This is a genomic window from Bradyrhizobium sp. ARR65 (assembly GCF_000472385.1).
Taxonomy (GTDB): Bacteria; Pseudomonadota; Alphaproteobacteria; order Rhizobiales; family Xanthobacteraceae; genus Bradyrhizobium.
The window spans coordinates 57672-401450 of sequence record NZ_AWZU01000002.1 but is presented as its reverse complement, the minus strand read 5'-3'; the positions used below and the strand labels follow the sequence as shown (position 1 = coordinate 401450).

Annotated in this window: 311 protein-coding genes, 1 other RNA gene and 3 pseudogenes (1 of these 315 cut by a window edge); 129 read left to right on the top strand and 186 right to left on the bottom strand. The window is 62.5% G+C overall.

Features of this window, described 5'->3' with window-relative positions:
* Positions 1 to 367: 367 nt before the first annotated feature.
* From F758_RS0104555 to F758_RS0104535, 5 genes are all read right to left on the bottom strand, one after another.
* Positions 368 to 964, bottom strand: a complete 597-nt coding sequence (locus F758_RS0104555; RefSeq protein ID WP_024506746.1) for an HdeD family acid-resistance protein — start codon at positions 962 to 964, stop codon at positions 368 to 370.
* A 203-nt stretch (positions 965 to 1167) separates the two neighbouring features.
* Entirely contained in the window at positions 1168 to 2766 is a 1599-nt protein-coding gene (locus F758_RS46315) for a serine hydrolase (protein ID WP_198026408.1), read from the bottom strand.
* A gap of 306 nt (positions 2767 to 3072) precedes the next feature.
* The gene (locus F758_RS0104545) at positions 3073 to 4146 is read right to left on the bottom strand and encodes a class I SAM-dependent methyltransferase (RefSeq protein WP_035720839.1); all 1074 of its coding nucleotides are present in this window, start codon (positions 4144 to 4146) and stop codon (positions 3073 to 3075) included.
* Positions 4147 to 4543: 397 nt separating this feature from the next.
* Entirely contained in the window at positions 4544 to 4933 is a 390-nt protein-coding gene (locus F758_RS43285; protein WP_035720660.1) for a DUF930 domain-containing protein, read from the bottom strand.
* A 270-nt stretch (positions 4934 to 5203) separates the two neighbouring features.
* Entirely contained in the window at positions 5204 to 5761 is a 558-nt protein-coding gene (locus F758_RS0104535; protein WP_035720659.1) for a CAP domain-containing protein, read from the bottom strand.
* 426 nt (positions 5762 to 6187) lie between these two features.
* Between F758_RS0104535 and F758_RS0104530 the strand changes: the two genes are divergently transcribed.
* Positions 6188 to 7450, top strand: coding sequence for a multidrug effflux MFS transporter (locus tag F758_RS0104530; protein WP_024506741.1), 1263 nt, complete (start codon positions 6188 to 6190; stop codon positions 7448 to 7450).
* A gap of 102 nt (positions 7451 to 7552) precedes the next feature.
* On the opposite strand, the gene F758_RS0104525 is transcribed toward F758_RS0104530, so the two are convergent.
* From F758_RS0104525 to F758_RS0104500, 6 genes are all read right to left on the bottom strand, one after another.
* On the bottom strand, positions 7553 to 8494 hold the full coding sequence (locus F758_RS0104525; protein WP_024506740.1) for a polyphosphate kinase 2 family protein: 942 nt from the start codon (positions 8492 to 8494) through the stop codon (positions 7553 to 7555).
* Positions 8495 to 8631: 137 nt separating this feature from the next.
* Positions 8632 to 9330: an NUDIX hydrolase gene (locus F758_RS0104520; RefSeq protein WP_024506739.1), complete on the bottom strand. Its 699-nt coding sequence runs from the start codon at positions 9328 to 9330 to the stop codon at positions 8632 to 8634.
* A gap of 4 nt (positions 9331 to 9334) precedes the next feature.
* Positions 9335 to 10363: an ABC transporter substrate-binding protein gene (locus F758_RS0104515; RefSeq protein WP_024506738.1), complete on the bottom strand. Its 1029-nt coding sequence runs from the start codon at positions 10361 to 10363 to the stop codon at positions 9335 to 9337.
* 194 nt (positions 10364 to 10557) lie between these two features.
* Positions 10558 to 11346: an ABC transporter permease gene (locus tag F758_RS0104510; RefSeq protein ID WP_024506737.1), complete on the bottom strand. Its 789-nt coding sequence runs from the start codon at positions 11344 to 11346 to the stop codon at positions 10558 to 10560.
* 32 nt (positions 11347 to 11378) lie between these two features.
* Complete coding sequence (locus F758_RS0104505; RefSeq protein WP_024506736.1) at positions 11379 to 11945, bottom strand: YbhB/YbcL family Raf kinase inhibitor-like protein; 567 nt, start codon at positions 11943 to 11945, stop codon at positions 11379 to 11381.
* Between the two features lie 60 nt (positions 11946 to 12005).
* Positions 12006 to 12806 (bottom strand): ABC transporter ATP-binding protein, encoded by an 801-nt coding sequence (locus F758_RS0104500; protein WP_035720836.1) that lies wholly within the window; start codon positions 12804 to 12806, stop codon positions 12006 to 12008.
* 151 nt (positions 12807 to 12957) lie between these two features.
* Here F758_RS0104500 and F758_RS0104495 point away from each other — a divergent pair, with 151 nt between their 5' ends.
* Both F758_RS0104495 and F758_RS0104490 read left to right on the top strand, forming a co-directional pair.
* Positions 12958 to 13755, top strand: a complete 798-nt coding sequence (locus F758_RS0104495; RefSeq protein WP_024506734.1) for an ATP-binding cassette domain-containing protein — start codon at positions 12958 to 12960, stop codon at positions 13753 to 13755.
* Positions 13752 to 15311, top strand: a complete 1560-nt coding sequence (locus F758_RS0104490) for an ABC transporter permease/substrate-binding protein (protein ID WP_024506733.1) — start codon at positions 13752 to 13754, stop codon at positions 15309 to 15311. Before F758_RS0104495 ends, F758_RS0104490 begins: the two co-directional genes overlap by 4 nt.
* A 236-nt stretch (positions 15312 to 15547) precedes the next feature.
* On the opposite strand, the pseudogene F758_RS52970 reads toward F758_RS0104490, so the two are convergent.
* From F758_RS52970 to F758_RS0104470, 4 genes and pseudogenes are all read right to left on the bottom strand, one after another.
* Positions 15548 to 15661 (bottom strand): annotated as a pseudogene (locus F758_RS52970) (TetR/AcrR family transcriptional regulator); the annotation flags it as partial.
* Between the two features lie 243 nt (positions 15662 to 15904).
* Positions 15905 to 16867 (bottom strand): ABC transporter permease, encoded by a 963-nt coding sequence (locus F758_RS0104480; protein ID WP_024506731.1) that lies wholly within the window; start codon positions 16865 to 16867, stop codon positions 15905 to 15907.
* Positions 16857 to 17837 carry an ABC transporter ATP-binding protein gene (locus F758_RS0104475; RefSeq protein WP_024506730.1) on the bottom strand — a complete coding sequence of 327 codons (981 nt, stop codon included), beginning with the start codon at positions 17835 to 17837 and terminating at the stop codon, positions 16857 to 16859. The genes F758_RS0104480 and F758_RS0104475 overlap by 11 nt, the downstream gene beginning before the upstream one ends.
* Entirely contained in the window at positions 17834 to 19003 is a 1170-nt protein-coding gene (locus F758_RS0104470; protein WP_024506729.1) for a COG1470 family protein, read from the bottom strand. The genes F758_RS0104475 and F758_RS0104470 overlap by 4 nt, the downstream gene beginning before the upstream one ends.
* Before the next feature lie 285 nt (positions 19004 to 19288).
* On the opposite strand from F758_RS0104470, the gene F758_RS0104465 reads away from it, so the two are divergent.
* Positions 19289 to 19564: a hypothetical protein gene (locus F758_RS0104465; RefSeq protein ID WP_157449857.1), complete on the top strand. Its 276-nt coding sequence runs from the start codon at positions 19289 to 19291 to the stop codon at positions 19562 to 19564.
* A gap of 144 nt (positions 19565 to 19708) precedes the next feature.
* On the opposite strand, the gene F758_RS51560 is transcribed toward F758_RS0104465, so the two are convergent.
* A complete protein-coding gene (locus F758_RS51560; protein WP_084305098.1) occupies positions 19709 to 19921 on the bottom strand; it encodes a GDCCVxC domain-containing (seleno)protein in 213 nt (70 codons plus the stop codon).
* Positions 19922 to 20237: 316 nt separating this feature from the next.
* Here F758_RS51560 and F758_RS0104460 point away from each other — a divergent pair, with 316 nt between their 5' ends.
* Positions 20238 to 21875 carry an acetolactate synthase large subunit gene (locus F758_RS0104460; protein WP_024506727.1) on the top strand — a complete coding sequence of 546 codons (1638 nt, stop codon included), beginning with the start codon at positions 20238 to 20240 and terminating at the stop codon, positions 21873 to 21875.
* Here F758_RS0104460 and F758_RS47060 read toward each other — a convergent pair.
* Positions 21872 to 22486 (bottom strand): phasin family protein, encoded by a 615-nt coding sequence (locus F758_RS47060; RefSeq protein ID WP_024506726.1) that lies wholly within the window; start codon positions 22484 to 22486, stop codon positions 21872 to 21874. The two genes, F758_RS0104460 and F758_RS47060, sit on opposite strands and share 4 nt — an antisense overlap.
* A gap of 779 nt (positions 22487 to 23265) precedes the next feature.
* On the opposite strand from F758_RS47060, the gene F758_RS0104445 reads away from it, so the two are divergent.
* Positions 23266 to 25185, top strand: coding sequence for a PBP1A family penicillin-binding protein (locus F758_RS0104445; RefSeq protein WP_024506725.1), 1920 nt, complete (start codon positions 23266 to 23268; stop codon positions 25183 to 25185).
* Positions 25186 to 25212: 27 nt separating this feature from the next.
* On the opposite strand, the gene F758_RS0104440 is transcribed toward F758_RS0104445, so the two are convergent.
* The 9 genes from F758_RS0104440 to miaA all read right to left on the bottom strand — a co-directional run bounded on the left by F758_RS0104440 (position 25213) and on the right by miaA (position 34849).
* Entirely contained in the window at positions 25213 to 25596 is a 384-nt protein-coding gene (locus tag F758_RS0104440; RefSeq protein ID WP_024506724.1) for a rhodanese-like domain-containing protein, read from the bottom strand.
* Between the two features lie 813 nt (positions 25597 to 26409).
* Complete coding sequence (gene ilvC, locus F758_RS0104430; RefSeq protein ID WP_024506723.1) at positions 26410 to 27429, bottom strand: ketol-acid reductoisomerase; 1020 nt, start codon at positions 27427 to 27429, stop codon at positions 26410 to 26412.
* Positions 27430 to 27566: 137 nt separating this feature from the next.
* Entirely contained in the window at positions 27567 to 28169 is a 603-nt protein-coding gene (locus F758_RS0104425; RefSeq protein WP_024506722.1) for a LysE family translocator, read from the bottom strand.
* A 3-nt stretch (positions 28170 to 28172) separates the two neighbouring features.
* A complete protein-coding gene (locus tag F758_RS0104420; protein ID WP_024506721.1) occupies positions 28173 to 29051 on the bottom strand; it encodes an EamA family transporter in 879 nt (292 codons plus the stop codon).
* Positions 29052 to 29066: 15 nt separating this feature from the next.
* Complete coding sequence (locus F758_RS0104415) at positions 29067 to 29762, bottom strand: class I SAM-dependent methyltransferase (protein WP_024506720.1); 696 nt, start codon at positions 29760 to 29762, stop codon at positions 29067 to 29069.
* Positions 29763 to 29767: 5 nt separating this feature from the next.
* A complete protein-coding gene (gene ilvN, locus F758_RS0104410) occupies positions 29768 to 30310 on the bottom strand; it encodes an acetolactate synthase small subunit (protein ID WP_024506719.1) in 543 nt (180 codons plus the stop codon).
* Between the two features lie 202 nt (positions 30311 to 30512).
* A complete protein-coding gene (locus tag F758_RS0104405) occupies positions 30513 to 31496 on the bottom strand; it encodes a threonine dehydratase (RefSeq protein WP_024506718.1) in 984 nt (327 codons plus the stop codon).
* A gap of 203 nt (positions 31497 to 31699) precedes the next feature.
* Positions 31700 to 33475: an acetolactate synthase 3 large subunit gene (locus F758_RS0104400; RefSeq protein ID WP_024506717.1), complete on the bottom strand. Its 1776-nt coding sequence runs from the start codon at positions 33473 to 33475 to the stop codon at positions 31700 to 31702.
* Positions 33476 to 33928: 453 nt separating this feature from the next.
* Positions 33929 to 34849 (bottom strand): tRNA (adenosine(37)-N6)-dimethylallyltransferase MiaA, encoded by a 921-nt coding sequence (gene miaA, locus F758_RS0104390; protein ID WP_024506716.1) that lies wholly within the window; start codon positions 34847 to 34849, stop codon positions 33929 to 33931.
* A 3-nt stretch (positions 34850 to 34852) separates the two neighbouring features.
* Here miaA and serB point away from each other — a divergent pair, with 3 nt between their 5' ends.
* Complete coding sequence (serB, locus tag F758_RS0104385; RefSeq protein ID WP_024506715.1) at positions 34853 to 35743, top strand: phosphoserine phosphatase SerB; 891 nt, start codon at positions 34853 to 34855, stop codon at positions 35741 to 35743.
* Positions 35744 to 35911: 168 nt separating this feature from the next.
* Here the strand turns inward: serB and F758_RS0104380 are convergent, their stop codons facing one another.
* The 11 genes from F758_RS0104380 to F758_RS0104330 form a co-directional block, all read right to left on the bottom strand.
* Positions 35912 to 37399 carry a Do family serine endopeptidase gene (locus F758_RS0104380; RefSeq protein ID WP_024506714.1) on the bottom strand — a complete coding sequence of 496 codons (1488 nt, stop codon included), beginning with the start codon at positions 37397 to 37399 and terminating at the stop codon, positions 35912 to 35914.
* A gap of 247 nt (positions 37400 to 37646) precedes the next feature.
* Positions 37647 to 37853 (bottom strand): DUF2065 domain-containing protein, encoded by a 207-nt coding sequence (locus F758_RS0104375; protein ID WP_024506713.1) that lies wholly within the window; start codon positions 37851 to 37853, stop codon positions 37647 to 37649.
* 104 nt (positions 37854 to 37957) lie between these two features.
* Positions 37958 to 38917 (bottom strand): protease modulator HflC, encoded by a 960-nt coding sequence (gene hflC / locus F758_RS0104370; protein ID WP_024506712.1) that lies wholly within the window; start codon positions 38915 to 38917, stop codon positions 37958 to 37960.
* Entirely contained in the window at positions 38914 to 40059 is a 1146-nt protein-coding gene (gene hflK, locus F758_RS0104365; RefSeq protein ID WP_024506711.1) for an FtsH protease activity modulator HflK, read from the bottom strand. Before hflK ends, hflC begins: the two co-directional genes overlap by 4 nt.
* 204 nt (positions 40060 to 40263) lie before the next feature.
* The gene (locus tag F758_RS0104360) at positions 40264 to 40776 is read right to left on the bottom strand and encodes a dihydrofolate reductase (RefSeq protein ID WP_024506710.1); all 513 of its coding nucleotides are present in this window, start codon (positions 40774 to 40776) and stop codon (positions 40264 to 40266) included.
* Between the two features lie 5 nt (positions 40777 to 40781).
* Positions 40782 to 41264: a GNAT family N-acetyltransferase gene (locus F758_RS0104355; RefSeq protein WP_024506709.1), complete on the bottom strand. Its 483-nt coding sequence runs from the start codon at positions 41262 to 41264 to the stop codon at positions 40782 to 40784.
* Between the two features lie 8 nt (positions 41265 to 41272).
* On the bottom strand, positions 41273 to 42067 hold the full coding sequence (locus F758_RS0104350; RefSeq protein ID WP_024506708.1) for a thymidylate synthase: 795 nt from the start codon (positions 42065 to 42067) through the stop codon (positions 41273 to 41275).
* Positions 42068 to 42276: 209 nt separating this feature from the next.
* Positions 42277 to 43788, bottom strand: a complete 1512-nt coding sequence (locus F758_RS0104345; RefSeq protein ID WP_024506707.1) for a tripartite tricarboxylate transporter permease — start codon at positions 43786 to 43788, stop codon at positions 42277 to 42279.
* A gap of 7 nt (positions 43789 to 43795) precedes the next feature.
* Complete coding sequence (locus tag F758_RS0104340; RefSeq protein ID WP_024506706.1) at positions 43796 to 44296, bottom strand: tripartite tricarboxylate transporter TctB family protein; 501 nt, start codon at positions 44294 to 44296, stop codon at positions 43796 to 43798.
* A gap of 97 nt (positions 44297 to 44393) precedes the next feature.
* Entirely contained in the window at positions 44394 to 44927 is a 534-nt protein-coding gene (locus F758_RS0104335) for a chromate transporter (protein WP_024506705.1), read from the bottom strand.
* Positions 44924 to 45535: a chromate transporter gene (locus F758_RS0104330; RefSeq protein WP_024506704.1), complete on the bottom strand. Its 612-nt coding sequence runs from the start codon at positions 45533 to 45535 to the stop codon at positions 44924 to 44926. The genes F758_RS0104335 and F758_RS0104330 overlap by 4 nt, the downstream gene beginning before the upstream one ends.
* Before the next feature lie 71 nt (positions 45536 to 45606).
* Between F758_RS0104330 and ssrA the strand changes: the two genes are divergently transcribed.
* The 7 genes from ssrA (at position 45607) to feoB (ending at position 51419) form a co-directional block, all read left to right on the top strand.
* Positions 45607 to 45965, top strand: a transfer-messenger RNA (tmRNA) gene (gene ssrA / locus F758_RS47055).
* 176 nt (positions 45966 to 46141) lie between these two features.
* Entirely contained in the window at positions 46142 to 46657 is a 516-nt protein-coding gene (locus F758_RS0104325; protein ID WP_024506703.1) for an SspB family protein, read from the top strand.
* A gap of 77 nt (positions 46658 to 46734) precedes the next feature.
* Positions 46735 to 48153 (top strand): class II fumarate hydratase, encoded by a 1419-nt coding sequence (gene fumC / locus F758_RS0104320; protein WP_024506702.1) that lies wholly within the window; start codon positions 46735 to 46737, stop codon positions 48151 to 48153.
* 330 nt (positions 48154 to 48483) lie between these two features.
* Entirely contained in the window at positions 48484 to 48672 is a 189-nt protein-coding gene (locus F758_RS47350) for a DUF4169 family protein (RefSeq protein WP_084305090.1), read from the top strand.
* On the top strand, positions 48669 to 48959 hold the full coding sequence (locus F758_RS0104310) for a ribbon-helix-helix domain-containing protein (protein ID WP_024506700.1): 291 nt from the start codon (positions 48669 to 48671) through the stop codon (positions 48957 to 48959). Before F758_RS47350 ends, F758_RS0104310 begins: the two co-directional genes overlap by 4 nt.
* Before the next feature lie 292 nt (positions 48960 to 49251).
* A complete protein-coding gene (locus F758_RS0104305; RefSeq protein ID WP_024506699.1) occupies positions 49252 to 49527 on the top strand; it encodes a FeoA family protein in 276 nt (91 codons plus the stop codon).
* A gap of 20 nt (positions 49528 to 49547) precedes the next feature.
* Positions 49548 to 51419: a ferrous iron transporter B gene (feoB, locus tag F758_RS0104300; protein WP_024506698.1), complete on the top strand. Its 1872-nt coding sequence runs from the start codon at positions 49548 to 49550 to the stop codon at positions 51417 to 51419.
* Here the strand turns inward: feoB and F758_RS0104295 are convergent, their stop codons facing one another.
* The 3 genes from F758_RS0104295 to F758_RS0104285 form a co-directional block, all read right to left on the bottom strand.
* Entirely contained in the window at positions 51420 to 51641 is a 222-nt protein-coding gene (locus F758_RS0104295; protein ID WP_502689120.1) for a hypothetical protein, read from the bottom strand.
* 34 nt (positions 51642 to 51675) lie between these two features.
* Entirely contained in the window at positions 51676 to 52767 is a 1092-nt protein-coding gene (locus tag F758_RS0104290; RefSeq protein ID WP_024506696.1) for a DUF2336 domain-containing protein, read from the bottom strand.
* 137 nt (positions 52768 to 52904) lie between these two features.
* Positions 52905 to 53816, bottom strand: a complete 912-nt coding sequence (locus tag F758_RS0104285; RefSeq protein WP_035720652.1) for a LysR substrate-binding domain-containing protein — start codon at positions 53814 to 53816, stop codon at positions 52905 to 52907.
* A gap of 96 nt (positions 53817 to 53912) precedes the next feature.
* Between F758_RS0104285 and F758_RS0104280 the strand changes: the two genes are divergently transcribed.
* On the top strand, positions 53913 to 54431 hold the full coding sequence (locus F758_RS0104280) for a DinB family protein (RefSeq protein ID WP_024506694.1): 519 nt from the start codon (positions 53913 to 53915) through the stop codon (positions 54429 to 54431).
* Positions 54432 to 54488: 57 nt separating this feature from the next.
* Here F758_RS0104280 and F758_RS0104275 read toward each other — a convergent pair whose 3' ends face one another.
* Both F758_RS0104275 and F758_RS0104270 read right to left on the bottom strand, forming a co-directional pair.
* Complete coding sequence (locus F758_RS0104275; protein ID WP_024506693.1) at positions 54489 to 58175, bottom strand: AsmA family protein; 3687 nt, start codon at positions 58173 to 58175, stop codon at positions 54489 to 54491.
* A 259-nt stretch (positions 58176 to 58434) separates the two neighbouring features.
* A complete protein-coding gene (locus F758_RS0104270; RefSeq protein WP_024506692.1) occupies positions 58435 to 59667 on the bottom strand; it encodes a cytochrome P450 in 1233 nt (410 codons plus the stop codon).
* 146 nt (positions 59668 to 59813) lie between these two features.
* On the opposite strand from F758_RS0104270, the gene F758_RS0104265 reads away from it, so the two are divergent.
* Positions 59814 to 60422: a TetR/AcrR family transcriptional regulator gene (locus F758_RS0104265; protein ID WP_024506691.1), complete on the top strand. Its 609-nt coding sequence runs from the start codon at positions 59814 to 59816 to the stop codon at positions 60420 to 60422.
* 227 nt (positions 60423 to 60649) lie between these two features.
* Here the strand turns inward: F758_RS0104265 and F758_RS0104260 are convergent, their stop codons facing one another.
* Positions 60650 to 61726, bottom strand: coding sequence for a hypothetical protein (locus F758_RS0104260; protein ID WP_024506690.1), 1077 nt, complete (start codon positions 61724 to 61726; stop codon positions 60650 to 60652).
* Between the two features lie 171 nt (positions 61727 to 61897).
* Between F758_RS0104260 and F758_RS0104255 the strand changes: the two genes are divergently transcribed.
* Positions 61898 to 62653, top strand: coding sequence for a class I SAM-dependent methyltransferase (locus tag F758_RS0104255; RefSeq protein ID WP_024506689.1), 756 nt, complete (start codon positions 61898 to 61900; stop codon positions 62651 to 62653).
* A 446-nt stretch (positions 62654 to 63099) separates the two neighbouring features.
* Here the strand turns inward: F758_RS0104255 and F758_RS0104245 are convergent, their stop codons facing one another.
* On the bottom strand, positions 63100 to 63357 hold the full coding sequence (locus F758_RS0104245; protein ID WP_024506688.1) for a hypothetical protein: 258 nt from the start codon (positions 63355 to 63357) through the stop codon (positions 63100 to 63102).
* Between the two features lie 28 nt (positions 63358 to 63385).
* Entirely contained in the window at positions 63386 to 63787 is a 402-nt protein-coding gene (locus F758_RS0104240; RefSeq protein WP_024506687.1) for a four-helix bundle copper-binding protein, read from the bottom strand.
* 214 nt (positions 63788 to 64001) lie between these two features.
* Here F758_RS0104240 and F758_RS0104235 point away from each other — a divergent pair, with 214 nt between their 5' ends.
* Positions 64002 to 65177, top strand: coding sequence for a zinc-dependent alcohol dehydrogenase (locus F758_RS0104235; RefSeq protein WP_024506686.1), 1176 nt, complete (start codon positions 64002 to 64004; stop codon positions 65175 to 65177).
* A gap of 26 nt (positions 65178 to 65203) precedes the next feature.
* A complete protein-coding gene (locus F758_RS0104230; RefSeq protein ID WP_024506685.1) occupies positions 65204 to 65746 on the top strand; it encodes a hypothetical protein in 543 nt (180 codons plus the stop codon).
* Positions 65747 to 65817: 71 nt separating this feature from the next.
* Here the strand turns inward: F758_RS0104230 and F758_RS43275 are convergent, their stop codons facing one another.
* Positions 65818 to 66081, bottom strand: coding sequence for a hypothetical protein (locus tag F758_RS43275; protein WP_035720649.1), 264 nt, complete (start codon positions 66079 to 66081; stop codon positions 65818 to 65820).
* Between the two features lie 114 nt (positions 66082 to 66195).
* Here F758_RS43275 and F758_RS0104220 point away from each other — a divergent pair, with 114 nt between their 5' ends.
* Positions 66196 to 67341, top strand: a complete 1146-nt coding sequence (locus F758_RS0104220) for an FUSC family protein (RefSeq protein WP_024506683.1) — start codon at positions 66196 to 66198, stop codon at positions 67339 to 67341.
* Between the two features lie 141 nt (positions 67342 to 67482).
* A complete protein-coding gene (locus tag F758_RS0104215; RefSeq protein ID WP_024506682.1) occupies positions 67483 to 68337 on the top strand; it encodes a M90 metallopeptidase family protein in 855 nt (284 codons plus the stop codon).
* A gap of 12 nt (positions 68338 to 68349) precedes the next feature.
* Here the strand turns inward: F758_RS0104215 and F758_RS49275 are convergent, their stop codons facing one another.
* Together F758_RS49275 and F758_RS0104200 are read right to left on the bottom strand one after the other, a co-directional pair.
* A complete protein-coding gene (locus F758_RS49275; protein ID WP_157449856.1) occupies positions 68350 to 68895 on the bottom strand; it encodes a hypothetical protein in 546 nt (181 codons plus the stop codon).
* Positions 68896 to 69047: 152 nt separating this feature from the next.
* On the bottom strand, positions 69048 to 69476 hold the full coding sequence (locus F758_RS0104200; RefSeq protein WP_024506680.1) for a hypothetical protein: 429 nt from the start codon (positions 69474 to 69476) through the stop codon (positions 69048 to 69050).
* Positions 69477 to 69790: 314 nt separating this feature from the next.
* Between F758_RS0104200 and F758_RS0104195 the strand changes: the two genes are divergently transcribed.
* The 3 genes from F758_RS0104195 to F758_RS0104185 all read left to right on the top strand — a co-directional run bounded on the left by F758_RS0104195 (position 69791) and on the right by F758_RS0104185 (position 73522).
* On the top strand, positions 69791 to 71128 hold the full coding sequence (locus F758_RS0104195) for a lytic murein transglycosylase (protein WP_084305086.1): 1338 nt from the start codon (positions 69791 to 69793) through the stop codon (positions 71126 to 71128).
* A gap of 342 nt (positions 71129 to 71470) precedes the next feature.
* Positions 71471 to 72571 carry an alkene reductase gene (locus tag F758_RS0104190; protein ID WP_024506678.1) on the top strand — a complete coding sequence of 367 codons (1101 nt, stop codon included), beginning with the start codon at positions 71471 to 71473 and terminating at the stop codon, positions 72569 to 72571.
* A gap of 132 nt (positions 72572 to 72703) precedes the next feature.
* Positions 72704 to 73522 carry a tetratricopeptide repeat protein gene (locus tag F758_RS0104185; protein WP_024506677.1) on the top strand — a complete coding sequence of 273 codons (819 nt, stop codon included), beginning with the start codon at positions 72704 to 72706 and terminating at the stop codon, positions 73520 to 73522.
* 113 nt (positions 73523 to 73635) lie between these two features.
* Here the strand turns inward: F758_RS0104185 and F758_RS0104180 are convergent, their stop codons facing one another.
* The 8 genes from F758_RS0104180 to glpD all read right to left on the bottom strand — a co-directional run bounded on the left by F758_RS0104180 (position 73636) and on the right by glpD (position 82353).
* On the bottom strand, positions 73636 to 74349 hold the full coding sequence (locus F758_RS0104180) for a hypothetical protein (protein WP_024506676.1): 714 nt from the start codon (positions 74347 to 74349) through the stop codon (positions 73636 to 73638).
* A 367-nt stretch (positions 74350 to 74716) separates the two neighbouring features.
* Entirely contained in the window at positions 74717 to 76513 is a 1797-nt protein-coding gene (locus F758_RS0104175; protein WP_035720646.1) for an ABC transporter substrate-binding protein, read from the bottom strand.
* A 75-nt stretch (positions 76514 to 76588) separates the two neighbouring features.
* A complete protein-coding gene (locus F758_RS0104170) occupies positions 76589 to 76918 on the bottom strand; it encodes a DUF2160 domain-containing protein (RefSeq protein ID WP_024506674.1) in 330 nt (109 codons plus the stop codon).
* A gap of 9 nt (positions 76919 to 76927) precedes the next feature.
* Entirely contained in the window at positions 76928 to 77734 is an 807-nt protein-coding gene (locus tag F758_RS0104165; RefSeq protein ID WP_024506673.1) for a carbohydrate ABC transporter permease, read from the bottom strand.
* Positions 77734 to 78636, bottom strand: coding sequence for a carbohydrate ABC transporter permease (locus F758_RS0104160; protein ID WP_024506672.1), 903 nt, complete (start codon positions 78634 to 78636; stop codon positions 77734 to 77736). The genes F758_RS0104165 and F758_RS0104160 overlap by 1 nt, the downstream gene beginning before the upstream one ends.
* Positions 78636 to 79721 (bottom strand): ABC transporter ATP-binding protein, encoded by a 1086-nt coding sequence (locus F758_RS0104155; protein ID WP_024506671.1) that lies wholly within the window; start codon positions 79719 to 79721, stop codon positions 78636 to 78638. The genes F758_RS0104160 and F758_RS0104155 overlap by 1 nt, the downstream gene beginning before the upstream one ends.
* A complete protein-coding gene (locus F758_RS0104150) occupies positions 79721 to 80812 on the bottom strand; it encodes an ABC transporter ATP-binding protein (RefSeq protein ID WP_024506670.1) in 1092 nt (363 codons plus the stop codon). The genes F758_RS0104155 and F758_RS0104150 overlap by 1 nt, the downstream gene beginning before the upstream one ends.
* Positions 80809 to 82353 carry a glycerol-3-phosphate dehydrogenase gene (glpD, locus tag F758_RS0104145; protein ID WP_024506669.1) on the bottom strand — a complete coding sequence of 515 codons (1545 nt, stop codon included), beginning with the start codon at positions 82351 to 82353 and terminating at the stop codon, positions 80809 to 80811. The genes F758_RS0104150 and glpD overlap by 4 nt, the downstream gene beginning before the upstream one ends.
* Positions 82354 to 82653: 300 nt before the next feature.
* On the opposite strand from glpD, the gene F758_RS0104140 reads away from it, so the two are divergent.
* Positions 82654 to 83145 carry a GlcG/HbpS family heme-binding protein gene (locus F758_RS0104140; protein ID WP_084305082.1) on the top strand — a complete coding sequence of 164 codons (492 nt, stop codon included), beginning with the start codon at positions 82654 to 82656 and terminating at the stop codon, positions 83143 to 83145.
* A 133-nt stretch (positions 83146 to 83278) separates the two neighbouring features.
* Here F758_RS0104140 and F758_RS0104135 read toward each other — a convergent pair whose 3' ends face one another.
* From F758_RS0104135 to F758_RS0104070, 14 genes are all read right to left on the bottom strand, one after another.
* A complete protein-coding gene (locus tag F758_RS0104135; RefSeq protein WP_024506667.1) occupies positions 83279 to 84130 on the bottom strand; it encodes a DeoR/GlpR family DNA-binding transcription regulator in 852 nt (283 codons plus the stop codon).
* 221 nt (positions 84131 to 84351) lie between these two features.
* Positions 84352 to 84528: a hypothetical protein gene (locus F758_RS50695; RefSeq protein WP_198026407.1), complete on the bottom strand. Its 177-nt coding sequence runs from the start codon at positions 84526 to 84528 to the stop codon at positions 84352 to 84354.
* A 138-nt stretch (positions 84529 to 84666) separates the two neighbouring features.
* Entirely contained in the window at positions 84667 to 85095 is a 429-nt protein-coding gene (locus tag F758_RS0104125; protein WP_024506666.1) for an acyl-CoA thioesterase, read from the bottom strand.
* On the bottom strand, positions 85092 to 87185 hold the full coding sequence (locus F758_RS0104120) for a 3-hydroxyacyl-CoA dehydrogenase NAD-binding domain-containing protein (RefSeq protein ID WP_024506665.1): 2094 nt from the start codon (positions 87183 to 87185) through the stop codon (positions 85092 to 85094). Before F758_RS0104120 ends, F758_RS0104125 begins: the two co-directional genes overlap by 4 nt.
* A 2-nt stretch (positions 87186 to 87187) precedes the next feature.
* A complete protein-coding gene (locus F758_RS0104115) occupies positions 87188 to 88471 on the bottom strand; it encodes an acetyl-CoA C-acetyltransferase (RefSeq protein ID WP_024506664.1) in 1284 nt (427 codons plus the stop codon).
* Positions 88471 to 90768, bottom strand: coding sequence for an acyl-CoA dehydrogenase (locus F758_RS0104110; protein ID WP_283805839.1), 2298 nt, complete (start codon positions 90766 to 90768; stop codon positions 88471 to 88473). The genes F758_RS0104115 and F758_RS0104110 overlap by 1 nt, the downstream gene beginning before the upstream one ends.
* Positions 90769 to 91067: 299 nt before the next feature.
* Positions 91068 to 91691, bottom strand: a complete 624-nt coding sequence (locus F758_RS0104105; RefSeq protein ID WP_024506662.1) for a flavin reductase family protein — start codon at positions 91689 to 91691, stop codon at positions 91068 to 91070.
* A 182-nt stretch (positions 91692 to 91873) separates the two neighbouring features.
* Positions 91874 to 92482 carry a TetR/AcrR family transcriptional regulator gene (locus tag F758_RS0104100; protein WP_024506661.1) on the bottom strand — a complete coding sequence of 203 codons (609 nt, stop codon included), beginning with the start codon at positions 92480 to 92482 and terminating at the stop codon, positions 91874 to 91876.
* Positions 92483 to 92500: 18 nt separating this feature from the next.
* Positions 92501 to 95626: an efflux RND transporter permease subunit gene (locus tag F758_RS0104095; protein ID WP_024506660.1), complete on the bottom strand. Its 3126-nt coding sequence runs from the start codon at positions 95624 to 95626 to the stop codon at positions 92501 to 92503.
* 259 nt (positions 95627 to 95885) lie between these two features.
* On the bottom strand, positions 95886 to 96992 hold the full coding sequence (locus tag F758_RS0104090) for an efflux RND transporter periplasmic adaptor subunit (protein ID WP_024506659.1): 1107 nt from the start codon (positions 96990 to 96992) through the stop codon (positions 95886 to 95888).
* Between the two features lie 388 nt (positions 96993 to 97380).
* A complete protein-coding gene (locus tag F758_RS0104085) occupies positions 97381 to 98718 on the bottom strand; it encodes an MFS transporter (RefSeq protein ID WP_024506658.1) in 1338 nt (445 codons plus the stop codon).
* 217 nt (positions 98719 to 98935) lie between these two features.
* Positions 98936 to 100099 carry a winged helix-turn-helix domain-containing protein gene (locus F758_RS0104080; protein ID WP_024506657.1) on the bottom strand — a complete coding sequence of 388 codons (1164 nt, stop codon included), beginning with the start codon at positions 100097 to 100099 and terminating at the stop codon, positions 98936 to 98938.
* Positions 100100 to 100207: 108 nt separating this feature from the next.
* Complete coding sequence (locus F758_RS0104075) at positions 100208 to 100441, bottom strand: hypothetical protein (RefSeq protein ID WP_024506656.1); 234 nt, start codon at positions 100439 to 100441, stop codon at positions 100208 to 100210.
* Positions 100442 to 100574: 133 nt separating this feature from the next.
* A complete protein-coding gene (locus tag F758_RS0104070; RefSeq protein ID WP_024506655.1) occupies positions 100575 to 101552 on the bottom strand; it encodes a zinc-binding dehydrogenase in 978 nt (325 codons plus the stop codon).
* A gap of 96 nt (positions 101553 to 101648) precedes the next feature.
* On the opposite strand from F758_RS0104070, the gene F758_RS0104065 reads away from it, so the two are divergent.
* The gene (locus tag F758_RS0104065) at positions 101649 to 102560 is read left to right on the top strand and encodes a LysR family transcriptional regulator (RefSeq protein WP_024506654.1); all 912 of its coding nucleotides are present in this window, start codon (positions 101649 to 101651) and stop codon (positions 102558 to 102560) included.
* Between the two features lie 23 nt (positions 102561 to 102583).
* On the opposite strand, the gene F758_RS0104060 is transcribed toward F758_RS0104065, so the two are convergent.
* Both F758_RS0104060 and F758_RS0104055 read right to left on the bottom strand, forming a co-directional pair.
* A complete protein-coding gene (locus tag F758_RS0104060; protein ID WP_024506653.1) occupies positions 102584 to 102814 on the bottom strand; it encodes a hypothetical protein in 231 nt (76 codons plus the stop codon).
* A gap of 230 nt (positions 102815 to 103044) precedes the next feature.
* The gene (locus tag F758_RS0104055; RefSeq protein WP_024506652.1) at positions 103045 to 104346 is read right to left on the bottom strand and encodes a phospholipid carrier-dependent glycosyltransferase; all 1302 of its coding nucleotides are present in this window, start codon (positions 104344 to 104346) and stop codon (positions 103045 to 103047) included.
* Positions 104347 to 104648: 302 nt separating this feature from the next.
* On the opposite strand from F758_RS0104055, the gene F758_RS0104050 reads away from it, so the two are divergent.
* On the top strand, positions 104649 to 106127 hold the full coding sequence (locus F758_RS0104050) for an MATE family efflux transporter (RefSeq protein ID WP_024506651.1): 1479 nt from the start codon (positions 104649 to 104651) through the stop codon (positions 106125 to 106127).
* A gap of 141 nt (positions 106128 to 106268) precedes the next feature.
* On the opposite strand, the gene F758_RS0104045 is transcribed toward F758_RS0104050, so the two are convergent.
* Positions 106269 to 106700, bottom strand: coding sequence for a VOC family protein (locus F758_RS0104045; RefSeq protein ID WP_024506650.1), 432 nt, complete (start codon positions 106698 to 106700; stop codon positions 106269 to 106271).
* Between the two features lie 252 nt (positions 106701 to 106952).
* On the bottom strand, positions 106953 to 107978 hold the full coding sequence (locus F758_RS0104040) for an alpha/beta hydrolase (protein ID WP_024506649.1): 1026 nt from the start codon (positions 107976 to 107978) through the stop codon (positions 106953 to 106955).
* A 247-nt stretch (positions 107979 to 108225) separates the two neighbouring features.
* Here F758_RS0104040 and F758_RS0104035 point away from each other — a divergent pair, with 247 nt between their 5' ends.
* Positions 108226 to 109752: an amidohydrolase family protein gene (locus F758_RS0104035; protein WP_024506648.1), complete on the top strand. Its 1527-nt coding sequence runs from the start codon at positions 108226 to 108228 to the stop codon at positions 109750 to 109752.
* A gap of 115 nt (positions 109753 to 109867) precedes the next feature.
* Here the strand turns inward: F758_RS0104035 and F758_RS0104030 are convergent, their stop codons facing one another.
* The gene (locus F758_RS0104030) at positions 109868 to 110380 is read right to left on the bottom strand and encodes a cupin domain-containing protein (protein ID WP_024506647.1); all 513 of its coding nucleotides are present in this window, start codon (positions 110378 to 110380) and stop codon (positions 109868 to 109870) included.
* Positions 110381 to 110521: 141 nt separating this feature from the next.
* Between F758_RS0104030 and F758_RS0104020 the strand changes: the two genes are divergently transcribed.
* Complete coding sequence (locus F758_RS0104020) at positions 110522 to 110740, top strand: CsbD family protein (RefSeq protein ID WP_024506646.1); 219 nt, start codon at positions 110522 to 110524, stop codon at positions 110738 to 110740.
* A gap of 155 nt (positions 110741 to 110895) precedes the next feature.
* Here F758_RS0104020 and F758_RS0104015 read toward each other — a convergent pair whose 3' ends face one another.
* The 5 genes from F758_RS0104015 to ggt form a co-directional block, all read right to left on the bottom strand.
* The gene (locus F758_RS0104015; protein ID WP_502689123.1) at positions 110896 to 111306 is read right to left on the bottom strand and encodes an FKBP-type peptidyl-prolyl cis-trans isomerase; all 411 of its coding nucleotides are present in this window, start codon (positions 111304 to 111306) and stop codon (positions 110896 to 110898) included.
* 113 nt (positions 111307 to 111419) lie between these two features.
* Positions 111420 to 113711, bottom strand: coding sequence for a xanthine dehydrogenase family protein molybdopterin-binding subunit (locus tag F758_RS0104010; RefSeq protein ID WP_024506644.1), 2292 nt, complete (start codon positions 113709 to 113711; stop codon positions 111420 to 111422).
* 2 nt (positions 113712 to 113713) lie between these two features.
* Positions 113714 to 114724: an FAD binding domain-containing protein gene (locus F758_RS0104005; RefSeq protein ID WP_024506643.1), complete on the bottom strand. Its 1011-nt coding sequence runs from the start codon at positions 114722 to 114724 to the stop codon at positions 113714 to 113716.
* Between the two features lie 4 nt (positions 114725 to 114728).
* Entirely contained in the window at positions 114729 to 115349 is a 621-nt protein-coding gene (locus F758_RS0104000) for a (2Fe-2S)-binding protein (protein WP_024506642.1), read from the bottom strand.
* 372 nt (positions 115350 to 115721) lie between these two features.
* The gene (ggt, locus tag F758_RS0103995) at positions 115722 to 117308 is read right to left on the bottom strand and encodes a gamma-glutamyltransferase (protein ID WP_024506641.1); all 1587 of its coding nucleotides are present in this window, start codon (positions 117306 to 117308) and stop codon (positions 115722 to 115724) included.
* A 203-nt stretch (positions 117309 to 117511) separates the two neighbouring features.
* Here ggt and trhO point away from each other — a divergent pair, with 203 nt between their 5' ends.
* A complete protein-coding gene (gene trhO / locus F758_RS0103990; protein WP_024506640.1) occupies positions 117512 to 118264 on the top strand; it encodes an oxygen-dependent tRNA uridine(34) hydroxylase TrhO in 753 nt (250 codons plus the stop codon).
* Positions 118257 to 118469, top strand: coding sequence for a SlyX family protein (locus F758_RS0103985; RefSeq protein WP_198026406.1), 213 nt, complete (start codon positions 118257 to 118259; stop codon positions 118467 to 118469). Before trhO ends, F758_RS0103985 begins: the two co-directional genes overlap by 8 nt.
* 34 nt (positions 118470 to 118503) lie before the next feature.
* Here the strand turns inward: F758_RS0103985 and F758_RS0103980 are convergent, their stop codons facing one another.
* A complete protein-coding gene (locus F758_RS0103980) occupies positions 118504 to 118710 on the bottom strand; it encodes a hypothetical protein (RefSeq protein ID WP_024506638.1) in 207 nt (68 codons plus the stop codon).
* Between the two features lie 186 nt (positions 118711 to 118896).
* Here F758_RS0103980 and hemE point away from each other — a divergent pair, with 186 nt between their 5' ends.
* Positions 118897 to 119934, top strand: coding sequence for a uroporphyrinogen decarboxylase (gene hemE / locus F758_RS0103975; protein ID WP_035720645.1), 1038 nt, complete (start codon positions 118897 to 118899; stop codon positions 119932 to 119934).
* A gap of 145 nt (positions 119935 to 120079) precedes the next feature.
* Here the strand turns inward: hemE and hemC are convergent, their stop codons facing one another.
* Positions 120080 to 121087, bottom strand: coding sequence for a hydroxymethylbilane synthase (gene hemC / locus F758_RS0103970; RefSeq protein ID WP_051386653.1), 1008 nt, complete (start codon positions 121085 to 121087; stop codon positions 120080 to 120082).
* On the bottom strand, positions 121077 to 122708 hold the full coding sequence (locus F758_RS0103965) for a GMC family oxidoreductase (protein ID WP_024506635.1): 1632 nt from the start codon (positions 122706 to 122708) through the stop codon (positions 121077 to 121079). Before F758_RS0103965 ends, hemC begins: the two co-directional genes overlap by 11 nt.
* 155 nt (positions 122709 to 122863) lie before the next feature.
* Here F758_RS0103965 and F758_RS0103960 point away from each other — a divergent pair, with 155 nt between their 5' ends.
* Genes F758_RS0103960 through F758_RS0103925 form a run of 8 tightly spaced genes read left to right on the top strand, consistent with a single transcriptional unit; the run spans position 122864 to position 129614 of the window.
* Entirely contained in the window at positions 122864 to 123592 is a 729-nt protein-coding gene (locus F758_RS0103960; protein ID WP_024506634.1) for a GntR family transcriptional regulator, read from the top strand.
* 59 nt (positions 123593 to 123651) lie between these two features.
* Positions 123652 to 124632, top strand: a complete 981-nt coding sequence (locus F758_RS0103955; protein WP_024506633.1) for an ABC transporter substrate-binding protein — start codon at positions 123652 to 123654, stop codon at positions 124630 to 124632.
* Positions 124633 to 124654: 22 nt separating this feature from the next.
* A complete protein-coding gene (locus F758_RS0103950; protein WP_245286415.1) occupies positions 124655 to 125398 on the top strand; it encodes an ABC transporter permease in 744 nt (247 codons plus the stop codon).
* Entirely contained in the window at positions 125377 to 126183 is an 807-nt protein-coding gene (locus F758_RS0103945; protein ID WP_051386651.1) for an ABC transporter ATP-binding protein, read from the top strand. Before F758_RS0103950 ends, F758_RS0103945 begins: the two co-directional genes overlap by 22 nt.
* A gap of 7 nt (positions 126184 to 126190) precedes the next feature.
* Positions 126191 to 126991 carry an ABC transporter permease gene (locus F758_RS0103940; RefSeq protein WP_024506630.1) on the top strand — a complete coding sequence of 267 codons (801 nt, stop codon included), beginning with the start codon at positions 126191 to 126193 and terminating at the stop codon, positions 126989 to 126991.
* Positions 126992 to 127004: 13 nt separating this feature from the next.
* On the top strand, positions 127005 to 127667 hold the full coding sequence (locus F758_RS0103935; RefSeq protein ID WP_024506629.1) for a polysaccharide deacetylase family protein: 663 nt from the start codon (positions 127005 to 127007) through the stop codon (positions 127665 to 127667).
* Positions 127667 to 128536: a fumarylacetoacetate hydrolase family protein gene (locus tag F758_RS0103930; RefSeq protein ID WP_024506628.1), complete on the top strand. Its 870-nt coding sequence runs from the start codon at positions 127667 to 127669 to the stop codon at positions 128534 to 128536. Before F758_RS0103935 ends, F758_RS0103930 begins: the two co-directional genes overlap by 1 nt.
* 37 nt (positions 128537 to 128573) lie before the next feature.
* Positions 128574 to 129614, top strand: a complete 1041-nt coding sequence (locus F758_RS0103925) for a uroporphyrinogen decarboxylase family protein (protein WP_198026405.1) — start codon at positions 128574 to 128576, stop codon at positions 129612 to 129614.
* Between the two features lie 64 nt (positions 129615 to 129678).
* On the opposite strand, the gene F758_RS0103920 is transcribed toward F758_RS0103925, so the two are convergent.
* Both F758_RS0103920 and F758_RS0103915 read right to left on the bottom strand, forming a co-directional pair.
* Positions 129679 to 130248 (bottom strand): DUF4865 family protein, encoded by a 570-nt coding sequence (locus tag F758_RS0103920; protein WP_024506626.1) that lies wholly within the window; start codon positions 130246 to 130248, stop codon positions 129679 to 129681.
* A 34-nt stretch (positions 130249 to 130282) separates the two neighbouring features.
* Positions 130283 to 130672 carry a tautomerase family protein gene (locus F758_RS0103915; RefSeq protein ID WP_024506625.1) on the bottom strand — a complete coding sequence of 130 codons (390 nt, stop codon included), beginning with the start codon at positions 130670 to 130672 and terminating at the stop codon, positions 130283 to 130285.
* A gap of 110 nt (positions 130673 to 130782) precedes the next feature.
* On the opposite strand from F758_RS0103915, the gene F758_RS0103910 reads away from it, so the two are divergent.
* On the top strand, positions 130783 to 131637 hold the full coding sequence (locus tag F758_RS0103910; protein WP_024506624.1) for a LysR family transcriptional regulator: 855 nt from the start codon (positions 130783 to 130785) through the stop codon (positions 131635 to 131637).
* Here the strand turns inward: F758_RS0103910 and F758_RS0103905 are convergent.
* Complete coding sequence (locus tag F758_RS0103905; protein WP_024506623.1) at positions 131634 to 132059, bottom strand: DOPA 4,5-dioxygenase family protein; 426 nt, start codon at positions 132057 to 132059, stop codon at positions 131634 to 131636. The genes F758_RS0103910 and F758_RS0103905 overlap by 4 nt on opposite strands.
* A gap of 122 nt (positions 132060 to 132181) precedes the next feature.
* Between F758_RS0103905 and upp the strand changes: the two genes are divergently transcribed.
* Complete coding sequence (upp, locus tag F758_RS0103900) at positions 132182 to 132814, top strand: uracil phosphoribosyltransferase (protein ID WP_024506622.1); 633 nt, start codon at positions 132182 to 132184, stop codon at positions 132812 to 132814.
* 82 nt (positions 132815 to 132896) lie between these two features.
* On the opposite strand, the gene F758_RS46310 is transcribed toward upp, so the two are convergent.
* The 4 genes from F758_RS46310 to aptA form a co-directional block, all read right to left on the bottom strand.
* Complete coding sequence (locus F758_RS46310) at positions 132897 to 134828, bottom strand: GYF domain-containing protein (protein WP_024506621.1); 1932 nt, start codon at positions 134826 to 134828, stop codon at positions 132897 to 132899.
* Positions 134825 to 135634, bottom strand: a complete 810-nt coding sequence (locus F758_RS46305) for an RDD family protein (RefSeq protein WP_084305078.1) — start codon at positions 135632 to 135634, stop codon at positions 134825 to 134827. Before F758_RS46305 ends, F758_RS46310 begins: the two co-directional genes overlap by 4 nt.
* A 763-nt stretch (positions 135635 to 136397) precedes the next feature.
* Positions 136398 to 137663, bottom strand: coding sequence for a D-amino acid dehydrogenase (locus F758_RS0103885; protein ID WP_024506619.1), 1266 nt, complete (start codon positions 137661 to 137663; stop codon positions 136398 to 136400).
* 66 nt (positions 137664 to 137729) lie between these two features.
* Positions 137730 to 139058: an omega-aminotransferase AptA gene (aptA, locus tag F758_RS0103880; RefSeq protein WP_024506618.1), complete on the bottom strand. Its 1329-nt coding sequence runs from the start codon at positions 139056 to 139058 to the stop codon at positions 137730 to 137732.
* Between the two features lie 153 nt (positions 139059 to 139211).
* On the opposite strand from aptA, the gene F758_RS0103875 reads away from it, so the two are divergent.
* Positions 139212 to 139760, top strand: a complete 549-nt coding sequence (locus F758_RS0103875; RefSeq protein ID WP_024506617.1) for a cupin domain-containing protein — start codon at positions 139212 to 139214, stop codon at positions 139758 to 139760.
* 26 nt (positions 139761 to 139786) lie between these two features.
* Here the strand turns inward: F758_RS0103875 and F758_RS0103870 are convergent, their stop codons facing one another.
* The 7 genes from F758_RS0103870 to F758_RS0103840 form a co-directional block, all read right to left on the bottom strand.
* Positions 139787 to 141316: an FAD-dependent oxidoreductase gene (locus tag F758_RS0103870; RefSeq protein WP_024506616.1), complete on the bottom strand. Its 1530-nt coding sequence runs from the start codon at positions 141314 to 141316 to the stop codon at positions 139787 to 139789.
* A gap of 168 nt (positions 141317 to 141484) precedes the next feature.
* Positions 141485 to 142279 (bottom strand): fumarylacetoacetate hydrolase family protein, encoded by a 795-nt coding sequence (locus F758_RS0103865; protein ID WP_024506615.1) that lies wholly within the window; start codon positions 142277 to 142279, stop codon positions 141485 to 141487.
* A 55-nt stretch (positions 142280 to 142334) separates the two neighbouring features.
* Complete coding sequence (locus tag F758_RS0103860; protein ID WP_024506614.1) at positions 142335 to 144497, bottom strand: hypothetical protein; 2163 nt, start codon at positions 144495 to 144497, stop codon at positions 142335 to 142337.
* A 168-nt stretch (positions 144498 to 144665) separates the two neighbouring features.
* Positions 144666 to 146117 (bottom strand): MmgE/PrpD family protein, encoded by a 1452-nt coding sequence (locus F758_RS0103855; RefSeq protein WP_024506613.1) that lies wholly within the window; start codon positions 146115 to 146117, stop codon positions 144666 to 144668.
* Between the two features lie 13 nt (positions 146118 to 146130).
* Positions 146131 to 147603: an MmgE/PrpD family protein gene (locus F758_RS0103850; protein WP_024506612.1), complete on the bottom strand. Its 1473-nt coding sequence runs from the start codon at positions 147601 to 147603 to the stop codon at positions 146131 to 146133.
* Complete coding sequence (locus tag F758_RS0103845; RefSeq protein WP_024506611.1) at positions 147590 to 148633, bottom strand: PdxA family dehydrogenase; 1044 nt, start codon at positions 148631 to 148633, stop codon at positions 147590 to 147592. The genes F758_RS0103850 and F758_RS0103845 overlap by 14 nt, the downstream gene beginning before the upstream one ends.
* Before the next feature lie 6 nt (positions 148634 to 148639).
* A complete protein-coding gene (locus F758_RS0103840) occupies positions 148640 to 149953 on the bottom strand; it encodes a cation:dicarboxylate symporter family transporter (protein WP_024506610.1) in 1314 nt (437 codons plus the stop codon).
* A 134-nt stretch (positions 149954 to 150087) separates the two neighbouring features.
* Here F758_RS0103840 and F758_RS0103835 point away from each other — a divergent pair, with 134 nt between their 5' ends.
* From F758_RS0103835 to F758_RS0103770, 14 genes are all read left to right on the top strand, one after another.
* Positions 150088 to 151056 (top strand): LysR family transcriptional regulator, encoded by a 969-nt coding sequence (locus F758_RS0103835; protein ID WP_024506609.1) that lies wholly within the window; start codon positions 150088 to 150090, stop codon positions 151054 to 151056.
* Between the two features lie 210 nt (positions 151057 to 151266).
* Positions 151267 to 152559 (top strand): MdtA/MuxA family multidrug efflux RND transporter periplasmic adaptor subunit, encoded by a 1293-nt coding sequence (locus F758_RS0103830; RefSeq protein WP_024506608.1) that lies wholly within the window; start codon positions 151267 to 151269, stop codon positions 152557 to 152559.
* The gene (locus F758_RS0103825; RefSeq protein ID WP_024506607.1) at positions 152556 to 155663 is read left to right on the top strand and encodes an MdtB/MuxB family multidrug efflux RND transporter permease subunit; all 3108 of its coding nucleotides are present in this window, start codon (positions 152556 to 152558) and stop codon (positions 155661 to 155663) included. The genes F758_RS0103830 and F758_RS0103825 overlap by 4 nt, the downstream gene beginning before the upstream one ends.
* Positions 155664 to 155666: 3 nt before the next feature.
* Positions 155667 to 158954 carry an efflux RND transporter permease subunit gene (locus F758_RS0103820; protein ID WP_024506606.1) on the top strand — a complete coding sequence of 1096 codons (3288 nt, stop codon included), beginning with the start codon at positions 155667 to 155669 and terminating at the stop codon, positions 158952 to 158954.
* Positions 158955 to 160490, top strand: a complete 1536-nt coding sequence (locus F758_RS0103815) for an efflux transporter outer membrane subunit (RefSeq protein ID WP_024506605.1) — start codon at positions 158955 to 158957, stop codon at positions 160488 to 160490.
* A gap of 3 nt (positions 160491 to 160493) precedes the next feature.
* Entirely contained in the window at positions 160494 to 160805 is a 312-nt protein-coding gene (locus tag F758_RS0103810; RefSeq protein ID WP_024506604.1) for a hypothetical protein, read from the top strand.
* Entirely contained in the window at positions 160802 to 161209 is a 408-nt protein-coding gene (locus tag F758_RS43260; protein WP_051386650.1) for a BA14K family protein, read from the top strand. The genes F758_RS0103810 and F758_RS43260 overlap by 4 nt, the downstream gene beginning before the upstream one ends.
* A 154-nt stretch (positions 161210 to 161363) precedes the next feature.
* Positions 161364 to 162704 carry an MFS transporter gene (locus tag F758_RS0103800; RefSeq protein WP_024506602.1) on the top strand — a complete coding sequence of 447 codons (1341 nt, stop codon included), beginning with the start codon at positions 161364 to 161366 and terminating at the stop codon, positions 162702 to 162704.
* A gap of 122 nt (positions 162705 to 162826) precedes the next feature.
* Positions 162827 to 163732: a LysR family transcriptional regulator gene (locus F758_RS0103795; protein WP_024506601.1), complete on the top strand. Its 906-nt coding sequence runs from the start codon at positions 162827 to 162829 to the stop codon at positions 163730 to 163732.
* 133 nt (positions 163733 to 163865) lie between these two features.
* Positions 163866 to 164810 (top strand): 5-dehydro-4-deoxyglucarate dehydratase, encoded by a 945-nt coding sequence (kdgD, locus tag F758_RS0103790; RefSeq protein WP_024506600.1) that lies wholly within the window; start codon positions 163866 to 163868, stop codon positions 164808 to 164810.
* Between the two features lie 33 nt (positions 164811 to 164843).
* Positions 164844 to 166199, top strand: coding sequence for a glucarate dehydratase (gudD, locus tag F758_RS0103785; RefSeq protein WP_024506599.1), 1356 nt, complete (start codon positions 164844 to 164846; stop codon positions 166197 to 166199).
* 22 nt (positions 166200 to 166221) lie between these two features.
* Positions 166222 to 167670, top strand: a complete 1449-nt coding sequence (locus F758_RS0103780; protein ID WP_024506598.1) for an aldehyde dehydrogenase family protein — start codon at positions 166222 to 166224, stop codon at positions 167668 to 167670.
* A 27-nt stretch (positions 167671 to 167697) separates the two neighbouring features.
* Positions 167698 to 169239 (top strand): galactarate dehydratase, encoded by a 1542-nt coding sequence (garD, locus tag F758_RS0103775; protein ID WP_024506597.1) that lies wholly within the window; start codon positions 167698 to 167700, stop codon positions 169237 to 169239.
* Positions 169240 to 169873: 634 nt separating this feature from the next.
* The gene (locus tag F758_RS0103770; protein ID WP_024506596.1) at positions 169874 to 171265 is read left to right on the top strand and encodes a tyrosine-type recombinase/integrase; all 1392 of its coding nucleotides are present in this window, start codon (positions 169874 to 169876) and stop codon (positions 171263 to 171265) included.
* A 200-nt stretch (positions 171266 to 171465) separates the two neighbouring features.
* On the opposite strand, the gene F758_RS0103765 is transcribed toward F758_RS0103770, so the two are convergent.
* Entirely contained in the window at positions 171466 to 172329 is an 864-nt protein-coding gene (locus F758_RS0103765) for a hypothetical protein (RefSeq protein WP_024506595.1), read from the bottom strand.
* A gap of 163 nt (positions 172330 to 172492) precedes the next feature.
* On the opposite strand from F758_RS0103765, the gene F758_RS0103760 reads away from it, so the two are divergent.
* Positions 172493 to 173632, top strand: coding sequence for a hypothetical protein (locus tag F758_RS0103760; RefSeq protein ID WP_024506594.1), 1140 nt, complete (start codon positions 172493 to 172495; stop codon positions 173630 to 173632).
* A 57-nt stretch (positions 173633 to 173689) separates the two neighbouring features.
* On the opposite strand, the gene F758_RS0103755 is transcribed toward F758_RS0103760, so the two are convergent.
* Both F758_RS0103755 and F758_RS53165 read right to left on the bottom strand, forming a co-directional pair.
* On the bottom strand, positions 173690 to 174232 hold the full coding sequence (locus F758_RS0103755; RefSeq protein ID WP_024506593.1) for a hypothetical protein: 543 nt from the start codon (positions 174230 to 174232) through the stop codon (positions 173690 to 173692).
* Entirely contained in the window at positions 174229 to 174456 is a 228-nt protein-coding gene (locus tag F758_RS53165; RefSeq protein ID WP_024506747.1) for a hypothetical protein, read from the bottom strand. The genes F758_RS0103755 and F758_RS53165 overlap by 4 nt, the downstream gene beginning before the upstream one ends.
* A 652-nt stretch (positions 174457 to 175108) precedes the next feature.
* Here F758_RS53165 and F758_RS51555 point away from each other — a divergent pair.
* Positions 175109 to 175286: pseudogene (locus tag F758_RS51555) on the top strand (SOS response-associated peptidase); the annotation flags it as partial.
* A 70-nt stretch (positions 175287 to 175356) separates the two neighbouring features.
* Here F758_RS51555 and F758_RS0103735 read toward each other — a convergent pair.
* On the bottom strand, positions 175357 to 176424 hold the full coding sequence (locus F758_RS0103735) for a restriction endonuclease (protein WP_210200095.1): 1068 nt from the start codon (positions 176422 to 176424) through the stop codon (positions 175357 to 175359).
* 74 nt (positions 176425 to 176498) lie between these two features.
* Positions 176499 to 178376, bottom strand: a complete 1878-nt coding sequence (locus tag F758_RS0103730) for an ATP-binding protein (protein ID WP_024506591.1) — start codon at positions 178374 to 178376, stop codon at positions 176499 to 176501.
* Positions 178377 to 178596: 220 nt separating this feature from the next.
* Here F758_RS0103730 and F758_RS50690 point away from each other — a divergent pair, with 220 nt between their 5' ends.
* Positions 178597 to 178779, top strand: coding sequence for a hypothetical protein (locus tag F758_RS50690; RefSeq protein WP_024506590.1), 183 nt, complete (start codon positions 178597 to 178599; stop codon positions 178777 to 178779).
* 416 nt (positions 178780 to 179195) lie between these two features.
* Positions 179196 to 179399 carry a hypothetical protein gene (locus F758_RS0103720; protein WP_024506589.1) on the top strand — a complete coding sequence of 68 codons (204 nt, stop codon included), beginning with the start codon at positions 179196 to 179198 and terminating at the stop codon, positions 179397 to 179399.
* Between the two features lie 192 nt (positions 179400 to 179591).
* On the opposite strand, the gene F758_RS49270 is transcribed toward F758_RS0103720, so the two are convergent.
* The 4 genes from F758_RS49270 to F758_RS0103695 all read right to left on the bottom strand — a co-directional run bounded on the left by F758_RS49270 (position 179592) and on the right by F758_RS0103695 (position 182222).
* Entirely contained in the window at positions 179592 to 179930 is a 339-nt protein-coding gene (locus F758_RS49270; RefSeq protein WP_157449851.1) for a hypothetical protein, read from the bottom strand.
* Positions 179931 to 180169: 239 nt separating this feature from the next.
* Complete coding sequence (locus F758_RS0103710) at positions 180170 to 180409, bottom strand: hypothetical protein (protein ID WP_024506587.1); 240 nt, start codon at positions 180407 to 180409, stop codon at positions 180170 to 180172.
* A 25-nt stretch (positions 180410 to 180434) separates the two neighbouring features.
* Positions 180435 to 181088 carry a hypothetical protein gene (locus F758_RS0103705; protein ID WP_024506586.1) on the bottom strand — a complete coding sequence of 218 codons (654 nt, stop codon included), beginning with the start codon at positions 181086 to 181088 and terminating at the stop codon, positions 180435 to 180437.
* Between the two features lie 195 nt (positions 181089 to 181283).
* Positions 181284 to 182222 carry a hypothetical protein gene (locus F758_RS0103695; protein WP_024506584.1) on the bottom strand — a complete coding sequence of 313 codons (939 nt, stop codon included), beginning with the start codon at positions 182220 to 182222 and terminating at the stop codon, positions 181284 to 181286.
* Positions 182223 to 182630: 408 nt separating this feature from the next.
* On the opposite strand from F758_RS0103695, the gene F758_RS49265 reads away from it, so the two are divergent.
* Complete coding sequence (locus F758_RS49265) at positions 182631 to 183209, top strand: hypothetical protein (protein WP_157449850.1); 579 nt, start codon at positions 182631 to 182633, stop codon at positions 183207 to 183209.
* Between the two features lie 264 nt (positions 183210 to 183473).
* Here F758_RS49265 and F758_RS0103685 read toward each other — a convergent pair whose 3' ends face one another.
* From F758_RS0103685 to F758_RS0103665, 6 genes and pseudogenes are all read right to left on the bottom strand, one after another.
* Positions 183474 to 183896: a helix-turn-helix domain-containing protein gene (locus F758_RS0103685; protein WP_024506582.1), complete on the bottom strand. Its 423-nt coding sequence runs from the start codon at positions 183894 to 183896 to the stop codon at positions 183474 to 183476.
* Positions 183896 to 184420, bottom strand: coding sequence for a hypothetical protein (locus F758_RS0103680; RefSeq protein ID WP_024506581.1), 525 nt, complete (start codon positions 184418 to 184420; stop codon positions 183896 to 183898). The genes F758_RS0103685 and F758_RS0103680 overlap by 1 nt, the downstream gene beginning before the upstream one ends.
* Before the next feature lie 65 nt (positions 184421 to 184485).
* Complete coding sequence (locus F758_RS0103675; protein ID WP_024506580.1) at positions 184486 to 184908, bottom strand: hypothetical protein; 423 nt, start codon at positions 184906 to 184908, stop codon at positions 184486 to 184488.
* Positions 184909 to 185284: 376 nt separating this feature from the next.
* The gene (locus tag F758_RS46295) at positions 185285 to 187072 is read right to left on the bottom strand and encodes a hypothetical protein (protein WP_245286414.1); all 1788 of its coding nucleotides are present in this window, start codon (positions 187070 to 187072) and stop codon (positions 185285 to 185287) included.
* A gap of 216 nt (positions 187073 to 187288) precedes the next feature.
* Positions 187289 to 187681: pseudogene (locus F758_RS53160) on the bottom strand (bifunctional DNA primase/polymerase); the annotation flags it as partial.
* 357 nt (positions 187682 to 188038) lie between these two features.
* Positions 188039 to 188707, bottom strand: a complete 669-nt coding sequence (locus tag F758_RS0103665) for a hypothetical protein (RefSeq protein ID WP_157449849.1) — start codon at positions 188705 to 188707, stop codon at positions 188039 to 188041.
* 139 nt (positions 188708 to 188846) lie between these two features.
* On the opposite strand from F758_RS0103665, the gene F758_RS0103660 reads away from it, so the two are divergent.
* Positions 188847 to 189140, top strand: a complete 294-nt coding sequence (locus tag F758_RS0103660; RefSeq protein ID WP_024506577.1) for a helix-turn-helix transcriptional regulator — start codon at positions 188847 to 188849, stop codon at positions 189138 to 189140.
* Between the two features lie 192 nt (positions 189141 to 189332).
* Positions 189333 to 189596 carry a hypothetical protein gene (locus tag F758_RS49260; RefSeq protein WP_157449848.1) on the top strand — a complete coding sequence of 88 codons (264 nt, stop codon included), beginning with the start codon at positions 189333 to 189335 and terminating at the stop codon, positions 189594 to 189596.
* Between the two features lie 651 nt (positions 189597 to 190247).
* Here the strand turns inward: F758_RS49260 and F758_RS0103650 are convergent.
* Positions 190248 to 190454: a TOBE domain-containing protein gene (locus F758_RS0103650; protein ID WP_024506575.1), complete on the bottom strand. Its 207-nt coding sequence runs from the start codon at positions 190452 to 190454 to the stop codon at positions 190248 to 190250.
* Positions 190455 to 190738: 284 nt separating this feature from the next.
* Here F758_RS0103650 and F758_RS0103640 point away from each other — a divergent pair, with 284 nt between their 5' ends.
* The 4 genes from F758_RS0103640 (at position 190739) to F758_RS0103620 (ending at position 193569) form a co-directional block, all read left to right on the top strand.
* Positions 190739 to 191293 (top strand): peroxiredoxin, encoded by a 555-nt coding sequence (locus F758_RS0103640; protein ID WP_024506574.1) that lies wholly within the window; start codon positions 190739 to 190741, stop codon positions 191291 to 191293.
* 6 nt (positions 191294 to 191299) lie between these two features.
* Positions 191300 to 191845 carry an alkylhydroperoxidase, AhpD family gene (gene ahpD, locus F758_RS0103635; RefSeq protein WP_024506573.1) on the top strand — a complete coding sequence of 182 codons (546 nt, stop codon included), beginning with the start codon at positions 191300 to 191302 and terminating at the stop codon, positions 191843 to 191845.
* 252 nt (positions 191846 to 192097) lie between these two features.
* Positions 192098 to 192772, top strand: a complete 675-nt coding sequence (locus tag F758_RS0103630; RefSeq protein ID WP_024506572.1) for an HAD family hydrolase — start codon at positions 192098 to 192100, stop codon at positions 192770 to 192772.
* A 221-nt stretch (positions 192773 to 192993) separates the two neighbouring features.
* Positions 192994 to 193569, top strand: a complete 576-nt coding sequence (locus F758_RS0103620; RefSeq protein WP_024506571.1) for an LOG family protein — start codon at positions 192994 to 192996, stop codon at positions 193567 to 193569.
* Positions 193570 to 193593: 24 nt separating this feature from the next.
* Here F758_RS0103620 and F758_RS0103615 read toward each other — a convergent pair whose 3' ends face one another.
* The 12 genes from F758_RS0103615 to F758_RS49255 form a co-directional block, all read right to left on the bottom strand.
* Complete coding sequence (locus F758_RS0103615) at positions 193594 to 194502, bottom strand: flagellin (protein WP_024506570.1); 909 nt, start codon at positions 194500 to 194502, stop codon at positions 193594 to 193596.
* Positions 194503 to 194605: 103 nt separating this feature from the next.
* On the bottom strand, positions 194606 to 196390 hold the full coding sequence (gene flgK / locus F758_RS0103610) for a flagellar hook-associated protein FlgK (RefSeq protein WP_024506569.1): 1785 nt from the start codon (positions 196388 to 196390) through the stop codon (positions 194606 to 194608).
* 27 nt (positions 196391 to 196417) lie between these two features.
* Positions 196418 to 196876: a flagellar basal-body protein FlbY gene (locus F758_RS0103605; RefSeq protein WP_024506568.1), complete on the bottom strand. Its 459-nt coding sequence runs from the start codon at positions 196874 to 196876 to the stop codon at positions 196418 to 196420.
* Between the two features lie 18 nt (positions 196877 to 196894).
* A complete protein-coding gene (locus F758_RS0103600) occupies positions 196895 to 197170 on the bottom strand; it encodes a hypothetical protein (protein WP_024506567.1) in 276 nt (91 codons plus the stop codon).
* A gap of 2 nt (positions 197171 to 197172) precedes the next feature.
* On the bottom strand, positions 197173 to 198450 hold the full coding sequence (flgE, locus tag F758_RS0103595) for a flagellar hook protein FlgE (RefSeq protein WP_024506566.1): 1278 nt from the start codon (positions 198448 to 198450) through the stop codon (positions 197173 to 197175).
* 22 nt (positions 198451 to 198472) lie between these two features.
* A complete protein-coding gene (locus tag F758_RS0103590) occupies positions 198473 to 199141 on the bottom strand; it encodes a flagellar hook assembly protein FlgD (RefSeq protein WP_024506565.1) in 669 nt (222 codons plus the stop codon).
* Between the two features lie 299 nt (positions 199142 to 199440).
* A complete protein-coding gene (locus F758_RS53155; protein ID WP_024506564.1) occupies positions 199441 to 199821 on the bottom strand; it encodes a hypothetical protein in 381 nt (126 codons plus the stop codon).
* Between the two features lie 188 nt (positions 199822 to 200009).
* The gene (locus F758_RS0103580; protein WP_024506563.1) at positions 200010 to 200420 is read right to left on the bottom strand and encodes a flagellar export chaperone FliS; all 411 of its coding nucleotides are present in this window, start codon (positions 200418 to 200420) and stop codon (positions 200010 to 200012) included.
* A complete protein-coding gene (gene fliD / locus F758_RS0103575) occupies positions 200420 to 202057 on the bottom strand; it encodes a flagellar filament capping protein FliD (RefSeq protein ID WP_245286412.1) in 1638 nt (545 codons plus the stop codon). Before fliD ends, F758_RS0103580 begins: the two co-directional genes overlap by 1 nt.
* Positions 202058 to 202198: 141 nt before the next feature.
* Positions 202199 to 203023 (bottom strand): flagellin, encoded by an 825-nt coding sequence (locus F758_RS0103570; RefSeq protein WP_024506561.1) that lies wholly within the window; start codon positions 203021 to 203023, stop codon positions 202199 to 202201.
* A 140-nt stretch (positions 203024 to 203163) separates the two neighbouring features.
* Complete coding sequence (locus F758_RS0103565) at positions 203164 to 203865, bottom strand: RNA polymerase sigma factor (protein WP_024506560.1); 702 nt, start codon at positions 203863 to 203865, stop codon at positions 203164 to 203166.
* Entirely contained in the window at positions 203849 to 204313 is a 465-nt protein-coding gene (locus F758_RS49255) for a hypothetical protein (protein ID WP_157449847.1), read from the bottom strand. Before F758_RS49255 ends, F758_RS0103565 begins: the two co-directional genes overlap by 17 nt.
* Before the next feature lie 300 nt (positions 204314 to 204613).
* On the opposite strand from F758_RS49255, the gene F758_RS0103550 reads away from it, so the two are divergent.
* The 3 genes from F758_RS0103550 to F758_RS0103540 all read left to right on the top strand — a co-directional run bounded on the left by F758_RS0103550 (position 204614) and on the right by F758_RS0103540 (position 209357).
* Positions 204614 to 206815, top strand: coding sequence for an HAD family hydrolase (locus F758_RS0103550; protein ID WP_349542193.1), 2202 nt, complete (start codon positions 204614 to 204616; stop codon positions 206813 to 206815).
* A 171-nt stretch (positions 206816 to 206986) separates the two neighbouring features.
* A complete protein-coding gene (locus F758_RS0103545; RefSeq protein ID WP_024506557.1) occupies positions 206987 to 207724 on the top strand; it encodes a formyltransferase family protein in 738 nt (245 codons plus the stop codon).
* A gap of 193 nt (positions 207725 to 207917) precedes the next feature.
* Positions 207918 to 209357 carry a hypothetical protein gene (locus F758_RS0103540; RefSeq protein ID WP_024506556.1) on the top strand — a complete coding sequence of 480 codons (1440 nt, stop codon included), beginning with the start codon at positions 207918 to 207920 and terminating at the stop codon, positions 209355 to 209357.
* A 219-nt stretch (positions 209358 to 209576) separates the two neighbouring features.
* Here the strand turns inward: F758_RS0103540 and F758_RS0103535 are convergent, their stop codons facing one another.
* The 6 genes from F758_RS0103535 to F758_RS0103510 form a co-directional block, all read right to left on the bottom strand.
* Complete coding sequence (locus F758_RS0103535) at positions 209577 to 210359, bottom strand: SDR family NAD(P)-dependent oxidoreductase (RefSeq protein WP_024506555.1); 783 nt, start codon at positions 210357 to 210359, stop codon at positions 209577 to 209579.
* A gap of 137 nt (positions 210360 to 210496) precedes the next feature.
* On the bottom strand, positions 210497 to 211534 hold the full coding sequence (locus F758_RS0103530) for an NAD-dependent epimerase (RefSeq protein ID WP_024506554.1): 1038 nt from the start codon (positions 211532 to 211534) through the stop codon (positions 210497 to 210499).
* Positions 211535 to 211546: 12 nt separating this feature from the next.
* On the bottom strand, positions 211547 to 212872 hold the full coding sequence (locus F758_RS0103525; protein ID WP_024506553.1) for a UDP-glucose dehydrogenase family protein: 1326 nt from the start codon (positions 212870 to 212872) through the stop codon (positions 211547 to 211549).
* 178 nt (positions 212873 to 213050) lie between these two features.
* Positions 213051 to 213842 (bottom strand): FkbM family methyltransferase, encoded by a 792-nt coding sequence (locus F758_RS0103520; protein WP_024506552.1) that lies wholly within the window; start codon positions 213840 to 213842, stop codon positions 213051 to 213053.
* Between the two features lie 36 nt (positions 213843 to 213878).
* The gene (locus tag F758_RS0103515; RefSeq protein WP_024506551.1) at positions 213879 to 215294 is read right to left on the bottom strand and encodes a mannose-1-phosphate guanylyltransferase/mannose-6-phosphate isomerase; all 1416 of its coding nucleotides are present in this window, start codon (positions 215292 to 215294) and stop codon (positions 213879 to 213881) included.
* Positions 215295 to 215329: 35 nt separating this feature from the next.
* A complete protein-coding gene (locus F758_RS0103510; protein ID WP_024506550.1) occupies positions 215330 to 216100 on the bottom strand; it encodes an exopolysaccharide biosynthesis polyprenyl glycosylphosphotransferase in 771 nt (256 codons plus the stop codon).
* A gap of 594 nt (positions 216101 to 216694) precedes the next feature.
* Here F758_RS0103510 and F758_RS49250 point away from each other — a divergent pair.
* From F758_RS49250 to F758_RS43230, 18 genes are all read left to right on the top strand, one after another.
* Positions 216695 to 216844 carry a hypothetical protein gene (locus F758_RS49250; RefSeq protein WP_157449846.1) on the top strand — a complete coding sequence of 50 codons (150 nt, stop codon included), beginning with the start codon at positions 216695 to 216697 and terminating at the stop codon, positions 216842 to 216844.
* A 72-nt stretch (positions 216845 to 216916) separates the two neighbouring features.
* On the top strand, positions 216917 to 217654 hold the full coding sequence (locus tag F758_RS0103500) for a metallophosphoesterase family protein (RefSeq protein ID WP_024506549.1): 738 nt from the start codon (positions 216917 to 216919) through the stop codon (positions 217652 to 217654).
* A gap of 105 nt (positions 217655 to 217759) precedes the next feature.
* Positions 217760 to 218347: a polysaccharide biosynthesis/export family protein gene (locus tag F758_RS0103495; protein WP_024506548.1), complete on the top strand. Its 588-nt coding sequence runs from the start codon at positions 217760 to 217762 to the stop codon at positions 218345 to 218347.
* A gap of 114 nt (positions 218348 to 218461) precedes the next feature.
* Positions 218462 to 219631, top strand: a complete 1170-nt coding sequence (locus tag F758_RS0103490; RefSeq protein WP_084305074.1) for an acyltransferase family protein — start codon at positions 218462 to 218464, stop codon at positions 219629 to 219631.
* 376 nt (positions 219632 to 220007) lie between these two features.
* Complete coding sequence (locus tag F758_RS0103485) at positions 220008 to 221468, top strand: outer membrane beta-barrel protein (protein WP_245286411.1); 1461 nt, start codon at positions 220008 to 220010, stop codon at positions 221466 to 221468.
* A complete protein-coding gene (locus F758_RS0103480) occupies positions 221449 to 223767 on the top strand; it encodes a polysaccharide biosynthesis tyrosine autokinase (protein ID WP_024506545.1) in 2319 nt (772 codons plus the stop codon). The genes F758_RS0103485 and F758_RS0103480 overlap by 20 nt, the downstream gene beginning before the upstream one ends.
* Positions 223768 to 223886: 119 nt before the next feature.
* Positions 223887 to 225170: a VpsF family polysaccharide biosynthesis protein gene (locus tag F758_RS0103475; RefSeq protein WP_024506544.1), complete on the top strand. Its 1284-nt coding sequence runs from the start codon at positions 223887 to 223889 to the stop codon at positions 225168 to 225170.
* 9 nt (positions 225171 to 225179) lie between these two features.
* Entirely contained in the window at positions 225180 to 226259 is a 1080-nt protein-coding gene (locus F758_RS0103470) for a glycosyltransferase (protein WP_024506543.1), read from the top strand.
* Positions 226260 to 226281: 22 nt separating this feature from the next.
* Positions 226282 to 227334, top strand: a complete 1053-nt coding sequence (locus F758_RS0103465; protein WP_035720732.1) for an acyltransferase family protein — start codon at positions 226282 to 226284, stop codon at positions 227332 to 227334.
* Between the two features lie 3 nt (positions 227335 to 227337).
* Entirely contained in the window at positions 227338 to 228777 is a 1440-nt protein-coding gene (locus tag F758_RS0103460; RefSeq protein WP_024506541.1) for a lipopolysaccharide biosynthesis protein, read from the top strand.
* A 269-nt stretch (positions 228778 to 229046) separates the two neighbouring features.
* Positions 229047 to 229841 (top strand): WecB/TagA/CpsF family glycosyltransferase, encoded by a 795-nt coding sequence (locus F758_RS0103455; protein ID WP_024506540.1) that lies wholly within the window; start codon positions 229047 to 229049, stop codon positions 229839 to 229841.
* Positions 229838 to 231115, top strand: a complete 1278-nt coding sequence (locus F758_RS0103450; protein ID WP_024506539.1) for a glycosyltransferase family 4 protein — start codon at positions 229838 to 229840, stop codon at positions 231113 to 231115. The genes F758_RS0103455 and F758_RS0103450 overlap by 4 nt, the downstream gene beginning before the upstream one ends.
* Positions 231116 to 231124: 9 nt before the next feature.
* On the top strand, positions 231125 to 232351 hold the full coding sequence (locus F758_RS0103445) for a glycosyltransferase family 4 protein (protein WP_024506538.1): 1227 nt from the start codon (positions 231125 to 231127) through the stop codon (positions 232349 to 232351).
* 7 nt (positions 232352 to 232358) lie between these two features.
* The gene (locus F758_RS43235) at positions 232359 to 232769 is read left to right on the top strand and encodes a hypothetical protein (RefSeq protein ID WP_024506537.1); all 411 of its coding nucleotides are present in this window, start codon (positions 232359 to 232361) and stop codon (positions 232767 to 232769) included.
* A gap of 29 nt (positions 232770 to 232798) precedes the next feature.
* Positions 232799 to 233887, top strand: a complete 1089-nt coding sequence (locus F758_RS0103435) for an endo-1,4-beta-xylanase (RefSeq protein ID WP_245286409.1) — start codon at positions 232799 to 232801, stop codon at positions 233885 to 233887.
* A gap of 25 nt (positions 233888 to 233912) precedes the next feature.
* Positions 233913 to 234653, top strand: coding sequence for a hypothetical protein (locus F758_RS0103430; RefSeq protein ID WP_024506535.1), 741 nt, complete (start codon positions 233913 to 233915; stop codon positions 234651 to 234653).
* A gap of 9 nt (positions 234654 to 234662) precedes the next feature.
* Positions 234663 to 234959, top strand: coding sequence for a hypothetical protein (locus F758_RS0103425; RefSeq protein WP_024506534.1), 297 nt, complete (start codon positions 234663 to 234665; stop codon positions 234957 to 234959).
* Between the two features lie 218 nt (positions 234960 to 235177).
* Entirely contained in the window at positions 235178 to 235879 is a 702-nt protein-coding gene (locus F758_RS43230) for a phosphatase PAP2 family protein (RefSeq protein ID WP_024506533.1), read from the top strand.
* Positions 235880 to 236186: 307 nt separating this feature from the next.
* On the opposite strand, the gene F758_RS0103410 is transcribed toward F758_RS43230, so the two are convergent.
* Together F758_RS0103410 and F758_RS0103405 are read right to left on the bottom strand one after the other, a co-directional pair.
* Positions 236187 to 236942 (bottom strand): SDR family NAD(P)-dependent oxidoreductase, encoded by a 756-nt coding sequence (locus F758_RS0103410; protein ID WP_024506532.1) that lies wholly within the window; start codon positions 236940 to 236942, stop codon positions 236187 to 236189.
* A 57-nt stretch (positions 236943 to 236999) separates the two neighbouring features.
* Entirely contained in the window at positions 237000 to 238514 is a 1515-nt protein-coding gene (locus tag F758_RS0103405; protein ID WP_024506531.1) for an amidase, read from the bottom strand.
* A gap of 217 nt (positions 238515 to 238731) precedes the next feature.
* Between F758_RS0103405 and F758_RS49245 the strand changes: the two genes are divergently transcribed.
* The 4 genes from F758_RS49245 (at position 238732) to F758_RS0103385 (ending at position 242050) form a co-directional block, all read left to right on the top strand.
* Positions 238732 to 239124, top strand: coding sequence for a hypothetical protein (locus F758_RS49245; RefSeq protein WP_157449845.1), 393 nt, complete (start codon positions 238732 to 238734; stop codon positions 239122 to 239124).
* A 102-nt stretch (positions 239125 to 239226) separates the two neighbouring features.
* Positions 239227 to 240054: an SIR2 family NAD-dependent protein deacylase gene (locus F758_RS0103395; RefSeq protein ID WP_024506530.1), complete on the top strand. Its 828-nt coding sequence runs from the start codon at positions 239227 to 239229 to the stop codon at positions 240052 to 240054.
* A 229-nt stretch (positions 240055 to 240283) separates the two neighbouring features.
* Positions 240284 to 241552 (top strand): flavin monoamine oxidase family protein, encoded by a 1269-nt coding sequence (locus tag F758_RS0103390; RefSeq protein ID WP_024506529.1) that lies wholly within the window; start codon positions 240284 to 240286, stop codon positions 241550 to 241552.
* A gap of 150 nt (positions 241553 to 241702) precedes the next feature.
* Entirely contained in the window at positions 241703 to 242050 is a 348-nt protein-coding gene (locus tag F758_RS0103385) for a hypothetical protein (RefSeq protein ID WP_035720635.1), read from the top strand.
* A gap of 40 nt (positions 242051 to 242090) precedes the next feature.
* On the opposite strand, the gene F758_RS46290 is transcribed toward F758_RS0103385, so the two are convergent.
* Positions 242091 to 242990 (bottom strand): helix-turn-helix domain-containing protein, encoded by a 900-nt coding sequence (locus F758_RS46290; protein ID WP_024506527.1) that lies wholly within the window; start codon positions 242988 to 242990, stop codon positions 242091 to 242093.
* 587 nt (positions 242991 to 243577) lie between these two features.
* On the opposite strand from F758_RS46290, the gene F758_RS0103370 reads away from it, so the two are divergent.
* Genes F758_RS0103370 through F758_RS49240 form a run of 3 tightly spaced genes read left to right on the top strand, consistent with a single transcriptional unit; the run spans position 243578 to position 248015 of the window.
* On the top strand, positions 243578 to 244753 hold the full coding sequence (locus F758_RS0103370) for an efflux RND transporter periplasmic adaptor subunit (RefSeq protein ID WP_024506526.1): 1176 nt from the start codon (positions 243578 to 243580) through the stop codon (positions 244751 to 244753).
* Complete coding sequence (locus F758_RS0103365) at positions 244750 to 247863, top strand: efflux RND transporter permease subunit (RefSeq protein WP_024506525.1); 3114 nt, start codon at positions 244750 to 244752, stop codon at positions 247861 to 247863. Before F758_RS0103370 ends, F758_RS0103365 begins: the two co-directional genes overlap by 4 nt.
* Before the next feature lie 8 nt (positions 247864 to 247871).
* Positions 247872 to 248015: a thioesterase, FlK family gene (locus tag F758_RS49240; RefSeq protein ID WP_157449844.1), complete on the top strand. Its 144-nt coding sequence runs from the start codon at positions 247872 to 247874 to the stop codon at positions 248013 to 248015.
* Between the two features lie 33 nt (positions 248016 to 248048).
* On the opposite strand, the gene F758_RS0103355 is transcribed toward F758_RS49240, so the two are convergent.
* On the bottom strand, positions 248049 to 250343 hold the full coding sequence (locus F758_RS0103355) for an FdhF/YdeP family oxidoreductase (RefSeq protein WP_024506524.1): 2295 nt from the start codon (positions 250341 to 250343) through the stop codon (positions 248049 to 248051).
* A gap of 279 nt (positions 250344 to 250622) precedes the next feature.
* Here F758_RS0103355 and F758_RS0103350 point away from each other — a divergent pair, with 279 nt between their 5' ends.
* Positions 250623 to 251870, top strand: coding sequence for an oxalate decarboxylase family bicupin (locus tag F758_RS0103350; RefSeq protein ID WP_024506523.1), 1248 nt, complete (start codon positions 250623 to 250625; stop codon positions 251868 to 251870).
* 90 nt (positions 251871 to 251960) lie between these two features.
* On the opposite strand, the gene F758_RS43220 is transcribed toward F758_RS0103350, so the two are convergent.
* The 19 genes from F758_RS43220 to F758_RS0103255 all read right to left on the bottom strand — a co-directional run bounded on the left by F758_RS43220 (position 251961) and on the right by F758_RS0103255 (position 271776).
* Entirely contained in the window at positions 251961 to 253841 is a 1881-nt protein-coding gene (locus F758_RS43220; protein WP_198026404.1) for an ATP-binding protein, read from the bottom strand.
* Positions 253842 to 254062: 221 nt separating this feature from the next.
* A complete protein-coding gene (locus tag F758_RS0103340; RefSeq protein WP_024506521.1) occupies positions 254063 to 254440 on the bottom strand; it encodes a response regulator transcription factor in 378 nt (125 codons plus the stop codon).
* A gap of 99 nt (positions 254441 to 254539) precedes the next feature.
* Positions 254540 to 255208 carry a response regulator transcription factor gene (locus F758_RS0103335; protein WP_024506520.1) on the bottom strand — a complete coding sequence of 223 codons (669 nt, stop codon included), beginning with the start codon at positions 255206 to 255208 and terminating at the stop codon, positions 254540 to 254542.
* 542 nt (positions 255209 to 255750) lie between these two features.
* The gene (gene cydB, locus F758_RS0103330; RefSeq protein ID WP_024506519.1) at positions 255751 to 256737 is read right to left on the bottom strand and encodes a cytochrome d ubiquinol oxidase subunit II; all 987 of its coding nucleotides are present in this window, start codon (positions 256735 to 256737) and stop codon (positions 255751 to 255753) included.
* Between the two features lie 2 nt (positions 256738 to 256739).
* Positions 256740 to 258152, bottom strand: a complete 1413-nt coding sequence (locus F758_RS0103325; protein ID WP_024506518.1) for a cytochrome ubiquinol oxidase subunit I — start codon at positions 258150 to 258152, stop codon at positions 256740 to 256742.
* A gap of 58 nt (positions 258153 to 258210) precedes the next feature.
* Positions 258211 to 259740 carry a malate dehydrogenase (quinone) gene (mqo, locus tag F758_RS0103320; RefSeq protein ID WP_024506517.1) on the bottom strand — a complete coding sequence of 510 codons (1530 nt, stop codon included), beginning with the start codon at positions 259738 to 259740 and terminating at the stop codon, positions 258211 to 258213.
* 44 nt (positions 259741 to 259784) lie between these two features.
* Positions 259785 to 260186, bottom strand: a complete 402-nt coding sequence (locus F758_RS0103315) for a cupin domain-containing protein (protein WP_024506516.1) — start codon at positions 260184 to 260186, stop codon at positions 259785 to 259787.
* Positions 260187 to 260205: 19 nt separating this feature from the next.
* Entirely contained in the window at positions 260206 to 261633 is a 1428-nt protein-coding gene (fumC, locus tag F758_RS0103310) for a class II fumarate hydratase (RefSeq protein ID WP_024506515.1), read from the bottom strand.
* 117 nt (positions 261634 to 261750) lie between these two features.
* On the bottom strand, positions 261751 to 262605 hold the full coding sequence (fdhD, locus tag F758_RS0103305) for a formate dehydrogenase accessory sulfurtransferase FdhD (RefSeq protein WP_024506514.1): 855 nt from the start codon (positions 262603 to 262605) through the stop codon (positions 261751 to 261753).
* Positions 262606 to 262670: 65 nt separating this feature from the next.
* Positions 262671 to 263270, bottom strand: coding sequence for an HdeD family acid-resistance protein (locus F758_RS0103300; RefSeq protein WP_024506513.1), 600 nt, complete (start codon positions 263268 to 263270; stop codon positions 262671 to 262673).
* Between the two features lie 155 nt (positions 263271 to 263425).
* Positions 263426 to 263683, bottom strand: coding sequence for an ATP-binding protein (locus tag F758_RS53150; RefSeq protein ID WP_157449843.1), 258 nt, complete (start codon positions 263681 to 263683; stop codon positions 263426 to 263428).
* Positions 263616 to 264044 (bottom strand): histidine kinase dimerization/phosphoacceptor domain -containing protein, encoded by a 429-nt coding sequence (locus tag F758_RS0103290; protein WP_024506512.1) that lies wholly within the window; start codon positions 264042 to 264044, stop codon positions 263616 to 263618. The genes F758_RS53150 and F758_RS0103290 overlap by 68 nt, the downstream gene beginning before the upstream one ends.
* Positions 264045 to 264368: 324 nt before the next feature.
* The gene (locus F758_RS0103285) at positions 264369 to 264884 is read right to left on the bottom strand and encodes a Dps family protein (protein ID WP_024506511.1); all 516 of its coding nucleotides are present in this window, start codon (positions 264882 to 264884) and stop codon (positions 264369 to 264371) included.
* A gap of 284 nt (positions 264885 to 265168) precedes the next feature.
* Complete coding sequence (locus F758_RS0103280) at positions 265169 to 265747, bottom strand: cytochrome b (RefSeq protein WP_024506510.1); 579 nt, start codon at positions 265745 to 265747, stop codon at positions 265169 to 265171.
* Entirely contained in the window at positions 265744 to 266799 is a 1056-nt protein-coding gene (locus F758_RS0103275; protein ID WP_024506509.1) for a catalase family peroxidase, read from the bottom strand. The genes F758_RS0103280 and F758_RS0103275 overlap by 4 nt, the downstream gene beginning before the upstream one ends.
* A gap of 253 nt (positions 266800 to 267052) precedes the next feature.
* Positions 267053 to 268138, bottom strand: a complete 1086-nt coding sequence (locus tag F758_RS0103270) for a BMP family ABC transporter substrate-binding protein (protein ID WP_502689122.1) — start codon at positions 268136 to 268138, stop codon at positions 267053 to 267055.
* 53 nt (positions 268139 to 268191) lie between these two features.
* A complete protein-coding gene (locus F758_RS0103265) occupies positions 268192 to 269112 on the bottom strand; it encodes an ABC transporter permease (protein ID WP_024506507.1) in 921 nt (306 codons plus the stop codon).
* Entirely contained in the window at positions 269109 to 270206 is a 1098-nt protein-coding gene (locus tag F758_RS0103260) for an ABC transporter permease (RefSeq protein WP_024506506.1), read from the bottom strand. The genes F758_RS0103265 and F758_RS0103260 overlap by 4 nt, the downstream gene beginning before the upstream one ends.
* Positions 270199 to 271776 (bottom strand): ABC transporter ATP-binding protein, encoded by a 1578-nt coding sequence (locus F758_RS0103255; protein WP_024506505.1) that lies wholly within the window; start codon positions 271774 to 271776, stop codon positions 270199 to 270201. The genes F758_RS0103260 and F758_RS0103255 overlap by 8 nt, the downstream gene beginning before the upstream one ends.
* 401 nt (positions 271777 to 272177) lie before the next feature.
* Here F758_RS0103255 and F758_RS0103250 point away from each other — a divergent pair, with 401 nt between their 5' ends.
* The 10 genes from F758_RS0103250 (at position 272178) to F758_RS0103205 (ending at position 284120) form a co-directional block, all read left to right on the top strand.
* Positions 272178 to 273035 carry an alpha/beta fold hydrolase gene (locus tag F758_RS0103250; protein WP_024506504.1) on the top strand — a complete coding sequence of 286 codons (858 nt, stop codon included), beginning with the start codon at positions 272178 to 272180 and terminating at the stop codon, positions 273033 to 273035.
* A gap of 14 nt (positions 273036 to 273049) precedes the next feature.
* Positions 273050 to 274390 carry an 8-oxoguanine deaminase gene (locus tag F758_RS0103245; RefSeq protein ID WP_024506503.1) on the top strand — a complete coding sequence of 447 codons (1341 nt, stop codon included), beginning with the start codon at positions 273050 to 273052 and terminating at the stop codon, positions 274388 to 274390.
* Positions 274391 to 274621: 231 nt separating this feature from the next.
* Complete coding sequence (locus F758_RS0103240) at positions 274622 to 276106, top strand: 4-hydroxyphenylacetate 3-hydroxylase family protein (RefSeq protein WP_024506502.1); 1485 nt, start codon at positions 274622 to 274624, stop codon at positions 276104 to 276106.
* Positions 276107 to 276113: 7 nt separating this feature from the next.
* On the top strand, positions 276114 to 277307 hold the full coding sequence (locus F758_RS0103235) for an amidase (protein WP_024506501.1): 1194 nt from the start codon (positions 276114 to 276116) through the stop codon (positions 277305 to 277307).
* The gene (locus F758_RS0103230; RefSeq protein WP_024506500.1) at positions 277304 to 278221 is read left to right on the top strand and encodes a polysaccharide deacetylase family protein; all 918 of its coding nucleotides are present in this window, start codon (positions 277304 to 277306) and stop codon (positions 278219 to 278221) included. The genes F758_RS0103235 and F758_RS0103230 overlap by 4 nt, the downstream gene beginning before the upstream one ends.
* Positions 278218 to 279723 (top strand): amidohydrolase family protein, encoded by a 1506-nt coding sequence (locus F758_RS0103225; protein WP_024506499.1) that lies wholly within the window; start codon positions 278218 to 278220, stop codon positions 279721 to 279723. Before F758_RS0103230 ends, F758_RS0103225 begins: the two co-directional genes overlap by 4 nt.
* Positions 279724 to 279728: 5 nt before the next feature.
* Complete coding sequence (locus F758_RS0103220) at positions 279729 to 281180, top strand: SidA/IucD/PvdA family monooxygenase (RefSeq protein WP_035720630.1); 1452 nt, start codon at positions 279729 to 279731, stop codon at positions 281178 to 281180.
* A 155-nt stretch (positions 281181 to 281335) separates the two neighbouring features.
* Positions 281336 to 282298 (top strand): hypothetical protein, encoded by a 963-nt coding sequence (locus F758_RS0103215; protein ID WP_157449842.1) that lies wholly within the window; start codon positions 281336 to 281338, stop codon positions 282296 to 282298.
* The gene (locus F758_RS0103210) at positions 282267 to 283244 is read left to right on the top strand and encodes a substrate-binding domain-containing protein (RefSeq protein ID WP_024506496.1); all 978 of its coding nucleotides are present in this window, start codon (positions 282267 to 282269) and stop codon (positions 283242 to 283244) included. Before F758_RS0103215 ends, F758_RS0103210 begins: the two co-directional genes overlap by 32 nt.
* A gap of 21 nt (positions 283245 to 283265) precedes the next feature.
* A complete protein-coding gene (locus F758_RS0103205; RefSeq protein WP_502689119.1) occupies positions 283266 to 284120 on the top strand; it encodes an alpha/beta hydrolase in 855 nt (284 codons plus the stop codon).
* Positions 284121 to 284125: 5 nt separating this feature from the next.
* Here F758_RS0103205 and F758_RS43215 read toward each other — a convergent pair whose 3' ends face one another.
* From F758_RS43215 to F758_RS0103155, 10 genes are all read right to left on the bottom strand, one after another.
* Complete coding sequence (locus F758_RS43215; RefSeq protein ID WP_024506494.1) at positions 284126 to 284509, bottom strand: Rieske (2Fe-2S) protein; 384 nt, start codon at positions 284507 to 284509, stop codon at positions 284126 to 284128.
* Positions 284481 to 285185 (bottom strand): ABC transporter ATP-binding protein, encoded by a 705-nt coding sequence (locus F758_RS0103195; protein ID WP_024506493.1) that lies wholly within the window; start codon positions 285183 to 285185, stop codon positions 284481 to 284483. Before F758_RS0103195 ends, F758_RS43215 begins: the two co-directional genes overlap by 29 nt.
* A complete protein-coding gene (locus tag F758_RS0103190; protein WP_035720628.1) occupies positions 285178 to 285960 on the bottom strand; it encodes an ABC transporter ATP-binding protein in 783 nt (260 codons plus the stop codon). The genes F758_RS0103195 and F758_RS0103190 overlap by 8 nt, the downstream gene beginning before the upstream one ends.
* Positions 285960 to 287006, bottom strand: a complete 1047-nt coding sequence (locus F758_RS0103185; RefSeq protein WP_024506491.1) for a branched-chain amino acid ABC transporter permease — start codon at positions 287004 to 287006, stop codon at positions 285960 to 285962. The genes F758_RS0103190 and F758_RS0103185 overlap by 1 nt, the downstream gene beginning before the upstream one ends.
* A complete protein-coding gene (locus tag F758_RS0103180; protein WP_024506490.1) occupies positions 287003 to 287875 on the bottom strand; it encodes a branched-chain amino acid ABC transporter permease in 873 nt (290 codons plus the stop codon). Before F758_RS0103180 ends, F758_RS0103185 begins: the two co-directional genes overlap by 4 nt.
* 75 nt (positions 287876 to 287950) lie before the next feature.
* On the bottom strand, positions 287951 to 289093 hold the full coding sequence (locus tag F758_RS0103175) for an ABC transporter substrate-binding protein (protein WP_024506489.1): 1143 nt from the start codon (positions 289091 to 289093) through the stop codon (positions 287951 to 287953).
* Positions 289094 to 289166: 73 nt separating this feature from the next.
* A complete protein-coding gene (locus tag F758_RS0103170; protein ID WP_024506488.1) occupies positions 289167 to 290381 on the bottom strand; it encodes a xanthine dehydrogenase family Fe-S subunit in 1215 nt (404 codons plus the stop codon).
* Positions 290378 to 291214 carry an FAD binding domain-containing protein gene (locus F758_RS0103165; RefSeq protein ID WP_024506487.1) on the bottom strand — a complete coding sequence of 279 codons (837 nt, stop codon included), beginning with the start codon at positions 291212 to 291214 and terminating at the stop codon, positions 290378 to 290380. The genes F758_RS0103170 and F758_RS0103165 overlap by 4 nt, the downstream gene beginning before the upstream one ends.
* The gene (locus F758_RS0103160; RefSeq protein WP_198026410.1) at positions 291211 to 293502 is read right to left on the bottom strand and encodes a xanthine dehydrogenase family protein molybdopterin-binding subunit; all 2292 of its coding nucleotides are present in this window, start codon (positions 293500 to 293502) and stop codon (positions 291211 to 291213) included. Before F758_RS0103160 ends, F758_RS0103165 begins: the two co-directional genes overlap by 4 nt.
* Positions 293503 to 293630: 128 nt before the next feature.
* Positions 293631 to 294908 carry an amidohydrolase/deacetylase family metallohydrolase gene (locus tag F758_RS0103155; protein WP_024506485.1) on the bottom strand — a complete coding sequence of 426 codons (1278 nt, stop codon included), beginning with the start codon at positions 294906 to 294908 and terminating at the stop codon, positions 293631 to 293633.
* Positions 294909 to 295124: 216 nt separating this feature from the next.
* Here F758_RS0103155 and F758_RS0103150 point away from each other — a divergent pair, with 216 nt between their 5' ends.
* Both F758_RS0103150 and F758_RS0103145 read left to right on the top strand, forming a co-directional pair.
* Positions 295125 to 295568 (top strand): MarR family winged helix-turn-helix transcriptional regulator, encoded by a 444-nt coding sequence (locus tag F758_RS0103150; RefSeq protein ID WP_024506484.1) that lies wholly within the window; start codon positions 295125 to 295127, stop codon positions 295566 to 295568.
* 291 nt (positions 295569 to 295859) lie between these two features.
* Positions 295860 to 297278 carry a cytosine permease gene (locus F758_RS0103145; protein ID WP_024506483.1) on the top strand — a complete coding sequence of 473 codons (1419 nt, stop codon included), beginning with the start codon at positions 295860 to 295862 and terminating at the stop codon, positions 297276 to 297278.
* Here the strand turns inward: F758_RS0103145 and F758_RS0103140 are convergent.
* The 3 genes from F758_RS0103140 to F758_RS0103130 all read right to left on the bottom strand — a co-directional run bounded on the left by F758_RS0103140 (position 297212) and on the right by F758_RS0103130 (position 299773).
* Positions 297212 to 298576, bottom strand: coding sequence for an MFS transporter (locus F758_RS0103140; RefSeq protein WP_024506482.1), 1365 nt, complete (start codon positions 298574 to 298576; stop codon positions 297212 to 297214). The genes F758_RS0103145 and F758_RS0103140 overlap by 67 nt on opposite strands.
* Positions 298577 to 298667: 91 nt before the next feature.
* Positions 298668 to 298877: a hypothetical protein gene (locus F758_RS0103135; RefSeq protein ID WP_157449840.1), complete on the bottom strand. Its 210-nt coding sequence runs from the start codon at positions 298875 to 298877 to the stop codon at positions 298668 to 298670.
* Positions 298874 to 299773: an IclR family transcriptional regulator gene (locus F758_RS0103130; RefSeq protein ID WP_024506480.1), complete on the bottom strand. Its 900-nt coding sequence runs from the start codon at positions 299771 to 299773 to the stop codon at positions 298874 to 298876. The genes F758_RS0103135 and F758_RS0103130 overlap by 4 nt, the downstream gene beginning before the upstream one ends.
* A 231-nt stretch (positions 299774 to 300004) precedes the next feature.
* On the opposite strand from F758_RS0103130, the gene F758_RS0103125 reads away from it, so the two are divergent.
* Positions 300005 to 300514, top strand: a complete 510-nt coding sequence (locus F758_RS0103125) for an Lrp/AsnC family transcriptional regulator (protein WP_024506479.1) — start codon at positions 300005 to 300007, stop codon at positions 300512 to 300514.
* 303 nt (positions 300515 to 300817) lie between these two features.
* Here F758_RS0103125 and F758_RS0103120 read toward each other — a convergent pair whose 3' ends face one another.
* Positions 300818 to 301474 carry an O-methyltransferase gene (locus tag F758_RS0103120; RefSeq protein ID WP_024506478.1) on the bottom strand — a complete coding sequence of 219 codons (657 nt, stop codon included), beginning with the start codon at positions 301472 to 301474 and terminating at the stop codon, positions 300818 to 300820.
* A gap of 195 nt (positions 301475 to 301669) precedes the next feature.
* On the opposite strand from F758_RS0103120, the gene F758_RS0103115 reads away from it, so the two are divergent.
* Positions 301670 to 303274: a gamma-glutamyltransferase gene (locus F758_RS0103115; protein WP_024506477.1), complete on the top strand. Its 1605-nt coding sequence runs from the start codon at positions 301670 to 301672 to the stop codon at positions 303272 to 303274.
* Positions 303275 to 303983: 709 nt separating this feature from the next.
* Here the strand turns inward: F758_RS0103115 and F758_RS0103110 are convergent.
* Genes F758_RS0103110 through F758_RS0103100 form a run of 3 tightly spaced genes read right to left on the bottom strand, consistent with a single transcriptional unit; the run spans position 303984 to position 307790 of the window.
* Positions 303984 to 306248 (bottom strand): xanthine dehydrogenase family protein molybdopterin-binding subunit, encoded by a 2265-nt coding sequence (locus tag F758_RS0103110; RefSeq protein ID WP_024506476.1) that lies wholly within the window; start codon positions 306246 to 306248, stop codon positions 303984 to 303986.
* On the bottom strand, positions 306238 to 307296 hold the full coding sequence (locus F758_RS0103105; protein ID WP_024506475.1) for an FAD binding domain-containing protein: 1059 nt from the start codon (positions 307294 to 307296) through the stop codon (positions 306238 to 306240). The genes F758_RS0103110 and F758_RS0103105 overlap by 11 nt, the downstream gene beginning before the upstream one ends.
* Positions 307293 to 307790, bottom strand: a complete 498-nt coding sequence (locus F758_RS0103100) for a (2Fe-2S)-binding protein (protein ID WP_024506474.1) — start codon at positions 307788 to 307790, stop codon at positions 307293 to 307295. The genes F758_RS0103105 and F758_RS0103100 overlap by 4 nt, the downstream gene beginning before the upstream one ends.
* Positions 307791 to 308036: 246 nt before the next feature.
* Between F758_RS0103100 and F758_RS0103090 the strand changes: the two genes are divergently transcribed.
* Positions 308037 to 308690 carry a TetR/AcrR family transcriptional regulator gene (locus F758_RS0103090; protein WP_035720623.1) on the top strand — a complete coding sequence of 218 codons (654 nt, stop codon included), beginning with the start codon at positions 308037 to 308039 and terminating at the stop codon, positions 308688 to 308690.
* Between the two features lie 38 nt (positions 308691 to 308728).
* Here F758_RS0103090 and F758_RS0103085 read toward each other — a convergent pair whose 3' ends face one another.
* The 6 genes from F758_RS0103085 to pcaB form a co-directional block, all read right to left on the bottom strand.
* Complete coding sequence (locus tag F758_RS0103085; RefSeq protein ID WP_024506472.1) at positions 308729 to 309745, bottom strand: zinc-dependent alcohol dehydrogenase family protein; 1017 nt, start codon at positions 309743 to 309745, stop codon at positions 308729 to 308731.
* 358 nt (positions 309746 to 310103) lie between these two features.
* Positions 310104 to 310979: an alpha/beta fold hydrolase gene (locus F758_RS0103080; protein WP_051386665.1), complete on the bottom strand. Its 876-nt coding sequence runs from the start codon at positions 310977 to 310979 to the stop codon at positions 310104 to 310106.
* Positions 310980 to 311302: 323 nt separating this feature from the next.
* Positions 311303 to 311980 (bottom strand): HAD-IA family hydrolase, encoded by a 678-nt coding sequence (locus F758_RS0103075; RefSeq protein WP_084305062.1) that lies wholly within the window; start codon positions 311978 to 311980, stop codon positions 311303 to 311305.
* Positions 311981 to 312138: 158 nt separating this feature from the next.
* Positions 312139 to 313533 (bottom strand): class II fumarate hydratase, encoded by a 1395-nt coding sequence (locus F758_RS0103070; RefSeq protein ID WP_024506469.1) that lies wholly within the window; start codon positions 313531 to 313533, stop codon positions 312139 to 312141.
* Complete coding sequence (locus F758_RS0103065; protein WP_157449838.1) at positions 313530 to 314867, bottom strand: cation:dicarboxylate symporter family transporter; 1338 nt, start codon at positions 314865 to 314867, stop codon at positions 313530 to 313532. The genes F758_RS0103070 and F758_RS0103065 overlap by 4 nt, the downstream gene beginning before the upstream one ends.
* An 83-nt stretch (positions 314868 to 314950) precedes the next feature.
* The gene (gene pcaB, locus F758_RS0103060; protein ID WP_502689118.1) at positions 314951 to 316351 is read right to left on the bottom strand and encodes a 3-carboxy-cis,cis-muconate cycloisomerase; all 1401 of its coding nucleotides are present in this window, start codon (positions 316349 to 316351) and stop codon (positions 314951 to 314953) included.
* 99 nt (positions 316352 to 316450) lie between these two features.
* Here pcaB and F758_RS0103055 point away from each other — a divergent pair, with 99 nt between their 5' ends.
* Both F758_RS0103055 and F758_RS43210 read left to right on the top strand, forming a co-directional pair.
* Positions 316451 to 317245, top strand: a complete 795-nt coding sequence (locus tag F758_RS0103055) for a GntR family transcriptional regulator (RefSeq protein ID WP_024506466.1) — start codon at positions 316451 to 316453, stop codon at positions 317243 to 317245.
* Positions 317246 to 317909: 664 nt separating this feature from the next.
* Positions 317910 to 318182, top strand: a complete 273-nt coding sequence (locus tag F758_RS43210) for a hypothetical protein (RefSeq protein ID WP_035720622.1) — start codon at positions 317910 to 317912, stop codon at positions 318180 to 318182.
* A 42-nt stretch (positions 318183 to 318224) separates the two neighbouring features.
* Here the strand turns inward: F758_RS43210 and F758_RS0103040 are convergent, their stop codons facing one another.
* On the bottom strand, positions 318225 to 319394 hold the full coding sequence (locus tag F758_RS0103040) for an MFS transporter (RefSeq protein WP_502689121.1): 1170 nt from the start codon (positions 319392 to 319394) through the stop codon (positions 318225 to 318227).
* A 238-nt stretch (positions 319395 to 319632) separates the two neighbouring features.
* Here F758_RS0103040 and F758_RS0103035 point away from each other — a divergent pair, with 238 nt between their 5' ends.
* From F758_RS0103035 to F758_RS0103010, 6 genes are all read left to right on the top strand, one after another.
* Complete coding sequence (locus F758_RS0103035; RefSeq protein WP_024506462.1) at positions 319633 to 320034, top strand: hypothetical protein; 402 nt, start codon at positions 319633 to 319635, stop codon at positions 320032 to 320034.
* 111 nt (positions 320035 to 320145) lie between these two features.
* Positions 320146 to 320538 carry a FixH family protein gene (locus F758_RS0103030; RefSeq protein WP_024506461.1) on the top strand — a complete coding sequence of 131 codons (393 nt, stop codon included), beginning with the start codon at positions 320146 to 320148 and terminating at the stop codon, positions 320536 to 320538.
* A gap of 74 nt (positions 320539 to 320612) precedes the next feature.
* A complete protein-coding gene (locus F758_RS0103025) occupies positions 320613 to 322040 on the top strand; it encodes an efflux RND transporter periplasmic adaptor subunit (protein ID WP_024506460.1) in 1428 nt (475 codons plus the stop codon).
* Positions 322037 to 325228 (top strand): efflux RND transporter permease subunit, encoded by a 3192-nt coding sequence (locus tag F758_RS0103020; protein ID WP_024506459.1) that lies wholly within the window; start codon positions 322037 to 322039, stop codon positions 325226 to 325228. The genes F758_RS0103025 and F758_RS0103020 overlap by 4 nt, the downstream gene beginning before the upstream one ends.
* 348 nt (positions 325229 to 325576) lie before the next feature.
* The gene (flhA, locus tag F758_RS0103015) at positions 325577 to 327709 is read left to right on the top strand and encodes a flagellar biosynthesis protein FlhA (RefSeq protein ID WP_024506458.1); all 2133 of its coding nucleotides are present in this window, start codon (positions 325577 to 325579) and stop codon (positions 327707 to 327709) included.
* A 295-nt stretch (positions 327710 to 328004) separates the two neighbouring features.
* On the top strand, positions 328005 to 328208 hold the full coding sequence (locus tag F758_RS0103010; RefSeq protein WP_024506457.1) for a hypothetical protein: 204 nt from the start codon (positions 328005 to 328007) through the stop codon (positions 328206 to 328208).
* A gap of 173 nt (positions 328209 to 328381) precedes the next feature.
* On the opposite strand, the gene F758_RS0103005 is transcribed toward F758_RS0103010, so the two are convergent.
* From F758_RS0103005 to F758_RS0102965, 8 genes are all read right to left on the bottom strand, one after another.
* Positions 328382 to 329443 carry a hypothetical protein gene (locus F758_RS0103005; RefSeq protein WP_024506456.1) on the bottom strand — a complete coding sequence of 354 codons (1062 nt, stop codon included), beginning with the start codon at positions 329441 to 329443 and terminating at the stop codon, positions 328382 to 328384.
* 474 nt (positions 329444 to 329917) lie between these two features.
* Positions 329918 to 331087, bottom strand: coding sequence for a mandelate racemase/muconate lactonizing enzyme family protein (locus F758_RS0103000; protein WP_024506455.1), 1170 nt, complete (start codon positions 331085 to 331087; stop codon positions 329918 to 329920).
* Positions 331088 to 331268: 181 nt separating this feature from the next.
* Positions 331269 to 331544, bottom strand: coding sequence for a DUF3297 family protein (locus F758_RS0102990; RefSeq protein ID WP_024506454.1), 276 nt, complete (start codon positions 331542 to 331544; stop codon positions 331269 to 331271).
* Entirely contained in the window at positions 331541 to 332017 is a 477-nt protein-coding gene (locus tag F758_RS0102985; RefSeq protein ID WP_024506453.1) for a glutathione peroxidase, read from the bottom strand. Before F758_RS0102985 ends, F758_RS0102990 begins: the two co-directional genes overlap by 4 nt.
* A gap of 13 nt (positions 332018 to 332030) precedes the next feature.
* Positions 332031 to 333431 (bottom strand): amidase family protein, encoded by a 1401-nt coding sequence (locus tag F758_RS0102980; RefSeq protein WP_024506452.1) that lies wholly within the window; start codon positions 333429 to 333431, stop codon positions 332031 to 332033.
* A gap of 169 nt (positions 333432 to 333600) precedes the next feature.
* Positions 333601 to 334167, bottom strand: a complete 567-nt coding sequence (locus F758_RS0102975; RefSeq protein WP_024506451.1) for a c-type cytochrome — start codon at positions 334165 to 334167, stop codon at positions 333601 to 333603.
* Between the two features lie 232 nt (positions 334168 to 334399).
* On the bottom strand, positions 334400 to 335668 hold the full coding sequence (locus F758_RS0102970) for a PQQ-dependent sugar dehydrogenase (protein ID WP_024506450.1): 1269 nt from the start codon (positions 335666 to 335668) through the stop codon (positions 334400 to 334402).
* Between the two features lie 135 nt (positions 335669 to 335803).
* Positions 335804 to 336061, bottom strand: coding sequence for a DUF6894 family protein (locus F758_RS0102965; RefSeq protein WP_024506449.1), 258 nt, complete (start codon positions 336059 to 336061; stop codon positions 335804 to 335806).
* Between the two features lie 288 nt (positions 336062 to 336349).
* On the opposite strand from F758_RS0102965, the gene pqqA reads away from it, so the two are divergent.
* From pqqA to F758_RS0102920, 9 genes are all read left to right on the top strand, one after another.
* Positions 336350 to 336430, top strand: a complete 81-nt coding sequence (pqqA, locus tag F758_RS43205; RefSeq protein WP_012029362.1) for a pyrroloquinoline quinone precursor peptide PqqA — start codon at positions 336350 to 336352, stop codon at positions 336428 to 336430.
* A 163-nt stretch (positions 336431 to 336593) separates the two neighbouring features.
* Positions 336594 to 337526: a pyrroloquinoline quinone biosynthesis protein PqqB gene (pqqB, locus tag F758_RS0102955; protein ID WP_024506448.1), complete on the top strand. Its 933-nt coding sequence runs from the start codon at positions 336594 to 336596 to the stop codon at positions 337524 to 337526.
* A 20-nt stretch (positions 337527 to 337546) separates the two neighbouring features.
* Positions 337547 to 338302: a pyrroloquinoline-quinone synthase PqqC gene (gene pqqC / locus F758_RS0102950; protein ID WP_035720620.1), complete on the top strand. Its 756-nt coding sequence runs from the start codon at positions 337547 to 337549 to the stop codon at positions 338300 to 338302.
* A 12-nt stretch (positions 338303 to 338314) separates the two neighbouring features.
* Positions 338315 to 338626, top strand: coding sequence for a pyrroloquinoline quinone biosynthesis peptide chaperone PqqD (gene pqqD, locus F758_RS0102945; RefSeq protein ID WP_024506446.1), 312 nt, complete (start codon positions 338315 to 338317; stop codon positions 338624 to 338626).
* Positions 338623 to 339828 carry a pyrroloquinoline quinone biosynthesis protein PqqE gene (gene pqqE / locus F758_RS0102940; RefSeq protein ID WP_024506445.1) on the top strand — a complete coding sequence of 402 codons (1206 nt, stop codon included), beginning with the start codon at positions 338623 to 338625 and terminating at the stop codon, positions 339826 to 339828. The genes pqqD and pqqE overlap by 4 nt, the downstream gene beginning before the upstream one ends.
* Positions 339818 to 340816, top strand: a complete 999-nt coding sequence (pip, locus tag F758_RS0102935; RefSeq protein ID WP_024506444.1) for a prolyl aminopeptidase — start codon at positions 339818 to 339820, stop codon at positions 340814 to 340816. Before pqqE ends, pip begins: the two co-directional genes overlap by 11 nt.
* 184 nt (positions 340817 to 341000) lie before the next feature.
* Positions 341001 to 341672: a DUF4286 family protein gene (locus F758_RS0102930; protein WP_024506443.1), complete on the top strand. Its 672-nt coding sequence runs from the start codon at positions 341001 to 341003 to the stop codon at positions 341670 to 341672.
* A gap of 240 nt (positions 341673 to 341912) precedes the next feature.
* Positions 341913 to 343712, top strand: a complete 1800-nt coding sequence (locus tag F758_RS0102925) for an FAD-dependent oxidoreductase (RefSeq protein ID WP_024506442.1) — start codon at positions 341913 to 341915, stop codon at positions 343710 to 343712.
* Positions 343682 to 343779: the beginning of a 2-oxoacid:acceptor oxidoreductase subunit alpha gene (locus tag F758_RS0102920; protein WP_024506441.1), read on the top strand. The gene runs 1750 nt beyond the window's last position; only the first 98 of its 1848 coding nucleotides appear in the window; the start codon lies at positions 343682 to 343684; the stop codon falls past the right edge of the window. The genes F758_RS0102925 and F758_RS0102920 overlap by 31 nt, the downstream gene beginning before the upstream one ends.

Here is a 343779-nt window from a genome sequence, read left to right as displayed (position 1 = left end):
CTCTCCTCGGTGAGCCAGACTTTGTTGTCACCGTCATCAGCGCGATGCGAGACGCATCGTCGCCAACTTAGCGCCAGCCTTGGGGCGCCAGGACCACACGNCTTCGCCGTCCGCAAAGAGCGCCGCTCGTCTGTCGGCCCCTTCGCGTCCACCGCATTCCGCTCCACGTTCGTGACGACGCGTACGCCCCTCTTGCCGGTGCGGAACGCGCGAAGGGTGGGACTGATTCGCCCGACGCGGCAAGCCGACGGGATGCGGCACATTAACGCGACGGGCGAATCAAATCGCGGCCCCGAAAGCCGGGGGACTCATAACCAGGCGGTGGCTCTCTCTGCACCGCGTCCGCCGGATACCCCGCGGCCGCGCCTCACGTTGCAGGTCGCATTTGCGAGGGAGCGTGGCTGCGCAGGCCGAAGCCGAGCCCGATCCAGCTTATGCCCGCCACGATCAGATCGATGCCGAGGAACAGGCCCAGGATGTAGACGCTGTTGACGGGCCAGCGGGCGAGGATCAACAGTCCGAGCAGCAGGGTGATGACGCCGGAGAGCGCCACCAGGACCCACGGGGCCTCCCGCTTCATGTTGAACGCGAGATAAAGCCGCACAACGCCGGAGGCGACCAGCGAGGCCCCGAGCAGCAGCGTCAGCACCACCGCGGCGAAGATCGGATTTTCGAAGGCGATGAAGCCGGCAATGATGTAGAGCACGCCTAGCAGCGCCCACAGCAGGAACTTGCCCCAGGTCTTGATCTGGAAGGCGTTGAAGACTTCGGCAATGCCAGCGATGATCATCATCACGCCGACGACGAACACGCTCGCCACCGTCGCCAGCATCATGCTGCCGAGCGCAAAGAACCCGGCAACGACGTAAACGATGCCCAGCGCAATGATCCAACGCGACCCCGCGCGCAGCGGCGTCGTATCCGAACCTTGAGCATTTTGCAAAGTGTCTGAAGCATTGGCCACGACGGTCCTCCCTAAGAAAAACCTATCCGACACCAGCCCCGAGACACGCTAAGATAGCGAAGCAGTGATACTGCCGACAATAGCGATTCCGCTGTCACGCTATTTTTTTGAACCCTTCCGCGAGGCTCTTCGCGGAGAGAACGACTGGAGTTTTTGGCAAAACTGAACCAGCTCCGGTGACCGTTTCCCGGTGCATGTTCGTGTCACTGCGCCATCCTGCGGGGCGCCTTCATATCGCGGCCGTCTTGGTGCAGGAGCACCGCGGCAACCACGTTGTTTGCGTCGCGCTCGAAATGCAATTGCGCGTCGACGACCTTGTAGAAGAACTCGTCTGCAGCGCGCGCGAAGATCTGAAACGCCGGCTGTCCGCTGAGCTGCGCTTCGAGATGATCATCCTTGAGCACGACGTCGAGCACGGCCCCGAAGTCGAATTGATACTTGCCGACGTAATCACGGAGCGTAGCGGCAGGCAGCGAGATCTCCTTGGGCTCCGCCGCAACCTCGGACGCGCTCAACTTCGGAGCCGCGTGATCGCCGTTCTGGTGCAGCACGAGGCCGGCCACCGCGCCCGAGGCATCGCGCGTAAACGTCATGCTGATCCCAGCTACCTTGGCGAAAAATTCGTCAGGTGACGCCGGGAAAATCGGGATCGCAGCCTGTCCCGTCGCCCGCGCGTAAAGCCCATCATTCATGCGAAAGACCTTCAGCAGAAATTTGTCGGCGAGCTTGTACGTTCCCACATATTGCTCGAGCGATGTGGCCGGCAACGCTGTCGCCTTCCATGTCGGCAGCAGCCGAGCTTCATCGTCTAGCGCGGCGAAGCCCAGATCGTCCTGGTCAACCGCCGTATTGGAAAGCACGATGACACCGCGGCGCCTATCGGCGGTGAACCCGAGGAAGCTGCGATAGCCGAACGTGCCACCATTGTGCCAGACGACTCCCTTGTCGGTCGTCATCCAGGCGAGCCCGATGCGCATCTTCGCCGCCATGCCACTGCGCGGTTGCTGCGCGAACCTCATCGCAGCGGTGAGCGAGGAATCGCCGATGCCCATGTTTGCCTTAAGATAGCGGAGCATATCGTTGGCCGTGGCGTAGATCGCCCCCGCCCCTGCCAGCGCATCGAAATCCCAGTTCTTCGCCGGGACGCCGGCATCGTCATGTCCGGAAGCGAGACGAGAGCGCATCTCAGCCGTCAACGCCGTGCCGCTCATGGTCATGCCGAGCGGCTTGAATATCTCTCTATCGACCATAGCGGCGAACGTGGTGTGCTCCGACTGCGCTAGCGCATAGCCCAGAAGTCCAAAGCCGAGATTGGAATATTCATAAGCCGTACCGGGATCGCGTGGCAGCTCGTAGCCCGCGAGAAAAGTCTTCAGCTTCGCCGCGTCGTAATCGGCATAAGGGTTGGCCGGATCCGCCGGTGCCAGATTGGCCGGCAGCCGCGGCAAACCGGAATGCTGGGTGGCGAGTTCGCCGAGCGTGATCTGCTTGCCTTCGCGCGAGGGAATTTCGAAGTCGGGCAGAAGCTGTCCGACCGGCGTATCGAGCGTCACGCGCCCAGAGAGCACGGACTGCGCAAGAAGCGTCGCAGTGAAGGTCTTTGTAACCGAACCGATTTCATAGACCGTATCGGCGTCTGGCGCCCTGTCGTGATCGAGCTTGCCGAACGCCACAACCTCGCTCTTGTCGCCATCGACCATCCCAAAGACCAGGGTCTGACAAGCACCTGACGCGATGCGCTCCCGCGCTGCTTGCTCCACGCGCGCCGGCAACAGCCCAGAGTCAGCGGAAACGCTCGTCATAAGAACACCTGCGAACGAGCAGATGACAATGCCGCGTCTCAGCAACGAAAGCACCATCCACTGCCATCCTTCTATGACGAAGATGTTTCCTAAGAAGATGCTTTTCCTAAGAAGATGTTTCCTAAATTGCGTATAGAAAGCTTCGTTATCTAGCAATCATAGACGAGTTTTTCGCATCGCTACACGCGGTCACGCCCGCCGCTGACCGAGCGGCTCGGCTTTCCGCCGCTATTCCGGGACGCCGGCGTCCGAGAATGGCGGCGGATCGCGAAGTCTGCTGGGCTGTCTGCGAGCTCCGCGAATGCTTCAAAGCCGCGCTTCGAGCACCATGTTGAACGGCGTCTCCGCGGCGCGGTGGACGCGCGTAAAGCCGCCTTCCGTGATGACCTTGTTCAGGCGTGCCTCGCCGGCCTGTGCGCCGAGCGCAAGGCCGACTTCCTGGGCAAGGGAAGCCGGGGTGCAGACCACGGTCGATGCCGCATAGAAGACAGCGCCGACAGGATTGAAGTTCTCTTCAAGCTTGTCGTGCGCGAACGGTTCAACGACCATCCACGTTCCATCGGGCTTCAGAGTCTCGCTGACGTGGCGCGCCGCGCCGACCGGGTCACCCATGTCGTGCAGGCAATCGAAGAAACAAACGAGATCGAACTCTTTGGCCGGGTATGTCTTGGCGGTGCCGACCTCGAAACTGATGCGGTCTGCTACGCCTTCCTTCGTCGCCGCTTGCCGCGCCGCCTCGATCGAGGCCGGGTGATAGTCGTAGCCAAAGAACCTTGCATTTGGAAACGCCTTCGCCATCAGAATGGTCGAGGCGCCGTGCCCGCAACCGACATCCGCGACGCGGGCACCGCGCTCAAGCTTGGCAACGACGCCGTCCAGCGCGGGCAGCCACTCGTTGATCAAATGATGATTATAGGCGGGCCGGAACACGCGCTGAGTCCCGCAGAACAGGCAGCCATTGTGCTCATGCCAGGCCAGCTTGCCGTCGGCCCGGAAGGCGTTGACGATTTTCGGCGTATCGTCGAACAGGCCGCGCGCGACATCAAAGAAGCCGGCGAGAAACACCGGGCTGTCTTCGTCGGCGAAGACCATCGCCTGTTCGGGCGACAGTGAGAATGCGCCGCTCTCCTTGTCATAGCTGACATAGCCCTGGGCCGACTGCGCGGACAGCCATTCGCGGACCAGCCGCTCGGAGGTGCCGGTCTGCTTCGCGAGCGCGGCCGACGTGACCGGTCCTGACGTTGCGAGTTTCTTGTACAAGCCGAGATGATCCCCGACGTGGACCAGGACGGAGTTGGTCAGCGCCGCCAGGTCGCCGAGCATCCGGCCGACAAAGGCATTGAGCTTTTCCGGATCGACGGTTTGGGCAATCTCGGGCATGGTTTCCTCCTGATGCATATGGATGCGAGCGGTGCTTCGTTGTGGACACGTAGTTGGTGCGGCACGGACGATCATTGACGCCGGCAGGTGCGCCGGATGGCGCGAGGGCGCGCTACCGCATTGTTTCGCCCGTTTGGCAGAACAGTTTCGATGTCACGAACGACCCTGCACAGGATAAAGACAGCCACGGTGGGCAATCTCACACACCGCGTCCTCCACGTGTCGATGGGCGCAGCCGTTTTTTCGGTCTTTGGCTTGAATTGCCATTCGCCGGCAGGGCTCTACCGACACTGCCGGCATTGCCGCCTACCAATGTGTCTGGCCGCGTCAGGCGCGGTTCATGTGATCACGACAAAATGCCGCAGCGTGACGGCCGGCCTATTCCGCCGACACGCGCTCAAGGAACCAGATAGTGCTTGTCCCACTCCTGCCGCGGCACAAGGGTGCCGAGCGTGTACTCGAATGTCTTGATCTTCAATCCATCGTCGCTGGTTTCGCAGCGATAGGCAAAGTGATACCAGGCGCCGCGGCTGCGCACCGCCGCACCCGCGGCAGCGATGCTGTGGCCGTGGATGACCGGATCCGCGAAGGCGTAGGCGACCAACTCATCGGGTTTGAAATTCGGGTGCTCGCGGCCAAGCGCCCCCATCGCGCGCGCATTGCAACGCTGCTCTACCCGGGTCTCGGGCGACAATGAGAGCATTTGTTCGTCGTTCGATTTTGCGGCGTGCACCAGCGAGGGCAGAGCGAGCGCCGTCAGTCCGATCACCTTGTAGGAAAGCTTCACCGTTCGATCCGAAAATTTGGATGATACCTGCCGCGTGCGGTCTTGGCGACTGCGCAACCTGGCATCGTCGCGCGCTTCACGACGCGCGAGCGACCGCCATCTTTTGGCTGTCGTGTCACCGCCTGACAATTACTTTCTTTCGATTGGACCGTTCTATCCCTTGGACGTCCGGCGGCGAGGAGGCGTTGAGCTTGGGCGTGCAGGCTCGCGCAACAGGTTTTTACGACCCTTTTGCCGGTCCGGATGGCGCTCCCGCAAAAGTTGGATCTGTCAGATGCACAGACCCAGCAGCTTGACGTGGCACTCGGCGGCCGGCGCCGTGGCGTGCGCCACGACAGGCCTTTCCTTCTTGATCTTGCCCTTGGGCAGCTTGGGTTGCTTCGGCTCGTAGTCGCCGGCGATCTCCATTGCCCAATAGATGCGCTTGCCGCTGGCATCCTTGGCGCTGGCGATCCCGACGCGGGAGGCGTTGTGCAGCAGAAGGTTCTTGCGATGCTCGCTGGAGTTGATCCACTGCTCCAGCGTTTTGTCGAACGTCGGATAGCCATAGGCGATGTTCTCGGCGGCGCGTCCCGCACGCGATGGCGCGATGCGCGAGGAGAACGAGCCGAGTACCTCGTGACTGAGCTGGTCCTTGGCCGCCATCGCTTTCGCCTGCTCGAGCGCGATGCGGTTGAGGGTGGCATCCGTGGTGACGCTCACCTCGCCATGCTTGAGGCGAAAGTTCGAGATCTGCTCAGCGGGTGACGGCTCGGCGGCCGAAGTCGAATGCGCCGATAAGGTCAACACTGACGCTGCGATCAGCGCTCGCGCAAATTGCGCTGCCATTGATACCCCCATCCCCATCTTTTCAACCAGCTAGCGCTGACGCGTGCTCGTCGAACCGAACTCGGCACCGGTGTCGAACCGTCATCCTGTAGGAGGGCCGCAATGCGGCCGGCTCGAAGGATGAACGGCCCCGCTGCCGAGAGCCGGGCCGTCGCCCTTCGAGGCTTGCGGAGCCTGTCATCGGGCCGCGCTTTGCGCGGACCCGGTGGCGAGCACCTCAGGGGCGACGGGTGGCTGATCGCCCGTTCGATCAGACCGACGTTCTTTGCTCTTGGCCATGTTCGGGGCGAAACGAAGGCGCCGCGGTCAAAACGAGGGCACCCGGGACCGGGGCTGCCGATCTGCCATCCCGAAACGAGGGTTGTGCACTGCAGCACGGACGGTAAGAATGTTTCAAACGTAACACTGGAATACGGAACTTGCCGCGTGGCCGACGTCGACGCTGACGCCCAAATTCAGATTTCTTCTGAGGTATCAAAGCACCACCCGATGGCTTTCACCGAGTTCGTCGTCGTGATCGCTGCGATCATGGCACTGAACCCGCTGGCCATGGACATGATGTTGCCGGCCCTGCCGAACATCGCCTCGACCTTCGATATCGCGGTTGCGAATCGCCTGCAGATGGTGCTGTCGGCTTTTTTGATCGGCTTTGGGCTCGGCCAATTCATCATCGGCCCCCTCTCCGACAGTTTTGGCCGCCGGCCGGTGCTGCTGGGCGGCATGGTCGTCTACGCCATCGCCAGCGTGCTGGCGGTCGCGGCGCCTTCGTTCGAGACGTTGCTGCTGGCGCGGGCGCTGGAGGGGCTCGGCACATCGGCAACCCGCGTGATCGCCACGTCCGTCGTCCGCGACTGCTATGCCGGCCGCCGCATGGCGAGCGTGGTGTCGCTGGCGATGATGGTGTTCATCGCCGTGCCCGTGATTGCGCCCTCCTTCGGGCAGGCGGTGATGCTGATGACGCATTGGCGCGGCATCTTCGTGGTGCTGATGGCCTACGGCCTGGTGGCGCTGTGCTGGAGCTGGCTCCGATTGCCCGAGACGCTGCCGGTCCCGGAGCGCAAGGCATTTTCGATCTCCGAGGTGGTCGATGCCTACCGGCAGACCGTGACCAACCGGCAGACGCTGGGCTATGCGCTGGCGGCCGGCGGTATCCAGGGCGCGTTGTTCGCCTACGTTTTCTCCGCGCAGCAGGTGTTCACCGGCGTCTACAAGCTCGGCCACTATTTTCCGCTCGCCTTTGCCGCCGCGGCAAGCGGCGTGGCCGTCGCCGGCTTTCTCAATGCGCGCCTGGTAGGGCGGATCGGCATGCGCGTGATGTCACACAGCGCGCTGATCGGCTTTCTCTCCGTCGCGGCGATCATGTTCGTGACGGCGAAGCTCGGCGCCCTGCCCCTGCCGCTATTCATGATCCTGTCGGCGCTCTTGATGTTCGCGTTCGGGCTGATGATCGCGAATTTCACCGCGCTGGCGATGGAGCCGCAGGGCCATATCGCCGGCACGGCCTCCTCGCTCTACGGAACGATAACCACCTTGCTGGGCATCAGCATTGGCGTCGTGATCGGCCAGGACTATGACGGCACCTTGCTGCCGTTTGCCACCGGCTTTTTGCTCTGCACGCTGGCGACGCTTGCGGTCGTCGCCATTACGGAAAAGGGCAGGCTCTTCAAGCCGCATCATCAGGCCGTGTAGGGTAGGCGCTGCCAGAGCTTCCTCCGTCATTCCGGGGTGCCTCGAAGAGCCGAATCCGGAATCTTGCCCTCGGCTTTCGCGGAGTATGACGCGGAATCGGTTCTACGTCCGTGCCTTCTTCACCACCCGCTTCAGCCCGCGCGCGCTCTCGTTCTCCAGCGCCTTGCGCACGCGCTTGAACTCCTCCATCGAGGCCTTGTCGGCGCGCGGGAATTTCAGGTCGAGCCCCTCGAGCGCCCTGATGATCACGGAGCCGATCACGACGCGCGCGAACCATTTGTGGTCGGACGGCACAACATACCATGGGGCCAGCGGCGTCGAGGTATGGCGGACGATGTCCTGGTAAACGGCCTGATACCTGTTCCACCAGCCGCGCTCGGTGACATCGCTCATGGAGAATTTCCACGTCTTTGCCGGCTGCTCCAGCCGATCGAGAAAGCGCTGACGCTGCTCCTGCCTTGAAATGTTGAGAAAGAACTTCAGGATCAGCGTGCCGTTGCGCGCCAGATAACGCTCGAAGCAAACAATATCCTCGAAGCGCTCGCGCCAGATTTTCTTGGTGATCAGCTTCGGCGGCAGCTTCTCCTGGTGCAGCAGTTCGGGATGCACGCGCGTCACCAGGCACTCTTCGTAGTAGGAACGATTGAAGATGCCGATGTTGCCGCGCTTGGGCAGCGCGACCACGCTGCGCCACAGAAAATCGTGCTCGAGTTCGAGCGTCGTCGGCTGCTTGAAAGCGGTCACTTCGCAGCCCTGCGGATTGACGCCTTCGAAAATGTGCTTGATGGTCGAATCCTTGCCGGCCGCATCCATGCCCTGCAGGATGATCAGGACCGACCAGCGGTCCTGCGCATAAAGCTTCTCCTGCAGACCGATCAGGCGCTGCCGGTTGGCTTCAAGAATGTTCTCCGCCTCGTCCTTGTCGAGCCCGCCCCTCTCATTGGTCTTGAGCGACCTGAGATGAAACCGCCCCGAGCCGTCGGCGCGGAATGGCGTGATGAAGCGGTCGAGCTCTGTGAGGGATCGCGAGGGCTTTTTGTTCATTGAATGGAGTCCGCTAATTTCCGCATGTCATTCCGGGGCGCCTCGGAGAGGCGAACCCGGAATCTCGAGGTTCGCAGGTGCGCGATTGCGCACCATGGTTCGATGCTTCGCATCGCCCCGGAATGATGTCGCCAAGGCTAACCAAACTGCCGTTCGAGAAACGCGGTGACGAACCGCGGCATGTTGCCGTTGAGATCGCTCCGGCTGCGCACCAGGTGCACGGCGGTGAGCTCGGGGTGCGTTTGCCGCGCCAGGTTGGCCTCGATCCGCGCGCGGACCGCCTCGCCCGGCACATCGAGCTGCAACGTCCTCATCATGGCGATGGTAGCGCCGATCACCACGCAGTCCCAATGCGGCGCGGCGCGATAGTCGGATGGGCGAAGGCCGGTCTCCTCCTCGATCTCGCGCGCCACATTGCCGGCGAGATCAAGCGTATCGCCCTTGACGTCGTCGAGGTCGGGGGTGCCTGCAGGAAAATAGATGCGGCCGGCATTCGCCGTATGCGCGCCCATCTCGCCGAGTACGAAGGCGCCGTCCGAACAGCGCAGCGCGCCCATGCCGAAGCCGTTGAAGGCCTCGCGGTCCGGAAAGCCCCAATCCCGCCAGGCGAGCAGGCTCGCGAAATCGATCTCGAAATAATTCGCCGAAAACCGCCCGCCATCGAAAGCGGGCTGGCGTCCGAGCAGCACCCGGCCATTCCAGAGCCTTGGCTTGTCGCGCTTGTTTGCGGCGAAGTGCGCATCGATCTCGCCACGGCGCGCCACCGAAAACGGCCATGTCCAGGGCCCGACCTTGAGGTCGACCGCCGTGACGCGATGGATCAGCGGAACCGTCATGCCGCTATTTCGCGCCCATCCCGGTCGTCTTCCTGGCTTGATCGACGAACCTGTTGGTGAAGGTCTTGGCGACGTCGACATGGGCGCTCGCCACTTCCGGCGAACCTTCGCTGAACACCGCGAGCACCGCATCGGCGCCCTTGGGATCCATCCTGCCCGTCTCCGAATACATCGGGATCGTGTTCTTCAGCGCCGCGAGATAGAGCGCCTTGTCCTTGCCGACCATCTCCTCCGGCAGCTTGGCCATGATGTCTTCCGCGGAATGGGAATGAATCCAGGCGAGTGTGGAGACGATCGCATTGGTGAGCGCCTGCGCCTCCTTGTCATGCGAGGCGACCCACGCCGCGGTCGAATAGAGCGCGCCTCCCGGATATTCGCCGCCGAACATGGCGAGCGTATCCTTCTGCGTGCGGGTGTCGGCAAGAATCTTGAGATCCGCATGCGCGCCCTGCAGCACGGTGACCGAGGGATCCAGCATCACGGCGGCGTCGATCTGCCCTTGCTCCATCGCGGCCACGGCGGTTGCACCCAAGCCCACCCCGATCACGGCGGCACTGGTGGGATCGAGGCCATTCTTTTTCAGGACATATTTGAGGAAGAAATCGGTCGAGGACCCTGGCGCTGATACGCCGACCTTCTTGCCGGCAAGATCCTTGATCGAATTGATCTCCTTGGTGTGCGCGGGCGAGACCACCAGCACGAGGCCGGGATAGCGATCATAGACGACGAAGGCCTGCAGCTCCTGTCTCCTGGCGGCGAGATTGACGCAATGGTCGAAATAGCCCGACACCACGTCGGCGCTGCCGCCGAGCACGGCTTTCAATGCGTCCGAGCCGCCCTTGAGATCGACAAGATCGACGTTGACGCCGGCCTTGTCGAATTCGCCGAGCTGTTTCGCCAGCACCGTCGGCAGATAGCACAGGCAGGCCCCGCCGCCGACCGCGATGGTGATCTTGCTCTCCGCGGCTGCGAGCGGCGAGGCGAGAGCGAGCGCGAACAACATCGCTGCAAACTGGCAAAATAAGCTTCTCATTGTTTCCTCCATTCGGCTGGCGGCAAGATAGAGCAGCGGGAAGGGCCTGCAAAGGCCGGCTTCCATTTCTTGCTCGTCATTCCGGGGCGTCTCGAAGAGGCGAACCCGGAGTCTCGAGATTCTCAGGTGCGCAATTGCGCTCCATAGTTCGATGCTTCGCATCGTCCCGAACGGCGGATGATATACGACGAACCCTATCCCCTTCCATCCGCCGGCGCCGGCCGCCACACCAACAGCCTGCGCTCGACCAGCGTCACGCCCATATCGATCAGGACGACAAACACCGACAGCACGAACATGCCCGCGAACACGCCGGCGACATCAAACACGCCCTCGGCCTGCTGGATCAGATAGCCGAGCCCTGCGGCGGAGCCCAGATATTCGCCGACCACTGCCCCCACCACGGCAAAGCCGACCGAGGTGTGCAGCGAAGAAAACATCCAGGACAAGGCCGAGGGCCAATAGACGTGACGCATCAATTGCTGCTCGCTCATGCCGAGCATGCGGCCGTTGGCGAGCACAGTGTGGCTGACCTCCTTCACACCCTGATAAACGTTGAAGAAGACGATGAAGAACACCAGCGTTACCCCGAGCGCGACCTTCGACCAGATGCCGAGGCCAAGCCAGAGCGTGAAGATCGGCGCCAGAACCACGCGCGGCAGCGCGTTGACCATCTTCACGTAAGGGTCGAACACCGCGGCGATCAGCGGCTGCCGAGCTAACCAGAAGCCGACCATCGCGCCGGCCGCAGATCCGATCACGAAGGCCAGGATCGATTCCCACAGCGTGATGGCCAGGTGCTTCCAGATCACGCCCGAGGCAAACCATTTGACGATTTGGGCGAACACATCGACCGGATTGGAAAAGAAGAACGGCGGCAGCCAGATCCGTCCGAACACCGGCACGGTGGCAAAGAGCTGCCACAGCACGACCACGACGACGGCGACCAGAAGCTGCAACGCGAGCAATGTAATCCTGGACATGACTGCCCGTTCCTCCTTGCGATCGAAGCCTCTTAAGGGTGAGAAAACTTACCCACCATGCCGGTGGCAAGCTTGGCGTGGCCCTCGAGCGCCTCGATCACTTCTTCGCGGGTCAGCCCCGCCTTGAGCGCGGCGGGCTCGAGATCGGTTGCGATCAGCGTGAAGATGTAGTGATGGGGGGCACCGGGCGGGGTGCAGGGCCCGAAATAGTTCGACAGCTTCATCGTGCTCTGACCGCCGACATATTTGTCGCTCGGCTTTGACAGTTCACCCTCGCCGAAGCCGGAGACGGAGGCGGGAATGCCATAAGCCACGAAATGGCTGACGCCATTCGGCGGCCGCCCCTCGGGATCGAACATCAGAAGCACAAAGCTCTTGGTGCCTTCGGGCGGATTGCTCCACGAAAATGCCGGCGAAACGTTCTCGCCGACGCAATTGGGATTGGACTTGTTGTTGCCGGCGTTTTTCGTCGCCAGCCGCTCGCCGTCCTGGAAGCTCGGCGAGGACAGCGTGAAGGCGCTCTGCGCGCGAACCTCGTGGCCGCCGAACAGCGCAGAAAAGACGATCGCAGTCGCTACAATCGATACGCGGTTGACCATGTGACCTCCCTATCCTTGTATGAACCCCCAACCATAACTGCCGCACAAACCGGGCGACCTTCAGGCATCGGCGGATTGCGCATAACCCTTCATCACCTCGCCCTTGAGCACGCTCCAGATCTCCCGATGCAGCGCATGAAAATCCTTGTTCAGCCGGGTCTCGAAAATGTCGCGCGGGCGCGGCAGCGTCACCTGCCAGTCGCCAATGATCCGCGCGCCGGGGCCAGCGGACATGATCACGACGCGATCGGCAAGCGCGATAGCCTCTTCCAGATCATGGGTGACGAACAGCACCGCCTTGCGATCTCTGTTCCAGAGATCGAGCAGGAGATTGCCCATGACCTGTCGCGTCTGCGCATCGAGCGGGCCGAAAGGCTCGTCCATCAGGAGGATTTTGGGATTGCGGATCAGCACCTGCGCCAAGCCGACGCGCTTGTGTTGCCCGCCGGAAAGCATGTGCGGATAGCGACTGCCGAAATGCGCCAGCCCGACCGACGCCAGCCAGTCGTTGGCGCGCGCAAGCGCCTCGCTACGCGGGATGCCTGCGATCTCAAGGCCGATGGCGACATTGTCGAGCGCGGTCTTCCAGGGAAACAGGGCATCGGTCTGGAAGAGATATCCGGCCTCGCGGTTCAGCCCAAGAAGCGGCCGGTCGAAAATCCGCACACTGCCCGCAGCCGGCTTCAACAGGCCGGCGGCGACGTTGAGCAGCGTCGACTTTCCGCATCCCGTCGGCCCAACAATCGCCACGAACTCGCCCGCGCCGACCGCAAGGTTGGCCTTTTCGACCGCCGTGTAGACACGCGCCTCGCCAAGGCGAAAAGCCACCGTCGCGTCCTCGAGCGCGACCGCCGTCGGCATCTTCTCGTTCACCACGCTTCCTCCCGGATCCGAAAGATGCCTTAACGTCTTGCGCCGGCAAGTTCAATGAAGGGGCGCAACGTGCTACCAAGCATTCAGCCGCCCCTCCGGAGAGGTTGAAAGCTGCGATGGACCTTGGGCTCCGATGACGATGCCGACCGCACCGCCGATCTCTTTCGCCCATGTCGGCAAGAGCTTTGCCAATGGCGCGGCTGCGCGCGTCGTGGCGGTTGACGACGTCTCGCTCGATATTGCCGCGCGCGAGTTTCTGGCTATCGTCGGCGGCTCGGGCTCGGGCAAGACGACGCTGCTGCGGCTCGCCAACCGCCTGACCGATGCTGACAGCGGCACTGTCACGGTCGAGGGCGAGGACGTTCGCAATGCCGATCCAGTGCAACTGCGCCGGCGCATCGGCTATGTGTTTCAGAGCGGCGGCCTGTTTCCGCATATGAGCGTTGCCGAAAATATCGGGATTACCCCAAGGCTGCTCGGCTGGCCCGCGGACCAGATCGCCGCGCGCGTCGCTGAGCTGCTCGCGCTGGTGCAGTTGGACGGAGACGGCCATGGCGCCCGGATGCCGCACGAGCTCTCCGGCGGTCAGCGCCAGCGCGTGGGCGTCGCACGCGCACTGGCCGCGCGGCCGCGCATCGTGCTGATGGACGAGCCGTTCGGCGCCCTCGATCCGCTCACCCGCGACGCGCTCGGCGAGGATTATCGCGCCCTGCATCGCCAGCTTGGGCTGACCACAGTGATGATCACCCACGACATGACGGAGGCGCTCTTGCTCGCCGATCGCATCGCGGTGATGCGCAGCGGCAGGCTGCTGGCGCTGGGCACGCCTGCCGAGCTCTCCGAAAGCCGCGATGCCTATGTCCTTCAGCTCCTGCGTACGCCGCGGCGGCAGGCCGAGCGCATCAACACGCTGCTGCCCGGGGCGGGCGCCGCATGACGTTTTTTTCCGATCCGCGTTTGAGCGAAGCCGCGGGCCATTTGCCTGACTATCTCGGCAGCCATTTGCGCGTCAGCATCGCCGCGCTCGCGCTCGGGCTCGTGGTCAGCCTGCCGCTGGCGATCCTTGCGCGTCACCGCCCCGTGCTGCGAGGGCTGATGCTGGCGGTCGCGAGCATCGTGCAGACGGTGCCGGGGCTAGCGCTGCTCGCGCTATTCTATCCGCTGCTGCTTGCGCTGGCGTCCTTGACCTTTGCCTGGTTCGGCTTCGACTTCTCGGCATTCGGCTTCCTGCCCGCGATGCTGGCGCTCGCGCTCTATTCGATGCTGCCGGTGCTGCGCAACACCATCACCGGGTTGAACGGACTGGACCCTGCTCTGCTTGAAGCCGCGCAGGGCGTCGGCATGACGCCGGGGCAATCGCTGTTCATGGTCGAGCTGCCGCTTGCGCTGCCCGTGATCATGGCGGGCATCCGCACCTCCGCGGTGTGGGTGATCGGGACCGCGACGCTGTCGACGCCGATCGGGCAGACCTCGCTCGGCAATTACATCTTTGCCGGCCTGCAGACCCAGAACTGGGTGTTCGTCCTATTCGGCTGCGTTGCCTCCGCCGTGCTGGCGCTCGCCGTCGACCAATTGCTGGCATTGATCGAGAACGGTTTTGCGTCCCGCAAGTGGCTGCGCAGCGTGCTCGGCGGCGCGGGCATCGCCGCCCTGGTCGCCCTCACGCTGACGCCGATGCTGGCGCGATCGACGTCGAGCTACATCGTAGGCGCCAAGACCTTCGCCGAGCAATATGTGCTGTCCCAGCTCATTGCACAGCGGCTGCGGGGCGCCGGATTGACGGCGAGCACGCGGGAGGGGCTCGGCTCGAGCGTGATCTTCGCGGCGCTGGCCGCGGACGATATCGACGTCTATGTCGATTATTCCGGCACGTTGTGGGCCAACCAGTTTCACGGTACGCAGATCCTGCCGCGCGAACAGTTGCTTTCCGAATTGAGCGCGCTGCTGGCGAAACGCAACATCACGCTGTTCGGCACGCTGGGCTTTGAAAATGCCTATGCGCTGGTAATGCCGAGAAAGCGTGCCGAAGCGCTTGGCATTCATTCGATCGCCGATCTCGCGGCGCACGCAGGCAGTTTTTCAATCGCGGGCGATTACGAGTTCTTCTCGCGCCCGGAATGGGCGAGCTTGCGCGAGGCCTATGGCCTCGATTTCCGCTCGCAGCGGCAGATGCAGCCGAACTTCATGTATGCGGCGGTCGCGAGCGGCGATGTCGATGTGATCGCGGGCTACACCAGCGATGGACTGATCGCAAAATATGATCTCGTCGTGCTGGACGATCCCAAACACGCGATCCCGCCCTATGATGCGATCCTGCTGCTCGCACCAAGCCGCGCGCATGACACGGCGCTGCAGACGGCCTTGCGGCCGCTGCTCGGCAAGATCGACATCGACACGATGCGTGAAGCGAATCTGCGCGCCAGCGGCAACGACGCGGACTCATCGCCCGCATCCGTTGCGCGCTGGCTGTCGCAGCGGATCGGAACGGATTAGGGTCTGTACTCATTTGACGTGACGGAGCGGCTGTGATTCAAGCTGTCGAGGAGCTTGGGTCAGGGCCGACCTGTTCTGGCTAGCAATGCGCGGCGATCGCGCTCAGATCGACGAGCCGCGCTCGCTGATCCGCGAGCTCCGCGCGATCGGCAACAACATCAACCAGATTGCGCCGATGCAGCGAGCACTGCGGAGGCCAGGCGCAAGCGACGGCCGGCGCGCTTCTCGTCTAAGGTTTAGGGTGACTTTCCGGAAAGTGTGGAACTACCGGTAGGCCACGTGGAAAGCGCTTGCTCAGCAACAGCCTCTAGCATGTCGCGGCTAAAGCCGGCTTTGGCCTGCACAGCCATACAGTCTGGATTGCTTCCGCCTACGCGCAAAGGCGCTTCGGCGGGACTTCACGCCTCGCCATAGTTCGCGCAGCGAGCGACGGCGGGTCGTCGCTTTCGCTGCTCGCAATGACGGGCCTGGTTGAAGGCACTCGTCCGGCTCTGGAACTTGATCGGCGGATGCGCTAAGCGAGGCGAGCCCACCATGCTTTGGCGATGGGTGCGGTGGGCACGGCGCGAGTGCGCCTTTGCCCACCTACATCGTCAAGCCCTCACCTCCTGCCGCTGGAACAGGATATAGCCCACGACGAACAGCACGATCGTCGCCGCGATAAGGCCAACGGTTTGCGGCCAGGCGATCATGATGCTTTCGGAGAGCGGCAACGGCGCGCCCATCACCGCGCCCCGGAGCTGGTCCAGGAACACCGCGCCCAGCGTGCGCGTGGTCGGCGAGAGAATCGCCAGCATCGCCTCGCCGAACAGGTCATTCGGCGACACCCGCAGCAGGAACTGCGACCACAGGCCCGTTTCCGGTGTCTCCAGCCCGAGCGCGGCATAGCGCGGATCGGGCGGCGCAATCACTTGCGCAAAGGCCGGCGCCAGCATTGGCCACAGCACCGTCAGGAACAGCCAGATGCCGAGCGCGACCAGCGCGGCCGTTGCCGGCGAGCGAAACACGATCGACAACAGCATGGCGAGCGCGAGCCACACGCCGGCATAGAAGATCGCGATGACCAGGAACACCAGCGAGCGGCCGATCTCCTCGGTGCCGGGCGGCACGCCGAGGAAGAGCAGGCCGAGCCCGATCACCATCAGCCACAACGCGGTCAGGCTGACCGCGAGCGTGGCAAGGCCGGCCAGGAATTTCCCCATCAACAGCGCGTCGCGGTAGATCGGCTGCGCCAAGATCCGCGACAACGTGCGCCGGTTGAACTCGCTGTTGACGGAATCGAAGCCGAGCCCGATCGCCATCAGCGGAATCAAAAATCCCAGGATGGCGACGAAGGACGGCAGCGGCGAGCTCGACAGCGTGAACAGCCTGAGCAGGAGAAACGGATCCTCCGCCGTGTTGGTGCGCAGATTGTCGATCGCGCCATAGAGCGCGGCCAGCGCCGTGAGCACGATCAAGAGTTCCAGCACCAGCATGCGCACGCTGGAGATGTTGTCGGTGAGCTCCTTGGCGAACACGGTACCAAGGCCCTGGAAGGGTGAACCTTCACGCCGCATGACGCATGTCTCCCGATTGCTTGCTCTGGAAGTAGCGGGCGTAGATCGCTTCCAGGCTGGGCTCGTCGACCGACAGCCGCTTGAGCGCTCCGTCGACCGCGACCACCGCACGCGCCGCATCGGCGCGGACGTCGCGTTCGGCTGTCATGCGGAAGCGGTCCTCCGCCAGAGTCTCGACATTGGACACGCCCGGGATGGTCGCAAGCCGCCTGGCGATACCGGTGCCCTCGGCCTCGACCTCGACCACGAAGCCCGCGCCAAGCACCTGCACCGACAGTTCGGCCACCGAGCCCATCAGCACGATATGGCCGGACTGGAACAGCGCGACGCGGTCGCAGATGCGCTGCACCTGGTCGAGCAGATGCGACGACAGGAGCACCGTGGTGCCCTCGGCCTTGAGCTGGCGGATCAGGTCCAGAAACTCCAACGTCGCCTGCGGATCGAGACCGGAGGTCGGCTCGTCCAGAATGGCGATCTCGGCTCTCTTGACGATGATCTCGGCGAGGCCAAGCCGCTGGCGCATGCCGCGCGAGAAGGTCGAGACCCGCTTGTGCGCGACGTGGTCAAGCCGCACGCGCTTGAGCGCGTCGGCAATGCGCTCCGTCCGCTCCTTCAAGGACAGTCCCATCAGCTTGGCGGTGTAGGCGAGATTTTCCATCGCCGTGAGATGATCGTAGAAGCCGACGGAATCAGGCAGATAGCCGACGCGCCGCTTCACCTGCAGGGGCTGCCGCGCCGGGTCGTAACCCAGCACGCTGATCTTGCCGCCGGAGATTTCCGTCAGGCCAAGCATCATGAGAATGGTCGTGGTCTTGCCAGCGCCGTTGGGGCCAAGCAGCCCGAACACCTCGCCCTTTTTGATGTTGAAGCTGATCTGATCGACCGCGCTGGCTTGGCCGTAGCGCTTGGTCAGGCCATCCGCGACGATGACAGTATCGGGCGGAGGCGCTTCGTTCTGAAGATCGCTCATCGCCGTCCGAACCTCGCAACGGCACCCAGCATCAGAAGCAGCGCGACGCCGATCACGCCCGCGCCGACCATGCCCCACACCGTCGAGGTGCTGACCGTGATGCGGAACTGGCTGGAGGCGCTTTCACCGCGCGAGTTGGCGTTCACGCTGACCATGTAGTCGCCGGCGAGCGACTTGTCGCTCGGCGTCACCAGCGCCTGCACTTCGGCATCCTTGCCCGGCACCAGGCGATCGATCGTCTCGGGATTGAAGGTGACCTTCCAGCCGGAGGGCGAGCTCGCAGACAGCTTGACGTTCTCCGCCGGTGCGCTGCCGCTGTTGGTCAGCACGATGGGAATCGAGGTCTGCTGCGCGGCCACGGCGCGCGCGCTCAACAAGCCTTCGCGTCCCGCCACCTGGAGCCGCGGCTCGCCGACGACGTCGAGCGCGAGATCGACCTTGGCGGAGGCGTCCTCCGCCTTCACGGTCACGGCGACCGGAAAGTGACCGGCATCGATCGTGCTCGGCGGTCGCACTTTCAGCTTGATGTCCTTGGACTGTCCGGCGTCGATCGGAATTGAGGACAGCTCCTGCGTGCCGTAGGCTTCGGTGAAAGAGGTATCGAAATTCTCAGGCGCCTGCGCGGCGAAGCTGACGTTGAGGTTACGGCCGGAATCGTTCTTGATCGTCAGCGTGTATTCGAAATTCGACTTGGGGCTGCCGCGCAGCGACGGCAGTTGCGCCTTCACGGTCAGCTTGGCCGGCAATTCCTTGGCGAGCGCGACCTGGATCGGCAGGCTTGCCTGATTGCCCTGCCCTTCCGCCTTGACCGTCAACGTCTGCTCATCGAGCTTGGCGTTCGCGGGCACGTCGAGCCGCAACTGCAGCGGCACGTCCTTGTCGGGCGCCGGCATCGCGGCGGCAACCGGCTGGCCGCCGCCGAGGATGGTCGCAGTCCAGCCGCTCGGCACGCCTGCGACCGAAAGCTGATAACGCTCAGGGCTGAGGCCGTAGTTCTGCAGCCGCAGCGGGATGTTGGACGTCGTGCCCGGCCTGACCGTGACCGCGGGATAATCGGTCATCAGGTAAAGGCCTTTGATATTCGCATCATGGGAGTCGGCGGCCTGGGCAGCCGGCGCGATCAGCGAGATGGCGAGGGCAATGGGGGCGAGAGCGAACGCTCGCATGACAACACTCCTGGAAAGTGAACCGATCAGGCATGTGTGGCGCGCCGCCGTCACGGACCGCGGCGCGCGGGGGCCGCACAATCTTGCCAAAATTTTGAAAAATTTTGGCGCGCCAATTACAAGTCAGTAATGTCAGGCCTTTTCGGATCAGACTTTAGTTTTTAGACTTTAGTTTCCGTTTTTGCGCATCGTGCAAAACGCAGCACCACCTGCGTTTTGCGCGAGCGAAGACGCAAAGGACCATCCGGCGAACGCTTGCTGATTCAATTCCTTCTGGAGGGCGACATGAGAGGACGAACCATCGTTGCGGCTTCAATTGCGGCGCTGACCATAGGCGTGCTCGGCATGCCCGGTTCGGTGAAAGCTCAAGGCTACGGAAACTGGTGCAGCGACGGCTACACCGCATATTTCGACCCGACCGGCAGAAGCGTGCAATCGCCGCGGACCTGCATCTTCCCGGCTGCGAACTGGTCGTATTTTTTTCATCGGGTTCGCCACTACGGCCCAGTGCTACGGACGCGTGAACCGGATTACCGATGGCGGTGGTGGATGCTGTACTAGATTGCCGGGCTTTGACGCTGGGCCGCAGAGGCAAAGTCGGCCTCTCAGCCCAGCGCGGGGCACAGCTACGAACCGCCGGCAAACTGTTTGAGGTGTTTGCGAGCCAGTCACGACAGGGTTCGACTGCGGCGCGAACAATGCAGCTCACCTCGTGCAGCAACTGCCGGCGCGCTCGGCTTGCTTCGGCGGACAGGGCATAGATCCGTAGGAGCAGAACACGCAGCAATCGCCGTTCCTGGGCCGCAGCCTGGTGCCACAGCCAGTACATTCGTAGAAATATTGGCAGGCGTCGGTCGGCATCGTTTCCATCTTTGCCGTGCCGCATCTGGGACAGGTAATGACCGATTGAAGCATCATGACCGTTTGGCTCCTTGCCGCGGACGGATAGTCTGGGCCGGTGATACTTTCAACGCCGGCCTTGGCGTCGTCGCAGGTGACGGCCGCTGTTCGTGGTGGCTCTTCGAGCTTGATTGCCATCGTCACGAGGATGCATCCTGTAGCGACTACAGGAGCAAGGGTTCAGTCGATGCGAGCGATCACAGCTTCGCGAGCCGAGACATTTCTCGTTGGCGCAGTTTCACGACGCAGTGGCGTTAACATTGAAATGATCCGCTACTGAAAGCGGATCGGATAGGTCCAGTTTCAGCAAGAGCCTCGAACAAGGAACACGTCCATGAACGGCGCCGAACTGCTTGTAGCTGCATTGGAAAACGAAGGCGTGCAGCGGATCTTCGGCGTGCCGGGCGAGGAAAACCTCGCCTTCGTCGAGGCGCTGCGGCGATCTTCGATCGAGCTGGTGCTGACGCGGCACGAACAGGCGGCCGCGTTCATGGCGGCGACGCATGGACGGCTGACCGGCAAGCCGGGCGTCTGCCTGTCGACGCTCGGGCCCGGTGCGCTGAATCTGACGACCGGCGCCGCCTATGCGCTGCTCGGCGCGATGCCGATGGTCATGATCACCGGCCAGAAGGGAATCCTGAGCCGCAAGCAGGCGGGCTTTCAGGTCGTGGACATGGTCGCGACCATGACGCCGCTCACCAAGATGGCGCACCAGATCGTCAGCGCCCGGACCATCCCGACGCTCGTGCGGGACGCCTTCCGCGTTGCGCAGCAGGAGCGGCCCGGCCCGGTCCATCTCGAGCTTCCCGAAGACATCGCGGCCGACACCGTCCCCGACATCGCATTGGTGCCGCCGCACCCGGTCGATCCGCCGATTGCCCCGAAAGAAGCGCTGGACCGGGCCGGTGCGTTGATCCGCCGCGCCGAACGGCCCCTGGTGATGTTGGGAGCCGCAGCGAGCCGTCCGCGGCTTGCGGACGCGCTCTCCGCTTTCGTGAGGCGGCTGCAGATTCCCTTCTTCAACACACAGATGGGCAAGGGCGCGGTCTCGGGCGGGTCCGGACTGTACATGGGCACGGCCGCCTTGACCGAGCGCGATTATGTGCACCGGGCGATCGACCGCGCGGACCTCATCATTTCGATCGGCCACGATACGGTGGAGAAGCCGCCGTTCCTGATGGGGTCGAATGGCCCGACCGTCCTGCATGTCGGCTACCTGCCGGCGGTGGTCGAGGAAGTGTTCTGGCCCCAAGCCGAACTGGTCGGCGATGTCGGTCCAAGCCTCGGACTGCTGGCCGACCGCCTCGAGGGCCAGCTACCAAATGCCGGCGCGCTTCTGGAGCTGCGGCAGGAGATCCTTGGGCACATCGCCGAGAGGGCTGAGGAAAGCCGCTATCCATTGACCCCGCAGCGGCTCGTTCATGACGTGCGCCAGGTCATGCCCGAGGACGGCATCGTGTGCCTGGACAACGGCATGTTCAAAATCTGGTTTGCGCGAAATTATCGGACCCGAGTCGCGAACACGCTGTTGCTGGACAATGCGCTCGCCACGATGGGCGCAGGCCTGCCATCGGCGATCATGGCGGCGACGCTCTACCCGGAGCGTCGCGTGCTCGCGGTCTGCGGCGACGGCGGTTTCATGATGAACTCGCAGGAGCTGGAGACGGCCGTTCGCCTCAAGCTCAATCTCGTCGTGCTGATCCTGCAGGATAATGCCTATGGCATGATCCGCTGGAAGCAGGCCGTCGACGGCTATGCCGATTTCGGCATGAGCTTCGGCAACCCGGACTTCGTCGCCTATGCGACGGCCTATGGCATCAAGGGCAGCCGCGTGGCCGGCCCGGACGACCTGGCACCGACTCTCGAAGCCGCCTTCAGGCAAGGAGGCGTTCATCTCGTGACGACGCCGGTCGACTATTCCGAGAACATGCGCGTTCTCGTCACCGAGTTGCGCGAGAACGCGCCCGGTTAAGAACTCGCGATCCCGCCGCTCGTCCCCGACTGCAGGCCGAACGGGGTTTGGGTCATCCTGGCCACGAAGCCCTCGAATCCCGCCAATCTTTGCCGAGCCAATTCCCGATGCAGCTCGCGAATCTTCTGGGAGTCGGCAACGTAGGTTTCATATGCCTGCTTGACGAATGCCGTCTGCAGCTCGAAGGCCTTGTCGAGCGAGCGCACTTCCGCAAGCCTTTCAAAGAAGGACCTGGTTTGCTCGAGCGACTTCTTCGTGTAGTCGCCGTAGGCATTCGCGATCGTCTGGATGTTGACCGGAACAGCTTCTGCCGGTGGGTTCAAGACGACGGGCGGGATGTCGGTGTGGACGGCAGTGCTCTGCTCGCTTTCAGTCTGCTCGCTGCCGGTCACCGCCGGTTCGCGCGCCGCGCTTTCAGCGGGCGTGGTTTCAGTCGCCGCGATTGGCTCGCTCACCTGCGCATGAGCAGCCTCTTGCGCTTCATCGGGCTTGGCATCCCGCACTTGATCGGATTTGCGGTTCCGACCTCGGACCTTGCCGCCCTGCTCCGCCGATTTCCGGTTCCGTTGGCCGGATTTCGCAACCGGCTTGTTCTCGTCCGCGTTCAACATTGCCCCTGACTCCGTCGCTTAAAATATCGAATCAAGCTGTAAGCTTTGTCCATCTTTACGCTGAAATCGCGGTTTCCAATTGTCCCCCGCGCGGCGGTCATGTGTCCGTATTTGGAGAACTGCGCTTGAACGCCAATGTCTACTTATCGCAGTGACCTCTCGCGGTATCACAATAATCTCCAGCGTGGCAAAAACGGTAACGGCCGGAGGCGCCCGCGTGGCATTCGCAGGTCCTCTTCGCAACAAGCCCCTCAGGACAATGGGGGAAGCGCTTGAATTTGATCGCGGAAAATGCGGGCCCAGCCAACAGGCACGACATCAAGGCGCAGGCGAAGAGCGTCGACACCTTTCTCATCATCTATCTCCTGATCTATGTCCTGGCTTGAGTTCCGCCTGGAAAATTACCGGCCTCACGAGGTGTAGCGAAAGCCGAGATCTCCCCTGACACCCGTCGCGCCCGCCGCCCTCGGTGCCATCCGCCGCGAACAGATAGCCGCTTGAGCGTAGAAGCTGAAATTACCGTTGATCGGGGCGGTTGTTCCTGCGCTCAGATCCAGCCGCGTGGGCGATCTCGCGTTGGGAACTGCAGTGCATGAACCGGCGTTTCTCGCCAGGTTTCCGCACCGCGCCGAGGCGTACCAGCCGGTCACGCAACGCGGCTGCCGTTACGAGGCATGGGTTCCGTGATCGGGCATCCTCCTGGCGCTCCGGATGATGGCTCCACTTCGCAATCGTCCCGGGGATCGTCGCTCTTTTACGCGGCTGCGGGTGCGGTCAGCATGATCTTTGTCGTGGCGATGCTGGCGGGCGCGCTGCTGTGGACGTTGCGCGACGTGCATTTTCCTTCTGCCGCGGAAGTGACCGGGCGGCGCGTGATCGCGCTGACCTCCGCGGACGGGCACGATCTGCCACGAAAGGGGCAGCTACAATTGCCGCCGGTCGATGCCAAGGACATGCCCGCGAACCTCATCAACGCCGTCCTCAGCATCGAGGACCGGCATTTTTACGAGCATGGCGCGATCGATTGGCCGTCGGTGTTACGGGCCATGAAGGACAATCTGGCGGCCGGCAAGACGGTTGCCGGCGGCAGCACCATCACCCAGCAGCTCGTAAAAAATCTCTTCCTCAGCCCCGAGCGCACCTACAGGCGCAAGATCCAGGAGGCGGCGATCTCGATCTGGATCGAGCATCATCTGAGCAAGGACGCCATTCTCACGAGCTATCTCAACAACGTCTATCTGGGCGCCGGCGCGACCGGCTTTCCTGCGGCGGCGAAGCTCTATTTCGGCAAGGGCGTCGGCGATCTCACGCTGCCTGAAGCCGCCATGCTTGCCGGCATGATCAACGCTCCCTCGCAAGACGACCCCTTCCGCGATCCGGACGCGGCGCGCAAGCGCGCGGCAACGGTGCTCGATGCGATGGTCGATAACCGCAAGTTGAGCCAGGCCGATGCATTGGCGGCCAAGCTTAGTCCGGCGAGACCCAGTCCGGCGGACCTCGCGCCGGCCTCCAGCGACTGGTTCGCCGACTGGGTGTACAAGAAGGCGGCGGCGGTGACGCCGGCCTTCGGCGGCACCGTTCGTATCAGGACCACGCTCGACCTGCGCCTGCAGCAGCTTGCCACGGACGCGATCAGGTCGACACTCGCCAGGTACGGAGCCGAGAAACATGCAACGCAGGCGGCGCTGGTCGCCATGCGGCCCGATGGCGCGGTGGTGGCGATGGTCGGCGGACGCAGCTATGCCGACAGCCAATACAATCGCGCGGTCCAGGCCCAGCGACAGCCGGGCTCGGCATTCAAGCTGTTCGACTATTATGCGGCGTTGCGCCAGGGCTTCACGCCGGATGACGAAATCCTCGACGCCCCCATCGACATTCGGGGCTGGGAACCGGAGAACTACGGGCGCCATCACCATGGCAAGGTCACGCTCGCAGACGCGTTCGCCAATTCGCTCAATGATGCCACCGTTCGTCTCTCACAACAGGTCGGCATCGCCCAGGTGATTGCCGCGGCGCGCGACCTCGGCCTGCATGCCCCACTGCAGAACAATCCCAGTCTCGCGCTCGGAACGTCCGAGGTGACGCTGCTCGATCTCACCTCGGCCTACGCGGCCGTGCGCGCCGGCAAGGCTCCCGTCAATGCCCATGGCATTGCCGCCATCAAGACCGCGAGCGACAAGGATTACGTACAGATCAACGGACCCGAGCAAGGCCAGCACGGCCTTGGCCAATATCAGGGCGAACTGATCGATCTCTTGCGCGGCGTCGTCGAGCGCGGCACCGGTCGCGCCGCGCAGCTCGAGGAGTTTGCCGCCGGCAAGACCGGCACGAGCCAGGATTATCGCGATGCCTGGTTCATCGGCTTCAACAACTTTCTCGTGGCCGGCGTTTGGGTCGGCAATGACGATCACAGTCCGATGAAAGGCGTTGCCGGCGGCTCACTCCCGGCCAGGATCTGGAAAGACTTCATGCAGGAAGCCGGCGCACCAACGCTCGCCCAAACCGCGCCGGCCGAGCCGACCACGGTCGGACAGTCCAAGGCCGGTTCGGGATCTTCGGATCAGGGCGACACCGCGCCAACGCCCCAGCAGGGCCCGCGATGCAATGTCGAAGCCTGCGAACGCTATTATCATTCGTTCCGGGCTTCGGATTGCACCTACAAGCCCTATTCGGGGCCGCGGCAGCTATGCGAGCGCTGATCCGCCAAGGCCCAGTCTGCCGCAGCCTCACACGCCCGGTTCAACCGCGCCGCCGCTATCGGCCCAATCCTTGAAGCCGCCGATATTGTAGACATGGTCGTAACCCATGTCCTTGAGCAGCTTGCCCGCGAGCGCGGCGCGTCCGCCGGATGCGCAATAGAGGATGACGTTCTTGTCCTTGACAAAGTTCTTGTCGTGATAGGGCGACTCCGGATCGGCGCGAAACTCCAGCATACCCCGCGAGACATGCACGGCGCCCTTGGCCTTGCCGCTCTTCTCGACCTCCGGCGCGTCGCGCACGTCGACCACGAGCGTGTTGCCCTTCGCGATCAGATCCTGCGCCTCTTGCGGCGAGATCTTCGGCACGGCGGCATTCGCCGCCTCCAACATCTGCTTGACGGTGAGAGCCATCCGAACCTCCTTGAGAGTTGTAGGGTGGGCAAAGCAACGCGTGCCCACCGCCTTGAACCTGAAGTAGTGGGCGCGGCGCGTGCGCGCCTTTGCCCACCTACAATGCCGCAACCGATTCCATGTTCTCAAGCAAAAGCGGTCGCCTGCAACGCGGCAAGATGCCACCGATCAGCAAGAATATGCATGAGCTCTCAATGCTTGCAGCGCGGGCGCTTTGCTCAGCCAAGAGGCGAGCACAACCCGCGATGAGAGAGGAGATGAAATCTTGAGTCTTCGCCTTTGAAGCGAAAGGGTTTTTGGACCGCAAGAGTCCGCCCAATAAGCACACAGATCAAGAATGTGATTTAACTCTCACTTCTTGATCGCCGTTGCCGCGCTTGAAGAAGCCGGAGTGGTTTGACAAGAGCCGGAGCGGATGGATGAAGTCCACGAACTCGGCTGCAGGGCGGCAAGATCGCTGCCCGGATCACGCCGGCACCATGCCGGGCAAGCCTTAAAATTTCGTTTGCGGTAATTCGAAACCGTGCACGACGTCATCAGCCTCGAAAGCAAGCGCTGTCGGTTGAGCGACTTATGCGCGGAGACAATCCCTCGTCGCGATCACCGGGAGAAGTCGGCTGCGTATCGGAGGACTCTCCACGAGTTCAGTCCGCGGAGAGTCCCCCCTCACCCTAACCCTTTCCCCGCACGCGGGGAGAGGGAAAACCTGGCTCTCCGCCAGGAGCTTTAGTTCTTCTCGTCGACGAGCGCGCCCTTCTTGATCATCGAGATCGCGCCTTGCGCGATCTCGATGACGAGAGCGTGGATCAAAGGCTAGTTCTTGGTCTTATCGACCAACGCGCCCTTCTTGATCCACGGCATCATGTCGCGCAGCTTGGCACCGACTTCCTCGATCGGATGCGTGGCGAGCTTGGCGCGGGTCGCCTTGAACGAGGTCTGGTTGACCTTGTTCTCCAGCATCCAGTCGCGCGCAAAGCGACCAGACTGGATGTCGGCCAGCACCCGCCTCATCTCCTTCTTGGTCTCATCGGTGATGATGCGCGGACCGGTGACGTATTCGCCGTATTCGGCGGTGTTGGAGATCGAGTAGTTCATGTTGGCGATGCCGCCTTCATAGATCAGGTCGACGATCAGCTTCACCTCGTGCAGACACTCGAAATAGGCCATCTCCGGCGCATAGCCGGCTTCGACCAGCGTCTCGTAGCCGCCCTTGATCAGCTCGACCAGGCCGCCGCACAGCACCACCTGCTCGCCGAACAGGTCGGTCTCGCACTCTTCCTTGAAGGTGGTTTCGATGATGCCGGCCCGGCCGCCGCCGATGGCGGAGGCGTAGCTGAGGCCGAGATCATGGGCGTTGCCCGAGACGTCGCGGGCGATCGCGATCAGGCAGGGCACGCCGCCGCCGCGCTGATATTCCGAGCGCACGGTGTGGCCGGGGCCTTTCGGCGCGATCATCAGCACGTCGAGATCGGCGCGCGGCTCGAGCAGGTTGAAGTGGACGTTGAGGCCGTGCGCGAACACCAACGCCGCGCCCTTCTTCATGTTGTCGTGCAGATGCTCGCGGTAGATGTCGCCCTGCAGTTCGTCGGGGGTGAGCATCATGACGAGGTCGGCCCATTTGGCCGCCTCAGAGACATCGAGCACCTTGAAGCCGGCGGCTTCCGCCTTCTTCACGGAAGCAGAGCTCTTGCGCAGCGCAATCGCCACCTCCTTGACGCCGGAATCCTTCAGGTTCAGCGCATGGGCGTGGCCCTGGCTGCCATAGCCGACGATGGCGACCTTCTTGCCCTTGATCAGGTTCAGGTCAGCATCGCGATCGTAATAAACACGCATCAGTGGTTTCCTCTTCGAGTGGCCGCCATCGGCCGGGTCAGATCAGGATTTGTCGGGTGAATTTTTGAGATTTCGCGCGTTGTCTAGAGCATTTTATCGTCCATTGGAAACTCGATTCTGCATGGCGGGTCGCGGCCTTATGCGTCCATGAAGACCGGATACAGCGACGCCAGCAGCAGCAGCGCCATCGCCACGTTGAAGGCCCGTACCGCCCGTTCCGACTTGAGCACCGGCCGCAGGGCGCTGCCGAACAGCGTCCAGGTCATGGTGGAGAGCACGCCCAAGAACAGGCAAAGCAGGGTCTGGATCGCGATGTTGAGAGGAAAACGCGCGATCGCGGCATAGGCCGTGATCGTGCCGATCACCATCACCCAGCCCTTGACATTGATCCATTGAAATACGGCGGCGCCCCAGAACGTCATGGGGCCGCGGTTGTCGTCCTCGCCAGGCGTCGGCGGACCGGACATCGCGATCACGACGGCGAGATAGATCAGATACGCCGCGCCGGCATATTTCAAGATCGTCTGCAGCACCGGATAGGCGATGAAGATGGTGCCGAAGCCGAGGCCGACGGCACCGACCATGAAGGCAAAGCCGATGGTGATGCCGGCGATATGCGGCAGCGTGCGGCGAAAGCCGTAAGTTAGCCCCGAGGACAGGACCATGATGTTGTTCGGTCCGGGCGTGAAGAACATCACGATGGCGAACAGGATGAAGGCGAAGAGCAGCGATTGCGACATGGCTCACTCCACGATCACAGGCACCGTCCGCGGCCGCTTCGACAGCAGCATCACGGCGATGCCGCCGACCACGGTGACCATGCCCGCCAGCCGTAATGGCCCGAATTTCTCGGAGAAGACGACGCTGGAGGCCGCCGCCCCCACGAACGGAACCAGAAGCGCAAACGGCACAACTTGGGCTGCCGGATAGTCGCGCAGCAGCCGCCCCCACAGCCAATAGGCGATGGAGGTGGAGATGGCGCCCAGCGCCAGCATGCAGGCGAGGCCCGTGAGCGACATATGGGTCAGCGCGTGCCAGGTCGGCGCCGGCCCGTCGGAGGCCAAGGCCAACGCGAAAAGCGGGACCGCCGCGGTCAGGCACAGCCAGGCGAACAGATCGAACATCGGCACGCCTTGCGCGCGACGCAGCAACAGATTGCCAATGGCAAAGCTGATCGGTGAAACCATCAGCACGGCGAAGGCGCCAACGCTGAAGTCATAGCCGACGGTGGCGCAGATCATCAGCAGGCCAATCGCGGCAATGGTGACGCCAACCATCTGCATCGGCGTCGGCCATTCGCGAAAGGCGACCACGGCAAAAGCGATGGTGAACAGCGCCTGGCTCTGCACGATCACGCTGGTCAAGCCCACCGGCACGCCATGGGCGATGCCATAGGCCTGCGCCAGGAACTGACCAAGAAACAGCGTGAAGCTGATCGCGACCAGCAGCGACCATGAGACTTTCGGCTTGGCCACGACCAGGCACGGGGCAGCCGCAATGCCGAAGCGCAGCGCCGTCATCAGGGCCGGCGATAATTCATCAAGCGCGATGCGGCTTGCGACAAAGGCAAGCCCCCAGATGACCGCCACCAGGACGGCGATAAAGACGTCGGCCGGTTTCATTGTTCCTGGCTCTTGTTAGCCTTGGTCGCCTGGCTTTGGTTTCCTCAGGAGATAGGTGCCGTGCAGTGGGGCATGATAATCGGCGGAAATGAGCGTGAAGCCAACCTCTATCAGCATGCGCTCCATCACCCAGCCGAAGGTGGAATATTCGTCGCGCATATGCGTCACAACGCTGTTGCGCTCGAAATCGTGATTTTTGATATTGAAATCGGCCCATTCTCCGACGCTGCGCTCGCCGCCGTCAGGCATGCTGACGAAGACGATATCGCGCAGGTAGAAATTTGCGCCCGGCTTTAACGCGGCGAAGATGCGCGCGGCCGCCACCGCTTTCCAGAAGTCCGGAAGATGGTGCAGCGTGAACTCGCTGACGATCAGGTCATACGAGTTTGGCTCATAGGCGAAGCTGAGCAGCCCGGCCGACCGGGTGCGGATGCGGGCCCTGCGATCGCTTGCGTAGACTTCGGCGAGCGCCAGCATCGCCGGCGAAATATCGATCGCGTCGACCTCGGCGCCCATCAGCGCTGCTTCGGTCGCGAGTACGCCGTTGCCGCATCCGATATCGGCAACGCGCCAGCCCGGCTCGACGCCGAGCATGCTCAGCGCCGCGCGGGCGCGCAGGTCGGCATCGTCGTCTTGACCGTAGATCGAGGCCACCGCGGTATCGAGCCCGATCCGCCGTCTCTGATTGTAGAACCAGTCGCGCGCCAGCATGGTTCTTACATCCCTTCAGGCCCGCGGCCGATAGCGGCAACGCCGGTGCGCGACACCTCGACCAGGCCGAGCGGACGCATCAGGTCGATGAACTGGTTGATCTTGGCGGTGTTGCCCGTAATCTCGAACACAAAGCTCTCGGTGGTGGCATCGATGACGCGGGCACGGAAGGCGTCCGCGAGCCTGAGCGCCTCGACCCGATGCTCGCCCACTCCGCGCACCTTCACCATGGCAAGCTCGCGCTCGATGGCGCGGCCCGTCTGCGTCATGTCGACCACCCGATAGACTGGGACCATGCGGTCGAGCTGGTGCTTGATCTGCTCGATCACCATCGGCGTGCCCGTGGTCACGATGGTGATGCGCGAGAGATGTTTCTGGTTCTCGGTCTCGGAGACGGTGAGGCTTTCGATGTTGTAGCCGCGCCCCGAGAACAGGCCGATGACGCGCGCGAGCACGCCGGGCTCGTTCTGCACCAGCACCGCGAGCGTATGGGTCTCGCTGGGATCGTGGCGGTCTTCCATGAAATAGGCCGATGCGGGCTGGCTCATGCTTGTTGTCCCCTGCTCATCTCTCCGGCGTCATGTCGAGCACACTCTCTCTGCTCCGTCATTCCGGGGCAGTTCAAAGGACCGAACCCGGAATCTCGAGATTCCGGGTTTGATGCTTCGCATCGCCCCGGAATGACGAACGCAACATCGAGGTCGGGCAAGCCCGGGCATGACGACTGCATTTGCGGCGCGATCACCCTCATCACACCGGTATCCTCTCGGCAACGGCGTTCTCCGCCATCACCCATTTGCGAAACAGATCGAAATCGATATTGCCGCCGCTCAGGATCAGCCCGACGCGCTTACCCGCAATCTTGCGCTTTTCCTGCAGCGCGGCTGCGAGCGCGGCGGCACCGGCGCCTTCCGCGAGGTTGTGCGTATCGGTCCAATAGGCGCGGATCGCGGCGGCGATCTCGTCGTCAGTGACCTGCACGATTCGGGAGGCGCCTTTGCGGATGATCGCCAGCGCATCGGTATCCGGAATGCGCGTCGCCATGCCGTCGGCGAGCGTGTTGGAGCTCTCGGTGGTGACGACCGTGCCGGCCGCGAAAGAGAGCGCGTAGGACGGCGCCAGCGACGATTGCACGCCGACGATCTCGGTCTTCAGGCCAAGCAGGTCGCGCACCAGGATGCAGCCGCAAATGCCGGAGCCTTGCCCGATCGGCACATAGAGCACGTCGATATCGGGCGCGGTGCGTAACAATTCCAGCGCGTAAGTGGCAACGCCGAGCATAAGGTTGGGATGAAAGGCGGGCACGATGTGCAGGCCTTCGCGCTCGGCCTGGCGATAGGCCTCTTCTCGCGCGGCCTGAAAATCCTCGCCATGTTCGACGAGCCTCGCGCCGAATGCGGCCATCGCCCGGTTCTTCTCGACCGAATTGCCGCGCGGCACGTAGATCGTCACCGGCAGGCCATGACGCCGGCCGGCAAGAGCAAGGCTCTGCCCGTGATTGCCGCGCGTGGCCGAGATCAGGCCGCGCGTCTCGGGCTTTTCGCGCTTCAGGCGCTCGACGTAAGTCAGCCCGCCGCGCACCTTGAAAGCGCCGGTCGGCGTGTGGTTCTCGTGCTTGACCATGACCTCCGTGCCGAGCCGCTCTGCAAGCAAGGGCCAAGCGTAGGCCGGCGTCGGCGGCACCGCTTGGCGGACCACCTCATGCGCACGCTCGAGCTCGGCGAGGTCAAACATGTCTCAGACTCGCGTTTGAGCACACGGCTGCCCCGAACGCGCTCCTCTTCACCTCGCCCCGCTTGGGGATGCGATGCGGGTGAGGGGAATTCTCCAAGAGCTCGGCGCGTGGAGAGAGCCCCTCACCCCAAGCCTCTCCCCGCGAAGAGCGGGGAGAGGGAGTAGAAGCGCATGCGGCTGCTCGGTTCATGTCCACATCGGCCTCACACCAGCGCCTTGCCGCCGGCAAATGCAGCGGCGGTGGCCTCGTCTTCGGCCTCCGCCGGCAGCAGCATCTCATTATGCGCCTTGCCGGAGGGGATCATCGGGAAGCAATTTTCCAGCGCGGCGACGCGGCAGTCGAACAGCACCGGGCGCTTGACCGAAATCATCTCCTTGATCGCACCGTCGAGGTCTCCCGGCTTGATGGCCCGGATGCCGACGCAGCCATAGGCTTCCGCCAGCTTGACGAAATCCGGCATCGCCTCGGTGTAGGAATGCGACAGGCGGTTGCCGTGCAGCAGCTGCTGCCACTGCCGCACCATGCCCATATACTGGTTGTTGAGAATGAAGATCTTGATCGGCAGTTCGTGCTGCACAGCGGTCGACATTTCCTGGATCGTCATCTGCACCGACGCGTCGCCGCCGACATCAATGACGAGGCTGTCGCGGTGGGCGACCTGCACGCCGATCGCCGCCGGCAGGCCATAGCCCATGGTGCCGAGCCCGCCCGAGGTCATCCAGCGGTGCGGCTCCTCGAAGCCGAAGAACTGCGCCGCCCACATCTGGTGCTGGCCGACTTCGGTGGTGATGTAGACGTCCTTGCCGCGCGTCGCCTCGAACAGCCGCTGGATCGCATATTGCGGCATGATGATGTCGTTGCTCTTCTTGTAATGCAGCGAATTGCGCGCGCGCCACGTCGCGATCTGCTGCCACCAGGCCTTGATGTCCGGCTTCTTGGCTTCCGCCTTGAACACCTGCAACAGGTCGCCAAGCACGTTGCCGGCATCGCCGATGATCGGCACGTCGACGCGGATGTTCTTGTTGATCGAGGAGGGATCGATATCGATGTGGATCTTCTTCGAGCCCGGCGAGAACGCATCCGTCCGCCCCGTGATGCGGTCGTCGAAGCGCGCGCCGACGCACAGCATGACGTCGCAATCATGCATGGTCATGTTGGCCTCGAAAGTGCCGTGCATGCCGAGCATGCCGAGCCAGTTCTTCCCCGATGCGGGATAGGCACCGAGCCCCATCAGAGTCGAAGTGATGGGAAAGCCGGTGACATCGACCAGCTCACGCAGCAGCTTTGCTGCGTCAGGGCCGGAATTGATGACGCCGCCGCCGGAATAGATCACGGGGCGCTTGGCCGAGGCGAGCAGCGCCACCGCTTTACGGATCTGCGTCGCATCGCCCTTCACCCGCGGCGCGTAGGAGATGTGCACGTCGGATTTGCGCGGCGGATGATAGGTGCCGACGGCGAACTGCACGTCCTTCGGCACGTCGACCACGACCGGTCCCGGCCGGCCCGAGGTTGCGACATAAAAGGCCTCATGCAGCACCTTGGCGAGATCGTTGACGTCGCGCACCAGCCAGTTGTGCTTGGTGCAGGGACGCGTGATGCCGACGGTGTCGCATTCCTGGAAGGCGTCGTTGCCGATCAGGTGCGTCGGCACCTGGCCGGTGATGCAGACCAACGGAATTGAGTCCATCAGCGCGTCGGTCAGCGGCGTCACCATGTTGGTGGCGCCGGGGCCGGAGGTCACCAGCACGACACCAGGCTTGCCGGTCGAACGCGCATAGCCCTCCGCGGCGTGGCCGGCGCCCTGCTCGTGCCGCACCAGGATATGCTCGATCGCGTCTTGCTGAAAAATCTCGTCATAGATCGGGAGCACCGCGCCACCGGGATAGCCGAAGAGGTGCTGCACACCATGATCGATCAGCGCCCGCACGATCATGGCGGCTCCCGTCATCTGGCTGGGATTATGGCTCGTCTCGCTCATGGTTGGCTCCGGATCTGCCGCTCTCGCGCGGTCTCGTCGTTGCTTTGAGGAAATAAAAAAGGGCCCAAGAGGCCCCATGCACACCGCCTGGATTTGGATGGACGTCAGCCATCCCCGGCGGTGCGCCTGGGTACGACCACGATAATAAGGAGCTTGGAAATAATGTTACGCATGGCTCGGGTCGGACTTCCCAAAGGTTGCGCGCAACATAACGGCCGATGGCCCAAAGTCAAGGCATCCCAGCCGATTTGGCACGCTTTGACAGTGTAACCGCGTTCCAAGATTTCCGCGAGAGCGAATTTTGCGACGACAGCACCGAAGGCCGGTCATGGCAGGCGCCGTCATTCCGGGGCGGTGCGACAGCACCGAACTATGGTGCGCAATTGCGCACCTGAGAATCTCGAGATTCCGGGTTCGGTCTGCGACGCGCGCTGGAATGACGGAGGCGAATAATTACAGCTCCTGCTTGAGCCATGCCCTCGCCTCCTCCGGCTTCATCCAGGCAAACTCCGGTAGCTGGTGCCGGAACCAGGTGAACTGCCGCTTGGCATAGTGCCGCGTATCGGCGCGGCCAATCTCGGAAGCCTGCTCCAGCGTGATCTCGCCCTTGAAATACCGAAGCAGCGGCGGCACGCCATGGGCCTTCATCGCCGGCAACAGCGGATCGAGCTGTCGCGCCGCCAGCCGCTCGACCTCGTCCAAGGCGCCGGCCTTCAGCATGGCCTCGAACCGGGCGTCGATCCGGGCGTAGAGCGCGCCGCGTTCGGGCGCGAGAAACAAGGCGGAAAATTGCCCCGGCGGCAGCACCGGCGGCAGGCCGTCGCGGTGCCAATCGAGCAGCGAGCGTCCGGTCGCCTCGACGACTTCCAGCGCCCGCGCAATGCGGGTGCGATCGCGCGGTTTCAAGCGCTCGGCGGCGGCCGGATCGCGGCGCACGAGTTCCGCATGCAGCGCTTCCACGCCGTCGCACTCGAGCCGCGCGCGCACGGCCTCTCGCACCTCGGCAGGCACCGGCGGCACGGCGGAGAGCCCGCGCGTCAGCGCCTTGAAATAGAGCCCGGTGCCGCCGACAAAGATCGGCATGCGATTTTGGGCACGCGCACCAGTGAGCGCCGAAGCCGTGTCAGCGACCCACGCGCCGACGGAGAAGTTGATCGCCGCATCGACATAGCCGTAAAGCCGGTGGGCGACGGCGGCCTCTTCCTCGGGCGAAGGACGCGCGGTCAGCACACGCAGGTCCCGATAGACCTGCATGGAATCGGCGTTGATGATGATTCCGCCGGTTTTTTCCGCAAGATCCAGTGCGAGCGCCGACTTGCCGCTGGCGGTCGGCCCTGCGATAAGCACCGCCTTGTTCTTCCGAAGCGAAATCACCCGATGTCTCTCGTCGCGACCCTGATCTGCAATCCCGCCAATCCCGCACTCGATTCCACGATCGTGGACGGCGCGCTCGCCGTGCTGCCCTCGCCCGGACACGTGCAATGGCTGTTCGACGAAGTCGCGGTCGACATCCCCTTCCAGAGCGAGGAGGAGGTCCACGCGATCGAGGGCCGGTTGCGCGAGGCGCGCGGCGACCTGCCGATCGATATTGTGGTGCAGCCTATCGCGACCCGGCGCAAGAAGCTTTTTCTGGCGGACATGGATTCCACCATGATCGGCCAGGAATGCATCGATGAGCTCGCCGACTTCGCCGGGCTCAAAGAGCATGTCGCCAAGATCACCGAGCGCGCCATGCGCGGCGAAATCGCCTTTGAGCCGGCCCTGCGCGAGCGCGTCAGCCTCTTGAAGGACCTGCCGGTCAGCGTGGTCGACGAGGTGCTGACAAAACGCATCACGCTCACCCCGGGCGGCCGCGAGCTGGTGATGACCATGCGCGCCCAGGGTGCCTATACCTGCCTGATCTCGGGCGGCTTCACGCTGTTCACGAATGCGATCGCGGCTAAAATCGGCTTTCAGGAAAACCGCGCCAACGAGCTCGTCGTACGCGACGGCAAGTTCACCGGCGAAGTGCGCGAGCCGATCCTGGGCCGCGCCACCAAGCTCGCGACGCTGATCGAGCTCACCGAGTCCTTCGACCTCGACGAGATCGATACGCTCGTGGTCGGCGACGGCGCCAACGATCTCGGAATGATCCAGAAGGCCGGGCTGGGCGTCGCCTATCACGCCAAACCCGCGGTCGCGATCGCGGCCGCCGCGCGGATCGATCACGGCGACCTCAGCGCGCTGCTCTACGCGCAGGGGTATCGGCGGGAGGAGTTTGTGCCCTAACCGACTGCCAAATGTGCGGACCGTTATTCCGGGGCAGTCCGCAGGACCAGACCCGGAATCTCGAGATTCCGGGTCTGGTCCTGCGGACCATCCCGGAATGACGGTGCCTAAAACGCAAATGACCGGGACGAGCCCGGCCATTGCGCACCTGATTTGCAACCAGTTCTATTACTGCACGCTCAGTGCCACGAACCGCAGTTCGCCGTCCGCATTGGACACCAGCAGCAGAACCGACTTTTTGCCGTCCTTCTTCAACTGGTCGACGCGCTTCTTGATGTCGGCGGCGCTCGATACCGCCTCCTGCGCAACTTCAACGATGACGTCGCCCGCCGACAGCCGCTTGTCGGCGGCATCCGAGGCGCCATCGACGCCGGTGATCAGCACGCCCTTGACGGTGTCCTTGATCTTGAACTTGCTGCGCAGGTCCTTGCTCAGCGTCGCAAGGTCAAGGCCGAGCGCCTTTTGCGTCACAGGCTTATCGGCAGGCTCTTCCTTGGGCTTAAGCGCGGCCTGCACCTTGTCAGTGTCTTCCAGCTTGCCCAAGGTGACGTGATGGGTCTCCTCCTGGCCCTTGCGGATGATGACGACATCGACCTCCTTGCCGACCGCGGTGTCGGCCACCACGCGGGAGAGATCCTTCGGCTCCTTGATGTCCTTGCCGTCGAACTTGATGACGACGTCGCCGGGCTCGATGCCGGCCGGCTTCGCCGGGCCCTTGTCGTCGATGCCCGCGACCAGCGCACCGCGTGCCGGATGGATGTTCAGGCTGTCGGCGATCTCGTCGGTCACCGACTGGATGCGCACGCCGAGCCAGCCGCGGCGCAGCTCGCCATATTGGCGGAGCTGATCGACGACGGCGGCGACCGTCTTCGACGGCACAGCAAAACCGATGCCGATCGAGCCGCCGGAGGGCGAGATGATCAGGGTGTTGACGCCGATGACCTCGCCATCGAGGTTGAACAGCGGACCGCCGGAATTGCCGCGATTGATGGCCGCGTCCGTCTGGATGTAGCTATCATACGGCCCCGAGGAGATGTCGCGGTTTTTCGCCGAGACGATGCCTGCGGTCACCGTGCCGCCCAGGCTGAAGGGGTTGCCGATCGCGATCACCCAATCGCCGAGCCGCAGCTTGTCGGAATCGCCGAACTTCACCGCGGTCAGCGGATGCGGCGGCTTGAACTTCAGGACGGCAAGGTCGGTCTTCTTGTCGATGCCGACGATCTCCGCCTTGATCTTGGTGCCGTCGTTCAGAATCACGTTGATCTCGTCGGCGTCCGCGATGACGTGATTGTTGGTGACGACAACGCCGGCGGGATCGACGATAAAGCCGGAGCCGAGCGAATTCGTCTTGTGCGGCATCAGGTCGCCGCCGCCCTTGCCGCCCCTGCGGTTCTTGAAGAAGTCGTCGAAGAATTCCTCGAATGGCGAGCCCGGCGGAAGTTGCGGCATCGCGCCGTGACCATCGTTCTTGACCTCGACGGTCTGCGAAGTCGAGATGTTGACAACGGCGTCGATCACTTTTTCGGCGACGTCGGCGATGCCCTCGGGTCCTCGCGCGAAGGCGGGTTTTGAGATCAGCACCGCCGCCGCGCCCAGGCAGACTGCAGCCAGAAGCGGGCGCAGGCGATGGCTCAAGGCGGATGTGGCAGCGAACATATAAATTCTCTCCAGAGATCGGAATTGGGATTTACGTCCACACTGCGCCCGAACGGGGGTACGGCGCAAGCACTCAGATTGTTGCGGATTCCGCCGCCATAAGGGGTAGCTAATACGGCAAAAAGCCGACACCAGCCCTCACGATCGCGTTCTTTTTGCCGAACGTCATTCCGGCATGGCGCGTCAGCACCAGACCCGGAATCTCGAGATTTTCACTTCGTGCCGGCGCGCCCCGAAGCGACGGAAACTAGATCGGACGCCGCACCGCCCAGATCACGATCAGGCCGATCACCGCCGAACCGATACCGACCGCACGCAGGACATTGTCCGGAGTCGCTAGCGCGCTTTTCATCGCCTTGCGCATCCAGGTCGGACTTGCCGCGAACAGCAGGCCTTCGATCACGAACAGGACGCCCAGACCGATGAGGAAGTCGGCGATCGCTAGGGATCTCATCGGAATGGAACCTCCCGCTTCATGTGTTTTCCTTGTTGCTCTTGGGCGGGCGCGAACGAAAAGGTTCGCGCCGCCGCTGTCAACTGTCGATCAACTGGGGCCGTTCAGGGCTTCGGCGAGGGGCTGGTCGCCGGTGCGCCAGGCGCTGCGGCGGCCCCGCTGGTAGCAGGTGCTGCCGACCCTTCCGCCGTCATCTTACCCGAGGGGTTGTTGAAGTAGCGGAAAAAGTCGGAGTCCGGCCGCAGCAGGAAGCGGGTGTCGCTGCTCTTTAGCCCGGCCTCGTAAGCCCCCATCGAGCGATAGAAGGCGAAGAAATCGGGATCCTTGCTGTAGGCCTCGGCAAACAGCCGGTTGCGCTCGGCATCGCCCTCGCCGCGGGTGCGCTCGGCCTGGGATCTCGCCTCCGCCTCGATGATGGTTGCCTCGCGGTCGGCATTGGCGCGGATTTCCTGGGCCTTCTGGCCGCCCTGGGCGCGGAACTCGGCCGCTTCGCGCTGACGCTCCGTCTGCATCCGCTGATAGACCGCTTGGCTGTTCTGCTCGGGCAGATCAGCGCGGCGGATGCGGACGTCGACCACTTGTATGCCGTAACCGTCGGCCTCGTGATCGAGCTGGTTGCGGATGCGCTGCATCAGGGCTTCGCGCTCGTCGCGCACCACCTCGATGAAGGTGACCTCGCCGAGCACGCGCCGCAGCGCGGCGTTGAGCAGCGTGGTCAATTGCAGGTTCGCCGCCTGCACCGTGCCGACGCTCTGATAGAACCGCAGCGCATTCTTGATGCGGTAACGGGCGAAGGCGTCGACAACGAGCCGCTTCTGGTCGGAGGCGATCACTTCCTGCGAGGGGTTCTCGAGATCAAGGATGCGCCGATCGACCGGGATCACGGTATCGATGAACGGCGCCTTGAAATGCAGGCCGGGGTCGGTAACGCTGGCGACCGGCCGGCCGAACCGCACCACCAGCGCCTGTTCCGTCTGCTGCACGGCAAAGACCGAGCTATAGGCGACGATGGCGACGAGCAGCAGCAACACCAGCGCAATGATGCCTGTAACAGGAGACTTCATTTCGTAACTCCACTGGACTGCTGCGCCGAGCCGGTGGTCGCCGGAGGCTGACGCCGCGGCGTCAGCTCGTTCAAAGGCAGATAGGGAACGATGCCGTGGCCGGCCGCACCGTCGAAAACCAGCTTCTCGGAGCCGCCGAGGATGCGTTCCATGGTCTCGAGATAGATGCGCTCCCGCGTCACGTCCTTCGCCTTGGCATACTCTTCATAGACCTTCAGGAAGCGCGCGCTCTGGCCTTTGGCTTCGGCGATCGCCTGCTGCTTGTAGCCCTCGGCGTCCTGGAGGATCTTCGCGGCGCGGCCCCTGGCATCGGGCACGACGCGATTGGCATAGGTCTGCGCCTCGTTCTGCAGCCGTTCGAGGTCGGCGCGCGCGGCCTGCACGTCGCGGAAGGAATCGATGACCTGTGCCGGCGGGTCGACCTTCTGCATCTGCACCTGGGTGATCTGGATTCCCGAGCCGTAGCTGTCGAGCGTCCGCTGCATCAGCTGCTGGACGGCCTGCTCGGTGGTGGTGCGGGCGCCGGTCAGGATCGGCTGGATGTTGGAGCGCCCGATCACCTCGCGCATCGCGCTTTCCGCGACCGCCTTCACCGTGCCTTCGGGATTCTGGATGTTGAAGAGAAAGTCGGCGGCACCATTCGGCTTGATCCGCCACAGCACCGTGAAGTCGACGTCGACGATGTTCTCGTCGCCCGTCAGCATCAGGCTCTCCTCGGGCACGTCGCGGATCGAGCGGCCACGCCGGGCCGGATCATCGATCAGCGTCATGCCGATGGAGATGGTGTTGACGCGCAGCGCCTTCGGCAGGAGCACGGTCTCGATCGGATAGGGCAGATGGTAATTCAATCCCGGCTGCGCATCGCGGACATATTTGCCGAAGCGAAGCACGATGCCGAGCTCTTCGGACTGCACGCGGAAAATACCGGAGAACAGCCAGATCGCGACGATGATGAGCGCGATCAGCGCGATACCGACGCCGCTGAAATAGCCGCCCGGCAATAGCTGCTGCAGACGATCCTGGCCGCGGCGCAGAAGCTCTTCCAGATCGGGCGGCCGCGGCCCGACCGGTTGCGGGCCCGAGCCCCATGGTCCCTTGGGACCCGAGCCCCAGGGGCCTCCGCTCTGATTCTTCCACGGCATTCGATACTCTCCTCCGCGGGAGCCACGGCTTGATCGCTCGGTCCCGCAATACCGTCAGGCCTTATAAGGGACGCCCCCCTCCCTTACAACGCAAGCTTCGCAATGCCCCCTCTACGGCCTTTAGCGCAAGCAGCTATGCTTGGGGCGATATTTGTCAAATTAAACATTACCGAACGCAGTTAACCCTTGTAACCCTTGGCCCTGCTAACCCTTGGCCCTGCGCCGATAGGTCACATAGGAGAATGCCGCGCTGTCCTCCGGCCCGGGGGGATGGCGCGTGCGGGCCACCTCTTCCCACAAGGCCGCATCGATCACCGGAAAGGTGGTATCGCCTTCGGGATGGAGATGCACTTCGGTGATTTCGAGGCGATCGGCGTCCTGCATCCACTGCGCGTAGATATCCGCGCCGCCAATCACCGCGATCTCGCCGACCGAACGCCGCAGCGCATCGCCGCGCGCCACCGCTTTCGCGTCCTCCAGCGACATCGTCACGACGGCACCATTTGCGCGAAAGCCGGCATCACGGGTGACGACGATGTTGGTGCGTCCCGGCAGCGGCCGCTTCAGCGAGAGGAAAGTCTTGCGGCCCATGATCACGGGCCGGCCGATCGTCATCGCCTTGAAGCGTTGCAGATCGCTTTTCAGCCGCCAGGGAATCGCGTTGTTTGCGCCGATCACCCCGTTCTCGGCGACCGCGGCGATGAGGACGATTTCCATCGCTTTCAAGCCTTCGCCGCGAGCGCTTGCAACGCGGGCCCGGTGACGCGACACAGCGTCCACTCATCCATCAGGCCGGCGCCGAGCGACTTGTAGAACTCGATCGAAGGTGCGTTCCAGTCAAGCACCGCCCATTGCAGGCGCGACCAGCCGTTCTCGACGCACGTCTTCGCAAGATGGGCGAGCAGCGCCTTGCCGATGCCGTTGCGGCGATACGGCGGCCGGACGAACAGATCTTCGAGATAGATGCCGAAGCGCCCCGCAAAGGTGGAGTAGTTGAGAAACCACACGGCAAAACCGGCCGGCTCGCCGTTCCAGCGCGCGATCTCGCAGAACAATCGCGGCGCGTCCGCAAACAGCGCCGCCTCGATCAGCACCTCGGTCGCTTCGACTTCGTGCGAGAGCTTTTCATACTCGGCGAGTTCGCGCACCAACGTCAGCACGAGCGGCACGTCGTCGGGGCGGGCGCGAGAGATGGTCAGAGACATTCAATCGCTCACACCGCGACTTCGGCCTTGATATGCGGGTGCGGGTCGTAGCCCTCGAGCTTAAAATGCTCGTAGCGGAAGCCGAAAATGTCTTTCACCTCGGGATTGATCTTCATGGTCGGCAAGGGGCGCGTCGGCCGGGTGAGCTGCAGTCGGGCCTGATCGAGATGGTTGGAATAGAGATGCGCGTCCCCCAGTGAATGAACGAAATCGCCGGGTTTGAGCTCCGTGACCTGCGCGACCATCATCGTCAGCAGTGCATAGGAGGCGATATTGAAGGGCACGCCCAGGAACACGTCCGCGGAGCGCTGATAGAGCTGGCAGGAAAGCCTGCCGCTTGCGACATAGAACTGGAACAGGCAGTGACACGGCGGCAGCGCCATCTTGTCGACCTCGGCCGGATTCCAGGCAGTGACGATCAGCCGCCGCGAGTCCGGATTTTTCTTGATCATCTCGACAACGTTGCTGATCTGGTCGATCTGGCGTCCATCCGGCGCCGGCCACGAGCGCCATTGCGATCCGTAGACCGGGCCGAGATCGCCATTGGCATCGGCCCATTCGTCCCAAATGGTGACGCCATGCTCGTGCAGATATTTGATGTTGGTGTCGCCCTTGAGGAACCACAGCAGCTCATGCACGATCGCCTTCAGTGGCAGGCGCTTTGTCGTCAGCATCGGGAAGCCGGCCTGCAGGTTGAAGCGCATCTGGTGACCAAAAATCGACAGCGTGCCGGTGCCGGTGCGGTCATGCTTCTCCACACCGTCAGACAGGATGCGCTCGAGCAGGTCGTGGTACTGGTTCATGGGTCGCGTTGCCTGGGAAAGAGGGCGAACTTACCGGCCGGACGCCGTCTTGGCACCGCGACTCGGCCCACCCGAGGCAATTATACCCGAAAAAATGAGCATCCGGCCGGAAACGGCAAGGGCGGAACTCGCGTTCTCCTCTCCGCCTGCGGGGGCGTGGCGGGCAAAGCTCACGCCGCGAAGGTCGGGATGAGCTGGAGGGTGCGGCGCTATCCCTCCACGAACACCTCGTCGCGCTTGCGGCGCAGGGTCGGCAATACCGCCAGCACCAGCAGCCCGGCGGCCGCGGCAATCAGCACGGCCGACAGGGGGCGGGTGATGAACACGCTCCAGTCGCCGCGCGAGATCAGAAGGGCGCGGCGCAGATTTTCTTCCATCAGCGGCCCCAGCACCATGCCGAGCAGGAGCGGGGCCGGCTCGAAGTCGTGCTTGATCAGCCAATAGCCGACGAGACCGAAGGCGCCGGCGAGGATGACATCGACCGGCGCATTGTTTACCGAATAGATGCCGATGGCGCAGAACACGACGATCGACGGGAACATCAACCGGTAGGGTACGCGCAGGAGCCGCACCCAGATGCCGACCAGCGGCAGGTTGATGATGATCAGCATCAGGTTGCCGATCCACATCGAGGCAATCATGCCCCAGACGAGATCCGGCTGCTTCTGCATCACCTGCGGTCCCGGCACGATGCCGTGGATGGTCATGGCGCCGACCATCAGCGCCATCACCGCATTGGGCGGAATGCCCAGCGTGAGCAACGGAATGAACGAGGTTTGCGCCGCCGCGTTGTTGGCGCTTTCCGGCGCCGCCACGCCCGAGATCGCACCGCGGCCGAATTTTTGCGGCTCGCGCGAAATCTTCTTCTCGAACGTATAGGCCGCAAAGGACGCGATCACGGCGCCGCCGCCGGGCAGGATGCCGAGGATCGAGCCCAGCACCGTGCCGCGGAAGATCGCGGGCAGCGACTCCATCATGTCCTTCTTGGTCGGCATCAGGCCGGTGATCTTCTGCTGCACCAGCTCTCGGTCCATCTCCGCACCGGTGTCGAGATTGCGGATGATCTCAGCAAAGCCGAACACGCCCATTGCGACGGTGGCGAAGCCGAGCCCGTCGGCGAGCTCGGGAATGTTGAAGGCCATGCGCGAGGCGCCGGTTTCGATGTCGGAGCCGACCATCGAAAGCAGCAAGCCGAACACGATCATCGCGATCGCTTTCAACACGCTGCCCTTGGCGAGCACCACCGCGAAGATCAGGCCGAGCACCATCAGGGAAAAATACTCGGCCGGACCAAAGGCGAGTGCGAATTTCGTGAGCGGCGCGCCGAGCAGCGCGATCAGCACAGTCGCCGCGCAGCCCGCGATGAACGAGCCGATCGCGGCAATCGCAAGCGCCGGACCCGCCCGGCCCTGCTTCGCCATTTGAAAGCCGTCCAGCGTAGTGACCACCGAGGTCGCCTCGCCTGGGATGTTGACCAGGATCGAGGTGGTCGAACCGCCATATTGGGCGCCGTAATAGATGCCGGCCAGCATGATCAGCGCGCCGACCGGCGGCAGGCCGAAGGTGATCGGCAGCAACATGGCGACGGTTGCGATGGTGCCGATGCCGGGCAACACGCCGACCAGCGTGCCAACCAGCGCGCCGATCAGGCAGAGCATCAGATTCACCGGGCTGACGGCGACGCCAAAGCCGAGGATGAGGTTGTGAAAAAGATCGGCCATTGCGCCCTCACCGCACCAGGAATTGCGGGAACAACGGCATCGGCAGTCCCAGCACGTAAGGAAAGAGCAGCGCGCAGCCGACCGTGAGGCAAATGCCGACGATAATGGTCTCGACCCAGCGGGTCTCGGGCGTGCCGAGCGCCGAGATCAGGAAGGCCGCGAAGCCCGACACCACGAGCCCGAGCGGCCGGATCGCCACGGCAAAGAAGATGATGGCGAGCGAAACGAACAGCGGGCCGCGCCAGGAATAATGGGCGAGCTTCGGCCCCTCGCTGACAAGGCCGGTGATCATCACCGCAGCGCCCAGCCCAAGCAGCAGGACGGCGAACATGCGCGGCGCGGTCCCGGGCCCGAAAGTGAAGCCATGCATGCCCTGCAGATCGCTGGAAGCCCAGAGCGCGAACAGCGCAACGCCCATCAAGACGATGCCGCCGACGAAATCCTGCGGGCCCCGAACCCATTTCGGTGCGACGGATTGGCGCGGCGGCCCGCCCGGCGTGTCACTCATCGATATCTCCCCCCGAATTCGGGCTTGGCGCCCAGTTTATTTCGGATTTGTTCGGACCTTGCGTCACCGCTCGGTCCCTCCTGCCTAGCGGCTTTCGCTAGACGATGCCAGCAAAACCCAAAACGCCGCCGGCGAGCAAGATCCAGAGCGGGTTCAGCCGGGTTGCAAAGGCAAGCACGGCGGCGGCGAGGGTAAGCAGGACCGCAGGCCAGGTTCGATCGGAGGCCTGCGCCACGACCAGCGCGCTCGCGCCCATCAAGCCGATCGACAGCGGCACCAATGAGGCCTGGATAAGCGCGGGCCAGCGCGCACCCTTCGAACCGCGCAGCACGCGGCTCACGACATAGGCAAGCAGCGCGGTGGGCAGGCACATCGCAACCGTCGCCGCAAATGCACCGTTGAAGCCGGCGACCTCATAGCCGATCAGGGTCACGATCAGCACGTTCGGCCCCGGCGAGAGCTGCGAGATCGCAAACACGTCGGCGAATTGCTTGTCGGTCAGCCAATGCATGACATCGACGGCGATGCGGTGCATTTCCGGAATGGCGGCATTGGCGCCGCCGACCGCAAACAGCGACATCAGGCCGAAGGTCCAAACCAGCGCCCAAATCGGATTCGTCTCGGAGGTCACGTCACGGCCCGTCGTCGCATGTAAAGGGTGATGGCGAGACTGATTGGCACGGCGACCAGGAGCACGAGCTGGAGCGGCAGCCGTCCCAGCCCGATCGCGACAAAGACCGCGACCATGAGCAGGACCGCCGCGACATCACGCCTCTTGATCAGCGGCATCAGCATGCGAAACACGGTCGCCACCAAAAGCCCGATCGCCGCGCCGGAGATACCCGCCAGAACCCGGCGCAGCGCCGGGATATCGCCGTAATGGGCGTAAAGCGCTGCAAGCGCCATGACCAAGACCATCGGCGGCGCGACCAGCCCGGCAAAGGCCGCAACCCCACCGACGAAGCCCCGGAAGCGCGAACCGAACACGAACGACAGGTTCACGATGTTCGGACCGGGCAGAAAATGGCAGAGCGCGAACGTCTCGTTGAACTCGTCCGCCGTCATCCAGCGGTGTTCTTCAACAATGGCGCGGCGGGCGAACGGCAAGACCCCGCCGAATCCGGCCAGCGACATCTTGGCGAACGCGAAAGACAGCGCAACAAGGCCGGGCGGAGCTTGGGCGGTACTTAAGGGAAGATCCGGCCGAGAGGCAGCGGCCGGCGGCGAATCCAACGACATTCCGGCAGGGTAGACGGCAGTCGCGCCGACGCCAAGCCAATTTGGCGTGTTCCCGGCGAGCGTGGCATTACGGCACTGTTTTTCTTGAAGTTTGCGCTTATATTGGGGCTGCCGGTTCGCCGGCTATGGAAATAAACGGCCGTCGCAATAAACCTATCGGACCCGGGGGCAGTACCCGGCGCCTCCACCCAAGCCCACCCCCTGAAAGGTGGGTTTCGGCGGGGGCGAAACAGGATCGACGAGGGCGTAAAGGGCGAGCTTTTTCCCGGTATTGTTCCGCCGTTATCGGGCTACTGCAATAGTTGCCAACGACAACTATGCTCCGGTTGCTCAGGCTGCGTAACGCAGTTTGAAAGACCACTTTAAAGCCCTAGCGGGTTAAGCTCCGCTAGGCGGGGTTCGGAGGCACCTGGCAACAGAAGCCTCCACTTCACCTGCTTATCCCCCGGGCTGAACCTGCCGCAATTTCTGTCCGCGGCGGCTGCTGACCTTCCAATACCGCCGGAGTAGCATAAGCAGTGAGAAGGGCGAGTCGGATGACCGGAGTTGGGAATGACCGGTCTACCGGTTTTGCCGGCGTAAGACGAACCTGACAGGGACCCGACCATGGCGACCGACCATATCAGATACGATGTGCTGGCGCGGGACGCGCTGCGCGGGGTGTTGCGCAAGGTTTTGAGCGATGCCGCCGCGCACGGATTGCCCGGCGAACATCATTTTTTCATCACTTTCATCTCCGGCGCGGAGGGCGTGAAGCTCTCGCCGCGGCTGCTCGCGCAATATCCTGACGAGATGACCATCATCCTGCAACACCAGTTCTGGGACCTGGTGGTGTATGAGGACCGCTTCGAGGTCGGCCTGTCGTTTGGCGGAATCCCGGAACGGCTTGCGGTTCCCTTCAGCGCCATCACGAGCTTCTTCGATCCTTCCGTGCAGTTCGGCCTGAAATTCGAGCAGTCGGAGACCGCGCCCGAACCTGCGGCCCAAAACCTTCCCGCAGCGCCTGCGGGCCCGGCTTCTCCCCTCGCCGCTCCGGCGGCTCCGGCGGAACCTGCGGAAGAGCCGGCAAAGCCGAGCGAGGGCGCCGAGGTGGTGCGGCTGGATCGCTTCCGCAAGAAATAACCCACGCGCGATGTTCGAGAGACCGTAGGCTTGCGCGCAACCTTCGGCGCGTTCGACGAGAGTAACGGGCCAGTTCGATGGACCAATCGACGAGATCATCGCGAAGCGGCGCAACGCGCATCGAAACCGACAGTTTCGGTCCCATCGAGGTGCCCGCCGATCGCTATTGGGGTGCGCAGACCGAGCGTTCCAGGCAGAATTTCCGCATCGGCAAGGACCGAATGCCGATCGAGATCGTGCACGCCCTCGGCATCGTCAAGCTTGCGGCGGCCGAAACTAACCGCGCGCTTGGTCTGCTCGATCAGCGCCGCGCCCGCGCGATCGCCCGCGCCGCGCGCGAGGTGATCGACGGCAAGCTGGACGATCATTTTCCGCTGGTGGTCTGGCAGACCGGGTCTGGCACGCAAAGCAACATGAACCTCAATGAGGTGATCGCCAACCGCGCCAACGAGCTGCTCGGCGGAGAACTCGGCGCGAAAAAGCCGGTGCATCCCAACGATCACGTCAACATGAGCCAGTCGTCCAACGACTCCTTCCCGACCGCGATGCACATCGCGGCGGCGACCGCCATTGCCGGCAATCTGATCCCCGCCTTAGGCGAACTGCTCGCCGCGCTGCGGGCGAAGGAAAAGGCCTTTGCCAAGATCGTCAAGATCGGCCGCACCCACACCCAGGACGCAACGCCGCTGACGCTGGGACAGGAATTTTCCGGCTATGCCGCGCAGGTCGAGAGCGGCATCGCGCGGCTGCGCCTCGCCTTGAAAGAACTCTATCCGCTGGCGCAAGGTGGCACCGCGGTCGGCACGGGCCTTAACTCCAAGCCGCGCTTCGCCAAGCTGTTCGCGCAAGACGTCGCGAAGATCACCAAGCTGCCCTTCGTCAGCGCCCCCAACAAATTCGAGGCGCTGGCCGCCAACGACGCCTATGTCTTTGCGCATGGCGCTATCAATTCGGCCGCCACCGGACTGTTCAAGATCGCGAACGACATCCGCCTGCTCGGGTCGGGCCCGCGCTCGGGCCTGGGCGAATTGATCCTGCCGGAAAACGAGCCCGGCTCCTCGATCATGCCCGGCAAAGTCAATCCGACCCAGTGCGAGGCCATGACCATGGTCTGCTGCCAGGTGTTCGGAAACCACACGGCCATCACCGTGGCCGGCAGCCAGGGCCATTTTGAATTGAATGTCTACAAGCCCGTGCTCGCTTATTGTATGATGCAGTCGACGCAATTGCTGGCCGACGCCGCGCGTTCATTCACCGAGCACTGCGTCGTCGGAATCCGCGCCGATGAGAAGCGCATCCAGGAATTGATGGAGCGTTCGCTGATGCTGGTGACTGCGCTTGCTCCCAAGATCGGCTACGACAATGCCGCCAAGGTGGCCAAATCCGCGCATGCGCGGGGCACCACGCTCAAGGAGGAGGCGTTGCGTCTCGGCTTTGTCTCCGAAAGCGAATTCGATCACTTGGTGCAGCCGGACAAGATGACACGTCCAGGCTGACGATTAAGGGGCAACACGAAAGCGCGTCCTCCGGAAAACTACGGAGTGTGATACGATTTACCGTTGGACGATATAATTATAAACCATAATGGGCAGCGATGAAGCTGAGGGGGCTTTATCGTTGGCAGGCCGCGGGAGAGGCAAAGCCTTTTCGCAGTGCGGCACGTATTTTTTGATTGTGTTAGGCAGCGATTAGCAGGGATTGTTTCCATGACCGAGTTAGCCCTCGCCTTTCCGGCGCATACGGATACTGGTTTTGATTTTACGCATCGCGCGCGTCTTCCCGATATCCTCGCCCTTTCCCGATTTCATGAATAGCGGGAGGTGCGCATGGGGGATATTGTCAATCTGAAGCGTTTCAAGAAGCGCATCGAGCGCGAGCAGGCGGCCAAAGAGGCCGAAGCGAATCGCGCGCGATTCGGCCGCAGCAAATCCGAACGGACGGCCGAGCAAAAGCGCAAGCAGCGCGCCAGCGAGTTGTTGGACCAGCATCAGCTCGGGGGCGAGAACGCGTCATGAAGTCACCCGTCGTCAAGCGTTCGATCGTGGTCGCCGGTCACAAGACCAGCGTCAGCCTCGAAGAGGCGTTCTGGAACGGCATGAAGGAGATCTCCGGAGAGCGCAACATGACCCTCTCGGAGCTGGTCGGCGAAATCGACAGCAAACGCCAGCAGGGCAATCTGTCCTCGGCGATCCGCCTGTTCGTGCTCGACTACTTCAAGAGCCGTGCAGCGGCGGGCTCCGGCGCGGTGACAGGCGATCCCAAAGGCCATCCGCACGCTTCCTCGCCGGCATCGGGTTCGTAGAGATCGGTGCGGGCGCGCCTCGGTTGCGCCCGCCGCCAAGCGGCTTTTGGGAGCCGATCAGATGGAGGCCGGCACACTTCGGTCCTGCGGCTGGGCGCCGGCCGGGCGCGCTATTCCCGAAGCGCGGATCACGAAGCCTCGATCACGCGCAAAGACATTTTTCGGCCGAATCGCCGCGCGCGGAAGCCGACTTTGACCCCGCGCAAAGTTAGCCTCTTTAAAATCGCTCTAAGATGCGAGGCATTCGCAAGCTTGCGCTTGACCTCGCCCGCGCCGATTGAAAATACAGCTCATGACCGACCTCCCGGACCTCAGGCAGCAATTGCCGCTGGGCCTTGCGCCCCGCGGCTATAGCGGCACGATCCATCGGCTGGCCGCCGGCCAAGCCCAATCCACGCTGCCAAGCGACGAGCTCGAAAGCCGGCTGATCGAGCTCGGCTTTGTCGAGGGCGCGAGAGTGGAGATCCTGCACGAGGGCATCGTGGCACGCGACCCGATCGCCGTGCGCGTGGACAATGTGACCGTCGCAATCCGGCGGCGCGAAGCGATGGCGATCATCGTCGCCTGACGCGACCGGACCTCAAAACGATGGAAGCTCCCCTGATGCATCTGGCCCTGGTGGGCACGCCGAACAGCGGCAAGACCTCGCTGTTCAATGCGCTCACCGGCAGCCGGCAGAAGGTCGCGAACTATCCGGGCGTCACGGTCGAGCGCAAGGAAGGCTTCTTCGTCACGCCCGCCGGCCGCCAGGTCTCGCTGGTCGACCTGCCCGGCACCTATTCGCTGCGCGGCCGCAGCCCGGACGAGGAGATCACACGCGACTTCGTGCTGGGCAAAGCCAAGGGCGAGATCCTCCCCGATCTGGTGCTGTGCGTCGCCGATTCCACCAATCTGCGGCTGACGATCCGGCTCCTGCTCGAGCTCAAGGCAACCGGCCGGCCGCTGGCGCTGGTGTTGAACATGTTCGATATCGCCAAGCGGCGCGGGGTCACCGTGGACGTGCCGAAGCTGTCGGCCGCGCTCGGCGTGCCCGTGGTCACTTCCATCGCGGTGCGCAAGGGCGGCACCGCCGAACTGCTCTCCCTCACCGACGAGATCGCGGCGCAGGTGCAAGCCGCGCCTGGACAAAACCTCTGGCGGCCGCTTTCGGCATCGGAGCTTCGCGCCACCCAGCGCGAAGCCGATCGCATCATCGCATCGAGCGTCAGCCTGCCCAAACGCCCCGACACCTGGACCGCGCGGATCGACTCGCTCGTGCTGCACCCGGTGGCCGGACTTGTGATCCTGCTCGCGATCCTGTTCGTGATGTTCCAGGCGGTGTTCGCCTGGGCGCAGCCCTTGATGGAGTTGCTGTCATCGGGCTTCGACACGGCAGGCCAGTTCGTTCATGACACGCTGCCTTCCGGCCTGTTGCAGAGCTTCTTGCAGAACGGCGTGATCTCCGGCGTCGGCAGCGTCATCGTGTTCCTGCCGCAGATCATCATCATCTTCCTGTTCATCCTGCTGCTCGAAGATTTCGGCTACATGGCACGCGCGGCTTTCCTGATGGACCGGATCATGGGCGGCGCCGGGCTGCACGGTCGCGCCTTCATTCCACTGCTCTCGAGCTTTGCTTGCGCCATCCCCGGCATCATGGCGACGCGCGTGATCGACAACCGGCGCGACCGCCTCACCACCATCCTGATCGCGCCGCTGATGACCTGCTCGGCGCGTATCCCGGTTTACACGCTGATCATCTCGGCCTTTATTCCGCCCAGGGACATCTGGGGCTGGGTCAACCTGCAGGGGCTCGTGATGTTCGGCCTCTATGCGACGGGCATCACCAGCGCGCTTGGCATGTCCTTCCTGGTGAAATTCCTCATGTGGCGCGACTACCAACCCGCGCCCTTCATGCTGGAATTGCCCGATTACAAGATGCCGCGCCTGCGCAGCATCGCTATCGGCATCTACACCCGCGCGAAAATGTTCCTGCAGCGGGCCGGCACCACGATCTTTGCGATGATGGTGCTGATCTGGTTTCTGGCCTCATTCCCGCAGCCGCCGGCAGGCGCCGAGGAGCCGGCAATCAACTACAGCCTCGCCGCAGTCATTGGGAAAGCGATCGCGCCTCTGCTGGCGCCGGTCGGCTTCAACTGGCAGATCGCGGTCGCGCTCATCCCGGGCATGGCTGCGCGGGAAGTCGCGGTGGCGGCACTCGGAACGGTCTATGCGATCGAGGGCGGCAAGGAAGCCGCCGAACAGATCGGACAGGTGCTCACCACCAAATGGAGCCTTGCGACCGCGCTGTCGCTCCTGGTCTGGTACATCTTCGCGCCGCAATGCGCATCCACGCTCGCCGTGATCCGCCGTGAGACCGGCAGTTGGAAATGGATGGCGCTCACCTTCGCCTACATGCTCGCGCTTGCCTATGCCGCGAGCTTTGCGACCTACAACATCGCACTCGCGCTCGGCGCAGGCTGATTATCTGAAATAGTCCTGCACAAGCTGCAGATCGCACGACGCGGCCGGCCTGCCGGTAAGGCCGGCGTCGATGACGCGGCGGCACGCCGCCACCGCGACCTCGTCCCCGAGATCGCTGGCCGCATCGACAACGAGCCAGGCCGCGTCGGCCGCAGAGCCATCGCCCTTAGGTCCATTGCGGTCTGCGAGACGGCTGTGCAGATCGCTCACATCGATGCTCAAGGTTGGTTCCTGATGGATTTCAAAACGCGGACACTCAGGCCGGGATCGGCACTCCCGAGATGCGGGATTCATAGAACTTCAGAATGCTGCGCGAGGACTCGACGTTCAGGCCGCGATACTCGTCCTTGAAGTCGCTCAAGTCCTTCGCCGAGATGCGGTGATCCTTGGCGCCCAGGAACAGAAGCGACATCGTGGTCTCCCACGAGAAGTCGAGGGCTTTGGCGAGCACCAGCAGCATTTCCCGGTTGCGGTCCATCAGCACGCGTTCGATCACGTCGCCGGGTACGCCGCTCAGCAAGGACAGCCCGATCGTCACTTCGTCGAAGCGATGCGAGCAGGCGTAGCCTGCGATGCTTGCCTCGTTCAAATTGCCGAGGCGGTGCTGTGTCGCGACCACGCGCTTGGCGACGAAATGGCTGCGCGAGGAAGGACCGAGCTTGGATTGCAGCGTGCCGGCCAGCTCGCTGACCGAGCTCTGAATCTGCGCGACCATCTCGGGACGTTCGCGCGCCAGGCGCTTCTTCACGTCCTCCGACGCCTTGGCGATGAGCTGCTGAAACAAGTGCCGCGGGATATCGGTGCGCAACCCAAGCTGTTCGGCCAGGATGGAATCGCCCTCGGCGCGCTTGATCATGTGCAGGAAGCCGAAGCCGGAAAAGCGCGCCCCCTGGTTGCTCGCCACCGAAGTGACGACGTCGCGATCGCCTCGCGTCACCAGGACGTCGGTGACCACCGCATCGAGCGATTTGCGCTTGGAGATCGCGAGCAGATGCGGCTGGCCCTTGGTCTCGGCATTGGCGACCAGGATGTCGCTGTCGAGCCGTTCCGAATTGGTCAGCACGGGTCCGGCAACCTCGATCGCATCGTCAAAGGCGAGCTTGTGGATGACGTTGGTCGGCGCCTTGTCGAAAGAGGCGAGTCGCTCGGCAAGCTGCGCGCGCGCCGCGACCTCGATCTCCTCGGCGAGCCGCCCGATCACTTCGCCGAAGGTCCGGATCTCGTCTTCGCTGTAGCCGCCCGTGATCAACAGGTTGGTCGCATACCACAAGGCGCGCTCGCGGCTTTCAGCCGTTCCTCGCGAGATCGCGTGATCAAGATCGCGCAGAAACGATTTCGCCTCACTCATTGTCAGAAAACCTCAACTCGCAACAGAGGCCGCATGGATTCAGATGGTCTTGAACTTAGGCGGGAAACGCAATTATTCCGTAAAATCGGCAACTAAGGATTGCCGCTCAAAATTCGCTTAATTTCGCGCAAATGGGTTTACGACTTCGTAACGGCTGCGGCCGCGCGGAACGGTCCGGCCGCCTCGACGACGAAATCGCGAAAATCGGTCAGAAGTCGCAGGTTCCGTACCCCCGGCCGATAAACGAAATAGTAACCAGTCGGAAGCCGCAACGGATGATCGGCCAGCATCATCAGCCTGCCTGACGCCACGGGCGGTCCGATATAGGCCATGTCCATCAGCGCGATCCCCGCGCCCGCAATCGCCGCATCGAGCGCCTGAGCGCGCGTTTCCACCGTAAGCCATTTGGGCGAGCCGTTGGCGGACAAGGGAGCCGCCTTCTGCCAGCGCGTCCAGTCCATGAAGCGCGAGCGTGCCCGGATCAGTGGAATGCCGCGCCAGCCCCGGCCCGTGTTCGCGCGCGCGCGGCCGGCCACCACGGGCGCCGCGACCGGCATCAGCGTCTCCGCAAACAGCAAGATCGAGATAACGTCCTTCCATTCGCCCCGGCCGTGCCGGATCGCGCAATCAACGTCCTCGCTGGACAGATCGACCGCCCGCGTGGTGGTCGAGATCGCGACTTCAACACCGGGCCTGCGCGCCTGAAAATCGGGAAGGCGCGGGATCAGCCAGAGCGAGGCGAAGGTCGAAACCGTCGATAGCCGGATCTGGCCGCGATGGCGCCTCAACGGTTCGACGGCCGCCTCGATCCGCTCCAGCGCATCGCCCATGCTGGCAAGCAGCCTTTCCCCGTCCTCGGTCAGAACGAGCTTGCGCCCCGCCTTGCGCGTGAGCGCGATCCCCAAGCTCTTTTCGAGTTCGGCAATCCGATGCGACAGCGCCGAGCGCGTCACGCCGAGCCGCTCGGCAGCCCCGGTGAGGCTGCCCAGGCTGTGGAGTTGCGACAGCGCCAACAATGCACGTGCCGAGGGCGGGGCCGGCCTTGGCAAGGGCGGGTCTCCGGTGACGATTGGTGAGATAATCTCACCAATGTTGCGGCTCCAGCAAGATAGGATCGGCGCGCTTCGCTTGTATCGAGGACGACGATGAGCATGGAGAATTTCAGACAGCTTGCCGATTACAACCACTGGGCCAATTGCCGCCTCTACGAGGTCGCGCTAGCAATGAGCGAGGAGCAGTACCGCCGGCCCACCGGCGTGTTCTTCGGCAGCCTGCACGGCACGCTGAACCATTTACTGCTTACCGATCGCGTCTGGCTGAAGCGCCTGACCGGGGAAGGCGAGCACCCCAGCCGGCTCGATGCGATCCTGTTCGAGGACCGGTGCGAGCTTGCGCGAGCCCGCATGGCGGAAGATGCGCGGCTCAAGCGCGTGATCGCCGGCTACGGCGCGGACGATCTCGGCAAGGCGGTGTCGTACCAGACGATGGCGGGCAAGCCGCAGCAACAGCCGCTGCAGGACATCCTGTTGCACCTGTTCAATCACCAGACCCATCACCGCGGCCAGGCGCACGCCTGCTGCTCGATCGTCACCGGGAGCGAGCCACCCTCGCTTGATCTGATCCTGTTTCATCGCGGCGTGCCGGCACCCACGCTCGCAATCTAAGTTTTATTTGAGCATGATCTGTCCGGAAAACCGCTGCACACTTTTCCGGATCATGCTTTAGGGATTGGTTATCGCCGGCGGGGTCAGCACCAGCGGTGGCCGCGGTTTGGGCTTGGCCGGAGCCGGCGGTGGCCCGGGTGGCGGCCTGACATCGATCGGCGGTGGCAGGGGCGCGACCTGCTGGCTGACGGCCGGCGGAGGCGTTGGGGCCGCCGGGATTGCCGGCGAGCTGGGCGGGCGGGGCGGACCCGCCTTCGGCACTCCCGGCACGCGGCGCGGCGGCTCATGGCCGGACAGCGGTGCATCCGACAATGATTGGTGAGACGGCATGGGCTCCGGCCGCCCCGGCAGCGGCAACGCGGCTGTCGACGGCGGAAGGGTCGCAGGCTCCTGCGGTTGCGGCTCGCCACGCTCGATCGAATCCAGCCGGCGCGTCTCGCGATCGATTGCGCGCACGGCCAGCCAGGACGACAGGCTCGTCACATCGACGCTGCGGGTCAGCGCGCCCGGCGGGCCGGCCATGAACAACTGGATCTCCGGATGGCTGCTGCCCGAACCGATCGCAGTGGACGCGAGCGTGGCCCTTATATCGGCCTGGTCGGCCGGGATGTCGTAACCGCCGGAGATGATGGCACGGACGCCGTCGCCTTCCAGTGCGGTCGCGCCAACGCGCAGCCGTCCGTCCCGGACGGTGAACGGGATTTGTGCGGAAGCCACCAGGAGCGCCCCCGACGCCAACGCCGGCTCGACAATCTGGCGCAGTTTTGCATCATCGATCGACAGGCCGCTGTCGCCGGCGCGGATGGCGAGTTCGAAGGCGCGCGGATCGAGGCCCATGATGCTGGCGCCCTGCAGCGTCACCGTGCCGTTGCCTGATAGCGCGCCGGTCAGGGCGGAGACGCTCCGCCCCTGGCTCGTCAACGCCATCTGCAGGGAGGTGCGGCTAGCGGGCATTTTCAGGTTGCGATAATGCAGCGCCGCGCCGTCAACATTCCTGAGTTCGACGCTGGCGTTGAGCACGAGCCCGTTCGCGCCGTCCCTTGCATCGATCGTGGCGCTGGCCTCGCCGCCGCCGATCGCTCCTTTCAGCCCATCAAACGTGATCGACTGACCATCGCTCCTGATGACGCCGCTCACCGGGCGCAGTTCGATGCCATCCGGCAGCTCGCCGCGCAACGCCTGAAAGGTGATGCGGCCGCGCCAGCCTTTGGAGAGACCCGCAACCAGCGGCGCGGCCGGATCATGACCGGCAGCCCCAATCGCAACAGCAAAGGCCGGCGCAAGCTGAAGTGCATCCAGCCCCACCTCACCTTGCACCTCCTTCTGCTCGCCAAGGCTCACGGCCAAATGCCCGCGGAGCCTGGCCGTCGCACTTGTGCCGTCGAGATCGTCCAAGGTCAGCTTGTTGCCCTCAAGCGAGACGTGCGAGGACAGGCTGATATTTTGTGCGGACGCATCCGACGGCTTGAGGCCGAACAGCGGCGCAAGGTTCGCCTTGCGCACCCGCAAATTCACGTCGGCCTTGGCATCCTGTGCCAACGGCTCGGCGCTGCCTTGCGCGTCCGCATCAATCGCCGTCCCCGTCAGCTTCGTCGACACGTGCAGCGGCGTGCGCCATTTGCCGCTCACGGAGCCTTCGAACTGGGCCGGCCCCTCGCCTGGCGCGATCACATGGTCGATGCCAAGCAGCGCCAGCAGCGCATCGCTCCGCTGCGCCGACAGCTTGGTCGCGATATTGACATCGCTGCGGCTCAGCGCGTCGAAGTCAATGTTGCGGAGCGCCTGAGCAGGCAGGCTCGCGGTCGCCGTGGCGTCGCCCTTGATGAGCTGCGGTGCTTCGATATTGAGCTGAGCCAGCGCGGAGATCTCGGCCGGCGCGGCCTTGCTTCGGGACAGATTGAGCGTCAGCTTCGATCGCACCGGACCCGCGCCGGTTCCCGTCGCATTGAGCCGCGCGGCGATTGACGGCGCGAACGGGGCAAGTATCCCAGCGATTTGGCCCATCGACGCGGCGGTCGACTCGACTGTCAGGTTTCCGAACAGGCCGTCGCGATCGAAACGGCCGCCGCCGTCCAGCATGACGCCACCTGGCTGGCCGATCTTCAACCGATCGAGCACGATGCTCTTCGGCGTATAAGTCAAGCTCGCGAGAAGCGGACGAAACTCCTGACCGGCCGAACTGGCGCGGCCGACATCAAGTGAAAGCCTCGCCTCGTCCGGCCATTGTCCCTGTGGCCCCGCCAACGAACGCACCAACGCCGCCGCTGCATCGAGATCGAGCTGATCCGCCCGCAACGCCGCATCCAGCCGCGAGCCGCCATTGGCAGCCGCAGGCGAAAACGCAACCCGCCCCTCGACGGCCCCGCTGTCGGTCTCCGCCTTCAATCCGTCGAGGACGACCCCGTCCGGATTGACGGCAACGTTGCCGCGCAGGCGCAACGATTTCTGGCTGCGGCTGGAAACATCGCTACGTCCCTGCAGCCAAGCCATCAGCACATCCGGATCGGCAGAATCGATATCGAGCGCGCCGGCAAGAGTGCGGGAAGAAGGCAGGCCGTTGAAGCCGACTTGGGTGTTGCCCGGTGCGCGGAGGTCGAGCCGGTCGATCGCCCACGACGTCGCATCGCCATGCAGTTCGATCGACGGATTCTGCAGTGGCCGGCTTCCCAGCATGACCTGCTCGCCGCTGGCTTCGATGCGGACCGGCAGCGGCGGATGCGGCACGTCCGCTGTCAGGGCGCGCAAGGCCGGCCATATCAGCACCGGCTGGACGCCGCTGTCGGCCGCATTGTCCGTTGCGAGCAAGCGGTCGATATCGAGCTGGCGCGCGGACAGTGTCATATGCAGAAGCGGCGAGGCGCCGAACCGCATGTCGCCCGCGCCGGAAAACTTCAGCGCGCGTTCCTCGCTGCCGTAGCTCGCCTCGATCTGCTCGAGTTGTGCCGCGTTATGATCGGCCTTGAGCTTAGTGGTCACCTTCCAGGGCGTGCGGGCCTCATTCGGCTTGGCCTTCGGCACGGGCGGAACGGCCAGCGTGAGCGCGCCTTCGAAACGCGGCGCTCGTGTCTCAAAATTCAGCACACCATCGAGCTCGGCAGAAACGGGCCGCTCGCCCGGATCGATGTTGAGGTGAAGACGGGTGCCGTTGCCGTCACTGGTCTGCCCGGAGGAGACGCGAAACGGATAGCGCGTCCCCGCCACCGTGACCTTGCCGTCGCCGCGGATTGCGCCGGAGAGCGAGCGGACATCGCCGGAAAAGCCGATATCGGCGAGCTCCAGCGTGGACCGGCTTACTGCATCATGCAGCGCCGCGCGGCCGGTCACGTTCAAACGATCGATCGAGAGCGAGGCCCAATTGAACCTGCCGTTCGAGGCCGGCCAGTCGATCCGGCCGTCGCGGTCGAGCCCGAGATCGAGCGACATGCCGCCGATGCTGAGCTCATTGGCCCGCCATTGCCCGCGCATGAGGTCACCGAGGCTGAACTCGACCTCGAGCCTGTCGGCGCGAACCTTGCCGAGATCGTTGGGGCCACCCACCGTAACGGAGCCCAGCCGCAAGGTCGGCGTCGGCAACAGCCGCGCCTGCAACTCGCCCGAAACCTTGACCGGCGCGCCAATGATCTGCGTCGCCTCGGCCTCGAATTGCGGCCGGAACTGGTTCCAGTTGATAAAGTACGGCCCGATCAATGCGGCGATCAGCGCCAGGATCAAGGCGATCGCCAAGCCGAGCAGCGTGGTCTGCACGGGGTCTCCTTTTTGGCAAGCACCGGCGACAATCCCCCCGGGCGGCCCTCGGGGACCGCTCAGCGCCGAAGCGATACCTTATATAGAGAGAACTGTGGCGATGTCACAGTCATCCACACCATCTGTCGCCGTCCGCGAAGCGGATGATCCAGTATTGCAGAGACTTTAGTCGTTGGACGGAGACGCCGCAGTGTACTGGGTACCCGCCTGCGCGGGGTCCGACCAGCTCCGTTGTGGCACGCCTCCCAGCCGGAAAACCCTACCAACTCGCCGGCAGCCGCTTCAGGCCGCGCAGCACGAATGTCGGCCGCCACTCCGGATGCTCTGCGTCATCCAGCCGCAGCTCTGGGATGCGGCGGAGCAGGGTCGCGATCGCAAGCTCCGCCTCGATCCGCGCCAATTGCGCACCCAGGCAATGGTGGATGCCGCCGCCGAAGGACAGCGGCCGCACGTTGGGCCGCCTGATATCGAGCCGGTCGGGGTTATCAGGATAGGCCGCCGGATCACGGTTGGCTGAACCCAGGAGGCACAGCACGCTTTCGCCCTTCGGGATCCTCCTGCCGCCGAGATCCTCGATGTCTTCCAGCGCTACCCGCCCGGTCATCTGAACCGAGGAATCGTAGCGCAAGAACTCCTCGATCGCGCCAGCGATGAGCGACGGATCGGCCTTCAACTGCGCAAGCTGATCCGGGTTCCGGTGCAGCGCCAGGAGCCCGTTGCCGATCAGATTGACTGTCGTCTCATGGCCCGCACCGAACAACAGAATGATGTTGGCGGTCAGTTCCTCATTGGTCAGCTTGTGCCCATCCTCTTCCGCCTGCACCAGTTGCGTGGTCAGATCGTCGCCGGGGCTCTTCCGCCGCAGCTCGAACAGTTGCTCGAAATACATCCTGGCCATCGCATTGGCAGCGTTGGCTTGCGCGATCTCTTCCGCCGTCAGCGGCACGGGCTCGAGAATGCGACCGCCGTCGCGCGAGCTCTTGTAAAACACCTCGCGATGCTCCTCGGGGATGCCGAGCATGTCGCAGATGATGGTTACCGGCAGGCGGAAGGCAAAATCCTCGATCAGGTCCATCCGCCCGCGCTCGATGACGGCGTCGATGGTCTGATCGACCACCTGCTGGATGCGCGGCCGCATGTCCTCGACGCGACGCGCGGTGAACGCTTTCACCACAAGGCCGCGCAGCCGCGTATGATCGGGCGGATCCTGCTGCAGCATCCAGTGGCTCATGGCGCGAAAGATCGGCTCTTGCATGATGTCAGGGCCGTAGCGACGCTTGCTGCGCTCGACGAAATCCTTGCCGAAGCGCTTGTCGCGCAGGACCTGGCTCACCTCGGCGTGACGGCTCGCGAGGAACGCGCCATGCACGGTGAGATGCATCGGAGCGGTGGTGCGCAGCCGTTCATAGGAGGGATAAGGATCCCTGATGAAATCCGGCGACAGCGGATTGAACAGCGGGTCGGGTGCCGTGGTCTGCACATGTTCATTCATGGTGACCTCGTTCTGTTTTGCCGCGCCGAATGTGCGCTCGCGCATTCGGTTCGCTTGGGCGTTCCTCTGATACGTCCGGCTTGCGCGAGCCGGATGCAACTCGATACAATATTGTATTGAGTTGCATTGTCGCCTAAATTGGACCGATGTCAAGGCTTCGCACCAGACCGACACGCGACGACACCTGTGAAAAGCTGTTCGAGGCGGCGGCGCGGGTCTTCGAGGAACAGGGCATAGGCTCGGCCAGCATCGAGACGATCGCCGCGGCGGCCGGCTTCACGCGCGGCGCCTTCTATTCCAACTTCAGAAGCAAGGACGAGCTCATCATCGCCATGCTCGAGGAGCACGTGGCGCAATCCATTCGGCGCAATCTCGATCTGCTCGACAAGCACAAGGACCCGGCTGATTTCATCGAAGCACTGAGGAGCATGGACCGCAGCCAGCAGGACCCGCTCGGCCGCTCGCCCCTTCTGCACATGGAGATGATCCTCTACGTCGCGCGGGCCGAGAAGCGACGGCCGGAGCTCGCCAAAAGGCTGCGCGCGCGGCGCAAGCTGGTCGCCGAGATCGTGGAGACAACGATGAAGAACAGTGGACGGCCCCCGCGCAACCCGGCCTGGGCCGCCGCGATCCTGCTCGCGCTGGAAGACGGTTTTCGGCTGCATCGCCTGATCGATCCCGAAACCACGCCGGCCGACAGCTTTCTGCGCGCCATCGGTGACCTGCAGCGCGCAATCGGTGTCGTCTCCAGCTAAGAGCATCCAGCTATCCTGGCACACGCGGCATCTGTTTTTAGGCACGAATGGCGGACGACCATCACAACGCCAGCGCCTGTGGTTATGGGTCCTGGCTTTCGCCAGCACGACGTCGTTGAAATGGTCAGCTTCGATTTCGACGATCAAAGACACGCGCTCTCCCCTTCGGCGCGCCCCGGAATGACGGCGGAGATTGTTCGACCCGCCGAGCGCTTCCTTAAAACTCATCAAACTTCGAGCGCGCCAGCGGCCTCGCGCGCCCCGGCCGACGGCTCGGGAAGTCTTAGTTCTCTGAACATCTCTTCCGAGCGCCTGAAGGCTCGGTCGTAGACCTCGTCGCGTTCGACGAAATAGTGGAAATAGCCGGCCGGCGTTTCCGGCTCGATTTCGATCAGCTCGACCTTCCTGAACTTGGGGTCGCTGATGGTGCCGGCCTCGATGAGATCGTTAATGCGTTTCAGCGCATCGACCTCGGCCTTGTAGCCGACCGAGAACCACATCTCATAAATCCAGTCCTGCACGTCGAACCAGTTGGATGGCTCCTTGCCAAACCAGCCGTTGGCGAGAGGGCGGGCGACGAAGATGCGGTCGAAGATGTGGAGCTCGGAGAGGATGCAGGAGCGGTGATAGGCGCCATCCATCCTGCCGCCGGGAATGTTGTGAAATCCGTAGAGCGAGAGCCAAAGCGCGGATTTGATCGCCTCCGCCGTGATCGGCAGAATGGCGCGCTCCGCGGTCGCGTCGGTGACGTAGCGCAGGTCGCGCCTGGGGTTTGCGATCGCCGGGCGCGCTTTCGGGATGGCTTTTTTAGACGGCATCAATTCCGCAGCGATTTTGTTGCCATAGAGAAGGCCCATTCCCGTCGTCGGTTCGTAGCTGTTGAAGAGAATGCCGACCGGGCTCGCGTTCAAGATGTCTGCGACATTCTGAAAATAGGTCTCCGGCCGGTCGGGCACGTATTCCTGCGCCGGCAACAAACGGTCGGCGACCGATTTCAGCACGCCTTCCCTGGCACTCGGCCAGGAGATCAGACGCGCCAGCGCTTCCGGATAGGCCGGCCTGAACACGCCCGGATAGCCGAAAAAGGCGGTCTGTAGCTGCGCCAGGGGATTGCTTTCGCGTTCGCGCATGATCAGGCTCGCCCGCAGATTCTTCGCGCTCAGCCAGTCCGCAAGCACGAGAATTTGCCCGCTGGTCGCGGTCACCAGCTCCGGCTTGATGCCCCACTTCGTGGCCGCGGCAAGGAATCCCGCACCATGGGCATTGAACCCGCCGAGGCCTGCCAAGGCGAAAGCAACGCGCATCGATCGATCCTCCGTCGAGAGCGAGCGCTGATGTCGCGACTCTATGTTGTCTTGTTCCCGCAAATCAAGTGAATGGGCTGAGCAACGCGCACCATGGCGTGATCGGGCCGAACGGAAAATTGATCCGCGGTAACTGGCCACGGCCTGCAGGAAGGCGATACTCAGCGCATCATGAGCCGTTTCGCCACCACCGTTCCGCTTTACGCGCAATTCCGCCCGCCCTACCCGCCGGCATTTTTCCGCACCGTGGCGGAAAGGCTTGGCTTCTCCAAGCAGCACGCGCTGATCGATCTCGGTACCGGTCCGGGCCTGCTCGCACTCGGCTTCGCCGCTTACGTCGGCCGCATCGTCGGCGTCGATCCGGAACCTGCGATGATCGCAGCAGCCAGAGAAGCGGCGGTACGCACCGGACAAGCGTTCGCGTTGATCGAAGGCAGGGCTGAGCAGCTGCCGCACGATGTCGGCACATTCGAGGTCGTCACGATCGGCCGCGCCCTGCACTGGATGGATCGCGCCGCCATTGCCGCGCTGTTTGAGCGCTTAGTGGCGCCCAATGGCGTGATCGTCGTGTGCTCGGCGCGGTCCGCGGCCGATGGCCGCAACCCATGGCTGGACGAGTACAACGCGGCACGCCAGTTCTGGTCGGGCACGGACGGCAGCGCGCATCACCGTCAGGATCTTGCGGCCCTTCTCGGCGGTACAAGGTTTCGTCTCGCCGAGACCATCGAGGTCGAGAGCAACCATGAAATCACCCCGCGCGATCTGGCGCAGCGCGTGCTCACCTTCTCGACCTCTTCGCCCGCAGTGCTCGGCGATAAGGCGGGCGCGATGCTGGCCGATGTCGAGCGGCGCATGCAGCGGTTCAGCCGCGAGGGCGTGATCACCGAGATCGTGGTGTCGAAGGCGGAGATTGCACGCGAAACCTGACGCGCGCCTCGACGTTAGAGAGCGGAGGCCGATCCATTACGGCTCGGCTCGTTCTGGAACCAACGTTGAACTCAGAGAGTCCATGGCACGCGGTCCAATCGCAAACCCCAAAATAAAGAAGATGCATCCCGCAGCGCGGCGCACCCCGAAAAGCATCAAGACGCTTGCAGGGCGGGATCCGGCGAGGCAGCGCCGCGAGAAAACGCGGCAGAAGGCGCGCCGGTCCCGGCTCGCGCGCAATCACCCGGAAAAGCTGAGAGCGGCTTAGCAGCCGGCTGGTCGTACCAAGTCACAAGTAGCTCTATCCCCTGATCCTGAGGGGCTTGCGCGAGCCAAGCGTCTCGAAGGATGAGGCCGGCATCGGGACCCCATTGTTCTCGCGGCGATGCGCAGCATCGTCCGGAGGCGGCGCCTCCTCACCAGGAGGGTCTACCGACGCAGTAGGGCTAGTCCAGGCTGCTGTCCGAGGATGCGAGCAGTCCTTCGTCCATCAGAAGTTCGCGCAGCGCGCCGATCGCCTCGATCGCGTCTTCTTCGGAGTTTGCCTCCGTAAGACGCCGGTGGATGTCGCGCCAGGGCGGGCTGCGCCCAAGCGCGAGGGCATCCTTGGCGAACTGCCGCGCCTCCTGCAGCGTCCCCAGCCGGCGCGGCTTCGGGCTGTCTTTGACGAGGATCGGCGGGGCGATCGGAAAATCGAAGCTCATCGGCTCGTATCCATTGATCCCTTGCCCGTCAATGAACGCTGCGAATGGCGCTGACGCAAGCCTCCTCGCAGCGCCGGCATTCCTCGGCGCAGAGCTTGCAATGCTCATGGTGCTGCGCGTGCCTTGCGCATTCCTCCGCGCAAAGCCGGCAAGCCAGCGCGCACAGTTCGATCGCGCTGCGCAGCACCTCCTGGTCCGATCCGGCCCGGCGCGAGGCCAGCGCCTCGGTCATGGCGCAGACGTCGGCGCAATCCAGATTGAGACGAATACATTGCTTGAGATTCGCGACGCTTGCCTCGGCGATGCAGGCATCGGCGCATGACGTGCAGGTCACCGCGCAGGCGCCGCACGCCTCGATACAGCCGATCAGCGGCTCGCTGAAGTTGCCTTTGACATCCGGGTGCGCCGAGATCATCTCGCGAATATGCATGGCCTTTCTCCTCGCTTGGCGTGGGACAGGCTAACGCCCGATGCTTGCGGCTAGTTTCCGGGCGGGCTCGGCTCGGTGCCGTACTTTGTGCCTCGCTTTGCGCCTTGCCCGCGTCACCGTACAGCTGCCCCGATCAACGAAAAATCGCGCAGCGCGCTAGCAACCTTCCACAACTCTCGGACTTTCCTGCAAGAAGGTTGCGCGGGAGGTTAGCATGAGAGCGCTGGTGTGGCACGGGAAGGAGGATATCCGCTGCGATACTGTCACCGATCCCGAGATCGAGCATGAGCGGGATGCCATCGTCCGGGTGAAGGGATGCGCCATCTGCGGCTCGGACCTGCACCTGTTCCACAACTACATCCCGGCCATGATGCCCGGCGACATCATGGGCCATGAGATGATGGGCGAGGTCGTCGAGATCGGTTCCGGCGTCAACGGCAAGCTGAAGAAGGGCGACCGCGTCGTAGTCCCCTTCACCATCATTTGCGGCGAATGCGAGCAGTGCAAGCGCGGGAACTACTCGGTCTGCGAGACCACCAACCGCAACAAGCAGATCGCCAACAAAATCTTCGGCCATACCACCGCCGGCCTGTTTGGTTACACCCATATCACGGGCGGTTATCCTGGTGGACAGGCGGAGTATCTGCGCGTGCCGTTTGCAGACACCACCAACATCAAGATTCCGGACAGCATCTCCGATGAACAGGCGGTGATGCTCGGCGACATCTTCCCGACCGGCTGGCAGGCTGCGGTGCATTGCGATATCGAGCCCACCGATACGGTCGCGGTATGGGGCTGTGGGCCGGTCGGCCAGATGACGATCCGCAGCGCGCTTCTGCTCGGCGCCAAGCAGGTGGTCGCGATCGACTGCATCCCGGAGCGGCTGACGATGGCGGAAGCCGCCGGCGCCATCACGATCAATTTCGAGGAAGAGAGCGTGGTGGAGCGGCTCAACGAGCTCACCGACGACAAGGGCCCCGAGAAATGCATCGACGCGACAGGCATGGAGGCGCATATCAATGTCGGCCAGCCGGATACGCTGCTCGACCGTGCCAAGCAGATGCTGATGCTGGAGAGCGACCGGCCGCATGTGCTGCGCGAGATCATCTATGTCTGCCGGCCCGGCGGCATCATCTCGGTCCCCGGCGTCTACAGCGGCTTTTCCGATCATGTCCCGATGGGCGCCTTCATGAACAAGGGTCTGACCATGCGCACCGGACAGACCCACGTCCATCGTTGGGCGGACGAGCTGGTGCGGCGCATCGAGGAGGGCCAGATCGATCCCTCCTTCGTGATCACGCACACCGTGCCGCTGGAGCAAGGCCCCGAGATGTACCGGGTGTTCCGCGACAAGCAGGACAGTTGCATCAAAGTGATGCTCAGGCCGTAACGCGAGAAGACAGGATGGGTACCGCAATGTACGCGCTTTCCAATTTCGTCAGGCCGAAAGGCGACCCAACGATCATTCGCTCGGGCCCGGGCTCGCTCACCTCGACCGACCGGCTCGCGCGAGCGCTCGGCTGGTTCAGCATTGGTGTTGGCGCGATCGAACTGCTCGCTCCGCATCGCGTCACCCGCGCGCTCGGCATGCGCGGCAGGGAGGGCCTGGTGCGCGTGTACGGCCTGCGCGAGATTTCGAGCGGCGTCATGTCGCTCTCGGTCGATAAAAAGGCAGGGCTGTGGAGCCGCGTCGCCGGCGATGGGATGGACATCGCGACGCTGCTCCCGGAACTGCGGATCAGCAACCCGCGCAAGGGCAATGTCGCACTGGCGCTGTTGATGGTCGGTGGCATCATGGTGCTCGACTATATCGGCGCGCAGGATGCCGCCGCGCAGCAGAGACGAGGCCGCGGCAACCTGCGCCTCTACAACAATCGCAGCGGCTTCCCGAAAGGGCTGGAGGCCTCGAAAGGCCTCGCGCGCCAGCTCCCGCAAGGAGCGGCGATGGGCGCATCGTGAACTGATCTATCGTGAACTCATTTGAAAACGCGTGAAACCCCTCGTCGGCTTTTCGCAGGAACGGCGGCGAGCTAATCCGCGAGCGCGAAGGCCTTGCACCAGCCGTCCTTGCTGATCTCGCCTTCGACCACCTTACAGGCCGAGGGCGGCTCGAACAGCGAGCACATCGCGCAACTATAGAGGCCGTTCGGCGTGTCGCGATATTCGGCCTGTGCTTGGGTCATCTTTTCCGCCGCCAGCGCCTGCCGCATCCGCAGGCAAACTCCAGTCGCCAGACCCGCCACGGCGCCTCGCATGAGGTGGCGTCGCGTGCCGATTGATGTTGCTTCGGTCATGCGTTTTCCCTGAAGGAGCTGCCCTGCCCCGACCGTGCATCATTCTAGTCGTCCAAATTGTCTTTTCGGAAGGGGCGGGTTAAACCGACCTTGTTCAGCCAAAGACGCCGATTGATGCCGCTCGACGCAAAGCGCATTGCAAAAATTTTACGACACGGCCGCGCGCTGGCCCATCGCTACCGCCTGCAACTGATCCTGGCGTTACGCGTGGCGCTGGGCGCGCTGGTGGCGTTTGCACTGGCACAGGCGCTGCACTTGCGGCTGCCGCTCTGGGCCGTGCTGACATCCTTGATCGTCACGCAGATGAGCCTCGGTCGCTCGCTGAAGGCCGCCACCGACTATCTGCTGGGAACTTTCATCGGGGTTGCCTGGGGTGGCGCGCTCGCGATCCTGATTCCGCACGAAAACGAGTGGGCCCTGCTCGGCGTGCTCGCGCTTGCGGTAGCGCCGCTCGCTCTGATCGCCTCGTTCAGGGCCAATTTCAATGTCCTGCCGGTCACGGCGGTGATCGTGTTGCTCGTGCCGACCATGCAGCATGTCAGTCCGGAGGTGTCCGCGCTCGATCGCGTGCTTGAGGTTGTGGTCGGCGGCGCCGTCGGCTTCCTGGTCTCGGTCCTGGTCTGGCCGTCCCGAGGCCATCAGCTCACGACCGACGCCGCGGCCACCATGCTCCGTCTGATCGCGGACGCGCTGGCGGAATTGCTCAAGGGGATGGAACGCCTGCCCGATGACCGGCGTCTGCGCCGCATCCAGGACGGGATCGGAGCGGCGCTGACGCGGCTCAACGCCATCGGCGCCGAGGCCGAGCATGAGCGCATGGCACGCCTGACCTCCGCGCCCGATACGGGGCCGCTGCTGCGGACGCTGTTACGGCTGCGCCATGACGTCGTGATGCTCGGACGGGCCGTGGGCTGCGAGCTGCCCGCGGAGGTGGTGCAGCGGCTCACGCCATCGATGCACGCAATTGCGCTGGCAGCGACCAACTTCCTGCGCAGCAGCGGCACGGCGCTGCGTGAGCTCGAGCCGCCGCCGCCGATCGATGCTGTTGACACCGCCTTCAAGGCCTATGCGGATGCCTTCGGCGCGGTACGGCGCGAGGGGCTGACGCGCAACATGGCAAGCGACACCGTCGAGCGCTTCTTCGCGCTCGGCTTCGCGCTCGACCAGCTCCGCGAGCATCTTTCCGACCTGCATCGCGTGGTCGACGAATGGTCCCATGCCTATTCGGGCGCAGCCACCGCGCGTCGCTTGGTTAATTGAGACATAACGGCGCAAAAAGGCTTGGCAGGCGCCGATTAACGGGGCCGCAATGTCGATCGCGTAACCTCGTCTCCGCTCAATCTCCAATTGATCCGCGCCTCAACTTGAGCGGCCGACGCGTTCGACAGCAGGGGGAAAATCATGCGCGCTGCACTGGCCTTTCCAGTCATCTTCTTCGTGCTCGGCGCAACAGCGGCCGTTGCCGACCCGCACGTGCTCCACGTCGACGCCGGCGACAACGCTGCGGCATCATCAGCGCCGCCGCAGAAGTTCGAGACCTATCGCGGCTACTCGTTCGACCTGTCGCAGGATGCGGAGCGCAAGGATAGCGCGGCAATCCTCGACAATCTGAAGCGGCAGCTCGACATGGTCGAGAACGCCGGCCTCAGCCCCAGGGTCCTGAAATTCTTCCATTCCATTCCGATCGTGGCGAGCGAGACCGATTGTCTCGGACTGGGTGCCGCCTGGGCCTGCTATGGTCTGGCCGTGCCGGACCGGGAACGCCACGGCACTTTCAACGTCACGGTCTGGGATTCCCAGAAGCGGCAGTGGAGCAACCCGGACCCGGTCGAACTCGCGGCCGACTCCGGGATAGGCGTGATCATGGTGCGCCCCTACATGATGACCTACGCGCAAGATCCGGTGTTGCTGCACGAGTTCCTGCACGCCTACCATGCGCGGCTCTTGCCGATGGGCTTCGACAATATCGGCATCAAGGGATTCTACGCACACGCCAAAGCGAAGAACCTGCTGCCGAAGAAGGCTTATGCGCTGTTCAATCACAAGGAATTTTTTGCGGTCACCGCGAGCATTTTCCTGGCCGGCAAGGACGCGGCGCACGAGCCCTTCACGCGCGCGGCGCTGAAGGAGAAGCTGCCGGACTATTACAAATATCTGGTCGGAATGTTCGGGTTTGATCCCGAAAACCCGAACGGCACGCCGGTGGCGCTCTCGGAAGCTGACATGCCGTCAGCGGACGGCGCGTCCGCGCCGTAAATCATTCTTACTTCAGCATCCGCCTACAAGTAGCTCACCCGGACTGGAGACGCCGCCGCTTGAGCCGATCATCGGCGCGCAGAGCGTTGTCGACGAGATGCCGCCTGCGGCCGATGCACCGCCGCCGTTAGAACCGGCCGTGCTGCGCGGTGATTGCGTGGCGCTGTTGGGCGCTTCGCCCGGCAGTTGCAGCGCTGCTTGCGGATTGGTGCCTGCGGGCGCGCTGATCGATCCCGATGCGCCCACCTGGCCGGTCGAGCCCGTTGTCGCGCTCGTTGCTGATCCTGTCGTGGTTCCGACGCCGAATGTTGCTCCCGGCTGAGGCAGCCCGGAAGTGGTCGGTGCGCTGGTCGGGCTGCCCGCGCAGCCGGTCGCGGTCGTGGACGCACCGATTGAGGCGCTTGACTGGGCGGCCCCGCTCGACAAGCCCGAGGTCGTACACGGCGAGGTGATCCCGCTGGTTTCCGGCGCGTTGATAGCGGGGTTGGTTTGTACGGTGGTCTGGGCGTGAGCGGCCGCTACGCCGAGAAGCATGATCGCAAGAAGGATGCGTTCCATCGCGCTCTCCTGCCTTGATCAAAGATAGAGGGTCGTGCGCAGGCGCCGATCTGCGACCCCAACACCCAACCGAGGATCAGGTTCCTGACTTCCCCCGGAGTTGTACGATGCCGCCGCCGTGCGTCGCGCTGCCGTGGCGGAAATGGGGCCGATCAGCGTTCCGAAACGAATGGGTGCCGGGCGCGATAGCGTGCCCCGATCTTCTTCGGCAATTTCGCCACCTTGGCTGAGATTGGGCGCTTGACCTGCGGCTCCTGCGGCTCCTGGTTCAGGAACAGCGTGGCCTCAAAATGCACGCCCGGCGCCTGTTCGGAGATGCCGGAGCAGCACGCGATGGTGCCATTGACGGTGCCGGTCAGCTTCACCTCGACCTCGTCGACACCGAACAGCGTCGTCGGGCCATCGGCATAGCGGCGGGTCTTCAAGGTGGCGGTGAAGCGATCGTCCTCGATTTCGTAGGAACCGCTATAGTTGAAAAAGCTGTCGCGGCCCGAAATCCTGCCGTCCGCAAGATGCACGATCCCCGTGCCTTCGCCGCGCGAAGTCCGGAACCATGCCGCGTATTCACCGTTTCTCAACATGTTAAAAACATTGCCCTAAAGAGAGCTAATGTTTCATTCCACTAGAGGGCGAAACTGTGGACCGCTACGCGGCGATTGCACAGTGGTTAATGACTGGACAAGAACGAATGCAAATTTGCCGCTACAGTCACGCAGCCTGGAGAGATTGAGCGCGTTTGCGGCTGGGATAAATGCGCCGCGTCGCTGATCGCGGACGGCCGCCTGGTCTCGCTGTAGTGCACATCCGTTCTCGCGCGTAAGCCCGGAGAGATTTCCTTTTTCCCCACGTTCGGGTATTCCGGAAGGATCCTGGTTTGCGCGAGGCCGTCCGATCGATGCCGATCCCTTTGCCTGGAATCCGAACTGCGATTGCGATCATTGCAACTTTGTTGGCGCTATCGCCGCCGGCATCGGCGCAGCAATCGTTTCTCGCACCGATAAGACCCGCGGCGGTGCCAGCGAGACCCGCCGGTGCGCCCTCACTGCGGGCCGCGTCCTGCCATAATGGCGCAAGCTTCGAAAAATTCCTGAGCGAGTTGAAGCAGCGGGCGGTCGCGGAAGGCGTGTCACAACAGGCGATTGCCGAGGCCTCGCCTTACCTCACCTACAACCAGGGTATCGTCAACCGCGACCGCGGCCAGCGCGTATTCGGCCAGCTCTTCACCGAGTTCGCCGGGCGCATGGCCGCGAACTACCGGATGCAGAACGGCCAGGCACACATCCGAACCTACGCGGCAGCCTTTGCGCGCGCGGAGAAGGAATATGGGGTGCCGCCCGCGGTGATCGCCGCATTCTGGGGATTGGAAAGCGATTTCGGCGCCAACATGGGCAATCTGCAGGTGCTGCCTTCGCTGGTGTCGCTCGCTTACGACTGCCGCCGCTCCGAGCGCTTCCAGAACGAAACCATCGCGGCGCTGAAGGTCATCGATCGCGGCGATCTCTCGCCTTCCGAGATGATCGGCTCCTGGGCCGGCGAGTTGGGCCAGACGCAATTTCTGCCGACGCATTATTTCACCTATGCCGTCGACTATGACGGCGACGGCCGGCGCAACCTGCTGCGCAGTGGACCGGACGTGATCGGCTCGACTGCGAACTATATTGCCAATGGCCTGAAGTGGCGGCGCGGCGAGCCGTGGCTCGAGGAGATCCGCCTGCCGCAGGATTTCCCTTACGAGCAGGCCGACCTCACCATCCAGTTGCCGCGCTCCAAGTGGATAACGCTGGGCGTGACCTATCCGGACGGACGCGCGCTGCCGAGCGACAATCTGCCGGCATCAGTGCTGTTGCCGATGGGGCGGATGGGTCCCGCATTTCTCGCCTATCCGAATTTCGCGGCTTACACGGAATGGAATAATTCGCTGATCTATTCCACCACAGCCGCCTATCTCGCCACGCGCATCGCCGGCGCACCGCCGATGCGCAGGCCGGCGGGACACGTGGCGCAGCTCCCTTTCAACGAGATCAAAGAATTGCAGCAACTCCTGGTGCGCGCAGGGTTCGACGTCGGCAAAGTCGATGGCGTGCTCCGGCAGCAGAGCCGCAGCGCCGTTAAAGCGATGCAGATCAAGTATGGCCTGCCGGCGGACTCCTGGCCGACGGCGGAATTACTGGCGCGGATGCGCGGCACCCCACGCCCTCAGCCCGCCGCAGCCGCGCTGCCGCCAATGCAGTAGTCCCGTCGTCATTCCGAGGCGCGCGAGAGCGAGCTCGGAATCCACAGGTTGTAGCGCGAGATTCCTGCCCCCGTTATTCCGGGGCGGCTCGATAGAGCCGAAGCCGGAATCTCGTCATTCCGGATTCGATGCTATCGCGCCGCCCCGGAATGACGAGAAGAAACACATCAAACCAAAGGCAGCTCTTAGCGCCTTCCTTTCGTGCCGATTTGAAATCCGAATGAATTTTTTCAAACAGCGCCTCGCGCGGCTCGTCTGCGTGGGAGGAATGACTTGCAGCATTGCACAGATTGCCGCAATGCCCACTTGTTGCTGACCTGAAACTTTCACTCGGACATCCTTATGAGCACGCCGACCAAGTTGTTTGAGCCGTTCAAGCTCGGCCCGATCACGCTGCCCAACCGCCTGGTGATGGCGCCTTTGACCCGCAACCGCGCGGTGCCGCCCGGCATGGTCCCGGGCCCGCTTGCGGCCGAATATTATGGCCAGCGTGCCTCCGCCGGACTTTTGATCACCGAAGCGAGCCAGGTCTCACAGCAGGGTCAGGGTTATCAGGACACCCCCGGCATCTATTCAAAGGAGCAGGTCGCGGGCTGGCGCAAGATCACCGAGCGCGTGCATGAGCTTGGCGGGCGAATCTTCATCCAGCTCTGGCATGTCGGACGCATCTCTCACACCTCGCTACAGCCGAGCGGCGGCAAGCCGGTTGCGCCGTCCGCGATCCGCGCCAATACCAAGACCTTCGTGGGCGGCAGTTTCGCCGACGTCTCCGAGCCGCGCGCGCTTGAGCTTTCCGAAATCCCCGGCATCATCGACGATTTCAAGCGTGCCGCGGCCAATGCCCGGGAAGCGGGCTTTGACGGTGTCGAAATTCATGGCGCCAACGGCTATCTGCTCGACCAGTTCGCGAAGGACGGCGCCAACAAACGCACGGATGCGTACGGCGGATCGATCGAAAGCCGCGCGCGGCTGATGCTGGAGGTCTCCAAGGTCGTCAGCGCCGAGATCGGCGCCGAGCGCACCGGCATCCGCATCTCGCCGGTGACACCGGCCAATGACATCTCCGATTCCAACCCGCAACCCTTGTTCGACTACATCGTGGATCAGCTCAATGCGCTGAAGCTGGTCTACATTCACGTGATCGAGGGCGCGACCGGCGGGCCGCGCGACATCGCGCCGTTCGACTATGCGAGCTTGCGCAAGCGTTTTAGCGGCGCCTATGTCGCCAACAACGCCTACGACTTCGAGCTTGCGACCAAGGTGCTGGCGGAAGGCGCGGCCGACCTGATCGCATTCGGTAAGCCGTTCATCTCCAACCCCGACCTGGTGGAACGCTTGAAGCGCGGCGCTCCGCTCAACGATTGGGACAAGGCGACGTTCTATGGCGGCGGCGCCAAAGGGTACACGGATTATCCGGTGCTGGAGACGGAAGCGGCGGAGTAGCGAAGATCTGCCCCACACTGTCATTCCGGGCTGGTGCGCAAGCACCAGACCCGGAATCTCGAGATTCCGGGTTCGATGCTTGGCATCGCCCCGGAATGACAGCCCATAACTTTCTGCTCTATTCTTCCCGGCATGAAAAGTACCGCCGAGGACATCGTCCGCCGTGCCACCGCCGCGTTCAACGCGGGCCGCGCCGAGGAAGCTCGCAAGCTTTGCGAAGAAGGCCTCTCTCGTCACCCCGGCGAGCCCATGCTCAGTCATTTGCTGGCTGCGGTGCTGTTCGCGCAGAACGACGCTACCGCGGCGCGCCGGCACATCGAGGCGAGCCTTGCCAAGCGACCCGATAGTGCCGCGGCGCGGCTGCTTGCCGGCCGCATCGCACGCAGTGCGGGCGATTTCGCAAGTGCGCTGGCGCATCTCGATCGCGCGATCGCGCTTCAGCCGCAGCGCGAGATGTTCGTGGAGAAAGCGCGCACGCTCGACCAGGCCGGCTTCCGGACGCAGGCGCGCGAGGCGTGGAGCGCGATCCTGAAGGTCATTCCGCAGCACCAGGAGGCCGCGGCGCGGCTCGGGCGGTTCGCCTTCGAGGATGGCGATCTCGCGGTGGCCGCATCCTATCTCGAGCGCGCGGCGACAGACGAGGCGCCGGCTTCGGTGTGGTTCGATCTCGGCCTCGTCCGCCAGGACCGGCGCGAGTACTACGCGGCGGAAGGCGCCTACCGCAAGGCGCTCGCCGTCAAGCCCGATCACGCGGAAGCGGCGCTCAATCTCGGCATCGTGCTGCAGGAGTCCGGTGATCCCGATGGCGCGATGACCGCCTATGCGCAAGCCTATCGCCTGCGTCCGGAGATGTTCGGCGCGATCGCGATGGCGCTGACCTCGGCCTCGCACGGCCGGCTGTGGCTGGATGAATCCGATCTGCGGCGGACACTAGAGCAGTCGCCGAGCTGAGCGAGTCGAGCCCGACCTCCGGCGTCATTGCGAGCGCAAGCGAAGCTTTCGCTCCTCGCAATGACGGGCCTGATTGAAAGCGCTCGTTCGGCTCTGCACCTGATCGGCGGACACTAAATGGTTAGCCGGCCACGCCGGGCGCGAAAGCGCTTGCGATAGACGCCGGGTTTGGCAAGCACCTCGGCTACCGTCTGCGCATAAGCCTTCTGGTGCGCCTCATCAAAGCTCTCGAACACGAGTTGAGGATTGTCGCGCCGCACCGCAAAGCATTGCGCGACCGGTGTGCCCTTCGGCAGCACGCCGCAAAAATCGGATCTGGTCCACACGGCCGGGAAATTGATGCCGCCATCGTGAAATCGATCGGCGTCCACCAGGCCCGACACCAGGCGGAACGGCAGATCGTCGCGATTGACCGGATGGGTCGCGAACAGCGACCAGCCTTCCTCCAGCTCGATTGTCCAGAAACTATTGAATTTCAGCGCCGCCTGTCGGCTTTTGGCGAACGGCGCGCCGGCAAATTGCGCCGCGACATGAAAACTCAGCGGCGCGCGCGGATGCCCCTCGGTCGCTGGCTCCGGAATATCCCAGTCCCATGAAAACGCGCCGCGCTCGACCGTGATGTCGCAAGGCAGAAGGATCATCACGCCGTAGGCCATAGCGTCGACAAAGGGCGGGCATTGCTTGAGCGTGCGAATATCACGCCCGTGGAGCTCGGAGGGGGCATTGGCCGGCATCTCGCGCAGCCAGTCGGGCAACGCGCTGCGCGCCGGCACCGGCCGCGGCAGATGATCCGCAAGCTTCGGATCGCAACGGAAGATGATGCGCATTAGGAACTCCCTCTGCCCGCCTTGCGCGTTAGCTCCTCATGGTGAGGAGGCGCGTATGCGCCGTCTCCGGACGATGCTGCGCATCGCCGGGAGAACCATGAGCCCCGCTCGCAGCTTCTCGGCCTCATCCTTCGAGACGCTTGCTTCGGCAAGCTCCTCACGATGAGGAGATAGAGTAACATCTCTTATAGACCAATGAAGTGAAGCCGAGGCGAGATGGTCGCAATGGAATACGCAGGCAAAAGGCCGGGATTGCTCCCGGCCCTGGTTTTCTCCACTCGTCACACCCCGCCACCGGGTCTCGGCTTCGGCGAGCCCGGTGACTGGATCGTCCGCTTTCGCGGACGATGACAGCGGAGCGAGTGCCTCAGTTGGCCGAAGCGCGCTTCGGGGGAGAGGCCGGCCACGACTTGATCAAGGTGTCGTAGTCGATGGTTTCGCCCTTCGGCTTCTCGTTGGCGAGCTTGCGCTGCGGCGCGATGTTGCCGTCCTTGGCCGACTTGTTGAACCAATACTCAGCCGTCTCCTTCTTGTTGAGCTTCGGTCCGCAGGCGCCCTGCACGCCCGACTTCTCCAGACGCTCGAGCACCGAGTCCTGCGCGGCCGCAAGCGAATCCATCGCCTGTTGCGGCGTCTTCGCACCGGACGCGGCATCGCCGATGTTCTGCCACCACAACTGCGCGAGCTTCGGATAGTCGGGGACGTTGTTCCCGGTCGGGGTCCACTGTACGCGCGCAGGCGAGCGATAGAACTCGATCAGGCCGCCGAGCTTCGGCGCACGTTCCGTAAAGGACTTATCCCAGATGTCGGATTCACGGATGAAGGTGAGACCGACATGGCTCTTCTTCAGAGACACAGTCTTGGAGACGATGAACTGCAGGTAGAGCCAGGCCGCCTTGCGGCGGTCAGCCGGCGTGGACTTGAGCAGCGTCGCCGAGCCCACGTCCTGGTAGCCGAGCTTCATGCCCTCTTTCCAGTACGCGCCGTGCGGCGAGGGGGCCATGCGCCACTTCGGCGTACCGTCGGCGTTCATGACCGACAGGCCGGGCTTCACCATGTCCGCGGTGAAAGCCGTGTACCAGAAGATCTGCTGGGCGATGTTGCCCTGCGCCGGCACCGGGCCCGCTTCGGAGAACGTCATGCCTTGCGCCTGCGGCGGGGCATACTTCTTCAGCCAGTCGAGATATTTGACGATCGAGTAGACCGCCGCGGGGCCGTTGACGTCGCCGCCGCGCTCGACCGAGGAGCCGACTGGACGGCAACCTTCCATGCGGATGCCCCATTCGTCGACCGGCAAGCCGTTCGGCAGACCCTTGTCGCCGTTGCCGGCCATCGACAGCCAGGCGTCGGTGAAGCGCCAGCCGAGCGATGGGTCCTTCTTGCCGTAGTCCATGTGGCCATAGACCTTGACGCCGTTGATTTCCTTGATGTCGTTGGTGAAGAAATCAGCGATGTCCTCATAGGCCGACCAGTTCACGGGCACGCCGAGGTCATAGCCGTACTTGGCCTTGAACTTGGCCTTGTACTCAGGGTTGGTGAACCAGTCGTAGCGGAACCAATAGAGGTTCGCGAATTGCTGGTCGGGGAGCTGATAGAGATGGCCGTTCGGCGCCGTGGTGAACGACTTGCCGATGAAGTCATCGACGTCAAGCATCGGATCGGTGACGTCCTTGCCATCGCCCTTCATCCAGTCGGTGAGGTCGACAGCCTGGCCGTAGCGGAAATGGGTACCAATGAAATCGGAGTCGTTGATCCAGCCGTCATAGACGTTCTTGCCGGACTGCATCTGGGTCTGGATCTTCTCGACGACGTCACCTTCCTGGATGATGTCGTGCTTGACCTTGATGCCGGTGATTTCCTCGAACGCTTTCGCCAGCGTGCGCGATTCATATTCGTGCACCGTCAGCGTTTCGGAGACGACATTGATCTCCATCCCCTTGAAGGGTGCAGCGGCCTTGATGAACCACTCCATCTCCTTCATCTGGTCGTCCTTCGACAGCGTCGAAGGCTGGAATTCGCTGTCGATCCACTTCTTGGCCGCAGCTTCGTCGGCGTAAGCGGGGGCGGTGACCGCGGCCGAGACCGCCATCAGCGCGAACGCGCTCGTCATCATCAACATCCGGGACCTCGACAAAGGCCCCTTGCTTCGTTCTAGGTGTCGCATGTTGTTCCTCCGTTGCAGCGACAGACTTAAATCAGGCCCGAGTTGATCCCCGGATCTGCTCTTATCTCGAAAGGCTCAGGCCGTGCGGAAAATGACCACGGCCAAACCCAACGAAATCACGGGCGCGAGCCACAGGCTCGAGATTTCAATTCCTTCTTCACCGATCGGCAGCGTCGCGATGGTGTCGGTGCCGATGAGGCCGATCCACAGCAGATGCACGACCGCGGTGACAATCAATGAAACAAACAGACGGTCGCCGCGCGTGGTCGGAATGCGCAGCACTCCGACGCGCTCGACTTCCGGATAGGCGATGGCGAGCCAAGTCATGATCGCGAGCATCAGCGCGATCATCGTGAAGAAGATCGCAGTCGGCAGCGTCCAGGCCATCCATGCGATGCTGTCCATGATGCCTCCTTAGACGCGCCCGAGCGCGAAGCCGCGCGCGATGTAGTTGCGGACGAACCAGATCACCAGCGCGCCGGGGATGATGGTCAGAACGCCCGCCGCCGAGAGCAGGCCCCAATCCATGCCGGCGGCGGAGACAGTGCGTGTCATCACCGCCGAGATCGGTTTTGCATTCACCGACGTCAGCGTGCGCGCGAGCAAGAGTTCGACCCAGGAGAACATGAAGCAGAAGAAGGCGGCCACCCCGATGCCGCTGGCGATCAGGGGCATCAGGATCTTCACGAAGAAGCGCGGGAACGAATAACCGTCGAGGAACGCGGTCTCGTCGATCTCGCGCGGCACGCCGGACACGAAACCTTCGAGAATCCACACCGCGAGCGGCACATTGAAAATGCAGTGCGCCAGCGCCACCGCCCAGGGCGTATCGAACAGGCCGATCGCCGAATAGAGATTGAAGAACGGCAATGCATAGACCGCGGCCGGCGCCATGCGGTTCGAGAGCAGCCAGAAGAACAGGTGCTTGTCGCCGAGAAAGCGGTAGCGCGAGAAGGCATAGGCCGCCGGCAGCGCGACCGAGATCGAGATGATGGTGTTGATGATGACGTATTTCAGCGAGTTGATGTAGCCGGAGTACCAGCTTTCGTCGCTGAAAATGCGCACGTAATGCTGGATCGTCGGATGCTGCGGCCACAGCGTCATGGTCGAGACGATCTCGTTGTTGGTCTTGAAGCTCATGTTGACGAGCCAGTAGATCGGCAACAGCAGGAAGACCAGGAACACCGAGATGATGATGCGGCGGCCGGGAATCGAATGCATCACTTCGCTCCCTCCTTGACGCGGCGCCCGGCGCCGGCGTTGGTCATGACGGTATAGAATACCCAGCAGACGATCAGGATAATCAGGTTGTAGACCAGCGACATCGCCGCCGCCTTGCCGAGATCGAACTGGCCGAGTGCGATCTTCACGAGCTCGATGGAGATGAAGGTCGTCGAGTTGCCGGGGCCGCCGCCGGTCACTACGAACGGCTCGGTGTAGATCATGAAGCTGTCCATGAAGCGCAGCAGCACCGCGATCAGGAGCACGCGATTCATCTTCGGCAACTGGATCGCAGTGAATACCGCCCAGCGCGAGGCGCCGTCGATCTGGGCGGCCTGGTAGTAGGCGTCAGGGATGGACTTCAGCCCGGCATAGCAGAGTAGCGCGACCAGGCTCGTCCAGTGCCAGACGTCCATGACGATGACGGTGACCCAGGCGTCGAACTCGTTGGAGACGTAATTGTAGTTGATGCCGATGCTGTTGAGCGCATAGCCGAGCAGGCCGATGTCGGGCCGTCCAAAGATCTGCCAGATGGTGCCGACCACGTTCCAGGGGATCAGGAGTGGCAGCGCCAGGATTACCAGGCACGCCGCGACCTGCCAGCCCTGGCGCGGCATCGACAGCGCAATGACGATGCCGAGCGGCACCTCGATCGCCAGGATCACGAAAGAGAAAAACAGGTTGCGCCAAAGCGAGGCGAAGAAACGGCCGCCGAGATCGGTCGAGGGATCGAGCAACTCCTTGAACCAGCCGACGCCGTTCCAGAAGAACTGGTTGTTGCCGAAGGTGTCCTGCAGCGAATAGTTCACCACCGTCATCAGCGGAATGATCGCGGAGAACGCCACGACCAGAAACACCGGCAGCACCAGGAACCAGGCCTTTTGGTTGACGGTCTTCTCCATTACGGCGCTCCCTCGACCAGCCGGCTGTCGGCATAGACATGCACATGCGCGGCATCGAAGATCAGGCCGCACCGGCCGTCGAGGCTAGAAAAGCTTTCGCGCACGCGCGCAGCGAATTTCACGTCGCCGACCCGCACGCGGGCGAAGCGCATGCGGCCGAGGTCGTCGATACGTTCGATCTGGGCCGAGAGCAGGCCGGGCGACGGTGGCGCGATGTCGACGAATTCCGGACGCACGCCGATTTCGATCTTCGCTCCTGTCGGCAGCCCGTCGTAGTTGCGCTTGAGGGAAATCACGTGCCCGTCGATCCGCGCCTCGCGTCCCCTCACCTCGGCCGACATGATGTTCATGCCGGGCGAACCGATGAAATAGCCGACGAACGTGTGCGCCGGCTTTTCGAACAATTCCGCCGGCGAGCCGCTCTGCACCACCCGTCCGTCATGCATCACCACGACGGTGTCGGCGAAGGTCAACGCCTCGGTCTGGTCGTGGGTGACATAGATCATGGTGAGATCGAGCTCGCGGTGGAGCTTTTTCAGCTTGGAGCGGAGCTGCCATTTCAGCTCGGGATCGATCACCGTCAGCGGCTCGTCAAACAGCACCGCGGCAACGTCGGAGCGCACCAGGCCGCGGCCGAGCGAGATCTTCTGTTTGGCGTCCGGAGTCAGCCGCGTCGCCTTGCGATGCAGGTCGGGCGTGAGATCGAGCAGATGCGCAATCTCGGAGACCCGCGCGTCGATCTCGCGCCTTTGCACGCCGCGATTTTTCAGCGGAAAGGCCAGGTTCTGCCCGACCGTCATGGTGTCGTAGATGACCGGAAACTGGAACACCTGCGCGATGTTGCGCTTCTGCGTCGAGAGCAGCGTCACATCCTTGCCGTCGAACAGGATTTTTCCACGCGAGGGCGTGATGATGCCGGAGATCAGGTTGAGCAGCGTGGTCTTGCCGCAGCCGGACGGGCCGAGCAGCGCATAGGCGCCGCCCTGCCGCCAGGTCATCGAGATCGGCTTCAGCGCGTAACTTTCGGTGTCCGTGCTGTTGCCGTGATAGGAATGCGCGAGATCGACGAGGTCGATGCGGGCCATCAGGCATCTCCCCATCTGGAGGCGGGAGATGCGACCAGGCGATCGGCCCCGTCGAAGACGAAGATGTTGTCGGGATCGAGCACCGCATCGAGCGTTTGCCCAGGCTCGAACTTGTGCACACCGTGCAGCACCGCGACCCAGTTCACGGAATCGCGGGTCAGGTGCACAAAGCTCTCTGAACCGGTGATTTCCGTCACCGAGACGGTCGCCGGAAAAGCGTGACGCCCTGGAATGCCCTTGCCGATCTCCAATTGATGGGCACGAAAACCGACGCGGTAAGTGCCGTCGGAAAGCCTCGCATAAAGCCCGGAGGCCGGCGCCTCGACCCCACCGGCATAGCGCACCGAGCCGTTCCTCTTTTCGATGCCGACCACGTTGAGCGGCGGATCGGAGAACACCTGCGCAACGCGCAACGTTTCGGGATGGCGGTATACTTTCGGCGTCTCGCCGATCTGCAGCGCCTTGCCCTCCCACATGCACACCGTGCGTCCGCCGAGCAGCAGCGCTTCCGAGGGCTCCGTGGTCGCATAGACGAAGATCGCGCCCGATGCCTCGAAGATGCGCGGCAGTTCCGCCCGCAGCTCTTCGCGCAGCTTGTAGTCGAGATTGGCGAGCGGCTCGTCAAGCAGCACGAGATCGGCGCCCTTCACCAAAGCGCGCGCAATCGCGGTGCGCTGCTGCTGGCCGCCCGAGAGCTGCAGCGGCGTGCGGTTAAGGAAAGGCTCGAGCCGCAGCAGCCTTGCGGCCTCGCGCACGCGTTTTTCGATTTCCTCGCGCGGCTTGCCCTGCACGCGCAGCGGCGAGGCGATGTTTTCATAGACGGTCAGCGAGGGATAATTGATGAACTGCTGATAGACCATGGCGACCGAGCGCCTGCGCACATCGATGCCGGTGACGTCCTTGCCATGGACCAGCACGCGGCCGGTGGTCGGCTTGTCCAGCCCTGCCAGCAGCCGCATGATCGAGGTCTTGCCCGACAGCGTCGGGCCGAGCAGGACGGCGAGCGTCCCTTTCTCCAACGTCAGCGAGACATCGCGAATGGTCGGCAGCCCATCGACGGTGCGCGTCACATGGTCGAGCGTGACGCTCATGACCGCCCTCCCGCTTCGAGCAGGGGCGTTGCCTCACGCGCGCTGTTGGCGGCGATCCAGTCGTCAAGCGCAGCGATTTCTTCGGCGGACATCCGCAGGCCCAGCTTGGACCTCCGCCAGACGATGTCCTCGGCGGTCATCGCCCATTCGGCGGCCATCAGATATCGGACCTCGCTTTCGGTCAGCGTGGCGCCGAAGGACACGCCGAGATCATCGGCCGATTTGGCATTGTCTAGCAAGCGCGCTGCGCGCGTGCCATAGGCGTGAGCGAGCCGGCTCGCGTGGTCGCGCGTGAGGAATGGATAGTTGCGCATGAGCTCCGCGGTCAGCGCCGGCACCGCGGAGACATCCATGTCGCCGCCGGGCAGCGGCGATTTGGCGGTCCAGCCTTCGCGCGCCTTGGCGCTGCGCAGGTAAGGATCGAGCCGCTCCAGCGCCTCCTCGGCAAGCCGCCGATAGGTCGTGATCTTGCCGCCGTAGATGGAGAGCAGCGGCGCACCGCCCGGCGTGTCGAGCTCGAACACATAGTCGCGGGTCGCGGCCTTGGCTTCGCTCGCGCCGTCGTCATAGAGCGGACGCACGCCAGCATAACTCCAGACGACGTCCGCCGGCGTGACCGGCTTCGCTAGATATTCGCTGACGGCGTCGCAAAGATATTTGATCTCCTCGGCAGTCGCCTTCACCTTGGCAGGATCGCCGTCATAGTCGCGATCGGTGGTGCCGATCAAGGTGAAATCGTCCTGATAGGGAATAGTGAAGACGATGCGGCCGTCGGCGTTCTGGAAGATATAGGCGCGGTCGTGCTCGTAGAGCTTCTTGATCACGATATGCGAGCCCTGCACCAGCCGCACCTTGGCGCGTGCATTGACACCGGCCCCTCGCGCCAGCACCTCCTCCACCCACGGACCTCCGGCATTGACCAGCGTGCGGGCACGAATGGTCGACCGTGCGCCGTCGCGCGTGCTTTCGACCATGACCTGCCAGATGCCGTCCTGCTGACGGATGTCGGTCGCACGCGTCCGCGTGCGGATCTCGGCACCGCGATCGGCGGCATCGCGCGCCGAGAGCACCACCAGCCGCGCGTCGTCGACAAAGCAGTCGGAATATTCGAAGCCGCGGCTATAGCGGCCGGGAACCAGGGGGCGGCCGACCGCATCCTTGGTGAGATCGACCGAGCGCGTCGGCGGCAGCAGCACGCGCCCGCCGATATGATCGTAAAGGAAGAGGCCGAGCCGGAGCAGCCAGGCCGGACGCAGGCCGGCCTGGTGCGGCAGCACGAATCGCAACGGGCGGATGATGTGCGGGGCGATCTGCCAGAGGATTTCGCGCTCGATCAGCGCCTCGCGGACCAGGCGAAACTCATAATATTCGAGATAGCGCAGGCCACCATGCACGAGCTTGGTCGACCAGGACGACGTCCCACTCGCCAGATCATTCATTTCGCAGAGGAAGACAGTATTTCCGCGGCCCGCCGCGTCGCGCGCGATGCCGCAGCCGTTGATCCCGCCGCCAATGATTGCGAGGTCAAAAATTCGATCCAAAAGACGCTTCCCCCGGCGCTCGCCGTTCGATTTGGCGATTTCACTTTCGCTTTTCGGTAAATCACAAACAAAACGAAAGCAAGCGAAAACGAAATGCTGCATTTGCGAAGGGTGCGTGGGTTAAGACGAAAGTAGGAGCCGGAGAGAACGGGGCCAGGAAAGGCGGGAAACGGCCGCACACTCAAGCGTGATGAGCGCCCTGCTCGTTTGCTTGTTACCTGCTGCAGTGCAGCGCGAAGCTGCGTGCCAGCGGCAGCAACGCCCTCCCGCCGAACTCCAACTCTCGAAGATCAGATCGCCATGACGAAACTTGCCACCAGCGTCGGACTATTGGCCGCCATTCTTGCCGTCTCGGCGGCTGCACGGACCATCCAGGTCAGGACCCTCGACCAGGCCGGCGCCGAAAAGGTGCTACAGGCAGCCAAGGCGCTTGCCGAGCAGCGCAAGGCGCCTTCGGCCGTCGCTGTCGTCGACCCCGCCGGCGACTTGCTGGCGTTTACGCGCATGGACGGCGTTCGCCCGGCCAGCGCGGAGCTTGCGATCGAGAAGGCGCGCACCGCGGCGCGGCTGCAACGGCCGACGGCGGAGATTGAGGACAACATCAACCAGGGCCGGACGGCCTTCGTCACCGCCGGCATCATGTCGTTGCGTGGCGGCATGCCGGTGCGCGTCAATGGCGAGGTCGTCGGCGCTGTCGGCATCGCGGGCATGAGCAAGGAAACCGACACCGAGATCGCGAAAGATGCCGCCGCTGCCGTCGGGACCGCGGCGAAGACGCCGGATCATAGTTGACCGGGTCCCCCCATTTGCCGCCGCGGCGCGCTCACCCCGTCATCCCCGCGCAAACGGCTTCGCCGTTTGTCGCTGGTCAGGGCGACGGACCAGCCTGAGCGTTCGCGATCGACCTAGGCAGTCTACTTTGCGACTATCGCAACCGCACCACTGGCGACGGCTCGGCGCCTTCTCCTGCCTCGCTCGTTTCGGCCGCCTCCTCGACATCCGCCGCGCGTTTTGGCATCGCTTCAATCACCTGGATACCGCGGGAATGGCAGATATTGGCCAGCCCCGCTGGCAACGGCTGGTCCGTGACGAAGGTCTGGATCTGGCTGATATGGGCGATGCGCACCGGCGCGCTGCGGGTGAACTTGGTGGAGTCGGCGACCAGGATGACGCTGCGCGCATTGGCGATGATGGCTTGCGCCACCTGCACTTCGCGATAGTCGAAGTCGAGCAGAGCCCCCTCCTCGTCGATGGCCGATGCGCCGATGATGGCATAGTCGACCTTGAACTGGCCGATCAGTTGCGTTGCGGTCGAGCCGACGACGGCGCCGTCGGCGCGACGCACCGCACCGCCCGCCACGATCACCTCGATGCGCGGATGGCGGTAGAGCAGCATCGCGACGTTGAGGTTGTTGGTGATCACGAGCAGGCCCTCATGCGAGGTGAGCGCGCTTGCGACTTCTTCCGTAGTGGTGCCGATATTGATGAAGAGCGAGCAGCCGTTCGGGATCAGCGCCGCGGCCGCCGCCCCGATCGCCTTCTTCTCCTCGGCCGCGACAAAGCGGCGCGCCTCGTAAGCGAGGTTTTCCACGCCGGACGCGATGATGGCGCCGCCGTGAATGCGCGTCAGCGAACGCTGTTCGCAGAGATCGTTGAGGTCCTTGCGAATGGTCTGCGCCGAGACCTCGAAGCGGCGCGCGAGCTCCTCCACCATCACCCGGCCCGAGGCACGCGCGAGGTTGAGGATTTCCGATTGGCGGTGGGTCAGGCCGGTCACGGCGTTACCTTGTCGCGGTTGTGCGGCTTAAGGTAGCGGCGGTTTAAGAGCCGGGTCAATCCTCGCTCCGTCGTCAATTCATGCGCCGTCATTTCGGGGCGATGCGAAGCATCGAACCCGGAATCTCGAGATTCCGGGTTCGCCTTCGGCGCCCCGGAATGACAGTGCCTTAAGGATGGAAGTCGCGCTGCAGCAGTCCGGCTATGCAGCCGCAGCCGCGCCTACGCCGCCTCGAGCAGGCGCGCGGCGGCGCGCTCGGCATCGCGTGGGGTACGGAAGATTCGACCTTCGAGTTGTTGGAAGCGCGGCGATGCCGCAAAGAAACGATAACCGTCCGGACCGCGCACGACGATTCCCGCCTGCTGCGATCCAACCTCTATAATGTAGCGATCGGACATTGCCCGCTCTCAGATCCCCTGTGAGGGCTTATAACAGATTCGGGGCGGTTTCGTTCCCGTAGAACAACCGCCAGCTACAGTAACCTGCGCACGTTGGAATTTCTCAAAAGAGTCGTCCGGCTGCCATCACACCGACACTTATGTCGCGATCGTCTGATCGCGCTGCACCGGTTGCGGGCGGCCATGGTCGTCGATCGCGACATAGGTGAAATTACCGTCGGTAACGAGAATAGAGCGCGACTCCTCGCGCCTGAGCACCCAGGCTTCGAGATGCACCGTGATCGAGGTGCGCCCCGTGCGCACAAGTGTCGCATGCACCGAGACGAGATCGCCGACATAGACCGGCTTGCGAAAGTTCATCGCCTCGATCGCGACCGTCACCGTGCGCGATTTCGCGACCTTGGATGCAAACACGCCGCCGCCGACATCCATCTGGCTGAGGAGCCAACCGCCGAAAATATCGCCATTGGCGTTGGTGTCCGCGGGCATCGCCAGCGTGCGGATGCAGAGATCACCACCCGGCTCGGCAGCGGCATTCAGCGGGTCCCGCACTTGCGTATCCGTCATTTAAAGGTCTCCCAGCCCGCGTCGGGCAAGAACCGACCGCCGAACTTTTGCGACAGCGCGCGAAGTGTGGCGATCACATTCTCGACGCCGCGCGTGCGCGCATAGTTCAACGGTCCGCCGCGAAACGGGGCATAGCCCGTGCCAAAAATCATGGCCCCATCGACCGCATCGGCATTGTCCACGATACCTTCGTGCAAGCAGGCGACGCAGACATTCGACATCGGCAGGATCAGGCGGTCGATCATCTCGCCCGTCGGCTGCGGCCCGTTCGGCCCAGCTTGCGACTTGTCGGCCTTGCCTTCCTTCCAGAAATAGAAGCCCTTGCCGCTCTTGCGCCCCAACTCACCCCTGATGACCTTTTCGCGCAGCCAGGCGGGCGCATCCGGCAGCAGGTCCCCGAATTTCGAACGCAGCATGTCGCCAACATCGAGGCAGATATCGAGTCCGACCCGGTCGGCGAGTTCGATCGGTCCCATCGGCATGCCGAATTTTTCCGCGGCCGCATCGATGGCGCCCTTGTCGACGCCTTCATCCAGCATCAGCATCGCTTCCAGCATGTAGGGCGTCAACGCGCGGTTGACGAGAAAGCCGGGTGAGCTCTTCACCGGTAGCGGGAGGCGATCGATGGCGCCGACAAAGACAAGCGCTTGTTTCAACAGCTCGCTGTCGGTGCCGTCATGGCTCACCACTTCGACTAATTGCAGCCTCGAGACGGGATTGAAGAAATGCAGGCCGAGCAAGCGCTCCGGCCTTTGCAGACTCGTGCGCAGATCCTGCAGCGGAATGCTGGAGGTGTTGGTGGCGAGGATCGCGCTTGGCTTCATCCGCGGCTCCAGCGCGGCGTAGACCTTCTGTTTCAGCTCCAGCTTTTCCGGGACCGCCTCGATGATGAGGTCCGCGTTGCGCACGCCCTCGCCGTCCAGATCCGGAACCAGCCGGTCCAAGGCATCGCGGACCTCAATCGGCTTACGGGTAATCTTTGTAAAGAGATCGCTCGCGCGTTTGATCGCGGAAGCGATCGGCTCCGGCTTCATGTCGGCCAGCGAGACGCGCAGGCCTTGATGCGCGCACCAGGCCGCGATATCGCCGCCCATGGCGCCGGCACCGATGACGTGGACATGGCGGATTTTGTTGCCAGTGCCGGCGAGCTTCTTCATCTGCTCGCGCAGAAAGAAGACACGGATCAGATTTTGCGCTGACGGCGTCACCATCAAACGCGCGAACGAGCTCTTCTCGGCCTGAAGCATCGCGGCCTTGTCGCCGCCGTGTTTCTCCCAGAGATCGATCAAGCCGTAAGGCGCCGGGTAATGCTCCGGCGAGGCTGCCTTGGCCGCCTCCTTGCGCATGCGCGAGGCGAGAAGGCCCCGCGCAGGCGCGGAGTTGAGAAGCGTGTTCAAGACGCCCGGCCGCGCGCGTTTCAAGCGGCCGAAGACGGCATCCCTCGCCGCGGCAGCGACGTGCCGTTCCTGTGTCACTGCATCGACGAGCCCGAGCGCCTTCGCGCGCCGCGCGTCGATGGTCCGGCCCGTCAGCATCAAGGTCATCGCCTGCATCGGATTGACGAGGCGCGTGAAGCGCACGGTGCCGCCCAGGCCTGGATGCAAGCCGAGCATTACCTCGGGAAAGCCGAAACGCGCATTGTCGATCGCAATCCGGGACTCACAGGCGAGCGCGACCTCGAGGCCGCCGCCGAGGCAGAAGCCGTGAATCACGGCAACGCTCGGCACGCGCAGCGCTTCCAGGCGATCAATCACCGCATGAGCCCGCATGATCGCCGCTTCAACCGGACCGGCATCGCTCGCGCCGCGGAATTCGTTGACATCCGCACCCGCAATGAAGCCGGACTTTTTCGCCGAGCGAATGACGAGCCCCGCCGGGCGTTCGCTCTCCAAAGCGGTGAGCACCTGTTCGAACTCCCCCATCACCTCGGCGGAAAGCGTGTTGGCGCTGGCGCCCTCGCGGTCGAACAACAGCCAGGCGATACCGTCGCCATCGCGCGTCAGCTTGAAATGGCGGTAGGGGCCGGGTGCAGGCGCTGGGCCCAGCGCGAGCATGCGGTCGGCGAGAACGTCCATTACCCTCGAGTCCATGATCACACCGTCTCGATCAGCATCGCGCCGCCCAGCCCGCCGCCGATGCATTCGGTGGCGATGCCGCGCCGTGTGCCCAGCCGCTTCATCGCATTGACGAGGTGCAGCACGATGCGATTGCCCGAGGTGCCCACGGGATGCCCAAGGCTGATGGCCCCGCCGTCGACATTCAGCCTGGCGCGGTCGATCTGGCCGGCCGCGCTATCGAGGCCCAGTACCTCGCGACAGAATTTGTCGTCGTTCCAGGCGGCAAGACAGCCGAGCACCTGCGCGGCAAAGGCCTCGTTCAACTCCCAGGTTTCGATATCCTGCAGCGTCAACTCGTTGCGCTTGAGCAGTTCGGCGGACGACAATACCGGGCCCAAACCCATGATCGACGGATCGAGCGCCGACCACTGGCTGTCGAGGATTACGGCCTTCGGCGTCAGCCCATATTTTGCAACAGCATCCTCGGAAGCGAGGATCACCCACGAAGCGCCGTCGGTGATCTGAGATGAATTACCGGGGGTGACCTGGCCCCAGGGTCGCTCGAACACCGGCCGCAGTTTCGAAAGCGTCTCCGCCGTCGAGTCAGGCCGCACGCCGTCATCACGGTCGTAGAACTTGCCGTCGCGTGCGAAGGCGGTCTCGACCTCGCCTTTCAAGAAACCTTCCGCTTGCGCCCTGGCAAGGCGCTGATGACTCTCGGCGGCGTAGCTATCCGCTTGCGCACGCGTGACGCCGAAAAGATGGCCGACGACTTCCGCCGTCTGCCCCATGTTGAGTTCGGTGATCGGATCGGTAAGGCCGCGCTCCAGCCCGATGATCGGCTTGAAATAGTTCGGCCGCAGCTTGAGCGCGGCCGCGATCTTGGCACCCAGGCTCTTCGCGGTCGCGAAGCCTGCGAACCAGCGCACCCCCTGTTGCGACCAGACCAGTGGTGCATAGCTCAGCGCTTCCGTACCGCCAGCCAGGATCAGATTGGCGTTGCCTTCGCGAATATAGCGATAGCCGGTGTCGATCGACTGCATGCCCGAGCCGCAATTGATCTGCAGCGTGAAGGCGACCATGGCCTCGCCCATGCCGAGCCGCAGCGCTGCGACACGGGCCGGATTCATTTCGTCCGCAATGACGTTGACGCAGCCGAGAATGACCTGATCGAAAGCGGATGGTGCAAAGGGTTGGCGTGCCAGCAGCGGCCGCCCCGCTTGCACGGCAAGATCGACCGGCGTGAACGGCCCCGGCCCCGAACGCGCTTTCAGAAACGGCGTCCGGCTGCCGTCGATGATAAAGACTGGCCGCGCCATCAGCTCGCCGCCCTTTGCTCACCCAGCTCCTGGAAGAACTGATGCACGTCGGCGCTCTTCTTGTAAATCGGCGACAACGCCTCGGGCGCGAAATCGTCGACCTCGATGACCTTCGCCACCGCGTCATGCGCAGCGGCGAGCTTGTCGGCCTCTAGCTGGGTGATGACACCGCGCTTCAGCGCTTCGTGCCGGTCATGCAGCCGCGCGGCGCGCATCTTCCTGGACGCATCCTCGGCGGCGACAACCAGCGATAACGCCTTTTCCAGCCGCGCCCGCCCGCCGTCATCCTCGACATACGAGAGATCAGGCGTGAGCCGGTCGCGCGCGGCCGACGGCGTCAGGATGATCTGCGCGCATTGATGGATGATGCGGTCGGAGGGGCCAAGCACGCGCGCGCCGAACGGCTGGATCAGGAATTTCAACATAGCGCCCACTAACCGGTTGGGCAGGTTGGCGAGAATCTCCGCAAAGCGGTTCTCGATGGTCTTGAAACCGGTCGCCATGCACCATTGCAGCAGCGGGAAATCCTCTTGCTGCCGGCCCTCGTCGTGCCAGCGCTTCAACGCGGCGGAGAGCAGGTAAAGCTCAGAGAGAATGTCACCAAAACGCGCCGACAGCATTTCCTTGCGTTTCAAGGCGCCGCCGAGCGTGAGCAGCGCCACGTCGGCGCAGAGCGCGAACGCCGATGCATAACGCGAGAGCTGGCGATAGAAGCCGGTCGCGGCGCCGGCATCCGGGGCGGGCGCAAACAAGCCGAACGTCCAGCTCCGGCCCCAGGCGCGGAGCAGCGTCATGAAGCTGTGGCCCACATGCTTCCAGAGCACGTAATCGAACGCATCGAGCCCGCGATCCCGATCCTCCTCACCCAACGCATTCATCTCCTCCAGGAGATAGGGATGCGCGCGGATCGCGCCCTGCCCGAACACGATCAGGTTGCGTGTCAGGATATTGGCGCCTTCCACTGTGATGCCGACCGGCACCGACCGATAGAGATTGCCGAGATAGTTCTGCGGGCCATCGATGATGGCCTTGCCGCCATGGATGTCCATAGCGTCGTCGATCACGATCCGCATCCGGTCAGTCGCCTGCAGCTTCATGATGCCGGAGATGACCGCGGGATGATGTCCCTCGTTAAGGGCGGCGCAGGTGAGCCGCCGCGCGGCATCGAGCAGGTAAGCCGTGCCGGCGATGCGGGCGAGCGGCTCCTCGATGCCTTCGAACTTGCCGATGGCGATCCCGAACTGCTCGCGGATGCGGGCGTAAGCGCCAGTGGTACGCGCGGCGTAGGCGGCGCCGGCGGCTGAGAGCGAGGGCAGCGAGATGCCGCGGCCGGCGGCGAGCGCCGTCATCAGCATCTTCCAGCCCTGGCCCAATCGGTCCTTGCCGCCGATGACGTAGTCGAGCGGAATGAACACATCGCGGCCCCGGTTCGGGCCGTTCTGAAAGACCTGCATCGCCGGAAGATGGCGGCGGCCGATCTCGACGCCGGGAAGATGCGTCGGGATCAGCGCGACGGTAATTCCGAGCTCTTCCTTCGCACCTAGGAGATGATCGGGATCGCAGGCCTTGAAGGCGAGGCCCAGAAGCGTCGCCACGGGCCCCAGCGTGATGTAGCGTTTGTGCCAATTGAGCCTTATGCCAAGCACCTCGCGGCCTTCAAAATCACCCTTGCAGATGATGCCGGTGTCGACCATCGCAGCGGCGTCGGAGCCAGCCTCAGGGCTGGTCAGGCCGAAGCAGGGAATGTCGCGGCCGTCAGCCAGCCGCGGCAACCATTTTTCCCGCTGCTCTTTGGTGCCGAAGCGCAGCAAGAGTTCGCCGGGGCCGAGCGAATTGGGCACCATCACCGTGACAGCGGCAGTCAGCGAGCGTGAGGAGAGCTTGCGCACCACTTCCGAATGCGCATAGGGCGAAAAGCCGAGCCCGCCATACTCCTTCGGAATGATCATGCCGAAGAATTTCTTCTCCTTGATGAAGTCCCAGGCCTCCTTCGGCAGGTCGCGCCATTCCCAGTTGATCTTCCACTCGTCGAGCATGGCGCAGAGCTCGTCGACCGGGCCGTTGAGGAAAGCTTTCTCTTCGTCCGCGAGCGTGGCCTGGGGATAGTTCAACAGCTTCTGCCAGTCCGGCTCGCCGGTGAAGAGCTCGGCGTCCCACCAGACGTCGCCCGCCTCCAGTGCTTCGCGCTCGGTGTCGGACATCGACGGCAGCGCCTTGCGCGCCAGGGAAAAGATCGGCTTGGTCATGAAGTCGCGGCGAAAGGAGCTCATGGCGATGTCCCTAACGGTTGCGAGCAACGGCGCGATGTCAGTCGATGTTCGGCAGAACCTTCTGTAACGAAAAGGCCAAAAAATCAGGCGGCCGTTCGCACTGAAAATAAACTGAAATTGATCGAGCAATAACGAGGCATTTTGCCCCGAGTTCCGGATTCCCTTTACCTCGCCCCGCCCGTGGGGAGAGGTCGGATCGCATCGTTAGATGCGATCCGGGTGAGGGGCTTTCTCCTCCAATTGTGCTCGTGGAGAGAGCCTCTCACCCCGCCCCTGTTCCCATGAAGAACGGGGAGAGCGAGAGGAGTGAGCACCGGCTCAGACCATCAATCGGGACGCGGCATTTCGAACATGGCCTCGGGGCGGATCTCGAAATAGTCGCCGCGTCGGCCGGCGCGGACGATGGGGCGTGCCAGCGCGGTCTGGTAGACGCCGTCCTTGATGAAGGCCTTATCGATATGGACGGCGACGACTTCGCCGAGCGTCAGCCAAGCCTCGGCCTTGCTGCCGTCGGCGCCCTGGAGCTGAATGATCTGTGACAGCTTGCACTCGAAGGCGACTGGGCTCTCGGCGACGCGCGGCACGTTGACGAGTTTGCAGGGTACCGGCGTCAGCCCGGCGATGCCGAATTCGTCGACATCACGGGCGACGTGGGCCGCCGTCGCGTTCATCTGCCTGGCGAGGTCCATGGTCGCGAGATTCCAGACGAACTCTTTGGTCTCCTGGATATTGGCGACGCTGTCCTTCCAGGACGTGGACGAAAAACCGACGATCGGCGGCTTGTAACAGAAGGCATTGAAGAAGCTGTAAGGCGCGAGATTGACGTTGCCCTTGGCGTCGCGCGAGGAAATCCAGCCGATCGGCCGCGGCGCGACAATGGCATTGAAGGGATCGTGCTTCAGCCCATGGCCGTTGGCCGGTTCGTAATAGTGCAATTCCTTCTCTGCCACACCTGCTTCCTTGTTGTTGGAGCGTCACTGCGAGGAGCGAAAGCGACGAAGCAATCCAGAGTGTCGCCGCGGAGCAAGCCTGGATTGCTTCGCTGCGCTCGCAATGACGGAATAACCCAATTATCGCCGTGTTCGCCCGCGCGTATTGCGCGTGCGCCCCGGAATGACGGATGGAGGGGAACTTAGCCTGCAGCTTTGCCCGAACCAAGCCCGGCGAGGACAAAATCGATCATTTGATCGATGCTGGGGCCGGGTTTGTCGGCGGCCTGCGCGATCATCTGCGGATGGAAGAATTTCACCATCGCGGTACAGGCGCACATCGCCGCCAGCGGTACATCGGCGACGCGGAATTCGCCCGACGCCGCGCCCTGCCCGATCACCTCGCCGATGATGCGGGTGATGAGCTCCATGTGCGCCACGCAGACGTCCCAGCTCTCCTCCATGGCGATCTCGACCATCTCGTGCATCTTGGAGTCGCCGACATAGCGCTCGGTGTTCATGCGGTTGATGGTCTTTATGAGTTCGCGCAGACGGGGCGTAGCCGGCCCCGGAGCATCCGCGATCCGCTTGGCTTCGGTCTCGACCTCGCCCATCAGCGTGCGCGCCACGCCTTCGTGGATCGCCTTCTTCGACTCGAAGAAGCGATACACGTTGGCCGGGCTCATACGCAGCTCTTTGGCGATATCCGCGACCGTGGTCTTCTGGTAGCCGAGCTGCCGGAACAGCCGCTCCGCCACCACGAGGATCCGCTCGCGGGTGTCAGGCTCGACATGTTCGGAAATCAGCGTCATGACGATCTCAATGTTCAACTATTCCGCGGCCTCAGCAAGCGGAAAAGCGGGCTGCCGTTGCTGCGACGCAAGATCGGCGTTTGCGCCGCTTTCTTCAAGGCTCTTGCGGAACCAGAGGGCGTAGAGACCCGGCAGGTACAGCAAGGTCAGGAAGGTTGCAACAAACAAACCGCCCATGATGGTGATCGCCATCGGCCCCCAAAACGCCGAGCGCGACAGCGGGATCATGGCGAGGATAGCGGCAAGCGCGGTGAGCACCACCGGTCGGGCCCGGCGCACCGTCGCCTCCACGATCGCCTCCTTGCGCGTGAGCCCATGGGTGACGTCGGTCTCGATCTGGTCGACCAGGATCACGGTGTTGCGCATGATCATGCCGGCGAGCGCGATCAGGCCGAGCAGCGCGACGAAGCCGAACGGGGCGTTGGCGACGTTCAACCCCAACGAGGCGCCGATGATGCCAAGGGGCGCGGTGAGGAAGACCAGGAAGAGGCGCGAGAAGTTCTGGAGCTGAATCATCAGGAGCGTCAGCATCACGATCGCCATCATCGGGAAGAGGACGAAGATCGAGGCATTGCCCTTGGCGGATTCCTCGAACGCGCCGCCCGCCTCGATCCGGTAGGCCGGCTCGAGATGATCGCGAATCTCCTGCAATTTCGGCCAGATCTGGTTGGTGACATCGGGCGCCTGCACGCCGTCGTTGACGTCGGAGCGCACCGTTATCGCCATGTCGCGATTGCGCCGCCACAGGATCGGCTCCTCGTGTGAATATTCGATCTTCGCGATCTGCTGCAGCGGCACGGCGATGCCGTTCTTGGAAGTAATGGTGAGGTCGCCGACATGGGCGAGATCGAGCCGCTCGGAGGGAACGGCGCGGGCGACCACGCTGACCTTCTCGATGCCGTCGCGCACGGTGGTGACCTGGAGGCCCGAGATCAGCATGGCGAGCGACTGCGAGACGTCCTGCGGGGTCAGGCCCAGCGCACGGGCACGATCCTGGTCGACAACAAGTTTCAGGTAAGGTGATTGCTCGTTCCAGTCGAGTTGCACGTCTTTGACGTTCGGGTTTTGCTTCATGACATCGCGGACCTGATAGGCGATCTCGCGCACTTTGTTGGTGTCAGGCCCGATCACGCGGAATTGCACGGGGAAACCGACCGGCGGACCGAAATTGAAGCGGTCGACACGCACGCGCGCCTCGCTGAGCGCACCGTCAGCCACCGCGTTCTCGATTTTGGCCTTGATGCGCTCGCGCGCTTCGACGTCCTTCGCCACGATCACGATTTCGGCAAAGGCCTCGTTCGGAAGCTGGGGATTAAGGCCCAGCCAGAAGCGCGGCGAGCCCTGCCCGACATAGGCGGTGTAGGTCGAAATATCCTTGTCACCCCTAAGCAGCGTCTCCGCCTTCTCCACCGACTTTTCCGTGACATTGAAGGCGGTGCCCTCCGGTAGGCGTAGCTGCAGGAACAGTTCGGGCCGCTCCGACAGCGGGAAAAACTGCTGCTGCACATGGCCGAAGGCCACGATTGAGGCGGCGAAGATGCCCACAGTCGCCGCGACCGTGGTGATGCGATGATCGACGCACCATTGGATGACGGCGCGTAAGCCGCGATAGAGCCGCGTCTCATAGATCGCGTGCGGGTCGTGACTGTGGTGGACCTTCATGTCCGGCAACAGCTTGACGCCGATATAGGGCGTGAAGATCACGGCCACGAACCAGGAGGCGATCAGCGAGATCGCCACGATCCAGAAAATGCCCCCGGCATATTCGCCGACCGCCGAATTGGCAAAGCCGATGGGTAGAAAACCGGCCGCGGTGACCAGCGTGCCCGTGAGCATCGGAAACGCCGTCGACTCCCACGCAAAGGACGCGGCGCGGATGCGGTCCCAGCCCTGCTCCATCTTCACCACCATCATCTCCACCGCGATGATCGCGTCATCGACGAGCAGGCCGAGCGCGATGATCAAGGCACCGAGCGTAATGCGGTGCAGATCGAGCGACATCGCGTTCATCACGATGAAGACGATTCCGAGCACCAAGGGGACGGACAGGGCCACGACGATGCCGGTGCGCCAGCCGAGCGCGAGGAAGGAGACGAACAGCACGATCGCGAGCGCCTCGACGAAAGAGTGCACGAACTCGCCGACCGCGTGCTCGACGACCTTGGGCTGATCGGCGATCTGATCGATATTGATGCCTTGCGGCACCGCCTTCATGAAGTCGGCGGTGGCGGCATTCACGTCCTTGCCGAGTTCGAGAATATTGGCGCCCTTGGCAGTGACGACGCCGATGCCGATCGCGGGCTTGCCTTCCTGGCGCACGATGAAGCTCGGCGGGTCGACGAAGCCGTGGGTGACGGTTGCGATATCGCCCAGCCGGAAGACGCGCCCATTGCTCTCGACGGGCGTTTCCGCCACCGCTTTGGCGCCATCGAGCGCGCCGGTGACGCGCAGCGGCACGCGCTGCGACGAGGTTTCCACCGTGCCCGCCGGCACGACGTTGTTCTGCTTTGCGAGCGAGTCGAACAGTGCCTGCGGCGTGATGCCGAGCGTGGCGAGCTTGGCGTGAGAGAACTCGACAAAGACGCGCTCGTCCTGGTTGCCATACATGTCGACCTTGGTGACGCCGTTCACCTTGAGCAGGCGCTGGCGGAAAGCCTCTGCAACCGTCTTGAGCTGCTTGTAGTCGGCACCATCGCCGGTCAGCATGAAGAGGATGGAATCGACGTCGGAGAATTCGTCGTTGACGACGGGGCCGAGAATGCCGCTCGGCAATTCGCCCTGCACGTCGACCAGCTTCTTGCGCAGGAGATAAAACAGATAGGGCACGTCCTTCGGCGGCGTGGAATCGCGGAAGGTCACCTGCATCGCGGAGAAGCCGGGCTTCGAATAGGTCTGCACCTTCTCGAAATAGGGCAGCTCCTGCAGCTTCTTCTCAATGGGATCGGCGACCTGGGTCTGCATCTCCTTGGCGGTCGCGCCCGGCCACATCACGGAGACGTTGACGACCTTGACCGTGAAATACGGGTCCTCCGCTCGCCCGAGCCGCTGATACGAGAACAGGCCGGCGATGCCCAGCGCCACCATCAGGAACAGCACGAGCGCCGGATGGCTGACCGCCCAGGCGGAAAGATTGAAGCGCTTCATGTCGATCTCCAGTTTTCTCGCGACCTGCTTCAATTTCGTCGTTCCGGGGCGCACGCAAAGCGAACCCCGGAACCTCGAGATTCCGGGTTCGGTGCTTTCGCACCACCCCGGAATGGCGGAGCGCAACTGCGCGACGAGATCAGATCGAATCGTCGCGCTCAGGGACCGTCATTGCGGGGGGAAGCGAAGCGATCCAGGGGGCTGGGCTTGGATACTGGACCACTTCCTCGCTTCGCACCCCGCAATGACGGAAGGGAATTCAGAACGACAGCGACGAGACCACCCGTACCTTCTGACTCGGATCAATCTTTTGTACGCCGAGCGCGACCACCTTGGCGCCCTCCTCCACGCCGCCCGAGATGACGAGGTCGTTGCTCTCATAGGCCTTCACCTTCACCGGCTTCAGCGTCACCTCGCCCTTGTCGTCGACGACATAGAGCGAGGGATCGCCGCCCTGGCGAAACAGCGCCGACAGCGGCAGCCGCGCGACCCGTTCGGTCGCGGGATCGGCCAGAGTCAGCGTTGCGGTCATGCCGAGCTCGACATTGTCGCCGGCCTCGGGCAGCGAGAATTTGGCGAGATAGGTGCGCGTGACCGGATCGGCGCTCGGCGAAATCTCGCGCAGGCGCGCGGCGTATTTCCGGTTCGGATCGGACCACAGCGTCACGGTCGCCATGCCTTTCTTGGCACGCTCGACCAGCGTTTCGGGGATCGCGACCACCGCCTCTTTTTCCGCCAGCCGCGCGACGCGAATGGCGGTCTGGCCGGCGGCCACGACCTGGCCGGGCTCGACCAGCGTCGCGGTAACGACGCCGCGGGCGTCCGCCTCCAGCGTCGCGTAGGAGAGCGAGTTCTTGGTGAGCTCGACCGAGCGCTCGGCGCGGTTAAGCCGCGCGCGAGCCTCGTCGGCCGAGGCCTTGGCGGAATCGAGCTGGGCGTCGGTGGTCCAACCATTGACGCGCAGGTTCTTGGCGCGCTGCTCGGCGGCGGCGGCCTGTGCCAGCACGCCGGTCGCGGCCCTGAGCTCAGCCTCCGCCTGCTCGGCTTGCAGCTTCAGGTCGACCTCGTCCAGCGTCGCGAGCGGGGTGCCGACATCGACGCGTTGGCCGACCTCGACCAGGCGCTTGGAAACCTTGCCGGCGACGCGAAAGCCGAGGTCGCTCTCGATACGTGGCCGGATGGTCCCGACAAAGCTGCGCTCAGGGGTTTCGGCCTCGTAATGGGCGGTCGCGACCAGCACGGGGCGGGTCGGCTCGGCCTTCTCGGCGACGCTGTCGTTGCAGCCTGCCAGCGCTACCGCCATGCCGGCCAGCGTCACGCCAGCTAACAACCTGGAGTAATTCAACAAAATCAACCGGGCCAGCATCGGACACTCCCTGGACTCGACCTATCCTGGAATGTCAAATGTTTGCTGACGAAAGTCAATAATCGTCAATAATCATGATTTCGTGAACGTTAATTAATATTGCTCGGCCGCCCCGGCAAACGCCGAGTCCACAACAGGTGTTTGCGAAAACCTCAGGGTCGGTTGAGCAAATGCGAAACCCACCACCTTCCACTGGCGTCAATGGTAGGTTTCGCCCTGCTCAACCCACCGACGCATGACTGCACCGGCCCCAAGCACGTCATTCCGGACGACGCGCACGGCGCGTCTATCCGGAATCTCGAGCTCGTTTGGCGACGTTTCTTGACCAGAGAGATTCCAGGTTCGCTCGCTCTCGCGAGCGCCCCGAATGACAAAGCTAAAACGCCCGTCACTTCCCCCGTTCGGTGCCGGCGAACTCCACCTTGCTCTCGTGGCCGCCCAGGAAAACGAGCAGGCCGCCGATCAGTGGCAAGACCGCAAGAAACAGCAGGCCGGTCGAGGTGCTGCCCGTCGCTTCCTTGGCCCAGCCGATCAGATACGGCCCGCCGAAGCCGGCAAGATTGCCGATCGAGTTGATCAGCGCGATCGCGCCGGCCGCCGCAGTGCCGGAGAGCCAGGCCGTCGGCAACGTCCAGAACACGCCGAAGATGCAAAAGATGCCGATGGCGGCAAGGGTCAGCACCACCATGGTCATGGTCGGGTCGGTGATGTTGCTGGAGACCCCGAGCGCGAGCGCTGTGACGAAGAACGGCGCGCCGACATGGAAGACGCGCTCGCGCGTCGCATCCGAGCGCCTTGCCCACAGGATCATGGCAGCGGTACCGAACAGATACGGGATCGCGGTGACGAAACCGGTCTGCGCATTGGTGAGGCCGAAGGCCTTGACGATCTGCGGCAGCCAGAACTGCATGCCGTAGAGCGCCGCGACGAAGCAGAAGTAGATCAGGCTGAGCATGATCACCTTGGGCGAAGACAGCGCTTCACCCAACGTCATGGACTTCGCCGCCTGCTTGGCGGCAAATTCGGCATTGAGCCGCGTCGACAGCCAGGCCTTCTGCTCGGCCGTGAGCCAGTTGGCATGTTCGGGCTTGTCGGTCAGATAGAACCAGGTGACCAACCCGAGCATCATCGAGGGGATGCCCTCGATGATGAACAGCCATTGCCAGCCTCTCAGGCCCCAGACGCCGTCGAGGCCAAGCAACAGGCCCGAAATCGGCGCGCCGATCACGGTGGAGACGGGCACAGCGATAGCGAATGCCGCGAGAAAACGCGCACGATATTCGGCCGGGTACCAATACGTCAGATAGAGGATGATGCCGGGGAAGAAGCCGGCCTCGGCCACGCCGAGCAGGAAGCGCAGCAGGTAAAAACTCCACTCGCTGTTGACGGTTGCCATCAGCGCCGAGATCACCCCCCAGGTCACCATGATACGTGCGATCCAGCGGCTGGCGCCGAACTTCTCCAGTGCGAGATTGCTCGGTACCTCGAAGATGAAATAGCCGATGAAGAAAATGCCGGCGCCCCAGGCGTAGATCAGGGGCGTGAATTTCAATTCCGCGTTCATGCCGAGCGCAGCGAAGCTGAGGTTGACGCGATCGAGATAGGAGAAGAAGTAAGCCAGCACCAGAAAGGGGATGAGCCGCCAGGAGATGGCGCGGATGGTCGAGGCTTCGATGTCGCCCCGAACGCCGACGCTCGACGCAGCAAGACTCGCGGATTGGCTCATGTTTGCTCCCCTGGGTCGTTCTTTTTGATGTTCTGACAAAGGTTTTTAGCATTGCACCGGTGGTGTCAATCGGATTCATCCGGGATGCACATTCGCTGGGGCGGGAGGAGGCATGCGTCGGCCCTATCTTGCTGCGTCATTCCGGGGCACGCGAAGCGTGAACCCGGAATCTCGAGATTCCGGGTTCGATGCTGCGCATCGCCCCGGAATGACGGCATCAGTTGTCGAGCTGGAATCTCTCGAACCGGTCGAGCTCTTCCTCGATCCGCACCTTCAATGTATTGCGCGCGCCGCGCTTGGCCCCAACGCCCACCCAGCTCCATTGCTGCAGCAACAGCTTGCGGTTCTGCCGGTCGGTCTTGACGTCGATGGCGGCGACGATGTCATCGTCCACCAGCACCGGCAGCGCGAAATAGCCGAACTGGCGCTTGTGTTTCGGCACATAGGCCTCAAAACGGTGCTCGTAGCCGAAGAACAGACCCGTGCGCTTGCGCTGGATGATCAGCGGATCGAAGGGCGAGAGGATGTGCACCAGCTCAGGCGCGCCCTCACCTTTCTCCTCCAGAAACTCCGGGCGTGCCCAGTGCTCCTGCTTGCCGGCACCTTCCAGCATGACCGGGACCAGTTCGCCCCGCCGAACGCATGCCTCGATTATACGGCGGACTCCCGGCTTGCTCGGCGCGTCGAGATGGCAGATCGAATCGAGCGAGACGAGGCCCTGCGAGCGCAGGGCTCGATCGAGCAGATAGGCGGCGACCTCGGTCGCGGACGCGGCCTTCGGCGGCTTGTCCCAGCCGAAATGCCGACCGATCAGCTCATAGGTCTTCAGCATGCCATTGCGCTCGCTGATGGCGAGCGCGCCGGTATAGAAGGCAAATTGCAGCGCCCGCTTCGAGGGCTTGCGGCTGGCCCAGAGATGCTCCTTCTCGACCAGCACGTCGTCGTCGATGTCGCGAATGGTCAGCGGTCCCTGCCGGATCAGGCGCATCACCTTGCGCAGGTCCTGCGGCGTAACCTGCTCGAACCAGCGTTCCCGCTCGCGCTTGTGCAGCCGCATCAGCGGAATGAAAAACCGCAGGTCGCGGCTCGGAACGTAGGACAGCGCGTGGGTCCAGTATTCGAACACGCTCTTGTCGACGCTCTGGGCCTGGTGCAGATCGACGCGCCTGTATTCGGGAATGCGGGTCCAGAGGATGTGGTGATGGCAGCGCTCGATGACGTTGATGGTATCGATCTGCACATAGCCGAGATGAGCGACCGCATCCGCCACGGCCTGCGCGCCGGCGCCGAACGGCGCGGCCGTATCGAGCCGCTGCGCGCGCAACCAGATGCGCCTCGCCTCACGCTGGCTTAAGGGATGGAGTTTCTTGCCGCCGGACACAACGAGCTAATTTAGCCGGATTCGGCCGGGGCGCGCGAGAGGGAAGAAAGGCCGCGCGGCCTTAATCGGCTGCGCGGCAAGTCCCAAATGAAAAATTCTTTGCCGGCCTTACTTCGCCATGCTCAACTTCTGCGCATTCATATAGTGCATGCAGGCGTTCTTCATCTTGCCATTGCCCATCTCGGTGTTGGCCGCGGCCAATTCCTTGTTGGCCGGGGTCGGCTCGGGTCCCATCGCCGCGACGGCCTTGGCCATGTTGTCGGCGGTGCAGGCCATCATTTTGGCGGAAGCCGGCGAAAGAGCCAGCGCCGATAAGATCGCAGCAGCAATCAAAATCCTCATCTTGCCCTCACTGAAAGAAAGCCGGCGACATGCCGGCTCACGCGCTGCATATTTTCCACGGGAAGATTTCGGGAAAAAGACACTTTCCATGCTGCAGGGCAATGCCGGCCCCCATCGCCCTGGTCTCCCGACGTCAGAGCCGGACGACGACTTTGCCGCCCGCCGTGTTTTCCTCCAGGACGCGGTGGGCGGCTGAGATGTTCTCGAACCTGAACACCTGCGCGGGCTTGGCCCGATAGATGCCGGAGGCGACGCGATCCACGATGGCCTGGAATGGAATTTCCGAGAGCGGAAATTCGCCGGATCCGGTCACCAACGCGCTGGCAAAAATGCTGAGCCGCACCCCACTCGGAATTTGAAAGACCGGCTCGACCGTCAGCGGCCCGCCTCCACCGAGAAAGCCGACCAGGCATACCTCGCCGCCCCGCCGCACCATCCGAAGCGAATCGAGGACCGTGCTATTGCCGATGATATCAAGCACCGCCTCGATTCCCCGACTGTGCAATTGGCGCAAATGCTGCGACAGCCCGCTGTGCTCCGGCAGGACTGCGTCGGCCCCCAGAGACTCAAGCAATGCGGTGCGCGCTGCGTTGCGCGTGGTGGCGATCACCCGCACACCGGCATGCGCCGCGATATTGATGGCTGCCTGCCCCAGCGCCGAGGTGGCGCCGCGAATGAGCACCGTCTGGCCGGGCTTGATCGCGAGGATCCCGCATAGCGCGGTCCATGCGGTGGCATAGGATTCCGGGATGGCGGCGAGATCTTCCCAGGCGAGATCCGTCTCGATTGCCGTGACATTGGCGCTTGGTGCGTTGACGAGCTCGGCATAGCTGCCGCTAGTGCCGCGACCCATGCCACCGACGATGGCGAGCACCTTCTGCCCCGGCTTGAAGTGTCCGTCGGGATCGGCCCTCACCACGCCGACGCATTCGATGCCGCTGATCTCGGCGACTTCGCCCCACGCGCCTGAGCGGAAGTACAGCTCCGCGCGGTTGACGCCGAAGGCCTTCACCTCGATCAGGACGTGGCCGAGCTTCGGCTCGGGATCTGGACGCCGTTCGATCGCGAGCACGTCCGGCCCGCCGTATTCCTTGATGACGATCGCGCGCATGAGGATTTCCCTGTGTTGTGACGCGCGCGAGCTTTGCGAATTGTGCCATCAGAAAAAAGAATATAATTTCGATATTCTTCATAGGATAACTGAATAATGCTCGATGGCGTAACGCTGCATCAATTGCAATGTTTCGAGGCGGTGGTCAGCACCGGCAGCTTCCAGGCCGCGGCCGAGAAGCTCAGGCGCTCGCAGCCGAGCGTCTCGGCATCGGTGAAGAACCTGGAAGCGCAGCTCAAGCTCAGCCTGCTCGACCGCGGCGGCTACCGGGTGAAGCTGACCGAAGCGGGGCGCTCGTTCTACGAGCGCACCCGGTTGTTCCTGAAAGATGCGGAACGATTAGCCAGCCATGCCGCCCAGCTTGCGATGGGCGAAGAGAGCGAGTTGCGCGTGGTGATCGGGGACGTCAGCCCCCTTCCGGAGACGCTGGCACTGTTGCGCAGCTTTTTCGACCGTTGTCCTTCGACCAGGCTCAATCTCTATTTCGAATCGATCTCGGGCCCGGTCGAGCGCCTGCTCGATGGCGAGGCCGATCTCATCCTGCATCACGTCGACAAGGCCGACCCGCGGCTTGAATTCGTCGACCTCTTCACGGTGAAGATCGTGCCGGTGGTCGCGCCGAATTTCCTACGCTTTCCAATCGGGAAATCGATCACGCCGGAGCAAATGCGCGACTACGTGCAATGCGTGATCCGCGACAGCGCCCGCCATTCACCGCCGCGCGACTATTTTCTGGTCGAAGGCGCGCGAAGCTGCACCGTCAGCGACCAGTTGATGAAACGCGAGCTCATTTTGCAGGGCATGGGCTGGGGTCACCTGCCGCATTACCTGGTCGCGCGCGACCTGCGGGAGAAGCGACTGCTGCCGATCACCGGAACCCATTTCCGTGGGGGCGAGGCCGAGCTTGTCGCGGCGCGGTTGCGTCATGCGCCCCACGGCCCCGTCGCTACCCGGCTCTGGCGATTCATTGCCGAACAGGCGGCTCGGATCGTACCGTCGAAGAGATGAACGGCCGATGCTGCGGGCGCGCCTTATGGCTTCGGCTTGATGCCGATGCTCCCCGCTGCGACGTCCGGCTCGCAGGACGCCCTGCCGCGCCCCTGCGCCTCGCATTTGTAGATCTTGCCGGTGAGACGGTCGACCAGCCAGGCGCTGTCTTCGGTCGGACCTTCGATTCCGACATAACGAGCGCCCACGGCGGTGATCAGGGTGGACAGCAGGATCGCCACCGCGATCATGGCGGCGCCGATCAGGACCGACATTGAGGTGATGGATCCCGCCCGCTCGGTGGTGCCGGCGCGATAACCTTGATAGTCACTCGGTCGCTTGGGAGAAAACACGGCTTGCGTCAGTTCTTATTGGTCTTAGGACCGCCGCTGTTAGGGGCGCATCTGGGTGATTTGTTGTCGCAAGACGGCCGCTTTTAAGACCGCGGCTCGAAAGATGCCGCTGCGCTCCCTCTCCCCGCTCTTCGTGGCGAAACGCGAACATCCTAAATCCAGCTCTGGAACAGCATCAGCCGGTTGAAGGTCGCCATCGACGTGCCGACGAACGCCGCCGAAATCGGCAGCATCGCCGCAAAGCCCGCACCTGCCATTACCACGTAGGCCCATAGCGCCCAGCGCGGCATTCCCTGCCGCGTCAGTGCGTAGACCAGCGCAAGCGAGGCCGTTGTCGCCGACGGCAGATAATAATAAAGAAAGCCGAGCGTGCGCGGCAGGAGGGCCCAGGCCAGATACGGCCCGAAATAGAACGCGAGGATCAGGAACGCGTCTGCCCGGCGCGTCGCGATCCAGTCACGCAGGCAAACGAGCAGCGCAAGCAGCGCCGGCCATAGCACCACGGGATTGCCGAGCAGCACGATCGCCGCGGCCGTGTCGTCCTCGACCTTATCGAACAGGTACCAGACCGGACGGATCAGAAACGGCCAGGACGGCCACGAACTCATATAGGTGTGGCCAGCGATCGCACTGGTGGTGTTGTCGGCAAAGATGCGCTGCTGGGCTTCGAGAATGTCGGATGGGGACGGACCATAAAGCACGACGAAGCTCAAGAGATAAGCGAGCGCGGGAAGACAAACGAAGCATGCGGCGAAATGAAAAGCCCTGAAGTCCGGCCAGAGGTCCGGCCGATACCAGTCGCCGGAATTTCCGTCCGCAAACGCGGTACGCCAGCCCTGCATCAGCCTGATGATCGCGATGATGACGATAGCGGTCGCAAGGGGGAACAATCCGCTCCATTTGCAGGCAGCCGCGAATCCGAAGGCGAGGCCCGAGGCTGCGAAATAGATGTGAGGGCGGACCTTGCGGTAACCATGCATGAAAGCCGCTATGCCGCATAGCGAAAAGCCGAGCGCAAAGATGTCGAGCATCGCGATGCGCGATTGCACGAACAGCATCTGGTTGAAGAGAGCGATCAGGCTTGCGGCAATCGCCGGCGCCTGCCCGGAAAATAGTGCGAGCGCGCCGAGATAGATCGCGACCAGGCAGAGCGCGCCGAACAGGGCAGCCGGATAGCGCCAGGCGAACGCATTATCGCCGAAGATACGGATCGACGACGCGATGATTTGCTTACCGAGCGGCGGATGCATTGGATTGAGCATCGGCTCGCGGATGACCGGCTCAAGCATCTGCCGCGCCGCCGGCACGTAATGCGCTTCGTCGAACACGAATTTTTCCGGCGTGCTCAGTCCTACAATAAACGCGGCATGCGCGATCAGGAAAATGAAGACCGAGACGACGCCGCATGCCACGACGGAGAGGTTCGAAGCAGGGGACTCGCGCGCACTGTTCACGGGACTGATCACACAGCCGACGGTATCGCAATGGCATCGAGTGTGGACGAGCGGGATTTATCTGTCGATTGCGTTGAACCGGTTTTGCGCTTGCCGCCGGTGAGGGATCGGCGCACGAGTTGCGCCTGTGACAAAATTACAACATCAGAGCGATAGACCCTGCTCCCTTGCGGAAGGAAGCAGGCGGCGCCCCCAGCCCTACGCGATCGTGAGCGATCGTATATTGCATTATGGTCATCATAATGCATTGTGACCATCATATAAAGATCGAGCCTGACCGACTTGAACGAAGCTGAACCGAAATGACCGATGCGACTGAAGCGCTGCCACGCGTGATCGAGCGGGATGCGGCGCGCGACGAGGGAACCGACTCGAACTCCAGCTCCCCTGCCCCCAAATCGCCCTCTCCCCCATCGCTCCTGCACGCCCGCAACGAGGCGCGGCGCGCGGCGCTGCTGACCGGCCCGGTGCTGCCGACGCTCTTGAAACTGGCGTTGCCCACGGTTGTGGTGCTGGTGGCGCAGACCGCGGTCAATATCGCCGAGGCCTATTATGTCGGCTTTCTCGGCACCGATGCGCTCGCAGGCGTGGCGCTGGTGTTTCCCGTATTCATGCTGATGACCATGATGTCGAACGGCGGGCTCGGCAGCGGCGTGTCCTCGGCAGTGGCGCGCGCCGTCGGCGCGGGCCGAAAGGAGGACGCCGATGCACTGCTCTTCCACGCTATTGTTCTTGCAATCGTGGTCGGCGCGCTGTTCTCGCTTGCGACGATCTGGGGTGGCCCGCATCTCTACCGGGCTCTCGGCGGTCGCGGCGAGGCGCTGCAAGCCGCCCTGAGATATTCCAACTATCTATTTGCCGGGGCGATCCCGGTGTGGATCGTGAATTTTCAGGCCGGCGCGCTGCGCGGGTCCGGCAATGTACGGGTTCCCGCCACGGTCACACTGGTCGGCGCCTTGGTCCTGATTCCGCTGTCGCCCATCCTGATCTTTGGACTTGGCGGACTGCCGCGCCTCGGCATTGCGGGCGCGGGCATTGCCTTCGCCGTTTACTATTGCGGGGCGATGCTGTTCTTGCTGCGCTATATGGCAAGCGGCCGCGCGGGCCTGAGGCTCGGGATCGTTCCGCTGCAGCGCCGCCTATTCGCCGACATTCTGCACGTCGGCGTGCCGACCGCCGTCAATTCCGTGCTCACCAATCTCACCGTCATTCTGGTCACCGGCGCGGTCGGACTGTTCGGCACCACCGCGCTCGCGGCCTATGGCATCGCCTCGCGGCTGGATTACATCCTGATCCCGATCCTGTTCGGGTTGTGCACGGCGACGCTGACCATGGTCGGCATCGCCGTCGGCGCCGGTGACATCGCGCGCGCCAGGCGGATCGCCTGGATCGCGAGCGCGGCGGGTGTGACGCTGACGGGCACCATCGGTCTCATCGTCGCCGCCTATCCGCCACTCTGGCTCACGCTGTTCAGTCATGACGTCGAGGTGCTGCACATCGGCACCACCTATCTGCGCATCGTCGCTCCCACCTACGCGGCGCTCGGTTTCGGCTTCGTGCTCGGCTTTGCCGCGCAAGGCGCCGGGCACGTGCTCTGGCCGTTTGTCGCCTCCAGCCTGCGCATCCTGATCGCGGCGGGCTGCGGCTGGTTCGTGGTGACGTCCCTCGGGGCCGGCATGACGGGCTTGGCGGGCATGGTCGCGGCATCGCTGATTGCCTATGCCGCGATCTGCTCCCTGATCATGCTCTCGCGCGCGGTGTGGCTGCCGGCGCGGGGTTAACGCGCACCAGGCGCTGTACGATGGGCTGCGCGGAAGCGAAACCCATCGAACCGCCCGTGAGCATGATGCGTTTCGCTTTGCTCGACCGATCCCACGTCGGACGAAATCTTCATTGGAAATCTTCTTGCGGCCGTGAACAGGTCAGGCGGTCGCCTGGCTCGCCTGAGCCTTCCGCGCGGCCTCGACATCCATCCACATCACTTCCCAGATATGGCCATCGGGATCCTCCAGGCTCCGGCCGTACATGAGGCCGAAATCCTGCTTCGGCGAAGGGTCGGCGGTGCCGCCCGCGCGCTGCCCCTTACTGATGATGTCGTCGACCGCCTCGCGGCTGTCGGCGGAGAGGCAAATCAGGACCTCACTCGAAGCCTTGGCGTCGGCGATCTGCTTCGGCGTGAATTGCCGGAATTTGTCGTGGGTCAGCAGCATCGCATGGATCGTGTCGGAAAACACCATGCAGGCCGCGGTGTCATCGCTGAACTGCGGATTCTTGGTCGCACCGATCGCCTGATAAAAGACGGTGGCGCGGGCAAGATCGCTCACCGGCAGATTAACGAAAATCAGCTTGGTCATCATGGTCTCCGTGGGGTTGCGCACGGCCTAAGGACGGACGGCCAGCTCAGGTCCCGACAGGGGATCTGAAATTTTTCCGGGCGCCATTGCTCGGTGGGGGTATCGGTGCGAACCGGCTCCGCCCCTCAGCCGTCATCGTCCACGAAAACGGATGATGACGTATTCAGAAGTAGTCTTGATAGAGGCGAACCGCCTCGGCGTACCGGATACCCCCGCATGCGCGGGGTATGACGATCGTGTCGCGCGACGATGCTAGGTCGCAATCGGCGTCGGCATGGTCAGAAATGCCCGCGTCGCGTGCCAGAACAATTGGCGGTTGATGGCGAGCACGACCGAATGAGCCGTGCCCGGCAGGATCACGAATTGGCGGTCGCCATTCGGCAGCTTGTTGAAAAACTCTTCGAGATCAGGGACGGCTGCGATCCCATCATATTCGCCGCGCAGCAACAGCACCGGCGCCAGCACTTTCTCCGGCAGCACCACGGGCAGGTTCGCGGTCATATCGAGATAGGTGCCGGTCGGGATCTGATCGCCGAACTGCAATTCCACATCGGCAAGCGCCTCGATCACGGCGGGATCGCTGGTGCCCGGCCTGTCGCGGGTAGCGATCGAGCGGATCATGTCGCGGTCGCGCTTGCGCATGTTGTGCGAGCGATAGTAGTCCGATTGCTCGGCGCGCTTCTTCAGCGTCGGCGAACCTTCACCCTTGTAGGTGAACGCGGCGAACACCAGGCGATCGATGCGGTCGGGCGCGGCCATGGCATAAGCGCCGGCGCGCAACGCGCCGGAGGACTCCCCGACAAAGTGGAATTTCTTCTGTCCGGTCTCACGGGTGACGACCTCGGCGGCGGCTTTGAGATCCTCGACGCCACTTGCAACATCTGAATTGCCCGAGGTGCGCCCCGACTTGCCGTAATTCTCGTGATCCATGGTCCAGCAGTCGAAGCCATAGCGGGCGAACTCGTTCATGACCGAATATTCGCCCTTGCCGGGCACCGAAAGATCGAACACCCGCGAGGTGACGGAGGAGCCGTGAACAAAGAACACGACCGGCCGCGCCGGGTCGCCGGCTTTGGGCGCCCCTATCCGCTTGCGGAACATCCATAAGGGCACCTCGCCCTTTTTGGCCCAATATTCGCTGCTCCAGATCTCGCCGCCGTCCGCTGCGTCCGGCTCCGCGGCATCCGCCGGCGTCGCGCCCATTGCACTTGCCGCCATACCCGCCCCGATGCTCTTGATGACGGCACGGCGCGCCAGGGTGGGTTCAGACTGCGTCATCCCTGTTCTCCCAGTGGGTTCGGTTTCTTCGTCCGATCCTCTTGCGACGATAACACAGGCGTTAATAGCTGCGAAAGCCGCCGGGCATTGCGTGGTTGCCAAAAGAGCGATTCACAATCCGCTGTGGCGGCACACGCGCTTGTGACATCGACGGCCAAACACAGCGCGGACGGAACGCGCGACCTCAGCTTAGTCTCGCACGCGACGCCCGACCGGAAAAATCCGGCGGATGCAAGGGAGTGAAGCCATGAGCAGCCAATTGACCGAAGAAGAACTTGCGGCGCTGATGCCATCGGAATTCTGCCAGCACCGGACGCCGATTCCGACCCAGATCGTGTCCAGCGACGAATTCTATCCCGATCCTCAGAACGAGCGGCAGCGCGAGGTCGAGGCACGGCTGCTCGCCATGGCCGACGAGCTCGGCGGCGAGCACGGCCTCAGCCGCCGCCGCTTCTTCCAGACGGCGGCCGGCATGGCCGCCTCTTTCCTCGCGATGAATGAGGTCTATGGCCCATTGTTCGACGTGACACGCGCCGAAGCCGCAACGCCCGCGATGGCCGATGAGCGGGCGAACGCCTTGAAAGACCAGTTCATCATGGACATGCACACGCATTTCCTGCGCGACGACACCCGCATCACCACTTTTCTGGAGATGCGCAAAGCGGTCGGCAAGGCCGGCTGGAACAAGGAACTCGCCGAGCACGAGCAGACCGTCGATGATCTGAAATTCAACAACTACAAGAAGGAGATCTTCCTGGATTCCGACACCAAGATCGCGCTGATCTCCTCTGCCCCGTCCGATATCGAGCGCGACTGGTTCTTGACCAACGAGCAGATGGCGGACGCCCGCAAGAAGATCAACGAGGAGGCCGGCTCGCGGCGCCTGTTCTGCCACGCCATCTTCACGCCGGGGCAGCCGGGGTGGCTCGACAAGCTCGATGCGGCGCTCGCGCTCAAGCCGGAGTCCTGCAAGGGCTACACCATCGGCGACAACACGCACAAGGACATCAGCCGCTATCCCTGGCGCATGGATGACGAAAAGGTCGCCTACAAGGGCTATGAAAAAATGGTGCAAGCAGGCATCAAGAACGTCTGCGTGCACAAGGGGCTGTTCCCGCCGGGCGTCGAAAAGCAGTTTCCGAACTTGCGCGGCTTTGCCGACGTCGCCGATGTCGGGCAGGCGGCCAAGGACTGGCCGCAGCTCAACTTCATCATCTATCACTCCGCCTATCGGCATGTCGGCGGCGATCCGAAGGTAGCACTCGCCGAATTCGAGCGCACCGGGCGCATCGCCTGGACCAGCGATCTCGCCGAGATTCCGGAGCAATATGGCGTCAGCAACGTCTATGGCGATGTCGGTCAGTTGTTCGCGACGACGCTCGTTGCGGAGCCGAATGTCTGCGCGGCGCTGATGGGCATTCTCATCAAGGGACTCGGTGTCGATCACGTCTGCTGGGGCACGGACGCGCTGTGGACCGGCGCGCCGCAATGGCAGATCGAGGGATTACGGCGGCTGGAAATTCCGGAAGTGATGCAGAAGCAGTTCGGGTTTGCCCCGCTCGGCCCCGCCGACGGGCCTGTGAAGAGCGCGATCTTCGGCGACAACAATGCGAGGCTCTACAACATCCAGCCCAAGCACACGATGAACGAAATAAAGGACGACCGTTTCGCGCTGATGAAGGCGGAGTATGAGAAGCTCGGCCCCGAACCGTCCAACACGCGCTATGGTTATGTGGTGCCGAACGGCCCGATCGATCATAGCGTGTTTGCGTAGCCTTGCATCGTCGTTCCGGGACATGCGCTTCGCGCGTGGACCCGGGATCTGGAGGTTGCGGCGCGAGATTCCGGGTTCGCTGCTAACGCGTCGCCCCGGAATGGCGGTCAGCGCGTCACTTCTTCTCCGCGGGATCGCGGTGCACGGGGTCGACCCACAAGACCGTCTCCGGCTTCTCGACCGGCTCGATGTCGAGATTGATCGCGACCGCCTCGCCGTCGCTGCGCACCAGCACGCATTCCAGCACCTCGTCACGGCTGGCATTGATCTCCTGATGCGGCACGTAAGGCGGCACGAAGATGAAGTCGCCGGGGCCGGCTTCCGCGGTGAACTGCAGCGTCTCGCCCCAGCGCATCCGCGCCTTGCCCTTCACCACATAGATGATGCTCTCGAGATGACCATGATGATGCGCGCCGGTTTTGGCATCCGGCTTGATGCTGACCGTGCCCGCCCACAATTTCTGGGCGCCGACGCGGGCGAAATTGATCGCCGCCTTGCGGTCCATGCCTGGCGTCGAGGGCACGTTGGGATCGAGCTGGTTGCCGGGGATGACGCGGACGCCGTCATGCTTCCAGCGTTCCATGTCGTGGTCGTGCGAATGCGGGTGGTCGTGATGATCAGAAGTCATTGCGCTGCTTTCGATGGGCGCTGCTGTCGATGGAGTTCCGCCAGCACCGTACAGAAATCCAACGTTTCAAGCCAGCGGATGGGAAGAACTTTTTTGCAGGCAAAACGTTGATTTTTCGGACCAATCAGGAGGAGAATTTTTATGGGAAGCACCGCTGACAAGGTGAAAGGCACTGCCAACGAAGCAATGGGCAAGGCGAAGCAGGGCGTCGGCGAAGCCACCGATTCGGACAAGCTCAAGGGCGAAGGCGCGATGCAGGAAGTGAAGGGCAAAGGCCAGAAGACCGTGGGCGAGGCCAAGGAAGCCACCAAGGAGACGATCGATCGCGCGGCAGCGGCCGCAAAGCGCGGCGCGGACTAGCGTGATAAGTTGGTTTATCTGAACGAGACCGGCCGAAAGGCCGGTTTCTTTTTTGACCTCGTCCCGGCCGATTACGTCTCGCGCGCACCCGCTTTTGCTAAAGTTTCGGCAGACAAGAGCCGGGTGACACAGCGCCGCGGAGTCCGCAATTCCGGCTACTTCACCGCCAGCAGTTCGACGTCGAACATCAACGTCGCGTTCGGCGGGATGACGCCGCCAGCGCCGCGCGCGCCGTAGCCAAGCGACGGCGGAATGACCAGGGTGCGCTTGCCGCCGACCTTCATGGTAGCGACGCCTTCGTCCCAACCCGCGATCACCTTGTGCTGCCCGATCGGAAACTCGAACGGCTCGTTACGGTCAACGGAGGAATCGAACTTCTTGCCCTTCTGCCCATTCTCGTAGAGCCAGCCGGTGTAATGCATCACGCAAATCTGGCCGGGCTTGGGCGAGGCTCCGGTGCCGACCTTGGTGTCGATGATCTGCAGGCCCGATGGTGTGGTCACGGCTTTTCCTGTGTTCTGGGCGGAAGCGAGGGTCGGCACAAACAGCATCGCGACGAAGACCATCACTGATGCGACCAGAATTCTTGCACGCGACATCGCTCACCACCTTCCTTGTTCGAAAACGCGGCAGGTGTTTAGCGCAACAAAGCCAGCGTGACCACCTTCTGGAGTGATATCTACACCTCGATCTTCTCCAGCCGCACTGGCAGCTTGCGGATGCGCTGGCCGGTGGCGTTGTAGATCGCGTTGCAAACGGCGGCTGCGGTGCCGACATTGCCGAGTTCGCCAAGTCCCTTCACGCCCGCGGGATCGATATGTTCGTCGGTCTCGGAGAGCAGGATCACGTCGACGCTCGGCGTGTCCGCATTCACCGGGACGAGGTAATCGGCAAGATTGTCATTCACATAGCGCGCATAGCGCTCGTCGAGCTCGGTCGCCTCGAACAGCGCTGACGACATGCCCCAGATCAACCCGCCCATGAGCTGGCTGCGCGCCGTGCGCGGATTCATGATGCGGCCCGCCGCAAAGGCACCGACAAGGCGCGGTACGCGAATTTCGTGGGTGAACCTGTTCACCCTCAACTCGACGAATTCCGCGCCGAAGGCATAAGCGATCTTGCCGCCCAGATCAGGGCCGCCGACCATGCGCACGAGGCCACTGTGCAGCGCTTGCAATGAGTCCTTCGGCGCGCCTTCCGGCTTCCATTCGCCATATTCCTCGATCGCGCTGACGCCGAGCGCATCGAACGCTTTCTCTCGGTCGAGCGGCTGACCGCTCTGCTCCGCCTTGCTTGCCGGCGTCTGACCAACGCCCACCGTCTCCTTGGCCTTGTCCGCCAGCGTCTCGTTCGGCATCAGCGCCTGGAACAGGCGATGCCGGATCTGGTCGCACACCGTGATCACGGCCGAGCAGGTGCTCGCGGTCGAGTTCGAGCCGCCCGCAACGGGCGCCGGCGGCAGGCGCGTGTCGCCAAGCGAGACCGACACCTTCTCATAAGGAATCCCCAGCCGTTCCGCGGCGGCCTGCGCGATCACGGTGTACGCCCCGGTGCCGAGGTCGTGGCCGGCGATCTCGACCCGTGCGCGACCGTCGCGCTGCAGCCGCACCCGCGCCGCCGCCGCACCCATTTGCGTCGGGTAGCAGGCGGTCGCGCAGCCATAGCCGATCAGCCAATCGCCGTCGGCAAGCGATTTCGGCGTCGCCGCGCGCTTGTCCCAGCCGAAGGTCTTGGCGCCCTCGTCGAAACAGGCCATCAGCGAACGCGAGGTATAGGGCTTGCCGGAAATCGGCTCCTTGGTGGTATCGTTGACGCGGCGCAGCTCGATGGGGTCCATCTTCAGCTCCACCGCAAGCTCGTCCATCGCGCTTTCCAGCGCGAACACATAGGGCACTTCGGGCGGCGAGCGCATGAAACCCGGTGTGTTGCGGTCGGCGCGCACGATGGACACCAGGCTGTCGACATTCGGACAAGCATAGAGGCGCGTCGTGGTCTTGGTGCCGCCGACGCAATAGGCGTCGGCGCGCGAGGAAATCTCCTCGCCTTCATGGCGCAGCGCGACCAGTCTGCCGTCCCGACTTGCGCCGATCTGGATGTCATGGCGCGTCTCGGCACGATAGGTCGCAATGGTAAACCCCTGATCGCGGCTTGCGACCAGCTTCACCGGCCGGTTCAGCCGCCGGGCGAGGGAGGCGATGATCGCGGTGCGCGGCGTGGTCGAGCCCTTGGACCCGAAGGCGCCACCGACATAGGCATTGATCACCCGCACCTTGTCGGCATCGATGCCGAGCTGCTGGGCGACGCCGTTCTTCAGCCCGTAGACGAACTGGCTCGGTTCGTAGATCGTGAGCTGATCACCGTTCCACACGCAGCTGGTGGCAAACAGCTCCATGGGATTGTGGTGCTGCGTCGGCGTCTCGTAAGTCGCGGTGAACTTTACCTCGGCCTGATCGAAGGCGTTGGCGAAGTCGCCGACCTTCGGATCCTCCTTGAACATCGCGTTCTGACCCTTGGCGCGCGCCGACGTGGTGCCGGGCGAATCGAACGTCGTGGTCGGCGTCTCCGCCGTGTATTTCACCTTGACGCGATGCGCTGCATCGCGCGCCGCCTCAAAGGTCTCGGCGACAACCACGGCCACGATCTCGCCTTCATGCGCAATCTCGGGCGAATTGAGCGGAACGATCGTGGTGGACGCATAGCCGCCATTGCTGAAGAATTTTATCTCCTTCAGTTTCTCTGCATTCTCATGCGTGAAGATATCGATCACCCCGCGCATGGTCTTGGCCTCGGTAAGATCAAAACCGTCAATGCGGCCCTTGGCGATGCTGCTGGTGACGAGATAGGCGTAAGCCGGATTGGCGAGCGGGACGTCCGCGGCATATTGCGCGTGTCCGGTCACTTTGGCGACGCCGTCATAGCGCGGCACCGGCTGGCCCATATTGGCTTTTGGCGCGGGAGCGGCGGTCGACATGGTCACACCTCCATCGTTGCGGCCTGGTACAGCGCCCGCGCCACCACGCGCTTGCCGAGCGCGATCTTGAAGGCGTTGTGATGGCGCGGCGTCGCGCCAGCAAAGGCGGCATCCGCGACGCGCTCGGCCAGCGCGTCGTCGAATTTCTGCTCCTTCAGCAGCCCTTCCGCCTCACGCGCCCGCCATGGCACGGTCGCGACGCCGCCGAGCGCCAGGCGCGCGTCGCGCACGACGCCGTTTTGCATGTCGAGCGCGACCGCTGCCGAGGCCAATGCGAACTCATAGGACTGCCGGTCGCGCGCTTTGAGATATACTGAGCGGGGCCAACGGCCGGGAATCATGAAGCCCGAGATCAGCTCGCCCGGCGCAAGCGTCGTCTCGATCTGCGGTGAGTTACCCGGCTGCCTGTGCAGTTGCGCGAACGCAATGCTGCGCGTGCCCGATTTGCCGATGATCTCCACGGTGCCGTCCAGCGCAATCAGGCTCTGCGCGAAATCGCCCGCATACGTCGCGATGCATTGGTCTGATGTACCGAGCACCGCATGCATGCGGTTGACGCCCTCCATCGCTGCGCAGCCCGAGCCGGGATTGCGCTTGTTGCAATTGCCATAGCTGATGTCGCGGAAATAGGTGCAGCGCGTGCGCTGCAGAACATTGCCCCCGAGCGTCGCCATGTTGCGCAATTGCGCGCTCGCGGCGAGTTTGAGCGAGTCCGCGACAACGGGATAAGCCTTCTGGATTTCCGGATGAGCGGCAACATCCGCCATCCGGGCCATCGCACCCAAGCGCAAATTCTCGCCCTCGAGATTGATCTGCGACCACGCACCCGACAGCGGATTGATGTCGATCACGGTGCTTGGCCGCATGACATCGAGCTTCATCAGATCGATCAGCGTGGTGCCGCCCGCGAGCGCCTGCACCGGCGCTTCCGTAACATTGTTCCCGCCGCTCGCGGCTAAGGCCTGCATGGCGGCTGAGGGATCATTGGCACTTTGAAAGACGAACGGTTGCATCGGGCTAGCCTTTCAGGATTTCGGGCGCGGCCTGTTTGATGGCCGCAACGATGTTCGGATAGGCGGCGCAGCGGCAGATGTTTCCGCTCATATACTCGCGGATGTCGTCGTCGCTATTGGCGTGTCCCTCTTTCACGCAAGCGACCGCCGACACGATCTGTCCCGGCGTGCAATAGCCGCACTGGAAAGCGTCCTGATCGATGAAGGCTTGCTGCATCGGATGCAGCTTGTCGCCATCGGCGAGACCTTCGATGGTCGTGATCTCGTGACCTTGCGCGACAAGCGCGAGCGTGAGGCACGACAGCACCCGACGGCCGTCGATCAACACCGTACAGGCGCCGCACTGGCCGTGGTCGCAGCCCTTCTTGCTGCCGGTGAATCCGAGCCGCTCGCGCAGCGCATCCAGCACCGTGGTGCGCGCGTCGAGATTAAGTTGCCTGTTCTGGCCGTTGACCCTCAGCGTGAGGTCGACGGGAAGTTGCGGATCTTGCGCCGCGCTTGGCGTTGCCGCCGGTCCCGCGGCACGCGCGGTGAGAGGCGCCGCCACGGCCGTTCCCGCGGCTGCGGCCATGAAGGCGCGGCGATTGAAACCCGATGCGTTGGAGGAAGAGGATTTGTCGGACATGGACGGCCTCCGCCGCTGAAAATAGAAGCGGCGCGCACGCCTGCGCGCCTGCCCGTCCTAACTAGGGATAACCGGCCCCGTTCCGCGGACGCGCCTGCGCCGCGACGAATTAAGCGACTGAGCTTTTCAACTTTCGCTGATGGAACGAAGGTTCCGGCGTGCACGGCACGTGCCCTACAATCGCGAGGGCGCGGTCCCCCATGGTGCTGAGATTCATGCAAGCCGCTGGAGCAATCTCGTTCACCTCTCCCGATGGGAGAGGTCGGACCGCATCGAATGATGCGATCCGGGTGAGGGGTTACGGTCCCTCGAGAGAGCAGCGGCCTCGCCGGCGGCTGCTCTCCCGCTTTGACAACAATAATCCAGCGCGCCTCAATAACCCAGCGCGCAGCCGTCTTTGCGGGGATCGGAACCGCCGGTGAGCGTGCCCTTCTCCCAGTCGATCCAGATCGCCTGTCCGCCGCCGAGCGGCGAGACGACGCTGGTGGTCTTGTGCCCGAGCTTCTTGAGGCCTTCGACGACCTCAGCCGGCACGCCATCCTCGAGCTGGTAGACGCCTTCGTAATGCAGGCCGCGCGGCATATCGATCGCCTCCTGCACGTCGCAGCCATAGTCGAGCATGTTGGTCAACACATGAACCTGACCGACCGGCTGGTACTGCCCGCCCATCACGCCGAACGGCATCAGGGCACGGCCATTCTTCGTCACGAGGCTCGGAATGATCGTGTGCAGCGGCCGCTTGCCGCCGGCGATGCAGTTGGGATGGCCGGGCTGGATGCGGAAACCGCCGGCACGGTTCTGCAGCAGCACGCCGGTCTTGTTGGAGACGATGGCGGAGCCGAAGGCATGCGCGATGGAATTGATGAAGGAGCAGGCGTTGCGATCCTTATCCACCACTGTGACGTAAATGGTCGACGGGTTCATTGGCGGCGCCACATTGGGCAGCTCGAGCACGCCATCCATGCGGATGCGGCTGATGTATTCTTCGGCGAATTCTTTCGCCAGAATCTTTGCCACATCCACCTTCATATGGGCGGGATCCGCGACGTTTTCCTCGCGGATCATGTAAGCGATGCGCGCGGCTTCCGCCTCGAGATGGAAGCGCCCGACGCTAACAGGCGCAAATTTCCTAAGATCGAAGCGCGAGAGGATGTTGAGCATCACCAGCATGGTGATACCGGGCCCATTGGGCGGGCACTGCCAGACGTCGAGGCCCTTATAGAGGGTGCCGATCGGCGAGGTCACTTCGGTGGTGTGGGCCGCGAAGTCCTCCAGTGTGTGCAGGCCGCCGATGCCGCGCAGCGTCTCCACCATGTCTTCGGCGATCTCGCCGGTGTAGAAGGCGTCGCGGCCCCTGGCGGCAATCGCGCGCAGGGTCTTGCCGAGCTCGGGCTGGCGGATCACGTCGCCGGCGACGGCGGGCTTGCCTTGCGGCAGGAGATAGCGCTCGGCGTTGGTACCCTTTTTCAGTTTCTCGAATTGGTTCTTCCAGTCGAAGGCGACGCGCGGCGCGACGACGTAGCCCTCCTCCGCTGCCTTGATCGCCGGCTGCAGCAGGCGGTCGAGGCCGAACTTGCCGTAATCGCGCAAAATGGTTTCCCAGGCATCGATCGCGCCGGGGACGCTCACCGCATGCGCCGAAGTCAGTGGCACCGCGCGGATGCCGCGCTCCAGGTACCAATCGGCGTTCGCCGCCTTTGGCGCGCGGCCCGAGCCGTTATAGGCCGTGATCTTGCCCTCGCCGCGAGGCTGGATCAGCGCAAAGCAATCGCCGCCGATGCCGGTCGATTGCGGCTCGATCACGCCTAGGAGCGCGCAGGCCGCAACCGCAGCGTCCGCCGCGGTGCCGCCCGCTTTGAGCACCTCGATCGCCGCCAGCGCTGCTTGCGGATGCGACGTCGCCACCATCGCGTTTTGGGCATGGACCGTGGAGCGGCCGGCGAGTTGGAAATTCCTCATAAACAGGCTCACTTTAGCGTTGTTTTCCGGCGACTTGGCGGCGGAACCGCGCTTTCATGACACATTCATATAGTCTTCTGCAATGGCTGGTATGCCAGCGAATGGATGCCATGTCGGTCGCGGAGCCGGGTTCATTGAGCGGGCCTTTGACCCCTGCTAAACCGCGCTCATCTCTGCTCCATATCTGCCCCCGTGCTCACGAGATGTCCTACAAGGTCGCTGCGTTCTATCAGTTCACGTCGTTGCCCGATTTTCGCGCGTTGCGCGAACCGCTGCGCATGATCTGCGCAGGACTTGCACTGAAAGGCAGCATGCTGCTGGCGGAAGAAGGCATCAACGGCACGCTCGCGGGTCCGGACCATGGTATTGACGCACTCGTGACTGAACTACGAGGCGGTGCGCTGTTCGGCGGCCGCCTCGATCGCCTCGAGCTGAAATTCTCCAGGGCACGAGCGATGCCGTTCGGACGCCTCAAGATCCGGCTGAAGAAGGAGATCGTTACGCTCGGCGATGCGGCGGCCGATCCGAACCGCCAGGTCGGGATCTATGTCGACCCGTCCGAATGGAATGCGCTGATCGCAAGCGAAGACACGCTCGTGATCGACACGCGCAACGCGTTCGAGGTCGCAATGGGCACCTTCGAAGGTGCGGTCGATCCCCAAATCGCGAGCTTCGGAGAATTCAAGGAATTTGTCGCCCAAAAGCTCGATCCCGAAAAGCATCGCAAGATCGCGATGTTCTGCACCGGCGGCATCCGCTGCGAAAAGGCGAGCAGCCATCTCTTGGCGCGCGGCTTTCGCGAGGTCTATCATCTCAAGGGCGGCATCCTCAAATATCTGGAGGACGTGAGTGAGGCCGAAAGCCGCTGGCGTGGCGAGTGTTTTGTGTTCGACGAGCGCGTCGCACTCGGCCATGGCCTCAAGGAACGTTCACGCGAACGAGGTGTCAATGAGTGACCTCTCATTGGAAAACCGCATCGATGCGCTCGAGGCGCGCCTGATGTTCCAGGACGCCACGATCGAGACACTGAACGAAACGGTCACCACCCAGTGGCGGGAAATCGACGCGCTCAAGCGCAAGATCGCGCATTTGAACGAGCGTTTGCTGGAGGCGGAGGCCGGCCTGCCACGACCAACCAACGAGCCGCCGCCGCATTACTGATTGCCTGCCGCCCTCAAGGGCTAACGGTTAAGGGCTAACGGTCGTTGTTGTCGTGTTTCCGCTTGGGATGGCGGTCGTGCCTGGTCGGTGCCGGCTGCGCAGCGCTCACCGGGTCCGACGCCGGAAAGGTGTCGACCAGGCCGGTTTCGAGTTTCGCATGGAGTTCTTGGTCCAGCTGCTGGGCCTCCCGCGGATCAGCAGCGAGCTTGTCGCGTGGCGCAGGATTGAACTTGTCGGCCATGATGAGCCTCCGGAGCTCCTCAACCCAATGCCTAACCAACGCGCGCGCTGGAGGCGCGTTCCGGGCAAAATCGGATGAGGTCGGTTCCCATGCGACCGCGGCGATAGGCCCGGGTTGGCCAAGCCGGCATCGGCGGTGTATCAGGGAACAACGATCCCTCGCCCGCGGAGCCTGCGCTTGAATTCCATGTCGTCACCCAAGCCCTTTCTCGATGTGCTCGCGGGGCGCAGGCAGAACGTGCCGCCGCTCTGGATGATGCGGCAGGCCGGTCGTTATTTGCCGGAATATCGCGAGGTGCGCGCCAAGGCCGGCGGCTTCCTCGATCTCTGCTTCACGCCCGAACTCGCAGCCGAGGTCACGCTGCAGCCGATCCGCCGGTTCAATTTCGATGCGGCGATCATCTTCTCCGACATCCTGGTCATTCCCTACGCGCTCGGCCGTAACGTCGTCTTCGAAGCCGGCGAGGGGCCGCGGCTCGGTCCGCTGGATACGCCCGACAAGATCGGCCAGCTCGCGCGCGAGGCCGATTTCAAGAAGCTCGAACCGGTTTTCGAGGCGCTGCGACGGGTGCGCGGCGCACTCGCCTCCGACGTTGCGCTGATCGGCTTCTGCGGCGCGCCGTGGACGGTCGCGACCTACATGGTCGCGGGCCACGGCACGCCGGACCAGGCGCCGGCGCGGCTCCTCGCCTATCGCCATCCCGACGCGTTTTCCAAGATCATCGACGCGCTGGTCGAGAACTCGGTACACTATCTGCTCGGCCAGCTCGAGGCCGGCGCCGACGCCTTGCAGATTTTCGACACTTGGGCCGGCGTATTGCCGGTGCGCGAATTCGAACGCTGGGCGATCGAGCCGACCCGGCGCATTGTCGAAGGCGTGCGCAAACAAAGACCCGACGCGAAGATCATCGGCTTTCCCCGCGGTGCCGGCGCGCTGCTGCCGGCCTATGTCGCGGCGACCGGCGTCGATGCCGTGAGTATCGACTGGGCGGCGGAGCCCGCCATGATCCGCGCGCAGGTACAGAGCAAGCTTGCCGTGCAAGGCAATCTCGATCCGCTGGCGCTGATCGCGGGCGGCACCGCGCTCGATGCCGCGGTCGACGATGTGCTGGAAAATTATGCGGCCGGCCGGCTGATCTTCAATCTCGGCCACGGCATCCTGCCGGAGACCCCGATCGCGCATGTCGAGCAAATGGTGGGGCGGGTGCGAAGGTATAAGGGATGAGCAGCCGTAGGCATCATGCCCCGCGCAGACGGGAAACCCAGTAACCACCGACGTCAATAGTAAAAGCGAAAGGCCGCAGCGTACTGGATCATCCGCTTTTGCGGATGATGACGGTGGAGTTTGTCCAACCGATCGACCCTAAGCCTTACCTTGGCCTGCTGCGCTCGATGATCTCGGCAGCACCTTTCGCCAGGAGATCGAACGCCACCGCGCGACCTAATTCGCGCGGGCGGCTGGCGAGACCGGTGCGCGATGCTTCAATAATGACACCGCCGCCCAAATCCAGCACCGACGCGCGCAGCAACATCTCCGCAGCCTTGATCTCTGCAAATCCCGCGATCGGCGAATTGCAGTGACCGTTGAGCACCCACAGCACCTCGCGTTCGGCGTCGGCGCAGGCGCGCGCGTCGGCGTCGTCGATGCTGGAGAGCAGTTCGCGCGTCCGCCAGTCCGCGGCCGCGCACTCCACGGCAACGATCCCTTGCCCAACCGCGGGCAGCATCTCGGCGGCGGCAAATTCGTATGCGATGCGATGGGCGAGACCGACGCGCTCCAGCCCGGAGCGCGCCATGATCAGGGCATCCGCAGGCCCCACCGCGCCGCCATCGGGCAGACGCTGCCTCTCGCCCTGATCCAGCTTGCGTATGCGGGTATCGGCCGCGCCGCGAAAATGGATCACCTCGACATCCGGAAATAGCCGCCGCGCGTAGGCCGCGCGCCGCACCGCGTTGGTACCGAGTTTAAGGCCTTTGCCGCGCGAGCGCTGCAGCTTCTCGACCGACAGGCCAGGACGCAGCACCAGCACGTCCCCCGGCGGATCGCGCGACAGGGTCGCGCCAATCACCAGCCCCGGCGTGTCCTCATTGCCCGGCATGTCCTTGAGCGAGTGCATCGCCGCCTGCAGTTCGCCCTTCAGCACGGCGGCGCGAATCTGCGCCACGAAGGCACCACCCTTGCCGCCATGCGGCAACAGCTTGCTGGTCTGGTCGATGTCGCCGGTGGTGTCGAACTTGACCACTTCGACCTCAAGGCCGGGCATGGATGCGGTCAGCCGGCGCGCGATCTCCTCCGTCTGGGCCAGCGCCATTGCGCTCTTTCGCGTCCCGATCCGCAAACGACCATCCACTACAAGCGCTCCCGCGTCATCGCCCATCTTGCAAGATCATATCGGAGGCCTTCTCCGCAATCATGATCACCGGCGCATTGGTATTGCCGGACACAAGGTCCGGCATGATCGAGGCATCGACCACCCGCAAGCCCTCGATGCCGCGCAGGCGCAGGCGCTGGTCGACCACCGCGAGCGGATCATTGCCCATCCGGCAGGTCGAGGTCGGATGATAGACCGTCGAGCCCGTCTGCCGGCAAAACTCCAGCAGATCATCGTCGCTCGTAACATTCGGTCCCGGATACACTTCACCCGCGCAGTACGACTTTAGCGCGGGCGCCGCCAGGATTTTTCGCAAAATCCTGATGCCGTCGATGAACGCGCGGCGATCGGTCTCGGTTGCCAGGTAATTGATGCGGATTTCCGGCGGCGCGGTCGGGTCGGCGCTCTTGATGCGAAGCGAGCCGCGGCTCTCGGGGCGCAACTGGCACACCGAGGCGGTGAAGCCGGAGAAGGAATGCAGCTTCTCGCCCATCTTGTCGGTCGAGAATGGGATGAAGTGGATCTGAATATCCGGCGTCGCCAGGCGCGGACTGGTCTTGAAGAACGCACCGGAAGTGCCCGCGGCAATCGTCAGCGCGCCCTTGCGCAAGAGCCCATAATGCACGCCGGCCCAGATACGGCGCAGCGGATGATTGACGATGTCGTTGAGCGTGATTCGCTGTGCGCAGCGCGTCACCAGCCGTACCTGCAGATGGTCCTGCAGATCGTTGCCGACCCCGGGCGCATCGAGTACGACGTCGATGCCGTGCCGCTTCAGCAATTGCGCAGGTCCGACGCCCGAGAGCTGCAGGAGCTGCGGCGAATTATAGGCGCCTCCGGAGAGCACGACCTCCTTGCGCGCCCGTGCCGTGCGCACGATACCCTCTTGCCGGTATTCCACGCCGACCGCGCGGCGGCCATCAAACAGCACGCGCTGGCCCAGCGCCGAGGTCTCGACGCGCAGATTGCCTCGGTGCAGCGCGGGGCGTAGGTACGCAACCGCCGTGCTGGCGCGCCGGCCCTTCCGTGTGGTGGTCTGAAAAAATCCCGCGCCTTCCTGGGTCGCGCCGTTGAAATCGGGATTATAGGGAATACCGGCTTCGACAGCGGCTTTGACAAAGGCCTCCGAGAGCGGATCGGCGTGGCGCCAATCCGAGACCGGCAGCGGCCCGGCCGCGCCGTGATACTGATCGGCGCCGCGGCACTGGTTCTCGGCCTTTTTGAAATAGGGCAGCAGGTCGTCGAAGCCCCAGCCGGTGTTGCCAAGCTGGCGCCAGCGATCGTAATCCTCGTGCTGGCCGCGCACATAAAGCAGGCCGTTGATCGAGCTCGATCCGCCCAGCACCTTGCCGCGCGGCTGGAACACCTGCCGGCCGCCGAGCCCCGGCTCGGGCTCGGTCTGGTACATCCAGTTGACGGTCCTTTCCTTGAACAGCTTGCCGTAACCGAGCGGCACGTGGATCCAGATGTTCTTGTCTTTCGGCCCGGCCTCCAGCAGGAGCACCGAGTGCTTGCCGTCGGCCGAGAGCCGGTTGGCGAGCACGCAACCGGCTGAGCCCGCGCCAACGATGATGTAGTCGAATTCAGAGGTGGCTTCGCTCCCGCGGGATCGTGCTTCACTATTCATGTTTCTCATCAACCCGGCTTGATGGCGCGCACCCTCGCGCGCTGTCAGCGGTTTAGCCCAAGCCCAGAGACATTTGGTAGCTGCAAACGGGCGCCGCTGCTGAAAAAAATCGATTTTCGATTGACGATCGCTTGTCGTGTTGTCATTCTGGCGGGATGGAGAGCGTCGGACTGAGTTTTGGAGGGGGCGGCACCGAAGAACGCCCGCGCAGCCTGACCTCGGCCGTTCAGGAACGGCTGCGGGCGGACATTCTCGCCACGCGGCTGCTGCCGGGCCAAAAGCTGCATATCGCGGGCCTTGCCAAGCAATTCTCCGTCAGCCTCGCCGCCGTGCGCGAGGCACTGTCGCGGCTGGTGGCGGATGGGCTGGTGCAGGCCTCGGACCAGCGCGGCTTTCGCGTGAGCCCGGTGTCGCTGGCCGACCTCGCCGACGTCACGCAGACCCGGATCGACATCGAAGGCCTCGCCTTGCGCCGCTCGATCGAGCGCGGCGATGCGTGCTGGCTCAACGCGGTGGAAGCCGCCTGGGAAGCCCTGAAGGCCGTGCCCTATCGCTATCCTGATGACCCCGGCGTTCACTACGAAGAATGGGTCGTCCGCCACCGCGTCTTTCATCGCGCGCTGGTCAACGCCTGTGGCTCGCAGTGGCTGCTCGGTTTTCGCGACGTGCTGCACGAGCAGAGCGAACGCTATCGCCGCCTGGCGCTGCGCCGTCAGGCCGACAAGCCACGTGACGTCGAAGCCGAGCATGCCGCAATCGTGGATGCCGTGCGCAAGCGCGATGTGGATGCCGCGGTCGCCGCGCTCGCACGGCACTTTTCCGTCACCATGGAATTCGTCGAACTCGGCGCGCCGCGCATCGCGGAGGTGAGCGGCAAGACCTGACGCGCCGCGCACGATTCCAGCACCAGAACAACAAAACCAGTCATCGGGAGGAACATCGAATGCACATCAGCCGCCGTCACGGCCTCGCCTCTGTTGTCAACTCTGTTTTCGCCTTGGTCCTGCTCGCGCTTCCGGCTGCCGCCTCTTCCGAGACCATCCGGGTCGGCCTGCCGACCAAGACCTATTGGCCGACGACGATCGCGGAAACGGCGGTGCGGCAAAAACTGTTCGAAAAGGAAGGCATCGGCGCGGAACTCACGATCTATCGCGGCGGGGCCGAGACATTCGAGGCGATGGCAGCGGGCGCAGCCGACATCATCCTCGATCCGCCCTCACTGGTCTCGGCCGGGCGCAAGAAAGGCGTGATGTCGAAGATCGTGGCCAACGCCGCAATGGGCAATTTCGGCTGGCAATTGATGGTACCGGCTAAATCGACATTGGGCGTGAAGGATCTGAACGGCAGGAAGGTCGGGATCACCTCAGCCGGATCGGGCTCCGACCTGCTCGCGCTCTGGACCATCCAGGACAAGAAGATCGACTTCACCCGCGTGCCGGTCGGCGGCGGGGGATTGGTGCCGAACCTGATGGCGGGCAATGTCGATGCGGCGGTGGTCTATTCCCCGCTCAGCTTCCAGGTTCTGAAATCGGGCGATGCCAAGACCATTCTCGACTATGCCAAGGAGGTGCCGCCGAACCTCACCGCGGGCTGGATCGTGCTCGACAAATACGCGCAAGCAAAGCCCGAGGTGGTGCAGAAGGCGCTGAATGCGCTTTACGGCGCGGTCGCGTTCATGCGCAACAACCGCGAGGTCACGGTCAAGCTGATTGCGGAGCTCTACGAAATGCCAGCCGAGATCGCCGCGATGGAATACGACAACACCATCATGAACCTGGAGACCGACGGCAACATGGCGGCGCCCAACGTGGTCGAGGCGGTGCAGCTTTCGCTCGATCTCGCGAAGTTCGGCGGGCTGAAGGACATCGTGCCGACGGAGGAGGTCATCTCCACGCAGTTCAAGCCGGTCCCGACCAAACCGTGAGACGATGCACGCGATGGAGCGCATGACCAACACCCTGGCGCGGATCGCAATCGTCCTTGCGCTGTTTGCACTGTGGGAAGTGCTGTCGCGGATGGGCATCGTCAATCCGCGGCTCTTACCCTCTGCGTCCGACACGCTGGCGACGCTCTGCGATCTCTTGCGGCGCGCCAGCGTCCGCAACGATCTCCTGGTCACCGCAACCGAGGTGCTGGCCGCATTCGCGCTCGCGGTGCCCGTGGGCGCCCTGATCGGCTTTCTGGTCGCGGAAAACCGCTATTTCGCGGATGTGACCAAGCCGCTTTTGTTCTTCGCCTTCTCGATTCCAAAATCGATATTCCTGCCGATGTTTATCCTGGTGTTCGGCGTCGGCTTTTCGCAGAAGGTCGGCTTCGGCTTTTTCTCCACCATTTTCATCGTCATCATGTCGACAACGACGGCGGTGGAGTCGATCAAGGTCGAATATCTTACCGTCGCCCGCTCCTACGGCGCGACAGCGATACAGACCGCCTGGCGCGTCTATCTGCCGAGCATGCTGCCGGTGCTGCTCGAGGCGCTGCGCATCTCAATGATCTTCAATCTCACCGGTGTCATCCTGGCGGAGATGTACGCCTCACGCGACGGCATCGGGCACCAGATCGCCACCTGGGGCGAAAATTTCCAGATGAAGCAGCTCCTGGCGGGCGTGGTGATGATCGCCGTCATCGCTATTGCCTTCAACGAAATGATCAGATGGGTGGAAACGCGATGCAGCCATTGGCGAACGTAACGCCGCTGAGATCTCCGCCACGCGCCGGCGCGATCCAGATCAACGACGTCGGTCAGGTCTACAAGGCGCGTGGCCAGGACGTACTCGCACTGTCGCAGGTTTCGCTCGACATCAAGCCGGGGCGCTTTGTCGTGCTGGTCGGGCCGAGCGGCTGCGGCAAGTCGACGCTGTTGATGATGCTCGCCGGCCTGCGGCAGCCGACCTCCGGCACCATTCTGATCAACGGCACCCCGATCACCCAACCCGACCCCGACCGCGTCGGCGTGGTGTTCCAGGAAGCGAGCCTGTTCCCCTGGCTCACGGCCGAGGACAATGTCGAGTTCCCGCTGGCGCTGCGGGGCGTGTCCAAGGCCGAGCGGCGCGCCAGGGCGGAGGAAGCGCTCAAGCTGGTCGGCCTTGAGGGCTTCGGCAAGCGTCATCCTCAAGAACTGTCGGGCGGCATGAAGCAGCGCGTCTCGATCGCGCGCGGCCTGGTGCAGGATCCCCCTGTGCTGTTGATGGACGAGCCGTTCGCGGCGCTCGACGAGCAGACCCGGATGACCATGGGCGACGAGCTTCTGCGGATCTGGGCCGCCACCGGCAAGACCGTCGTGTTCGTCACCCACAGCCTCACCGAAGCCGTTTACCTCGCCGACGAGGTGGTGGTGATGTCGGCGCGCCCGGGACGCATCGTCGATCAGTTGCAGATCCCGCTGCCGCGGCCGCGCACCTATGAAATGCTGAGCGGAGACGCCTTCAGCAGCTTACGCGACCGCATCTGGCGGCACATCCGGAAATCGGCGTGAGGCGCGCATGAAGCCAAGCACGTTGCGCCGGCTGATCGTCATCGCCCTGATTGCGCTCTGGGAAATCCTGCCGCGCACCGGCCTCGTGCCGGAACTGTTCCTGCCCTCGTTATCATCGACACTGAAGGCGGGCTTCACGGAAGCCGGCGAATATGGCCAGGCGCTGCTGGTGACGCTGTACGAGGTCGGCGTGTCCATGGCGTTCGCCTGCGGCGGCGGCATCCTGCTCGGCGCCCTGGTCGGCAGCCTGCCGCGCCCGCGCGTGCTGATCATGCCGATGGTGTCGAGCCTCTACGCCGTACCGTTGGTCATCCTCTATCCCGTCTTCACGGTGTGGCTCGGCATCGGCTCGGAATCCAAGATCGCGTTCGCCTCCATATACGGCTTTCTGCCGACCATGCTCGCGACCGCCGCGGGCATCCAGACTATCGATCCGCAGCTCCTGCTCGCTGCCCGCAGCATGGGTGCGACGCTCACCCAGCGGCTTGTCCGCGTTGTGCTGCCGGCGGCGATCCCGACCGTGCTGTCAGGCTTGCGCATCGGTGGCGCGCTGGTCATCGTCGGCGTGGTCGTCTCGGAAATGCTGATCTCGTCCGCCGGGATCGGCTACTTGATCTCGCGCTACCGCACTATCCTCGACAGCCCGCATGTCTTTGCCGGCGTGCTCCTGGTGCTCGCCATGGCGGTTGCGTTCAATGCCGCCATCAAATGGATCGAGCGCAAATGCGCGATCTGGCAGACCGGCACGCGCGGCGCGCAAGCCACCGACGACGACGTCGCAACCGGCGCGATGCAGCCGGCGACGTGACGGAGTGCAGGACGTGTTCGATCTCACCCTCACTTTCGACAATGGCCCGGAACCGGACGTCACCCCGCGCGTGCTCGATATCTTGCGCGAGCGCGGCATCAAGACGACCTTCTTCGTGATCGGACGGAAGCTGGACGACCCCGCGCGCCGGCGGCTCGCCTCGCGCGCTCGTGACGAAGGCCACTGGATCGGCAATCACACCTACACCCATTCGCTGCCGCTTGGGCAGCAGCACGATCCCGCGTGCGCCGAGCACGAGATCGGCCGGACGCAGGCCCTGATCGGTGACCTCGCGCATAAAAAGCGCTGGTTTCGCCCATTTGGCGGCGGCGGCAATCTCGATGACCGGCTGCTGAAGCCTTCCATCGTCAGCTATCTCGCGCGCGATCAATATTCCTGCGTGCTCTGGAACGCTATCCCGCGCGACTGGGACGATCCGCATGGCTGGGTCAACCGTGCGCTGGATCAATGTCGCGCGCAAGAGTGGACATTGATGGTGCTGCACGACCTGCCGACCGGCGCGATGGACCGTCTCGAGGAGTTTCTCGACGCCGCCGATAAGGCTGGCGCCCGCTTCCGCCAGGATTTTCCGCCGGCTTGCGTGCCGATCAGTGCAGGCACAATCGTGCGGCCCATCGACGCCTATGTTTCAACCATCGAGGAAAGTATCCGATAATGAAGATTGCAAGTTTCAGGAAAGGCGCAGCCGCAAGCTACGGCATCATCACCGACGCGGGCATCATCGACGCCGGCAAGCGCTTTGGGGCCTATCCCACGCTCAAGACGCTGCTGAGCAAGGGATCGCTCGACGAGCTTGCCGCGCTCAGGAGCGAGCGTCCCGATTGCGCGCTGTCCGAGATCGAACTGCTGCCGACCGTTCCCGATCCCGACAAGATCTTCTGCATCGGCGTGAACTACGCCACGCACCTTGCCGAAAGCGGCCATCCCAAGCCGGTCCATCCGATGATCTTCACGCGCTTCGCCAACAGCCAGGTGGGCGGCGGCCAGCCGATGATCCGGCCGCTGGAATCGGAGCGCTTCGACTATGAGGGCGAGCTCGCGGTCGTGATCGGCAAAGGCGGCCGCCGCATTCCTCGCGAAAGCGCACTGCGCCATATCGCGGGCTATGCCTGCTACAATGACGGCAGCATCCGCGACTGGCAGCGGCACACCTCGCAATTCGCGCCGGGCAAGAATTTTGTCGGCACCGGCGCCTTCGGCCCGTGGATGGTAACGACCGACGAAATTCCCGACGTCAGCAAGCTCAATATCGCGACCCGACTGAATGGCGTCGAGGTGCAGGCCGCGCCGATCTCGGACCTGGTGTTCGATGTACCGGCGTTGATCGCCTATTGCTCGACATTCACCGAGCTCGTGCCCGGCGACGTCATCGTCACCGGGACGACCGGCGGCGTCGGCGCCTACCGTACGCCGCCGCTCTGGATGAAGGACGGCGACGTGGTCGAGGTCGAGATTTCCGGCATCGGCATCTTGCGCAACCCTGTCAAGGACGAAGTCGCGGCGACGGCAACGCGTGCAGCCTGAAGCCGCGCCGCAAGCAACAAGAAGCAAGGAGACCGGGATGAACCTGCCGAAGCATCTGTTGCCGACCACCGTGGTCGGCAGCTACCCGCAGCCGGATTGGCTGGTCGATCGCGCGATGCTGTCCAAATCCGTGCCGCGCACACGCATGCGCGACATGTGGCGGCTACCGGAAGAGCACCTAGAGGAAGCCCAGGATGATGCGACCATCGTCGCGATCCGCGACATGGAGCGCGCCGGCATCGACATCGTCACCGACGGCGAAATCCGCCGTGAGAGCTATTCCAATCGCTTTGCCACCGCGCTCGAAGGCGTCGACGCGGAGAACCCGGCAATGATCATCTCGCGCTCCGGCCACGAGACGCCAGTGCCGCGGGTGGTCGGCAAAGTGCGGCGCACGCGCGCGGTGGAGGTGCGCGACATGGAGTTCCTTCGCCGCAACACCGATCGCTCAGCCAAGATCACCCTGCCCGGCCCATTCACCATGAGCCAGCAGGCCAAGAACGAATTTTACAAGGACGACGAAGAACTCGCGCTCGCCTTTGCCGAAGCCGTCAATGCGGAGGCGCGGGATCTGGAAAAAGCCGGCGCCGACATCATCCAGCTCGATGAGCCCTGGGTGCGCAACAATCCCGACCTTGCCCGCCGCTATGCGGTCAAGGCCATCAACCGCGCGCTGGAAGGCATCAAGGTGCCGACTGTCGTGCATCTCTGCTTCGGCTATGCCGCTGTCGTGCCGGGCTCGACCAAGCCGGCCGGCTATTCCTTCCTCTCCGAGCTCGCCGACACCACCGCCGAGCAGATTTCGATCGAGGCGGCGCAGCCCAGGCTCGATCTCGGGGTGCTCAAGGATCTCTCAGCCAAGAAGATCATGCTGGGCGTGCTCGACCTCGGCGATCCCGAAATTGAAACGGTTGACGTAATCGCCGATCGCATCCGCAACGGCCTGAAATATGTGGCGGCTGATCGCCTCGTCGTCGCGCCCGATTGCGGTATGAAATACATGCCGCGCGCCAGGGCACTCGGCAAGCTGAAGGCGATGGCGGATGCAGCGGCGCTGGTGCGGCGGGAGATCGGTTAGAAAGCGTCTCAAGTCAAACGGGCGTCGAACTATCCCCCTCCCCCCTGAACCCACCTACGAAACCTTACCTTGATAGCGTCTCGAGCAGTGGCTTTGCGAGATAGAGCACCTGATATGCAACGCCGCCCTTGTCACCATTTGGCGCGTGCTCCGACAACAGCACGCGCGTGAACTTCCAGTTCTGCACGTCGACGCCGACGGCGGCGGCAACCGTGCCCGGCTCCTGCGCGACGGCATGGTTGCGCTCGATCTCGGCGGCGAAGGCGGAGGTCAGATCGGCATCGAGCGGAATGTCCTGCTCCTGCTTATAAAGGAAACGCGCGGCGCGGCCGCTTCCCTTACGCGCATCCAATGCCACCCTGGTTTCGATCGCAGCGCGGCCAAAACTGTCGGTCACCGACTTGTAACGACCCTCGACCAGGAAATTGCGGAAGCCTTGGCCCTGGCGCCAGAGATAGAGCGAGGAATATTCGCTCGCGATCGCGCCGAACTGGCCGCGCTCGCGCAATAAAAAAGCCTTGAAGTGCAGCTCCGGGACGGCGTCGAAGAGGTGCCCGCGTTCGGCTGCACGCTTGCGAATGAGCGCAATATCGTAATTGGCCGGCAGCCTGTGGCCGTAATGGACGATGATCATGGTAGGATACCTTTCTCTTGAGCGGTGATGGCCGTCAGCCCTGCTCGGCGTATTGCGCGATGCCGTGGCCGAACGACCAGTTCGCTGGCAACACCTCGACCAGGTTGATGAAGATGTCCTCGGGCCGGAGCCCGGGATCTTTCGTGAGCTCGGCCGCGATCTCGCGATAGAGCGCCTTCTTCTTCTCCAGGGGGCGCGTGTTGCTCACGGTGATCTGGATCAGAACCAGGTCGTCACTGCGCTTGATGCCGAGATAATCGGCGCCAAAACTGAAATCCGCCTCGTCGTATTCGCTGAGCACCATGAAGCGGTCGTTCTCGGGGACGTCGAACACCGCGCGTTGCGCGCGATAGATGCCTTCGAGAAGCGCCTTGCGATGGGCGACGGATTTGCCGCGCCGGAGCGAAACGTGGGTGAGCGGCATGGACTCCTCCTTCAGTCAAACCGGATATGACCCAGACATAGCGCCGAGACGGTCATTGCAAAATAACATCAATTTCTATATCAATGATTTCGATTTTAAATGGTTGGACCATGAAGGCCCTCGATATCGAAGCTGTGCAGGCCTTTGTCCTGACCGCGGATTTGAAAAGCTTCACCCGCGCCGCCGAAGCGCTGGACACCACGCAGTCGGCCGTGAGTTTGAAGATCAAGCGGCTCGAAGACGGCCTCGGCCGCAGGCTGCTGGAACGAACGCCGCGGGTGGTGCGGCTGTCGGCGGATGGCAACACCTTCCTGCAAGCAGCGCGAAACCTGGTCGCCGCGCATCACGGCGCGGTGTCAGCCTTCGGTGTCAAACGGCGTCGGCTGGTGGTGGGCATCAGCCATCACATCGTCGGCGCCGAACTGCCGCTGCTGCTCAAGCGCATGAGCGGTGCCGAGCCTGGCCTCGTGCTGGAGATGCGGGTGTCGACCTCACGCGAGGTGCTTGCGGATTTCGAGCAGGGGGCCATTGATGCCGCCATCGTGCTGCGTCATGACAACCGCAGGCGGGACGGCGAGACCATCTTGGAGGAAGCCTTCGCCTGGATGGCCGCGCCGGATTTTGAACATCATCCGGGTGAGCCCTTGCGGCTCGCAACCCAAGCCGAGCCCTGCAGCGTTCGTAGCATGGCGATCGCCGCGCTGAAGGCGGCCGGCATAGCCTGGACCGAAGTCTTTGTCGGAGGCGGCGTCACTACGATCGGAGCGGCCATCTCCGCCGGCCTGGCGGTTGCGGCGCTCGGTCGACGCGTGGCGCCGCCCGGCACGATCGATATCGGGCCGCGGCTGGGCTTGCCGACGCTGCCGTCGCGCGATGTGGTGCTGCATTCCAATCTCAGCGACCGCCAGAGCAGGTCCTCGCTCAAAGCCCTCGCCGCGACCATTCGCGCCACCGCGAGCGCTTAAGGCCGTAGCGTCGGCTCCGTGTTCGGCGCGGGTGCAGGTTGCGCCTCGCCCTGCCCCGGCAGCTTGTCCCCATGCAAGGCAAGTAGCGGTCCGATCCACAACGCATCGGCCAGATGATCCCGGCGCGGGTCGGTCGTGTTCGGATGCACCAGGATGCTCAGGGAGCCATGATTGAGCATCAGCCATGGCACCAGCTCGGCGAAAAGCTCCGAAGCAAAGGCCACCTGAAACATCGCCTGGTCATGCGGGCCGACCTTCTCATCATGCCAGCGGCCGAGCGTGACCGCAAAGCGCTCGCCGATCCAGTCCCGCAACCGCTCGGCCTGTGCCCGGCTTGTCGCAGGATCGTAATAGACGTGGGCGTGGAAGCTTGCGATTTCCTGGATCGACCGGACTGTCGCACCTTGTTGCGAACCGCTCATGCTGGCCTCCCTTTTGCCCGGATGTTAGTTGAGCTGGCCGGCGCCTGAAACTCTGGTCTGTGCCGGGAAAACCATTAGTTTCCGTCTGGCGAAGGCCGCCTTGAGCATGTACATCTCGTGACATGGCAGCCAGCGTCAACGTCGTCGCCCACCCTCTGGTTCAGCACAAGCTCTCGCTGATGCGCGAGCGCGACCGCTCGATCAAAGGTTTTCGGGAGCTCCTGAACGAGATCGGCATGCTGCTCTGCTACGAGGTCACGCGCGACCTGCCGCTGGAGCTGGTCGAAATCGAGACCCCGCTCGCGCCGATGAAGGCACCGATGATCGCCGGCAAGAAGCTCACTCTGGCACCGATCCTGCGCGCCGGCGTCGGCTTTCTCGACGGCATGCTGGCACTGATCCCCTCGGCACGGGTGGCGCATATCGGGCTTTATCGCGATCCCGAAACGCTACAGGCGGTGGAATATTTCTTCAAAGCGCCCAACGATCTGTCGGACCGCCTGGTGGTGCTGATGGATCCGATGCTGGCGACCGGCAATTCCGCTTGCGCCGGCGCCGAACTGCTCAAGGCACGCGGCGCCCGCGACATCCGCTTCGTCTGCCTGCTCGCAGCCCCCGAAGGCATCGCGCAATTCCAGAAAGAACACCCTGATATCCCGATCTGGACCGCCGCCATCGACGAGCGGCTTAACGACCACGGCTACATCCTGCCGGGCTTAGGCGATGCCGGCGACCGGATGTTCGGGACGAAGTAGACGCGCATCGCCTTCCAGCCAAGACGACGACCGTCGCGGACGCGAATCCGGCCGAACGGCCATCGCGCCGCTGGACGCAATTTCACTGGAACAGGGTTCGCAGGACGCCAGCTCGGGTAGCCAAGGGAAGTCGCAAGATCTCTTCGTAGAATGCCGCCATCATGTTGCAGTATGAAAAATACTCACTTCGGCTCAACTGTTGCTTTGAGATCAAACTCACATCCTTGCCGAAGCGCCTCTCAATGGATTTGAAGGTCTCCGCAACTATTCGATCTACCGTAGCCCTATCCAATTCCGCCGTACTTTCACGCTGCTCAGAATCAAATACCTTGGTCCTCATTCGGTTTTGATCCTCGACGAGGCCGGGATATTTCGATCCGAAGCTAGCCAACAGGTTGTTGGAATCCTTTTGCGGGTTCATATAGGCATAGCATAACGCCGGGTCCTCTCCGTTGAGGAGCCTGATATGGTTCACCGTCATTTCAGTGTACTCGGTGAGCAGTGCCGGTGCCGCGTGCGGTAGAGTCCGCTCGAACAACTCTTCCACCACCGGATCGACCTGGACCATCATCTCTCCGCTCGATTTCCCTAGCCGCAATCCATCCAGGATCTGACGGGAGATTTCTCGATATGCCGCCGCATCGATGCGCGCTATTGCGGCATACAACGGGATATCGCGCAGGAGAGCATCCGTCCCCTCGGGTGAAATTTCCGCCAGATCAATTCCGGATAACGCGAAAGTTGAGGAATCCACGATTTTTGTAGCGACCCGCTCGTCAATCAATTGCTGAGGAGTTGGAGTCCACATTTCATTTGGCGGCGCCTTGGTGGCTTGCTTCGCAAATTCTGCGCTTAGACCGAAGCGCTGCAATCGAAGTTCTTCCTTTCTTGCCAGCCGCATTCGATCGTCATCGGTGAGGCCCGCAAAATCGGGTTGATGAAAACCAATTTTGGCGTTGCGCGTGATATACCTGTTCCGACCGCTCAGAAAGATGATCGTGCACGCCGAAAGGCACGAGTTCACGACATAAGTGTCCAGGTTTCGCTTCTTGAGCATATCGCCGATGCGCTGCGCCTCTTCGATTCGCCCGCCGGGCGAATTGAGATGAACAATCTTCAATGCGCCCATGGCCTCGACGAAGCGCGCAAACTCGTTCGAAGCACCAAAACTGATAGCTCCCGAGAATTCCAGTTCCGCGCCGTCGCGCAGCACTCTGAACGAATATTTTCCGATCCTTTCGTCACCCGAGTAGATTGCGTACACCTCTCGAATCCCGGGCAGCCCACGTTGTCCGAACTGGATCAGGGTGCAAATCGCAGCGATGCACAACGACAGTTTCGCAGCAACCGCCCAAAGGATTTTACCTTTCTTCGAATATTCCGTGGCCGATCGCCACGCCCCCACCACCAGCCAGCACAGCACGACCAGAGTGATCGTCCATGTTCCGACTATCGAAAATAGCGAGAGCACAGGAGAGTAATCGGTCCTCAGTGCACGACTCGCGCCAACCAGTGCCACAGCGAGCGTCGACGCCAGATATCCAAGAAATCCGTTGAACCAATATGATGTCGGCAACGAGAGTTGCCCACGCCAATGCCGCATGAGGTAGCTGCCATCTTTGGTTCGTTCAGCCCTGGAACGGAGCTGCTGACCATTATGATCGAACGCACCGGCAGAAAGCTCGAATTGATCCGTTGGCCCGGTGTTATCTGCGGCCTCATTGCTTGTCGCAAATCGCGGAGGAAGGGGCGGCGGTGTTTGACGCTGCACAGGCGGTGAGGATACGACCGAGCCGTTCGGCAAAGGCGGTGGCTTCAGCCTGCTTGCGTTCGCTTCGGCGAATTCAGGCACATCCTCGGCGAGCACCCAGGTGGAGAAACCACGCCGCCAGACTAAATCCTTTGACCGTACCGTTCCCTGCGCAATGAGCTGGCGAAACGCCACTTCGGGGATCGGGCCGATTGGCTGGTCATTCTGGACCATATACCAGCTTTGCTCGAAAGCAGCGCTCATGGCTTCGTGTCCGCCAGAGCGGCCAAAAGCATATACACAACTGCAACCAGCACCCACACGAACAGGATCAGAATCCAGCGCCGCGGCGATAATTTTTGATGCATGACCATGCACTGGAAATCGCGATCCCAAGAGGTCAGCTTCTCTCTCATCAAAGTCCGATATGCGGTAATCAGAGTGAACAGGGTTACGATGGGAATTCCGAGTCCTAGCCCTCGCACCCACACCGCGAACGATCGCTGGAATGAAACCGATAACGGAAGACCATCGCCACTCGAACGGACGACCGCAATCCCGTACAGGCGTTTTCCGATAGTCGAGCCAAATACGTTCATGCAAAAGCCTTCGAAGACGGCATATGCGGCCGATCCGAAGATCCCGTAGAGCGCATCCAGCCCTCTGTCGGAGGTTGCGAACAATTTTGGAAACGCGAGTCCCAGGAACATGAAAAAGACAAGGCAGAACAGATAAAGGTCGAACATTCGCGCAAAATATCGTCGCCAGGGGTGCAGGCTCGAACCATCCTGGTTCAGCCGAATGGATTGAGGCGCTTCATCGACCGCCGATTGATGGGCGCTTGAAGCCGACAGCGGCGGCGTGTCTGGATGTGCCGGAATCGGCGGCGGCCGCAAATAGCGTCTCAGCGCAATTTGGTCACCAGCTCTTCCCCAATCGACCATGCCCGGGCACCAAACCAAGAAGTCGATGGCATTGGCGTTGGCGCTGAGAACGCGACCGAGTTCTTCGATCGTCATAGGACCGTAGGATCGGTCACTTGCTTCTGCATAATACCAATGGTCATCCATGACAGTAGGTCTCTTCGGACAAATTCCAGCGTTCGGGATCGCTGATGTGGAGGGCGGTTTAACAAAGGCCTGGCGCGGATCAGCCTCTCTCGCGTGATCGCCCGTCAGCCTCGAGACGTTCGAGGAGCGTTTGACTATGCCGTGTTTCAGCTACGGCCTCTGCTTTCAGGCGGCACGCGATCACAGTCGCGGCCGATGATCGTCCAAGTGCGGCCTCATAACGCCGTCCCGGAGATCGCGCCGACGGAAGCTCACGCTGCGTTTGAGCCCTCGCTAGAATGTCTTCCGAATTGACGATGAATTCCAACTCACTGCCCCGGTCTTCGCATCGGGAGTAACGATGGCCGATCATGTTCGGCCTTGCTCGCCCCCAGAGCGAATTGTTTTACACTGCATGCTAGGTGGTGTGTCTGAGGTTTGTGCGAAGAGTTGCTCGGCAAGTTTGCCTGTTGACATACACCCAACCACAGGTTTATGTTCTTGTTTTGTTTCTTTTGGGCGATATGGTCCGTATTCGCCCGTCCCGGTGTCCTAATTTGGCAGGGAGTGATTGGCTGTTTGGAATCGAATTGGGAAACATGCCAGGTCGTCCGGGACGAGCGGGCGACAGCGAGCGCAGACCTGGACAGGACTTGATTTTGCGAAAGACGCCTACCAACCCCAACCGGGTCTCATCGGGAGACTACGTTGGCCCTCGCCTTCGCCAGGCGACGAACAGCGCGATCAGAGCTGCTGCAGCCTCTGCTTCACTCGCGATGTCCCCTCACCCAAACCGGCGTTCGTACCTGTTCATCGCAAGCTCGCCGATATCGACCTCCGGCTTGCGGCCGCTCAGGACATCGGCGAGCACGCGGCCCGAGCCGCAGGCCATGGTCCAGCCAAGCGTTCCGTGGCCGGTGTTGAGATGCAGGTTGGCGTAAGGCGTCGGCCCGATCAGTGGTGGGCCGTCGGGCGTCATCGGGCGCAGGCCGCACCAGAATTTCACGTCGCTGAGATCGCCGCCCTGCGGAAACAGATCGGTCAAGGAATGATCGAGCGTCGCGCGGCGCGCCGGATGCAAGACATTGGAATAGCCTGAGATTTCCGCGGTGCCGCCGACGCGGATGCGAGAGCCCAGTCGCGTGATCGCCACCTTGTAGCTCTCGTCCATGACGGTCGAAACAGGTGCGCCCGCGGGGTCCTTCACCGGCACGGTGATCGAATAGCCCTTCACCGGATAGACGGGTAGCGAGATGCCGAGCGGCCCGAGCAGGCGCGGCGACCAGCTCCCGAGCGCGACGACATAAGCGTCGGCCTGCATGAGGCCGGCGGAAGTCGCGACGCCGGCAACGCGCCGACCATCCACGACAATCCGCTCGATGGAGGTCCCGAAGGAAAACTGCACACCGAGCTCTGCCGCCTTCGCGGCGAGCGTCTGCGTGAACATGTGGCAGTCGCCGGTCTCGTCGTGCGGCAGACGCAGGCCGCCGACGAATTTGTCCTTCACGGCAGCGAGCGCGGGCTCGGCTGCAATACAGCCGGTGCGATCGAGCACCTCGTAGGGCACGCCATATTGTTTGAGCACGGCGATGTCCTCGCCGGTGCCGTCGAGCTGCGCCTGCTTGCGGAACAGTTGCAAGGTGCCGCGGCTCTCTTCGTCGTAGTGAATGCCGATATCGGTGCGCAGGACGCGCAGACAGTCGCGGCTATATTCGGCGATCGGGATCATCCGGCTCTTGTTGACGGCGTAGCGCACACTGGTGCAGTTGCGCAGCATCTTCGCCATGAACACCCACATCGCGAGGTCCGGCTTCGGACGAATCACCAGCGGGCCGTGCTTCATCAAGAGCCACTTGATGGCTTTGACCGGAACGCCGGGCCCCGCCCAGGGCGAGGCATAGCCCGGCGAAACCTCGCCGGCATTGGCAAAGCTGGTTTCCAGCGCCGCACCCGCCTGGCGGTCAACGACCGTGACCGAGTGGCCGGCTTTCGCAAGATAATAGGCCGAGGTTACGCCAATGACGCCGGCGCCGAGGATTAGCACTTTCACCGATCAAGACTCCTGCGCGATCGCCGCGCCATTAGAGATGTCAACTGCGACCGCGAAGAGCAAGGATCAGGCCACGCGTTTAATGGCGACAGCCAGGATCGCCGCCATCTCGTCGATCTGCTCTTGCTTGACGATCAGCGGCGGCGACAGCGCGACCGTGTCGCCGGTGACGCGAAGCATCAGTCCGTTGTTGAAGCAGTCCACCATCACTTCATAGGCGCGCGCGCCGATGGCACCCGATCGCGGCGACAATTCGATGCCGGCGACGAGACCGATGGTGCGGATGTCGATCACATTGGGCAGGTCGCGCAAGCCATGCATCGTCTCCTGCCAGTGCAGTGCTAGTGTCGCACCGCGCGTCAACAGGCCTTCGCTTCGGTAAATCTCGAGCGTCGCCAGGCCCGCGGCACAGGCCACCGGATGAGCGGAATAGGTGTAGCCGTGGAACAGCTCGATCTGGGCCTCCGGCCCGGTCATCAGCGCGTCATGCACCTTGCGGCTGGTGAACACCGCACCCATGGGGATGACGCCGTTGGTGATGCCCTTGGCGGTAGTCATGATATCGGGGGTGACGCCGAAATAATTGGCTGCGAATGGCGTGCCGAGCCGGCCGAAACCCGTGATGACCTCGTCGAAGATCAGCAGGATGCCATGCTTGTCACAGATCTCCCGCAGCCGCTTCAGATAGCCCTGCGGCGGCACCAGCACGCCGGTCGAGCCCGCGACGGGTTCGACGATGACGGCTGCGATGGTCTCGGCGCCATGCAAGGCGACCAGGCGCTCGAGATCATCGGCGAATTCAGCGCCATATGCCGGCTGCTCCCTGGAAAAGGCGTTACGCGCGAGATCGTGGGTGTGGCGGATGTGATCGACGCCGGGCAGATGGGTGGCGAAGGCGCGCCGGTTGTTCACGATGCCGCCCACCGACATGCCGCCGAAGCCGACGCCATGATAGCCGCGCTCGCGACCGATCAGGCGCGTCCGCGTCGGCTGCCCCGCAGCGCGCTGATAGGCCAGCGCGATCTTCAGCGCGGTGTCGACCGATTCCGAACCCGAATTGGTGAAGAAGATGCGATCGAGTCCATCAGGCGCAATCGCGGCGAGCTTCTCCGCGAAATCGAAAGCGATCGGATGGCCCATCTGGAATGACGGCGCATAGTCCAGCGTCATCAGTTGTCGCTCGACCGCGGCTGCGATCTGCGGCCGGGCGTGGCCGGCGTTCACGCACCACAGCCCCGCCGAACCGTCGATCACCTTGCGGCCATCGACGGTCGTGTAATGCATCCCTTCCGCGGAAGCGACGAGGCGCGGCGCGGCTTTGAACTGTCGGTTGGCCGTGAACGGCATCCAGAAGGAATCGAGCTGCAAGGTGTTCGGAATCTGGTGGACGGTCACGGCGGCGCTCCTTTGCGTGGCTGTTCAAACAAGCCTGACCATGCTCGGGAATGGGCAACAAGTCCTTTTCTGATTGCAGGCAACCTCTTGATTTTGTTAGATCGCTAAAGGCATATTTGTGCGATCCGCAACAGCTCAAACACGGGATTTCCGATGAGCGTCGATATCGGCGGGCGACTCCGCTTCGTTCGCCAGCATCACAAGTTATCCCAGCGGGAGCTGGCAAAGCGATCCGGCGTCACCAACTCGACCATTTCCCTGATCGAGTCCAATCAGATGAATCCGTCCGTCGGCGCGCTCAAGCGCATCCTCGACGGAATTCCGATGGGGCTGGCCGAGTTCTTCGCGATCGAGCCGGAACGCCCGCGCAAGGCCTTTTACCGCGCCGACGAATTGACCGAGATCGGCAAGAAGCCGATCTCCTACCGGCAGGTCGGCGACAATCTGTTCGGCCGCGCGCTGCAAATATTAAGAGAGCATTACGGTCCGGGCGGCGACACCGGGCGCGTGCCGCTGGTGCACGACGGCGAGGAAGGCGGCATCGTGATCAGCGGCCGCCTGGAGGTGACGGTCGACGGCGAGCGGCGCATCCTGGGACCGGGCGATGCCTATTACTTCGAGAGCCGCCGCCCGCACCGCTTCCGCTGCGTCGGCAACAAACCCTGCGAGGTGATCAGCGCCTGCACGCCGCCGACGTTTTGATGCGGCCGGAGCATCTTCGTTCCGCGTCAGCTCCCGCGCTCCATCGCGAGCTCGGCCTCAAGATTGGCGAGGTCGCGATAGATCGAAGCCACCGCGAGCACGCGACCTTGCTGCTTGTACCGAACGAGACAATCCTTGCCGGCGATGCTGCCGTCGACCTTGATCTCGTCCCAGCTTTCCGCGTGACCGACATAGTTGATCGGCACGTCGTAATGCTGGCTCCAGAAGAACGGCACGGCATCGTAGCGCTCGCGTTGACCCAGCATGTTGCGCGCGGCGGTCTGGCCCTGCCGCTCGGCGACGACCCAATGCTCGACCCTGATATTGGCCTTTGAATGCGTATCCGGCCAGCGTGCGATATCGCCGGCAGCGAAGATGCCGGGGACGCTGGTTTCGAGATAGGCGTCGACGGTGACGCCGCGGTCGGTCGCAAGTCCCGCCTGTTCGGCAAGCGCGACGCGCGGGCGGACGCCTATTCCGACCACGACCAGATCGGCTTCGATCGCGGCACCGCTCTTCAGCGTGGCGCGTTTGCCATCGAGCCGTGTCACCGTGTCCTGCAGGTGGAAAATGACGCCGTGCTCTTCGTGCAGGGAGCGCACGAAATCGCCCATCTCGGCGCCAAGAATGCGCTCCATCGGCCGCTGCTCCGGCGCCACGACGTGCACCTCGAGATTGCGGGCGCGCAGCGATGCCGCGACCTCCAGCCCGATAAAGCTCGCGCCGATCACCAGCGCGCGCTTTGCGCCGGCCGCGCCGGCGATGATCGCGCGGCTGTCGGCGAGCGTGCGGAGCATATGGACGTGGGGCTGATCGGCGCCCGGGATCTGGAGGCGCACCGGCTCCGCTCCCGTTGCAAGCAGCAGGCGATCGAACGGCACCAACCCGCCATTGGCGAGAACGACCTTGCGTTCCTTCAGATCGATCGACGCGGCTGATGTGTTGAGCCTGAGTTCGATACCAACGTCGGCGTAAAAATCGTCCGGGCGGAGCGGCACCCAGTCTTCCGGCGCCTGACCCGCCAGATAGTCCTTGGACAAATTGGGCCGATCAACCGGCGGCGCGCCATCATCGCTGATCATGGTGATCAAACTGGCAAAGCCCTCGCGCCGCAGCATCTCGGCTGCAGCAAAGCCGGCGGCCCCACCGCCGACGACGACGATTCGGTCTGGCAAACCGCCCGCCCGGCGCGATGTAGCCGGCGGCGCTTCCTTGGGCTCCTCGCGCTTGCGGTAGACAAAAATCCTGTCGCTTTCGCGTTCGACCTGCCAGATGGCGAGCGCGTTCAGCGCCGGCGGACGCACCGCTTCGCCGCTGCGCAAGGCGAAGCAGGCGTGGTGCCAGGGGCAGCGAATCGTGTCGCCGACAACCAGCCCTTCCGCGAGCGGGCCGTGATAATGGCTGCAAAAAGCGTCTATCGCGAGAATCTCGGAGCCGAGCTGGATGAGCAGCACCTGCTCCTCGCCAACATGGCCGAGCAGCTTACCATCGGCGAAATCGGCAGGCGATACACCTTGCGTGAGATCCGGTCCGCTCGGCTTGTTGTCCTCGCTCATGTGATCTCTCCCCTTGCCACCGCCGCTTGTACAACCGGCGGCAGGACGCTGGAGCAGGTCCTGCGCGCCGATCCGTAAGCATTAGACGGTTCCGAGCCCAAAAAGTTCCTGGGACAAGGGCGGAGAGGCGCCCGTCGCGCGATGACCACCACGCGACCGGCGGAAGCGCTAGACGATCTTGATCGACATGTCCGGCAGGCCCTCGAGCCTGCACAGCAGCACGTCGCCCTTCACCACCGGCCCGACATTTTCCGGCGTGCCCGAGTAGATGATGTCACCGGCCTTCAGCTCGAATGCCTCTGAAAGTTTTGCGATCTGCTCCGCAACGCTCCAGATCATCTTGTCAAGGTCGGAGCTTTGCCGCACCACGCCGTTGACCGCGAGCGAGATCGCGCCCTTGGTGAGATGGCCGACCTTGGAGACCGGGTGGATCGGTCCAAGCACCGCGGCGTGATCGAAGCTCTTGCCGATCTCCCAGGGCTTCTTTTCCGCGGCCATGCCGTTCTGCAGGTCGCGCCGGGTCATGTCGAGGCCGAGCGCGTAGCCATAGACATGATCGAGCGCCTTGTCGGGCGAAATGTTGGTGCCGCCGGATTTGAGCGCCGCGACCAGCTCGACCTCGTGGTGATAATTCTTGGTCAGCGAGGGATAGGGGTGGTCGGCGACGACGCCGACCGGCACGTTCTGGATGGCGTCCGTCGGCTTCTGGAAGAAGAACGGCGGCTCGCGGTTCGGATCCGAGCCGCGCTCGATCGCGTGGGCGGCATAGTTGCGGCCGATGCAGTAGATGCGGCGGACCTGAAACACGCCGTTCTCTCCGACGATCGGAATGGTCGTGATCGGCACCTCGAAGATCGGCTTCGGACCGGCTTGCGCCGCGGCCGGAGCCGCGTCGGAGATGGCGGCGGCCGCTACAGCCCCCGTTGCCACCATCAGCAGATCGCGTCGAGAAGTTCTTTGCATGTGATGCTCCGTTGGAGCCGGCCCCGCAACGCGCGGAACCGGCGAGTTGAACAAATCAGTGCGCCAGCGGATTGGGCCGCATCTGCACCTTGAAGACTTTGGGATAGGCATCCTTGCCGCCCTCGCCATGGAAATTCGTGCGTGTGCCCGAGGTGGTCCAGATGCCGCGTCCCTTCCAGCCGGCAGACGCATCATCGATACGTCCATCGACGTTCTTGGTGAAGAAGCCGAGCGGATAAGGCACCCGCAGCGTGACGAACTCGCCATTCACCAGAGCAAGGAGCGATTCGCCACCATTGGCCGACGCGATCGGCACATTGGCGCCGAGGCCGAGGATATTATAGCGGTCGACCCAGAGATAATACGCGTGGTTGGCGCTGCCCTTCGGGTCCAGCCCCCTGAACTGCGGGCCGGGCATCCGGTAGACCTTCCAGCCTTCGGGACATTGCTTGCCTTCGGCCGTGCTCGGGCCGTTGAGCGGCCCCTTGCACAGCCTGCGGTCGAAGCTCGCGAGATGGCCGCTCGACAGGGCTGTCCAGACCACGCCATCGAGTCCGATATCGATGCCGCGCGGACCGAACGTGCCCTCCGGCGGCTGATAGATTTCCGCAAGCGCCGTGTTGGCGGGGTCGGGCCCCGGCACCACGCGGATGATGTAGCCGGGTTGATCGATCCGCGAGAAGCCGCGGTCCATCGACTGGCCCCAGATGGAATCGTCGACCGGGCTCGGCATCACGCCGTAGAAGGAGGCCATGACGCGCTTGTCCTTGGCCGGATCGAGCGGGTCCTTCGGGCCCACATAGGCATCACGCTTGCCGTTCCCGTTGGTGTCGATCACGAGCGGCGTCCAACCTTGCGCGGTCACGCCATCATGCGTCTCGCGGAATTGCTTGACATTCAGCCAGCCAACGATGCCGCCGCCGAGAGTCGGGCCGCCCGCGCTCATCCACAGCGGGTCGTTGGCATCATGCCCGAAATAGAGGTGATGCGTGGAAAAGCAAGTGTTGATCATGTCCCATTTGCCGGTGACAGGATCGAACCGTGAGAGTTGGCGCACCGAGGTGGCCTGCGGATCAACCTTCGCGGATGGATGGCTGGAGCCCTGCTTGCAGTAATCCGGATTTTCCGGCGGCCGCAGACGCGCGGTGAACCAGACCTTGCCCTGCTCGTCCATGATGACGTTATGGATGCTGGTGTGACCGTCCCAGATCGCCTCGTCGCCCCAATAGGCCGACGTCCCGCGCGGCGCGTCCGCCGACGATGGCGTGTTCGGATCGAGGTAAGGCTCCTTGATCGTCGCGGCGACGTTCTTGACGGGATCGAGCGTCGGAATGAGGTCCGTGCTTTCCTCCGGAGATCCGTAGATCAAGCCATTGGCATTCACCGTCGGGTTGCGCTTGTCGGTCGAGATCGCATCGTGCTGGTAGTGCGTGGGTGAGGCCCAATCCCACTCGGTGTAGACGACATTGCGTTCGATTCCCTTCGGTCGCTCCGGCTTGTCGAAGGGCAATTCGCCCTCCGCGATGCGGTCGGTCCATTTCGCGAATAGCGAATAGGCCTTTTCGGGTCCCATGCTGCCCAGCACCACCGCCATATATTCCATGGCCTGGCCCGCCTGCGTGCGCATCGCCCACGCCTCCTGCGAATCGTGACCCTCGCTGAACATCTTGGGCACCTCGCGGATACCGCGAGAGCCGAGCGCATGGCAGGACTGGCAGCCATTCTTGACCGTATCCACCCACTGCGCCTGGCTTTTCATGGTGTCCGGCATCTTGTTGCCCTTGTCGCCGGTGCCGGGGAATTCGTTCGGCGCCGGAATGTCGAGCATCGAATACCAGTACATGCCGGGATAGAGCTGCGCCGCAGCGCCGGCCGAGGCGGCAGGCTTCACGTTGAAGTCGACAACCTTGCCCGGACGCGCATCGACCTGTGCGCTATCGGTCAAGCCGTAGCCCCGAACCCAGACCTTGTAGCTGGCGTCGGGCAAATCGGGAATGACATAGCGGCCCTGATCATCGGTGACGACGATCTTGGCATATTTGGTGGGAAGGTCCTTGGTCTCGGCGATCACCCAGACGCCCGCCTCGGGGCCCTTCTCGCCGCTCACCTGACCACCGATGTCATGCGCGGAAATATCGACATTCGCCGCGATGACGGCGCTTGCCTGTAACAGCGCGGCCGCGCCGGCACAGCCGGCGATCCATTGCTTCAGATTCATGTTTCTCCCCTTACTGTGCCTGTGTCCTGCACCGATGTTTTTTTACCGCCGCACTTGTCTTCGTGCGTTTCACAACCGCCTTGGATAATGGCCTTAGATTCTGCCCAACAGGCCTCCTTGTCGAGTGCTTTGGCGAATAGCTGCCCTACATCGGCCGCGCCCCGCCTCTCAGGTGGTGAAAAGCGGACGCAGTGCCCGCACATCCTCCACGTGTTCCAGCGCATTGATTTGCGCGATCAGCTTTTCGGTCTTTTCCGCCCCTAGCACGGGCGCCATCAGATCGCGCGCCTTGGCGCTCACGGCCTCGGTGCTGAGCGGATTTTCCTTGGTGCCGGGCGGAAATTTGGTGAAGTGGTCGAGCTTGCGCCCGTCGACCAGCGTCACCTCGACGATGGCGCCGCGCGGCGCAGCCGGGTCCATCAGCGCGTTATCACCCGCCAAAGTGATCTTGGCGCGCTGCTCGAGGATCTTTGGATCGTGCATCAGCGCGGTGTCGTGGCTGTCGGCGAACGAAACGGCCCCCTTCACCAGCGCAAGCGCCACTAGATGCTGGCAATTGACGTCGGGCATGGCACTTTCGCCGACAATGCCCATCGCGTCGGTCGGAAGTTTCACCAGAATGCTTCGGACGTTCTCGGGGGTGAGATCATGTTGTTTGCGCAGGCTCAAGAGCGCATCCAGCGGCGACTGGATCGGATAGCCGACGGAGTAGGTCTTGATCGCCGTCTCCGTGACGTAGAAGCGGTGGCCGAGCCCATCCAGCATCTGCTCCGGCTTCGGCTCGGTCGACAGCGCGATGAAGAGGTTGTGCGTGCCGTCCAGCACATCATCCACGCCGGTGAGGCCTGCCTGGACCATGGTGACTGCCATCACGCCATTGCGCGCGCCCATGCCGGCGAAATCGAAGGCCTTTTCGATATGGTCCTTGTCCTTGACCCAGCTCCACAGGCCCGAGACCTGCTGCGCGGAATACGAAATCGCAAAACGCATGCCCTGTTCGTCGAGTTGGGCGAGCGAGGCGGCCGCGCCCAATGCGCCGAAGGTCGAGGCCGTCCCCTCCGCGCTGCGATGCGTGCCGCGCACGAGGTCGGGTCCCAGTGCCATCAACAGCCGACAGGCGAGATCGTAGCCAAGCGTAACCGCGCGAATGAACTCCGCGCCGCTGCGGCCCTCCTTTTCCGACATCGCCAATGCGGCCGGAATCACCGAACTGCCGGGGTGCGCCTTGGTGACGGGCTCGAAATCGTCGGTCTCGTTGGAATGGGCGCACATGGCGTTTGCCAGCGCGGCATTGATGGCGGTGGTATGGAAGTCCGAACCTACCACCGAGGCCTGCGGCTCGCCGCCGAGCGTGCGCACATATTTCGTCGCCATCATGCCCGGCTTCATCCGCGAACCCGAGACCATCGCGCCAACGGTGTCGAGAATGCGATGCTTGCACGCCAGTATCACCGCATCCGGCAATTCCTGGCGACGTGCCGCAGCCATGTAGCGGGCAAGGCGCGCCGTGACGCCGGCAGCCCCGTCCGCGGCCAGCGCGCATCTGAACGGCGATGCCGCCAGCGTTGCGAACGCACCAGCGGACAGCAGCAGGCGGCGACGCGATAGTGCTTGGTGCATGTAACCCCTCACCTTACGCCGAGGCCGACATCTTGGCGATTTCAGCAGCATTCGGCAGGCTTTCGACGTTCCAGCAGGCGTCCATCACCCGGCGGATCGTCGGCGGAGCAATGATGCCGTCGGCGAGATCGGTAAACTTCGCCTCGAGCTGCTGGTTTGTCATCGGCACCTCCACGCTGCCGACCGCATGTTCTATGTAGCGGTGCAATTGTCGCCCATCCTTCAGCACGACGGTCATGTCGACCTGCTCGGGCTTGATGCCCGGCGTGACCACCGGATTGACCTTGCCACGTAGCGCGACGATGGTCGGATCGTTCACCGCGCGGTCGCTGAACTGCTTTTCGCCCCCGGCACCCTCGACCAGCGCGACGGCAACCGCATGATAGATGCTGAACTTACCTTCCAGCCCCTCATGCGGGGTCTTCTTGCCGGTGAGCTCGAGCACCAGCGGATGCACCTTGAGATCGACGTGATCGATCTGATCCGCGGTCAATCTGTTCTCATTGCGCAACTGGATCGCCGCGTCGATCGCCGGATGCATCACGATGCCGCAGGCGAACGGCTTATAGGTGTTCAGCGCCGCCTCGTAGCGCTTGCCGAGATCGCCGAGGATCTCGTTGTAGTCCTGCTTGGTGCTGATCGTATTGGCCCAGCCGCGCTTGGCCTCTATCATCTCGTCGGAGGAAGTAAAATTCTTCGAGGCCAGCATCGCCGCGAAGATGCCGTTGGAGGCGGCGCGACCGGGATTGAAGCTCTTGTTCATCGAGCCGAAGGATTCGCGCAAGCCGACCGGCTGCGAGGCGGCAAGCCCAAGCGCCCACACCATCTGCTGCTCGTTGAGCTTGAGCAATTTGCCAACAGCCGCCGCAGATCCGAACACGCCGGCGGTGCCCGTGATGTGCCAGCCGACATCGTAGTGATTCGGATAGACGGAGTTGCCGATCCGGCACTCGGTCTCGACGCCGAGCACGAGCGCGTTGAGGAAATCCTTGCCGGAGACCGGCTGCATCTCCGAGAGCGCAAGGATCGCCGACGCCACGGGACCCGCCGGATGAATGATGGTCTTCAGGTGCGTGTCGTCATAATCGAAGATGTGGCTCGACACGCCATTAATGAAGGCCGCGTTCATGATGTCGAACCGCTCGCGCCGCCCGAACAGCGAGGCCTGCTGCGGGCCCGAGAACGGCGTCAGCGCGGCAACTGCGATATCCACGGTCTGGTGGCGCGAGCCGCCGATCGCAACGCCCACCCAATTCAGCAGCGTCCGCACGCCCTCCTTGCGCACATTGGCTGGAAGATCATCGTAAGTGGCGCCGACGAGATAATGCGCAAGCGCCCGCGTCACGCCGTTGGCTGGTGCGGATTTTGCGGGCGCGGCAGGCGCGGCGGCGGAAGCATCCGCGAAAGCCATGCCGGTTGCACCGGCAGTGGCGAGCGGAAGCGCGACAGCCGTCTGCAGCAGGGTTCGGCGATCAGTGATGGGCATGGGTAATCTCCCGGGTTCTTGTTTTTACATTGGCAAGCTGGGCGGCAAGTCGGACCGCGCTTTCGAGCGCGCCGGTCTTGGCCATGCCCTTGCCGACGATATCGAAGGCGGTGCCGTGCGAAGGCGTCGTGAAGACGGTGTCGAGCCCTGCCGTCACCGTGACGCCCCGATTGAAGCCGCGCAGCTTGGTCGCGATCTGGCCCTGGTCGTGATACATCGCCACTACACTGTCGAACTCGCCGGCAAAGGCGCGGATGTAGACGGTGTCGGCCGGATAAGGCCCACTGCAGGCGATGCCGCGCTTGGCCGCGGCTTCGACGGTGGGACGGATCATCTCGATCTCGTCGCGGCCGAACAGGCCGCCCTCGCCCGCGTGGGGATTGAGCGCCGCTACCGCGATGCGGGGTCTTTCGATGCCCGACTTGCGCATCATGCGGTCGGCAAGCTCGATCGCATCGGTGATACTCTCCGGAGTGATGCAGTCCAAAGCCTCGCGCAGCGATTGATGGCCGGTGACCCGCGACATCCATTGCCCATCGAGCACGTTCATCTCGGAGAAATAGCCCTGATGGCCGAGCAGGCTCGCGAACATCTTGTGCTCGTCGGGGAACTTCCAGCCGCCGTCGAACATCGCGCGCTTGTTCAGCGGCGCAAAGGTGATGGCGTCAACCTCGCCGGCTTTGGCGAAGTCGATCGCGCGCGACAGCGTCTCGCCGGTGAGCCGGCCGGAATCGGCATTGGACTTGCCGAGCGGAAACAGCGACGGATCGGCATTGCCGAGATCGACCAGCGGCACCACGCCGTGATGCCAGAAAGCTTTTGCCGGCGAAGTGACGTGCTCGACCTTCAGCTTCACGGCGGCGTGCGCCATGCCCATCTCCAGCACGCGGGCGTCGCCGACCACGACGAGGCGAGCGACATTGGCGAGATTGCCGTCGGCCAGGATGCGCGCAGTTTGCTCAGGCCCGATGCCGGTGCAATCGCCAGGTACCAGCGCGACGATCGGGAGAGCGTCTTGACTTGTGTCCATTGAACTTCACTTTGCGGTCAGGGTTTGGGTGATGGATGGGGTCCAGGCGCGCGAATCGAACTCGCCGTCCCATTTAGCGACGACGATCGCGGCCACGGCGTTACCGATCGTGTTCGTGATGGCCCGCGCCAACGACATGAAGCGGTCGATACCGAGCAGCAGCGCCAGCCCCTCCGCCGGAAGGCCGGCGGCAATCACGGTCGCGGCGAGCGCGGCGAATGCGCCGCCGGTCACCCCGGCCGCGCCCTTGCTGGTGAAGAGCATCACGACGAACAGGCTGAGCTGCTGTGCCGTGGTCATCTCGATGCCGTAGACCTGCGCAACGAAGATAGTGCTGAGCGGCAGTGTCAGCGCCACGCCATCAAGGTTGAAGGAATAACCGGAGGGAATAACCAGACCTGCGACGGCCCGGCCGACCCCCGCGGCCGGCAGTTTCTCCATCATGCCGGGAATGGCGGTCTCCGACGAGGACGTACCCAGCACAACCAGGAGCTCGGTGCGCAGCATGCGAAGCAGATCCATCAGGCGAATGCCGACAAACCGGCAGATCGCGCCGAGCACGACAAAGATGAAGAACGCCATCATCGCCCAGGCGGTGCCGACCAGGAGCGCCAGCGCATAGAGCGTGGCGACGCCGAATTTCGCCACCGTAAAGGCCATGGCGCCGAAAGCGCCGATCGGCGCCAGCGCGACGACGACATGCACCACGCTGAACACGAGCTCGGTGACCCGCTCCATGGCGCCGCGCAACGCCGTGCCGCGTTCGCCGAGCAGCAGCAGTCCGATTCCGCACAATAGCGCCAGCACCAGAACCTGCAGCACGTCGCCATTGGCGAAAGCGCCGACAAAGCTGTCCGGTACCATGTGCTGGAGATAAGCCGACACTGACCCGACATGCGCCTGCGCATAACGCGACACCGTCTCCGCTTGTTGGGCGCTCGCCGGCGCGACGCCCGCACCGGGCCGCACCCAGTGCACGACCAGGAGGCTGAATAGCAGGCACAGCGTGGTGACGGCTTCGAAATAGACGAAGGCCTTGAGCCCGATGCGCCCCACCGCGCGCATGTCGCCGACCTGCGCTATGCCCGTGACCACCACCAGGAAGATCAGCGGCGCGATGGTCATCTTGATCAGTGAAATGAAGGTGTCACCGAGCGGCTTGAAATCAACCGCGATCGAGGGAAACAGCGCGCCCGCGAGCGCACCAAGCGCGGCGCCCGCCGCGACAAGGACGTATTGCTCACGCCAGAACGGCCTGCGGCGCCGCGCTGTGGCCGCAGTGGCAACGGATGGAGAGAGCGAAGTCGCGGCAATCTGCAATGGATATCCTCCCGGAGCGACGCGCCCGAGCGGGGCATCTGTTGTTCTTTTGGCTTTTCGGCGGATTTACATTGAACCAGCAAGGCGGCGGGCGCTAATGCCGTATCGGCATGAATTAAGGACAAAAAATCATCATGGACCTGGTCTGGCTGGAGGATTTCCTGGCGATCGCTGAGGATGGCGGGTTCTCCCGCGCCGCCGAGCGCCGCCATGTCACCCAGCCAGCGCTGAGTCGCCGCATCCGGGCACTGGAAGATTGGCTGGGAGCGCCGCTGTTCGAGCGAAGCTCGCATACGCTCACGCTCACGCCGGCGGGCAAGACCTTCCGCTCAGTGGCAGAGGACGTGTTGCGCCGTGTCGTGGCCGGCCGCGAAGAAGCGCTGGAGGTTGCCCGCCTCAAGGCCGAAACCATTCATTTCGCGGCAACCCACGCGCTGTCGCAGACTTTCTTTCCCGACTGGATTCGCCGGGCTGACAGCGCAAGGGCCGGCGCGGGCGTACAGTTGGTGGCGGCCAATTTCGCCGCTTGCGAGAAGCTGCTGCTGGATGCGCGGGTGCATTTCCTGCTTTCCCATCACCATCCGGCGCTGGCGAGCCGGCTCGACACCGATCGTTTTCAGCGCCTCGAATTGGGCAGCGACCTGCTTGTGCCTGTCACTGCGCCCGCGGCAGTCTCGGCGCTGCGCGGCACACGCCGGAGAAAAGCAGCGCCGCGCCATGCGCTGCCCGGCACGCAAGCCGCGCCGCTGCCCTATCTTGCCTACCATCCTGGCTCGGGCATCGGCCGTATCGTCAGCGCGGTGCTCGCCGGCAGGGAGCCAGCCGCTTGGCTGGTGCCGAGCTTTGCCGCGCCTGTCATGCTGCTGATCGACATGGCGCGCGAAGGAAGAGGCGTCACGTGGGCACCGCGCAGCTTGGTCGAGAACGATCTTGCCGAAGGACGGCTCCTGCGTGCGGGGACGGAAGATTGGGATATCGCGATCAGCATCTGCCTGTTCCGCGCGCGGGCTCGCATGACGAATGCCGCAGAGACTTTTTGGAACGCGATGCGCAAGGCGAAATTGGGGAAGAAGGCGCACGCCCCCTTGTCACGCCCGCGCTGATGGCGCGCCGCGCCTCTCGGCCTAAAGTCGTGGCGGATTTGCCGCAATCGCGCAGATTCCGTGACAAAAGCCCAATTCTTTCAGAAAGTTAATGGGACAATTCGGAACGGAACCGTTCAAAATATGGTGGTTCGGAATGTCCCAGCGGTAGCGGAACGGATAAGCTATAGGGACGCCACCCGATCCCTTAGCCCCGTGTGACGCAGGTTCATGGACAAGCCGCTCAAGCCGCCGATCAAAGCCCCTCCGACCGAAGCGTCGCCTCCGAAGCCGCGATCTCGCTGGAGGTTCAGCCTCACGGTGATCATCGTGTTGCTGGTCGTCGCCGGCATCGTCTGGTGGACCAGGCACGGAACGGCGCCCGAGCCGCAAGGCCGAGCCGGTTTCGGCCGGAATGCGCCACCAATGTCCGTCGCCGACGAGGTCATCGGTAAGGGCGACATCAAACTTACCCTCAACGCGCTGGGCACGGTCACCTCGCTCGCCACCGTCACCATCAGGAGCCAGATCAGCGGCTATCTGATGAAAATCGATTTCAAGGAAGGCGACGAGGTCAAGAAAGGCGACCTCCTCGCGGAAATCGATTCGCGCCCCTACGAGGCGGCGCTTGCGCAAGCCAAGGGCCAGCTTGCGCGCGATGAAGCGCTGTTGAAGGGAGCGCAGGTCGATTTGCAACGCTACCAGGGGCTCGCCGCGCAGAACGCGGTGCCGCATCAGACGCTGGACACGCAAATCGCCTTGGTGGCCCAGGACCAGGGCACGGTCGAAGCCGATCGCGCGGCGGTGAAATCGGCGGAAGTCAATCTGAACTACACCAGGATCGTGTCCCCGGTCGACGGCCGCGTCGGCTTGCGTCAGGTGGATCAGGGCAACTACGTGACCCCAGGGGATACCAACGGCATCGTCGTGGTGACGCAACTTGCGCCGATCAGCGTGCTGTTCACCGTGCCCGAGGACAATTTGCAGGCGATTGCAAAACGCCTGCAAAGCGGCGCGGTTCTGCCGGTATCCGCACTCGACCGCGGCGGCGCCAACAAGCTAGCGGACGGCACGCTGCAGACCTTCGACAGCCAGATCGATCAAACCACCGGCACGATCAAGCTGCGCGCACAGTTTCCTAACGATCAGCGCACGCTTTATCCCAACCAGTTTGTCAATGTCCGCCTGCTGCTGGACACGCATAAGGACGTGACCACCATGTCCACCGCGGGCATCCAGCGCGGCGTGCCCGGCACATTCGTCTATCTGATCAACCCCGACAGCACCGTCTCGGTGCGTCAGGTGCAACTCGGCGTCACCGATGGCGACCGCGTGGAAGTGCTCTCGGGCCTCAATCCAGGCGATCGCGTCGTGATCGACGGGGCCGACAAGCTGCGCGATGGCGCCAAAATCGTCTTGCGCCAGTCCTTCGAGACCAACAATCCACCGGGCGCCGCAGCGCCCAGCCAGAACAGCCCCAATCCTGCGAAGAAACGGCGTTCGGAGGGTGCACCGAAGCAATGAACCCGTCGCAGCCATTTATCTTACGGCCGGTAGCGACGACGCTGCTGATGATCGCCATCATGCTATCGGGCATGCTGGCGTTCAAATTTCTTCCTGTGGCTGCGCTGCCCGAAGTGGATTACCCGACAATCCAGGTGCAGACCTTTTATCCGGGCGCCAGCCCCGATGTGATGACCTCCTCCATCACAGCACCGCTGGAAGTGCAATTCGGGCAGATGCCGAATCTCAACCAGATGAGTTCGGTCAGTTCCGCCGGCGCGTCGGTCATTACACTGCAATTTGGCTTGAGCATTTCGCTCGATATCGCCGAACAGGAGGTGCAGGCCGCGATCAATGCCGCAGGCAATCTGCTCCCCTCCGACCTGCCCGCACCGCCGATCTACGCCAAGGTGAACCCCGCTGACGCGCCGATCCTGACGCTCGGGTTGACGTCGAAGACGATGCCGCTGACGCAGGTCGAGGACTTCGCCGATACGCGCCTTGCGCAAAAAATCTCCCAGCTTCCCGGCGTCGGTCTCGTCAGCATCAGTGGCGGCCAGCGCCCAGCGGTGCGGATTCGTGCCGACATCCGCAAGCTCGCGGCCTACGGCCTCAACATCGACGATCTGCGCACCACCCTCGGCAACGCCAATGTCAATACACCCAAAGGCAATTTCGACGGCTCGATGCGGGCCTATACGATCAACGCCAACGACCAGATCCGCAACGCCGCCGACTACAAATCCCTGATCGTTGCCTACAAGAACGGCTCGCCGGTTCGCCTAAGCGATGTGGGCGACGTCATCGACGCCGCGCAGAACGACAAGCTCGGGGCCTGGATGAACGAAACGCCGGCCGTCATCCTGAACATCCAGCGCCAGCCGGGCGCCAACGTGATTTCGGTCGTCGACGGCATCAAGGCGCTGTTGCCGCAGCTCCAGGCGACGCTTCCCGCCGCCATAGACCTCAATGTCCTGACCGACCGCACAATCACCATTCGCGCTTCCGTCAAGGACGTCGAATACGAGCTCTCGCTCGCCGTGATCCTGGTCGTGCTGGTGATCTTCGTGTTCCTGCGCTCAACGCGCGCAACCCTGATCCCGAGCCTGTCGGTGCCGCTGTCCCTCGTCGGCACACTGGGCGTCATGTACCTTTGCGGCTTCAGCCTCAATAACCTCTCGCTGATGGCGCTGACCATCGCGACCGGTTTCGTGGTCGACGACGCGATCGTGGTGATCGAAAACATCTCCCGCTACATCGAAGAGGGCGATTCGCCATTGCAGGCGGCGCTGCGCGGCTCCGAGCAGATCGGCTTCACGATCATCTCGCTGACGGTGTCGCTGATCGCCGTGCTGATTCCGCTCCTGTTCATGGGCGACGTGGTCGGCCGGCTGTTCCGCGAATTTGCCATCACGCTCTCGGTGACCATCCTCATCTCAGCGATTGTCTCGCTGACGCTGGTGCCGATGGCCTGCGCCAAGCTGTTGAAGCCGGAAAGCGAGACTCGCGAGAACGCTTTCCAGCGCTTCAACCGCGAGGCGTTCGACCGCGTCATTGCGCTTTACGGGCATATGCTGAACTGGGTGCTCGACCGCCAGACCTTTGTGCTGTTGATCGCACTGGCGACTTTCGCTCTCACCGCCTTCCTCTACATCGTCATCCCCAAGGGCTTCTTTCCGCTGCAGGACTCCGGCGTCATCCAGGCGATTTCGGAAGCACCACAGTCGGTGTCTTACGCCGCGATGGCGGAGCGGCAGCAGCAGCTCGCCAGCATCATCCTGAAAGACCCGGAGGTCGACAGCCTGTCCTCGTTCATCGGCGTCGATGGCACCAACACCACGCTCAATAGCGGCCGCATCCTGATCAATCTGAAGCCGCACGATCAGCGCAAGTCCGATATTGCCACGATCATGCAGCGTATCAAGGATGCGACGTCGCACCTGACCGGCATCACGCTTTATATGCAGCCGGTGCAGGACCTGACCATCGAGGGCACCGTCAGTCGCACGCAATACCAGTTCATCCTGCAGGACGCCGATCCCGCGGAGCTTGCCGAATGGACGCCGAAGCTCGTCGATAAGCTCCGAACCTTACCGCAATTCGCCGAGGTCACGACCGACAGCGCCCAGCAAGGACTTGCGGTCTATGTCGATATCGATCGCGACCAGGCAGCGCGCTTTGGCATCACGCCTGCGACCATCGATAACGCGCTCTATGATTCCTATGGCCAGCGTATCGTCTCGACCATCTTCACCAACTCGAACCAGTATCGCGTGATCCTCGAAGCGGACCCGAGCCTGCAGAACTCGCTGCGATCGCTGGGCGACATCTACCTGCCATCTTCCGTGAGCAGCACGCCGGTTCCCCTGATGGCGATGGCCAAGATCCGCGAGACGACCGCGCCGCTGCAGATTTCCCATCTTGGTCAGTTTCCATCCGCCGCGGTGTCATTCAACCTGTCGCCGGGCGCTTCGCTGGGCGAAGCGGTAACAGCCATCAAGCAGGCGCAACTCGACATTGGCCAGCCGCTGGGCGTGATCACGAGCTTCCAAGGCGCGGCTCTGGCCTTCCAAGCTTCGCTCTCCAATCAGCTATTCCTGATCCTGGCGGCGATCGTCACCGTCTATATCGTGTTGGGCGTGCTCTATGAGAGCTTCATCCACCCGATCACCATTCTCTCCACACTGCCCTCGGCCGGTATCGGCGCGCTCTTGGCGCTGATGCTGGGCGGCCACGATCTGACCATCGTCGCCATCATCGGCATCATTCTCTTGATCGGCATCGTCAAGAAGAACGCGATCATGATGATCGACTTCGCGCTCGACGCCGAGCGTAATGAGGGGCTGTCACCGCGTGACGCCATCTACCAGGCCTGCTTGTTGCGGTTCAGGCCGATCCTGATGACCACGATGGCGGCGGTGCTGGGCGCACTGCCACTGATGCTCGGCACCGGCGCGGGCTCGGAACTGCGACATCCGCTCGGCATTTCGATTGTCGGCGGCCTGCTGCTGAGTCAGCTTCTGACCCTCTTCACCACGCCCGTTATTTATCTCTGGTTCGATCGGCTGGCGCTGCGGTTCACCGGGCGTCCGCACAGCCTCGGCCAGGTCGGAGGGACGCGCTGAGCCATGGGTCCGTCCACACCCTTTATTCGCCGACCGGTCGCAACGACCTTGCTGACCTTCGGACTGGCCGCAGCGGGCGCGATCGCCTTCTTCAAGCTGCCGGTCTCGCCGCTGCCGCAGGTGGATTTTCCAACCATCCTGGTGCAGGCGACGCTGCCGGGCGCAAGCCCGCAGGACGTCGCGACCACAGTGGCTAGCCCGCTCGAGCGCCATCTCGGACAGATCGCCGACGTCACCGAGATGACGTCGCAGAGCTCGGTCGGCACCACGCGCATCGTGCTGCAGTTCGGGCTTAACCGCGACATCAACGGCGCCGCCCGCGACGTGCAGGCCGCGATCAACGCGGCCCGCGCGGACCTGCCGACCAGCCTGCGGACCAATCCGACCTACCGCAAGGTCAATCCCGCCGACGCACCGATCCTGGTCATGACGCTGACCTCGGATACCCTGACCCGCGGCGAGATCTACGACGCCGCCTCCACGGTGCTGGCGCAAAAGCTGTCGCAGGTCGAAGGCATCGGCGAGGTGGTGGTCGGCGGCGGCTCGCTGCCGGCAGTCAGGGTCGATCTGATCCCGCAGGCCCTCTATAAATATGGGATCGGGCTTGAGGATGTCCGTGCGGCGCTCGGCAGCGCCAACGCGCACAGCCCCAAGGGCGGCATCGATGTCGGCGATCAACGCTATCAGATCTACGCCAACGACCAGGCCAACAAGGCCAAGGACTACCAGTCGCTGATCGTCGCCTACCGCAACGGCGCGCCGGTGCATCTGTCCGATGTCGGCGAGGTCACAGATGGCGTGGAAAACATCCGCAATGCCGGCCTCGCAAACGGCAAGCCGGCGGTACTGATTATCCTATATCGGCAGCCAGGCGCCAACATCATTTCCACCGTCGACGCGGTGAAGGCGCTGATGCCGACGCTGCGCGCCTCGGTTTCACCCGCGATCGACATGTCGCTGGGGGTCGACCGCTCGACCACGATCCGGACCTCGCTGCATGATGTGGAGCGGACGCTGATCCTTGCCGTCATGCTGGTGATCATCGTGGTGTTCGCGTTCCTGCGCAACATGCGTGCCACCTTCATTCCCGTGGTCGCCGTGTCGGTGTCGCTGGTCGCCACCTTCGCGGTCATGTACCTGATGGGCTACAGCCTGGACAATCTGTCGCTGATGGCGCTGACGGTTGCGACCGGATTTGTCGTCGACGATGCCATCGTCGTGCTCGAAAACGTCACCCGCTACATCGAGGACGGATTGTCGCCGCTGGAGGCCGCGCTGAAGGGCGCCAACGAGGTCGGCTTCACCGTGCTCTCGATGAGCATTTCGCTGATTGCCGTGTTCATCCCGATCCTGTTGATGGGAGGCATCGTCGGCCGCCTGTTCCGCGAATTCGCGATGGTCATTTCGATCTCGATCCTGATTTCGCTGGCGATCTCGCTGTCGACCACGCCGATGATGTGTTCGGTGCTGCTTCGACCGCTTTCAGCCGAACGACGCGGCTGGTTCTACCGCACGAGCGAGCGCTTCTTCGAGGCGATGCTCGGCTTTTATCGGCGCACGCTGACCTCCGCGCTGGAGCATCCGCGTTCGATGATTCTGATCCTGCTCGCGGTGTTCGGACTGAACTTCTATCTCTACGGCGTCATTCCGAAAGGCTTCTTCCCGCAGCAGGACACCGGACGAATCGTCGGCTTCATCCAGGCCGATCAGAGCATTTCATTTCAGCTCATGCAGCAGAAGCTGACGCAATTCGTCGACATCATCAAGAAGGATCCGGCGGTCGAAACCGCCGTCGGTTTCACCGGCGGCGGGTCGACCAATTCCGGCTTCATGTTCGTCTCGCTCTATCCGAGCGATCAACGCAAGATTTCCGCCGACGGGGTGATCGCGCGCCTGCGGCATCAGCTCGCTGCAGTACCGGGCGCAACGCTGTTCCTGCAATCGGTGCAGGACATTCGCGTCGGCGGCCGGGCCAGCAATGCGCAATTCCAATACACGCTGCAGAGCCCCACACTGGAAGAGCTGAACGAGTGGACACCGAAGATCGTGGCCGCGCTACAGCATGAGCCCAATCTCGCCGACGTCAACAGCGATCAGCAGAACAAGGGTCTCGAATCGGACGTGGTGATTGATCGCGACGCCGCGGCGCGGCTCGGGATTACCGTGAGCCAGATCGACAACACGCTCTACGACGCCTTCGGCCAGCGTCAGGTCTCCACCATCTATGTCGCGCGCAACCAGTACCACGTCATCATGGAGGTCGCGCCGCGTTATTGGCAAAATCCGGAGACGCTGAAGGACGTCTATATCAGCACGTCCGGTGGCTCGGTCGGCGGTTCGCAGGCAACCAATGCCGTCGCCGGGACCGTTGTCTCCGGAGGCAAGACCTTTTCCGCAAACTCCGCCAACGCTCAGGCCGCGCGCAATCAGGCAACCAACTCGATCGGCGCGACCGGCAAGGGCGTCGCCTCCACGGGCTCCGCCGTAAGCACCAGCCAGGAGACCATGATCCCCCTCTCTGCCGTCGCGCATTTCGCGAATGGCGCAACGCCACTCTCCGTCAACCATCAGGGGCTTCTTGTCGCCAACACCATTTCGTTCAATCTGCCGGCGAACGTCTCGCTGAGCACGGCGATCGCGACGATCGAAGCCACCATGAACCGGATCGGCGTACCCGCCACAGTCCACGGCACGTTCCAGGGCACCGCCAAGGCCTTCCAGGATTCGATCAGCAATCAACCCTACCTGATCCTCGCGGCGCTGGTGACGATCTACATCGTGCTCGGCGTCCTCTACGAGAGCTACGTGCATCCGCTGACCATCCTCTCGACCCTGCCCTCTGCCGGCGTCGGCGCGCTCCTGGCACTGATGGCCTTCAAGACCGAGTTCAGCATCATGGCGCTGATCGGCGTCATCCTGCTGATCGGGATCGTCAAGAAGAACGCGATCATGATGATCGACTTTGCGCTGGACGCCGAACGCAGACGCGGGCTTGCGCCGATCGAGGCGATTCGCGAGGCCTGCCTCCTTCGCTTCCGCCCGATCATGATGACGACCATGGCCGCCATGCTCGGCGCGGTGCCGCTGGCGCTCGGCGTCGGCGACGGCGGCGAGCTGCGCCAGCCGCTGGGCATCTCCATCGTCGGCGGTCTCGCCCTGAGCCAGATACTCACACTTTATTCCACGCCTGTGATCTATTTGTATCTGGACAGGTTCCGCCTCTGGAGCCAACGTCGCCGGGGCGACGCGGCGCCCTACACGCCCGGGCCTTCACTGCAGCCAGGCGAGTAAATGCCAAGACCCGTGCCAATTCGAGCCGTTCACCGCACCAGCAAGCTTATCCGGCGTACGCCTGCGGACGGCGGCCGCAAGCTGCGCGCGGTGTCTGCGCTCTTTGCGCTGGTGATCAGCCCGGGATTGTCGGGCTGCATTCTTGGCCTCGAGCGACCCGAGCTCAATCTCGAAGTCCCCGCGAACTATCGCGCGGCGCCCAAGGCCAATGCCGATGCTTCGGTGCCGGCGCTCGACTGGTGGCGCGGATTTCGCTCAGCCGAGCTGACCTCGTTGATGGATGATGCGCAGATCCACAATCTCGACATCGCGGTCGCGATCGCGCAGATCGTTCAGGCCGACGCCCAGGTCGGCGTTTCCGGCGCGGCGCTTCTGCCGACCGTGAGCGGCAGCGCAAGTGCCGAGCGCCAGCATTTCGGTTCGACCAGCCGCTCCGCTTCCAGCTTGAGCGGCAGCACATTCAGCGGCAGCGGCTCCTCGACATTCTCCACGTTCTCGACCAGCCTGACGGCGAGCTACATTCTCGACTTCTGGGGCAAGAACCGCGCGACACTCGCCGCGTCCGAGGAAAGCGCGACCGCGTCGCGCTACAACCGCGAAGTCGTCACGCTCACCACCATGGCGAGCGTCGCCAACACCTATTTCACAGTTCTCGCCGCGCAGGACCAATTGCGCGTCACCCGACAGAATTTGGCTGCGGCCGAGCGGATTCTGAACCTCGTCAAGACCCAGTTTGCCGGCGGCACGGCCTCGCAGCTCGACGTCTCGCAACAGGAAGCACTCGTCGCGACCGAGCGCGCGGCCATCCCGCCGCTCGAAGTCACGCGCGACCAGAACATCGCCGCGCTTGCGCTCCTGGTCGGCCGCGCGCCTGCGAACTTCACGGTACGCGGCGGCACCACCAGCCGGATCGCGGTGCCGCGGGTCACGCCCGGACTGCCGTCGGAACTGTTGTATCAGCGGCCGGATATCCGTCAGGCCGAGGCGACGCTTGCCGCCTCCAATTTCAGTGTCGAAGCCGCGCGCGCCGCGTTCTTTCCGCAGATCCAGTTGACCGGCACGACCGGGTTGCAGAGCACCGCGCTCGCCTCGCTGTTCACGCCGGGCGCGTGGTTCTACACGATGACCGCGAGCCTGACGCAGCCGCTCTTCGACGGCTTCCTGCTGGAGAGCCAGTTGAAGCAGGCGAAGGGCGTGCAGCTTCAGGACCTGCAGACCTATCGCAAAACCGTGCTTTCGGCCTTCTCCGACGTCGAGAAGGCGCTGATCGGATTGCAGAAGTTCACGCTGCAGGAGCGCCTGCAGAACGACGTGGTGGCGGCTTCGCAGAAGGCCTTTGAGGTCGCGGAAACCCAGTTGCGCGGAGGCACCATCAACCTCATCACCGTGTTGCAGGCCGAACAGACGCTGTTCACCGCGCAAAACAACCTGATCCAAATCCGCCTGAACAAGCTCCTGGCGGCAAGCAGTCTGTTCCAGGCGCTCGGCGGTGGATGGACGCCGCAAGGCACGCTGGCCTCGGCCGCGGTGGAGTAAGCGATGCGCGCACGCTCTTCTTTCTCGATCCTGCTTGCGCTGGGCCTCGGCCTCGCGCCCGCCTTTGGCCAGACCACCTTCGTTGTGCCGGCGAATGGAGTGCCGCTCCACTTCGGCATGACGGCAGAGGAGGTATCGCAAGCGCTGGGCGTGCCGCTGAATTACGTTCGCGGCCGCCCGGGCGACGAGCTGTTGCTCGCGATCCCCAACGTCAAAGGCAGCGCATTGTCCATCCGCAGCGACGGGCTTTACCTGCAGTTTCGCAAGTGGCGGCTCACGGGATGGAAAGGCGATTGGGGGACGATCCGGCCATGAAGCAGAAGCGCGCGGCGACGATGACTGGCTTGAGGAGGGCGGCACTTCTACTGCTCGCGAGTTTCGTCTTTGCCACGCCGGCTCTTGCCGGCGACTATTACGGCCCTCGCCCGCTCCGCTACGGTGTGACAAGCCCGTGGTGGACGTTTGACGCCCGCAATGACAACCGCGACTTTCCGACCAACGGCGGCTTCCCCGGCAATTTTGCCGCCAATCCGCCGCTCGCCTCGATCGGCGCCGCCGGCTTTCTGGAGAGCAATCCTTACCGCTCTCCCCGACCCTATCCGTCGCAGGTCTATTTCGGCCCCCCGACCGACCACACTTATTGCGCCCGACACTACCGCTCCTACGATCCCGTCTCCGGCACCTATCTCGGCAAGGACGGCATGCGGCATCGCTGCTGATAGCCGCAGCCGCGGTTTCGCGGCGACAGCCCACGCGCGCGCATCGACCCACGATCAATCCAAAAACGGTATCGATCAATACCCGCTTCGGCTTGGACCCTCCTTACGCATCTCTCTAGGAAACATCCGGAGGAAAGTTTTCGAGGAGGTGCGCATGAGCGCAATCGTGTCCGCCGTGACAGAGGCCAGGCGGTCTCGCGTCAGGCTGTTTATCGTGACCATGTTGTTCCTGGTCACCACAGTCAATTATGCCGATCGCGCGACGCTGTCGATCGCAGGACCGGCGCTTTCCAAGGAACTTCATCTCGATCCGGTCGCCATGGGTTACGTGTTCTCGGCGTTCGGCTGGTCCTATGTGATTGCGCAGGTGCCGGGCGGCTGGCTGCTCGACCGCTTCGGCTCCCGCTGGGTTTATGCGATCAGCATCATTGCCTGGTCGCTGGTGACGATGCTGCAGGGCTGGGTTGGCTTTCTGAGCGCGGGGCCCGCGATCGCTGCACTGTTTGCCTTGCGCTTCCTGGTGGGCTTCGCCGAAGCGCCGTCTTTCCCCGCCAATGCGCGCATCGTCGCGGCGTGGTTTCCCGGCAATGAGCGCGGCACGGCGTCCGCCTTCTTCAACTCCGGGCAGTATTTCGCGACCGTTCTGTTCGCGCCGCTGATGGGCTGGATCGCGCATGAGTTCGGCTGGCGCTACGTGTTCGATGTCATGGGCGCGCTCGGTCTCCTCATGGGCCTCATCTGGATCAAGACGATGTACGGCCCGAAAGACCACCCGGCGATCAACGAGGCCGAATTCGACTACATCAAGGAGGGTGGCGCCCTCGTTGATCTGGACGGCCCGAATGATGCGCGCGCAGCGGAGAGCGGGCCGAAATGGGATCATTTGCGGCAGTTGCTCTCCAACCGCATGCTGCTCGGCGTCTATATCGGCCAGTACTGCATCACCACGCTGACCTATTTCTTCCTGACCTGGTTTCCGGTTTATCTCGTCAAGGAGCGCGGGCTCTCGATCCTGCAGGCGGGCTTTGTCGCCACGCTGCCGGCGCTGAGCGGCTTCATCGGCGGCGTGCTGGGCGGGATCATCTCCGACGCGCTGCTGCGCAAGACACAGTCCCTGACGCTGGCGCGCAAGATCCCGATCGTCGGCGGAATGCTGCTGTCGATGTCGATCATCGCCTGCAACTACGTCGACGGTCAGGCCCTGGTGGTCGGCCTGATGGCGCTCGCCTTCTTCGGCAAGGGCATCGGCGCGCTCGGCTGGGCGGTGGTTTCCGACACCTCGCCCAAGGAAGCCGGCGGCTTGTCGGGCGGGCTCTTCAATACCTTCGGCAACATGGCCGGCATCACTACGCCGATCGTGATCGGCTACATCGTGGCGGGGACCGGCTCCTTCAACGGCGCGCTCGTCTTCGTCGGGTTGAATGCGCTCGTTGCGGCGGCGGCGTACCTCTTCATCGTCGGCAAGATCGAACGGGTGCATTTGCGGCGGTCCTGAGGGCGTGGCCTCCTTCCCGTGCAAGAATGGGCGGCGGCGGCTTCGGCCGCCGTCTTTGTTTTGGGCGGACATCGATGCTAGAAGTGGCATTTCAACGCCCCGTCTATTCCGGACGCGCATCGATGTTCGACCTCAACCAGCTCCGTTGCTTTGTCACGGTGGCGGAAGAACTGCATTTCGGCAGGGCGGCGGCGCGGCTCAACATGACCCAGCCGCCGCTCAGCCGGCAGATCCAGGTGCTCGAACACATCATCGACGCGCCGCTGCTCGAGCGCACCAGCCGCTCGGTGCGGCTGACGCCTGCCGGGCGCAGCTTCCTGCCCGAGGCGCGGCGGATATTGAAGCTTGCCGAGAGCGCATCCCAGGTCGCCCATCGCATCGCCATGGGCAAGACCGGCTCGCTCAAGATCGGCTTTACCGCCGCCGCGGCTTATGGCTTTCTGCCTGAATTGATTGCCGCGTGCCGGGCAAAACTGCCGGAGATCGACTTCTCGCTGAAGGAAATGGTTTCCGGCGATCAGCTCGAGGCGCTCGCCTCCGGGCAGATCGATGCCGGGCTGTTGCGGCCGCCGATCGCGCGTCCCGACCTCGCAAGCCGCCGCGTGCTGGCCGAGCCGCTGCTCGCAGCGATCCCGAAAAAGCATCCCCTGGCAACCGCCGAGGCGCTCTCGATCAAGGATTTCGACAGCCAGCCCTTCATCATGTACTCGCCCTACGAGGCGCGCTACTTCCACGATCTCCTGGTGTCGCAGTTTTCGCGCGCGGAGATCCTGCCGCGTTACGTCCAGCATCTCAGCCAAATCCATTCCATTCTCGCCATGGTGCGCGCAGGCCTTGGCGTTACCATCGTTCCGGCCGCCGCGGCGAGCCTGAAGATCGCTGACGTCAAGCTGCGCCCGCTCAAGCTGCGCACGCAGAATCCGGTCGAACTGTTCCTGGTCTGGCCGCGCGAGCACGAAAATCCGCTGCTGCCCGCGCTGGTCGACATCGCAAGCGGCATCGCGGCCTCGGGCACGCCGAAGGACTGACGATCGATGCTGATCACGCATCGTTCGATACCGTCATTGGCTTGGACGCGCATTGAATCGTTCCTTTAGAAAACCGGTGGGACGCGAGGCCGTCAGCACCGCCCGCGTCGTTCCCCGAACCAGGAGTGGCGCGATGAGCAAGATGACCCCGCAGGAGATGGCCGCGAGAATCGGCGGCGGCCTCCTGTCCTTCCCCGTGACCCCGTTCAAGGCGGATTTTTCCTTTGACGAAGCGACCTATCGCGCGAACATGGACTGGCTCTGCGGCTACGATGTCGCCGGCCTGTTCGCGGCCGGCGGCACGGGAGAGTTCTTTTCGCTCACCCCGGCCGAAGTGCCGCAGGTGGTCGCGGTCGCCGTCGACGAGACCAAGGGCCGCGTGCCCGTGCTTGCAGGCGCGGGTTACGGTACCGCGACCGCGCGCGAGATCGCCGTCAGTGTGGAAAAGGCCGGCGCGGACGGCCTGTTGCTGCTGCCGCCCTATCTCACCCATTCCGAGCAGGAGGGCCTCGCCGCCCATGTCGAGGCGGTCTGCGCCGCGACAAAACTCGGCGTCATCGTCTATAACCGCGACAATGCCATCCTGCAGCCCGACACGCTGGCGCGGCTGTGCGAGCGATGCCCCAACCTCGTCGGCTACAAGGATGGTATCGGCGACATCGAATTGATGACGCGGGTCTACACCAAGCTCGGCGACCGCCTTACCTATATCGGTGGCTTGCCGACCGCCGAGACCTTTGCCCTGCCCTATCTCGACATGGGCGTCACCACCTACTCCTCGGCCGTCTTCAACTTCGTGCCGGAATTCGCCACAAATTTCTACGCCGCCGTGCGGCGGCGCGACCATCGGACCATCCATGCAGGATTGAAGGATTTCATTCTGCCGCTGGTCGCGATACGTAACCGCAAGAAGGGCTACGCCGTCTCGATCATCAAGGCCGGAATGAAGGTGATCGGCCGCTATTCCGGACCTGTCCGCCCGCCGCTGACGGATCTGACGGAGCAGGAACTGGCCGAACTGGCCGCGCTGGTGGAGAGGCTGCCCGCGACCAAATCGGCGATGCAGGCTGCAGAATAAATCGCCGCGAGCTGCGGCCAACGGGAGGAGCAGATGGTGGCGCAAGCGATCAGCGCCGGGCTTTCGGGCGCACCGGTCGTCACGGAGATGCAGGTGATCCCGGTCGCGGGACGCGACAGCATGCTCCTCAATTTGAGCGGCGCGCATGCGCCGTTCTTCACCCGCAACATCGTCATACTTACTGACAATGCCGGCCATACTGGTGTTGGCGAGGTGCCGGGCGGCGAGAAGATCCGGCAGACGCTGGAGGATGCCCGCGATCTCGTCGTGGGCGAGACGATCGGCGCCTGCAACAACATCCTCGCTGCGATCCGCACCAAGTTCGCCGATCGCGATGCGGGCGGCCGCGGCAAGCAGACCTTCGATTTGCGCGTCACGATCCATGCGGTGACGGCGGTAGAATCCGCGCTGCTCGATCTGCTCGGCCAGCATCTTGGGCTTCCCGTCGCAGCCCTGCTCGGCGAAGGCCAGCAGCGCGCAAGCGTCGAGACGCTGGGCTACCCCTTCTTTGTCGGTGATCGCCGCAAGACCAATCTTCCCTATGTCGCGGGCGAAGACGAGAGGATCGATTGGTTCCGGCTGCGCCATCAGGAGGCGATGACGCCGGGGGCTATCGTCCGGCTCGCCGAGGCGACGCATGATCATTACGGTTTTGCGGATTTCAAACTGAAGGGCGGCGTGCTGCGCGGCGAACAGGAGATCGAGGCTGTCACTGCGATCGCCAAGCGGTTTCCGACCGCGCGCGTGACGCTCGATCCGAACGGCGCCTGGCCTCTCGATGAAGCGATCCGGCTGTGCAAGGACATGCACGGCATCCTCGCTTACGCGGAAGACCCCTGCGGCGCCGAGGCCGGCTTTTCGGGCCGCGAGATCATGGCGGAGTTCCGCCGCGCCACCGGCCTGCCGACGGCGACCAACATGATTGCCACCGACTGGCGCCAGTTGTCGCATGCCTTGCGGCTTGGCGCCGTGGACATCCCGCTGGCCGATCCCCATTTCTGGACCATGCAGGGTTCGGTGCGCGTGGCGCAGACCTGCCGCGACAACGGCCTGACCTGGGGCTCGCATTCGAACAATCACTTCGATATTTCGTTGGCGATGTTCACCCATGTCGGCGCGGCGGCACCGGGCAAGGTGACGGCGATCGATACGCATTGGATCTGGCAGGACGGCCAGGCGCTCACCAAGGAGCCGCTCAAGATCAAGGGCGGCAAGATTGCCGTTCCCGACCGGCCCGGTCTCGGCATCGAGATCGACCATAGCGCGATCGAAGCCGCCAATGCGCTGTATAAGAAGCATGGGCTTGGCGGGCGCGACGATGCGATCGCCATGCAATTCCTCATCCCCGGCTGGACCTTTGACGACAAGCGTCCTTGCCTCGTACGATGAGAAACAGACTCCGGAGGAACACATGTCAGCAGTCCTGAAGAATTTTGTCGGTGGTGAATGGGTGGATGGCACCGCCATCACCAAGAACATCAATCCCTCGAACACCAACGATCTCGTCGGCGAATATGCCCGCGCCGACCGGGCGCAGACCGAAAAGGCGATCGCCGCGGCGAAGGCCGCCTTCCCCGCCTGGTCGCGCTCGACGCCGCAGGAGCGCTATGACGCGCTGAACAAGATTTCGACCGAAATCCTCGCCCGCAAGGAAGAGCTCGGCCGCCTGCTCTCGCGCGAAGAAGGCAAGACGCTGCCTGAAGGCATCGGCGAGGCCGCACGTGCCGGGCAAATCTTCGCGTTCTTTGCCGGCGAAGCGCTGCGGCTGTTCGGAGAGAAAGGCCCCTCCGTCCGTCCCAATCTCGAGGTCGAGATGACGCGCGAGCCGCTCGGCGTGGTCGGCCTGATCACGCCCTGGAATTTCCCGATCGCGATCCCTGCCTGGAAGATCGCGCCCGCGCTGTGCTACGGCAACACCGTCGTGTTCAAGCCGGCCGAGCTGGTCCCGGGCTCGGCGCACGCGCTCTCCGAGATCATCGCGCGCTCGGGCCTGCCGGCCGGCGTGTTCAACCTCGTGGTCGGCTCCGGCTCGGTCGTCGGCCAGACGATGCTGGAACATCCCGATGTCGCGGCGATCTCGTTCACCGGCTCCGTCGCGACGGGCCGCAACATCGCGAAGGCCTGCGTCGCTTCCTCCAACATGAAGAAATTCCAGCTCGAGATGGGCGGCAAAAATCCGCTGGTCGTGCTCGACGACGCCGACCTGAAGGTCGCCGTCGAAGCCGCCACCAACGGCGCCTATTTCTCCACCGGCCAGCGCTGCACCGCGTCCTCGCGGCTGATCGTGACCGAAGGCATTCACGACCGCTTTGTCGAGGCGATGACCGAGCGCTTGAAGGGCCTGCAGGTGGACGATGCGCTGAAGCCCGGCGTGCATGTCGGCCCGGTGGTCGATCAGAACCAGCTCGACCAGGACCTGCGTTATCTCAAGATCGGCAAGGACGAAGGCGCCAAGCTTTATTGGGGCGGCGAGCTGCTGAACCGCGAGACACCCGGCTTCTATCTGCAGCCGGCGCTGTTCACCGAAGTCAAGAACTCCATGCGCATCGCGCGCGAGGAGATTTTTGGCCCCGTCGCTGCCGTCATTCGCGCCAAGAATTATGACGAGGCGCTTGCGATCGCCAACGATACCGATTTCGGGCTTGCGTCGGGCATCTGCACCAGCAGCCTGAAATACGCCTCCCACTTCAAGCGCAACAGCGAGGCCGGCATGGTGATGGTCAACCTGCCGACCGCCGGGGTCGATTATCACGTGCCCTTCGGCGGCCGCAAAGGCTCGAGCTATGGCGCGCGCGAACAGGGCGCCTATGCCAAGGAGTTCTATACCACGGTCAAGACCGCCTACACCTATCCGGTCTGAACGGGCGTCCTTCGAAAGGGAGCGCGCATGAAACATTCGCCCATCGCGGCCGAACAGCCCCGCTACATCAAGCTCAACGCGCGCGACAATGTCGCGATCGTTGTCAACGATTTCGGCCTGCCCGCGGGATCGCGCTTCCCTTGCGGGCTCACGCTGAAGAGCTTCGTGCCGCAGGGCCACAAGACCGCGCTGGTCGATATCGCGCAAGATGCGCCCATCCTGCGCTATGGCGAGATCATCGGCTATGCCGCCTCGACGATCAGCGCCGGCGAATGGGTCGATGAGGCGCGTATCCGCATGCCGGAAGCGCCCTCGCTCGACAATCTCGAGATCGCGACCGCCGTGCCGGAGCCACTGCCGCCGCTCGAAGGCTATACCTTCGAAGGCTATCGCAATCCGGACGGCTCGGTCGGCACCAAAAACATCCTCGGCATCTCGACGTCGGTGCAATGCGTGGCCGGCACGCTGGGATATGCGGTCAAGCGCATCCGCGCCGAGCTCCTGCCCAAATATTCCAATGTCGACGACGTGGTCGCGCTGACGCATGCTTACGGGTGCGGCGTCGCCATCACCGCGCCAGACGCCGTCGTGCCGATCCGCACGCTGCAAAACCTCGCGCTCAACCCGAACTTCGGCGGGGAGGTGATGGTGGTCGGACTCGGTTGCGAAAAACTCGCGCCCGAACGCCTGCTGCCCGAGGGCGTCGACAACTCCATCGTCCGCATGCAGGACGAAGCCTTCGAGGGCTTCGGCGCCATCGTCGATGGCATCATGAAAATGGCGGATGCACGGCTTGCGGTACTCAACCAGCGCCGACGCGAGACCTGCCCGGCCTCCGATCTCGTGATCGGCCTGCAATGCGGCGGCAGTGATGCCTTCTCGGGCGTGACCGCCAATCCCGCCGTCGGCTTCGCGGCCGATCTCCTGGTGCGTGCCGGCGCCACAGTGATGTTCTCCGAGGTCACGGAAGTGCGCGATGCCATCCAGCTTCTGACGCGCCGCGCCGCCAACGAGGAGGTCGGCCGCGCGCTGGTGCGCGAGATGGCGTGGTACGATGCCTATCTCGCCCGCGGCGGCAGCGACCGCAGCGCCAACACGACGCCCGGCAACAAGAAGGGCGGGCTCGCCAACATCGTCGAGAAATCGCTCGGCTCGATCATCAAGTCGGGTTCGAGCCCGATCGCCGGCGTACTGGCGCCCGGCGAGAAGGCGCGGCAGAAGGGCATGCTGTTTGCGGCCACGCCCGCTTCGGACTTCATCTGCGGCACGCTGCAACTTGCCTCCGGCATGACGCTGCAGGTGTTCACGACCGGCCGCGGGACGCCTTACGGATTGCAGGCGGCGCCTGTCATCAAGGTGGCCACTCGCAGCGAATTGGCGCGGCGCTGGAAGGACCTGATCGATTTCGACGCGGGGCGGATCGCGACGGGCGAAATGACCATCGAGGACGCGGGCTGGGAATTGTTCCGCCTGATCCTCGACGTCGCCAGCGGACGGACCGAGGTCTGGTCGGATCGCTGGGGCATTCACAACGACCTCACGCTGTTCAATCCCGCGCCGGTGACGTGATCGGCCCTCTCCCCGCCCCGCTTGCATGCAATCCAATATTCCAAAGACGTCGGCGCTTGGTTGAGGAGCCGCCGCGTACCGGATGCCTCGCAGACGCGGGGCATGATGACGGAGAGGCATGACATCGCATTCTCGCGGCGCCTTTCGCCCGAGTTCTGTCATCGAGTCACCCTCTTCAGAGAACAGAGGGCGCAGGGAAGGCCGGGTGCCCGCCGCACCCGCGGCCCCGTGTGCAAAAAATTGCGCAAAAGCGCACACGGGTGATAACCACAGGTACAGCCGGGATCACGCCGGCCTTCCCTGCGCAGTGGTTTTACGGCTTACTTCGCGCTCTCCCCGGTGAGCCGGACTTTGTTGTCACCGTCGTCAGCGAAATGCGCAAAGCGCATCGTCGCCAACTTAGCGCCAGCCTTGGGGCGCCAGGACCACACGACTATATTTTGGTCTTCGGTGAAACACGCCGAAACTAAAGAAATCCTTATAAAACAAGCACTTTTTGACTACGCTGATGCAGCCTGTTTCTGCGGGTTTCGCCAAATCTAGGGCCCGGCCCTAAGCCTTTCAGTCCCCTCCAAGACACTGAAAGCCCCAAAGCCGAGCCCCTTTGGTCTCAACCCTTAGTAGCCGAAACCGAATGAATACTAGCATCACCAACGAACCCGCTGGCAAGCGCATGCGCCGTGGCAGCGTGATCCTGACCGACCGCCTTTGCGAAAAGCGGGTCGCCAAGCGGGTCAAGTTCTACGACCGCAAATGCCCTGGCCTCTACGTCAGCATCACCACGGCGGGCGTGGCGACCTTTTCGTTCAAGTTCACCGACCCTGAGACCGGCAAACAGCGCACTGGCTGGCTCGGCGTCCATAACCCGGAAACCTTCACGGTCGAGGATGCCCGCAGCAAGGTCTATGGCCTGAGGGGCACAGGTGCTTCGGCAATCGCCGAGACGTTCCGCGACCGGAAAGTGCGGCAGGCGAAGCGGGGCAAGACCGTCGATGAGATCATCGAGGAGCGGATCGCGTGGATGAACACGCCGGTCCGGAAGCCGGACGGCGAAATGCGGCCCCGGATCGAGACGTGGGAGAACGTCGCCAGCCACTTGCGGCGCTTTATCAGCCCACGGCTCGGCAAGAAGATCGCCAGCGAAGTCACCAAGCACGATATTGCCACGCTGTCGAACGACATCGTTGCAGGGAAGCTCGGCGTTCCTTCGGTCGCCAATGCCCGCCACATGCGGCGCGCCGCCTCGGGCCTGTTCAACTGGGCGGCGGAGGCGGGCCGCGACTATGTAACCGCCAGCCCGTGCGTCAACCTGCCGAAGCTCGACCCGGAGCATCCGCGCACGCGCGTCCTGACTGAGGATGAGATCAGGACCTTCTGGCACGGTCTCGACCGTGACGACCTGCCGTGGGATCGCAGGACCCGCCTCGCGCTCAAGTTCGAGTTGGTCACGATGCTGCGCTCCAACGAACTGCTTAGCGCACACCGGGAGGAACTGTTCGACCTCGACGGCGAGCACCCGCGATTTGATGTCCCGCTCAAGCGCGTCAAGAAACGGCGCGTGATCCAGCAGCCGCTGTCCGATCTGGCGGTGGAGATCATCCGGGAAGCCCTGACCAGCGACGAGCAGCAGTACGTCTTTGCCAGCCCGCTCGGTGATCAGCCCATGAACCGCAAGGTCATGGCGACCGCGCTGCGCGGCACCAAGCGCAAGAACGGCAAGGTGAAGACCCCCGGCATCTGCGAGCTGCTTGGTCTCAAGCCGTTCACACCGCACGACCTGCGCCGGACGGCGGCGACCTTGGCGGGCGACCTCGGCTTCGATGATGCGTGGATCGCCAAATGCCTCGATCACGCCGCGAGCAAGAAGTCGGAGCAGATCGTGCCGACTGTCACCGGCAAGGTCTACAATCACTCGAAGCGAATGAAGGAAAAGCGCGCGGTGTTGGACGGCGTCGCGGCGGAGCTTCGGCGGATTATCGGCCAGCCCATGGCGCAGGCCGAAACCGGATTGCGTCTGGTCGCCTGACCAACAGCCCGACCCCCATCTCTTGTGGGTCGGGCTATTCGGTGCTGTCCGGCTGTGGCGCAACCATCTTTGTATAAAGGTCAACTCTAGCAATCACCGTGGGGGTCTCATCGTTGCAGCCTTTCGCGACCGGATTTCAGCTTAAGTAGTACTAGGATGATCTTGTGAAGTACTTTGCCGCGAACCGGCTCACTCTTGGTCTACTGCTTCGCCATATCGGCCAGCACTCTCCCATACACCTCTCTGGCTTTACGCTGATAGCCGTCCAAATCACCTTTGCCGTAGTCGTCGAGGTAAATGGCGGCTTCAGTACTGTAGCCGCCCTTCGCGACACACCCGGCATATAACCCCAGAATTTCTTGAGCGAACCTACGCGTAATCTCTAACTCGCGTTCATCGAGCCACTCGCCTTCCCTCGGCGTTTCCCTCTCCAACTCAGATTTCAGATCGTAGGTATTGAGCCTCTCGAACGGGTTCTGCCCTGCCTCGCGTTGGTGCCACTTTGCATATCCTGCGGAATGGCTCTCTCTCGCTTGAACGTACTCCGGCTTTTCGGATCTAGCCCGTTCGACGAGCGCGGAATACCGGAGCGCCGAATAGGCCTGAAGCGTGCGGGAGAACACCTGGTAAAGATCAAATCCAATGATCCGCACCACCGGCCTTACGATGTCTTCCCTCTCTTCTGGCGTCAGGTTCAAATCCGCGAGCTGCTTGTCGATCTCCTCCAACTGCGCTTGCTTATCCCGTCCGGAGGGAGAGGCCATTCGATTGCCCCACGCAGCCTGATGGTAGGCTGACTTGGCGCTGTTAATCGAAATTCTTCTAAGCTGTCTGATAACCGCCTGCGCTTGATCTAACTGCTCCCGAAGTTCGACTTGCACTTCCCAGACCTTGAACGTCTTTACCTGCGACAGGAACAGGAAGACCCCGCAGATAATGAACGTCACGCCCAAAGCAGTCGCCGACCCGACTTTCCCGCTCCAGCCCTGGAATACGCAAAGGAGGAGCGCCACCACACCCAGCGCGAAGCAGACAAAGACGAATATCTCCCGAAGCTTTTCCATGTCCCCGTCAATCACCTTAAGGCCTCGCCTATAAAAAAGCCGAGACCCAGTCCCGGCTATCAACAAGTAACATCTCAATTCTCGGTTTGGAAGACACCATCACTCCGCTACAACGGGAGCGCGAAAGCTGATATTGGCAAGGTTTTCAACTTACGGGCTTCCGATGCACAAGTGGTCACCGCTGTTCTTTCTGCCAAATATGTGCATCAAAGAGCCATTTGATAGCGAGTATTTGGCAATCGTCTCTCCTAACGATGTCAGGTGCATCGAGATTAATTCTCGACACCCGACTTTCTTGCCATTTTTAAACCGCTTCACCGATACGTTTGGACGCAAGATCGTCCCCAGCGTGCTGATCATGCGCGACGACGCTCCGGCGTGGGTAAAAAATATGGAGGCAGTCGGCGGCTTCCGAGACATTCTCTCCATTTGCGCCGTCGTCTACAATCGCACCGCAGTCCTCATCCATCACCTGCCCAGGAATTACCAGTACTCGACTTCATTCGATTTCTATGCCTATACGCTCACCACGGACTACCAGAGGCTAGTCACCAGCAATCCCGCCTTGTCGGGCATGGACCTCATCGAAGAGTTTCACGGCCAAACCACTCCAGGGCTTCCAGTCTCAAATTGGGATCGGCTCGACTATGACGAGATGCTTCTGAAAGCTTTACTCGCAGAATGGGAACGCCGATTTTCTAGTCCAAAACCATCTTGGCGAAGTCTCGCCCTCTTCCGCTCGCTGAATATGGCTCACGCCGCCGCACAAATTCCCGGTGTCGTTGGTGTCACAAATTATTCTTTAGGGCGAAGCATCAGCCTATGTGTGAGCGCCTTTGAAATCCTTGTTCACCCAGAAAAAGACGAGAGTGGCGTTAAACGGGTCTACGATCTCCTCAATCAGGTCGATTGGCGTACCCAGGCTTGTAAGGAAAACACCTATTACTGCTACGAGGGGCGCGGGAAAAAAACAAAAGGCCCACCGCGAAACCTTGCTTGTTGGATTTATGGTGAGATTAATCACGCGCGAATTGACTACCTCCATGGCAATCCGCTCAACCAAGATAGGCTAGTCGTTCAGGCAAGCGGCAAGCACCTCTTCAATTACAATCCCTCCCTCTACGGGCTTCTCCTTACCGGATTTTTGGGCCTCAACTATTACGGACCCTTTAAGCCTCGCGAGCCCGGCGCCTCTCCCTACGACGCGGTGCGAATGCTTAAGTACCGCTTCTATAGCAAACAAGGCGACTACGAGAACGCCCTCGCCCACATCCGGAAACCGAAAAACCCCAAAGAGTTGTAATGGCGAACTTCGAACCAACGCGCCCGAAAGTTGCCCGAGCACACACCTACCGCATTCCTATTTAGCGGTCTTCCAATCGCCGCAAGTTAACTGCTTCCGACCGACTTCATGTGGCCGGTTCAACATCTGAATTAGCATCGACATCGCGGACACCATGAATTTGGCACGCGGCTTTGCATCCTTGTCGCGGTCAGGAACCGAGAGATTGTTGCAGAGAGCTTTTACCCTGCCGTTGTCGAACGTCACCTCAACTTCATGGGCGAACTCGTTACGCACCTTGCGCAAAATCGTGCTTTGGTCCGCTTCATGGTCGCTAATAAGGCCTAACGCGTGACAAGCTGCGATCCTGGCACTGAAGGAGCCCAAGGGTGCATTGAAACCGGAAAGCAACACTTCAGCGCTCGCGTTCTTGATCAAGAATGACGCAAGAGTGTCCCTCATCAGCTTATCGAGAAATGACGTGGCCACCAGCGCCACGCCGCGATCCGTCTCCGCATTCAGCTCTTCGAGTGCGGCGAGGAATGCCCTGTAATGAGGGTCTTTCTTCCAGACTTCATCTCGAAAGTCCGCGTAGCGCTCGACGAAGCTCTTTTCTGTCACGGCACGTCCCCCTTCCGGCTTCCGCCGATGCTGTACGGCTTATTTAGGAAATACTCGCGATTTCCAGTCGCGGCTTCGGCGTACTGATCGATCGCCACGATGATGGCCTGGACATGTGGGTAACACCGACCTTCGCGCGTGGCCAAGTGCCGAACCTCGGCAAGTGCCTTGATCCATGGTGGATGCTCAGCACTGTCGTCGTACCACCTGACAGGGTCGCGCATCACCAGCTCCGACCGCCCAGAACCTTGCCCTTGGCGGGCCGGGGAAAGGCGTCCTTTTAGCTTGTCGCGCTCGGCGCAGAGGGTATCAACCTTTGCAAGCATGCGTTGGAGTAGCAACTCGGCCGAGGCTGTAGCGATGCCGACCCGCTGGAGTTGCCTGATCTCGCTCCGCTGCCTTTGGACCTGCGTGCGCATGCGCTGTATCTCGCCCCGAATGAACTCGATGTCCGACATGGCTCAGCCCTCCCTCACGGGGGCTCGCATATAGAACAAAATAAGAACAACATGCAAGCCGCTAAGTCTAGCGGGCACGGGTCTCCCCAGCCCCGCATAGCGGGATGGGGCTCCCTGGGTTGTCAAAGGCATAGAGAACAGGAAAGCTAACTTGTCACACTCAAACGTCTCAATTCGTATCACTGCCCATCATACGCCACATCACGCTGATCCACATGACGCGCGCAGCTTCTATGCTGCGCTCGGAACGGCGAGCCGAATATGATCGATGTGGACGATAGCCCTGATTACCACGAGACAATCCGCAGAGCTTTGTTAAGGTTGGTCAATAGTATTGCCCGATCATCCAGCCACAGCTCCGCAACTTTGCGACTGTTGTGCCACTAGTTCATGTCCCGCTACCGGCCAACAGCTTCACCGCGGCACGAAGTCCAAGCCGATCCCGGGGCCACATCAGGTCTACGGCTTCCTGACCATCGACACGAATGCGGTCGTGAAGCCGATCCGCGATGCCGGTGATCTTGACCACGGACGAGGAGCGCGATGCTTGGATGCGGGCGCCGTGGGATGAGGCGAAGGCGCTGCAACGACCATAGCCCGATGATGCGCTCACGATGCGTGGGGGCGTAAAAAAGAGGATCGGGGGCGGCGTAGGTTAGACCCTCGTCAACGGGGCATGCGGCTCAGGAAATCGTAAATCTTTTGATCCAACACGACGGTGGGATCATTCTGCAGATAGTCCCGATTATTGGTCGGCAACCGGAGTTGCACGTCTCTGATCCTCAGCATTTCGTAGATATCCTCGTCGTCAAGGAACACGAAGAGCTTTCCGCCTTCTCGCATGGCCCCAAATGCCGCTAGTTCAGTGTGTTCGTGAGGCTTTACCCTCGTCATTAAGAAACACACCGGGCGCAACGCGCTCGCACTCATATAGCGCTCAGTTGTATGAAGCTGGTTCGGCTTTATGGGGAGGCTATAGTTTTTGCACTCGAAGACAATCACTCTAGCTCGAAAGTCTCGGGTAAACGTTTCCCAGAACGGATGGCCTTGGCCCACTCGATAGACCACGTCTAAGACGCTCAGCTTGTCTTCAAGTCTGGCCTGGATTCTCGGATCGAGCAAATAATCACCGAAAAGATATTCCAAGATGTCTAATATTAATGCCTCATAGAGTTTGGCGCCTCTCTTACCGCGTGGCGTATCGGCCAGACGTTGAGATAGCTCCACACCTCTTGGATCGGGTAGGAGTTGCATAGTCTCTTCGTCGTGTACAATCCCATCTGTGACGATCGGATCAGACAATGATCTACGTGCAGCACCAGCGGCGGCGTCATCCTGTTCTTTGAAAAAAGTAGCAAACCGGTTTTGCAGCTGACGAGATTTCTCTGCGTGTCCGAGAATGTCCTCTCGATCCCAAATCTCCAGCTTAAACTCTTTAAACAGCCAAGCCTTATGCTCAGCTGCAACTACACAGCTCAAGATGAGAAGCTGATCAAACGGCGATGCCCCAAAATATGATTTCACCCTCGAAACCACATTCCTCAGGGTTGCTAATGTCCCAGGGTTCTCCCTGATAAATTTGACTTCCACGACCCTTTCGACCGCGCAGTTCTTTGTGATGACGAAATCAAACCTACGCTGAGAAGACAAAGCGACTTGGCGATCGGCGGTATAGCCCATGCTCTGCAGTAGTTCAGCGCAGAGTTCTTCAAATTGCATTGCTTGATTATTCAACTCTGCACCCAAATGTTCTCTCGAACCTTAGCAATTCGCTGGGCTGTCCTCACTGAAGGCCGGAACGCCTTCACTCATTGCACCTGCTCCACTAGCACGCCAACTTTTCTGAGCCAGCCGATTACCTCGTCTGCCGGATCACATTGAGCGAGACGAGCGCGAGACATTCTGGCGACCGCGGCTGTATTCAACAGCCTCTTCGCTGCGGCTACTTTTTTTGCGCACTTCCGGGCGTCGTGAACCGGCCAAGGTCCATCTGCAGCAGCAGTTTGGACGGCTTGTGCAACGAGTGTGGGCACGTCATCAAAGTCTGCGAACGGCGCTCTGAAGCTCAGGACGATGTTTTGGTCTTGGTACGCTTCCTGGATCGCCTCCTGATGGAGATAGTTCTCCATTTCACGCTTACTGGTCGTGAGAGCTACGCAGCCGGCCCGCGCGTTTACCTGAGCGGCAAACTCGTCGTACTTCCCCGCAGCCGGAGGCGGGACGTCGCGGTCATAGATGTGCAGCTCGGGCCTATTCAAGGCTTGAAGCCGTGTCGTCCAATATGCGAGGTTACACCCCCCGAATGGTACGAAGATAAGCTCACCAGCTATCTCAAGCGCATCAAGATCGGGCACATTCGCTCCGTCGGCTCTCAGGACTTTGCTCATGCCCTTGAGGAAGGAGATGTGGTGTTTGCCCTCGACACCCACGAACAACTTTACTGAATGGTCCGGGAGAACGCCAAGAGACTGTGCGATGCGGGTATTTGTGTCCGGCCCGCCAATCGAAACGGTTCGCGAGCCGTTCGGATGTACCTCAACAAAACGAAGAGAGGCATCAGGCAGCGCTCGTGCAAGCATGGGAGTGTGTGTGGTCACAACCACTTGTCGTCCAGCCGTCGCGGACAGATCAGAGAGTGCAGACATCAACATTCGTTGGTTTCGTGGGTGCTGGCTCGTCTCGGGCTCTTCGATCGCATAGATGACGGAGCCCGCTTGCCTCTCTAGTGCGGCCTTCTCGGCCTTCGCCCGGAAAAAATTCAGGAGCACTAGGCGCTTTACTCCACTCCCTCTCTTGTTGAGCGGAATACCATCTTCTCCGGTGATGCTGGTTTGGAAAAGGCTGTCCCACTTTTTGGTCGTTACAACGGGGCTAAGAGCTTCTGCGAGGGATGCGTCCATCTCCTTGATTTTCAGGACGGTCGCCTCCGCGATCCTTCGGACCTCCGCTTCGACGTGAGCTTGCACCTTAACTAAATCCTGCTCGACAGCTTTTAACGCGTCGCGAATAGCTGCCTTTAGAGGGTCCTGCGCCTCAGCGTCTTGATCTGTACTCGCTCTATCGGATTTGAACAAAGCGAAGGATGGGAGATACGGCGCGAGGGCGGACCAAATCTGCTTTCCGCCTTCCTTCTCCAAGGAAACGGGCACCACGTCTAGCCCGAGCGCATTGGTATTTGCCCAAATCGCAGCTCGGATCGGCGCGTTGGCCTGCTTGTTCACAGTCGAGAGATCGACACCGAGTTCGCCGGCGCGTGCAAGAAGGTCTGCTTTTTTTAGCTGTAGTAGGTCGTTCACTCCATTTCCAGTGGGATGAACAGCGATCGCTTCTACAGAGATAAGTCTAGGGTTAGTGAGTGAGCCGTCATACGTTTTACGGATTTCGAGACGGCGTTCCGTGTTAACAAGAAACTCAGCATCCAAATTGGTTTCGTAATCGGCATCTAAGATGATCGTCTCGGGCAGATCGTCAAACTCGCAGGTTATCCGCACCGCCTTGCGATCTCCCGAGATGCAGGCGTCGTCTTTGTCAGGCTTTGCCTCATCGAAGAAGATCGCGAGACCGTCCATAATGGTGGACTTGCCGACATCATTCCGGCCGACAATCGCTGTGATGTCATCGAACTCAAGACAGACTTGGTCTTTGAAACAACGAAAGTTCTCTAGTTTCAAACTGGTCAGTTTCATGACACCCCCGGCACAACTACCGGGAGCAGGTAATACATGACCGCCGGCCTCGCAGCATCCGTAAAATTACGGGAAGACATGCCGATCCACTGAAATGGTGGGACTATCGCTAGGAAGGGCTCTCCGTTTTTCCGCTCTCCGCGCCAATGCAACGCCATGCACTCCCGCAAGTACGGTCACGAGGTCCAGTTCTGCGCGTTCGACATCTTAGTCGAGGGCGATGACGGCCTGCGCAAGCTGCCGCTGCACCTGCAAGACCAGCCTTGATGGCCTGCTCGCGCGCCGGCCTGAGGGCATCTTCGTCAACGCTACCAGGGGCGGCAGGTCGAGGCATTGGGTCAAGGTGAAGAACCGGACGCATCCCGCGATGGGCCGGGTGATGGATCTTGAAGCCGCGCAATGAGCGGCGCGCCCTTTTGCCTTACCGCAGGAAACCCACGCTGGTCGCCTTCAATCATAAACTTTAGTAGCGCTTCACCCCAAAGTAGGCACGCTGCAAAAGTTTTCCCCGGCTGAGCTTAAAGGAAAAGGCGGGGGCATGGCACCTTTACGTTTTTCGCGGGCGCACAACCGTGCTCTTTGTTTCGCTACTCACAAACATCGCGGCCACTCATGCGCCGTCCGTCCGGCTCACGTTCCGGCTTCCACTTCAGAAGCTGGCTGCGCACCCTGCAACCTCCGCTTCGGCTTCGATAACGGCGAGAGTATCTCTGCTAGCTCACAGCTGGCGACGATCGGAGCATCAGTCATCCTCGGCGAACGCGTCCGGCACAGGCTGACGCAAATCAACGAACCCTAGTATCGAAAGGAGCATCACCAATGACGAGTACCATCTACGCCGTAGCTGTTTGTTGGGTACTGCCGCTCGGCAACAAATCCTGCAATCTGCCGAGGAGCATCCCTTTCTTCAGCTCGGCGGAAGCCTGTCAGCACTGGCGGGACCATAACGTGGCGCAGGACAACGCGAAACAGACAGCCTTCTGCGTCAAGAAAGACGTTCCCACCTGGGAGCCGGTCAGGTGAGCAAGCCCACCATAAACGCTGCACGCCTTCGCGAAGTCCCGCAAGCACTCGTTCCAGCGGTTGATGGCCTTCGAGCGCGACGACACCATGCTTCCCCAGGATCGGGATCATGCGGGCGGTGTATCCTGACGAGGCGGCACCGACGCCGCGTAACAAGAAATATCGGATCATTCGATAAGGGCTGAGGCGACATCAGCGTATCCGCTCAACCTGAACAGTCTCGCGTTCATCGATGTTCATAATCTTGTCTTCGCAGACAAAGACATCAGAAACCGGCAGCCAGACGGATGATATAGGCGTGTCCGTCGGGTTCACCTTCCAAAGGCTGCCGTCTTCTAGCTCCAGAATTTGCCCGTCAGCGAGGATCTCCTCTATCCAGTGGCCGTCATCACAAGCATTCGGGGGAGCCTGCCTGCGGTTGAGAGCGAGTTGGCGCGGAGCTTCGCAATTTTTTCCTTGCTCGCTCGCTGCGCCTCCAGGCTCTCTTGCTGCGTGATCCACTCCGCCCGCTGTCGCCCCTGCGAAATCCATGGGAACAGCTCGTTGGCTCGTTTGACGAGTTGCGCGTCATGGGTCGGCGTTATGTCTGAGTATGGTCCGCCGTAAGCCGACGTGGCGGCGATGTTCGCAGCGATAATTGCAATCACGGAAATGGTGCGCAACGTATACAGCTTCCAGTTTGATTATCTGGACTATATGGCTAACCAGAGAGCCGCCTACGCCCCGTTAAATGCAGCTGATGCATGTTCATTATTCCAATAAGCAGAATGCTAACCATACCTCGCGCACTTCGGCGTTTGATAGTCGTTGTCACCTTGTCTGTGGAATTTACCAACATTGGTTTGGCGGCCGACCACATCGAACCCGACGAGTTGCACATGATCGAGCTGCGCGATCAATGCCGCCAGATCGGCCAGAACCGGCTCAGGAATGCGCTTAGCCGTCCGCGCAAGGTGCGCCAGCCGGGCAGCGCCGGGCGCATCACGAAGCCGCCCTGCGAAGTGAGACATTATTCTTTCGATTGGGTTAGGCTCGTTACGCATCACGCTGCTGTTCAGCCTCGAATCTGCTGGCATTGGCGACGACATCCTGCCAGCGCTTGCGCCGCTGATGCTCCTCGGCAATTTGACGCGCGGCAACGGCCTTGGCGATCGTGTCGTCGATCTGCGCGCCGTCAATCGTGCGATGCTGCAACAGCGCGTTAGTCAGGGCGTCGAGAACATCCGCCTGACGCTGCAGAATTGCACGAGCTTCCAGCGCACAAGCCGCAATGAAGGCATCGGCAGCCTCCGCATTCGTAAAAATCAGCCGCGCCAGCTGCTTCTCTTGCTTGCGATCATCGGTAGCCGCCCAGGCGGCACCGAAGGCCAACTTCTCGGCCTCGCTCCCGGCCGTCAACTCGATGATGCGATTGTGAACGTGCTGGAAGATCGGCGCCGTGTCCTCGTCGCGGGTGTCGCCATCGCGCGGCATAAGGTCGTCGATCTGTTGGATCGTCGAGCTGGTCTTCCCGGAAAAGCAGGACTGGAAATCAGGCCCCCACACGAGACCCGAAAAACCCAGATCAAGGTTCTCCTCGATGGTTGCGCCACCGAACTCGGCGCCGAGAGCACGGCCAACCGTCAGGTGCGCGGCTTCATGCCGCGCGATGCGGGTGTCGCGGGCAAGGGTGTCGTAGATCTCAGACATCGCAAAACTCCGGTGCGTGCTGCCGCATGTCGCCCAAGGGAAAAACGACCGCGGCAGCACGCGGAACCGGCGGGACGCTGCGGGAGAAAAGCGCACCTTCGGCCGCCGATTGACAGCTATTCACAGCGAAGCAATTCGATGCGGCGTTCTCGCCGGACACCCGATGCAGCAACTGATCGCGGCGAGGCAGCATCGCTAGAGCACCCGCGCGACGTTGATCACGCCAGTGCGCGCTGGGCCACGATCGACGACTTTGAAGTCGGCCTGACGCAGAACCTCAGCCGTTTCAGGGCCGACATAAGGAGCCTTGGGATCGTCAAGAGCATCGAGATCGACGATGTCGATCGCATTGACGTTCGCGTGATGCCCGCCGCGCGCGTTGCGGAGGGTCTTGCGGCGATCGTCGGTCACCGGGACGCAGACCCCGCGACGCAGCGCCTTCTCGGCCAGCGCCAAAGGCAGCTGTACGTCCTCGTATTGCAGGGCACTATACTCGCGACCGGCGGCGCTCTTCCACCTGATCGAGCGCAGGCAGAACACCGTCCGCGTCGGCTCGGGCTCGGCCGTCACCGCAGGAGGTGCCGCCACCGGCTTCGGCGGGGGCACGTCCATGACGCCATCAATGATCGCTTTGGGCATCGCCTGCAGCTCGGCAACCTGGATGTTCATGGCCGTTTCGAGCTGGCCCATGGCGCTCTGCAAGAACTGGCTCATCTCATTGCAGCCGAAGTGCCAATGCTCAAGCTGGGCCAGGGTATCGGCAAGGACGCGCGACCGCTCCAGCCATGGCTTGAACACCGTGGCAATCGCCGAGACTTGCACCGCGAGCTTGTCGGCAGCCTCGGCGCGCTTGACGCGCTCGCGCTCAGCGGTGAGCTGGGCTTCTGCCTCAGACTTCTGGCGGGCCAAGACTGTGATCGCGTCGTCGATGCCCGTAACCGCCGACGCGGCGGTATCAACGACGGCCTGCAACCTGGCCAACGCGCGCTCATCGTCGAGATCGCCCGACAGGAGCGCGTCCTGGCGGGCCTTGGTTGCCTTGTCGAGCGCGTCCTGCGCCTTGGCGCGCTTGATGGCGAGCTGATCCGCCCGCTTCGCCAGCGCGGCGATCGTGGTTTCGATTTTCTGGGTCATAGTCCTACGGAATTGAATTTTCATGGAAGGAATTGTCGCTGCAGCGACGTGATTTGCCTAGGTGCAGGACTTGGGCGGCACCAATTTCGATGCGGTTTCCGCTTGGGGGGCGCCAAGTTTTTGCGTTTTGCCTGATGCGGCCTCAGCTGTTGCGTCTTGGCGACGCGCTGGGCCTTAAAGAAGGTTCAGGCCGTTAACAGACGGATGCACGTGGAATGCGGGGCGTCTGCTTTCACCAGTTGCGGACATGCCGTCGCACACGTCCGGGGCAGCTATGGGCCAAGAGCGACCATCGGCTTACCCATTAAGAGCCATTGACTGCGACCGCGGACCCGTCGCTAACGTCCATCGCTTGGCACCCCACCATATCCGCGTGTTGCCCACCACATCCGCGTGTTGGAGGATAAAATGATCCAGGGCTCAATCATCCCCGCTGTATGCGCAATTTTTTTAGCGACCACAATAACTGCGAAGGCTCAACCCGTCGGGCCAAATATCCAACTAGGACCAGCAGTTCCGCTCGGGCAAATGGCTGAAGGGACGGGGAAAGTGTCAATTCCTCCAAACGCCATACTCTCCCACCTCCAGCTCGGTAAGGTCGATAGGCCGGGTCCCAGATGGTTGCAAATTCAATACAGAACTATTCAGGGCGAAAAAGAATGGCAGCTGGGCGAAGAAAATTCGCTTCCTGCCACAACTCCACCTTCCACACATGGCGGCAGCGCTCCGATACACGTTCCTGAAGGAAGTATTGTTTCCGCACTTCAACTTGTTGGTGGGTCACTTTACGTTTGGTACCGTCGAGTTGAAGCACCAGCCAAATTCAAGCTGGGCAATGAAGAATATGGTGTGGGAACAAAAGAGCCGCCTGACAACGGCGGAGGAAATATAGCCAGCAAGGACGGCTACACAATGACCGGTTTTCAGTGGCTAAAGGACCCTGACGGGCAGCTAGCTCTTAACATCTGGTATAGACCGGTCCTTTAAGAACCAAGAGCGACGCAGAGGCTTTTGACCCAGTCAGTAGAGAAGCCCTCCAGGCGGGCCGCACAGCAGTTCGGGCACCTTCGGCTGATCGTTTCGTTTTTTCGTGGCGGCCCGAGAGCACGCCGACGGGCCCCGTTTGGGACGGCCCATGTTCGAAATAGGTCAAACCCCGACTTTCTCCTCGGTGACCGCACGTCCGCTTGCGCCAAGTGCAGACATTTGCCCAGCCAGTCAGTTCGCTGGTCAAGCTGCGCACAATTCTGCTCAGCTCGCCGCACGCGCCTTTATCTCGGTGTTCAGCTCCGCCGTCTTGGACCACTGCGGCCAGTGCGCCTTCAGGAGGTTCCTGGCCTTCACGCAGGCGGGCTGCCCACCGCGATGCTTCTCGATGTAGGCGAATAGGCGGTCGGTGCCGATCAGCCACGTCGCGCCCTTCTTGGCGAATGGACACCCCTTAGCCGCTGCATCCTCGATCCAATCGAGGATGCGCTGGTTGGTGATGCCGCAAATGACCGATGCCTGCTGGACGGTGAGCAGCGCACCGCCATTGATCAGGTCGAGGACATCACCGGGCTGACCAAACTGACGGACATGCTTGGCGAGCCGCGCGGTATCGGCGGCCAGCCGGACATGCTCAGCGGCAAGCCGGTCGAGTTCGTTGGCGAGTGAAGTCTGCTGGTCGGTCATCACGCCGCCTCGCCGTCGTCAGTGTCGGGCCACATGGCCTCGGACATCTTCAGGAAGAAGCCATCGGAGCGCGGCCATTCCGCAGCCTCGCTGACCTCGTCCATCATCTCGCCCCAGATCAGGTCAGCGCGCGCGCCAAGCACGTCCTCATCCGCCACGTGGAGCGCCCGGCCGACGCTGAGATACAACTCCTGGAACGCTGCCAGCAGCGGCGCCAGCGACAGCGCCATCTCGCGGCGCTTCGCGAGCGACGGCTCGGTGCTGATCAACGCAAGCCCCTCTTCATACTCACGCCGCATGGCGCTGAGCTTTGACGAGCGGATGCCGAAACGATCCCGGAACTTGCCAACCTCACGACGCGCATGAGGCTTCACCGCAAGCGCGGCAACGATCGTCTCTATGTACCAGCGCGGTTGATCCCGTTCGTGGCCATCAGGGGGCACGTATCGCAACGCCCGGACCAGCGTGGCCCGATCCTTTTCAAGCAGATCGGCGGCGCGGTTTATCGAAAGCAGGTTTTCCATTTGCATCTTCGTTGTTGTGGCACGTCGTTAAGCGGGCCGGATGCCATTCCTGTCGTGGTGGAGCGTTAGAGAATAGCAAAGCCGTCACAAGCGAGCAGAAACTCGATGAAGCGCTGCACCTCGGCGACGAACTCGTTGACGAATACGCGTTCTTGCTCGTGCGTTGTTAATTTGCGGGGGAGAAACACATCGCTCTCGTCGTATTGCGGGAAGTCCGGCAAATTGTTTTCTTTGCGCAAGTAAGCAAAGTATTCGCGCGCGTAGGCATCGACCACGCAATTGTCTACAGAGCGTTGCAGTTCGGCGCCGAGTTGGCGGGCCTGATCTGCGTCCAGTCCATCCTCATCGTTCGAGTACCAATAGCGGCAGGCCGCCGCTATGCTTGGCGCAACGTGATGCGAGTAGTCGGCAAGTGTAACCCACCAAAATCTTCCCACGGGAAACGCCCCGCCGCCGCCGCCGCCGCCGCCGACAATGTCAAATCCCATCTGATTGCTCCGCTGTTACCGTTGATCTCCGATAAGTGTTGTTGTTGGCCTTGGCACTTTCATGCCCTAGCCAGGGCGTGCGGGCGGGCGCGACCCGCCCCGTTCTCCCGGTTGGGAAGGACCCGACCAATTTTTGCAACCGATGCTTTCGCTTCATTTTTGCCGTTGTTGTTGCGGGTCCCCGGCCACCCGCATCGCATGTCGCTCTGATTGCGTCTCACCTACAAGCTACTATCGCTACGATCAGCTACCGCTTCGAGAGCACCAGCGCTGAACTGTCGCGAAAGATCACTCCGCTGCTCGCAACACACGAGATCTGACATTTCTTCACCTGTGACCCCAGATTGGTAGCCGACGGTAGCCATGGTAGCCTTGCTTATTTGCGCTTCACCTCCTCAAGCCACCACTGGGCGGCATGCCCTTTGCTCTTCTCGTTGTTGAACCGCATCCCTTCGACGACGCGCCCCTTACGTCCGCGGAGCCAAACGCCCAGGCCGGTCAAATCTACATCCTGACCACTATTCTTGCCGGAGGCGGACACCAACGCGTCTCGCAGATCGGGATGTTCGAAAATCCCCGACTGCGAGTAGTCGGCCGTGGTGATGACCTGAGCCAAGGTGCGCCGGGTGCCGATGCCGATGGCGTCCTTCCACGCAAGCATCAGCGTCAGCAGCAAGACACGATCTGGGTCTTCCGCCCGGGCGAGTTCAAATGACTCGACCGGATCAGCTTGCCCAAGCCAGCTCAGCGCCGACCGCACCGTGTCGGACCAACCCTCGAACGATGCCAATCGAGGCAGCTTGTCAGGACATCCGGCGGCCATATAGGCGCGGACAATCGTCAAGCACGCGGCAATGTATTTCCCGCGATCGGCCAGGACGATGGCGATCGGATCGTTGCGGAAAGTCCGCATCTCAGGCCGCTCCATTTCCGGGTCAAGGTTGGCCACAAGCGTTCGGCGAGTGAGGTCGGCATAGATCGCGACGTTATTGCCCGTTCCATAAGTCGTGAGCCCGCGCGTTTCGACGCTAACATTCTCGCTTTTACCCAGAATGCGGACGTCCACAATCTGGCGTTCGATCAATTGGCAGAGCAGATCGGAACGCAGCTCACCAGAGATATTATCAACAGACAGCAACGGCTGGCCGGATAGAGCCGCCGCCACCAGCCGCTTCTCCAGTTCCTCCTCCTTCTGGGCTGCCGACATAACGGGCATCAGCTTGCCAATGGAGATCGCCGCCGCGATGTCCCAGAGGTAGGACTTCCCGCTGCCCGCAACGGGCGCGATGCTGACATGCATCGGCGCGACCGGAAACGCGCCGCGCACAACCGGAGTTAGCAGGCCGGTCAATGCTACCGACTTCGCGACCGCATCAACGAACGGGAATTCCGAGAGCAGCCCTTCCAACAGCTTCAAGGCCGCGATCGCATCATTGCGAGTTGGATGCTCGGGGATCGGCGGCATCGGCGGCGGCGCCATCAACAGCAACCGCGTGGCGTCGTCATAGCCGGGGGTCAGAAGCACCGAGCCATCCCGCCGCATTGTCGGCGTGGTGATGACTCCTGCGATGCGCGGGAACATCCAATGCCCGAGCTGGCTGAGAATGACACGTGCGATGTCACCAGGAGCGCCGATCAGCACATTTTTCCTGGCCCGCGCATCCCACTTCATCCAGGTTGCGACCTTATCGAGCTCGTTGCGCAGATAGATCGGGGCGACTTCGACGAGCCGGGCGATTTTAGTCCGACGGCCATGTGAGGCGTCGGCTTCATCGATGATAGGACGAACCAATTTGCCGCCGCGCTGATACAGTGGAACGTTGCTGTTGAGCAGAATCTCCTCTGCTGTCCTGGCGATCGCTGGCGTCGCGTGCGCCGTCACAAAGATAACCTGCTTTTCAGCGCGTTCCTGATCTACATCCGGCTGCTCGCGATCTGCGTGCAGCCCTACGTTTTCATCGCGTGCGCCGCTGTAGCCGAGCCACTCGGCAACCTTGTCTGCGATCTTGTCGCCAAACAGCTCCTTCAATGCGGGAAAGCCGCGTGTCCGCTCACCCTTTTGATAGGCGACTGCAGCATCGTGCGCCGCCTTGATGCGATCGCGCCATTCCTCATCGTTGGCTGATCGTGCGACCCATTCAACGTAGAGTTTCACATGCGCCAAATGGAATCCGCAGCGAGCCAAGAAGCCGCCAACGGTGAGCGACGCATCGTGACGGCCGCCGCTCTCGCCCGGCTTCGGCTTCTGCGGCCAGTAGCGCGCGAACAAGCAAAGCGCGGCCAACAGCTTGGCGCGCCCGACCAGCTCATCGCCCTCAATCTCAGCAGGATCTCCGTCCTCCTCCCATTTGATCGGCTCGCCGCTCTCATGGACCGAACCGGGAAAGACGGTTTGCGCGCCCTTGTCGCCACCGCCGATACGGACCTCCAGCATCATGGTCTTGCTGATCGGGTCTTTGAACTGCAACGCAGCCTGATCGATCTTCGCAGCGAGAGACGTGGTGTACAAGCGATGGCTATTGCGCTTCGAGGCGCGACCGAAGATCGCGTCGGTTCCCGGCAACACGGCAGACGCCATGACGATCGCCTCCGGGCAGTCGAGGTCAACGTCGGTGAGCCCGCGCGACTTCAGACCGAGCTGCACACCGATGTTCTGGGGCTTTTCGCCGAAGAACCGATGGACCTGGCTTCCGGTAATAACGCGATGCTGCCAATCGTTGCCGATCGGCTTTTTCTGCCCGTGCGGAATCGGCACAGGGACCCAGTCACGCATGCTGTACTGAAGTGCAGTCGCCTCCGGCGTTCCGGGCTTCGGCCAATACTCCCACGGCTCGCAGATCGGGGCGCGGTCCATGGTTTCGGCAGAGCTGACCGCGGCCGCAAAGTCCTCGAAGTACTTTGCAATGGTGTCGTATTGTGTGGTATCGAACATGAGTGAACTTTCCTGAGGTCACAAGCATTCTGCACCCCCTAGCGCCTGTCGCGAGGCCCTAGGGGGTTTGCTTTTGGTTAGATCAATGTGCGGAAAGCGGCTGCGCACGTCAGCCGCCCCAGTTGAACCCGGCGCGCCGATGCGCAGAGTTCTTTCATTGTGATGCCGAGTCTTGCGAAAGCACAGGAAAAGCGGCGGTCAGTTTTTGGTCCGCCGCTTAGTGTTGGGCTCCGAGGCGCTGGCGCTGCCTCCAAACTCTCTGGCAATCGCGTCGATATTGGCACTCGAAGGTCGGAACTTCTGTTCGACCCCGAGCCAGTCGAACAGCGCGTCAAATATCTGTTTGCGCGGCCGCTGCTTGCGGCTCGTGGTGATCCCGTGCTTGGCCATCAGCTGGAAAAAGGGTTCGACCACCAGTTTGCGCAGGTCGCGCTTTTTGTAAGTATCTCCGCTGATCTTGAGCCAATGCTCGATATTCAACTCGTGAGCCGTCAACACAGCCACCACATCTTGCCGCTCGTGCCCGTAGTCGGCCCTCAAGGCATGCAGCGTCTGCTCATCCGCCTCGGGTATGTTTCGAGCCCAACCCGCCATCTCGATTTCGCTTGCTAAGAAATCGGGCCCGATCTTTTCGGAAAGCATGAGCACCTTGGTGATGGCCGCACGATATCTGCGCACCAGATCGACATCTGGCTGTTTGTCCAACGTGGCAATCCAGCGCGCGTACTGGCTTTCGAGGTGCTGAAGGTCTTGTGTCAATACAAACCTTGCGAATGGGTCCTCGCTCATGCCCATCGACGCTAACAGCTTCTCAAATTGCTGCTCACGGCGTTCTGCCTTGCTCGGAGATGGCCTGTGCTTAGTCATGCGGGCTGGCGCATTGAAACGCTATTTGGCGGCACGAAAATGCGCCGCCAGTTTTCGTTGGCACCAATGGTGCGTCAATCTATAGCGCATAACAAGTTCACACTTCGCCCTTGATTTTTGAGAGTTCCCCGAGCTCGTTATGACCGCCGCAAATCGACATGAAGCCGAAACGGATGGTGCGGCACCGGATAAATCCGGCCCTCGGCGCATGCTGACCGAAAAGCAGGTCTTGGAGATCATCCCGGTCGGCCGCACCACGCTTTACCGGATGGAGAAGGCGGGCCGTTTTCCGAAATCGACTTACATCAGCCCGAACCGGCGGGTCTGGTTCGAGAGCGAGATCATCGCTTGGCAGAACGCGGTTGACGAGTTCAACCCGAACCGTGGCCGGGGCAAGGGGCGTCGTCGCCGTGTTTTGCCGCGTGCAGGCTAATTCAACGAGCTAATGTCCGGGTTCTGCGGCCGAGCAGACGTACCGTTCGGCCCGACGGATGCCCGCAGGTGACCCTCAACTGACGTTCCGGTCGCTATTTGATTGGTCTGAGCCGCCGGTCGTTTGGATGAATTTCGCGCAGGAACCTTGCCCTACCTGAGATGTTGGAACGCAATAACTCAGGAGGAAACTATGAGAACTCTGTTACTGGCTGGTGTACTGGCGGTTGCTGGTTTCGGCATTGCTACGCCGATCTCCATTGCACCCGCGTCAGCTCAAGTTGGCGTTGATACTCCGCTTGGCGGCGTGAGAGTGGGGCCGCATCCGCGTTACCACGACGAATACGATCGACGTTATCGCTCCTACGGATATGATCGCGAATATCGCGGCGGATGTCGCACCGTCACGATCGAGCGCGACGACGGTTCGGTCCGCAGGGTCCGCCGTTGCGACTAGCAGTGCCACTAGAAGATTGACCCCGGCGCTCACGAGAGCGTCGAGCGGGCTCTCCCAATCCAAGGGCACTATCCACTTAAGGCCGCTTCAATCGGCGGCCTCTTTCATTGCGCGGATGTCTGCTGTTGTGCCCAACCCTGACACTTGGGTTCGCGCTTTCGATGTCTGCTTCCGAGTGAAAGGCCGACCTTTTCGGCGCAGCAGCCTCCTCACTGAACTAGGGCCTATTGGGGCCTGCCTGATTTGGACAGCCCCCATTGTTTTCAGCGTGTGTCGTCGAAGGCCATGATTTTTAAGCGCTTTCTTAGTTTCATTAGTGGACAAAAAGTACTGGACTACAGGACCACACGACTTCGCCGTCCGCATCAACGCCGCTCGTCAGTCAGCGCTGAATGCGTCCACCGCATCCCGCACTCAACGTCCGTGACGACGCGTACGCCCCTCAGCGAGGCGGGATGCGGAGAGGATGCGACTGATTTGGGGTCATCGCAAAGCGATTTATTTTTCACATCAGATCTGGACGACCCAAATCAGCTTGATTCAACTCGTGAAATTAGCTTTTCCGCGCAAGCCCGGTGGCGGCAGTATAAGTTCACGCGCAGGGCGCGCATTGCCACAGATTCTCGACCTGAAGCAGTAAGCGTCGGACAACTATTTGCCGATCATCACGTCCGACGACTTGATCACCGCCGAGACGCTGTCGCCGACTTTGAGCCCGAGATCGTCGACCGCTTCGTTGGTGATCGAGGAGAAAACCGTCAATCCCGGGGCCAACTCGACCTTGACATGGGCGGTCGTGCTTCCCTTGGTGACGGCGATCACCCGGCCGGGCAGAACATTGCGAGCGCTGAGCTTCATGGCTTTCATCCTCGATGTCGCAGCATGCACCTTATGCCGAACAAGCGCCGCATGCTCATCGTGGCAAGCGCGCAAAACGCCGCATCGGCGCGGAAATCCCGCTCAAATAATAAGCTCAATCCGACACGCAAGTCGAACGAAACGATCGCGTTGTGATGCCTGCGGTACGAGCATTCAATTGTTGCATTTGCGACAATTGAACGGCGCGGCATGGGATGGCATATCGCTTGCTTCGCTATCGTCGGACATTCGTCGCTTCGGCGAAGCAATCTTGTGAGGACAATATGCTTGGAATTGGAAGTAAGTTGCCGTCGTTTGAAGTCGTCGGGGTGAAGCCGGGCTTTCACAGCCAGGAGGAGAAGGGGCAGAGCGCGTTCGAGACGCTGACCGAAAAAAGCTTCCCCGGCAAATGGAAGATCATCTTTTTCTACCCCAAGGATTTCACCTTCGTCTGCCCGACCGAGATCGCCGAGTTCGCACGGCTGTCCAAGGACTTTGCCGACCGCGACGCCGTCGTGCTTGGTGGGTCGACCGACAACGAGTTCTGCAAATTGGCGTGGCGGCGCGAGCACAAGGACCTGCATCACTTGCCGATCTGGCAGTTCGCCGATACCAAGGGCGCGCTGGTCGACGGCCTGGGCGTGCGTTCGCCCGACGGCGTCGCTTATCGCTACACTTTCATCGTCGATCCCGATAACACCATCCAGCACGTCTATGCGACCAACCTCAATGTCGGCCGCGCCCCGAAGGACACGCTTCGCGTGCTCGACGCGCTGCAGACGGACGAGCTCTGCCCCTGCAACCGCGAGGTCGGCGGCGCAACGCTCAAAGTTGCCTGACGCATCATGTCGATCGAGCAACTGAAGGACCAGATCCCGGACTTCGCCAAGGACGTCAGGCTCAACCTGACGTCCATGACTTCCGACGAGACGCTGTCGCCGCAGACCAAATATGGGCTGTTCCTGGCGACCGCGATCGCGACGCGCAATCCCGTCGTCATCGCCGCGATGGAATCGGCCGCAGCCGAGGTGCTGACGCCGGCCGCGATCGCGGCGGCGAAAGCGGCCGCGTCCGTGATGGCCATGAACAACGTGTACTACCGCTTCATCCACCTCACCTCGAACCAGGAATACCGGACGATGCCGGCGCGGCTGCGCATGAACGTGATCGGCAATCCCGGCGTGGACAAGGCCGATTTCGAACTGTGGTCGCTGGCGGTCTCCGCCATCAACGGCTGCGGCGCCTGCATGGATTCCCATGAGAAGGTGCTGCAGGAAGCCGGTGTCAGCTCGGCGGCGATCCAGACCGCCGTGCGCTTCGCCGCCATCGTTCAGTCGGTCGCGGTCGCGATCGAGGCGGCGGGACACGGCATGCCGCAGGCGGCGGAGTAATCCTTCCTCTCCGCGCGCCGCGTTCGTCAAGGCACCTCATTCCGGAGCGTGAAAGCGCGAACCCGCAAATCTCGAGATTCCGGGTTCGGTGCTGTCGCACCGCCCCGGAATGACGGTGCTTCGACGTAAGAGGGCGGCCGAAGCGAATTGACTGCAACACCTACGTCAATCACATCTGCTATTCTCATTGAGACCTTCGGTGGCGGGCGCGCGTTAACAGCGGACCGGCGCGGAACAGAGGAGATCTCGACCATGCGCATCGAAACGGCTTTTCTCTTCGACCTCGACGGCACGCTGGTCGACAGCGTGTATCAGCATGTGCTGGCCTGGAAGTCCGCGCTCGATGCCGAGGGAATCGAGCTGTCGGTCTGGCGCATCCATCGCAAGATCGGTATGAGCGGCGGCCTATTCACCAATCAGCTTTTGCGGGAAACCGGCTGCGATATCGATCCCGAGCGCATCGACCGGCTACGGCGCGCGCATGCCGAAGCCTATAATCGCTACGGGCGGGACATCCGTCCGCTGCCCGGCGCGCGCGAACTGCTCGCCTGGCTGACAGACGCCGGCATCGCCTGGGCGATCGCGACCAGCGGCCGGATGGAGACCGCGGCGGTCAACCTGGAGGCGCTTGGCGTCGATCCGGGCAGGATTCCCGTCGTCACCCGCGACCAGGTCAAATATGCCAAGCCCGATCCCGACCTGTTCCTGGCCGCGGCGCAGCGTCTCGATGTCGGAATCGATCGCGCGATCGTCGTCGGCGACAGCATCTGGGATATGCTTGCTGCCACCCGCTGCCGCGCGCTCGGGGTCGGGCTGCTCAGCGGCGGCTATGGCCCTGACGAATTGCGCCAGGCCGGCGCCATCCGCGTCTACGAGGATCCGGCGGATCTGTTGAACCATATCGACGAGGTCGGCGGGCGGAGGTGAGCGCGGCGTTCCGGCCGAATTCGGGCAAGCACCCCGATCGCTCCGACGTGTGGCTGCCATATCAATTCGCACCGTGTGAATACGACAGCGGTGGCTGCCGGCGCGCGCCAGCCTGCGCCGTCATCGGCGGCAGGATGACCTCGGCTTCATCCTTCGGCCCGGGCGAATGTGCTAGGCCATCCTCAAGCGAGTCGGATAGAAGGATGGCAGGAGGCACTGGCATGAAGGCAGTTTGCGTCTTTTGCGGCTCGAGCGTCGGCCGCGATCCGGCCTACCGCGACGCCGCCATTTCCGCCGGCGAAGCCCTGGCAAGAGCCGGACTGTCGCTGGTCTATGGCGGCGGCAAGGTCGGGCTGATGGGCGCGATTGCCGATGCGGTGCTCGCGGCAGGCGGGCGCGCCATCGGCGTGATCCCGCGGGCGCTGGTCGAGCGTGAGGTTGCCCATGCCGGCCTCAGCGAGCTTCACGTCGTCGAGACGATGCACGAACGCAAGACCAAAATGGCCGATCTTTCCGACGGCTTTATCGCCTTGCCCGGCGGCGCCGGCACGCTGGAAGAGTTCTTCGAGCAATGGACCTGGGCGCAGCTCGGCATCCATGGCAAGCCCTGCGGCCTTCTCAACGTGAAGGATTATTTCCAGCCGCTGATCGCGACGATCGAGAAGGCCGTGGTGGAGGGTTTTGTCGCCAAACGCTACGCCGACATGCTGGTCGTTGCCAGCGATGTCGATGCAATCCTAAAGCGCTTTGCGGCCTACGTGCCGCCGGCGCGGAAATGGGAGGCGCCGAAGGCGTGAGTCTCTGGCCCGGCTGGCGACCGATCACCTCAGATAGTCGGCGAGATTGAGGCTCTGAATCTTCGAAATCGCGGAATAGGATGCCGTCAACTGCGCCTGATAGGTCGAGAGCTGCGCCGTGACCGCGGCGACATCGACGCTGGTGAGGTCGCTCGCGAGTGTCGAGGCGTAATTCTTGTAGTCTGTCTGGCGCGAGCTCGCCGCCTCGATCTGCGATGATGCACTTGAAAGCTGGGCCTGCACGGTCGATGTAGCATCCAGCGCGCTGCTGGCGAGATCGAGCGCCTGGCTGATGTCGGCCGAGGACAGCGACGTGCTGTTGGCGATGAATTTCAGCAGGCGCATGGTCTGCTCGAAGGCGGAATTGTCGGCGGTGACGCCGTAATCCACCGTCTGATTGTCGGCCACCTTGACCGAGGCAATCTCGGCATCGCCCTGGTAATAGCTGGTGTCGGCAGTCGTCAGCGATCCGGTACCCGTGGAGAAGCTCGAAAGATCGACCGGCGCTGTCGTGACATCGGCGCCGCCGAAGACATATTCGCCGTCATATTGCGTGTTCAGCAGCGATCCCATCTCCTGCAGCATGTCCTGGGCCGAGCTGATCAGCGAGGCCGTCGACGCGCTGCTGCCGGTGGTGGCGGCGGAAAGCTGCGAGCGCAAATTGGTGATGAGGGTGGTCATCGATCCCACCGCCGAGTACATCGCCTGAACCTTGCTGTCGGCCAGCGTCGAGGCATCGATATAGGATTGCGCACGCGTCACCGATACCTGCAGATTGATCACGCTCTGGGTATCGGCGCCATAGCCGGCAAAGTCCTGCGACTTGACGCCGGAGGATTCCTGGATCTGCTCATTGGCCATGATTGACTGCGTCCGCAGCGCCGCCGCGATCATCTGGTCGGAAAGCGCAAAGGTGGCCACACGCATCATCATGACGTCTCTCCTACTTCAGAGCGCGGATTGTCGTTTTCACCTCTCCCCGCCCGGCGGGGAGAGGGAGGATTTCGTCCTTCGCTTCAAGGCGAACAATCAAGCTCTAGCCTGCCTGGATCGCGCTGATCAGCGACGAGAACATGGAATTGATGGTCTGGATCAGCTCCGAGGCCGCCGAATATTTGTTCTGCAGCGCGCTCAGCCGCGCCGTCTCCTCGTCGATATTGACCCCTGATTCCGAGGACATCGAATTGGCATAGCTCGATTGCGCCGTCTCCTTGAGGGTGTAGTTCGAAGACGCCTGCGATGCCTGCGTCGCGATATTGGAGACGATGGCGGCGGCATAGTCGGCGAAGGAGCCGGTCGTCGCGGCGAGCCCGCCGGCGGCCGCAAAGCTCGTCGAACCCGTCATCGCGTTATCGAGAGCGTCGACGATAGTCGCAGACCCCGACGACAGCACCTGGCTTCCAGCACTCAGGGTCGTCGAGGAGTCGAGCGTTGCCGTGGGCAGTGCCGCGGAACCACTGAGCAGATCGCTGCGCACGGCGATGTCGGAGGCGTTCGAACCGGTGAGCAGGTCATTGAGCCCGAAATAGTCTGAAAAGCCCTGATCGCTGCTGCCGACCGAGCTCGTCATCTCGTTGACCGAGACGCCGTCGCCCGAGTCTGCAGCCGTGAGCACCAGATGGCCGGAGGAATCGATCGATGCAGTTACATGCGAGGTACTGGATCCGCTGTTGATGGCGTCAACGAGGTCGCCGACCGTGCTGTAGGATGAGAGATCGAAATCCTGATAGCCAACCAGATTGCCGCTTGTGTCCGTCTCCGCAATGCGGACGGTGCCGGTGCCGGAAAAAGCGTCCGTGCTTCTTACGGTAGTGGTCCCGGTCAGACTGGTCGGCGGCGGGACCGACGTACCCTGGTTGGAGACGGCGTTGACGGTCGAGATAAGATTTTGCGCGAGCTCGTCGAGCTGGGATTGCGCAGCCGGCAGCGCCTTGTCGCGCAGCGTGATGAGCGCCCCCACCTTGCCGGACGTGATCTGGGAGGTGATATCGATGCCGTTCACGGTGATGCCGCTGAACCCGCCCGAGGCGTAAGTGGTCGACGCCGTCACATTAGAGGCCGTCGTATAGCTCAGCGTATGCGCGGTGCTGTCGACCAGCGGCTGGCCCGAGGTGGTGTAGACCTGCAGATCGCCGCTGGAGGTCGTGTAGTAATTCACGTTCATCATCGAGGCGAGATCCTGCAGCGCCGAATTGCGCTGGTCCTCGAGATCGGCGGTCGACTGCCCGGTGGCGGCCTCCTGCTTGATTTCCTTGTTGAGGTCCGCGATCTGCTTGAGATCCGCGTTGATGCTCTGCACCGACGAGGCGATGTCCTGGTCGGCATTGGAACGCAAATCCTGGATACTGCTCGATGTATCCTGCAATTGGGTCGTGACGGCATTGAGCGCGCTGATCACATTCGACTGCAGCGACGGGCTCGAGGGCGTGGCCTCCAGCGACGACAGCGCCGATTCGAACGACGCCAGCGTGTTGGCCAGCGACGTGCCGGTCGTCGTGCTGTCGGAGGTGGTGGAGCCATCCACGGTGCCATAGAGCTGCTCGAGCTCGGTGAGATAATTGTTGGTCGTGTTGGCGGAGCCGAGATCCGAGGTGGCGCCGATCAGCGACTTCAACAGCAGCTTGTCGATGGTGGTGCTGATGCCGGTTATGGTGACGCCGGTGCCGACACCCGCGGTGACCATGCTCGCCTGATTGGCGGTCTCCTCGGTGTAGCCCGCCGTGTCCGCGTTCGAGATGTTAGACGACGCGACGCTGATCTGTACCTGCGCTGCCGAGAGGCCGCTAAAGGCAATGAGGCGAGCGATATCAAGCGAGGACAATGCAACCTCCCGTTCATCAACGGCCGGTCAGGCCCGAACATTGGTACTGTAGGATGCCGAGCGCGCGGTGCGGCGGCCGCCGGCGCCATAGGGCGAGACATTGGCGATCTGCTCCCGGATCGCCTGCATCACGGCTTCGATCCTGCGGTTGCTGGCGTCGATCGCCGCGCGCAGCCGCACCAGGTTTTCATCCATGGCCGCGCGCAGCTTCAGGATCCGCTCCATCAATTGTTCGCGCAGCACCCGGTCCTGCACCTGCAGCTTCGCTGTCTTGGCCGCACATTCGGCCACGCATTCCTGGAACAAATCGGCGAGCCGGTTCTTCTCGTCGACCTGCTTGAGCCGCGAGGCGGGCAAGCCTTTGGAAAGCTCCGCGTTCTCCTCTGTCACGATCGAGAGAAGCTCGTCGATCAGCGCAATAAGAGACCTGACGTGCATGTCGTTTCCCGATGCACGCTTGGCGGTGATGTTCTGTACCGGAATCATGCTGTCGCTCCCATTCCTTCAATGCCGACCCTGGCGCGGCGTGCGAACTGCGCCCGCGCCCCATGCATACGCCTTGATCGCCGTGAGCCTGACCGTCGCGCGCCTCATGTCCTCGTCGAGGCGCGCGCATTCGCTTGCCAATTTGCGCTGTGTGGTCTGGATGTCGTCCATCAGCGCGAGCAGTTGCGCGCGATCGCCTGCCTTCAGGGCGCCGGCACGAGCCGTCAGCCGCCGCAACTTGCGGAGCAGCCCCTCGCCCTCGCCGCTCCCCTTCAGTTTACCTGCACCGGCCATGACTACCTCATCGCCGAGATCAGCGTGTCGTACATCTTGTTGACGGTAGTCACCACCTGCGATGCGGCCGAATAGGCCTGCTGCGCCGAGATCATGTTGCTGAACTGGCCGCTGGTATCCGTCGTGCTCGATTCCAGCTCGCTGCCATAGACGGTGCCGGCGCCGTTCTCGCCAGACCCGTGCAGGGTTGCGTTGCCCGAGGTTGCCGTGGCCGAATACATGCCATCGCTGCCCGCCGAGAGCCCGTTCGGATCGGTAAAGGTCGCGACCGCGATCTTGTAAATCGGGATGGTCTCGCCGTTCGAATAGGTCGCATCGACGATGCCGGTGTTCTTGCTGACGGAAATGCTGCTCAGCGTGCCGCGAGCATAACCATCCGGCGTGATGCTGGTGACGTCGACCGATGGCGTGGTCTCGCCGGATGCGTTTTGAGTCAGTTTGCTCAGATCAAGGTTGATGGTGCTGTTGCTGGAGCCGTCGTTCCAGGTGACCGCGATGGATGCCGGACTTGGCGAACTGCCGGAAAGCGATCCGTCGCTGTTGAAAGTGAGCGTGATCGGGTTGTTGGTCGTGCTGGTGGTGCCAAGCGACGTGCTCGTATCCGACGGCGAGGTCGGATCGCCGAATTGCGCGCTCCAGGTATTGGTTCCGGTCTTGGTCCAGGTGATCGAGATCGAAGCCGGATTGCCGAGCGAGTCGTAAACCGTCATCGAGCTGGTAAAACTGGAGCCCGTAGTGGGAGTCGTTGTGGTGCTCGTGTTGGTCGTGGCGTCGGCCGGCAAGTTCGCATCAAACGCCACGTTTGCGGTGGCGCTGGCGATGCTGGCGGCAGCCTGCGTATTGATGGGCACCGGGGCCGCGGTCTCGTTGGCGTTGCCGCTGCTGTCGGTGGGCCAGCCTTCCAGATAATAGCCGTTGTTGACGAGGTAGCCCTGGTTGTCGGTGGTGAAGGCACCGTTGCGTGTATAGAAGGTGTTGCCGCCCGACAGCCCATCCGTCACCACGAAGAAGCCGCTGCCCTGGATCGCCACGTCGGTAGCGTTGGTGGTCGCGGCGAGCAGGCCCTGCTGGGTGATGTTGGCGCGGCCCGACACCGTGACGCCGCCCGCGGCATAGGACGTCGACGAGCTCGACGCCGTCACCAGATCGTCGAACATCGCGGAGGTGGTCTTGTAGCCTGTCGTGTCCGAGTTGGAGATGTTGTCCGAGATCATCGACAGCGCCGTGCTTTGCGAGGCAAGCGCCGAGATCGCCGAGGAAAGTGCGCCCGAGAGACCCATGAATAGAACTCCAGATAGTGTGTCAGGAAGTGACCGCGATGATGTTGGCGGCGCTGACGGAAACTCCATTGACCGTCAGCGATGGCGTAGAGGTCGACGTATCGATGCCGGTAACGGTGCCGGTGATGGTCGAGTAATTGAAAACCGAGTTGCCGACCGTGTCTGTCGCGGTGACCGAGAGCGTGTACTGGCCGCCGTCGCTGAGCTGATTGCCGCTCGAGTCCTGGCCGTTCCAGGTGAAGGTGTTGTCGCCGGCATTGCCGGTGCCGGTCCCCGTCCACACCGTGTTGCCCGAGGCATCCTTCAGCGTAAGCGTCACATTCGCCGCCGCCGCGGACAGCGAGTAGCCGAACGTCGCCGAGCCGTTGGACAGCGTCGCGGTGTCGGTTTTCGCCTCGACGGTATGGCCGATGTAGTTGACCGAGTTCAGCGTCACCAGGCTGGAGAAGGAGCTCGCGAGCGACGACAGGCTGCTGTTGATCTGCGACTGCTCGGTGAAGTTCGCATACGAGGTGAGCTGGTTCATGAAGTCGGTCGTGCTTGTCGCATCCAGCGGATCCTGGTTCTGCATTTCGCTGAGCAGCAGGTTGAGGAAATCGCTGGAGCTGATCGTCGAAGCCGACGAACTCGACGAGGATGTCGTGCTGCTCGTCGTCGTGTTCGACGTGGAAGACGTCGAGGTAACAGTCATGGCAAGCTCCGGCTCTCGTCGTTGCGCTGAGCGCGCGACGGAGGCTCGTTTGCAGGTTGCATTCGTGAAGGTCGTTCGCAGATGAAACGGACGGCGCGGCCAATTCAGGCGCGAATAAATTGCGAGGGAACGATTGATTGCTCGGCAGAATTTGCCGATGCGGATCGCAAGTAGGTGAGCGCGCCGCGCGCGACCAGCGCGGCAGGACATGAGCGCGCAAGAACAGGTCGGCGCGCGATGGCGTTACAAGTGAGAATGAGCCCGGAAAGGGACGGAACCGACCGGTTCGGAGCCAAGCCCTAGATGCAGCCTCGCGTCAGATCCAGCAAAGCCGGCGCGGCCAGCGAGGGCAAGAGGCAAAGTGCCAGCAACAGCACCGGCAAAACCTTGCCGGGCTGCACGGGACGAACCGGCTCCTCCGCCGTTTTTTCGTCATTATGCGACGGTGCCGATTTCGCGGAGATCCGGGCGGCGGCAACGATGCGGTCGGCGAGACCGGCCGGGGCGCTGATCGGCGGTCCGGCCAGTGCCTTGCGCACGGCGCGGGCTTCCTCGTGCAGCGCGCGCGCCGCGGAAGATGACGCGAGGAGTTCTTCGGCTGCGCGCCGTTGATCGTCGGGCCAACGGGAGAGATCCTCCCCCAACCGGTCGATCAAGTCCTCGAACATCGTGACGTCCATCGTCGGCGGATCCAGCTCCTTTGACAGAGCTGTCATAGAGCATTCGCGCCCCGGCGGAAACGGATTTCAAGCGGAAATCCATAGGATTACCCCCGCCCATCCCCGGGGATTTGCGCGAGGCGGGAGGCTGCGTCTGCATGCCGCAGCGCCCCTGTACAGCGCCGCGGCGCCGAAGCGATTCGGCGAACCTATCCCCGCCCGGGCGCCTTCGGGCCTCTGGTCGCATCCACGAATTGCCAGGCCTCGCGCAGTTCGCTGAGGCTTGCCACGATGCGGCCAAAATTCTCCCGCGCGCGAGGCCGGCCGTAGGCACGCAAGCAGGCCATGATCAACGCGCTATAGGTCTGGTAAAGCCGCTCGGCCAAGGCGCCGCCGCGGTTGAAATCGAGATGGTGGCTCAAGCCGCGCAGGATGGCGGTGGCGCGCATCAGGTGACCATGGCCTTCCTCGAACCGGCGCGCTTCCTGCGCCTCTACCGACTTCTGCAACGACATGATAGCTCCGTCGAACAACATCACCACCGCCTTCAGCGGCGGCACGGCGACCGCCGCGCCGCGATAGGCCTGGTTGGCTCGATAGGCAAACGGGTTCTGTGTCATCAGCTACTACTCGACGCGTTCAATAATGCCTTGAGATAGGTGAGAGTGTTGTTGGCGCTCTCGATGGCCGCCTGGTAATTGGCGTACTGGTCCTGTAGCTGGGTCTGGTAGGCCGACGCGTTGCTCTCGATGGTATCGACCTGGTTCTGGTAATCATCGTCCTGCGTCTGCAGATTGCTGATCAGCGTCTGCAGCGCTCCCGTGCTCGTATCCGAATAGGTCTTGGCGATCTGGTAGAGCTGCGTCGCGAGACCCGATGTCGAGGTCACGGTGATCGACTGGGACGTCGATCCGGTATAGGTGAAGGCCATGCCGGCATAGGCGGTGCCGGCATTGCCGACGATGGTATTTCCGCTGACGGTAAACATCGAGCTGTCGCCGTCGACGGAAGCAGAGGTGAGATTGCCGGAGGAGTCCACCGTCAGGTCGAGCGTGAACGATTGCGGCGAGGTTCCGGTATTGATGACGGCGAGCTGGCTCGAGGAGGTCGTGGTCTGCGCCGACAGCAGCGTCGTCACGCCGCTGAGATTGGTGTCCAGGATCGTCGACAGAGCACTGGTGTCGAGCTCAAGCTCGTTGCTTTCATTGAACGACAGTCCGAGATCGCTCATCGACAATCCGCCGATCGACGTCCCCAATACCTGCTCGATCTGGGTCATGATGTCGCGCATGGTGCTGTCGCCGAACAGCACCGCGCTCGATGCGGCGGTGCCATCCGAATTCTGCGCCTGCTGGGCGATCACGGCGTCGCGGAACGTGTTGTAGTCGGTCACGAATGTCTGCAGCGCGGACTCGATCTGGCTGGCATCGGTGCCGATCGAAATGTTGAGCGTGGTGCCGCTGGGCGTCGCCTGCAGCAGATCAAAGGTGACGCCGCTGAGCACGTCCGAAATGGTATTGGTATCGCGCGTCATCGAAATGCCGTCGAGCGAAAACTCCGCCGGCTGCGCCTGCTGCAGCACGTCGGTGAACGATCCTGAGCTGCCGGTGACACCGAGCTTGTTGAGGATGTCGTCGCCCGAGCTGCTGGAATAGGTGATGTCGGCATTGTCGTTGGTGGCGGTCAGTACCATTTCGTAGGAGCCGCTCGACACCTGGACGATCGAGGCTTCTACGTTTGTGGTCGAGGTCTGCGCGTTGATTGCATCGACGACGTCCTGCAGCGACATCGAGCTGTTGACCGTGATGCTGGCGCTGGAGCCGCCGGACAGGCCGAGCGAGAAGGTGCCCGAATAGCCGAGCGCCGTGGTCTCGTCCGATTGCGATGCGCCGATCACCTTCTCCGCGGTGGCGATCTGGGAGATCGTGAGGGTGTGATCGCCGGTTGCGGCACCGTTGTTGACGGTCATGGACAGCGCGGAGGACGCGCTGACATCGCCGGTCGCGGAAATCGTCGCCGCGCGCGTGGCAAAGACGTTGGTTGCATACGAATTACTGACCGAGGTGGCGAGCGATTCCAGGCTGCTCGCCAGGCTGCTCAGATCGGTCTGCAAGGCCTGATAAGCCGAGATCTTGGCTTCGTTGGCGGTGATCTTGGTCTCGATCGTGGTCGCCTGTTCCAGCTTGGCAGCGACTTCGGCCTGGATCAGCGCGCTCCAATCGACGCTGGTCGAGTTGGTCGTGCCGGTCGTCGTCACCGTGCTCGACGAGCCGGTCGAACTTGACGACGTCGAGGAGGTCGTCCCGGTGGTGCTCGACGTGGCGCTGCTTACCGTCATGGCCCTGGGTCCATCATGAAGGAGACCGGGCCGGCGTCATGCCGGCCCGGCTCTTGCCCGTTAGCCGAGCAGCTTGAGGAGATATTGCGGCATCTGGTTCGCGGCGGTTTCCGCCGACACCGCAGCCTGGGTCTTCACCTCGGCCGAGGACAGCGTCGCCTGCTCGGAGGCGATATCGACGTCCTTGATGGCGGAGTTCGCGGCCTGCAGGTTCTGCGTCTGAGTCGAGATCGAGCTGGAAGCGAAGTTGAACCGCGATTCCTGCGCGCCGATCTGGGCGCGGGCGTTGGAGACCGTGTCAACAGCGCTGCTGAGCGCGTCCAGCGCCGAGACGGCACTCGACTGCGTGCTGACGCTGAGCGAGCTGACGCCGAGCGATGACGAGGTCAGGTCCGACAAGGTGATGGTGATGGTGTCGCTGCCGGAAGAGCCGACCATGACCGAAACGCCGGAGGCGAAGGAGCTGGTGCCGTCGAGCAAGCTCTGGCCGCTGTAGCGCGTGCCGGAAGCGATCGAATCGATTTCGCTGATGAGCTGCGAGAATTCCGAGTTGATGTAGGCGCGGCTGGATTGGACCGTGGTGCCGGAGGACGATTCCGAAGCCAGCGATTCCATGCGAGCCAGGATGTCGCTGATGTTGGAGGCGCCGCCGTCGGCGGTCTGCAGGATCGCGGTGGCCTGCGAGGCGTTGGTCGCGGCCTGCTGCAGCACGGTGACATCGGAGGAGATGCGGGTCGAAATCGCAAGGCCCGCAGCGTCGTCGGAAGCCGAGGTGATCCGCGAACCGCTCGACAGCTTGGAGAGCGCGCTGGTTTCCTGCTGCGAGTTGATGTTAAGGTAGCTTACCGCGGCGTTGGCTGCGAGATTGGTGGAAATTACGGGCATGTAAAAGCTCCTGTGGTGATGGGCATGACATGCCGCATCCTGGATGATAACGAACGACGCGCGTTCCGGCGCCGTGCATCCGTCAAACGGAAGGGCAGCGGAAGATCAGGCGGAAAGTCCGCCGCAAGCGTGATTTATGGTTAGAGATCCGTAAACGCGTGGCGGATGTCGCGTTCGTGCCGGCGCAGCAACTCGCGAAGCTGCTGCCGACCGCGCTTCAAGAGCGACTCCACCGCGGCGACCGTCGTGTCCATGACGTCGGCGATCTCGCCGTTGCTCATGTTCTCATGATAGGACAGGATCACGGCAACGCGCTGCTGCTCGGGCAGCCGCTGCATCGCCGCGTCGAGGAGATCGCGCGCCTCGTTGCGCTCGATGACGCTGGACGCATCAGGCCTCGCATCGGCCACCTCGGGCACGACATCGACATTCTCCGTGCGGGGCTTGCGCCGCAGGTCGATGCAGCGATTGCTGACGACACGATAGAGCCAGGTCGAAAATTTCGCGCGGCCGTGCTGCCAGCGCCCGCGATGAGTCCAGATCTTGAGCATGGTGTCCTGCACCACGTCCTCGGCGTCGGCGGCGTTGCCGATGATGCGCAGCGCGATCGCATAGGCACGATCGATGTGGCGCTCGACCAGAAGACGGAACGCCGCCTCATCGCCAGTGGCTAGCCGGTCCAGCAGTTCGGCGTCCTGGTCGCGAACATCGGCGGCTTCGACCTCAACCGTCTCCGGGATCGCGAGGCCGTCACTCCACGGCGGCGCGGGATCGATCGGCGCGAGCGGCGCCTTGGTGATCTCGATCTCGGCCGGTGCCTTCATCTCAAGCGCCCAGTTCATCCCATTCTCCAACCCGCAATGCCGATCGTGCACATTCCGCGCGGCTTCCGATGCGTTGAACGGGCTCGTCCGAAAATCCAGGCGAAGATTTTTTGTTGTTTTTCAGTGGCTTAGCTGGAGTTTTTTGCCGCCAGCGCGGCAAAACCTGCCGACCTGGCCAATGGCCCGGCGCAGCCCAAGGCGTCGCCGCGCCCGCGACCTGCATCGCTTTGCATGGATGCGAAAAGGATGATCGCGCCGGAAAATGCAGTCGCCACACGCGATTGCCTGACCGCAGCCGTCGCGAGCAGGCATCAACCGCCGGGTTTGTCGATGCGCGCAGCGGAGCCGTCTTCGATGAAATCGCGCTGGGAAATTTTTTCCGAATCATCGCGTTGACGTTATCCGATTTTTTGAATCTGTCAGTCGCGATGCGCGCGAATTTGAATCGCGCGATGAATTTTTTCATGAGCGTGCGCCTGATCTCGCACACTTGCACGTTTAATGATCGCGAACGGGCGGGGATTTCAGCATGAATGTCGCGATCGTCGACGCGAGAACTCGCGCGCGAAATGTTTCTGCGTGCTCGTTCGATGTTTTCGATACATTTCTATTGCGTGCATGCACGACGCCGGATGGCGTGTTTGAACGGGTGTATGAGCTTGCGCGCATTTCCGAATTGTGTCCGAATGTTTCCACGAGTTTCGTTCAGCATCGCATTCAAGCCGAAGCGCATGCGCGCAAAAACGCAAAGCAGCGCCGCGACTCCGTGGAAGTGCACATCTCCGACATCTATTCCTATTTTCCTTTCAGACTGTTCGGGCTCGATCGCGGCGCGCTGAATGTTCTCGCCGAAGCGGAGTTTGCCGCCGAGATCGAGCTGTGCCGCGCCAATCCAGACATGGTTCAGAAATATCTGGAAATGAAGCGCGCCGGCTACCGCGTCGGCTTCATCTCCGACACGTATTGGAACTCGCAACAACTCGCTCGCCTCTTGCGGGCCTGCAGTCCGGAATTGAGTTGGGATTTCCTCTATGCGTCCTGCGATCAGGACAGCGGCAAGGGCGAGAAGCTGTTCGCCAAATATCTGGCGGAGCAGGGAATAGACCCGGCAAGCTCGATCCATTTCGGCGACAACGAGAAGGCCGATATCGCGGGCGCTCGGCGCCACGGAATCCGGCCGCGATATTATCCGCAAGCCAGCGCAGCATTCGCCTCCAAGCTGCAGCGCGAAACGGCCATGTTCGAATTGCTATGTCCGGAACGGCCGTCGCGGCTCGATCATGGCGGGCGGACGTTGCGCCGCGTGGTCGCGGCAGCCAGCAGCGATAAGCGTCCGGGCTTTCAACTGGGCTTGACCGTGCTCGGGCCCATAATGGCCGCCTTCGACGCCTATATCGAGGCGCGCCGCGCGCAACTCGCCCGGGCGGGCCGACGCGTCGCCATTGGCTTCCTCGGGCGCGACGGTTTCCTGCCACATCGCATCTGGCAGGATGCGCACGGAGAGGCGGCCTATCTCGAAATCAATCGCCGCGTCAGCCTGCTCGGCTCGGCCGATACACTCGAGCCGCTGTGCGATCTGCTTGAAAAGCTCGGTAAGATCGACGAGCCGAGCTTCGCACAGATGTTCACCATCCTGCCGCCGCCAGTGAAGGCATTTTTTGCGAAATGCCCGGATGGGGTCGCCACCGGCCGCGACATCAGCCGCGCCCTGCCCCGGCTCGTCGACGCTGGCCACGTCGCCCAGATCGCCGCAGGCATCCGCAAGCGGCTGCTTGACTATCTGCGCAACACGATTCCCGAATTTGACTCCTGCACGGATTTGATGCTCGTCGATCTCGGCTATTCCGGCAGCGTGCAGAAGGGATTGCGACGCATCTTCGATCGCGAAGGCATCGCCACCCGCCTTCACGGCACTTATCTGTTGTCGCTGGACGACGCCTTCTACGATGTCGCCGAGTGCGACACCGCCGAGGGCCTGGTCTCCGACCTCGTCGTGACACCCCATGCCAAGCGCATGATGCTGCGCAACGTCGCGCTGCTGGAACAGATCTGCTGCGCGGCCGACGGATCGGTGCGCGATTATCGCGACGGAGAGGTCCTTCGCGAGGACAATCTCTGCCCGGCGGACCAACTCGCCTTGGCGGCAGAGATCCAGACGGGGGCGCGCACCTTTGCGGCGCAGGCGCGCGCGCTTGCTCCGCGCTACGGCCTGCGCCCCTACGCAGCGTCCGATGTCATGGCGCGTTGGACGGCGGCGATATTGGGACGCCTGTTGCTGCTGCCTGACGACGATGAGCTCGTTCTGTTTGGCAACTTCAGTCACGACGTCAATCTCGGCACGCGCAAGATGGTGCCGATGCTCGACAGCAACACAGTCAAGGACCAGGTGATCGCGCGCGGACTGCCCATCGCCTGCACGGCGCCCGAGCCGCCGATGTGGCTCGCCGGCAGCCTTGCGAGCATCTCTTCATCTCATGCCTATCTCTATGTGCTGTTCGGCACCAACCGGCTGCCGCCCAACGTGTTCGGCGAGACGCCTTGCGGTTCGCTTCGGATCGGGCTGTTCGGATCGAACGGACGGGCCGCGATGGAAGCGATCACCGTCTTTCAAAGCGGGCTCGGCGAGTTGCGCCTGCGCATTCCGATCGCGCAAGACATGGCTGTGGCGACCATCGCCGTTCCGCTCGGCAAGCTCGCGCGCGACGGCATCATGCAGGGCGTGGTCGTGCAGTCGGGCAAGGATACAGCTCAGGCCGCCGATAATCCGGACGTTGTGAGGGTCGCCGATGACAGGCTGATCTTCGCCGGCGTCGCGCGCAATGGCCGCCACTACCGCGCCGACGATGAGCGCGGCTGCCTGCTGATCCCGGTCGACCCGCCACGCAGTAAGGTAGCGATCTACACCATCTCTCTGACCTCGCTCGACTGCGACCGCATCGTTGGCGTCGGCAAGGCGAGCAGAGCATGACGCTCAAACAGCAAATGGCGTGATGGCACTTAATCAGCGCGCCCTGCCTTGGTTCTTGTTCAAGCGTGAGCCTCGCGCAAACGCTTTGCGTTTGTCACGGCGGAAGGCCGGCGTCCCCGGAAGCGCGATGGGATGCTTCGGCCTTCGCAAGACGACGAGTTCAGGAGCCAGATGCTCAAGACCATCATCCTTCTGACAGCTACTCCGCACCAGCAGCACGCGCTCAGCGTCCTCCTGATGGCCCACAATCCCGCGCTGTCGTTCCGCAAGGCGTCGCGGCTCGAGGATCTTGCCGCGATCGAGCCCGGGGTGTGGCGCAACGCACGGCTGGTGGCCTTCACGACCGGTGTCATTGTCCCGCAAGCGATGCTGGAGGCGCTGGGTCACGGCGCCTACAATTTCCATCCCGGGCCGCCCGACTATCCGGGCTGGGCGCCGGCCAATTTCGCGATCTATGACGGCGCCCGACGTTTCGGCGCAACCATGCATGTGATGGCCGCAAAGGTGGATTCCGGCCCGATCGTCGGTGTCGAGTCGTTTGTCGTTCCAGACAATATCAGCGTGCGTGAACTCGAACAAATCGCCTATGTGCGCCTTGGCCACCTGTTCTGGCGGAAAGCGCGCGAGATCGCCTGCGAGCCCGGACCACTGCCGGCACTGCCCATTGGCTGGAGCGGAACGAAGAGCACCCGGCAGATGTATCGCGACTATTGCGAGCTTCCCGCAACTATCGATGCCGCCGAGCTCAAGCGCCGTATTCGTGCCTTCGATGATGATTTTCGCGGCATTCCCCTCACCATCACCTTGCATGGCTTGCGTTTTCGCTTGAGCGACGTGATGGAGCGGCAGGCCGAGCCGCCGCCGCATGTCGACGCGCCGTCGCTTGCGGCATTCGAAATGCGTGCCTGACACTGCAATAGCGCGTGATGAGATTCAGTCGGTCGCCTTGGCGGTCACCTCTCCCCAACGGGGAGGGGTGAACCGATTCCGCGGCTGGCATCGATACAACCAAACCGCAGCGCACTCTAGCTAGCGCAATTTCGCCTGAATTCGGCGCGCCGACCGTATCAGTCATGTCCCCTCATGACCCGGTCGATCAAGCATGAATGATGCAAACGAAAAGTGTCCCTCGCAAAGCGAACTGGATGGGCTTTGCCTCGGCGAGATCCAGCGCTACCGCCTGCGTCAGCTTGTCCGACGCCATCGCGGCACCGTTATGTGGGACGGCAGCAGCGCCATCGAGGCGCCCGACCTCGCCGTCGTCGTCTTGAATGCGGAAAATCCGGCCCGGATCGAAATGCTTGTCGGTTCGCTGCACGAAAACTCGATCATCATCGTTCCGTTCGGCGAGAACCCCGCATTCGACTTTCTCAAATCGAAGCTTCATGCCTATGGCTCGATCGGCTCGCAAGGCAAGACGGCGCCGCATCACGTCTGGTGGGGCGGTGTCAAGCCCCTGTCGGTGCCCACCGGACTCTATCCGAGGCAAGACACATTATTCCTGTCGTCGTTCCTGCGCACCTTCCCCTTCGAGGACCGGCCGCAGCGGCTGGCCGCCGACTTCACGCGCCTTGGACTGCAAAGCGTTATCGAAGGGGTCGATGTCGCTGCGCCATCGAGCCCGACATTCAAGATCGACTTCATCATTCGGCAGTGGGAGCGCGCAAACCGTCCCATCTTCTGGATCGCCCCCAATGCGACCGTCTGCCGGCACCCCGTGCTGCCCCAAGCCATCGCATGCGACTTCGCGGTCTACAAGTCGCGCACCGGCCAGATGGAAACGGGAGTCCTGTTCTTTCATCAGACCGAACCGGCGCGCTCGCTGCTCGACACTTGGCAACGCCTGAGCCGCGATTATCCCGACGTGCCGGAAGCCTTTCTGCTCGATCAGGCCTGGACGCTGCTATCCTCGCAGCGCCAGATCGAGACCGCCTGGTTGCCCGACGACTACTGGCAGGCGGCCGACAGCGCAAAAGGCAGGCCCGCTGTCATTCAATATAACCGTGCCGAGCCCTCGGTCGCGCCGGATCCATCGATCGCGTCGCGTTTCCAGCGCGCGCGGCGATACGGCAGGCACCAGGCGCCGGAGTCGCATTTGATCATGCAGGGATCATCGCAGACAGGCCGGGCGATCACGGTGCTGATCCGGGACGTCTTGGCCGGCGATGCCGAGAACGTCAGCGGCGCGATCGAAGCCGCGGCGCGGGCCTTTGCGGCTGACCCGGGCGGATTCTCCAGAATGGAAGTGGTGCTGTGCGCCTGGGACGAAGACGTCGATTCCGTGATGCAGATTGCCGACGATAGCTGGGTGTTGCTGACTGATCCTTCCGAGCGGCTGCAGTTGAACGCCTTCAGCAAGCTCCCGATCTCCGAGGACAGGATCGGAGCGGCCGCGCACCCGATCTATTCCGCCACCGCCGCCGCGCACTCGACGCAAATATTCCGCCTGGCCGACGCGTCGCTCGGCGCCAAATTGAAGCGAAGCGGGAAATACAGCAGATCGCTTCTCAAGCGCCCGCTGCTGGAGGCGCGCGGCGAATAGGGCCCTACTGCGATGCCATCACGGCGGTCGAGAAGACGCGAGCGCAACATCCGCCGTCATTGCGAGCGCAAGCGAAGCAATCCGAACTTTCTCAGCCGATGCAGTCTGGATTTCTTCCGCCTACGCGCAAAGGCGCTTCGGCGGGACTTCACGCCTCGCCATAGCTCGCGCAGCGAGCAACGGCGGGTCGTCGCGGAGCTCCTCGCAATGACGGGCTGCTCAAGCTCCCTCGTTCACCGGCACGGTGTAGTTGAGACTGAGCCGGCCGCCGTCCGGATAGATTGTCTGTCCGGTGATGTAGGAGGCATCCTCGCTGGCAAGAAACGCCACGACCGACGCGACCTCGCTCGGCTCGCCGCAGCGTCCGGCCGGCGTTCGCGACAGCACGCTGCGCCGCGCATCCTCGGAGGAGAAAATCGCAGAGGCGACCATCTCCGTCAAAATCGTTCCGGGCCCCACTGCCACAACCCGGATGCCGTGCGGCGCGAGCGCCACGGCCGCAACCGAAGTGAGCTGCTTCATGCCGCCCTTGGACATGGCATAGGTCGCAAGCGAAGGAATCGCGAGCAGCGCGTTGACCGAGGACATGTTGATGATGACGCCGCCGTCCCCTTGCGCGATCATCTGCCTGGCGGCGGCCTGCACGCCGAAAAATGCGCCCTTCAGGTTGATGGCGATGATCTCGTCGAACTCCTGCTCGGAGATCTCGAGAAAATCCCGGTTGCGCGCGACGCCGGCATTGTTGACCATGATGTCCAGCCGACCGAACTCCCTGGCGGCGGAAGCGACCAGATGGTCGACCTCGGCGCGCCTGGCGACATCGGCCACGACGGCGCGCAGCTCACTCGGGCGGCCGAGCTCGCTCGCAGTCTTGGCAAGCGCCTCGCCATCGACATCCGAGATGACGACCTTCACTCCCTCCTGCAGAAATCGTTCGGCGCAGGCCCTGCCAATGCCGCGCGCCGCGCCCGTGATGGCGGCAACTTTTCCGGATGATTTCATGCTCCCGCCTCCTCGATAACTGCGCCTCGCCCGGCTGAGTACGGGCGATGCGCCGATCGCATGGATTTGCAAGGCGCAAGATGACCACGAAACCGGCCTTTCCGAAAGGCCGGCAATTTCGCGCGGCACAGGCGCGCTCAGAGGTCCCGATAGCTGCGGTACCAGGCCACGAACCGGCGAATGCCCTCCTCGACCGAGGTCGCGGGGCGGAAACCGACGTCGCGGGCAAGGTCATCGATATCGGCGTAGGTCGCCGGGACGTCCCCCGGCTGCATGGGCAGGAATTCCTTGACGGCCTTGCGTCCGAGTTCCTCTTCCAGGATCGCCACCACCCGGGTCAGCTCTTCCGGCTTGTTGTTGCCGATGTTGTAGATGCGCCATGGCGCGGCGCTTGACGCCGGATCCGGCGCCGCGCCCGACCATGTCGGATTGCCGTGCGGCGCGCGATCGATGAGCCGGACCAGCGCGTCGGTGACGTCATCGACATAGGTGAAGTCGCGCCGCATTTGTCCGTTGTTGAACAGCTTGATCGGCTGGCCCTCGATGATGGCCTTGGCGAAGATGAACATGGCCATATCCGGCCGCCCCCATGGGCCGTAGACCGTGAAGAACCGCAGTCCAGTCGTGGGAATCCTGTAGAGGTGGCTGTACGCATGCGCCATCAGCTCGTTCGCCTTCTTGCTGGCGGCATAAAGGCTGACGGGGTGATCGACATTGTCGTGTACCGAGAACGGCAACCTGGTGTTGGCACCGTAGACCGATGAGGACGAGGCGAACAACAGGTGATGACAGCCGGTGTGCCGGCAGCCCTCCAGGACGTTCATGAAGCCTGCGAGATTGGCGTCGACATAGGCATGCGGATTTTGCAGCGAGTATCTGACGCCGGCCTGCGCGGCCAGGTGAATCACGACAGGAAAGCGGTGGCGTGCGAACAGCTCGCTGATGGCGGGGCGATCGGCGAGATCCAATCTCTGGAAGCTGAACGAAGGGTGGTTGCCCAGGATATCAAGCCGGGCCTGTTTCAGCGCCGGGTCATAATAGGAATTGAGGTTGTCGATCCCGACGACCCACCGGCCTGCCTGCAGCAGGCGCTGAGCGACGTGGAAGCCGATGAAGCCGGCGGCGCCCGTCACCAGGACGCTTGCGTCCGCACTTTGATTCGTCCCGGACACCATGATCGCGTCGGCTCAGTAGGCCAGCGGCTTTGGCCGTCCGACGCCGCAATAATGGAAGCCGTTTCGCATCACCTCCTCCGGTGAATAGATGTTGCGCAGATCGACGATAACCGAGCTTGCCATGACGGCGGAAAGCTCCTTGAGATCGAGCGCCCGGAATTGCTCCCACTCCGTGACGATGACGACGGCGTGCGCGCCCTTGGCGCAATCATAGGCGCTCTTGCAGAAGGTCACGTTCTCCAGCACCTTCTCGGCCTGCGGCATGCCGACCGGATCGAAGGCCCGGATCTCCGCGCCCATGTCCTGCAGCGCCGTGATCAACGGAATCGAGGGCGCATCGCGCATATCATCGGTGTTGGGCTTGAACGTCAGACCCAGCACGGCAATGCATTTCCCGCGCAAATTGCCGTTGCCGCCGAAGGCATGGGCCACTTTCCGCGCCATCGCGCGCTTGCGCTGGTCGTTCACAGCAACGACGGTTTCGACGATCCGCAGCGGCGTCTCATTGTCCTGACCAGTCTTGATCAGGGCCATCGTATCCTTCGGAAAGCACGATCCGCCGAAGCCGGGGCCGGCGTGCAGGAACTTCAGACCGATGCGGTTGTCGAGCCCGATTCCCCGCGCGACCTCCTGAACATTGGCACCGACCTTCTCCGCCAGGTCGGCGATTTCATTGATGAAGGCGATCTTGGTCGCGAGAAAGGAATTGGCGGCATATTTCGTCAGCTCGGCGGTGCGGCGGTCGGTATAAAGGATAGGCGGCGCGTTGAGATGAAGCGGCCGGTAGACTTCGCTGATGACGCTGCGGGCGCGCGCTTCATTGGCCCCGATCACGATCCGGTCGGGATGCTTGAAGTCGCGGATCGCGGCGCCCTCCCTCAGGAATTCCGGGTTCGACACGACGGCAAATTCCGCGTCCGGATTCTCTTCGCGAATGATCCGCTCGACCTCGTCGCCGGTCCCGACCGGCACGGTCGATTTCGTCACCACGACCGTGAATTTCGAGAGCGCTCGCGCGATCTCGCGCGCTGCCGCGTAGACATAAGAGAGGTCGGCGTGCCCGTCACCGCGCCGCGATGGCGTCCCGACCGCAACAAAGACCACATCGGCATTGGCGACCGCGGGCTTCAGGTCGATATCGAAGGCAAGGCGACCCTGACTCACATTGTTCGCGACCAGTTCCGCGAGCCCCGGCTCGTGGATCGGAATCTGCCCGGCTTTGAGGGCGGCGATCTTGCCGTCGTCATTGTCGATGCAGGTCACATGATGTCCGAAATCGGAAAAGCACGCTCCCGACACCAGGCCGACATAGCCGGCGCCTATCATGGCAATGCGCATCGAGGGTCCTACCTGATAATCTGTGTTTCGAGATTGTCGATTGGATGGTCGGGAAGCCCCGAGCTAGCGCGTGATGAGATTAGGTTCGGTTTGTTGTCTCGACGGTTCACCTCTCCCCAGCAGGGAGAGGTGAACCCTATCGGCGGCAGGTGCCAGCTCAACCAAACCACATCGCGCCCTAGCCATTCAGGATCGATGCTCCATCCATGTGCCGCGGGAAAAAGAAGAAGTTGTTGATGTAGGACCTTCCGCTTTTGCGTCCACCGTCAGGGAGAAGGACGGTCTCGTCCTGCAATTCCTCGACCTGGAACTGATGAACCGGAAAGGCGCTGCCGTCCTTCAGGAAGTAACCCCGGTAGGCCCTCTGCGCGAAGAAATCGAACAGCAAGCGAGTTGCCTGCTCGCGATGCCGGTCTTCCGCCTCGACCAGGAACACCGGCTGACTGTGTTCGAGCAGTTCGACCGCGCCATTGAGAACATTCAGCTCGTGCCCTTCCACATCGATTTTGACGAAGGCAACGTCCTCGTGGACGATCGCATCGAGCCGTGCCGTGGGCACCTTCGTGGCGACAACCGCCTGGTTCGAGCCCATGAGCCGCGGCTCCAGCGAAGCAAGGCCATAGACCGGCTGGTTGTTGTCCTGGGGGATGAACAGCTCCGCATCGCCGACCTGATCCGACAAGGCGATCTCGTGAACGTTCACGTTCGATGCCGAGGTTCGTCGTAGCAGCTCCGCCATCTTGGGCGACGGCTCGAAGGCGTGGACCTTTCTGGAAAGCCGCGACAGCTTGCGGGTATAAAGGCCGCAATTTGCACCGACATCGACGGTCACGGCCCGTTCCGGAACGATCCGGTCGAGAAAATTGAGCTCCTGCTCCGCCGTTTTCGGCCGGTGCATGAAATGCCATTGCAGCCAGATTGACGGGAATGCTTCCTTCAGTAGCTCTTTGGTTCGCTGCCTGGCACTCATCTGCGACTGATCTCTCCTGTTGCCGATCATCGGCCATCAAACCCGATGATAGATATCCTGGATCCGAACGATGTCGTCCTCGCCGAGATAGGATCCGGACTGCACCTCGATCAGGTTGAGCGGCACCTTGCCCGGATTCTCGATCCGGTGCGTGCAGCCCAGCGGCACGAACACCGATTCGTTTTCACGCACCATGATTTCCTCGTCATCTCGCGTGACGATCGCGGTCCCGTTGACGACCACCCAGTGCTCGGCGCGGTGATAGTGCTTCTGCAACGACAGCTTGGCGCCGGGATTGACGGTGATCCGCTTCACCTGAAAGCGCTCGCCAGCATGGATCGATTGGTAATAGCCCCATGGACGATGCACGCTGAGCGTCTCGGTCGCCGAGCGATGACCGTTCGTCTTCAGGCGCTCGACGATCTTGACCACGTCCTGGTCGCGGTCCCGCCTGGTCACGAGCACCGCGTCCGGTGTCGCGGTTACGACCAGATCATCGACGCCGAGCGCAACCACCAACTGACCTTCGGCGCGCACATAGCATCCGGAGGAGTCTTCCAGCACCACGTCCCCGACCGTTACGTTGCCGGCGCTGTCTTTGTCGCCCAAGCTCCACAGTTCGGACCAGCTCCCGACGTGATTCCAGTCGAACGACGCGTCGACGACTACGGCCTTGCCGGTTTGCGCCATGACCGACTCGACCGACGCGGCCGGGCAGGCTCCGAATGCCGCTTCCTCCAGGCGCAGAAAATCGAGATCGCGGGTCGCGCCCGCAAGCGCGGCACGACACGCGATAAGCAGGTCCGGCGCGCGTGCTTCGAGTTCGTCAACGAGCTGCGATGCCGGCAGCAGAAAGATCCCGTGACCGTCACCAGAGCATGTCCCGACCGCCGTCAGGTCCGCATCGCCTGGTCCGCTCGCGGCATAGTGCACGACCGGAATCGCTTCCACCGCCGAACCGACCTGAACGCCTCCGGCCTGCTTTTCTCCTGTCCGGCTGCCGCCGAAGAGGACGAAGCGTCCTTCTCGCGCGGCGGCCAGGCCATCGGAAAGTGCGGCATGAAAGGCGGCTCGATCGCTAACCCAATGATCGACGGGCATGACAAGAAGCATGGCGCCGGGATCCGAGCGAACCGCAAGCAGCGCAGCGGTCGCAACGGCCGGTGCCGTGCCCTTCGCGAACGGCTCCAGCACGATCGTCGCTCCGGACAGCCCGACGCCGCGCAGTTGCTCACCGATCATGAAACGATGTTGCACATCCGCGATCACGATCGGTTCGACGAACAGCGACCGATCGGCGACGCGCAGCGCGGCCTCCTGCAGCAGCGTTCGCTCGCCCAGGACGGACAGCAACTGTTTCGGATAGGTTTCGCGGGACAACGGCCACAGCCGCGATCCTTCTCCGCCTGACAAGAGAACGGGAGTTATGCGGCCGCCCGCCTGCGTCGCCATGCCATCACCCATGCTGATAGAACAATTCGACGGAACTAAAAGCCGCTGCCCGACAGAAACTCCCTGCGGATCGTGCGCAGGATGATCATGATGTCCAGGCGGAGTGACCAATTCTCGATGTAAGAGAGGTCGTAGTCGATCCGCGAGATGGCAGGATCGGCTTGGGCGGTGGAGCCCCTGTAGCCGCTCACCTGAGCCAAGCCCGTGATGCCGGGCCGCGCCGTATGGCGCTGGAAATAATACGGCACCAGGTCTTCATAAAGACGATCCGCCGCCAGCATTCCCGGTACGTGCGGACGGGGCCCGACCAGCGACATGTCGCCCTTGATGACGTTGAAGAGCTGCGGGATCTCATCAAGGCTGGTTTTCCGCAAGATCCGTCCGATCCAGGTGACCCTGGAGTCGCCCTGCACCGTCTGCCTCACGCCGGCCGCATCGCAGGCGTCGACGCGCATCGAGCGGAATTTGTAGATCTTGAAACGGCGATTGCGGTAGCCGTAGCGATACTGAAAGAACAGCACCGGCCCCCGCGAGGTAAGCTTGATGGCGATCGCAATCGCGATCAACAGCGGTGCAAAAAACAGCAGAGCCGTACCCGCCGCAACGATATCGAACAGTCGCTTTCTGAGCGAACTTGCCGGCTCGACGCGCGATGCGCGGCGCGCGCGCCGGCGACCACATCTGTGTCTTCCGTATCCGTACCCGCCGCTGCCGCATTCGACCGGCCTGACTGCGATGAATGCCTGCTCGTTGCGAAACGGCGCGACATTTTCCTGTTGCAAACGCGCTGCGATGGTGGCCGCCATGGCTTTTGCCTCTGCTGAAAAGTTGGTCACTCCAACCGGCGGAAGACAGCGCAGTGATGCGTTCGGCAACAGCGCCAGCCGTCACCGCGACTTTCGCAGATGCGAACTCTAGCAAACACAAACCACGCGACGATCCGCCTTTGTCTAAAATTTTTCCGAAGTTCTTGAACGAAATTGGGCAGCGAAACGAAAATGTTGCGCTTCCGTTTTGCAACGCGGTGTCGGCTCGCTTGTGCGTCGCGGAAAATCGTCTGTGGCGAAAAGCAGTTAGTGCGATCTGCGCGAAAAATGCGCTGCGCGCACCTCGACGCAGCCATGCATGATCAAAAAATTAGGAACCTTTTACCCGCGGGCGAACGGTGAAAACTTGTGCATGTTTCTTCAAAAGAGACGCAAGCCCCGCATCCGCTGCGCGTCTGGATTTGCTTTTGCACGAGAGGCTTCATGGAAAAATAAGCGTCGTTCCCGTACTTACCCGGCTTGCACCAGTCGATACGGAAGTGTCAAAATTCTCCGATGATAGCGCCGCTGCGAAAGGACGTTACGACTCCAGTTGACGTTTTCCCTGTCGCTCGACCACGCGGGGAGGCATCGATGTGCGCTGAACGTGCCGAGCCGTATCCGGTCGACCCGCATCTCGAGCCGCGCGAACCACCCGATCGCAAGCTCCGGAACCGCATCCTGCTCGCCAATATAATGGCTTGGGTCGCGATCATCGCGTTCGTCCGGTTTATTTTCTGTTAAGAGCGGGCGTCGATCCGTACAACTCCGCTTTTGTTTGACCGGGACGCGGTTCCATGATGGCTATTGCGGATCATGTCACGGCGATCCGCTACCGATTCTCCATCCATCGCTCATTCCACTCCAGCAGAAACGCGCATTTACGCCGTCGGCGATGTTCATGGCCGCGCCGATTTGCTGAGCGAAACCATGGAGCGTATCGATGAGGACCTGTGGCGCAGGCCCGTCTCATACGCGGTCGAAATCTATCTGGGCGATTACGTCGATCGCGGCCCCGACTCCAAAGAAGTCATAGATCTGCTCGCGACCCGTCTGGTCCGAAACAACGCAGTCTGCCTACGCGGCAATCACGAGGAACTGCTCGAGCGTTTCCTGTACGATCCGGCCATCCTCTCCTCGTGGCTCAAGCTCGGCGCCATGCAAACGCTCGCCTCCTATGGTGTGTCCCTGCGTCACGACGGCACGGAGAGCAACTATGATCTGCATCAGCGCTTTTGTCGCGCGTTTCCAAAAGCACACGCGCTGTTTCTCAAATGTCTAAAGCCATGGATTTGTTGCGGCGACTATTTGTTCGTGCATGCCGGCATCAGGCCAAACGTTCCCCTGGACCGACAGACGATGCGGGACCTTCTTTGGATTCGAAGTGAGTTTCTGGATTCTCCTCGCGACCATGGCAAGCTCATCGTTCATGGACACACACCGGTTCCGCATCCGGACGTGCGCTCCAATCGCATCAACATCGACACCGGCGCATGGCGCTCGGGAATTTTAACATGTGTTATTCTCGAAGACACTTCGATCCAGTTTCTATGAATCATCTCTTTGCATGAGCAGACAACAGACGTCTCGCTCACATTTTTTTGCCTTCTTTGCTCAACAATCATTCGCCGCCGATTTCTGCCTCTTGGGGATACAGTCATGCAGCGACGATCGACGCGCGCCGTCGGATTCTTTTTACTCCTTGCCCTCACCATGTTTGCCGCGTCAGGCCTCGCCTCTCGGTCCGTGGCCTGGGCGCAACATGCCTCACTGCCTGCGCCGACCGCGTCCACCTATGTACTCGGCCCAAATGATCGCGTTCGCGTGAAGGTCTACGGGGAACCTGACATCACCGGAGAATACGAGATCGACAGCACCGGGCACATCTCGGTTCCGCTCGCAGGCCGCATTCGCGCCGAAGGCCTCACAACGCGACAGCTTGAAAGCGCGATCACCTCGGCCTTGGCCAAGGGCATCGTCCGCGATCCCCGCGTGAACGTCGAGGTCGCGCTTTATCGGCCCTATTACATTCTCGGAGAGGTCAAAAAGGGCGGCGAATATCCCTATCGTCTCGGTTTGACCGTGTTGGATGCCGTAGCAAGCGCCGGCGGCTTCACCTACCGCGCCAACGAAAACAAGGTCTATCTGCGGCGCGCGGGAGCGGGGACCGAGGAAGTCTACTCGCTGGACGCGCCGATCCCGGTCTTTCCCGGCGACAATATTCGCATCCCCGAACGCTGGTTCTAACGCGCGCCGGAACACGTTGCGGCGCTTGCGCGGCTGGCCACGCGCCCGCGCATTCCGGCCGATATCTTCGGGTCTGACCGCTTTCGGCTGCACAACGAACGAACGGATTGCAGCATGCCAGTGATGTACAAATCTGCGGCCAATCCGCTGGCGGCAACGATGGCGCTTTCGCATGTGCTGAATTTCGCTCGCGCCATTGCTGCCCTGCTTGTCCTGTTCTTTCACGTCCGCTCGACGCTTGTCGTTCCCTATGACTCCCTGGTTGCACGCAACTGGCTCAGCAGTGCCTTCTTTATGATCACTGCGTTCGGACACGACGCAGTGATCGTGTTTTTCGTTCTCAGTGGTTACCTGGTCGGCGGAGCCGTCCTTCGCGTCGACATGCGATCGCCACGCGACATCGGCGAGTATTGGCTCGACCGCAGCATCCGAATTGGACCGGTCCTGATCGCGGCGACGGCTCTGTCGGCCACGCTGCAACAGTTCGCGCCGAACTTGGGATGCTGCGACACGCCGCAGACCATAGTCGGGAATGCGCTGGGATTTCAAAATTTCCTCGTCAGGCCGCTCTGTAACAATCTGCCGCTGTGGAGCATCTCGAACGAAGTGGTGTACTATTTCGCGTTCCCCGTGATGGTCGCCATTTTTTCGCGAGTGTTTTCAGTCTGGCTCGTCATTGCATGCGCCGGCGTCGCACTGATTTTCGTACTGTCCTTCAAGTTCGCTGCCCTTGACGACACCAATGTTGTCCTCGACTTCCCGTTCTGGCTGATCGGCGCGGCGCTCTGGTCCGTCCCGGCCGGCTTCCCACGCCTGCGCTGGCCGGCGCTCGTGATGCTGGCTGGCGCGCTGGTCTTCGGCCGGCTCGAGTTCGGCAAGGAGCATTTTTGGCTCCGGGACCTGCTTCTGGCGGTGTCCTTCTCTTATGTGCTGATCACGTTTCTTGACCGGGCATTACCGCAATCGGGCATCCGTTCGGTGCTTGCAGAACACTTGACGGATTGGAGCCGACGCTTCGCCGACCTGTCCTTCTCGCTCTACGTCACTCACTATCCGTTGATCAGGCTCTACATGCACTTTCTCGACGCGACGCATCGGCCAACGCGCCACACGGCGATTACCTGGCTGGTGCTGCTGGAATTCGCATGCCTGAGCGCAGCGTGCATCATCGTTGCCTCAGGCTTCAGCGCGCTCTTCGAGCGACCGCGTCGACTGTTCAAGAAAGTTTTGGTCGGCCGACTGCTCGTTCCCTTGCCGGCGAAGCCGGACGATACGGGACGTTAACGCTGGTCAGTTGATCATACGCTGCGAAGAGTGTTTCTAAGTAACATTGGAACCGCTGCATTGCTCAACATCGCGACAGCTTTGCTCAGCATTTCCTGCGCAGCGTGCATTCAAACGTATCAGCGCATGCGATTCACTCTGTTTTCGATTCGCAGTGTGTGCGTTCGCGCTGCTCTCACGTTCGTCTTACTCGCTCGCCATAGTCTCGTCTCTTTGGAATGCAAATTCTTTTGCGGCGCGGAAAACTTTTCTTCTTCATTCTCGTTGCAGTGAAGGACAACCTTGAAGCTCATCACTCAACGCCGTGCGACGCAGATGGATATGTGGACCGCAAACGAACTTCACGATGTGTTTTTTGGGCAACGATCGAACGTAGTTGAGTAGCGGCGTTCGTCGCTTCCCACAAAGGACAGATGGTGAAATGTGTGCGTTTGCAATCTCACACGTGAACGTGAGTGAGGATATCTCTCGTTCCGTGAGATCACTGCGCGGTCGTGGTCTGAAGTTTGCACCTATACCCGCTGCGGCGATTGCGCTTAGCCTCGCATCACCGGCGAAAGCGCAGGTAGTCCCGATGACGACCGAAGAAGTTGCTCCGCCATGGAACGCCCAACGGATATTCGATCCGACGCCGCTGCCGCTCCTGACGGATCGGGACAGCCGCGAAGAGGTGGCTCCGGAGGACACGCCGGTGAAGACTCGACAACAGCCGGGATATGAGCAGGTCGGAATTCGCGACGGCTCGTGGATGTTCCTGCCATCCTTCATGGCCGGCGCCTTCTACGACAGCAATATTTTCTCGTCGAACATTATGAAGCGCTCGGATATCGCCGCGGTGATCGAGCCCAGCTTGCGTGCGCATACGCTTTGGGAGCGGCATGGCATCGACCTGACGTTCGATGCACAGGAAACAGCCTACAAGGCCAATCCCGGACTTGATCAGACCAACGCCAGCCTCAAGGGCAACGCCTGGTACGATGTCTCCCGCGATCTCGCGGTTCTGACCAATTTTGAGATCGCTCATCTGAATGTCGGCGTCGGCACGCTCGCCTCGCCGGCCGGCGCGATTCAGCCGACGCCCTACAACCTCTTCTCCGGCGATGTCAGCGTCCGCAAGGAATTCAATCGCCTGACAACATCAGTTGGTTTTCGCACCGATTCTTATGACTATGGATCGACCCGCGCGCAGAACGGCGCGGTCATTAGTCAGGACAGCCTCGACGGCCAGGTCTATTCGCTTCACGGCCGGGCCGATTACGCCATCTCGGAAATGTTCGGCTGGTTCGCGGCCGCCGAAGGCAATGAGCGCAACGTCCGTGGGACTCCGGGACAGCCGCTGGATTCGCAAGGATACCGCGCGCTTTCGGGCATCACCCTTGGTTTGAGCAACCTCATCACGGGTGAAATCGGCGCGGGTTATGTGCAGCAGCGGTTCGTTGACCCGACCATCGGCACCATTGCTGGTCCCTCCTATCGCGCCATGGTGACCTGGCGACCGACGCGCCTGCTCGACCTCCATTTCAAGGCCGAGCAGCTCGTCACGGAAACCTCGCAGACCAGTTCCACGGGCGTGCTCGGCAACGCCTTGCAGCTCGGCGCCGACTACGAGCTGCGCCGTAACGTCATCCTGTCACTGAGCGGTGCCTACGAGATGGATCGATTCTTCGGGATCGTCCGCAAGGACCATGTCATCAGCACCGAGGCCCGCATCAAATACATGCTCAATCGGTACGGATACATTTCACTCTATCACCAGTACGCGAACCGCAACAGCGACGTGCCGGTCTTCAACTTCGACAAACACCTGGTTGGGATAAATGTTACAGCGCAGTTTTGACCAGCCTCCGGTGCCGGAGGAACAGGCCCCGCCGGCAACCGCAAAATGGCCGCAGCCGACGGTGGATTTACGTGAAATGGCGCGAATCCTGCGCCGGCGCTGGAAGCTCGTGGCGGTAAGCTCGGCCGCGCTCGCCGCACTCGCGCTGATCTATATCTTCATCCTGGCAACGACGCTCTACACCGCGACCTCGACGGTTTTCGTCGATCCGCGGCGTACCACCGCGATCGAATCGAACCAATCGTCGGTCGAGACCTCGAATTATGGCACCGACGACGCCACCATCGACAGCGAGGCAATGCTGATCCAGTCGATCGCCATCCTGCAACGGGTGGTAGAGAAACTCAAACTTACCAACGATGAGGAATTTAATCCGCCGCCCAACGCGCTCGACTATATAAAGTCGTTCTTCAAGACGGCCGGTCCGGAAGGCGGCGCGAGCCCGCAGGACGCGGCGATCGCCAGGGCCGTCGACATCCTGCAGCGGCGAATGAAGGTCGCGCGCCAAGGCACCACATTCCTGGTCGACATCAATGTGAGCTCCCAATCGCCGCGCAAGGCCGCACTGATCGCAAATGCCGTCTCGGACGCCTATTTCGAGGAACAGGTACGTGCCAAGAACGATGCGACGAAAATCGCGGCAAACTGGCTCAACGGGCAGATCGACGAGCTGAAGTCGCGGGTCGTGGCGTCGGAAAAGGCAGTCGAGGACTATCGGGCCGCCAATAACCTCACGGTGTCACAGGGCGTGACGGTCAATGATCAGCAATTGACCGACCTCAACAACCAGCTCATCGCCGCGCGGGTCCAGACTGCGGAGGCCCGCGCCAAATACGAACAGGCTCGTCAATTAGCCAAAAACGGCGGCGACCCCGGCGGCATCAACGCGGCGATCTCCTCCGATGTCATCGCCCGGCTGCGCACGCAATATGCGGATATCGCCAAGAACGAAGCCGATCTCTTGAGCAAATACGGGCCGCGCCATCCTTCGGTTGCTGCCGTCCATGCCCAGCTCCGGGATACGCAGCGCCTCATTGATGAGGAAATCAAGCGCATCCTGCAGAGCACGCAGCACGATTACGACGTTGCGCGCTCCCGCGAGGCCTCGCTGCAGCAGAATTTCGACCAGCTACAGGGGGTCGCGACCTCCTCGAGCCAGGCACAGGTGCGCTTGCGCGAACTACAGCGCGAGGCCGAAGCCAACCGTACACTCTATGAATCATATCTTGCCCGCTACAAGGAGAGCACGGCCCAGCAGGCGCTACAGTTGCCGGATTCCCACGTGGTCACGAAGGCGAGCATTCCGATCTCGCCGTCCTGGCCCAAGAAATTTCTGATCCTCGGTCTTGCGCTGACGCTTGGCCTCGGCATCGGGAGCGTGCTCGCGTTCATCGCGGACTACCTGGATGAACGGGTGAAGACACTCGATCAGGCCGAGAAGATCTCCGGCGTTCCGGCACTGGCCGCGGTTCCGCTCATCAGCGCCGGCGAACTCGCCGGGCGGGCCAAACGAGGGCGAAGCGAGCTCGACCGTTATGATCCCAAGACCACGACATTGTTGCCGGCGCCGTTGCAGCCGCCGTTGATGCGCTACGCGATCGAGGCGCCCGGCACGTTCTTCGCGGAAGCAGTGCGCTCCATTCGACTGGCGCTGCAACGAACGATGCGCGTCCAGCCGGTCAAGGTCGTGCTGGTGACCTCAGCCCTCGAAAACGAGGGAAAAACCACGCTCGCAGCCAATCTTGCGCAGTCGCTGGCAACGCTGGGCGTCAAGACGCTGCTGATCGACGGCGATCTTCGCAATCCGCAATTGACGCGCTCGCTTTGCCCGCATGCCGAGACCGGGCTGCTCGAGATCGCGATGGGTCGCGCACCCGTGGAGCGGGCGATCCTGGTGGATCCGAGCACCGGCCTGTCGATTCTGCCGTCGACCACCATCAAGCGGACCGAATTCATCACGGAACTGATGTTTTCCGAGCAGATGGTCGATGTCCTCGACCACTGCCGCCATCGTTACGAGCTGGTCGTCATCGATTCCCCGCCGCTGGTGCCATTGGTTGACGGCCGCGCATTGGCCGAACTTGCCGATCGCATCGTGCTGGCGCTGGCTTGGGACCAGACACCGGGCGAGGTCCTCTCTCACACCATGGACCTGCTCGCACCGGTGCACGACCGGATTCTCGGCACGGTGCTGACACGTGTCGATCTGAGCCGCTTGCGCTTTTACGACTATTATCAGAGTTCGGCCTATCTCAAGCCTTACGCCACCTCCGGCCTCACCGTCGAGGCCGCACGATAATGTCGTTCGCTCCCCGAGTGCCGCCGGCGAGCCTTGCCGGGCCGAGAACGGGGCGCGCAGCGGCTCGGGCCGCGGCGCCCGGCCCCCAGTCGTCAAGCGTCACCGCAAGGCCAGCCGCGTTGATCCAGCTCATCGATGCGGCGATCGCGGGGCTCGTGCTGCTTGCCGTGGCCAGCATCTTCACGATGTCGGCGGGCATGCTGACGCATTGGAAAATCCACTACATGACCTCGGGCGGGAATTTCTACGAAAAGCTGCATCCGGCGACCTATTTCGCCGTGCTCGCCTTTGTCCTGCTTGCGATCCGCCAAGGTGATCCGGTCGGAGACATCATCCGGATGTTTTCCGGGGCAAAGCTGCTCTTGTTCTATTTGCTCTGCTGGGTCTGTCTCCTGGTTCAGATGGTGCTGACGGAGCGGCCGTTTACGGTGATCATCGACACCTTTCTGCTCCCGCTTCTGCTGTGTCTGGTCATCTGGCAACTCTCCTCCTGGCAGCGGCGGCCGATCATCTGGGTGCTCCACCTCACCATTCTGATCAACATCGTCATCGGCTTTTATGAATATCACACCGGGCACCGCCTGATTCCGCTGACACTCGGCAACGTGGTCGTCACCGGAGAGTGGCGCGCGTCGGCGCTGCTCGGCCACCCGCTGACGGCGTCTGGCGTGATTGCTGGATACATCCTTGCCCTCGTCTTCCGTCCGGCGATTTGCCCGCCGGTCATCGTGCGGTTACCGCTCATCGCCCTCTCTCTCGCCTCGTTGATGGCATTCGGCGGCCGGACCTCACTCGTCACCGTACTCATTATTATAAGCATCGCCGCGGGTTTACGAGTCCTCAGCGTCTTGTGCGGTGGCCGAACCTCGATCCTGGCTGTCGTTGGGGCAATCTGCCTCGTGTTCGTCGGGGCTGCGCTCGTCTTCATCGCGCTCGATCACGGTATCTTTGACAAGATGCTGCTGCGGTTTTCGTCCGACAAAGGCAGCACCTCGGCGCGTTATGCCACCTTCAGCCTGCTTTCCCATTTTCAGTGGCAGGAGCTCATTCTGGGCCCCGATCCGGTCCGCGCATCCGCGCTGCAGACGGCCTATGGCCTCAAATTCGGCATCGAGGATTTCTGGATATCCTCGATCGTTCAGTTCGGCATCGTCTCCACCGTGCTGCTGACCTTCGGGCTGGCCGGCTTGTTCACGGAAATCCTGAAGCGCGCAACGGGTGCGGCGTGGCTGATCCTGCTGCTGATCACGATCATCGCGGCGAGTTCAGTCAGCTTCTCATCGAAGAACATCCAGCTTGCCCAGTTTGCGGCCTTGATCACGTTACTGTTGCCGCGTGAGCGCAAGGTGGCGCCGCTTGTCAGTCCGCAGAGCCGACCGCGGCCGGTTCCGGCATACGCATGAGGCCACTCCATGACGATCTATGTCGATCATACCCACCTCGGGCGCCACGTCACTGGCCTCGAACGCATCACGCTCGAACTGTTCTCGCGCAAGGCTCTGGCACCGCTGGATGTCGTTCCGGTCACGGCCCACGGCACGCATCAAATGGTCATGCGGCAGACCTTTGGTTTGGCGCTGCGGCTTGCAGCGCCCTCATCGGTGCTGCTCTGTCCCGGCTTTCCGCCGAGCCCCCTGCTGCGGCCATTCGCATCCCGCGTGCTGCCCTACATCCATGACATTTTTCTGCTGTCGCGACCGGCCGACCTCAACCTGCGGGCACGCTTCTATATGGCCGCTCCGTTCCGCCTTGCACTGCGCAGCTATCCCCGCTTCCTCGCCAATTCGTGCGACACCCGGCAGAAGCTGGCGGCGCATTGCCGCCCCGATGCGGCAATCACGCTTTACCGGCCGCCGGTCCGCAATGTTTTCGGGCTCAACACCGCAGGCCGCGCCGAACGCCAGGGCCATGGCTTGCGGCTGGTCGCGCTGGGAACAGTCGAACCGAGGAAGAACTTTATCGCAGCCGCACGAATTGTCGGCGCACTACGCGCGCAAGGCCTTGCCGATGCGACACTCGACATTGTCGGACGGCAGGGTTGGGGCGACGACTGGCAGGCGCTCGACCGCTTTCCCGGCGTAACGCTCCACGGCTATCAGCCTGAGGAGCGCGTGCGGGAGTTGCTTGATGCCGCCGATATCTTCATCTGCACCTCTCACGAGGAGGGTCTGGGCTTGCCGCTGCTGGAAGCCCAATATGGCGGGCTGCCGATCGTCGCGCCAAATGCCTCCATTTTTCGCGAAGTGCTGGATGCCTCGGGCATCTTCGTCGATCCGACCGAACCCGCAGCGGCGGCGGCGAGGATCACGGGGCTGTTATCGGATCACCAGTGGCGATCGCGCTATGTCGCCCTGGATGCGCAGAACCTGCAACGCTGGAACGCGCTGGCAAGCGCCGACCGCGACGCCGTCATTGGCCTGATCGCCAGCCTTGCGAGAAGCGAGGCGCCTATGTCCTTGCAGCATGGCGGCGGCCACGTCGTCGAGCATTGAGGCCAGTTCCGGATTGCAGCAGATGACTTCTCTGGCGGCGCAAGATTCACTTCCGTCGATTCCTGATCCGCACGTGCGGACAGGCGCCGCCAGCCGGGATACCGCCATCGATAGCATGCGAGGCCTCGCGATCCTGATGGTGATCGGCATTCATTCCCTGCAGCACCCGCTCAGCGCAGGGGAACTGGCGATCGACTCGGTATTACGGCCGTGCGTGCCGATCTTCCTGTTCGTCTCGGGCTATCTCACCGCGCTCTCCGGCAAGGTCCCGCTTATGAAGCGCCTGAAGGCGGCCGTCATTCCTTATGCGATCGCTTTCGCTGCCGCCTATATCTACATGGCGCTGCATAATCCGGCGATGGACCACCGTCCCACCACGACGCTGGCCCGCCTGGTTCTCGCTTACGTCTTCGTCTATTATTACGTGTTCGTTTACATCGGCTGCACGATCGTGCTGTGGCTGGTGTTCACGGCCGCCTCAAGGAGCCCGAAATTCCAAACCCGCCTGGTCGTTCTGCTGCTCCTTGCCATTCTGTTTGGGCTGATCGTCGGCAGCTATCTCGACCCCCTGCTGTCCCGGCTTGGTTTCACCGAGAGCATGATCGAGGAAGTCCGTATGCGCGATGTTCCGTTCTGGTTCGCCTTCATGGCGCTCGGAACGCTGGCCGGCCTATTCGCCATCAAATCCGCGCTCCCTGACGCGCGCGCGTTGCTCGCCGCCGCTGCGATTGTAACTTATGGCATCTACGCGGGTGTGCGGCTGTTTCAGTTGGGTGATGCCGACTACTACGATTCAATCGCGTTTTTCGGTTATGCCGCCCTGTTCTGCCTGCTGCTATTCTCCTTCGACGTGGAATCGCCGTTCGTCGCCTCGCTGGGCTCCGGCAGCTACTTCATCTATCTCTGGCACATTTTCTTCGTGATGCTGATGCGTGACCACGCGCCGCTGCGCGAACTCGGTCCGGCGGCCGCCTCGTTGATCACCTTTGCCGTTGCCGCGGCAGGCAGCATCATCGCATTGCTGATCGTCAGGGAATTCGTCCCTCGCCGCGTGTGCCGATGGCTGGGAGCCTGACCCATGCTGCTGAAAAACACCCTGCTCTATATGCCCGCGCAGATCGTCGGTCCGCTGGCCCAATTGGTTGCGATGATCGTCTGGACCCACGTGGTCGACGAACCGACGCTCGGCGTGATCACACTCGTCACCGCAACACACGAGCTCCTGCAGATCGCGTTTCTTGCCTGGTGGTCGCAATACGCCTTGCGCTTTCTCGGCCGCTATCAGGACGATGGCGACACGGCGCGATTCTATCGCACCGAGAATGCGGTGTTGCTCAGCTCCGTCGTCCTGCAGAGCCTGATCGTCGTCGCCATTCTATTCATGGTGATCGCGCCTCAGGCCAACGGCAGGCTCGTCGGGGCGACCGTCGCCTATGTAGCCACCCGGACGCTCAATCTCTACCTCGCCGACCGCGCGCGGGTTCAACACCAGATCGCAGTCTATTCGATCCAAGTGACGGTCGGTCCAGCGCTCGGATTCGTGATCGGGCTGATCCTGATCAAATTGGTCGATCGATCCGCGGAATGGCCGCTGGTTGGCTATGCCATTGCCCAACTGGCCGCGGCCCTCATCGTGTTACCCAAAATCGGCTGCGGTCGCGGCCTTTGGCCGCTCGATCGCGACATCATCAACCACGCGGCGCGATATGGCGTTCCCCTGATCATCGGGGGCGCGCTCGGCTGGGTCGGGCTCAACGCCTCGCGCTTTGTCGTCAACGAGATGCTGGGCGTGGCCGCTGCTGGCTTGTTCGCCGTCGGCTACGGCCTCGGCCAGCGGGCGGCAACCTTCGCCGCCATGCTGGTGACGGCCGCCGCTTATCCCATCGCCGTCAAAAGCATGGAACGCCACGGCGCCAAGGTCGCGATGCGCCAGCTTGCCGACAACAGCGCGCTGCTGATCGCAATTCTTGCGCCCTGCATCACGGGCATTTTCATGCTGCGCCAGGAGATCGTGCATCTCCTGATTGCCCCTGCCTTCCAACAGGTAACGCTCGCAATTCTTCCGCTCTCGGTGCTCGCCGGCTCCATCAGGAGTCTGCGCGCGCATTTTGTCGACCAGACGTTCCTGCTGCATCATCGCACCGGATTGCTGGCGATCGTTACAACCATCGACGCAACCGTAACGCTTGCACTCAGCTTCATCTTCGTCAGTCGCTGGGGCCTGACCGGCGCGGCGGGCGCCACCGTGGTCGCCGCGGTCGTTGCCGCGAGCACGAGTTTTGCCATCGCCTTTCTGCGATTCGGCCTGACGCTTCCGCTGGAACATCTCGCGCCGCTCACCGTCGCCACCGCAATCATGGCGGCCGTGCTGAACATGATGCCGGAGGCATCGTCGCTGATTGTTTTGGCCAGTCATGTCGCGCTCGGCGCAGCGATTTATGCCGCCGCGCTCGCGGTGTTCTATGCACCCGCATTGCTCAAGATGCTTCGCTTGCGCCAGCAGCAATCGGAAACATGAACTATTCGATGTCGCGATCGTCGCAATGTTACGCACGAACATTCACGCTTGTTCACCGCATGGCAGATCTTCTAGCGAAGAATGTGTTGCCGACAACTTCAGCATCTCGCCACGCAGCACCGCCATCGTTGCGTCGCAATAGTTCGATTATTTACGCGGCGTTCGTTGACGACGATTCATTTCCAATAGTTCCCGTTGCGCTGGCGGCGGGCATGCAGGCGATACTTTGATCATGCGTTTGTTATTACAACTGTCATCAAGGGATCGACATGTTGGACGCACCGACGCAACAACCACGCAACCTCACGGTCGACGGGATCACGATCAACGTGCCATCACTTCCAGAAGCTGTTTCGTCGATCGTATCCGCCGCGCAGAACGGCGATAGCTTCAGCGTCTGCACGCTCAATCTCGATCACGTCGTCCAGTTGGAGCAACGGCCGGAATTTCGGGCGGCGTATCGCCGCGCTCGCTTTGTCACGGCCGACGGCTTTCCAATCGTCGTACTCAGCCGCTTGCTCGGGACTCCGGTCAGCCGCACCACCGGCGCCGATCTGGTAGAACCGGTGTGCCAGGAGGCGCAGAAGAAAGGGCTCTCGATCTTCCTGTTGGGTTCGAACCAGCCGACCCTCGCTCTTACCGCCAAACGATTGAGTGAAAAGTTCACGGGCCTTGAGATCGCTGGCTGTTACGCGCCGGGTCGCAATTTCGATCCCTATTCGAGCGAAGCGGATTTTGCGATCGAACGCATTCGCGCATCCGGCGCCAAGCTTTGTTTCCTTGCCCTTGGCGCGCCTCGCCAGGAAGTCTTTGCCGCGCGTTGCCTCGACGAGCTCAAGGGAACCGGGATGCTCTGTATCGGTGCCGCGCTCGATTTCATCGCCGGCACGCAAACGCGGGCGCCTTCGCTCACGCAGAAAATTGGGCTCGAATGGGCGTGGCGGATGTTGCACGACCCGCGCCGGTTAGGCCCTCGCTATGCGCGCTGCATGGCCGTCGTCCCACGGCTTGTCGCGCGCACGATCCCGCAAATTCTCACCGCACGGATGAGGAAAGCCGCATGACATCTACGGTGACATTGGCATTGCGCGCGCGCAACGCGAGCCACGGCCAGCCCCGCTACCAGATCTGCCTTATTCATCCGTTCGATCCCCGCGGCGAGAAAGTCGGCGGGCTCGAGACCTACATTCGGGACTTCATCACCTTCCACCCCGCGGATACTGATCTGCTGTTCATCGGTGTCGACGCGAAGGGTGATCTCAAGCTGGGCGAGATCCACAGGCTCACATTTCGCGGCCGGACCTTCGACTTCCTGCCTATCCTGCACTATTCGGATCTGCAGGCGCGGGAAGCTGCCCGCAGCCTGCGGAAATCGCTGACCGGCCAATTCTTCCTGGCGCTGCTGCGCTACTTTGGCCCGATATCGCGTATTATCCGTTCACGACGCTGCACGATCGATTTGCGTCGCGTCGAATATTCCTGGCTGCCGGTGGTGCTGCGGCTGCCCTTTGTCCAGATGCTGCATGGCGAAGGCGTTCCGAAGCTTCAGATGGATTCGCTGTTGCGTAAATACTGGTTCGTGCACAGCGCCGGCGAGCGGTTTGCGGTGGCAAACAGTACGAAATTCCTTTGCGTCAACCCTTTCATTACCGAGCGGCTGCAGAAGACCTATCCCCATCAGAAGGACAAGATCGACACGCTGTGGACCTGGGTCAATACCGAGATCTTTCAGCCAAAGCCGTTGGACCGTGATGTCGATCCCTTCCGGATCGTCTATGCGGGACGGCTTGACGATTTCAAGAATCCGGCGCTGATGTTCCGCGCCATCGATCGTCTTCGCAAGCGCTTCGATGAGGGGGTCGAATTCCACTATATCGGGACCAGCGATCCGCATCGCTTTGCCGATTTCGCGTTGGTCGAGGACATTACCATTCGCCACGGCTTCAAGGATGCCGCCGGAATGGCCGCAACACTCGCCCACGCGCATGCCGGAATCTTGACGTCCGAATTCGAGGGGATGCCGCGCTGCGTGCTCGAAATGCTCGCGGTCGGCCGCCCCGTCGTGGCCGTGCATCTGCCGCAGCTTGAATCCGTGATCCACGACGGCGAGAGCGGCTTTCTGGTCCAGCGGGCCGGTTCGGTCGACGACATGGCGGAAGCGGTGGCGCAGCGCTTCGTCACTCTGCGCGATGCAATCAGCAGCGGCGAGATGGATCACATGCGCGTTGCAGCCGCCATCTCCGATTTCACACCGAACAAGCAGCTTGCACGTGTCTTTCGCTACCATCAGGACATCCAGAACGCACGGGGCATGACGGTCGCCTCGTCGGCCCACTGAGGTGGTGCCGTGAACATTCTCCTGCTAACGAGCGAGTTTTCGCCTGCGAATGGCGGGATCGGAACCTATGCGCGGGAGATCGCGGTTGCTGCGACGGAGCTCGGCGCCAACGTGACCGTGGTTGCACCTGACTATGGCAAGGACAGATCGGCGGATGATCGCCGCTTGCCCTTTGAAATCCGTCGCTTCAAAGGCGGCCTGCACTCGATGCGGGACCTGCCGTCCAAGATCGCTCTGGCCCGCCGGCAGATCGTGTCGGGCTACTTCGACGTGGTCCATGCTGCCGATTGGCCCTTCTTCATCCCACTCGCGCTCGCTCGCGGCCTGACACAGGCGCGCATCCTGATGACCGTGCACGGGACCGAGATCAATGAGACGCAGACGCCGCTCAAGCGTCTCGCCATTCGAACCGCCGGTGTTTTCGGCTCCCGGACGATCATCGCCGCGAACAGCCGCTACACGCGCGATCTCTTCCGCCAGCGGTTCGCGGTCGATAGCCAGCGCATTCACGCGATCCCGCTCGGCGTATCCGATTTCTGGTTCGGCAGCCGACAGACACGCGCGGCGACGCGGATGGTGCAGGGGATTGGCGCCGACCGCATCGTGATGGTGACCGTTGCGCGGCTGACCCGGCGCAAGGGGCACCTGCTGACGCTCGAGGCGCTTCGGCATTTGCCGCCGGAGCTGCGCAGGCGGCTGACCTGGCTCTTGATCGGGCCCGACGGCGAAGCCGACTATGTCGCGGAATTGCGGAACTCAGCGGCAGCGGCCGATTGCGACCTGCGTTTTCTCGGCACGTTATCGAACGAGCAGATCCGCGACATCTATGGCGCGAGCGATTTCTTCTGCCTCACTGGACTGCCTGAATCGTCCGGCCGCGTGGAAGGATTTGGCTTGGTTTATCTCGAGGCCGGCGCCGCCGCCCTGCCGAGCGTCGCGACCGACATCGGCGGCGTTCCCGACGCGGTCGTCGCTGGACAGTCCGGGCTTCTCGTGCCGCCCGTGGCCGATGAGATCGCGCAGGCCATCACCACGCTTGCGACGGACAGCGCAACGCGGTCGACGCTTGCCGCAGGCGCGCTGGCGCATGCCCACAATCTGTCATGGAAGCGCTGTGCCGCCGAGACTTATGGGCTGACCCAATTCGCGATGGAGAATGTCGGTGAAGCTGCGCCGCCAATGGATGCAGCTCTGCCGCGCCAGCTCGCCTCCGCGCGCCCGGCCTATCCGGCTTGAGGACCACATGAAGCGCCTCGCTGTCGCTGCGATCCTGCTCGCATCCTCCGCGAGCGCAGCACGCGCCGACAATTGCGAGAAGAGCCGGGAGTATCTGCTCAATGGCCTTGGTGGCGACCTGACGCTTAAACCGAATGAATTTGACGACTTGTTCAAGCGATGCCTGGCGACTGCGGCGATGACCAATGTGAAGGACGCCTACATTCTGAAGGATGGCGGGATCGCGGTGATTCCGAAGCAGGACACGATCGCAGCGACCGCAGCAACGCTCTCGCAGTTCTGCGAGGCCTATCCGCGCGCGACTCTGCATTTTCTCACCAAGCGGGAGCTGGCTCAGGCGCGCTCTCTCGCCGACATCGTCAGGACCCCTTCCACCTCATCCACCCCGTGCCAGCAGATCAAAGGTCTCGCCGAATGAGCTCTCTTTCGCGCCGCGATGTTCTGCAAATGACGGTTGCCGGCCTTGCCGCCACGGGCGGCGGTCGGGGCGCCAGCGCGGCGCCGACTGCGAATCTCGGCGCGATCGCCGCGGGCAACGGCTACCTGTTCGGCGCGGCGGCGGCCGAAGTGATCGACAAGGACCCGGCTTATCGCCAGCTCTTTGCCACGCAAACCAGACTCATCACCACCGACGTCGCCTTGAAAATGGCCCGGGTGGCGCCGCAGCCCGGCCCAAAGCATTTTGAGTGGGCGGACCGGATGCTCGCATTCTGCGATCAGAACAAGATCGCCATGCGCGGTCATTGCCTGATCTGGAACGAATGGGTGCCGCCCTGGATCAAGAGCATGAGCGTCGAGGAGCGGCGCTCGTTCTTCGATTCCTACATCGATGAGGTCGTCGCGCGGTATGTGGGCAGACTGCAGTCCTGGGACGTCGTCAACGAGCCGTTCTGGCCGGGGCACCGCGCGCCCGGCGGCTTCCGCGTCGGCCCCTGGTATGACGCCTTCGGCACCGACTACATCGCCCGAGCCTTCAAACGCGCCGCGCAGGTCGATTCCAAGGCCAAACTGGTGCTGAACGAGGCGCAGACCGAGCGCGACGACGCGGTCGGACTTGCCGTACGCAGCGGCCTCCTGAAGTTGGTGGCCGACCTCAAACATGCAGGTGTCAAGCTGGACGTCGTCGGGCTGCAGGGTCATTTGCAGCCGCAGTATCCGCACGATCCCGGCCGCTTCGACGAATTCCTGCATCAATTGGCGGACCTTGGCGTCGACATCTACATCACCGAATTCGACGTCTACGACGGCACCTTTCCCGACGATGTCGCCGCACGCGACGCAGCGGTCGCCAAGACGGCCCAGGAGTTTCTGCTGCCGACGCTGCGCCATCCCGCGGTAAAGGCGCTCATCTGCTGGGAGCTTGCCGATAATTATTCCTTCTATCGCGGAATGAGCAAGTACAGGAACACGCGACCTGCCCGACCCCTGCCCTATGACGAGCACTTGCAGCCAAAGCCGTTGTGGAACGTGATCGCGCAATCATTTGAGAACGCCCGACGCCCGGCGCTGTCCACCACCAACGGTCGGGCGCACTGAATACGTGAGAGCCAGGAGCCACCGCATGCTTTCCAAGGCTGTAACCGGAACCGCGTTGCTGCTGAAGCGGCACACGCCGCGGCTTTACTCGTCGATCCGCAACAACGCGCCCTCCGGGCTGCGTTCGATCATCAACGAGCGGATGACGGTGGAGAGCCTCGGGACCGACGACCCGAAGCTCGTCTTCACAAATATTTTCCGGAAGAACTGGTGGAACAACGGCGAGAGCCGCAGCGGATGGGGCGCCGAGCTTCGGCGAACCGTATCGATCAGGGCCGAGCTTCTCGAATTCGTGCAGCGTCATTCCATCCGCTCGCTGCTCGATGCGCCGTGCGGCGATTTTCACTGGATGCGGCACGTCAAATGGCCGCCGGGATTTCGCTACATCGGCGCGGATATCGTGCACGATCTCATCGTCGAAAATCGCAAGAAATATCCCCATACGGAGTTCATGGAGCTCAACGTGCTTTCCGATCCACTTCCACCAGTGGAGAGTTGGCTCGCGCGCGACCTGATGATCCATTTTCCGGACGAGGCGGTCCAGGCTGCCCTCACGCAATTCCGGAAGTCCACCATTCGCTATCTTCTGGCGACCACCTACCCTAACGCGCGGAGCAATACCGATATCAAGTTCGGCCAGGTGAGGCACCTCAACCTTTGCGCGCCGCCGTTCAGGCTTCCACCGCCGTTCGAGATCCTGCGCGAGGATGATGATCCCAAGACCGGACGCGTCATTGGCGTGTGGCGCCGGAACGACATCGCATAGGCTCGGTCGATGCGGCTTCTCGACCGACTTCTTCTCGTGGCGTTGCTCGGCGCAAGCAGTGCAGCCGTCGCCGATGACGTCAAGCCGTCACCCTCGGATGCTAGGCCATCGATGCCTTTCACCGGTACCGCGACCATGCAGGACGATCGATCCCTCGTCCTGCATTTGCGCCTGACCAGCGATGGCAAGGAAATAAACGATACGCTCATTTACAAGTCGACAGACCGCGGCTACGACAACGTGCTCCGCCACCTCGGCGGCCTCAGGCCAGGCGATACGAAGAGTTTCAGTCCCTGGAAGGACTGAGCCATGGCCAAAGCGCTTCCGGCGGATGACGCCTCGGTTCCGATTGCCGCGAGCCATATCCTGCCTTTGCCACGGGTTTGCACGTCGTCGAGGCAATGGGAACTCGCGCGAAAGTCTTCCGGCACAACCGCAGGCCTAAAGTCCGTCATATTGCTGTCGCAAGCCGCTAGCGATGTCACGTAGCCGTCATAAGGCCGCGTGCAGCGCGGAGGGGCAGTGTGGCGGATTTCCTGATAGGACTCGACGTCTCGATTTTTCGAGCCATCAACAATTTCTGCGGCTGGAGCCCGACGCTCGATCGCATCGTCGTCCATCTGGAGGTTCTCAAAGGCTCGCTTTTCATGGGGATCGTGGGGCTGTTGTGGTACTGGCCCGACAAGGACATTCAGCGACGGCGAGAGACCATCCTCACCATCGTTCTCGTGGTCGCCATATCCCTGCTCGTCAACCGGCTGATATCGATCGTCGTGCCCTACCGCGACCGCCCAATGTACAGCATCGGCGTCAATGCTCCGACCTTCGAGTGGCACGCCGATCTCGAACACTGGAGCAGTTTCCCGAGCGATAACGCCACCTATCTGTTCGCGATCGCCGCAGGTCTTTGGCTGATCTCGCGATGGTGGGGCCTGTTCTTTGGTGTATTCGCGACACTTGCCGCGCTGGCGAGGGTCTATCTCGGCATCCACTATCCGAGCGACGTACTGGTCGGCGCCTTGATCGGCATCGCCACGGGTTTTGTGATCAACCGCGAGCCCGTCAGGAAACGGATCGCGGCTCCCATCCTCGCGCTCGAGCCCCGCTACACGCCTTACTTCTACGGGTTGTTCTTCCTCGCGCTCGCCGAACTATCCGGCGGATTCCCCAACACAAGGCGCATCGGCGTGGCAATCGTCCATCTCTTTGTCGGCTACAACCGATAGCTGACGACGGCCGAAGCGACGCTAGAGCATGATCCGGAAAAGTGGAAACCGGTTTTCCGAAAAGATCATGCTCAAACAAAGAAATGAGATCATGATCCGATTCCGTCTAATCGGATCATGATCTAGAGCAGCCGTCGAGCCGAACGAATCGAGGACCAGCGCGCCAATCTTCGGCGTCATTGCGAGCGCAAGCGAAGCAATCCAGACTTTCTCCGCGGTTGCGATCTGGATTGCTTCGTCGCTTTCGCTCCTCGCAATGGCAGCCTGGTTGATGGCGTCCGGCTCTGCAACTTGGGTCGGCGGATGCTCACACAGCTCTCGTCAGCGCGCCGTCGATGACGAGGTTGGTGCCGGAGATGCGGCTCGCCACCGGGCTCGCTAGGAACACCACGCCGGCGGCGACCTCCTCTGCCGTGCCCATTCGGCCCGTCGGATTGAGCGACAGCGCCGTCTTGAACAGATCCGGATTGCCATGCTCGATATTGTTCCAGATCCCGCCTTCGAAATAGGTGTTGCCCGGCGACACGACGTTGACCCGGATGCCTTTTGAGACCAGTTGGCTGCTGAGCCCCTTTGAATAATGGATCAAGGCGGCCTTGACCGCGCCATAGGACCCGGCTGCGAAATCGATCTCGAAGCCTGACACGCTCGAGACGATAACGATCGAGGCCGATTTGGATTTCTCCAGGTAGGGTTTGGCGGCGGCCACCGAGTTCACCGTGTGCATCATATCGGTGCGGAATGACTTTTCCCAGGTCTCCGGCGTATCGCCGACCGCCAGCGCGCTGACATTGCAGACGATGCAATCGATCCCGCCGAGCGCCGCAGCGGCGCCATCGATCCACGCCTTCAACGCGATGGGATCAGCGACATCGACCGCCTGCCCCCAGGCCTTCACATCCTTTGCCGCCAGCGATTCAACCGCCTTGTCGACACCCTCGGCACTGCGGGCGCAGATCGCGACGTTGGCGCCTTCGTCGGCAAAGAGTTCAGCGATCGCAAGCCCGATGCCCTTGCTTCCGCCGGTCACCAGTACGCTCATTCCTTTCAGCCTGAGATCCATCGCCGCCTCCATGAGTGGTGATGCGGCCGGCTCACGCGAAGCCGGCCGCGTGATGAGCTACATCTTGGTCCAGTCGCCGGCGCCTTCGAAGGCCGCGGCGGCACGGTAGATGGTCGGCTCGTCGTAATATTTTCCGATCAGCATCAAGCCGACGGGCAGGCCGTCGCTCATCCCGCATGGCAGGCTCATGGCCGGATGTCCGCTGGCGTTGAAGGGCGCGGTGTTCGGTACCATCTCGAAAGCACGCTGGATGTAGAGCTCGCGCGGCGCGTCCGCCGGCGGCAGCGGCGTCGCCTTCATCGGCAACGTCGGCATCAACAAGAGATCGTATTTGGCCAATGCCTCATCATAGGCCGCGCGCAGCTTGCGGTTCAGGTTCTGCGCCTTGGCGTAGAAATGCCCGCGATAATGTTTGGTGAAATATTGCCCGAGCAGCATCGTGATCTTGAGGCTATCGGAGAGTTCGTCGGCGCGATGCCGCCAGGCGGAATGGGCGTCCAGCAGCGTGGTGTTGTAGAGGCCGCGCCAATTGGTGCCCATGCCGTTGCCCTTCATCATGAACTCGGTGGCGCCCTCGGCCGCGATCGGCAACCAGATCGCGAGAGCCGCAAGGTGCATCGGCACGGAGATTTCCTCGACGGTCGCACCGAGCTTGGCGAAGAGATCCGCGCCGGCCTTGACCTTGGCATCGACATCGGGCTCGGAGCTTGCGTGGCCAAAACCTTCCCGCACCACGCCGATGCGCAAGCCCCGCGCGCCGGCGCCGAGCGCCTCGGTATAGCTCGACACCTTCGGCGCGCCCTGCCGCGGGTCCAGCCCGTCCGGACCCGCCAACACTTCGAGCAGCAGCGCATTGTCACGCACCGTGCGCGTCATGGGACCTGTGTGATCGAGCGTCAACTCGATCGGCATCACGCCGGTATAGGGGACGAGGCCGTACGTCGGCTTCATTCCATAGATGCCGCTGAAGGAAGAGGGAATGCGGATCGATCCGCCCTGGTCGCCGCCGATCGCCATGTCGGCTTCGCCTGTTGCGACCACCACCGCGCTGCCCGAGGACGAGCCGCCGGCCGAATAGCCCATCCTGTGCGGATTGTGGACCGGGCCTGCGGCGCAGGTGTGGCTGCCGCCGGAGAAGCAGAAATATTCGCAGTGCACCTTGCCGATGATCGTGCCGCCGGCGTCCAGCATACGGGTCACGATGGTGGCATCGGTATCGGGCGTATAGCCTTCCAGCGTAGAGGCACCGTTCATCATCGGCACGCCGGCGAGGCAAATGTTGTCTTTCAGCGCGATCTTCTTGCCGGCGAGCTTGCCGTTGGGCGCGCCCTTGATCTCCGTCTTGACGTACCAGGCGTTGTACTTGTTCTCCTCACCTTCGGGGCGGTAGCCGGGCGTGCGCGGATATTTCACTGGTGGCACGTAGTCGGCCATCGCATCGACCGCGTCGTAAGCGGCGTAATTCGCCTGCATCAAAGCGTCGTAGGATTTCAGCTCGGCATCGCTCATGGTCATGCCGAGATCTTCGGCGACGGAGCGCAACTGATCGAGGGTGGGTCGTCTGACTGCCATGACTTGTTCTCCTGAACGTCGTTTCCAGCCTGATCGAACGTTAAAGCCCAATCCGGAAAAAGCGGACACCCGTTTACCGGAAGAGCTCATTCTTCATTGAAAGTGCCGCGGTGTGCAATGGATCACATTGCCCTTCTCAGGCGGCATGGCGACGGATCAATTTAGGAACGAACGGCAACAGCAGTCATTGCCCATCTTCCAAACAGGGAGATGTTGCATGAAGTTGCTTACACTGATTTTCGCCGCTGCGTTCGCCTCCGCCAGCACGATTGCTCTGGCCCAGGGTGGCGGAGGAGGCGGGGGCGGGGGCGGCGGTGGAGGCGGAGGAGCCGGCGGAGCGGGCGGGGCTGGCGCAGGTGCATCGGCAGGTTCTTCGGGAACCGGACCCGGCGCGACGAGCGGTACCAGTGGCGGTGCAATGAGCTCCGGCACCGCAGGCCAGACGGGCGGCACGTCGAACCGGTCCGGTACGACCGGAATGAGCCCAGACAATTCCGTGAGCGGAGGGACCGGCTCGATGGGAACCACGCAAGGCAATCGCCGCGGCTCGTCAGGCGTGACCGGCAGCGGCGGTACTGGCGCAAGCTCGAGCCAAGGAAACAATCACTGAAGAGAGCCCCGCGGGGTAGCGGGGCGTCGGCTTTTTGGGGGCTGAGGCGAGCAAAGAAGGAGCGCCGTCGCTGCGGAGGCGTTGATCGGCGCAGTGAGCGGAATGTCAGATTCCAGGGACGTTCTGGCCAAAGCCATCAAGCAACGGCGCGCGGTCCTCTTCGCCGGGGCCGGCGTATCCATGGCGGTCGGCCTCCCCTCGTGGGACAGGCTCGTCGCGTACCTGCTTGATGAGCTCGGACTTGAACGCAGAACCGTCGAGGGCCTGAGCGAAACTCATCAGATGCTGGCGGAATATTATCGCATCAAGCGCGGCAGCATCGGTCCGCTGCGGAGTTGGCTTGATCGGAATTGGAAAGTCGCCGAGGACCGCGTGGCGAAATCCGATCTGCACAGGCTGATCGTGGAGCTCGATTTTCCGGTCATTTACACTACGAATTACGATCGGAATCTCGAGATGGCGTTCGAAGCCCACGGTCGGCCTTACGCGAAAATCGCGAATGCGAAGGAAATCGCGGAGGCCCCCGACGGGGTTACCCGCATCGTCAAATACCATGGCGACTTCGACGATGACGCCTCGCTGGTGCTGACTGAAAACGATTTTCTCGACCGACTGTCCTTCGACTCGCCACTCGACATTCTATTTCGGGCGGACGCACTCGGCCGAATGATCCTGTTCATCGGCTACAGCATGTCGGACCCAAACATTCGCCTGCTGCTGCACCGGATCTGGGGTACGTGGCGGCGGTCCGGCTACGAGAAACACCGTCCGCCCTCCTTCATCTTCATGCCGTCGCCAAATCCGGTACAGGAGGCGCTGCTCGCGCGCTGGGGGATAAAGATGGTCACTGCTGGAAGCGGCGAGGATGCCGCCGGCTCGCTGGTTAGGTTTCTCGCTGATCTTCAGGCTCGCGCGAAGGCGGTGGGCTAACACAACAGTGCGCAAGGCGCCATCGTGCTCGCAGGAGCAACGCATCGTCAGAAGTTTGTCGCAAGCACAGCATATACGGACATACGAGGCCGGCGCTGACAGGCCGTTTCGCTTCCGATACCAGAGGCTGCCTGTCAGGACTCGCTCAAAATTGAAAAAAGGACGGCGGCCAGCCCCTTAACCGAACGGCTGCGGCAGCTATGATGGCGAAGCGCAGGAATGGTGCGAAATGCGGCGCAGTTCGTCGGTCGACGTAGCCATTGTGGGCGCCGGAGCGGCCGGCATCGCCGCGGCCACGGCGCTCTCCGCTTACGGGCTTTCGATTCTGGTCCTGGAGGCAAGAGACCGCATCGGCGGGCGCGCGTTGACGTGGCGGCTCGCCGAGGGCATCGCGTTTGATGTCGGCTGCGAGTGGCTTCATTCGGCGGATCAGAACGGCTTTGTGCCAATCGCGCGAAGCCTGGGGTTCGAACTGGTCCAAGGCGAGCCGCAGTGGGGCGAGCGGAGTTTCGACATCAATTTTCCGGTTCGCGAACAACGCGAGTTTCAGGCTGCGTTCGGCGCCTTCGAGGACCGCCTCGAGGCCGCAGCCCAGCTTCCGCAGGACACGGCGGCGGCCGATTGGCTGCAACCCGGCAATCGATGGAATGCTTTGATCGATGCCATCAGCAGCTATGTAAACGGGGCAGAGCTGTCGAAAGTGTCGGTCCATGACACGACCAGCTATTTCGATACAGATATGAACTGGCGCGCGAGGGCCGGATACGGAGCGCTCGTTGCAGCGTTCGGATCATCGTGCAACGTGGCACTGAACACGCGGGTGCTAAGCATTGACCACTCGGGCCGCGAGATCGCGGTCGAGACGTCACAAGGCACCATCCGGGCAAGCGCGCTGATCTGCACGCTGCCGACCGACTTGATCGCGCAGGAGACCGTGCGATTTTCGCCGCCTCTCCCGGATAAGGTGAGCGCGGCCGCCGGCCTGCCGCTCGGTCATGCCGAGAAGGTCATGCTGTCTGTCGAACAGCCCGAGATGCTGCCGCTCGACGGACATCTGTTCGGTGCGACCGATCGCACACAAACCGGCAGCTACGATTTGAGGCCGCTGGGCCGGCCCTGCATCGAGGCTTTCTACGGCGGCACCCTTGCCCGCGTGCTCGTTGACGGTAACGCAATGGCTGAGTACGCCCTCGAGGAGCTCACGAAGCTGCTGGGTTCTACCATTCGCGGCAAGATCAGGCCGCTGGCCGCATCAAGTTGGGCGAATGACCGTTTCTCTCGCGGATCCTATTCGCATGCCCTGCCCGGTTGTGCCACTTTGCGCTCCGCTCTGGCCTCACCGATCGACAATCGCCTGTTTTTCGCGGGCGAGGCCACTTCGTCACGATTCTTTTCCACGGCCCACGGTGCATATGAAACGGGATTACGTGCGGCCACCGAAGTCCTGCAAAGTCTCGCTCGCTCGCCGACATTGAAAACTGGTCTGGGCGGCGCTTAAGCAGAGGCGAAGCACTAAAGTCATAGACCGGCAGCTACAACGGCGCAGTTCGACCGAATGCTCCAACGGTCATTTCGGAAAGACGACCGGAGTCGCTCCTGGCATTTGCCTCAAGTGCGATCAGGTTTGGCTTCTCAAGGAGACCCACCCGTGAAAAGATACCCGTCATCCAGCATTGCCTTCATTGTGTTACTATTTTCGGCATCGCCCGCTTTCGCGGGCCCCTGCAAGGCCGCCATCGATCGGCTTCAGGCGCAGGTCGATGCGGCCATCGACAGGAATGCGGGTGCAGGTCCGTGGAAGCCCGAAAGCGTCGATGCCCTTCGCGGATATCAACCGACACCGGGATCGATTGCTGCAGCCGAGGGACCGCCCGGCCGCGGCCTGGAGCGCGCGCTCAATCGGCTCGCACGCGCCCGGGCGGCCGACCGCCACGGAGACCCTGCCCTGTGCAGGCTCGAACTCGATAAGGCCAGGCGGGCACTTGCGTCGCGCTAGTTCGCGCAACACGGGCCTGCACAGGCTACGCCGAGGGAAGCTACATCGCAGCAAGGCTGTCGGCTCGATTGGCGTTGCGCCACTGATAGGGTGTATGCCCGACAAACCGCTTGAACACCGTGGTGAAGTGAGCCTGCGTCTGGAAGCCGACGGTCAGCGCAATCTCGACGATCGGCATCGTCGAGCGAAGCAGCAACTCCTCGGCACGATGAATTCGTCGCCTCAACACGTACTCATGCGGACGCAGCCCGGTCGCGGCGCGGAACTGAGAGGCAAAGTGCATTCGGCTCAGCCCCGCAACGGCAGCCAAATCAACCAAGCTTATTTTGCTCGACAGATGATTATCGACATATTCGATAATCCGCTTCAGCCGCCATTTTTGCAAAGCTCGGACCTGTCGCGCGCCGCATTCCGGCTCAACCGATCCAATGTCGGGCGCAGACGGTCGAGTTTCGCACTGCCGCCCAAGCAATCTGATGGCGATAGCGAGCCGCACGGCGTCCGCGTAGATGGTGGAATGCTGGTCAGCGGCATCCTCTGCGGCCGCCAGCGCATCGGATAGACGCCTGATCACGGGGTCTGTCATCTCTTTGGACGCCGAGCGGGTTGGCAGGCTTTGCAGAGCCGACCCGACTCGGCGCGCTGCGATTTGCGAGCGAATGTCGGCCGTCCCGGATGACATGTTGGAAGCCGGTCTTTTGTCCGATTCAGCTTGTGCGCCCGCGAGGACGATTTGAAGCCGTTGAAAGGCGAGGATGATCCCACTCTCCGCGGCCAGGCCCTCACGCGACAGGAGTGCTGAACCAGCCCGATCGTTCAATAAAAGTGCGACAGACTCGCCACCGAGAAAACCCGAGGGAAATCCCGGCATTGCGCCGGTCGCCACGCGTCCGGCGATATCGTCTTGAACTCCTTGTAGCAATTGCGAGTGCAGCAGCATGGATCAATCTCTCTTGACTGTATTGACCGTGAGCCGAAAGCACTCGGAGCTGCGCCGCGGATAGCACCTTGGATTGGGCCAGCCCGCCAATCCAGCTATCGCAATCGCGTTTCTCGTCGAGGCATTCCGACCGTTACAGCCTGAAGATATCGAGCAGCGCTGCGCTCACTATTCTACCGGCGTCTCGAATAAGTATATCGTCGGCTAAGCAAGTCATACTTCGGTATGCGGCCGAGACGCCTGCGGTGGCGTGCTTTCTTGAAATACCGGCCTATGCTCGCAAACTAACGTACCTCGGATCAGGCGACCGAGGAGCCCCGGATTGCGAGACCCGATCAGGTTAGAGGCACTTCGCTTACCGCCGGCACCTGAAGCATCGGCAGCCGTCGCGGCATATGGGCATTCCACCAGCCCCCTAGCCAACTGAGCCAGGTCATGAGCATGGCGCCGACGATCCCGCTGCCGCCCGCTCCCGTCGGGTTTGAATATCCCGAACCATGCAATGCCTCTGGCTGCTTCAGCGATCGCCTGCAGTGATTTTCTCTCCGAGCAAATATTGAACGATCCTTGATGCGAGACAAACGGCCGTGAAATACAAGATCGCCTTTCCTGCAGCCGTCCTCATTGTCGCCGCGGCGACGAGCGCGGTTTGGTACTTCGATCGCAAGGCAGTGCCAACCCACGCGGCCGTGCCAGCACCACAGCCGGAAATCCCGGTCGTGGCCGCGACGGTCCGCAGCAAAGACGTGCCGATCTATCTTCGCGGCGTCGGCACCGTGATCGCCTACAATACCGATATCGTACGCAGCCAGATCCAGGGCCAGATCACGCAAATCACCTTCGTCGAGGGACAGAGCGTGAAAGCCGGCGATCTACTCGCCCAGATCGATCCTCGCCCCTATGAGGCGCAGATCGAGCAGTTCGCCGCAAACCTCGCCCGCGACAACGCCCAGCTTATGAACGCACAGGCCAACCTGTCGCGCTACACCCAGCTAGGCGACAAGGGCTACGCCACACCGCAGCTCATCGAGACGCAGAAGGCGCAGGTCGCGGAGCTAGAGAGCGCCGTCAAGGCGGACCAGGCACAGATCGATCAAGCAAAGGTCCAGCTCAGCTACACGCGATTGACCTCGCCGATTCCGGGCATCACCGGCGTCAGGCAGATCGATGTCGGTAACATCATTCACCCGACCGATCCGAACGGGCTCGTCGTCGTCACTCAGGTCGAACCGATTTCCTTGATTTTCACGCTTCCGGAAACCGATCTGCCGCAAATCCAGGATCAGATGGCCAAGGGCCCGCTGAAGGTGATTGCCTATAGTCAGGACAACAAGATCAAGCTGGACGAGGGCACACTGCTCCTTGTCAACAACGAGATCGTGCAGACGACCGGGAGCATCCAGCTCAAGGCGGAGTTTCCGAACACTGCGCACCGGCTCTGGCCGGGCCAGCTCGTCAACGTCGCCCTGCTCATCGACATCAGGAAAAATGGACTGACGATCGCCGCCTCAGCAGTCCAGCAGGGTCAGAATGGGTCATACGTCTACGTGGTGACGCCGGACAAGACGGCGCAAGTGCGGCCGGTGAAAGTGGCCCAGATCAGCCAGGGGCAGGCGCTCATTGATGATGGCCTCAAGGCGAACGAGACGGTCGTCATCGATGGGCAATATAGGCTCCAGCAAGGCAGCCGCGTCAGGGAATTGCACGGCAAGGCTGCAACGGAGGCCGACATGCAGAGCGCGGTGCAGGAAGCGATTCCATGAACCTGTCAGCCCCGTTCATTTCTCGGCCGATCGCGACCGTTCTGCTGATGGCCGGCCTGCTGTTGTGCGGCCTTGCCGCGTATCCACTGCTGCCCGTTGGCGCGCTGCCGAACGTCAATTACCCGACCATCCAGATCTCGGCGCAACTGCCCGGCGCTGACCCGCAGACGATTGCCTCCTCGGTGGCCACGCCGCTCGAGCAGCAGCTAAGCCAGATTCCGGGCGTCACGCAACTGACCTCGTCAAGCGCCTTGGGCGTCGCACAGATTATCGTGCAATTCGAACTTTCGCGCACGGTGGACAGTGCCGCCGTCGATGTCCTGTCCGCGATCAATGCGGCCAGCCCCTACCTACCCCAGAATATTCCTTACCCTCCGACAATCCGGAAAGTGAACCCCGCCGAAACGCCGATCATGCTGATCGCGCTCACATCCGATTCCCTGCCATTGACGACCGTCGACGCCTATGCCGAAAATATCCTCCTGCCCAAGATCGCGCAGATCCCCGGCGTCGGCCTGGTCGGCATCGGCGGCCAGCAAAAGCCGTCGATCCGCATCCAGGTCAATCCGCAGGCTTTGGCGGCACGGGGAATTGGGCTGGAGGACGTGCGCGGTGTCATTGCCGAAGCAAACGTCGATCAGGCGAAAGGCACGCTCAACAGTCCGCGCGTCACCTACACATTGAACACGAACGACCAGTTGTTGAAGCCCGAGGCTTATGACGAGCTGATCATCGCGTATCGCAACGGCTCCCCCGTACGAGTCCGCGACATCGGCAAGGCGATCGAAGCGCCGGAGAACGACCTGCTGGCCGGATGGTACGGCAAGCAACCGGCCATCATCCTTGCCGTGCAACGCGTTCCCGGCGCCAATGTCATCGAGACCGTGGACCGCATCAAGAGCTTGCTGCCCAAGATCCAGGCATCAATTCCGCCGGCCATCAAGGTCTCGATCGCGGCCGACCGCACGACCACCATCCGCGCAGCGGTCGCGGACGTGCAGTTCACCCTCATGCTGACGGTCGCGCTGGTGGTGATGGTGATCTTCCTCTTCCTGAGAAATCTGTGGGCGACGGTCATTCCGGCAGTCACCGTACCCCTCTCACTGGTCGGCACCTTCGCGGTGCTCTATGCGCTCGGCTACAGCCTGGATAATCTGTCGCTGATGGCGCTCTCGATCGCGGTCGGCTTCGTTGTCGACGACGCCGTGGTCGTGATCGAAAACATCGTGCGCTACCTTGAACAGGGCCTTAGCCCCATGCAAGCGGCCCTCAAGGGGGCGGGCGAGATCGGCTTCACCATCGTTTCCATCACGCTTTCCTTGATCGCCGTCTTCATCCCCTTGTTTCTGATGGGAGGTTACGTCGGCAAGCTGTTCCAGGAATTTGCGATCACGATCACGGCTTCGCTGCTGCTGTCGCTGGTGATCTCGCTGACATTGACGCCAATGATGTGCTCGCGCCTGCTGCGGGATGATAGCCATACGCGGCATGGGCGCATCTATCTCGCCTTCGAGCACGGCTTCGATGCACTGCTCGGCCTATACGCGCGCGGCCTTAGAGTGGTGCTGCGGCACCGCTTCGTCACATTGATCGTGATGCTCTGCACGGTCATGCTGACCGGCTATCTCTACATGGTCATCCCCAAGGGCTTTTTCCCGCAGGAAGACACCGGTCAGATCGTGGGCATCACGGAAGCCTCGCAGGATATCTCTTTTCCGGCGATGGCCGAACGCCAGCAAGCGTTGGTCGATACCCTGCTGAAAGATCCGGATATCGACTCGGTTGTCAGCTATATCGGGCCGGGCGGGCCGACCGCGACGCTCAATCAGGGGCGAATCTTCGTCATGTTGAAGGCAAAGCCTCAGCGCAAGGCGAGCGCGGATGCCATCATCAACCGCCTGCGGCCGCAGCTTGCCCGCATCCAAGGCATCACGCTTTACATGCAGGCCGCCCAGGACATCACCATCGGCGCGCGTCTATCTAAGACGCAATACCAATATACCTTGACGGATGCGGATTCCAATGAGCTCGCACATTGGTCCGCCATTTTCCTGGAAAAGATCAGGAGCCTGCCTTTCGTGACAGACGTCGCAAGTGACCAGGCCAATGCGGGCCCGTTGCTGAATGTGACCGTCAATCGCGAAGTCGCCTCCAGCCATGGAATTCTTCCCTCGACGATCGACAACACGCTGGACGATGCATTCGGACAACGCATCGTCTCGACCATGTTTACCGCGCTGAACCAGTACCACGTTGTGCTCGAAGTGCTGCCGCGCTTCCAATACGGCCCCGAAGCTCTCGGCGAGATCTACCTGAACTCCTCGACCGGGCAGCAGGTGCCGCTCAGCACCTTGGTCAACAGCGAGATCAAGCCCGCTCCGATTCTCATCAATCACCAGAGCATGTTCCCGTCCGTCACCATATCCTTCAACCTGAAGCCGGGCGTGGCGCTCGGTGATGCGGTGGCAGGCATCGAACAAATCGAGAAGGAAACGGGAAAACCGGAATCGCTCGCCACATCGTTTCAGGGCAACGCCCAGGCTTTCCAGTCCTCGCTGTCGGGCACGCCGCTCCTGATCGGCGTGGCCCTGATCGTGATCTACATCATCCTCGGCGTCCTCTACGAAAGCTTCATCCATCCGCTCACGATCCTCTCGACGCTCCCCTCGGCTGGCATCGGCGCTCTATTGATGCTGATGGTGGTGCGCATGGACCTCAGTGTGATCGCGATCATCGGCATCATTCTCCTGATCGGCATTGTCAAGAAGAACGGCATCATGCTGGTCGATTTCGCGCTCGAAGTGCAGCGCAGCAAGGGCGCGTCCCCGGAAGAGGCTGTGTATCAAGCCTGCACCTTGCGCTTCCGGCCCATTCTAATGACAACCATGGCAGCGCTGCTCGGCGGCGTGCCCCTGATGGTCGGCACCGGCACGGGATCGGAGCTGCGACAGCCCCTCGGCTATACGATTGTCGGCGGCCTGCTGCTGTCCCAGCTCCTGACGCTGTACACTACGCCAGTCGTCTACCTCTATCTCGACAGGCTCGGCTCCTGGTTCGCGAGACGCAAGCAGCCGCGCGTCGGAAAGCCTGTCACTGTCGCCGCGGAATAAGCATCGAAGTGAACGTTCGCCATCTGGCTGCAACGCCCATCGGCCGCTCGGTTCGCGCGATCGCGCCTGTCATCGACCTGGAAAGCAAGCGCGTGGTGTTCGCGGTGGAGGCCTGGAACGACGAGCGGAAGATCGGCGAGGGGCACGGGTGAGACACCCGTGTCCGACGCTAGTCGCCCCCCAAATCACGCAGCGGCCGCATCCGAGCGTACGACTTTGATCGGGATACCCTTGTATGATGGCGTGAAGCTCAAAGGATCGCGCGCATACAGCGGAACGAGCGGATTGGCCTCGGGATAATATGCCGCGCAGCATCCGTCCGGAAACGAATAGGTGACCGCCCGGAAATTTCGCACTCTCCTTTCCACGCCGTCTGTCGAGAGCGTGACCAGGTCGACGCGGTCGCCATCCGCGAGACCCCGCTTCTCCATTTCATATGCGTTCAGAAACACCACGTCACGTTGCCCGTAGACGCCGCGGTAGCGATCGGACATGGAATAGACCGTCGTGTTGTACTGATCATGGCTTCGCACCGTACTGAGCCAGAGGGCGTCGGGATCGTTTTCTTGTAGATCCTCGCCGAGCCCGTCGAAGACAAGGAAATTGGCTTTTCCGGACGGCGTGATCCAAATGCGCTCTCGCGCAGTCGAGGTGAGATGGAAACCGCCGGGAATGCGGATGCGGGCATTATAGCCCTGGAAAATCGGGAAGACGTCTTCGATCGCATCGCGAATGCGATCGTAATCGGCAACGAAGCCCTCCCAATCGACGACGGATCGATTCCCGAGCGTCGCGCGGGCCATCGCGGCAATGATCGCCGGTTCACTCTTGAGATGCTCCGATGCCGGCTGATTTCGACCCGCCGACGCATGCACCATCGACATGGAGTCCTCTACGGTAATGGACTGTGGACCACCAGCCTGGATGTCGATCTCGGTGCGTCCCAGGCAGGGAAGAATCAGCGCCTTCCGGCCGTGGATGAGATGGCTGCGGTTGAGCTTTGTGGACACATGAACTGAGAGGCCGAGACTTGTCAGAGCCGCTCGCGTCATTTGCCAATCCGGAATGGCTGCAGCAAAGTTGCCGCCCATTCCGATGAACACTTTCACCTCGCCGCGGATCATCGCCTCGAGCGCGGTGACGACGTTGTGACCGGGCGCGGCCGGCGGCTTGAAACCGAAGCGCTTCTCCAGGCGATCGAGAAACTCCTTCGAGGGAACCTCGGTGATGCCAACCGTGCGGTCGCCCTGCACGTTCGAGTGGCCACGAACTGGACAAAGCCCTGCGCCTTCCCGTCCGATGTGGCCGCGCAGCAAGGCCAGATTAGCGAGCTGCTGGACATTGTGTGCGCCCTGCCGGTGCTGCGTGATGCCCATACCGTACACGATGATCGCGCGTTCGGCCTTCATGTAGACTTGGGTCGCATATTCAATATCTTCGCGCGCAAGCCCGGAAATGCGCTCGATATCCGCCCATTGCGTCGCTTTCAGATCCTTGACGAGCGCGTCGATGCCGGCAGTGTGACCGCGGATGAAATCCCAATCGAGGATCTCCGGCTGTTCCTTCGCGCGCGCCGCCTCATCGGCCTCGACCATGAGCTTCATGATACCCTTGAGGACGGCAATATCTCCGCCGACGCGTAGCTGATACAGCCGCGAACTGATCTGCGTCGACGTCAGCGTCATCATTTCGACCGGGCTCTGCGGCGCCTGGAAGCGCTCAAGCGCCCGCTCCCGAAAAGGGTTGAACGAAATGATTGACGCGCCGCGGCGGGACGCGTTGCGCAGACTCGTCATCATACGCGGGCTGTTGGTACCGGGGTTTTGACCGAAGATGAAAATGCAGTCGGTCTTGTCGAAATCGTCGAGCAGGACGGTTCCCTTGCCAACGCCCAGTGACGACGGCAGGCCGACGCTGGTCGCCTCGTGGCACATATTCGAGCAGTCGGGAAAATTATTGGTACCGTACTCGCGCACGAAGAGCTGATACAGGAATGCGGCCTCGTTCGAGGTGCGACCGGACGTATAGAACGCCGCCATGTTCGGATCGGGCAACGCATTGAGATGACGCCCGATTGTCGCAAAAGCTTCTTCCCAACTGATGGGAACGTAACGATCGGAAGCCGCATCATAGGCCATCGGATGTGTCAACCGTCCCACCATCTCGAGCTCGTAGTCGCTCCAGCGGGAAAGCTGGGACACGCTGTGCTCGGTAAAAAACTCAGGCGTGCAGCGCTTCGCAGTCGCTTCCCACGCGACAGCCTTGGCACCGTTCTCGCAGAACTCGAAGGAAGATGTGTGCTTCGGATCGGGCCAGGCGCAGCCGGGACAATCGAAACCCTCGGGCTGGTTCATGCGCCTCAAGGTCGTCGTCCCTTTCAAGGCGATGCCCTGTTCGATGAGGTGCTCGCCAAGGGCTTTGAGCGCTCCCCATCCACCGGCCGGCTGGTGATAGGGACGAATAGCCTTTCGATCTGCCATCGGAGCTGCCTTTAAAGGTGGTGGTCGCTGAGAGATTTAAGCGCTGGCTCCGGATCGATGTCTTACAAAAACGACCTGTGTCTTCTCTGATTGCACCTAGCGGCTTGCACAGCCTTCCTTTCCGACAAACCCGCGACGCGTCAGGTCGGCAATCCGGCAGTGCTTTCCGGGAAAAACCCGCTGTTTGGGAAAGCAAAGCGTGGCGAGGACGCTTAGTTTTGCAAGCGAGGCAAGCAGAGCCCGGCCTGGTTTCATCGATCCTTATTTGGAGTGGCGCTTATGCTTTCACGACGAAACATGTTGGCAGCATCGGCCCTTGGAGCGGCAATGACCGCGTCCGCGCGCGCTGCCACCTTCGGCAATCCGGATGAGCCTCCCCAGGGCGCGATCAACGCCAAGGCGCCGGGAACGCTTGCCGATCCCGGTCCCCAGAATCCGGCTATTGCCAAAGAATTCCCATCAGCGCAATTTCCGCCGGCAACCGACGTAGGCGGCATGCCCATGACCTGGGCCTCGTTCAACAATGCGCCGAAGCGGATCCAGAACGGCGGCTGGGCGCGGCAGGTTACGGTCGAGGATTTCGCGATCTCGAAAGAGATATCCGGCGTCAACATGCGTCTGACCGCCGGCGGCATTCGCGAGTTGCACTGGCATCAGGCCGCCGAGTGGGCGATCATGACTTACGGCAATTGCCGCGTGACTGTGCTCGATGCACAAGGACGCCCCTATGTCGCCGACGTGAAGACAGGCGATCTCTGGTATTTCCCGGCAGGCACGCCGCATTCGCTGCAGGGCCTTGGTCCTGATGGTTGCGAGTTCGTGATCTGCTTCGATGATGGCCATGCCAACGAGTTCAACACGCTGCTGCTGTCCGACTGGTTCGCGCACACTCCGCCCGAGGTGCTGGCGAAGAACTTCGGCGTTCCGGCAGACAATTTTGCAAAGATCCCGCTTCATAACCTCTGGATTTTCCAAGGTACGGTCCCCGGCGACCTCGCAGCCGATCGCGCCGCGATCAGCAGGAATGCCATCACCCCGCCCCATCCGTTCGTTTTCTCGCTCGAAGGCTCGCGCCCGGTCAGGCAGTCCGACGCGGGCACGATCCATGTTGCTGATAGCACCAACTTCAATGTGTCCCAGACGGTCGCGGCGGCGCTCGTTACCGTCAAACCTGGCGGTGTGCGCGAGATGCATTGGCATCCGAACGCCGACGAATGGCAATACTACATCAAGGGCAAGGCGCGCATGACAGTCTTCAATACGGGGCCGAACGCACTCACAATGGACTTCGCCGCCGGCGACATCGGCTATGTGAGGCGCAACTACGGACATTATGTCGAAAACGTCGGCGACACCGACCTGCAATTCATCGGCGTGTTTCGCGCGCCACGTTACGAGGAAATTTCGCTGTCCAACTGGCTCACGCATACGCCACCCAAGTTGGTTGCCCAGCATCTCAACGTCGACGAAGCGAGCATTGCGAAGTGGCCCGACAACAGCCCTGGCGTGATGCCGAAGATCGCATAGGGACCGCAACGGGACGACGCGCCGCTCGGGCGAGCTCAGCCAGAACCTGGACCGTTCGAACGATGCGAAGGACGGTCGCTTCGCGAGCCCTCACTCGGATTGATGGAGCGGCAGGGTGAATTGGAAGGCTGACCCGGGCCCCGACCTGCGGAACGCCGACAGGTGTCCGCCGTGAGACTCGAGAATCGAGCGGCAAATCGAAAGACCCAAGCCGAGCCCCCTCGGCTTGGTCGTAAAGAACGCGTTGAAGAGCCGCTCTGAATTTTCGCTGGAGAAGCCGATGCCGCGATCCTCGACGACGACGAGAATGTCGCCTGCCTCATTGCGTTGCGATCGTATTTCCATTTCACGTGGCCGATCGCTGACCGATTGCATTGCCTCGATTCCATTCATCAGCAGGTTCATGATGACCTGCTGCAATTGAACCCGATCGGCCCGGACGATCAGTTGCTCCGGCGACAGTTGCAGGCCGAACAGGATCCTGTTTTCCGCCAGCTCTCGTCTGAGCAGCAGGCTGACTTCCTTGATCACCTCATTTATGTCGAAAATCTTTCGCTCGGTGTCAGTCTTTCTCGCAAGGGACCGAACGCGCCCGATGACCTCGGCCGCGCGATTGACATCCTTGACGATCCACTCGATGGAGCGGCGCGCGGAACCCACGTGGTCCGGCCCCCGATCGAGCCAGCGCAGGCACGCCTCGGCGTTGGACAGAATCGCCGCGAGCGGCTGGTTCACTTCATGAGCAATCGAGGTGGTCAACTCGCCAAGGGCAATCACGCGCGCGGCATGGGCGAGATCCGTCTGGGCGCTCCGCAGCGCCGCTTCGGCCTGTTCACCACGCATGCGCGCCGTTATGTCGCTGGCCACGCCGCGATACCCCAGGAACTCGCCCGCCGAATCGAAGACGGGTTTGCCGCTCACGGAAAGATGAGCTGTGGGGCCACCGTCACGAACACTTCGAAACCTGAATTCTCGAAATGGCTTGCGCGCCGCGAGATCGGCGAAGTGATCGCGCCATTTTTCCGGCTCTTCGTCGCGGTCAGCGGCGAACTCCCAAGGCGCCACGCCGATTCCCTCGCGCACTATTCTGGACTCCCGCGACACCCTGATCAGACGATGATCCCGATCGGTCTCCCAGAACCAGTCGGACGCAGTTTCCGCGAAGTCACGGAAGCGCTGCTCGCTTTGCCGCAACTCGAGTTCAGTCTGCTTTGCGGCCGTGATATCCATCACCGCGCCAATAAATTCGAACCCGCTCTGCGCGTCCTTCGCCGCATGGGCCAAGGCGCGCACACGCTTCTCTGTTCCGTCCGGCATCAACAGTCGAAATTCGTAATCGAAGTCCCTTTTCTCGCTGGAGGCGCGTCCGATGTTCTCCCGCACCAAAGCACGGTCAGCCGGGTGAACCCGATCGACGACAAGATCCAAAGTCGGAGTTACCGATGGACTGTATCCAAAGATGCGGAAGGTCTCCGCGGACCAGATGAGTTCGCCGGTGGCGACCTTCCATCCAAAGCTGCCCGTTTGGCTCAGTCGCTGCGCCTCGGCCAGCGACATCTCGCTGCGCGCCAAGCTTGCCTCGGTCTTTCTTTGCTCTTCAAGGGCGACCGCCAGTTGGCGTCGAGATCGTTGCAGGGATATCGCCACGTTTCTCTGGGCGACGGTCAGCCCCACCACGAACAGAGCTGGCACGAAAAAGACAATCAGGCGCACCGCATCTTTCGAGGCGATGGCGAAGGAACCGATCGGCGGCAACAGATAGTAGTCAAAAGCAAGCCCAGCCAGCGCGGTGGCCAACAGCCCTGGACCGAGCCCGCCAAACCACGCGGAAAACAGGATTGAGCAGAGAAACAAGGATACGAATGGCTCTGTGTTCAGGAAGGAAACAGAAGCCTTCGCGGCCAAGAGTGCAGCGGCGATCGAGAGGACCGCCACGACGTAGCGCAGGAGCGTTGACGAAATCCGCGCCATGGCTGCGGCGTTGTGCTTTGAAAGCGACGGTTCGCATCCCGAGCGAAGCGTCATGCCTGGCAGTTCGACAAATAGACCCGAAGGGCTTGCACCACCGCTACCTCGGCCCTCGTTCATTCGACGGTTCCTCTCGTCAGCTCATGGTGCGGTCTCGGACAGCACCACGAGGGGTATAGGCGCTTCAATCCTCTTGCAGTTTTTGAGCGAGACCACCCCATCGGCTAATCGCCGGACCCGCCATTTTGGGCGTGCAGCAAGGCACTTTCGAGTTTCTGAATCAGGCTGTCCTTTTCAAAAGGCTTCGTCAAAAGCCAGGTGGCCTCGGCACTCAAAATCTTTTCCGATATGGCCTCGTCCGGAAACGCCGTGATGAAGATGAATGGCACGCCTTTTCCAAGCTCACGAAATCGAACCAAAAGCTCGAAGCCGTTTACCACAGGCATATTGATGTCGGCGATCACGCATTCGGTATCGTGCAGGCGCTCCGATTGAAGAAATTCTTCGGCCGAACCGAAACTGTAGGCAAGGTATCCCAGCGAGCTCAAAAGGTTTTCAACGGCGGCGCGAACAGACGCATCGTCATCGATGATGGAAATCATCGGAGGCTGCGGCAAGTTAGCGATCCTTCGGAAGGTGGCCCGCCAACAATCTGCGTACAGCCGGAGGATCGGGAAATTATACTTAGGTTTCGCAACCCCTTAGATCTTCATCGGGCTTATTCCGATCGCCTCGGCCATCCTGACCAGATCGGCCAGTGATCTTGCGCCCATCTTCTTCATGACACGTCCGCGATGGATTTTCACCGTAATCTCGGCGACGCCGATCTCCGCCGCGATCTGCTTGTTCATGAGCCCGGCCACTACCAGGCTGAAGATCTCGCGCTCGCGATCTGTCAACGTTTCATAAAGGGCTCGCAACGCAAGGAGGGACCGTTCAGCCTCACGTCTCCTCCGGTCGCGCTCTATCGCCGTCGCAACGGCATCGAGCATATCCTGATCGCGGAACGGCTTGGTCAGGAAATCGACCGCGCCACCTTTCATGGCCCTGACGCTCATCGGGATATCGCCGTGGCCGGTCATGAAGATGATCGGGACGCGAATGCTCGCCTTCGCCAGTTCGAGCTGAAGATCAAGCCCGCTCAATCCCGGCAGCCTGATGTCGAGCACAAGGCAGCTTGCCACTTCTGGAAGTTTGCTCCGCAACAGTTCGGCGGCCGAGGCAAATTCCTGGACCTCGAGGCCGACCGAGTGCAGCAGATTGGAGAGTGCTATTCTGACGCTCTCGTCATCGTCGACGATGAATACCATCGCATCCAGGCCACTCACGCAGCCTGCGGGCGGGGTGGACGCAGCAGACGGCTTCGACATAGGCGGGCTCAGGGCGCAATTGCCAAAAAGAACGACCGGGCTTTCGGAGGCGAACTTCTCACAACAATCATGGTGGTCCCAAGACTTGGTCTCAGAAACTAGAACAACTCTGGGAGCATTCGCAATTGCAGCACGGCTGCCAGCTCCTCATTCCGGTCATAGCAAGCCGAGCTTTTGGTATGTCTCCCCCTGGTCACAATGGCCCGTTGTGAAAGGGCTGTCTGCCTAGGATTCAGATAAATCTGGCGTGCCGCGGGTGCCGTGAACATCCTGGATTTCTGGGGGGTGCTCCCGATGCAGGCCTAACCTATTCATCCCGCTTCGTTTTCGATCATCACCCCCTGCCGACGGGGATTCCGGCAAAGCCAAGTCCCGATCCGCAAATGCTCGCGGAATTAATGGAACGCGAAAGAAGCTTTGCGGGAACGGGTGCAAACGCGTCGATCGGCCGCAGCCGAATATCGATGCCGCGGTACGGCTGTCTTGCCTGAGCGGGTCCGTTCAGTTGCTCCTGAACCAGCTCGCGAGCGGCCCTCGCTGCGTCAATAGTGACCGACGACAGGTCCGACCTTGCCGCGAAAGACGCGATAACCGACCGCGGTGTACACAAGAAGGAGCGGAAACACGAAGAGGCCCTCGCCCCAGAACATGAACGCGAGGCTGGAATGGGGCGCCGCCGCCTCATCAATCGTGATAACGAATGGGATCATATAGGGCCAGAACGACAGCGCCAGCGTTCCGAACGCGGAGGCGAAGATCAGCGACACCATGTGAAACGGCCAATAGTCGTTATGACGCAGAATGCTGGTTGCAAGCACCGCCGCGGCAGCGGCGCCGATCGCCGGGAAGACGAACAGATATGGCCTGTCGATCCACCGGTGCAGAATAGGCAGATGTTCTGCAAGCGCATAAATAAAAACAAGAATCAGGAATCCCAACACGCCCATTGCGAGGATCGGTATCTGACGGCGCGCCGTCACGCGCACGACGCCATCGCACTTCCTGACAAGCCAGCAGGCGCCGAGAAGCATGTAACCCAGGCACAGTCCGGCACCACAGAGCAGCGAGAATGGCGACAGCCAGCCGAGCGCGCCGCCCGTATATTCACCGTCGACAAATGCCAATCCCCTCACCAGGGCGCCAACCATCGCGCCCTGCATGAAGCTCGCCGCAAGCGAGCCGCCGGCGAAGCCCGCCTCCCATATCCAGCGGGTGCGCAGCGCCTTGTTGCGGAATTCGAAGGCCACCCCGCGCAGGATCAAGCCGAGCAGCATGACGATGACCGGCACATAGAAGGCGGATAGCAGAACGGAATAAGCCACGGGAAAGGCTCCCCAGAGGATCACGCCGGAGACCACCAGCCAGGTCTCGTTGCCATCCCAGACCGGCGCCACGGTGCTCAGCATCGCGCTTCGGTTCGCCTCGCTTCTCGTCAAACCGAAGAGCATGCCGATTCCAAGATCGAAGCCATCCAGCAGCAGGTAGATCAGAATGCTGATGGCGAGGAGAGCAACCCAGAACATCACCATGGCTATTCTCCCGCACCGACATAACCACGAGCAGCGGCAGGCCCGCCGTCCGCCAGCGACATGGGCCGGCTGGGCACCGCGGTTTCCCAGGCCTTGGGAGCGGCGGCGACCGGGCCAGCGCGCAAGAGACGGTAGATGTAATAGGTCCCGAACGAGAAGATGAAGGCGTAGACAGCGCCGAAAAGGATTAGCGATGTCATCGCGGCAGGCGCGGTCAGGAAAGGCGTTACCGCATCGGCCGTGCGCAGCACGCCATAGACGGTCCACGGCTGGCGTCCGATCTCAGCCGTGTACCAGCCGGTGAGGATCGCAATGAACGGCAAGGAGAAGCTTAGAAAGATGAGCCAGAGCAGCAGGCGGCTGCGTTCGATCCGGCCCTTCGCCATCAAGTACGATCCGAGCCAGGCGAGTGCCAGCATGATCAATCCGCAGCCGACCATGATTCGGAAGGTCATGAAGGGAACGAACACCGGTGGCCGGTCTTCCGGCGGAAAGTCCGTCAATCCGATTTCCTTGGAAGTCAGGCTCATGCTGCCGATGATGCTCCCGAGCACCGGGATCTTGATCTCGAACCTGTTGGTCTCCGTCGTGGAATCGGGAATCGCGATCAGCACCTCTGACGCCGGCTGCTCGTCATGCCAGCGTGCCTCGATCGCGGCGAACTTCGCCGGCTGATGTTGATGAACATAGTCGCCGACCAGATGCCCGAACACGAGTTGCAGCGGGATCAGGACGGCGGCGAGGAATAGTCCCATGCGAAGCATGATCCGCGCTTCGGCACGGTAGGTTCGCCTCAGCAGATACCATGCACCAGTGGCCGCGACGCAGAATGCGCCGGTCAGGTAGGACGCCAGCAGCATGTGCGGGAAGCGCACCCAGACGACGGAGTTGAAGATGATCTTCGTCCAATCGTCGGGCACAAAGGCGCCGTCGCGGAAGGCATAACCGACCGGAAACTGCATCCAGCTATTGTTGGTCATGATCCAGAATGCCGAAAGCGTCGTCCCCACCGCGACCATGGCCGTCGAGAACAGGTAGAACCCCGGTGCAACCCGCTTTCGTCCAAAGATCAGGACGCCGAAGAAGCCGGCCTCCAGCATAAATGCGGTGAACGTCTCGTAGGACAGTAGCGGCCCCTGGATCGGTCCGGACATCCGCGACAACACGCTCCAATTCGTCCCGAATTGAAACGCCATGACGACGCCGGAAACGACCCCGAGGCCGAAGGCAACGCCGAATATCTTGAGCCAGAACTCAAACAGGGTTTGGTAGACAGGCCTTCCCGTCACAAGACGCATCGATTCAAGCACGGTGAGCCAGGCGGCAAGACCGATCGTGAAAGACGGGAAAATGATGTGGAAGGAGATGGTGAAGCCGAACTGTATCCGCGACAGGAGGAGCGCCGTCATGTCCATCCGAAATTTCCTTCCAGCTCTCTCAAACGATTTCAGGCCAGCCCCTCGATTGCGAGCTTCATTGCTCTGATGCGCGCCCGGTCGCGGGCGGCGCTATATTCTCGATCTGAAGAACACCCGCAGTTTCCGCGCGGATGTTTCTACAGAGCGCGGCATCATCGATCAGCGACATACCGTAGGACGGAATCATCTCCTTCAGCTTCGGCAGCCACGCGCTCGCCGTCAGCTCGTCGGCAAAACACTTTTGCAGGACACTGATTGCGACAAATGCCGCGGTGGACGCCCCCGGCGACGCTCCAAGCAGCGCGACGATCGAGTGGTCTGCCGCACCCACGAGTTCGGTGCCAAACTCCAGCACGCCGCCGCGCCTGACGTCTGGCTTGATGATCTGAACCCGCTGACCGGCCACCTGCAGCCTCCAATCCCTAGGATTGGCCTTCGGGTAGTATTCGTCCAGCGTCGCCAACCGATGGCTTTCGGACTGCAGCACCTGTTCGATCAGATATTCGGTCAGATCCAAATTGTCGCGGGCGACCGACAGCAGCGGCTTGAGATTGGCCGGCCTGACCGACTCGACGAGGTCGAGCAACGAGCCGTGCTTGAGGAATTTGCTGGAGAAACCGGCATAGGGCCCAAACAGCAGTTCGTGCTTCCCGCCAATCACGCGTGTGTCGAGATGCGGCACCGACATCGGTGGCGAACCGACCGCGGCCTTGCCATAGACCTTGGCATGATGGCGCTTGTTGATCTCGGGATCATCGCAGCGCAGCCAGATGCCGCTGACGGGAAATCCGGCATAGCCCCTTCCTTCCGGAATGCCGGATTTCTGCAGCAGCGGCAGCGCGCCGCCGCCCGCGCCGATGAACACGAACTTGGCGGTCACCGGACGGACATCGCCGCTTTCTAGGTCCTGTACCTCGACCCGCCAGCGGCCATCCTCCGCGCGGACCAGATTGGTAACCCGGTGCTTGTAATGGACCGTGACCCGGGGCTGCTTGAGGAGATGCTGCACCAGGTGGTGAGTGAGCGCGCCATAGTCGACGTCAGTGCCCGTGATGATCCGCGTCGCCGCGACGGGCTCGTCATCGCTGCGTCCCTCCATCACCAGAGGCACCCAATCGGCGATCCGCTTGCGATCCTCGCTGTACTCCATGCCCTCATAGCAGTGGTGGGCCGACATCGCCCCAAATCTCTTCCTGAGAAAGGCAACGTTGGCGGCTCCATGGACGAAGCTCATATGCGGCACGGGATGGATGAAGCTACGCGGCTCCCTGATCGCGCCCTTCCGGACGAGGTATGCCCAGAACTGCCGCGACAGGTCGAACTCGACGTTAACCTGCAGCGCTCTGGAGATGTCGATAGTGCCGTCCGGCCGTTCCGGCGTGTAGTTCATTTCGCAATTGGCGGCGTGCCCGGTGCCAGCATTATTCCAGGCTTCCGAGCTTTCCAGCCCGCAATCCTCCAGCGTCTCGAGCATGGCAATGGAGAACGACGGCTCGAGCTCCTTGAGGAACACCCCGACGGTCGAGCTCATGATGCCCGCACCGATCAGGACGACATCGGATTCGGTCGGCAGGTCGGTCTGCATAATGGCGTTCCTCAGTTCTTCCGAAGTCCAGTCTCGTTTTGCAGTCAGCTCGTGGCCTGCTGCCGCTCGGCCCTGAACGGTACCGCCGCTCCGGCTTCAAGGACGACATAGGCCCGACGCCAGGACGAAGCGTCGACCAGCCGCCAGCTATGCCCGGAGCCGGCCGTGTCTTCCGCAAGCAGCACGTCTCCGGGGTGGAGGACAAAGTGCTTGCCTTCGCGTGTCTCGAAGTCCAGCGTGCCGCTTAACGTTATGACGAGCTGGCGGACCGGGGCCGTGTGCCAGGTGAACGCGCCACCAGATGCCGTCTCCTGGAACGAGATGCTGGCCACCTTGATCTTCCCGCTCAGCCAGTCGCCGCGCACACCAGGCGTCAGATCAATCGTCCCCTCCTCGAAATAGGAGTTGCGATCCGGCCCGGTCCATAACCGCACACATCTGATCATGTTCAACGCTCCGATTTGCTCAGCGCCCTTGCGCAGCGGGATCGCCTTCCGTGGCCACATAAGGCCGCACCATCTTCATCGGATCGACGATACGATCAAACTCCTGCTCGTCGACGAAGCCGAGCTTGAGCGCGGCCTGCTTGAGAGTGAGGTCATTGTCCATTGCGTAATGCGCGATCTTGGACGCCCTGTCGTAGCCGATAACAGGCGAAAGCGCAGTCACGAGCATCAGCGAACGCTCGACATATTCCCTGATCTTCTTCAGATTGGGACGCGTCCCCTCGATGAGGAATTTGCGGAAATTGACGCAGCCGTCGGTCATGATCGTCAGCGAGTGCGTGATGTTGTAGATCATCAACGGCTTGTAGACGTTCATCTCGAGGTAGCCGCCGGCGCCGCCAAGGCCGACGGCAACATCATTGGCCATGACCTGAACGGCGATCATGGTGAGCGCCTCCGCCTGCGTCGGATTGACCTTCCCCGGCATGATCGAGGAACCCGGCTCGTTTTCCGGAATCAAAAGCTCGGCAAAGCCCGCGCGCGGGCCGCAGGACATCAGGCGAATGTCATTGCCGATCTTGTACAGCGAAGCCGCAAGAGTGCGGAACGTGCCGGAGAGCTGGACCAGCGCATCATGTGCACCCTGCACCGTGAATTTGTTGGGCGCGCTGACGAATGGCAGGCCGGTCAACGCGGCGATCTCGGCCGCTGCGGCCTCGGCGAAATCCGGCGCCGCATTGATCCCGGTGCCGACAGCGGTGCCGCCGAGCGCCAGCCGGTAAACGCCTTTCAAGCCGTCCTCGATACGTTCGATATTGTCCGCCAGCATGCCCGCATAGCCTGACCATTCCTGGCCCAACGTAAGCGGCGTCGCGTCCTGCATGTGGGTCCGACCGATCTTGACCACGTGGTCCCATTCCGCCGCCTTTGCCACTATGGCGTCATGGAGCGCCTTCACCGCGGGCAGCAGGCGCTTTTTCACGTTGACTGCCGCCGCGATGTACATCGCGGATGGAAAGCTGTCGTTCGAGGATTGCGCCATGTTGACGTGGTCATTGGGATGAACCGGCTTCTTGCTGCCAAGCGGTGTTCCCGCCAGTTCGCAGCAGCGGTTGGAGATGACCTCGTTCACATTCATGTTGAACTGCGTACCGCTTCCGGTCATCCAGACATGCAAGGGGAACATGTCGTGGTGCCGGCCAGCAAGGATCTCGTCGCAGGCCAGAACGATGAGCCTGCGCACCTCATCGCTTAGCCGATAGCCTCTGTAATTTGCATTGGCCGCCGCTTTCTTGAGGATCGCATAGGCGGCGATCATCTCGCGCGGCATCAGATCCTTGCCGATGCTGAAGTGCTCGAGAGATCGTTGCGTCTGGGCACCCCAGAGCTTGTCACCGGGTACCCTCACCTCTCCAAGGCTGTCTGTTTCGGTACGGAAATCGCTCATGCTCATTCCCATCGCGGGCGTCTCGACCGTCGAGACGCCGCTACAGGCTAGCGACACCAGCCGCGGCCGGCTTCCGCAAACGAATACGTTTTGCCGATTTGCATGGGCCCGATTCCGTCAGGCGATGGGGAGCCCGTAATCATGTTGAAGCGCGCAGTGCGCCGCGCCTACCGGAAAGGTGATGCGGTCCGGATGCGTAAACACCTCGTAGCCATCATGACGTGCGACCGCAATCAGGGTGATCCCGGCGGCATCTGCCGTTCGTATTGCAAGCGCGGTCGGGGCTGACATTGCCATCAGCACCGGAACCGCCATCATCGCTGTTTTCTGCACCATCTCAACCGACACGCGGCTCGTGAGAAGGACCGCCCCATCACAGGCAGATATGCTCCCGGCCAGCATCGCGCCCGCAAGCTTGTCGAGCGCATTGTGGCGACCGACATCCTCCCGAACCGCAGCGATGCCGGAAGATGGCCGCCAGAACGCCGCCGCATGAACCGATCGAGTCCGGCGATTGAGCTGCTGCTGTGGCCCAAGCGCGCACATTGCGTGCAGGAGCTCGCGCGCATCGAACGTCGCGTGCGATTTGACTGGGCGCGGCGGCCGCTGTGTCTGTTCCAGGCTCTCCATTCCACAAAGCCCACAACCGACTGGACCGACAGTCGCCCGCCGCCGCGCGACAAGACGTTCCGCGCGGCTCTCGACAAGCCACATCCGCACCTCAATTCCAAGCTCGGTTTCGATGATGTCGATGTTCTGAACCTCGTCAATGCCTTCGATAACGCCTTCGGTGACCGAAAAACCGACGGCAAAGTCGCCGAGATCCCCTGGCGTCGCCATCATGACCGCATAGGTCGAGCCGTTATAGGTCAGCGCGATGGCGGATTCTTCGGCGACCGGCCGCAAGGATCGTGTCGGCACGGCTCCCCGCCACTGCAAATTGGCAAATTCCTCGAAACCGAGAGCGCTCATCGCAACAACCCCTGGCGCGTCGCTTGGACGGCAGCGCTGCCGGCGGCGTACAGCATCTGGTAGACCTATGTATGCGCGTACTCACTCGAATGCCGCGACGCGCGCACCTTGAGTGCGATACCGAAGGCAAGAAAGCCCCATCCTTGGAAGATCAGATCGACGACAAGCATGGCGCCAAGAAGCCAGAGGCCGACGCTTGGCCATGCGGCAATCAAGATGACGCCCACGCACAAGGTGAGAACGCCTGCCGCCACGATCCACCGCCAGCCCGCCGCGGGCCGCGAATGGAATCCCGCCCAGGCCCGCATGACGCCCGCGACCACCATGAACACGCCCGCCAGGAGCGATAGTTCGACGGAGGCCAAGACGGGATCATAGAAAATGATGGCGCCCGCCGCCGCGTAAACCAGGCCGCTCAACAGCCAGAACAAAAAGCTACGAAGGCCCCGCGCTGAGAACGCGTGCACGATCTGAAACAGGCCACTCACCAGCACCGCCGCTCCGATGAACAACACGGAAGCCAGGTTGGCCAACATCAGATTTGTGGATGCGATGCCGCCAAGGATGAGATCGCCAACGCCAAGCGCGACGAACCAACCCCACTTGCCGCTGATCGCGCGAATGGCGCTGCCCAGCGCCGGTTTGACCTCGAGCGTATTCGTCATGACTTTAAGGCCTCCTGTGGATCCCCAGTGGCAGCGCATCACCTCGCCACGGATCGGAGCTTGGCCGGGCCACCATGCACAGTCTTTCGAACAGCTCTCGCGCGTTCCCGGTTCGCACGGCCAAGCGGCTCGTGGTGGATCACGCCAACGCGCGCCTAGTCCAGGGGGAAGATCAGGATCGCCCTGGTACCTCGTGGCCCGAATTGTATGTCGATCGTCCCGTCCAGATTGCTTGCGAGCGCTTCGACGATTCTCAAGCCCATTCCCGCAGAAATGGTGGGATTGGATGTTCCGTTATCGGTGATACGGCATTCGACCGACGTTCCCGACGGCAGGAGCTCAAGCTCAATTTTGCCGGAGCCCTGTCGAAAGGCATGGCGCACCGCATTTGTAATCAACTCGAACACGATCATCCCAACAGCGCTCTGAGCTCATCCTGAGCGGACAGAGAGACAGGGTAAGCTCGATGCCCTTGCTCTCGAGCTTCGAGTGGCTGATGGCTTGACACAGCTTGTGAAGATAGGCGCTCGCATCGATAGTCGTGCTGTAGTCTGGCATTTGCAGGGATCGATGCACACGCGCGAAGCTCTGCAAGCGATCCTGAACCGCGCCGAGCGCCAGCTTGGCCTCACTGCTCTTGCAACGGGCCGCCGCCAGCGACAGCGAGCTGATTGCAAATGCAAATTCATTGTTGATCCGGTGAGACAACTCTCGCAGCAGCAGTCGCTCCGAATGAACCACCGGTTCGGAAGAAGCCTGTACGTGACTATTCATCTCGCAACCCCGGATACCCATCCAGAAGCGAACGCCATGAACGCTCCTGGCTACACACATGAGCCCATCAACGGCTCAACATATCCGGGGAATGTGCGCTTATCTTTCGAGCGCGCCAGTCGAGTTCTACAATTGCACGCTCATGACGACACTAATGCTCGCTTATCCTTTGAGCCGTCCTCGCTTGAGGCCGCGCCAAATCGGCCGAGCCCCTCGGTGCGGCAGCGCGAAGCGCCGCCGGAATGCCGGCGCTGCGAGGGCCGACATTGGCTGCCTGCAAGCCTCGCGCTGTGCAACTTGTCAGGCGCCATGAAGAACTCTTGCTCACTCGGAATTTGAGTAGCTGCGCGAGGTCTCGTACAGGAACCAGGTCCTCCGTTCCGTTTCGTCAATCCAGTTTTCCAAGAGACTTGCGGTCGCGACATCACCATATTCGTCGCAGAGCTGGTGTACCTGCCGCATTTCCTTTGTCAGTTGTTGGTTGTCGCCGCGCAGTTCGGCCAGCATGTCCTGTGGGTCGACATACTCCGCGTCATTGTCGAGAATTCGCTGCTGGCGCGCGATATGAGCGATGGAGCGGATGGTCGTGCCGCCGATCTTGCGCGCGCGCTCGGCGATCGGATCAGTCATCGCAAATATCTGATCGGATTGCTCGTCGAGCAGCAGGTGATAGTCGCGAAAGTGCGTGCCGGACATGTGCCAATGGAAGTTCTTTGTCTTGACATAGAGCGCAAAGACATCCGCCAGCAGGGCGCCAAGTGCGGCGGGAATATCCCGCACCGCGTCCCTCCCGAGATCAGTCGGCGTTTCCAGTTTTTCGCGGGTGCGAGAGACCACCATCGTTCTATCCTTTTGAGTTGAGCGGCAGACGTATCGTCTTAATGCCCGTTGTTACTAGCCATGCGGCCATTGCCGGTCTTTCCAGGACACCCGCGCCGTTTTCAATTTCGCACGAAGGGCCCTCAGAGTGCGGCGCCGGACAGGAGCGTCGCTCAGGTGGGCACGGCAGGAACGTAGGCTGCAGCACGCCCGTCTTTCCGCGGTCTTCATGCCTTGTTCCCAATCGCACGTCGCCGCGATGGACGGACGCGCAACAAATCCATGGCTTCGCTCGCTGCCGGCATTTATTCAGCCGGGATTGCTTTGGTTGGAGCAACCTCGTCGGCAACCGGCACCGGAGCGATCGTCTCAAACACGCCGTCGCGCCGGACCAAGGCATGGAATAGCGCCGCCGCGATATGCAGCAGCACCAGCGCGAAGAACGCGAAACCAAGATAGAAATGTGCATCCCACAGCAGGGTGTGCAGGCTGTCGCTCTGAGGCAAGAGGGATGGAAGGCGAATCCCCCCGTACAGCACGACCGGATACGCCGCGGCGGACAGCATCCCCCAGCCGAGCAGGGGCATCGCGATCATCAGCGCATAGAGCGCATAGTGTGACAAATGCGCCGCAAGCTTCATCGACTCGGGCAGATCGGCCGGAAGGGCCGGCGCACCGCGATACAGCCGCAGGACAAGGCGGATCAGTGCAAGCACAAGAATGGCGACACCGAGCGATTCGTGGGTCGCAACGAGCGGCAAATACTTCGGCATGATAGTGGACACCATGCCGACGCCGATGAAAAACATCGCAAGAAGGCAGGCCGCCATCAACCAGTGCAGCAGGCGCTGGAGCGGACTGAAGCGGTGGCGGATATGGATCATGGCTTGGCTCCGGCTTCGGTTCGCGGGTAGTCCTTGGCTTCTGCGGTGCGTAGGTCATAAGATTCCCGGTAGACCGATGACCGCGCGGCGGGAAACGGATCATCCGACGTCCGTATGCCCGGCGGCAGGACGGTCGGGTCGAAATTGATGTCGCGGCAGGGGCCGTCAGCCTCGGCCTCGATCCGCTGCACGATGAGAGTGCCGATCTCCACCGTGCGGCGGTCGTCGGGCCAGACTTTGCTCGGGTCCGCGGTCGGATCACCGGGATTCGCGACCGTCACGACCATGGTCCAACGCACCGGCCCGCTGCGCACGCGCTCAGTGATCTCCCGCTCCAGGAAGTCCGGACTGCGCTTGGCGAGATCATCATGCGTGACCGGAACGATCAGCGCGGTCGGGACGAGCGACCAGCGTGCCGTATGCTCCACGCCCGCAGCATCCGTCAGGACGAAGCTGTTAAGACTGTTGTACCGCTCTTCGGCATAGCTGCCGGTCCAGGGCGCGCTCGAAGCCCAGGCGGCGAACGCCGCGAATTCGGGGTTCGCCGTAGTAAATGTTTTCATTGCGTTCGGATCCTTGCTGGCGGACGCCAGCAGCAGGTCACGGAAGGCTTGCGGCGTCGACACCGGGAAGAACGGCGGATCGATCATGGCACTGCGCCATTCCCGGCCATCCGGGGTCGCGACACGCAGCCCCATGCCGCGCACTCGCACCGTCGCATCCGCAGCGTCCGGATCGGGCGTTCCCAGGTTGAAGCGGCCCACGGCCGGATATTGGCCGCGAGTGAAAACCTGTGCGCTCGAGAGCGCCGCTCCGTTCCCATTCGCCTCGAAGACGCCCGTGAAGCAGATGCCCTTCGCGTGATTCCGGCGATGGCCAAGCGCCGGACCGCCCGGGGGCGCCAGCGCGGCCAGCATCTTGTCCGGCGTGAGGCGCTGGGGCGAGAGCCACCCCGCCGTGTAAGCGAATGCGGCAGCAGCGCCACCGACGATCGCCGCGATCATCACGAGAGATCCGAGCAGGCGTAAGGGAGAATTGTGCAACGGGGACATGCAAGCGCTCACTGTTCGGGCGGATGGTCCTCTTTCTTTCCGCCCGCGGCCCTGGTCTTTCGAACACGACGAAACACTTTCGGAATCGCACGTCGAGCGATCGAGTGCGCATCCCCTCCGGCCTCGGAGACCACCGGACTCCGGAGCGCGTGCCCAGGAGCTGGAGGCGCACCAACGTGGCCCTCAATAGCAACGTGCCGGCGTCTCGGTGAGGAAACGCCGGCACAGCAGGACAGATAAGCCGCGGATTTGCTTACTTGGGCACGCTGCCCTCGATACCCTCGACATACCAGTTCAGCGAGTTGAAGGTGGCGGCCGGCATGATGCTGCCGGCGGCAACCATTTCCTTGCCGCCATTGTCCTTGATCGGGCCGGCGAAGGGATTCAGCTCGCCCGAAATGAGCTTGGCCTTCTTGTCTTCAAACACCTTGACCGCTTCCGGCGGAATATCGGAATTGAGCGGCGCCATCACCACCAATCCTTCCTTCAAGCCCCAGCGCGTATGTCGGTTGCCGTTCCAGGTGCCGTCGAGAACCTTCTTGGTTTCGGCGATATAGTAGCCGCTCCAGTCCTCGGTCGTACCCGTCAGCTGCGCCTTCTTTCCGAAACTCGACATATCCGCGTCGATGCTGAAGGCGTAGGTGCCTTTCTCCTGAGCCGCCTGGATGGAAGCCGGCGAATCCGTGTTCTGGGCCACCGCGTCGGCTCCTTGCGCTATCAGGGTGTCAGCGGCCTGGCGCTCCTTGCCCGGATCATACCAAGTGTTGACCCAGATCGGCTTCATCTTGATCTTCGGATTGACCGACTGCGCGCCCAACGTCATCGAATCGATATTGCGCATGACGCTAGGAATTGGGAACGAGCCGATGAAGCCAAGCGTATTAGTCTTTGTCATCTGGCCGGCGATGACCCCGATCAGGTAAAAGCCCTCCTCGAAGCGAGGCTCGTAGACCGAGATGTTCGCAGCGGTCTTGAAGCCGTTGACATGCTCGAATTTCACGTCAGGAAATAGTTTCGCGACCTTCTGCAGCGGCTCCATATAACCAAATGAAGTGGCAAAAATTAACTTGTTGCCGTCAGCGGCAAGCTGACGAAAAACGCGTTCGGAATCCGCAGTTTCCGGCACATTCTCGACATAGGTCGTCTTGATTGCGGAGCCAAGCGCCGCTTCCAGCTTCTTTCGCGCCACATCATGCTGTTGTGTCCAGCCGCCGTCACTGACCGGCCCGAGATAAACAAACGCGACCTTGAGCGGTTCGGCAGCGAACGCCGGCGCCGGCAAGGTCGCCGTCAGCCCCGCCGCTACGCACACCCGCAGAGCATTCCAGATTTTTCTCAACTCCATCATACTTTCCTTTGGTTAGAGCAGAATAAACCGCGAGCGCGGCTCTCTCACGCGGTGGGATGGAAACTGTGGCCAAGGGAGGCCGGTTGATTGAGCAGGATCGTCCTGGGATCGCGGCAGATGATGACGAGCACGATGATGGTCGCCGCGTAGGGCAGCATCGACAGGAACTCGGTCGGAATTGGCAGCGCGAAGCCTTGCGCGAAGAGCTGAAACTGGGTGACGCCGCCGAACAGATAGGCGCCGACGACGACACGGGTTGGCTTCCAGGTCCCAAATACGACGAGGGCCAGCGCTATCCAGCCCTTGCCGGCCGACATTCCCTCGACCCACATCGGCGTTTGCACCAGCGAGAGATAGGCGCCGGCAATGCCCGCGGTCGCCCCGCCGAAGATCACCGCGAGATAGCGCGTCGCCAACACAGGCTTGCCGATCGCATGAGCGACGGCCGGCGATTCTCCGATCGCACGCAGCGTGAGCCCGATGCGCGATTTCGTCAGGAACCATTGCACGCCGACGAACAGAGCCACCGACAGATAAACCATGACGTCGTAGTGGAAGAGGAGATCGCCGACCACGGGGATAGCGGTGAGGCCCGGAATCGTGATCGGCGCCAGCCGCTCCACCGGCAGGCCCGCCAGATTGTGGCCGACGAAAGCCGAAAGACCCACGCCAAACAAAGTCAGCGCAAGACCGGTCGCCACCTGATTGGTCTGCAGGTTGAGCGTGAGAAAACCGAAGATCAGGGACAGGGCGACACCTGCCGCGGCTGCGGCGGCAAAACCGACCCCATCGCTGCCGGTGGCCCGCGCCGCCGCAAACCCCGCGACTGCACCGATCAGCATCATGCCTTCGATGCCGAGATTGAGCACGCCTGATCTTTCGACCACGGTCTCGCCGAGCGCGGCGTAAATCAACGGTGTTGCCGCGACCACCGTGCTGGCAACCATCGGGACAATGGCAATCATGCGACGCTCTCCCTCGGGGCCGTCGGCCTGGTCTTGCCGCTATCGACACGCTTCAATCGGAAATTGATGAAGAGATCCGTTGCTAGCAGGTAGAACAGCAGCAGCCCTTGAAAAAGTCCGGTGATCGCCGACGGCAGCCCCATGCCCATCTGCGCCGCCTCGCCGCCGAGATAGAGCAGCGACATCAGGAGCGCGCCGAAGATAATGCCGATCGGATGTAACCGCCCGATCCAGGCGACGATGATCGCGGCGAAGCCGTAGCCGGGCGAGATCTGCTGCTGCAGGCGTCCGATCGGGCCCGCAACCTCGCAGATGCCGGCAAGCCCTGCCATGCCGCCGCACAGCAACAGCGCGATCCAGATATTGCGCTTCTCCGAAAAGCCGGCATAGGCCGCCGCAGCCGGCGCAAGCCCCGCGACCTGCATCCTGAATCCTGCAAAGGTCTTCTGCGAAAAGATCCAGGCCACGAGTGCAAGGGCAAGCGCGTAAACGATGCCCCAGGTCACGCGCGTGCCCGAGATCAGCACCGCCATGGTCTCGGCGTCGCCGAATCCTTGCGACTGCGGGTAGTTCTGACCCTCGGGATCGCGCCACGGTCCGTGAACGAGCCAGGACAGAACCAACTGGGAGATGTACACCAGCATCAGCGTGACAAGGATTTCGTTGGTGTTGAACCGCGTCCGCAGGAACGCCGGGATGGCGGCCCAGGCCATTCCGCCGAGAATGCCGGCGAGCACCATCAGCGGCATCGCGAGGCTGGAGTCGCTGTCGCCGAACCAGAGCGCGACACCACCGCCCGCGATCGCGCCCATCGTGAGTTGTCCCTCGGCGCCGATATTCCAGACGCTCGCGCGAAAGCCCAAGGCGAGCCCGACGCCGCAGAGCAGGAGCGGCGTCGTCTTCAGCAGCAACTCACCGATGCCATAGGTGCTCGAAACGGGTTTCACGAAGAACAGATAGAAGGCCTCCATCGGATCCTTGCCCAGCGCGCTGAACAGGAGAAATCCCGTCATCAGCATGCAGAGCGCCGCCAGCAGCGGCGAGGCAAAGCGCATCAGGGAAGAAGGTGTCGCACGCCGTTCCAGCCTAAGCATCGGCTGTCTCCAGTCGCGAAGGCGCGCAAGCCGACGCGCCGGGCATCACATCGGCAAACTTGCCGCTCATCCAGATGCCGATTTGCTCGATCGACGTCTCCGCGGGCTTCACTGATGGCGAAAGACGTCCGCCTGCTAGCACGGCGATCCGATCACTGATGTTGAAGAGCTCGTCGAGCTCCTCCGAGATCACCAACAGCCCGACGCCTTGGTCGCGCAGATCGATCAGCGCCTGGCGGATGAGTTGCGCCGCACCGACGTCGACGCCCCAGGTCGGCTGCGCCACGATCATGATTTTCGGCTGCAGCATGGTCTCCCGCCCGACGATGTATTTCTGCAGATTCCCGCCCGAGAGACTTGAGGCGACGGATTGTTCGCCGCCGCACTTGACGTTGAAACGTTCGATGACCGCCTTCGAAAAGCTTCGCATGACGCTGGGCAGGATCATCCCCCTCCGCACCATGCCGCTTTGCGCGCCTGTCAGCAGTGCATTGTAGGCCAGACTCATGGGCGGTACCGCGCCGCGGCCAAGCCGCTCCTCGGGAACGAAGGTGAGACCGTGCGCGCGACGCTTTGCCGGATTGAGCGTCCCCACCGGCCGGCCCATCAGCTTGATCATCGATGCATCGGGACTGAGCCGCTCGCCCGAGAGCGCCGCCATCAATTCCTTCTGTCCGTTGCCGGAGACGCCGGCGATGCCCAGGATTTCGCCGCTTCGGATCTTAAGACAAATGTCCTTAAGCGAGGTACCGAAGGGGTCGGACGAGATCAGCGACAAATGATCGACTTCGAGTCGCACCTCCTGAGGCTCGCGTGGCGTCAGGTGGCATTCCGCGAGCTCGCCACCAATCATCAAGCGGGCGAGACTTTCGTTGGTTTCGTTCCGCGGGATCGCGGTGCCGCTCACGCGCCCGCCGCGCAGGACGGTGGCAGTGTCGCACAGCGCGCGTATTTCATCGAGCTTGTGACTGATATAAAGGATGCTGCATCCTTCGGACGCCAGGCGGCGGAGCGTCTTGAACAGGGTCAAAACCGCCTGCGGCGTGAGCACCGAGGTGGGCTCATCCATGATGAGAAGCTTCGGCTCCTGCAACAGGCAGCGCACGATCTCGACGCGCTGTCGCTCGCCGACCGACATGCTGTGGACGAGCCGATAGGGATCGATAGGAAGACCGTATTTCTCCGAGACCTCGGTAATCCGCGCCGCGAGCTGTGCGGTCGGGATATGCTCGTCCAGCGCCAGCGCGATGTTTTCCCAGACGGTCAGGGTCTCGAACAGAGAGAAATGCTGGAAAACCATGCCAATGCCCAGCCGCCGCGCCTGTGCCGGGGCGGTAATGGTCTCGTAGCGGTCGTTCCAGAGGATAGTGCCGGCATCGGGTTTGGTGACGCCGTAGATGATCTTCATCAGCGTGCTCTTGCCGGCGCCATTCTCGCCGAGAACCGCGTGAATTTCACCCGGGCGGACGCTCAACGAGACGTCCTCGTTCGCCACCACGCTCGGGTAACGCTTGGCAATCCCGGTCAGCACCAACCTTGGCTTTAGGTTTTCAAATCCCGACTGGTCCATGTGTTCGATTCAAGCAGCCTCGGGCCAAGGGGTTTGGCAGCGACCAATGGCTCCAGAAGACACAAGCAATCCGCGCGCCAACTCGGCGCGACCGAACCTGATTAGCGATTTTTCGCTCAGCGGCGAGCGGCGGAGAACCGCGGATGGCAGCAATTCATCCTCCGTGTCGCCGCCAAGACGGCGTCCTGGGATACCACGGAGCGCCCGCTCCTGATCTCTCTGCGCGATCGGCGCCATGCCTATACCCGTCGCTGCCGAACGCGCATGAGGCCGCGCCGCGCTCACGAGCGAGCATGATTAAAAGTGAACTCAATCGGGCCGCGCACCCGCGCGTCCCGCGCATGCCCTGGCGCAATTGTTGCAAGATGCGCGCGAAACCTTTCCGCGCTTACGGGGACTGAATGCCTCATATTCACGCATCCGACGGCACCAAGCTCTATTATGAAGACGTGGGGAGCGGTAGCGCCGTCGTTTTCATTCACGAATTCGCAGGCGACCACCGGACGTGGGAGCCGCAGATGCGCCATTTCGCGCGCTCGCACCGCTGTATCACCTTCAGCCAACGCGGCTATCCGCCATCGGACATACCGAAAGAGCCCGCAAGCTATAGCCAGGATATCGCGGTCGGCGATGTCCTTGCCATTCTCGACGGCTTGGGACTGCAGCGAGCTCACATCGTCGGACATTCCATGGGCGCTTACACGGCTCTGCATCTTGGCATCCGTCATCCCGAACGCTGCATCTCGGTCGTTGCAGCCGGATGTGGTGCCGGCTCCCTGCCTGAACCCGACCGTTGTCAACGACAACGATTGCATGCGGTCGAAACCGGCAAGATGTTCGCCGAGCAAGATATAAGCATTTCCGCGGCGACATATGCCGACGGACCAAACCGCCAGGCCTTCAAGAACAAGGATCCGCGCGGTTGGTCCGAGTTCGCGCGCATGCTTGGCGAGCATTCGGCCGTCGGCCATTCGCTCACAATGTTCGGCGTACAAGCCAAGCGCCCGACGCTATGGGAAATGGAAGCCGAGCTGAAATGCTTCGTACCGCCGCTGCTCGTGATCGTCGGTGATGAGGATGAACCCTGCCTTGAAGGCAGCTTCTTCCTGAAGCGCACAGCGCCGACGGCCGCCCTCCTCGTCGCTCCCCGCGCCGGCCATAATATCACCAGCGAAGAGCCTGCCGCATTCAATGCGGCGCTTTCCGAGCTGTTCTTTGCGGCGGAATCCGGCCGCTGGCTTGCGCATAAGCCGGTTTAGCGGAAGCAGCAGTCATGAGAACCTGGATTCGCGATCCGATCGCCGTGCTCGCAAACGGCGGCAAGCGCGGGCTTGTCGTCGAGGACGGAAAAATCGCCGAGCTCGTCGGGCAGAACGGACCAACCGTACCTTACGACGACATTTTCGACGCCCGGCGGCACGTCATCATCCCGGGCCTGATCAACACGCACCATCACTTCTTCCAGACGCTGACGCGCGCGCATCCCAAGGCGATCAACAAGGAGCTGTTTCCCTGGCTGAAGCAGCTTTACCCGATCTGGGGCGCCCATCTTGATCGCGATTGCTTCCGCCTTGCCGTCCGGGTCGCCTTGACCGAGCTTCTGATTTCCGGCTGCTCTACCGCGGCGGATCATCTGTTTGTCTTTCCGGACGATCTCGCCGACGCCGTCGACATCGAGGCCGAGGAAGCATCAAGGCTCGGGATGCGCATGACGCTGACGCGCGGCGCGATCAATCTCGGTTTTGCCGATGGCGGCATCGCCGATGAGCGGCTGATGCAGGATTACGACAGGGTTCTCACGGATTGCGAACGGGTTCTCGCCAAATATCACGACAGGCGCGAGGGAGCATTCCTGCGCGTGGCGCTTGCGCCGTGCGCGCCTTTCAACGTGACTCGCCGACTGATGAGCGATACCGCCGCCCTGGCCGAAAAGCATGATTGCCGGCTCCACACGCATTTGGGGGAAACGCAGGACGAGAACGCCTACTGCCTGCATCATTTCGGCTGCCGGCCGCTCGACTATCTCGAACAGATGGGCTGGCTGAATGAGCGCGTTTGGCTCGCGCACGGCATCCACTTCAACGATGCGGAGATCGCGCGCCTCGGCAAGCACGGCCTAGGGGTATGTCATTGCCCGACCTCCAACATGGTGCTGTCGTCGGGCTTGTGCAGGACGAAAGATCTGGAAGCGGCGGGCGTCACTGTTGGTCTTGGCGTGGACGGCTCGGCTTCAAATGACAGCTCCAATCTCATGGAGTCCGTCCGCCACGCCTTTCTGCTGGGACGTCTCGCTTACGACGCATCCGCTGTTACCCACCTCGATGCCTTGCGCTGGGCGACGGAAGGCTCGGCCGCCTGCCTCGGGCGCGACGATATCGGCAGAATTGAACCGGGCCGGCAGGCGGATCTTGCTCTCTTTACGCTGGACGAGTTGAGATTTTCCGGCGCCGGTGATCCGATCGCGGCACTCGTGCTTTGTGGCGCGCATCGCGCCGACCGGGTGATGATCGCCGGTCAATGGCGCGTCACCGACGGCGTGCCCGTCGGAATTGATCTGGCGCGGCTGCGCTATGAGCACGGCCGAGCCGCCGCCGCGTTTCTGGCGGATCTGTAGCTGGGCGGTAACCGCTCCGCGACACCAAGTTGCACAACTTTGGCCTCCCATCTGCCCAATCGGTAATCACGCAGCTAGTAATGCGCGGAAACTCCTGACGATATCGATATTGCTGCTGCCCAATCGATCGGCTTGACCGGATTTCTCCTGCAATCCTAATCTGAAACCCGCTTCCGGCTGCAATGGGTAAATGCCTGGCGTCGGATTCCGGCACGCTTCACGGAGTCCTCCATGGCTAAAGACGGAAAGGCCTATCTTTCGAGCCTGCGCGATAACCGTACGATCTACATCGACGGGCGCAAGATCACCGATGTTACGACCGACAGCAATTTTCGCGGCGCAGTCGCCAGCGCCGCACGCCTTTACGACTATCAGGCCGCGCCCGAAAATCTCGAACAGATGACATTCGCTTCGCCGACCAACGGCAAGCGCGTCAACCTGGCTTGGCAGCTTCCAAAGACCTTTGGAGATCTCGTTCGGCGCCGTCAGGCGATTGAAAAATGGTCGGCGCTTTCCTGCGGCATGATCGGCCGGTCACCGGATCACGTCGCCTCGACCCTGGTGGGCCTTCGGATGGGCCTTGCGGCGTTCCGAGATTACGATTCCGCGCGCGCGGCCGCTCTGGAATCCTATTTTCAGTACGCCAGAGACAACGATCTCTTTCTCTCTTACGTCATCATCAACCCGCAATCAGACAAGGCGAAATCCGCCAGCGGCCAACCTGACCCGCACCTCGTCGCATCCGTTGTCGACGAGGACAGCGAGGGCATCACCATTCGCGGCGCCAAGATGCTTGCCACCAGCGGCATCATGGCAAACGAATTGCTGGTCTCTGGCTTTCAAGCGTTGCAGGCCGGCGATGAAGCCTACGCCTTCACGGCGGTGGTACCGCTTGGCACCAAAGGCCTCAGCCTGATGTCGCGCCGCAGCTATGAACAAAGCGCGACCTCGACTTTCGACTATCCGCTGTCATCAAGGTTCGACGAGAACGATGCGGTCGTCTATTTCGACGACGTCAAGATATCCTGGGACCGGGTGTTCGTTTTCAAGGACCTGAAGATGGCGCAGGCGCAATGGCACGACACCCGCGCTCATGTTTTTCAAAACTATCAGTGCATCGTCCGCCTGATGGTGAAGCTTCGCTTCTTGCTTGGGCTCGCGCGCAAGATCGCCGAGACCAACAACATCATAAACTATCCGCAGGTGCGCGAGACGCTGGGACTGCTTGCCGCCAAGGTCAGCAACATCGAAGCGCTTGTCATCGCGATGGAGCTGAAGGGCGAGAGCTTTTACGAATTCTACGTGCCGGATCGGAGCATGCTTTGCAGCGCGCAGGTCATCGCCCAAACGACCTATCCGGAGGTGGTCGAGGCGATCCGCTCGCTTTCCGGCGGCGGCATGATCATGGTCCCCTCCTCCTATGCCGATTTCGCCGCGCCGGAAACCAATGTGCTGATCAGCAAAACACAGCGGTCTCCGGTTGCGACATCGGAGCAACGCGTCAAGCTGATGAAGCTTGCATGGGATGCCGTTGGCTCCGAATTCGGCTCGCGTCATCTGCAATATGAAATGTTCTATTCCGGCGCACCCTTCGTGACGCGCGGAAATTCCTTTCGGTTTTTCGATTGGGATGGGGTGAAGCGCCCGGTCGACCAGTTCATGGGCAGCTATGGTTTGCCTGATGGTCACATGAATCTTCCCGACGCCGCCGAGTAGAGCCGCCGTGTCCAATCTCGAAGACATCCGGCAACTTGGCTTCGTGGAGCATGGCCCCTCCTCGTTGAAGCTGAAGGAGGACGGGCCGCTTTCGGACCTATCTTTTGCGGCGAAGGACCTCATGGATGTCGCCGGATTCAAATCCGGCTGGGGCAATCCGGATCGTTTGCGCGACGCCGATCCTGCCGTGGCGACGGCGCCGAGTGTGCTAGCGCCGTTGATGGCCGGCGCGCGTCTGATCGGCAAGACGCACACCGACGAAATCGCGTGCGGAATGTTCGGAATCAATCCACATTTCGGCACGCCCATCAATCCAAAGGCGCCGGCGCGAGTGCCCGGAGGATCCTCGAGCGGCTCGGCCTCCGTGGTTGCGGCGGGCCTTTGCGATTTCGCCCTTGGGACCGACACCGGCGGTTCGGTACGAGTGCCGGCCAGCTTTTGCGGGCTGTATGGCTTGCGCACCACTTTTGGCCGCCTGTCGGTTGCAGGTATCATGGCGATGGCGCCGAGCTTCGACACGGTTGGCTGGCTCGCGCGCGACGCAACGACGCTGAAGCGTGTCGGCGAAGTCTATTTTGGTCCGATCCGCGAGGTCGCGCCTGCGCGACTTCTGCTTGCGCGCGATGCCTTCGACATCCCGGCCCCGCATATCGGCAAAGCGCTGCTGCCGGCCGCGCGATCACTTGGAAGCGTGACCGAGGTCACGCTGTTTACGGAAGGCGTGGACGTCTGGCTCGACACCTTCAGGCCTTTGCAGCTTTACGATTTGTGGTCGACACTGGGGGCCTGGGGCAAAGCGCCGGGACGGCGGCTCAGCCAGGCGGTTGCGGAACGGATCGAACTGTCGTCGCGCGTCGATCCTGCCAAATTCGCTGCCGCCGTCGTAAGGCGGGAGGCTCTGACCGATCGGCTGATAGATATGCTCGGCAACGATGGTGTCTTGATCCTTCCAACGGCGCACGATCTTCCACCGCTTCGGGAAGCACCGGTATCGGCACAGGTCGAGTTCCGCGAGAAGACCCTTGCGCTCACCTGCGTGGCGAGCCTGTGCCGCTTGCCGCAGGTCAACATCCCCGCTGTTACCGTCGAGGGCTGCCCTGTCGGCCTTTCTCTCATCGCCGGGCCACGCGGCGACCAGCGGCTGCTGGATTGCGCGGAAAAGATCGGACATGCACTCGAACGGGTGCCGCTCGCAACATGAAGGCCGATCATGAGCGAGATTTCATTGGTTACGGCAGGACCCCGCCGGTTGCACGCTGGCCGAACGATGCGCGCCTTGCGATCGTGGTCGTGCTCAACGTCGAGGAGGGCGCAGAGCCATCGATCGGCGATGGCGATCCCATGACCGAAACGGCCCTGACCGACGCGATTCAAGGCGAGGTGCCCGCCGGCATCCGTGACTTCGTTGCCGAGTCCCTGTTCGAATATGGTTCACGCGTTGGTTTTTGGCGGATCATCGACCTGCTTGCGGAACGCGGCATACCGCTCACCGTCAATGCCTGCGCCCAGGCACTTGCGCGCAATCCCCACATGGCCGGGGCGATCCGCGAGCTCAATTTCGACCTGTGCTGTCACGGCGACCGCTTCGTCCGGCATTTCCTGCTGAACGAAAGCGAGGAGCGCGATGTGATCGCACGCGCCGTGGCCGGCATCGAACGGGCGACCGGTCGTCGCCCAGTCGGCTGGCAGAGCCGCTACTCGCCCAGCCGAAACACGCGTGGGCTGCTCGTCGAACTTGGCGGCTTCCTGTACGATTCGGACAGCTATGCCGATGATTGGCCCTATTGGGTCAGGGTTGGCGAGCGGCCCCATCTCATCGTTCCGCATAGCTTCACCAACAATGACAATCGCCTTGCCACAGCCAAGCTTGGGACGGCCAGCGATTTCTATGACCACCTCGCCTCGGCGCTGCGCGTGCTTTATGCGGAGGGCGCGCGCCATCCGCGCATGATGACGGTCAGCCTGCACGCTCGCGTCTCCGGCCAGCCCGCGCGATCGGAGGCGATTGCACGATTTCTCGACTTTGCCGCACAGCACGAGGGGATTTGGTTCGCGAGCCGCTCCGACATCGCCCGGCACTGGATCGAAACTCATCCTCCGGAGCGGTGCGCATGACAAGGAGCGAGCGCCTGCTCATCGCCGGCGGCCTTGTGGTCGATCCTCAATCGGGCACGGCCGATCGCAAGGATATCCTGATTGAGGGCGGCAGGATCGCGCAGATCGGCGCGCCCGGGACCCTGAATGCCACCCACGCCGCGCGCCACGATGGCCGTGATCGCCTGGTCCTGCCGGGCCTTGTCAACGCTCACACCCATGGTCACGCCAATCTGGTGAAGGGCGTCGCCGAGGCATGGACTCTCGAAGCATCGCTGACGAACGGCCCTTGGCTTGCCGGCGCGCGCGATCCCGAAACGATGTACTTGTCGACGCTGCTCGGCGCGCTCGACATGCTGTCGAAGGGCTGCACCGCCTGCTTTGACCTCGTCTATGAATTTCCGCGCCCGACCAAGGACGGCTTCCTGGCGGTGGCAAGGGCTTACGCCGATGCCGGCATGCGCGCAGTGCTGGCGCCGATGATAGCCGATCAAAGCCTCTTCCAGTCGATTCCAGGATTGCCGGACGCGCTGCCGCAGGATTTGCGCGAGGCCGTGCGCAACTTTGATCTCGCGAGCGGTGAAACGATCGTTGCCGCCGTCGAAACGATCCTGGCAGCACAAGGGGAGCTACCCGGCGGCGTGAGCGTCGGCATCGCCCCGACCATCCCGCATCACTGCTCCGAGCGCTTTCTGCGGGCTTGCATGGATGTTGCGGCTCGTCATCGGCTTTCAGTTCACATGCATATCGCGGAGTCCCGGCTGCAGGCGGTGGTCGCCCGCAAGGTCTACGGCCGATCGGCCGTCCGGCATCTTGCCGGTCTCGGCATGTTGCGGCCCGGCTTCACCGCCGCGCATGGCGTGTGGCTCGACGATGAGGATCTCGACCTGCTCGCCGCCCACGGCTGCTCGGTAGCCCACATCCCCGCCAGCAACTATCGGCTCGGCTCGGGAATTGCGCATGTCAGGCCGATGCTCGAGCGCGGCATCAACGTGGGCCTGGCGACCGACGGCGCCAATTCCTCCGACTCGCTCAGCATGCTCCAGGCGATGCGCCTTGCTTCCTTTGGTGCACGCAGCTTCGCTGGTTCCCGCACCGGCTGGCTGACCTCGAGAGAACTCGTCAGGCTTGCAACGCTCGGCGGCGCCAAGATTCTTGGGCTCGAGGGATGCGGCCGGTTGGAGCAAGGCGCCTGCGCCGACCTCGTCCTGTTCGATCTCGCCCACATCGATTTCATTCCCGACACCGATCCCGTCAATCAGCTCGTGACATCAGCCGATTCGGCTTCGGTTACTGACGTCGTGGTCGGCGGCGTGTTCAAAGTACGCGACCGCAAGCTCGTTTCGGTCGACACCAGCGATCTGCGCGACCGCGTTCGCGAAAGTGTAAAGGCGCTCGCGGCAAGCACGCGTTCGGCGCGCGTCCTTGCCGAACGCCTGGAGCCGCACGTCGTCGCCTTTGCCGAGTCCATCTCGAGCGAGCCGCTTTCAATCGAGCGGCGTATCGTGCCGAGGCAAGGTTGATCCTGATGGACGCGGATCATTCGATAGACCATCTGACCGAGTTAGAGCGGCGCGTCCGCTTTGAAATGGAGTGCCTCGGCTATCCGGCCCGGCAGTGGACGATCAAGCGCAACCGGAACGGCATCCCCGTGCACGACGTGATCATCGTCGGCGGCGGCCAGAGCGGCGTCTCGATTGCCTTCCGGCTTCTGCGCGAGCGCGTCAGCAATGTCCGCGTGCTCGACCGGAACCCCGCCGGGCACGAAGGTCCGTGGCTGACCTTCGCCCGCATGCCCACGCTCCGCACACCGAAGGTGGTAACAGGGCCCGACCTCGGCATTCCCAGCCTCTCTCCCCGAGCCTGGTGGGAGGCGCGCTTCGGCGAGCGGTCATGGCAAGGCTTGAACAAAATTCCGCGCGAGCTGTGGCAGGCCTACCTGCTGTGGGTTCGCAAGACCGTTGGGATTGAGGTCAGCAATGAAGCCGCAGTGACGGACATCGAGCCGCTGAGCGACGGCCTGCTCGCCGTGCATGCCAGGATCGGCGGCACCGCACAGCGGCTGCTCGCTCGCAAGATCGTGCTGGCAACCGGCATCGAGGGCTCCGGCCGATGGGCGGTGCCCGCCGCGATCGCAGAAGCGCTGCCGAAAAAATGTTACGCTCACACGGCCGAACCGATCGACTTCCGCGCGCTTGCGGGCAAGGCAGTCGCCGTGATCGGCGCCGGCGCTTCGGCGTTCGACAATGCCGCGATGGCACTGGAGGCCGGCGCCAGCTCGGTCGAGCTGTTCGTCCGCAGGAGGCACCTGCCGGCGGTCAACCCGAACCGGTGGATGGAGTTCGCGGGCTTTCTCCGGCATTTCGGCGATCTCGACGATGCGCGGAAATGGCGGTTCATGAAGATCATCTTCGATATGAGCCAGCCTCCCCCGCAGGACACCTTCGACAGGTGCGCGCGGCACGAGAATTTCTCGATACGGCTCGGCTGCCCGATCGACCACGTCCGGTTCGAAAGCGACAAGATCCTGCTGAGTCACTCTAAAGCCACGCAGGCTTTCGATTACCTCATTGCCGGCACGGGCTTCGTTGTCGATCTCGCGTCGCGACCTGAGCTCGCGAGATTTCACGACCAGATCGCGTGCTGGTCTGACCGTTATCGTCCGCCGTCGGGCGAAGAGCACCCGCCGCTGGGTTCCTATCCCTATCTGTCTGCCAACTTCCAGTTCACGGAGAAGGTCGAGGGAGCCGCCCCCTTCCTCGCGCACATCTTCAGTTACACCTTCGCGGCGATGCCGAGCCTTGCGTGCTCGGCCGGCATTTCCGCACTCAAGTTCGGCGTTGATCGGATCGCAGACGGAATTACCCGCTCACTGTTCATCGAGGATGCCGATCTTCATCTGCAATCGCTGCGCAACTATGACGAAACAGAGCTCAATATCGGCATTGAGCACGGCGCGGCACTATCCCGAACCACATGAAAGCGATCGTAGTGTCCACTCAAAGATTTGTCAGGAAATGATCGGCCATGGTGACTGTTGAGGATCGATCCAAGCGTGTCCTGGAATCCAGGCTCAAGATCGAGAGTCCGTTCGAGCTTGATGAGACGCTCTGTCTGTACAGTCCGCAGGACAATGTGGAGGCGCTCAAGCACCCGCGCATCAGTGAGTGGCTGGATTACATCCAGAACGATTACGAGCCCGAGCTTCCCGAAGCAGAACATCGCATCCTGCTGTTCATGCCCTGCACCAAGACCAAGCCCTATCCTTTCTCCTCCGAACACATCGCGATCAATCAGCGTCTGCTGGACGAAGGATTTAGCCCGCTCCACCGCGCCTATCTGCCGCAGGAGCTGCAGGCGCGCCTTGATCCGCGATTTTCGCCGGAGGTGTTGAACCTCTCGCCGCTGGCCGACGGCCGCGGAACGGTTGTACATCGGATGGTGATCTCGGAGCCGATGGCGGTCGTTCCCTATGAGCACATCGTCACGTTTCGCGGCAAGCCGTCGCCGGCCATCGCCTACGATGATCCCGGCCTGTTCGAAAACCGAGGCAACGCTGTGTCTCCGTGGCGAGCCGACTCGACCGCGACACGAATGTCGGCCATGCGCTGGAAATGGGGTGACGAAGAGCGCCGCCACTACGTCGTCATGCACAACGAGATGGCGCGCATATTGGCAAATGTCGTCGCCCGCATCGGCCGCCACTACACCGATGTCATCTCCTGGGTCGCGCCGGGGCTCACGCATCGGAGCTTCGTCCTGGCGCGGAGCGAGCGGGCGGCTCACAACGTCGCGACATCGCGCATGGTGGAAGCCAAGCGCCTCGAACTGGTCGGCGCCAATGACCACCTGCCCGCCGAGCACCGTATTGAGTGCCTACCGCTGCCCGACCACTGCAAGCATGCCATCAAGCGGCTGTCGCGCCGGTTACGGATCGATGTTCCCAAGGCGACGGCGATCTACGCACGCGGCGGCAGCAACGCCACTCCGCTCGCGCTGCCTGAGTTGCTCGACGTGTTGGTCAAACGTCTGGCCGGCGATTACGTCGGCGAAAGAAGGAAGGCTCATGACGGCATTGCCACTGAAAATCGGGGTTAGCGATTCCGACCGGACCAGGCCGATCGCAAGCGGCGAGGTCTCGATCGCTGGCGTTGCGGCCGAGGTGACGCTGATGGGCGTGCAGGCGCTGTTCAACCAGCAGCTCACCGAGCACACCTTCGACTGCTGCGAATTTCCGATCTCATCCTATCTGCGATCCCTGGAACAGGCGGAGCTACGTTACGCCGCCGTGCCGGTCTTTCCGTCGCGGCATTTTCGGCTCTCCAACGTCTTCGTAAATACCGCTAAAGGAATAAGGACGCCGGCAGATCTCGCCGGCAAACGCATCGGCGTCCCCGTGTTCGACATGGCCGCCGCGGTTTGGCTTCGCGGCATCTTCCAGGACCATTTCGGCCTCGAACGCACGGCGCCAATCTATGTCGCGGGAGGGCTCGAGACCGCGCGCGCCGGCGACGAGCACCCGCAGCTCTATCCCGACCGATTCAAGCACGAGCAGCGCAACGACAAGAGTCTCGCCGTGCTGCTGGCAGAAGGTGAGATCGACGCCCTCTATACGGCGCGGGCGCCCAGCACCTGGCCTTCCCCGAACGTCGGACGGCTGTTCGAGGAGCCGATGCGGGCCGAGCTCGACTACTTCGTCAGGACCGGCATCTTCCCGCCCATGCATCTCATTGCGGTCAAGCGCACGCTCGCGGAAGCCAATCCCGGGCTGTTGCGCGCCATCTTCAATGCCTTTGCCCAGGCGCAGAACATCGCCAGAGACCGGCTGTTCGATTCCGCTGCGCTGACCACCATGTTGCCTTGGCAGCTCGAAAGCCTGCTGTTGACAGAGCGGCATCTTGGCTATGATTACTGGCCGGTCGGACTTGCGAAGAATCGCGCTATGCTCAAGGTGATTATCCGCTACATGCTGGAAGATGGCTTGATCGCGACCGAGTTCTCACCGGAGCAGATGTTTTCCGATCCGGATATCCTGAAAACTTAAGCGCGCTTCGGAGTATTGCACGTGACTGGCATCTCAGAGGTAAGGCCTGTAGATCCCCGATCGAACTGGGCTCAGCTGTCCCAGGCCGAGCGCGATGCCGCCTATGACAACAATGCCGCGGTGAAGGATAGTCCCGCGCTGATCGCCGAGCGCAACGCGGCGTCCGAGAAGCTGCGATCCAGCCTGAAATCCTATCTGGATCTGCCCTATGGCGAGCGTGAACGGACGAAGATCGATATCTATCCTGGTGCTGACGCCGGCAAGCCCTGCCTGATGTTCCTGCACGGCGGCTACTGGCAGCGCAATTCGCGCGACCTGTTTGCCATGCTGGTCGAAGGCGTCGCGGCGCATGGCTGGTCGGTTGCGATTCCCGGCTATTCGCTGGCGCCAGAGGCATCCCTGACCCGGATCGTCGCCGAGATATTCCAGGCATTGGATTGGCTGGCCGCCAATGGCGGGTCATATGGAATTTCCGGTCCCGTGGTGCTTTCAGGCTGGTCGGCCGGCGCCCATCTCGCTGCCATGGCGCTCGGTCACCCGCGCGTCACTGCGGGCCTTGCGATTTCAGGCGTGTTCGATCTTGCTCCGATCCGCGACACCGCGCTCAACAATGCGTTGAGGCTGACCGACGACGAGATCGCCACGCTATCACCGCTGCGGCAGCCGGTGGTCGATAAGCGGCTCGACGTCGCCTATGGCAGCAACGAGCTGCCCGCGCTGGTTCTCGATTCGATTCTCCTCCACGAGAAGCGCAAGAGCGCCAACGCGCCCGGCGAACTCTTTGCCATTGAAGGCGCGGACCACTTCACCATCCTCAACGAATTGCGACGTCCCGGCGGACGTCTCGTCGAGATCGCACGACAATTGGCGGGATAGCTCTTTTAGGCGATGGATGACGTGAGCGCCTCGGCATCGATCCATACCTTGTCGTCCGCGATACGCACCGGATACAGCCGCAACGGCCGGCTTGGCCAACCGTCGCAAATCCGGCCATCCCTGAGGTCAAATGACGCCGCGTGACGCGGACAGAACAGGCGCCCCATCGATACCTCGCCGAGGCTGAGATCGGCTTGCTCGTGCGGGCAAGCTCGTTCGCAAGCCACCGCGCGGCCATCGTTCCAGATCAGGATTACATCGGCGCCCTCGACACGCGCGCGAACGATCGTTTGCTCGATCAGTTGGCGTATCCCGTAGGCGGCTATCCACCGCTGACCGCGGGAGGGGCCGCTCCACTGGTCATCCACCGAGATAGGCCTTGCGTACATGGGTGTTCTCGATCAACTCCGGCCCTCGGCCTGAGAGCACGATACGGCCGCCCTCAAGCAGATAGGCGTGGTCACACATCTCGAGCGCGGCGAACGCGTTTTGCTCGACCAGCAGAACCGTCGTTCCGGCATCGCGGATGCGGCGAATGATGGCGAATGTCCGCTCGACGATGTTCGGCGCAAGCCCGAGTGAAGGCTCATCGAACATGATCAAGCGAGGCCGTGACATCAACGCTCGGCCAATCGCGAGCATCTGCTGCTCGCCGCCCGACAAGGTCCCCGCAGCCTGCCGACGCCGTTCGGCCAGGCGCGGAAACTCGGCGTAGATGCGGTCGCGGTCCGCGGCGATCTCGCTGGTGTCGGCGCGCAGATAGCCGCCCATGACGAGATTTTCCTCGACAGTCATATGCGGAAAGACGCGGCGGCCCTCGGGGCAGTGCGCGATTCCGCAAGCCAGAACGCGCGGCGGCCTTGCGCCGGTCATATCCTTTCCGTCGAAGAACAGCGATCCGGAGCGCGGCGGTACGAGCCCGGAAATGGCACGAAGCGTCGTGCTCTTGCCCGCGCCGTTCGCGCCGATCAGCGCGACCAACTGCCCGGGCTTCACGTCCAGCGAGATGCCGCGCAGCGCGGTGACCCCGCCGTAACCGCATACCAGATCTCTGATCTCAAGCATGCACCGCCCCCTGCCCGAGATAGGCCTCGATCACGGCCGGATCATTCCTGATGACATCGGGCGTTCCCTCCGCAATGATCCGCCCGTAGTTCAGCACAACGATGCGGTCCGATACGCTCATCACCATCGGCATGTCGTGCTCGACCAGCAGGATGCTGACGCCGCGGTCGCGAATGTTGCGGATGAGTTGGACGAATGTGAAGGTCTCCGAGGCATTCATGCCGGAGACCGGCTCGTCGAGCAGCAGCATCGACGGTTCCGCAGCCAGCGCCAACGCGACGCCGACAAGGCGCTGCTCGCCATAGGAGAGCGAGCCCGCAGGATCGTAAGCGCGGCGTTGCAGGCCAACCCACTCGATGAGCTCACCGGCGCGTTGGCGCAGCCTGCGATCGGATTGGCGCGCGCGAGGCAGTCCCAGAATTGCTTCCAGAAGCCCTGTCCTGCCCTGGCGATGCAACCCGATCAGCAGATTGTCGAAGACTGTGTCGTTTGGGAAGACGCTGGTGCGCTGGAAGGTCCGGATCAGACCGAGGTCCGCGATCTCGGGCGGTTTCAACCCGTTCAGCGTAATCCCGCGATAGCTCACGGTGCCGTGGGTTGGTTGCAGGAAGCCGGTCATGATGTTGAAGGCGGTCGTCTTGCCGGCGCCGTTCGGTCCGATCAGGCTGACGATCTCTCCTTCGCCGACCGAGAAATTAAGATCCGAAAGGGCAACAAGCCCGCCGAAGCGTACGGCGACTTGCTCGACCTTCAATGCGGTCGCCAGACTGCCCATCACGCGTGTTCCTTTGCGCTGTGCTCGGCGAAAGCGACCCGCCCCACGGCTGCGGTCTTCCCGTGCGGCCTCGAAAGCCGTTGCGTGAGCGAGGGCACGATGCCGCGCGGCAAGACAAAGAGGATCGCGATCAGCACGCCGCCATAGGCGATCCATTGCGCCTCCGGCGCCATGATGGGACGCAGGACTATGGGCATCAGTCCGAAGACCAGGCCGCCGATGATGGTGCCCGCGAGCGAACCCTTGCCGCCGGTGATGACCATGATCACCATGGTTACCGTGTTGATGAAGGCGAACACTTCGGGGTCGATGATCCGGATGTAGTGAGCATAGAGGCTGCCGGCTGCGCCAGCGATACCGGCGGAAATCACCGCGGCGAGCGTCAGCGTCTTCGTCACGTCGATCCCGACCGATACGGCAAGCGTCTCGTTCGCCATTAAGCCACGCATAGCTCGGCCGAAATGGGAACGAACCAGGCGCGTGATCAGAAGATACGCGGCAACCGCCACGACCAGCACCAGGTAGTAGTTTTGCAGTTTGGTGTGCAGCGCCAATTCGCCGAATCCCGGCAAGGAAAGCGCCATCGGCGGAATATTGGTGAGCGCCAATGGTCCCTGGGTCAATTCGACCCAGTTAAGCGCGACCAGCCGGACGACTTCGGCAAAGGAGATCGTGACGATCACGAAGTAGGCCCCGCGAACACGAAACGAGAGCCGTCCGACGAAATATCCGCATAATCCGGAAATGATGATCGCCAGCACGAAGCCAGCGAACGGGGGCCACGGGTCATGCACGACACGGAATCCGCCCGGCAGGCCGACGTCGAAGCCGAGCGATGTAAGCGCGCTGACATAGGCGCCGATCCCGAAGAAGGCGACATGGCCCAGGCTGAGCTGGCCGGTAAACCCGAGCAGCAAATTCAGGCTCATCGCCGCGATGATGAAGATACCGGTCGTGATCAGCGCGTTCATCAGATAGGGGTCACGCAGCCACAGCGGCACCGAAGCGAACGCGGCGATGGTGAGAATCGTGACAACTGACCTCATCCGATGCGCTCCGAGCGTGCGAACAGTCCGGTCGGCTTGAAGATCAGAACAGCGATGATGATCAAAAACCCCATCGCATCCCGGTAACCGGAGGACACGTAGCCGGCGCCGAGTTCCTCGGCCAATGCCAGAATGAACCCACCGATCACCGCGCCGGTGATGTTGCCGAGCCCGCCGAGGATCACGATCGCGAAGGCCTTCACCGCGGCCAGATCGCCCATTTGCGGAGAGATCACGTAAACGGGACCGAGCAGCGCGCCGGCCGCGGCTGCAAGGCTCGAGCCGATGGCGAAAGTCGAGGTGTAGATAAGATCGACATTCACGCCCATCAGCGAGGCCGTGTCCTCGTCCTGGAACGTCGCCCGCATTGCACAACCGAGTCTTGTTCGATTGATCAGCAGGTACGTCACGACGATCAGCAGCCCGGCCGCCGCGAGCACGAACAGCCGCAGCCAGGACACCGAGACCGGACCAAGGACCAGCGGCGCCTCGGGAAAGGGTGTCGCAACCGATTTCGCTACCCCGCCCCAAATCCATAGCGCGCCGGACTGCATCGCTATCCAGGCCCCGATCATCACCAGCATCGTGGTGTCGATGTCGGAGCCGCGCAGCGGCCGCAGTAATGTCAGCTCGATCACCGCGCCCAGAATCCAGCCGGCGACGACCGCGACAGGCAACGCCAGGAAGAAATTCAGTCCGAGCTGATGCACCACGATGAACATGACGTAGGCACCGAACGTGTACAACACGCCGTGCGTGAAGTTCACCACGTTCATGATGCCGAAGATCAACGTGAGCCCGATACCCAGCAGCGCGTAAGTGCCGCCGAGAACCAGCGTGTTGACCAGATGTTGCAGAAACTCGCTCAAGACGGCTCCCAAATGCCAAGATACCGGCGAGGTCAGCGAGCAACGCCGCGTCCCTCGCCGGTCGACCAGACGCGCTTAGAGGTTTTTCAATCCGACCTTGCCGTCCTCGATTTCGATCAGATACACGTTTGGCTGGCTCTGACCGCTCTCCTTGCCCTCAGGGCCGGACTTGTGGAAGACAATGTCGCCGTTCAGCCCCTTCACTTTGACGTCCCAAAAGGCCGCTTTGATCGCTGCAGGCTCCGCTTTGCCCGCCTTTTCGATTGCTGCCGCCACCGTGCGGATGCCGTCATAGCCGCGGAAGCTCTCGGTGCAGCCGGCAAAATCGAAGCCACGCTTTTTCCATTCCGAAATGAAATAGTTGGTGGCTTCCGGGTTCGGCGTCTTGTCCGGCAACCACGGCAGGAACGTCGTCAGGTGCATGGTGCCGTTGGCCGCGGCCCCGGCTTGCGCAATGATCTGATCCGGATTCTGCGAACCGCCTGTCGTGATGATGCGTTTCTTCAGGCCGAGCGCTGCCGCCTGCTTGAATATCAGCGTGAGCTGGTCCACCGAGGTGGTCACGATGATGGTCTCGGAATCGGAGCTCTTGAACTTGGAGAGTTGCGCGCTCATGTCCTGTGCGCCCTGATCCATGGTTTCGACCAGGCCGACGCCGATGCCCTTCTCCTTGAACATCCTGCCGAAGTCATCGGCCGTGCCGCGCCCCCAATCATTATTGATGACGAGAAAGTCGACCTTCTTGAGGTTCAGCTTGTCGACGATGTTCTTGAAGGCTGCGGCCTCGACGGAGGATGGCGGCGAGATTCGGAAAATGTAGGGGTTCCCACTGGTGGTGATTTTGCCTGACGACGAGGTCTCGACCAGCATCGGCGTTTCGTATTCGGTCAATTTCGGCATCACGGCAAGCGTCAGGCTCGAGCCCCATGCTCCCATCAACACTGGGGTCTTGTCGCTGGTGATCAGCTTTTCGGCCACCGCGGCGGCCTCGGTCGGATTGCTCTTGTTGTCCTCGATCACGAGCTCGATCTTCTTGCCAAGGATTCCGCCCTTGGCGTTGATTTCGTCGGCAGCGATCTTCGCGCCGTTGACGACGTAAGTCCCCGAAGCGGCGAAGGCACCGGTCAGAGGTTCGTTCACGCCGATCTTGATCGTTTCGGCACTTGCCGTCCCGCTCAGAAGAGCCGCCGCCAGAACATATTTGATCGTCCGTCTCATTCCTGTTCTCCACTCTCACGCTGCCGGTTCATATGCAGTCCAGATTTCGCACTTGCCTTGACGAAAGCATCCGTCATCCTGCTGCTCCGCGATCGTGACGCGAAGCGCGCGCGAGCCACCGCCCCATCCGGGTGCGCAGGAGGCCGAAAAACAGAGACAATCCGTTCAGGTCGGCTGTCGTCGCATGGGTGACGGGCAACGCCTCGCCGGACAGGTGGCGATCGAGATTGCCAGCGAATTCCGCGATCAGCCGGCCAGCGAGATCGCGGACAAGCCCCGTCCTGCCGACCTGGGCCAGCATTCCCTTCAGCGTATAACCGATCGAAAGGCTGACGCGCGTGCCGCCGCCGTCCAGCCGCTCCAGGCGGTATCGAATTTCGCCTTGCGTTGAAGACCGGCTGCGTTGATCGGTGCCTATTCCAACAATGCGGCCCGACATCTCGGCAGCCTCGCGCTCGATGCGCGCCGCACCACGGAAGACCGCGGCAATCGGCCCGATCCTGACGCGGATTTCACCCTCGACCCGGTCGGGGCGCGGTGATCCGAGGAGCGAGACGCCAGGAAGGCAGGCCGCGACAACCGCGATGTCATCGAGCATGGCAAACACCCGCCCGGGCGGATGCGCGACTTCAAAATGCTGCTCGAAGACGTTGGCGGGCGTGAAGGCCGGAATTGAGGTGACCGAATCGGCGGCTTCGTGCGCGACTTGAGCGATCGGCGGCTGCAGTTGCGCCGCTGGTTCGGTGCCGGCCTGACTGCCGTGGCCCGAGCCGACAGGCCCGAGTACATTGCGACCGCCGTCGCGTTCCGGGCTTATGCCTCGCCCGCGGCGCTGCTCGATTACCGAACCGACAGCACGGACGATACCAACGTAGCCGGTGCAACGGCACAGATTGCCGCTTAAGCCGATGCGGATCTGCTTCTCGTCCGCCTGCGGCAAGCGCAACACGAGATCGCGCGCGGAGACCAGCATCCCCGGCGTGCAATAACCGCACTGCAACGCGTGCTCGCGGGTGAAGGCTGCGCGGAGTTCGGCCGTGATCTCGTCCTCGTCGAGGCCTTCGATCGTCGTGACCTCGGCGCCTTCACAAGCGACCGCATAGGTAATACAGGAGCGCGCCGGAACGCCATCGACCAGCACCGTACACGCGCCGCAGATGCCATGCTCGCAGCCAAGATGCGTGCCAGTCAGATCAAGCTTGTCGCGCACGAAATCAGCAAGACTGGTCCGCGGCTCCGCGAGCGCTTCGACCGCCCGTTCATTCACGGTGAGCGCAACCATGCTCATGCGGCGGCCTCGCGAATGGCGCGCCTGAGCACGCTGACATGAATATGGCGCTGAGCCGCGTTTGAGACGCCGGCTTTCACCAGGATCGCATCGGCGACGCGCGCATCAAAGCGGTCCTTATAGTCGCTCGCGATGTGCCCCCCGAACAGCTCCAGCGGGTCCTTGAGCACGATCGGAGCCGCCTCGATCGCGCCGATCACGACGCGGGCCTTCCCTGCGTTCGGGTCGATCAGCACGGCGCCGATGGCGTGGGCAAATTCACCGGTCCTGCGGCAGCTTTTGACGTAGCCCCAATGCGCGGACGGCGATCGTGCGGGAATGTGGATGGTTTCGACGATTTCGCCGAGGCGCAACACCGATTCCAGCGCTCCGACAATAAAATCCTCCACATTGACGATGCGCGTGCCGCCACGGCTTCGGAGCGTTAACCTCGCACCCATGGCCGCGAGCCCTGAGACCCAATCCGCGGCGGGATCGGCGTGGCTGAGCGATCCTCCAATCGTGCCGCGATTGCGCACGGCGCGATAAGCGATATTGGCGGCGATGCCCTGCATGGCACCACGCGTGAGGTCGGAAACGCGTCCGTCCTCGATGTCCGCATGCGTCACACATGCGCCGAGGACGAGTTCGTCACCATGATGCTCCGCCTGCTTGAGCTCGGCGAGCGCGCTGATATCGACGATCAACTCGGGCGCCGCAAGCCGCAGATTGAGCATGGGACCAAGCGACTGCCCGCCGGCGATGACCTTGGCCGAGGCTGCGGTCTCGCCGAGAAGCGAGAGCGCGGCCGTGAGATCGCGTGGACGTTCGTAAGCGAACGGCGCGGGCTTCATGCCGCCCCCCTTTGCATCTCGCGCCTGGCCAGGATCGCCTCGACGATTCGGTGGGGCGTAATCGGCGATTGCAGGAGCTCCACGCCTAGCGGGCGCAGAGCATCGTTGACCGCATTAGCGATTGCGGCCGGCGGAGCAATCGCTCCACCCTCTCCGATCCCCTTCACGCCAAACTGGGTATAGGGCGACGGGGTCTCCATATGATCAAGCCGTGCGGCCGGCACTTCGGTCGGTCCCGGCAGCAGATAGTCGGCAAGCGTCGTCGCGAGCGGCTGCCCGGCTGTGTCAAACGGCATTTCCTCGTAGAGCGCAGTGCCGATGCCCTGGGCGAGACCACCGTAGATCTGGCCGTCCACGACCATCGGATTGACGAGAACGCCGCCGTCCTCGACGAAAACGTAGTCGAGGATCTCGACCTCTCCGAGCTCCGGATCGACTGCGACGACCGCCGCATGGGCCGCATAGCTGAACGTGCCGCTATCGCGCTGCGGCTTGTAGCCCGCCGTCACTTCCAGGCCGTGCGGATCGACATCGCTCGGAAGGTCCTGCGGACGCCGGTACCAGGTGTGCGCGATCTCCTTTAAGCCGACGCTGCCGTTGACCCCGCGCACCTCGCCGTTCTGCAGCACTACCGAAGCCAGATCGTGCTGCAGGAGTTTTGCGCCGATCCGTTTGGCGCGTTCGGCGAGCTCGCGGCACGCGGTACCGACCGCACCGCCGGCCATCACCATTGAGCGCGATCCCCAAGTGCCCGTCGAATACGGCGTCATCGCGGTGTCGCCATGGATCACGTGCACCTGAGCGACATTGATGCCCAAAATCTCATGCGCAACCTGGGCAAGCGTGGTTTCCATGCTCTGCCCATGGGAATGTACGCCGACGCGCAGCTCGAGCCCGCCATCCGGCGTCAAGCGCGCGGTCGCCTGCTCATGGCCCGGCACCATCGGGATGCCCCAGCCGGAATAGACGGAGGTGCCATGCGCGGCCTGTTCGCAGTAAATCGAGAGGCCAATGCCGATCCGCCGGCCATCCGGTTCGCCCCTGTGCTGACGCGCGCGCACCGCTTCGAGATCGATCGCCGCCAGGGCGCGGCGCATCGCCTCCGGATAGTCCCCGCTGTCAAAATGCTTGTTGGTGATATTATCGAACGGCATCTGCTCGGGTCGTATGAGGTTGCGCAGACGCACTTCGCCCGGCTCCAAGCCTGCCTCGGCGGCGACCAGGTCCAGCATCAATTCCAGCGCGAAGCACACGCCGGTGCGCGCGACGCCCCGATAGGGCAGGATCGGGCACTTGTTGGTCGCAACCGAAAACGTCCGGCACCGATAGGCCGGCATCAGATAGGGCCCAGGCAGGATGCTCGCGACCTGCGCCGCCTCCAGGCATGCCGAGAAGGGATAAGAGGAGTAAGCGCCGGAATCGACGGTCGCTTCGCAATCGATGCCGCGAAGCCTGCCGTCGCGATCGGCATACACGGTGATCTTGTAATGGTGCTCTCGGCAGTTTGCGCTCGCGGTCAGATGTTCGCGGCGATCCTCCGTCCAGCGCACGGGGTGTCCGCACCGCATCGTCAGCCAGGAGAGACAGACTTCTTCGGGCAACAGGATGCCCTTGTGGCCGAAGCCGCCGCCGACGTCGGGCGAGATGATACGGATGCGCCCCTGCTCCATGCCGAGGCATTCGGCCAGACCGCTGCGCGTGACATGCGGCATCTGGGCCGCGGAGTAGAGCGTGAGCTGATCGAGGCGGTGGTCGAATGTTGCAACAACACCACGGCCTTCGAGCGGTGACATGCATTGCCGCGCTGTCGAGATCTCGCGCGTCACCTTGATCGGAGCATCGAGCGCCGACGAAATGTCGACTTCGAAATTGGTCTCCAGGAAGATATTATCACCCCAATGCTCATGCACGAGCGCCGAACCTACCTCGCGCGCCTTGAGCATGTCATAGACGGCAGGAAGCTCCTCGAGCTCGAGCGTCACGGCCGCCGCGATGTCCTCGGCCTCGGCCCGCGTTCGCGCCACACACATCGCGATCAGCTCACCGACCTGGCGCACTTTGCCGACTGCGAGCACCGGCTGCTCGGAGATCTTGAACCCCGGCAATCCCGACACCGCGCGGATCGGGTTGACACCGATCAGATCCGCGGCCGTGAAGACATTGGCGCGATAGCGCTCCGGCACCTGTATGCCACGGATCAGCGCATGGGCCAGCGGGCTGCGCACGAACGCGACGTCCTGCAGGCCGGCCAGGCGTATGTCGGCCACGAACTGGCCGCGGCCGCGCATCAGCCGGTCGTCCTCCTTGCGCGGCAGGCGCGCACCAACGCCCTGCCCGGCGCCCGGCCCGTCCTGGTGCGGGAAATCGCGCTCATTGCGCACGATCGACGCTCCTCATCCGAAGGCGAGATGGTTGCTCAAGCCGCAACAGCCTGCGGCAGGATCGATGCGACCGCGCCGTATCGCGCGCCACCGCGCAGGCAGAAGGCCGGCTGTAGCAAACGTTCGGCGATGACTTCGTTGTGCTCATTGTCGCGCAACGCAAAACGGCCTGAGACCTCGTTGAGCACGGAGACGTCAGCATCGCGACCGACCTTCAGCGCGCCGATTTCGTCCTCGCGGCCGAGCATCTTCGCCGGATTCGAGGTGACCATCGGCACCACCTGCTCGAGCGAGAGACCAAGCGCGATCATCGAGCTCATCGCCTGGACCAGGCTGAACTTGGCCTGCCCGGCGAAAGGATGATTTTCATCGTCCTCGTGCTGGTCCGGCGTGCCGGCCGGCGCGGGCACATGCGTATTGTAACCATGGATATCCGCGCCGAGCGTTGTCGGCACGATACCGGCTGCGATGGCCTTCTTGGCCAAGCGGTAGGAAAAGTGGCTGCCGTGCCCGACATCGACCTTCAATCCGCGATCGAGCGCCGCCGCGATCACCGGATGCACCTCGCCGTCACGATTGACGAAGCCGCCGGGATGACGCGTGAAGGGGTGCGCCAGGATATCGCCTTCGCGCAGCAGCGGGATCACGCGCGAGAGAATGGTGTCGGCATCTTCACCATTGGCGCCGCTCGCCGGGAGGCCCCAGAGCTGGCCGAAATGCACATAGACCGGCAGATCGGCGCGGCGACCGATCTCAGCCGCCATCTCGATGACGCGAATGCCCCAGCGCGCGAAACCGCCGATCTCGGCATGCGCCTTGATGCCGCGAACGATATCGCGATTGGCTTTCGCTGCCTTCACCGTGGCGTCGATATCGACGCCATCCGGACTATAGAGCTGCGGATAGTAATGCCCTTCGAGACCGCCGACGAGATAGGCCGAAAGGAAGGCATAGACGCGCGACTTCGCAGGTTCGACAATGAAATGCCGAAAGCCCGGCAACGTCATGCAGGACGGTCCACCCTGATCGACCAGGGTCGTCACGCCCGATTGAACGCCGACCAGATCGGCATTCATGCCGAAGCGGCCGCTGACATATTGATAGACATGCGCATGCGTATCGATGAGCCCTGGCAAGACCAGCTTGCCGGCCACATCCACGACCTCCCTGGCGCTGGTCGGCAGGATGTCCGGCTGCACGGCCGCGATCTTGCCGTTGCGGATGGCGACATCCCTTACGCCATCGATGCCCGACGCCGGGCAGATCACGCGTCCGCCGCGCAAAAGCAGATCGAAGCCGGCACTGATCGACATGAACACTTCTCCTTTTGACTCGCTGGCGGGTTCGCTCCCGCTCTCCGGAAATACGAAGTATACTTCGTATTTTTCCAAGCAAGCTTCGTGCCATGATCCGCCGATGGCAACGGCGCCCGAATCGAGCTATTCGCGCGGGGTTCGCCAAGGCTGGGAGACTGTGCGTTGCGGCAACCGAAAAGACGTCGCGGAGAGGCGAAGCATCGCCCATGGCCATTGTCGCAGCGACCCGGATTTCTGATCCGCCGCCTGCATCAAATCCATGTTGCGCTGTTCCAGGAGGCCTGCGGCAGGTTCGAAATCACGCCGCTGCAATACAGCCTGCTTTCCGCACTGGAGGTGCGCGGAACCGCCGATCAGACCACATTAGCGGCCGATATCGCGCTCGACCGGACCACAACGACCGGCGCACTCAAGCGGCTGGCCGCCCGCAACCTCGTCGAACGAGCCGTCGATCAGAATGACCGCCGTGCGCGAATGTGTAAGTTGACTGCCGCGGGGACTGCCCTCCTCAACAAGATCGAAGCTTCCGCGCGGGCGGCGCATCGCGCCACGATCGCCAATCTGAGCGAACGGGAACGGGCTTTATTCATTGACATGATGCAGCGCATCGTGGCGGGCAACGCCAATCGCGACAGCGTGGCTGCCCTATTCGATTGAACGCCGCGGCATCAATCTGCCGCCCTCTTGGCTTGGACTGCCCAGTTTCTGATCGCCTGCCGCATGCACCAACAATTCCATTCGCAATGACGCGATAACCCGGTTTCGCAGCGAAATTGGCTGACCGCAACCGTGGCCCCGCCCTTGAAAAGACGAAGCCAATTCTCGGTGGCGCGCATTTAGGCAGGCTTCCGATCACACGGCCAGATGAAGATGCGGGAGCAAGGATTTTCCGTGGCATGATTGTTGCTCACGGAGATACGAAGCGTACTTCGCATCGTGGGGGCAGTCATGGGAAATTCCGAGCTTCGTGCCGATATCCATAGCATCGAGCCTATTCCGGATGCTGACAGGGACTCGACCGGACCGCAGCAGATGTGGATTTGGGCCGGCGCCAATATTGCGCCGGTGAACTGGGCGCTAGGTGCGCTCGGCATCGTCCTGAAGCTCGGATTGTCGGAGACGATCGCGGTCATCGTGATCGGAAACATCGTCGGCTGCGCGATTTTCGCCGCGTTCACCGTGATGGGGCACAAGACCGGCGTCAATCAGATGGTGCTGAGCCGCTCCGCATTCGGCGTTCGCGGCGCTTACCTGCCCAGCACCCTGATGTTCCTGATGACGCTGTGCTGGATCGGCGTGAACACCTATTTCCCGGTCAAGATCGCCGTCGCCATTCTCGCGCAATTTGGCGTTCCCGATACGTGGATGATCGAGATCCTGGTCATCACGCTGGTGATGGCGCTGCAGGTTGGGATCGGCGTCTACGGCTTCTATGCGATCCGCACCTTCGAGAAATATACGGTGCCGGTCACCATCGCGATCATGGTGCTGATGAGCATCTTGGCGTGGACGCGCCCCGGTGTGGTCAATTGGGGCCTGGTCAGTTCGTTGCCGCCCGGCGCGCATATGGCGATGCTCACACTGTTGATGACCGCGATCGGCGTCGGCTGGGGCATTTCGTGGGTCACCTGGGCGTCCGACTATTCGAGGTTCGTGCCGCGCAGCATCCCTTCGAGCTCCGTGTTCTGGTACAGCTATATCGGAATGTTCGTGCCGACCGTGTCGCTCGCCATTCTCGGGGCCACGATCGCCAGCACGACGCTGGACACCGATCCCGCCAAGATGGTCAGCGCTGTGTTCGGCGGGCCGACCAGCATTCTGGTTCTGCTGCTGGTGCTGCACGGCCCCATCGCCACCAACATCCTCAATGTGTATTCGGCGGCGCTGGCTGCGTTGAGCGCGGGGCTTAACTTCTCGCGCTTCGCATTGACGATCATCGTCGGCGTGGCCGGCTATTTGGTGACGATCTACTTCATCTTCGCGCCATCCTTCGCGAAGGCGTTCGATAACTGGATGATCAGCCTGTTGCTTTGGATGAGCCCTTGGGCGGGCGTGGTGCTGGCCGATTTCTTCGTCAAGCGCAAAGGACATATCGACGTCGGCGAACTCTACTGTTCGCCGGACACGAGCGCCTATGGCGACGTCAATTGGGGCGGCATCATCGCTTTCCTCGCCGGGCTCGTGGCCGGATGGTGTTTGGAGGACGGCCTGGTCGGTGCGCTGCAGGGACCGATTTCGATCAATCTCTTGGGCGGCGCCGATCTGAGCTGGCTGGCCGGCATCGTTGTGTCGGGCACAGTCTATCTCGCGTTGGGCAAGCATGCCACATCGCCTTCGCCGGCTGTGGCCAGCAGCGCAGGCCGCTGATCGGGGTTCGGCTCGCCGCCGATGGCAGGCCCGCGTCGCCCGAAGCGTGCCTGGTCGCTCTCCGGATTGATGAGGATCATCGCCAGCAATCCGCCGGCGACGATCAATAGGCCGGCGAACATGAAGCCGTCCCTAAAACCTTGAGCGGGATTTGCGCCGACGTCCACGATGTGCCCCATCAGCCAAGGCGCGACGAGACCGGCCAGCGTGAACAGGCCGTTGCTGATGCCGAGCATGGCGCCGCGCTGACGCACCGGGCTGATTTCGCCCACTAGCGGCGGCCCGAGGGCAAAGGTGACGCTGGCGACTGCAAACGACATCATGACGAGTGGGATCTGCGCAAGCTCGCCCGCCGATTTCGACAGCAGAGTCATCGCAACGCCCGCGACCGTGACGCAGGCACTTGTCAGCACGCCGCGCGATACCCGGCTCGAGACGCCGAGTGCGCGCAGCTTCTGCGAGATAAAGCCCAGGGTCGGAGACAGACAGAGCTGCAGGATCGGCGGAAGCATGACGATCCATCCCGTGGCCGTCGGCGAATATCCGGCGGCCCTGATGAGAAAGGATGGCAGCCAGACGACGGCCAACGTCACCGCCCAGTAAGCCGCAAAGCCCGCGAGCGTGACCCCGATGAATGTGCGCGACATCAGCAGCGCGGAATAGGGCACATATTCCAGCCCCGCGCCGCCCGCCTCGACCTGATGCGCATCGAGCGGCCCCTCCTTGCCGACCACCAGCCAGATCACGACCCAGATCAGGCCTGAGACACCAAGAAACCCGAACGCGGCGTGCCAGCTATAGGTCAGGATGATCCAAGTCAGCAGCGGCGCGGCAAGGCCGATGCCCAGCGGGCCACCGATCGAGACAAAGCCTGTCGGAAATGCGCGGCTGTCGTTCGGAAACCATTTGTAGACGGCGTGCAGCGCGACCGGATAGGCAGGCCCCTCGCCGGCACCGAGAACGACGCGGCTCGCCGCGAGCACAGGAAGCGACACAAGGCCCAGCATCGGCAACTGCGTCAGAGCCCAGATGAAGGCCATGACGACCAGGACGATCTTTGTCGGAACACGATTGACGAGAAAGCCGACCAAGGCCGCCGAGATCGAAAAGAGCAGGAAGAAGGCGCTGCCGATCTGACCGAACTGCTCGTTGGTGAGATGGAGATCCCTGATGATGGGCCCTGCGGCGAGACCGATGACGGCCTTGTCTGCGAAATTGATCAGCATGAAGATCACCATCATGCCGACAATGACCCAGGCCCGCCGCGGATCGCGGACCGCCCGATCGTTTGATGCCATCACTCCTCTCCCTGTCTTGCTTCTTGTTGTTAGGCGTTCCGCGCCCCTTTTTGTTTTCAGCGCGGACATGCATCGGCATACAATTTGGCCGTCAGATCATCTTCTTGCGGCTGAGCTGTTCGATCTCCCCTTTCCGAAAGCCAAGCCAATCCTGATACACCTCGCGATTATCCTGCCCCACATTGCCGGCGGCGTTGCGCATCTGCGCGAGATCGACGGTGAAGCGCGGCACGACATTGGCCATCACCACCGAGCCGAAATCCCGGCCGGGCACGCGCGTGATCATGTCGAGCGCTGTCACCCTCTACCGCTTTTCGCGGTCTTCTTTTTGTTTGGCTCGCGTGGCTCGATCGTCGGCTCGGCCTCGTTGGCGAGCGCGCGGATACTGACGGCAAGCGCCCTGATGCGCGGGCCGATTTCCGCCTCGAGCTGCCCGGACTGCAGGCGGAAAGCAGGGATGCCGCAATTGATGGAAAAGAATTGCCCCAGGCTTTGCGCGCAAAACAGCGGCGCGGCAACGGCGTGAATGGAAGGCATGTACTCGCCAAAGCAAGTACAGAATCCTCGATCCGCGCATTGCCTGATACCGGCCTGATACTTGTCGCGATGGGCAGACCACAAGGCGGCGTCGTCGGCCATGATCTGCTGCTCCAACAGCGCAGACTCCGCCGCGGGCAATAACGCAGCCGCCGCCCGTCCCATCGCCGTACTGACGACGGGAATCGGCATACCTATGTCGGGAACGTGGGGCCCGACATCGCCCGATCTCGCCGTCTCGACATAGATCGTCGCGGTGCCGTCGAGCAGGCCGATCGAGACCGTCCCACGGACGCTCGCCGCGAGCTCCTGCATCAGAGGTCGCGCGACCTGGCGAAATTGCATGCCGGACAGAAGCGGGTGGGCCATGCGCAAGACCCGCGCCGCAAGCCGGTATTTCGCGAGGTCTTCGTCGTAGCGGAGATAGCCGAGCTCGGCGAGCGTGTGCGTCAACCGCGCAACGGTCGGCCTGGGAATCCCGGTGCGCGCCGCAAGCTCCATGTTGCCGAGCATGGGCGCGCCGGCCTCGAAAGCCTCGAGCACCACCAGCCCCTTCGCAAGCGTCGTAGCGAAAGCCGCATCGCCAGCGCTCTCGGCAAGCACAGCTTCTGCGGATGAGGACGGAATGAAGGCTGGCTTACGCCGCGCTGCAGAGGACATGACCTGAGATAAACCCAAATTCAGGTATTCGTCCATATATTCTTTCTATTTATCATTTCTGTCTAATATTCGGACAAGCTCGGGCGCGACCGCGCCGTTCTTCCCCAAGAGATGCTGCCGTGTTTGCGTGCAGCCTGACGAATATTTTTGCTGGTTGGAGCCGATATCGTGGAATAATATTACCCACAAGCACGATCTGACGATACAAATTTCCTAAACCTTGGAGGCCGCATGCTCGATGAACTTGATCGTAAAATCCTGGCTATACTCCAGGTGGACAGCACGATCTCGGTGCAGGACATCGGCGACAAGGTCGGACTGAGCGCCACCCCGTGCTGGCGGCGGATCCAGAAACTGGAGAACGCGGGCTATATCCGCCGGCGCGTCGCGCTGCTCGATCCGGAGAAGCTGAACCTCGGCGTCAGCGTCTTCATCGCGGTCAAGACCAATCAGCACAATGCGGAATGGGTGGATCGTTTCAGAAAGATCGTGATCGGCTTCCCAGAGGTCGTCGACTTTTTCCGCCTGAGCGGCGACGTCGATTATCTGATCCGCGCCGTGGTGCCTGATATCCGCGCCTATGACGAACTCTATCGGCGACTGATCGAGAAGATCGATCTCTACGACGTCTCCTCGATGTTCGCGATGGAGCAGATCAAGTCCACGACGGAGCTGCCGCTGGTCTATGCCTCGGCGCAGCGCGGCCGCGAAGCGGCGGCCCGGCAGTCTGCAACCGTGTAAGTCGCTGCGCCGACGAATGCCGTCGCTCTACCGCCGAATTTGTCGGCAGTTACAAGGGGCAATTTCCTTCGCATAAACGGCGCCTGGGCTTATGGGTTCCGACCTACGCCGGGACGACGTGGTCGTAGCGTGGTCGAAGGCGCATCGCGCCGTGCCCACCATTCCCGGAACTCGATCGTGAAACGTGGCACCCTTGGTTTCACCCACCCTACATTTCGCGCGGGCGCGCGAAGGTTGCCCGCGTAAGCGGAGCGATACGCGTGTCCTGACATAGCTCACGCCTTACATGCCGACATCCGCTGCTCACCGCATCTTCAGCGCCAGCTCCGTTCCACCTTTCAGGGGCAGCGTCATGGAGATAAAGCCGTTGTCGGGATCGCGGATGAATGCCAGGAAATCGGCTTCCGCGTTGTCGTTCAGGACGTATCCGCCGACGCGCAATTGCGGCGCAACGATCTCGATCACTTCCCTGGCCAGCGACGGCCCTTGTGGCGCGGGCCAGCCGTCAATCAAGGCGAAGTCGATTCCGCCGCCGAGATCGCGCAGCGTCTTGCGCGCATCGCCCTCGCGTATCTCCACATAACGCTCAAGTCCGGCATCAGTGAGATTCGCTCGCGCCGCCGCCACTTTCGCAGCCACCAGTTCGGATCCGATCACGAGACCGCCGCCGTTGTCGCGCATGGCGGCGGCGAAATAGAGCGCCGACATGCCGACCGATGTGGCAAAATCCACCACCCGCCGTGCACCCATGCCGCGGCACAACAGATAGATCAGGTCACCCTGGTCGGGATGAATGGAGAAACCATAATCCGCAAACGCTTCGGGATCATGGTTTTGACGCGGTCCGCCGCCGCGCTCGGGAAACCGCCGCGTGGTGTGCAGCCGTTCAATGATGGCCCTCACTTTGGGATCATGGATCGGGCCGAACGGATTGATTGCGCCAAGGTCATGGGGTGGCATTGGGAATCCTGACAGAGTTGATCACGCCCCCGGCGCTGCTCTATCACCCCACCGCATCTGCCGCACCTCCGCAATGTCGAGCGGTCCTAGAAGATGTCTATCTTCGCAACGCTGACCGGCAGCGGCGATCTGGACAAGGACTTAGTACGGCTGTTACGCACACTTGTCGCGGAAATGCCAGCGTGAAAGAAGCCAATGTCCGACCATTTCTCCAACCTCCAGCAAATCCGAAAACCTGCCGTGACCTCCAAGGGCGGCATCGTTGCTTCACAATCGCGGCGTGCGGCCGAGGTCGGCGCGGAGGTGTTGCGCGCAGGCGGCGATTGCGTCGATGCGGTAATCGCAACGGGCTTTGCACTCGGGGTGCTAGAGCCCTGGATGAGTGGTATTGGCGGCGGCGGCGCGATGGTGCTCTACCGTGCCAAAGAAGATCGCTACGAGGTGATCGACTACGGCATGCGCGCGCCGCAAAGCCTGCGCGTCGAGGACTATCCGCTCACCGGCGACGGGGCTGCAGCATCCGACATCTTTCCCTGGCCGCGGGTGAAGGATGACCGCAACTTGCACGGTCCCTCCTCGATCGCGGTGCCCGGCGTCGTGGCCGGACACGCGGAAGCGCACCGGCGCTACGCCAAGCTGCCGTGGCGCGAGCTAATCGCGCCGAGCGTCGTGCTCGCCGGCGATGGTCTTCTGGTGGACTGGTGGACCGCGCTCGCGATCGGCAGCGCGGCGGCGGATTTGCGGCGGTATCCTGCGAGCGCCGCCGCCTACCTGAAAGACGGCCTGCCGCCGCAGCCGCAATGGGGCATCCGGTCCGTTGTCCGCCTGCCGCAGGATCGGCTCAAGGCGACGCTTTCGCAGCTTGCCGAAGCTGGCGCACGCGATTTCTATGTAGGCGATCTAGCGCGCAGCATTGCGGCCGATATTCAAGCGGCCGGCGGCTCGCTGTCGGTGGAGGATCTCGCCTCGTTCCAGGCCCATCTGCGCGAGCCGCTGAAGATTCCCTATCGCGGCGGCAGCGTCTACGCGACACCGGAGCTCACGGCCGGACCGACGCTCGCGCAAACGCTGCGGCTGTTGTTGAAGGACGATTTGCGGGCGCAGGCTGGGGGCAATGCGCCGAACGCGGTGGTCTACGCAGCCTATGCGCTCGCGCTGCAGGCGGCCTATGATGACCGGCTGAAGGACATGGGCGATGCCGACAGGGGGCGCGCGCTCGGCGCCGAATATCTGGCGCCGAGCTGCACCACGCATTACGCGGTGGTCGATCGCGACGGCAACATGGCGGCGGTGACGCAAACGCTGCTCTCGACCTTCGGCTCCAAATTCGTCACCCCGCAAAGCGGGATCACCTTCAACAACGGCATCATGTGGTTTGATCCGACGCCGGGGGTGGCCAACTCGTTGGCGCCGGGCAAACGCTGCCTGACCAATTATACGCCCGTAGTGGCGCAGACCGCCGACGGCAAGCGGCTCGCGCTCGGCGCTTCCGGCGGCCGCCGCATCCTGCCCGCCGTGACACAGATCCTGTCCTTTGTGATGGATTTCGGCATGGACTTGAACGCGGCCATTCATCAGCCACGGATCGACGCCAGCGAAGGCAAGATCGTGATCGGCGACACACGTCTTCCACCGGACGTGCGCGAGTTCATGCGCCGGCAATTCGATTATGAAGAGGCGCGGGTGCAGAGCTGGCCCGGAAAGTTCGCCTTCCCGAGCGTGGTGCTGCGCGCGGGCGATACCAACAGCGGCGCGACCGAGGTCTTCCACGCCTGGGGCGAAGCGGTCGCGGAGAGCTAGGGCATCCGCCCGTCAAGTTGCAGAGCTGGACGAACGCCTTCGACCAGGCCCATCACTGCGAGGGACGAAGGGGCGAAGCAATTCTGACTGCATCCGCGGACTGGATTGCTCGCTGGAGCCTGTCATCGGGCCGCGCGCTTCGCAGAGACCCGTTGGCCCGCAATCACGCGCGGCGCTGTTCGCCTGAGCCGTTCTGCTTGAGGGCGCTACCAAGCGCCGGCAATCATTAAAACGAAAATGCTCAGGGATGAGACGCAAGCGATCATCGGAACATACCATTCGGGTCGGAACATAGTTGCCTCCCGAGCGGCTTGAAAGCAGTCTCTGCCACCTACCAAGCGCCAACGGCAATGAGAACGATAATGGTCAAAAGAGCAATGCAAGTGATCGTCGCGGGGACGGTAAGCCATTCGGGCATCGTTGCCTCCCGAGCGGTTGTTCGCAAAGGCTAAGCCGGGCAGCGCGACGAACAGTATGAGGTGGCTAACACATTGCAATTAAAGCGCATTTTCAATCCAAGGAGGATTGGCGTCGCCGTATACACTTCAAGCGCGAAAGCTCGCGCAGCGGCGATGGCTCAAAATCATCTCAGCACGTCCCGCCCAATCGTCGCTCGAGCACGCCCACGTCATGCGGATCGTCAATGTCACCTCTTCCCGCTTGCGGGGAGAGGTGACAGCAAATCGCAAGGCCGCCATCTGCCTCTTCGTCAACCCGCCATCAACAGATCGCTGATCCGGATCGGGAAGCGTCGCACGCGGACGCCGGTGGCGTGCCAGACAGCGTTGGCGACCGCGCCGGCGCTGCCGGTGATGCCGATCTCGCCGACGCCCTTGATGCCGAGCGGATTCACGTGAGGATCGTGCTCGTCGACGGTCAGCACGTCCAGCGACGGCACGTCGGCATTCACAGGCACATGATACTCTGCAAGATTCGGATTCATGATACGGCCCGAGCGGCGGTCCATCACGGCTTCCTCGTGCAGCGCAAAGGACATGCCCCAGATCATGCCGCCGAAGAGCTGGCTGCGCACCAGCTTCGGATTGATGATGCGCCCCGCCGCGAAGGCGCCGACCATGCGAGTGACGCGGATCTGGCCGAGATCGGGATCGACCTTCACTTCTGCAAACACCGCGCCATGCGCGTGCATCGCGTAGTCCGCCTGCGCAACCGGATCGGCCGCACCGCCACCCGTGGCTTCGATTTCGGCAAGACCGGCGCGCCGCAAGATATCGGCGTAGGATTCGCAGCGCGTCTCGTCGTCTCGGCGATGCAGGCGCCCATTACGGGCGATCACGCCGGCATTGCCGGCGCCGAACAAAGGCGAGCGCTGGTCGCGCGTGGCGAGATCGGCAAGTTTTGCGATCACGGCCGCGCCGGCATTGTGAATGGCCACGCCCGCGGTCGCGGTGTGCGCTGAGCCGCCGGCGATGCCGGCATCGGGCAGATCCGAGGTGCCGGCCTTGAACTCGACGCGGTCGATATCCAGGCCAAGGCCGTCGGCCGCGATCTGCGCGAGCGCAGTCCAGGCGCCCTGCCCCATATCATGCGCGCCCGTCTCCATCACGCCACTGCCGTCGGCGCGCAGCACGGCGCGCGCATTGGCCTGGAACATGAGCGCCGGAAAGGTCGCGGTGCCCATGCCCCACCCGACCAGGAAGCCGTTTTCATCGCGGACCTGCCGGGGGCTCAGCGGGCGTTCCCACCAGCCGAACCGCTCGGCGCCCTTGGTGTAGCATTCGCGCAAGGCTTTTGACGAAAACGGCTTGCCGGAGATCGGCTCGACCTCTGCATCATTCCTGATGCGGAACTGCAGCGGATCGATGCCGCAGGCCCACGCCATCTCGTCGATTGCGCTCTCCAGCGCTATCGAGCCCGTTGCCTCGCCGGGCGCACGCATGAACAACGGGGTGCCGGTATCGACACGCACCGCCTCATGCGAGGTTCGGATCGCACGGCTCGCATAGAGCGTGTGCGAGGCATCGGCAGCCGATTCATAGAAATCGTCGAACGAGCTCGTGACCGTCTTGGCGTGGTGTTCCAGCGCGGTCAGGAGGCCGTTGCCGTCGGTGCCGAGACGAAGGCGTTGCCGGGTCGGCGCGCGATGGCCAACGGGGCCGTACATGTGTTCGCGGCGCAGCACCAGTTTCACAGGCCTGCCGACCAGGCGTGCCGCCATGATGCCGAGGATCTGCGGTCCAGAGATAAGGCCCTTGGATCCGAAACCGCCACCGAGGAAGGGACTGCGGATGTGGATGTTCTCCACGGGGATGCCGAACAGGCCCGCGATGCGTCCCTGCGCCCAGGCAAGCCCCTGGCTCGGCGTGTCGATGGAAAGCTTGTCGCCATCCCAGCTTGCTACGATCGCGTGCGGCTCCATCGCATTGTGATACTGCGCTGGCGTTTCATAGCTCGCATCGATCGCCTTGGCGGCCGCAGCAAGTCCCGCCTCGACGTCGCCGTGCTCGACGATGGGGGGATGGCCGGGCCCGACGGCGGGCGGCACGAAGCTTTCATCGGCGTCGAGGCCGACGCGCGCCGACAGCGTTTCGTATGTCGGCGTCAGCAAGGCTGCGCCTTCGGTCGCGGCTTCCAGCGTTTGCGCAATCACCACTGCGATCGGCTGGTTCGCATAGCGCACGGCATCGCTCTGCAGCAGCTCCATGCGGAACATGAAGGGATTGGTCTTGGCGTCCGGATCTTCCGCGAGCGGCGGCTTGTGCGTGGGCGTCATGACGTCAACAACGCCGGGATGGCTTTTGGCCGCGGCGACATCAAGGAACGTGACTCGGCCGCGCGCGATGCTGCTCACAGCCAGCACGGCATAGAGCATCCCCCTGGGATGACGGTCAGCGGCGTAGGGCGCCTTGCCGGTGACTTTCAAGATGCCGTCACGGCGGGTCAACGGTTGGCCGATATTCGCGCCATGCCGCAGATGGGCCGGCGATTCGGTTAGGCGGATCTCAGGCGTCATGCAACGCTCCGGGGACAGATGAGAAGGGGGAAGCCGGCAAAGCGGGAATCCGTTCTGGCGTGCCGCTCGCGGCGAGGCTCAGCGCCCGCACGACAATGCGCCGCGCGAGCTCGATCTTGAATTGATTATCGCCGGAAGGTTTTGCGCCCGCGAGCGCAGCCTCCGCGGCGCGGCGGAAGGTCTCACCATTCGGCGCGCCACCTGCCAAGACCTTCTCGGCCTCATGCGCGCGCCAGGGCTTTGCCGCGACACCGCCGAGCGCGATGCGCGCCTCCGCGATGCTGCCGCGCTCCAGCCGCAGACAAGCCGCGGCCGAGACTATCGCGAAGGCATAAGAGGTGCGCTCGCGCACCTTCAGATAACGCGCGTGCGCGGCGAAGTCGCTGGCATCACCGGGCAGCTTGAGCGCCACGATCAGGTCGCCGGGCTCGAGCACCGTCTCCCATTCCGGCGCGTCAGCGGGAAGGCGATACAAATCCTCGAGCTTCACATTGCGCCGGCCGCCCTTGCCTTCGATTTCCACGACGGCATCGAGCGCGACCAGCGGCACGCAGAAATCCGACGGGTGGGTGGCGATGCAGGCATCGCTCCAGCCGAGCACGGCATGCAACCGGTTCTCGCCCTGTCGCGCATCGCAGCCGCTGCCGGGTACGCGCCGGTTGCAGGCGCTCGCAACGTCGTAGAAATAGGCGCAACGCGTGCGCTGCAGGAGGTTGCCGCCGACCGTGGCGGCATTGCGCAATTGCGCCGATGCGCCGGACAGCAGGGCTTCGGCCACAGCCGGATAGGCCTTCGCAAAGCTCGCGTCATGGGCGAGATCGGCGTTACGCACCAGCGCGCCGATACGCACGCCGCCATCCGCCAGCGGCTCGATGCGGTCGAGCCCCGGGAGATGCGTCACATCGACGAGCCGGTCCGGCCGGCTCACGCCGCCCTTCATGAGGTCGAGCAGATTGGTGCCGGCGGCAAGATAGGCTGCGCCCGGCGCGCTCGCGGCAGATACCGCTTCGGGAATGCTTGCCGGCCTGACATAGTCGAAACTTTTCATGCGACGCGCCTTTCCTTCTCGGCGGCGAGGGTCCGCTGCACGTCCAACACCGCTTCGGTGATCCCCGCATAGGCGCTGCAACGGCACAGATTTCCGCTCATGCCTTCACGGATGCGCTCGGGGTCGCAGCCCGCCTGCCCTTCATTGATCAGGCCGAGCGCGCTCATGATCTGCCCAGGGGTGCAGAAGCCGCATTGGAAACCGTCATGTTCGATAAAGGCCGCCTGCAGGGGATGCAGTTTCTCGCCCTGGGCCAGGCCTTCGATTGTGGTGATGTCCGCGCCGTTATGGCTGATCGCCAAGGCGAGGCACGAATTGATGCGCCGGCCGTTGACCAAAATGGTGCAGGCGCCGCATTGGCCGCGGTCGCATCCCTTCTTGGTTCCGGTCAGATCCAACTGCTCACGCAAGAGATCGAGCAGCGTCACCCGCGGGTCTGGCAACGCGATGTCGCGCCGCACCCCATTCACGGTGAGGCTGATGGAGTTAATCATGCAAGGCTCCGATCAGTGCTATGGTCGGACGGCTGAAGCCGGCGGCCACTCGCGGTGGTCACCCCAATTGCCGTCTGTTTGCGGCGAGGCATATACGGAGGCGCCCTCCGCTTTGCAAGGGACCCTAGGCATGGGAAGCGAAAGCGGCTACCGGTTCTTGCGAAAAAGATCATGCTCGAACAAAAAGATAGCGCGGGTATGACGATGCAAAAAAAGATCGTCGCGCTGTAGGCACGAAGAAGTGAGATGACAGAGCCATCCGCGGCACTCGTTCGAAAACCCCGCGCCGATGCGATCCGTAACCGCGAGCGGGTGCTCGAGGCGGCCAAGGCCGTGTTCAGCGCAGGCGGCGCGGAGGCGAGCCTGGAAGCCGTGGCGCGGCAGGCCGGCGTCGGCATCGGCACGCTCTACCGCCACTTCCCGACCCGCGAGGCCTTGTACGAGGCGGTCTACCGGCGCGAAGTGGAGCAGCTCGGCGAACTCGCGGAAAACCTGAAGACCGAAGCCAAGCCGGTCGATGCGCTACGCCGCTGGCTCGCCTCTAACATCGAGTTCGTCGCGACCAAGAAGGGCATGGCCGCCGCGCTGGCGCTGGCGGCGCACGGCTCGCCGGAGCTGCACAGCTTTTCGTTCGAGCGCCTGACCAAGGCGATCGGCACCCTGCTCGACCGAGGCATTGCCGCCGGCGAGATCCGCGGAGACGTCAGCCCGGAGGACGTGCTGCGCGCGCTGGTCGGCATGTGCTATTTGCACGACCAACCCGGCTGGCAAGCGACCGTGCTGCGGCTGATGGACGTGTTCGTCGACGGCTTGCGCGTGCAGCCTGAGCCTCCACGCAAGGCCGCGCCGAAGCAGCGCGCCGGAGGCCGAAAAACAGTGGCGCGAAAGCGAAAGCGCTAGCCGGATTGAGCGCTTTCGGATTGGCTGCTCAAGCGCGACTAGAAATCCAAGATTAGACCGACCTTGCCGAGGTGACCTCCCCTTGCGAGGAAAGCGAAGGCATCACGAATCTGCTCCGCCCGAAAAGCCTTGGCGATGACCGGCCGAATCTTGTGCCGCTCCGCGGCACGCACGAAGTCTTCGAGATTCTCCCGGTTACCGGCTGTCGCGACGTGGATGGTGGTCGCGTGCCTGATTGCGGTGAAGATGTCGAGATCGGCGATGATGCCTGCGGCATAGCCCACCAGATGAACCAGACCGCCCATTCGGGTCGCGGCGATCGAGCGGGTCAGCGTGTTGCCGCCCGCAACGTTAACCGAGATCTCCGCGCCCCTCTGATCGGTCAAATTGAGGACATCGTTCGGCCAGCTCTCGGCAGCGCCGTTGCCAAGCACATCATCGGCGCCCAATGTACGCAGGGTGTCTGCGTGGCGATCGTTCCGCGTCACCATGATCGTTCGTGCGCCGGCGGCATGCGCGAGTTGCAGCGCAATCGTGGAGATCCCGCCGCTTCCCTGGATCAGCACGGTTTCGCCCGGGCGCACCGAGCCAAGTTGAAACAGCGAATGCCAGGCAGTCGCGGCGGCGACCGGCAACTGTGCGGCCTCGGCGGCATCGAGATGGCGTGGGGCGCACACAGCCTCATCCTCGTGCAAGCACATCAACTCCGACAAGACGCCGTCGCTCGGCCCGCCGAGCCGCCGCCGGACGTTCCATGGCCGGATCGGGCCATCGATCCACTCCGGCAGATAGGTCGGACAGACCAAGTCACCGATCCGAAATCGCGTGACCTCGCTGCCGATCTGGATGACCTCACCGGCGCCATCGGAAACCGGCACCAGCGGCGGCGAAACGCCAACGTGGTAATGTCCGCGGACAATGGCCAGATCGCGGAAATTGAGCGCCGCGGCGCGCATGCGCAGCACGATGTCGCGTGGACCCGGCACCGGATCCGGCCGTTCTGTCAGGACGAGATCGTCCAACGAGATGGTCTTGAAGAATGCATAGCAGCGCATGGTTCATCCGCTCTTGTCGTTTCGGGAGTTGTACATCAAGACAAGTTTGCCCATTGGCCGGTCCGCCGCATGATCAATCACGAGCTGCGAACACGCTGCCCCGCATGGGTCGCGTCCGACCCTGCGCAGGCAACGCCAAGTGTCGAAGTAGCTCACTGCCTCCGCTATCCGCTCACCCTCAAGCGAGAAGCGATCGCAAGCCCCGCATTCGAACGGAATGCCGGCTACTACGCCGCTCACCTGCCACTCGACGAACAGAAGTCCCGGCCGGTAAGCCCATATCTAGCGAGGTGGTAGATGCTTTCCATTACCTGTCAGGTAAGCGGATTCCGCTGAGGCAATAGAGATCGACCGCGCCTCATCGTGCCAGAAATGGCTTCACAAGCCCCAGGAACTGGTCGGGGCATTCCTCCGGCGTGTAGTGGCCGCAGTCTTTGAGAATTGCGCCGTCCACGTGATCCGATACGCGCTGCATCGTGTCGATCGTGGTTTGGCCGGCTCCGATCGTCCCGCCGATGGCGAGCACGGGCATCGAAAGCTTGGCCTTCATGAGTTCCTGGTTCTGTCGTTGCGTTTGCGGAATGGCGCGATAGTAGGCGAAGCCGGCCTTCATCGCACCCGGCACGGAATAGGCGCGGACATACTCATCGACGGCAACGCGATCCGGCCGATAGGCGAGATGTTGGACAACCCAGCGTAGATACGGACCTTCCCGCCCCGCCACGAGGAACTCGGGCAAATCCCGTAGCTGGTTGAACATGAATTGCGTCAACCCTGCATTCGCGTCCGGTGGCAGCAACATGGGAGGCGTTGGGCTGACTCCGGGAATCAGGGCTTCACTAACGATAAGCTTGTCGATCGCCTCGCCGTGCTGCGCTGCCAACGGATAGGCGATCCACATGCCGACGTCGTGGCCAATCACCGCATAGTGGTCCGCGCCGAGCTTGTGCATCAGTTCGCTCAGATCGTTCGCTGTGGTTTCGGTGTCGTAGCCGCTGTCGGGGCGGCTGGAGTCACCCATGCCGCGCGTGTCCACGGCGATGACGCGGTAGTCCTTCGCGAGCTCCGGCATGACCTTTCGCCAGATGTACCAGGTCTGCGGCCAGCCAGGGATGAGCAGCACAGTTCGTTCACCCTTGCCGCCAGCCACATAATGCAGCTTCACGCCATTGACCTCAGCATAATGGCTCCTGAAGCCCAGACCGAGATCCCCGTCATCGGACCGCGGCTTCAATTCCTCCGCGGAGGCACAAACGAAGCAGAGATTGATGACTACGAACGTCACCAAGAGTTTGCAACATCTCACTCCCGGCATGGGTCTCTCCCCGGTTTCGGAAGGTCATGACACCGAGTAACGACCAATGCGATCGGAGGTTGCAGCGCCGATGGCGGTTCCGCCGTCGCTTGCCCAATTGCGCCCAGTGCGCCGAATCTCCACGCAGGATTGTGTTGTCGGACCGGTTGGAACAAGTCCGCAATCGGGGAGGCGACCGCGAGTTGGATGAAAGTCGCCGACGCCAATTTGTCATCACGTCGCGATCCGCTTGATCTTGCCAATCAACAATCTTGATCGAACCAGAATTCAGGGTGCAGCTCGACCAGATGGTCGACGACTGCAGCTGCGCCGGTGAAATCCTCATCGCGAAAGTACAGGCTGCGCGTAATCAAGACCGGCACGCCGGCCGCAGCCGCCGCAGCGAGACCGTTGCGGGAATCCTCGATGGCCAGGCAGGTCGCTCCGGGCAGCCCAAGAGTGCCGAGAGCCACGATATAGGCGTCCGGCTCCGGCTTTTTCTTAGACACGTCCTCTCCTGCGACGATAACGTCGAAATTCCGCTTCCAATCCGGTCCCAGATTTCTGCTTAGCAGCGCGACGATGTTGTCACGCGACGTGGTCGTCACGATCGCCAAGCGCACGCCCCGATCGCGAGCTTGATGGATCAGCGCAGCCACTCCCGGTCGCAGCTCGCAGGCGCCGCTGCAAACGAGATCGGCATATCTCCGCGTCTTGAAGCGATGCAACTCGTTGATGTCCTTGTCCGACAGAACGACGGACCGCCCGGGCAGCGAGTTCAGAAAGTGTCGAATCCGCTCCCGTCCGCCGGCGATCCGCAGCAGCCTGCCATAGGTCGCAATGTCCCAGCTCCACGGCAAGCCTAAATGGCCAAACGCGTCGTTGAATGCGCGCCGATGAAACTCCTCGGTCTCCGCCATCGTTCCATCGACATCGAGCATGATGGCTCCGAAGCGGTCCAAGCTGTCCTCGCGTGCATTGTCCTACAGGCTTTCTCGGGCGAATTTTGACTCAAGCGCGGGGGCGTGACGACTTTGAAATGCTAATAGGAGATAAAGCTTTCGCTTATACCTGCTCGAAGCCGCGATCGAGGAGGCGGTCAGGACGGTCGAGCCATGCGCCGTGGATCGACATGGCGGTCATACTCATCGGCCGAGACAAAGCCCAGCGCGACGGCGGCCTCCCGCGGCGTGATCCCCTCCTCCCACGCCTTCGCAGTGATTTCCGCGACCTTGTCGTAACCGAGAACCGGGTTGAGGGCCGTCGCAAGCAGCAAGGCATCGGAGACGTTGCGGGAGAGCCGCGCGCGATCGACCTCGAGGTCGCGCACCAGGCGCACAGCCAACATCGTCGCGCTGTCGGCCAGGATGCGGATGGACTGCAGCACATTATAGATCAGGACCGGCTTTGCGACGTTGAGCTCGAAGCTCCCCGACGCGCCGGCCGCCGAGACCGTGGCGTGATTGCCGATGACCTGGAAGGCGGCCTGCGCCACCACCTCCGCCACCGTCGGATTGCGCTTGCCCGGCATGATCGACGAAGTAAGCCCGTCATGCGGGATGATCAATTCGCCAAGGCCGCAGCGAGGCCCCGAGCCGAGCAGGCGGATGTCGTTGGCAATCTTCAGGAGCGACGCGGCGATAACATTCAGGGCCCCCGAGACCTCGACCAGGGCGTCGTGTGCGGCCATGCCTTCGAACTTGCTCGGGTTTGGCATGAAGTCTATCCCGGCGAGTGCGCTCGCCTCCTCGCAGAAGGCGACGTCGAAGCCAGGCGGTGCGTTGAGGCCGGTCCCGACGGCTGTGCCGCCTTGCGGCAATACGCAAAGCCGCGGCAGCACGTCGCCCACACGCGCGATGCCATTTCCGACTTGGCAAGCAAAGGCATCGAAGGACTGGCCGACCGTCATGGGCACGGCGTCCATCAGGTGGGTGCGGCCGATCTTGAGGACATCGGCAAAGGCGTTCGCCTTGGCGGCGAATTCATTCTCCAGCATGGCGAGCGCGGGACAGAGCCGGTCGCGTAGCTCCAGCGCGGTCGCGATGTGCATCACCGTCGGGAAACTGTCGTTGGAGGATTGCGAGCGGTTGACGTGATCGTTGGGATGCACCGGCGACTTGGTCCCAAGAGGCTGGCCGAGCAGTTCGTTGGCCCGGTTGGCGATGACCTCATTGACGTTCATGTTGGTCTGGGTGCCGGATCCGGTCTGCCAGATCGTGAGCGGGAAATGCGCATCGAACTTCCCCTCGCGAAGCTCGGCCGCGGCGCACTCGATCACATCGGCAAGCGCGGGATCAAGCGCGCCGAGCCTGCGGTTGGCGCGGGCGGCTGCGATCTTTTGCAGACCGAAGGCATGGATGAGACAGGGTGAGAAATGTTCCTCGCCGACAGCAAAGACCGCGCGAGCCCGCTCGGTCTGAGCACCCCAGTAGCGATCTATCGGGGTTTCAACGGCGCCGAAGGCATCGTGCTCCGTTCGGGTCGCGCGCGTCATGATCGATCGTCCTTCGGAATCGGGTTTGGCTCGATGACTGTTCTGGCGCGCGCCTCGTCATCGAACTCGGCGGTGATTTTTGCCACCACGATCGTGGCCACCGCATTGCCGATGACGTTGCAGGTGGCGAGCGCGATCGACAGGAAGCGGTAGACGCCGAAGATCAAGGCGAGGCCCTCGACCGGCAGGATGCCTGTCGTGGTAACCGTGGCCGCGAACACGACGAAGGATCCGCCGGAGACGGTCGCGGCGCCCTTGGATGTCAACAACATGATGGCGAGGATGCCAAGCTCCTGCTGCCAGCTCAGCGAGACGCCATAGGCATTGGCGAGGAAGATGACGCCCATCGACATGAACAGCGAGGTGCCGTCCAGGTTAAAGGCATAGCCGGTCGGCAGGACCAGACCAACGGTCTGTTTCGAGGCGCCATAGGCCGGCAGCTTTTCAAGCAAACGTGGCAGCACGCTCTCCGAGGAAGCGGTGCCGAGCATGATCATGATCTCATCACGCAGATAGCGCAGGAGGTCGAAGAGGCTGAAACGGAAGGCCGCGCAGATCGTCCCGAGCACGACGACGATGAACAGGACGATGAGGACGTAGAAGGCCGCTACAAAATAGATGAGTGACAACAGAACGGCCGTCCCATTGGAGCCCACGGCATAGGCGATGGCCCCGAAAGTGCCGATCGGGGCGAGCCGCATGATGATGTGGATGAACTCGAACAGCGCCGTCGAGATGGTGTTGAGCCCGTTCTCGATCGGCGCGCGCTTCGCAGGCGCGAGCGCCATCAACCCGAAGCCGAAGATGAGCGCGATGACGAGCACCTGTAAGAGTTCGCCCCGCGCAAAGGCGCCGATGAAATTGTCGGGAAAGACGTTCAGCAGGAATTGCGCGAAGGTCGTGTGCGAGGCTTCCGCCGCCTTTGCCGCGGCTGCGGCGCCTTTGGCCGCATCCGCCGATGCGCTGATGTGGCCGAGATTGCGGCCGACGCCGGACAGGTTGCCGAACACCAGGCCGAGCGCAAGCGCAAGCGTCGACACGATCTCGAAGTAGATCATGGCGGTCAGGCCGACCTTGCCGACGCGCTTGATGTCGCCGGCGGCGACCACGCCGACAGCCACCGTCAGGAAGACCAGCGGGGCGACCGCGGTCTTGATCAGCCGCAGGAAGATGTCGCCAAGGATCTTGAGTGAGGCCGCGAAGTCGGGCCAGAGCAGCCCGACGACGATGCCCAGCGCCATGCTGACGGCGACCTGAAAGCCGAGATTGCCGAGGAGCGAGCGCTCCTTTCCACGCTTCGCATCCGTTCCGTCGATGTCCGCCATCGCCGTCATGGCCACGGTCTCCTCCTGAAACAGTTGTGAGATGTCGCAAGCGCGCTCTTAAGGGCGCCTTGAAGGGTTTCTTGCGAGCTCGGTCAGCCCCGTCTTGCCTGCGCCGATCTGGCCAGCGCGATCGCCCGATCGACCATTTCGCCGGACAGCCCGAGATAGCGGGTGGGATCGCAGTGCGCGCGGATCATATCGACGCCGCCGAGCGCGGTGACGATCTCCGGCTCGCCTGCGAGGATGTCGGCGAGCTGACCGCCGCATTCGATTGCTTTGCGGCAGGCCTCGTACACCACGTCATGCGCGCGCTGCCGGCCGAGGTTCGGTGCGGCCGCCATCATCACGGCCTCGGCAACGATCAAGCCATGCGTCAGGTCGAGGTTTTCGCGCATGCGCCGTTCGTGGACCACGAGACCCGAGAGCATGAACTTGGCGCTGGCGAGCGAAGCCGCGGTGAGCAGGAAGGCCTCGGGCAAGGACACCCATTCGAGATGCCAGGGACCCGTTGCACGCTCGAAATCATGGATCATGCCGTCGAGCATGGTGGCGACGTGCTGACGCACGGCCTTGGCGGAGGCGAGCATGAGCTCGCTGGAGATCGGGTTGCGCTTTTGCGGCATGGTGGACGAGGCGCCGCGGCCGGGCACGAAAGGCTCCGACACCTCGCCGAATTCCGTCGCCGACATCATCATGACGTCGGTCGCGATCTTGCCGAGCGTTCCGGTGATCAGCCCGAGCAGCGTCACGGCTTCGGCGATGCCATCGCGGGCCACGTGCCAGGTGGCGGAGGGCTGCGCGAGGCCAAGCTCTTCGCAGAACAGGCGCTGAATTTCCAAACCCTGCTCGCCGACCGAGGCGAGTGTGCCGGCGGCGCCGGCAAATTGCCCAATGAGGACGCGAGGGCGGGCCTGAGCCACGCGCTCGCTATGCCGCTCGACCGAGGACAGCCAGACCGCGGCCTTGTAGCCGAAGGTGACGGGCAGCGCCTGCTGCAGATGGGTACGGCCGGCCATCGGCGTGTCGCGATATTTCGCGGCGAGCTTCACCAGGATATCGCCGAGTTCGACCAGGTCCGCGGCGATGATGTCGAGCGCGGCACGAAGCTGGAGGACGGTCGCCGTATCCATGATGTCCTGGGTCGTGGCGCCCCAGTGGACGTAGCGTCCCGCCTCACCCGCCGCGGCGGTGAGCTGATGCACCAGCGGCAGGATGGGATAGCCGACGATCTCCGTCTCCTGCCGCAGCCTGTCGAAGTCGATGGTGATCGTCCTGCTGGCTCGGTCGATCGCCTCTGAGGCTGCCGGCGGGATGACGCCGGCGCGAGCCTCAGCCCGGGCGAGCGCTGCTTCCGCCTCAAGGTAGCAGCCGACAAGCGCCTCATCGGAGAAGATCGCGCGCATCGCGGGAGTGCCGAACATGTCGCGGAACATGACGGAATCGAAAACGGTGCTGGCCAAGACGCTTCCTATGCCTGAACTATGTACGAACATAATATTTTGATCGTACATATTTCGAGTTGTCAAGACCTGGCCTTGACACGCCACGCCGGCTTGCGGATGTCCTTTTGGGCCGAATGGAGATGGTGAAGATTGGAAACGCGCTACGCCTATGTTGCTCGCAGCCTCACGGAGGCGATCGCCGCGGGGCGTTATCCCGTGGGCTCGGTCCTGCCGAACGAGATCGAACTCGCGGCCCAATTTGGCGTAAGCCGGTCGACCGTTCGCGCGGCCATGCAGGAATTGCAGGCCTCAGGCCTGGTCAGCCGGAAAAAAAGCGCCGGCACGCGGGTGGAGGCATCCTCCCCTTGCCTTGGGGGTCACGGATTCATCCAGACCCTCGGCTCCGTCGAGGCGGTCCAGCAATTCGGCATCGAGACAGTACGCGACATCCAGGAGGTCGCGGAAGAGGTCGCCGATGACGAACTCGCCGCCTGGCTCGGCTGCCGCGCCGGCCGCCGCTGGTTACGCATCTCGAGCGTGCGTCTCGTTCCTGGAGATAAAACGAGGCTGCCGATCTGCTGGACGGATATCTACATCGATGCCGCCTATGCCGGTCAGGTGCGCGCCCGGATGAAGAACCATGCGGGCATCTTCGGCACGCTGCTCGAGACGATCACCGGCCGGCAGATCGCCGAAATCCGCCAGGACATCCGCGCGATCGGCGTGCCGCCACGGATCGCCGCCAAACTTCGCGCCGAGGCCGGATCGCATGCGCTTGAGATCCGGCGCCAATACGTCCTGAGCCCGAACTCTCTGGCGGAAATCTCGATCAGCGTCCATCCGGCCGATCGCTATGGCTATTCCATGCGGCTCACGCGGCAAGGATCCCCCGCTCCGAACGAAGGCGGAGGCCGGTCACGCGCGCGATCCGCGCGGAGCAAGTGAAGGCTGGCTTTGCCTCGAGCCGGGCTCTGCCGAGCTGTCCACCCTCGCGCAGCTACGCGGCTAACATCTCATTTTTTCCGGCTGGCGTTTTCGGGGAAGGAGAAAACGCCCGGTTCAAGGTCTGAAGATCGGGCCGCAACGCCGTAGAGCCCAGCGCACCGGCGCCTGCGACTGCATACGTGTTGGTCTCGAGACCGATAGAACGAAGGTTCTGGCGCACGGTCCAGACTTCGTGCATCGATGGTGACGTGAGGAAGTCGTGCCGCAGCCTCCGGCCGCTCGGATGTCGAAGGCGCTTGCGCCCTCCCTGTCGTCGCGTACCCCGCCGTCGCCACAGTTGCGAGAATGACGAAAGCCGCGCTCACCCCTGCCGATAGTGAACTCTTCAACGTTGCGCCCCATCGGAACCCCCAATGAGGCACCCACTAACGCCACGAAACCATTGTGAAAAAGAAATTGGACGCGATTTCTCTCTAGAAGCTCTCAACTTTGGAAGCAGTCGAAATGGCCATCGAACTTTAGAACGTTTCCATGCGCATCGTCGATCTCATGCGTGATCAAGCGATTCAAGCCCTGCAGGGCGATGCCTTGATTTTGAAGTTTCACGATCACTCTCCTCGCGTAAGCCGTGCTATCGTAAGCGCGAAACAGAAGGGAGATCGCAATGGCCAAACCTCTTCGACAGCAGCCGTTCCCAGCTCTTCCAAAGCGTCGACTTGTTATTCGATCGGAAGAAGCGATCGAGTTGCGGGATCTTTACGAAGAGCTGCCTTACGCCGCGATGCGTGCGGCGGAGGCATTGCGTGCGGATGGAGCAGCTCTGAGAGGAGATGACTTGCTGCCTTTCTGGCGAGCGGAAAACGAGGTCACGGAAATCATTCAGCGAATTAATGAGATTCTTACGCCCGAATGGATCTCTCAGGCTGCGAAGCCTTGAAGACGCGCTGTCATTTCCCCGCAAGGCGAGTCCCGCGGCGGTCTACGCCACAGCTAGCGAGGCCCTTGCGCGCAGGAGCAGCGCGACCACGATCGCCATGTTGAGCGCGTTCCAGGCAAGGCCGTTGGCGAAGGCCGCCGCATAGGAGCCGGTCGCGTCGAAGATCACGCCGGAGATCCAGCCGCCGAAGGACATGCCGATCACGGAGGCGAAGATCACCAGGCCGACGCGTGTTGCGGCCTCCCGCGCCGGCATCGCCTCGCGCACGATGATGGCATAGCTCGGCACGATACCACCCTGGAACAGGCCGAACATGCCGGAGATGAGGTAGAGCGAGGTTAGGCTGTCGAAGAACAGGTAGAACAAGAGCGCAAAACCTTGCGCGACCGATCCGATAAGAAGCGTTCGGATGCCGCCGATCTTGTCGGCCAGGAATCCCGAGCCGATGCGGCTGACGATGCCGAGCGCCATCATCAATGAGAGCATTTCGGCGCCACGCGCCACGCCATAACCGAGATCGCCGCAATAGGCGACGATATGCACCTGCGGCATTGCCATCGCCACGCAGCAAGCGATGCTCGCAATCGAGAGCAGCGCGGTCAGCGCATTGGTCGAGAGGTTAAGATCGAGACGCGGCGGCGCCGCGCCGGCGTGATCGCGAACCGCGGCATGTCCGATCTGGGCACGCAGCACCAGAAGCAGGAGCACCATCGTCACCGCGCAGAACACGCCGATCGCGACGTAGGTTGCGCGCCAGCCGGCGCTCTCAACACCCCATGTGGTGAGCGGCGGCCACGCCGCGCCGGCGACATAATTTCCGCTGGCGACAATGGTCACTGCGAGCCCGCGATAGCGCTCGAACCAATGCGACACTTCGGCCATCAGCGGCGCGAAATTTGCCGACGTGCCGAGTCCGATCAAGAAGTGCACGGCGATGAACTGCCACAGAGTCCCGGACAGCGCGGCCAAGACATAGGCGCATCCGAGAACGGCGATGCTTGCCCCCATCGCAACGACGATGCCGAAGCGGTCGGTCATTCTGCCGACGACGACGCCGCCGAGGCCGAAACCGAGCATGGTGAGCGTAAAGGCCAGCGAGACCGCGCCACGGCTCGCTGAGAACTCCGTCTGCACCACGGGCAGCACGACGACGACCGTCCACAGACCGACGCTGCCGATGGAGGCGATGAGAAGCGCAAGCGCAAGCCGCAGCCAAGCCTGACGCGAGTCGGGCGCAGAGGCGGGCGTTTCCTGCACTTTGTTGGTGTTGGGGGCGTGCACGACCCGCAACTTCCCTGTCCGGAGCCTATCGGTCAAGCAATATGACGCGATATTAGGCATGCGCATCCAACGCAACAGCAGTTCCGTGTCTGTTCCCCGATGCTGCGGCCTTCGAGCTTGACGCTCTCGATCGCGCGTTCGATATAGGCAGGCAGGTGGACAAGCGGGCATGCGCCTCATTCGAACGATCATCGCCGCAATGATCGCCCTCTCGGTGGCCATGCTGCCGGTTGCGGGGTTCGCCGCTCCTATCGTCAATCCGACACAAGACGTTGCTGACCAGATGTCAGGTGCAGCGGACGCGATGGAAATGGCCATGGTGACCGACATGTCGGGTACGATGGGCGCGATGGATGAGTGCTGTCCGGACCACATGAAGGCCAAGCCGTGCGACCAGCCTGCTCATCAGTGTCCAGTCGCCTGTTGCACGGCCCCACTGACAGGCCTTGCCAACGCCGCCATCACCCTTCTGGACGTGCCTATGGTGGCGGGACGGCCGCTACCGATCCCTGTGGACCAGGTCGTTGCTTTGCACAGCGGCAGTCCACCGTTCCGACCTCCTCGAATCTGACCGTCTCTTGAAACGCCGAAACGCGTGAGCGCCTGCGCTCGCGCACGATGACGCTTGCCGCGCGCCACCACAATGCCGCGGCCGAGACCAGACCTCTTGAGGAGAAGAATAATGTTGAAGTTCACGCGCATTGCGGCGCTTGCCGCGATCATGAGCATTGGTGCCTCCGCAGCCTCCGCGGCGGCTGGCGACTACGCCTTTGAGCCGGTCAATGCGGACATGAAGAAAGGCGACGATGTTACCGTCGCCGTCCGACTGATCAACAGGCAGACTGGAAAGCCGGTACCGGACGCGGTGATCATCCGCACGCGCGTCGACATGGCGCCGGACGGAATGGCCGAGATGCAATCCCAGGTGACTCCGCTGCCTGCGAAAGAGCCCGGCGTCTACGCCTTCAAGACGGATCTGCCGATGGCCGGACGCTACCAGCTCAGTCTCTCCGCCAAGGTGCAGGGCGAGGCCGAGACGGTAACCGGCAGCGTCGTGATCAAGGCCGCCAAGTGAGACGCGGGAGCGCTCCTTCGCGGGCGCTCCCGGCTTCGAACGCAGCCATCACTCACGATCTGCAGGCACACGTCATGACCACGCTCCGATTCTTCACGGCTTTGACGCTCGGCATCGGCCTCGGCGCAGGCAGCTACTGGGCGGCACAGCGGCCATTGTGGCCGATCCAGTTGCATCTCTCGACGCCGGCGCCAGCCGCCGAGCGCAAGATCCTCTACTACCGCGATCCGACCGGCGCGCCGTTCTGGTCGGCCGCCCCCAAGAAGGACAGCGGTGGCCGCGACTACCTGCCGGTCTATGATGACGAGGAGCCCTCATTCGATCAGCCCGCGCCAAAACCGAAAGCTGCGGAGGCGTCGCGCAAAGTTCTTTACTACCGCAATCCGATGGGCTTGCCGGACACCTCGCCGGCGCCGAAGAAGGATCCAATGGGGATGGACTACATCCCCGTCTATGATGGCGATGACGTCGACGACGGCACGATCAAGCTTTCCCCGGGTAAGATTCAGCGCACCGGCGTGAGATCCGAGCCCGCCGAACGCCGCGTGATCCGGACACGGGTCCGGGCACCCGGCACGATTCAGCTCGACGAGCGCCGCATCTCCGTCATCGCGATGCGCGCCGAAAGCTATGTGCAAGAGGTCGCCGACGTCACTACCGGCGCGCGCGTCTCCGCAGGTCAGCCCCTGATGGAAATTTACAGCCCGGCGATCGCCTTGGCCGCAGCCGAATATCTCGCAACCATCGATTCCAAGACGACCGGAGGGGTCGAACTCTACGGCCGCGGTTCAAAACAACGGCTGCTCAATCTGGACGTCCCGGAGGCAGTCATCGCGACCATGCAGAAGACCCACATCGCGCCGATCGCCATTCAATGGACGGCGCCCCGCAACGGCATCGTGCTTGAGCGTAACGCCATCGAGGGCATGCGCGCGCAACCCGGCGATGTGCTGTTTCGGATTGCGGACACCTCGGTCGTATGGGCGCTGGTGGACGTGGCGGAACGCGATCTCGGCGGCATCGCTGTCGGTCAACCCGTGACCGTGCGCGCGCGCAGCTTTCCCGGCCGCACATTCTCGGGCTCGATCGGCATGATCTATCCGCAAGTGAACCGCGAGACGCGGACGGCGCGGATCCGCATCGAGCTCGCCAACAAGGATCTCGACCTGCTCCCGGACATGTATGTCGATGCGGAGATCGACACCGGCAATGGAGCGCAGGTCGTCGCCGTCCCTGACAGTTCGGTGCTTGATACTGGCAGCCGGCAGGCCGTGCTCGTCGACAAGGGCGAGGGGCGCTTCGAGCCACGCGCGGTCCAGCTTGGCCGACGTGGCGACGGCTATGTCGAGGTGATGGAAGGTCTCAGCGCGGGCGAGGCGGTGGTCACCTCGGCCAACTTCCTGATCGATGCCGAGAGCAACCTGAAGGCGGCGCTCAGAAGCTTTGCCGAGGCCGCGCCGCGGCCTTCGGGTGATGCGAAGGACATGGGAGAGCACCAATGATCTCCCGCCTCATCGCCTGGTCGGCCCGCAACCTGCTGCTGGTCCTGTTCGGGACCGGCTTTGCGGCCGCCGCAGGCCTCTATGCCCTTATGCATCTGCCGCTAGATGCAATTCCCGATCTCTCCGACACGCAGGTGATCGTTTACACCGAGTATCCGGGGCAGGCGCCGCAGGTGATCGAGGACCAGGTCACCTATCCCCTGACCGCCGCGATGCTGACCGTGCCGAAATCGAAGGTCGTGCGCGGCTTCTCGTTCTTCGGCGTCTCTTTCGTCTACGTCATCTTCGAGGACGGCACCGACATCTACTGGGCGCGATCGCGGGTACTGGAGTTCCTGAACAGCGCCGCCTCGCGACTGCCGGCCGGCGTGACCCCGACCATCGGTCCTGACGCCACCGGCGTGGGGTGGGTCTACCAATATGCCGTGATGTCCAAGGAATTGAATCTGGCGGAGACGCGGACGATCCAGGACTGGAATCTGAAATTCGCGCTGGCCAAGGCAGAAGGCGTGGCCGAAGTCGCGAGCGTCGGCGGCTTCGTCAAGCAATACAACGTGATCCTCGACCCGCAGCGTATGCGCGATCGCGGCATCAGCATGCAGAGGATGCGCGAGGCCATCCGCGCCAGCAACACCGACGTCGGCGGCCGTACCGTCGAGCTTTCGGAATTCGAATACGTCATCCGCGGCAAGGGCTATCTCAGGGACATCAACGATCTCGGCAACATCGTGCTCAACACCAGCAATGGCACTCCGGTGCTGTTGCGCGATGTGGCCCGCGTCGAGCTCGGCCCCGATGAAAGGCGGGGGATCACCGAGCTTAACGGCGAGGGCGAGGTCGCAAGCGGCATCGTGCTGCAGCGCTTCGGTGTCAATGCGCTCGACGTGATCAATAATGTCAAGAGGCGGTTTGCAGAGATCGCGACCAGCCTGCCGAAATCGCTGCAGATCGTGCCGGTGTACGACCGCTCCAACCTGATCTATGCCGCGATCGACACGCTCAAGCACACACTGGTCGAGGAAAGCATCGTCGTCGCGCTGGTCTGTGTCGTGTTCCTGCTGCATGTCCGCAGCGCCCTGGTCGCGATCGTCATGCTGCCGGTCGGCGTGCTGATGGCCTTCGGCGCGATGAAGCTGCTCGGCCTGGGATCAAACATCATGAGTCTCGGCGGTATTGCGATTGCGATCGGCGCCATGGTCGACGCCGCCATTGTCATGATCGAGAACGCGCACAAGCATCTCGAGCGTGCCGAGCCCGGCCACTCGCGCGCGGCGATACTGATCGAGGCGGCCTCGGAGGTGGGACCAGCGCTGTTCTTCAGCCTCCTGATCATCACCGTATCATTCATGCCGATCTTTACCCTGGAAGCCCAGGAAGGGCGGCTGTTCAGTCCGCTCGCCTATACCAAGACCTTTTCGATGGCGGCCGCCGCGCTGTTGTCGGTGACGCTGGTTCCTGCGCTGATGGTGATCTTCGTGCGCGGCAGGATCGTGCCCGAGCACAAGAACATCATCAACCGCCTGCTGATTTGGCTGTATCGGCCAGTCATCAAGGCCGTGCTTCGTGTCAAGATCCCGGTGGTCCTGCTGGCACTTGCAATGCTCGCCGCGACGATCTGGCCGGCGCGACAGCTCGGCACGGAATTCATGCCGACGCTGAATGAAGGCACCCTGCTCTACATGCCGACGACATTGCCCGGCATTTCCGTGACCAAAGCCGCCGAACTGATGCAGATGCAGGACCGCATCATCAAATCGTTTCCCGAAGTTGCCTCGGTCTACGGCAAGGCCGGACGGGCCTCGACCGCAACGGATCCGGCGCCCACTGAGATGTTCGAGACCATGGTCAACCTGAAACCCAAAGAGCAGTGGCGACCCGGCGTGACCGTCGACAGCTTGATTGCCGAGATGGACAAGGCCTTGCAATTTCCCGGCGTCTCCAACGCCTGGACCATGCCGATCAAGGCGCGTATCGATATGCTCTCGACAGGCATCCGCACCCCGGTCGGCGCAAAGGTGATGGGCACCGATCTCGTCGAGGTCGACAGACTGGCCAAGCAGATCGAGCAGGTCTTGAAGGCAGTACCCGGCACCTCGTCAGCCTATGCCGAACGCGGCATCGGCGGCTATTACCTGGAGATCACGCCGGACCGGGCGGCGCTGTCACGCTACGGCCTGACGGTCCAGGACGTGCAGGACACGATTGCGACGGCGCTCGGCGGCCAGACGGTGACCACAACGGTCGAAGGCCGTCAGCGTTTCACGGTCAATATGCGCTATCCGCGCGACCTCAGGGACAATCCCAAGGCGATCGCAAGCGACGTTCTGGTCCCCTTGCCTGGCGGAGGGACCGTGCCGCTCGGCGAGGTCGCGACCGTTGAGACCGCGCGCGGCCCGACCTCGATCCGCACCGAGAACGGGCAGCTTGCGACCTACATCTATGTTGACATCCGCGACCGCGATCTCGGCGGCTACGTTGCCGACGCACAAAAGGCCGTTGCCGCGAGCATCCAGTTTCCGCCGGGTTATTACGTGATCTGGAGCGGCCAGTATGAGTATCTGGAGCGGGCGGCCGCGCGGCTGAAAATCGTCTTGCCGGTGACGCTCACCATCATCTTCTTGTTGCTCTATCTCAATTTCCGCTCGATCACCGAAACGGCCATCGTCATGCTGTCGCTGCCGTTCGCGCTGATCGGAGGGCTCTGGATGATGTGGTGGCTCGGCTTCAACCTCTCGGTTGCTGTCGCCGTCGGCTTCATTGCGCTCGCAGGTGTTGCCGCTGAGACCGGCGTCGTCATGTTGATCTATCTCAATCAGGCGCTCGCCAGGATCAAGGCAAGGCGGGAGCGGAGCGGACGGCCCTTGACCCGCGCCGATCTGCACGAAGCCATCATGGAAGGTGCGGTGGAGCGCGTCCGCCCGAAGATGATGACGGTCACCGCCATCATGGCCGGCCTGTTGCCGATCATGTGGAGCACGGGGACGGGATCTGAAATCATGCAGCGCATCGCCGTGCCGATGATCGGCGGCATGATCTCATCTACATTGCTGACGCTGATCGTCATCCCCGCGATCTTCGGATTGATCAAGGGCTGCTGGCTGCCTGCGAAAGATCGCGACTGTTCTCCGCCCCCGGTGCAACGAGAGCCCGTAACGAAGCGGATCGCTGTTGCCGAACCCGTTGAATGAGCCGAACAGCGCGCCGGACCGCTGCGGGGCATGCCGACGGAGCCGCGCCAAGCGCGGCCCCATCACAGGCTCCGCATCGAACCCGAAAATCTTACGCCGCAAGCTTCCAGATTCCGGGTTCCCTGCTTGCGCAGCGCCCCGGAATGACGGCGCTGAGCTCCCCCGTTAACCCTTTCCTAACCATACACCGGGCAAAAATTGCCGGGTGAAGTTGAGTGTCGTCGACCGCGTAAAACGGAGATCTCCGTGGACGCAAGTGCGGTGCCTCACCTTTGGAACGGTGGCCCATCGGCCGCCGCGCAGACGTTTGGGGCGCGCGAACGGCATTCGCGTGGGGAGACGGCAAGCATGGTCGATGTCACGGCAGGCCAGGGCGCGGAGGGTCTGGGCAGGTTTCCCAAGCTCAGTGACATCGGCGGCATCCTAAAGCGCGGCGATATCGCGCTGGCACTCGGGATCATGACCATCCTGGTGGTGCTGATCCTGCCTCTTCCCTCGATCGTGCTCGACATGTTCCTGGCGATCTCGATCACCTTCTCGATCCTGATCCTGATGACGTCGCTGTTCATCCAGACGCCATTGGAGTTCTCGTCCTTCCCGACCGTCCTGTTGATCTCGACCATGCTGCGCCTGTCGCTCAGCCTCGCCTCGACGCGGCTGATCCTCTCGCACGGGCATGAGGGGACGGACGCTGCCGGCCACGTCATCCAGGCGTTCGGCAATTTCGTGATGGGCGGCAATTTCGTCATCGGCATTATCGTCTTTGCGATCCTGGTCACCGTGAACTTCGTCGTCATCACCAAGGGTTCGGGCCGCATCGCCGAAGTCGCGGCGCGCTTCCATCTTGACGGCATGCCCGGCAAGCAGATGGCGATCGACGCCGATCTCTCGGCCGGCCTGATCGACGAGAAGGTCGCCAAGGAGCGGCGCAAGGCGCTGGAGGACGAAAGCGGTTTCTTCGGCGCGATGGATGGTGCCTCCAAGTTCGTCCGCGGCGACGCAGTGGCCGGTCTGCTCGTCGTGTTCATCAACATCATCGGCGGCATCATCATCGGCGTCGCCCAGCAGGGCCTCTCCTTCGGCGAGGCCGCGCAGACCTATACGCTGCTCACGGTCGGCGACGGCCTGGTCACGCAGGTGCCGGCACTGATCGTCTCCACCGCGGCCGGCCTGCTCGTCTCCAAGGCAGGCGTGTCCGGCGCCGCAGACAAGGCGCTGATCCGACAATTCTCCGGTTATCCGCAGGCGCTCGGCATGGTCGCCGGCGTCATGTTCGTGCTGGCTCTGCTGCCGGGCCTTCCGACCATTCCCTTCGCGGCGCTCGCCAGCGGCGCCGGCGCGCTGGCCTGGAACGCGCGCAAGCAAAAACATGCGAAAGCGGCGGCAGAAGCGCAGGCGGCGGCCGCGGCGACCGTCAATGCCGGCACGGCGGGCGCAGCGGCGGAAGAACCGATCTCCAGCGCACTCAAGATCGACGATCTCAAGATCGAGCTCGGCTATGCGCTGCTGCCGCTGGTGAACGGCCCCGACGGCACTGACCGCCTGACCGAGCAGATCAAGGCCCTGCGCCGGTCGCTCGCGATCGAGATGGGCTTCGTGATGCCCTCGGTGCGCATCCTCGACAATGTGCAGCTCGAAGCGAATACCTACATCATCAAGATCAAGGAAGTGGACGCCGGCACCGGCAAGATCTGGCCGAACCAGTTCATGGTCATGGACCCCGCCGGCAACCAGGTCTCGATCCCCGGCATCCACACCACCGAGCCGACCTTCGGGCTGCCGGCCACCTGGGTGGACGCGAGCCTGAAGGAAGAAGCCTCGCTCAAGGGCTACACGGTGGTCGATGCCGCAACCGTGCTGTCGACCCACCTCACCGAGCTCTTGAAGAACAACATGTCGGATCTGCTCTCCTATGGCGAGGTGCAGAAGCTCTTGAAGGAATTGCCGAAGGAGCAGAGCGAGCTCGTCAAGGACATCGTGCCGAGCCAGGTCACGATCTCGGGCATCCAGCGCGTCCTGCAGCTTCTCCTTGCAGAGCGCATCTCGATCCGCGACCTCTCTACCATCCTCGAAGGCATCGCCGATGCTTTGGCCTTCTCGCGCAATCCGACGACGATCGTCGAGCATGTCCGGGCTCGCCTCGCCCGCCAGATCTGCGCGCAAAATACCTCGCCGAACGGCTATTTGCCGCTGATCGCGCTGTCGGCCAAATGGGAACAGGCCTTTGCGGAATCCCTGGTCGGCCAGGGCGACGAACGGACGCTGGCGATGCAGCCCTCGAAGCTGTCGGAGTTCATGGGCGCGGTACGGGACGCCTTCGAGCGCGCCGCGCGCGATGGCGAGGCGCCGGTGCTGGTCACCTCCGCGGCGATCCGGCCTTTTGTGCGCTCCCTGGTCGAGCGGTTCCGTGCCCAGACCACTGTGCTGTCGCAGGCCGAAATCCACCCCCGCGCCCGGCTGAAAACGGTGGGAAGCGTTTAAAACGAAGCAGTTACGGCCTGTGCTTTTTCGTCACAGGCAACTGATTTCTGCCCTCTCGCGATTCCGCCGCATTCCCTGCGAGAAGGCAGTGATATCCATTCAACCAATTGAAGTTACTAAATTATTTTCCAATCGAACTTTCAGCCAATCGCGAACCTTCACGTCTTTTCACCGCCTTGTGATCGCCTCTAGGGAACTCAAACCTCTATTCCTACGTTCCTGGGAGGCAAGACGTTGAACCTGTCGGTGGAAAGGACCGACTTACTCAACACGGCAGGAAGGGCAGGAGACTTCCATGAACCACTCGATCTACAGTGCGGATCGTACGACCCATCTGAAGATCGTGGTCGTGGCGCTGGTCGCCGGCGTTGTGATCGCAGGCATCGGTATCTCCGCTCGCGTCAACGCGACAGATGACGGCTACACGCAGACCGCGCATATCATCAAGGCCGGCAAGCCGATAGCGGTCACGAGTTCAAACACCTCGATGGTTCGCTGAAGAGGAGTTTAAAGGAATTCACGTAGCTCTTTACCAGCCCCCCAAAGTCGCTACGTGGATATGTAGAAGACCCAACTACCCCCAAGTCGACTACACGAAAACGCCCGCTCCCCACGGGCGTTTTCTGTTTTTGGGCGCATAGACCGGCTCGTCTTCTTCTTCTGATAACCTGGTCATCGGATGCCCGCACCGGGGCGCAACCGCAACACGGCTTGCGGTGGGTTTGCCGAAAGCCAGGCGGCAATCGCATCCTGCTTGCGATGATAGAGCAAACCGCTCGCGACGACGGCAATCCCGATCAGCGATAGCGCGAAGGGAAACAGCAGGGAATCTTTGAAGACCACGTCGGCGAGATGGCCGAGATAGAGGGTGATGCCGAGCGCACCGAACACCACATAGGCGCGCCGCATGATGACCACGGCGATGAACAGAAGGCCGACATTGAGTAGGCAATAGACCGCCTTTCCCAGTTCGGTTGCTCCCTCTGTGGCGGTGATACCACCCCAAAAAGTCAAAAGCCCAAAGAGGTGCAGCCAGAATGCAAAGTCGCCGTCGCGGCTGCGATAGTCGACCACCCATGCGACGGCGAGAATGACGAGCCCGAACCACACGGAGACTTTGCGCCGCATCTCGAAATCGAAATGATCGACGCCGAACACCCAGGGGGTTAGATCCATCGACATGAACCACATCGCGAAGGCGATGATTGCGACGATGAAGGGAAAGCGGAAGAAGCGGAGCGCAACGACACCAGCGATAACAGTGGCGGCTTCCATGAGAACCCAGCTCCCTTTGATCCAGACATAGAAGTCGCGATAGGTCCCGGGCTCGCCGAACTTGCCCCACCAGCCAAGTTCGGCCTGCACGCCATAGACCGCGAGCGGCGCCATCGACACCGCGATCGCGATCAGTAGCCCGCTGGGGACGAGCAGATTCTTGCGGTGCCAGAGATAGCGGCCGGCCAAGGTGAAACCGGCCGCGTAGACGACAGCGCACGCGATCAGCGCGCGACCGCCCATTTGCGAGAAGGCCACGGTCGAGAACAGGCCCATGGCCCCAATCACGATCAGTGCGCCGGCGTACCAAAGCAGATGCGCGGCGTCGAATTTCACAGGCGCTGCCGCGGTACGGGCCGGCGAGCCCGTGGCGAGATATGCGAGCAGCCGCTGCAGATCTGCGGTGCTGATCACGCCGGCCTCTGCTGCCGCCCGAAGGTCGGCTTCCGAATACGACATTGCCGTCGTCCTCCATGTCGCGCGACGCGTATGCCGCCGGCGTAGCGCTTCGCTGCGCCGTTTCAGCCGCCCTCCATCGCGGTAATCTGGAGTATAGGACGCAATGAACAATGTTCAATCTTTATTTGAACATTGTTCGCGCGGATTGATAAGCGGTTCGCCCCCGAACCGTCATCCCCGCGCAAACGGCTTCGCCGTTTGTCGCCGGAGGTGCTCGCCACGGGGTCCGCGCGAAGCGCGGCCCGATGACAGGCTCCACGAGCCTCGAAGGATGAACGGCCCGCCGCCAGAGCCGGGGCCGTCGTTCTTCGAGATGCCGCGCGAGGCGCGGCTCCTCAGGGGGTGACGGTTGAGAGAGTTGGAGTCCATAGGGATGGGCAAAGGCGCGATTGCACCACCTCGACTGCTTCCGCCTTCACTCGCCGAGCGACGGCGGACAAGTCGCTTTGCCCACCCTACGAGAGTCGAACCGCCCTACTCCGCCAGCGCCTTCATCTCGGCATAGAGATCCGATTTGCCCTCGAAGCCGATGCCCGGAAGCTCCGGCATGGTGATGTGGCCCTTCTCGACGCGGACGCCGTCGGGGAAGCCGCCATAAGGCTGGAACAAGTCGGGATAGCTCTCATTGCCGCCGAGGCCCAAGCCGGCGGCGATGTTGAGCGACATCTGGTGGCCGCCATGCGGGATGCAGCGGCTCGGCGACCAGCCGTGCGTCTTCAGCACCTCGAGCGTGCGCCGATATTCGCACAGGCCATAGGACAGCGCGCAGTCGAATTGCAGCCAGTCGCGGTCGGGGCGCATCCCGCCATAGCGGATCAGATTGCGCGCGTCCTGATGGCTGAACAGGTTTTCGCCGGTCGCCATCGGCGCGGGATAGAATTCGGCAAGCGCCGCTTGCAATGCAAAGTCCAGCGGATCGCCCGCTTCCTCGTACCAAAACAACGGATAGTCCCGCAGCATTTTTGCGTAGGCGATCGCCGTCTCCAGGTCGAAGCGGCCATTGGCGTCGACGGCGAGCTGCGCGTCGTTGCCGATCTCCTCCAGCACCGCCTCAATGCGTTTGCGGTCCTCATCGATCGGCGCGCCACCGATCTTCATCTTCACCACGTTGTAGCCGCGATCGAGATAGCCACGCATCTCGCCGCGCAGCATGGAAAGGCCCTTGCCGGGATAGTAATAACCGCCGGCGGCATAGACGAACACGCGTGGATTGGCCTTGAGCCCGTGTTTCTCGGCGAGCAGGCGGAACAGCGGCTTGCCCGCGATCTTCGCCACCGCATCCCACACCGCCATATCGATGGTGCCGACCGCGACCGAGCGCTCGCCATGGCCGCCCGGCTTTTCGTTGGTCATCATCGTCGCCCAGACCTTATCCGGGTCGAGATTGTCGCCGGCCTCATTGAGCAGCGTCTTCGGATTTGCCTCCAGAAGCCGCGGCGCAAAGCGCTCGCGGATCAGGCCGCCCTGCCCGTAACGGCCGTTGGAATTGAAGCCGTAGCCGACCACACGCTTGCCATCGCGCACGGCGTCGGTGACGACGGCGACGAGGCTCGTCGTCATCTTGGTAAAGTCGATATAGGCGTTACGGATCGGCGAAGAGATCGGCTTTGTCACTTCGCGGACGTCGATGATGCGGACGGACATGGATGGACTTTCGAGGGTTGCTTATTTTTTTCTTTGCATTGTCCACCCCGTCATTCCGGGGCGCGTCGAAGACGCGAACCGGAATCTCGAGATTCCGGGTTCGATGCTTCGCGTCACCCCGGAATGACGGAGTGAGACGTCGGCGGCTCTTACAAGAAGCGGAGATACCGCACTATCACACCTACTTCTTGTCGCGGAAATAAGGTTCGACCGTTCCATGCACCTTGATGGTCAGCGGATTGCCGTAGCGGTCCTTGGCATTGCCGGCGGTGACGCGCACCCAGCCCTCGCTGACGCAATATTCCTCGACGTTTGTCTTCTCGACGCCCTTGAAGCGAACGCCGATGTCGCGCGCCAGAATGTCCGCATTGTAATACGGGCTGTTCGGATCGACCGATAGGCGGTCCGGCAACTGCTCGCTCGCTTGAGCGGGCGTGGTCTCGTTCTTGTCGTTCACAGCAGCGCCTCGATGTCTTTCCTCAGGCTTTCGGGTCTTGTGGTCGGCGCGTGGCGCGCCGCCACTTTACCCGCCCGGTCCACCAGGAATTTCGTGAAATTCCATTTGATGGTGGAGCCGAGCAGGCCCGATTTCTCATTCTTCAGGTAATTGTACAAGGGATGCGTGCGCGGGCCGTTGACCTCGATCTTGTCGAACATGGGAAAGGTCACATCGTACTTGCTTGCACAGAACTCTCCGATGTCCTTCGCATTGCCCGGCTCCTGCCCGCCGAACTGGTTGCAGGGGAAGCCGAGCACGGCAAAGCCGCGCGGCGAAAACTCCCGGTATATCGCCTCGAGCCCTTCGTATTGTGGGGTGAAACCGCATTTGCTTGCGGTGTTCACGATCAAGAGCACCTTGCCCTCGAACAGCTTCAAGGCGATCTCCTCGCCGGCGAGCGACTTGGCCGAAAACTCATAGATGCTTGGCATGATCGTCGTGCTGTCAGCTCACGGGATCGATCGGCATCGGCGGCACGCCGCCCGCCTCGATTGCTTCGCCTGCGGCGAGGCAGAGATCCTCGCGGTAGCGGCCGGAGACGACCTGGACGCCGACGGGAGCCCGTCCCACGAGACCTGTGGACACGGTCAACCCAGGCAAGCCCATGAACGGAATAGCGATCTCTGTCAATTGGGCACGCCAGACCCGGGCGAAGGAGGCCTCGCCCTTGAGGTCGAGATTGTCGGCAAACGGCAGTTCCGCCGAGACCGGGATCAGCAGCACGGCGTATCTTTCGAAGAACTGCAGCCATTCGCGCGTCAAGGTGGCGCGCCGCGTCAATGATTTCGAAAAATCGGCCGCGTCGAACGGAACCACCTTGGCGCGGTTGCCGCGCAGGCAGGCCAGCGCACCCGGGTCGCCCTCACACTCCGCGGCCGCGAGCTGTGCCTCGTAGCCGTCGCCGAGCCAGAGTTTCGTCTGCCAGTCCGCGGCCTCGCGCATCGGCGGCGTACCGGCGATCTCCTCGACCGTCCAGCCTGCGCGCTCCAGCCGCTTGCCGGCGTCGACCAGCGCCGCCTTCACTTCCGCGACCGTCTCGAGGCCATCAGGCGTCAGGCACAGTGCGGCACGCTTTGGCATGGGCGGGCCTTCCAGCGGCGCCGGGACCCACCAGGGATCGCGCACGTCCTTTTGCGCCATCGCGGCCAGCGAAATCCGGATGTCCTGGATTGTCCGCGCCAGCGGCCCCGAGACCGCGCTGATCTGGGGGCCGATGGTGCGCTCCGGCAGCGCCGCGTTGAAGGCGGCGATGCGTCCCATGGTCGGCCGCAAACCGTGCACGCCGCAGGCATAGGCCGGATAGCGGATCGAGCCCGCGATATCGGTGCCATGCGCGATATGGCCGATGCCGGCGGCCACGGCCGCACCCGCGCCGCCGGACGAGCCGCCCGGCGTCAGCGAGGGATCACGCGGATTTTTGGTGTCGCCATGGACGAGATTGGTGGTGAACCAGCGATAGGAAAAAGCCGGGCAGTTGGTGCGGCCGAGAATGACCGCGCCCGCTTTACGCAGATTGTCGACCACCGGGCTGTTGCTCTTCGCGATCGCGTCGCGCTGCAGTTTCACCCCGTTGGTGGTGGCAAAGCCTTCCTGATCGATATTGACCTTGACGGTCACCGGAACGCCGGCCAGCGCGCCGACCCCCTCGCCGCGCGCTATCCTTGCATCGACATCCGCCGCCTGCTTGAGCACGTCCTCCGGCCCGTGATCGATCACGGCGTTGATCTCAGGGTTCACCGCGTCCAGCCGCGCAAGCGCGGCCGCTGCCGCTTCCTTTGCGGAGACTTGCTTCGATTTGATGAGCGCGGCGAGTTCGGCAGCCGACAGGCGCCAGAGGTCAGTCATAGGCAACTCCGTTGTTGTGGCTGACTTGTAGCGCCCGGCGGACGGTCTGGCCAGATGGCCCCTTCTCCCACAACTACTCTCGAACTATCCCCTCACCCCTGTGAGGTGACAAACGGCGAAGCCGTTTGCGCGGGGATGACGGTCCGAGATGAGTGTCCGGTGCCCGGCCCTACCGCACGTGGGCTATGAAATAAGCAAGATCGGAGATCTGCTCGGGCGGCACCGCGCCCATGACGTCGGCCATGGTGCCGTCATAGCCGTGGCGGCTGTTGTCCTTGTACTCGCGGAGCGTCTTGGCCAGATAATCCTCGCGCTGATTGGCGATGCGCGGGACGTTGTCGGCGCCGGAAAAGTCCTGATGGTGACAGGAATTGCAATGATATTTTGTCACCAACGCCTCGGCGCGCTGCATGCGCGCAGCATCGGGCGCCTCGGGCGGCGGCTTGGGCTTTGGCAGTTTGGCGATGAAATCGGAAAAGCTGCGCAAGTCATCATCGCTGAGCGACTTGGCCATATCGTTCATCGGCTCGAACACACGCAGCTTCTCGCGAAACATGAAGAGCTGGATCAGCGCGTAAGGCGACTGTTGTCCGCCGAGCGATGGCGTGTTCTCGGTCTCTGACTGGCCGTGCTCGCCATGACAGGCAAAGCACGGCGCGGCCCGCTCTTCGATGGTTTCGGAGTTGGCGGACGAGGCAAACAGGCCAAGCGCCAGCGCAACAGCTAGTCTTTTCATCGAGCCGCCCGACATTTGCGTCATTGCGAGGAGCGTAAGCGACGAAGCAATCCAGAGCCTCACGCGCGGCCCTGGATTGCTTCGCTTGCGCTCGCAATGACGGCGTTAATTCACTCCGTCATTCCGGGGCGGTGCAAAAGCACCGAACCTCAGATGCGCAATTGCGCATCGGGGGAAACTCGAGATTCCGGGTTCGCCTCTTCGGGGTGCCCCGGAATAACGAGCCGCTTGGCTATTGCGTCGCGACCTTCGCCTTGCCGTAGGTGATGCGATAGACGGCGCCGTTGTAATCGTCCGACACCAGCATCGAGCCGTCCTTGAGCTGCAGCACGTCCACGGGCCGGCCGATATAGCTGTTGTTCTGCAAAAAGCCTGTTATCAGCGGCTCAATCGATTTGACCTTGCCGTCCTTGTCGAGCTTCACCGCGACGACGTCGCCACCGAACTTCTTGCTTCTGTTCCAGGAGCCGTGGCGCGCCACGACGATCGCGTTCTTGTAGGCTTTCGGGAACATGTTGCCGGTGTAGAAGCGCATGCCCAGCGCGGCGGCGTGCGGGCCCATCAGGCCGACCGGCGGGGTGAATTCGCTGCAGGAATGGCCCCAGCCGAATTCGGGATCAGGGATGTTGCCCTGATAGCAATAGGGTGCGCCGAAATCCTCACCCACCTTGGTGAGGCGATTGAGCTCGTCCTCGGGCACGTCTTCCGACAGCCAGTCGCGGCCGTTGTCGGTGAAGTAGAGCTGCTTCGTCTCCGGATTCCAATCGAAGCCGACGGTGTTGCGAACGCCGAGTGCGACCACCTCCGCGCCCGAGCCATCCAGATTGATCCGCCGGATCTGGCCATGCGCATCGTCGTGCAGGACGTTGTTGCCGGGCTGTCCGATCGGCACATAGAGCTTGTCGTCCGGGCCGACTGCGATGAACTTCCAGCCATGGGCCTCATCCTTGGGCAGGTTGTCGTAGATGACGGTCGGCTTAGGCGGATTGTCGAGGACGTCCTCGACGTGGTCGATCTTGGAAATCTTGGACAGCTCGGCGATGTAGAGCGTGCCGTTGTGGAAGGCGACGCCATTCGGCCGGTACAGCCCGGAGGCCAGCACCTTCACCGTGCGTTTGCCGTCCTTGTTGATGATGGCATAGACCTTGTCGACCAGGCGGCTGCCGACGAACACGGTCCCCTTGTCGCCCAGCGCCAGCGAGCGCGCATTGGCCATGCCGGCGGCATAGACTTCGATGTTGAAGCCGGGTGCGGCCTTCAGCTTCGCGACCGGCAGCTTGTCGGGCGCGGCGGGGAGCGGCGGCGGCGCTACGGGGGCAAGCTTCTGGGCGGCCTCATTGTCGGGTCGTCCGATCAGCGGTGAGCCCGGAGGCAGCGGCTGGGCCGCCGCTTGCGCCGGCGCTGCCGGCGGCGCAGTCTGCTGGGCGACAGCGATACCGGCGAAGCCCGCAACAAAAACGCCCGCAAGCACGATGCTGCGCGGCGACGAATGAGCGCTCATCTCGTCCTCCCCATGTGTGGCGGCGCTTATCCTCGACGCCGGCCCCTCAAGGGCTGGCGTGGGTCGCCTTTCCAGGACAACAGTCTCTGATATTTTTCAGGCGTAGCGCAAGGGCGCGCGATGCCGTATTCCCCGTCAGTGGCGCGTCACCGACTGATCCGGCAGGTCGAAGAACGCTTCCGAGAACGGGAATTCGAGCACGACCTCACCGGCCTCGTCCGTCACCTCGATCACCGCGCTCAACAGCGGGCCGACGGCGCCCTCGCTTCGCAACAGCTCGCGGATCATGGCGCGCGCGACTTCCCAGGCGCGATCGGGGTTCCGCAGCTCCTCCCCTTCGGGATCCTCGATCAGCTCTTCGCCGATGCGCGTGTTGAAAAAATATCTCGGCATGGGAATCCAGTGGGGCTCGGGCGATGGAATTGAAAGGCTCGCTGCTGTCACAACTTCTTTATTGCTGAGTTCCTCGCGCATTTGGCGCTCGGCTGCGGGACTGCCGCGCTGCCCGCGAACCATCGGCTATGACGCACTGCAGCGGCCACCACCTGTTTTCGCGATGCAATAAGAGCACGCGGAGATTTCTTGATCAAAGATTTAATTGGCGAACCTTTCCTGGAGCGCTAAATTTACAAACTACTGGCGGGGGAAATCGGTCCGGTCAACTAACCAAGGAGCGCCAAAATGGCCTGGAAAGCACCAAAGATTGTCGAAGTGCCGGTGGGCATGGAAATCAACATGTATGCATGCGCCGCCCGCAAATAGGGCAGCCGGCAATAATTCAGATTTGATGCAGGTGGACCTCCGGACACGGCACGTTCCTGACGGCAGGGAGCGTGCGTGAGCCGGTGTCCACCTTCGTCACGTTTGGATCGGTAGAGCAACCGCCGAGAGAATCGCAGCGAGATAGATCACCAGGAGACGGTTCATGCTTCGCGTCGTCGTCCTGGGCGCCGCAGCGGGCGGCGGAGTTCCGCAGTGGAACTGCGGATGCCCGGTATGCCGGGCGGCCAGGGACGCCCATCCAGAGCTGAGGAGCACCCAGTCGTCGATCGCAATCAGCGCCGATGGCGAGCACTGGTTTCTGATCAATGCCTCTCCCGATCTGCGTCAACAGGTGATCGCAACTCCGCATCTTCACCCGAGGAAGGGCAGCCTGCGCCATTCGCCGATCTCAGGCGTGATCCTGACCAATGGCGAGGTCGACGCAGTGGCGGGCCTGCTGTCGATGCGCGAAGGCTCGCCTTTCACCATCTACGGCCATCCCAATGTATTGGCGATCCTGAAAGCCAACACTATCTTCAATGTGCTGAGCGAGGCGAACGTCAAGCGACAGCCGATCGAGATCGATCGCGCTTTCGAGCCGCAACTGGCAGACGGTACGGCAAGCGGGATCGAGATCTTGCCCTTCGCCGTGAAAGGCAAGGTCGCGTGGTATCTGCGCGACGAAGCTCTGCCCGGCGGCCGCGGCGACGAGGTGGGCGACACGCTCGGACTTCGCATCCGCGACAAGGCGACGGACAAATATTTCTATTTCCTGGCGGCCGTCGCCGACGTCGGCGACGAACTGAAAGCGCGGCTCGCCGGTGCGCCGCTGGTATTCTTCGACGGCACGGTGTGGCGCGACGACGAATTGATCGCATCCGGCCTTGGCAGCAAGACGGGCCAAAGCATGGGCCACATCGCGATGTCCGGCAAAGATGGCGCGATCGAAAGCCTGGCCGGCCTTGGTATCGGCAGAAAGATATTTCTGCATATCAATAACTCCAACCCGGCGTTACTTTCGACCTCGCAAGAGCGCGCCATCGTAGAGCGCGCGGGCTGGCAAATACCTAGGGACGGAACGGAGATTGTGTTGTGAACGCTAGTGTTGCGACCACGATGACCGCGCTTTCGATCGGCAAGGGCATCTCGCTCAACAGTTCGAGCGAGCTCGAAGATGCACTGCGCCAGATCGGCGCTGCGCGGTACCATAATCTGCACCCGTTCCATAAACTGTTGCACGGCGGCAAATTGAACAAGGGCCAGGTGCAGGCCTGGGCGCTCAACCGCTACTATTACCAGAGTACGATCCCGATCAAGGATGCCGTGGTGATCTCGCGCTTCCGCGACCGCGCCACGCGCGTGGAATGGCGGCGTCGCATCGAGGATCATGACGGCGATGCCGGAAGCGAAGGCGGCATCGAGCGCTGGCTGAAGCTGACCGATGGCCTGGGCCTCGACAGGGCCTATGTGGAATCGACCGAAGGCATCCTGCCAGCCACGCGCTTTGCTGTGGAAGCCTATGTGCATTTCTGCCGCGACCGGACGCCGCTCGAGGCGATCGCCTCCTCGCTGACCGAACTCTTCGCACCGAGCCTCCACGAAGAGCGCATTTCCGGGATGCTGCAGCACTATGATTTCGTCAATCCCGACATCATGAGCTATTTCAAGCGCCGGCTCACCCAGGCGCCGCGCGACGCCAACTTTGCGCTCGAATACGTCAAGGCGCACGCCAGGACGCCGGAACAGCGCGACGCCGTCTGCAATGCACTGATCTTCAAGACCAACGTGCTTTGGGTCCAGCTCGATGCGCTCTATCACGCCTATGTCAATGGTCACATTCCGCCGGGCGCGTTCGTGCCCAAGGCGAGCTAGAGAGACGAAGCAATGGCTGGACCGCGGCATATCAGCGTCAGCGAGGCAAGCCGGCCGATGCTGCCGCGGCACACGAAGCTGAAGTTCGACGAGACGCGCAAGGTCTGGGTGATTTTGGCACCGGAACGCGTGCTGGCGCCGGACGAAATCGCGGTCGAAGTGCTGCAACTCTGCGACGGGGTGCGCAGCGTCGCAGGGATCGTCGATGACCTCGCGGCGAAATATGCCGCGCCGCGCGCGGATATTTCGGCCGACGTCGTTGCCATGCTGCAGGACCTTGCGGACAAGGGATTTTTGACCGAAGCGCGCGAGAAGACGCCATGAGCGATGAGCTGGTTGAAACCAAAATGACGGCGCGCGATCCGAATGACGGGCTCGCGGTGCTGGAGAAACAAAGCACGACCGCGGAGGCTTTCGGCATTCCGCTCGCCGTGCTGGCGGAATTGACCCATCGCTGTCCGCTGCAATGTCCCTATTGCTCCAACCCGGTCGAGCTCGATCGCGCCAGCACCGAGCTCACGACGGCGGAATGGAACAAGGTGCTCTCCGAGCTCGCCGAAATCGGCGTGCTGCAGGTGCATTTCTCCGGCGGCGAGCCGACCGCGCGCAAGGACCTGGTCGAGCTCGTGCAGCATGCGAGCGACGTCGGGCTTTACACCAACCTGATCACCTCGGCCGTGCTGCTGACGCGCGACAAGATCGCAGCGCTTGCCGAGGCCGGGCTGTGCCATGTGCAGATCAGTTTCCAGGGCAGCGAGGCCGCGAGCGCCGATCGCGTCGCTGGATACAGAGCGGCGCATCAGAAAAAGATCCAGGCCGCGAAATGGACCCGCGAGTTGGAGCTGCCGCTGACCGTGAACGCGGTGATGCACCGCCAGAACCTGCACCAGTTGCCCGACATCATCCAGATGGCGGTCGATCTCGATGCCGACCGGCTCGAGGTCGCCAATGTGCAATATTACGGCTGGGCGTTGAAGAACCGCGCCGCCTTGATGCCGACCTTTGCGCAGCTCGAGGAGACTACGTGCATCGTCGAGGAGGCGCGGGAACGGCTGAAGGGCGTGCTCACCATCGACTACGTCATTCCCGATTATTACGCGTTGCGGCCGAAGAAATGCATGGGCGGCTGGGGCCGGCAGTTCTTCAACATCTCGCCGGCGGGCAAGGTGCTGCCATGTCACGCTGCGGAAAGCATCACCGGCCTGCAATTCGAATCCGTGCGCTCCAATCATTCCATTGCCTGGATCTGGCAGAACTCGGAAGCCTTCAACCGCTATCGCGGCACGGGATGGATGCCCGAGCCCTGCCGCTCCTGCGAATTCAAGGAAGTCGATTTCGGCGGCTGCCGCTGCCAGGCCTTTGCGTTGACGGGGGATGCCGGCAACACCGATCCCGCCTGCACGCTGTCGCCGCTGCACCAGCAGATCTTCAAGCAGGCGGAGCAGGAAGCGGCGTCGGGAAGTAACCGCTTCCTCTACCGCAATTTCGCCGGCGGCACGCTGGAGCCGAGCGACGATGGCGCCTGACGCCGATGCCGGCAAGCTGAGGCGCGCCGATCCCTTTGCACCGCTCACATCGGAATGGCTGGGCGTCGGCGAGGGCCACGAAATCTATGTCGAAAGCGTCGGCTGCGAACGCGGCTTGCCCGCGGTCTACCTGCATGGCGGGCCCGGCAGCGGCTGCCAGCCGGATCACCGCCGGCTGTTCGATCCCGAGCGTTTTCATGCCGTTCTGTTCGACCAACGGGGCTCGGGCCGCAGCCGGCCCAAGGGCAACCGCGAGGCCAATACGCTGTCGCATCTGATCGCGGATATGGAGCTGATCCGCGAGAAGTTCGGATTTGAGCGCTGGATGTTGGTCGGCGGCTCCTGGGGCGCGACCCTGGCGCTGGCTTATGCACAGGCGCATCCCGAACGCGTCTCGGGGATCGGCTTGCGCGCGACTTTTCTCGGCACTTACCGCGAGATCGAGACGGCGTTCTGCCAGACGCTGCCGCGCTTCTATCCCGATCTGTCTGCGGATTTCCTTGGCCTGCTTCCAGACGAAGAGCGCCGGCAGCCGCTGCAATCCTATTGGCGCCGCATTCTCGATCCGGATCCCGCCATTCACGGGCCCGCCGCGCGCGCCTGGCACGATACTGAACGCATCCTATCCGAGCATATGGCAGCGCGTACCCGCCTTGATCCCGCCTCGCTGAATGCGAACGGCACTCTGCCTGCAACGCCCTTCATGGAAGCCCACTATTTCGACAACGACTGCTTCATGCGACCGGATCAGTTGGTCGAGGAGGCGGCAAGGCTCGGAGGCATTCCAGGGATCATCGTGCAGGGCCGCTACGACCTGCTCTGTCCGCCTGCAACATCGCATGCTCTTTCGAGCCGCTGGCCGGATGCCGAGATTCGCATCGTCGAGGGCGCAGGGCACACGCTGTACGATCCCGGCGTCAGGAATGCCGTGATGCACTCGATCGCGGATCTGGCGGCAAAGATTGAGCGCGCGTCTGTTACGTCGTAATGAACCTCTCCTCTCATCCTGAGGAGGTCGCGAAGCGGCCGTCTCGAAGTATGAGGCCCGGACAACGCTCGGGGCCTCGTGGTTCTCTAAGTGATGCGTAGCATCGTCCGGTGACGGCGCCTGCGCCTCCTCACCATGAAGGTTGAGAGCGGAGCAAAACAAGAGCAGATCAAAGGAGAACAAGATGCCGCTCGCCGGAAAAGGCATGCTGCTGACGTCGATGGATATCGATCCCGCCGATGAGGCCGACTTCAACCGCTGGTACGACCGCGAACATCTGGAAGAGCGGGTGGCGATCGAGGGCTTCATCGAGGCCAGGCGCTATGTCGCGCATATCGGCAGCCCGAAATATCTCTGCCTCTATTCGACGCAAGCGATCGAGGTGCTGGACAGCCCGGCCTATCGCGACAAGCTCGCGCATCCGACCGCGTGGTCGGCCAAGACGATGGCGCGGTTCAAGAACATGATCCGCGCGGTGGCGCGCATCACCGTCAGCAACGGTACCGGCCGCGGCGCGGTGCTCGGCATCGTACGGCTGCGCCCGCAAGAAGGCCGCACCGACGAACTGCGCACAAGCTTGCAATCGCGGCTCGACCCGAAGGACCTCGACGGCATCATCTCCATACACCTCATTGAGAGCGACGCAAGACTGTCGGGACCGACGGCCGAACTGGCGACCGCAGCAGGCGCCGCCGATTGGTTCGTGCTGATCGACGGGACGAGTGTCGGCGCGATAGCGTCGCTGCAGGCCGCGCGCTTCACCGGCAACGCAGCTCCCATGCCTGCAACGCAGATATCGTCGGGCATCTATGACCTGATGTGGGACCTCGCCAAGAGCGACATTGCATCGACCTGATTCAATACGCGAATTCACACATATGCGGCATGCTGCAGCGCCACATACACGGCAACGTTATGGCGCTGCACACGCAAAAGCGAACGATCAGCCAAATTTGCCTTTGTGCATGAAGTTGAATGGCTCTAATCTCAATAAGGTAAGTCCATGATGCAATTCGAGAACCGAATGGACGTCATGTCGGCGTCCTGACGGACATAAAGGCCGCGCGGTTGTTGCTTGTGGCGCGGACGGGTAGGAATGAAACCGACTGATATTTCGGCCCCCGACTACTTTCACAAAGTGGTCGATTGCCAATGGGCCTGTCCCGCACATACACCTGTTCCCGAATACATCCGCTTGATCGCCGAAGGCCGCTATAGCGACGCCTACATGATCAATTGGAAGTCCAACGTGTTTCCCGGAATTTTGGGACGCACCTGCGACCGCCCCTGCGAGCCCGCCTGCCGCCGCGGACGAGTCGAAGAGAAGCCGGTGGCGATCTGCCGCTTGAAGCGCGTGGCCGCCGATTTCAAGGACGATATCAAGCAGCGTTTGCCGCGATCCGCGCCCAGGAATGGGAAGCGCATCGCGCTGGTTGGCGGCGGTCCGGCCTCGCTGACCGTGGCGCGCGATCTCGCTCCGCTCGGCTATCACTGCACGGTGTTCGATGCCGATCCGAAGGCCGGCGGCATGATGCGGACGCAGATCCCCAAATTCCGCCTGCCCGACTCAGTGATCGACGAGGAGACCGATTACATCCTCAGTCTCGGCATCGAGTTCAAGGGCGGGCAGCGCATCGACAGCATGAAGCAGTTGCTCGCGGAGGGCTATGATGCGGTCTTCGTCGGCTCCGGCGCGCCGCGCGGCCGCGAGCTCAACATCCCAGGCCGCAAAGAAGCAGCAAGCAACATCCACATCGGCATCGACTGGCTCTCCAGCGTCTCGTTCGGCCATACCGACAAGATCGGCAAGCGCGTGATCGTGCTTGGCGGCGGCAACACCGCGATGGACTGCTGCCGCACCGCACGCCGCCTGGGCGGCGTGGATGTCAAGGTGATCGTGCGCTCCGGCTTCGAGGAGATGAAGGCCTCGCCCTGGGAAAAAGAAGATGCCATGCACGAGGACATCCCGATCCTCAATTACATGGTGCCGATCGCGTTTACCCACGACAATGGCAAGCTCACCGGCGTCACCTTCCAGAAGGTGCGCGCCGAGTACGACGCGAAGGGCAAGCGCAGTCTCGTTCCCGCGGGCGAGCCTGACGTGACCATCGCCTGCGACGACGTGCTGGTCGCAGTCGGCCAGGAGAACGCCTTCCCCTGGATCGAGCGCGATTGCGGCATCGCGTTCGACAAATGGGATATGCCCAAAGTCGATCCGAAGACCATGGCTTCGACGCATCCAAAAGTGTTCTTCGGCGGCGATGCCGCGTTCGGTCCGAAGAACATCATCTGGGCGGTGGCGCATGGCCACGATGCGGCGCTGTCGATCCACCGGCTGCTGTCCGGCGAAGATGTCAACGAGCGGCCGCTGCCTGAGGTACATGTCACCTCGCAGAAGATGGGCATTCACGAGTGGAGCTACGACAACGACATCTCCCCCGAGAAGCGCTTCAAGGTACCGCATCGCGACAAGGTGATTGCGCTCAAGGACATCCGCGCCGAGGTGGAGCTTGGCTATGACGTGAAGCTCGCGCTCGGCGAAGCGCATCGCTGCCTGAACTGCGACGTGCAGACGGTGTTTTCGGCGCCGCTCTGCATCGAATGCGATGCCTGCGCCGACATCTGTCCGATGGACTGCATCACCTTCACGGAGAACGGCGAGGAAGCGGAGTTGCGGGGTCGGCTTAAAGCACCCACGCCGCACCCCGACCAGGACCTTTACGTTTCGACTGAGCTGAAGACAGGTCGCGTCATGGTGAAGGACGAGGACGTCTGCTTGCATTGCGGCCTGTGCGCCGAACGCTGCCCCACCGGAGCGTGGGACATGCAGAAATATCTCATCGATATGGTCCACGCAGGTACATCATGCCCGAGCAAGCGCCGATCAGCAGCGTAAACGATTTCGTCGTCCGCTTCGCCAACGTCAACGGCTCGGGCTCTGCTTCCGCCAATGAGCTGTTCGC

Bases quoted from the DNA above. Each gene is read 5' to 3' on its own strand.
- F758_RS46315 (WP_198026408.1), bottom strand. From the start codon at position 2,766: ATGACGAGCGTTTCCGCTGACTCTGGGCTGTTGCCGGCGCGCGTGGAG.
- F758_RS0104545 (WP_035720839.1), bottom strand. From the start codon at position 4,146: ATGCCCGAGATTGCCCAAACCGTCGATCCGGAAAAGCTCAATGCCTTT.
- F758_RS0104535 (WP_035720659.1), bottom strand. From the start codon at position 5,761: ATGGCAGCGCAATTTGCGCGAGCGCTGATCGCAGCGTCAGTGTTGACC.
- F758_RS0104525 (WP_024506740.1), bottom strand. From the start codon at position 8,494: ATGAACAAAAAGCCCTCGCGATCCCTCACAGAGCTCGACCGCTTCATC.
- F758_RS0104520 (WP_024506739.1), bottom strand. From the start codon at position 9,330: ATGACGGTTCCGCTGATCCATCGCGTCACGGCGGTCGACCTCAAGGTC.
- F758_RS0104515 (WP_024506738.1), bottom strand. From the start codon at position 10,363: ATGAGAAGCTTATTTTGCCAGTTTGCAGCGATGTTGTTCGCGCTCGCT.
- F758_RS0104510 (WP_024506737.1), bottom strand. From the start codon at position 11,346: ATGTCCAGGATTACATTGCTCGCGTTGCAGCTTCTGGTCGCCGTCGTC.
- F758_RS0104505 (WP_024506736.1), bottom strand. From the start codon at position 11,945: ATGGTCAACCGCGTATCGATTGTAGCGACTGCGATCGTCTTTTCTGCG.
- F758_RS0104500 (WP_035720836.1), bottom strand. From the start codon at position 12,806: ATGCCGACGGCGGTCGCGCTCGAGGACGCGACGGTGGCTTTTCGCCTT.
- F758_RS0104495 (WP_024506734.1), top strand. From the start codon at position 12,958: ATGCCGACCGCACCGCCGATCTCTTTCGCCCATGTCGGCAAGAGCTTT.
- F758_RS0104490 (WP_024506733.1), top strand. From the start codon at position 13,752: ATGACGTTTTTTTCCGATCCGCGTTTGAGCGAAGCCGCGGGCCATTTG.
- F758_RS0104480 (WP_024506731.1), bottom strand. From the start codon at position 16,867: ATGCGGCGTGAAGGTTCACCCTTCCAGGGCCTTGGTACCGTGTTCGCC.
- F758_RS0104475 (WP_024506730.1), bottom strand. From the start codon at position 17,837: ATGAGCGATCTTCAGAACGAAGCGCCTCCGCCCGATACTGTCATCGTC.
- F758_RS0104470 (WP_024506729.1), bottom strand. From the start codon at position 19,003: ATGCGAGCGTTCGCTCTCGCCCCCATTGCCCTCGCCATCTCGCTGATC.
- F758_RS0104465 (WP_157449857.1), top strand. From the start codon at position 19,289: ATGAGAGGACGAACCATCGTTGCGGCTTCAATTGCGGCGCTGACCATA.
- F758_RS51560 (WP_084305098.1), bottom strand. From the start codon at position 19,921: ATGATGCTTCAATCGGTCATTACCTGTCCCAGATGCGGCACGGCAAAG.
- F758_RS0104460 (WP_024506727.1), top strand. From the start codon at position 20,238: ATGAACGGCGCCGAACTGCTTGTAGCTGCATTGGAAAACGAAGGCGTG.
- F758_RS47060 (WP_024506726.1), bottom strand. From the start codon at position 22,486: ATGTTGAACGCGGACGAGAACAAGCCGGTTGCGAAATCCGGCCAACGG.
- F758_RS0104445 (WP_024506725.1), top strand. From the start codon at position 23,266: ATGATCTTTGTCGTGGCGATGCTGGCGGGCGCGCTGCTGTGGACGTTG.
- F758_RS0104440 (WP_024506724.1), bottom strand. From the start codon at position 25,596: ATGGCTCTCACCGTCAAGCAGATGTTGGAGGCGGCGAATGCCGCCGTG.
- ilvC (WP_024506723.1), bottom strand. From the start codon at position 27,429: ATGCGTGTTTATTACGATCGCGATGCTGACCTGAACCTGATCAAGGGC.
- F758_RS0104425 (WP_024506722.1), bottom strand. From the start codon at position 28,169: ATGTCGCAATCGCTGCTCTTCGCCTTCATCCTGTTCGCCATCGTGATG.
- F758_RS0104420 (WP_024506721.1), bottom strand. From the start codon at position 29,051: ATGAAACCGGCCGACGTCTTTATCGCCGTCCTGGTGGCGGTCATCTGG.
- F758_RS0104415 (WP_024506720.1), bottom strand. From the start codon at position 29,762: ATGCTGGCGCGCGACTGGTTCTACAATCAGAGACGGCGGATCGGGCTC.
- ilvN (WP_024506719.1), bottom strand. From the start codon at position 30,310: ATGAGCCAGCCCGCATCGGCCTATTTCATGGAAGACCGCCACGATCCC.
- F758_RS0104405 (WP_024506718.1), bottom strand. From the start codon at position 31,496: ATGTTTGACCTCGCCGAGCTCGAGCGTGCGCATGAGGTGGTCCGCCAA.
- F758_RS0104400 (WP_024506717.1), bottom strand. From the start codon at position 33,475: ATGAGCGAGACGAGCCATAATCCCAGCCAGATGACGGGAGCCGCCATG.
- serB (WP_024506715.1), top strand. From the start codon at position 34,853: ATGTCTCTCGTCGCGACCCTGATCTGCAATCCCGCCAATCCCGCACTC.
- F758_RS0104380 (WP_024506714.1), bottom strand. From the start codon at position 37,399: ATGTTCGCTGCCACATCCGCCTTGAGCCATCGCCTGCGCCCGCTTCTG.
- F758_RS0104375 (WP_024506713.1), bottom strand. From the start codon at position 37,853: ATGAGATCCCTAGCGATCGCCGACTTCCTCATCGGTCTGGGCGTCCTG.
- hflC (WP_024506712.1), bottom strand. From the start codon at position 38,917: ATGAAGTCTCCTGTTACAGGCATCATTGCGCTGGTGTTGCTGCTGCTC.
- hflK (WP_024506711.1), bottom strand. From the start codon at position 40,059: ATGCCGTGGAAGAATCAGAGCGGAGGCCCCTGGGGCTCGGGTCCCAAG.
- F758_RS0104360 (WP_024506710.1), bottom strand. From the start codon at position 40,776: ATGGAAATCGTCCTCATCGCCGCGGTCGCCGAGAACGGGGTGATCGGC.
- F758_RS0104355 (WP_024506709.1), bottom strand. From the start codon at position 41,264: ATGTCTCTGACCATCTCTCGCGCCCGCCCCGACGACGTGCCGCTCGTG.
- F758_RS0104350 (WP_024506708.1), bottom strand. From the start codon at position 42,067: ATGAACCAGTACCACGACCTGCTCGAGCGCATCCTGTCTGACGGTGTG.
- F758_RS0104345 (WP_024506707.1), bottom strand. From the start codon at position 43,788: ATGGCCGATCTTTTTCACAACCTCATCCTCGGCTTTGGCGTCGCCGTC.
- F758_RS0104340 (WP_024506706.1), bottom strand. From the start codon at position 44,296: ATGAGTGACACGCCGGGCGGGCCGCCGCGCCAATCCGTCGCACCGAAA.
- F758_RS0104330 (WP_024506704.1), bottom strand. From the start codon at position 45,535: ATGTCGTTGGATTCGCCGCCGGCCGCTGCCTCTCGGCCGGATCTTCCC.
- F758_RS0104325 (WP_024506703.1), top strand. From the start codon at position 46,142: ATGGCGACCGACCATATCAGATACGATGTGCTGGCGCGGGACGCGCTG.
- fumC (WP_024506702.1), top strand. From the start codon at position 46,735: ATGGACCAATCGACGAGATCATCGCGAAGCGGCGCAACGCGCATCGAA.
- F758_RS47350 (WP_084305090.1), top strand. From the start codon at position 48,484: ATGGGGGATATTGTCAATCTGAAGCGTTTCAAGAAGCGCATCGAGCGC.
- F758_RS0104310 (WP_024506700.1), top strand. From the start codon at position 48,669: ATGAAGTCACCCGTCGTCAAGCGTTCGATCGTGGTCGCCGGTCACAAG.
- F758_RS0104305 (WP_024506699.1), top strand. From the start codon at position 49,252: ATGACCGACCTCCCGGACCTCAGGCAGCAATTGCCGCTGGGCCTTGCG.
- feoB (WP_024506698.1), top strand. From the start codon at position 49,548: ATGGAAGCTCCCCTGATGCATCTGGCCCTGGTGGGCACGCCGAACAGC.
- F758_RS0104290 (WP_024506696.1), bottom strand. From the start codon at position 52,767: ATGAGTGAGGCGAAATCGTTTCTGCGCGATCTTGATCACGCGATCTCG.
- F758_RS0104280 (WP_024506694.1), top strand. From the start codon at position 53,913: ATGAGCATGGAGAATTTCAGACAGCTTGCCGATTACAACCACTGGGCC.
- F758_RS0104270 (WP_024506692.1), bottom strand. From the start codon at position 59,667: ATGAATGAACATGTGCAGACCACGGCACCCGACCCGCTGTTCAATCCG.
- F758_RS0104265 (WP_024506691.1), top strand. From the start codon at position 59,814: ATGTCAAGGCTTCGCACCAGACCGACACGCGACGACACCTGTGAAAAG.
- F758_RS0104260 (WP_024506690.1), bottom strand. From the start codon at position 61,726: ATGCGCGTTGCTTTCGCCTTGGCAGGCCTCGGCGGGTTCAATGCCCAT.
- F758_RS0104255 (WP_024506689.1), top strand. From the start codon at position 61,898: ATGAGCCGTTTCGCCACCACCGTTCCGCTTTACGCGCAATTCCGCCCG.
- F758_RS0104245 (WP_024506688.1), bottom strand. From the start codon at position 63,357: ATGAGCTTCGATTTTCCGATCGCCCCGCCGATCCTCGTCAAAGACAGC.
- F758_RS0104240 (WP_024506687.1), bottom strand. From the start codon at position 63,787: ATGCATATTCGCGAGATGATCTCGGCGCACCCGGATGTCAAAGGCAAC.
- F758_RS0104235 (WP_024506686.1), top strand. From the start codon at position 64,002: ATGAGAGCGCTGGTGTGGCACGGGAAGGAGGATATCCGCTGCGATACT.
- F758_RS0104230 (WP_024506685.1), top strand. From the start codon at position 65,204: ATGTACGCGCTTTCCAATTTCGTCAGGCCGAAAGGCGACCCAACGATC.
- F758_RS43275 (WP_035720649.1), bottom strand. From the start codon at position 66,081: ATGACCGAAGCAACATCAATCGGCACGCGACGCCACCTCATGCGAGGC.
- F758_RS0104220 (WP_024506683.1), top strand. From the start codon at position 66,196: ATGCCGCTCGACGCAAAGCGCATTGCAAAAATTTTACGACACGGCCGC.
- F758_RS0104215 (WP_024506682.1), top strand. From the start codon at position 67,483: ATGCGCGCTGCACTGGCCTTTCCAGTCATCTTCTTCGTGCTCGGCGCA.
- F758_RS49275 (WP_157449856.1), bottom strand. From the start codon at position 68,895: ATGGAACGCATCCTTCTTGCGATCATGCTTCTCGGCGTAGCGGCCGCT.
- F758_RS0104200 (WP_024506680.1), bottom strand. From the start codon at position 69,476: ATGTTGAGAAACGGTGAATACGCGGCATGGTTCCGGACTTCGCGCGGC.
- F758_RS0104195 (WP_084305086.1), top strand. From the start codon at position 69,791: ATGCCGATCCCTTTGCCTGGAATCCGAACTGCGATTGCGATCATTGCA.
- F758_RS0104190 (WP_024506678.1), top strand. From the start codon at position 71,471: ATGAGCACGCCGACCAAGTTGTTTGAGCCGTTCAAGCTCGGCCCGATC.
- F758_RS0104185 (WP_024506677.1), top strand. From the start codon at position 72,704: ATGAAAAGTACCGCCGAGGACATCGTCCGCCGTGCCACCGCCGCGTTC.
- F758_RS0104180 (WP_024506676.1), bottom strand. From the start codon at position 74,349: ATGCGCATCATCTTCCGTTGCGATCCGAAGCTTGCGGATCATCTGCCG.
- F758_RS0104175 (WP_035720646.1), bottom strand. From the start codon at position 76,513: ATGCGACACCTAGAACGAAGCAAGGGGCCTTTGTCGAGGTCCCGGATG.
- F758_RS0104170 (WP_024506674.1), bottom strand. From the start codon at position 76,918: ATGGACAGCATCGCATGGATGGCCTGGACGCTGCCGACTGCGATCTTC.
- F758_RS0104165 (WP_024506673.1), bottom strand. From the start codon at position 77,734: ATGCATTCGATTCCCGGCCGCCGCATCATCATCTCGGTGTTCCTGGTC.
- F758_RS0104160 (WP_024506672.1), bottom strand. From the start codon at position 78,636: ATGGAGAAGACCGTCAACCAAAAGGCCTGGTTCCTGGTGCTGCCGGTG.
- F758_RS0104155 (WP_024506671.1), bottom strand. From the start codon at position 79,721: ATGGCCCGCATCGACCTCGTCGATCTCGCGCATTCCTATCACGGCAAC.
- F758_RS0104150 (WP_024506670.1), bottom strand. From the start codon at position 80,812: ATGAGCGTCACGCTCGACCATGTGACGCGCACCGTCGATGGGCTGCCG.
- F758_RS0104140 (WP_084305082.1), top strand. From the start codon at position 82,654: ATGACGAAACTTGCCACCAGCGTCGGACTATTGGCCGCCATTCTTGCC.
- F758_RS50695 (WP_198026407.1), bottom strand. From the start codon at position 84,528: ATGTCCGATCGCTACATTATAGAGGTTGGATCGCAGCAGGCGGGAATC.
- F758_RS0104125 (WP_024506666.1), bottom strand. From the start codon at position 85,095: ATGACGGATACGCAAGTGCGGGACCCGCTGAATGCCGCTGCCGAGCCG.
- F758_RS0104120 (WP_024506665.1), bottom strand. From the start codon at position 87,185: ATGGACTCGAGGGTAATGGACGTTCTCGCCGACCGCATGCTCGCGCTG.
- F758_RS0104115 (WP_024506664.1), bottom strand. From the start codon at position 88,471: ATGGCGCGGCCAGTCTTTATCATCGACGGCAGCCGGACGCCGTTTCTG.
- F758_RS0104100 (WP_024506661.1), bottom strand. From the start codon at position 92,482: ATGACGCTGATTTCCGAACATGTCGAGCCTGACACCCGCGAGCGGATC.
- F758_RS0104095 (WP_024506660.1), bottom strand. From the start codon at position 95,626: ATGAAGCGCTTCAATCTTTCCGCCTGGGCGGTCAGCCATCCGGCGCTC.
- F758_RS0104090 (WP_024506659.1), bottom strand. From the start codon at position 96,992: ATGCTGGCCCGGTTGATTTTGTTGAATTACTCCAGGTTGTTAGCTGGC.
- F758_RS0104085 (WP_024506658.1), bottom strand. From the start codon at position 98,718: ATGAGCCAATCCGCGAGTCTTGCTGCGTCGAGCGTCGGCGTTCGGGGC.
- F758_RS0104075 (WP_024506656.1), bottom strand. From the start codon at position 100,441: ATGAGGATTTTGATTGCTGCTGCGATCTTATCGGCGCTGGCTCTTTCG.
- F758_RS0104070 (WP_024506655.1), bottom strand. From the start codon at position 101,552: ATGCGCGCGATCGTCATCAAGGAATACGGCGGGCCGGACGTGCTCGCG.
- F758_RS0104065 (WP_024506654.1), top strand. From the start codon at position 101,649: ATGCTCGATGGCGTAACGCTGCATCAATTGCAATGTTTCGAGGCGGTG.
- F758_RS0104060 (WP_024506653.1), bottom strand. From the start codon at position 102,814: ATGTCGGTCCTGATCGGCGCCGCCATGATCGCGGTGGCGATCCTGCTG.
- F758_RS0104050 (WP_024506651.1), top strand. From the start codon at position 104,649: ATGACCGATGCGACTGAAGCGCTGCCACGCGTGATCGAGCGGGATGCG.
- F758_RS0104045 (WP_024506650.1), bottom strand. From the start codon at position 106,700: ATGACCAAGCTGATTTTCGTTAATCTGCCGGTGAGCGATCTTGCCCGC.
- F758_RS0104040 (WP_024506649.1), bottom strand. From the start codon at position 107,978: ATGACGCAGTCTGAACCCACCCTGGCGCGCCGTGCCGTCATCAAGAGC.
- F758_RS0104035 (WP_024506648.1), top strand. From the start codon at position 108,226: ATGAGCAGCCAATTGACCGAAGAAGAACTTGCGGCGCTGATGCCATCG.
- F758_RS0104030 (WP_024506647.1), bottom strand. From the start codon at position 110,380: ATGACTTCTGATCATCACGACCACCCGCATTCGCACGACCACGACATG.
- F758_RS0104020 (WP_024506646.1), top strand. From the start codon at position 110,522: ATGGGAAGCACCGCTGACAAGGTGAAAGGCACTGCCAACGAAGCAATG.
- F758_RS0104015 (WP_502689123.1), bottom strand. From the start codon at position 111,306: ATGGTCTTCGTCGCGATGCTGTTTGTGCCGACCCTCGCTTCCGCCCAG.
- F758_RS0104010 (WP_024506644.1), bottom strand. From the start codon at position 113,711: ATGTCGACCGCCGCTCCCGCGCCAAAAGCCAATATGGGCCAGCCGGTG.
- F758_RS0104005 (WP_024506643.1), bottom strand. From the start codon at position 114,724: ATGCAACCGTTCGTCTTTCAAAGTGCCAATGATCCCTCAGCCGCCATG.
- F758_RS0104000 (WP_024506642.1), bottom strand. From the start codon at position 115,349: ATGTCCGACAAATCCTCTTCCTCCAACGCATCGGGTTTCAATCGCCGC.
- ggt (WP_024506641.1), bottom strand. From the start codon at position 117,308: ATGAGGAATTTCCAACTCGCCGGCCGCTCCACGGTCCATGCCCAAAAC.
- trhO (WP_024506640.1), top strand. From the start codon at position 117,512: ATGTCCTACAAGGTCGCTGCGTTCTATCAGTTCACGTCGTTGCCCGAT.
- F758_RS0103985 (WP_198026406.1), top strand. From the start codon at position 118,257: ATGAGTGACCTCTCATTGGAAAACCGCATCGATGCGCTCGAGGCGCGC.
- F758_RS0103980 (WP_024506638.1), bottom strand. From the start codon at position 118,710: ATGGCCGACAAGTTCAATCCTGCGCCACGCGACAAGCTCGCTGCTGAT.
- hemE (WP_035720645.1), top strand. From the start codon at position 118,897: ATGTCGTCACCCAAGCCCTTTCTCGATGTGCTCGCGGGGCGCAGGCAG.
- hemC (WP_051386653.1), bottom strand. From the start codon at position 121,087: ATGGGCGATGACGCGGGAGCGCTTGTAGTGGATGGTCGTTTGCGGATC.
- F758_RS0103965 (WP_024506635.1), bottom strand. From the start codon at position 122,708: ATGAATAGTGAAGCACGATCCCGCGGGAGCGAAGCCACCTCTGAATTC.
- F758_RS0103960 (WP_024506634.1), top strand. From the start codon at position 122,864: ATGGAGAGCGTCGGACTGAGTTTTGGAGGGGGCGGCACCGAAGAACGC.
- F758_RS0103955 (WP_024506633.1), top strand. From the start codon at position 123,652: ATGCACATCAGCCGCCGTCACGGCCTCGCCTCTGTTGTCAACTCTGTT.
- F758_RS0103950 (WP_245286415.1), top strand. From the start codon at position 124,655: ATGACCAACACCCTGGCGCGGATCGCAATCGTCCTTGCGCTGTTTGCA.
- F758_RS0103945 (WP_051386651.1), top strand. From the start codon at position 125,377: ATGCAGCCATTGGCGAACGTAACGCCGCTGAGATCTCCGCCACGCGCC.
- F758_RS0103940 (WP_024506630.1), top strand. From the start codon at position 126,191: ATGAAGCCAAGCACGTTGCGCCGGCTGATCGTCATCGCCCTGATTGCG.
- F758_RS0103930 (WP_024506628.1), top strand. From the start codon at position 127,667: ATGAAGATTGCAAGTTTCAGGAAAGGCGCAGCCGCAAGCTACGGCATC.
- F758_RS0103925 (WP_198026405.1), top strand. From the start codon at position 128,574: ATGAACCTGCCGAAGCATCTGTTGCCGACCACCGTGGTCGGCAGCTAC.
- F758_RS0103920 (WP_024506626.1), bottom strand. From the start codon at position 130,248: ATGATCATCGTCCATTACGGCCACAGGCTGCCGGCCAATTACGATATT.
- F758_RS0103915 (WP_024506625.1), bottom strand. From the start codon at position 130,672: ATGCCGCTCACCCACGTTTCGCTCCGGCGCGGCAAATCCGTCGCCCAT.
- F758_RS0103910 (WP_024506624.1), top strand. From the start codon at position 130,783: ATGAAGGCCCTCGATATCGAAGCTGTGCAGGCCTTTGTCCTGACCGCG.
- F758_RS0103905 (WP_024506623.1), bottom strand. From the start codon at position 132,059: ATGAGCGGTTCGCAACAAGGTGCGACAGTCCGGTCGATCCAGGAAATC.
- upp (WP_024506622.1), top strand. From the start codon at position 132,182: ATGGCAGCCAGCGTCAACGTCGTCGCCCACCCTCTGGTTCAGCACAAG.
- F758_RS46310 (WP_024506621.1), bottom strand. From the start codon at position 134,828: ATGAGCGCTGCTTTCGAGCAAAGCTGGTATATGGTCCAGAATGACCAG.
- F758_RS46305 (WP_084305078.1), bottom strand. From the start codon at position 135,634: ATGGATGACCATTGGTATTATGCAGAAGCAAGTGACCGATCCTACGGT.
- F758_RS0103875 (WP_024506617.1), top strand. From the start codon at position 139,212: ATGAGCGTCGATATCGGCGGGCGACTCCGCTTCGTTCGCCAGCATCAC.
- F758_RS0103870 (WP_024506616.1), bottom strand. From the start codon at position 141,316: ATGAGCGAGGACAACAAGCCGAGCGGACCGGATCTCACGCAAGGTGTA.
- F758_RS0103865 (WP_024506615.1), bottom strand. From the start codon at position 142,279: ATGCAAAGAACTTCTCGACGCGATCTGCTGATGGTGGCAACGGGGGCT.
- F758_RS0103860 (WP_024506614.1), bottom strand. From the start codon at position 144,497: ATGAATCTGAAGCAATGGATCGCCGGCTGTGCCGGCGCGGCCGCGCTG.
- F758_RS0103855 (WP_024506613.1), bottom strand. From the start codon at position 146,117: ATGCACCAAGCACTATCGCGTCGCCGCCTGCTGCTGTCCGCTGGTGCG.
- F758_RS0103850 (WP_024506612.1), bottom strand. From the start codon at position 147,603: ATGCCCATCACTGATCGCCGAACCCTGCTGCAGACGGCTGTCGCGCTT.
- F758_RS0103845 (WP_024506611.1), bottom strand. From the start codon at position 148,633: ATGGACACAAGTCAAGACGCTCTCCCGATCGTCGCGCTGGTACCTGGC.
- F758_RS0103835 (WP_024506609.1), top strand. From the start codon at position 150,088: ATGGACCTGGTCTGGCTGGAGGATTTCCTGGCGATCGCTGAGGATGGC.
- F758_RS0103830 (WP_024506608.1), top strand. From the start codon at position 151,267: ATGGACAAGCCGCTCAAGCCGCCGATCAAAGCCCCTCCGACCGAAGCG.
- F758_RS0103825 (WP_024506607.1), top strand. From the start codon at position 152,556: ATGAACCCGTCGCAGCCATTTATCTTACGGCCGGTAGCGACGACGCTG.
- F758_RS0103820 (WP_024506606.1), top strand. From the start codon at position 155,667: ATGGGTCCGTCCACACCCTTTATTCGCCGACCGGTCGCAACGACCTTG.
- F758_RS0103815 (WP_024506605.1), top strand. From the start codon at position 158,955: ATGCCAAGACCCGTGCCAATTCGAGCCGTTCACCGCACCAGCAAGCTT.
- F758_RS0103810 (WP_024506604.1), top strand. From the start codon at position 160,494: ATGCGCGCACGCTCTTCTTTCTCGATCCTGCTTGCGCTGGGCCTCGGC.
- F758_RS43260 (WP_051386650.1), top strand. From the start codon at position 160,802: ATGAAGCAGAAGCGCGCGGCGACGATGACTGGCTTGAGGAGGGCGGCA.
- F758_RS0103800 (WP_024506602.1), top strand. From the start codon at position 161,364: ATGAGCGCAATCGTGTCCGCCGTGACAGAGGCCAGGCGGTCTCGCGTC.
- F758_RS0103795 (WP_024506601.1), top strand. From the start codon at position 162,827: ATGTTCGACCTCAACCAGCTCCGTTGCTTTGTCACGGTGGCGGAAGAA.
- kdgD (WP_024506600.1), top strand. From the start codon at position 163,866: ATGAGCAAGATGACCCCGCAGGAGATGGCCGCGAGAATCGGCGGCGGC.
- gudD (WP_024506599.1), top strand. From the start codon at position 164,844: ATGGTGGCGCAAGCGATCAGCGCCGGGCTTTCGGGCGCACCGGTCGTC.
- F758_RS0103780 (WP_024506598.1), top strand. From the start codon at position 166,222: ATGTCAGCAGTCCTGAAGAATTTTGTCGGTGGTGAATGGGTGGATGGC.
- garD (WP_024506597.1), top strand. From the start codon at position 167,698: ATGAAACATTCGCCCATCGCGGCCGAACAGCCCCGCTACATCAAGCTC.
- F758_RS0103770 (WP_024506596.1), top strand. From the start codon at position 169,874: ATGAATACTAGCATCACCAACGAACCCGCTGGCAAGCGCATGCGCCGT.
- F758_RS0103765 (WP_024506595.1), bottom strand. From the start codon at position 172,329: ATGGAAAAGCTTCGGGAGATATTCGTCTTTGTCTGCTTCGCGCTGGGT.
- F758_RS0103760 (WP_024506594.1), top strand. From the start codon at position 172,493: ATGCACAAGTGGTCACCGCTGTTCTTTCTGCCAAATATGTGCATCAAA.
- F758_RS53165 (WP_024506747.1), bottom strand. From the start codon at position 174,456: ATGCGCGACCCTGTCAGGTGGTACGACGACAGTGCTGAGCATCCACCA.
- F758_RS0103730 (WP_024506591.1), bottom strand. From the start codon at position 178,376: ATGAAACTGACCAGTTTGAAACTAGAGAACTTTCGTTGTTTCAAAGAC.
- F758_RS50690 (WP_024506590.1), top strand. From the start codon at position 178,597: ATGACGGCCTGCGCAAGCTGCCGCTGCACCTGCAAGACCAGCCTTGAT.
- F758_RS0103720 (WP_024506589.1), top strand. From the start codon at position 179,196: ATGACGAGTACCATCTACGCCGTAGCTGTTTGTTGGGTACTGCCGCTC.
- F758_RS49270 (WP_157449851.1), bottom strand. From the start codon at position 179,930: ATGGATTTCGCAGGGGCGACAGCGGGCGGAGTGGATCACGCAGCAAGA.
- F758_RS0103710 (WP_024506587.1), bottom strand. From the start codon at position 180,409: ATGTCTCACTTCGCAGGGCGGCTTCGTGATGCGCCCGGCGCTGCCCGG.
- F758_RS0103705 (WP_024506586.1), bottom strand. From the start codon at position 181,088: ATGTCTGAGATCTACGACACCCTTGCCCGCGACACCCGCATCGCGCGG.
- F758_RS0103695 (WP_024506584.1), bottom strand. From the start codon at position 182,222: ATGACCCAGAAAATCGAAACCACGATCGCCGCGCTGGCGAAGCGGGCG.
- F758_RS49265 (WP_157449850.1), top strand. From the start codon at position 182,631: ATGATCCAGGGCTCAATCATCCCCGCTGTATGCGCAATTTTTTTAGCG.
- F758_RS0103685 (WP_024506582.1), bottom strand. From the start codon at position 183,896: ATGACCGACCAGCAGACTTCACTCGCCAACGAACTCGACCGGCTTGCC.
- F758_RS0103680 (WP_024506581.1), bottom strand. From the start codon at position 184,420: ATGGAAAACCTGCTTTCGATAAACCGCGCCGCCGATCTGCTTGAAAAG.
- F758_RS0103675 (WP_024506580.1), bottom strand. From the start codon at position 184,908: ATGGGATTTGACATTGTCGGCGGCGGCGGCGGCGGCGGCGGGGCGTTT.
- F758_RS0103665 (WP_157449849.1), bottom strand. From the start codon at position 188,707: ATGACTAAGCACAGGCCATCTCCGAGCAAGGCAGAACGCCGTGAGCAG.
- F758_RS0103660 (WP_024506577.1), top strand. From the start codon at position 188,847: ATGACCGCCGCAAATCGACATGAAGCCGAAACGGATGGTGCGGCACCG.
- F758_RS49260 (WP_157449848.1), top strand. From the start codon at position 189,333: ATGAGAACTCTGTTACTGGCTGGTGTACTGGCGGTTGCTGGTTTCGGC.
- F758_RS0103650 (WP_024506575.1), bottom strand. From the start codon at position 190,454: ATGAAGCTCAGCGCTCGCAATGTTCTGCCCGGCCGGGTGATCGCCGTC.
- F758_RS0103640 (WP_024506574.1), top strand. From the start codon at position 190,739: ATGCTTGGAATTGGAAGTAAGTTGCCGTCGTTTGAAGTCGTCGGGGTG.
- ahpD (WP_024506573.1), top strand. From the start codon at position 191,300: ATGTCGATCGAGCAACTGAAGGACCAGATCCCGGACTTCGCCAAGGAC.
- F758_RS0103630 (WP_024506572.1), top strand. From the start codon at position 192,098: ATGCGCATCGAAACGGCTTTTCTCTTCGACCTCGACGGCACGCTGGTC.
- F758_RS0103620 (WP_024506571.1), top strand. From the start codon at position 192,994: ATGAAGGCAGTTTGCGTCTTTTGCGGCTCGAGCGTCGGCCGCGATCCG.
- F758_RS0103615 (WP_024506570.1), bottom strand. From the start codon at position 194,502: ATGATGATGCGTGTGGCCACCTTTGCGCTTTCCGACCAGATGATCGCG.
- F758_RS0103605 (WP_024506568.1), bottom strand. From the start codon at position 196,876: ATGATTCCGGTACAGAACATCACCGCCAAGCGTGCATCGGGAAACGAC.
- F758_RS0103600 (WP_024506567.1), bottom strand. From the start codon at position 197,170: ATGGCCGGTGCAGGTAAACTGAAGGGGAGCGGCGAGGGCGAGGGGCTG.
- flgE (WP_024506566.1), bottom strand. From the start codon at position 198,450: ATGGGTCTCTCGGGCGCACTTTCCTCGGCGATCTCGGCGCTTGCCTCG.
- F758_RS0103590 (WP_024506565.1), bottom strand. From the start codon at position 199,141: ATGACTGTTACCTCGACGTCTTCCACGTCGAACACGACGACGAGCAGC.
- F758_RS53155 (WP_024506564.1), bottom strand. From the start codon at position 199,821: ATGGACGTCACGATGTTCGAGGACTTGATCGACCGGTTGGGGGAGGAT.
- F758_RS0103580 (WP_024506563.1), bottom strand. From the start codon at position 200,420: ATGACACAGAACCCGTTTGCCTATCGAGCCAACCAGGCCTATCGCGGC.
- F758_RS0103570 (WP_024506561.1), bottom strand. From the start codon at position 203,023: ATGCCCGTAATTTCCACCAATCTCGCAGCCAACGCCGCGGTAAGCTAC.
- F758_RS0103565 (WP_024506560.1), bottom strand. From the start codon at position 203,865: ATGAACTGGGCGCTTGAGATGAAGGCACCGGCCGAGATCGAGATCACC.
- F758_RS49255 (WP_157449847.1), bottom strand. From the start codon at position 204,313: ATGAAAAAATTCATCGCGCGATTCAAATTCGCGCGCATCGCGACTGAC.
- F758_RS0103545 (WP_024506557.1), top strand. From the start codon at position 206,987: ATGCTCAAGACCATCATCCTTCTGACAGCTACTCCGCACCAGCAGCAC.
- F758_RS0103540 (WP_024506556.1), top strand. From the start codon at position 207,918: ATGAATGATGCAAACGAAAAGTGTCCCTCGCAAAGCGAACTGGATGGG.
- F758_RS0103535 (WP_024506555.1), bottom strand. From the start codon at position 210,359: ATGAAATCATCCGGAAAAGTTGCCGCCATCACGGGCGCGGCGCGCGGC.
- F758_RS0103530 (WP_024506554.1), bottom strand. From the start codon at position 211,534: ATGGTGTCCGGGACGAATCAAAGTGCGGACGCAAGCGTCCTGGTGACG.
- F758_RS0103525 (WP_024506553.1), bottom strand. From the start codon at position 212,872: ATGCGCATTGCCATGATAGGCGCCGGCTATGTCGGCCTGGTGTCGGGA.
- F758_RS0103520 (WP_024506552.1), bottom strand. From the start codon at position 213,842: ATGAGTGCCAGGCAGCGAACCAAAGAGCTACTGAAGGAAGCATTCCCG.
- F758_RS0103515 (WP_024506551.1), bottom strand. From the start codon at position 215,294: ATGGCGACGCAGGCGGGCGGCCGCATAACTCCCGTTCTCTTGTCAGGC.
- F758_RS0103510 (WP_024506550.1), bottom strand. From the start codon at position 216,100: ATGGCGGCCACCATCGCAGCGCGTTTGCAACAGGAAAATGTCGCGCCG.
- F758_RS49250 (WP_157449846.1), top strand. From the start codon at position 216,695: ATGTGCGCTGAACGTGCCGAGCCGTATCCGGTCGACCCGCATCTCGAG.
- F758_RS0103500 (WP_024506549.1), top strand. From the start codon at position 216,917: ATGTCACGGCGATCCGCTACCGATTCTCCATCCATCGCTCATTCCACT.
- F758_RS0103495 (WP_024506548.1), top strand. From the start codon at position 217,760: ATGCAGCGACGATCGACGCGCGCCGTCGGATTCTTTTTACTCCTTGCC.
- F758_RS0103490 (WP_084305074.1), top strand. From the start codon at position 218,462: ATGCCAGTGATGTACAAATCTGCGGCCAATCCGCTGGCGGCAACGATG.
- F758_RS0103480 (WP_024506545.1), top strand. From the start codon at position 221,449: ATGTTACAGCGCAGTTTTGACCAGCCTCCGGTGCCGGAGGAACAGGCC.
- F758_RS0103470 (WP_024506543.1), top strand. From the start codon at position 225,180: ATGACGATCTATGTCGATCATACCCACCTCGGGCGCCACGTCACTGGC.
- F758_RS0103465 (WP_035720732.1), top strand. From the start codon at position 226,282: ATGACTTCTCTGGCGGCGCAAGATTCACTTCCGTCGATTCCTGATCCG.
- F758_RS0103460 (WP_024506541.1), top strand. From the start codon at position 227,338: ATGCTGCTGAAAAACACCCTGCTCTATATGCCCGCGCAGATCGTCGGT.
- F758_RS0103455 (WP_024506540.1), top strand. From the start codon at position 229,047: ATGTTGGACGCACCGACGCAACAACCACGCAACCTCACGGTCGACGGG.
- F758_RS0103450 (WP_024506539.1), top strand. From the start codon at position 229,838: ATGACATCTACGGTGACATTGGCATTGCGCGCGCGCAACGCGAGCCAC.
- F758_RS43235 (WP_024506537.1), top strand. From the start codon at position 232,359: ATGAAGCGCCTCGCTGTCGCTGCGATCCTGCTCGCATCCTCCGCGAGC.
- F758_RS0103435 (WP_245286409.1), top strand. From the start codon at position 232,799: ATGACGGTTGCCGGCCTTGCCGCCACGGGCGGCGGTCGGGGCGCCAGC.
- F758_RS0103430 (WP_024506535.1), top strand. From the start codon at position 233,913: ATGCTTTCCAAGGCTGTAACCGGAACCGCGTTGCTGCTGAAGCGGCAC.
- F758_RS0103425 (WP_024506534.1), top strand. From the start codon at position 234,663: ATGCGGCTTCTCGACCGACTTCTTCTCGTGGCGTTGCTCGGCGCAAGC.
- F758_RS0103410 (WP_024506532.1), bottom strand. From the start codon at position 236,942: ATGGATCTCAGGCTGAAAGGAATGAGCGTACTGGTGACCGGCGGAAGC.
- F758_RS0103405 (WP_024506531.1), bottom strand. From the start codon at position 238,514: ATGGCAGTCAGACGACCCACCCTCGATCAGTTGCGCTCCGTCGCCGAA.
- F758_RS49245 (WP_157449845.1), top strand. From the start codon at position 238,732: ATGAAGTTGCTTACACTGATTTTCGCCGCTGCGTTCGCCTCCGCCAGC.
- F758_RS0103395 (WP_024506530.1), top strand. From the start codon at position 239,227: ATGTCAGATTCCAGGGACGTTCTGGCCAAAGCCATCAAGCAACGGCGC.
- F758_RS0103390 (WP_024506529.1), top strand. From the start codon at position 240,284: ATGCGGCGCAGTTCGTCGGTCGACGTAGCCATTGTGGGCGCCGGAGCG.
- F758_RS46290 (WP_024506527.1), bottom strand. From the start codon at position 242,990: ATGCTGCTGCACTCGCAATTGCTACAAGGAGTTCAAGACGATATCGCC.
- F758_RS0103365 (WP_024506525.1), top strand. From the start codon at position 244,750: ATGAACCTGTCAGCCCCGTTCATTTCTCGGCCGATCGCGACCGTTCTG.
- F758_RS0103355 (WP_024506524.1), bottom strand. From the start codon at position 250,343: ATGGCAGATCGAAAGGCTATTCGTCCCTATCACCAGCCGGCCGGTGGA.
- F758_RS0103350 (WP_024506523.1), top strand. From the start codon at position 250,623: ATGCTTTCACGACGAAACATGTTGGCAGCATCGGCCCTTGGAGCGGCA.
- F758_RS43220 (WP_198026404.1), bottom strand. From the start codon at position 253,841: ATGGCGCGGATTTCGTCAACGCTCCTGCGCTACGTCGTGGCGGTCCTC.
- F758_RS0103340 (WP_024506521.1), bottom strand. From the start codon at position 254,440: ATGATTTCCATCATCGATGACGATGCGTCTGTTCGCGCCGCCGTTGAA.
- F758_RS0103335 (WP_024506520.1), bottom strand. From the start codon at position 255,208: ATGTCGAAGCCGTCTGCTGCGTCCACCCCGCCCGCAGGCTGCGTGAGT.
- cydB (WP_024506519.1), bottom strand. From the start codon at position 256,737: ATGGTGATGTTCTGGGTTGCTCTCCTCGCCATCAGCATTCTGATCTAC.
- F758_RS0103325 (WP_024506518.1), bottom strand. From the start codon at position 258,152: ATGGACATGACGGCGCTCCTCCTGTCGCGGATACAGTTCGGCTTCACC.
- mqo (WP_024506517.1), bottom strand. From the start codon at position 259,740: ATGCAGACCGACCTGCCGACCGAATCCGATGTCGTCCTGATCGGTGCG.
- F758_RS0103315 (WP_024506516.1), bottom strand. From the start codon at position 260,186: ATGATCAGATGTGTGCGGTTATGGACCGGGCCGGATCGCAACTCCTAT.
- fumC (WP_024506515.1), bottom strand. From the start codon at position 261,633: ATGAGCGATTTCCGTACCGAAACAGACAGCCTTGGAGAGGTGAGGGTA.
- fdhD (WP_024506514.1), bottom strand. From the start codon at position 262,605: ATGAGCGCTCTCGGTTTCGAGGAATTTGCCAATTTGCAGTGGCGGGGA.
- F758_RS0103300 (WP_024506513.1), bottom strand. From the start codon at position 263,270: ATGACGAATACGCTCGAGGTCAAACCGGCGCTGGGCAGCGCCATTCGC.
- F758_RS53150 (WP_157449843.1), bottom strand. From the start codon at position 263,683: ATGATCGTGTTCGAGTTGATTACAAATGCGGTGCGCCATGCCTTTCGA.
- F758_RS0103290 (WP_024506512.1), bottom strand. From the start codon at position 264,044: ATGAATAGTCACGTACAGGCTTCTTCCGAACCGGTGGTTCATTCGGAG.
- F758_RS0103285 (WP_024506511.1), bottom strand. From the start codon at position 264,884: ATGGTGGTCTCTCGCACCCGCGAAAAACTGGAAACGCCGACTGATCTC.
- F758_RS0103280 (WP_024506510.1), bottom strand. From the start codon at position 265,747: ATGATCCATATCCGCCACCGCTTCAGTCCGCTCCAGCGCCTGCTGCAC.
- F758_RS0103275 (WP_024506509.1), bottom strand. From the start codon at position 266,799: ATGTCCCCGTTGCACAATTCTCCCTTACGCCTGCTCGGATCTCTCGTG.
- F758_RS0103265 (WP_024506507.1), bottom strand. From the start codon at position 269,112: ATGATTGCCATTGTCCCGATGGTTGCCAGCACGGTGGTCGCGGCAACA.
- F758_RS0103260 (WP_024506506.1), bottom strand. From the start codon at position 270,206: ATGCTTAGGCTGGAACGGCGTGCGACACCTTCTTCCCTGATGCGCTTT.
- F758_RS0103255 (WP_024506505.1), bottom strand. From the start codon at position 271,776: ATGGACCAGTCGGGATTTGAAAACCTAAAGCCAAGGTTGGTGCTGACC.
- F758_RS0103250 (WP_024506504.1), top strand. From the start codon at position 272,178: ATGCCTCATATTCACGCATCCGACGGCACCAAGCTCTATTATGAAGAC.
- F758_RS0103245 (WP_024506503.1), top strand. From the start codon at position 273,050: ATGAGAACCTGGATTCGCGATCCGATCGCCGTGCTCGCAAACGGCGGC.
- F758_RS0103240 (WP_024506502.1), top strand. From the start codon at position 274,622: ATGGCTAAAGACGGAAAGGCCTATCTTTCGAGCCTGCGCGATAACCGT.
- F758_RS0103230 (WP_024506500.1), top strand. From the start codon at position 277,304: ATGAAGGCCGATCATGAGCGAGATTTCATTGGTTACGGCAGGACCCCG.
- F758_RS0103225 (WP_024506499.1), top strand. From the start codon at position 278,218: ATGACAAGGAGCGAGCGCCTGCTCATCGCCGGCGGCCTTGTGGTCGAT.
- F758_RS0103220 (WP_035720630.1), top strand. From the start codon at position 279,729: ATGGACGCGGATCATTCGATAGACCATCTGACCGAGTTAGAGCGGCGC.
- F758_RS0103210 (WP_024506496.1), top strand. From the start codon at position 282,267: ATGACGGCATTGCCACTGAAAATCGGGGTTAGCGATTCCGACCGGACC.
- F758_RS43215 (WP_024506494.1), bottom strand. From the start codon at position 284,509: ATGTACGCAAGGCCTATCTCGGTGGATGACCAGTGGAGCGGCCCCTCC.
- F758_RS0103195 (WP_024506493.1), bottom strand. From the start codon at position 285,185: ATGCTTGAGATCAGAGATCTGGTATGCGGTTACGGCGGGGTCACCGCG.
- F758_RS0103190 (WP_035720628.1), bottom strand. From the start codon at position 285,960: ATGGGCAGTCTGGCGACCGCATTGAAGGTCGAGCAAGTCGCCGTACGC.
- F758_RS0103185 (WP_024506491.1), bottom strand. From the start codon at position 287,006: ATGAGGTCAGTTGTCACGATTCTCACCATCGCCGCGTTCGCTTCGGTG.
- F758_RS0103175 (WP_024506489.1), bottom strand. From the start codon at position 289,093: ATGAGACGGACGATCAAATATGTTCTGGCGGCGGCTCTTCTGAGCGGG.
- F758_RS0103170 (WP_024506488.1), bottom strand. From the start codon at position 290,381: ATGAGCATGGTTGCGCTCACCGTGAATGAACGGGCGGTCGAAGCGCTC.
- F758_RS0103165 (WP_024506487.1), bottom strand. From the start codon at position 291,214: ATGAAGCCCGCGCCGTTCGCTTACGAACGTCCACGCGATCTCACGGCC.
- F758_RS0103160 (WP_198026410.1), bottom strand. From the start codon at position 293,502: ATGCGCGGCCGCGGCCAGTTCGTGGCCGACATACGCCTGGCCGGCCTG.
- F758_RS0103155 (WP_024506485.1), bottom strand. From the start codon at position 294,908: ATGTCGATCAGTGCCGGCTTCGATCTGCTTTTGCGCGGCGGACGCGTG.
- F758_RS0103145 (WP_024506483.1), top strand. From the start codon at position 295,860: ATGGGAAATTCCGAGCTTCGTGCCGATATCCATAGCATCGAGCCTATT.
- F758_RS0103140 (WP_024506482.1), bottom strand. From the start codon at position 298,576: ATGGCATCAAACGATCGGGCGGTCCGCGATCCGCGGCGGGCCTGGGTC.
- F758_RS0103130 (WP_024506480.1), bottom strand. From the start codon at position 299,773: ATGTCCTCTGCAGCGCGGCGTAAGCCAGCCTTCATTCCGTCCTCATCC.
- F758_RS0103125 (WP_024506479.1), top strand. From the start codon at position 300,005: ATGCTCGATGAACTTGATCGTAAAATCCTGGCTATACTCCAGGTGGAC.
- F758_RS0103120 (WP_024506478.1), bottom strand. From the start codon at position 301,474: ATGCCACCCCATGACCTTGGCGCAATCAATCCGTTCGGCCCGATCCAT.
- F758_RS0103115 (WP_024506477.1), top strand. From the start codon at position 301,670: ATGTCCGACCATTTCTCCAACCTCCAGCAAATCCGAAAACCTGCCGTG.
- F758_RS0103110 (WP_024506476.1), bottom strand. From the start codon at position 306,248: ATGACGCCTGAGATCCGCCTAACCGAATCGCCGGCCCATCTGCGGCAT.
- F758_RS0103105 (WP_024506475.1), bottom strand. From the start codon at position 307,296: ATGAAAAGTTTCGACTATGTCAGGCCGGCAAGCATTCCCGAAGCGGTA.
- F758_RS0103100 (WP_024506474.1), bottom strand. From the start codon at position 307,790: ATGATTAACTCCATCAGCCTCACCGTGAATGGGGTGCGGCGCGACATC.
- F758_RS0103090 (WP_035720623.1), top strand. From the start codon at position 308,037: ATGACAGAGCCATCCGCGGCACTCGTTCGAAAACCCCGCGCCGATGCG.
- F758_RS0103085 (WP_024506472.1), bottom strand. From the start codon at position 309,745: ATGCGCTGCTATGCATTCTTCAAGACCATCTCGTTGGACGATCTCGTC.
- F758_RS0103075 (WP_084305062.1), bottom strand. From the start codon at position 311,980: ATGCTCGATGTCGATGGAACGATGGCGGAGACCGAGGAGTTTCATCGG.
- F758_RS0103070 (WP_024506469.1), bottom strand. From the start codon at position 313,533: ATGACGCGCGCGACCCGAACGGAGCACGATGCCTTCGGCGCCGTTGAA.
- F758_RS0103065 (WP_157449838.1), bottom strand. From the start codon at position 314,867: ATGACGGCGATGGCGGACATCGACGGAACGGATGCGAAGCGTGGAAAG.
- pcaB (WP_502689118.1), bottom strand. From the start codon at position 316,351: ATGTTCGTACATAGTTCAGGCATAGGAAGCGTCTTGGCCAGCACCGTT.
- F758_RS43210 (WP_035720622.1), top strand. From the start codon at position 317,910: ATGGCCAAACCTCTTCGACAGCAGCCGTTCCCAGCTCTTCCAAAGCGT.
- F758_RS0103035 (WP_024506462.1), top strand. From the start codon at position 319,633: ATGCGCCTCATTCGAACGATCATCGCCGCAATGATCGCCCTCTCGGTG.
- F758_RS0103030 (WP_024506461.1), top strand. From the start codon at position 320,146: ATGTTGAAGTTCACGCGCATTGCGGCGCTTGCCGCGATCATGAGCATT.
- F758_RS0103025 (WP_024506460.1), top strand. From the start codon at position 320,613: ATGACCACGCTCCGATTCTTCACGGCTTTGACGCTCGGCATCGGCCTC.
- F758_RS0103020 (WP_024506459.1), top strand. From the start codon at position 322,037: ATGATCTCCCGCCTCATCGCCTGGTCGGCCCGCAACCTGCTGCTGGTC.
- flhA (WP_024506458.1), top strand. From the start codon at position 325,577: ATGGTCGATGTCACGGCAGGCCAGGGCGCGGAGGGTCTGGGCAGGTTT.
- F758_RS0103010 (WP_024506457.1), top strand. From the start codon at position 328,005: ATGAACCACTCGATCTACAGTGCGGATCGTACGACCCATCTGAAGATC.
- F758_RS0103005 (WP_024506456.1), bottom strand. From the start codon at position 329,443: ATGTCGTATTCGGAAGCCGACCTTCGGGCGGCAGCAGAGGCCGGCGTG.
- F758_RS0103000 (WP_024506455.1), bottom strand. From the start codon at position 331,087: ATGTCCGTCCGCATCATCGACGTCCGCGAAGTGACAAAGCCGATCTCT.
- F758_RS0102985 (WP_024506453.1), bottom strand. From the start codon at position 332,017: ATGCCAAGCATCTATGAGTTTTCGGCCAAGTCGCTCGCCGGCGAGGAG.
- F758_RS0102980 (WP_024506452.1), bottom strand. From the start codon at position 333,431: ATGACTGACCTCTGGCGCCTGTCGGCTGCCGAACTCGCCGCGCTCATC.
- F758_RS0102975 (WP_024506451.1), bottom strand. From the start codon at position 334,167: ATGAAAAGACTAGCTGTTGCGCTGGCGCTTGGCCTGTTTGCCTCGTCC.
- F758_RS0102970 (WP_024506450.1), bottom strand. From the start codon at position 335,668: ATGAGCGCTCATTCGTCGCCGCGCAGCATCGTGCTTGCGGGCGTTTTT.
- F758_RS0102965 (WP_024506449.1), bottom strand. From the start codon at position 336,061: ATGCCGAGATATTTTTTCAACACGCGCATCGGCGAAGAGCTGATCGAG.
- pqqA (WP_012029362.1), top strand. From the start codon at position 336,350: ATGGCCTGGAAAGCACCAAAGATTGTCGAAGTGCCGGTGGGCATGGAA.
- pqqB (WP_024506448.1), top strand. From the start codon at position 336,594: ATGCTTCGCGTCGTCGTCCTGGGCGCCGCAGCGGGCGGCGGAGTTCCG.
- pqqC (WP_035720620.1), top strand. From the start codon at position 337,547: ATGACCGCGCTTTCGATCGGCAAGGGCATCTCGCTCAACAGTTCGAGC.
- pqqD (WP_024506446.1), top strand. From the start codon at position 338,315: ATGGCTGGACCGCGGCATATCAGCGTCAGCGAGGCAAGCCGGCCGATG.
- pqqE (WP_024506445.1), top strand. From the start codon at position 338,623: ATGAGCGATGAGCTGGTTGAAACCAAAATGACGGCGCGCGATCCGAAT.
- pip (WP_024506444.1), top strand. From the start codon at position 339,818: ATGGCGCCTGACGCCGATGCCGGCAAGCTGAGGCGCGCCGATCCCTTT.
- F758_RS0102930 (WP_024506443.1), top strand. From the start codon at position 341,001: ATGCCGCTCGCCGGAAAAGGCATGCTGCTGACGTCGATGGATATCGAT.
- F758_RS0102925 (WP_024506442.1), top strand. From the start codon at position 341,913: ATGAAACCGACTGATATTTCGGCCCCCGACTACTTTCACAAAGTGGTC.